The 461,373-nt window shown below is 39.2% G+C and carries 408 protein-coding genes, 11 tRNA genes, 3 rRNA genes, 3 other RNA genes and 4 pseudogenes (1 of these 429 running past the window's edge); 184 read left to right on the top strand and 245 right to left on the bottom strand.

The genetic code is table 11. The features are described 5' to 3' along the window. The 3 genes in view from pyrD to rnm are tightly spaced (at most 12 nt apart) and all read left to right on the top strand, a layout consistent with a single transcriptional unit that may run on beyond the window. Nucleotides 1–974 carry the 3' portion of a quinone-dependent dihydroorotate dehydrogenase gene (gene pyrD, locus INQ00_RS07755; protein ID WP_197546714.1) on the top strand. It extends 46 nt beyond the left edge of the window, so 974 of the gene's 1,020 nt are visible here — the last part of the coding sequence; its start codon lies beyond the left edge, outside the window; its stop codon occupies nt 972–974. A 12-nt stretch (nt 975–986) separates the two neighbouring features. Further along, complete coding sequence (locus INQ00_RS07750) at nt 987–1,607, top strand: Type 1 glutamine amidotransferase-like domain-containing protein (protein ID WP_197546713.1); 621 nt, start codon at nt 987–989, stop codon at nt 1,605–1,607. An 8-nt stretch (nt 1,608–1,615) separates the two neighbouring features. Next, nucleotides 1,616–2,440, top strand: coding sequence for an RNase RNM (gene rnm / locus INQ00_RS07745; protein WP_197546712.1), 825 nt, complete (start codon nt 1,616–1,618; stop codon nt 2,438–2,440). A gap of 27 nt (nt 2,441–2,467) precedes the next feature. On the opposite strand, the gene INQ00_RS07740 is transcribed toward rnm, so the two are convergent. Continuing rightward, on the bottom strand, nt 2,468–3,367 hold the full coding sequence (locus INQ00_RS07740; RefSeq protein ID WP_197546711.1) for a LysR family transcriptional regulator: 900 nt from the start codon (nt 3,365–3,367) through the stop codon (nt 2,468–2,470). 97 nt (nt 3,368–3,464) lie between these two features. On the opposite strand from INQ00_RS07740, the gene topA reads away from it, so the two are divergent. Next, on the top strand, nt 3,465–6,071 hold the full coding sequence (gene topA, locus INQ00_RS07735; protein ID WP_197546710.1) for a type I DNA topoisomerase: 2,607 nt from the start codon (nt 3,465–3,467) through the stop codon (nt 6,069–6,071). Nucleotide 6,072: 1 nt separating this feature from the next. Next, nucleotides 6,073–6,633 (top strand): LOG family protein, encoded by a 561-nt coding sequence (locus INQ00_RS07730; RefSeq protein ID WP_197546709.1) that lies wholly within the window; start codon nt 6,073–6,075, stop codon nt 6,631–6,633. Between the two features lie 37 nt (nt 6,634–6,670). Here INQ00_RS07730 and INQ00_RS07725 read toward each other — a convergent pair whose 3' ends face one another. From INQ00_RS07725 to INQ00_RS07710, 4 genes are all read right to left on the bottom strand, one after another. Continuing rightward, on the bottom strand, nt 6,671–7,504 hold the full coding sequence (locus INQ00_RS07725; protein WP_054419576.1) for a DUF4198 domain-containing protein: 834 nt from the start codon (nt 7,502–7,504) through the stop codon (nt 6,671–6,673). A gap of 197 nt (nt 7,505–7,701) precedes the next feature. Next, the gene (uspE, locus tag INQ00_RS07720; protein ID WP_197546708.1) at nt 7,702–8,625 is read right to left on the bottom strand and encodes a universal stress protein UspE; all 924 of its coding nucleotides are present in this window, start codon (nt 8,623–8,625) and stop codon (nt 7,702–7,704) included. A 137-nt stretch (nt 8,626–8,762) separates the two neighbouring features. Beyond that, nucleotides 8,763–9,536 carry a fumarate/nitrate reduction transcriptional regulator Fnr gene (fnr, locus tag INQ00_RS07715; protein WP_197546707.1) on the bottom strand — a complete coding sequence of 258 codons (774 nt, stop codon included), beginning with the start codon at nt 9,534–9,536 and terminating at the stop codon, nt 8,763–8,765. 278 nt (nt 9,537–9,814) lie between these two features. Continuing rightward, the gene (locus INQ00_RS07710) at nt 9,815–11,953 is read right to left on the bottom strand and encodes a YadA family autotransporter adhesin (RefSeq protein WP_197546706.1); all 2,139 of its coding nucleotides are present in this window, start codon (nt 11,951–11,953) and stop codon (nt 9,815–9,817) included. A gap of 457 nt (nt 11,954–12,410) precedes the next feature. On the opposite strand from INQ00_RS07710, the gene mukF reads away from it, so the two are divergent. From mukF to INQ00_RS07660, 10 genes are all read left to right on the top strand, one after another. Then, nucleotides 12,411–13,745 carry a chromosome partition protein MukF gene (gene mukF / locus INQ00_RS07705; RefSeq protein WP_197546705.1) on the top strand — a complete coding sequence of 445 codons (1,335 nt, stop codon included), beginning with the start codon at nt 12,411–12,413 and terminating at the stop codon, nt 13,743–13,745. 45 nt (nt 13,746–13,790) lie between these two features. Then, complete coding sequence (mukE, locus tag INQ00_RS07700) at nt 13,791–14,543, top strand: chromosome partition protein MukE (RefSeq protein WP_197546704.1); 753 nt, start codon at nt 13,791–13,793, stop codon at nt 14,541–14,543. Continuing rightward, complete coding sequence (gene mukB, locus INQ00_RS07695; RefSeq protein WP_197546703.1) at nt 14,543–19,060, top strand: chromosome partition protein MukB; 4,518 nt, start codon at nt 14,543–14,545, stop codon at nt 19,058–19,060. Before mukE ends, mukB begins: the two co-directional genes overlap by 1 nt. A 69-nt stretch (nt 19,061–19,129) precedes the next feature. Beyond that, a complete protein-coding gene (locus INQ00_RS07690; RefSeq protein WP_193476045.1) occupies nt 19,130–20,002 on the top strand; it encodes a DMT family transporter in 873 nt (290 codons plus the stop codon). A gap of 2 nt (nt 20,003–20,004) precedes the next feature. Then, nucleotides 20,005–21,426 carry an exodeoxyribonuclease I gene (gene sbcB, locus INQ00_RS07685; RefSeq protein WP_197546702.1) on the top strand — a complete coding sequence of 474 codons (1,422 nt, stop codon included), beginning with the start codon at nt 20,005–20,007 and terminating at the stop codon, nt 21,424–21,426. A 768-nt stretch (nt 21,427–22,194) separates the two neighbouring features. Next, nucleotides 22,195–22,680 (top strand): non-heme ferritin, encoded by a 486-nt coding sequence (ftnA, locus tag INQ00_RS07680; protein ID WP_005699391.1) that lies wholly within the window; start codon nt 22,195–22,197, stop codon nt 22,678–22,680. A 20-nt stretch (nt 22,681–22,700) separates the two neighbouring features. Next, the gene (gene ftnA / locus INQ00_RS07675; RefSeq protein WP_197546701.1) at nt 22,701–23,201 is read left to right on the top strand and encodes a non-heme ferritin; all 501 of its coding nucleotides are present in this window, start codon (nt 22,701–22,703) and stop codon (nt 23,199–23,201) included. 194 nt (nt 23,202–23,395) lie between these two features. Beyond that, a tRNA-Leu gene (locus INQ00_RS07670) sits at nt 23,396–23,481 on the top strand. A gap of 58 nt (nt 23,482–23,539) precedes the next feature. Next, nucleotides 23,540–24,469: a tRNA 2-thiocytidine(32) synthetase TtcA gene (gene ttcA, locus INQ00_RS07665; RefSeq protein ID WP_197546700.1), complete on the top strand. Its 930-nt coding sequence runs from the start codon at nt 23,540–23,542 to the stop codon at nt 24,467–24,469. A 1-nt stretch (nt 24,470) separates the two neighbouring features. Then, complete coding sequence (locus INQ00_RS07660; protein ID WP_014065383.1) at nt 24,471–24,800, top strand: TusE/DsrC/DsvC family sulfur relay protein; 330 nt, start codon at nt 24,471–24,473, stop codon at nt 24,798–24,800. Nucleotides 24,801–24,893: 93 nt separating this feature from the next. Here the strand turns inward: INQ00_RS07660 and INQ00_RS07655 are convergent, their stop codons facing one another. The 12 genes from INQ00_RS07655 to INQ00_RS07600 all read right to left on the bottom strand — a co-directional run bounded on the left by INQ00_RS07655 (nt 24,894) and on the right by INQ00_RS07600 (nt 43,045). Beyond that, entirely contained in the window at nt 24,894–26,342 is a 1,449-nt protein-coding gene (locus INQ00_RS07655) for a hypothetical protein (protein WP_197546699.1), read from the bottom strand. Nucleotides 26,343–26,351: 9 nt separating this feature from the next. Beyond that, nucleotides 26,352–27,845, bottom strand: a complete 1,494-nt coding sequence (locus tag INQ00_RS07650; protein ID WP_197546698.1) for a VWA domain-containing protein — start codon at nt 27,843–27,845, stop codon at nt 26,352–26,354. Between the two features lie 100 nt (nt 27,846–27,945). Next, nucleotides 27,946–28,431, bottom strand: a complete 486-nt coding sequence (locus INQ00_RS07645) for a hypothetical protein (protein ID WP_197546697.1) — start codon at nt 28,429–28,431, stop codon at nt 27,946–27,948. A 9-nt stretch (nt 28,432–28,440) separates the two neighbouring features. After that, the gene (locus INQ00_RS07640) at nt 28,441–29,145 is read right to left on the bottom strand and encodes a coiled-coil domain-containing protein (RefSeq protein ID WP_197542038.1); all 705 of its coding nucleotides are present in this window, start codon (nt 29,143–29,145) and stop codon (nt 28,441–28,443) included. A 20-nt stretch (nt 29,146–29,165) separates the two neighbouring features. Next, on the bottom strand, nt 29,166–30,743 hold the full coding sequence (locus INQ00_RS07635; RefSeq protein ID WP_197546696.1) for an SUMF1/EgtB/PvdO family nonheme iron enzyme: 1,578 nt from the start codon (nt 30,741–30,743) through the stop codon (nt 29,166–29,168). After that, nucleotides 30,736–31,944, bottom strand: coding sequence for an ABC transporter permease (locus INQ00_RS07630; protein WP_197546695.1), 1,209 nt, complete (start codon nt 31,942–31,944; stop codon nt 30,736–30,738). The genes INQ00_RS07635 and INQ00_RS07630 overlap by 8 nt, the downstream gene beginning before the upstream one ends. A 9-nt stretch (nt 31,945–31,953) precedes the next feature. Next, nucleotides 31,954–32,682, bottom strand: coding sequence for an ABC transporter ATP-binding protein (locus INQ00_RS07625; protein WP_197546694.1), 729 nt, complete (start codon nt 32,680–32,682; stop codon nt 31,954–31,956). 13 nt (nt 32,683–32,695) lie between these two features. Then, entirely contained in the window at nt 32,696–34,648 is a 1,953-nt protein-coding gene (locus INQ00_RS07620) for a vWA domain-containing protein (protein WP_332103106.1), read from the bottom strand. Nucleotides 34,649–34,698: 50 nt separating this feature from the next. Further along, nucleotides 34,699–35,688, bottom strand: a complete 990-nt coding sequence (locus INQ00_RS07615; protein WP_197546692.1) for a hypothetical protein — start codon at nt 35,686–35,688, stop codon at nt 34,699–34,701. 10 nt (nt 35,689–35,698) lie between these two features. Continuing rightward, nucleotides 35,699–38,380, bottom strand: coding sequence for a putative virulence factor (locus tag INQ00_RS07610; RefSeq protein ID WP_197546691.1), 2,682 nt, complete (start codon nt 38,378–38,380; stop codon nt 35,699–35,701). A 12-nt stretch (nt 38,381–38,392) separates the two neighbouring features. Then, nucleotides 38,393–41,431: a virulence factor SrfB gene (locus tag INQ00_RS07605; protein WP_197546690.1), complete on the bottom strand. Its 3,039-nt coding sequence runs from the start codon at nt 41,429–41,431 to the stop codon at nt 38,393–38,395. A gap of 36 nt (nt 41,432–41,467) precedes the next feature. Further along, entirely contained in the window at nt 41,468–43,045 is a 1,578-nt protein-coding gene (locus tag INQ00_RS07600) for an SrfA family protein (RefSeq protein ID WP_197546689.1), read from the bottom strand. 329 nt (nt 43,046–43,374) lie between these two features. On the opposite strand from INQ00_RS07600, the gene INQ00_RS07595 reads away from it, so the two are divergent. From INQ00_RS07595 to metE, 5 genes are all read left to right on the top strand, one after another. Beyond that, entirely contained in the window at nt 43,375–44,361 is a 987-nt protein-coding gene (locus tag INQ00_RS07595; RefSeq protein WP_197546688.1) for a FecCD family ABC transporter permease, read from the top strand. After that, entirely contained in the window at nt 44,361–45,149 is a 789-nt protein-coding gene (locus INQ00_RS07590; RefSeq protein ID WP_197546687.1) for an ABC transporter ATP-binding protein, read from the top strand. The genes INQ00_RS07595 and INQ00_RS07590 overlap by 1 nt, the downstream gene beginning before the upstream one ends. Nucleotides 45,150–45,170: 21 nt before the next feature. Next, entirely contained in the window at nt 45,171–46,205 is a 1,035-nt protein-coding gene (locus INQ00_RS07585) for an ABC transporter substrate-binding protein (protein WP_197546686.1), read from the top strand. 68 nt (nt 46,206–46,273) lie between these two features. Then, nucleotides 46,274–46,483, top strand: a complete 210-nt coding sequence (locus INQ00_RS07580) for a TOBE domain-containing protein (protein WP_005696093.1) — start codon at nt 46,274–46,276, stop codon at nt 46,481–46,483. Between the two features lie 230 nt (nt 46,484–46,713). Continuing rightward, nucleotides 46,714–48,987 (top strand): 5-methyltetrahydropteroyltriglutamate--homocysteine S-methyltransferase, encoded by a 2,274-nt coding sequence (metE, locus tag INQ00_RS07575; protein WP_197546685.1) that lies wholly within the window; start codon nt 46,714–46,716, stop codon nt 48,985–48,987. An 87-nt stretch (nt 48,988–49,074) separates the two neighbouring features. Here metE and cdd read toward each other — a convergent pair whose 3' ends face one another. The 5 genes from cdd to INQ00_RS07550 all read right to left on the bottom strand — a co-directional run bounded on the left by cdd (nt 49,075) and on the right by INQ00_RS07550 (nt 55,767). Further along, nucleotides 49,075–49,950 carry a cytidine deaminase gene (gene cdd / locus INQ00_RS07570; protein ID WP_197546684.1) on the bottom strand — a complete coding sequence of 292 codons (876 nt, stop codon included), beginning with the start codon at nt 49,948–49,950 and terminating at the stop codon, nt 49,075–49,077. A 178-nt stretch (nt 49,951–50,128) separates the two neighbouring features. Continuing rightward, nucleotides 50,129–50,941 (bottom strand): ABC transporter ATP-binding protein, encoded by an 813-nt coding sequence (locus INQ00_RS07565; RefSeq protein ID WP_005696082.1) that lies wholly within the window; start codon nt 50,939–50,941, stop codon nt 50,129–50,131. 1 nt (nt 50,942) lies between these two features. Continuing rightward, complete coding sequence (locus INQ00_RS07560) at nt 50,943–52,919, bottom strand: dipeptide/oligopeptide/nickel ABC transporter permease/ATP-binding protein (protein ID WP_197546683.1); 1,977 nt, start codon at nt 52,917–52,919, stop codon at nt 50,943–50,945. Continuing rightward, nucleotides 52,919–53,872 carry an ABC transporter permease gene (locus INQ00_RS07555; RefSeq protein WP_197546682.1) on the bottom strand — a complete coding sequence of 318 codons (954 nt, stop codon included), beginning with the start codon at nt 53,870–53,872 and terminating at the stop codon, nt 52,919–52,921. The genes INQ00_RS07560 and INQ00_RS07555 overlap by 1 nt, the downstream gene beginning before the upstream one ends. A gap of 296 nt (nt 53,873–54,168) precedes the next feature. Then, the gene (locus INQ00_RS07550; protein WP_197546681.1) at nt 54,169–55,767 is read right to left on the bottom strand and encodes an ABC transporter substrate-binding protein; all 1,599 of its coding nucleotides are present in this window, start codon (nt 55,765–55,767) and stop codon (nt 54,169–54,171) included. A gap of 355 nt (nt 55,768–56,122) precedes the next feature. Between INQ00_RS07550 and INQ00_RS07545 the strand changes: the two genes are divergently transcribed. Next, nucleotides 56,123–56,605: a Dps family protein gene (locus INQ00_RS07545; RefSeq protein WP_111315248.1), complete on the top strand. Its 483-nt coding sequence runs from the start codon at nt 56,123–56,125 to the stop codon at nt 56,603–56,605. 77 nt (nt 56,606–56,682) lie between these two features. Here INQ00_RS07545 and INQ00_RS07540 read toward each other — a convergent pair whose 3' ends face one another. The 11 genes from INQ00_RS07540 to INQ00_RS07490 all read right to left on the bottom strand — a co-directional run bounded on the left by INQ00_RS07540 (nt 56,683) and on the right by INQ00_RS07490 (nt 70,261). After that, complete coding sequence (locus INQ00_RS07540) at nt 56,683–57,894, bottom strand: tetratricopeptide repeat protein (protein ID WP_197546680.1); 1,212 nt, start codon at nt 57,892–57,894, stop codon at nt 56,683–56,685. A 107-nt stretch (nt 57,895–58,001) separates the two neighbouring features. Continuing rightward, nucleotides 58,002–59,273, bottom strand: coding sequence for a tetratricopeptide repeat protein (locus INQ00_RS07535; RefSeq protein WP_197546679.1), 1,272 nt, complete (start codon nt 59,271–59,273; stop codon nt 58,002–58,004). 83 nt (nt 59,274–59,356) lie between these two features. Further along, a complete protein-coding gene (locus INQ00_RS07530; RefSeq protein WP_054419515.1) occupies nt 59,357–59,635 on the bottom strand; it encodes a YceK/YidQ family lipoprotein in 279 nt (92 codons plus the stop codon). 226 nt (nt 59,636–59,861) lie between these two features. After that, complete coding sequence (locus INQ00_RS07525) at nt 59,862–60,323, bottom strand: threonine/serine exporter family protein (RefSeq protein ID WP_049365508.1); 462 nt, start codon at nt 60,321–60,323, stop codon at nt 59,862–59,864. Nucleotides 60,324–60,326: 3 nt separating this feature from the next. Further along, complete coding sequence (locus INQ00_RS07520; RefSeq protein ID WP_197546678.1) at nt 60,327–61,097, bottom strand: threonine/serine exporter family protein; 771 nt, start codon at nt 61,095–61,097, stop codon at nt 60,327–60,329. A 128-nt stretch (nt 61,098–61,225) separates the two neighbouring features. Continuing rightward, nucleotides 61,226–61,873, bottom strand: coding sequence for a glutaredoxin 2 (gene grxB / locus INQ00_RS07515; protein WP_197546677.1), 648 nt, complete (start codon nt 61,871–61,873; stop codon nt 61,226–61,228). A gap of 3 nt (nt 61,874–61,876) precedes the next feature. Further along, complete coding sequence (gene recD, locus INQ00_RS07510; protein ID WP_197546676.1) at nt 61,877–63,811, bottom strand: exodeoxyribonuclease V subunit alpha; 1,935 nt, start codon at nt 63,809–63,811, stop codon at nt 61,877–61,879. Then, complete coding sequence (recB, locus tag INQ00_RS07505; RefSeq protein ID WP_197546675.1) at nt 63,811–67,452, bottom strand: exodeoxyribonuclease V subunit beta; 3,642 nt, start codon at nt 67,450–67,452, stop codon at nt 63,811–63,813. The genes recD and recB overlap by 1 nt, the downstream gene beginning before the upstream one ends. A 111-nt stretch (nt 67,453–67,563) precedes the next feature. Then, nucleotides 67,564–67,920 carry a DsrE/DsrF/TusD sulfur relay family protein gene (locus INQ00_RS07500; protein ID WP_049358073.1) on the bottom strand — a complete coding sequence of 119 codons (357 nt, stop codon included), beginning with the start codon at nt 67,918–67,920 and terminating at the stop codon, nt 67,564–67,566. Nucleotides 67,921–67,981: 61 nt separating this feature from the next. After that, entirely contained in the window at nt 67,982–69,289 is a 1,308-nt protein-coding gene (locus INQ00_RS07495; protein ID WP_197546674.1) for an NCS2 family permease, read from the bottom strand. 18 nt (nt 69,290–69,307) lie between these two features. After that, nucleotides 69,308–70,261, bottom strand: a complete 954-nt coding sequence (locus INQ00_RS07490; protein ID WP_197546673.1) for an oxidoreductase — start codon at nt 70,259–70,261, stop codon at nt 69,308–69,310. A 76-nt stretch (nt 70,262–70,337) separates the two neighbouring features. On the opposite strand from INQ00_RS07490, the gene ybaK reads away from it, so the two are divergent. Continuing rightward, on the top strand, nt 70,338–70,817 hold the full coding sequence (gene ybaK / locus INQ00_RS07485) for a Cys-tRNA(Pro) deacylase (RefSeq protein ID WP_005696054.1): 480 nt from the start codon (nt 70,338–70,340) through the stop codon (nt 70,815–70,817). Between the two features lie 59 nt (nt 70,818–70,876). Here the strand turns inward: ybaK and fabA are convergent, their stop codons facing one another. Both fabA and INQ00_RS07475 read right to left on the bottom strand, forming a co-directional pair. Next, on the bottom strand, nt 70,877–71,410 hold the full coding sequence (gene fabA / locus INQ00_RS07480; RefSeq protein WP_005698958.1) for a bifunctional 3-hydroxydecanoyl-ACP dehydratase/trans-2-decenoyl-ACP isomerase: 534 nt from the start codon (nt 71,408–71,410) through the stop codon (nt 70,877–70,879). A 167-nt stretch (nt 71,411–71,577) separates the two neighbouring features. Further along, on the bottom strand, nt 71,578–73,380 hold the full coding sequence (locus INQ00_RS07475; protein ID WP_197546672.1) for an AAA family ATPase: 1,803 nt from the start codon (nt 73,378–73,380) through the stop codon (nt 71,578–71,580). Between the two features lie 102 nt (nt 73,381–73,482). On the opposite strand from INQ00_RS07475, the gene matP reads away from it, so the two are divergent. After that, the gene (matP, locus tag INQ00_RS07470; protein ID WP_005696051.1) at nt 73,483–73,932 is read left to right on the top strand and encodes a macrodomain Ter protein MatP; all 450 of its coding nucleotides are present in this window, start codon (nt 73,483–73,485) and stop codon (nt 73,930–73,932) included. An 80-nt stretch (nt 73,933–74,012) separates the two neighbouring features. Here the strand turns inward: matP and cspD are convergent, their stop codons facing one another. The 5 genes from cspD to INQ00_RS07445 all read right to left on the bottom strand — a co-directional run bounded on the left by cspD (nt 74,013) and on the right by INQ00_RS07445 (nt 75,924). Then, nucleotides 74,013–74,222: a cold shock domain-containing protein CspD gene (gene cspD / locus INQ00_RS07465; RefSeq protein WP_005696050.1), complete on the bottom strand. Its 210-nt coding sequence runs from the start codon at nt 74,220–74,222 to the stop codon at nt 74,013–74,015. Between the two features lie 146 nt (nt 74,223–74,368). Then, nucleotides 74,369–74,533: a YoaH family protein gene (locus tag INQ00_RS07460; RefSeq protein WP_065244735.1), complete on the bottom strand. Its 165-nt coding sequence runs from the start codon at nt 74,531–74,533 to the stop codon at nt 74,369–74,371. A 12-nt stretch (nt 74,534–74,545) separates the two neighbouring features. Beyond that, nucleotides 74,546–75,262: a tRNA pseudouridine(65) synthase TruC gene (gene truC, locus INQ00_RS07455; RefSeq protein ID WP_197546671.1), complete on the bottom strand. Its 717-nt coding sequence runs from the start codon at nt 75,260–75,262 to the stop codon at nt 74,546–74,548. Continuing rightward, a complete protein-coding gene (locus INQ00_RS07450) occupies nt 75,263–75,583 on the bottom strand; it encodes a YqcC family protein (protein ID WP_197546670.1) in 321 nt (106 codons plus the stop codon). It abuts the gene before it with no gap. Nucleotides 75,584–75,654: 71 nt separating this feature from the next. Continuing rightward, a complete protein-coding gene (locus tag INQ00_RS07445; protein ID WP_197546669.1) occupies nt 75,655–75,924 on the bottom strand; it encodes an acylphosphatase in 270 nt (89 codons plus the stop codon). A 121-nt stretch (nt 75,925–76,045) separates the two neighbouring features. On the opposite strand from INQ00_RS07445, the gene INQ00_RS07440 reads away from it, so the two are divergent. The 14 genes from INQ00_RS07440 to INQ00_RS07375 all read left to right on the top strand — a co-directional run bounded on the left by INQ00_RS07440 (nt 76,046) and on the right by INQ00_RS07375 (nt 94,234). Then, nucleotides 76,046–76,702 carry a curli polymerization inhibitor CsgI-related protein gene (locus tag INQ00_RS07440; protein WP_197546668.1) on the top strand — a complete coding sequence of 219 codons (657 nt, stop codon included), beginning with the start codon at nt 76,046–76,048 and terminating at the stop codon, nt 76,700–76,702. Between the two features lie 94 nt (nt 76,703–76,796). Then, nucleotides 76,797–78,950, top strand: a complete 2,154-nt coding sequence (yccS, locus tag INQ00_RS07435) for a YccS family putative transporter (protein WP_197546667.1) — start codon at nt 76,797–76,799, stop codon at nt 78,948–78,950. Nucleotides 78,951–79,053: 103 nt separating this feature from the next. Further along, a complete protein-coding gene (gene rsxA, locus INQ00_RS07430) occupies nt 79,054–79,632 on the top strand; it encodes an electron transport complex subunit RsxA (protein ID WP_054419484.1) in 579 nt (192 codons plus the stop codon). Nucleotides 79,633–79,702: 70 nt separating this feature from the next. Then, on the top strand, nt 79,703–80,296 hold the full coding sequence (rsxB, locus tag INQ00_RS07425) for an electron transport complex subunit RsxB (protein ID WP_165816475.1): 594 nt from the start codon (nt 79,703–79,705) through the stop codon (nt 80,294–80,296). Then, entirely contained in the window at nt 80,289–82,619 is a 2,331-nt protein-coding gene (gene rsxC, locus INQ00_RS07420; RefSeq protein ID WP_197546666.1) for an electron transport complex subunit RsxC, read from the top strand. The genes rsxB and rsxC overlap by 8 nt, the downstream gene beginning before the upstream one ends. A gap of 14 nt (nt 82,620–82,633) precedes the next feature. Further along, the gene (gene rsxD, locus INQ00_RS07415; protein ID WP_197546665.1) at nt 82,634–83,716 is read left to right on the top strand and encodes an electron transport complex subunit RsxD; all 1,083 of its coding nucleotides are present in this window, start codon (nt 82,634–82,636) and stop codon (nt 83,714–83,716) included. Further along, nucleotides 83,716–84,342, top strand: coding sequence for an electron transport complex subunit RsxG (rsxG, locus tag INQ00_RS07410; RefSeq protein ID WP_197546664.1), 627 nt, complete (start codon nt 83,716–83,718; stop codon nt 84,340–84,342). The genes rsxD and rsxG overlap by 1 nt, the downstream gene beginning before the upstream one ends. A 10-nt stretch (nt 84,343–84,352) precedes the next feature. Then, complete coding sequence (locus INQ00_RS07405; RefSeq protein ID WP_049366549.1) at nt 84,353–85,063, top strand: electron transport complex subunit E; 711 nt, start codon at nt 84,353–84,355, stop codon at nt 85,061–85,063. After that, on the top strand, nt 85,060–85,695 hold the full coding sequence (gene nth, locus INQ00_RS07400) for an endonuclease III (protein WP_197546663.1): 636 nt from the start codon (nt 85,060–85,062) through the stop codon (nt 85,693–85,695). The genes INQ00_RS07405 and nth overlap by 4 nt, the downstream gene beginning before the upstream one ends. A gap of 26 nt (nt 85,696–85,721) precedes the next feature. After that, a complete protein-coding gene (locus tag INQ00_RS07395; protein ID WP_197546662.1) occupies nt 85,722–87,095 on the top strand; it encodes a sodium-dependent transporter in 1,374 nt (457 codons plus the stop codon). Between the two features lie 148 nt (nt 87,096–87,243). Beyond that, a complete protein-coding gene (locus INQ00_RS07390; RefSeq protein ID WP_197546661.1) occupies nt 87,244–88,917 on the top strand; it encodes a class I SAM-dependent DNA methyltransferase in 1,674 nt (557 codons plus the stop codon). After that, nucleotides 88,907–90,268 carry a restriction endonuclease subunit S gene (locus INQ00_RS07385; protein WP_197546660.1) on the top strand — a complete coding sequence of 454 codons (1,362 nt, stop codon included), beginning with the start codon at nt 88,907–88,909 and terminating at the stop codon, nt 90,266–90,268. The genes INQ00_RS07390 and INQ00_RS07385 overlap by 11 nt, the downstream gene beginning before the upstream one ends. 2 nt (nt 90,269–90,270) lie before the next feature. Then, complete coding sequence (locus tag INQ00_RS07380) at nt 90,271–90,855, top strand: HEPN domain-containing protein (RefSeq protein WP_197546659.1); 585 nt, start codon at nt 90,271–90,273, stop codon at nt 90,853–90,855. A gap of 205 nt (nt 90,856–91,060) precedes the next feature. Next, nucleotides 91,061–94,234 (top strand): type I restriction endonuclease subunit R, encoded by a 3,174-nt coding sequence (locus INQ00_RS07375; RefSeq protein ID WP_197546658.1) that lies wholly within the window; start codon nt 91,061–91,063, stop codon nt 94,232–94,234. Between the two features lie 61 nt (nt 94,235–94,295). Here INQ00_RS07375 and INQ00_RS07370 read toward each other — a convergent pair whose 3' ends face one another. Genes INQ00_RS07370 through INQ00_RS07355 form a run of 4 tightly spaced genes read right to left on the bottom strand, consistent with a single transcriptional unit; the run spans nt 94,296 to nt 98,752 of the window. After that, nucleotides 94,296–96,239: an ABC transporter ATP-binding protein gene (locus tag INQ00_RS07370; RefSeq protein WP_197546657.1), complete on the bottom strand. Its 1,944-nt coding sequence runs from the start codon at nt 96,237–96,239 to the stop codon at nt 94,296–94,298. 45 nt (nt 96,240–96,284) lie between these two features. Then, nucleotides 96,285–97,637 (bottom strand): anti-phage deoxyguanosine triphosphatase, encoded by a 1,353-nt coding sequence (locus INQ00_RS07365; RefSeq protein ID WP_197546656.1) that lies wholly within the window; start codon nt 97,635–97,637, stop codon nt 96,285–96,287. Then, entirely contained in the window at nt 97,634–98,329 is a 696-nt protein-coding gene (locus INQ00_RS07360) for a CidB/LrgB family autolysis modulator (RefSeq protein WP_197547515.1), read from the bottom strand. Before INQ00_RS07360 ends, INQ00_RS07365 begins: the two co-directional genes overlap by 4 nt. A 6-nt stretch (nt 98,330–98,335) precedes the next feature. Further along, on the bottom strand, nt 98,336–98,752 hold the full coding sequence (locus INQ00_RS07355) for a CidA/LrgA family protein (protein WP_049368798.1): 417 nt from the start codon (nt 98,750–98,752) through the stop codon (nt 98,336–98,338). A 111-nt stretch (nt 98,753–98,863) separates the two neighbouring features. On the opposite strand from INQ00_RS07355, the gene INQ00_RS07350 reads away from it, so the two are divergent. The 5 genes from INQ00_RS07350 to queF are packed head-to-tail and all read left to right on the top strand — an operon-like array spanning nt 98,864 to nt 102,594. Beyond that, the gene (locus INQ00_RS07350) at nt 98,864–99,382 is read left to right on the top strand and encodes a thermonuclease family protein (protein ID WP_197546655.1); all 519 of its coding nucleotides are present in this window, start codon (nt 98,864–98,866) and stop codon (nt 99,380–99,382) included. Next, the gene (locus tag INQ00_RS07345; RefSeq protein ID WP_197546654.1) at nt 99,372–100,574 is read left to right on the top strand and encodes a cysteine desulfurase; all 1,203 of its coding nucleotides are present in this window, start codon (nt 99,372–99,374) and stop codon (nt 100,572–100,574) included. Before INQ00_RS07350 ends, INQ00_RS07345 begins: the two co-directional genes overlap by 11 nt. Next, nucleotides 100,568–100,942 carry a SufE family protein gene (locus INQ00_RS07340; protein WP_197546653.1) on the top strand — a complete coding sequence of 125 codons (375 nt, stop codon included), beginning with the start codon at nt 100,568–100,570 and terminating at the stop codon, nt 100,940–100,942. Before INQ00_RS07345 ends, INQ00_RS07340 begins: the two co-directional genes overlap by 7 nt. A 2-nt stretch (nt 100,943–100,944) precedes the next feature. Continuing rightward, entirely contained in the window at nt 100,945–101,730 is a 786-nt protein-coding gene (locus INQ00_RS07335) for a Zn-ribbon-containing protein (RefSeq protein ID WP_197546652.1), read from the top strand. Nucleotides 101,731–101,754: 24 nt separating this feature from the next. Further along, a complete protein-coding gene (gene queF / locus INQ00_RS07330; RefSeq protein ID WP_197546651.1) occupies nt 101,755–102,594 on the top strand; it encodes an NADPH-dependent 7-cyano-7-deazaguanine reductase QueF in 840 nt (279 codons plus the stop codon). A 43-nt stretch (nt 102,595–102,637) separates the two neighbouring features. Here the strand turns inward: queF and tyrA are convergent, their stop codons facing one another. The 10 genes and pseudogenes from tyrA to INQ00_RS09775 form a co-directional block, all read right to left on the bottom strand. Next, complete coding sequence (gene tyrA, locus INQ00_RS07325) at nt 102,638–103,762, bottom strand: bifunctional chorismate mutase/prephenate dehydrogenase (RefSeq protein ID WP_197546650.1); 1,125 nt, start codon at nt 103,760–103,762, stop codon at nt 102,638–102,640. 86 nt (nt 103,763–103,848) lie between these two features. Beyond that, nucleotides 103,849–104,772 (bottom strand): tRNA pseudouridine(55) synthase TruB, encoded by a 924-nt coding sequence (gene truB, locus INQ00_RS07320; RefSeq protein ID WP_197546649.1) that lies wholly within the window; start codon nt 104,770–104,772, stop codon nt 103,849–103,851. Then, a complete protein-coding gene (gene rbfA, locus INQ00_RS07315) occupies nt 104,772–105,158 on the bottom strand; it encodes a 30S ribosome-binding factor RbfA (protein WP_005696020.1) in 387 nt (128 codons plus the stop codon). Before rbfA ends, truB begins: the two co-directional genes overlap by 1 nt. Before the next feature lie 49 nt (nt 105,159–105,207). Beyond that, nucleotides 105,208–105,483 carry a hypothetical protein gene (locus INQ00_RS07310; protein ID WP_197546648.1) on the bottom strand — a complete coding sequence of 92 codons (276 nt, stop codon included), beginning with the start codon at nt 105,481–105,483 and terminating at the stop codon, nt 105,208–105,210. Between the two features lie 62 nt (nt 105,484–105,545). Continuing rightward, nucleotides 105,546–108,056 (bottom strand): translation initiation factor IF-2, encoded by a 2,511-nt coding sequence (gene infB / locus INQ00_RS07305; protein WP_197546647.1) that lies wholly within the window; start codon nt 108,054–108,056, stop codon nt 105,546–105,548. Between the two features lie 11 nt (nt 108,057–108,067). After that, the gene (gene nusA, locus INQ00_RS07300; RefSeq protein WP_197546646.1) at nt 108,068–109,555 is read right to left on the bottom strand and encodes a transcription termination factor NusA; all 1,488 of its coding nucleotides are present in this window, start codon (nt 109,553–109,555) and stop codon (nt 108,068–108,070) included. Nucleotides 109,556–109,570: 15 nt separating this feature from the next. Then, nucleotides 109,571–110,026, bottom strand: a complete 456-nt coding sequence (gene rimP, locus INQ00_RS07295) for a ribosome maturation factor RimP (RefSeq protein WP_197546645.1) — start codon at nt 110,024–110,026, stop codon at nt 109,571–109,573. Nucleotides 110,027–110,155: 129 nt separating this feature from the next. Then, a tRNA-Met gene (locus tag INQ00_RS07290) sits at nt 110,156–110,232 on the bottom strand. A 114-nt stretch (nt 110,233–110,346) separates the two neighbouring features. Continuing rightward, nucleotides 110,347–110,475 carry a hypothetical protein gene (locus tag INQ00_RS09820; RefSeq protein WP_005696016.1) on the bottom strand — a complete coding sequence of 43 codons (129 nt, stop codon included), beginning with the start codon at nt 110,473–110,475 and terminating at the stop codon, nt 110,347–110,349. Continuing rightward, nucleotides 110,472–110,576: pseudogene (locus INQ00_RS09775) on the bottom strand (protein kinase family protein); the annotation flags it as partial. The pseudogene INQ00_RS09775 and the gene INQ00_RS09820, both read right to left, overlap by 4 nt. 162 nt (nt 110,577–110,738) lie before the next feature. On the opposite strand from INQ00_RS09775, the gene INQ00_RS07285 reads away from it, so the two are divergent. Beyond that, on the top strand, nt 110,739–111,299 hold the full coding sequence (locus tag INQ00_RS07285) for a YceB family lipoprotein (RefSeq protein ID WP_197546644.1): 561 nt from the start codon (nt 110,739–110,741) through the stop codon (nt 111,297–111,299). 27 nt (nt 111,300–111,326) lie between these two features. Here INQ00_RS07285 and qseC read toward each other — a convergent pair whose 3' ends face one another. The 4 genes from qseC to INQ00_RS07265 all read right to left on the bottom strand — a co-directional run bounded on the left by qseC (nt 111,327) and on the right by INQ00_RS07265 (nt 114,606). Beyond that, nucleotides 111,327–112,682, bottom strand: a complete 1,356-nt coding sequence (gene qseC, locus INQ00_RS07280; protein ID WP_197546643.1) for a quorum sensing histidine kinase QseC — start codon at nt 112,680–112,682, stop codon at nt 111,327–111,329. Continuing rightward, a complete protein-coding gene (locus tag INQ00_RS07275; RefSeq protein ID WP_054419433.1) occupies nt 112,672–113,340 on the bottom strand; it encodes a response regulator in 669 nt (222 codons plus the stop codon). Before INQ00_RS07275 ends, qseC begins: the two co-directional genes overlap by 11 nt. A gap of 74 nt (nt 113,341–113,414) precedes the next feature. After that, entirely contained in the window at nt 113,415–113,783 is a 369-nt protein-coding gene (locus INQ00_RS07270) for a YgiW/YdeI family stress tolerance OB fold protein (RefSeq protein WP_197547514.1), read from the bottom strand. Between the two features lie 136 nt (nt 113,784–113,919). Next, on the bottom strand, nt 113,920–114,606 hold the full coding sequence (locus tag INQ00_RS07265) for a hypothetical protein (protein ID WP_197546642.1): 687 nt from the start codon (nt 114,604–114,606) through the stop codon (nt 113,920–113,922). A 106-nt stretch (nt 114,607–114,712) separates the two neighbouring features. Between INQ00_RS07265 and yfaE the strand changes: the two genes are divergently transcribed. Next, a complete protein-coding gene (gene yfaE / locus INQ00_RS07260) occupies nt 114,713–114,961 on the top strand; it encodes a class I ribonucleotide reductase maintenance protein YfaE (RefSeq protein ID WP_014065311.1) in 249 nt (82 codons plus the stop codon). Between the two features lie 347 nt (nt 114,962–115,308). On the opposite strand, the gene dapB is transcribed toward yfaE, so the two are convergent. The 14 genes from dapB to glnS all read right to left on the bottom strand — a co-directional run bounded on the left by dapB (nt 115,309) and on the right by glnS (nt 133,363). Beyond that, complete coding sequence (gene dapB, locus INQ00_RS07255) at nt 115,309–116,121, bottom strand: 4-hydroxy-tetrahydrodipicolinate reductase (RefSeq protein ID WP_197546641.1); 813 nt, start codon at nt 116,119–116,121, stop codon at nt 115,309–115,311. Between the two features lie 16 nt (nt 116,122–116,137). Beyond that, nucleotides 116,138–116,764 carry a LysE family transporter gene (locus INQ00_RS07250; RefSeq protein ID WP_197546640.1) on the bottom strand — a complete coding sequence of 209 codons (627 nt, stop codon included), beginning with the start codon at nt 116,762–116,764 and terminating at the stop codon, nt 116,138–116,140. Next, nucleotides 116,758–117,252 carry a phosphatidylglycerophosphatase A family protein gene (locus INQ00_RS07245; RefSeq protein ID WP_420026370.1) on the bottom strand — a complete coding sequence of 165 codons (495 nt, stop codon included), beginning with the start codon at nt 117,250–117,252 and terminating at the stop codon, nt 116,758–116,760. The genes INQ00_RS07250 and INQ00_RS07245 overlap by 7 nt, the downstream gene beginning before the upstream one ends. Next, nucleotides 117,252–118,232 (bottom strand): thiamine-phosphate kinase, encoded by a 981-nt coding sequence (gene thiL, locus INQ00_RS07240; protein ID WP_197546639.1) that lies wholly within the window; start codon nt 118,230–118,232, stop codon nt 117,252–117,254. The genes INQ00_RS07245 and thiL overlap by 1 nt, the downstream gene beginning before the upstream one ends. A gap of 57 nt (nt 118,233–118,289) precedes the next feature. Beyond that, nucleotides 118,290–118,727 (bottom strand): transcription antitermination factor NusB, encoded by a 438-nt coding sequence (gene nusB / locus INQ00_RS07235; RefSeq protein ID WP_049364133.1) that lies wholly within the window; start codon nt 118,725–118,727, stop codon nt 118,290–118,292. Nucleotides 118,728–118,732: 5 nt separating this feature from the next. After that, entirely contained in the window at nt 118,733–119,206 is a 474-nt protein-coding gene (gene ribH / locus INQ00_RS07230; protein WP_005695997.1) for a 6,7-dimethyl-8-ribityllumazine synthase, read from the bottom strand. A gap of 105 nt (nt 119,207–119,311) precedes the next feature. Further along, nucleotides 119,312–121,777 carry a glycogen/starch/alpha-glucan phosphorylase gene (locus INQ00_RS07225; protein ID WP_197546638.1) on the bottom strand — a complete coding sequence of 822 codons (2,466 nt, stop codon included), beginning with the start codon at nt 121,775–121,777 and terminating at the stop codon, nt 119,312–119,314. 115 nt (nt 121,778–121,892) lie between these two features. Further along, complete coding sequence (gene glgA, locus INQ00_RS07220) at nt 121,893–123,332, bottom strand: glycogen synthase GlgA (protein ID WP_197546637.1); 1,440 nt, start codon at nt 123,330–123,332, stop codon at nt 121,893–121,895. Nucleotides 123,333–123,422: 90 nt separating this feature from the next. Beyond that, nucleotides 123,423–124,721 carry a glucose-1-phosphate adenylyltransferase gene (gene glgC / locus INQ00_RS07215; protein WP_197546636.1) on the bottom strand — a complete coding sequence of 433 codons (1,299 nt, stop codon included), beginning with the start codon at nt 124,719–124,721 and terminating at the stop codon, nt 123,423–123,425. Between the two features lie 16 nt (nt 124,722–124,737). After that, the gene (glgX, locus tag INQ00_RS07210; RefSeq protein ID WP_197546635.1) at nt 124,738–126,729 is read right to left on the bottom strand and encodes a glycogen debranching protein GlgX; all 1,992 of its coding nucleotides are present in this window, start codon (nt 126,727–126,729) and stop codon (nt 124,738–124,740) included. Nucleotides 126,730–126,746: 17 nt separating this feature from the next. Then, complete coding sequence (gene glgB / locus INQ00_RS07205) at nt 126,747–128,936, bottom strand: 1,4-alpha-glucan branching protein GlgB (protein ID WP_197546634.1); 2,190 nt, start codon at nt 128,934–128,936, stop codon at nt 126,747–126,749. 11 nt (nt 128,937–128,947) lie between these two features. Further along, complete coding sequence (gene malQ, locus INQ00_RS07200; RefSeq protein WP_197546633.1) at nt 128,948–131,044, bottom strand: 4-alpha-glucanotransferase; 2,097 nt, start codon at nt 131,042–131,044, stop codon at nt 128,948–128,950. A gap of 138 nt (nt 131,045–131,182) precedes the next feature. Continuing rightward, the gene (locus INQ00_RS07195) at nt 131,183–131,623 is read right to left on the bottom strand and encodes a YcgN family cysteine cluster protein (RefSeq protein ID WP_197546632.1); all 441 of its coding nucleotides are present in this window, start codon (nt 131,621–131,623) and stop codon (nt 131,183–131,185) included. Between the two features lie 66 nt (nt 131,624–131,689). Beyond that, complete coding sequence (gene glnS, locus INQ00_RS07190; protein WP_197546631.1) at nt 131,690–133,363, bottom strand: glutamine--tRNA ligase; 1,674 nt, start codon at nt 133,361–133,363, stop codon at nt 131,690–131,692. 224 nt (nt 133,364–133,587) lie between these two features. Here glnS and INQ00_RS07185 point away from each other — a divergent pair, with 224 nt between their 5' ends. The 4 genes from INQ00_RS07185 (at nt 133,588) to INQ00_RS07170 (ending at nt 138,851) form a co-directional block, all read left to right on the top strand. Further along, nucleotides 133,588–134,766 carry an efflux RND transporter periplasmic adaptor subunit gene (locus INQ00_RS07185; protein ID WP_197546630.1) on the top strand — a complete coding sequence of 393 codons (1,179 nt, stop codon included), beginning with the start codon at nt 133,588–133,590 and terminating at the stop codon, nt 134,764–134,766. An 18-nt stretch (nt 134,767–134,784) separates the two neighbouring features. Further along, entirely contained in the window at nt 134,785–136,716 is a 1,932-nt protein-coding gene (locus tag INQ00_RS07180; RefSeq protein WP_197546629.1) for a MacB family efflux pump subunit, read from the top strand. An 84-nt stretch (nt 136,717–136,800) separates the two neighbouring features. Continuing rightward, nucleotides 136,801–138,168 (top strand): toxin/drug exporter TdeA, encoded by a 1,368-nt coding sequence (gene tdeA / locus INQ00_RS07175; RefSeq protein ID WP_197546628.1) that lies wholly within the window; start codon nt 136,801–136,803, stop codon nt 138,166–138,168. Nucleotides 138,169–138,221: 53 nt separating this feature from the next. Then, nucleotides 138,222–138,851 carry a histidine phosphatase family protein gene (locus INQ00_RS07170; protein WP_197546627.1) on the top strand — a complete coding sequence of 210 codons (630 nt, stop codon included), beginning with the start codon at nt 138,222–138,224 and terminating at the stop codon, nt 138,849–138,851. Between the two features lie 72 nt (nt 138,852–138,923). Here the strand turns inward: INQ00_RS07170 and apbC are convergent, their stop codons facing one another. Next, nucleotides 138,924–140,036, bottom strand: coding sequence for an iron-sulfur cluster carrier protein ApbC (gene apbC / locus INQ00_RS07165; RefSeq protein WP_014065294.1), 1,113 nt, complete (start codon nt 140,034–140,036; stop codon nt 138,924–138,926). Nucleotides 140,037–140,197: 161 nt separating this feature from the next. On the opposite strand from apbC, the gene metG reads away from it, so the two are divergent. Together metG and tehB are read left to right on the top strand one after the other, a co-directional pair. Next, the gene (metG, locus tag INQ00_RS07160; protein ID WP_197546626.1) at nt 140,198–142,246 is read left to right on the top strand and encodes a methionine--tRNA ligase; all 2,049 of its coding nucleotides are present in this window, start codon (nt 140,198–140,200) and stop codon (nt 142,244–142,246) included. A gap of 104 nt (nt 142,247–142,350) precedes the next feature. Continuing rightward, complete coding sequence (tehB, locus tag INQ00_RS07155) at nt 142,351–143,211, top strand: SAM-dependent methyltransferase TehB (protein ID WP_197546625.1); 861 nt, start codon at nt 142,351–142,353, stop codon at nt 143,209–143,211. Between the two features lie 71 nt (nt 143,212–143,282). Here the strand turns inward: tehB and dapD are convergent, their stop codons facing one another. From dapD to INQ00_RS07135, 4 genes are all read right to left on the bottom strand, one after another. After that, nucleotides 143,283–144,110: a 2,3,4,5-tetrahydropyridine-2,6-dicarboxylate N-succinyltransferase gene (gene dapD, locus INQ00_RS07150; RefSeq protein WP_197546624.1), complete on the bottom strand. Its 828-nt coding sequence runs from the start codon at nt 144,108–144,110 to the stop codon at nt 143,283–143,285. A gap of 146 nt (nt 144,111–144,256) precedes the next feature. Continuing rightward, a complete protein-coding gene (locus INQ00_RS07145) occupies nt 144,257–144,721 on the bottom strand; it encodes an outer membrane lipoprotein (RefSeq protein WP_054419391.1) in 465 nt (154 codons plus the stop codon). 23 nt (nt 144,722–144,744) lie between these two features. Continuing rightward, nucleotides 144,745–145,044 (bottom strand): hypothetical protein, encoded by a 300-nt coding sequence (locus tag INQ00_RS07140; RefSeq protein ID WP_049365853.1) that lies wholly within the window; start codon nt 145,042–145,044, stop codon nt 144,745–144,747. Between the two features lie 4 nt (nt 145,045–145,048). Beyond that, on the bottom strand, nt 145,049–145,618 hold the full coding sequence (locus tag INQ00_RS07135; protein WP_070582357.1) for a VOC family protein: 570 nt from the start codon (nt 145,616–145,618) through the stop codon (nt 145,049–145,051). 88 nt (nt 145,619–145,706) lie between these two features. Between INQ00_RS07135 and argS the strand changes: the two genes are divergently transcribed. Then, a complete protein-coding gene (argS, locus tag INQ00_RS07130) occupies nt 145,707–147,440 on the top strand; it encodes an arginine--tRNA ligase (RefSeq protein WP_197546623.1) in 1,734 nt (577 codons plus the stop codon). A gap of 33 nt (nt 147,441–147,473) precedes the next feature. On the opposite strand, the gene smrB is transcribed toward argS, so the two are convergent. Beyond that, nucleotides 147,474–147,983 (bottom strand): endonuclease SmrB, encoded by a 510-nt coding sequence (smrB, locus tag INQ00_RS07125; RefSeq protein ID WP_111386212.1) that lies wholly within the window; start codon nt 147,981–147,983, stop codon nt 147,474–147,476. Nucleotides 147,984–148,067: 84 nt separating this feature from the next. Between smrB and prmB the strand changes: the two genes are divergently transcribed. Further along, on the top strand, nt 148,068–149,012 hold the full coding sequence (gene prmB / locus INQ00_RS07120; RefSeq protein WP_197546622.1) for a 50S ribosomal protein L3 N(5)-glutamine methyltransferase: 945 nt from the start codon (nt 148,068–148,070) through the stop codon (nt 149,010–149,012). A 97-nt stretch (nt 149,013–149,109) separates the two neighbouring features. Further along, nucleotides 149,110–150,174, top strand: coding sequence for an MFS transporter (locus INQ00_RS07115; RefSeq protein WP_197546621.1), 1,065 nt, complete (start codon nt 149,110–149,112; stop codon nt 150,172–150,174). Nucleotides 150,175–150,229: 55 nt separating this feature from the next. Here the strand turns inward: INQ00_RS07115 and cysB are convergent, their stop codons facing one another. The 5 genes and pseudogenes from cysB to sucC form a co-directional block, all read right to left on the bottom strand. Then, a complete protein-coding gene (gene cysB, locus INQ00_RS07110) occupies nt 150,230–151,201 on the bottom strand; it encodes an HTH-type transcriptional regulator CysB (protein ID WP_014065284.1) in 972 nt (323 codons plus the stop codon). Nucleotides 151,202–151,213: 12 nt separating this feature from the next. Beyond that, nucleotides 151,214–152,146, bottom strand: a pseudogene (gene rluB, locus INQ00_RS07105) (23S rRNA pseudouridine(2605) synthase RluB); the annotation flags it as partial. A gap of 117 nt (nt 152,147–152,263) precedes the next feature. After that, nucleotides 152,264–152,887: an L-threonylcarbamoyladenylate synthase gene (locus INQ00_RS07100; RefSeq protein ID WP_049384264.1), complete on the bottom strand. Its 624-nt coding sequence runs from the start codon at nt 152,885–152,887 to the stop codon at nt 152,264–152,266. 122 nt (nt 152,888–153,009) lie between these two features. Beyond that, the gene (sucD, locus tag INQ00_RS07095) at nt 153,010–153,879 is read right to left on the bottom strand and encodes a succinate--CoA ligase subunit alpha (RefSeq protein ID WP_054419373.1); all 870 of its coding nucleotides are present in this window, start codon (nt 153,877–153,879) and stop codon (nt 153,010–153,012) included. Between the two features lie 2 nt (nt 153,880–153,881). Beyond that, entirely contained in the window at nt 153,882–155,048 is a 1,167-nt protein-coding gene (gene sucC, locus INQ00_RS07090) for an ADP-forming succinate--CoA ligase subunit beta (protein ID WP_197546620.1), read from the bottom strand. Between the two features lie 139 nt (nt 155,049–155,187). Between sucC and cytX the strand changes: the two genes are divergently transcribed. Then, nucleotides 155,188–156,366: a putative hydroxymethylpyrimidine transporter CytX gene (cytX, locus tag INQ00_RS07085; RefSeq protein WP_197546619.1), complete on the top strand. Its 1,179-nt coding sequence runs from the start codon at nt 155,188–155,190 to the stop codon at nt 156,364–156,366. A gap of 101 nt (nt 156,367–156,467) precedes the next feature. Here the strand turns inward: cytX and odhB are convergent, their stop codons facing one another. The 4 genes from odhB to INQ00_RS07065 all read right to left on the bottom strand — a co-directional run bounded on the left by odhB (nt 156,468) and on the right by INQ00_RS07065 (nt 162,201). Beyond that, entirely contained in the window at nt 156,468–157,694 is a 1,227-nt protein-coding gene (odhB, locus tag INQ00_RS07080; RefSeq protein ID WP_197546618.1) for a 2-oxoglutarate dehydrogenase complex dihydrolipoyllysine-residue succinyltransferase, read from the bottom strand. Between the two features lie 57 nt (nt 157,695–157,751). Continuing rightward, nucleotides 157,752–160,559 carry a 2-oxoglutarate dehydrogenase E1 component gene (gene sucA, locus INQ00_RS07075; RefSeq protein ID WP_197546617.1) on the bottom strand — a complete coding sequence of 936 codons (2,808 nt, stop codon included), beginning with the start codon at nt 160,557–160,559 and terminating at the stop codon, nt 157,752–157,754. Between the two features lie 149 nt (nt 160,560–160,708). Then, complete coding sequence (locus INQ00_RS07070; RefSeq protein ID WP_197546616.1) at nt 160,709–161,413, bottom strand: ComEA family DNA-binding protein; 705 nt, start codon at nt 161,411–161,413, stop codon at nt 160,709–160,711. Between the two features lie 125 nt (nt 161,414–161,538). Further along, complete coding sequence (locus INQ00_RS07065; protein ID WP_005699490.1) at nt 161,539–162,201, bottom strand: Bax inhibitor-1/YccA family protein; 663 nt, start codon at nt 162,199–162,201, stop codon at nt 161,539–161,541. A gap of 188 nt (nt 162,202–162,389) precedes the next feature. On the opposite strand from INQ00_RS07065, the gene INQ00_RS07060 reads away from it, so the two are divergent. Continuing rightward, entirely contained in the window at nt 162,390–162,710 is a 321-nt protein-coding gene (locus INQ00_RS07060; protein ID WP_197546615.1) for a hypothetical protein, read from the top strand. Between the two features lie 181 nt (nt 162,711–162,891). Here INQ00_RS07060 and imm40 read toward each other — a convergent pair whose 3' ends face one another. Next, nucleotides 162,892–163,185 (bottom strand): Imm40 family immunity protein, encoded by a 294-nt coding sequence (gene imm40, locus INQ00_RS07055; RefSeq protein WP_197546614.1) that lies wholly within the window; start codon nt 163,183–163,185, stop codon nt 162,892–162,894. Nucleotides 163,186–163,292: 107 nt separating this feature from the next. Next, complete coding sequence (locus INQ00_RS07050) at nt 163,293–163,634, bottom strand: hypothetical protein (protein WP_197546613.1); 342 nt, start codon at nt 163,632–163,634, stop codon at nt 163,293–163,295. Between the two features lie 228 nt (nt 163,635–163,862). Here INQ00_RS07050 and INQ00_RS07045 point away from each other — a divergent pair, with 228 nt between their 5' ends. The 7 genes from INQ00_RS07045 (at nt 163,863) to INQ00_RS07015 (ending at nt 171,201) form a co-directional block, all read left to right on the top strand. Further along, nucleotides 163,863–164,609, top strand: coding sequence for an SIMPL domain-containing protein (locus tag INQ00_RS07045; protein WP_049366926.1), 747 nt, complete (start codon nt 163,863–163,865; stop codon nt 164,607–164,609). 91 nt (nt 164,610–164,700) lie between these two features. Further along, nucleotides 164,701–165,417, top strand: a complete 717-nt coding sequence (gene sfsA / locus INQ00_RS07040; protein WP_197546612.1) for a DNA/RNA nuclease SfsA — start codon at nt 164,701–164,703, stop codon at nt 165,415–165,417. A 207-nt stretch (nt 165,418–165,624) separates the two neighbouring features. Further along, nucleotides 165,625–166,812 carry a tyrosine--tRNA ligase gene (gene tyrS / locus INQ00_RS07035; RefSeq protein ID WP_197541968.1) on the top strand — a complete coding sequence of 396 codons (1,188 nt, stop codon included), beginning with the start codon at nt 165,625–165,627 and terminating at the stop codon, nt 166,810–166,812. A 75-nt stretch (nt 166,813–166,887) separates the two neighbouring features. After that, nucleotides 166,888–167,814: a fructokinase gene (gene cscK, locus INQ00_RS07030; RefSeq protein WP_197546611.1), complete on the top strand. Its 927-nt coding sequence runs from the start codon at nt 166,888–166,890 to the stop codon at nt 167,812–167,814. Between the two features lie 61 nt (nt 167,815–167,875). Further along, the gene (locus tag INQ00_RS07025; protein ID WP_197546610.1) at nt 167,876–169,330 is read left to right on the top strand and encodes a glycoside hydrolase family 32 protein; all 1,455 of its coding nucleotides are present in this window, start codon (nt 167,876–167,878) and stop codon (nt 169,328–169,330) included. A 9-nt stretch (nt 169,331–169,339) separates the two neighbouring features. Continuing rightward, nucleotides 169,340–169,957 carry a dual specificity protein phosphatase family protein gene (locus INQ00_RS07020; protein WP_197546609.1) on the top strand — a complete coding sequence of 206 codons (618 nt, stop codon included), beginning with the start codon at nt 169,340–169,342 and terminating at the stop codon, nt 169,955–169,957. A gap of 71 nt (nt 169,958–170,028) precedes the next feature. After that, on the top strand, nt 170,029–171,201 hold the full coding sequence (locus tag INQ00_RS07015) for an MFS transporter (protein ID WP_197547512.1): 1,173 nt from the start codon (nt 170,029–170,031) through the stop codon (nt 171,199–171,201). A gap of 48 nt (nt 171,202–171,249) precedes the next feature. Here INQ00_RS07015 and pgi read toward each other — a convergent pair whose 3' ends face one another. The 4 genes from pgi to pyk all read right to left on the bottom strand — a co-directional run bounded on the left by pgi (nt 171,250) and on the right by pyk (nt 177,053). Then, nucleotides 171,250–172,899: a glucose-6-phosphate isomerase gene (gene pgi, locus INQ00_RS07010; RefSeq protein WP_197546608.1), complete on the bottom strand. Its 1,650-nt coding sequence runs from the start codon at nt 172,897–172,899 to the stop codon at nt 171,250–171,252. Between the two features lie 56 nt (nt 172,900–172,955). Then, nucleotides 172,956–174,038, bottom strand: a complete 1,083-nt coding sequence (gene alr / locus INQ00_RS07005) for an alanine racemase (protein WP_049369041.1) — start codon at nt 174,036–174,038, stop codon at nt 172,956–172,958. Between the two features lie 23 nt (nt 174,039–174,061). Beyond that, nucleotides 174,062–175,468: a replicative DNA helicase gene (locus tag INQ00_RS07000; protein WP_065244803.1), complete on the bottom strand. Its 1,407-nt coding sequence runs from the start codon at nt 175,466–175,468 to the stop codon at nt 174,062–174,064. A gap of 148 nt (nt 175,469–175,616) precedes the next feature. Further along, nucleotides 175,617–177,053, bottom strand: a complete 1,437-nt coding sequence (pyk, locus tag INQ00_RS06995; RefSeq protein WP_197546607.1) for a pyruvate kinase — start codon at nt 177,051–177,053, stop codon at nt 175,617–175,619. Between the two features lie 226 nt (nt 177,054–177,279). Here pyk and INQ00_RS06990 point away from each other — a divergent pair. From INQ00_RS06990 to INQ00_RS06950, 9 genes are all read left to right on the top strand, one after another. Continuing rightward, a tRNA-Val gene (locus tag INQ00_RS06990) sits at nt 177,280–177,356 on the top strand. A 436-nt stretch (nt 177,357–177,792) separates the two neighbouring features. Next, complete coding sequence (locus INQ00_RS06985; RefSeq protein ID WP_197546606.1) at nt 177,793–178,173, top strand: hypothetical protein; 381 nt, start codon at nt 177,793–177,795, stop codon at nt 178,171–178,173. A 137-nt stretch (nt 178,174–178,310) separates the two neighbouring features. Then, nucleotides 178,311–179,069 carry an Abi family protein gene (locus INQ00_RS06980; protein WP_232086598.1) on the top strand — a complete coding sequence of 253 codons (759 nt, stop codon included), beginning with the start codon at nt 178,311–178,313 and terminating at the stop codon, nt 179,067–179,069. A gap of 495 nt (nt 179,070–179,564) precedes the next feature. Further along, nucleotides 179,565–181,748: a TonB-dependent siderophore receptor gene (locus INQ00_RS06975; protein ID WP_197546605.1), complete on the top strand. Its 2,184-nt coding sequence runs from the start codon at nt 179,565–179,567 to the stop codon at nt 181,746–181,748. A gap of 65 nt (nt 181,749–181,813) precedes the next feature. Next, complete coding sequence (locus tag INQ00_RS06970; protein ID WP_197546604.1) at nt 181,814–183,574, top strand: ABC transporter ATP-binding protein/permease; 1,761 nt, start codon at nt 181,814–181,816, stop codon at nt 183,572–183,574. Between the two features lie 134 nt (nt 183,575–183,708). Next, nucleotides 183,709–185,232 carry a lipopolysaccharide biosynthesis protein gene (locus INQ00_RS06965; RefSeq protein ID WP_197546603.1) on the top strand — a complete coding sequence of 508 codons (1,524 nt, stop codon included), beginning with the start codon at nt 183,709–183,711 and terminating at the stop codon, nt 185,230–185,232. Beyond that, nucleotides 185,229–186,185, top strand: a complete 957-nt coding sequence (locus INQ00_RS06960; RefSeq protein ID WP_197546602.1) for a polysaccharide pyruvyl transferase family protein — start codon at nt 185,229–185,231, stop codon at nt 186,183–186,185. Before INQ00_RS06965 ends, INQ00_RS06960 begins: the two co-directional genes overlap by 4 nt. Continuing rightward, nucleotides 186,185–186,928, top strand: a complete 744-nt coding sequence (locus INQ00_RS06955) for a YdcF family protein (RefSeq protein ID WP_197546601.1) — start codon at nt 186,185–186,187, stop codon at nt 186,926–186,928. Before INQ00_RS06960 ends, INQ00_RS06955 begins: the two co-directional genes overlap by 1 nt. A 48-nt stretch (nt 186,929–186,976) precedes the next feature. Beyond that, nucleotides 186,977–187,639: an NAD(P)H-dependent oxidoreductase gene (locus tag INQ00_RS06950; RefSeq protein ID WP_054419333.1), complete on the top strand. Its 663-nt coding sequence runs from the start codon at nt 186,977–186,979 to the stop codon at nt 187,637–187,639. Between the two features lie 41 nt (nt 187,640–187,680). Here INQ00_RS06950 and zevB read toward each other — a convergent pair whose 3' ends face one another. Both zevB and zevA read right to left on the bottom strand, forming a co-directional pair. Next, nucleotides 187,681–188,658, bottom strand: coding sequence for a zinc transporter permease subunit ZevB (zevB, locus tag INQ00_RS06945; protein WP_197546600.1), 978 nt, complete (start codon nt 188,656–188,658; stop codon nt 187,681–187,683). Nucleotides 188,659–188,662: 4 nt separating this feature from the next. Beyond that, nucleotides 188,663–189,295 (bottom strand): zinc transporter binding subunit ZevA, encoded by a 633-nt coding sequence (zevA, locus tag INQ00_RS06940; RefSeq protein ID WP_054419329.1) that lies wholly within the window; start codon nt 189,293–189,295, stop codon nt 188,663–188,665. Between the two features lie 347 nt (nt 189,296–189,642). Here zevA and ettA point away from each other — a divergent pair, with 347 nt between their 5' ends. Genes ettA through INQ00_RS06925 form a run of 3 tightly spaced genes read left to right on the top strand, consistent with a single transcriptional unit; the run spans nt 189,643 to nt 192,317 of the window. Next, a complete protein-coding gene (gene ettA / locus INQ00_RS06935) occupies nt 189,643–191,313 on the top strand; it encodes an energy-dependent translational throttle protein EttA (protein ID WP_197546599.1) in 1,671 nt (556 codons plus the stop codon). A gap of 54 nt (nt 191,314–191,367) precedes the next feature. Continuing rightward, complete coding sequence (locus tag INQ00_RS06930) at nt 191,368–191,913, top strand: hypothetical protein (RefSeq protein WP_014065252.1); 546 nt, start codon at nt 191,368–191,370, stop codon at nt 191,911–191,913. A gap of 47 nt (nt 191,914–191,960) precedes the next feature. Further along, entirely contained in the window at nt 191,961–192,317 is a 357-nt protein-coding gene (locus INQ00_RS06925; RefSeq protein ID WP_049369029.1) for a SirB2 family protein, read from the top strand. A gap of 47 nt (nt 192,318–192,364) precedes the next feature. Here INQ00_RS06925 and yciH read toward each other — a convergent pair whose 3' ends face one another. From yciH to dsbC, 11 genes are all read right to left on the bottom strand, one after another. Continuing rightward, nucleotides 192,365–192,685, bottom strand: a complete 321-nt coding sequence (yciH, locus tag INQ00_RS06920; RefSeq protein ID WP_049367529.1) for a stress response translation initiation inhibitor YciH — start codon at nt 192,683–192,685, stop codon at nt 192,365–192,367. Between the two features lies 1 nt (nt 192,686). Beyond that, nucleotides 192,687–193,379 (bottom strand): orotidine-5'-phosphate decarboxylase, encoded by a 693-nt coding sequence (gene pyrF, locus INQ00_RS06915; protein WP_049369027.1) that lies wholly within the window; start codon nt 193,377–193,379, stop codon nt 192,687–192,689. Between the two features lie 21 nt (nt 193,380–193,400). Continuing rightward, nucleotides 193,401–194,579, bottom strand: a complete 1,179-nt coding sequence (gene lapB, locus INQ00_RS06910) for a lipopolysaccharide assembly protein LapB (RefSeq protein WP_197546598.1) — start codon at nt 194,577–194,579, stop codon at nt 193,401–193,403. After that, nucleotides 194,579–194,872, bottom strand: coding sequence for a LapA family protein (locus INQ00_RS06905; RefSeq protein ID WP_197546597.1), 294 nt, complete (start codon nt 194,870–194,872; stop codon nt 194,579–194,581). Before INQ00_RS06905 ends, lapB begins: the two co-directional genes overlap by 1 nt. A 92-nt stretch (nt 194,873–194,964) precedes the next feature. Beyond that, nucleotides 194,965–195,255: an integration host factor subunit beta gene (locus INQ00_RS06900; protein ID WP_482012281.1), complete on the bottom strand. Its 291-nt coding sequence runs from the start codon at nt 195,253–195,255 to the stop codon at nt 194,965–194,967. A gap of 145 nt (nt 195,256–195,400) precedes the next feature. After that, nucleotides 195,401–197,050 carry a 30S ribosomal protein S1 gene (gene rpsA, locus INQ00_RS06895; protein WP_054419321.1) on the bottom strand — a complete coding sequence of 550 codons (1,650 nt, stop codon included), beginning with the start codon at nt 197,048–197,050 and terminating at the stop codon, nt 195,401–195,403. Between the two features lie 96 nt (nt 197,051–197,146). Next, complete coding sequence (gene cmk / locus INQ00_RS06890) at nt 197,147–197,824, bottom strand: (d)CMP kinase (RefSeq protein ID WP_197546595.1); 678 nt, start codon at nt 197,822–197,824, stop codon at nt 197,147–197,149. A 10-nt stretch (nt 197,825–197,834) separates the two neighbouring features. Then, entirely contained in the window at nt 197,835–198,524 is a 690-nt protein-coding gene (locus tag INQ00_RS06885; RefSeq protein ID WP_197546594.1) for a 5'-methylthioadenosine/adenosylhomocysteine nucleosidase, read from the bottom strand. Then, a complete protein-coding gene (locus tag INQ00_RS06880) occupies nt 198,524–199,195 on the bottom strand; it encodes a thiol:disulfide interchange protein DsbA/DsbL (protein WP_232086597.1) in 672 nt (223 codons plus the stop codon). Before INQ00_RS06880 ends, INQ00_RS06885 begins: the two co-directional genes overlap by 1 nt. A gap of 48 nt (nt 199,196–199,243) precedes the next feature. Beyond that, the gene (recJ, locus tag INQ00_RS06875; RefSeq protein WP_197546592.1) at nt 199,244–200,968 is read right to left on the bottom strand and encodes a single-stranded-DNA-specific exonuclease RecJ; all 1,725 of its coding nucleotides are present in this window, start codon (nt 200,966–200,968) and stop codon (nt 199,244–199,246) included. A 102-nt stretch (nt 200,969–201,070) separates the two neighbouring features. Continuing rightward, nucleotides 201,071–201,757, bottom strand: coding sequence for a bifunctional protein-disulfide isomerase/oxidoreductase DsbC (gene dsbC / locus INQ00_RS06870; protein ID WP_197546591.1), 687 nt, complete (start codon nt 201,755–201,757; stop codon nt 201,071–201,073). Between the two features lie 197 nt (nt 201,758–201,954). Here dsbC and INQ00_RS06865 point away from each other — a divergent pair, with 197 nt between their 5' ends. Together INQ00_RS06865 and prfB are read left to right on the top strand one after the other, a co-directional pair. Continuing rightward, nucleotides 201,955–202,425, top strand: a complete 471-nt coding sequence (locus INQ00_RS06865; protein WP_197546590.1) for a PM1805 family lipoprotein — start codon at nt 201,955–201,957, stop codon at nt 202,423–202,425. A 140-nt stretch (nt 202,426–202,565) separates the two neighbouring features. Continuing rightward, nucleotides 202,566–203,664, top strand: a protein-coding gene (gene prfB / locus INQ00_RS06860; RefSeq protein ID WP_197541950.1) for a peptide chain release factor 2 whose coding sequence is annotated in 2 segments (ribosomal slippage) — nt 202,566–202,640 and nt 202,642–203,664 — 1,098 coding nt in all. Because the reading frame shifts where the segments join, the coding sequence is not laid out codon by codon here. A 51-nt stretch (nt 203,665–203,715) separates the two neighbouring features. Here prfB and INQ00_RS06855 read toward each other — a convergent pair. Then, complete coding sequence (locus INQ00_RS06855; protein WP_197546589.1) at nt 203,716–204,783, bottom strand: TIGR01620 family protein; 1,068 nt, start codon at nt 204,781–204,783, stop codon at nt 203,716–203,718. Nucleotides 204,784–204,963: 180 nt separating this feature from the next. On the opposite strand from INQ00_RS06855, the gene INQ00_RS06850 reads away from it, so the two are divergent. From INQ00_RS06850 to INQ00_RS06840, 3 genes are read left to right on the top strand one after another with little or no spacing between them, the layout of a single operon-like run. Then, nucleotides 204,964–206,070, top strand: coding sequence for a transglutaminase-like domain-containing protein (locus tag INQ00_RS06850; RefSeq protein ID WP_197546588.1), 1,107 nt, complete (start codon nt 204,964–204,966; stop codon nt 206,068–206,070). Continuing rightward, nucleotides 206,045–206,407: a mercuric transporter MerT family protein gene (locus tag INQ00_RS06845; RefSeq protein WP_005695901.1), complete on the top strand. Its 363-nt coding sequence runs from the start codon at nt 206,045–206,047 to the stop codon at nt 206,405–206,407. Before INQ00_RS06850 ends, INQ00_RS06845 begins: the two co-directional genes overlap by 26 nt. 9 nt (nt 206,408–206,416) lie before the next feature. Continuing rightward, nucleotides 206,417–206,695 (top strand): heavy-metal-associated domain-containing protein, encoded by a 279-nt coding sequence (locus tag INQ00_RS06840; protein ID WP_065243712.1) that lies wholly within the window; start codon nt 206,417–206,419, stop codon nt 206,693–206,695. Nucleotides 206,696–206,757: 62 nt separating this feature from the next. On the opposite strand, the gene sodC is transcribed toward INQ00_RS06840, so the two are convergent. Together sodC and INQ00_RS06830 are read right to left on the bottom strand one after the other, a co-directional pair. After that, nucleotides 206,758–207,318 carry a superoxide dismutase family protein gene (gene sodC, locus INQ00_RS06835; protein ID WP_005695896.1) on the bottom strand — a complete coding sequence of 187 codons (561 nt, stop codon included), beginning with the start codon at nt 207,316–207,318 and terminating at the stop codon, nt 206,758–206,760. Between the two features lie 109 nt (nt 207,319–207,427). Further along, nucleotides 207,428–208,837: a YcjX family GTP-binding protein gene (locus INQ00_RS06830; RefSeq protein ID WP_014065235.1), complete on the bottom strand. Its 1,410-nt coding sequence runs from the start codon at nt 208,835–208,837 to the stop codon at nt 207,428–207,430. 88 nt (nt 208,838–208,925) lie between these two features. On the opposite strand from INQ00_RS06830, the gene INQ00_RS06825 reads away from it, so the two are divergent. From INQ00_RS06825 to INQ00_RS06800, 6 genes are all read left to right on the top strand, one after another. Beyond that, nucleotides 208,926–210,626, top strand: coding sequence for an ABC transporter substrate-binding protein (locus tag INQ00_RS06825; protein WP_197546587.1), 1,701 nt, complete (start codon nt 208,926–208,928; stop codon nt 210,624–210,626). Next, nucleotides 210,626–211,591: an ABC transporter permease gene (locus tag INQ00_RS06820; RefSeq protein ID WP_049372498.1), complete on the top strand. Its 966-nt coding sequence runs from the start codon at nt 210,626–210,628 to the stop codon at nt 211,589–211,591. Before INQ00_RS06825 ends, INQ00_RS06820 begins: the two co-directional genes overlap by 1 nt. Further along, a complete protein-coding gene (locus INQ00_RS06815) occupies nt 211,581–212,468 on the top strand; it encodes an ABC transporter permease subunit (protein WP_197546586.1) in 888 nt (295 codons plus the stop codon). The genes INQ00_RS06820 and INQ00_RS06815 overlap by 11 nt, the downstream gene beginning before the upstream one ends. Nucleotides 212,469–212,471: 3 nt before the next feature. Continuing rightward, nucleotides 212,472–213,527, top strand: a complete 1,056-nt coding sequence (locus INQ00_RS06810) for a peptide ABC transporter ATP-binding protein (RefSeq protein ID WP_197546585.1) — start codon at nt 212,472–212,474, stop codon at nt 213,525–213,527. After that, nucleotides 213,527–214,330, top strand: a complete 804-nt coding sequence (locus tag INQ00_RS06805) for a peptide ABC transporter ATP-binding protein (protein WP_197546584.1) — start codon at nt 213,527–213,529, stop codon at nt 214,328–214,330. The genes INQ00_RS06810 and INQ00_RS06805 overlap by 1 nt, the downstream gene beginning before the upstream one ends. A 152-nt stretch (nt 214,331–214,482) precedes the next feature. Then, nucleotides 214,483–215,358 carry a bile acid:sodium symporter family protein gene (locus INQ00_RS06800; protein WP_232086621.1) on the top strand — a complete coding sequence of 292 codons (876 nt, stop codon included), beginning with the start codon at nt 214,483–214,485 and terminating at the stop codon, nt 215,356–215,358. A gap of 60 nt (nt 215,359–215,418) precedes the next feature. Here the strand turns inward: INQ00_RS06800 and sppA are convergent, their stop codons facing one another. Further along, on the bottom strand, nt 215,419–217,281 hold the full coding sequence (sppA, locus tag INQ00_RS06795; protein WP_232086596.1) for a signal peptide peptidase SppA: 1,863 nt from the start codon (nt 217,279–217,281) through the stop codon (nt 215,419–215,421). A 115-nt stretch (nt 217,282–217,396) separates the two neighbouring features. On the opposite strand from sppA, the gene INQ00_RS06790 reads away from it, so the two are divergent. Beyond that, on the top strand, nt 217,397–217,951 hold the full coding sequence (locus INQ00_RS06790; RefSeq protein ID WP_054419286.1) for a nitroreductase family protein: 555 nt from the start codon (nt 217,397–217,399) through the stop codon (nt 217,949–217,951). 39 nt (nt 217,952–217,990) lie between these two features. On the opposite strand, the gene metX is transcribed toward INQ00_RS06790, so the two are convergent. Further along, nucleotides 217,991–219,076 (bottom strand): homoserine O-acetyltransferase MetX, encoded by a 1,086-nt coding sequence (gene metX, locus INQ00_RS06785; protein ID WP_197546583.1) that lies wholly within the window; start codon nt 219,074–219,076, stop codon nt 217,991–217,993. A gap of 157 nt (nt 219,077–219,233) precedes the next feature. On the opposite strand from metX, the gene INQ00_RS06780 reads away from it, so the two are divergent. The 9 genes and pseudogenes from INQ00_RS06780 to INQ00_RS06740 form a co-directional block, all read left to right on the top strand. Next, on the top strand, nt 219,234–219,932 hold the full coding sequence (locus INQ00_RS06780) for a SanA/YdcF family protein (RefSeq protein ID WP_420026369.1): 699 nt from the start codon (nt 219,234–219,236) through the stop codon (nt 219,930–219,932). A gap of 167 nt (nt 219,933–220,099) precedes the next feature. Next, on the top strand, nt 220,100–221,452 hold the full coding sequence (lysC, locus tag INQ00_RS06775) for a lysine-sensitive aspartokinase 3 (RefSeq protein WP_197546582.1): 1,353 nt from the start codon (nt 220,100–220,102) through the stop codon (nt 221,450–221,452). A 129-nt stretch (nt 221,453–221,581) separates the two neighbouring features. After that, the gene (gene purA / locus INQ00_RS06770; RefSeq protein ID WP_197546581.1) at nt 221,582–222,880 is read left to right on the top strand and encodes an adenylosuccinate synthase; all 1,299 of its coding nucleotides are present in this window, start codon (nt 221,582–221,584) and stop codon (nt 222,878–222,880) included. A 64-nt stretch (nt 222,881–222,944) separates the two neighbouring features. Further along, a complete protein-coding gene (locus INQ00_RS06765) occupies nt 222,945–223,610 on the top strand; it encodes a DUF484 family protein (protein WP_197546580.1) in 666 nt (221 codons plus the stop codon). Nucleotides 223,611–223,773: 163 nt separating this feature from the next. After that, nucleotides 223,774–224,769: an ABC transporter substrate-binding protein gene (locus INQ00_RS06760; protein WP_197546579.1), complete on the top strand. Its 996-nt coding sequence runs from the start codon at nt 223,774–223,776 to the stop codon at nt 224,767–224,769. A 19-nt stretch (nt 224,770–224,788) separates the two neighbouring features. Next, the gene (locus INQ00_RS06755) at nt 224,789–225,859 is read left to right on the top strand and encodes an ABC transporter ATP-binding protein (protein WP_054419277.1); all 1,071 of its coding nucleotides are present in this window, start codon (nt 224,789–224,791) and stop codon (nt 225,857–225,859) included. Nucleotides 225,860–225,870: 11 nt separating this feature from the next. After that, nucleotides 225,871–227,565: an ABC transporter permease gene (locus tag INQ00_RS06750; protein WP_014065220.1), complete on the top strand. Its 1,695-nt coding sequence runs from the start codon at nt 225,871–225,873 to the stop codon at nt 227,563–227,565. A 17-nt stretch (nt 227,566–227,582) separates the two neighbouring features. Next, complete coding sequence (locus tag INQ00_RS06745; protein WP_197546578.1) at nt 227,583–228,641, top strand: ABC transporter ATP-binding protein; 1,059 nt, start codon at nt 227,583–227,585, stop codon at nt 228,639–228,641. Nucleotides 228,642–228,666: 25 nt separating this feature from the next. Beyond that, a pseudogene (locus tag INQ00_RS06740) lies at nt 228,667–228,783 on the top strand (DUF484 family protein); the annotation flags it as partial. A gap of 43 nt (nt 228,784–228,826) precedes the next feature. On the opposite strand, the gene INQ00_RS06735 reads toward INQ00_RS06740, so the two are convergent. Further along, nucleotides 228,827–229,330: a hypothetical protein gene (locus INQ00_RS06735; RefSeq protein ID WP_049365917.1), complete on the bottom strand. Its 504-nt coding sequence runs from the start codon at nt 229,328–229,330 to the stop codon at nt 228,827–228,829. A 370-nt stretch (nt 229,331–229,700) separates the two neighbouring features. On the opposite strand from INQ00_RS06735, the gene yedE reads away from it, so the two are divergent. Then, nucleotides 229,701–230,762, top strand: coding sequence for a YedE family putative selenium transporter (gene yedE / locus INQ00_RS06730; protein ID WP_197546577.1), 1,062 nt, complete (start codon nt 229,701–229,703; stop codon nt 230,760–230,762). Nucleotides 230,763–230,854: 92 nt separating this feature from the next. Here the strand turns inward: yedE and ilvN are convergent, their stop codons facing one another. The 3 genes from ilvN to fabB form a co-directional block, all read right to left on the bottom strand. Then, nucleotides 230,855–231,346, bottom strand: a complete 492-nt coding sequence (ilvN, locus tag INQ00_RS06725; protein WP_014065217.1) for an acetolactate synthase small subunit — start codon at nt 231,344–231,346, stop codon at nt 230,855–230,857. Continuing rightward, a complete protein-coding gene (locus INQ00_RS06720; protein WP_049372483.1) occupies nt 231,346–233,070 on the bottom strand; it encodes an acetolactate synthase 3 large subunit in 1,725 nt (574 codons plus the stop codon). Before INQ00_RS06720 ends, ilvN begins: the two co-directional genes overlap by 1 nt. A 370-nt stretch (nt 233,071–233,440) precedes the next feature. After that, a complete protein-coding gene (gene fabB, locus INQ00_RS06715) occupies nt 233,441–234,661 on the bottom strand; it encodes a beta-ketoacyl-ACP synthase I (RefSeq protein ID WP_197546576.1) in 1,221 nt (406 codons plus the stop codon). Nucleotides 234,662–234,843: 182 nt separating this feature from the next. Between fabB and mnmC the strand changes: the two genes are divergently transcribed. After that, nucleotides 234,844–236,853 carry a bifunctional tRNA (5-methylaminomethyl-2-thiouridine)(34)-methyltransferase MnmC2/FAD-dependent 5-carboxymethylaminomethyl-2-thiouridine(34) oxidoreductase MnmC1 gene (gene mnmC, locus INQ00_RS06710; protein WP_197546575.1) on the top strand — a complete coding sequence of 670 codons (2,010 nt, stop codon included), beginning with the start codon at nt 234,844–234,846 and terminating at the stop codon, nt 236,851–236,853. Nucleotides 236,854–236,883: 30 nt separating this feature from the next. Here the strand turns inward: mnmC and INQ00_RS06705 are convergent, their stop codons facing one another. Together INQ00_RS06705 and INQ00_RS06700 are read right to left on the bottom strand one after the other, a co-directional pair. Further along, a complete protein-coding gene (locus INQ00_RS06705; RefSeq protein WP_054419270.1) occupies nt 236,884–237,558 on the bottom strand; it encodes a tetratricopeptide repeat protein in 675 nt (224 codons plus the stop codon). Between the two features lies 1 nt (nt 237,559). Beyond that, complete coding sequence (locus INQ00_RS06700; RefSeq protein ID WP_005695874.1) at nt 237,560–238,276, bottom strand: YwiC-like family protein; 717 nt, start codon at nt 238,274–238,276, stop codon at nt 237,560–237,562. A gap of 111 nt (nt 238,277–238,387) precedes the next feature. Here INQ00_RS06700 and INQ00_RS06695 point away from each other — a divergent pair, with 111 nt between their 5' ends. Both INQ00_RS06695 and INQ00_RS06690 read left to right on the top strand, forming a co-directional pair. Next, nucleotides 238,388–238,738: a RidA family protein gene (locus tag INQ00_RS06695; RefSeq protein ID WP_197546574.1), complete on the top strand. Its 351-nt coding sequence runs from the start codon at nt 238,388–238,390 to the stop codon at nt 238,736–238,738. 90 nt (nt 238,739–238,828) lie between these two features. Continuing rightward, the gene (locus INQ00_RS06690; RefSeq protein ID WP_197546573.1) at nt 238,829–239,239 is read left to right on the top strand and encodes a Z-ring associated ZapG family protein; all 411 of its coding nucleotides are present in this window, start codon (nt 238,829–238,831) and stop codon (nt 239,237–239,239) included. Between the two features lie 59 nt (nt 239,240–239,298). Here the strand turns inward: INQ00_RS06690 and lolE are convergent, their stop codons facing one another. From lolE to INQ00_RS06640, 10 genes are all read right to left on the bottom strand, one after another. After that, entirely contained in the window at nt 239,299–240,549 is a 1,251-nt protein-coding gene (lolE, locus tag INQ00_RS06685) for a lipoprotein-releasing ABC transporter permease subunit LolE (protein WP_111315750.1), read from the bottom strand. Next, on the bottom strand, nt 240,549–241,232 hold the full coding sequence (gene lolD / locus INQ00_RS06680; RefSeq protein ID WP_014065207.1) for a lipoprotein-releasing ABC transporter ATP-binding protein LolD: 684 nt from the start codon (nt 241,230–241,232) through the stop codon (nt 240,549–240,551). The genes lolE and lolD overlap by 1 nt, the downstream gene beginning before the upstream one ends. A gap of 3 nt (nt 241,233–241,235) precedes the next feature. Further along, the gene (locus INQ00_RS06675; protein ID WP_197546572.1) at nt 241,236–242,417 is read right to left on the bottom strand and encodes a lipoprotein-releasing ABC transporter permease subunit; all 1,182 of its coding nucleotides are present in this window, start codon (nt 242,415–242,417) and stop codon (nt 241,236–241,238) included. Next, complete coding sequence (locus INQ00_RS06670; RefSeq protein ID WP_197546571.1) at nt 242,417–243,361, bottom strand: 2-hydroxyacid dehydrogenase; 945 nt, start codon at nt 243,359–243,361, stop codon at nt 242,417–242,419. Before INQ00_RS06670 ends, INQ00_RS06675 begins: the two co-directional genes overlap by 1 nt. 66 nt (nt 243,362–243,427) lie before the next feature. Beyond that, on the bottom strand, nt 243,428–244,282 hold the full coding sequence (gene kdsA, locus INQ00_RS06665; protein WP_005695859.1) for a 3-deoxy-8-phosphooctulonate synthase: 855 nt from the start codon (nt 244,280–244,282) through the stop codon (nt 243,428–243,430). A 12-nt stretch (nt 244,283–244,294) separates the two neighbouring features. Beyond that, on the bottom strand, nt 244,295–245,098 hold the full coding sequence (locus tag INQ00_RS06660) for a SirB1 family protein (RefSeq protein WP_197546570.1): 804 nt from the start codon (nt 245,096–245,098) through the stop codon (nt 244,295–244,297). Next, complete coding sequence (gene prmC, locus INQ00_RS06655) at nt 245,098–245,976, bottom strand: peptide chain release factor N(5)-glutamine methyltransferase (protein WP_197546569.1); 879 nt, start codon at nt 245,974–245,976, stop codon at nt 245,098–245,100. The genes INQ00_RS06660 and prmC overlap by 1 nt, the downstream gene beginning before the upstream one ends. Continuing rightward, nucleotides 245,976–247,058, bottom strand: a complete 1,083-nt coding sequence (prfA, locus tag INQ00_RS06650; RefSeq protein WP_193451083.1) for a peptide chain release factor 1 — start codon at nt 247,056–247,058, stop codon at nt 245,976–245,978. Before prfA ends, prmC begins: the two co-directional genes overlap by 1 nt. Nucleotides 247,059–247,155: 97 nt before the next feature. Continuing rightward, nucleotides 247,156–247,692 (bottom strand): elongation factor P hydroxylase, encoded by a 537-nt coding sequence (locus INQ00_RS06645; RefSeq protein WP_005698563.1) that lies wholly within the window; start codon nt 247,690–247,692, stop codon nt 247,156–247,158. A 181-nt stretch (nt 247,693–247,873) separates the two neighbouring features. Further along, nucleotides 247,874–248,737 (bottom strand): AraC family transcriptional regulator, encoded by an 864-nt coding sequence (locus INQ00_RS06640; RefSeq protein ID WP_197547508.1) that lies wholly within the window; start codon nt 248,735–248,737, stop codon nt 247,874–247,876. 130 nt (nt 248,738–248,867) lie between these two features. On the opposite strand from INQ00_RS06640, the gene INQ00_RS06635 reads away from it, so the two are divergent. Next, nucleotides 248,868–249,086 carry an OsmC family protein gene (locus tag INQ00_RS06635; RefSeq protein WP_197546568.1) on the top strand — a complete coding sequence of 73 codons (219 nt, stop codon included), beginning with the start codon at nt 248,868–248,870 and terminating at the stop codon, nt 249,084–249,086. Nucleotides 249,087–249,194: 108 nt separating this feature from the next. Here the strand turns inward: INQ00_RS06635 and INQ00_RS06630 are convergent, their stop codons facing one another. The 3 genes from INQ00_RS06630 to INQ00_RS06620 all read right to left on the bottom strand — a co-directional run bounded on the left by INQ00_RS06630 (nt 249,195) and on the right by INQ00_RS06620 (nt 251,714). Beyond that, the gene (locus INQ00_RS06630) at nt 249,195–249,809 is read right to left on the bottom strand and encodes a CadD family cadmium resistance transporter (RefSeq protein ID WP_003766668.1); all 615 of its coding nucleotides are present in this window, start codon (nt 249,807–249,809) and stop codon (nt 249,195–249,197) included. A 308-nt stretch (nt 249,810–250,117) separates the two neighbouring features. Then, entirely contained in the window at nt 250,118–250,663 is a 546-nt protein-coding gene (locus INQ00_RS06625) for an ATP-binding cassette domain-containing protein (protein ID WP_197546567.1), read from the bottom strand. 178 nt (nt 250,664–250,841) lie between these two features. Beyond that, nucleotides 250,842–251,714: an MBL fold metallo-hydrolase gene (locus INQ00_RS06620; RefSeq protein WP_197546566.1), complete on the bottom strand. Its 873-nt coding sequence runs from the start codon at nt 251,712–251,714 to the stop codon at nt 250,842–250,844. A gap of 143 nt (nt 251,715–251,857) precedes the next feature. On the opposite strand from INQ00_RS06620, the gene INQ00_RS06615 reads away from it, so the two are divergent. Together INQ00_RS06615 and INQ00_RS06610 are read left to right on the top strand one after the other, a co-directional pair. Continuing rightward, nucleotides 251,858–252,811: a GlxA family transcriptional regulator gene (locus INQ00_RS06615; RefSeq protein WP_197546565.1), complete on the top strand. Its 954-nt coding sequence runs from the start codon at nt 251,858–251,860 to the stop codon at nt 252,809–252,811. A gap of 82 nt (nt 252,812–252,893) precedes the next feature. Next, a pseudogene (locus INQ00_RS06610) lies at nt 252,894–253,340 on the top strand (IS1595 family transposase); the annotation flags it as partial. 477 nt (nt 253,341–253,817) lie between these two features. Here INQ00_RS06610 and INQ00_RS06605 read toward each other — a convergent pair. The 5 genes from INQ00_RS06605 to ssrA all read right to left on the bottom strand — a co-directional run bounded on the left by INQ00_RS06605 (nt 253,818) and on the right by ssrA (nt 257,156). Next, nucleotides 253,818–253,994 (bottom strand): hypothetical protein, encoded by a 177-nt coding sequence (locus INQ00_RS06605; RefSeq protein ID WP_197541916.1) that lies wholly within the window; start codon nt 253,992–253,994, stop codon nt 253,818–253,820. Nucleotides 253,995–254,412: 418 nt separating this feature from the next. Continuing rightward, nucleotides 254,413–255,051, bottom strand: coding sequence for a hypothetical protein (locus INQ00_RS06600; protein ID WP_197546564.1), 639 nt, complete (start codon nt 255,049–255,051; stop codon nt 254,413–254,415). Between the two features lie 425 nt (nt 255,052–255,476). Next, complete coding sequence (locus tag INQ00_RS06595; protein WP_197546563.1) at nt 255,477–256,055, bottom strand: NAD(P)H-dependent oxidoreductase; 579 nt, start codon at nt 256,053–256,055, stop codon at nt 255,477–255,479. A gap of 248 nt (nt 256,056–256,303) precedes the next feature. Then, nucleotides 256,304–256,636, bottom strand: a complete 333-nt coding sequence (locus INQ00_RS06585) for a zinc ribbon domain-containing protein (protein WP_065243169.1) — start codon at nt 256,634–256,636, stop codon at nt 256,304–256,306. Nucleotides 256,637–256,790: 154 nt separating this feature from the next. Beyond that, nucleotides 256,791–257,156: a transfer-messenger RNA gene (gene ssrA, locus INQ00_RS06580) on the bottom strand. Nucleotides 257,157–257,263: 107 nt separating this feature from the next. On the opposite strand from ssrA, the gene INQ00_RS06575 reads away from it, so the two are divergent. Further along, nucleotides 257,264–257,761, top strand: coding sequence for a hypothetical protein (locus INQ00_RS06575; RefSeq protein ID WP_197546562.1), 498 nt, complete (start codon nt 257,264–257,266; stop codon nt 257,759–257,761). 109 nt (nt 257,762–257,870) lie between these two features. Then, entirely contained in the window at nt 257,871–258,938 is a 1,068-nt protein-coding gene (gene dinB, locus INQ00_RS06570; RefSeq protein ID WP_070592278.1) for a DNA polymerase IV, read from the top strand. An 89-nt stretch (nt 258,939–259,027) separates the two neighbouring features. Here dinB and rnpB read toward each other — a convergent pair. Then, nucleotides 259,028–259,404, bottom strand: an RNA gene (rnpB, locus tag INQ00_RS06565) — RNase P RNA component class A. Nucleotides 259,405–259,528: 124 nt separating this feature from the next. Between rnpB and INQ00_RS06560 the strand changes: the two genes are divergently transcribed. Beyond that, the gene (locus INQ00_RS06560; RefSeq protein WP_005698585.1) at nt 259,529–260,464 is read left to right on the top strand and encodes a KpsF/GutQ family sugar isomerase; all 936 of its coding nucleotides are present in this window, start codon (nt 259,529–259,531) and stop codon (nt 260,462–260,464) included. Next, complete coding sequence (locus INQ00_RS06555) at nt 260,464–261,009, top strand: KdsC family phosphatase (protein WP_420026368.1); 546 nt, start codon at nt 260,464–260,466, stop codon at nt 261,007–261,009. The genes INQ00_RS06560 and INQ00_RS06555 overlap by 1 nt, the downstream gene beginning before the upstream one ends. Before the next feature lie 80 nt (nt 261,010–261,089). On the opposite strand, the gene INQ00_RS06550 is transcribed toward INQ00_RS06555, so the two are convergent. Then, nucleotides 261,090–263,750 carry a PqiB family protein gene (locus INQ00_RS06550; protein ID WP_197546561.1) on the bottom strand — a complete coding sequence of 887 codons (2,661 nt, stop codon included), beginning with the start codon at nt 263,748–263,750 and terminating at the stop codon, nt 261,090–261,092. After that, nucleotides 263,734–264,987 carry a PqiA/YebS family transporter subunit gene (locus INQ00_RS06545; RefSeq protein WP_197546560.1) on the bottom strand — a complete coding sequence of 418 codons (1,254 nt, stop codon included), beginning with the start codon at nt 264,985–264,987 and terminating at the stop codon, nt 263,734–263,736. Before INQ00_RS06545 ends, INQ00_RS06550 begins: the two co-directional genes overlap by 17 nt. 170 nt (nt 264,988–265,157) lie before the next feature. Here INQ00_RS06545 and proQ point away from each other — a divergent pair, with 170 nt between their 5' ends. The 5 genes from proQ to INQ00_RS06520 all read left to right on the top strand — a co-directional run bounded on the left by proQ (nt 265,158) and on the right by INQ00_RS06520 (nt 270,782). Then, nucleotides 265,158–265,805, top strand: a complete 648-nt coding sequence (proQ, locus tag INQ00_RS06540; RefSeq protein ID WP_049368979.1) for an RNA chaperone ProQ — start codon at nt 265,158–265,160, stop codon at nt 265,803–265,805. 28 nt (nt 265,806–265,833) lie between these two features. Beyond that, nucleotides 265,834–267,903, top strand: a complete 2,070-nt coding sequence (gene prc, locus INQ00_RS06535) for a carboxy terminal-processing peptidase (RefSeq protein ID WP_197546559.1) — start codon at nt 265,834–265,836, stop codon at nt 267,901–267,903. A gap of 80 nt (nt 267,904–267,983) precedes the next feature. Next, nucleotides 267,984–269,453 (top strand): L,D-transpeptidase family protein, encoded by a 1,470-nt coding sequence (locus INQ00_RS06530; protein WP_197542904.1) that lies wholly within the window; start codon nt 267,984–267,986, stop codon nt 269,451–269,453. Between the two features lie 74 nt (nt 269,454–269,527). After that, the gene (mepK, locus tag INQ00_RS06525) at nt 269,528–270,088 is read left to right on the top strand and encodes a peptidoglycan L,D-endopeptidase MepK (RefSeq protein ID WP_197546558.1); all 561 of its coding nucleotides are present in this window, start codon (nt 269,528–269,530) and stop codon (nt 270,086–270,088) included. 64 nt (nt 270,089–270,152) lie between these two features. After that, the gene (locus INQ00_RS06520) at nt 270,153–270,782 is read left to right on the top strand and encodes an MBL fold metallo-hydrolase (RefSeq protein ID WP_197546557.1); all 630 of its coding nucleotides are present in this window, start codon (nt 270,153–270,155) and stop codon (nt 270,780–270,782) included. Nucleotides 270,783–270,947: 165 nt separating this feature from the next. Here the strand turns inward: INQ00_RS06520 and pepT are convergent, their stop codons facing one another. Beyond that, nucleotides 270,948–272,180 (bottom strand): peptidase T, encoded by a 1,233-nt coding sequence (gene pepT / locus INQ00_RS06515; protein ID WP_197546556.1) that lies wholly within the window; start codon nt 272,178–272,180, stop codon nt 270,948–270,950. A gap of 277 nt (nt 272,181–272,457) precedes the next feature. Here pepT and potA point away from each other — a divergent pair, with 277 nt between their 5' ends. The 4 genes from potA to INQ00_RS06495 all read left to right on the top strand — a co-directional run bounded on the left by potA (nt 272,458) and on the right by INQ00_RS06495 (nt 276,407). After that, nucleotides 272,458–273,576: a spermidine/putrescine ABC transporter ATP-binding protein PotA gene (gene potA / locus INQ00_RS06510; RefSeq protein ID WP_005698520.1), complete on the top strand. Its 1,119-nt coding sequence runs from the start codon at nt 272,458–272,460 to the stop codon at nt 273,574–273,576. Further along, nucleotides 273,560–274,420, top strand: coding sequence for a spermidine/putrescine ABC transporter permease PotB (potB, locus tag INQ00_RS06505; protein ID WP_049384975.1), 861 nt, complete (start codon nt 273,560–273,562; stop codon nt 274,418–274,420). The genes potA and potB overlap by 17 nt, the downstream gene beginning before the upstream one ends. Next, nucleotides 274,420–275,190, top strand: a complete 771-nt coding sequence (gene potC / locus INQ00_RS06500) for a spermidine/putrescine ABC transporter permease PotC (protein ID WP_054419951.1) — start codon at nt 274,420–274,422, stop codon at nt 275,188–275,190. Before potB ends, potC begins: the two co-directional genes overlap by 1 nt. A 134-nt stretch (nt 275,191–275,324) precedes the next feature. After that, the gene (locus INQ00_RS06495; protein ID WP_197546555.1) at nt 275,325–276,407 is read left to right on the top strand and encodes an extracellular solute-binding protein; all 1,083 of its coding nucleotides are present in this window, start codon (nt 275,325–275,327) and stop codon (nt 276,405–276,407) included. A 74-nt stretch (nt 276,408–276,481) separates the two neighbouring features. Here INQ00_RS06495 and INQ00_RS06490 read toward each other — a convergent pair whose 3' ends face one another. The 6 genes from INQ00_RS06490 to INQ00_RS06465 all read right to left on the bottom strand — a co-directional run bounded on the left by INQ00_RS06490 (nt 276,482) and on the right by INQ00_RS06465 (nt 284,321). Further along, the gene (locus INQ00_RS06490) at nt 276,482–277,822 is read right to left on the bottom strand and encodes a replication-associated recombination protein A (RefSeq protein WP_197546554.1); all 1,341 of its coding nucleotides are present in this window, start codon (nt 277,820–277,822) and stop codon (nt 276,482–276,484) included. 53 nt (nt 277,823–277,875) lie between these two features. After that, nucleotides 277,876–278,502, bottom strand: coding sequence for an outer membrane lipoprotein periplasmic chaperone LolA (gene lolA / locus INQ00_RS06485; protein WP_197546553.1), 627 nt, complete (start codon nt 278,500–278,502; stop codon nt 277,876–277,878). Between the two features lie 36 nt (nt 278,503–278,538). After that, complete coding sequence (locus INQ00_RS06480; RefSeq protein ID WP_197546552.1) at nt 278,539–281,328, bottom strand: DNA translocase FtsK; 2,790 nt, start codon at nt 281,326–281,328, stop codon at nt 278,539–278,541. Between the two features lie 2 nt (nt 281,329–281,330). Then, nucleotides 281,331–281,810 carry a leucine-responsive transcriptional regulator Lrp gene (lrp, locus tag INQ00_RS06475; protein WP_005695827.1) on the bottom strand — a complete coding sequence of 160 codons (480 nt, stop codon included), beginning with the start codon at nt 281,808–281,810 and terminating at the stop codon, nt 281,331–281,333. Between the two features lie 82 nt (nt 281,811–281,892). Next, nucleotides 281,893–283,272: a DNA repair protein RadA gene (gene radA / locus INQ00_RS06470; RefSeq protein ID WP_049362707.1), complete on the bottom strand. Its 1,380-nt coding sequence runs from the start codon at nt 283,270–283,272 to the stop codon at nt 281,893–281,895. Nucleotides 283,273–283,298: 26 nt separating this feature from the next. After that, a complete protein-coding gene (locus INQ00_RS06465; RefSeq protein ID WP_197546551.1) occupies nt 283,299–284,321 on the bottom strand; it encodes a CYTH domain-containing protein in 1,023 nt (340 codons plus the stop codon). Between the two features lie 137 nt (nt 284,322–284,458). Between INQ00_RS06465 and INQ00_RS06460 the strand changes: the two genes are divergently transcribed. The 7 genes from INQ00_RS06460 to INQ00_RS06430 all read left to right on the top strand — a co-directional run bounded on the left by INQ00_RS06460 (nt 284,459) and on the right by INQ00_RS06430 (nt 290,987). Beyond that, nucleotides 284,459–285,139 (top strand): TIGR00153 family protein, encoded by a 681-nt coding sequence (locus INQ00_RS06460; RefSeq protein WP_177992589.1) that lies wholly within the window; start codon nt 284,459–284,461, stop codon nt 285,137–285,139. A 36-nt stretch (nt 285,140–285,175) separates the two neighbouring features. Continuing rightward, nucleotides 285,176–286,438, top strand: a complete 1,263-nt coding sequence (locus INQ00_RS06455; RefSeq protein ID WP_197546550.1) for an inorganic phosphate transporter — start codon at nt 285,176–285,178, stop codon at nt 286,436–286,438. Nucleotides 286,439–286,512: 74 nt separating this feature from the next. Next, nucleotides 286,513–287,121 (top strand): TIGR04211 family SH3 domain-containing protein, encoded by a 609-nt coding sequence (locus INQ00_RS06450; RefSeq protein WP_111315673.1) that lies wholly within the window; start codon nt 286,513–286,515, stop codon nt 287,119–287,121. A gap of 61 nt (nt 287,122–287,182) precedes the next feature. Then, nucleotides 287,183–288,427, top strand: a complete 1,245-nt coding sequence (locus tag INQ00_RS06445; RefSeq protein WP_197546549.1) for a multifunctional CCA addition/repair protein — start codon at nt 287,183–287,185, stop codon at nt 288,425–288,427. Between the two features lie 64 nt (nt 288,428–288,491). Beyond that, entirely contained in the window at nt 288,492–289,115 is a 624-nt protein-coding gene (gene lolB, locus INQ00_RS06440) for a lipoprotein insertase outer membrane protein LolB (RefSeq protein ID WP_197546548.1), read from the top strand. Next, nucleotides 289,115–290,038, top strand: a complete 924-nt coding sequence (gene ispE, locus INQ00_RS06435; RefSeq protein ID WP_197546547.1) for a 4-(cytidine 5'-diphospho)-2-C-methyl-D-erythritol kinase — start codon at nt 289,115–289,117, stop codon at nt 290,036–290,038. The genes lolB and ispE overlap by 1 nt, the downstream gene beginning before the upstream one ends. A 1-nt stretch (nt 290,039) precedes the next feature. Beyond that, nucleotides 290,040–290,987 carry a ribose-phosphate pyrophosphokinase gene (locus INQ00_RS06430; protein WP_111315677.1) on the top strand — a complete coding sequence of 316 codons (948 nt, stop codon included), beginning with the start codon at nt 290,040–290,042 and terminating at the stop codon, nt 290,985–290,987. Between the two features lie 324 nt (nt 290,988–291,311). Here the strand turns inward: INQ00_RS06430 and mdh are convergent, their stop codons facing one another. Then, nucleotides 291,312–292,247, bottom strand: a complete 936-nt coding sequence (gene mdh / locus INQ00_RS06425) for a malate dehydrogenase (protein ID WP_054419923.1) — start codon at nt 292,245–292,247, stop codon at nt 291,312–291,314. A gap of 186 nt (nt 292,248–292,433) precedes the next feature. On the opposite strand from mdh, the gene argR reads away from it, so the two are divergent. Both argR and INQ00_RS06415 read left to right on the top strand, forming a co-directional pair. After that, on the top strand, nt 292,434–292,889 hold the full coding sequence (gene argR / locus INQ00_RS06420; protein WP_197546546.1) for a transcriptional regulator ArgR: 456 nt from the start codon (nt 292,434–292,436) through the stop codon (nt 292,887–292,889). After that, nucleotides 292,889–293,773, top strand: coding sequence for a TIGR01777 family oxidoreductase (locus INQ00_RS06415; protein ID WP_197546545.1), 885 nt, complete (start codon nt 292,889–292,891; stop codon nt 293,771–293,773). Before argR ends, INQ00_RS06415 begins: the two co-directional genes overlap by 1 nt. Before the next feature lie 79 nt (nt 293,774–293,852). On the opposite strand, the gene mfd is transcribed toward INQ00_RS06415, so the two are convergent. The 9 genes from mfd to INQ00_RS06370 all read right to left on the bottom strand — a co-directional run bounded on the left by mfd (nt 293,853) and on the right by INQ00_RS06370 (nt 306,519). Continuing rightward, a complete protein-coding gene (gene mfd, locus INQ00_RS06410) occupies nt 293,853–297,290 on the bottom strand; it encodes a transcription-repair coupling factor (RefSeq protein WP_197546544.1) in 3,438 nt (1,145 codons plus the stop codon). A 118-nt stretch (nt 297,291–297,408) separates the two neighbouring features. Then, nucleotides 297,409–297,582: a DUF5363 family protein gene (locus INQ00_RS06405; RefSeq protein ID WP_014065161.1), complete on the bottom strand. Its 174-nt coding sequence runs from the start codon at nt 297,580–297,582 to the stop codon at nt 297,409–297,411. Further along, on the bottom strand, nt 297,579–299,423 hold the full coding sequence (locus INQ00_RS06400) for a tRNA(Met) cytidine acetyltransferase TmcA (RefSeq protein ID WP_197546543.1): 1,845 nt from the start codon (nt 299,421–299,423) through the stop codon (nt 297,579–297,581). The genes INQ00_RS06405 and INQ00_RS06400 overlap by 4 nt, the downstream gene beginning before the upstream one ends. Nucleotides 299,424–299,426: 3 nt before the next feature. Further along, nucleotides 299,427–301,193, bottom strand: coding sequence for an ATP-binding protein (locus INQ00_RS06395; protein WP_197546542.1), 1,767 nt, complete (start codon nt 301,191–301,193; stop codon nt 299,427–299,429). Between the two features lie 103 nt (nt 301,194–301,296). Next, nucleotides 301,297–301,412, bottom strand: a 5S ribosomal RNA gene (gene rrf / locus INQ00_RS06390). A gap of 145 nt (nt 301,413–301,557) precedes the next feature. Beyond that, nucleotides 301,558–304,457: ribosomal RNA gene (locus INQ00_RS06385) — 23S ribosomal RNA — on the bottom strand. A gap of 234 nt (nt 304,458–304,691) precedes the next feature. Beyond that, nucleotides 304,692–304,767 (bottom strand) — tRNA-Ala (locus INQ00_RS06380). Between the two features lie 53 nt (nt 304,768–304,820). Next, nucleotides 304,821–304,897: transfer RNA gene (locus INQ00_RS06375), tRNA-Ile, on the bottom strand. 82 nt (nt 304,898–304,979) lie between these two features. Continuing rightward, nucleotides 304,980–306,519, bottom strand: a 16S ribosomal RNA gene (locus INQ00_RS06370). The 16S, 23S and 5S rRNA genes sit together here with 2 tRNA genes alongside, the layout of an rRNA operon. Nucleotides 306,520–306,894: 375 nt before the next feature. Here INQ00_RS06370 and INQ00_RS06365 point away from each other — a divergent pair. Then, on the top strand, nt 306,895–307,716 hold the full coding sequence (locus INQ00_RS06365; RefSeq protein WP_197546541.1) for a DUF5718 family protein: 822 nt from the start codon (nt 306,895–306,897) through the stop codon (nt 307,714–307,716). 43 nt (nt 307,717–307,759) lie between these two features. Here INQ00_RS06365 and birA read toward each other — a convergent pair whose 3' ends face one another. Beyond that, nucleotides 307,760–308,674 carry a bifunctional biotin--[acetyl-CoA-carboxylase] ligase/biotin operon repressor BirA gene (gene birA / locus INQ00_RS06360; protein WP_420026367.1) on the bottom strand — a complete coding sequence of 305 codons (915 nt, stop codon included), beginning with the start codon at nt 308,672–308,674 and terminating at the stop codon, nt 307,760–307,762. Between the two features lie 133 nt (nt 308,675–308,807). Between birA and guaB the strand changes: the two genes are divergently transcribed. The 4 genes from guaB to INQ00_RS06340 all read left to right on the top strand — a co-directional run bounded on the left by guaB (nt 308,808) and on the right by INQ00_RS06340 (nt 313,280). Continuing rightward, nucleotides 308,808–310,271 carry an IMP dehydrogenase gene (gene guaB / locus INQ00_RS06355; protein ID WP_197546539.1) on the top strand — a complete coding sequence of 488 codons (1,464 nt, stop codon included), beginning with the start codon at nt 308,808–308,810 and terminating at the stop codon, nt 310,269–310,271. Nucleotides 310,272–310,288: 17 nt separating this feature from the next. Next, nucleotides 310,289–310,699, top strand: a complete 411-nt coding sequence (locus tag INQ00_RS06350; protein ID WP_065244391.1) for an SRA domain-containing endonuclease — start codon at nt 310,289–310,291, stop codon at nt 310,697–310,699. Between the two features lie 8 nt (nt 310,700–310,707). Continuing rightward, a complete protein-coding gene (guaA, locus tag INQ00_RS06345; protein WP_197546538.1) occupies nt 310,708–312,267 on the top strand; it encodes a glutamine-hydrolyzing GMP synthase in 1,560 nt (519 codons plus the stop codon). 77 nt (nt 312,268–312,344) lie between these two features. After that, on the top strand, nt 312,345–313,280 hold the full coding sequence (locus INQ00_RS06340) for an AEC family transporter (protein WP_197546537.1): 936 nt from the start codon (nt 312,345–312,347) through the stop codon (nt 313,278–313,280). A 17-nt stretch (nt 313,281–313,297) separates the two neighbouring features. Here INQ00_RS06340 and INQ00_RS06335 read toward each other — a convergent pair whose 3' ends face one another. The 9 genes from INQ00_RS06335 to INQ00_RS06295 form a co-directional block, all read right to left on the bottom strand. Continuing rightward, nucleotides 313,298–313,543 (bottom strand): YgjV family protein, encoded by a 246-nt coding sequence (locus INQ00_RS06335; protein ID WP_128788022.1) that lies wholly within the window; start codon nt 313,541–313,543, stop codon nt 313,298–313,300. Nucleotides 313,544–313,664: 121 nt separating this feature from the next. Then, nucleotides 313,665–313,994 (bottom strand): branched-chain amino acid transport AzlD family protein, encoded by a 330-nt coding sequence (locus INQ00_RS06330; protein ID WP_197546536.1) that lies wholly within the window; start codon nt 313,992–313,994, stop codon nt 313,665–313,667. Beyond that, nucleotides 313,991–314,716, bottom strand: coding sequence for an azaleucine resistance protein AzlC (gene azlC / locus INQ00_RS06325; protein WP_197546535.1), 726 nt, complete (start codon nt 314,714–314,716; stop codon nt 313,991–313,993). Before azlC ends, INQ00_RS06330 begins: the two co-directional genes overlap by 4 nt. A 9-nt stretch (nt 314,717–314,725) precedes the next feature. Continuing rightward, entirely contained in the window at nt 314,726–315,655 is a 930-nt protein-coding gene (locus INQ00_RS06320; protein WP_197546534.1) for a LysR family transcriptional regulator, read from the bottom strand. 113 nt (nt 315,656–315,768) lie between these two features. After that, nucleotides 315,769–317,724 (bottom strand): site-specific recombinase, encoded by a 1,956-nt coding sequence (locus tag INQ00_RS06315; protein ID WP_197546533.1) that lies wholly within the window; start codon nt 317,722–317,724, stop codon nt 315,769–315,771. A 144-nt stretch (nt 317,725–317,868) separates the two neighbouring features. Continuing rightward, on the bottom strand, nt 317,869–318,921 hold the full coding sequence (gene fbpC, locus INQ00_RS06310; RefSeq protein ID WP_197546532.1) for a ferric ABC transporter ATP-binding protein: 1,053 nt from the start codon (nt 318,919–318,921) through the stop codon (nt 317,869–317,871). A 24-nt stretch (nt 318,922–318,945) separates the two neighbouring features. After that, nucleotides 318,946–321,003: an ABC transporter permease gene (locus tag INQ00_RS06305; RefSeq protein ID WP_197546531.1), complete on the bottom strand. Its 2,058-nt coding sequence runs from the start codon at nt 321,001–321,003 to the stop codon at nt 318,946–318,948. Nucleotides 321,004–321,014: 11 nt separating this feature from the next. After that, nucleotides 321,015–322,052, bottom strand: a complete 1,038-nt coding sequence (locus INQ00_RS06300; protein ID WP_197546530.1) for an ABC transporter substrate-binding protein — start codon at nt 322,050–322,052, stop codon at nt 321,015–321,017. A gap of 74 nt (nt 322,053–322,126) precedes the next feature. Beyond that, a complete protein-coding gene (locus tag INQ00_RS06295; protein ID WP_065244382.1) occupies nt 322,127–323,167 on the bottom strand; it encodes an ABC transporter substrate-binding protein in 1,041 nt (346 codons plus the stop codon). Between the two features lie 189 nt (nt 323,168–323,356). Here INQ00_RS06295 and udk point away from each other — a divergent pair, with 189 nt between their 5' ends. Genes udk through INQ00_RS06275 form a run of 4 tightly spaced genes read left to right on the top strand, consistent with a single transcriptional unit; the run spans nt 323,357 to nt 326,957 of the window. After that, nucleotides 323,357–323,998, top strand: a complete 642-nt coding sequence (gene udk, locus INQ00_RS06290; protein ID WP_065244381.1) for a uridine kinase — start codon at nt 323,357–323,359, stop codon at nt 323,996–323,998. An 8-nt stretch (nt 323,999–324,006) separates the two neighbouring features. Further along, entirely contained in the window at nt 324,007–324,588 is a 582-nt protein-coding gene (gene dcd, locus INQ00_RS06285; RefSeq protein ID WP_065244380.1) for a dCTP deaminase, read from the top strand. Nucleotides 324,589–324,591: 3 nt separating this feature from the next. Then, complete coding sequence (locus INQ00_RS06280) at nt 324,592–325,779, top strand: AsmA-like C-terminal region-containing protein (RefSeq protein ID WP_197546529.1); 1,188 nt, start codon at nt 324,592–324,594, stop codon at nt 325,777–325,779. Beyond that, a complete protein-coding gene (locus INQ00_RS06275) occupies nt 325,779–326,957 on the top strand; it encodes a sugar transporter (RefSeq protein ID WP_197546528.1) in 1,179 nt (392 codons plus the stop codon). Before INQ00_RS06280 ends, INQ00_RS06275 begins: the two co-directional genes overlap by 1 nt. Nucleotides 326,958–327,003: 46 nt before the next feature. Here INQ00_RS06275 and INQ00_RS06270 read toward each other — a convergent pair whose 3' ends face one another. The 5 genes from INQ00_RS06270 to uvrD form a co-directional block, all read right to left on the bottom strand. Continuing rightward, nucleotides 327,004–327,987, bottom strand: a complete 984-nt coding sequence (locus INQ00_RS06270) for a peptide ABC transporter ATP-binding protein (RefSeq protein ID WP_197546527.1) — start codon at nt 327,985–327,987, stop codon at nt 327,004–327,006. Continuing rightward, nucleotides 327,980–328,963 carry a dipeptide ABC transporter ATP-binding protein gene (dppD, locus tag INQ00_RS06265; protein WP_054417966.1) on the bottom strand — a complete coding sequence of 328 codons (984 nt, stop codon included), beginning with the start codon at nt 328,961–328,963 and terminating at the stop codon, nt 327,980–327,982. The genes INQ00_RS06270 and dppD overlap by 8 nt, the downstream gene beginning before the upstream one ends. A 9-nt stretch (nt 328,964–328,972) precedes the next feature. Continuing rightward, nucleotides 328,973–329,869 carry an ABC transporter permease subunit gene (locus INQ00_RS06260; RefSeq protein ID WP_197546526.1) on the bottom strand — a complete coding sequence of 299 codons (897 nt, stop codon included), beginning with the start codon at nt 329,867–329,869 and terminating at the stop codon, nt 328,973–328,975. A gap of 12 nt (nt 329,870–329,881) precedes the next feature. Beyond that, complete coding sequence (locus INQ00_RS06255; RefSeq protein WP_165818892.1) at nt 329,882–330,886, bottom strand: ABC transporter permease subunit; 1,005 nt, start codon at nt 330,884–330,886, stop codon at nt 329,882–329,884. A gap of 107 nt (nt 330,887–330,993) precedes the next feature. Further along, nucleotides 330,994–333,171, bottom strand: a complete 2,178-nt coding sequence (gene uvrD / locus INQ00_RS06250) for a DNA helicase II (protein ID WP_197546525.1) — start codon at nt 333,169–333,171, stop codon at nt 330,994–330,996. Nucleotides 333,172–333,317: 146 nt separating this feature from the next. On the opposite strand from uvrD, the gene INQ00_RS06245 reads away from it, so the two are divergent. After that, on the top strand, nt 333,318–334,364 hold the full coding sequence (locus INQ00_RS06245) for an ABC transporter substrate-binding protein (RefSeq protein WP_197546524.1): 1,047 nt from the start codon (nt 333,318–333,320) through the stop codon (nt 334,362–334,364). A gap of 66 nt (nt 334,365–334,430) precedes the next feature. Here the strand turns inward: INQ00_RS06245 and fdhD are convergent, their stop codons facing one another. Further along, nucleotides 334,431–335,240 (bottom strand): formate dehydrogenase accessory sulfurtransferase FdhD, encoded by an 810-nt coding sequence (gene fdhD, locus INQ00_RS06240; RefSeq protein ID WP_197546523.1) that lies wholly within the window; start codon nt 335,238–335,240, stop codon nt 334,431–334,433. Nucleotides 335,241–335,515: 275 nt separating this feature from the next. On the opposite strand from fdhD, the gene fdnG reads away from it, so the two are divergent. Genes fdnG through fdhE form a run of 4 tightly spaced genes read left to right on the top strand, consistent with a single transcriptional unit; the run spans nt 335,516 to nt 341,229 of the window. Then, nucleotides 335,516–338,614: a formate dehydrogenase-N subunit alpha gene (gene fdnG / locus INQ00_RS06235; RefSeq protein ID WP_197546522.1), complete on the top strand. Its 3,099-nt coding sequence runs from the start codon at nt 335,516–335,518 to the stop codon at nt 338,612–338,614. A 1-nt stretch (nt 338,615) separates the two neighbouring features. Continuing rightward, nucleotides 338,616–339,551 carry a formate dehydrogenase subunit beta gene (gene fdxH / locus INQ00_RS06230; RefSeq protein WP_054417980.1) on the top strand — a complete coding sequence of 312 codons (936 nt, stop codon included), beginning with the start codon at nt 338,616–338,618 and terminating at the stop codon, nt 339,549–339,551. Then, nucleotides 339,544–340,260 (top strand): formate dehydrogenase subunit gamma, encoded by a 717-nt coding sequence (locus INQ00_RS06225; RefSeq protein WP_005696396.1) that lies wholly within the window; start codon nt 339,544–339,546, stop codon nt 340,258–340,260. Before fdxH ends, INQ00_RS06225 begins: the two co-directional genes overlap by 8 nt. Before the next feature lie 60 nt (nt 340,261–340,320). Then, a complete protein-coding gene (gene fdhE / locus INQ00_RS06220) occupies nt 340,321–341,229 on the top strand; it encodes a formate dehydrogenase accessory protein FdhE (protein WP_197546521.1) in 909 nt (302 codons plus the stop codon). Nucleotides 341,230–341,284: 55 nt separating this feature from the next. Here fdhE and rimI read toward each other — a convergent pair whose 3' ends face one another. Genes rimI through INQ00_RS06205 form a run of 3 tightly spaced genes read right to left on the bottom strand, consistent with a single transcriptional unit; the run spans nt 341,285 to nt 342,732 of the window. Next, nucleotides 341,285–341,725, bottom strand: a complete 441-nt coding sequence (gene rimI / locus INQ00_RS06215; RefSeq protein ID WP_197546520.1) for a ribosomal protein S18-alanine N-acetyltransferase — start codon at nt 341,723–341,725, stop codon at nt 341,285–341,287. A gap of 5 nt (nt 341,726–341,730) precedes the next feature. Beyond that, nucleotides 341,731–342,135 (bottom strand): DNA polymerase III subunit psi, encoded by a 405-nt coding sequence (locus tag INQ00_RS06210; RefSeq protein ID WP_197546519.1) that lies wholly within the window; start codon nt 342,133–342,135, stop codon nt 341,731–341,733. Nucleotides 342,136–342,138: 3 nt separating this feature from the next. Beyond that, a complete protein-coding gene (locus INQ00_RS06205) occupies nt 342,139–342,732 on the bottom strand; it encodes a hypothetical protein (protein ID WP_054417986.1) in 594 nt (197 codons plus the stop codon). A gap of 87 nt (nt 342,733–342,819) precedes the next feature. Here INQ00_RS06205 and rsmC point away from each other — a divergent pair, with 87 nt between their 5' ends. Both rsmC and INQ00_RS06195 read left to right on the top strand, forming a co-directional pair. Continuing rightward, a complete protein-coding gene (rsmC, locus tag INQ00_RS06200; protein ID WP_197546518.1) occupies nt 342,820–343,812 on the top strand; it encodes a 16S rRNA (guanine(1207)-N(2))-methyltransferase RsmC in 993 nt (330 codons plus the stop codon). Between the two features lie 10 nt (nt 343,813–343,822). Continuing rightward, nucleotides 343,823–344,320, top strand: a complete 498-nt coding sequence (locus INQ00_RS06195) for a YbhB/YbcL family Raf kinase inhibitor-like protein (RefSeq protein WP_197546517.1) — start codon at nt 343,823–343,825, stop codon at nt 344,318–344,320. Between the two features lie 76 nt (nt 344,321–344,396). Here INQ00_RS06195 and INQ00_RS06190 read toward each other — a convergent pair whose 3' ends face one another. Then, complete coding sequence (locus INQ00_RS06190; RefSeq protein WP_178165029.1) at nt 344,397–344,750, bottom strand: DUF496 family protein; 354 nt, start codon at nt 344,748–344,750, stop codon at nt 344,397–344,399. 178 nt (nt 344,751–344,928) lie between these two features. On the opposite strand from INQ00_RS06190, the gene serC reads away from it, so the two are divergent. Both serC and hisC read left to right on the top strand, forming a co-directional pair. After that, complete coding sequence (serC, locus tag INQ00_RS06185; protein ID WP_049375447.1) at nt 344,929–346,011, top strand: 3-phosphoserine/phosphohydroxythreonine transaminase; 1,083 nt, start codon at nt 344,929–344,931, stop codon at nt 346,009–346,011. 64 nt (nt 346,012–346,075) lie between these two features. After that, on the top strand, nt 346,076–347,179 hold the full coding sequence (gene hisC / locus INQ00_RS06180) for a histidinol-phosphate transaminase (protein WP_197546516.1): 1,104 nt from the start codon (nt 346,076–346,078) through the stop codon (nt 347,177–347,179). A 40-nt stretch (nt 347,180–347,219) separates the two neighbouring features. Here the strand turns inward: hisC and INQ00_RS06175 are convergent, their stop codons facing one another. From INQ00_RS06175 to gshAB, 4 genes are all read right to left on the bottom strand, one after another. After that, nucleotides 347,220–348,005, bottom strand: coding sequence for a Cof-type HAD-IIB family hydrolase (locus tag INQ00_RS06175; protein ID WP_197546515.1), 786 nt, complete (start codon nt 348,003–348,005; stop codon nt 347,220–347,222). 18 nt (nt 348,006–348,023) lie between these two features. Further along, nucleotides 348,024–348,488, bottom strand: coding sequence for an rRNA maturation RNase YbeY (gene ybeY / locus INQ00_RS06170; protein ID WP_197546514.1), 465 nt, complete (start codon nt 348,486–348,488; stop codon nt 348,024–348,026). Nucleotide 348,489: 1 nt separating this feature from the next. Further along, nucleotides 348,490–349,578, bottom strand: a complete 1,089-nt coding sequence (locus INQ00_RS06165) for a PhoH family protein (RefSeq protein ID WP_197546513.1) — start codon at nt 349,576–349,578, stop codon at nt 348,490–348,492. 98 nt (nt 349,579–349,676) lie between these two features. Continuing rightward, the gene (gene gshAB / locus INQ00_RS06160; protein WP_197546512.1) at nt 349,677–351,950 is read right to left on the bottom strand and encodes a bifunctional glutamate--cysteine ligase GshA/glutathione synthetase GshB; all 2,274 of its coding nucleotides are present in this window, start codon (nt 351,948–351,950) and stop codon (nt 349,677–349,679) included. A 214-nt stretch (nt 351,951–352,164) separates the two neighbouring features. Between gshAB and INQ00_RS06155 the strand changes: the two genes are divergently transcribed. The 3 genes from INQ00_RS06155 to INQ00_RS06145 all read left to right on the top strand — a co-directional run bounded on the left by INQ00_RS06155 (nt 352,165) and on the right by INQ00_RS06145 (nt 355,842). Continuing rightward, the gene (locus tag INQ00_RS06155; protein WP_111326855.1) at nt 352,165–353,163 is read left to right on the top strand and encodes an iron ABC transporter substrate-binding protein; all 999 of its coding nucleotides are present in this window, start codon (nt 352,165–352,167) and stop codon (nt 353,161–353,163) included. A gap of 92 nt (nt 353,164–353,255) precedes the next feature. Then, nucleotides 353,256–354,776: an ABC transporter permease gene (locus tag INQ00_RS06150; protein ID WP_049370161.1), complete on the top strand. Its 1,521-nt coding sequence runs from the start codon at nt 353,256–353,258 to the stop codon at nt 354,774–354,776. Nucleotides 354,777–354,789: 13 nt separating this feature from the next. After that, nucleotides 354,790–355,842 (top strand): ABC transporter ATP-binding protein, encoded by a 1,053-nt coding sequence (locus INQ00_RS06145; protein ID WP_049370160.1) that lies wholly within the window; start codon nt 354,790–354,792, stop codon nt 355,840–355,842. A gap of 38 nt (nt 355,843–355,880) precedes the next feature. Here the strand turns inward: INQ00_RS06145 and INQ00_RS06140 are convergent, their stop codons facing one another. The 7 genes from INQ00_RS06140 to INQ00_RS06110 form a co-directional block, all read right to left on the bottom strand. Then, nucleotides 355,881–356,600 carry a TerC family protein gene (locus tag INQ00_RS06140; RefSeq protein WP_049365379.1) on the bottom strand — a complete coding sequence of 240 codons (720 nt, stop codon included), beginning with the start codon at nt 356,598–356,600 and terminating at the stop codon, nt 355,881–355,883. Nucleotides 356,601–356,669: 69 nt separating this feature from the next. Continuing rightward, nucleotides 356,670–358,496, bottom strand: coding sequence for an excinuclease ABC subunit UvrC (uvrC, locus tag INQ00_RS06135; RefSeq protein ID WP_049365378.1), 1,827 nt, complete (start codon nt 358,494–358,496; stop codon nt 356,670–356,672). Nucleotides 358,497–358,505: 9 nt separating this feature from the next. Then, complete coding sequence (gene kdsB / locus INQ00_RS06130) at nt 358,506–359,264, bottom strand: 3-deoxy-manno-octulosonate cytidylyltransferase (protein WP_197546511.1); 759 nt, start codon at nt 359,262–359,264, stop codon at nt 358,506–358,508. A 9-nt stretch (nt 359,265–359,273) separates the two neighbouring features. Further along, nucleotides 359,274–359,453, bottom strand: a complete 180-nt coding sequence (locus INQ00_RS06125; RefSeq protein WP_111326848.1) for a Trm112 family protein — start codon at nt 359,451–359,453, stop codon at nt 359,274–359,276. A 17-nt stretch (nt 359,454–359,470) separates the two neighbouring features. After that, entirely contained in the window at nt 359,471–360,451 is a 981-nt protein-coding gene (gene lpxK, locus INQ00_RS06120; protein WP_197546510.1) for a tetraacyldisaccharide 4'-kinase, read from the bottom strand. Nucleotides 360,452–360,504: 53 nt separating this feature from the next. Continuing rightward, nucleotides 360,505–362,253, bottom strand: coding sequence for a lipid A ABC transporter ATP-binding protein/permease MsbA (gene msbA / locus INQ00_RS06115; protein ID WP_197546509.1), 1,749 nt, complete (start codon nt 362,251–362,253; stop codon nt 360,505–360,507). A gap of 52 nt (nt 362,254–362,305) precedes the next feature. After that, nucleotides 362,306–364,708, bottom strand: a complete 2,403-nt coding sequence (locus tag INQ00_RS06110; protein WP_197546508.1) for a DNA internalization-related competence protein ComEC/Rec2 — start codon at nt 364,706–364,708, stop codon at nt 362,306–362,308. A 262-nt stretch (nt 364,709–364,970) separates the two neighbouring features. Here INQ00_RS06110 and dksA point away from each other — a divergent pair, with 262 nt between their 5' ends. From dksA to folK, 3 genes are all read left to right on the top strand, one after another. Next, on the top strand, nt 364,971–365,408 hold the full coding sequence (gene dksA / locus INQ00_RS06105; RefSeq protein ID WP_049370154.1) for an RNA polymerase-binding protein DksA: 438 nt from the start codon (nt 364,971–364,973) through the stop codon (nt 365,406–365,408). A 235-nt stretch (nt 365,409–365,643) separates the two neighbouring features. Next, nucleotides 365,644–367,002, top strand: coding sequence for a polynucleotide adenylyltransferase PcnB (gene pcnB, locus INQ00_RS06100; protein ID WP_269473888.1), 1,359 nt, complete (start codon nt 365,644–365,646; stop codon nt 367,000–367,002). Continuing rightward, the gene (gene folK, locus INQ00_RS06095; RefSeq protein WP_014065105.1) at nt 367,002–367,505 is read left to right on the top strand and encodes a 2-amino-4-hydroxy-6-hydroxymethyldihydropteridine diphosphokinase; all 504 of its coding nucleotides are present in this window, start codon (nt 367,002–367,004) and stop codon (nt 367,503–367,505) included. The genes pcnB and folK overlap by 1 nt, the downstream gene beginning before the upstream one ends. A 54-nt stretch (nt 367,506–367,559) precedes the next feature. On the opposite strand, the gene dcuC is transcribed toward folK, so the two are convergent. From dcuC to INQ00_RS06070, 5 genes are all read right to left on the bottom strand, one after another. Next, nucleotides 367,560–368,918 (bottom strand): anaerobic C4-dicarboxylate transporter DcuC, encoded by a 1,359-nt coding sequence (gene dcuC, locus INQ00_RS06090; RefSeq protein ID WP_197546507.1) that lies wholly within the window; start codon nt 368,916–368,918, stop codon nt 367,560–367,562. A gap of 198 nt (nt 368,919–369,116) precedes the next feature. Continuing rightward, the gene (locus tag INQ00_RS06085; protein WP_197546506.1) at nt 369,117–369,941 is read right to left on the bottom strand and encodes an abortive infection family protein; all 825 of its coding nucleotides are present in this window, start codon (nt 369,939–369,941) and stop codon (nt 369,117–369,119) included. Between the two features lie 8 nt (nt 369,942–369,949). Beyond that, a complete protein-coding gene (hrpA, locus tag INQ00_RS06080; RefSeq protein WP_197546505.1) occupies nt 369,950–373,861 on the bottom strand; it encodes an ATP-dependent RNA helicase HrpA in 3,912 nt (1,303 codons plus the stop codon). Beyond that, complete coding sequence (locus INQ00_RS06075; protein WP_049366870.1) at nt 373,858–374,247, bottom strand: DUF423 domain-containing protein; 390 nt, start codon at nt 374,245–374,247, stop codon at nt 373,858–373,860. The genes hrpA and INQ00_RS06075 overlap by 4 nt, the downstream gene beginning before the upstream one ends. Further along, a complete protein-coding gene (locus INQ00_RS06070; RefSeq protein WP_049366872.1) occupies nt 374,248–374,700 on the bottom strand; it encodes a DUF441 domain-containing protein in 453 nt (150 codons plus the stop codon). Nucleotides 374,701–374,867: 167 nt separating this feature from the next. Here INQ00_RS06070 and INQ00_RS06065 point away from each other — a divergent pair, with 167 nt between their 5' ends. After that, on the top strand, nt 374,868–376,772 hold the full coding sequence (locus INQ00_RS06065; protein WP_197546504.1) for a monovalent cation:proton antiporter-2 (CPA2) family protein: 1,905 nt from the start codon (nt 374,868–374,870) through the stop codon (nt 376,770–376,772). 35 nt (nt 376,773–376,807) lie between these two features. Here INQ00_RS06065 and rlmKL read toward each other — a convergent pair whose 3' ends face one another. The 4 genes from rlmKL to mltA form a co-directional block, all read right to left on the bottom strand. Then, entirely contained in the window at nt 376,808–378,943 is a 2,136-nt protein-coding gene (gene rlmKL, locus INQ00_RS06060) for a bifunctional 23S rRNA (guanine(2069)-N(7))-methyltransferase RlmK/23S rRNA (guanine(2445)-N(2))-methyltransferase RlmL (RefSeq protein ID WP_197546503.1), read from the bottom strand. Between the two features lie 120 nt (nt 378,944–379,063). Further along, nucleotides 379,064–380,050, bottom strand: coding sequence for a zinc ABC transporter substrate-binding protein ZnuA (znuA, locus tag INQ00_RS06055; RefSeq protein WP_197546502.1), 987 nt, complete (start codon nt 380,048–380,050; stop codon nt 379,064–379,066). A gap of 167 nt (nt 380,051–380,217) precedes the next feature. Continuing rightward, nucleotides 380,218–380,979, bottom strand: coding sequence for a tRNA cyclic N6-threonylcarbamoyladenosine(37) synthase TcdA (gene tcdA / locus INQ00_RS06050; RefSeq protein WP_197546501.1), 762 nt, complete (start codon nt 380,977–380,979; stop codon nt 380,218–380,220). Then, nucleotides 380,979–382,106: a murein transglycosylase A gene (gene mltA, locus INQ00_RS06045; RefSeq protein WP_197546500.1), complete on the bottom strand. Its 1,128-nt coding sequence runs from the start codon at nt 382,104–382,106 to the stop codon at nt 380,979–380,981. Before mltA ends, tcdA begins: the two co-directional genes overlap by 1 nt. Nucleotides 382,107–382,297: 191 nt before the next feature. On the opposite strand from mltA, the gene INQ00_RS06040 reads away from it, so the two are divergent. After that, nucleotides 382,298–382,374, top strand: a tRNA-Met gene (locus INQ00_RS06040). A 113-nt stretch (nt 382,375–382,487) separates the two neighbouring features. On the opposite strand, the gene INQ00_RS06035 is transcribed toward INQ00_RS06040, so the two are convergent. The 3 genes from INQ00_RS06035 to metC all read right to left on the bottom strand — a co-directional run bounded on the left by INQ00_RS06035 (nt 382,488) and on the right by metC (nt 385,706). Then, nucleotides 382,488–382,994 carry a DUF2301 domain-containing membrane protein gene (locus tag INQ00_RS06035; RefSeq protein ID WP_197546499.1) on the bottom strand — a complete coding sequence of 169 codons (507 nt, stop codon included), beginning with the start codon at nt 382,992–382,994 and terminating at the stop codon, nt 382,488–382,490. 74 nt (nt 382,995–383,068) lie between these two features. Beyond that, nucleotides 383,069–384,424, bottom strand: a complete 1,356-nt coding sequence (gene mpl, locus INQ00_RS06030) for a UDP-N-acetylmuramate:L-alanyl-gamma-D-glutamyl-meso-diaminopimelate ligase (RefSeq protein WP_197546498.1) — start codon at nt 384,422–384,424, stop codon at nt 383,069–383,071. Nucleotides 384,425–384,515: 91 nt separating this feature from the next. After that, nucleotides 384,516–385,706, bottom strand: a complete 1,191-nt coding sequence (gene metC / locus INQ00_RS06025; RefSeq protein WP_197546497.1) for a cystathionine beta-lyase — start codon at nt 385,704–385,706, stop codon at nt 384,516–384,518. A gap of 141 nt (nt 385,707–385,847) precedes the next feature. On the opposite strand from metC, the gene INQ00_RS06020 reads away from it, so the two are divergent. The 5 genes from INQ00_RS06020 to INQ00_RS06000 all read left to right on the top strand — a co-directional run bounded on the left by INQ00_RS06020 (nt 385,848) and on the right by INQ00_RS06000 (nt 387,515). Next, on the top strand, nt 385,848–386,450 hold the full coding sequence (locus tag INQ00_RS06020; RefSeq protein ID WP_014065088.1) for a peroxiredoxin C: 603 nt from the start codon (nt 385,848–385,850) through the stop codon (nt 386,448–386,450). A gap of 91 nt (nt 386,451–386,541) precedes the next feature. Beyond that, the gene (gene pgsA, locus INQ00_RS06015) at nt 386,542–387,099 is read left to right on the top strand and encodes a CDP-diacylglycerol--glycerol-3-phosphate 3-phosphatidyltransferase (RefSeq protein WP_054418055.1); all 558 of its coding nucleotides are present in this window, start codon (nt 386,542–386,544) and stop codon (nt 387,097–387,099) included. Nucleotides 387,100–387,254: 155 nt separating this feature from the next. After that, nucleotides 387,255–387,330, top strand: a tRNA-Gly gene (locus INQ00_RS06010). A gap of 4 nt (nt 387,331–387,334) precedes the next feature. Continuing rightward, nucleotides 387,335–387,421: transfer RNA gene (locus INQ00_RS06005), tRNA-Leu, on the top strand. 18 nt (nt 387,422–387,439) lie between these two features. Beyond that, nucleotides 387,440–387,515: transfer RNA gene (locus INQ00_RS06000), tRNA-Lys, on the top strand. Nucleotides 387,516–387,652: 137 nt separating this feature from the next. Here INQ00_RS06000 and miaB read toward each other — a convergent pair. The 6 genes from miaB to INQ00_RS05970 all read right to left on the bottom strand — a co-directional run bounded on the left by miaB (nt 387,653) and on the right by INQ00_RS05970 (nt 393,705). Further along, nucleotides 387,653–389,077, bottom strand: a complete 1,425-nt coding sequence (gene miaB, locus INQ00_RS05995) for a tRNA (N6-isopentenyl adenosine(37)-C2)-methylthiotransferase MiaB (RefSeq protein ID WP_197546496.1) — start codon at nt 389,075–389,077, stop codon at nt 387,653–387,655. Nucleotides 389,078–389,227: 150 nt separating this feature from the next. Beyond that, a complete protein-coding gene (gene cpdA / locus INQ00_RS05990) occupies nt 389,228–390,052 on the bottom strand; it encodes a 3',5'-cyclic-AMP phosphodiesterase (protein WP_197546495.1) in 825 nt (274 codons plus the stop codon). Nucleotides 390,053–390,059: 7 nt separating this feature from the next. Continuing rightward, the gene (gene nudF, locus INQ00_RS05985) at nt 390,060–390,683 is read right to left on the bottom strand and encodes an ADP-ribose diphosphatase (protein WP_197547505.1); all 624 of its coding nucleotides are present in this window, start codon (nt 390,681–390,683) and stop codon (nt 390,060–390,062) included. A 160-nt stretch (nt 390,684–390,843) separates the two neighbouring features. Next, nucleotides 390,844–392,163, bottom strand: a complete 1,320-nt coding sequence (gene xseA, locus INQ00_RS05980; RefSeq protein WP_197546494.1) for an exodeoxyribonuclease VII large subunit — start codon at nt 392,161–392,163, stop codon at nt 390,844–390,846. Then, nucleotides 392,163–393,374, bottom strand: coding sequence for a ribosomal protein uL16 3-hydroxylase (locus INQ00_RS05975; protein ID WP_197546493.1), 1,212 nt, complete (start codon nt 393,372–393,374; stop codon nt 392,163–392,165). The genes xseA and INQ00_RS05975 overlap by 1 nt, the downstream gene beginning before the upstream one ends. Nucleotides 393,375–393,378: 4 nt before the next feature. Then, nucleotides 393,379–393,705 carry an RnfH family protein gene (locus INQ00_RS05970; RefSeq protein ID WP_049364381.1) on the bottom strand — a complete coding sequence of 109 codons (327 nt, stop codon included), beginning with the start codon at nt 393,703–393,705 and terminating at the stop codon, nt 393,379–393,381. Between the two features lie 81 nt (nt 393,706–393,786). Here INQ00_RS05970 and INQ00_RS05965 point away from each other — a divergent pair, with 81 nt between their 5' ends. From INQ00_RS05965 to tesB, 4 genes are all read left to right on the top strand, one after another. Next, nucleotides 393,787–394,203: an EamA family transporter gene (locus tag INQ00_RS05965; RefSeq protein ID WP_065244332.1), complete on the top strand. Its 417-nt coding sequence runs from the start codon at nt 393,787–393,789 to the stop codon at nt 394,201–394,203. A 60-nt stretch (nt 394,204–394,263) separates the two neighbouring features. Next, the gene (pth, locus tag INQ00_RS05960; protein WP_014065080.1) at nt 394,264–394,848 is read left to right on the top strand and encodes an aminoacyl-tRNA hydrolase; all 585 of its coding nucleotides are present in this window, start codon (nt 394,264–394,266) and stop codon (nt 394,846–394,848) included. A gap of 67 nt (nt 394,849–394,915) precedes the next feature. Continuing rightward, nucleotides 394,916–396,007 carry a redox-regulated ATPase YchF gene (gene ychF, locus INQ00_RS05955; RefSeq protein WP_049355809.1) on the top strand — a complete coding sequence of 364 codons (1,092 nt, stop codon included), beginning with the start codon at nt 394,916–394,918 and terminating at the stop codon, nt 396,005–396,007. Between the two features lie 57 nt (nt 396,008–396,064). Then, a complete protein-coding gene (gene tesB, locus INQ00_RS05950; protein WP_197546492.1) occupies nt 396,065–396,925 on the top strand; it encodes an acyl-CoA thioesterase II in 861 nt (286 codons plus the stop codon). Between the two features lie 24 nt (nt 396,926–396,949). Here the strand turns inward: tesB and rnhA are convergent, their stop codons facing one another. Continuing rightward, entirely contained in the window at nt 396,950–397,411 is a 462-nt protein-coding gene (gene rnhA / locus INQ00_RS05945) for a ribonuclease HI (RefSeq protein WP_049381610.1), read from the bottom strand. A gap of 59 nt (nt 397,412–397,470) precedes the next feature. Here rnhA and dnaQ point away from each other — a divergent pair, with 59 nt between their 5' ends. The 4 genes from dnaQ to der all read left to right on the top strand — a co-directional run bounded on the left by dnaQ (nt 397,471) and on the right by der (nt 400,132). After that, the gene (gene dnaQ / locus INQ00_RS05940) at nt 397,471–398,232 is read left to right on the top strand and encodes a DNA polymerase III subunit epsilon (protein WP_049384994.1); all 762 of its coding nucleotides are present in this window, start codon (nt 397,471–397,473) and stop codon (nt 398,230–398,232) included. Between the two features lie 87 nt (nt 398,233–398,319). Then, nucleotides 398,320–398,396 (top strand) — tRNA-Asp (locus INQ00_RS05935). Between the two features lie 27 nt (nt 398,397–398,423). Beyond that, nucleotides 398,424–398,500, top strand: a tRNA-Asp gene (locus INQ00_RS05930). A gap of 111 nt (nt 398,501–398,611) precedes the next feature. Continuing rightward, the gene (der, locus tag INQ00_RS05925) at nt 398,612–400,132 is read left to right on the top strand and encodes a ribosome biogenesis GTPase Der (protein WP_049384377.1); all 1,521 of its coding nucleotides are present in this window, start codon (nt 398,612–398,614) and stop codon (nt 400,130–400,132) included. Between the two features lie 67 nt (nt 400,133–400,199). Here the strand turns inward: der and hpt are convergent, their stop codons facing one another. Together hpt and pmbA are read right to left on the bottom strand one after the other, a co-directional pair. Next, nucleotides 400,200–400,739: a hypoxanthine phosphoribosyltransferase gene (gene hpt, locus INQ00_RS05920; RefSeq protein WP_178162137.1), complete on the bottom strand. Its 540-nt coding sequence runs from the start codon at nt 400,737–400,739 to the stop codon at nt 400,200–400,202. Nucleotides 400,740–400,941: 202 nt separating this feature from the next. After that, on the bottom strand, nt 400,942–402,297 hold the full coding sequence (gene pmbA, locus INQ00_RS05915; protein WP_197546491.1) for a metalloprotease PmbA: 1,356 nt from the start codon (nt 402,295–402,297) through the stop codon (nt 400,942–400,944). A gap of 88 nt (nt 402,298–402,385) precedes the next feature. Between pmbA and yjgA the strand changes: the two genes are divergently transcribed. The 6 genes from yjgA to rapZ all read left to right on the top strand — a co-directional run bounded on the left by yjgA (nt 402,386) and on the right by rapZ (nt 406,246). Continuing rightward, nucleotides 402,386–402,922 carry a ribosome biogenesis factor YjgA gene (gene yjgA, locus INQ00_RS05910; protein ID WP_049381713.1) on the top strand — a complete coding sequence of 179 codons (537 nt, stop codon included), beginning with the start codon at nt 402,386–402,388 and terminating at the stop codon, nt 402,920–402,922. An 81-nt stretch (nt 402,923–403,003) separates the two neighbouring features. Beyond that, the gene (gene lptC, locus INQ00_RS05905) at nt 403,004–403,612 is read left to right on the top strand and encodes an LPS export ABC transporter periplasmic protein LptC (RefSeq protein WP_014065071.1); all 609 of its coding nucleotides are present in this window, start codon (nt 403,004–403,006) and stop codon (nt 403,610–403,612) included. Beyond that, nucleotides 403,593–404,111, top strand: a complete 519-nt coding sequence (lptA, locus tag INQ00_RS05900) for a lipopolysaccharide transport periplasmic protein LptA (RefSeq protein WP_049367753.1) — start codon at nt 403,593–403,595, stop codon at nt 404,109–404,111. Before lptC ends, lptA begins: the two co-directional genes overlap by 20 nt. Nucleotides 404,112–404,114: 3 nt before the next feature. Continuing rightward, nucleotides 404,115–404,840, top strand: coding sequence for an LPS export ABC transporter ATP-binding protein (lptB, locus tag INQ00_RS05895; protein WP_197546490.1), 726 nt, complete (start codon nt 404,115–404,117; stop codon nt 404,838–404,840). Between the two features lie 3 nt (nt 404,841–404,843). Continuing rightward, nucleotides 404,844–405,362 carry a PTS IIA-like nitrogen regulatory protein PtsN gene (ptsN, locus tag INQ00_RS05890; protein WP_197546489.1) on the top strand — a complete coding sequence of 173 codons (519 nt, stop codon included), beginning with the start codon at nt 404,844–404,846 and terminating at the stop codon, nt 405,360–405,362. 26 nt (nt 405,363–405,388) lie between these two features. Beyond that, nucleotides 405,389–406,246: an RNase adapter RapZ gene (gene rapZ, locus INQ00_RS05885; protein ID WP_197546488.1), complete on the top strand. Its 858-nt coding sequence runs from the start codon at nt 405,389–405,391 to the stop codon at nt 406,244–406,246. Nucleotides 406,247–406,286: 40 nt separating this feature from the next. Here the strand turns inward: rapZ and INQ00_RS05880 are convergent, their stop codons facing one another. The 12 genes from INQ00_RS05880 to INQ00_RS05825 form a co-directional block, all read right to left on the bottom strand. Next, entirely contained in the window at nt 406,287–406,967 is a 681-nt protein-coding gene (locus tag INQ00_RS05880; protein WP_197546487.1) for a M15 family metallopeptidase, read from the bottom strand. 1 nt (nt 406,968) lies between these two features. Further along, entirely contained in the window at nt 406,969–408,102 is a 1,134-nt protein-coding gene (dapE, locus tag INQ00_RS05875; protein WP_197546486.1) for a succinyl-diaminopimelate desuccinylase, read from the bottom strand. 118 nt (nt 408,103–408,220) lie between these two features. Beyond that, on the bottom strand, nt 408,221–408,793 hold the full coding sequence (locus INQ00_RS05870; protein ID WP_232086594.1) for a TonB-dependent receptor domain-containing protein: 573 nt from the start codon (nt 408,791–408,793) through the stop codon (nt 408,221–408,223). 78 nt (nt 408,794–408,871) lie between these two features. Then, the gene (locus INQ00_RS05865; RefSeq protein ID WP_197541832.1) at nt 408,872–409,312 is read right to left on the bottom strand and encodes a hypothetical protein; all 441 of its coding nucleotides are present in this window, start codon (nt 409,310–409,312) and stop codon (nt 408,872–408,874) included. Nucleotides 409,313–409,398: 86 nt separating this feature from the next. Beyond that, nucleotides 409,399–409,845, bottom strand: coding sequence for a hypothetical protein (locus INQ00_RS05860; RefSeq protein ID WP_197546485.1), 447 nt, complete (start codon nt 409,843–409,845; stop codon nt 409,399–409,401). Between the two features lie 104 nt (nt 409,846–409,949). Further along, nucleotides 409,950–410,381, bottom strand: coding sequence for a hypothetical protein (locus INQ00_RS05855; protein ID WP_197546484.1), 432 nt, complete (start codon nt 410,379–410,381; stop codon nt 409,950–409,952). Nucleotides 410,382–410,461: 80 nt separating this feature from the next. Continuing rightward, entirely contained in the window at nt 410,462–410,806 is a 345-nt protein-coding gene (locus tag INQ00_RS05850; RefSeq protein ID WP_005699881.1) for an ArsC family reductase, read from the bottom strand. A 154-nt stretch (nt 410,807–410,960) separates the two neighbouring features. Continuing rightward, nucleotides 410,961–411,479, bottom strand: coding sequence for an opacity family porin (locus tag INQ00_RS05845; protein WP_005699876.1), 519 nt, complete (start codon nt 411,477–411,479; stop codon nt 410,961–410,963). Nucleotides 411,480–411,532: 53 nt separating this feature from the next. Then, a complete protein-coding gene (locus INQ00_RS05840; RefSeq protein WP_197546483.1) occupies nt 411,533–412,045 on the bottom strand; it encodes a SprT family zinc-dependent metalloprotease in 513 nt (170 codons plus the stop codon). Nucleotides 412,046–412,101: 56 nt separating this feature from the next. Beyond that, entirely contained in the window at nt 412,102–413,256 is a 1,155-nt protein-coding gene (metK, locus tag INQ00_RS05835) for a methionine adenosyltransferase (RefSeq protein ID WP_197546482.1), read from the bottom strand. Between the two features lie 178 nt (nt 413,257–413,434). Further along, nucleotides 413,435–415,111: a DNA repair protein RecN gene (gene recN / locus INQ00_RS05830; protein ID WP_197546481.1), complete on the bottom strand. Its 1,677-nt coding sequence runs from the start codon at nt 415,109–415,111 to the stop codon at nt 413,435–413,437. A gap of 76 nt (nt 415,112–415,187) precedes the next feature. Continuing rightward, nucleotides 415,188–416,078: an NAD(+) kinase gene (locus INQ00_RS05825; protein WP_197546480.1), complete on the bottom strand. Its 891-nt coding sequence runs from the start codon at nt 416,076–416,078 to the stop codon at nt 415,188–415,190. A 130-nt stretch (nt 416,079–416,208) separates the two neighbouring features. Here INQ00_RS05825 and grpE point away from each other — a divergent pair, with 130 nt between their 5' ends. The 3 genes from grpE to INQ00_RS05810 all read left to right on the top strand — a co-directional run bounded on the left by grpE (nt 416,209) and on the right by INQ00_RS05810 (nt 419,833). Continuing rightward, nucleotides 416,209–416,784: a nucleotide exchange factor GrpE gene (grpE, locus tag INQ00_RS05820; protein ID WP_197546479.1), complete on the top strand. Its 576-nt coding sequence runs from the start codon at nt 416,209–416,211 to the stop codon at nt 416,782–416,784. A 266-nt stretch (nt 416,785–417,050) separates the two neighbouring features. Beyond that, nucleotides 417,051–419,177, top strand: coding sequence for an anaerobic ribonucleoside-triphosphate reductase (nrdD, locus tag INQ00_RS05815; RefSeq protein ID WP_197546478.1), 2,127 nt, complete (start codon nt 417,051–417,053; stop codon nt 419,175–419,177). 74 nt (nt 419,178–419,251) lie between these two features. Then, the gene (locus tag INQ00_RS05810) at nt 419,252–419,833 is read left to right on the top strand and encodes a uracil-DNA glycosylase family protein (RefSeq protein ID WP_197546477.1); all 582 of its coding nucleotides are present in this window, start codon (nt 419,252–419,254) and stop codon (nt 419,831–419,833) included. Nucleotides 419,834–419,940: 107 nt separating this feature from the next. On the opposite strand, the gene INQ00_RS05805 is transcribed toward INQ00_RS05810, so the two are convergent. Together INQ00_RS05805 and INQ00_RS05800 are read right to left on the bottom strand one after the other, a co-directional pair. Beyond that, complete coding sequence (locus tag INQ00_RS05805; RefSeq protein ID WP_197546476.1) at nt 419,941–421,314, bottom strand: restriction endonuclease subunit S; 1,374 nt, start codon at nt 421,312–421,314, stop codon at nt 419,941–419,943. Between the two features lie 47 nt (nt 421,315–421,361). After that, nucleotides 421,362–423,365: a type I restriction-modification system subunit M gene (locus INQ00_RS05800; protein ID WP_197546475.1), complete on the bottom strand. Its 2,004-nt coding sequence runs from the start codon at nt 423,363–423,365 to the stop codon at nt 421,362–421,364. 268 nt (nt 423,366–423,633) lie between these two features. On the opposite strand from INQ00_RS05800, the gene INQ00_RS05795 reads away from it, so the two are divergent. From INQ00_RS05795 to cydC, 6 genes are all read left to right on the top strand, one after another. Next, nucleotides 423,634–425,031: a DASS family sodium-coupled anion symporter gene (locus INQ00_RS05795; protein WP_197546474.1), complete on the top strand. Its 1,398-nt coding sequence runs from the start codon at nt 423,634–423,636 to the stop codon at nt 425,029–425,031. A 132-nt stretch (nt 425,032–425,163) separates the two neighbouring features. After that, nucleotides 425,164–426,474, top strand: a complete 1,311-nt coding sequence (locus INQ00_RS05790; RefSeq protein ID WP_197546473.1) for a nucleobase:cation symporter-2 family protein — start codon at nt 425,164–425,166, stop codon at nt 426,472–426,474. A 119-nt stretch (nt 426,475–426,593) separates the two neighbouring features. Continuing rightward, nucleotides 426,594–427,451, top strand: a complete 858-nt coding sequence (locus INQ00_RS05785) for a thioredoxin family protein (RefSeq protein WP_197546472.1) — start codon at nt 426,594–426,596, stop codon at nt 427,449–427,451. A gap of 89 nt (nt 427,452–427,540) precedes the next feature. Then, nucleotides 427,541–428,494 (top strand): thioredoxin-disulfide reductase, encoded by a 954-nt coding sequence (gene trxB, locus INQ00_RS05780; protein WP_005699879.1) that lies wholly within the window; start codon nt 427,541–427,543, stop codon nt 428,492–428,494. 144 nt (nt 428,495–428,638) lie between these two features. Beyond that, nucleotides 428,639–430,399, top strand: a complete 1,761-nt coding sequence (cydD, locus tag INQ00_RS05775; RefSeq protein ID WP_197546471.1) for a heme ABC transporter permease/ATP-binding protein CydD — start codon at nt 428,639–428,641, stop codon at nt 430,397–430,399. Further along, on the top strand, nt 430,399–432,129 hold the full coding sequence (gene cydC / locus INQ00_RS05770) for a heme ABC transporter ATP-binding protein/permease CydC (RefSeq protein ID WP_197546470.1): 1,731 nt from the start codon (nt 430,399–430,401) through the stop codon (nt 432,127–432,129). The genes cydD and cydC overlap by 1 nt, the downstream gene beginning before the upstream one ends. Before the next feature lie 26 nt (nt 432,130–432,155). On the opposite strand, the gene ffs is transcribed toward cydC, so the two are convergent. Continuing rightward, nucleotides 432,156–432,254, bottom strand: an RNA gene (ffs, locus tag INQ00_RS05765) — signal recognition particle sRNA small type. A gap of 127 nt (nt 432,255–432,381) precedes the next feature. Here ffs and nrdG point away from each other — a divergent pair. Continuing rightward, entirely contained in the window at nt 432,382–432,849 is a 468-nt protein-coding gene (nrdG, locus tag INQ00_RS05760) for an anaerobic ribonucleoside-triphosphate reductase-activating protein (RefSeq protein ID WP_111328542.1), read from the top strand. On the opposite strand, the gene INQ00_RS05755 is transcribed toward nrdG, so the two are convergent. After that, nucleotides 432,846–433,634 carry a TatD family hydrolase gene (locus INQ00_RS05755; RefSeq protein WP_197546469.1) on the bottom strand — a complete coding sequence of 263 codons (789 nt, stop codon included), beginning with the start codon at nt 433,632–433,634 and terminating at the stop codon, nt 432,846–432,848. The genes nrdG and INQ00_RS05755 overlap by 4 nt on opposite strands. Nucleotides 433,635–433,692: 58 nt before the next feature. After that, nucleotides 433,693–434,202: a peptidylprolyl isomerase gene (locus INQ00_RS05750; RefSeq protein ID WP_049384402.1), complete on the bottom strand. Its 510-nt coding sequence runs from the start codon at nt 434,200–434,202 to the stop codon at nt 433,693–433,695. Between the two features lie 111 nt (nt 434,203–434,313). Between INQ00_RS05750 and cysS the strand changes: the two genes are divergently transcribed. Further along, nucleotides 434,314–435,693, top strand: coding sequence for a cysteine--tRNA ligase (gene cysS, locus INQ00_RS05745; RefSeq protein ID WP_197544386.1), 1,380 nt, complete (start codon nt 434,314–434,316; stop codon nt 435,691–435,693). Nucleotides 435,694–435,755: 62 nt separating this feature from the next. Here the strand turns inward: cysS and INQ00_RS05740 are convergent, their stop codons facing one another. Next, nucleotides 435,756–436,097: a hypothetical protein gene (locus tag INQ00_RS05740; RefSeq protein WP_049370109.1), complete on the bottom strand. Its 342-nt coding sequence runs from the start codon at nt 436,095–436,097 to the stop codon at nt 435,756–435,758. A gap of 112 nt (nt 436,098–436,209) precedes the next feature. On the opposite strand from INQ00_RS05740, the gene INQ00_RS05735 reads away from it, so the two are divergent. Further along, the gene (locus INQ00_RS05735) at nt 436,210–436,758 is read left to right on the top strand and encodes a sigma-70 family RNA polymerase sigma factor (RefSeq protein ID WP_049370108.1); all 549 of its coding nucleotides are present in this window, start codon (nt 436,210–436,212) and stop codon (nt 436,756–436,758) included. Nucleotides 436,759–436,769: 11 nt separating this feature from the next. Beyond that, the gene (locus INQ00_RS05730; RefSeq protein WP_049366225.1) at nt 436,770–436,937 is read left to right on the top strand and encodes a zf-HC2 domain-containing protein; all 168 of its coding nucleotides are present in this window, start codon (nt 436,770–436,772) and stop codon (nt 436,935–436,937) included. 34 nt (nt 436,938–436,971) lie between these two features. Here INQ00_RS05730 and INQ00_RS05725 read toward each other — a convergent pair whose 3' ends face one another. Beyond that, nucleotides 436,972–437,532 (bottom strand): YtfJ family protein, encoded by a 561-nt coding sequence (locus INQ00_RS05725; RefSeq protein ID WP_197546468.1) that lies wholly within the window; start codon nt 437,530–437,532, stop codon nt 436,972–436,974. A gap of 111 nt (nt 437,533–437,643) precedes the next feature. On the opposite strand from INQ00_RS05725, the gene INQ00_RS05720 reads away from it, so the two are divergent. Next, nucleotides 437,644–437,970, top strand: coding sequence for a zinc ribbon domain-containing protein YjdM (locus INQ00_RS05720; RefSeq protein WP_197546467.1), 327 nt, complete (start codon nt 437,644–437,646; stop codon nt 437,968–437,970). 68 nt (nt 437,971–438,038) lie between these two features. On the opposite strand, the gene pheA is transcribed toward INQ00_RS05720, so the two are convergent. The 19 genes from pheA to INQ00_RS05625 form a co-directional block, all read right to left on the bottom strand. Beyond that, nucleotides 438,039–439,196 (bottom strand): prephenate dehydratase, encoded by a 1,158-nt coding sequence (gene pheA, locus INQ00_RS05715; protein ID WP_197546466.1) that lies wholly within the window; start codon nt 439,194–439,196, stop codon nt 438,039–438,041. An 8-nt stretch (nt 439,197–439,204) separates the two neighbouring features. After that, on the bottom strand, nt 439,205–440,845 hold the full coding sequence (gene ushA, locus INQ00_RS05710; protein WP_197546465.1) for a bifunctional UDP-sugar hydrolase/5'-nucleotidase UshA: 1,641 nt from the start codon (nt 440,843–440,845) through the stop codon (nt 439,205–439,207). Nucleotides 440,846–440,967: 122 nt separating this feature from the next. Continuing rightward, nucleotides 440,968–441,885, bottom strand: coding sequence for a UDP-3-O-acyl-N-acetylglucosamine deacetylase (gene lpxC, locus INQ00_RS05705; protein ID WP_049364420.1), 918 nt, complete (start codon nt 441,883–441,885; stop codon nt 440,968–440,970). Nucleotides 441,886–441,926: 41 nt separating this feature from the next. Beyond that, nucleotides 441,927–443,234, bottom strand: coding sequence for a cell division protein FtsZ (gene ftsZ / locus INQ00_RS05700; RefSeq protein ID WP_014065037.1), 1,308 nt, complete (start codon nt 443,232–443,234; stop codon nt 441,927–441,929). Nucleotides 443,235–443,320: 86 nt separating this feature from the next. After that, nucleotides 443,321–444,595 carry a cell division protein FtsA gene (gene ftsA, locus INQ00_RS05695; RefSeq protein WP_054418147.1) on the bottom strand — a complete coding sequence of 425 codons (1,275 nt, stop codon included), beginning with the start codon at nt 444,593–444,595 and terminating at the stop codon, nt 443,321–443,323. Nucleotides 444,596–444,621: 26 nt separating this feature from the next. Further along, nucleotides 444,622–445,407: a cell division protein FtsQ/DivIB gene (locus INQ00_RS05690; protein ID WP_197546464.1), complete on the bottom strand. Its 786-nt coding sequence runs from the start codon at nt 445,405–445,407 to the stop codon at nt 444,622–444,624. Further along, nucleotides 445,407–446,327 (bottom strand): D-alanine--D-alanine ligase, encoded by a 921-nt coding sequence (locus INQ00_RS05685; protein WP_197546463.1) that lies wholly within the window; start codon nt 446,325–446,327, stop codon nt 445,407–445,409. Before INQ00_RS05685 ends, INQ00_RS05690 begins: the two co-directional genes overlap by 1 nt. 58 nt (nt 446,328–446,385) lie before the next feature. Beyond that, entirely contained in the window at nt 446,386–447,813 is a 1,428-nt protein-coding gene (murC, locus tag INQ00_RS05680; protein WP_197546462.1) for a UDP-N-acetylmuramate--L-alanine ligase, read from the bottom strand. A gap of 72 nt (nt 447,814–447,885) precedes the next feature. Beyond that, the gene (gene murG / locus INQ00_RS05675) at nt 447,886–448,938 is read right to left on the bottom strand and encodes an undecaprenyldiphospho-muramoylpentapeptide beta-N-acetylglucosaminyltransferase (RefSeq protein ID WP_197546461.1); all 1,053 of its coding nucleotides are present in this window, start codon (nt 448,936–448,938) and stop codon (nt 447,886–447,888) included. An 8-nt stretch (nt 448,939–448,946) separates the two neighbouring features. Beyond that, on the bottom strand, nt 448,947–450,131 hold the full coding sequence (gene ftsW, locus INQ00_RS05670; RefSeq protein WP_177989554.1) for a putative lipid II flippase FtsW: 1,185 nt from the start codon (nt 450,129–450,131) through the stop codon (nt 448,947–448,949). A gap of 15 nt (nt 450,132–450,146) precedes the next feature. Further along, a complete protein-coding gene (gene murD / locus INQ00_RS05665; RefSeq protein ID WP_197546460.1) occupies nt 450,147–451,460 on the bottom strand; it encodes a UDP-N-acetylmuramoyl-L-alanine--D-glutamate ligase in 1,314 nt (437 codons plus the stop codon). Between the two features lie 62 nt (nt 451,461–451,522). Beyond that, nucleotides 451,523–452,605, bottom strand: a complete 1,083-nt coding sequence (gene mraY, locus INQ00_RS05660) for a phospho-N-acetylmuramoyl-pentapeptide-transferase (protein ID WP_049364429.1) — start codon at nt 452,603–452,605, stop codon at nt 451,523–451,525. Beyond that, on the bottom strand, nt 452,599–453,969 hold the full coding sequence (gene murF / locus INQ00_RS05655) for a UDP-N-acetylmuramoyl-tripeptide--D-alanyl-D-alanine ligase (RefSeq protein WP_197546459.1): 1,371 nt from the start codon (nt 453,967–453,969) through the stop codon (nt 452,599–452,601). The genes mraY and murF overlap by 7 nt, the downstream gene beginning before the upstream one ends. Before the next feature lie 8 nt (nt 453,970–453,977). Beyond that, on the bottom strand, nt 453,978–455,447 hold the full coding sequence (gene murE / locus INQ00_RS05650) for a UDP-N-acetylmuramoyl-L-alanyl-D-glutamate--2,6-diaminopimelate ligase (RefSeq protein ID WP_197546458.1): 1,470 nt from the start codon (nt 455,445–455,447) through the stop codon (nt 453,978–453,980). A gap of 14 nt (nt 455,448–455,461) precedes the next feature. Then, nucleotides 455,462–457,282, bottom strand: a complete 1,821-nt coding sequence (locus INQ00_RS05645) for a penicillin-binding transpeptidase domain-containing protein (protein WP_197546457.1) — start codon at nt 457,280–457,282, stop codon at nt 455,462–455,464. Nucleotides 457,283–457,296: 14 nt separating this feature from the next. Then, nucleotides 457,297–457,617, bottom strand: a complete 321-nt coding sequence (gene ftsL / locus INQ00_RS05640) for a cell division protein FtsL (RefSeq protein ID WP_005696538.1) — start codon at nt 457,615–457,617, stop codon at nt 457,297–457,299. 1 nt (nt 457,618) lies between these two features. Beyond that, nucleotides 457,619–458,587 (bottom strand): 16S rRNA (cytosine(1402)-N(4))-methyltransferase RsmH, encoded by a 969-nt coding sequence (rsmH, locus tag INQ00_RS05635; RefSeq protein WP_197546456.1) that lies wholly within the window; start codon nt 458,585–458,587, stop codon nt 457,619–457,621. A gap of 77 nt (nt 458,588–458,664) precedes the next feature. Further along, nucleotides 458,665–459,123 (bottom strand): division/cell wall cluster transcriptional repressor MraZ, encoded by a 459-nt coding sequence (gene mraZ / locus INQ00_RS05630; protein ID WP_005696540.1) that lies wholly within the window; start codon nt 459,121–459,123, stop codon nt 458,665–458,667. A gap of 208 nt (nt 459,124–459,331) precedes the next feature. Further along, nucleotides 459,332–460,906 (bottom strand): carbon starvation CstA family protein, encoded by a 1,575-nt coding sequence (locus INQ00_RS05625; protein WP_197546455.1) that lies wholly within the window; start codon nt 460,904–460,906, stop codon nt 459,332–459,334. A 201-nt stretch (nt 460,907–461,107) separates the two neighbouring features. On the opposite strand from INQ00_RS05625, the gene INQ00_RS05620 reads away from it, so the two are divergent. Further along, nucleotides 461,108–461,341: a zinc ribbon domain-containing protein gene (locus INQ00_RS05620; protein WP_014065022.1), complete on the top strand. Its 234-nt coding sequence runs from the start codon at nt 461,108–461,110 to the stop codon at nt 461,339–461,341. The last annotated feature ends 32 nt before the right edge of the window (nt 461,342–461,373 follow it).

Below are 461,373 nucleotides of genomic sequence, written 5' to 3'. Positions count from 1 at the left end.
CCGCTCATGATTTAGTGATTAAATCATTGCATTTAGCGGGTAAATCACCTTGCCAATTTTTATTAAAGCAGCTTTTGGCTTGTCCACAAGGTTCGCCTAAGCAAGTAATGGGCATTACATTTAAAAATCCTATTGGATTAGCAGCGGGCGCAGATAAAAATGCTGAGGCTATTGATGGCTTTGGTGCGATGGGATTTGGTTTTATTGAAGTCGGTACGGTTACGCCTTTGGCACAAGAGGGAAATGCTAAACCTCGTCAATTCCGTTTAGTGGAAGCGGAAGGGATTATTAACCGTAATGGATTCAATAATTATGGCATTGATTACGTGGTCGAGAATGTTAAAAAAGCAAAATTTGATGGTGTAATTGGGATTAATATTGGCAAAAATAAAGTCACGCCACTTGAAAAGGGGAAAGATGATTACTTATTTTGCTTAAATAAAGCCTATAACTATGCAGATTATATTACGGTAAATATTTCATCACCGAACACTCCAGATTTGCGCCAATTGCAGTATGGTGATTATTTTGATGATTTACTGCAAAGTGTAAAACAGCGCCAAAAAGTATTAGCTGAGCAATATAATAAATATGTGCCGATTGCAGTAAAAATTGCACCTGATTTATCCGAGACTGAGCTCGTTCAAATTGCTGATACGTTACTTCGTCATCAAATGGATGGGGTAATTGCCACTAATACAACGATTTCACGCGACAACGTCACAGGTTTGAAAAATGCGGAACAACAAGGCGGCTTAAGTGGAAAACCGTTACAGCAAAAAAGTACAGAAATTATTCGAAGATTGCATCAAGAGCTGAAAGGACAAATTCCGATTATTGGGAGTGGTGGTATTGACGGTGTACAAAACGCACAAGAGAAGATTGAAGCTGGGGCAGACTTGTTACAAGTTTATTCGGGCTTGATTTACCACGGCCCAAGCTTAGTTAAAGGCTTGGTTCAGGCGATTAAGTAAGAGAGAAATAATATGAAAACATTATTTCTAGCCTCTTATTTTGCAGCCGTAGAAAATCTTTTCAAACGATTTTTAAAACAGCATTTTTTATTGCATAAAGTGCTGTTTATACCTACTGCAGGTAATGTAGAAAGCTATGTTGAATACATTGATGAGGCAAAAAATATTTTTCATAAATTAGGTTTTGAAGTCGATGTTTTGGATATAGCCCAAGAAACAGAAGAGGTTATTAAGGATAAATTAAATTATACGCCGAGCCTTTACATTTCTGGTGGTAATACGTTTTATCTATTACAAGAGTTGAAAAGAAAGCACTTATTACCACATATAAAAAAACGAATTGATGAAGGTATGCTTTACCTTGGTGAATCTGCCGGTGCTATTATTACCGCCAGCGACATCGAGTATAATCAAGTTATGGATGACAAAAATATAGCTATCGATTTGACCAATTATTCAGCTTTAAATTTAGTCGATTTTGCAATTGTTCCACATTATGGTGAGTTTCCTTTTGAAGAGAGTTCACAGAAAACTGTTCAGATCTATCAATCCAAATTGAATTTACTCCCTTTAACAAATAGCCAAGCTGTAATTGTTGATGAAGATAATTACACTATTCAAACTAATTTATAGGAAAGCCGATGATCAAATATGATTTACATTGCCATAGTACGGCTTCAGATGGTGTTTTAACACCTACAGAGCTTGTGCAACGAGCTCATGAACAAGGTGTCAATGTGCTTGCTTTATGTGATCACGACACCGTGATGGGCATTGATGAAGCCAAAATTGAAGCAGATAAATTAGGTATTGAACTAATTAATGGCGTGGAAATTTCAACGAATTGGGAAGGTCGTGGTATCCATATTGTTGGATTAAATTTTGATAAAACACATCCTAAAATGACCGCACTTTTAGCTGAACAAAAATCACTGAGAGAAAAAAGAGCGGTCGAAATTGGCCACAAATTAGAAAAAGCAGGTGTTCAAAATGCCTATGAAGGCGCAAAAGCATTAGCAAACGGGGAAGTAACTCGTGCGCATTATGCGCGTTATTTGGTACAAATCGGCAAGGTTTCAAATGATGGGCAAGCCTTTAAGCGTTATCTAGGCGGTGGGAAATCGTGTTTTGTCAAGGCTGAATGGGTGGATATTCCAACGGCGATTGAGACGATTCATGCTGCAGGTGGCGTTGCCGTCATTGCTCATCCTATGCGTTATAACATGACAGGAAAATGGATTCGTCGATTAATTGTTGATTTTAAACAATGGGGCGGTGATGGTATGGAGGTCGCAGATAGTGGACAGACCAAAGATCAGCGTCAATATCTTGCGCGTTTAGCTAATGAATATGACTTAGCTGCCTCATTAGGTTCAGACTTTCATTTTCCTTGTGGATGGATTGAATTAGGAAAAAATTTATTTTTACCTGAAGAGGTAAAACCGATTTGGACATTATTTGAATAATAAAGGGCGGTCAATCCGCCCTTGTTTTTATATTTGACTGTTCTCACACAAGCCGAGACTCGCTAGAAATTCAATAAATGCGCGAACTTTAGCGGGTAAATGACGACGATTTGGGTAAACCACATAAATATCTAAAGGTTTTTGTCTATATTCAGACAAAATTTCAACTAACTCACCTGAAGCAAGCGCATCTTTTACAAAGAAACCAGGTAAATTGCTGATGCCCAAGCCTGCTTTTGTCATTTCTAACAATGCCATACCATTATTAGAAACCACTTTAGATTGAATTTTATAACGTTGAATTTGATTGGCTTTTGTTGATTGCCAATGTGCTTGATTTAACGATGATTTATAAAGTAAACCTTGGTGATATTCTAAATCGTCAGGTGTAAGTGGTGTGCCTCGCGACTCTAAATAACTTGGCGAAGCAACAAAATGCATAGGGGAGCTGCTAATTTTACGCGCAACAAGTGAGCTGTCTTGCATATAACCGATACGTAATGCTAAGTCATAGCCTTCCGCAACGAGATCAACACGCTTGTCTTCAAATTCAATTTCTACGTGTAAATTGGGATGAAGCTCAATAAATTTAGGCAAGTTAGGTGAAATATAAAGTAAGCCAAAATCACGTGGTACAGAGATTAATAAATTACCTTGCAAGCTCGTTGCCATATTACTAATACTAGAGTCAGCTTCGCTTAAATCTAATAGAATGGCTTGGCAACGTTGGTAATAAAGCATACCAGCTTCAGTAGGTACAATTTTTCGTGTTGTACGTTGTAATAATCGTGTTTTTAAATGTTCTTCTAATTGTGAAACTAATTTACTCGCCATTGCCACAGAAATATTCTGTTGGTTTGCGGCTTGTGTAAAACTTTGCGTTTCGATCACTTTGCAGAAAACCGAAATTGCATTCAGTTTGTCCATTTATAAATCCTTTTTGAAAAAAAGCTTGATTTTATCGGCGTAAGTTTGCAGTATATCGCCAATTTTACAGAATTCTAGTTATATTTTAGGTAAGCAAATGAGCAAATCTTTAGTGATTGTGGAGTCGCCAGCCAAAGCGAAAACCATCAATAAATATTTAGGTAGCCAGTATGTGGTGAAATCCAGCGTAGGGCATATTTGTGATTTGCCTACTGCAGGGAGTAGCACAGGCGAGAAGGCTAAACCCGTTTCCACTAAAGGATTAAGTGCGGAAGAAAAAAACAAAATTAAAGCAGAAAAAGACCGTGCGGCCTTAGTGAAACGTATGGGAATTGACCCTTATCATGATTGGAAAGCCAATTACCAAATTCTACCTGGCAAAGAAAAAGTAGTAGCTGAATTAAAATCCCTTGCTAAAAAATCTGATCATATTTATCTCGCAACCGACTTGGATAGAGAAGGAGAGGCTATCGCGTGGCATTTACGTGAAGTCATTGGTGGCGATGATAGTCGTTTTAGCCGCGTTGTATTTAATGAGATTACTAAGAAAGCGATTGAAAAAGCGTTCCAGCATCCTGCTCACATTAATATGGACCAGGTTAATGCTCAGCAAACTCGTCGTTTCTTAGACCGCGTGGTAGGCTTTATGGTGTCGCCATTATTATGGAAGAAAGTGGCGCGAGGTCTATCAGCTGGACGTGTGCAATCTGTTGCCGTGAAATTGGTGGTAGAGCGTGAACGTGAAATCAAAGCATTCCAACCGGAAGAGTTTTGGGAAATTGAAGCGCTAACCCAAACGAGCAAGAAAGAAGACTTGCGTTTGGATGTGGTGCAATATAAAGGCAAGAAATTTGAGCCAAAAAATGAAAAAGAAGCACAAAGTGCGGTCGATTTCTTAAATAAATCACATTACGTTGTCACAGATTTAGAAACAAAACCAACAGGTTCTAAACCAAGAGCCCCATTTATTACTTCAACCTTACAACAAACTGCAAGCACGCGTTTAGGTTTTGGGGTGAAGAAAACCATGATGTTGGCACAACGTTTATATGAAGCTGGTTACATTACTTACATGCGTACTGACTCTACCAACTTGAGCCAAGATGCATTAAATATGGCACGCTCTTATATCGAAAGCCATTTCGGCAAAGATTATTTGCCAGCTAAACCGAATTTCTATTCCAGTAAAGAAAATGCACAAGAAGCACACGAAGCCATTCGTCCTTCTGATGTCAAACTGCTTGCGGATCATTTAAGTGGCATGGATAAAGATGCTGTGCGCTTGTATGATTTAATCTGGCGTCAATTTGTGGCTTGTCAAATGCCGGCTGCACAATATGACAGTACAACAGTCACTGTAATGGCTGGCGATTATGAGTTGAAAGCCAAAGGTCGTATTTTACGTTTTGATGGTTGGACAAAAGTCTTGCCACAATTAGGTAAAAACCCAGAAGACCAAATTTTACCGGCTGTGAGTTTGAACGAAACATTAGCACTAAAAACAGTTTCACCAAGCCAACACTTCACCAAACCGCCCGCTCGTTTTACTGAAGCAGCATTGGTTAAAGAATTGGAGAAACGTGGTATTGGTCGTCCTTCGACTTATGCGGCAATTATTTCGACTATTCAAGAGCGTGGTTATGTACGCATTGAAAATCGCCGTTTCTATGCCGAGAAAATGGGCGAAATCGTTACTGATCGCTTAAATCAATCTTTTACTGATTTGATGAGCTACGATTTCACTGCCAATATGGAAAACGTACTAGACCAAATTGCGTCCGGTGAGAAAAATTGGAAGGCTGAGTTAAATCAATTCTTCAAAGATTTTTCTACCCAACTTTCTACGGCTGAATTAGATGAGTTAGAAGGTGGAATGAAGCCGAATAGCCTTGTGCTCACCGATATTGATTGCCCAACTTGTGGCCGCAAAATGGCGATTCGCACAGCAAGTACAGGTGTCTTCCTTGGTTGTTCAGGTTATGCATTACCACCAAAAGAGCGTTGTAAAACGACGATTAATCTTATTCCAGAAGCTGAATTATTAAATGTGCTAGATGAGGCTTCTGAGACCAAAGCCTTAATGGATCGTAAACGTTGTCCGAAATGCGGTACCGCGATGGATAGCTATATCATTGACCCACGTCGTAAATTACATATTTGTGGTAATAATCCAAATTGTGATGGTTATTTGGTTGAACAAGGTCAATTCAAAATTAAAGGCTATGATGGTCCGATTGTAGAATGTGATAAATGCGGTTCAGATATGCATTTAAAACTCGGTCGTTTTGGTAAATATATGGGCTGTACCAACTGTGATAACACCCGTAAGATTTTGAAAAACGGCGAAGTTGCACCACCAAAAGAAGAGCCGGTTCATTTCCCTGAATTGAAATGTGAAAAATCTGATGCGTATTTTGTATTACGTGACGGTGCAAGTGGCGTGTTTATGTCAGCACATAACTTCCCGAAATCACGTGAAACTCGACCGGCAAAAGTGGCTGAATTAGCGCTTTATCGTGATCGTTTACCAGAAAAATTACGTTATTTAGCCGATGCGCCACAAAAAGACCCTGAGGGTAATGAAGCCATTATCCGCTTTAGCCGTAAAGAAAAACATCAATATGTGACATCTGAAAAGAATGGCAAAGCCACAAAATGGATTGTGGATTATATTGATGGAAAATGGGTAGAACGGAAAAAGTAGGATGAACATCACGGTTTATTGCGGTGCCAGTTTAGGTAATGATTCTGCCTATCAGGCTGCCGCAAAAAAATTAGGAAAATGGATTGCTGATGGTCAACATACTTTAGTCTATGGTGGCGGAAAATTGGGATTAATGGGCGTGGTTGCAGATACTGTACTTGCTCATCAAGGCAAGGTAATTGGCATTATTCCTCAATTTTTACAAGACAGAGAAGTTGCACATCCTAATTTGACCAAGACCGTGATTGTTGAAAGCATGTCTGAGCGAAAAAATAAAATGATTGAGCTTGGCGATGCTTATATTGCTTTGCCTGGCGGACCTGGCACTTTAGAAGAAATTGCTGAAGTGATTTCTTGGGCGCGAATTGGAAAAAATAATAATCCTTGTATTCTGTTTAATGAAAAGGGGTATTTTGATTCACTAAAGTCCTTTTTTAGCCATATGGTGAAAGAAGGCTTCTTTACTCAAGGTGATTTTGAGAAGATTTTATTCTCAAATAATCTTCAAGAAATCGAAACCTTTATTGAACATTACCAACCTCCAGCGTTAAGAATATATTAAAAAAGTGCGGTTAAATTTGACCGCACTTTTTTTATGATTAATGATGATGTTCTGGTTTTGGTGGGAGTTTAGCTCTAGCTTTACCAACAGGGAGAATTAACGTCGCATAATTCGCTGAATGTTGACAAACTTTTTGATCTTCAAATGGTTCTTTATGAATCACTTTAAGTTTCCAAACGCCTTCAATTAATGGAATAAAGTTAACTTTACCTTCTTTGTCTGTTTTACCAGAAAAGGCTTGCGGCTCACGGTGAGATGTTGCCGCTTCCATATCTTTTACAACAAATGTATCAGAGGTTGCGATAATCGTTTCGCCTGCAAGCGGTTGGTCTTTATAGAAAATCTGAACAGGGAAAGCTTCGCCCGCTTTAATTGTTTTTGGATCTTTAAGTGGCACGATTTCAAGTGGTAAGCCGAGGCGTGTCATTGCCATATCTGCATTTAATGGTTTTTTGCCCACTACAGTAAAGGCTTTACCAAACATTTGAGTTTGTTCGCAATAGAATGCATTTGGTGTGCCTTGTAAGTTATCCATTTTCCAACCTTCATTATTTTGTGACCAGAAAGTTGGTTTATAAGTAGCTGTTACCCAATATGAACCGTCTTTTAACGGTTTTTCTGATTGATATTGGTAGTTTTCACCTTTTTGTACTAATGTTTGCATTTCACCATCTTGATTGATGAGTTCCATCGGTGGAAAAATCGCGAGACGTTTTTCAGGAATTTTTTCAACGTAGGGGTAGTCACCATAAGCTAAATCAGCTTTTAAAACGCTATTAGAAGCCAGTTGTGCTGGTGTTGCAACCCAAACTTCATGTGCTTGCGCAAGCGCAGAGAAGCCAAGTAGTGCTGCAATTAATGTTTTTTTCATGGTCTTTCCTTTTTAATAATAAATCAATTTATAGAAAGTCTTCGATAGGGCGGACGAGTATAACGAAAAAGAAATAATGAGACGAATAGAAAAAGTTGATTTTGTGAGGAACTTCACATTTTTTTAACAAAAAAGTGCGGTCAATAAAACGATTGTTTTTCTGACCGCACTTATTTTAAATAAAAAGCTAAATAGGCTTATTTTTTAGATGGTTTAATGGCTAATAAATTGCAACTTAATTTACTAATTACATGTTCAGCTGTATTACCTAGTAACGCTGCAGATAAACCCGTTCTTCCCACTGTGCCTAAAATCACTAATTCAGCTTCAATTTCTTTCGCCACTTCAGGAATCACCTCTTCAGGGAAACCTTCGCGTACATGGGTATGATCTTCATCAATACCAAATTTTTGACGTAAGGCTTTCATATTGATAAGGTGTTGGCCACGAATGCCATTTTCATAACCTGAAGTATTAAATTCAGGTAAATCAATCGCCATATTAATTGGCGCAACAGGGTAGGCGGCTACTAAATGTACGTTACCACGGTTTAAGTTTTCCGCTAAGCTCATTCCTGTTGAAACTAACTCTTGGTTGAATTCATCTTGATATTCCTGTTCACCCGATACATTCACGGCGACTAAAATACGGCGTTGGTGTTTCCAGTCACCATCACGCACCATTAATACTGGAATTGGACATTTACGTAATAATTGCCAATCTACAGGTGTGAAAATCAATGAAGTGAAGCTTTCTTCATCTTTGGTGTATTTTACAACGAGATCATATTGATTTTTTTCAACTTCTTCACGAATTGCATCCGCTTCATTGCTACTCCATACAATGTGTGATTCAAATTCAATTTCTGGATCTGCATATTTATCTAAATAAAATTGTACAGCTTGACGTTGTTGTTCAACGGCTGTTTTATGCATTTCGCTGCGTTCTTCAGAAGAAAGAAGGGCTGACATCTCATACGATAAGTCATAAACACTCAAAAGGGTGGTGATTTTTACCTTTGTTTCATTTTGCTGTTCTTTAACAAGACGAACGGCACGAGCTAGAGCATATTGTTTTTCGTTATCAGGATTGAGTACAACAAGAATATTATTAAATTTCATAAAACCTCCAAGATATGAGATATCAATAGGATAGAAAAGATTTTAAACGATGACAAGAACCGATTATCAAAAAAGTGATCTCGTGCAAGTTTTTTTGTTTCAAATGTTAAAAAAGCGTGAAAACTCACGCTTTTAATTTATTCTGCTAATTGGATTTTGGTTTTATGTACACCGGTTAAATCAATCAATGCATTAATATCATTAATAGTAATGTATTTACCTTGAACAGAGAGTACATCCAATTTTTGGAAACGACCAAGTAAACGACTGATGGTTTCAACAGTTAAACCAAGATAGTTACCGATATCACTACGGGTCATAGTTAAGCGGAATTCTTTCGCTGAGAAACCACGAGCAGAATAACGTTTTGATAGATTATGGATAAATGCCGCTAAACGTTCTTCAGCATTCATTTTAGACAGTAATAAAATCATTTCTTGATCGCTTTTGATTTCACTACTCATTAAACGCATAATTTGCTGACGAAGTTTAGGCATTTTTCCAGATAAGTCATCTAAGATATCAAATGGAATTTCACATACCATGGCGGTTTCCAAAGCCTGTGCAAAACTTGGATGTTGCATATTTGTGATTGCATCAAAGCCCACTAAATCACCAGGTAAGTGGAAAGAGGTAATTTGTTCTTCACCGGCTTCGCTAATGGTATAAGTTTTAATGGTTCCAGAACGAATCGCATAAATGGAATTCAGTGTATCACCGGCTTTAAAAAGGACTTGAGATTTTTGGATAGGTTTTTTACGCTCGATGATATTATCAAGCTGATCGAGCTCATGTTCGTTCAATGTGAAAGGGATACAAAGTTGGCTAATACTGCAATCTTGACAATGGATTGCACAACCACCTGATTGAACTCTGCGTCCTGATTTGGTTTCTGAAACGAAATTCTTCATTTATTCCTCAAATCGATAAATATAGTGTAAAATTGATCTAACGCAATTATTCTACCACTAAATAGTCAATTTCAGAAGTTATCAAAGAGCAAATCAATATGGCTGCAGAAAAATTAACCAAAAAACGTTTAATACAAATTATTATCATGCTGATTATTTTAGTCAGTGCATTCGTTTGGCGATATCTATTGTAATAAGTGCGGTCAAATTTTTGATTGTTTTGATAAGATAAAAAGAGCCACAAATTTGTGGCTCTTTGTTTTTAGATTTAAATCGGATTACCATTCGTAACCTACACCAGCACCTACAGTCCATTGACCACGAGTATCTGCTGCACCATTTACGTTTGATGACCAATGACCATTGTCAGAGTTACGAGACGCTTTGATTGCAATCGCGCTTTCACCACGGTGGTGAGCAACCCCAGTTGATACCATGCTCTTACCATCTTTACGAGCAGATGGAGCTGAGGCAATTGCTGCAACGCCAGCAATACCTGCGCGAGATTTACGGTCAACATCATGAACTTTCTTATTTAAAGTATTAATTGCTTTAGTATTGTTAGCGATGTTTTGAGTGTTTGTAGCAATATTTTTAGTATTGTTAGCCACATCAGTTTTCACTTTATTTAATTGTGAAACATTAACCGCATCGTTATCATTTTCACCATTTGCAACGCTGATAACTTTTTTGTTACCTGCATTAATTCCGTTTTGATCAATTTTGATATTGGAATTATTAATGGTATAAGAATTTGCTTTGATGTCTTTTTTGGTACTAACAGTATAGGTTTTTACTTGGTTAGCATCATCGTGAGTTTCTTCTACATCGATGTTATCACCAGCTTTTACTTTTACATCACCTGCGCGAACTCGTATGTTCTCGATACGTTTTTTATTTTCACCAACTTGCTCGGCGACCATATAAAGTTGTGAACCATTGATTGCGTCAGTAGATGTTTTGGAGATTTCACCCGCACCAACATTAACAATTTGACGAGTAAATTGTTCATTGCCTACTGAACCAACGGAGACTGTCCCAGTCGCATCTGTTCCAGCAAAGCCATTATAAGAAATACCATTTATAGTAGCGTCATTTACTGCAGCTGCCAGTTTTGTTTCTGAAGCATTACCTAACGCCACACTTGAGCCGTGAGTTGCACTTGCTTTATCACCAATTGCAACAGCATAACCTGCAGTTGCTTTCGATTTGTCACCAACAGCTATTGATGCTATACCTGACGAAGTTGCATTTGAACCTGTTGCAATAGCAGATAATCCCGCCGCAGTTGAGCCAACTCCAGTTGCAATTGAACCAATACCTGACGCCTTACTTTCATAACCAACAGAAATACCTTGATAATGTGCAGAGGCACCAGCGCCAATAGAAACACCTCTAATTTCAGAACTTGTATTCGCACCAATCGCAATAGAATCCTCTGCTTTAGCTTTAGAATTTACGCTGATTGCAACGCTACGAACACCTGTAGCAGTTGAACTATCACCTACAGCAGTAGCAAAAACAGCGGTTGCATTTGTAGATTCTCCGACTGCGACTGAAGATTTAGCAGTGGCATTGGAATCATTACCAATTGCGACTGATGAATCTTCTTTTGCTTGTGCACCAGAACCAACAGCTAGAGAACTTTCACCGCCAGCTAATGATTTTGATCCAAATGCATTTGCATTAGCTTTAAGTGCTTTTGCTGATTCACCAATAGCAACTGTTTCCGCTGCTTCAGATTTAGCATTCGTACCAATTGCAATCAAATTTGCAGGTTTATTAGAATTTGCTGCGGCTGGGTTGGTTACATGAGCTTTAGCTCCTACACCAATTGCAAGTGCATTAAGGCCATCTGCAGTAGATTGAGTACCAATAGCTGTAGAGTTTTCACCATTTACATTATTGTTATTACCTAGAGCTAGAACTTCTTTTCCTAAAACGACGTTGTTTAAACCAAATACACTTGCTTTACTTGTGTTTTTATCTACAACAACATCTTTTTCTGGTGTACCTGTTACACGTTGAGCACCAACTTTATTGTGAGCACCAAATCCAAGAGAATGATCGGCATAAACTTTGTTATCATCACCAACACTTTGGGTAAAATGACCATATGCATCATTCCCATCACCAATCGCATTGGCTTGTTCACCTTTTACCACATTTTGATTACCGATGGCAGAACTTGAACCTTGGCTTTCTTCAGCTTCAGCAGCAGGAATAGAATAGATTTGGTTTTGCTGACCAATAGCCGTATGTCCAGGACCTTTAACGTTAGTTGCTTCTATTGTCTTGTTTGCATTAACAGCATCTTGTGTCGTGATATTCAGAATATTTCCATCAGCAGCATTCGCTATAGCAACATTCACCCCAATAATTAATGCCGTGATAGCATTAAATTTAAAATTTTTCATATGTCCTCGCTTGAGTTTCTTCTTTAATTACATAAATGTGATAAAAGAATTTCATTAGAGCAGTGTAAATATACATAAATACTATATAGGACGCATTGAAGAATGGATTAACTGTATGATTTTTAATCTCTTATTTTTCAGATATTGAAAATCTTATTTTTATCTATTCAGTAAACGATTGCGTACCTACACAAGATTATAGATAGGTTTTTTTGTATAGAAAAGTAAATAGCATGTTTATTTTGTAAAGAATTGTAAAGAGTTGTAAAGAGTTGTAAGTATTATTTAAATATCGCTCATTTCTAAGGTTGAAATACGAAAATATATTTCCTTATTTAAGTTAAGGATATTTTAAATTTAAAAAGAGCGGTCAATTTGCAAGAAGATTTTCAAGATTGAGAAAAAATCCTGTATAATCTCAGAAATTTTTTGTTCAATTTTAAGCTTTTGTAACCGAATGATCGAAACCTCACAAACCATTCCTGAACTCGTTTCATGGGCGAAAGAGCGGGAATTTTCGTTAAATCTGCCAACAGAGCGCTTAGTGTTTTTATTGGCTATTGCCATTTATAACAATGAACGTTTAGATGGCGAGATGCTAGAAGCCGATTTAGTGGATATTTTCCGCCATACAGCCAATGCCTTTGACCAATCAACGGACGCGATTGCCACTCGTGCCAATAATGCTATTAATGAATTGGTGAAGCAGCGTTTTCTTAACCGTTTCAGCAGTGAATTTACGGAAGGGCTTTCCATTTATCGTCTCACCCCACTGGGTGTTGGCGTATCAGATTATTATATTCGTCAGCGTGAATTTTCTGCATTGCGTCTTTCTGTACAGCTTTCTATTGTGGCTGATGAAATTCAGCGTGCATCTGATGCAGCAGAAGAAGCTACAGCAAAAGGGGAGAATGAGCACTTTTGGCGCAGGAATGTTTTTGCTCCGTTAAAATATTCAGTAGCAGAGATTTTCGATAGTATCGATTTATCACAACGCGTGATGGATGAAAATCAACAAAGCATTAAAGAAGAAATTGCCAATTTACTTACCAAAGATTGGCAGGCGGCAATTTCTAGCTGTGAACGTTTATTAGATGAAACCTCAGGCAATTTACGTGAGTTACAAGATACCTTAAATGCGGCAGGTGATAAGTTACAGGCTCAATTATTACGTATTCAAGATTGTGTAATTGGTCACGATGAGCTGTATTTTATTGAACAATTAATTACCGATTTACAATCCAAACTTGACCGTATTATTAGCTGGGGACAACAAGCCATCGATTTATGGATTGGTTATGACCGTCACGTGCATAAATTTATCCGTACCGCCATTGATATGGATAAAAATCGCGTATTCTCACAACGTTTGCGTAATTCTATCCACAGTTATTTCGATCATCCTTGGTTCTTGTGGACAGCTCAAGCAGAACGTTTGGTCGATCTGCGAGATGAAGAAATGGTATTGCGTGAAGATGATGCATTGGGTGAATTACCAGAAGAATTGCAATATGAGTCTTTAGCTGATTTGCATGATCAAATCGTAGAGCATATGCAAGACTTACTCATTCAATACCGTGAAAATAATCGTCCAATTGATTTAAGTTTGGTCTTAAAAGAACAATTAGAAGCTTATCCACTTTCTCGTCATTTTGATGTGGCACGTATTATTGTGGATCAAGCAGTGCGTTTAGGTATGGCAAATGATGATTTAGCCGGTCTCTATCCGCAATGGCAGGAAATTAACGATTACGGCGCAGAAGTGCAGGCGCATGTGATTGATAAATATTAATTTCGTGGCTTACCCAAAACGAATTCATAAAATGAGAAATTAACCATGACAGATATTCAAGATGTAATTTCCCCGAAATTGGCAAATGCCATTGCTAATCCTATTTTCCCGGCAGTGGACAGCTTGTTGCGTTCAGGTCGCCATATCAGCACAGATCAATTAGATAATCATGCTTTTTTGATGGATTTCCAAAATGAGTTGGATGGCTTTTATCGCCGTTACAACGTGGAATTAATTCGTGCACCGGAAGGCTTTTTCTATTTACGTCCAAAAGCGACGACGTTAATCGCTCGTTCAGTGCTTTCTGAATTAGAGATGTTAGTAGGGAAGGTACTTTGCTATTTATATTTAAGCCCAGAACGTTTAGCACAGCAAGGTATCTTCAGTACACAAGAAGTCTATGATGAATTACTCAACTTGGCGGACGAAGGCAAATTATTGAAAGCCGTTAATCAACGTTCCAGCGGTTCAGATTTAGATAAGCAAAAATTATCTGAAAAAGTACGTGCGGCGATCGGTCGTTTACGCCGTTTAGGCATGATTCATACTGTGGGCGAACAGCATAGCGGTAAATTTACTATTTCAGAATCAGTTTTCCGTTTTGGGGCTGAAGTGCGTTCCGGTGATGATCCGTTAGAAGCGCAAACTCGCTTAATTCGTGATGGGGAAGCGGCAACACCGCAATCTCTCGAATTAGAAAAACAAGCAAAAGCGGCAAGCAATGCTGATGACCTTGATGATGAAGAAAGTGCGGTCGAAATTGATGAAGAATTTGATGATGCAGGAGAACAAGAATAATGTCTGATGTATTAGAACTTGAAAACGAAATCTATCAAGACGAACCTGAGCAATCAACCGAACAGGTTGAAGAAGAGTTTATTGCTCCTGTATTAAACCAACATAATGGGGTAGAACGCGGAAAATTCCGTTCACTCACCTTAATTAACTGGAATGGTTTCTTTGCCCGTACCTTTGATTTGGATGAATTGGTGACTACACTTTCGGGTGGTAACGGTGCCGGTAAATCCACAACTATGGCGGGTTTTGTGACAGCGTTGATTCCAGACTTAACCTTGTTGCATTTCCGTAATACCACAGAAGCCGGCTCGACAGGCGGCTCTCGTGATAAAGGGTTACACGGTAAATTACGTCCGGGCGTTTGTTACGCAGTATTGGATACCATCAACTCTCGTCACCAACGAATTCTCGTGGGGGTGCGTCTGCAACAAATTGCGGGTCGTGATAAGAAAGTGGATTTAAAAACCTTCTCGATTCAAGGTGTAGAATTATCCTTAAATCCGACCGCACTTTTCACCGAAACAGTCGGTGAACGTCAAGCACGCGTACTCAATTTAAATGAATTAAAAGACAAAATTGAAAATCTTGGTGCGCAATTTAAACAATATCATTCAATCACCGATTATCACGGTATGATGTTTGATTTGGGTATTATTCCAAAACGCTTACGTAGTGCTTCAGACCGTAGCAAATTCTATAAATTAATCGAAGCGTCTTTATACGGTGGTATTTCCAGCGCTATTACCCGTTCTTTACGTGATTACTTATTACCGGAAAACCTTGGTGTGCGTAAAGCATTCCAAGATATGGAAAGTGCATTACGTGAAAACCGTATGACCCTTGAAGCAATTAAAGTTACCCAATCTGACCGTGATTTATTCAAACATTTAATCACTGAAACCACTAATTATGTGGCATCAGATTATATGCGTAATGCCAATGAACGTCGTGGCAATATCGAAGCGGCTTTAGGTTTCCGTCGTGATTGGTATAAAGCAAAAGCTGAGCAAGAATTATCACAACATCGCTTAATTGACTTAAGCCGTGAAGCTGCAGAATTGGCAGAAAATGAACGTACTTTAGAAGTAGATCACCAAAGTGCGGCAGACCACTTGAACTTGGTATTAAATGCGTTACGTCATCAAGAAAAAGTATCGCGCTATCAAGAAGATGTGGCTGAGCTTACAGAAAAATTAGAAGAACAAAAAATGGTTGTGGAAACCGCAACCGAACAGCTTGAAGAAAGCCAAGCACAATTTGAGCAAACGGAACTTGAAATTGACCAAGTGCGTGCGCAACTTGCGGATTATCAACAAGCATTAGATGCACAACAAACTCGTGCATTGCAATATCAACAAGCGATTGCCGCGCTTGAAAAAGCAAAAACCTTATGTGGTTTAGCGGATTTAAGCGTGAAAAATGCGGAAGATTACCAAGCTGAATTTGCTGCCCATGCTGAAAGCCTTACCGAGCAAGTGCTTGAGTTAGAACATAAAATGTCTATTTCTGAAGCGGCTAAATCACAATTTGATAAAGCCTATCAGTTGGTGTGCAAAATTGCTGGTGATATGCCGCGTTCAAGTGCTTGGGAAAGCGCTAAAGAATTATTGCGTGAATATCCAACACAAAAAATTCAGGCGCAACAAACCCCACAATTACGCGCGAAATTACATGAGTTAGAACAGCGCTATGCTCAACAACAAAGTGCGGTTAAATTATTGGCTGATTTTAATCAACGAGCTGATTTATCTTTAGAAACCGCTGATGAACTCGAAGCATACCACGCTGAACAAGAAGAACTCATTGAAAGCTTGAATGAAGAACTTTCAGAGCAAGTAGAAAACCGTTCAACCTTGCGTCAAAAACGTGAAAGTTTGACCACACTTTACGAAGAAAATGCCCGTAAAGCACCGGCATGGTTAACTGCTCAAGCCGCTTTAGAACGCCTACAAGAGCAAAGTGGTGAAACCTTCGAGCATAGTCAAGATGTGATGCATTTTATGCAATCACAATTGGTGAAAGAACGTGAGCTGACTATTCAACGTGACAGTTTAGAGAAACAGCGTCAACAATTAGATGAGCAAATTTCTCGTTTAAGCCAACCAGATGGTTCAGAAGATGCTCGCTTGAATGTGCTTGCAGAACGCTTTGGTGGTGTATTGCTTTCTGAATTGTATGATGATGTTCCAATTGAAGATGCACCTTATTTCTCAGCACTTTATGGTCCAGCTCGTCATGCTATTGTTGTGCGTGATCTCAACACGATACGCGAACAATTAGCTAATTTAGAAGACTGTCCGGATGATTTATATTTAATCGAAGGTGACCCAAATGCCTTTGATGACAGCGTACTTTCAGCCCAAGAGCTTGAAATGGGCGTTGTGGTGCAAGTGTCTGATCGTGAATTACGTTATTCAAAATTCCCGCAAATTCCATTATTCGGTCGTGCTGCACGTGAAAAACATTTAGAAGAATTACAAGCTAAACGTGATGAAATTGCGGAAGAATATGCACAAATCGCCTTTGATGTACAAAAATGTCAACGTTTACACGAACACTTTAGTCAATTTGTTGGCTTACATTTAGCCCTTGCGTTCCAACCAAACCCAGAAGAGGTGATGGCGGAAATCAATCAAGAACGCAATGAAATTGATCGTGAGCTTAATCAATTCTCAAGCACCGAACAACAAATTCGCATTAAATTGGATAATGCCAAAGAAAAAATGCAATTGTTGAATAAGTTAATGCCACAGCTTAACTTGCTTGCTGATGAAGAATTACTTGATCGCATTGAAGAATGCCGTGAACAATTAGACATTGCTGAGCAATATGAAAGCTTTATTCGTCAATATGGCGTTGCGTTGTCACAATTAGAGCCGATAGCCAATACCTTACAAAGTGATCCAGAAAACTATGAGCGCTTAAAAGCTGATTTAACCCAAGCGGTTGAACGTCAAAAACAAGTACAACAACGTGTATTTGCTTTAGCGGATGTAGTACAACGTAAAAATCACTTTAGCTATGAAGATGCTGGGCAAGCAGAAACATCAGAGCTTAATGAGCAACTTCGTCAACGTTTGGAACAATTGCAGTCACAACGTGATGCTCAACGTGAACAATTACGTCAAAAACAAAGCCAATTTGCACAATACAATCAAGTATTTATCCAATTGCAAAGTTCTTATGACAGTAAAAATCAGTTGTTGAAAGAATTAATTGCTGAGATTGGTGAATTGGGCGTGCGTGCTGATGAAGGGGCAGAGGAACGTGCAAGAAATCGTCGTGATGAGTTGTATCAACAACTTTCAACCATCCGTCAACGTCGTTCTTATGTCGAAAAACAGTTAACGCTTATTGAAAGCGAAGCGGAGAACTTAAATAAACGTATTCGTAAAGCGGAACGTGATTATAAAACTCAACGTGAATTAGTTGTGGCAGCGAAAGTTAGCTGGTGCGTGGTTCTGCGTTTATCTCGAAATTCTGATGTGGAAAAACGACTCAATCGTCGTGAGTTGGCTTATTTATCTGCTGATGAGTTACGTTCAATGTCGGATAAAGCATTAGGTGCGTTACGTACAGCTGTGGCTGATAATGAATATCTCCGCGATGCATTACGTATTTCTGAAGACAGCCGCAAACCAGAAAATAAAGTCCGCTTCTTTATTGCTGTATATCAACATCTTCGTGAACGTATTCGTCAGGATATTATTAAAACGGATGATCCGATTGATGCAATTGAGCAAATGGAAATTGAGCTTAATCGCTTAACAGAAGAATTGACTGGCCGTGAGAAAAAATTGGCGATTAGTTCTGAAAGTGTGGCAAATATTATGCGTAAAACCATTCAACGTGAACAAAACCGTATTCGCATGTTAAACCAAGGTCTACAAAATATTGCCTTCGGTCAAGTGAAATCGGTACGTTTAGTGGTCAATATTCGCGATACACATGCGATGTTGCTTGATGCGCTGTCAGGTAAACAAGAAGAATATCAAGATTTATTCAGTGATAACCGTATTACCTTCTCTGAAGCCATTGCGAAACTTTATCAACGCATTAACCCGCATATTGATATGGGGCAACGCACAGCACAAACTATCGGTGAAGAATTATTAGATTACCGTAATTACCTCGAGTTAGAAGTTGAAGTATTCCGTGGTGCAGATGGTTGGTTACGTGCTGAAAGTGGCGCATTATCAACAGGTGAAGCGATCGGTACGGGTATGTCAATCCTATTAATGGTTGTACAAAGCTGGGAAGAGGAAAGCCGCCGTATTCGCGGTAAAGACATCGTGCCATGTCGTTTACTATTCTTGGATGAAGCTGCACGTTTAGATGGTAAATCCATTTCCACCTTGTTCGAACTTTGTGAACGTTTGGATATGCAATTACTTATCGCAGCACCGGAAAACATTAGCCCTGAAAAAGGGACAACCTATAAATTGGTGCGTAAAATCGCCGGCAACCAAGAACAAGTTCATGTGGTTGGTTTGCGTGGCTTTGGCGCAACAGAGTAGTTTTTTAAAGCGGTCAACGCAATTGGCCGCTTTTTTCATTGTTATTATTATGAGAATTTAGGACGAATTATGCACAACCTTATTTTTGCCATTCTATGTAGTGTCGCGGTATCGGTGTTACTCAAAGTTGCGCGCAAGAAAAATATCATTATCGAACAAGCAATTGCGTTTAACTATATTGTCGCCATTTCATTAAGCTATTTCTTACTCAAACCTGATTTCAAGGGATTAGAATTTACCGAATATCTAGCACAAAGTGATAGCACTCCTATTTTCCTGGCGTTAGGTATTTTATTACCAACCGTATTTATCATTATGTCTAAAGCCGTTGAATTTGCGGGTATCGTGCGTTCAGATGCAGCACAACGCTTATCGTTATTTCTACCGATTGTTGCCTCTTTTATTATTTTCCATGAAACATTAAGTCAGCCTAAAATTGTTGGCATTATTTTAGCATTCATCGGTTTATTCTGTATTTTGAACAAATCGAATGAACAAAGTGCGGTCACTTTTAAAGGTATTTTAGGCTTAATCGGTGTTTGGTTTGGCTATGGCACCATTGATATCTTATTTAAACAAGTGGCCAAAAGCGGGGGAGCATTCCCAACCACATTATTCATCGCTTTCTCATTAGCCGCTTGTGTCATGTTCCTGTATTTATTCCTAAAACGCACTCAATGGACTGTGCCAAGCTTTATTGGTGGAATCATTTTAGGTGTATTGAATTTCTTTAACATCCTGTTTTACATTAAAGCGCACCAAAGCTTCGGACAAAACCCAACCTTAGTTTTTGCGGGAATGAATATTGGTGTTATTTGTTTAGGCACCATCACCGGCGCATTTTTCTTCAAAGAAAAAATCAGCAAAATCAACTGGTTTGGTGTTCTTGTCAGCCTTTCAGCAATTTTCTGTTTATATTATTTAGATAAAATTTTGGCTTAATTATGGCAAACAATTTTAGTTTTTTTATCTACGATTACGAAAGTTTTGGTATCAATCCGGCAAGTGATCGTCCTGCTCAATTTGCTGGTATTCGTACCGATGCAGATTTCAATATCATTGGTGAGCCTATTATGTTGTATTGCAAGCAAACCAATGATTATTTGCCGGCTCCAGAGGCCGTAATGGTCACAGGAATCACGCCACAAGAATGTAATGAAAAGGGGATTCCTGAACCTGAATTTGCCGCAAAAATTCTAGCTGAATTTTCACAACCTAATACTTGTGTGATGGGTTACAACAACATTCGTTATGACGATGAAATGACTCGTTACACCTTTTACCGCAATTTTATTGATCCCTATGAATATAGCTGGAAAAATGGCAATTCTCGTTGGGATTTACTGGATTTGGTCCGGGCTTGCTATGCACTGCGTCCAGAAGGGATAAATTGGGCTTATGACGATGATGGTATGCCAAGCTTTCGCTTAGAAAAACTCACTAAAGCAAATGGTATTGAGCATGAAAATGCCCATGATGCGATGGCGGATGTGTATGCAACCATCGCTATGGCTAAATTAATCAAAGAAAAGCAGCCTAAATTATTTCAATTCTTCTTTAATCATAGAGGTAAAAAGGAAATTGAGAAACTGATTGATACCGCGGAAATGACACCATTAGTGCACGTTTCTGGCATGTTAGGGAATTATCGTGGCAATTGTGCTTGGGTGGCACCATTAGCATGGCATCCAACTAATCAAAATGCCGTAATCGTCTGTGATTTATCAGGTGATATAGATAATTTACTCAGTAAAAGTACGGTTGATTTGCGACAAGATTTATATACCAAGAAAAGCGAGTTAGAAGAAAGGGGAGTTTCATCAGTTCCATTAAAATTAGTTCATATTAATAAATGCCCAATTTTGGCGCCTGCAAAAACGTTACTGCCAGAAAATGCAGCTCGTTTAGGGATAGACAGACAACATTGCTTAGATAATTTAGCAAAATTGCGCCAATCCTTAGATATTCGCGAGAAAGTTATTGAAATCTTCTCAGAAGAACGTGAATTTGAGCCGAGCGATAATGTAGAAACGGAGCTTTATAACGGTTTCTTTAGCAATGCCGATAAAAACAATATGGCTATTTTACGTGATTTACCACCTGAAAAATTAGCTGAGCATGGTTTAGCATTTGAAGATAAACGAATTCCAAAATTGTTATTCCATTATCGTGCAAGACATTTCTATAAAACGCTAAATCGTGCAGAGCAAATCAAATGGCAAAAATATCGCCAACGTAAATTAGAACAAAGTGCGGTTAAATTTGAGGAAAGTTTACAACGATTAGCAGAGGAATATTCGGATAATCCAACCAAACTGAATTTACTGCAACAGGTTTATGAATACGGTACAAAACTGTTATCTTAACCTTATACATATCGTGACATAGTCACACAAATGCCATTCATCAAAAACGTAAATCTTAATCCCTGAGATTTACGTTTTTCTTTTTTAAATCTGATGATATTCACCTCATAAAATAACGCAGAATTCATGTAGCGTTGTCATTATTTGATACATATAAACGTCTTTATTTTTCCCTTACATAACAACTTTATAGTGTATAAATCATTATTTAATCTTATTGCAAAGTGTTATGAAACTAGATTTCGCATCGTTCGAGTGGTATTTGTGACCTGTGCATAACTCTGTGATCTTATTAATGCGTAGCTTTCACTAACCTTGTAATTGATTTCGCATAATGTATATTATGTTAAATTGTATATATAAATATGTCACAAATCAATATAAGTGACTATCCTATTTCATGCATTACTCAAAATAAGGTGATTTTGGGTTGTGGGTATAAAAGAAATAAATGGATGTCTTTGAAATGGAATAATTAGAATTAGTATGAAATTTGTAGATAACGCTATGTGAATTCTGAATACAATTGCGTACATTAATTCTGCAGATTTCATTATTCTTGATCTGATAATGAGAATTTATTTTACATATATCACCTAAATGAGAATAATTAACATTGATTTCTCTTTTGTTATTAGTGACTTATAAAAATAATTTTAAAAAAATACTTGACTATTCTCATTTGTGAGATTAGAATGCACACCGATGACAAGTTAAGCAGTCTTGTTTTTATTTTTAATCTCTACTTAATAAGGAAAGGAGTTGGTTATGCTTAATAAAGCAATCGCAGATAAGTTAAATGAACAAATCAATTTAGAGTTCTACTCTTCTAATGTTTATTTACAAATGAGTTCTTGGTGTAGCAAGCACGGTTATGAAGGTGCTGCAGCATTTTTACTTCGTCATGCTGATGAAGAATTAGAACACATGCAAAAATTATTCAAATATGTGAGTGAAACAAGTGGTATGCCACTTTTAGGTAAAATTGACGCACCTAAGAATGACTACAAATCACTTAAAGAAGTATTTGAAACCACACTTGAACATGAAAAACTCGTTACTTCTAAAATTAATGAATTAGTTGAAGTGACTTTTGCAAACAAAGACTATTCTACTTTTAACTTCTTACAATGGTACGTTGCAGAACAACACGAAGAAGAAAAATTATTCAATAGCATTATTGATAAATTTAACTTAGTAGGTGAAGATGGTCGTTCGCTTTACTTTATCGATCGTGATTTAGCAACATTATAATTTTAGAAGGAGAATACAAAATGTTATCAGCAAACGTAATCAAATTATTAAATGATCAAATGAACCTTGAGTTCTACTCTTCAAACCTTTACTTACAAATGAGTGCATGGTGCGAACAAAATGGTTTTGAAGGTGCAGCTAAATTCTTATCAGAACACGCTGCAGAAGAAATGCAACACATGCGTAAATTATTCACTTATTTAAATGAAACTGGTGCATTAGCGGTAATCACTGCAATTGAAGCGCCTGCGCATGAGTACAAATCATTAAAAGAAATCCTTGAATTAACTTATGAACACGAAAAATTGATCACAAGTAAAATCAATGAATTAGTGGGTAAAACTTTTGAAGAAAAAGACTACTCTGCATTCAATTTCTTACAATGGTATGTTGCAGAACAACACGAAGAAGAGAAATTATTCAGCGGTATTTTAGACAAATTAAATCTTCTTGGCGAAGATGGCAAAGGCTTATTCTTAATCGATAAAGATTTAGGTAACCTTGCTGGTCAAACCGCTTAATTAGATAATCATAAAGCTTAGTAGAAATACTAAGCTTTTATTTTACTCATAAATTGTGACAACGTATCAAATTATTTTAAACTTCCCTTTCATCTTTGAATACAAGTTGATGAAATTTAAAACAACCACACGTTTTTAATGAAATTTTACTTGCAACGAAGTAAGATAAACGTATAATTCAGAACAACCCAAATGCCTGGGTGGCGAAATTGGTAGACGCAGCGGATTCAAAATCCGCCGGTGAATAACCGTGTCGGTTCGAGTCCGACCCTAGGCACCACAGAATTTATAAGCTCTGAAGTTATTCAGGGCTTTTTTATTAGCTAAAGTTAATCAATATGACAGAACAAAACCAAGATAAAAAACAGACTTATAATTTCAATAAATTACAAAAACGTCTTCGCCGTAATGTAGGTAACGCAATTGCTGATTTTGGTATGATTGAAGATGGCGATAAAGTGATGGTTTGTCTTTCTGGTGGTAAAGACAGTTATACACTTCTCGATATTTTATTAAATTTACAACAAAGCGCACCGATTAAATTTGATATCGTTGCAGTTAATTTAGACCAAAAGCAACCAGGTTTTCCCGAGCATGTTTTACCTGAATATCTGCAAAGTATTGGTGTGGATTATAAAATCGTTGAAGAAAATACTTATGGTATCGTAAAAGAGAAAATTCCAGAAGGTAAAACAACATGTTCTCTCTGCTCTCGCCTACGCCGTGGTATTTTATACCGTACGGCAACTGAACTTGGCGCAACAAAAATTGCACTTGGTCATCATCGTGATGATATGCTGGCTACCCTGTTTCTGAATATGTTCTACGGTGGGAAACTAAAATCGATGCCACCGAAATTAATTTCAGATGACGGCAAGCAAATCGTGATTCGTCCATTGGCTTATTGTAAAGAAAAAGATATTGAAAAATATGCCGTAGCCAAAGAATTCCCAATTATCCCTTGTAATTTATGTGGTTCACAACCTAATTTACAACGTCAAGTAGTGAAAGAAATGCTGAATACTTGGGACCGTCAATATCCTGGACGTTTAGAAACCATGTTTAGTGCGATGCAAAACATTACGTTGTCACACTTATGTGACCCAAAACTCTTCGATTTCAAAGGCATTAAACATGGTCAATCACTTGATGGCATTGAAGGGGATACCGCATTTGATGAAGAACGCATCGAACCAATGAAATTTGATGATGAAGATGCCTCTGACTACTCCTATAATGAAATGATCAGCTTTAAAGAAGTGAATTAATATGATTATCGTACAAGGAAAACAAATCGAAACGGACGCCTTTGGCTATTTACTTAATATTGCTGATTGGAATGAGGATGTAGCAAAACACATTGCTCAGCTAGAAGATGTAGAACTGACTGAAGCTCACTGGGAAGTGATTTATTTTGTGCGTGATTTTTACCAAGAATATAACACCTCCCCTGCGATTAGAATGCTGGTAAAAGCAATGTCAGAAAAATTAGGTGCCGATAAAGGCAATAGCCGCTATTTGCAACGACTCTTCCCTGACGGACCAGCTAAGCAAGCAACCAAACTGGCGGGGCTGCCAAAACCAGCTAAATGCTTATAAAATAACGTAACCGCACGATAAAGAGCGGTTATTTTTTTGGAAAAATTTAAAAGAATTCTTATATTGAAAAAAGGGCGTTAAACGCCCTTTCCATTATTCATCACAGATTTCTTGCTGTACTGGTTCCATTGATTTCTTAATAGCTTCAGTTAATTTAACTTGATTCGTCATATCACCGTTTAGAATTTCACCACCGGTTGTCTTAGCTAGGCAATCCGTATTATTCCAAGGCGAATTTATATTGACGATATTAATTTTTAATTTGGGTCTTTCTTTCGCTTCTTTTTTAATAAGCTCACAGGCACTGCGATTCGTACAATCACCATTACCTTCGGTAATTAACACAATTAATGCTTCACGTTCTTTACCATCTACCATGGTTAATGCTTTTTGTAATCCTTCATAAATAGGTGTCCCAGGAACACGATGATTGCGTACCTGCATTTTATTAAGTTTGGCTTTTAATGTACTGCGTTGTGCTGCAGTAAATATGCCATGATTGGTAGCATAAGATGCTTTTTTAGAAGTAGATAAACAACTTTTTAGTTCAACCAAACCAATATCCACTGCCGTTGGGATATTATTAATTAATTCCGCTACCGATTTTTTGGATGCCACGGATCGATTTGGTTTGCGCTCCATGTAATAGATATCTTGTTGCGTGATTCCATATTTTGCTGGATTTCTTAATTTTTCGTCAAAAATTGCTACTTTTTTTGCGCTTTCTAATAAGGTATAGCGCATTCCTGAAGCATTATTAAAAATAATAGCCAGTTGCGGTGCATCAGTTGGTTTTTCCACTACTCGGCAGTTTTTCTTCGGTTCTGGTTTGGGCTCCTCTACTTTCGGTTCTTCTTTTGGTGGTTCTTGAACCGGCTCCGGTTTTGGTTCTTCCACTTTAGGCTCTTCTTTCGGTGGCTCTGGTTTAGGCTCTTCTTTCTTCGGTTCTTCGACCTTAGGTGGTTCTACTTTAGGCGGTACAACCGGTTCGCGATTGAGCCACCACCAAGCCAATAAGCCTAGTAGTAATAAAAGAAGCGGTAAAAGCCAATAGCACCAACGGTGTTTTGGTGCAGTAAGGGGAACAACTGGTGGTGGAGTCGGTGGTTCTACTTTTTTTCCAATACCCCAACCAGTAATAACTGGTTCATTATTTACTAAATAAATTTGACGGGTATCATGAGTCGCCCCTTCCACCAATTGAACTAACCAAGCACTTTGTTCAGGTGTTAGCACGCCTTTAGTAGTCAGCTCCCGATTCAATGTCATAATCGCATTTAGGCGTTGTTGAATCAGTGAAATTGTTGGTTTGAATCGCTTATCTTCTTGCATTTCTTGAGTAATCAAGACTGGCTGACCTTCTAGCTCGCTATACCATTCCACAGTAACCTGATCAGCTTTTATTTCAGGTTTTGCAAATAAAGTGGCGGTACTTGGTGGCAAATGGCTACGCAAGATTTTAATTATTTCATCATAATGGACAAGAAGTGCGGTCACATTTTGATTAATTTCTTGCAATTTAAAACGAGCTAGACGTTGCATAAGCGTTCCTTATTCACACTCATCAGTTTTAGTCATAGGTTTAATAGCTTGATTCACCATACTCACCACTTGTTTCTGATTATTTGCGGTAAATACTTTTCCGCCAGTAGCGCTAGCTACACAGTTGGCAGCTCTAGCCCCCCCAATATCAACCACATTCACTTTTAAACGCGGTTTTTGTCTGGCTATTTGATTTGCTAGGCCACAAATATCTGGTGTATTACAGTTATCTTTTCCATCACTTAAAATCAAAATGAAAGCATCGCGTTTTACTCCATCAACCATAGAGCTAGCAACCTGTAATCCGTTGTATAGTGGAGTACCGCTGCTGTCACCTTCTGCAGGTGTCATTGCTTGAATTTTAGCTTTAAGCGCATTACGTTTACCTGGTGAATAGAAACCATGATTGGTTGCAGCTGGACAAGTTCTTAATGAAACTAAGCCGATATCCACATTTTTACCAATACTATTAATAATGTTGGTAGAGGCTTTTTTCGCTGTAGATAAGCGATTTGGTAAGCGCTGCATATATTGAATTTCTTCATCGCTAGCACCATATGTCTCTGCACGTTGAATGAAGGCATCAATCGTTTGTGAGCTTTCCTGCATAGTAAAAAACATTGATCCAGAATTATCAAAGACCATCACCATTTGTGGTGTTTCACCTGGTTTGTATTTCGGCTTACACACTTTTTGTGGTGGTTGTTTAGGCTCTTTCTTCGGTGGCTCAACAACAGGAGGTTCTACTTTCGGCTCTTCCTTAATAGGCTCTTGAACAGGATCTGGTTTAGGCTCCTCAACCTTTGGTTCCTCCTTTGGAGGCTCCGGTTTAGGCTCTTCAACCTTTGGCTCTTCTTTTGGAGGTTCTGGTTTAGGCTCCTCAATTTTTGGTTCTTCTTTTTTCGGTTCTTCTACCTTAGGCGGTTCCACTTTAGGGGGAACAACAGGTTCACGATTAAACCACCACCAAGCCAATAAACCGAGTAGTAATAAAAGAAGCGGTAATAACCAATAACACCAACGGTGTTTAGGTGCAGCAACAGGAACAACCGGTGGCGGAGCCGGTGGTTCTACTTTTTTTCCAATACCCCAACCAGTAATAACGGGTTCATTATTTACTAAATAAATTTGACGGGTATCATGAGTTGCCCCATCCACTAATTGATTTAACCAAGCACTTTGCTCTGCACTAATGCTACCTTTTTGGGTTAAATTTTGAGTAAGTGCCGATATAGCATTTAGACGTTGTTGGATAACAGGAGAGATTTTTTGTAATGCAGCTTTACCTGATTCATTTTCAGGTATCAGATAAGGTTGACCTTCCAACTCACTATACCATTCTACAGTTACTCGATCTGATTTGATTTCAGGTTTAGCGAATAAAGTAGCTGTGCTCGGTGGAAGATGAGCTCTCACAATTTTAAGTATTTCATCGTAATGTTCAAAAAGCACGGTTGCATTTTGATTAATTTCTTCTAGTTTAAAACGAGCTAAACGTTGCATAAATCCCTCTACATTTGAGTCGTATTATTGGAATAAAAACTGTCAATATTCTTATTCCAATAATAAGGGCTGATCTTTTTTTCAAGATCAGCCTTTACAATTATTTAACAGCAAGCGCTTTTTTGTAAGCAGTCAACTTACGCTGTAACGTTTGCAATTCTTTTGCTTTAGCTTCATCAGATGCACTAGAAGTATTTACCTGCTTCATTTGTTGTTCTACATCTTGAATTTTTGCTAATAGGTCGCTATTACCTTGAGCTTTTTGTTTAAGCAAGGCTGCATCATTTTGCAATTCTTTATTTAAATTAACCAATGCAGCTTTTTTCTGATTAAGTTGCTTGGTTGATTTATTTTTTGCTTCTTGAGCTCGTTTATTTTTAGCTTGCAAATCAGCATTTTGGGCTTGCTCTTGTGATAACTCGCTTTCTTTACGCTGTACTCGGGTATCATAGCTACCTGAATTCACACAGGCCATTTTACCCCAAATACTTTGCTCCACATTTGGATCACATTCTTCAGGCGTCGCAGAACAAGCAACTAATAAAGCACAAGCAGAAAGTGCGGTGAATAATTTAATCGTTTTCACGCTAACTCCTTACCCAACTTGAATTGCAGAGCGCTGTTTCACCTGTGCTTGTAATGCTTGTTCATAGGTTGAAACCTGTTTTCTTAATTGAGAAATTTCTTGATCCAATCTCTTGCTTGAAGCACCAGAAGAACGTTCAGCTTTAGCTGTATCGCTAAGCATATTTAAATTGGATTTCATTACACTCAAACGTTCTTTTGCAGCTTTAATATCAGCATCTACTTGAGCTAATTGTTGTTTAGCTTCTGCTTTTTGAATTGTTCCGGATTTTAATTGACTATTCACTTTAGCAATCAATTGATTGTTTTTAGCCGTAGCAGCGTTTAATTTTGCTGTGGATTTTTGTACCATCTGTGAATTTTGACGAACATCAGCAATATAAGCATTCAAACGATCTTCTTTTTTCACATAAGTTTTACGTTGTTTTTCTAAATAGTAGTTAGCACTCATACCAGCTGCACAGCCTGCTGCTCCACCAATTGCGGCACCAGCTACAGTACTTTCAGTATCACCACCCGTCAATAATCCTGTTAAAGCACCTAATGCAGCACCTCCTGCAGCACCCCAAGCACAAGAACCCCAGCCTGATGAGCTAAAAAATTTAGCATCATCACCGCTATCTAAGCTGCTTGAACTACTACCTGTACCAGCACAGCCTGCAAGGGCTAATGAACTAGATAAAATTAGTACACCAAAGGTCTTTTTCAATTTCATAAGATTTTCCTTATTTATCATTAGTGAGTTTGAGGTTTAATTTGATTACATTGCTGTAACCATTGTTCTCGGGTAATTTTGCCATTCTGATAATATTGGCTTAAATGTTTCCAATATAAATCAAGGTACTGGCTCAAATTCGTCGCTTGTCCATTAGCAAGTTTTTTCTCACTCATCATGGATTTTGTTCTTTCTACTTGTTCTTTTACATTAGCAAGGCTATAAGTGTCAAATGTACTAGTAATTGTGCCTGCATAATATTGAACAACAAAGTCTCTGGCTTTTTCTGCTTCTTGTAAACGTTGTTTAAAATCAGCTTCTTTTTGCTGATAAATTTGTTTTAAATCGGCATCCTGTTCATTTTTTATTTCTTCTGCAAAAGCTTTTACTGCTGTTTCTTGCTGTTCTACTTCAGCCTGCAAATCAGAAACATTAGCACAAAGGAATCCACCTAATTGTAAGGCCGAACGAATTGCGGCATCTCTCTGCTCATCTCGTGCTTGGTTTGCTGCCCGCAATTCATCTTTGGTTTTAGTGATTTCTTGTTTAAGTTTTTCATCTTCAACGTTCGACGCTAATTTTTCCAGTTTACCGACAATATTTGGATCATTACTCTCTTTACTATCTGAACCTAAAGCAGACCATTCTTGACGTAATTGATTAATACGATTATTTGATGTTAATAAAGGTGCGGTAATTGCTACACGGAATCCCATATCTTTTTTCTTCATCGCGCCATTATTATCGTAATAAGGAACCTCAATACGTGAAGTATTGTTGACTTCACTTTCTCCTTTAATATAGCTTCCACCTCGGGCAATCATGCCTCCCTCCTGACCATGATAGCGGCTTAGCTTATTAGCACGAAAACCGTCAAATACCATTTCAGAAACATTCCCCAATGTATCAAATAAACCAAGTGGATTCGGCTCAAGTAAACCGATAACTTGCAAACGACCATTAGCATTTTTAGATGACCATGCATAACGAGCTATACCATCTGGCATAGGAAAGGTATTTTCACGGAATGCAGCTTCATCAACCGCAACCCCACCTCGAGAAGCAAATTCCCATTCAGCATTAGTTGGCAAACGGACAAAACCTTTACTTCCATCTTCCGTTGGAAGTTTATCGGCTGCATTTTTAAGTAGCCATTCATTATATTTATGGGTAAATTCTACCGCATCAAACCAACTCATATTAATTGCGGGTAAACTGGTTTTCATATTTACTGAAGGACATTGCTCGCCTTTCATTACGGCATTAAACTGAGCTTCTGTCACCTCATATTTTCCCATTAAGAAATAGCGTTCTTGTTTTTCATTGGCAAAACTACCCGAAATATAATTTGGCGTAGCATATTGTGCATAACCATCTTCATCATTGCTATTACCGCCGAGAGTGACTTTAATATCTTCTAATGGTTTTTTAGTGTTAGTTTTAATTACTCGAAAAATCATACTCCCTTCACAAGGCATGGGTAATACAATATCACCATCTAATTTTTTCGGATTAAAAAATTTTTCTTCCCAAGGTTGGGCTGAAACAGCCGTACTGGCCATAATTAATGCTAATAAAGAAAAGCGATATTTAAACATCTCGCAGACTCTCCGCAGGTTGAATTTTTACTGCGCGAACTGCCCCTATAGCAGCAACCACGCCAGCAAGTAGAAAAGAGAAAATAAAAGCCAAGCATAAATGTATTGGAGCCAAACGGCTAACAAAATGGGAGCCACTTAAGCTTGTTCCTAGTATTTGATTAAATAATTGACTGCCAAACAAATACAGCCCATAAGATAAAATGAAAGCAATACTACTGAGTACGATTGCTTGAAAAACTAAATAAATACCAACCGCACTTTGTTGAAAACCTATTAACCGTAAAACAGCAATATCCTTACGTTTTCGATCAATATTTGCAAGAAATGCGCCAATAAGAGATAGCACGCAACCCACCACAGAGGTAAAAGCAATGACCATAAAAATAACATTTAATACACTATCAATCGCTTTTACATTTTCAATCGCTTTGGATTCTGTTCGAGTATCAATATGAAATTGTTCACGTAGCTTTAGTGCTAGAGGTGCGACATCATCCAAACTTTTAGCATAAATTCTCGCTCTAGCAAAATTTTTACGGAGTTTATCATTTGGCTTTCCACTTGCTGCAGGGAATAGTTCCGTTTTCATACCATCGCGAAAGTCTTCAACACCAATTAATAATGACATGGGCACAAAAATTGCAGCACGAGGAAATTGTTGCTCATTTAAAATAGCCTGCACTTTTAATTGCAATAATGCCTTTTCTTCTTGTCCATTTTCATTTCGAGTTGCAACTAAAGTAATACTTTCACCTTGTTTAGCTTGTAGTTTTTCTGCACTTAATGCACTTAAAATAATGGAGTTCTCATTTTGCAAAGATTGTTGAGTAATTGGGTCGTCTGAAGTTGTTGGAATTAATTCCACATTACGAACAAAATTTGCCTCTTTCTTCAAATCAATAATTGTATTAAGTGAGCGCGTTAATGGAATCGAGAATTGGGTTTCCGGCTGTTGTTTAAGCCAATCAAACCAGTCTTGAGAAAGATTTAAATTACCAACAATTTTAATTTCTAAATTGGTTGGATCATTAACCAATTGATGACGTAATTGAGAAACAATGCCATATTTCAAACTAAATAGAAGCAATAAAGGAGCAATTACCGCTACCAATGAAGCAATAATACAAAAAGAAACCTTACGATCATAGAAAATATCGTTTAGTGCTAATTTTGCCAATAATGTAAATCTATTTTTCATCAAGATACCCTATTCTTGCGAGTCATTATTGGCTTGTTCAATAAAACAAGACTGACGTAAAGACATATCCAATTTTGCACTAAAAGTACGAAGTTCATTACGTTGCACTAAATCCCAATCATGAGTCACTAGCAGCACGGCTATTTTTTGCTGTTTTGCTAAGGATAGCATTAAATGAAATAAAACCTCTGAGTGATGGGGATCTAATGCAGATGTCGGTTCATCCGCTAATAATAAAAGTGGTTTATGGGCTATAGAGCGAACAAAAGCGACCCGTTGACGTTCACCTATAGAAAGCTGCTTTGGATATTTTGTCATTAAATGATTGATGTTTAGTTTTTCGCATAGATGATGTAACCAACTTTCATCAGCTAAAATCCCATTTGTTTGACAAGGTAGCAGAATATTTTGCCATACGTTTAAAAAAGGTAATAGCCCACCATTTTGTAACATAAAACCAAGATTTTTAGAGCGAATCTCAGCCAAAGTCTTTTGCTTATCACTCAGAATAAGGGGGGCTAAATCCATGCTTAACGTAGCTGAGCTCAATTCATATTGACTCAAGTTATCAGGTTTTAAAATTAGCCCCATCATTTCCAATAGCGTGCTTTTTCCACAACCGCTCGAACCACAAAGTGAAATGACCTCACCTTCAGCCAAAGATAAATGTGGTAGGGAAACCGTAAAACTTTGCTCCCCTTGTCCGCGAGTTATGGATAAATCTTTAATGGTTAGCACGCTATATCCTTTTCTATGGTAAAGCATCCAATGGTACTGGATATACATTATCGCGAGGATCTGCACCCTCTGATAAAGAAATCCAACGAGATTGGTCCTCGTTAAAAATACGATAATGACGTAACTTACTATGCAGATCGCGAATAAATTTCTCTTGCTCCTGCACACTCATACCTTTCCAAGTATCTTCATCAATTCCTGTCACTTGACTCTTATAAGGAATACCATCCAAATATTCACCAAGTAAACCTAAATCTGCCAATTTAGTTGATTTATCTTCCTTAATTTTATTTGGATCTTGTCCCATTGCAGCAGCTACTGAACGAAGTTGTGCAAACATATCTGTTGGTGAAATTAACCCACTATTTGCCGCATCCGCAATTTTCTTTACTACATCACTCAAATCACTTAATTGTGATTTAGTTAGTAATACTCGAGCCTCGGCAGTTGGGATTGTTGGTTTAGCAAAATCACGGTCACTCACCCAAGCTTTAAATACTGGTGGTGCTTTTGTACCTTTTACATCCCCTAAATATGCCAATTGCATTGCTTTACCTAATAAAACAGCATCTTCTTCAATTTCAGATTTTTTCGGGTCACTGCCTGTTTTTGTGGTGGCAGTTAATACGCTACCAGCAGCCTCTTCACCTGAGTAAGCCTGTTTTACCTGCTTAGTTAAAGCACTAGCAAGAGTATCTACTTTTTGCCCAAACTCATTCACATCTCCAGCATTGACCGGATAGTAAAGTGGTTTATTTAAATAATTATTAAAAGATAATTCATTATATTGTGCTTGAGCTATTTGATGATTATTTTTTCCAGATGGTGTTTTAAGATGTAGAGTATAAAGCGCAACACCTCGATGCTGAGCCTCTAAACGTAATTGTTTTGCATCTAATCCCGTAGTCGAAATTGGATTATCCCCTTCAATCGCACCGGCATCAGTAATCAATACTAAATAACGGCCTCCAAAATTATTCCAATTAATTTCATTTAATGCCTGTGATACACCGGCATAAGCATCTTCACTAAATTCTTTTGAAGAAACAGTAGCTTGTTTTAAATTTGCCACTTTATCCATGAAATCTTTACCATCTTTTACGGTACTTGGATCAACGAACATTTTCGAAGTGTACTCTAATCCAGGTACAGCTTTAGTGCTTGAACGGAATGCCACTAAACCAAATTTAACCTGCTTACCCAAGTTCTCTTTTTCGATTTTTTCATAAACTTTTTTAATGGCATCGCGCGTTCTATTGATGTAAGGGTCCATAGAAATCGTCGAATCAATAACAAATACTACAGCAGCGCTAAACCCAACAACTTCTTGAGGCTGGTTTTGACCTGTTTTGTTAGTTTGATTATTGTTTGTTGTGCTTGTAGTTGGTTGAGTGACCGGCTTATCATTTTTGCTGACAGATGCGACTTCTAACAAGCGCTCATAAAATCCTTGACTATCCATCACTTCTTCTCCCTGTAAAACAGGTAAGAGATAGAAGTTTTTTTGGAAATCTACAAATTCCTTTGGTTCTTCTGCTAACACTTTCTCACTACTTTTCTTTTGGGCAAGTTCAGCACGAATAGGCTCAACTGCTTTTGCTGGAGAATTGTCATTAATAATACTTTCAAGTGTTGCTTTATCCTTAAAGAACAATAAAGAACCCCGATCGGATGGGTTAGTAAAGACCATTGTCATTTGCATATTCCAAGGTACAGCACAATTAGCATCTAACCAACCGACAGTTTTACCGAAGCTATCTGGGCCTACCTGTAATAAAGCCTTATTTCCTACATTTTCCCGTTTATATACATAATAGCGGGAAAAAGCAGGAATTTTTTGACCGCTCTTAGCATCACTTTTTGCTAATAACTCACAACTTGGTGTACTTAACACACGTTGATAAAGTGTGGTTTTGCCCTCTTGCAGTAATGGTTTTATCTCCTCAGCAAAAACTGACGGAGACATGATTGCTGTTAAGCAACAAAGAGATAAAGTAGAAAGTCTTAACTGTTTCATTATTTTTTCAATGCCTCTAATTTTTCTTTCGCTGTCGCATTATTCGGATCATTACTTAATGCAGTTTCATACCAATAAATTGCTGTTTCCTTATCAGCTTGGAAACAAGAACTACCTTTTTCATATTCCTCCGCATAAGCCAGTGCAATCTCCACATTGCCACCTTGAGCTTGGTTGGCATAAAGTCGTTGAGCAATCGCACATTTATTTGCTTGTTTAGCCGAAGCAATAATTTCTAAAATTTGTTTTGGTTCTGGTTTAGTTTTCAAACAGCTCTGAATAAACGCCAATTCATCATTAGTATTTGTATCCACTGCACAGTCAGATTTTGCCACTGGCTCATCTTTCTTATTTAAGAAGAAATAAGCTCCAACTCCTCCCCCAATCAATAGGGCTAAAATTAAGGCAATTAAGCCGCCTTTACCTTTTTTCTTTTGCTCTACTGAAACTGGTACTTCAATATTCTCTACAGGCTCAGACTGTGTTTCATTTTGCGCTAAATCTTCAAATACTATAGCTGGTTCTGTTGATTGCTCATTTTCAGCTACAACAATGGGTTCTACCAAAGGCTCTTCAATAACTGGTTCTGGCTCAGCTTGCACATGACTTTGTACATTGTCTTCTCGACTGGAGTCACCACCAGCAAGAGACGCTAAGATATTACCAACCATTCTGACTGGGCCACTATCAACAATCGTACCGTCCTGTACATCACGGACAGACATCATATAACGTACATTACCGATCTGTTGAACAAGGCTATCAATTAGCCATTTACCAATAATACCTTGCAATACATCATTTTCTAAGGTTAATCCCTCCACCTTATGCCATACTGGTTCTGGATTCCATGGAGTATCATTGCCATTAAAATAGCAGCCATCCTGATTACGCTGTACTGCAATTTCAACTTCTGTACTACCACTCCATTTCATCGCAGTGAATTTAGCGTATCCTGGACGATCTTCCTCTAATTGAATTCGTAACATTTTCTATTCCTTAGCATTGTGCAGAACGATATAAATCTAATACCGAACCTAACTTTGTATTGCTGACCTGATCAATTTCCCGTCCAGCGCTGTGTCCGGCATTTCCTTCAGCAAAGTGACCAAAGGCTACAAACCAGTCAAAAAGATAATTTTTAGTGTAATTATTAGTTTGGTCATCTAATTTAGGTAAACCGTTTACCTTTTCAACTTCCCTATTTTCAAATATTGCTCGCTCGTTCATCACACGACTAGCCGGACGTTGAGTCAGTGGTTGATTAACAAAATCTAACCATGCAATAAAATCCGCAATTTCAGTATTAATGGAAAATACTTGACGCTCAGCTAATTGATCACGTTTACTTCCTGCGTTTTCATTACGGAAAACGACCTTAGAAAGTTTATCCTGTAAATGAAGACGATTTGCACCAGTAATCAATTCACCAACTAAACCTTCAACGGCTTCTTTAGTAAAACCAAAGAATTGCATCAAATGCTGATCAGAAGAAATTGAACGCAAATGTTCAATCCAGGATTTAAATGCAGCCATAGCAAAACGAGATTCCACAATTTTTTCAGCCGGTTTCTCTTCTACAACAACAGGAGCCGGTTCAGCAAATAAATCAAATCCTTCTGAACTAAAACCAAAACCAGCATCAAAGGTATTTGCTGAATTTTCTTGTGCTTTAGTTTCTTCTTCACCTTTGTTTAGTAAGACCTCTTCATAATCAGAAAAATATAAAGAACGAATTGTCTCTTCAGGTAATTGAAGACAACGTAAAAACTCACCGACCAAAAGCCCTTTTTTACTTAATTCACCAACAATCATTTGTGCTAATTGACGTTTTTTATTGACCTCTTCAGCTCCTTCACTTTGATACCAAGAAGAAAAACGGTTTTCTACAATATGATGGATAGATTCATTAAGTTGCTCAGTTAAACGTTGAGCTTTCACTTCTGGCAAAGCAATCGTTTTCAAATAATCACTAATTCGTTGCATCCCACCATCATTCAATTTCATCATTGCATCCCAGGCCTCTTGAGGTTGAGCAACATGTTTTTGAATATCAGGGTCATTAGCAAAAGTACTACGTAAAAGATTAAGCTGCCCAGCCTCTTTTGGATTAATGGCTAATTCTTCAGTATTATCCATCTCTAAAAAAGCCACTTTGAAACCCGGTTTACGGACTAAAAAAACATTATCAAACGGCTTGCCATTTGCCCATTCATTTAGCCAAGCATAGTTTCCGAAGCGCTCTAAAATCGTTTGTTTCAGCAATCCACCTTGTCCCCAAGACATTTTCAGCATATCTTCATCTTTGGCCAAATCACTACTGATACGCATATCAAACATAGTTATCGCCCAAAGAAGTCCTGGTTTACGTTTAGCACGATCAGTCGGATTATCTCCTTGCGTTTTATTAATCCAACGCTCCAATACAGGACCTACACTATTCACATCAGATTGCTTGGTTGATGGAGTACAAACAATCAAAATATTCATTTCTTGACTATCGGTATAACGCTCAAAAAGATAAGCTACTTTGCCCCTTAAAATGAGTTGAGATACAGGATTGCCTTCTTTTACTTCACTTAAAGAAGTGATTGCTAAACGACCTCGGTACCCAGGAAAATCTAATAAATCAACCGTTTCAACAGCCGGCACTTTAGTTGGGTTAATCAACGGGAAAACTAATTCTGCGGTAAGTGCGGTTAATTCAGCCAAAGAAATGGAAACAGGCTCACCAACATGGCCTTCTTCAATAAGAGGACGAACAGCAATTTGTTCATCTCGATTTGTACCTAAACGCTCAAGCATATCAACGTTCATAATACTGTCAGCTTGAGAAAGACCACCAGTACCATTATCTTTTACTACTGCGGTAAGCGGTGCATAAACACGTTCAGGATTACCTAATTGAGCCAGTGTTTTTGCAAATTGAATATAGATTTGAGTCAACTCTGGAATTTCTGCCCATAATATGGAGAATAATGTTGCTCTATCTTCAATGCTCAGTCTTGGTGCCATGGCTACCGCTCTAGCCCAATAATTAGCCTGTAATACAGATAAAGATTTTCCGAAGCTTTCCTGGGCGTAATCCTGCAAATCAACTACGTCATCTTCATTAACACCTTTTACAGGTTGAGCATTCAATTTAGCATTTAAAGGCTTAAGTATTTCATTAATGCGAGATTGTTCCAATTGATAAGTCACACGTTCTTTATCAAAATCGTTGAAATAAGCATTAACTAAAATTTTGGCAATTTCAATTTCATGAAATAAGCGAAGCTCTAAAGGATAGCCTGTAACAGCCGCTTTTGCTGAGCGAGTAAAACGAGTAACCAAACCCGTTGCTTCTTTTCCGCCACCAGGAGGATTGATATGTTTAATGAAATCCAACTGTTGGCCGTCAAAAATCGTTTCCAAATTGCCCTTTTGATCGGCTGCCAGTGCTGAAATTAAGAAAGATTTACCTGCCTGTGATAACCCAAAAAAACCAGCTGTAATTGGTTTAGAAGAAACGGCACCTAGGCGTTTTGCCGTATTACGTAAACGTCTTAGTTCAAGAATTAAACCATCAGCCTCATTATTTAAACGGGCAACATTTGGTCGAACATCATTCACCCAATCAATCGCTTGTTGTGATGCTTGGAATACCTTATCCCAAGATGTTGTTAATTGATTATCCGTCATTTTCTCTTCCACCTATCGTTTCACACAGCCAGTATCTAACCAATATAATTTTTGATCACCAAGTCCCGCGTCGGTCATCGTGTTTAGATGAAGGGTAATATCCCTCTCTCGTACACAAGAGCGGCCATTTGATGCTGTCACATTTTTTATGTAGAAATTTTCAGCTCTTTCTTGGCTATTACGGCTATTTTTTATACCTAACGTTACTTGTAATACCACACCTTCATTATTCAACATCGCTTTCCATTCGCGGCTTTCTATAGAGAGCATATAAAGTGGAGAAGCAACCCAACGCTCTACATTTAATTGACGGAAACCTAAACGGGTATCACCGCGTACTTCAAAGGAAGTATCTGGGAAATCATAATCCTCATTGTCTAAATCAATATCGTGATAATAAACGTTGCTGTCTTTAATTACGTTATTGTTATCTAAATACCCAATGTATTTCACTGTAGAATAAGCTGTCATTGCCATTGAGCGTAAATAGAAGTTGGTTAAACGCATATCTTTACATAAGAAACAAAGCATAGCACCCACTGCGGCAGTCGTTTTTGGATCATCTATACGACCTTGTTTGTGGAATGGATACCAGTTTCCTGTGCGGTAATGATGTAATGGTAAAATCCGTCCGACTGGTAAAGGTAAACGAGAACGGAAGAAGGATTGTACACCCGGTAAACGAGATGGTCGGCCGGTCAGTAACAACACATCACATTGATAGCTGTTGACGACCTCACACAAAGCGTTGAAGGTTTTGCAGATATCAAAATAATCACCACGAATAAATAAACTGTGAATACGTTCTAAATTCACCTGAACCGGTAAATCTAAAATATTAAAATCTGGACGACCTAACGCACGGCGAATCGGTTCATTAATATAATCCAACACACTTTCTGTAGGCTGTTCTACGTCTTCTAATAATTCACCAAAAGTCTTCCCATTTAATGCATTGGTCTTTTGCATTGGATCATAACCTTCGTACTCTTTCAATACGCGCAAGCCAATTGGGCTGAATACTTGTAATGTCAATTGTTGGCGTAATAATGCATCTTGTACTTTTAAGGCCTGATCACCAATCAATTCAGAAAGAATAGGTTCAGGATCACGTAAACCTGCATTTTTCAAACCAACAGTTAAAGATTCCACTACTACATTACGAATCATGTCTAGCAAAATATCATCACCGGCCACTTTGAAACCATCACGGAAACGCTGAGTCGGGATAATATAGGCGTTACTACCTGAACCACCGTTTTCTCCATAATCCAGCGAGTAATCGTTGATTACCAAGTCTGTTGTACCACCACCTATATCAATAGTTGCGATAGTAATACGATCCTTTTCTTTTTTATCTGGACGTTGCAATGCAGCAATAAATTCTTCTGGTCGACCGCCATAGTTATTTTGAGTTTCATTAAATAGATAGACAACTTGACCACAAGTTGCTTCATCCCATTGAATAATCACCTCAGGTAAAATCGGCCAATATTTTTCTCTTGCACTTTGTGAATTGAAGTCAAAATCATCATCAGATTTATCCCAGCCAAGAGATTTCCAAACCAAGCCGATAGCCTGATAAATAGATTGACGGAAAATTTCTCGTTCAGGTTTAGGCATTGCCGGTGGTACAGTCAAAATAATAGAGCGTAAAAAGCGCGGTGCTTTAGAATGTTCCAATTTAGCTCGTTGAGCAGGACTATTAATCTGCATTAATGCTTGCATCAACACTTCTGATAACATAAACGTCATCAATGAACGACGAGAATATTTAGGTTGGAATACAGGCATTTTGCGTTCAAATTCTTCATCAATATCATCCCGCAAAATATGTAATGCTTCACCATACTCATTGATTAATCCAGAAAGTGGATCTGCTGTTGCATAAGGCTCATAATCTGTTTTTACATAGGATGAGTTAAAACGCCAGCCTTGTTCGTAACGGGCGTCATCCCATAAATAACGTTTTGGACTAGATAAACCTGTTGAACCTTCATTTCCCTCTCGACGACTTGCTAAACGGGCGGCCTCCTTCCCTACGCGCGCAATTGTTGCCCATTGGAAAGCATCACGACGCCCACTTTGCACAGAAAAATGATCTTTGCCAAAAAATGCTTGAGCAAATTCAACTCGACTTTCAAATGGTTCGGAGTACACTCGTTCTGGGCGTGTCAAATCACGTAATTCCAATTCATAGCGTTTTTTCAAACCATCTTTTTCCTGCACGTGATCTTCTATTAAAATTCCACAGGTACGAGAGTTCCCCACATCCAATACCATATCAACTGGAATGGCACGATTAATTTCATCAGAACGATTAGAAATCATTTTAATCCGTGGAATATCAATTTCTTCACCAAGAATAGCCAAAATATTCAAGTAATGACCTTGATGAAATTTAGCAGCAATGTCCATTTTCAGATCATCTGGATGAATTTTTAAACGATCATTTTCGGGAGCTAATTCAGTGAAGAGTTCCAATAACCATTCATTTATCCATTTGTAGTCCAAAAACCACGACATTTGATGAGATTGATAAGCGAGCCCAAAAACCGCGCCAGAACGCACATCTTCTTCAGTTGGCGCAAGGTAAGCAACATCAGCACGATTAGGAAAAATTTTAGTATCAAAAGCTAAAGTAACTCGATAGGTATTGCCTTCTACATCTGGTTCAGCTAGTTTAACAATTCGTGCACGTGCCCAGTTATAAGGGCCTTCATCAAAGCCATCTGTGGAAGCTACTGTACGCAAAACAGGAATAGGTAACCAAACACCATCTAATAATTTAAACGACTGCTCTACACTGATTTCGTGTTCCACTTTAACCATTCGGCTCAAATCACTGCTATCGCAATAACCTTCACCGCTACGATGTTCAACTAATCGACGAATTGGATGGTTCTCACCGCCAGAGGCGAAGTTTCCCATACTTTTGCTACGCCATTCTTTGTCTTTCCAATCAATTTTTAAACCGAAGTCTAAAAATTGCACCCCACTATTCATAATTAGTGAGATTTCTTTTCCGTAATGATGTAAATCCGGTAACATTTTTATTCTCGCTTCTATTCGTTGTTTATTGGTTCACTAATTCGATTTCATTGTCATTGGGAAACTCTGTCCTGAGCCATATCCACCTTGACAATCTGCAATACTCTTCGCGCCAGGTTTACAAATTACTTCAGGTAGCTGATAGCTTGAGCCATCGCTACATTTTGCCACACCTTTATTAGTAATATTCAAACCACTGCCTTGCATTTTTGCAGAAACATCTCCTGTACATTGTACGCCGTCACCGCGTTGTACTTGTACTTGACCTACGCCACCTGAGAATGCATATTTTAATCGTAGCGGTTTACCAGTAGTCTTATCCTGAATCCCCGCCCCAGCATTCCACTGGCCATTTAGGAAATCTACATTACCATTTTGTGTACTGGTTGTTGGAATTTGTAATTGTTTAGCATCAGAAGTGGTTTGATTCTTTTTATCATCTTCTTTATTTTGTCCAGCCTGAGCATCTGATTTATTTTCGGCTAACGGATCTACTGGTGGTTGCTGTGTTTTTTCATCTACTTTATTTTGATCCTCTTTAGTATCCGATTTACCCTCTGCTAGAGGGTCTACTGGCGGTTGTTGTTTATTTTCATCTTTATTTTGCTCTGCTTTGGCATCATCTGCTTTATCATTTTTTGATTCATCAGCTTTGGCAGCATCTGTTTCTGTTAATGGTGTATTAAGACCTTCACCTTGCATATTTCCTTCTCCAATAATTGGAGCATCGCCTAGTTGATTTAAAACTGAAGGATCTGTCACAGCCACACCCTTTCCATCAACCCAGCGTCCATTCAGATATCGGTAAAGAACATCTTTCAATTTACGTAATTCTTTTTCTTTCGGTTTTTTGAGGTTTTTTGTTTGTGGTTCAGAAACTGTGACAGGGTCATTTTTCACTGTCACTTCCTCTTTTGGCCACCATAAATCCTTAAACCACCAAGCCAATAATAAAAGTAATCCAAGTAATAACGGCAATACCCACCAAAACACACGACAAGGATGTTTTTTCACAACGACAGGTTCAACTGGCGTTATAGGTAAAGCTGGTTCAATTGGTTTTGGTGCAGCAGCTTGTAAAGAAAGGAATGGATTACCGTGCGCAGCTGCGTGTTTTTCTAGAAATCCCCAGAAAGTAATCACTGGACGATCATTGACCAAATAAACATGTTCAGGATTAGGAAAGCGCAAGGCTTTGAGATTTTCAGGATCGGTAATATCATCAGGATTGCCGCCACAGAGTAAACGGGCAAATAGCAGTTGATCGCCTTTGGAAGTGGGAGATTGAATGAGTTCTTTACCTAACTCCAGTGCAGTTCGTTCAAAAATTTTCAATTCTGCACGAGCATTTTCACGCTCTTCTTCCGTAGCCGAGGTCCAAGGGATAATCATATATTGCCCATCTGCACGAGTGGAATCAAACGGCACATACCAATCGATTTTATCCCCCTGTTCATTACGCTGTGGGATCGCTAAATATTCAGCAAAGGAACGACCTCGCTTAAACTTAAGTGCATCTCGCAACTGGGATGCTACCGTATAAACTGCCATGCCATCTTGGCCTAATGGCGTATAGTTTTTGATTTCACCACTTCTCAACAATGCACTTAACATAAAAAAACTCCGCGGACTAAAACTTATTAAAATAGCTACCATTCTATAAAAGTTGAGATGAAAAATGAAGACATATTTATATGTTTTGTAAAGAAATATAACGTTTAAATCATTAAATTTTATATGGGATAAATAAATTTCTTAATACTATTAAGTGTTGCTTCATAGAAACACCCTTAATTAACGTAAATACTATAAAATAATTTAACACAATACCTTATTTCATTAGTTCCTCCGCCCACAAAGTGCGGTTATTTTTTACTCAAATTTCGCTATATACAAAAAAATATAATCGCTATATACTTATAAAAACAACGAATTTTGAGTGTATGAACAAATCCACCCTTACCTTTCCCCTTTTACTTTGCTTGCTTATTGGGCTCATTTTATGTTCGCTCTCTTGGGGGCGTTTTGCGATTCCGCTTGAGGATGTAGTGCAAAGTCTAATTGGTAATAATGTCAATGATGTGCAAAACAACATTATTTTTAATCTTCGTTTACCTCGTGTGATTGCTGCCATACTTGTCGGTGCCTCATTGGCTATTGCGGGTGTTGTGTATCAAGGTATTTTCCGCAATCCATTGGTTTCACCTGATATTTTAGGGGTATCTAATGGTGCCTGTGTTGGCGCTGCATTAGCGATTTTAATTGGCTCGGGCATGTTGGGTATTCAAGCCTTTGCCTTTGTCGGTGGTTTGATTGCCGTCTTGCTCACCATGAATTTACCGCGTTTAATTCAACGCGACTCCACCATTGTATTGGTCCTTTCCGGCATTATCGTTTCAGGTTTTATGATGGCAACATTAGGCCTATTGAAATACCTCGCTGATCCCGAAACCCAGCTAGCTGACATTGTGTATTGGCAATTAGGTAGCCTAACCAAATCCAACTACGACAACTTGCTCGTCCTTTCCCCTATTATTTTGCTTACTACCCTTGGTTTATTTTTAATGCGTTGGCGTATCAATGTGCTTTCATTGGGCGATCGCGAGGCAAAATTAATTGGGGCAAATATTCGATTAGAACGAGGATTAATGGTGGTTTGTGCCACATTGCTGACGGCTTCATCGGTTTGCTTAAGCGGAACGATAGGCTGGCTTGGTTTAGTGATTCCGCATTTAGCACGGCTTTTCATTGGTGATAACAATGTCAAAAGTTTACCGCTAGCTGGACTTATCGGCGCGATTTTCTTGCTCGTCATCGACACTCTCGCCCGCAATTTATACATTCAAGAAATTCCTCTCGGTATTCTCACTGGCTTTATCGGTGCGCCATTCTTTGCTTGGGTGCTGATTAAACAAAAGGTGGTGGACTAATGCTGAAAATTGACAATCTGTATTACTGGCACAACGTTGAACATTCGTTACTCAATGGCATTGATTTAACCTTACAAAAAGGCGAATTGCTGACTATTCTTGGAGCAAACGGTCGTGGTAAATCAACGTTATTAAACTGTATCGCGGGGCTTTTGAAACCAAAGAGCGGTCAGATTTTGCTGGATAATTGCAAATTAAGCGAAATGAGCAGCAAGCAAATTGCGCAAAAAATTGCTTATGTCTCGCAACACAGCCCACAAACCTATCAATATCGTGTGCGTGATTATGTGGTACTCGGACGCGCGGCGCATTTAGGTGTTTTTGATAAGCCAAGTGAAGCTGATTTTGCATTAGTTGATGAGGCTTTAAATAAACTTGGCATCAGTCATTTTGCAGACCGAATTTATATGCAAATGAGTGGCGGTGAAAAGCAACTGGTCAATCTTGCGCGTATTTTGGTGCAACAACCACAACTGATTTTATTTGATGAACCTACTTCGGCATTAGATTACGGCAATGTGTTTAAAACCTTAAGCCTAATAAAAGAGCTTTCCTTGCAAGGCTTTACCATTGTGATGACAACACACAATCCCGATCATCCGATGTTATTGCATAGCGCACTACCCAACAGCCGCGTGAGCATCTTAAACGAACACGGCAAATTACAAACAGGTTCGGCACCAGAAATCATTACCGAAGCCAACTTAAAAGCGCTTTATCAAACAGATTTGCGCCTGGTCGATGTGCCAGCTCTGCAACGACAAATCTGTGCGATTACCCATTTATAACCCCACTAGAAGGAAATTCATATGTTGAAACACTCTCTGAAAAAAGGCTTAATCGCCCTCTCTCTTGCAGCTTGTTTTGCTATGCCACTACAAGCTAAGATCATAACCGACGTTGAAGGAAACAAAGTTGAATTACCGGATAACGTACAACGTGTAGCCGATCTTTGGCATGCCAATAACCAAATTGTCTTACTATTAGGCGGTGCCAATAAACTGGTTGGCACGACTACATCTATCGCGGCCAATCCTTGGTATAGCGAAGTGTATCCAAATATCAAAAACGTACCGGTATTAACCAATGGCGAAACCATTCAAACAGAAGAACTGTTAAGTCATAAGCCCGATGCCGTATTGCTCTCGAAAAAATCCATGTTAACTGAAGTGGAAAAAGCGGGATTAAAAGGCGTGCGTGTAAGTTTCCAAGATTTTGATGGTTTGAAGAAAACCGTACGGATTACCGCTGAAGTTTTAGGTGATAAAGCACCTGAAATTGCAGAAAGCTATATCAAAGAATTAGAAGACAATATTCAATTTGTGGAAAATCGTCTTAAAGGTCTCAAAGATGAAGCGCGCCCTACGGTGTTACATATCACTAAAGGCTCTGACTTATTGATGATTGACGGCGGAAAATCCATGATCGGCGAATGGATTAAATTAGCCGGTGGTAAAAGCGTGTTACCAGATGAAGCCAATATGATTGCGGTTACTATGGAAGCTATTTTGCAAGCCAATCCAGATGTGATCATCATTGGCAGCAGCGGCAATAAAGCGCAAGCAGCGATAGATAAAATCAAAGGCGATCCGGCATGGCAATCAATAAGTGCGGTCAAAAATAATCGTATTTATGCCAATCCAACCGGCACGTTCCCATGGGATCGCTACAGTGCAGAAGAAGCCTTACAAATTCTTTGGGCAGCTCAGCTCTTCCATCCTGAATACTTTAAAGATTTAAACATGGTAGAAAAAACGCAAGCCTTCTATAAAAAATATTACGGTTACGCGTTAAGCAAAGAAAATGCCGAGCAAATCTTAAAAGGTTTATCACCTATTAAGTAGTATTTTCAACTTATATATTTACCTATATAATACCTATTCTTTTTAACTCAAACATAAGGAAATACTTGATGAAAATTAGTGCAAGAAACCAACTTAAAGGTACTGTAAAATCAATCGAAACTGGTTCTGTGAACGCAATCGTACACATTGATATCGGTAACGGCAACATAATTTCTTCTACTATCTCTATCGATGCAGTAAAAGAATTAGGTTTAGCAGTTGGTAAAGAAGCATATGCGATTATCAAAGCAACTTCTGTAATGGTTGGTGTTGAATAATCTCAACTAAACTGTTCAGAATTCTCTATAACCGCGCTTTAAAGTGCGGTTATTTTTTTGTCTTTTTTCCCTACCCTCCACTTTCATTCGTTAAAATAATACAGATTTATTAATAAAATTCATTCAAAACCTGAAAATTATGAAGTTGTGTAATTTTATTTTCTATTGCATTCTATAACCGAACAGACGTTTAGACGTCTAAACCAAACAAAACAATAGAAGGATTAATTATGACAACATTTCATTTAGCAGGATTTCCGCGCGTAGGCGCAAAGCGTGAACTTAAATTTGCTCAAGAGCGTTACTGGCGTGGCGAAATTGCAGAAGCAGATTTATTAGATATTGCAAAAAGATTACGTGAACTTAACTGGCAACACCAGGCCAAGGCAAATGCTGATTTTGTCGCGGTGGCTGATTTCACACTTTACGATCACATTTTAGATTTACAAGTGGCAACAGGTGCAATTCCTGCTCGCTTTGGTTTCGATAGCCAAAACTTAACACTCGATCAATATTTCCAGTTGGCGCGTGGCAATAAAACCCAATTTGCGATTGAAATGACAAAATGGTTCGATACCAACTACCACTATCTTGTACCCGAATTCCATAAAGAAACACAATTTAAAGCAAACCCGGTACATTATGTGACTCAAATTCGTGAAGCTAAAGCGCTTGGGTATCAAGTTAAACCAACAATCGTTGGTCCACTCACCTTCCTTTGGTTAGGTAAAGAAAAAGGTGCGACATTTAATCGCTTTGATTTATTAGCACAACTCGTGCCGGTTTATGTTGAAATCTTAAATACGTTAGCTGCGGAAGGTGTGGAATACATTCAAATTGATGAACCTGCTCTCACCTTAGATTTACCGGCAGAATGGATTGCTGCTTATAAAGCGGTTTACGCCACTTTTGCTGAACAAGTGAAAGCGAAATTATTGCTTGCGACTTATTTTGGTTCTGTGGCAGAACATGCTGATTTGTTAAAAGCCTTACCTGTTGCAGGTTTACATATTGATTTAGTACGCGCACCTGAACAGCTTGCTACCTTTGCGGATTACGACAAAATCTTGTCTGTGGGTATCATTGATGGTCGTAATATTTGGCGAGCAAATTTAAATCAAGTGTTAGATGTGATTGAACCATTAAAAGCGAAATTAGGTGATCGTTTGTGGATTGCACCAAGCTGCTCTCTCCTCCATACACCTTATGATTTAGAAGTTGAAACGCAACTCCAAGCAAATAAACCTGAACTATATCAATGGTTGGCTTTCACGTTACAAAAAATTCAAGAATTACGCATTATTAAGACCGCTCTAGAACAAGGTCGTGAAGCCGTTCAAGCCGAATTAGCGGCATCTCAAGCAGCTGCGGATGCACGTAAAAACTCGCGTGAAATTCACCGCACTTGTGTGGCAGAACGTTTAGCAAACTTACCGGAAAATGCCGACCAACGTAAATCGCCATTTGCGGAACGTATTAAATTACAAAATGCGTGGTTAAATTTACCACTTCTACCCACCACGAATATTGGTTCTTTCCCACAAACGACAGCAATTCGTCATGCGCGTGCAGCCTTCAAAAAAGGCGAACTCAGCTTAGCTGATTACGAAACTGCAATGAAAAAAGAAATTGAATTTGTTGTACGTGAGCAAGAAAAATTAGACTTAGATGTATTGGTACATGGCGAAGCAGAACGTAACGACATGGTGGAATATTTCGGCGAACTACTCGATGGTTTTGCTTTCACCAAATTTGGTTGGGTACAAAGTTATGGTTCACGTTGCGTAAAACCGCCTGTGATTTACGGTGATGTTACTCGTCCAGAACCCATGACGGTACGTTGGTCACAATATGCCCAAAGCCTTACCAATAAAGTGATGAAAGGCATGCTGACAGGTCCAGTCACGATCTTACAATGGTCTTTCGTGCGTAACGATATTTCTCGTGAAACAGTCTGCAAACAAATTGCGGTAGCGCTTTCTGATGAAGTGTTAGATTTAGAAAAAGCAGGTATCAAAGTGATTCAAATTGATGAGCCGGCTATTCGTGAAGGTTTACCGTTAAAACGTGCTGATTGGGATGCTTATTTGAAATGGGCGGGTGAAGCCTTCCGTTTAAGCTCAATGGGTTGCCAAGATGATACCCAAATTCATACGCACATGTGTTATTCCGAATTTAACGACATTCTACCGGCTATTGCAGCCTTAGATGCCGATGTCATTACTATCGAGACCTCGCGTTCTGACATGGAATTACTCAGCGCATTTAGTGATTTCAAATACCCGAATGATATTGGCCCAGGTGTATATGATATTCACAGTCCACGCGTACCTGCAGCAGAAGAAATTGAACATCTTCTTCGCAAAGCATTACAAGTGGTACCTAAAGAACGTTTATGGGTAAACCCAGACTGTGGATTAAAAACGCGCGGTTGGCCAGAAACGATTGCTGCACTAAAAGTGATGGTTGATGTTACGAAAAAATTACGTGCTGAATTAGCATAAAATCAGTAAAAAGAAGGGCGAACATGAGAGATTATCTCTGTTCGCCCTTTCTTTTAGTCCAAAAACTAATTCATTTTTGACCGCACTTTACAGGCTAATATATTCCATTTTAACCTTGCAAAGGCTCTTCAATAACTGCTCTGCCATTTTGCGGTGACTTAAACGCAACGGTTTCTCTGCAAATACCACTCGCTCAATTTTTGATACATCCAATTGATTTAAGTAAGCAAAATTAATCGCTGTTTGCATAGCGGGTAGGCTTGGGTTGAATGCCGCATTTTCTGCATATCGACCACAAATCATTTCCCCATTTTTAAATAAAATGCCTACACCATGAGGGCTGTTAGAATAAGGTGAATGTGCTCGGTTTGCCCCTAAAATGGCTTTATTTGCCACTTCATCTTCCGTCGTCAAAGTGAAACCTTGTTCTTCTTTGTTTAATAGAAGCAAATCAACACCTAAATCTTTCGGGCCAAAGCTATCGGGTAAATATTGAGGAAGTGGATTATTTTGGCTGTGTGGTAAATGAATTTTTAAATCTTGCGCTTGATAAAGCTCATTCATAAATTGACGGCAGTGACCGCAAGGCGTGTAATTCACCACGATATCCGTGATACGAGATTCATTACGTAACCATGCATGGCTAATCGCACTTTGTTCAGCATGGATGGTTTGAGCCATGCTACTACCCTGAAATTCTTGATTCGCACCAAAGTAAAAATCACCACTTTCACCAATCGCAATCGCGCCAACATGAAATTCTGAAATGGGCGTGTGGCTATAACAAGCTGCTACGGGCAAAAGTGCCAACCCTAGTTGAACAGGCGTAAGCTTAAATTCATCACAAATTGACCGCACTTTTTCAGCCGGTAAAAAACCTTTCCATTCTTGTTCTTCTAACGCAGAAAGAATTGCATTTGAAAGTGGCGAGTTTGCTAATGCTTGTTGAATTTTTTGTTGCATGTTAAATCTCCTTATTTTTATATGCCCATTCTACGCTATTTGAGAAAAAACCTAAACTCTAAAAGGCTTTCGGAATATGTTTCTAAAATTTATCAAAACCTTAAAATAAAAAAATGATCAAAAAAATAACCGCACTTTTAAAGTGCGGTCATAAATTAAGATGTTTTATTCACTCGTTTTATAACAATGATGGTGCAACACCAAGTAATTTTCGGGTGTAGTCCACGGTTGGATGATTGAAAATATCTTCAGTGCTACCCGTTTCCAAAATTTGACCACCGTACATCACGACAATGCGATCAGATACTTGGCGTACGGTTTGGATATCGTGAGAGATAAACACCATGGCAAGATTGAGTTCTTTTTTCAAGTCCGCCAATAAGTTTAACACCTGAGCGCGAACGGATACGTCTAACGCAGAAGTCGGCTCATCCGCCACAATCAGTTTTGGATTCAGCGCTAAAGCACGTGCAATGGCCACACGTTGTTTTTGCCCACCGGATAAACGAGTCGGTTCAACTTGTGCTGCAGAACGTGGTAAACCGACGCGAGAAAGCAAGTCATACACACGTTTTTCCCGTTCATGGGGTTGTAACACATTGTGAATATCCATTGGGTCACGCAAAATATCCAACACTTTCATACGAGGATTCAGCGCGGTTGCAGGGTCTTGGAAAATGACCGACACTTGGCGACCGAATTGTTTTCTCGCTTCTGAGCTGCCATATTGCATTTGTAAACCGTTGAATTTCACTAAACCAGATGTTGGTTTAAGAAGTCCAATTATTACATTGGCTAGGGTAGATTTCCCGCAGCCAGACTCCCCTACTAAACCAATGGTTTCCCCCGCTTTAATGCCAAGACTCACATTATTCACCGCTGTGAATTTTTTACGTCCAAATAATGAACCGTCGCGAGAAGGAAATTGCACCACGATATTTTCTAAATCGATGATGTTTTGTTCTTTAATGACTTTAATACTACTGCTCATATTATGCTCCTTTCGCTTCCGTTACAGGCTCAGCTAAATGAGAAGCCCACAAGTGAGACGGCTCGCCTTCCACAGCGGTTAATACCAATTTTTGTTCCGGATTTGCATCTGGTCGTAATGAACGACTTGCAAAACGGTCACCTACCGCAAAGTCGTAAGGTGACGGTACGCTGCCCGGAATTTGATATAAACGTTTCGCACGGACTTCAGTTGAAAGTACAGAGCCCAATAAGCCACGTGTATATTCATGAGTTGGATTAGCAAGCAATAAGGATGTTGGTGCCATTTCAACCACTTGTCCTGCATACATTACCGTAATGTGGTGAGCTAATTGTGCAACTAATGCTAAATCGTGACTGACGAACACCATCGCAAACCCTAGTTTTTCACGTAGTTCATTCAATAATTTTACCACTTCTGCTTGAACGGTAACGTCTAATGCGGTTGTTGGTTCATCGGCGATTAATAATTTCGGCTCACGAGTTAATGCCATTGCAATTACCACACGTTGACGTTGACCACCAGAAAGCTCATGTGGATAACGGTTTAACACTTTTTCAGGATCAAGGTGTACCCATTCCAACAATTTTTCTGCAGTATGGTGACTACCACGTTTAATGAGCTGAGCCATTTGATCTTTAATACGCATTGATGGGTTTAACGCACTTAAAGAGTCTTGGTAAATCATCGCAATTTCAGAACCTCGCAATTCACTTAGATTGTTAGCATTAAGTAAACTGTGTTGTTTTCCGCTACGGTCTGTGAAAAGCACTTCCCCAGTGATTTTTGCTGTTTTTGGTAACAAGCCCATGATGGAGAATGCTGTAATGGATTTACCACAACCAGACTCACCGACTAATCCCATGGTTTCGCCTTCATTTACGGTGAAGCTGATGTTATCAACCAATGGAATTTCACCATAACGATTCGGGAAACGAATAGATAAGTTTTTCACTTGTAAAATCGGCTTTGCATTTGGATTTAATTGCATACGATTCGTACGGGTGATTTCTTTTTCATGTAATTTGAGTAAGTAACGTTTTAATGCAAGACCTTCAGCAAGTGCTTCTTGTACGTCGGTAGAGAGACGTTCATCTGATTTGCCTTCTGGTTTTTTACCGCCTTTCAAGCGCGGGTTAACCAATGCATCGGTAAGCCCTTCCGCCAAGATATTTAAGGCTAATACGGTTAGAAGAATCATCACACCCGCAAAGGTTGTCGCCCACCATGCGCCGTTTAATACGATGTTACGACCTTCAGAAAGAATGTTACCCCATGAAGGATGTGGTGGTTGTACACCTGCGCCTAAAAAAGAAAGCGAGGCTTCAAACACAATAGCATCTGCCACCATTACCGTTGCGAAGACTAAAACCGGTGCCGCGGTATTACGTACAACGTGTTTGAGAAGAATATAAGTACGGCTACCACCAATAACACGCTCAGCACGCACGTAATCTTCATCCCATTGTGATACCACATTCGCACGAACTACACGAGCAAGTTGCGGAGTATAAACCACAGCAATGGTGATGATAATGACCGGCACAGAGTTACCAAAGGTTGCTAATAACACTGCCGCTAATGCGATACCAGGGAAGGCCATTAAAATATCCATTAAGCGCATGATAATTTCATTGCCCCATTTCTCGGATGTGGCTGCAGTTGCACCTAAAACACTACCGAAAATAATGGCGCAAGCTACCGCACCTAAACCGATAAATAAGGACGTTTGGGCACCATAAACAATACGAGAGAAAATATCACGACCAAGTCGATCAGTCCCAAACCAATATTCCGCACTTGGAGCACGCATACGTGCGATCACTTCTAATGGATCATGTGTTGCTACCCAAGGGGCAAATACCGCCACTAAGGCAACGAAAACTAAGAATAATAATGAAATTTTTGATGCGGTGGAAAGTGCTCGGAATCTCGCACCGCTTGCAGCTAATCGATCTGCTAAACCTTGACGAAACATTATAGACTCCGAATTTTAGGGTTAATCAACACATAGAGAATATCAACGATAATATTCACTAAAACGAAAGTAAAAGCGATTGTCAGAACCACCCCTTGTACTAAGTGTAAGTCGTGGTTGACGATACCGTTAAAAATCAATTTACCCATGCCCGGTAAGTCAAAGATTTGTTCGATAACCACTGCACCACCAAGTAAGTAACCTACACGTAAACCTAATACTGTTACAGGCGTGATTAATGCATTGCGTAATACGTTGTGACGAATAACAGTTGCATAAGGCACGCCGTTACCAATCGCTGTTCTCACATAATCTTTATCCATTTCTTCAACCATGGTTGTACGCACTACACGAATTAATGACGCACACACCGGCACGGCAAGCGCAAGAGATGGCAAAATCATGGAATTGATATACCCCATTGGGCTTTCGCTGAATGGCACAAAACCACCAGAAGGCAACCAATCTAATTCCAAAGAGAACCATTGAATAAGTAAGATACCTAACCAGAATGATGGTGTCGCAACCGCTGCAACAGAGATTAAACGAATCACTTGGTCTACCCAGCTATCACGATAAAGCGCGGCTAGTACACCTAATGAAAAAGAAACTACTGCCGCAAACACCACACCAATTAAGGTAAGTTGTAAAGTGATTGGGAAAGATTTCGCTAGCATGCTACTGATTGGTAATTCTGGTGGCATAGTCACACCAAAATCCAATACAAGTAAATTACCTAAGAAACGAAAATATTGAATAAAGAGTGGATCATTTAAGCCATGTGATTCGCGGTAAAGTTGTTTTGCCGCTTCACTAGCACTTTCGCCCAATGCCACCGTAGCAGGATCACCTGGTGTGAATTGAAGCACCACAAAAACGAGTGCTGTTACACCAAGAATCATGACTGGCAAGGCCATCAATCGGCGTAACAATAACCGAAGTATCATTTCCATCTGACTTCTCCTATTCTAGCCTGAGAAATTCGTTAGCTTCAAAAATGAAGCAAAACAATCAAATTCAAAAACAAAATGAATTATAGTAATCATAATGTTCAGCCTAAGTCCTGTCAATCCAAGTACATAGAGCAAAATTCAAATCTGTGATCGGCTTCACAAAGATTTTTTGGAAATGAAATTGAGAGAAAAAATGATTGAAAAATAGGGAGAAAAATGACCGCACTTTGGTGTTACAAAGAAAGAAAAAAGGCTGTTGATTGCTCAACAGCCAAAACATTAATTAAAAAGTGCTTTTATTTACGGCCCACACCGAGGAAAGATAAACCGGTTGTTGCCAATGGTTGATAGCCTTCAAGGCTGCTATCATCCCATGCAGAAGGAAGTTTACGATGAACAATCGGATAAAGTGGTACTTCAGCCGCAATAATGTTAATCGCTTCTTCCCATGATTTTTTCGCTTCAGCGTGATCTTTTGCTCTCACAGCTGCATTGAGTAATTCAGTCACTTTCGCAAACTCAGGGGTATTACTCCAGCGGAAACGACGTTTCGGCCATACATCACCACGGTACCACCAGCTTAAAAGCAAGTCTAAGTCATTACCGAACACGGATGGATCACCTGGAGCGATTGCCACTTCATACACACCTGGATCCACGTTGTTGCTGTATAACGCACCTGATTGTAAGTGTTGTAAAGTCACTTTCACACCTGGAATCTTGTTCCAAGACTCTAAAATTAACGGTGCAGATTCTTTCACCCAGTCATGGTCGGTTGCGAGCAATTCAAATTTAAGCTCAGTTACACCTGCTTCTTTTAATAATGCCGCTGCTTTTTCCGGATCATAAGGATATTGAGTTGATGCCTTAATATAATCTGGGTGAGTCGTTTGTAAGTATGATGTTGCAGCTTCTGCATTACCATCAAATACAATATCAACAAGTTTGTCAGTGTTTAAACCATAGTGTAACGCTTGACGTACTTTTGGATTGTTAAACGGAGCTTTCTCACAGTTAAACATTAAGAATAACAAGCCGAAAGATTGAACGGATTGCACTTGTTGTTTTTTGTTTTTCAAGCGACTAATGTCTAAATAAGGCACACTTTCCATTGCTTGAGTACGTTTAGACTCTTGTGCAGTCACACGAGCTGCGGCATCAGAAAGTAATAACCAAGACATTTTTTCAACTTGTGCTGGATATTTACCATTGTAAGGTTCATACGCTTCAAAGACGATTTTGTCATCTTTCACAGCTGAAACAAATTTGAATGGGCCAGAACCAACTGGGTGTGCATCAAATGCAGATTGTCCTACTTTGTCGATCACGTGTTTCGGTACAATTTTCACGCAAGTTAAACGGTTAGCGAATAAAGCAAATGGATATTTCAATTTGAATTCCACCACTTTATCATCCACAGCTTTCACACTTTCAATGAAATCAATAAACATCACGAATAAAGATTTATTGGCTGGATCCATAATACGATTGAAAGAATACACAACGTCTTCAGTGGTGACTGGTGAGCCATCATGGAAGGTTGCGCCTTCACGTAAAGTAATACGCCAGGTTATTTCATCAACTTGTTCTGGCTCTTTTCCTGCTAAAGCAAGATAAGGTTCACGAGTTGCAGGATGCAAATCCACCAAACCTTCAAAAATGTGCAAGTTTGCTGCATAAGGTGATGCACCACTTGATGTCATTGGGTCAAAACCGGTAGAAAGCGGATAAGCAATCCCCGCTTCAATGGTTTTACCTTTAATTTCTGCAGCAAAGGCTTTTGGTGCAAATGTGCCTAACGTACCACTAAATGCAAGACCTGCCCCCACGCCAGCCATAAGTTTCATAAAATGACGACGAGATTCATTCGTTTCAAAGGAAAAATGCTTTGTCATACTAAACTCCTGATGAGTAATAAAATCATATTTTTGGTTTTTAAACCTAGCCAAACATTTCATTCGAAAATGAAGTAAAGCAATCAAATCTTAGAATAAAATGATTTACATCAATCATAATCATCTTCGCTTCATTCTGTCAAAGGGGAAATATTGAATGTGTGATCTACTTCACAGAGTTTTTTTCGCAACTCAAAATAAAAGTTTTTAACTATGTATAATTTATTATAAATAGATTTTAACTATTGAATCACTAGATAATATGAAATAGCTATCAGAAAAAACTATGCATATAATGGCCGCACTTCCCAAGCAAGGGAACAACATTTTAATCAACAATAAAGAGGAAAATACTATGTCAAAAACATCAATCGGTTTAGATAAAAAAGCATCTGAAAAATTAGCAGCAAAATTAAACGAATTATTAGCAACCTATCAAGTATTCTATACCAACGTGCGCGGTTACCACTGGAACATTAAAGGGGTAAACTTCTTTGAATTACACGCAAAATTTGAAGAAATCTACACAGATTTAGTAGTAAAAGTAGATGAAGTGGCAGAACGTATCTTAACTTTAGGTTACACACCGCATAACGGTTATTCACAATACTTCCAACACTCACGTATTAAAGAAGAGTTAGGGGTATCTGATGCGCAATCTTGCTTAAAAGGCACGTTAGAAGGATTAAAAGTATTACTTGAACAACAACGTGAAATCCTTGAGTTAGCAGGTGAATCTGATGATGAAGGTACCGCTTCTCAAATGAGCGACTACATCAAAGAACAAGAAAAACTTGTTTGGATGTTCCAAGCTGCTTGTCAAACTTGCCATGCTTAATTTGGCATTCATATAAAAGAAAACCTGCTGATAGGCAGGTTTTTATTTTGTTTTTTAATATATATATCTTATAGCTTTTACTTATTTTCTTTCTGCATTTTTTCAAACATCTCTAAACTTTTTTCTTGTAGCTTATCTAACTCTTTAAGCATCTCTTCCGTATAGCCTGCTTTTTTAATCCAATACTCTGCTTCTTTAGCATCCATATTGCCTTGCCCACTCAATGCCATAGCGGCTAACTCCTCAATCGCCTCTTGGCTCCCTAATTCTGCAACCTTCTTAAGGAAAAATAGCGCTTTATCATCATCTTGCTCAACACCAATACCTTCGCCATAGATATAATATAACTCAAGAAGCGCATCTCCATAATTAAGCTCTGCGGCGCGTTGATAGTATTGAATGGATTTAGCTAAATCAGCTTTTTCTGCATAATACAAACCTAATTGATAAAGTGCATGTGGCTCATCATTGCTCGCTGCCCTTTCTAACCAAAATAATGCTTCTTTGTTATTCTCAGAATAAAGATCAAAAAAATTCATTGCGAGTAAATACTGTGCATAGCCATATTCTTTTTCTGCGGCTTTTAATAATAAAGGTTTCGCTTTTTTTAATTTATTTTCTCGAAGATAAAGATTAGCGAGATTCGTCATCCCCATCGTATTGTTCTGTTTTGCTGCCATTTCATAGTATTTCATCGCTTCTTTAATACTAAAAGGAGTGCCGATTCCAAATTCATAAGCATAGCCTAAAGAATCCACATAATGCATATCGCCAGAATCCACTTTCTTTTTAAGTGCATTGAAACCCTCTTTCATCAATGTTTCATATTCTTGAGTTTCACCTACTGTAATTTTGGTGACTTCATTTCCTAATTCAAGTGTATTACCTTCTTTCCTCAATTTTTCATCTTTTTGAATTTTACCTAATATAATTTTGGCAGCTTCATTCCCCAACTCAAGCGATCTTTTCGCTGCTTGGGCGGCTTCCTTCAAATTGCCATTATTTTGTTGATGAATAGATAGGAAAAATAAAGCATCCGCATTCTTTAACTTTTCAGCTTCCTGAAAATACTTCACCGCTAGAGTACGATTTACGGGATATGAAATACCGTAGAAATAATCATAACCTTCTTCATAAAAGGTTTTCGCTTTTTCAGCGCGCTGGGCTTGGGTCATAGGTATCTGTTCAATCATCACCAAGTTTGTTAGAGCCTCATTTGATTTCACAGGGATAAGATGAGTTTGTAGATTTAATACGGTTGCTGCAATTAATGCGACAAAATTTGTCATTTGGATTCCTTTAGTTAGAGGATTGTTCTGTTTCCATTCAAGAATAACAAGCGGTTAACTTTCTTCCTTGTTTTGCAAAAATAAGATGAAATTCAACCGCCCTTTCATTATTTTTTCTGATTTAATTTTGCTTCTAATGCTTTAATTTTTGCTTTAATTTTTTTGTTATCCCGTTTGGTTTCTTTCTTTTCAATTTCGTACCCTTGTTTATAAGCATCTAATGCCGCATTATTATCTTTGGCAAATTCTTCATAACGCTCTGCCAATTGATAATATACATTATATGAAGCTTTTTCTTTCTCGCTTAAACTTTCATCCAATGCAATTATGTTATTAAATAACCCTTCTGCTATTTCATAATTTCGTTCTATACCTCTACCTTCTAAATAGCGAATAGAAAGCTCATTCATGGCTTCTAAATTTTGTAATCGAAACGCTTCTTCTAATAACTCAAGTGCTTTCTTATCATCCTTTTCTACACCTTCGCCGTTTTCATATAAATAACTTAATTCAAGCATAGCCTGAGAATCATTTAATTCAGCACCTTTTTGATAATAATAAATCGCTTTTTTTATATCCTGATTATGATAATAACTCGCTAAATACATGATGGCTTGGAGGTTATTATTTTCAGCCGCTTTATTGAGCCAATAAAGTGATTCTTCTGAGCCTGCTTCATAAATGCTATAACCTAAATTGTATTGTGCCACATCATTATTTTTTTCAGCCGCTTTCAGCATAAGCGGTTTAGCCTTTTCAATTTTATCCTGTTCAAGGTAAATTTCACTTAAATGCCCTAATGACATCGCATTACCTTGCTCAGCCGAAGGGGTAAAAACTTTAATTGCCTGTTTAATATTCTCTTCAGTGCCGATACCGAAACGGTAAGCATAGCCAAGTACATTAGAATAATGTAAATCGCCTTGTTCAACCTTCTCTTTTAATGCCTTAAAGCCAGCCTTATATAATTCTTCAGAATCCCCCAAATATTCCTGTTCGGAAATTTCCGCCAATATATATTTTCCTGCCATGTTTCCTCGTTCAATAGCAGAGTCAGCATATGCTCTAGCTTGTTCAAGGTCGCCACTCTCTACCGCATTCATCGCTAAGAAAAAGAGCGCATCAGCGTGACCTAAATCGGCAGCTTCTTTAAGAAATTTATCCGCTAAAGTACGATCAACCGTTTTTGTGATCCCATATTCATAATCAAAGCCTTTCTCATAAAGCGCTTTTGCTTTTTCAAGACGTTGTTCGGGTGTCATTGGGGCTGGTGTACTGATTGTTGATTTTAGTGCAGAAGAGGTTGCCGCTGCTGAAGTATGAGAAAGAGGAGAGTCAATTACAGCCGTAGCAATTAATAATGCGATGATATCAATCATTTTTATTCCTTCTATTTTAAGAGCAGTTAAATTTCTACTCTTTTATAAAAACATCGTGAAATCTAACCGCTCTTTATTTGAAATTAATCTTGTGATAATTTTTGAATGCCTTTAACAGGTAACATTAAGGTATCACCCACGAAACTTAACGGAACGTCAATGATGATAAATGGATAAAAAAGGGTTGTTGCGACAGCTTCCCCCATCATGTCTCGCTGAGGAACCTTATCAGAAAAAGTAAGACGAGCAACATCTTTTTGAACGCCACTATAATACTCAGGTTTATCTAGTGTCACTAAGGTCCCACACCCAGTTAAAGGTAACATCATAGCCAAAAGAAATGCTTTATTTAAAATTTTCATACATTAAATTCCCAAAAAGATAATCAAATTTTTCAAAATAATATGTTTGTTAAATATAATAGGAATGAATAATATAGTCATTTACTCAACTATTCAAGAAAAAATACCCGCAAAATTTAGAGATTAAAAGAATAGATGGGTTAATGATTCAATTACAAAAAATAAGGGCGTATTACACACGCCCTTAATTTAAACTTATTAAAGTTATAATCAAAATACTTCTTTTCTATACAACTGGTTTTTGTCGATAGAACAATAGCCCTGGTAAGGCTAAGCCCAAAACAAGCGCACCTAAAATAAAGCTGGTATTGATAAAAGAGCTGATCATTTGCTCAAATAATGTATCGGAAAAGCCATAATGATGAATTTGTACGATAGCAATCATGGCTTTATAAGCATGAACACCTGGAATCATTGGAATAATTGCCGCAACGGTAAAGACTTTCGGATGAGCTAAATAACGATGAGATAAATGCACCCCAATAAAACCAATCACACAAGTGGCGAAAAAAGTGGCAAAAACAATTGGAACACCAAAGTGTAGTAATAAAGTTCGTGTGACATGTCCGAGTGCACCTAAAATAGCACAATACTTTAAGGCTTTAGGCGGAACATTAAATACTAAAGCAAATCCTACTGCGGGGATGGCTGCGAAAAGCATATCATCGAGTAAATTCAGTAAAAACATCTATTACCCCACCCAAGAAACAATATTTAAAAGATTTAATGCAAAGACGATGCCTAAACAAGCACCAAAAGTGAGAACCGTCGCGATGGTCCATCGTCCTATTCCCATATTGACATAGCCTTTTAAAATATCTGCAAGTGAATTAATTAATGGGAATCCTGGAACGAGTAATAAAACGCTAGAAGCTAATGCGATATGAGGATCATTGCCTAAACTATATTTCAAACTCATACCGGAAATCAGTGAGGCGACAAAAGCGGTAATGGCAAAAACGATGAGTGGATTGTAATGATGTTTAGAAATTTCTTGTCGAACAAACATGGCAATGGCAGAGGCAATAAAGGTGATCGCACAAATTGTCAAATCTCCGCCAGAAAGGTGAGCAAAAGAGGCACAAGATAAACCAATCATAAACACCACCAAATAACGGTTATATTTTAGTGGTTTTAACTTATCCAATTTATTTTGTGCCATAGACAAATCATACAAGTGATGCTCTACGGCAACCACAATGTGCTGAACATCCGTAACGATTTGCATATTAATGCCTTTATCGACATTCTTACGCACTGTAGTGATGCAATGTTGCTTAGAAAGTGTGGTCAATAAGACGGCATTTGCCGTTAAAGCACACTCCACGCTTTCAATGCCTAAAGCCACACCTAATCGCTGTGCCATTTGTACGACGACAGCACTTTCTGCCCCATGCTGTAACAATAACAAAGCGGTTTCCACACAAATACGGGTAACCGCTCGTTGGTATTCCTGATCCATATCTCTGCGCTCTTATAAAGTAAATCTTAGAGATTATAGATCGATGAATAAAAAATACTGAAAAAATGACCGTATCTATGATCCAAGTCAAAAGTTCAGTATCTCCAAAGCCTATGACTTAACAGAAATTAAATGGCTTTATCAAAATACAGCGGCACATTGCTTAACTTAGCCATATTCGTGATATAAGCTAAAACTGCTGGTGGAAATTCGATGCCTTTCACACAAGTAAGATTTCGTAATACCGGGAAAACGATAATATCTTCAAGAGAAAGTTGGCCGTTTAAGGCATTTTCAGATTGAATTAATACCGCTAATTTCTCTAAATCCCCTTTTAAGCGAGTAAGATAGGTTTCTGTCTTCGCGATATTTTCAGCAAAATCCCCAATAAATTCCGTTTTCTTTTTAGTGAAATAATCGACCGCACTTTGGGTTTCAAATTCTGCTAAGCCAATTTGCGTAAAGCGTGCAGTCGTAAGATGACCATAATAACTGCCGACTTCTTTTAACCATGCTTCAATTTCAGGACGAACTTGTTCAGATAGGATTTTTTCACCAAAATGCTCATCTACATAATGCACGATATCCAAACTTTCTGGCATCGCGGTACCATCTTCTTTGACAAGAATTGGTACAACTTTTTTCCCTACTAAACCGATTGGCGTTGCTTCATCATCATTTGCCAGCACTACAAGTTCTACCGGCAGATTTTTTAAACCGAAAATCATGCGGGCACGCACACAAAACGGGCAATGATCGTAAACATATAATTTCATTTTTTATTCCTCTTTTTCCTGTAATAATTTTCCTAATCCACTTTGTCGTTTCACGGTATTTCTGACCGCACTTTGCCAGATTTTTTCATTGGCAAATATGGAAAGCTGATTTTTCGCACGGGTAACACCAGTAAAGACCAGTTCTCGTGAAAGCACTGGATTAGGTTCTGTTGGTAACACCATGACGGTATGTTCAAACTCCGAACCTTGGGATTTATGAATTGTCATCATAAACGCAGGCTCGTGAGCGGGAATACGACTGGTCGAAACTTCTCGATTGCCAAACCATACTTTGCCTTTAGCTAAACACAAGCCAATATCGCCGTTATACAGTTTAACATTATGATCGTTTTCGGTAATCATAATTGGCTTACCAATATACCAATCATCTTCTTGACGGAACCAAAGTAATTTCTCCGCTCGTAATGCTAAAGCAATTTCACGATTTAATTCTTCCACACCTAATGCTGAAGCTCGAAGTGCGGTCAAAAATCTCACCGAATTAAAACTGTCTAAAATCGCTTCCGCATAAGTTTTCTCGTTGCCCTTTTCATCTATAAATTTTGCATTGAGATCTTTCTTCTGAGCAAAATAAGTTTGAAGTTGAGTTAAATAAAAACGGTAATTTTCAACCGCACTTTTCACAACTTGTCGAACAGATTCTTTAACGTCTTGCTCTTCATCAAAATGATGGAAATGCAACTCTTGTGGATATTCCGCAAAAGTCGCCACACTGCCCTCACCTTTTCCTTGTTGAATTTGCTCAGCAAGTTGTTTAATGCCCGAATCATCTCGGAAACGTCGACTAAAGGTTAAATGGCAAATGGCATCACGCAACGGACTATGTTCATCCGAAGTTGGAACAGTATAGCCTGTTGTTGTATGAATATAATCAGCTTGAGCAGGACTATAATCTTGCGTTAAAAATTGTGCAATTTCACCTAATACTGCCCCCGCTTCTACTGAAGCTAATTGAGCCTGGTCTCCCAATAAAATCAAACGTGTTTCGGGCTTCAACGCTTGCACAAGTTTCGCCATCATAGGCAAATCAATCATAGAGGTTTCATCCACCACTAATACATCAATTTGCAGTGGATTATGTGCATGATATTTTACGCTATCGGTAAAAGGTCGAACGCCTAGTAGGCGATGCAACGTTTCTGCTGTTTTCGGAATAGATGCGCGTAACTCATCTGAAATCGGCATTTGTGCCAAAGCGTTTTCGATAGATTCTGTTAAACGAGCCGCTGCTTTTCCCGTTGGGGCAACCAATTTAATATGAAGTTTGCCACCAAATAATTCCTGTAAAACACATAACAAGCGAGTGACTGTCGTGGTTTTCCCTGTTCCCGGTCCACCTGTAATCACAGAAAATGGACTTTTCACCGCCGTTGCGACTGCTACTTTTTGCCAATCAACTTGCGCTTGTTGTTGAGGGAAATAGCGATCTAATAAGATTCGAATTTGTTGCGGTTCTACCGATACAGTGCGGTCATTTTTCAATACGTTTTTAATATATTGCGCAACACGGAATTCATCTTGCCAAGCCCGATAGAAATAAATCGCCCCAAATTGAAATGCGAGAGGCGCAATCTGATTTTCAGGATCTTGTGTAAAAACAATATGCCCCACTAAGGCTGATTGCCATTTTGATACAGGAAGTGAACCGATCTTTTCATTGATCAGCAGCAAAAAATCCGTTTCAGTATGACGATAAGCCAAGCCGAATAAATTACGTTCTAAGAAACGATCTAACACACAACAAGTATTGCCTTGTGTATAGCTCCAGTTGCAAAGTGCGGCTAATAAAATCGCTAAATTTTGTACGGGTTCGGCATAGCCTTTATCTTTTTGTTTATCAGCAATTAATTGAGCAAAATAATAATCGCCTTGAGTAATCACACCTTGTTCTTGCAAGGATTTTAATAGGCTTAACATTAAAATAATTCCTCTAATTGTTGGATTAATTGCCAATCTGGTTTATCAAAAAAGACGCCCGATTGTGGCGAACCATTCATTCCTCGTAAAAATGTATAGACTACACCACCAAAATCTCGGTTGTAATCGTAGTGAGGTAAACGTGTTTTTAAATAACGGTGTAATGCCACCACATACAACAAGTATTGCCAATCATAGTGATGCTCTAACATGGCTTTTTTCAATGCAGCTTGATCGTAATCCTTTAATGTCTCACCCAAGAAATTCGATTTGTAATCAAGCAAATAATATTTACCTTGATGACAGAAAACTAAGTCCATCGTGCCCCGCACCATGCCTTGAATATCCTCAAACTGTAACAGTTCTGATGGCAAATGATGTAAGGTTGCTAACGCTCGGTTAAAACCATCGACATCAAAATGACTTGAAATATTGAGATAAAACGCCAACTCTTTTAAGCATTGTTTTTCGTTAATCTGAGCAAGGGTAAGATCATTATTTGGCAAAATTGGTGTACTGAGTATTTGTGCAAACCACTGTTGAACTGCTGTAAATTGCTCTTCAGCAAGATTCAAATCCTGACATAATTTTTCAATGTTTTCTTTCTCTGCCAGTTGAGCAAAAGGCACCTTTTCAAAATAACGATGTAACAAAGTACCGATTTGTGTTCCCCGAGGGAAATCTAAAACCATTTCATCATTATCATGAGCAAGTGCGGTCAGATTTTCAGTGATATTTTCTATTGAAATCGACGCATCATAATCTTTCGCATCATCAAAAATGAGCGATTTTTTCACCGCACTTTCATTCAAATAAGTTTTACGTTGATGAGTTTGTTCTATGCCACTAAAGCTCGTCACTCGCCAATCTTGTTCAATTTCACCTTGGAAAATTTCTGCACTTAAATTTTCTTGAGAAACATTTAAAGTAAGTGGTTCACTGGCTTGTAACACATCGGTTAATTCAATCGCTACATCATTTGGTAAAAGCTGCTTAAATTTTTCCAATAACGGTTGAGTATCCCAATTATTTGGCAAATCGAGTTTTCGACCAATTTCACCTTGCGTTAAAACATACAATAAAGCATTCCATTTTTTATCAAAGGCTTTCGGTAACACAAAGGCCATTTGGTATTTTGCTCGGGTTAATGCCACATAAAGCAAACGCAATTCTTCCGCAAAAACTTCTTCTGTTAAATCATCCAAGTGTTGATCTTGCATGTCCCACAAAGTTTTGTTTTGTTTCTTGTCGTAATATAAATTAAATAGTTTCTTTTTAGTTGGATCTTTCGCCGCATTTCCTAAAAATGGCAACCAAACCAAATCATATTCCAACCCTTTGGATTTATGGATAGTCACAATCTTCACTAACTGACGTTCGCTTTCTAAACGAATTTGTGCTTCTTGACGACCATCATCTTGAATTTGCTTTTCAAACCAACGCAATAATGCCGCTTCACTTTCATTTAACGCAGCTGCTTGCTGTAAAATTTCAGCTAAATGTAATAAATCTGTCAGTTTTCGCTCGCCATCAGGCCGAGATAAGAGTTTTTCTGTGATATTTTCAGCTAAAAGTAAATGGTGCAACATCGGCAAGACGCCTTGGCGTTGCCAAATTTGTTGATACTCTGCGAATTTTTCAGCCCACCGTTGCCACTGAATTTCATCCTGGTGAATTTGGTGAATTTCAGCTGCATTTAAGCCGAAAAGTGCGGTCGCAATGGCATTCAAAATTGGGCGTTCCATCACGCTCAAACAGGCTTGCAAAATCAAGGCCAGTTCTTTTGCTGTATTACTCTCAAAGACATTTCCTCTATCCGAAAGGTAAACCGAAGCGATACCGAGTGCTTGCAATTCTTTCTTCACGAGATCCGCTTCGGTATAACCACGCACCAAAACGGCAATATTTTCTGCTCGCAATGTTTGATTTTCTGCTTTGCTTTCATTCGGAAAAACAACCGGATTTTCAGCCGCACTTTTTAACCATTGCTGAATCGATGTTGCGCAAGCTTTCGCATAATCTTGCTGGGTGGATTTGTCTTTATCGTTAATGTAAAAACGGAAGGCTGGTTCAGGTTGATTATTCAACTGAAAAACAAGATTTTTCTTAGCTGCACCGACGTTTAAAAATTCGATGTTTTTATAAATAAAAGGCTCATTTTTAAAATCAAATAATCGATTTACCCCTTCCACTAAAGGTTGGGATGAACGGTAGTTTGTGCCTAAATTAAAACGCACGCTCGCTTCGTCTGCTGCTTTTAAATAAGTGAAAATATCGGCACCACGGAAACGATAAATCGCCTGTTTTGGGTCCCCGATCATCATAAAGCCAACATTACCAGACGCGGTTTTATTGTGATAAATTTTCGAGAAAATTTGATACTGTAACGCATCCGTATCTTGGAACTCGTCAATCATGGCAAAAGGATATTGAAAACGAATTAATTCCGCTAACTGTTCACCGCCCTCACCATATAGTGCTTCTTTCAATAAGCGTAATAAATCATCAAAGGATTTTTCAGGATGATTCGCTTTGTATTCAAGAAGTTTCTTTTGAATACCTTGACGATAGTGATAGAGAATGATTTTTTTAAATAAATTACTTGGTTGAATTTCTTCAATTAAAGCTTCAATCTCTTCAAAGGCTGGATGCGTTATTCTCCCCCCTTTTTTCTTAAAATCTGCTTTGACGGCGTTATCTAAAGCCGATTGTGTAAATTTTTTTACTAATGTTTCATTTAAGGTGATATCTGCTCTATTTTTTGCCCATGAGGTGACTTCATCGACAAAAGATAAAATCGTTTTACTTGAATATGATCTACCATTTAAACAAGATTCATCTTTTTTTACGACTTCTTCATCAAAAAGGTCTCGGATTTTAGCCGCACTTTCTAACCAAGTGTCTTTAATCTTTTCAATAACTTTCGCATTTTTAGTGATATCTTTTTGCAAAAATTCTTTTAATGACATTTCTAATAGTCCTGGTTTATCCAGTTTTATAGAAAAATCATTCCCAATATTTGAGCCTAAATCATTCAATACATCTTCTGGCGACTTTAATTCTTTTGAGATAAATGCAGCCAAATGGAAAGGCAAATCATAAAAATGCTCCCGCCAAAATTCATTTGCAAATTGTTTGAGTAAATCAGACTGATCTTTGAGAAGTTTTAAATTGAAATGCACGCCTGAATTGAAAGCATGTTGCATCAGCATTCGGCGACAAAAACCATGAATGGTATAAATGGAGGCTAAATCTAAATTTTGTTCGGCTAACTTTAAGCGACGAAGTGCGGTCGGAATATCCTCTAAATAAGGCAATAATTCCGCTAAAAATTGATGTTCTCCAGTAAAAATCGCCTTGTCTTGCTTTTCATAATACTCAGAAAAAACCGAAATTGCCGCCGTTAAACGTTCCCGAATTTTGCGTTTTAAATCTTCCGTCGCCATTTCAGTAAAGGTTACGACCAAAATCTCTTCCACATTCAACGGACAAGAAAAACAATTCTCACCAGCCTGTAAAAGTAAACGAAGATAGATAGAGCCGATGGTATAGGTTTTCCCTGTACCTGCAGAGGCTTCAATTAAATTGACTTGATTTAAGGGCAACGAAATGGCATTAAGTGCGGTTGATTTTTGGCTCATTTTTTATTTTTCTGTAAACATTAGAGTGCCCCTATTGTAGGGATTTAGCTGAGGGATTTCCATAAAAAATGCGGTGAATTTTCACCGCACTTTATTCTTTATCTTATTATTTTAGAACGTTAAAACTTTATCCGCCCATAATGTCCACTCGGATACATCATCTAAGGTACCAAGGGTCACGCCGTCAATTAATTTAGCGTCTAATAAACCACGTGCTTTCACGCAGCTGGTGCATAATTTAATTTCAGCACCTTGTGACGCTAAAATATCGATAAGTTGTTGGATATTGAAACCTTCATTTGGGTTTTGCCCAGCAATACCGCATAAAATCGCATCAGAAAAGCAGAATAATTTGATATTCACATCCTTGCTGTGCTCTTCTTTCATATTGATTGCGAAACGAACAGCGTTGAACGTTTTTTCTCCACTATATGTGGAATCATTGACGATAAAAAGAATATTTTGCATGACGCACTCCTTGTTGCAATGCTATAAAAATGAAGGCGTAATAAATTACGCTTTTATGAAATCAGCCAACCCAAACGAACTTGGCTACAAACAGTAAAGACACTACCCACACAGGGGCATTGATCTCGCGTATTCTACCTGTACAGGCCTTCATGACGCAATAGCTAATAAAACCAAATGCGATACCTTCGGTTATTGAATAGGTAAATGGCATCATCGCAGCGGTGATAAAAGCAGGCGTTGCTTCAGTTAAATCATCCCAGTGTACACGTATAAGACTAGATGCCATTAAAATCCCCACATAGACTAATGCCCCTGCGGTTGCATAAGCTGGCACTACACTAGCAAGTGGCGAGAAGAAAATGGTAAGTAAGAATAAAACACCGACTGTTACTGCCGTTAAACCTGTTCTACCACCAACTGAAACCCCTGCACCACTTTCAATATAGGTACTAATAGCGGATGTGCCGATATAAGAACCAACCACAGCACTCACACTATCTACATAAAGAGCTTGTTTCATTTTCGGGAAACGACCTTTCTCATCACTGAAACCTGCTTTATCGGTTACACCTAATAAGGTACCTGATGAGTCAAATAGGTTTACTAATAAGAAAGAGAAAATGATGCCGAGCAAAGCCGTATCTAAAGCACCCGCAATATCGACTTTTCCTACAACCGCACCTAAACTTGGTGGCATCGAAACAATGCCGTGGAAAGTCACTTGATCATCAATAAAAAGGGCTAAACCAGTGACTACCGCAATAGAAATTAAAACCCCAGAGAAAATATTACGTGCAGCTAAAACTACGATAATAAAGAAACCTAATACGCCAAGCAGAATTTTCGGATCATGTAAATTGCCTAATGCCACTAAGGTTGCAGGATTCGCGACAACCAATCCCATATTTTTAAAGCCAATTAAGGCAATAAAAAAGCCGATACCTGCACCAATTCCCACGCGCAATGAAAGCGGAATAGAAGCCATTAACCAATAACGGATTTGGAATAAGGTGAGAACAAATAAACCAATCGAGCCCCAGAAAATAGTGCCCATGCCCACATCCCAAGAATAACCAAGCTTGCCAACGACTACATAAGCAAAGAACGCATTGAGTCCCATAGCCGGTGCAAGGGCGATAGGTAAATTACTGAATAATCCCATCGCAATGGTGCCCAGTGCAGCAATTAAACAAGTGGTCACGAAAACAACTTGTTTATCCATTCCTGCATCACCTAATACGGATGGGTTCACAAACACGATATACACCATGGTAAAGAAGGTGGTGATACCCGCGATAATTTCAGTTTTGGTGGTACTACCCTTTTCTTTAATGGAAAAAAGGCGCTCAAGTAAAGATTGTTGCATTGTCTTCCCCTTAACTCATTAATAACCTTGGTGATAAATCGATTCAAGTAGCTTCACACCTAACAAGGCAATATTGAAACGTTGTTCATCGGCAACCGTCCAAAATTCAATGCCATTTTCAACCGCACTTTGTTGGCTAAGATGCAATTTGACGCTTTCTTCACCGTTTTCATTTTCACCGTTAATCACAGGCGTAATAAGGCTATCGTGTAATTTAATCAATTCGCTTTGTTGTGGCTGGTAATCAAATTCATAATCCGAAAGTGCGGTCACTTTTTGTGCCATTCCATAGAATACGGGCACTTGAATTTGATGGAAAATGACATTGTCTAACTGCGGGAAGATTTTTTGCAATTGCAGATTTAAATTAGCCGCTTGTTGTGGAAACACATCAAAGGCAAAACGAGTTTCACCTTCTTCTAATGGCATACCATTCAGTAAACGAGCGGTTTGTCCAGCAAGTTTATTCACGGTTTCACCGTCCGTATAAGAAGCCGGTAAAAGTGACGTTGCAAAGACTTGCGTTAAATTTGTTTGTTGAACGATTAGTAATAGAGATAAAGCTAATTGACTCACTTGCGGATCGGGTAAACTCACAATGTTACGTTGTCTTAACTCAGTCAGATTTTCTTCATTGATTGTTGGGACAACAACAGGGACATCAGACAATGCAGAGCAAATCCCTTTTAAATCAATTACCACACAGCCACTTTCTGCGGCTTGAGCTAATAAGGGGGCTTGATCAATTTGACCAGCGAAGAAAAGATAATTAACGCTGTCCCACTCAATCTCATCAGTGGCTAATTGAGCAACGGCTTTATTGCGAAAACGTACCGCTTGCTCTTCTTCAAAAGGATAAATTTCTACGATAGAAACCTTGCCAACATCTAGCTCACTTTGTTCAAGGGCTTCGGCAATTTTTTCACATAGATCAAATTCTGCTGCAATAGCAATATTTAGGCTTGCGTCCATTTTTCTCTCCGCTGTAAAATGTTCTGAACCGATTCATTCTACAGAAAAAAGACGCATAAATACATAAGGAAATCAGATGACACCGGCAATTGATTTACTCAAGAAAAATAAAATTCCTTTTACTCTCCATACCTATGATCATGACCCTAACAATACGCATTTTGGCGATGAAGCCGCTGAAAAACTTGGGCTTGATCCGCACCAATCCTTTAAAACACTTTTAGTTGCTGAAAATGGTGATCAGAAAAAATTAGCGTGTTTTGTGCTTTCCACGGCAAATATGTTGAGTTTGAAGAAGGCGGCAAAATCAATTGGTGTGAAAAAGGTTGAAATGGCCGATAAAGATGCAGCACAAAAAAGCACGGGATATTTAGTCGGTGGCATTAGTCCATTAGGCCAAAAGAAACGTGTAAAAACAGTGATAAATTCGACCGCACTTGAGTTTGATACGATTTTTGTTTCTGGTGGGAAACGTGGATTAAGCGTCGAATTGGCCCCACAAGATTTGGCTAAATTACTGAATGCCGAATTTGTCGATATTATTGACGAAGAATAGAAAAAGAAAAGCCCGAGTAAATCGGGCTATCTTTTTTTATGATGTTGTGTTTATTTAAATTAGAAACTTGATGTATCTTGGAATAAGCCAACTTTTAAATCGGTTGCGGTGTAGATAACGCGACCATCGACTTCCACTTCACCGTCAGCCATTCCCATCACTAATTTGCGATTAATTACGCGTTTCATATTGATGCGATAAACCACTTTTTTCGCGGTTGGTAAGATTTGTCCGGTAAATTTCACTTCACCTACGCCTAATGCACGACCTTTACCTTTACCGCCTACCCAGCCAAGGAAGAAACCGACTAATTGCCACATCGCATCTAAGCCTAAGCAGCCTGGCATGACTGGGTCACCAATAAAGTGGCAACCGAAAAACGGTAAATCTGGATGAATATCTAATTCTGCTTCAATATACCCTTTACCAAACGCACCGCCGTCTTCGGTCATTTTTACAATACGATCCATCATCAACATCGTTGGTGCTGGAAGTTGCGGGCCTTCTTTACCAAATAATTCACCACGACCAGAAGCTAATAAATCTTCATAGGTATAGCTGCTTTTAATGTTTGGTGTACAGGTGTTTTCCATTTTTATTTCCTTGTATATGTAGTTTTGCTTGGTTAAGACCAATAAGTAAAGATTCTATGAGGATTTATAAGAAATGTAAACAGCGAACACTTGTTAGCTCAACTTGTCGGATCAGTCAGTGTAATTAAGATAAAAGAAAAGCGAACACAAGGTTCGCTTTAAAGAAATTAAGATTTAAAGAAATCTAACCAGCTTTTTTTCGGCGTTTCCGAACGGAAAGCAATCCGATTTTGAATTAGACGCGCAATAGGCTCTTTGCCCTTCGCATATTCTTCTTTCTCTTCCAATAAATCGCGGTCAAATAGGATTTTAGCTGTTTGATAAATATCCTCGACTTGATAGATAAAGAACTGCTCATTTTTCACCGCCTCAACCACTTCGTCAGATAAACTTAATTGCTGAATTGTTGTTGCAGGAATAATCACCCCTTGTTTACCCGTTAAACCACGACGTTGGCAAATAGTGAAAAAGCCTTCAATTTTATCATTCACTCCGCCTACTGCGTGCACCAAACCAAATTGGTCAATGGTACCGGTAATGGCAATATTTTGTGGCAACGGTAAATCAGATAACGCACTGACTAATACAGAGAAAATAGCGAGAGACGCACTGTCACCATCAATTTCTCCATAGGACTGTTCAAATACTAAAGAAGCAGAAAATGGTAACTGTGATGGCAACTCTAAGATACTCGCCAAGCACGCTTCAGAAATCATCATGCCTTTTCCGTGAAGGTTGCCCGCTAATTCGTTTTTACGCTCCACATCCACGACTTCACCATCACCAAACTGCACTAAACAACTGATACGAGAAGGTTCACCAAAACAAACGGGGGTGCCAGGATATTCAATCACAGACAAGCCATTAATCTGCCCAACAATTTCGCCGTCGGTTTCCACATAAATTTGCTCATTGAGAATATCCGCATAAGTACGTTCACGTAAAAAACCGTGCTGTTCATTTTTTTGTTTAAAAGCTTGCTCAAAATCAATCGCACTTAAGGTTTGTTTTTGTGACAACGTCGCAGCATTGAGTAACATTTCCGTTGTTTTTAACGGGGAAATGTTAATTAAAAAGCGGTCTTCACTCTCACGCACCAATAACTGATAGAGTTTATTCAATGCAGTTAAATCTAAATCAAGTTCATATTTTGAGGCTAATGCCAACACATAATTAGCCCAATTTTCTTGTGCTTTAGGTTGCGCAACAGAATAGTAGCTTTCAATTTCTGCATAATCAGCCAAGCTGTAAAGATCTTCTTCTAACTCACCTAAGGTCGCAATTTCAGTGCGATTGCCTAAAATCACCACTTTTAAATTAAGTAGATAACTTGGAATATCACAAGGCAAGGTTTTAAATGGATGGGCTGAATACCAATCAAAAGTTTGTGTTTGCAAAATATGTTTTAAGCGTTGCCATAAATCAAATTGGCTTAGCATCGTTGCTGCGCTTAAAATCAAAACGCCCCCATTGGCTTGATGCACTAAACCTGGGGTAAGCAAAATATCTTGCGAACTTGGGTGAACACGCACACTACCAAAAAGACTAAATTGATCGGCATGTAATGCCTTCAGCACATCACCTTGTGCAGCAAAATTATCCGCTAGTGATTGAGCAGGCTCGGTATAAATACGAGGGAAAGAAAAAGAATCTCCCTGCTCAACGACATAATTTACCCCAAAAATTGACCGCTCTTTTGGCTGTTCTTGGCGAATAAGTTCTGCTAATAAATCTGCATATTCTGCTTGATCATCTGCTTTCAAAACCAACAAAGAACGACGAGGTTGTTTTAAAAATAAAGAAATCGCTTTTGTGGCATGTTTTTGTAATGACCAAAAATCAGCCTTTTCAGCTGAAAGTTCAGTAATCGATAATTCTGGTTGTAAGGCTTGCCAATTTAAGGCTTGTTCCGAAGATGTTGAAGTCACGACATATCTCGCTTTAATTAAATTGGCGGTATTATCGCACACTTCACACTGAGTGAAAATCCGTTATAAAAATCTACTGGAAAATTTTGTTTAAAGCGCGTATATTTATCAGGTTACCACGTCACTAAAAAGTATAATAAAACGATGAAATATCAAAAATTAGAAAACCAAGAAGCAAACTGGAAATGGATTTATCTCATTCGCAAACATCGCGAAGGGGAAAAAATTACCCGTTATGAAGAAAAAAGCTTAGAAGAAAGCAAAGTTCAAGAATTAATAGAATGTCAGAATTATCCTGAAAAAATAGAGGAATGGATTAAAAATCACCTTTCTCTTGATTTACCTATTAAACTTGACCAGGCTATTCGTGCAAGACGTAAACGCTTTTTTAATGCTGAAAAACAATCAACGAAGAAAAAATCTATTGATTTAGAATATGGTGTTTGGCTTCGTTTATCTAAATATTCACGAAAAATGAAAATGACACTTTCTGAAACCATCACTTATATGATTGATGAACGTGAAAGCAAAGCATTATATGAAAGCCAAATGACAGCAATGAAAGCCGGTTTGAAAAATTTGCTGAATAAATAAGATGAAAAAAAGCCAAGGTCGAAACCTTGGCTTTTGATTATGCTAAATAGAGAAGATTTTGAAACGTTTTAGCGTTTCGCCTATTCCGCAATCGGAATAATTTTTGTGGCGTGAGATCCTTTGTCGCCGTGAATCACTTCAAATTGCACACGTTGACCTGCTTTTAATGAACGGTAACCATCCATTTCAATCGCTGAATAATGTGCAAAAATGTCTGTATCCACGCCTTCTGCAGAAATAAACCCAAATCCTTTTGCGTTGTTAAACCATTTTACTACACCAATTTCCATAGTAGACCTCTATAGGCTTCGCCCTTAATACTTAAAAACAATAAGACTCATGCCTTATCACCTCAATTGGAAATATATTCAAACATTTTATTTTTTTATGCAACAACGAAACTTTAAAAATGATACATTGATCACAAAATTTTTACTTATTTATTATCAGAAGTCTCTTTCTCATCTTTTTGATGAATTTCACGTAATGCTTTTGCCACAATTTGAATTGCTTCACCGCTACTAATTCCTTGTGCCATTAATTCCTGAATTTGTTCTACTGCTTTTTGTTGTTGTTCATGGGTTAAATTAATATCTAACATTATTTCTTCTCGTTAAATTGACCAATTAAATAATTCCATCACGTGCCTCCATTGTTCATCTAAACCAGCCTTAATTTCTATTTTGGTAAAATGAATAGGATGCTCAAAAATAAGTGTATCTGCGTGTAAAAATAAACGCTGACAGCCAGAATATTCAGTTAAAGCACGATTTTGATGTAAATCACCATATTGTGTATCACCTAAAATAGGATGAAAGATATGCTTCATGTGACGTCGTAACTGATGTTTTCTGCCCGTTTGGGGAATTAGCTTCACTAATGAATATCTCGTGGTTTGATAACGCCCAACCGCATAAGGCATTTCCACAATTTTTAAGCCTTCATAATCCGTCACCGCCTCTTGAGGCGCTTTATCTTCTTGCGCAAATTTATCGGCGATCTTATCTAATTGGATTTTAAGGGGGTAATCAATCCGTCCTTCGCCTTGCAAATAACCTCGCACAATCGCTAAATAAGATTTTTGCACCGTTTTCTGTTCAAATTGCTGACACATTAAATTTGCTATTTCACTATTTAAGGCAAATAGCAATACACCTGATGTTGGGCGATCTAATCGATGAATAGGAAAAACATGCTGCCCGATTTGATCTCGCAAGGTTTGCATCACAAATTGCGTTTCATGAGTATCAAGCCAACTACGATGCACCAACATGCCTGCTGGTTTATTGACGGCGACAAGATATTCATCTTGATATAAAATTTCTAACATTTATTGATTTTGTAATAAGGCTTCTAATTCACGTAATGGTGTTAATAATTCCACTAAAAAATCTTCTTCTGCTTCTTTAAATGCTTCCTCTAAATAAGGGGATACCGCAATTTGTGAAGGCAAATCAGCCCCGCTTTCAAGTAATGCGAACATTCTTGGGATAAAAATCCATTGCAACCACTCTTCTGGCGACATGGTATCAATCGCAAAAGGCTCCTGGCTTAAAAAAGCGTCTTGTGCAGGAGGCGTGACTTGCCATAAATCAAGCTTTTGCATAGCAAGCTGTAATTGTTGAAGATGAAGTTTTGTTTGATTACGCATAATTTTTCCTATTTATAAATAAGCGGCGTATTCTACGAGCATCAATTAACGCTGTAAAGTGCGGTCCAGTTTTAACGGTGAATAATAGAAAAGTCAGGATAGCGTTTATTTTCAATATTATCCTCTAAAACTCGTTCAACACTTGCGGTTCTTGGGCCGACTTTTAACCAATTATAAAAATCCTGTAGTTGATCGTCATTACCTTCGGCTACGATTTCCACGCTTCCATCAACACAATTTCTTACGGTGCCTTTAATACCAATTCTCTCTGCTTCTTTCCAAGTAAAATAACGAAATCCTACCCCTTGTACTCGACCATATACGACAAATCGTTTTGCCATGATTTGCTCCTTTATTACAAAAACTTTTTAAAAATTAACCGCACTTTCCTATTCCCATTTTTTAAAATTTAGCATAGCATTACAACCATCTAATTTCATTCAAAAAATAAAAGGAGTAATTATGAAATTATGTAAGTTTGCTTTAGGTGTTGTCGCGCTTGCTGTCAGTACGAGTAGCTTAGCTGGCATGGTAACCACTTCATCAAACCTTGAATTTCTTGCTATCAACGGCCAAAAAGCTAGCAAATCCATTCTAAAAGAAAAAAAATCATTCAACGCTGAAGCAAACCAAACCCAACAAGTTGTTGTTCGTTTAGGCGAAATCGTAGGCTCTGGCTCTAGCCAAGCGCTTTTTGAATCTAACCCAATTATTGTGACTTTCCAAAGTCCTGCTGATGATGTTGTGGTATCTGCAGAAAAAATTCGCTCCAAAGAAGATGGTGAGAAATTCAATGCTCAACCACAAATTACTGTTAAAACGAAATCAGGTAATTTGATTGATGCTAAAATCGATACTTTAAAACAAGAAGGTTTATTCCCAGCGGCTAATATTGTTAACGATTTAGCTGAATATAATGCATCAAATGCGCCAGCAGCAGTTTCTGCTTTAGCTGCTCCTGCAGTTGGAATGATGCCTGCAGCGTCAGGAAAAGCTGCGAAAGGCAAAGTTGTTGTACAAGGTGAAAACGTTGCTGAACAACAGTTACAATACTGGTTCCAACAAGCCGATAAAGAAACCCAAACTCGTTTCTTAAACTGGGCGAAAAAACAAAAATAATCGTTTTTTAACCGCACTTTGATAAAGAAGTGAGCCTTCCCGCTCACTTTTTTATCATCCAATTTTTAGTCACACAATAAGCAAGGATATCAACATGAACCAATGGCTTAATGCAAAAATAATCGCTTCAATACCTATTTTTATTGCAGTGAATATTGCAGCGTTCGGCGTCTGGTTTTTTGATATTTCTACGCAATCTATGCCCTTAATTTTAGGGATTATTGCAGGCGGTTTAGTGGATTTAGATAATCGCCTCACTGGACGATTAAAAAATATCTTTTACACATTAATTGCCTTTTCTATTTCAACCTTCATCGTTCAGCTTAATATTGGTCAACCCATCCAATATGTATTGTTGATGACCATCATCACTTTTTTATTTACGATGGTTGGCGCTGTAGGTGAACGTTATCGCACTATTGCTTTTGGTACACTGGTGGTAGCCATTTATACTACCCTCACTTATGCACCGGATAATTCTGCAAGTTGGTTTATTAATCCTGTAATGATTTTATTAGGCACCTTGCTCTATAGCATTGTGACCATCATCGTTTACCTCTTTTTCCCAAACCGCCCTGTGCAAGAGAGTGTCGCGAAAGCTTTTTGTGCTTTAGGCAATTATCTAGATGCCAAATCAGAGTTTTTTGATCCTGATGAAATTGATGAAATCGAGAAAAAACACCTCAATTTTGCGATGAAAAACACCAATGTGGTGGATGCCTTTAACCAAGCCAGAACAGCACTTTTCTATCGTATTCGTGGACAACATCGTCATGCTCGTACACAACGTATGATTCGCTATTATTTTGCGGCGCAAGACATTCATGAGCGTGCAAATTCTACACATTTTGATTATCGACAAATTGCAGAGCAACTCAAAAACACAGATTTAATTTTCCGCATTCAGCGCTTGCTCGAATTACAAGCGCAAGCTTGTCATGATATTACGGTTTGTCTGCGTCAAAATACGCCTTATCACTATAATATTCGCGTAGAAAAAGCATTAATGGGCACAATTCAATCTTTTGAGCTTTATAGCAAAGAACACGCTGAACAAAACAATGTTTTGCTCGCCCTTCAAACACTGATTGATAACCTGAAAAGTATTAACTGGCAATTGCGTCAGCTTGAACAAGAAACCAGTGAAAATGATCAAACGGCACAAATCCATACAGAGCAAATCACAGGATTAAAAAATATTCTGTCTGTTATCGGAAGTAATTTTACCTTTGAATCACCACTTTTCCGTCATGCTATACGTTTGTCTATCGTGGTGTTTTTATGTTGCTCCATTGTTGAATTTTTCCAATTTAATTTGGGGTACTGGATTTTACTTACAGCCGTATTTGTGTGTCAACCAAACTATTCGGCGACGAAAGTGCGATTACGTCAGCGTATTGTAGGCACAATTTTAGGGGTAATTATTGGCTCCTTATTGCCTTACCTCAATCCTACATTAGAGATGAAACTTGGCTTAATGGTAGTGACCAGTACGCTCTTTTTCTTCTTCCGAAGTAATAATTACAGTTTCTCCACGTTCTTTATTACGCTGCAAGTGTTGATCAGCTTTGATGTGATGGGATTTGATACTCAGGCGGCGCTCTTCCCTCGTCTCATTGATACCGTATTAGGTTCAGTCATTGCATGGTTTGCGGTTTCTTATTTATGGCCGGATTGGAAATATCTGCAACTCGATAAAGTGAGTCGCCAAGCGATTCAAAGTGATGCACAATATTTATTGCACATCATCAGCCAACTACAATTTGGTAAAAGCGATGATTTGAAATACCGTATTGCACGCCGTAATGCTCATCAATATGCGGCAGCATTGAGTACAACGCTTTCCAATATGAATAATGAGCCGAAGAAATATCAAGCCTATTTGCAGGAAGGTTTTGACCTGCTAAAAATGAATTATTCTCTGTTGAGTTATATTTCTGCTTTAGGGGCATATCGCTATAAAATGACGCAGTTACAGCAAACTACAGAATTTTTAGCAGACTTTTATCCTGTCGCGAAAAAGGTTTTATATACGCTGGAAAATATTGAAAAGCTTCGTCCTGAAATCTTTGCCAAATTACAAGGTAATATTGAGCAAAGCCTAAAAGAAATTCAGTTGGATGACAATCAAACTAAAGCAGATATGGCTTTTGCGTTACCATATCAGCAGCTTAACCTGATTTCTCAATTGCTGCCGCAGCTGTATCGCTATTTCCAACATAGCCAGAAAGAACCAACTAGCAAATAAAAAAAACAAAGGAAAAACTGACCGCACTAACCCAAATTTTTTATTGTTCTCAGTGCGATAAATAGAGATAATACGCCACTTATGTAAAATAAATTTAGACGCAATGACACATTACATTCTACTCATTATCAGCACCGCATTAATCAATAACTTTGTTTTGGTCAAATTCTTAGGACTTTGTCCATTTATGGGCGTGTCCAAAAAGATTGAAACGGCGATTGGTATGGGGCTTGCTACGACATTTGTATTAACTGTAGCATCACTGTGTTCTTATTTAATCGATAATTATATTTTAATGCCGCTAAACGCCACATTCTTGCGCACGTTAGTCTTCATTTTAGTGATTGCCGTTGTGGTTCAATTTACCGAAATGGTGATCAATAAAACAAGCCCATCTCTTTATCGCTTATTAGGGATTTTCTTACCGCTGATTACCACAAACTGTGCAGTACTTGGTGTGGCATTATTAAACGTGAATTTGGCACACAATTTAACAGAATCTGTTATTTATGGTTTTGGTGCGTCTTTAGGTTTCGGGTTAGTTTTAGTTTTATTTGCGGCCTTACGTGAACGTTTAGTTGCTGCAGATGTACCCATTACGTTTCGTGGCTCGTCTATTGCGTTAATTACGGCCGGTTTGATGTCTCTTGCCTTTATGGGCTTCGCCGGGTTAGTAAAATGATTTATCTCTTAATGTTTATTACTGTGACAGTGATTTTTCTCGGCTTATTTTGGAATAACACTAAAAAATAATGTTTATCTTAATTTCAGTAACCGTTCTCGCTTTAATTTTTGGTGCGATTTTAGGTGTTGCTTCGATTAAATTAAAAGTCAAAGCTGATCCTATCGTCGAAAAAATTGATGCCATCTTACCGCAAAGCCAATGTGGGCAATGCGGCTATCCTGGTTGCAAGCCTTATGCCGAAGCGATTGCCAATGGTGACGTTATCACAAAATGTGTGCCTGGCGGTCGTCCTACGGTAGTAAAAATTGCCGAAATCATGGGTGTTGATGTACCTGCAATGGATGATGTCGCTGAACCAGAAGAAATGGTTGCCTTTATTAATGAAAATATGTGTATTGGCTGTACTAAATGTATTCAAGCCTGCCCTGTTGATGCCATTATCGGTACAAACAAAGCCATGCATACTATTATTCCTGATCTCTGTACTGGATGTGAACTTTGTGTGGCACCTTGTCCGACAGATTGTATTTCCATGATTAAAGTGAAAAAAGATATTGATAATTGGGACTGGAAGTTTGATCCTAAATTAGTCATTCCGGTTGTAAATACCACAGAAATCGAGAAAAAATTAGTGGTTGGGGAGTCGGAATCACATGGCTGATGTATTAACGAGATTTAAATCCGGCAAGATTTGGGATTTTAAAGGCGGTATTCATCCACCTGAAATGAAATCTCAATCAAACCAGTCCCCAATTCAGCAATCAGAACTTGCTCATGACTTTTATGTCCCCATTAAACAGCATGCTGGTTCTGCGGGTAATGTATTAGTTAAAGAAGGTGATTATGTCCTTAAAGGCCAACCTCTAACACAAGGTGATGGCTTAAGAACCTTGCCTGTTCATGCTCCTACTTCTGGTACGGTAAAATTTATCGGAGAACACGTCGCACCGCATCCTTCTGGTTTAACCGAGGACATGATTCATATTCAAGCGGATGGTTTGGATAAATGGCGTGAGCAATTTCCACTTGAAGAATTTTTCACACAACCTGTCGAACAACTTATTGATCGTATTTACCAAGCGGGGGTTGCTGGTTTAGGTGGTGCAGTATTCCCGACTGCCGCCAAAATCCAATCGGCTGAAAAGAAAGTTAAACTCTTAATTATTAACGGCGCAGAATGTGAACCCTATATTACCTGTGATGACCGCTTAATGCGCGATTACACGGATGAAATGATCGAAGGGATTCGTATCTTACGTTATATCCTACGCCCTGAAAAAGTGGTGATTGCAGTTGAAGACAATAAACCTGAGGCGATTCAGGCTATTCAACAATCACTACATGGTGCAAATGACATTGAATTGCGCGTTATTCCGACTAAATATCCATCCGGTGCAGCCAAACAGCTGATTTATTTGCTTACCGGCATGGAAGTACCAAGTGGCGGACGTTCTTACGATATTGGCGTATTAATGCATAATGTCGGCACAGCTTTTGCGATCAAAAGAGCGGTCATTAATGACGAACCCTTAATTGAGCGTGTTGTTACGCTTACGGGTGATAAAATTTCCGAGAAAGGCAACTACTGGGTTCGCTTAGGTACACCAGTTGACCACTTATTAGCGCAAGTTGGCTATCAATATGACGAACGTTTTCCTGTTTTCGCAGGTGGACCGATGATGGGATTGCAACTTTCAGATCTCAATGCGCCTGTCACAAAATTGATTAACTGCTTGTTGGCGCCAGATCATTTTGAATATGGTGAACCCGAACCGGAGCAATCTTGTATCCGCTGCTCTGCTTGTTCCGATGCCTGCCCTGTTAATTTAATGCCACAGCAACTTTATTGGTATGCTCGCAGTGAAGATCACCAAAAATCTGAAGAATACAGCTTAAAAGATTGTATTGAATGTGGCGTGTGTGCTTATGTTTGCCCAAGCCATATTCCGCTTATTCAATATTTCCGACAAGAAAAAGCTAAAATTTGGGAAATTAAAGAAAAAGCGAAAAAAGCTGAAGAAGCCAAAATCCGTTTTGAAGCAAAACAAGCTCGTATGGAGCGTGAAGAACAAGAGCGTAAAGCTCGTTCACAACGTGCTGCAGAAGCTCGCCGTGAAGAACTTGCAAAACAAAAAGGTGAAGACCCTGTTAAAGCAGCATTAGAACGCTTGAAAATAAAACAAGCGGGTTCAGCAGCAAATAAAGAAACAAAAACTATTGTATCTGAGAAAGGTGAAATCTTACCGGATAACCATGAGCTTATGGAGCAACGTAAAGCTCGCCGTCTTGCTAAACAACAAGCGCAAGCAGATACAGGCACTGTGACAGATGCAACAACGTCACAAACTGACGAAAAAGAGGCGAAGAAAGCAGCTGTTGCTGCAGCTCTAGCAAGAGCGAAAGCCAAGAAAGCTGCCGCTCAAGGTGAAACAGTTGCGATAAATGCAACTGAAAGCGTGGTCGAAAAAACAGATGAAAATCCAACCGTACTTGATCCGAAAAAAGCCGCTATCGCAGCAGCCATTGCGAGAGCCAAAGCTAAGAAAGCTGCCGCTCAAAGTGAAGCAGTTACAACAAATGAAACTGAAAGCACGGTAGAAAAAACAGATGAAAATCCAACTGCACTTGATCCGAAAAAAGCCGCTATCGCAGCAGCCATTGCGAGAGCTAAAGCTAAGAAAGCTGCCGCTCAAAGTGAAGCAGTTACAACAAATGAAACTGAAAGCACGGTAGAAAAAACAGATGAAAATCCAACTGCACTTGACCCGAAAAAAGCCGCGGTAGCTGCAGCCATTGCGAGAGCTAAAGCCAAGAAAGCTGCCGCTCAAAGTGAAGCAGTTACAACAAATGAAACTGAAAGTGCGGTCGAAAAAACGGATGAAAACCCAACCGCACTTGATCCGAAAAAAGCCGCTATCGCAGCAGCCATAGCAAGAGCTAAAGCAAAAAAAGCGGCTGCTGAAGCGGCCAAAGAAACAGAATAACGCAGGAAAAGATTATGTTTAAGAAAATGGAGAGTTCGCCTCATACCCATTCAGGCAAATTAACCGCCCGTATTATGTTATGGGTGATTGCAGCCATGCTGCCTGCTCTGCTCACGCAGATTTATTATTTTGGAATGGGTGTTTTGGTGCAATCCGCTTTGGCTATTTCTTTCGCATTAGTGCTTGAGTTTATTGTGACCAAATTGCGCAATAAGCCAAACCTGGTCTATATTTCAGATTTTAGTGTGGTGCTTACTGCCTTAATTTTAGCGATGGCGATTCCGCCTTATGCACCTTATTGGGTGATTTTAATTGGTACGCTTTCCGCTGTTATTCTAGGCAAACACGTTTACGGTGGCTTGGGACAAAACCCATTTAATCCGGCAATGGTGGGTTATGTGGTGCTATTGATTTCTTTCCCACTACAAATGACAAGTTGGATGCCACCGATTTCATTATTGAATGAACCCCCAACATTTGCGGATTCTCTTTCTTTAATTTTCACAGGCTTAACCACTGACGGTTTTAGCTTAAGCCAACTTGTCCATTCCATTGATGGAATTACACAAGCGACGCCATTAGACAGTGCTAAAATCTTTTATAACTTGCATCAGGGCGATGAAAGCGTATTCCATGATTTTGTAAAATTACCAATTTTATTACAAAACGGAACTGACTTTGCTGAAGGTTGGTGGCAAGTTAATCTTGCCTTTATGCTTGGTGGGATTGTATTAATCTTAAAGAAAAAAATTCACTGGCAAATTCCCGCTTCAATGCTCGTGACCTTTGTGACCTTAGCAACAATCACTGCGATGTCAGGTCATCATCATTTAAGTATGATTAGCCAGCTCTTTAGCGGTGCCATGATGTTTGGCGCGTTCTTTATTGCGACTGACCCTGTCACAGCTTCAATTACACCTCGTGGTAAGCTTGTATTTGGTACTTTGGTCGGATTATTGGTTTACCTCATTCGTTACTTTGGAAACTACCCTGACGGCGTGGCATTTGCGATTTTGTTAAGTAATATTGGTGTACCACTTATCGATCACTATACCCGCCCTCGTGTAGCGGGACACTTTGCAAAAGGGAGTAAATAATGGGTATTTTTAAAGTCACCTCCCGTTTTGGTCTTTTATTAGGTTTCATCGCATTGCTTTGTACAGCAGTTTCTGCGGGCATTTATATGCTAACAAAAGATAAAATTGATGAAGCCATGGCTGAACACCAAAAAGCCTTATTGCTCCAAGTAATCCCTCAAAATTACTTTAATAATAGCTTGCTTGAAAGTGTGGAGACGCCTGATCAAGATAAACTCAAAGGTATTCAAAAAGTCTATTTTGCGATCAAAGATCATGTGCCAACAGCCTATGCTTATGAAACCACTGCGCCAGATGGTTATTCAGGGAATATCCGTTTATTAGTGGGGATGACACCAAAAGGTGAAGTTTTAGGTGTGCGTGTCATCGAACATCATGAAACCCCAGGATTGGGCGATAAAATCGAACTTCGCATTTCTGACTGGATTTTGAGTTTTACGAACCAAGTTATCGTACCGGAAAGCCTAAAAGATTGGGCGGTCAAAAAAGATGGCGGTAAATTTGATCAATTTTCTGGCGCAACCATTACGCCACGCGCGATTGTGAATCAAGTAAAACGCTCTGCTCTCGTGATGCTTGAAAATGAAGCATTACTCAACGAGATGGCAAAAAAATACGCGCAATAGGATATTTATTATGACTGATTTAACCGAAAAAACGACCGCACTTGATGAGCAAAGTGCGGTTGAAAATTCAGAAGAAATAACGCAAACGCCTTCTGTTTGGAAAGAAATCTTTATTCAGGGCGTATGGAAAAACAACTCAACCCTCGTGCAATTATTGGGGCTTTGTCCGCTCTTAGCTGTTTCGAGTACTGCAACAAATGCCTTAGGTTTAGGGCTTGCGACTATGTTGGTTTTAACTTGCACCAATACAGTTGTTTCGCTCTTTCGTAAGCAAATTCCTCATGATATTCGCATTCCAATTTATGTGATGATTATTGCGACCACTGTAACCGTGGTGCAATTATTGATGAATGCTTACACCTATACACTCTATCAAGCACTCGGGATTTTTATTCCTTTAATCGTGACCAATTGTATTGTGATTGGTCGTGCAGAAGCCTTTGCCTCTAAAAATAGCGTTGCACATGCTGCCTGGGATGGTTTTTCAATGGGATTAGGCATGGCATTAAGTATCACCGTATTAGGTGCGTTACGTGAAATCTTAGGTCAAGGTACCCTTTTTGAGGGCATTGAAAACTTATTTGGCCAAGGTGCGAAATTCCTTACATTACATATTTACCAAACGGATAGCAGCTTTTTACTCTTTATTCTTCCGCCAGGTGCATTTATTGGATTAGGCATCCTATTGGCGATTAAAAACCGAATTGATATGAAAAAATGAACCAAGCTAAACGAATTGAAATTCTCACTCGACTTCGGGAGCAAAACCCGCATCCCACCACGGAATTAGAGTATAATTCGCCTTTCGAATTACTCATCGCCGTGATCTTATCGGCCCAAGCTACCGATAAAGGTGTCAATAAAGCGACGGCAAAATTATTCCCTGTGGCGAATACACCACAAGCCATTTTAGATCTTGGCTTAGAGGGTTTAAAAGAATACATTAAAACCATTGGTCTTTATAACAGCAAAGCAGAAAATATCATTAAAACCTGCCGTGATTTAGTTGAAAAACACAACGGTGAAGTACCTGAAAGCCGTGAAGCCTTAGAAGCCCTTGCGGGTGTCGGCAGAAAAACAGCGAATGTGGTATTAAATACTGCTTTCGGCCACCCGACTATTGCAGTGGATACGCATATTTTTCGCGTATGCAACCGCACGAATTTTGCCCCTGGTAAAGATGTGGTAAAAGTAGAAGAAAAACTGCTCAAAGTTGTGCCTAAAGAATTTAAAGTCGATGTACATCACTGGCTTATTTTGCACGGGCGTTATACATGTGTTGCCCGCAAACCTCGCTGCGGATCTTGCTTAATTGAAGATCTCTGTGAATACAAAGAAAAAACAGATTATTAAACGAATAAAAGCAAACGGAATATATTATGACTACAAACAATCAATCTCGCCAAACGTGGTCTAGCCGACTAACTTATGTGCTCACCGTTGCGGGTGCGACAGTTGGCTTTGGGGCAACATGGCGCTTTCCTTATTTAGTGGGTGAAAATGGCGGTGGTGCCTACGTACTTCTCTTTTGTATTGCGATGATTGTGATTGGTATCCCGATGATTTTAGTGGAAAACGTCATCGGTCGCCGTTTGCGTGTGAATTCCATTGATGCCTTTGGCGATAAAATCCAAGATAAAGGTAAAAACATCTCCAAATATTGGAAAATTATCGGTTATATGGGTCTTCTCGGTGCATTTGGTATCATGGCCTATTATATGGTGTTAGGTGGTTGGGTCATGTCTTATATCATCAGCCTAATTAATAACACCCTTGATATCAGTGCCCCAATTACAAAAGAAGTGGCCAAAGATTTCTACGATTTACACATCAGCAACAGCCCATGGGAAATCATGCTTTACACCTTCCTGTTCGTGGCGGTGAATTACATTATTTTAGCGAAAGGTATCATTGGTGGGATTGAACGTTCCGTTAAATACTTAATGCCATTACTCTTTATCTTCCTAATTGGTATGGTGATTCGTAACCTCACCTTACCTGGTGCAATGGAAGGCGTGACTTTCTACTTAAAACCTGATTTCAGTAAAATCACCCCTAAATTATTCATCTTCGTATTAGGGCAAGTGTTCTTCGCATTAAGCCTTGGTTTCGGTGTATTAATTACTCTCTCAAGCTATTTAAATAAAGAAGAAAACCTTATTCACACAGCCGTTATTACGGGGTTTACTAACACCATTATCGCCGTGTTATGTGGTTTTATGATCTTCCCATCATTATTCACATTCGGCATTGAACCTAACGCCGGGCCAACCTTGGTTTTCCAAAGTTTACCAATTGTATTCTCACATTTATGGGCGGGTAAATTCTTTGCTATCGTGTTCTTCGGTTTATTGCTTATTGCGGCATTAACCACATCAATCACGATTTACGAAGTCATCATCACCGCATTACAAGAAAAACTCAGAATGCGCCGTGGTAAAGCGATTTTTGTTACCTTAATGGGGATTTTCTTATTAGGTAACGTGCCATCTATTCTAGGTGATAACCTTTGGAAAGATGTCACCATTTTCGGTAAAAGCATTTTCGATGCCTTCGATTTCGTCAGCGGCAATATCCTATTCATGCTGACCGCACTTGGTTGTGCCATTTTCGTTGGTTTCGTGCTAAAAGATGATGCGAAAAAAGAGCTATCACCAACGCCAAATTCACTTTTCACCACAATTTGGTTTAACTATGTGAAATTTGTGGTTCCTGTGATTATTTTGGTGATTTTTATCAGTAATTTAATCTAACAAAACAGTCCGAAAAGCAGTGCGCAAGCGCTGCTTTTTTTATACGCAAAAATCAGAACATCGCCCCGCTAAACAATTGTTTGTAAACAATAAAAATTCTCTATAGAATAGAAAAAATTTATTCAAAAATTTTACTAGGAACCATTTTATGCAACAGCAAGAAACCACTAAAAATGCGCTTGATAACCCTGCTTTACAACAAGCCTTCCTAAACGACCTAGACGAAAAACTTTGGTCATCTGCCGATAAACTGCGCCAGCAGCTTGATGCCGCCAATTACAAACACATCGTACTCGGCTTAATTTTCCTTAAATACATCTCCGACAGCTTCACCCATCAGCAAGAAAAAATTCAGGCGGAGCTTAGCGACCCCGAAAATCCACTCTATCTTGACCGCACTTTCTACGATACGGACGAAGAATATCAAGAAGCCTTAGCTGCCGAACTGGAAAACCGCGACTACTACACCGCCGACAATGTGTTTTGGGTGCCGCAGCAAGCCCGTTGGGACGAGATTAAAGCCGTTTCTATCTTAAACATCGGCGCAGAGCTGCCTTGGGGAGGGAAATTTTCCGGCGTAGCCAAACTGATTGACGATGCCTTCGATGCCATTGAAAAAGACAACGAAAAACTCAAAGGCGTCCTCCAACGCATCAGCGGCTATGCCGTAAACGAAGATACCCTGCGCGGGCTGATTATCCTCTTCTCCGATACCAACTTTACCCGTCCGACTTACAACGGCGAGCCCGTGCATTTAGGCGCAAAAGACATTCTCGGCCACGTTTACGAATACTTCCTCGGCAGATTTGCCCAAGCAGAAGGCAAACGCGGCGGCCAATATTTCACGCCGAAATCCATCGTTTCCCTGATTGTCGAAATGCTCGAGCCATACTCCGGCCGCGTGTATGACCCGGCCATGGGCAGCGGCGGCTTTTTCGTGCAAACCGAACGCTTTATCACCGCCCATCAAGGCAACATCAACAACGTTTCCATCTACGGGCAAGAATTCAACCCCACCACCTGGAAACTCGCCGCCATGAACATGGCCATCCGCGGCATTGATTACGATTTCGGCAAGCACAACGCCGACAGCTTCACCCAGCCCCAGCACATTGACAAAAAGATGGATTTCATTATGGCAAACCCACCATTCAATATCAGCGATTGGTGGAGCGAATCCCTGGCCGATGATCCACGTTGGGCATACGGCACGCCGCCCAAAGGCAACGCCAACTTCGCTTGGCTGCAACACATGATTTACCACCTCTCGCCCAACGGCAAAATGGCATTATTGCTTGCCAACGGCTCCATGAGCAGCCAAACCAACAACGAAGGCGAAATCCGCAAAGCCATCATCAATGCCGACTTGGTCGAATGTATGGTTGCCCTGCCCGGCCAGCTCTTCACCAACACCCAAATCCCCGCCTGTATTTGGTTTTTAAACCGTAACAAAAAGCGCAAAGGCGAAGTATTGTTTATCGACGCCCGCCAAATCGGCTATATGAAAGACCGCGTATTGCGTGATTTCACCGCTGACGACATCGCCAAGATTGCCGACACCCTCCATGCTTGGCAAAAATCAGACGGCTATGAAGACCAAGCCGCTTTCTGCAAATCTGCGACTTTAGAAGAAATTGCAGGCAACGACTTCGTCCTCACACCGGGACGCTACGTCGGCACCGCAGAACAAGAAGATGATGGCGTACCATTTGCAGAAAAAATGCAAAATCTGACCGCGCTTTTGAAGGAACAGTTTGCGAAAAGTGCGGAATTGGAAGCGGAGATTAAGAAGAATTTAGGAGGATTGGGGTATGACTGCTAAATATACAGTTCAAGAATTAGTAGATCTTCAAATTATAGAAAAGCCTCTAGATGGGAATCATGGTTCTATTCATCCTACATCTAAAGATTACGTTGAAGATGGGATTCCATTCATTATGGCATCTGATTTATCTAATGGACTAGTTAACTTTTCTAGTTGTAAATTTATTACAGAAAAGCAAGCTAATACTTTGCGAAAAGGTTTTTCAATAGCTGGGGATATTTTACTTTCACATAAAGCTACTATTGGAAGAACTGCTACTGTTCAAGAAAATAAATATCCTTTTCTTGTATTAACTCCTCAGGTTACATACTATCGAGTTAAAGACAAACAAAAATTAAATAACTTATATTTAAAATATTATTTTGATTCTCAATATTTTCAATCAATCTTACAACAATGGGCTGGTAGTGGTTCAACTAGAGCATATATCGGAATAACAGAACAATTAAAATTACCCATTATTTTGCCAGATATAGATACTCAAAACGAAATTGTAGAAATTATCAATAGATTAGATCAAAAAATCTATCTCAACACCCAAATCAACCAAACCTTGGAACAAATCTCCCAAGCCCTGTTTAAAAGCTGGTTTGTCGATTTCGATCCCGTGCGTGCCAAAGTTCAAGCCCTTTCAAACGGCCTTAGCCTTGAACAAGCGGAACTGGCAGCTATGCAGGCAATCAGCGGAAAAACAGCCGAAGAGCTGACCGCACTTTCACAAACACAGCCTGACCGCTACGCCGAACTAGCCGAAACCGCCAAAGCGTTTCCGTGTGAGATGGTGGAAGTTGATGGTGTTGAAGTGCCGAAGGGGTGGAAATATTGCAGCTTTGGTGATGTTTCGGAATGCTTTGATAGTAAACGTATCCCTTTATCTAAACAACAACGAGAAAAGAGAAAAGGTAATATTCCTTATTATGGTGCAACATCTGTTATGGATTATGTAGATGAAGCTATTTTTGATGATATTTATTTATTAGTTGGCGAAGATGGTTCCGTTCTAAAAGAAGATGGAACGCCATTTACTCAATACATTTGGGGCAAATCTTGGGTAAACAACCATGCACATGTCCTCAAAGGAAAGAATGGTATAAGTACTGAACACTTAATGATATTTATTCAACAAACAAATATATCTGCTTATATCACAGGTGCTGTTCAGCTTAAGCTAAACCAGAAAAATATGAATAGCATTCCTTTTTTAAAAGCTAACAATGAAATTAATGTTTTTTTTGCAGAATATATTGAATCTCTATATGCAAAAATCAGAGAAAATCTTGATGAGAATAAAATATTAGAAACAGCTAGAGATTTATTATTACCTAAATTATTGAACGGAGATATTTAAATATGTGCTCAAAAGATAGAGCAATTTCTTATTGGACAATGGGTCAAAGATTTCTAAGAATGGCAAATGTTACATCTGAACAATTAGTAGTAACTGGAAATCCATGGGTAGTTTCATCAGATGAAGAAATATCTCCAGATAAATATAATGAAGAAACAAAGTGGGCTGATCATAGTATTGGAATACCTATTCTTTTTAACTTTTATCATGGAATTGAATTAATGCTCAAGGGTACTATATTATTTTGCGATAATGAATATAAACCTAGAACGCATAAATTTACAAGTTTAATCCAAAAACTAAAAGAACATCTAAATGAAGATTCTCCATTCATTAAAAAGATTGAAAGTTATACAGTAGTTCCAGATTCAATAATAAAAAATTTTTTAGATACAAATCAAATCAATATAGATAACTGGTATGAATCATTAAAATACCCTGAAAGCAATGATAATCAGGAATTCACTCACTTAGATCTAATATACAACTCATTAAGAAGCTTAGATTTTTGGAAGAATTTATCTAGTGACTCTTTAGAAATTATAAAATTAAGCAGAGAATACTATTTAGAAAATAGGGATAATTAATATAGAGGTTAATTTCAATTCTGCCAAATCTCCCCTAACCCCTCTTTGCTAAAGAGGGGGACTATTTGGGAGGTCTGTTGATTACAAGCGGTAAGATTTGCAGAAAAATTTTCCAATGAAAAATATATAAATCCAAATTAAGCCCAATACTATTTTCCTCTTTCGTAAAGGGGATATTTAAAACCAATACACTAAGGAGCGCATCATGCTCAACGAAAACGATATCGAACAACTCACCCTTCAACGTCTGCAATCCCTCGGTTGGGAATATAGCTACGGTAAAGACTTGCCTGTTCATGAAGGCGAATTTGCCCGTGGCGATTTGAGCGGTGTAGTCTTTGTTGAGCAACTGCGTGAGGCGGTGCGTAAACTTAACCCGCAGCTGCCTGAAAGTGCGGTTGATTCTGTGGTCAAATCGGCGACGAAAAGTGATATTGGCGACTTGGTGGTGCGTAATCAGGCGTTTTATAAGCTGTTACGTGATGGCGTGCGGGTGGAATATCAGGCTGACGGCGAGCAAAAAATCGAGATGGCGCGCTTGGTTGATTTTGAGCAGGTGAAGAACAACCGCTTTGTTGCCGTCAACCAGCTGGAAATCCGCAGCCGTAAAGGAGGCAAGCGGATTCCTGATATTATCGGCTTTGTCAATGGTCTGCCCTTGGTGGTATTTGAGCTGAAAAATCCGTTGCGTGAATCAGCGGATTTGTTACAGGCGTTTAATCAGTTTGAAACCTATAAGGATGAAATTGCCGAGCTGTTTGTTTACAACCAAACCCTGATTATTTCAGACGGCATTGCCGCACGTTTGGGCTCGCTTTCGGCAGATTTCCAACGCTTTACGCCGTGGAAAGTGGTCGATGAAAAAAACAAAAGCGCGCGCTTATATTTTGATGATGAATTGCAAAGCCTGCTCACTGGCTTAATGCAGCCTGAGGATTTATTGGACTATATCCGCTATTTCGTCTTATTTGAGCGGGATTCCAGCGGTAAAACCATTAAAAAAATCGCGGCGTACCATCAATATTACGGCGTAAATGAAGCTGTAGATTCCACCATTTGGGCGACTTCAGAAAAAGGCGACCGCCGCATTGGCGTGATGTGGCACACGCAGGGTTCGGGTAAATCGATTTCCATGTTGTTTTATGCCGGCAAACTGCTTGCGCAGCCTGAATTGAAAAATCCTACCATCGTAGTGGTTACCGACCGCAACGATTTGGACGGTCAGCTTTTCCAAACTTTTTCTTCAGGCAAAGATTTAATCAAACAAACACCGCAACAAGTAGAAGACCGCGATCAACTGCGCCAACTGCTCGCGCAAAATGAAGTCGGCGGCGTGTTTTTTACGACGATTCAAAAATTCGCCCTAAATAAGAAAGAAAGCCACTTCCCCGTTTTAAATGAGCGCAGCAATATTATTGTGATCAGCGATGAAGCACACCGCAGCCAATATGGCTTTACGCAAAAGCTACATGAAGGCAAATTTCAGGCAGGCTACGCCCGCTATTTGCGCGATGCGCTGCCAAATGCTTCGTTTATCGGTTTTACCGGTACGCCGATTAGCCTGGAAGATAAAGATACGCAAGATGTGTTCGGGCGTTATGTGTCGATTTATGACTTGCAAGATGCGGTGGAAGATGGCGCAACAGTGCCGATTGTGTATGAAGCGCGCCAAATCCGCTTAAACGAAAAAGAACACGATGAGCTATTCAAAGAAATTGATGATTTGCTGGAAGAGGAGCAATCCCCTGCCCTGCGTTTGCAGGAAAAATTGCTGGGTTCGCAAGCCCGTCTGGCTGATTTAGCCGCAGATTTTGTGCAACATTTTTCCAAACGCAATGAAGTGGTGGACAGCAAAGCGATGATGGTGGTTTCCAGCCGTCAGATTTGCGTGGATTTGTACAATGAAATCATCAAACTGCGCCCAGAATGGCATTCGGACAATATTAACGAAGGGGCGATTAAAATTGTGATGACGGGTTCTGCTTCCGATGCGCCGGAAATGCAGAAACACGTTTACAGTAAGCAGGAAAAACAAACGCTGGAACGCCGCTTTAAAGACCCAAACGATCCGCTGAAAGTGGTGATTGTGCGCGATATGTGGCTCACAGGCTTTGATGCGCCTTGCTGTAATACGATGTATATCGACAAGCCGATGCAGGGGCATAACCTGATGCAAGCCATCGCCCGAGTAAACCGTGTATTCCGCAATAAAAGCCGAGAAAATGGCGGCTTGATTGTGGATTATGTCGGTATTGCTGAAAAACTCAAAGAGGCGACCCAGCAATACACTAATTCGCAAGGCAAAGGCAAGCTGACTGATAACGTGATTGATGTGTTCTTTAAAATGAAAGAGCATTTAGAGTTCGTCCGTAGCCTGTTTGCAACGCCGGTTGAAGGGAAAACCTTTGATGTTCAGGCTGCCTTAGAAAAAGATAATCCGAATGATCTTTTGATGGCGATTCGTTTTGCTGCCAACCATATTTTAAGCCTCGATCAATTACCGTTTGATGGTAAAGCGCACGAGCAACATTGGTTTAATAAAAAAGAAACTGAACCACGCAAAAAAGCCTTTTTGAAAGCGGCGGGCTTGGTGAAAAAAGGCTATATGCTGTGCGGTGCATTGGCTGAAATTGAGCCGTACATCCAAGAAATTGCCTTTTATGATGCGGTGCGCGCTATTCTCACTAAACGTAAGCAAAACGGTACGGGTTCTAATGAAAGACAGATTTTATTGAAAAAATTGGTCAATCAAGCCGTCTATTCCGAAGGCGTGATTGATTTGTTTGACCTACTGGAAAAACCGCAGCCACAAATTAGTCTACTTTCTGAAGAGTTTTTACAAACCATCAAAAACAGCCCAACGAAGAATCTGTGGATTAGCGCGGTGGAGCGTTATTTGGCAAGCGAAATCAAAGCCAAATCAGGTGCAAATCTGACATTGCAAAAAGACTTTGAGCAGCGTTTAAAAGAAGCCTTAAACCAATACCACAATCACAATTTGAGCGTAGTAGAAATTTTGGTTGAGCTCTTCAAAATGAGCCAAGACTTCCAAGAACGCTTAGCTTTAGGTGAAAAGCTGGGGCTGAAAAAAGAAGAACTCGCCTTCTACGAAGCCCTCGCCCAAAACCAAAGCGCCCGTGAACTGATGGGCGATGAAGTATTGAGCAAACTTGCCAAAGAAATTACCGATACTTTAAGACGCTCAGTTACCATCGACTGGCAATATAAAGAAGGCGTTCGCGCCAAAATGCGTATTCTCGTGAAACGAGCTTTACAGCGTTATAAATACCCGCCGGATAAACAGGAAGAAGCCGTAAGCTATGTGATTAAGCAAGCTAAGGAAATTGCGGAAGATTTAACCGCAGAAAAATCACTATAGGCGTTAATTTCATATAATAAAAAACCGAGCTATTTAGCTCGGTTTCTTTTTTATCTATCCTCTATTTTGCTTCAGCTTGAGTTTTTTTCTCTTCAAGTTCTTCCCAACGAAGGAAAGCCGTTTCAAGTTCAGCTTCGGTGTCTGATAATTCCTTAAGCTTCGCATCTGTTACATCATGGGCTTGTTGGAAAAAGTGAGGATCACCAATTTCAGCTTGAAGTGCGGTAATTTTCTCTTCCAATTCTTCCAACAATTGCGGTAGCTGTTCTAACTCACGTTGTTCTTTGTAAGAAAGTTTAACGGATTTTGGCTTTTGAGAAACAGCGTCATTTTTAACCGCACTTTCCTGTGCTTTTGGTGCTTCTTTTTTGGATTTTTGGGTCTCTTGCTCTGCTTTCATGGCAAAGTAATTAGCTTGTTGTCCTTTTGCATCAAAGAAACCGCCTACGTATTTATTCAATACGCCGTCACCTTCAAAGAAATAACACTCCGTTGCGACGTTATCAATAAACTGACGATCATGGCTGACAATCAATAAGGTGCCTTGATAATCAGTGAGGATTTCTTCCAATAATTCTAAGGTTTCTACATCCAAGTCATTGGTTGGTTCATCGAGAATCAATAGATTATTAGGTTTCAGTAATAATTTAGCCAATAACAAACGGTTACGTTCACCACCTGAAAGGGCTTTTACGGGTGTCATAGCTCGTTTGGGTGGAAATAAGAAATCCTGCAAATAGCCCAAGACATGACGTTTTATGCCATTGACTTCAATATCCTGCTTGCCATCGGCAACGTTATCCATCACCGTTTTTTCTGGATCAAGATCAGCACGATATTGGTCAAAATAAGCAATGTCTAATTTTGTACCGCAATGAATACGACCACTCGTTGGCTTGATTTCACCTAATAAAAGTTTAATAAAGGTGGTTTTTCCGCAGCCATTTGGGCCAACCAATGCAATTTTATCGCCACGTAAAATGGTCGTACTGAAATCTTTGAGCAGCTGTTTGCCTTCAATCTCATAAGACACATCTTCCATTTCAAACACGATTTTGCCAGAACGACTTGAGTTATCTAATTGTAACTTGGCGGTGCCCATCACTTCACGACGTTGGCGACGTTCTTCACGCATGGCTTTTAAAGCGCGTACACGGCCTTCATTACGCGTACGGCGAGCTTTAATCCCTTGACGAATCCAAACTTCTTCTTGCGCTAAACGCTTATCAAAAAGGTCATTTTGCAATGCTTCGACACGTAAGCTTTCCTCTTTAGCGGTGAGGTATAAATCATAGTTACCTGGATAAGACACTAATTTCCCACGATCTAAATCAACAATACGAGTCGCCATTTTACGGATAAAAGAACGGTCGTGGGAAATAAACACAATACTTCCGGTAAATTCTAATAAGAAGTTTTCTAACCATTCGATTGCATCTACATCCAAGTGGTTGGTCGGTTCATCTAATAACAAGACATCAGGATTACACACCAACGCACGAGCAAGGGCGGCTTTGCGCAACCAACCACCTGATAAATCCGCTAATTTGGTATCTGGATCTAACTCGAGCTTTTGCAATACTTCATTGATTTTATTTTCAAATTGCCAACCGTTGGCATGCTCTAATTTAGCCTGCACTTGTGCCAGTTGATTAAGAATTTGCTCACTGTAATTTTGTGTCAACTCTTGTGAAATATGGTGATATTCCTTTAACAAATCCGCTAAATGCTCAATCCCTTCCGCCACATAATCAAATACATTCCCTTCAGCGTGGCGAGGCGGGTCTTGTTCTAAACGTGAAACCACTAAATCTTTTTCATACTGCACTTTACCGTCATCCATCGTGACTTGCTGTGCAATAATTTTTAATAAAGTCGATTTACCTGCCCCGTTACGCCCCACCAAACATACGCGCTCATTCGGTTCAATATGCAATTCGGCGTGATCAAGTAAGGGGTGATCACTAAAAGAAAGATAAGCGTTAGTTAAACTAATTAATGCCACAAAATTGTCCTATAAATTCAAAATATCAATAAAAATAACCGCACTTTAAAGCTGGTGATAAACCTTTAAGGCATAGGCATCTGACATGCCAGCGATATAATCACAAATAATACGTTTTTTACCCTGCTCCGGTGCATTTCTCCAACGATTAGCCGTATTCGTTGGCAATAAACGTTCTGGGTCAGACTCAAAAATCTGGAACATTTCCGTGAGAATACGCTGCCCTTTATATTCAATACGTTGCGTTTCTACATGACGAATCACATATTTCCAGACAAATTTTTTGAATACATTTAATGCGGCAATCACATCTTGTGGTAGTTCTGCGTTATAACGTAACAAAGGTTCATCAAAATTACCGGTGACTTTCCAACGCACATGGGTGATAAAGAAATTCACTAATGCACCAATGGCATTTTTACGTTCAAAATGATAATTGGAAAATAATCGTTGGCTGACTTGCTCTATATTTTTTGCCAGCCAATCTGAAGGAATCGTTTTAAGTTCATCTAAGGCTTCTTGCCACTGATGTTGATTCACCACGCCTGTCACAATTGCGTCTTCTAAATCATGCACACCATAGGCAATATCGTCTGCCAATTCCATAATGCTGCAATCTAACGATTTAAATTGTGTTTTTAAAAACTCGGCAGGATTTGACCGCACTTTTTGAAATGAACCAAATAAAGTGCGGTCATTTTCAGAAAGATTTTGCAACAGCCAATCAAACATTGTGACGTCATCACGGAACAACCCTTTTCCTGGTTTCCAATCACTAATTTTGACATAACGCGGATCAGCGCTTTCAGTATGCGGCAACTGGGCATATTGAGGGGAAGATAAGTCTAAAATATTCGGATATTTCACCACGCCTAAAATAGCACGACGCGTTAAATTCATCCCTGCCGTTTCAGTATAAGGCTCAAGTTTAGTAATGATACGAAATGTCTGCGCATTGCCTTCAAAACCACCATGATTACGCATCATATAATTGAGTGCCACTTCCCCACCATGACCAAACGGCGGATGACCAATATCATGCGCAAAGCACAAACTTTCAATTAAATCATTGCTTGGTAATAAAGGCTTGAGTTGTTTCTGTAATTCACTTTTTTCGATATGAAGCTGGTCTGAAATAGCAACATAACTTTCCGCAAATTTTAATTGGGAAACAAGGCTGCTACCAATTTGTGCTACTTCTAGAGAATGAGTTAGGCGCGTGCGATAAAAATCATTTTCGCCCACCGCGTGAATCTGTGTTTTGGCTTGTAAACAACGGAAAGCGGCAGAATGTAAAATCCGCCCGCGATCACGACGAAATGGTGGTCGGTGATCTTTTTCGCGAGGCGGATCAGGAAGGAAACGTTCAGTCCAAAAATCAGCTAATTGGGTTCTCATAAAAATAGACGAATAACATGGAATACTAAGGGGGCTAAAATTGAGCTCATAATACCGCAAAGTACCAAAGAAATCGAACTATAACTACCGGCTTTTGGATCGGCTTCCATACAACTTACCGTACCTAATGCGTGAGAAACAGCACCAACAGATAAACCGACCGCTTCTTGTTGTTTAATCCCAACTTTTTTCAAGATGAGATAACCAAAAACAGACCCTTGTAAACCGGCGACAACCACCCCTACCGCCGTCACGGCAGGAATGCCGCCTAAATGTGAAGCCACTTCCATTGCAATTGGCGTAGTAATTGATTTTGGTAATACCGTCGCGACCATTTCAGGGCTTGCACCTAAAATAATGGCAAAAATAGCCCCGGTAAACATTGAGAATATTGAGGCCAATGCGACTACTGAAAGGATAATTTTCCATTGTTTCGCAATTTGACGAATTTGCTCATATAACGGTAATGCCAGTGCGACAATACTCACGCCTAATAAATTATTAATCGGCGCATTACCCGCCATGTAATCATCATAAGGAATATCGGTAACCACTAAAATCAGCACAAGAATTGATACTGTAAGCACAAAAGTATTGAAAATCATCGATTTCCAACGTTTACTGATTTGTAATGCGAGCCAAAATCCGAAAATCGTTAAAATGGTATAAAGATAAATTGCATACTGCATAATAAAACCTTAGTCAGCTTGAAGATTGCGTCTTTCCAATACTTTTTTACGTTTATGGGTAAAGGATTGTTTATAAAATAAATAGTTTCCTATAAATGCAATAACTAAAAGTGTCAGAACGGTACTGAGAATATTAGGAATAAGTAAAACTTTCCACTGAGCCACGAGTAAATCATAATATTTGATAATGCCCACGCTCACCGGTACAAAAAGCACGGCCATGTAGCGAATCAGTAAGCTAGAACCGAAATAAATCCATTCCAGATGAATCACATGGGTTGTTAAACCTAAAAAAAGTAACAATAATCCCCAAATACTGCCTGGAATCCCCACTGGAATGTAGTGAGAAATCAAATTGCCGAGTAGTAACATAATGTATAAAATGATGAGCGAACGAGCGAGTTGAACGCCTTTTTGGAGTAACATATTTCCTCTATCAACTTTTTTAATAATAATTAAAAATTATTTTACGCTTTTTTGTTAAAATTACCCATCCATTTTAGCGAAATTTTGCGATGTAGATCAAAGAAATTCCAAATGATTAGAAAATTCTTCTTATTTTTTACCCTAATTTTAACCGCACTTTGGACGCCATTTTCAATATCGGCGGCTGAACGCCAAATGGCGTGCTGGGTTGTTGGGGTAAGTGATGGTGATACCTTAACTTGCCTCTTACCCACTAAAAAACAACTCAAAGTGCGATTACAAGAAATTGATGCCCCTGAAAAAGGTCAACCATTTGGAAAGAAAGCTAAACAATATCTTTCCCAGCTGGTTTTCAAACAAAATGTGACGTTGTCCGTTTCTGGTTACGATCGTTACCAACGTATTTTGGCAACGGTTTATCTGCAAGAACAAAACATCAACTTAGAAATGGTAAAAAACGGTATGGCGTGGGTTTATCCGCAATATGCTAAAAATCCACTCTACTTTCAAGCTCAAGATTTTGCCCAACAACAAAAAATTGGCTTATGGCGTGATCCTAACCCTACCGCCCCTTATGAATGGCGCAAACAGAACAAAGCAGGTAAACATGGAGGTCAACATGGCTTTTGATTATCAATCATTTAAAAATGAATTTCCTTATTTTAAATCGCCAAATGCTGTAGTTTATTTGGATAATGCGGCGACAGCACTAAAACCTCAAGCATTAATTGATGCAACGAGTACTTTTTATCAATCGGCAGGCTCTGTGCATCGTAGTCAGTACGAAGCCACACAAACAGCACAATATGAAAATGCCCGTCACTTAGTCAAAACCTTAATTAATGCAGAAGATGAAAAAGCCGTAATTTGGACTTCCGGAACAACGCATGGCATTAATTTGGTTGCCAACGGTTTACTCCCCTCTTTGCATGCAAATGACGAGATTCTAATTAGCCAAGCAGACCATCATGCTAATTTTGTTACGTGGCATGAGACAGCGAAAAAATGTGGGGCAAAAATTCAAGTGTTGCCTATTTTGGATAATTGGCTAATTGATGAAAATGCCTTAATTGCAGCCTTAAATGAGAAAACCAAATTAGTGGCGCTCAATTTTGTTTCCAACGTAACAGGAACGGAACAACATATCCAGCATTTAATTCGACTAATCCGTCAACATAGCAATGCGCTCGTTTTAGTCGATGCGGCTCAGGCTATTAGCCATATACAAATTGATTTACAGGCATTAGATGCGGACTTTATCGCCTTTTCTGCGCACAAAAATTATGGACCTAACGGCATTGGTGTATTATGCGGAAAATTAAGCTCACTTTCCCTGCTACAACCGCTTTTTTACGGTGGAAAAATGATTGAGCGCGTCTCCCATGAATGTATTACCTTTGCTGATTTGCCTTATCGATTAGAGGCGGGCACACCGAATATTGCTGGCGTGATTGGCTTTGGTGCAGTGCTAGATTGGCTCAAAAAATGGGATTTTCAGGCAGCCGAAGCGCATGCCGTTGAACTTGCTGAACAAAGTAAAGTGCGGTTAAAAAACTATCCGAATTGTCGTTTATTCAATTCACCTCAGCCGAGTTCTGTTGTATGTTTTGTTTTTGATGGTATTGCAGCATCCGATCTTGCTACCCTTTTAAGTGAACAAAAAATTGCATTGCGCGTTGGTGAGCATTGCGCCCAACCTTACTTAGCCCGTCTTGGCGAGCGCACCACATTACGACTTTCTTTTGCGCCTTACAATAGCCCGCAAGATGTAGACACTTTTTTTGCGGCATTAGATAAATCCCTAGAGTTATTAACATGCTAGAAAACATTAAACAGGCAAAAAATTGGGAAGATCGTTACCGTTTCATTATTCAAGCCGGTAAACATCTTCCTCCTCCTTCTCCAGATGAATTGGCTCAAATGCGATCAATTCAAGGCTGTGAAGCGGGACTTTGGTTTAAGGCTATTCCACAACATGATGGTACGTTTCAATTTCAAGCTTACAGCGAAGCGCGCATTATGAATGGTTTGTTATGGTTGTTGTTACAACACATCAACGGTAAAACTCGAGAGCAATTACAACAATTTAATATTCGCCAATTTTTTGATAAGCTTGGTATTGCCTCTCGCTTAAGTGAAACCCGCTTAAACGGTTTAAAACAAATCGAAGAAATCTTACACAATCTGTAATTATGTATCTGATCGAACCTTTTTTTAAATTGACCGCCTTAGAAAATGATATTGGGCAACAAAGCCGTTTGCTCAATGCCGTCATCGACCAATGGCGTTATAACGGACAAATTATCGGCCGTGAAATCCCGCTTTATTTGATGGAGGAAGACAGCGAACAAGGTTTTGCAATGCGCATTATTTGTCCTGAGCAAGATAGCCTTTTGCCCGAGAACAATAACCAAACTGTGAATCTGGCGATGGAAAATGCTGAAAAGTGCGGTCTAACTTTTCAGGGTTTTCAAATTATTGCCGATGATTTAAATGCTGACAGTACAGCTGAATGTAGCCGACCTGCATGGCAGATGCTCTACACCACGCATTTACAATCTTGCTCGCCATTACATAGCGGGGATGATTTCTCCCCAATTCCGCTCTATAAACAGCTAAAAAATCAACCGCACTTAAGCCAAGATTTAATTAAATGGCAGGAAAATTGGCAGGCCTGCGATCAGTTGCAAATGAATGGTTCGGCTTTAGAAAAAGAAGCATTAAATGAAATCTCCGAGGTTAATAGCACGCTCAGCAAACATGGACGCTACCTTGCTGCTGAAATCGAAAAAGAAAACGGCATACCGACCTATTATTATTTATACCGTGTCGGAGGCCATTCTTTAGAGTCAGAACAGCAACGCTGTTGCCCACAATGTGGTGGCGATTGGGTATTAGACGCGCCACTATTTGATGTAATTTACTTTAAATGCGACCCATGTCGATTAGTATCGAATGTGTCGTGGAATTTTTTATAACGCTTTCGTCATTTAGGAAAACACATGAACTATCAAGATAAAAGCCTTCAATCCTTAAAACTCGGTCAAGCAACAGAATATGCTGCGAATTATGACCGCACTTTATTACAACCCGTGCCTCGAAAACTCAATCGTGATGGCTTAGGCATAACCGAACAGCAGCCATTTACCCAAGGCGCTGATATTTGGACAGCCTATGAAATTTCTTGGTTAAATCCAAAAGGTTTACCGCAAGTCGCCATTGCTAATGTGGAAATTGATTATCGCAGTGAAAATTTAATTGAATCAAAAAGCTTTAAACTCTATTTAAACAGCTTTAACCAAAGTCAATTTGCTGATTTTGCTAGCGTAGAACGCACGATGCGTGAAGACCTAAGTGCTTGTGCTCAAGGCGAGGTCAAAGTACGTTTACATCCATTGTCCCACTATCAAGGACAAAGTATTGATACGTTAACGGGCGATTGCATTGATGATCAGGATATCGAAATCCACAGCTACGAATTTAATGCAAACATTTTGCAAAATTGTACGTCCGATAACGTGGTGGAGGAAACCTTAGTAAGCCATTTATTAAAATCCAATTGTCTTATCACCAGTCAGCCGGATTGGGGAACTGTGCAAATTCATTATGTGGGCAAACAAATAGATCGCGAAAAACTTCTCCGCTACATTGTGTCTTTCCGTCAACATAATGAGTTTCACGAGCAATGTGTCGAGCGTATTTTCTGTGACTTGATGCATTACGCCAAACCAGAAAAACTCACCGTCTATGCGCGTTATACGCGCCGTGGTGGATTGGATATTAATCCATTCCGTTCTAACTTTGAGGAAATTCCGCAGAATTTACGCTTGGCAAGACAATAAATCACAATACAAAAGTGCGGTGAAAATCAACCGCACTTTTATTTTATACATGTCGTAAATCATGAGCTTGTTGTAATAACTGACGACTTTCCTGCAAGAATTGTTCGGAATATTCCCCAAACCATTCTCTCACCTGATGGAAAGCATCAATAAACCCTTGGCGATCGCCTTTTTCAAAAAATTGTAACGCTTCTTCATACGTTTGCTTCAAGGTTTCAATCACGTCTAAATTTTCTGGCTTATCCATAATAATATCGGCATAAAGTGCTGCATCTTGGGCAAATAGACGACCAATCATGGCTAATTCCAAACGATAAATCGGGGAAGATAATGCCAATAAATTGCTTAAATTGACAGGCTGTTTAGAAAGATGCAGACCATTCGCAAAAGTAGAAAAGTGACGTAATGCTTGAATGTACGTCATATTGTGATCATGCTCAACTGCATCAATTTGGTAAATTTTGGCACCCCAGATTTGAATTTGCTCTAACAACCATTCATAACGTTCACTAAAGCGCCCATCACAACGAACAACCACTTGTTTTGCCATGCTCGCAATATCGGGACCAAACATTGGATGCAGCCCAACCACTGCCCCTTTATGCACGTCTAACATTTTAGCCAAGGGGGCTCGTTTCACGGAGGTGAGATCCGACAATAGCATATTTTCCGTTAAATAAGGTTTTAAACGTTCTATTGTTTCTAACGTGTGATCAATCGGCACTGAGACAATAACAACATCCGCATTCGTTAAAATGCGTTCTGCCACATCCCAATCATTGCGGTCTAAAATAGAAATAGGATAACCCGAAGCACGCAAATAGCGGGCAAATAACTGCCCCATTTTTCCGTAACCACCGACGATAACAATTTTGTTAATGGCTGGATTCAGGGTTTTAAAACCAAATTGATTTTCATTGGAGTAAGACTCACGCATGAAACGACGTAGCACATCTTCAATAAGTTGTGGAGAGATTCCCGCTTTCGCCGCTTCTTCTCGGCGTGCTTGTAACATGGCTAATTCACGATCTGGTGCATAAATCGGCAAACCTTTTTCGTGCTTTACTTCGCCGACTCGGGTCACCAATTCGAGGCGTTTAGCAAAAAGTTGAATCAGTTCACGATCGAGCGCATCAATTTCCTGACGTAAATGATTAAGGGCATCCATAATTCACCTGTAATATCTTATTTACATAAATTGCAATTAAAAGGTTACAGGTGAGATTACTGGAATTAAAAAAGAAAGGCAAATAGTTAGAGAGATTGTGTAATCAAACGTTGCGGACGAATTACATTGTTATCATCGATAAGTGCCACGCCCAAAAAGATATTCTTGTCAGAAAACAACCGCACTTGACCATGTAATTTGGCTTCATTAGCAAATTTGACTCGTTGTCCAAAGCCAATACCTTTACTTTGCTCGGCATTTAGCTGTAATGCAGGTAATTTACTGACCGCTGTATCTGTCGGTAAAAGATGTTGATCAACTTGTGCAAGATCGCCTTGCTCTGCAAGCGCCTGCAATGCATCCCATGTCATCATCTTTTCTGTTGGATAATCCGCAACAGCAGTTCGACGTAACACTGTCACATGAGCACCACAAGCTAACACTTCACCTAAATCATCCACTAATGTACGAATGTAAGTTCCTTTCGAGCAATGCACTTCCAGGGTTAGAAAAGGTGTTTGATACTCAATAAAGTTTAGCTCAAAAATCGTGATAGGACGTGCTTCACGTTCTATTGTAATGCCTGCGCGAGCATACTCATACAACGGTTTCCCATTGTGCTTTAATGCAGAAAACATGGTCGGCACTTGCAAAATGTCACCACGGAATTGTTCAAGTGTGGTTAAAATTTGTGATGTTTCCACATTGACTGGGCGAGTTTCGACCACTTGCCCTTCTGCATCAGAGGTATCTGTACGTTCACCTAATTTTGCTGTAACCACATAACGTTTATCTGCATCTAACAAAAACTGTGAAAACTTTGTGGCTTCACCTAAACAAATAGGCAGCATACCGGTTGCTAATGGATCAAGCGCACCGGTATGCCCTGCTTTATTCGCTTGGAATACGCGTTTCACTTTTTGCATAATGTCATTCGATGACATGCCTTGTGGCTTATCTAATAAAAATACACCATCAATATCACGCCCACGCTTGCGAGGTCTCGACATTAGTCATTTTCCTCAACGTGTTTTTTTTCGTCTTCACGTACTACGTTTGTTACTAAATTAGACATACGCATCCCTTCAACTAAGGATTGATCGTAGAAGAAACGAATTTCTGGCACAATGCGTAAACGCATTGCTTTACCTACTAATGAACGAATATAAGGTGCTGCTTTTTCTAACCCTTTCATGCCTTGTGCAATCGCCACTTCATCATGATCAAACAAAAATGTGACAAACACTTTTGCATAAGCTAAATCGCTTGATACTTCCACATCTGACACGGTTACCATGCCAATACGGGGATCTTTTACTTCTCGTTGTAAAATGATGGCGATTTCTTTTTGTAATTCTTGTGCAACACGATCGCTGCGTTTAAATTCTCTTGCCATAATATTTCCCTTACTAAGTAAATGTTACCTACATTGATTAGGTTACAAATTATTTCTCTGATTTGGTTTTATTTCGGCGAAGAAAAAAACCTATCCCCACGCCAATGAGTACTGCAATAACATTCATTATGACATCCATCACTACAACAACTAGACTCCAGTCTGCACCATGTTCTTCATAGGATGACTGGGCATGATAAATGCTTGCAATCCAAAAACAAAGTTTTACAGCGATTGGGATAATTAAAAATTTCCATTTCTTCTGCCCAAACCCATAAGCAACCAAAATAGCATTGATAGCCGCCCAACCAAACATTGATTCCATTTTTAGCTCCAATGACAAAAGCGGTCAAAAATACGTTGAATTTTGACCGCTCTTTTTATCGATTAGATTGAACGTTTAATTTCAACGACTTCAAATACTTCGATTTGGTCGCCGACTTTTACGTCATTGTAGTTTTTAACGCCGATACCACATTCCATACCATTACGGACCTCAGCAACGTCATCTTTAAAGCGACGGAGAGATTCCAATTCACCTTCAAAGATTACCACATTATCACGTAATACACGGATTGGATTGTTACGTTTTACTACACCTTCGGTCACCATACAACCTGCGATTGCACCAAATTTCGGATGTTTGAACACATCACGCACTTCAGCCAAGCCGATGATTTCTTGTTTGAATTCAGGTTGTAGCATACCGCTCATTGCAGCTTTCACATCATTTAATAGTTCATAAATTATAGAGTAATAACGAAGGTCAATATTTTCTGCTTCGATAATACGGCGAGCAGAAGCGTCCGCACGTACGTTAAAGCCGACCATAATCGCATTAGAAGCTGCAGCTAAGGTTGCATCAGTTTCAGAAATACCACCTACACCTGATCCAACAACTTTCACTTTCACTTCATCAGTAGAAAGATCTTGTAACGATTGAATAATCGCTTCCACAGAACCTTGTACGTCCGCTTTCACAATGATGTTCAGTTCAGCCACATCACCTTCAGTCATATTACTAAACATATTTTCAAGTTTAGCTTTTTGCTGACGAGCAAGTTTCACTTCACGGAACTTACCTTGACGGTGTAATGCTACTTCACGTGCTTTTTTCTCATCACGCACTACGGTTGCTTCATCACCTGCTGCTGGTACGCCAGAAAGACCTAACACCTCAACAGGAATAGATGGACCGGCTTCATCGATTTCTTTACCGTTTTCATCGCGCATTGCACGAACACGGCCATATTCAAAACCACAAAGTACGATATCACCTTTACGTAATGTACCAGATTGAACAAGAATGGTTGCAACTGGACCACGACCTTTATCAAGGTAAGATTCAATCACAACACCGCTTGCCATACCGTCTTTTACAGCCGTTAATTCAAGTACTTCTGATTGAAGTAAGATAGCATCTAATAAATCATCGATACCCATACCTTTCTTCGCAGAAACAGGCACGAATTGTACATCACCACCGAATTTCTCAGAAATCACTTCGTGTTGAAGTAATTCTTGCTCTACGCGATCTGGGTTTGCTTCTGGTTTATCAATTTTGTTCACCGCAACTACTAAAGGCGCACCCGCTGCTTTCGCGTGTTGAATCGCTTCAATGGTTTGAGGCATCACTCCATCATCTGCTGCAACCACAAGTACGACGATATCCGTTGCTTTCGCACCACGTGCACGCATTGAGGTAAATGCAGCGTGTCCCGGGGTATCTAAGAAGGTAATCATTTTACCGTCGTCCATTTCTACGTGGTACGCACCAATGTGCTGAGTAATACCCCCCGCCTCACCTGCTGCAACTTTCGCTTTACGAATGTAGTCAAGCAATGAGGTTTTACCATGGTCAACGTGCCCCATAATGGTCACAACCGGTGCACGAGTTACTTTTTCAGCATTAACATCGCGATCGCCTAATACTTCTTCTTCAAGTTCATTTTCATTGCGAAGAATCACTTTGTGGCCTAATTCTTCAGCCACTAATTGCGCAGTTTCTTGGTCAAGCACTTGGTTAATGGTTACCATTTCGCCCATCTTCATCATTGCTTTGATGATTTCAGTCGCTTTGGTTGCCATTTTATTCGCTAATTCTGCAACGGTAATCGTTTCACCAATAACAACATCCTGTTTCACAACCTGAACAGGTTTTGTGAAAGCTTGCTGTAATGCAGCACCTTTCTTACCATTTTTACCTTTACCGAATTTACCGTCTTTTTGATTTTTACGGTTAGATTCGCGCTCATTTTTAGTGCCTTTCACGTCATCGCGTTCTTTTTTCGCTTTAGCCACTTTATTTTTGCCACGACCACGATTTTCTTTACGACGTTCTTCTTCGTCTTCTGCTTCTAAAGCATAACGAGAGCTTAAATTATAATCCGTGTAATCTTCTGATGAACTATCATTACTTAAAGAGTCAGACTCAGCATAACGTTTAGCGTCTTCAGCTGCTTTACGTGCTTGCTCTTCTGCTTTTTGGCGAGCAAGTTCTTCCGCTTTACGACGAAGTTCAGCTTCTTCCGCTTTACGTTTTTCTTTTTCAGGATCAACAGATTTAGGTTTATTTTCAACCGCACTTGGTGCTGGTTTCGCAGCTTTTTCTGCTTCAGCCTTAGCTTTTTCGGCTTTCGCTTTTTCAGCAGCTAAACGTGCTTTTTCTTCTGCTGCTTTCTTTTCAGCTGCTTCAGCTTCTTGCTGGGCTTTTAATTTTGCTGCTTCTTCCGCTTTTTTAGCGGCATCTGTTGGTACAGTACGTTTTTTACGTACTTCAACTTGTACCGCTTTTGCTTTACCGCCAGCAGTAGCACTGCTTACAGTTGTTTTTGTTCTGCGTTGAATACTTAGTTTTTTCGGTGCATTTGCATCCGCATTTTTTACATCTTCAGTCATTATTAAACTCCTTACTCTTCGCTAAACCAGCAAATATTACGAGCAGCCATAATAAAGTCAGCGGCTTGCTCTGCGGTTAATTCTTCAATATCAGCTAAATCATCTACACCTTGCTCCGCAAGTTCTTCAAGTGTCGTAATTTGTTTTTCAGCTAATTTAAAGGCAATGTGACGATTCATGCCTTCAAGATTTAATAAACGATCTTCGATATTCGCTTTTTTCAAGGCTTCTTCTTCTGCCGCAGCGGCTGCAGTAATCGCATCTTTTGCACGACCTTGTAACTCTTCGATAAGATCTTCATCTTCTAAACCATCAATTGCAGTCAGTTCGCTCACTGGAACATAAGCCACTTCTTCTAATGAAGTAAAACCTTCATCCACTAAGATTTGAGCAAACTCTTCATCAAGACCTAATTTATCCATGAATAAATTTAATACCTTGATATCTTCTGCTTGATGTTTTTCATTTAATTGTTCGGTAGTCATTACGTTTAATGTCCAGCCGGTTAATTGTGTCGCTAAACGTACATTCTGACCGTTACGACCAATTGCTTGTGCTAAGTTGTCAGCATTAACCGCAATATCCATTGAGTGGTTATCTTCATCCACGATAATTGAAGTCACATCAGCCGGTGCCATTGCATTGATCACATATTGTGCCGGATTATCATCCCAAAGTACGATATCCACACGTTCACCACCTAACTCATTGGTAATCGCTTGAACGCGTGCACCACGCATACCTACACATGCACCCACTGGGTCGATACGTTTATCATTTGATTTCACCGCAATTTTTGCACGAGAACCAGGATCACGTGCGGCACCACGGATTTCAAGCATTTCTTCGCCGATTTCTGGTACTTCAATACGGAATAACTCGATTAACATTTCAGGTTTTGCGCGAGTCACAAATAATTGTGCTGTTTTGCTTTCAGGATTCACTTTATAAAGCACACCACGTACACGATCGCCTGGACGGAAATTTTCACGTGGAAGCATATCTTCACGCATAATCACGGCTTCAGCTTTATTGCCTAAATCTAAAATAATGCTTTCACGATTTACTTTTTTCACCGTACCTGTAACAATTTTGCCTTCTTCAGAACGGAATTGCTCAACCACTTTTGCGCGCTCTGCTTCACGAATTTTAGTACTGATAACTTGGCGAGCAGTTTGCATTGCAATACGGTCAAATGCGATAGACTCAATTTGATCTTCAACATAATCACCAAGTTGAATATTCGCATCTTCAAATTGTGCCGCTTCTAACGTAATTTCTTTTGTTGGTACTTTAACTTCATCGACAACTAACCAACGACGGAATGTATCAAACTCACCTGTTTTGGTGTTGATTGATACACGGATATCAGTTTCATAGTCATATTTTTTCTTCGTAGAAAGCGCAATCGCACTTTCTAATGCTTCAAAAATCTTTTCACGTGGTAATAACTTCTCGTTAGATACTGCTTCAGCAGCTAACAAAATCTCTTTACTCATTTTCCTTTTTCTCCTTTAAAACTTTGCGATTACATTGGCTTTTTGAATATTGCCAAAAATAAGAATTTGTTCCTGACCATCAACAATAAGTGTCAACATGTCATTTTCAATTTTTTCCAACTTACCTTGCCATTTACGACGATCTAAAACTGGAATACGTAAATGCACGGCGATATCCTCGCCTACATAACGTTGAAATTGTTCAAGCGTAAATAATGGACGGTCGAGACCTGGTGATGACACTTCTAGGTTATATTTATCCGCAATCGGATCTTCCACGTCTAAAATCGCGCTCACTTGACGACTTACATCAGCACAATCATCAACGCCTACGCCACCTTCTTTATCAATGAATAAACGCACGGTCATAAAACGACCTGCACGTTGGCATTCAATCCCCCAAAGTTCGCAGCCTAAGTCTTCTACTGCACCTTGAAGCATCTCTTGCAATTTTTGTTCTAATGTTGCCAATTTTTGCTCCTAATCTTAAAATTCAGACATAAAAAAAGGGTTAGGTTCGTCAATGAACCTAAGCCCAGTTTCTAAATTTCTCGTACAAAAAAACCCCAAATTTGGGGTTCTTTTTACTGAACTTGTTATTGGTTGCGGGGGCCGGATTTGAACCGACGGCCTTCGGGTTATGAGCCCGACGAGCTACCAAGCTGCTCCACCCCGCGTCCGAAATATGGGGTGTATTATAGTGATCTAAATCAAAAGATCAAGCGATTTCTGCTAATTTTCTTGAAAACATAAGATTTTTTGACCGCACTTTGCTTTATCTAAAGTGATAGTTAGAATCCAAAGCCAGTGCCTAAACCTACACCAACGCCCACACCATTACTGCCGCCACCGGCGCCAACACCAACAGAACAAGCGCTTACCAAAGCACTTAATACAGCCACTAAAAATAATTTTTTCATAGATTTTCCTTTGTTAAATGTTCAAATAACCGATAAACGGCCAACAGGTCCGTTCCTGCAATAGGTTTGAACGGAAGTAAAAGATAATAAAACGACTTAAATTTTTGCACATACGCTAACACATTTGTCTAATAATTAATAGGACTATACTCTTTTAATTAGTAACAAGAGTATTTCCTTTTATTAAAGTTTTTATTGTGTCGTGAAAAGATAAGCGATACATTCTACAAAATTTTTATTCTTTTTCAATCAAGGAGAAAAATATGCATTTTTTGAAAAAATTGCTTACCGTGCTGACATTAGGTTTCTGCACGCTATCTGTACAAGCTTCCCCTTTTAGCATCAGCGAACAACAAATTAACCAGTATTTAAGTGAAAAAGGGACGATTAATGACAAACTCGGTATTCCAGGATTATTTTCTGTGGATTACGCACTGAAAGATTTAGTAACTCAAATCGGGCAAACTGAAAGCAATCGTGTTGAAATGAGTGGTTTGGTTGATACGCTTATTCGTTTATCTGGTAAAACCTATCCAGCTAAATTACATTTAACTTTTGATGCGATTCCTGAATATAACGCAGATGAAGGGGCGCTTTATTTAAAAAATCTAAGGATTTTACGCTGGTCTGGCGAACCTAATAGTGCAATGGAGCAACTCCAAGATGTTATGCCGCTATTAAGCGATGGTGTGGCAGCCTTATTAAGTCAGATGCCAGTTTACACCTTGGATGAAAGTGATATGAAACAAATGCTGATTAAGAAATTTGCCAAAGAAATTAAAGTTGAGAAAGGTCGATTAGAATTAATTGGTGGAATGTTTTAACAATAAGGGCGTATTAAACGCCCTTTTTTATAACTCAATGATAGCTCGCAAACCTTTAATTTGCCCGTTAGCTTCAATATTTTCTAATCGGAAACGATAGTGATGCAATTCTGCTATTCTTGCCACAATAGACAATCCAAGCCCACTTCCCTTTTCATTTTGTCCTGCAGGACGATAAAAACGCTGCCCTAATTTTGCTAATTCTTCTGGCGCAACACCACCGCCATTATCTTCGATAATAATCTTACGAGGCTGCAAAATCACTCGAACCTGAGTGCCTTGAGGACAATATTTAATCGCATTATCCAACAAGTTTCTCAACATTTGCGCAAGTAATAACGGCTGCCCTTGCTTAACGGCAGGATCTCCCTGATGCTCAAACTGCAATTCGATTTGGCGTTGCTGTGCACTAAAATACAAATCACCAATAAGCGAAGTGATAATTTCTGACCAATAAATCGGTTCCTGATGATTCAATTCTTTAAGATTATCTAATCGGGAAAGTGTAAGAAGCTGTTCAATTAATTGGGTTGCTCGATCGATACCTTGGGTTAAATGCGCTAAGGCCATTTCACGCGTTTGTGCATCATCGCCAGCTAACTGTGCGACTTCTGTTTGAATACGCAATGCCGCCAATGGACTACGTAATTCATGTGCTGCATCAGAAACAAAACGGCGCTCCCATTCCAACTGCTCACTGGTACGTGTGAAAAACTGATTTAAGTTTTGGACTAACGCTAGAATCTCTGTTGGCACATCATCAGTTTCTAATAACGACACATCACCTGGTCGGCGAGCTTGTACGTTTCGACTCAATCGATTAATTGGTTTTAATGCACGATAAATCACAATAAAAGCGACCAATAATAGTATTGGTAATCCAGCAAACCAAATCCCTGTTTGGCTGAAGACCATTTTATTGACCAACTCTTCGCGGTATTCCAATTCTTGTCCCACCGCAATGACAAGTTCGCCTTTACCGACAGGTTGCCAATAAATCAGCCATTCATCGTCATCATCTAAAATATGTTCTTTACTAAAACCCGTCTTATTTTGAAAAATAAATTTGTCGCCATTATCGCCATCGGTTAATAGTCTTTCGCCTTTATTAGAAAATATAGCAAAGGCTAGAGCATCATTATCGTAATGACGTTTCTGCGGTTTAAATCCACCACGTGGAAAGTTAGCATTTTCATCTAATAAGACATTTTTCAAATCAGAGGTTGCTAAACGCTCAGCAAAAAGCACTTGTTGTGCATTAAACACATCTTTAGCTTCTTTTTTGACGACCGTCCATGCAACGGCTGTGGCAATGCACCACACGCAAAGTGCGGTCACACTTAAACCGATTAAGAGACGAAAACTCAGTCGTTTATTTTTCATTAACTTGTCCTAAAGCATAGCCTACACCATGTACAGTACGAATAAATTGTTTACCTAGTTTTTGACGTAAATTATAAATATGTACGTCCAATGCACCACTACTTAATTCTTCATCCCAATTTGATAGTTTTTCTTCAATAGTCGCACGTGAAAGCACTCGTTCTTTATTCAGCATAAAAAGCTCAAGCAATTTATATTCACGCCCGGTTAATGTAATTTCATCTTCATTCAACCAAGCCTTACGTTGAGCAGGATCGAGTTTGACATTGCCATGCTCAATCTGCGGTTTAACTTGCCCATAACGACGACGAATTAATGCCTGCAATCGCACCACCACTTCAGCTAAGGCAAAGGGTTTGCAAAGATAATCATCGGCACCTTGTTGAATGCCTTTGATACGCTCATCCAATGTATCACGCGCAGTTAAGATCAACACTGGCACATCTTGATTATTTGAGCGCCATTGTTTTAATACATCCAAACCATCCAGTTTAGGCAGGGTTAAATCCAATACCACCGCATCATAAGGCGCGCCGATTAAGGCATTTAATCCACTTTGCCCATCGGTAAACCAATCTACAATAAAGCCTGATTTTGTTAAACCAATTTGCAGACCATTGCCGATCAGAGCATCGTCTTCTACTAATAAAACTCGCATAATATTGACCGCACTTTTATCTTTCTCAAAACGAAAAAATGGCGGGCTTTGCCCACCACTTCAAATTATATGAATTATTGCGCTTTTTCAACGCTAATTACTTCAAGCTCTGGTTTTTCAAAAGGTTCATTATCCAATTTACCGTAAACGAGGATTTTATCCTGAGGTCCCACATTTAAACCATTCCAAACGCGCTTTTTAATTTCCAATTTGATTTGGTCTGTGCCATCGGTGAAAACATATTCATCACCATCAATTTGTTGAGTGATGTTACCGACTAAGGTAATCATAGAATTATCTTTCGCAGATAATGCTTGTTTAACAGTAAGTTGTTGACCTTGATCACCACCTTGGAAGCCACCTTGTGCAGTGTTGCCATTAAAACCAGCAAATGCTGCTGAAGTAGATAAAGCTAAAAGGGTTGCTAAAGCAAATTTTTTCATCATGTTCTCCTAAATAAAATTAAGCATAAATTAATCATGTTTCAAAGCGAAGGATTATCCTCATTGCCGCCTTGTTGATGCTTATTAAACACAACAAATCTTAATGAAATCTTAAGCAACCTTAAGATTTTTAAAATTACCAACAAAATCGTTCATTAACTAAGTTATCTTGGCGTTCTTTTTCCCATTTCGCTTTATTTTCAGGATTAGCAAAATAGCGGTCTTGCTCAACTAAACGCGCATCAAGTTTTGCTTCTGCTTCTTTTAACGCTTGTTTTCTATCTTGATACTTGCTTGGTAATTGAGGTAAAAATACCGCCTGATACGGCTGATTTTTCGCCCAGTCAATCGCATCTTGCGCTGCTTTGTGTTGCTTATTCAAATCACAGAACGCATACGGGTTAACATGCTGTCCCACTAATTGCCCAAATGCTGTGTTATTCGATACTGTTAATTTATCTAAATCCAACACATATAACGCGGTGATTAAACGGTTTTGCCCACGATAAAACCATTTTACTGCTTCATCACGTAAACCAAAATCATAAGCACGAGCAGAAAGCGCAAACATTGTCATCGGAGAAACAAAATCCACTTTTTTCTCAATAATATTGACCGCACTTTCAAAATCTTTTTGTGTATTTTTCAGTAATAACGCATCAATATCTTTGTTCACATTAATCTGTTCAAGTCGTCCATCTCTGGCATCGTAATAAGGCTTTACATACATATCAACATGCTTAACCGGCTCTTTTGAAATCGAGCTACAAGCCGTTAATAAAAGTGCGGTTGAAACCCACGTTAATTTTAGAAAGGTTCTCATGCTCTTCCCTTATGATGAATATTAGCTCGCTATATTACAACAAAAGAGCCGTGAGTTTTACTTCTCTTTCTTCTATAATGAGCAAAATTTTGTTTTATTTTGTTTCATGAAAATCCATCTTATTCAGCGCCAAATCACCTTAGATTTCGATAACCAAACTTCCCTGCTTAACTTTTTAGAACAACATCAAATTCACCATGAATATCAATGTCGTTCAGGTTATTGTGGTTCTTGCCGCGTGAAGATCAAAAAAGGCAAGGTTTCCTACGCTGAAGAGCCCCTTGCCTTTATTCAACCCGATGAGATTTTACTCTGTTGTTGTCGGGTGGAAACGGATATTGAATTGGAACTGTAATTCATTAAAACTTAACGAACTCTGCCTGTATGTAATTTTACTATTTTTTAGGTGCTATTAAATAACTAAAAAATATAATTACAAAAAATATAAATACTGAAGGTTTAAAAGTGTCTTCAAAGATAAACCTATAGTTTATATTAGGTGCCTCTAAAACAATTCCAGTGACTATAATCGCTATAGATATACCCAAATAAATAGCTAAAAAAGCAATAAGTAAGGAGAAAATAGTCTTCATCTTTTTCCTGTCTAAATCAAAGATTCATCATACATAAAAACATAACGATCCACACATAACATGTACGGATCATTATTTAATAAGTGAATTAAAAAATCCTATCTACTCTCTATAAATTATTCAAATCTAATACATCTGTCATATCAAACAATCCGTGAGATTGTTTTTCTAACCATTTACCTGCACGCACTGCGCCATTTGCAAAGGTCATACGACTTGATGCTTTGTGGGCAATTTCAACGCGCTCACCGATATCTGCAAACCAGACACTATGTTCACCCACGACATCAGAGGCACGAATGGTAGAGAAACCAATTTCATCACGTTTGCGTTCGCCTGTAATGCCTTCACGACAAAATACGCCGTGCGTTTTTAAATCACGTCCAAGAGTTTTCGCAATGTGCTCGCCCATAGAAAGTGCCGTACCCGATGGTGCATCCACTTTATGACGGTGATGCGCTTCAATGATTTCGATATCGCAATAATCGCCCATCACTTTGGCGGCTTTTTCTAATAGTTTAAACACCAAGTTCACGCCTACGCTGAAGTTTGAGGCAAATACAATAGCGATTTTTTCTGATGCGGCTTGAATAGCGGCTTTACCCGCATCATCAAAACCTGTGGTACCAATTACCATTTTTTTGTTATGAGCGACACAAAATGCAATATGCTCAAGCGTGCCTTCCGGACGCGTGAAATCAATCAACAAATCAAAGTTGTCTTTTTCTGCATTTAAATCATCTGAGACTTTGATACCTAATGCACCAATACCTGCAAGCTCACCGGCATCTGCCCCTACCAAAGAGGAGCCTTTACGCTCAAAAGCAGCACCTAATTCTGTTCCTTCTGCATTATGTACGGCTTGAATTAATTGACGCCCCATTCTTCCGCCAGCGCCGGCGATCGCAATTTTTAATGTCATATTTTGTCCTTTTTAATCAAATTAAAGCGTGTTGAACGCCACTATAAATTAAATATATTCCGAAGAAAATAAAAATCAGCCCTGCTGCATTATCAATATAGCGACTATATTGGCTATAAAACTGTTTTGCAACAGAACGAGAGAAAAGCACCGAAATGATGTAGAAATATAAAAAGGTTTCTACGGTAATCACGGCAAGTGCGGTCAAAATTTGTGATGTTTCAGTAATATTCACTAAAACTAATGACATCACACTGCTAAAATAAATCACCACTTTAGCATTAGATAAATTGACCAATAAGCCTTTCATAATGCTCGTTAAGGTTGATTGATTTGGCACATTTGCATTCTGCTTTTCATCAAAGACCGCATTGCTTTTCACTTTTGCCATTTTTATGCCGAGATAAACTAAATACGATCCACCAAGCATCATCACAATGCCTTGAATAATTGGCATGGTGGCAAAAATAATGGCGAGTCCTAAAACGGCAGCCGTAGCCCAAATTAATACGCCAATGGTAATCCCAATCACGCCACCAATAGCTTCTCGGCGAGAACTCATGGCAGAAATTCGGCTGACATAGAAAAAATCTGGACCTGGCGAAAGTAAACCAACAAGATGAATAATCATCAAATTTAGCATGGTAAGCCTACAATGCGTAATATCACGATCACGATAACAGCATAGATTGCTGCTAAAACATCATCCACCATAATCCCAAAACCACTTTCCAGTTTTTGGTCAAAATAACGGATGGGATAAGGTTTTAAAATATCGAAGAAACGGAACAGTACAAAAGCAATGACAATCCAAGGCAAGGATAAAGTTGGAATTGCAGCTAGCACAATAAATACCCCAACAAATTCATCCCAAACAATGGAGCCGTGATCATGAACACCCATATCATCTGCGGTTTTTTGACATAGGTAACAACCAAGCGCAAAGCAAAGTGCGGTCAAAATTAAGAAAATTTTTATTCCAAGGCAAGCTAATAATGCCGAACCTAAAATCGTTCCAGCTAAACTTCCCCATGTACCCGGTGCTGGACGAATGAGTCCTGAACCGAAACCTAATGCCAGTAAATGAACTGGATTTTTTAAGCTGACTCTATCAAGTGGTGAACTATTCATTATTTATCCTTAAAATGATCGAAACCAGACGGCGCTTGATAATTGATTACACGTCCATCTTTTAAAAAAGTAATCGGATTGTTATTTTGCTGAACAATTTTTCCGATACAGGTACAAGGTGCATTCAACGATTGAGATAACTTCTCAATCTCAGATTTTTTATTTGTGGGAACCGTAAAGCAAAGCTCATAATCTTCCCCGCCACTTAATGCAAACGCTTCTGCTTTTTCTAAGCTATATGTTTTTTTGAGTGATGTGGAGAAAGGCAAGGTTGATAATTCAATCTCAGCTGAACATTGGCTTCTCGTTAAAATATGCCCTAAATCGGCAACGAGACCATCTGAAATATCAATGCATGAATGCGCTACATTCACTAAGGCTTGACCTAATTCAACGCGTGGCGTCGGGTGAAAATGGCGTTTTACTAAAAATTCAGTATCAAAATCGACCGCACTTTTACCCTGTAAGATCCAATTTAAACCCGCCGCACTATCACCTAACGTGCCCGATACATAAATTAAATCTCCAACCTTCGCGTTATGTCGGAATAAAGCCTTTCCTTTTGGTACGAAACCTTGCGCTGTAATGGTTACAGAAAGTGGGCCTTTTGTTGTATCGCCACCAATTAACGTCACATCATATTGATTTAATGTATCAAATAGACTTTGACTAAATTGGCTTAGCCAGTTTTCATCAACTTCAGGTAATGTCAGTGCAAGAGAAATCCAAGCAGGTTTAGCGCCCATAGCAGCTAAATCACTTAGATTTGTCGCGATAGCTTTATAGGCTAAATCTTGGGGATAAATAGAAGATAAAAAATGCGTGCCCTCGACCATTGTATCGGTGGTAATGGCAAGCTGATAGCCTTCTGGAATATGAGTGATCGCACAATCATCCCCAATACTGAAATCAACAAAGTGTTGATTGCCTTTTTGTATTGAGAAATATCGCCCTATAAGATCAAATTCACCCGTACTCATTTTATCTACGCACCAAAAAACAAAGGGCAGACATTTGTCTACCCTACATTTGAATAATTATTTGCGACCTAATGCAGGAGCGACTTTATCCAATACACCGTTAATGTATTTATGGCTTTCATCTGCACCAAACACTTTCGCCACTTCAATTGCCTCATTAATCGCCACTTTATACGGGACATCTGGTTCAAATTGAAGTTCGTAAACCGCTAAACGCAAAATCGCTTTTTCAATCGGATCTAATTCATCCAACGTGCGATCTAAATAATGGCTCATTGAAAAATCAACGGCTTCTACATTCGCAACAGTTTGACGGAAAAGGCGGCTAAAATAAGGTTTATCCACACCTTTTAAATCTTGATCTACAACGAAAGTAAGTTCCACTTGTTCTGGTGCATTACCAGAGAGTGCCCAAGAATATAATGCTTGAACCGCACATTCTCTCGCTCTACGACGTGGCGATACTTTTTTTACAGGTTCTTTTTTCTCTGTCATTGGAATTATGCCGCATCAATTTGTTGTAAAAGGTTCACCATTTCAAGTGCAGTTAATGCTGCTTCTGCACCTTTATTACCTGCTTTAGTACCTGCGCGCTCGATAGCTTGCTCAATGTTTTCAGTCGTTAAAACACCGAATGCCACAGGAATTTCAGCTTGCATTGCTACTTGACCTAAACCGCTGCTTGCTTCGCCAGCCACATATTCAAAGTGAGCTGTACCACCACGGATTACCGTACCTAGTGCGACGATTGCATCAAATTTTTTGCTTTCAGCTAAACGACGTGCCACTAATGGAAGTTCATACGCACCTGGTGCACGAACGATTGTGATATTCTCATCTTTCACTTGGCCGATACGTTTTAATGCATCTACCGCACCTTCTAATAAACTTTCATTAATAAAACTGTTAAAACGAGCAATCACCACTGCAATTTTAGCATTTGGCGCAGCTACCGCACCTTCTAAAACTTTCATACTTTTTCCTAATCTGAATGAACAATAAATTTGACGGTGGATTTTAGCATAAAAAGAAACCCTGTGGAAATAATCCGACAGGGTTTTCTATGAGAGGAAAAGAACTTACTTCTCGAGTTTTAACGGCTCAATTTTCCAGATATTTTTCGCATATTCAAGAATCGTACGGTCTGATGAGAAGAAGCCCATGTTCACCATATTTTGAATGGTACTTGCTATCCATGCATCACGATCTTGATATTTTTTATCTACCGCTTTTTGTGCTTCCACATAACTGCGGAAATCAGCAAAGGATTGATAATAATCGTGGTATTGCAAACCTTGAATGAGAGAGTGATAACGGTTCGGTTCTTCCGGTGAGAAATCACCACGAATGATTTGGTCAATGACTTCACGTAACTGCTCGTCATTTTGATAATAATCAAACGGACGATAACCTTCGCGACGTAATGCTTCAACCTGTTCAACCGTATTACCAAAGATAAAGATATGATCCTTACCAACGTTATCTAAAATCTCAACGTTCGCACCATCAAGTGTACCTAATGTTAACGCACCATTTAAGGCGAACTTCATGTTACTGGTACCTGATGCTTCTGTTCCTGCAAGAGAGATTTGCTCAGAAATATCTGCAGCAGGAATGATCAATTGTGCAAGACTTACGCTGTAGTTCGGGATAAATACAACTTTTAAACGACCTTTTAAGCGCTCATCGTTATTGATGACATTCGCGACATCGTTAATTAAACGAATGGTTTGTTTTGCCGCATAGTAAGCCGAAGCCGCTTTACCCGCTAAAATAAATACGCGTGGCTGCCAATCTTTTTCTGGGTGTGCCAACATTTCGTTGTAACGAGCGATAATGTGTAACACATTAAGCATTTGACGTTTGTATTCGTGAATACGTTTTACTTGAACGTCAAATAATGCGTGTGGATCTAAATCGATGTTAAGTGTTTTCTTCACATATTGTGCTAATTTCACTTTGTTATCGTATTTGATATCTGCGACAGCACGCTTAAATTCACCTTTATCTGCAAACGCTTTAAGTTTTTCAATTTGGCTTAAATCGCAACGCCATTCAGAACCGATATATTGATCAAATAAAGCCGCTAATTTAGGGTTCGCTACTGCAAGCCAACGACGTGGTGTAATACCGTTTGTCACATTGGTGAAACGTTCTGGATAGATACGAGCAAAATCAGCAAAGGTTGAAGAAACCATGAGATCTGAGTGGATTGCTGCTACACCGTTTACTTTATGAGAACCGACAACAGATAACCAGCCCATGCGAACTTTACGTTGATGTCCTTCCTCGATAAGTGATACACGACGGATAAATTCCATATCGGTGGTGACATAAGTTTTCACATACTCAAGGAAATGATCATTGATTTCAAAAATCATTTGTAAGTGACGAGGTAAGATTTTCGCCATCATTTCTACCGGCCAGGTTTCTAATGCTTCTGACATTAAAGTATGGCAAGTATAAGAGAAGATACGACGAGTCACATCCCAAGCGTTTTGCCATGAGTAACCGTGTAAATCGATTAAAATACGCATCAACTCAGGAATGGCTAATGTTGGGTGGGTATCATTTAAGTGAATCGCCACTTTATCTGCTAAATTATCTAACGTGCCATGTGTTCTTAAATGGCGACGAAGAATATCTTGTAAAGACGCTGATACTAAGAAGTATTCTTGACGTAAACGTAATTCACGACCATTCCAGGTAGAATCGTCTGGATAAAGGACACGAGAAAGGTTTTGGTTAGCTGAACGCGTTGCAACTGCAGCTAAGTGATCACCACGGTTAAACTCGGCTAAATCAAACACCTCACCACCATGAGCAGACCATAAACGCAACGTTGATGCTGAATCATTTTTATAGCCAGGAATCATTTGGTCGTATGCAAGTGCGGTCACTTTTTCAGCTGGATTCCAAATACATTTTTTGCCTTCAAAATAAATATGACCACCAAAATCAATGCTAAAACGTTTTGATGGACGCATAAATTCCCAAGGTGCACCTTTTTCTAACCAATCATCAGGGCGTTCAACCTGCTGACCATTTTCAATTTTTTGACGGAACATACCGTATTCATAACGAATACCGTAGCCCATTGCAGGAATAGCCAACGTTGCAAGGGAATCCATAAAACAAGCAGCAAGACGACCTAAACCACCATTACCTAAACCAGGATCCACTTCTTTTTCAATAATCTCTTCCAAATCAACATTTAATTCAGCCAAGGCTTTTTGTGCCACATCATAAATGCCTTCTGCAATCATCGCATTAGAAAGTGTACGGCCGATTAAGAATTCCATAGAAAGATAATAAACACGGCGAGTTTCTTCTGCACGAGATTGGCGTGCAGTCGTAATCCAACCTTCTGTCACTAAATCACGTACCGCATGAAGGGTTGCATTTAACCAGTCACGTTGACTCGCCTCTTTTGGCGAACGACCGATTAAGAAAATTAATTTATAAACAATTGCTTTTTTTACGCCTTCAACATCAATGCTAGGTCGATTATAAAGAAATGGCGAATCAAAATTGTCCATGATCATAGAAAGTAAAACCTCAATAAAAAAACCGCGCAAATTTTAAGCTTTTTTAGAAAAAAAACAACAAAAATCCCCCTTCAAAGGCGATTATTTTTGAAGGGAGAGTCAATCCATTGAATTATTGGTTTAAAATGCTTAAATAGAGTTGCTCATATTGAGCGGCGGCATTTTTCCAACTAAAGTCCTGTGCCATGGCGTTATTACGAACCATCGCCCAAACACGTTGTTTTTGCCATAATGCAAAAGCATGTTGGATAGCGTTTCGTAAATCATCAGCTTCGGCTTTTTGGAATACAAAGCCTGTTGCAGTACGCTCTTTAATGGTTTCGCTTGTACTGTTCGTGACAGTATCGGCTAATCCTCCTGTTGCGCGAACAAGCGGCAATGTGCCATATTGCAAGCCATACAATTGAGTTAATCCACAAGGTTCAAAACGGCTTGGTACTAAAATGACATCACCACCCGCAACCATTAAATGTGAAAGCGCTTCATCATAGCCAATTTTTACTGCAATATGTTCTGGGTAACGTTGTGCTAATTGGCAAATTCCCTCTTCTAAATGTTTAGCACCGGAACCGAGAATCGTTAGTTGACCACCTTGTTTAACAATTTCATCCGCTGTCGCAATCAGTAAATCTACGCCTTTTTGTTCTGTTAAGCGAGTCACCATCACAAATAAGAGTGCATCTGGCTGTTGTGGTAAATTGAAATAAGCTTGTAAATCGGCTTTATTTTTTTTCTTACTCGCGATAGATTTCAATTTATAGTGATGCTGAATATAAGGATCACAGCTTGGGTGCCAAATTTCTTGATCCACCCCATTTAAAATACCCGTCAACTTACCCGCTTCACGTAAATCTGTTAACAACCCTTGTAAGCCATACGCAAAGTCTGGTGTAGTAATTTCTTTCGCATAAGTTGGACTAACAGCTGTCACCATGTCGGAATAATAAAGTCCTGCTTTCAAATACGAAATTTGACCAAATAACTCTAGACCATCAACATGGAACATGCCTTCCGGTAAGCCAATTTCATATAGGTGACGATGTGCGAATTGTCCTTGATAAGCAAGGTTATGAATCGTAAATACTGATTTTGCTGGACGACCTTTATTGAAGAGATAAGCTGCCGCTAAACCTGCATGCCAATCATGAGCATGCACCACTTCAGCTCGCCACCAACTGTCTAAGCCTGTCGCAAGCTCAGCACCCACCCAGCCTAATAAAGCAAAACGCTTATAGTTATCGGCATAATCATTGTAATCGGTATCATGATAAGGATTCCCATCCCGCCAATAAAGATGTGGCGCATCAATCAGATAAATCCCTACTCCATTGTATTCACCATAACGCAATACAATATGACCTGCAAAATTATCAAATTCTGTCACAACATACGTATTCTCAATGCCCGCAGAAATTTTTGGATAAGCCGGCAACAAAATACGTGTATCAATACCAATTTCTTTTTGTGCAAAAGGTAACGCCCCTAAAACATCGGCAAGTCCGCCAGTTTTGAGTAAGGGATACAGCTCCGAGCAAACATGTAAAACTCTCATAATTTTCCTTTTATACTTAAAATTGTGCTGTCATTGATAACAGCACAATCTTTTTAGTTCATTAAAAATACTGTCAAAATTGACCGCACTTTAATCCAAATGTTCTTCGTTTGTGACTTCTTCACCCTGCAATTTTTTCAACATTGCTGATGTAACAAGTACAACTTTACCAGTAGAACTCACACGGAAACGTTTACTATCTAGGGCTTTATCTACACCGATTTCCATACCATCTGGAATAATACAATGGCGATCAATAATACAATCTTTCAACGTACAATTTTTACCAATGTGTACTTGCGGTAACACAACGCAGTGATCAACAGAGGAGTCTTCATCAATTTTGATTTTATCAAACAACACAGAATTACTAATAGATGCATCAGTAATCACACAGCCACCACCGATAAGTGAGTTATCCACCGGTTTGACATTGGCTTTTTTATAGAAGAATTTAGATGGATAAGCCTGTACTGGATTACCGCGGATTGGCCAGCTTTGATCGTAAATATCTAATTGTGGATTTTCTGAAACTAAATCGATGTTGGATTGCCAGAAACTATCAAGTGTACCCACATCACGCCAGTAAATCTCACCTTCAGTATTTCTGCCCATGCAAGAACGGCTGAATGGATGTGCATAAAGCACGCCTTCTTCCAAGCATTTTGGCAAGACATCTTTACCAAAGTCATGAGATGTGCAAGGTGTATTCACTTCTCTATCAAGCATTTTATAGAGATATTCAGCATCGAAGACATAGATACCCATTGACGCTAATGATGTATCCGGTTTACCAACCATTGCTGGTGGATCTTTCGGTTTTTCAACGAATGCTTTCACTTTCAGATTTTCGTTTACTGCCATCACACCAAATTCACTTGCTTCAGAACGAGGCACTTCAATACAACCCACCGTACATTTTGCACCGCTTTTCACGTGATCCATTAACATCACGCTGTAATCTTGTTTATAGATATGGTCGCCCGCAAGGATCAAAATGTATTTCGGACGATAGTGATTGCGAATAATCGCCATATTTTGATACACCGCATCCGCCGTACCACGGTACCAAGTGGAGTCATCAATTTGTTGGCGAGCCGGTAACATATCAACGAATTCACCGCGCTCTTGCGGTAAGAATGACCAACCAGTTTGTAAGTGGCGTAACAAAGAGTGAGCAGCATACTGAGTCACGACACCGATGCGATTAAGACCGGAGTTAATACAGTTGGAAAGCGCAAAGTCAATAATGCGACGATTACCGCCGAAATATAATGCAGGTTTCGCACGTTTATCTGTTAATTCATGTAAACGAGAACCACGACCACCGGCTAAAATAAGCACTAAAGTATCTTTAACCAATTCATATTTATTAAGATCACTTTTCATAACAAACTCCATAGTTTTAATCCTCCATATGTTCCAACACTTCAAATGCCACACCACTCACATCACATTGTTGAATCACTCTGTTTCCAATTTCTGCAATCTTTTTCCATCTTCCATTTGGTAAATAAAAAGATTGCGCTTCAGTTTTTGCATTAATTAAGAAAAGGTAGCGACCATCCAACATCACTTGTAAGGCTTTTCTTTCCCGATTATGCCAATCGTCTAGGGTCATCGGGCTTCCACCACAATTCAACCACGCGACATTTTCATCCGACCACCAAGCGTCCTGCTGCAAACTTTGAATTTTTTTTCGTAATGCAATGGTTTGCTTGGTAAAGTCAAATAAGGTTTGGTTAAAATCATCCCACTTTAACCACGTAATTTCGTTATCTTGGCAATAAGCATTGTTATTGCCATATTGGCTGTTGCCGAACTCATCTCCGGCAAGCAGCATAGGTACACCATTTGCCAGTAATAAAGAGCCTAATAAGCCTTTTTCTGATAAAACACGGTTATTTTCAACCGCACTTTGCCATTCATCTGCTAAATCGAGTTGAGAACCTTCAACTCCATGATTGTAACTATAGTTTTCATTCCGTCCGTCACGGCCCTCTTCACCGTTAGCTTCATTATGTTTATGGTTATAGCTCACTAAATCTCGCAACGTAAAACCATCATGGGCTGTAATAAAGTTCAAGCTGCCATGTGGTAATCGACCTTCGCGGTTAAAGATATCGCTAGATCCCGCAAAACGCTCTGCAAAAGCCCCCACTTCACCACTTTGCCATAACCAAAAACGGCACATATCATCACGAAAACGATCATTCCATTGAGAGAAATAAGCGGGAAAATATCCGACTTGATAGCCGTAATGACCAATATCCCAAGGTTCTGCGATTAATTTAATTTGTTGTAGAACGTCATCCTGTTCCATTTCTGCAAACAATTGTGCATTTGGATTGAAATCAGGTGTTTCACGACCAAGCACGGTGGCTAAATCAAAACGGAAACCATCTACATGGCATTCTGTCACCCAATAACGTAAGCAATCTAATACCCATTTTCGAGTGACATCATTGGCAAGATTGAGCATGTTGCCGCAGCCTGTCCAGTTGGTGTAGTCACCATGCTCGTTTTGCCAGTAATAGGTTTTATCATCAATACCGCGCTGACAAAATGTTGGGAATGTTTTTTCAGATTCTGCCGTATGGTTAAATACGACATCCAAAATCACTTCAATGCCCGCTTGATGCAAGACTTTTACCATGCTCTTAAACTCATTCAAAGGCTGTTTTTGATCAGCTGCGTAACTCGGTTCTAAAGCAAACATGGCTAGTGGATTGTAGCCCCAATAATTACGTAATCCTTTTTCTTGCAAATGCGGTTCATCAATGAAGAAATTGACTGGAAGCAATTCAAGGCTGGTAATACCCAATGATTTAAAATAAGCAATATTTTCAGGGTGTGCTAAAGCCGCATAAGTCCCCCGAATATTTTCTGGAATACGTGAGTTTAATTGGCTAAATCCTTTAACATTCAGTTCATACACAATGGTTTGAGCCCAAGGAATAGACGGCTTACAATCCCCTGACCAATCAAAACGCTCATCCACAACACGACCTTTAGGCGCAACTGATGCATTATCTCGTTCATCATTTAACAAGAAAATTGAGCGAGCTTCTGGTGAACTTAAATCTGGTTTATGAGTGACCGCTTTCGCATAAGGATCAAGCATTAACTTTTGCGGATTGGCTAAAGTGCGGTCATTTTTGCCTGTGATTCTGAAAGCATACTCATCATTCAGCTCAACACCTTCAATTGCCACATGCCAAATATCATCGGTTCTGCTCATGGCAAAACGGCTTTCTTTGCCATCACGGAACAAGCAAAGTTCAATGGCATCCGCCGCACTAGAAAACAGCGCAAAATTTGAAATTTTTAGGCCGTTTTCCAGCGTTTGCGAATACCCCATTGGGGAAGGTTTGCCATTGTTATAAATACTAAACATCGTGTTCTTCGCTATTGTTATGCTTTATATTTTAAATAGATCGTTGCTAATGGCGGAATTGTCACGCTAATCGAATTGTCACGCCCGTGACTTGCGATCGCTTCGCTTTCTACCAAGCCAAAATTACCTACGTTTGAACCTTGATAATACATTGAGTCAGTATTCAAAATTTCTTCGTATTCACCCGCTGCATTCACACCGATACGGTAACCTTCACGTGGCACAGGTGTGAAGTTACTAATCACGATAATGCGTTCGCCATTACTACTTTTACGTTCAAAAGCAAAGACTGAATTTTCAGCGTCATCTACGACTAACCAATTAAATCCTTCAGGTTCGCCGTCTAACTCAAAGAGCGGTGCATTGTTTTGATAAACGCCGTTCAAATCTTTAACTAATTGCAATACGCCTTTATGCCATGGACCACCATGATTTTCGTCAAGTAAGAACCAATCCAAACTTTCTTCATAATTCCATTCACGACCTTGAGCAAATTCATTACCCATGAATAACAATTTCTTGCCTGGATAGCCCCACATATAACCGTAGTAAGCACGCAAGTTAGCAAATTTTTGCCATGCATCGCCCGGCATTTTGCCGAGTAACGAGCATTTGCCGTGTACCACTTCATCGTGAGAAAGTGGTAATACAAAGTTTTCACTGTATTGATAAATCATCCCAAAGGTCATTTTGTCATGATGATAACGACGATAAACTGGATCAAGTTGCATATAACTTAGGGTGTCGTTCATCCAACCCATGTTCCATTTGAAATTAAATCCAAGCCCGCCATTTTCTGTCGGATGGGTTACGCCACCGAAAGAAGTGGATTCTTCCGCAATAGAAATAGCACCTGTCATTTCTGAATGGATTTTCCAGTTGGTATGTTTTAAGAACTCAATAGCTTCTAAGTTTTCACGACCGCCATATTGATTCGGGATCCATTCCCCTTCAGCACGGCTGTAATCGCGATAAATCATTGACGCTACCGCATCCACACGAATACCATCCACACCAAAGCGTTCTAACCAATACAGTGCATTACTAGATAAGAAGTTTTTCACTTCATTACGGCCATAGTTATAAATCAAGGTATTCCAGTCTTGGTGATAGCCTTCACGAGGGTCAGCGTGCTCATATAAGGCTGTACCATCAAATGCCACTAAACCATGTGTATCACTTGGGAAATGCCCCGGCACCCAGTCTAAAATCACATTAATGCCCGCTTTGTGTGCTTTTTCGACTAAGCGTTTAAAGCCTTCAGGTGTACCGAAACGGCTAGTTGGAGAGTACAAACCGATCGGTTGATAGCCCCAAGAGCCATCAAATGGGAATTCGGAAATCGGTAAAAACTCAATATGGGTAAAGCCCATGTGTTTTACATAAGGAATAAGCTCATCGGCAATTTGGTCGTAATCAAGCCAGAAATTATTTTCTAAATTACGGCGCCATGAGCCCAAATGTACTTCGTAGATAGAAATAGGTTGGTTACGTTGGTTCGCCTTACGACGCTCCTCTGTCATTTCTACCACATCTGGCAACATGCTGATTTCTGACGCAGTATCCGGACGTAATTCAGAGCTAAATGCATAAGGGTCGGCTTTTAAACGGAGATTACCGTGGCAATCAATTAATTCAAATTTATAGCGTTGACCAAGGCTAGCTTTTGGTAAGAATAATTCCCACACACCACTTGCTGGATGGAAACGCATTGGATGACGGCGACCATCCCAATAGTTGAAATCACCCACCAATGAAACGCGTTTAGCATTCGGAGCCCATACACGGAAATTCACACCTGGCACACCATCACATTCGGTAAAGTGTGCACCTAATACTTCATACGGACGTAATAACGAACCTTCAGCCAACAGCCATTGGTCTAAATCATTAATCATCGGATGGAAACGGTATGGATCTTCAATAAGATGCACATCCGATCCCCAATACACTTTAAATTGATAAGCAAAAAAGTGGTTCACATTTGGCACAATAGCGGAGAAAAAGCCTCGCTCATCCACTCTTTCTAAAGCAACCACCATGGATTGAGTTTCTTTATCAATCACTTCGACTTTATCTGCATCAGGTAATAAAGCGCGGATCTCAATACCATTGTGGGTTTCATGCATGCCTAATACTGCAAAAGGATCAGCCTGTTTGCCATCAAAAAATGAATTGATTACTGATTGGGCGACTAATTTCGTCATTACATACTCCTTTATGCTTTGCGAGCTTGATTAATTTGAGCAAAAAATGTCTTTAAGTTTTCGTCATTAAAAATCAGCTCTAAGGATTGTCCGAGTTTCTTCTGCCAGTTTGGATATTCTGTTGAAGTCCCTGGCAGATTGAATGAAATTTCTTGTCCGATTAAGTTCTCTAATTGAACACCAATTAAAGCGCTTTGACTGTTGGCCAAATAGCGATGAATTTGGCGGTTAAGATTATCGTGCATCGCCATACTTAAAGCGTCACCGTGATAATCTGGTGGTAAATAGCCGTCACGATGCAAGCTATCAATCATGGCTTGTTTATCAATGACCCGCTGATCATATTTTTCTTTTAGTACATCGCCTTTTAAAATATTGAGTTCATCAAACAACGCTAAATCACGACAATGCCAGAAACTTTGCAAGGAAGGCACATCATGTGTACCAATCGTCGCATAAGCATGACGTGGGAATTCATTCGCATGTGGATATTGGCGATTACGTTGAGCAAAATACAACACAAAATACGAGAAAATTCGAAACTCGTTTAATTTCCACCGCACTTCATCTGGCACTGTACCTAAATCTTCACCGATGATTAAACATTGATTGCGTTGGCTTTCGATGGCTAGAATTGCCATCAACTCATCAAACGGATAATGCACATAAAGGCCATCTGCCGCTGTTTTGCCTTCTGGAATTAACCATAAACGGAATAAGCCCATTACGTGATCAATACGTAAAATACCAAAATGCTGCATATTCGCACGAAGCATCGTAATCACTGCGGCAAAGCCTGTGGCTTTTAATTGGCTTGGATTGTAAGGTGGTAAATTCCAGTTTTGACCGACTGGACCAAGCGGATCTGGTGGTGCACCCACCGAGGCTTTCACGCAATAAAGCTCAGGTTGCGACCATACATCCACACTACCGCGTGAGCTATTTACCGCTAAATCACCATAGATACCTAAACGCATACCTACTTTTTGGCAAAGATGTTTTAGGTCATTCAATTGTTGTTCAGTTAGCCATTGCAACCAAGCGAAAAAGTCAATTTCCGATTTATATTGTTTAATTAATGCTTTGCGTTTTACAGCAGTGAGATGTTGCCATTCTTCACGCCAACCCAACCAACCAATAGTGTTTTCTTCAGCTTGTTGATCAGCATGTTCAATTTTGTCTAAAACATTAAATAAGCCTTGTAAAAACAATGCCTCGCCTTGCTCTTTTTGATAAGCCGCAAACGCTTCACGACGTTTGATAATTGCGGCAGATTTACTGCGTTGACTAAAGGCAAAGAGTTGTTCAAGTGCGCTTAGTTTTAATTCAGTTACTGCACTGTAGTTGACGGTATCTTGATCGCGCAAAGATTGAATTAAGTTAGCGATATCCTCAGAGTTAACCCAATTTTGTACTGATTTTGCCAATTTAAATTCTGGCAATGCCGTTACATCAAGATAAATAAAGTTCAACCAACGACGAGAGGAAGAGCTATAAGGGCTCGCCCATTCTGGTACGGATGGATAAAGTAAATGTAACGGGTTAATTCCGACAAAATCCGCGCCATGTTCGGCACTTTTCTCAATCAAATACGCTAAATCTGAAAAGTCACCAATACCCCAGTTATGTTTTGAACGTAGGCTATAAAGCTGAACATTCACACCCCAGGCTTTTTGTTGTTCTAATAAAGGCGGTTGATACGCTGTTCTTGGTGAAACCAAAATTTGAACCGAGAAAGTTTGTTGGGCGATAAAAATCACCAAACGATAATAGCCAAAAGGCAAAGCAGGCAACGAAAGTGCGGTTGAATATGGAATTGTTTTTTCAAACTGAATTTGGTTTTGCTCGTCGAGCAATTGATAACGCAAAGAAGCATCAGGAGGAGAAGAAAACGCGGTTAAATCATACTGAATCGGTTCGTTTTCAAAGGCACATATTACATCTTGGAACAGTTGATTTTGACCAGTATTCGGCGGAAATTGCAACTGCTCGATAAAATAATCAATAGAACTGGGCGATGCATAAATTAAATGCCCGTCAATATCATAATGGGAAAGTGAAATGCCAAGTTTTTCAGCGGATTGTTTAATGGATGAGGTCATTTGCATACACCTGATAATATATCTACATAATACTTATTAAGTATTATAGGTAAGCACAGTTGAAATACAATTGCCAATCTAGCAAATTGTGACCTAAATCAAAAAACGAAGTTTGAAGAGAATAAAAAAGCACCTAAATCAGAATTATTCGGTTTCAATGACAAATTCAAACCAATCAATGACGTCTTCTTCGTGTATGCCATCTTGAATTAAAATGCCTGCTTTTTTCACAGAATTAGGATCGCCGCTAACTAATGGATGCCATTCGGGCAAAGGTTTCTCCTCATACAATAAACGATATGCACAGGTATTCGGCAGCCAACCAAAATCAGGCAAATTCTTTTTGGTTAATTTCGTACAATCACTTTCGATTTTAAAACGTTCAGGATAATTACGACACTTCCCTGTTTCCACATCTAATAGATTGCAAGCAATGCGCGTGTAATAGAGCTTTTCACGCTTGCCCCGCCCTTGGATATATTTTCGATAACAGCATTTTCCGCAGCCATCACATAAGGCTTCCCATTCGGATTCTGTCATTTCAAGGAGCGATTTTTTTTGCCAAAAATGAGATTCAAATTGCATAGTGAAACCAATAAAAAAGCGCGGTCAAAATTTACGTGATTTTTGACCGCACTTTGTTGTTTAGAATTAGAAGCCTTCTTTTAAGCTTACGGTTAAGTTAAACACTAAGTGCTCTGGGCGGCTATCTTTGTTATCCGCACAGAAATAACCTTCGCGTTCAAATTGGTAACCTTTTTCTGGTTCCGCATTTGCGAGGCTTTGTTCTACAAAACCGTGTTTTACCACTAAAGAGGTTGGATTTAACACGCTTTCGATTTCTTCCGCTGCACCTGGGTTTGGTACGGTGAAGAGACGTTCATATAAACGGAACTCCGCTGGGTGATTATGTACTGCAGATACCCAGTGAATTACCCCTTTTACTTTGCGTCCATCTGCTGGATTCTTACCTAATGTTTCTGGATCGTAAGTACAGAAGATTGTAGTGATTTCTCCATTTGCATCTTTTTCGACACGTTCAGCTTTAATCACGTAAGCGTTACGTAAACGCACTTCTTTACCTAACACTAAACGTTTATATTGTTTGTTTGCTTCTTCACGGAAGTCTGCGCGATCAATATAAAGCTCTTTCGTAAACGGTAATTGACGCTCACCTAATTCAGGACGATTCGGGTGATTTGGGGCCGTTAAGGTTTCTTCGCCTTCAAAGTTTTCAATCACAACACGAACAGGATCAATCACCGCCATTGCGCGTGGTGCGTTTTCGTTTAAATCTTCACGAATGCAGGCTTCAAGTGCAGAATACTCTACGACGTTATCTTGTTTAGTTACACCAATACGACGGCAGAATTCACGTAATGAAGCCGGTGTATAACCACGACGACGTAAACCTGAAATCGTCGGCATACGCGGATCGTTCCAACCATCCACAATACCTTCATTCACTAATTTTAATAATTTACGTTTAGATGTTAACGTGCCTTCTAAATTCAAACGTGAAAATTCATATTGATGCGGTAATGGACGTTCAATACTAATATTGTCCAACACCCAGTCATATAAACGACGGTTATCTTGGAACTCTAATGTACATAAAGAGTGTGTAATACGCTCAATCGCATCAGAGATACAGTGAGTAAAATCGTACATTGGGTAAATGCACCATTTGTCACCGGTTTGGTGATGGCTCGCAAATTTAATACGATAAAGCACAGGGTCACGCATGACCATAAATGGTGAAGCCATGTCGATTTTTGCACGAAGACTTAATGTACCTTCAGCAAATTCGCCATTTTTCATTCTCTCGAATAACGCTAAGTTTTCTTCTACGCTGCGATCACGATATGGACTGTTTTTGCCCGGCTCGGTTAATGTACCACGATACTCACGCATTTCATCTGGAGAAAGTTCATCCACATACGCTAAACCTTTTTCGATTAACTCAATGGCATAGCCATAAAGTGCATCGAAGTAATCAGACGCATAACGCGGTTCGCCTTCCCATTTAAAGCCTAACCATTCCACATCGGCTTTAATGGAATCCACATATTCCACATCTTCTTTCACTGGGTTGGTATCATCAAAACGTAGGTTACATAAACCATTATATTCTTTTGCTAAACCGAAGTTTAAGCAAATCGATTTTGCGTGACCGATATGCAAATAGCCGTTCGGCTCAGGTGGAAAACGAGTATGAACGCTTTTGTGTTTACCTGAAGCTAAATCTTCATCAATAATTTGAGTAATGAAATTGTGTGTGCGGGTATTTTCCGCATTTTCTAGAGTGTGTTCTGTATTGCTCATAAATTTCTCAATAAATTGAAAATAATTACCCCATTCTATACGAAAAGTCTGACGTTGTGAATTTGATCCCAAAACTAACCGCACTTTCATTAAATTAAGACTGAATTTTTGAGGATTTTTAAGTCTAATTTGAAGATTTTTCGTGCAAACTGAAAAGTTTACCTTTAAAATACACTTTTACTGAACAAACGTTCATTTTTTTTATTTAGGATGACAAAGTCTTTATGAAAAAACGCTTTTTTATTTTACTCGGATTACTCGTCGCTGCTGGTGCGGCTTATTATTTTTTCTCTAGCAATAGCAAGCAAGAAACCACTTATCTTACTGAATCGGTTACACGTGGTAATGTTGAAAAAACAGTTATCGCTTCTGGTTCAGTTGAAAGCGTGAATGAAGTCGATGTCGGCGCCCAAGCTTCGGGTAAAATCACCAAACTCTATGTCAAGTTAGGGCAAGAAATCAAAAAAGGTGAAATGATCGCTGATATTGATTCCACAACCCAAATTAATACCTTAAATACCAAAAAGGCGGCATTGGTTAGCTATCAAGCACAATTAAAAGCGAAGAAAACCGCTTACGATGTTGCCCTTTCAAGCTATAACCGCTTATCAAAACTTTATACGCAAAAAGCGACATCTTTAGATAGTGTAAATACGGCTAAAAGCACGCTTGATAATGCGAAAGCTGAAATGGAAGCCATTGAAGCCAATATCAAACAAGCTGAAATTGAAGTGAATACCGCTGAAACCAATGTGGGCTACACCAAAATCACTGCACCAATGGATGGCACAGTTATTTCAGTTCCCGTTTCTGAAGGTCAAACCGTTAATGCCAACCAAACGACGCCAACAATTGTGACCATTGCTGATTTAAGTAAAATGAAAATTAAGCCTGAGATTTCGGAAGGTGACATTACCAAAGTCAAAGCAGGTCAAGAAGTCAGCTTTACTATTTTATCAGATAGCCAAACCGTATATCACTCCGTCATTGATTCTGTTGATCCAGCCAATACCACGACAAGTGATAGCTCTTCAACATCATCTTTAAGTAGCTCAAGCAGCTCCACAACCAGTGCGATCTACTATTACGCTAATGTTTTAATTGATAACCCTGATCGTACTTTACGCATCGGGATGACGACAGAAAACAACATCAAAATTGCCAACGCCAAGGATGTGTTATTGGTTTCCAATATGGCTATTCAAAAACGTGATGGCAAAAGCTTTGTGAATGTATTGAATGATAAAAATCAATCTGAACCGCGTGAAGTTGAAATCGGCGTTCAAAATGATTTCAAAACTGAAATCAAATCGGGTTTAAACGAAGGTGAAAAAGTCATTGTGTCGCAAGTTGCGAATGGTGAACAAGTTGGCTCTATGCCTCGTGGTCCAAGAATGTTCTAAAAGTGCGGTAGAAATTTAATGAATATTATTGAAATTACGGATCTCAACCGTTACTTCGGTGAAGGCGAAAATCGTGTTCATATTTTAAAGAATGTCGCTTTAAATATAGAAAAAGGCGATTTCGTCGCGATTATTGGGCAATCGGGTTCCGGTAAATCGACCTTGATGAATATCATCGGATGCTTGGATACGGCAACCAGTGGTTCTTACAAAATCAATGGGAAAGAAACCATTGAATTAAGCAAAGATCAACTTTCAGATTTACGTAGCCAAAAATTCGGCTTTATTTTCCAACGCTATAACTTATTGTCGAGCTTGACCGCAGCAGAAAACGTCGCCTTGCCTGCAATTTATGCGGGGATGTCGCAAGAAAAACGTCTTTCTCGTGCAAAACAACTTTTAGAAAAATTGGGCTTAGGCGATAAATGGCAAAATAAACCAAGCCAGCTTTCTGGTGGTCAGCAACAACGTGTGAGTATTGCGCGTGCGTTGATGAATGGCGGTGAAATTATTTTAGCCGATGAACCCACTGGTGCATTGGATTCACAAAGCGGTCAAAATGTGATGGAAATTCTGCGTCAATTACACGCAGAAGGCCACACTATTATTATGGTAACCCACGACCGAGAAATTGCCGCCAGTGCGAATCGCGTGATTGAAATTAAAGATGGCGAAATCATTGGTGATACGCAAAAAGAAGCGGTAAAAAGTGCGGTCGAAAATCCAACCAAATCTAAACCGCACTTTGGGTTCAGCAAAGATCAATTTGTTGAAGCCTTTCGTATGTCTGTGAGTGCGATTATTGCCCACAAAATGCGTTCTCTTTTAACTATGCTCGGGATTATTATCGGGATTACGTCTGTGGTTTCCGTCGTGGCATTGGGAAATGGTTCACAGCAAAAAATCTTGGAAAATATTCGAGGAATTGGGACGAGCACCATAACGATTTTTAATGGTACAGGCTTTGGCGATCGTCGTGCTGAACAAATGCAAAATCTCACGATTAATGATGCTACTGCATTAAATCAACAAAGTTATGTGCAAAGTGTGACACCAAATAGTTCATCAAGTGGCACATTAATTTATGGTAACCAAACTTTCTCCTCGACCAGTTTAAAAGGTGTAGGCGAACAATATTTTGATGTAGATGGATTAAAACTAAAATCAGGCAATTTATTTTCTGCTCAAGATGTTGCTGATAACAATCAAGTAGCCTTAATCGATGAAAGTGCGAAAAAGTCGATTTTCCCTGATGAAAATCCTATCGGCAAAATCGTGATGTTTAATAAACGTCCACTACGTATTATTGGCGTGGTATCTGATAAACAAATGGGCGGGGCAAGCAGTTCACTTAATCTCTATGCCCCTTACACTACCGTGATGAATCGTATTTCGGGCAGCAAAAAAATTGGTTCGATTACCGTAAAAGTAGATGATTCCGTGAATACGACTGTCGCTGAAAAAGGAATTACTGAATTGCTCACTATGCGTCATGGTAAAAAAGATTTCTTCATCATGAATAGCGATACCATTAAACAAACTATTGAAAGCACAACCGGCACGATGAAATTGCTCATTTCCTCTATCGCCTTTATTTCATTAATCGTTGGTGGTATTGGTGTAATGAATATTATGTTGGTTTCTGTGACAGAGCGAACTAAAGAGATTGGTGTGCGCATGGCTATTGGCGCGAGACAATTTAACATTCTGCAACAATTTTTAATTGAAGCCGTGTTGATTTGTTTAATTGGCGGCGTGACGGGCATTCTGCTTTCGGGCTTAATCGGTCTGCTATTTAACGTATTTATGACGGACTTTACGATGGCATTCTCAACTGGCTCAATTGTTGCAGCGGTGGTCTTCTCTACCCTGATTGGTGTGATCTTCGGTTATATGCCGGCAAAACGTGCAGCACAATTAGATCCAATTACCGCCCTTGCGAGAGAATAAAGAAATTTTGTAAAACTCAAAAGAGCGGTTAAAATTCTCACTAATTTTTGACCGCACTTTAATTAAAAAGAAAGGAAAAAATCCATGTTAAAAATGAAAAAATTAACCTTAGCAATCGCGATGGCAACTGCTCTAGCGGGTTGTGCTAACATCGGCGATTCTTATAAAGCGAGCCAGCAGGATTACCAAAATTATGCGGAAATCACCAAACAATTTAATGTAAAAGAAAACTGGTGGGCACTTTACAATGATTCACAATTAAATCGTGTAGTAGAACAAGCATTAGTTAATAACAAAGATTTAGCCAAAGCGTCTGTCGCCGTAAACCGCGCTCTATATAATGCAAACCTTGCAGGTGCGAATTTAATTCCTGCATTTAGTGGTTCAACCCAATCTTCTGCAAGTAAAAATGTAAAAACAGGTGGCAGCTCAACCATCAGTCATAAAGGTGCATTAAATGTGAGTTATACGTTAGATCTATGGCAACGTTTAGCGGATACCGCTGATGCCGCCGAATGGTCACACAAAGCAACGGCTGAAGATTTAGAAGCAACGAAACTGTCACTCATCAACTCTGTTGTGACAACCTATTATCAAATTGCCTACTTGAATGACGCGATCAGCACCACGCAAGAAAGCATTAAATACTACAACGATATTAGCAGCATTATGCAACGCCGTTTATCACAAGGTGTTGCGGACAGCGCAAGTGTAGATCAAGCACAACAAGCGGTATTGAATGCACGTAACAACTTGATCAACTATCAAACACAACGTAAAACTGCAGAACAAACTTTACGTAACTTACTGAACTTAAAACCAGAAGAAGCATTAAATATCAACTTCCCACACATTCTTAATGTGAAAAATGTGGGCGTAAATTTAAACGTTCCAGTTTCTGTGATTGCGAATCGTCCTGATGTGAAAGGCTATCAATATCGCTTAAGCAATGCATTCAAAAATGCAAAAGCAACTGAAAAAGGTTGGTTCCCTGAAGTCACTTTAGGCGGTAGCTTAACATCAAGTGGCACCAAAGTCGGTAATGCATTGCACAATCCAGTTGGTACAGGTTTAATCGGCATTAGCCTACCATTCCTCAACTGGAATACGGTAAAATGGAACGTGAAAATCTCTGAGGCAGATTATGAAACCGCACGTTTAAACTATGAGCAAAGTATTACTAAAGCCTTGAATGATGTAGATACCAACTACTTCGCCTATACACAAGCACAAAGTGCCTTTGCTAACTTGCAAAAAACACACAGCTATAACCAACGTATCACCAAATACTATCGTGATCGTTACAATGCGGGTGTATCTGAATTACGTGAATGGCTCGCCGCGGCAAATACAGAGAAAAGCTCTCAACTTTCTATCTTGAATGCGAAATACAACATTATTCAAGCAGAAAATGCCGTATATAGCTCAATGGCAGGTTATTACTCTCGTTAAAATTATGATTAAGGAAGTTTCGGCTTCCTTAATTTTTTTTATGGATATGCAAAATGAAAAAACAGCTGACTTTTTATTTCATTCGCCATGGTAAAACCGTTTGGAATACGGAGGGTTTAATGCAAGGTCATGGCGATTCCCCTTTAACCGAAGAAGGCATTAATGGTGCGAAAAAAACAGGTATGGCACTTAATCATATTCCTTTCATTGCCGCTTATTCTAGCGTATTAAACCGTACTATCGCAACTGCCTCTCATATTATTGGTGAACGTGATATTCCCCTTTTCCATCACCAAGGTTTAAACGAACAGTATTTTGGTTCTTGGGAAGGTAAAGTTGTTGATACGTTAAGAGAACACCCTGAATTTAAACAGCTAATTAAAGATCCCGCCAATTACAAAGCTCAAGTAAATGGCGGAGAAACATTCGAACAATTAGGCAAACGTGCCATGAAAGCATTACAGGATATTATTAAGATCCACGATCAAGGTAATATTCTTATTGTGTCGCATGGCCATACCTTGCGTTTATTACTTGCCTTGTTAAACGGCGCAACGTGGCAAAATCACCGCGATGAAGATAAATCGGTATCGCTCATTAATACCTCAATTAGTGTTGTACATTATGACGATGAGAACGGTTTTCGCGTTGAGAAAATAAATGATGCGGATCATTTAAAATAAGCAAATTTAGCCAAAAAATAACCGCACTTTGGATGACCTAAAGTGCGGTTAATTTTTATGATGTTTTTGTGATTATTTCACTTCGCGGAATAAAATCTCGCTTGGAATCACAGAACCTTGCCAGTAAAGCTCAGTTGATACTTTCTCCGCTAAATCTAAGAAAGATTTCGCAATTTCACTGTCTGGTGCAGCAACCACTGTTGGTTTACCCGCATCCAAATCTTGACGAACTTGGATATTCAACGGTAACTGACCTAATACTTTCACATTGTATTTTTGTGCCATTTTTTCTGCACCACCAGTGCCAAAAATTGCTTCGTGGTGTCCACAGTTGCTACAAATATGCATAGACATATTTTCCACAATACCTAACACTGGCACAGATACACGTTCAAACATCGATACACCTTTCACCGCATCTAATAACGCGATGTCTTGTGGTGTTGTGACCACTACCGCACCCGTTACAGGGATTTGTTGTGAAAGGGTTAATTGGATATCACCTGTACCCGGTGGCATATCGATCACTAAATAATCTAAGCTATCCCATAAGGTTTCATTCAAAAGCTGACTTAATGCACTACTTGCCATTGGACCACGCCAAATGGTTGCATTATCTTCATCCATTAAGAAACCGATCGAGTTTGCAGATAAACCATGTGCTTTAATCGGGGTGATATGTTGGTTATCTGGTGAAGTTGGGCGTTGGTGTGGGGCGCCTAACATATGCGGAACAGATGGACCATAAATATCCGCATCTAAAATACCCACACGAGCACCTTGAGCTTGTAAAGCAAGGGCAAGGTTCACCGAAACAGAGGATTTACCCACCCCACCTTTACCTGAAGTCACCGCAATGATGTTCTTCACGCCTTTTACAGCGGGTTGATTATTCGCACGTTTTAAAGTAGCGATTTGATAATTCACCACCCATTTGATTTCTTTGCTATCTGTTGCTTTCAATAACGCATCAGAAAGTTGCTGTTTCACTTGCTCCACGCCAGTGTTCCATGCAAAAGGCAATTGTAATTCAATACGTAATACGTCACCGCCTTTTTCTACTTTCTTCAAAGTATTTAATGCGATTAAGTCTTTTTGCAAACTTGGATGTTGAAATTGTTGGAAAACTTGCAGAACTTGAGATTGTTGTTCTGCCGTTAAATTTTCAGAAAAAGCAGTTGCCATAATATTCCTTTAATAGTAGTAGGTAGTAGAGTAAATTTGTCAGGGATATTTTACCCTTTTTACACCTCAAATGTTAAGCTAAAAGTATAACTAAACTAGAAAAAATCGCACTAATCGGGTAACATACTCGCAATTTTTGCAAAAAGAATAAGAGAAAGATAATGACAACTCAACCTCGTAAAATTTTAGTCACTTGTGCATTACCTTATGCAAATGGCGCCATTCATTTAGGCCACATGTTAGAACATATTCAAGCGGATATTTGGGTACGTTTCCAACGTATGCGTGGCAATAAAATTCATTTTGTTTGTGCAGATGATGCGCACGGTACCCCAATTATGCTTAATGCCGATAAATTAGGCATTACACCAGAAGAATTAATCGCAAAAGCAAAAGCTGATCACGTACGTGATTTTGCAGGCTTTAATATCAGTTTCGATAACTATCACTCTACTCACAGTGAAGAAAATAAACAAATCACGGCCGATATTTACAATAAATTAAAAGCGAAAGGTTTCATTAAAACGAAAGTCATTTCCCAGTTATTCGATCCTGAAAAAAATATGTTCTTGCCAGATCGCTTCGTCAAAGGGACTTGCCCAAAATGTAAAGCAGAAGATCAATATGGCGATAACTGTGAAGTTTGTGCCTCTACTTATAGCCCAATGGATTTAATTAATCCACGTTCTGCAGTGTCAGGAGCAACACCAATCGTCAAAGAATCTGAACACTTTTTCTTTGATTTACCTGCTTTTGAAGGCATGTTAAAAGAATGGACGCGCTCTGGCTCACTTCAACCTGAAATTGCAAATAAAATGCAAGAATGGTTTGAAAGTGGCTTACAACAGTGGGATATCTCTCGTGATGCACCTTATTTTGGTTTTGAAATTCCAGGTGCAAAAGATAAATTCTTCTATGTTTGGTTAGATGCGCCAATTGGCTACATAGCTTCTTTTAAAAATCTCTGCGATCGTGAAGGCATTGATTTTAATGAATTCTGGGGAGAAAACAGCGACGCTGAACTTTATCACTTTATTGGTAAAGATATCGTGTATTTCCACAGCCTGTTCTGGCCAGCGATGTTAGAAGGGAGCGAATACCGCAAACCAACCAATGTCTTTGCTCACGGTTATGTCACCGTAGATGGTGCCAAAATGTCAAAATCACGCGGTACATTTATCCAAGCCAGCACCTATTTAAATCACATTGATCCGGAATGTTTACGTTATTACTACGCAGCAAAATTAAACGATCGTATCGAAGATCTTGATTTTAACTTGGAAGATTTCGTTCAACGTGTCAATACGGATATCGTTAATAAATTAGTGAACTTGGCTTCTCGTAACGCAGGTTTTATCGCAAAACGTTTCGAGAGCAAACTAGCAGATAAATTAGAAGACGAAGCACTTTTTGCTGAATTTACGGCACAAGCTGAACAAATCGCTGCTTATTATGAAAGCCGTGAATACAACAAAGCCATTCGTGAAATCATGGCATTAACCGATAAAGCCAATAAATATATTGATGAAAAAGCGCCTTGGGTAATTGCAAAAGAAGAAGGCAAAGAGGCCGAATTACAAGCGGTTTGCTCAATGGGCATCGAGCTTTTCCGTGTATTAATGTCTTACTTAAAACCGGTTCTTCCAAAACTGGCTGAACGTGCAGAAGCGTTCTTACAAACAGAACTTACTTGGGATAATATTGCTCAGCCATTATTAGGTCATCAATTAACCCCATTTAAAGCGCTTTTCTCTCGTTTAGAGAAAAAACAAATTGATGCTGTTGTAGAAGAAACTAAAGCACTTTTCGCTGAAGCAAACAAAGCGACAGAAAAAACAGCGGCAAAAGCGACCGCTCTTTCAAATGTCGAACCTATTGCTGACACCATTACCATTGACGATTTTGCTAAAATCGATATGCGTGTGGCAAAAGTGCTGAAATGCGAAGCAGTACCAGAATCTAACAAGCTCTTACGTTTTGAATTAGATTTAGGTGACCATACTCGCCAAGTGTTCTCAGGCATCAAAGCGGCTTACAACAAACCTGAAGAATTAGAAGGTCGTTTTGTTATTGTGGTTGCAAACCTTGCACCGCGTAAAATGAAATTCGGCGTATCGGAAGGGATGATTCTTTCTGCTGGTACTGGCGGAAGTGATTTATTCTTACTTTCAGCTGATAGCGGTGTCACTGCCGGTATGCAAGTAAAATAATTTAATATTTAGGCGACTTAGGTCGCCTTTTTTATTGCCAAATAGAATTAAATACCCTACCATGTCAATCAGATATTTATCACGCAAATTAAAAGGAATTCATTATGACAAACGAACTTATCTGCTATAAACAAATGCCGATTTGGACAAAAGATAAATTACCTAAAATGTTCCAAGAAAAACACAATACTAAAGAGGGAACTTGGGGCAAACTTACAGTGCTAAAAGGTAAACTTAAGTTTTATGAGCTAACCGAAAATGGCGATGTCATTGCTGAACATATTTTCACCCCAGAAAGTGATATTCCATTTGTTGAGCCACAAGCCTGGCACCGAGTTGAAGCCCTTTCTGATGACTTAGAATGTACGCTTGGTTTCTATTGCACAAAAGAAGATTACTTCAGCAAAAAATATAATATGACTACAACGCATGGTGATGTGGTTGATGCAGCTAAAATTATCAAGCCTTGTAAAGTGCTAGATTTAGGCTGCGGACAAGGTCGTAATTCGCTTTATTTAAGTTTAAAAGGCTATGATGTAACCTCTTGGGATCACAACGAAAACAGTATCGCCTTCTTAAACGAAACCAAAGATAAAGAAAATTTGAATATTAAGACCGCTGTTTATGATATTAACACCGCCAATATTCAAGAAAACTACGACTTCATTTTATCTACTGTGGTATTTATGTTCTTAAATCGTGAGCGTATTCCAGCCATTATTAAGAATATGCAAGAACACACCAACCCAGGTGGTTATAACTTAATTGTAGCAGCCATGTCCACGCCTGAAGTACCTTGTCCATTAGCCTTCTCATTTACGTTCTCGGAAGGTGAATTAAAAGAATACTACAAAGATTGGGAATTCTTAGAATACAACGAAAATATGGGCGAATTACATAAAACTGATGAAAACGGCAATCGCATTAAATTAAAATTTGCGACAATGCTAGCAAGAAAAAAATAATTCGCTAATTTAAAAAAGAAAATGACCGCACTTTGTCATATAAAGTGAGGTCATTTTTTATGGTATTTTAATTACTCTTCAATAGAACGTAATAACTCGTTGATACCTACTTTACCTAAAGTTTTTGCGTCAACTTTTTTCACGATCACTGCACAGTATAAGCTGTATTTACCACATTTTGATGGAAGGCTACCTGAAACAACCACAGAACCAGCAGGAACGCGACCATAGAACACTTCACCAGTTTCACGATCATAGATTTTAGTTGATTGACCAATGAATACGCCCATAGAGATCACACAACCATCTTCCACAATCACACCTTCAACGACTTCAGAACGTGCACCGATAAAACAGTTATCGCCGATAATGGTTGGGTTTGCTTGTAATGGCTCTAACACACCACCGATACCTACACCACCAGATAAGTGTACGTTTTTACCAATTTGCGCACATGAACCAACAGTTGCCCATGTATCAACCATGGTACCTTCGCCCACATATGCACCGATATTTACATAAGATGGCATTAATACACAGTTTTTAGAAATGTATGCCCCTTTACGTACTGTTGCAGAAGGTACGACACGGAAACCTTCTTGAGCAAAACGCTCTTCTGTATAGTTAGCAAACTTTAATGCCACTTTGTCGTAGTATTTAGTTTCTGCGCCATCAATGATTTGGTTATCATTGATACGGAAAGATAATAATACTGCTTTTTTCAACCATTGGTGAGTAACCCATTCACCATCAATTTTTTCTGCAACACGGTATTTACCGCTATCTAGTCCTTCGATCACTTCTTCGATTGCTGCACGAGTTTGTGCGTCAACTGTTTTAGGCGTGATTTCTGCACGTTTTTCAAATGCTGCTTCAATAATTTGTTGTAAATTTGACATTTTGCTTCCTATTATCGATGTGAAAATAACGATTGATAGTTTTATCATATTTTTGACTTTCAAGCAAAAAACAACCGCACTTTCTTTTGATTTTAAGCATAAAAAAAGCGAACCTAATGGCTCGCTTTTTTCTATTTTTCGTTTAGTTAGTTAATAACAGAAACATTTAATGATGAACCGCCAACGATTCTTACGCGACGACCTGCTTGGAAGCTTGGATCTGCTTTTTGAACCACAACGATTTCTTCTCTGTTATCTTTTCTGATAACAATCTCTGCACCATTAACCTGGCTCATTTTTTCTTCAATTTTGCTACCTACAATGGCACCACCAATCGCACCAACAACAGTTGCAATAGCTTGACCTGTACCACCGCCAATTGTACCACCGGCAATACCACCTAAAGCACCGCCACCAACAGAACCAATTACACCATTGTTATCTGCTTGGATTTTAACTGGGCGAACAGACACGATTGTACCGTAGCTAATTGAACGAGCCTCTTTCGCTTGATCTGCTGAGTAAACATCACCGCTAAAAACATCGGTATTTGCACAACCAGTCAAACCAATAGACATCATAAGAGCTAATGCTACTGTTACTTTTTTCATAAAACTAACCTTCTAAAAATAAATTAGATTGGGTTTCTTGGAGACCAAGTAGAAACGTTTTTCACGCCTTGACCGTTGTCAGATACTTTCACACAAGCACCAGTTACTAAAGTTGAATCGTATTTGTGAACGATCACTTCGGTTTCACCTTCTTGTTTGTATGAGCAGTCGTTTTTACGAACGGTTAATTTTACATCATCACCTTGTAATTCGGTGAAGATAACTTGACCTTTATAAGCGCTTTCATCTTTTTGTGATTGAGATGAACAAGCTGATAAACCTAAACTTAATAAGACAGTTAATGCTAAGGTAATTTTTTTCATTACACTAAACCTCGAGTATTTTCTTTATTGTATAAGGATGAACCTTTATGCAAACATGATTTTCTGTTTTATCAACAAAACTCACTGCAATTGATGGATTGGGCAATTGCTCCCCTTCCACCTTAGGTTCGCTCACCTTCATGGTTAATTGAGTTAGTTCCTTCCATAAAAATGTATTGCAAATCCGATTAACCCAATCCTCAACAGATTCATGCGATAAAAACGGCATTACAATTTCAATATGTTCCCAAGTTTCTTGGGGATATTGTTTATTTTTAGGAAACGGTAATTCAATAACATCGACAGGCTGACCAATGAAATCAACTGGCTCATCTAATTCAATCAAATAGATAGGACGCCCATTGACGATATTATCGCTTAAAATTCTACCGCACTTTAATAACTCTGTCAGCCAATTTTTTGCTTTTTCTTCACTATTTGCTCTTAAAGCTAAATGATCAATTTGGAAATCATTCAAATTCACTTTCATAACGGCGGCTAATTGCTGAATTTTTTCCTGAAATAAAGGCAATTCTTGATAAAGTGCGGTCGATTTTTCCATTAAATTTGACATTTTCTCCTGCTCTTACTTTGAGAAATCTATAAACAACGGTATCATAGCCGATTATTTTCATTATTCAATTTCAAGATTAGGAAAAACCGTGAATATTCAATCTATTTTATCCGATAAAATTAAACAAGCGATGATTGCTGCTGGCGCAGATGAACAATGCGATGCGCTTATTCGCCAATCAGGTAAACCACAATTTGGCGACTACCAAGCAAACGGCATCATGGCTGCTGCTAAAAAACTAGGTTTAAATCCACGTGAATTTGCACAAAAAGTATTAGATCATGCTGATCTTTCTGATGTCGCAGAAAAAACTGAAATTGCTGGTCCAGGTTTTATTAATATTTTCTTAAATCCAACTTGGTTAGCAAATAACGTTTCTGCCGCATTAAAAGATCAAAATCTTGGTGTCAGCGCAAATGAAAAACAAACTATCGTGATTGATTATTCTTCACCAAACGTTGCGAAAGAAATGCACGTAGGTCATTTACGCTCTACCATCATCGGTGATGCTGTTGTTCGCACCCTTGAATTTTTAGGTCACAACGTTATTCGTGCAAACCACGTAGGTGACTGGGGTACACAATTTGGTATGCTCATTGCTTATCTTGAAAAAATGGAAAATGAACACGCAAGCGAAATGGAACTTCAAGATCTTGAAGCATTCTATCGCGAAGCGAAAAAACATTATGATGAAAATGAGGCTTTCGCTGAAAAAGCCCGTAACTATGTAGTGAAATTGCAAGGTGGAGATGAATATTGCCGCACAATGTGGAAAAAATTAGTCGATATCACCATGCAACAAAACCAACGTAACTACGATCGTTTAAATGTCACATTGACCGAAAAAGATGTGATGGGTGAAAGTCTTTATAACCCTATGTTACCTGCTATCGTTGAAGATCTGAAAAAACAAGGTTTAGCGGTTGAAGATGAAGGTGCATTAGTGGTTTATCTTGATGAATTCAAGAATAAAGAAGGCGAGCCAATGGGAGTTATCGTTCAGAAGAAAGATGGCGGTTTCCTTTATACCACTACTGACATCGCGGCGGCTAAATATCGTTATGAAACCTTAAAAGCAGATCGTGCATTAGTGTTCTCTGATACACGTCAAAGCCAACACATGCAACAAGCGTGGTTAATTACGCGTAAAGCCGGTTATGTACCAGACAGTTTCTCACTTGAACATAAAAACTTCGGTATGATGTTAGGTAAAGATGGTAAACCATTCAAAACTCGTACTGGCGGTACCGTAAAATTAGCAGATTTATTAGATGAAGCGATTGAACGTGCAACTGTATTAATCAACGAGAAAAACACCAATTTATCTGATGATGAAAAAACAGCGGTTATTGAAGCGGTAGGTATTGGCTCGGTGAAATATGCAGATCTTTCTAAAAACCGCACGACTGACTATGTATTCGATTGGGACAACATGCTCAGCTTTGAAGGTAATACTGCGCCTTATATGCAATATGCTTACACGCGTATTCGTTCAATCTTCAATAAAGCAGATGTGGATCCAACCGCACTTGCAGAAGCGAAAATTCAGCTTTCTGATGAAAAAGAACGTGCATTAGCGATCAAATTGCTTCAATTTGAAGAAGCCGTTCAAACGGTGGGCAAAGAAGGGACACCGCATGTGCTCTGTGCTTATTTATATGAGTTGGCGGGTGTATTCTCCTCATTCTATGAACACTGTCCAATCTTAAATGCAGAAGATGAAAACGTAAAATTAAGCCGTTTAAAACTCGCTTCTCTTACAGAGAAAACCTTAAAACAGGGTTTAGAGTTATTAGGTATTAAGACAATCGAAAAAATGTAAAAAAGTGCGGTCAATTTCGACCGCACTTTTTCTTTATACATCCACTAAAATGAGTATCGCGGCTTCTCCGCCCCATTCTTTGGGAGCTTGGTGTAACGCTCGGACTTTAGGGTGCTGAACTAACCAACGTGGAATTTGTTTTTTCAACGTAAACGTGCCGTAGCCGGTCATGATGCTCGCGCAATAAACATGCTCATTTTCACAAGCTAATAACAGTGCTGCCAATTCCATTTTGGCTTGCTCACGGGTTAAACCATGCAAATCCAAAAATAATTCGGGTGAAAAATCACCACGACGAAGTTGCTTCAATAAATGGCTATCTTCCCCTTCGCGTAAATATTTGATGACACCATCATGTTCATTTAGCAAGGGTTCATACTCATCGGAAAAATAGAAAAGCGTATCCTCTTTTTCTCGAATATCACGTAAATGAGATTTTTTTTGACCGCTCTTTTGACGGGGCGCCACAAAGGTATCTTGCTTAATGGGTTTGATCCCTTTGGTTTCCGCCCGAAAAAGATCGAAATCATCTGGTTCTGTCATTATTTTTCTCAATTTGTTATTTTGCTTAATGATAGCACATCTATTCTATGGTATAACTAGCCAAAATTTTTATTGAGGCAGAAAATGGAAACCTTACACAATCAAGAACTTGTTGCGACAATTTTAGAAGATAACGTGGCAAGTGAATTAACAACTATTCAAGATTTTTTACGCTGGACATACAGCACATTCAACCGTTCTGATATTTACTACGGGCAAGGCCATGACAATGCGTGGGATGAAAGTCTTCAATTAGTGCTTGCTGGACTTCAATTACCAATCGATTTACCGCAAGATTTATTTGGTAGCAAACTTACTCATTCTGAAAAAGAGACTTTAGTACAATTAGTCTTAAGCCGAATTGAACAACGTGTGCCAGTCGCTTATTTAACGAATAGTGCGTGGTTCTGCGGATTAGAATTCTATGTGGATGAGCGTACAATTATTCCTCGCTCGCCAATTAGTGCATTAATCCAAGATAAATTTGCTCCGCTTTTAAAATCTGAACCAAAACGTATTTTAGATCTTTGTACCGGTAGTGGTTGTATCGCAATCGCGACGGCTGAAGCCTTTCCTGAAGCTGAAGTAGATGCGGTCGATCTTTCTGTGGATGCGTTAAATGTGGCAGAAATCAATATTGCGCGCCATCAATTAGAACATCGTGTTTTCCCGATTCAATCAGATTTATTCCAAAATCTCTTCGGTCAGCAATATGACTTAATCGTGACCAACCCACCTTATGTGGATGAAGAAGACTTGGCAGATATGCCAGAAGAATTCCACTATGAGCCTGAATTAGCCTTAGGTTCTGGTGTTGATGGTTTAGAAATTACAAAACAAATTTTAAAACAAGCACCAGATTATTTAACGCCAAATGGCATGCTCATCTGTGAAGTGGGCAACAGCATGGTGAGCCTCATCGAGCAATATCCAGATGTACCGTTTGAATGGGTTGAACTAAAAAATGGTGGTCTAGGTGTATTTGCCATTAGCCGCGAAGATTTAGTGAAATATCACGATTCTTTTTAATCTCAAATGCGGTTAAAAATCGTCGTAAATTTTGACCGCACTTAACAAATTACTGGCGCGCGTTCTTTACGCGTGCTTTTCTTTTTTAAATAAAACAATGAATTTACAAAAACTTTTACTGACTCGTCGTTTCTTTTCTACCCTTGCATTCTTTTCCATGCAAACGGTATTTTTCATCTATTTACAAGGAAAAGGATTAAGCAACAGCGAAATTGCCTTTTCGCTCTCGTTGCTTTTCTTCTGCAACCAAGCATTAGCGATTTTAGCCGGTATCTGGGGCGATCGTTTTGGTCTGGCAAAAATGATGTTGCTCGGATGCTTTTTAGATGTGATCGCCTATATTTTCTTTCTCTCTGCAGACAATTATATTCTGCTTTTAATTGCCACTACCTGTTTTGGCTTAGGGAGCTGTTTGTTTGGTACCAATGCGAAAGCCTGCCTATTGGTGCTCGCGGGTGAAGAATACAAAGAGAAAACCCGATTACAGGGAAAATATTTGAAAGTCACTTCTATGTCGTCGATGTTTGCGCCTTTGTTGGTGATTCCATTTATCAAATACGATCACATAGAGTCACTGATTTGGGTATGCTTTGCTATGGAAGCGGCTCTCTTTGCTTTAATGGTAAAACCGTTTTATCAAATCCAAACCTCGCAAACCTTAGTGAAATTTCGCTTTGCCCAAATTAAAGAAATCATCACCAAAGAGTTTTTACTTGTGCATTTGATGCTGTTTATTCCACTTTCCATTGCAACGTCATTCTTTGTTATCTTCCCATTCCTGTTTGATAATAAATTAGGCATGCCGGAACACTCCCCCATTGCACTTTTTGTAAATGGTTTGCTGACTGTGTTGCTACAAAGTTATTTTTCTCGAAAAATTAATTTAACGATTAAACAAACACTATGGGTGGCGCCAATCTTAGCTGTTGGTATTATCCTGCCTTGGTTTATTACGTTGAAATATATTTCTTTGGTTTCTGCTTATATTTACTTGGTCATCTTCACGGTGATTGAAGTCTATGCTTTAACAGCGATGGCAAATTTATTAGTAAAATTTGATAATGGTACCAACCGAGGCTTTATCTTTGGCTCATCCCGATTATTGCTTTCCATTGCGACAGTAATCGTCATGAATTTAGTGCCGCATTTATTTTTATTATAAAAAAGAGCGGTCAGAATTCGTCTTAAATTCTGACCGCCCTTTTATTTTTGCTATTTTACTTCACATCTAATTCGACATTATCAAACAATTTCTTCACGGCATTGTTATCACGCAATCTCTCGGCTTTTTCAACCATTGGACGCGTTAAGTGCGGTGAGAAAAATTCGATAAAATCATACATATAGTTGCGTAAAAAAGTGCTGTGTTTAAACGCAATTTGCGTCATACTTGCACGGAACAAATGCCCTGCATCAATCGCCACTAAATCCGTATCGGCTGGCGTATGCGCCATAGATGCCATAATGCCCACGCCTAATCCTAAACGCACATAGGTTTTAATCACGTCAGCATCCGTTGCAGTAAACACAATATTCGGCAAAATACCCGCGCGATTAAACGCATAATCTAAATCAGATACACCAGTAAAGCCAAAGGTATAAGTGACTAACGGATATTTGCCTAATTCTTCAACGGTAAGTTCTTTCACTTTTGCTAAAGGATGATCGGGTTTAACAATCACCGAACGATTCCATAAATAGCAAGGCAGTTGAATCAAATCATCAAAAAGATATGGTGCTTCTGTTGTGATCGCTAAATCCACTTCGCCAGAAATCAACGCATCGTGAATTTGGGTCGGTGAACCTTGATGAATATGTAAACTTACATCTGGATATTGTTTAGAGAAACGTTCTACCACAGCTGGCAGCATATAACGCGCTTGCGTATTGGTTGTTGCAATGCGTAACACACCATGATTTGGGCAAGTATATTCATTGGCAACCGATTTAATGCTTTGCGCTTTCACCAAAAGCTCACGAGCAATAGCCACGATCTTTTTACCCGCAGGTGTAATGGATTTAATGTGTTTACCATTACGCTCAAAAATCTCTAAACCGAGTTCATCTTCTAGCAAACGAACTTGTTTACTGATACCTGGCTGAGAGGTATAAAGCGCATTGGCTGCTTCTGTCACGTTTAAATTTTGGTTTACAATCTCAACAATATAGCGAAGTTGCTGCATTTTCATCGCTAATACCACCTATTTTTTATAGCGTTTACTTAACTCAGTATAACGTTTTACTGCTTTACGAATTTGACCTGATTTTGGTCGGCGACGAGGCTTTGTTACGTCTAATTTGGTTTCAGTTTCTGGTGGCAAGCCCACTAACTCACGTAGATAGTTGACGTTTTCCAGATCCATTTCTTCCCAGCCACCACGCGGTAAGCCTTTCATTAGCTTAATGTTGCCGTAACGAATACGAATTAAGCGGCTTACTTGAATACCTTGTGATTCCCACAGACGGCGCACTTCACGGTTACGACCTTCCATTAAGGTCACGTCGTACCATTGGTTAATCCCAACACCACCTGCAAATTTGATTTCTTTGAAATTGGCTGGACCATCTTCCAACTGCACACCTTTACGTAAACGCGCTAACATAGCATCGTCCACTTGACCAAATACACGCACGGAATATTCACGTTCAACTTCACGGCTTGGGTGCATTAAACGGTTAGCTAATTCACCATCTGTCGTGAAAAGTAATAAGCCAGAAGTATTAATATCCAAACGACCGACTGCAATCCATCTTGCGCCATTTAAGCGTGGTAAACGATCAAATACAGTTGCACGACCTTCAGGATCGCTGCGGGTACAAAGTTCGCCTTCTGGTTTGTAATACATTAATACACGGCATACTTCTTTTTGTGCTTGTTGAAGGTTGATGATTCTACCATCAATACGCACTTTTACACCAGAATGTACATCAATACGATCGCCAAGAGTCGCCATTTTGCCATCGACACTCACACGGTTTTCAGCAATCATCGCTTCAATTTCACGACGAGAGCCTTGCCCTGCACGCGCAAGCACTTTCTGTAATTTTTCACCTTCTACAGTAGATTGACGCGATGGTCTAGCTACCTTAGCTTTAGGGGTTGATTTGATGTCAGAATTGACCGCACTTTTACGTTCTTTACGCTCAAAGTGCGGTTGCTTTCCCGCTTGTTTTTCACGTTCTTGTCTGACTGTTTTTTGAATAGGTTTCATCGGTTTTCCTTTGTCGCTTTCCCAAGCGTCTAAAATAAGTTAAATGAAAGGAGCGGTGCTACCACTTCCTTCACGTAAAATGACTGGCGATTCTTCCGTTAAATCCACCACCGTTGTTGGCTCTTGACCTAAATAGCCACCATGAATAATTAAATCCACTTGACGTTCTAAACATTCACGAATCTCTTCTGGATCGGAATAAGTCATATGTTCATTATCAGGCAACATCAGTGAGCAAGATAAAATCGGTTCACCTAATGCGTTCAATAAATCCAAAGCGATTTGATTATCCGGCACACGCAATCCAATGGTCTTGCGTTTTGAGGTCATTAATCGGCGTGGAAGTTCTTTCGTTGCCGTTAAAATAAAGGTGTAACGCCCCGGTGTATTGTTTTTAATTAAACGATAAGCCGAATTGCTCACCGTTGCGTAGGTTGAAAGCTCGGATAAATCGCTACATACCAACGTAAAATTATGCCCTTCTGGCAATTTACGAATCGCAACAATACGATCCATCGCATGTTTATCGCCGATCATACAGCCTAAGGCATAGCCCGAATCTGTCGGGTACACAATGACACCACCTTGACGCAAGATTTCTACCGCTTGATTAATCAAACGCGCTTGCGGATTTTCAGGGTGGATATAGAAAAATTGGCTCATAATTTTGTCCTTAAAAAACTGACGAGATTATACACCGATTTAGATGTAGTTATAAGAATTTGTTATAAAAAACGACCGCACTTTGAAAACTAATCCAAAGTGCGGTCAATTTTTTAAGTAGTTTATTTCAACAATTCACGGAGAGCTGAACCGATTTCAGCAAGACTTCTCACTGTCTTCACGCCAGCTGCTTCAAGTGCAGCAATTTTATCTTCTGCCGTTCCTTTTCCACCGCTGATAATCGCTCCAGCGTGTCCCATACGCTTACCTTTTGGCGCCGTCACGCCTGCGATATAAGCCACCACAGGTTTTGTCACATGAGATTTAATAAACGCAGCAGCCTCTTCTTCTGCTGAGCCACCGATTTCACCAATCATCACGATAGCTTCAGTTTCAGGATCTTCTTGGAAACGTTTTAGAATATCAATGAAGTTGGATCCTGGAATAGGATCGCCACCGATCCCTACACAAGTAGATTGACCAAAACCTTCATCTGTTGTCTGTTGTACCGCTTCATAGGTCAACGTACCAGAACGAGAAACAATCCCTACTCTGCCTTTTTTATGGATATTGCCTGGCATAATACCAATCTTGCATTCATCTGGTGTAATCACGCCTGGGCAATTCGGCCCGATCATAACGACACCCGTTTCATTTAATTTTTGCTTCACTAACAACATATCCAATGTTGGAATACCTTCTGTAATACAAACTACTAACTGAATGCCTGCATCAATGGCTTCAAAAATTGCATCTTTACAAAATGGTGCGGGTACATAAATCATGGTTGCCGTAGCACCTGTCGCTTTTACTGCTTCACGCACTGTATTAAATACTGGTAAACCTAAGTGCGTTGTTCCGCCTTTATTCGGTGAAATTCCACCGACTAACTTTGTGCCATAAGCCAATGCTTGCTCGCAGTGAAATGTCCCTTGCGCACCGGTGAAACCTTGGCAAATTACTTTTGTCTCTTTATTAATTAAAATCGCCATGATTATTCTCCTTTTGCTGCTTTTACTGCCGCTTGTGCAGCTTCCTGTAAAGTATGCGCAGCAATTAAATTTACACCACTTTCGGCTAAAATTGCTCTGCCTTGCGGGGCATTGGTTCCTTCTAATCTAACCACAACGGGCACTTTTACACCGATTTCTTGAATCACCGCAACGACCCCTTCAGCAATAAGATCGCAACGTACGATTCCACCAAAAATATTCACTAAAACAGATTTCACATTTTTATCCGTGAGAATAATTTTAAAGGCTTCAGCTACACGATCTTTCGTTGCACCACCACCAACATCAAGGAAGTTTGCTGGATTACCGCCATATAATTTCACGATATCCATGGTTCCCATGGCTAGTCCGGCACCATTAACCATACAGCCGATATCACCTTCCAAGGCGACATAGTTAAGCTGATATTTTTCAGCTTCTGCTTCACGAGAATCACTTTGACTTAAATCGCGTAAGGCTAGCAAATCAGGATGACGATAAAGTGAGTTATCATCAATGCCTACTTTCGCATCGAGACAAATTAAGTGACCTTCTTTCGTCACCACGAGTGGATTCACTTCAACTAAAGAAAAATCTTTTTCGATAAAAAGCTGCGATAATTTCACAAAAATAGCAGAAAATTGCTTATTTTGCTCGCCACTTAAGCCAAGTTTAAAGGCTAATTCACGACCTTGATATGGCATTCCACCAACCAAAGGATCAATAGCGACTTTATGGATTAGCTCAGGTGTTTCTCTTGCCACATCTTCAATATTCATGCCTCCAGCTGAAGACGCCATAAAAACAACTTTCTGTGAAGCACGATCAATCACTGCCCCTAAGTAGAGTTCTTTATCAATCTGGCAAGTTTCTTCAATATAAATGCTATTAACGGGTTGGCCTTTTTTATCGGTTTGGAAGGTCACTAAATGTTGTCCAAGCCATTTATCCGCAAAAGCACGCGCTTCTTCGGTATTATGTACAAGTTTCACACCGCCTGCTTTTCCACGTCCCCCTGCGTGAACTTGACATTTCGCTATCCAAACATCGCCATTTAGCTGAAAGAGCGCCATTTCAGCTTCGTCTGCTGTTTGACACACTACGCCCTCACTCACAGGCAGATCATATTGCTTAAAAAGCTGCTTGGCTTGGTACTCATGTAAATTCATATTTCCTTCCTATTTTGATGTTGTTTAGCGAAACAAACAAAAATTTGACCGCACTTTATTTTAAATTCTGGGCTTGCCCTTTACATATTGAGTTATATACTGAGCTAGAATAATCACAATCCATTTTAAGGATAACAACATGCAAACAAAAAAATCAAGCAATCTTGCGATTGCACTCATTTGGTTTACTGCTGCTATTTCAATGGCAGAAATTCTCACTGGTACTTGGTTTGCGCCACTAGGATGGCAACAAGGTTTAATTGCCATTGTCGTTGGACACTTTATTGGTGGTTCGATGTTTTTCTGTGCAGGTTACATCGGTGCAAAAACCCAAAAAAGTGCCATGCAAACGGTACAAATTTCATTTGGTGAAAAAGGTTCTGCCCTTTTCTCTTTACTCAATGCCATGCAACTGATGGGATGGACTGCTGTCATGATTTATATGGGGGCTGAAGTCATTTCTATCTTAAATCAAACAGCTGATGCTTCCATCTTTCCATTCCTTACACTTGGCTTAGGCATACTCATCATACTTTGGCTACTACTCGGCTTCACTAAATTAGGTATCTTCAAAAGCCTCTCACTTGTCACCATGTTTTTACTGATGCTGTGGCTAAGTATTCAAGTAGCTAATAAACCATTTATTGCCATGGACGTTGCACAAAATATTAAATTTGGTACTGCTGTAGAAATTGCTGCCGTCATGCCACTTTCTTGGTTACCAGTAGTATCTGACCACACGAAGAACAGCGAAACACCATTTAAAACGACCGCACTTTCAACGCTAACTTATACCGCGACCAGCTGCTGGATGTATGCTCTCGGCTTAGGTGCAGCATTAGTGACCGGTAAATCTGAAATCTCACAAATTCTTTCCCTTGCTGGTGTAAGTGTTATCGGCGTATTAATTGTGATCGCCTCTACCATGATTAACACTGCACTTCCCGCCTATTCTACCGGCATGAGTTTAAACAATATTTTCCCTCAATTAAAAGTCACGCCAATCTCCGTACTTACCGTGATTGTGGGCATTATATTAGCCTCAACCTTACCAGTGACAGAATACGAACATTTCTTGTTCTTTATTGGTTCAGTATTCGCGCCAATGATCGCTGTGCTTATCGCTGATTTCTTTGTGCTCAAACAGCATGATGTTAAAAAATCAGTTGATAGTGTTGGACTCGGCGTTTGGTTTGTCGGCTTCGTACTCTATCGTTTCCTTATGGCAAAAGGTTGGGAAACCGATTTAGGTCTGACTTTCCCTGTTATCATCATTACCTTTATCTTAGCAATCTTAGTACGCAAAATAGCTAAATAAAGATCGGATTTTAACTATAGAAAGGCGGGCATTGTTCCCGCCCTTTTATTTACATCAATGTAAAAAAGGCTTTTCCCCTCAAAAGAGAAAAGCCTGTGTGCTTAAATTTCTAATAATAAACGAGTTGGATCTTCTAATAAGTCTTTAATCGCCACTAAGAAACCAACTGATTCACGACCATCAATTAAGCGGTGGTCGTAAGATAATGCCAAATACATCATCGGACGAATCACCACTTGACCATCTACCGCAACCGGACGCTCTTTGATGGCGTGCATGCCTAAAATCGCACTTTGCGGAGGATTGATAATTGGTGTGGACATTAAAGAACCAAATACACCGCCATTAGTAATGGTGAAGTTACCGCCTGTTAAATCTTCAACGGTTAATTTACCATCACGGCCTTTTTCTGCTAGTGCCTTAATTTGTTTCTCAATATCCGCCATGCTGAGTTTATCGCAGTTGCGTAATACAGGTGTTACCAAACCACGCGGGGTTGAAACGGCAATGCTAATATCAAAATAGTTGTGATACACAATATCATCACCGTCAATTGAGGCATTCACTTCTGGATAACGTTTTAACGCTTCAACTACAGCCTTGATGTAGAAAGACATAAAGCCTAAACGTACACCATGCTGTTTCTCAAATTTCTCGCCGTATGTTTTACGTAATTTCATAATCGGCTGCATATCCACTTCATTGAATGTAGTGAGCATTGCGGTGGTATTTTTCGCTTCCAATAAACGTTCCGCAATACGTTTACGTAAACGGGTCATTGGTACGCGTTTTTCTGAACGAGAGCTATATGCCACGGTGCTAATGGTATTCTGCTCTGTTGCCACATCTTGTTTTGCTTTTTGAGCATCACGTTTTGCCACTTCACGCGCAATATCTTCACGGGTAATACGGCCTCCCACACCAGAGCCTTGAATTTTCTCTGCATCTAAATCGTGTTCAGCTAATAAACGACGAATAGCTGGACCTTGATCAGCTGAATTATTGTGACTATTTTCAATGGCTGCTCTTTGACGATCGGCTGGTGTTGGCTCATTGTCTTTCACTGTTTCAGTTGAAATATTGCCCGCTTGTTGAGTAGAAAGTTTACCTAAAAGCTGTTTACTTACTACGGTTGCACCTTCTTCTTGAAGAATTTCAGTCACTACGCCATCGCTTAAGGCTGGTACTTCAAGTACCACTTTATCTGTTTCAATTTCTACTAATACTTCGTCACGTTTTACCGTCTCACCAACTTTTTTATGCCATGTTGCAACAGTTGCATCCGCAACAGATTCCGGTAAATCTGGAACAAGAATTTCAATTGTCATTTTATTTTCCTTTAAATTATTCTTTCTTTAAAAATTACTGAAATTTCGACCGCGCTTTTACAGTGTCAGCGCGTCTTCTACCAATTGTTTTTGCTGTTTGGTGTGTAAAGACATATAACCTACCGCTGGTGAAGCAGAGGCAGGACGACCTGCATATTTTAACTTCACATGCTCTGGAAGCGAGCTGTCAAAGTTATGCTTACTACAATACCAAGCGCCTTGATTTAATGGCTCTTCTTGACACCATACATAATCCGTTACATGAGCATAAGGCTCTAACGCTTTTTTCACATCTTCATGTGGATACGGATAAAGCTGCTCAATACGAATAATCGCCACATCTGTTTGGTTATTCGCACGACGTTGTTCCAAAAGATCGTAATACACTTTACCTGAGCATAGGACTACACGTTTAATTTGTTTTGGATCGATGTTATCAATTTCACCAATGACTGTTTGGAATGTGCCATTTACTAATTCATCTAAACTTGACACGGCAAGTGGATGACGTAATAAAGATTTTGGTGAAATACCAATTAATGGACGACGCATTTTACGGATCGATTGACGACGTAGCATGTGGTAAACCTGTGCTGGTGTAGATGGAATACACACTTGCATATTCTGTTCTGCACAAAGTTGTAAATAACGTTCTAAACGAGCTGATGAGTGCTCTGGACCTTGGCCTTCATAACCATGTGGTAATAACATCACCAAACCACACATTCTGCCCCATTTTTGTTCGCCTGAACTGATAAATTGGTCAATCACGATTTGTGCACCGTTTGCAAAGTCACCAAATTGCGCTTCCCAAATGGTTAATGTTTTTGGATCTGTTGTCGCATAACCATATTCAAAAGCTAATACGGCTTCTTCGGATAATACAGAATCCCACACCTCAAAACGACCTTGGTTGGCATGTAAATGTGTTAATGGCACATAACCTGTACCATCATTTTGGTTATGCACAACCGCATGACGATGGAAGAACGTACCACGTCCCGCATCTTCACCCGATAAACGAACATTAGCACCTTCATCTAATAAGGTTGCGTATGCCATAGTTTCTGCCATACCCCAATCGAACAATTTCTCGCCTTTTGCCATTTCACGGCGATCAGCATAAATTTTTTCTACACGAGGATGAGCACGCAAGGTTTCTGGATATTCACTGACACGCTCCGCTAAAGTTTGGAAACGTTCTTGTGGGAATTTACTTTCGTAAGGGGATGTCCAGTCATAGTTGAGATACTGTAACCAGTCCATTTGGGCGATATCCATTTCTCGCCATTCTTTCACTACACGATCGCCATTATCTAAGGCATCACGATAGAGATTCATCATTTCAATGGCTTCTTCTTCGGTAATCACCCCTTCAGCAATTAAACGATCCGCATAGACTTTACGTGGCGTTGGATGTTTTTTAATGATGCTATACATCATCGGTTGAGTGGCTAATGGTTCATCCGCTTCATTATGACCATGGCGACGATAAGAAATCAGATCAATGAAAATATCGCGTTTGAATAAATTGCGATATTCCACCGCCATTCTCGCGGCAAAAGCGACTGCTTCAGGATCATCACCATTAACATGAATAATCGGCGCCTGAATCATTTTTGCGATATCAGTACAGTATTCTGTTGAACGGGTATCATTTGGGTTAGAGGTGGTGAAACCAATTTGGTTATTGATCACAATACGGATTGTGCCACCAACGGTATAACCACGTGCATTAGACATATTCAAGGTTTCTTGTACAACACCTTGTCCCGCTACCGCTGAATCCCCATGAACAGTAACTGCTAATACTTGATTACGTTCTGTATCATTCTTTTTGGTTTGACGAGAACGTACCGCACCAATAACTACTGGACTAACAATTTCTAAATGGGATGGGTTGAATGCAAGGGTTAAATGCACGCGACGATCATCGACAGCGAAGTCAGAAGAGAAACCTTGGTGGTATTTCACATCACCTGTACGCTCGCCTGAATGTTTACCCGCAAACTCGTCGAAAAGATCTTCTGGTTTCTTACCGAGCACGTTTACTAACATGTTTAAACGGCCACGGTGTGCCATACCAAACATCACATCTTGTACGCCTTGTTTGCTCGCATGACGAATAATTTCTTTCATCAATGGAATAAAGGCATCACTTCCCTCTAAAGAGAAACGTTTTGCCCCCGGGAATTTCGCACCAAGATAACGTTCTAAGCCATCTGCAGCGGTCAATTCACTTAATAAATTAATTTTTTCTTCTTTGGTAAAGAGCGGTTTATTTAATTGGCTTTCTAATTTGCTTTGTAGCCAACTTTTTTGCTCCATATCCTGAACATGCATAAACTCAAGACCAATTGAGCCACAATAGGTCTCTTTCAGCATTTCAGCTAAATCACCTAACTTGATGTTATCGCGATGATAGACGTAGTGATTAATATTGAAGGTTTCATTGAGATCCTGCTCGGTAAAACCGTGATAACGGTAATCCAATTCAGGTGCGGTGGAGACTTTCCAACGATAATAATTGATTGGGTCTAGTTTTGCTTCTAAATGACCGCGGAAGCGATAAGCGTTGATAAATTGGAGGACTTTGACTAATTTTGCACTGGCTTCTGGATCGATAACCGTCACGGCTTCTGTTGTATTTTCTCGCGCTAAACGACGGAAATAATCACGGACTGGTGAATGTGGTTGCTCTACTGCGGTTGTTTTCGGCAATGCATCAAATGTGGCACGCCAGCTTTCATCGACTGAAGATGGGTCTTCTAAATAACGTTCGTATAATTCCTCAATATACGATTGATTAGAGCCACCTAAAGCGGTTGAAGCCAACCATTCATCAAAGGCATTGTAATGCTGCATATCTACCCCTTGTATTACATGATGTTGTCCGCCCATTATACATAGGATAAAAAAAGAAATAATCCTCAAATCACACTTTGTTACAATTTTGTGATCTACTTCAATAAAAAAACCGCACATAAAGTGCGGTCAGTTTTATCTATGTTTTCTTAGAAAGTTAAGAATGGGGTGATTTTTTCAATTGTAGCTTCACCGATACCATCAATATTTGAAAGCTCGGCAGCACTTTTGATTTTGCCCACTTTGTTACGGTAATCAATAATCGCTTGTGCTTTTTTCTCACCAATACCTGAAAGTTTTTGTAGAGTTTCTGCATCTGCTTTATTTATATTTACTTTAGCAGAAGAAGCCACTTTCTCTTTTGCTGATTCTTTTGTTGAAGTCGCTTTTTCTTTCACTTCTTTTACTTTATCTGCTGATTTTGTTTTTGCCTCAGACGCTTTTTCTTTCGCATTATCTTTCACTGAATTTAATTTTTCAGTGGCTTTGTCTTTCATGGACGGTTGATTATTCTCTGTCGCTTTTTCTTTTAAAACAGATGCTTTCTCTTTTACCGCATCTTTTGCGGAAGTTGCTTTATCTTTCACTGCATCTTTCGTGGAAGTCGCTTTTTCTTTAGCGGTATTAACTTTATCTAATGCACTTGATTTCGTTGAACTCGCACTATCAGTCATTGATTTAAGCTTATCATTTGCCGCATTTTTCACGTCAGCTTTTGTACTTTCAACCATTGATTTTGAATTAGTTACGACTGATTCTTTTGTTGGTAATACAGATGTATTCGTTGCCAATGCAGAACCAGATACGGCTAATGCAAGTGATGTTAATGTTAAAAGTGATTTTAAAGATTTCATAAAAACTCCTATTTAGTTATTAATAGGCACGACAAGCGAACCTGTATGCTAAGACTTATCTTAAGAAAATTAGTTCAAAACAAAAAAACGCCCCTAATCAGGAGCGTCTTTAAATTTAATACTGACTAATCATCACTTGAGAAGATAGAAAGTAATCTTAATAAGCTAATGAATAAGTTGTAAATTGACACATAAATACTCACTGTTGCACGAATGTAGTTTGTTTCGCCACCGTGAATAATATTGCTGGTTTCATAAAGGATTGTCATTGTTGAGAACACCACAAACAATGCACTGATCCCTACCGCTAATGCTGGAATTTGGAAGAAGAAACTTGCCACGATTCCTAACAATAACACGATAAATAATGAGAAAATTGCAGTAGAAAGGAAAGACATATCTTTCTTCGTTGTTAGCACATAAGCTGAACAAGCAAAGAAGACGATTGCTGTACCTGCGAAAGCAAGCATAATTAAGTCTTCCATTCCCCTCGCCACATACATGTTTAAAATTGGTCCAATGGTATACCCCATAAAACCAGTAAACGCGAATGCAGCCAAGATACCCCACGCACTATTTGCTAAACGGTTTGTCACGAAAAGTAAACCGTAGAAGCCCACAAGTAACACGATAAGATTTGGATAAGGCAAGTTTAAGCTCATAGAGATATAAGCAACAACTGCCGAAAATGCCATCGTTAATCCCAATAAGAAATAGGTGTTACGTAGCACTTTATGTGTGCTAAGTAGTGATTCTTCCTGTGAATTAACAACAATGCGAGATTGCATAAAAGCTCCTTATTTTACAAAGAATAAAGTTGATGAAACATCAATCCGTAAAATAAGGGCTATAGGTCAAAAAGTCAATGGTAAATCAAGAATTTGTTTTAATTTTTAAATTTAAGAAGGTAAAAGTGCGGTTGATTTTGGTATGATGAATACACTAGCCAGATTACAACCTCATGACTAAAAAATATATGTTGATAGAGTTACTGCATAAAGAGTTAATGGACTATCCTACAATCATTAATATAAATGATGAAATTTATTTTATTAATGAACTTAGAAAAGCCGACATAGATGACATAAGATCTAACACAGATAAGTTTATTTCTATATTAGAACAATTACAGATTTCACATCAAGACAACGGTATATTTGAGGTGAATATTGAAAACACTCATATTTTCTTCAATTTTGTTTTTTGGATTAGAGAAATCCAAAATAAACTTGAACTAAGTTTAGATAAATATACTGATGGTTTTGACACTAACTTTGATGGAAGTATAAAAATCTAAACAATGATATAAGTCATTCTGCTACAAAAAATAACCTATGCTATTTTCAATACTTTTCATAAAATAAAAATTAGTTATGAACTATAAAACTAAACTTACAAGAAATTTAGACTATATTTGGGTTTAAAGCTGGTTTACTCGGGAAGATTTCAGTATTTTGTAAAATTTTTATTATTTTGATTTATTTGAAAACAAAGGACACATATAAATCTTGCTCCCTTAAATTATCTAAATATTGTCTAGCCACCATAATACTTTCACTATGAACATTACCATCGTAATACCAGCTATCGTATGTATGTTCAAAATCATCACCTGATTTTCGATATATATCACCACCTAGAATAAGAAGATTTAAACCTTCCAGAATATCTAAAACCCTAATTGATAATTTTGTGGGAATAATGACAATACTTTCGCCCTGCTTAAACAAACTAAATCCATTATTTATGTAAATGTTAATCAATTCATTCATTATCATATATACTTAATTTGTTTTCTTAGTTAAAGCTAAGTTTTCTTTGCTAAGTGCGCAAGTCAAAATTAGCTCACCATTCCATTATGCAATAGTTAGAATCTAGCTTAATTTTGCCATATAACTTTATAATCAGAACCAAAAGTAATTTTCTTAACAGGTTTTTCAATGATAATTTCTTTATTCAAATCACCTGAATACTTACCCTTTGCTAATGTCTCAAACAAAACAATATTTAATTCATCATCATGAATTGTTATTTTGCTATCTGATATGCCCATTGCACTATTTCCTAACAAACCAGTTAAGTGAATTTTTCTATTCCCTTTCATTTCAGTAACGGAAATTTTAAAATTCCAAATATCATCAAATTTAATTTCATGATTAGCTAGCACAATATTAGATAGCAATAATCCCATCACACCTAATAAAATCACCTTGATTTTCATAATACACCTTTCCATACTGATAGAATGAACAAAAACTATTTGGAGTCTAAACTCACTGAGATTTATCTTTTCTATCGTTATAACAATTCGAAAGCATATACTACATTAATAACCCGTATCGAATCACCAACTTTCATGAAATTAATCTTATCAAGATATTGTTTATATCCACATCCCTAAAATTTAGATTATAATAACTACTCTTTTATTCCACATCATGGACATTATATGAACAGCAAAAAATCTTATCTCGCTATTTTTGGCATCATTCTTGCAGTTGGATTGATGGCATCAGCGTTTATCTTAGGTAATCAATTTAAAAATTTACGCCAGACCGGCTCTATTTCAGTTAAGGGCTTGGCAGAAAGCCATTACACCTCAACACAAGGAACATGGGTTATTCGTGTAAGCGGTTGGGGTCCAACATATAATGATGCAATGGCAGCGAATCAGAAAAACTTGAATGAAGCCGTTCGTTTCCTTAAAGCACAAGGTTTCGCTGATGAAAATCGAGAAATCACAGAATTAGATGTTTCTACTCATACTGACTATTATGAAAATGAAAAAGGTGAAACCAAAAGTAGAGACAATGGCTTTGATGCATCAAGAGCAATCAGAATTTCAACCAAAGAACTGACTAAGTTACAAAAAGCACTCACCAATATTCACCAATTAGTTGCCAACAACCAAGACATTAGTTTTGGTGATCCAAACTATTACTTAGAAAATCTTGAACAAATTAAACGTGAATTAATTTCAAAAGCCACACAAGATGCACATGTTCGTGCTGAAGAGTTTGCGAAAACCAGTAATGTAAAAGTTGGCGTATTAAAATCCGCTTCACAAGGGCCATTCTACATTCAAGCGCCAAATCCTGATGCCGATGACTCTAGCGATTACACTGGTAGCTACGACACTAGCACTATTGAGAAAAAAGCGCGCTTAGTCGTCACTATTGAATATGCCATTGAATAATTGTTTAATATAACCAAACATCTATAAGAACAAAGTGCGGTCAATTTCATCATTAAATTCGACCGCACTTTCTTTTAACAAGGAATAAGCTATGCAACTCCCTACTCTACAATCCGCAAAATTAATTCGCCGCTATAAACGCTTTTTAACTGATATTGAATTACCAAATGGCGAAGTCATCACCATTCATTGTGCAAATACTGGTGCAATGACTGGCTGTGGTGAAAAAGGTGATACCGTTTGGTACTCTCATTCTGATAGCCAAACTCGCAAATATCCACACAGTTGGGAATTAACGCAATTAGCAAATGGCCAACTTGTTTGCATTAATACGCACAGATCCAACCAGTTAGTTTTTGAAGCCTTGCAAAATAAACAAATCAAAGAACTCGCTATGTATGATGAAATTTATCCTGAAGTGAAATATGGTGAAGAAAATAGCCGTATCGACTTCTTACTTAAAGGTGAAGGCTTGACAGATTGTTATGTTGAAGTGAAATCCATCACCTTTGTAAAAGGCACATTAGGAATGTTTCCCGATGCCGTTACCACTCGTGGACAAAAACATGTTCGTGAGCTTTTAGCCATGAAAAAACAAGGACATCGCGCCGTTGTTCTCTTTGCCGGATTACATGATGGCTTCGATCGTTTTAAAATCGCTGAGTTTGTAGATCCTGAATATGATCGCCTTTTAAAAGACGCAAAATCTCAGGGCGTTGAAGCTTATGCTTATGCGGGAAAATTTGACATTTCAGATGGAATTCCGACCGCACTTTCTCTCACAGAAAGTGTACCTTACATCGATTAAAAAATAATTGAGAATTATTTGCATTTTGTTGTTGACAAGGTATTTGATAATAGTTATCATCTAGCCATTCCAAAAACAAACAGATAATCACTCCAACTTCACGCCTATTTCCCCACAAATAGGCGTTTTTTTTCATCTCAATCTTTTCATTTCAGCCATATTCTCTATAATGTAGCCTTTAATATTAAAATAACATTAGGAAATAGAATGACTGATATTAATACCGTTCTCGCAGAACTAAAACGCGGTACTGATGAGATTCTTTCTGAAGCGGATTTAATCGAAAAACTAAAAGAAAATCGCCCACTTAAAATTAAACTTGGTGCAGACCCTACTGCTCCGGATATTCACTTAGGGCATACCGTGGTATTAAACAAACTTCGTCAATTCCAACAATTAGGCCACGAAGTCTATTTCTTAATCGGTGATTTCACGGGTATGGTCGGTGACCCATCTGGTAAAAATACCACTCGCCCACCGCTTAGCCGCGAAGATGTGCTTCGCAATGCGGAAACCTATAAAGAACAGATTTACAAAATTCTAGACCCACAAAAAACGAAAATCGTATTCAACTCTGAATGGTTGGGTAAATTGGGTACTGAAGGGATGATCCGTTTAGCAAGTAACTACACCGTAGCGCGTATGCTAGAACGTGATGACTTCAAAAAACGTTTTGGTAACAATCAACCTATCGCAATTCACGAATTTATTTATCCTTTATTACAAGGCCATGACTCTGTTGCTTTAGAAGCAGACGTGGAACTTGGTGGTACAGACCAAAAATTTAACTTACTTGTTGGTCGCGAGTTACAAAAATCAGCCGGTCAGAAACCACAGGTAGCGATTACGCTTCCATTACTTGTTGGTTTAGACGGTGAGAAGAAAATGTCTAAATCATTAGGCAACTACATCGGCGTGACAGATGCACCAAGCGATATGTTCGGTAAAATCATGTCGATCTCGGATGACTTAATGTGGGATTGGTACAACTTACTTTCTTTCCGTCCACTCACTGAAATTGCTGAATTAAAAGCAGAAGTAGCAAATGGTAAAAACCCACGTGATGTGAAGATTTTATTAGCGAAAGAGATCATCGCACGTTTCCACGATGAAGCAGCGGCAGAGGCGGCTGAACAAGAATTTATTAACCGTTTCCAAAAAGGTGCAATGCCGGATGAAATGCCTGAATTCACCTTTGAAGGCGAAATTGGTTTAGCCACCTTATTAAAAGAAGCAGGACTGGTTCCTTCTACTTCTGAAGCGATTCGCTCAGCGAAGCAAGGTGGTGTGAAAATCAATGGCGAAAAAGTCGAAGACATGAAAGCCAATGCACCAAAAGGCACGAATGTTTACCAAGTCGGTAAACGTAAGTTTGCACGCGTAACCATCGCATAAAACACCTATGAAAATGACCGCTCTTTTTAAGTGCGGTTATTTTTTAACTGATATCCACAATAGAGGGAAAATAATATGAGCCAAAAAATCTGGGTAACAGGCGATGCGGTTGTCGATCTTATTCCTGACGGTGAAAATCATTATTTACGTTGTGCCGGTGGCGCCCCTGCAAATGTGGCTGTTGGCGTAGCACGTTTAGGTAGTCCAAGTGCCTTTATTGGTCGCGTAGGTAACGATCCCCTTGGCCAATTTATGCAAGACACCTTAAATGCGGAAAATGTGAATACACAACATATGATTTTAGATCCGCAACATCGCACCTCTACGGTTGTGGTTGGTTTAGATAATGGCGAACGCAGCTTTACCTTTATGGTAAACCCAAGTGCGGATCAGTTCTTACAAGCAAGCGATTTACCACCTTTCCAACAAGGTGAATGGCTACATTGCTGCTCTATTGCGCTGATTAATAATCCATCTCGCGAAGCCACCTTTGAAGCAATTCGTCGTATTAAAGCTGCTGGTGGTTTCTTCTCTTTTGATCCAAATCTACGTGAATCACTTTGGTCAAGCTTAGAAGAAATGAAAACCGTGGTCATGGAAGCCGTTGCATTGGCTGACGTATTAAAATTCTCTGAAGAAGAATTAACGCTTTTGACTAATACTGACAGCCTTGAAAAAGCCTTTGAAAAAGTGACCGCACTTTATCCTGAAAAATTGATTATCGTGACTTTAGGTAAAGATGGTGCACTCTATCACTTAGAAGGTAAGAAAGATGTGATTTCTGGAAAAGCCTTACAACCTGTTGATACAACGGGTGCTGGCGATGCTTTCGTTGGTGGCCTACTTGCTGGACTTTCACAGCATTCAAACTGGAAAGAAAATGATGTGCTTGTGCAAATTATCCGTCAAGCCAATGCTTGTGGTGCCCTTGCTACAACAGCAAAAGGGGCGATGTCTGCGCTACCCAATAAAGCACAATTAGCAGCCTTCCTAGCCAACTAAGGAGCAAAGGTGCAAATTATTGCACCTTTTGACCCAATCACATTAACGAGGCACGATCACGATGATTATTTTCAATAATGGCAAATACAAAAGCATCCTAGCCGCAGAAAAAGGCGAGCTCGCAGAAATTGCTGAAACCGTGCAAAAAGACAACGATTTTCGACCGCACTTTCATATTGCCCCACCAACCGGCTTAATGAATGATCCGAATGGTTTGATCTTTGATGGTGAAAAGTATCATCTGTTCTACCAATGGTTTCCATTCGATGCAATTCACGGGATGAAACATTGGAAGCATTTAATCACGAAAGACTTCCAACATTATCAATCAGCAGATGATCTGATTCCTTGCGAGCTTTTTGAGTCTCACGGCTGTTATTCTGGTGGCGCTTTGAAAGTTGGTGACAAATTGGCCATGTTCTATACCGGCAATACTCGTCGACCAAGTGATAATCAACGCGTGCCTTATCAAAATTTAGCAATTTTCAATCTTAATGGAAAATTGCTTAGCAAACGTCCGTTAATTGAAAATGCGCCTGAAGGTTATACAGAGCATGTTCGTGATCCTAAACCGTATTTTACTGAAGACGGAAAAATCCGTTTTATCTGTGGTGCACAGCGAGAAAACCTCACGGGAACAGCCATTATTTTTGAAATGGACAATCTTGAAGATACGCCTCGTTTATTAGGTGAGCTTTCCTTGCCTGCTTTTGATAATAAAAACGTGTTTATGTGGGAATGCCCTGATCTATTGAAGCTCCGTGATAAAGATGTGTTTATTTGGTCGCCACAAGGTAAAGATCGAGAAGCTCATCAATTCCAAAATAATTATCATGCGACTTATGCTGTGGGTAAATTAACGGATTTAAGCTTTGAAGCAGAATATATCGGCGAATTAGATCAGGGTTTTGATTTCTACGCACCACAAACGTTTGGTGGCTTAGATAATCAAACTTGTGCTGTGCTTTTCGGTTGGATTGGTTTGCCTGATTTAACTTACCCAACAGATAAATTTAAATGGCATTCTGCTTTAACCTTGCCAAGAGAATTGCGCTTAGAAGGGACAAAAATTTATCAACGTCCGATTGCTAAAATATGCGAAAATCTGACCGCACTTTCAGCGTTTCATCTCAATGGAAAAGCGGATATTGCTAATTTAGATCGTGCGTATCTTAAATTTGAGGTAAATAACCAAGCCTTTGACTTAACCTTCTTCCAAAATGAAAAAGGACAATCACTGCATCTATCTTACGAAAATGGTTTGATTTGCTTAGATCGCAGTCAAAGCGAACAAACCGAATTAATGGAGAAATTCGATACGAAACGTTTCTGCGAAATTGAAAATTTGCAGACCGTTGAAATCTTCTTTGATCGCTCAATTATTGAAATTTTCTTGAATCACGGTGAAAAAGCGATGACATCAAGATTTTTCATTGAGAACAGAGAGAATACAATAACCAGCAATCGCCCGTTAGATTTAATGATCGGTTATTTACCGGCTATTCAATATATTTAAAAGGTTTTTATGAAACAAACTCATTTCAATTTATACAAGATGAGCAAAAATGTCCTTTTTGCTTTAACGGCTTTTTCATTAATCGCCTGTACGACAACACCAAGTGAACCGCCAAAAAATACAGAACATTGGGCAACGCTAATCAGCAAACAGGAAAATTTATATCAGATTGATAATAAATTTTACCGTAGTGAGCAATTAGAGCCGCAATCTGAAACATTATTAAATAAGTTGAATATTCACACAATTGTGAATTTACGCTTTTTTGACCGTAATGATGATAAACAAGCATTTGGTCATACTAAGATCAACTTGATTAATACCCCATTACTGACTTGGTCAATTAGTCCAGATGAAGTGGCTGATATTCTGTGGCAAATCAAACAACACCAAAAAAATGGTGCGGTTTTAGTGCATTGTTATCATGGCGCTGACAGAACTGGCTTAATTGTTGCAAGCTACCGTGTGATTTATCAAAATTGGGATCTCAATGAAGCCAAACGTGAAATGCAACAAGGCCCTTACGGCTATCATTCTGTTTGGAAAAATATTGATAATTTCTTCACGCAAGAAAATATGGCTAAGATCAAAGCTGAATTAGATAAACGTTCTAACGCAACAAAATAAAATATGAAAGTGCGGTTAAAATTAACCGCACTTTTATTTCCAACTACGCTCTTTTATTAAAATTAATGACTATGTTTGTTCAACAACAAAACTCAACACCATCCAATATTGTGGCGTTCAATTTTCTATTGATTGCCTTTTTAACGGGAATTGCCTCTGCGTTTCAAACACCGACCTTGAGTTTATATCTCTCTCAAGAGATTCAAGTTTCACCTTTTTTTGTGGGCTTGTTCTATTCAGTCAATGCCATTATTGGCATTATCTTGAGCCAAATTCTCGCAAAATATTCTGATAAGCAAGATGACCGTCGCAAAGTGATGATTGTTTGCTGTTTAATTGCTGTGCTTGGCTGTCTGATTTTTGCTTATAGCCGAAATTATTATGTGTTAATTATTATCGGCACAACGCTATTAGGGCTAGGTTCATCCGCTAATCCGCAATCTTTTGCTTTAGCGCGAGAATATGCTGAAAGTAGTCATCGTGAAGCGGTGATGTTCACCACAATTATGCGAACTCAAATCTCATTGGCTTGGATTGTTGGGCCACCGCTTTCTTTTTTCATTGCGTTAAACTGGGGCTTTGATTACATGTATTTGGTGGCAGGTTCTGCCTTTTTACTGTGTGCAGGTGTCAGCAAATTATTGCCGAAAATTCCTCGTCAAAGTGCGGTTAAAAATCAAGAGGTTTTAGACAATACGCCACCAAGAAAAAGTGTGATTTACTTGTTCATCGCTAACCTATTACTTTGGACATGTAACAGCATGTATCTCATTAATATGCCATTATTTGTGATTAATGAATTACATTTAGACAAAGAACTGGCAGGAACATTAATGGGGACGGCTGCAGGCTTGGAAATTCCTGTGATGATTTTGGCGGGCTATCTCACCAAATATTTCAGTAAAAAACGCTTGATGATGATTGCTTTAATTTCAGGCCTCGCCTTCTATTCAAGTTTATTATTCGCAGAGCAAACTTGGCAGCTTATCGGATTACAAATGCTTAATGCGATTTTTATCGGTATTACGGCTACGATTGGCATGGTGTATTTCCAAGACTTAATGCCGACTAAAATGGGCACTGCCACCACCTTATTTAGTAATGCAGCAAAAAGCAGTTGGATTATCGGAGGACCTATTGCGGGTATTATTGCGGAAATTTGGCATTACAACTCTGTTTTTTATATCGCTGTGGCACTAATTTTTATCAGCGTAGGCTGTATGTGGAAAGTCAAATCAGTTTGATTAACATAAAAAAGAGCGGTCAATTTTGACCGCTCTTTTTACTTTATATTATCGCCATGCTTTGAATTGATTAATCAATCCATTGGTTGAGCTATCATGGCTTGTCACTTTCTCTTTGTCAGCCAATTCAGGAAGAATTCGATTCGCTAATTGTTTACCTAATTCCACGCCCCATTGGTCGAAACTAAAGATATTAAAAATCACACCTTGTGCAAAAATTTTGTGTTCATACATCGCAATTAATGCACCAAGAACAAATGGTGTAATTTTTTGCACTAAAATAGAGTTGGTCGGTTTGTTACCGGTAAAGACTTTAAATGGCACAATATCTTTTACCTCATCCAACGACTTACCGGCTTTCACAAACTCTGCTTCAACTTCTTCTTTGGTTTTACCGAAAGCAAGTGCTTCAGTTTGTGCAAAGAAGTTTGATAACAATTTGCTATGATGGTCACCTAATGGATTATGACTTTGTGCTGGTGCGATAAAGTCACAAGGAATTAACATCGTACCTTGGTGAATCAATTGGTAGAACGCATGTTGACCGTTTGTACCTGGTTCCCCCCAAATAATTGGGCCGGTTTGATAATCACGAATAACATTGCCATTACGATCGACATATTTACCGTTTGATTCCATGTTACCTTGTTGGAAATAAGCCGCAAAACGGTGTAAATATTGGTCATAAGGTAAAATTGCTTCAGTTTGCGCACCAAGGAAGTTGGTATTCCATAAACCGACTAACGCTAATGTCGCTGGGATATTTTTTTCTAATGGTGCAGTACGGAAATGTTTATCCATTTCATGCGCACCACTTAATAGTGCTTCAAAATTATCAAAGCCGATTGAAAGTGCGATAGAAAGACCGATTGCAGACCATAAAGAATAACGGCCACCAACCCAATCCCAGAACTCAAACATGTTGTTTGTATCAATTCCAAATTCTGCTACGGCTTTACCATTGGTTGAAAGTGCGGCGAAGTGTTTTGCCACTGAGCTGTTATCTTTCGCTGCAGCTAATAACCAATCACGCGCAGAATTCGCATTGGTCATAGTTTCTTGTGTGGTAAAGGTTTTAGATGCGACTAAGAAAAGTGTGGTTTCAGGATTTACTTTTTTCAACGTTTCAGCGATATGTGTACCATCTACGTTTGAAACAAAGTGCATATTCAAGTGATTTTTATAAGGACGAAGCGCTTCGGTCACCATATAAGGGCCTAAGTCCGAACCACCGATACCGATATTCACCACATCAGTAATTGCTTTTCCGGTATAACCTTTCCACTCACCTGAAATCACACGCTCACAGAAAGCACTCATTTTTGCTAATACTGCATTCACTTCCGGCATTACATCTTTGCCATCTACATAGACAGGCGTATTTGAACGGTTACGAAGTGCGGTATGTAATACGGCACGATTTTCTGTACGATTAATTTTCTCGCCTGTAAACATAGCATTAATTGCTTCATCTAATGCAGACTCTTTGGCTAATTGACGAAGCAATTTGAGGGTTTCTTGGTTAATTTTATTTTTTGAAAAATCCACTAAGATTTGATTTTCAAAACTTAAAGAATAATCGTTAAAACGATTTTGTTCTTGTTTGAACAAATCAGCAATCGTGGTATTAGCCAGCTGAGATTTATGAGCTTCAAGTGCTTTCCAAGCTTGTGTATTGGTTGGGTTGATGTTTTTCATGAATATTTCCTTTAAAAAATTGAATTCTTTACATTTTTGCTTTCTTACAAAAACAATTAATCGACATATTCTGTTATAACACGCGGCGTTAATTTTGTAATCAATTCATAGCTTAAAATACCACTGTATTTAGCTACCGTTTCAATTGGTAATTCCTTACCCCATAAGATCACTTCATCACCGACTTTATCTTGGCTATCTGGACCTAAATCCACCGTCAGCATATCCATTGAGACGCGACCGACAATAGGAACAATTCGACCATTTAGATAAACTGGCGTACCTTCTGGCACATCACGCGGATATCCATCACCGTAACCAATAGCGACGACACCAATTTTGGTATCTTTCGGACTGGTCCAAATACCACCATAGCCAACAGGTTCACCTTTTTTATGTTCACGTACAGCAAGCAAAGATGACGTTAAATTCATCACAGGAGTTAAACCAAATTCAGCACCGACAGTATCCGTTGGTGAAATACCGTACATAATAATCCCTGGGCGAATACAATCTAAATGGGCTTCTGGCCAGAATAAAATCCCGCCTGATGCAGCAATGGTTCGCTCTCCTGCTTTATCTTTTGTCGCTTGAAGGAAACGATCGAGCTGAACTTGAGTATAATCTGAATCTAACTCATCAGCACGGCTAAAATGACTCACAAAACCTAAGTGCGGTTGAATTTGAGGAAGTTTTTTCAGCTCTTGATAAAAATAATCCACTTCATCAAGTGACACACCTAAACGGTGCATACCGGTATCAATTTTTAACCAGACTTTAATTGGACTTGGTACTACAGCTCGTTTTAATGCTTCAAGCTGTTCACGGTTATGAACCACTGTTTCAATGTTATTTACCGCAATAATCGGTAAGTCTTTTTCATCAAAAAAGCCTTCTAGCAATAAGATCGGTTTAATAATACCGTTGGAGCGTAAAGATAACGCCTCTTCCAAACGTGCTACAGCAAAACAATCCACCATACTTTCTAAAGCGGATGAGACAAATACCACACCGTGACCATATGCGTTTGCTTTTACCACGGCAATAATTTTGCTGTGTGGTGCTTTTTCTTTAATAACTTGTAAATTATGTTTTAGGGCAAGCGAACTGATTTTCGCTGTTGCCGGTTTTACGTTCATTTTTCTAATCCGTTATCTCTTGCCTAATAATCATCTCTGTATTCACGCTGTTCGGCAAGGTTATCAAAGCGTGAGAATTGACCGTTAAATGCTAAACGTACACGACCAATCGGACCGTTACGTTGTTTACCGATAATGATTTCAGCAACACCTTTATCTTCAGAATTATCGTTATACACTTCGTCACGATAAATGAACATAATCAAGTCAGCATCCTGCTCAATAGAGCCTGATTCACGCAAGTCTGAGTTTACTGGACGTTTATCTGCACGTTGTTCCAAAGTACGGTTAAGCTGGGAAAGAGCTACAACGGGGACTTCTAATTCTTTCGCTAAGGCTTTTAAAGAACGTGAAATCTCAGCAATCTCTAAGGTTCGGTTATCTGAGAATGCCGGTGCACGCATTAACTGAAGGTAATCCACCATAATCATGCTCAAACCATTGTTTTCGCGGTACACACGACGTGCTCGAGAGCGCAATTCTGTTGGGGTTAAACCTGAAGAATCATCGATATAAAGGTTATTTTTTTGCTTAAACATCCCAAACACGCTGGCAATTTTGCTCCATTCCGTTTCATCCAAATTTTGACCAGTACGAATTTTGGTTTGGTCCACGCGAGCAAGAGAGGCAATCATACGCATCATGATTTGTTCCGCAGGCATCTCTAAACTGAATACCAACACAGGCTTATCACTTGCCATGGCGGCATTTTCACAAAGGTTCATCGCAAACGTGGTTTTACCCATAGAAGGACGTGCAGCGACAATGATGAGGTCTGAAGGCTGTAAACCTGCTGTTTTCTTATCTAAGTCAACAAAGCCCGTTGTGACCCCTGTCACACCGCTATGATTTTCAAGCTTACTTAAGGTGTCAATTCGAGCAATAGTACTTTCCAACACGCTGATCACATTTTGTGGTCCTTCAGTTGAAGAACTGCGTTTTTCAGCAATAGCAAACACTTCTCTCTCGGCTTCATCCAACACCATTTTGATGTCTTTGCCTTTCGGAGAATAGCTGTTTTCTGCGATACGATTTCCCACAGCAATAAGCTCACGCAAAATCGCTTTTTCACGCACGATTTCAGCATAAGCCAAAATATTAATGGCATTTGGCGTATTATTAGAAAGATCCGCTAAATAAGCAAAACCGCCTACAGAATCACTAATACCTTTCGCTTTAAGGGCTTGATCAAGGGTGATTAAATCAATCGGTGTTTGGTTGCGCATTAATTCTTCCATGGTTTGGAAGATTGCTTTATGCGCAAAAGTATAAAAATCCTCAGCAATCACTCTTTCTGCAATACCATCCCAATGTTGATTACTCAACATAATGCCGCCAAGTACGGCTTGTTCAGCTTCAGTGGAATGAGGCGGGATGCTAACTTGTTCAGTTTTCTGATCTGGAGATTGGATTTGTCTTTGTGATGCCATAAGGATTTCAATTTAAACTAAAAACTGTGCTTATGATACCGCAAATACGAGGTGGTTTTAAGAAAAAAGTGTGGTCAATATTTTCAATATTTTAGATATAAAAAAACGGTGGAAAAATCCACCGCTCTTTTTTATTCATGAATGTTGATTATTCAACAGTTAAAGTTCGACAAACGTTAGTTGTACCTTCTGACTCATCACCCTGTGTTAATAAAACAACATCACCAGAAACTAAATAACCTTTTTCTTTTAATAGGTTAATCGCTGCTTTTGCGCCCGCAGAGCTACGAGATTCACCATCAAAATGAACTGGTGTCACACCGCGGTATAATGCACAACGGTTTAATGTTTCTTGAACACGAGAAAGTGCAAAGATTGGTAAACCTGAGCTGATACGTGACATTAATAATGGTGTACGACCAGAGTGGCTTAATGTAATGATTGCAGCGATACCGTTTAAGTGGTTTGCAGCGTACATTGCTGACATCGCTACAGATTCTTCAATATCTCTGAACTCACGATCTAAACGGTGTTTAGAAACATTGATGCTTGGCATTTTTTCTGCACCTAAACATACGCGAGCCATTGTCGCCACAGTCTCAGCTGGATATTGCCCTGCTGCAGTTTCTGCTGAAAGCATTACCGCGTCAGTACCATCCAATACCGCATTTGCCACGTCCATAACTTCTGCACGAGTAGGCATTGGGTTGCTGATCATTGACTCCATCATTTGAGTTGCAGTAATAACCGCACGGTTTAATTGACGTGAACGACGAATTAATTTTTTCTGTACGCCAACTAATTCTGGGTCACCAATCTCAACACCTAAGTCACCACGCGCAACCATGATGACATCAGAAGCAAGGATGATATCATCCATTGCTGCTTCATCAACAACAGTTTCAGCACGTTCAACTTTAGCAACGATTTTCGCGTCTAAACCTGCTTGTTTTGCTAATTCACGCGCATAGTTTAAATCTGCACTTGAACGAGGGAAAGATACAGCTAAGTAATCTACACCGATACGTGCAGCTGTGATGATATCTGCTTTATCTTTTTCAGTTAATGCATCTGCAGATAAACCACCGCCTAATTTGTTGATCCCTTTATTGTTTGATAATGGACCACCAACTGTCACTTCAGTAAATACTTTTGCACCATCAGTAGAAAGGACTTTTAATTGAACACGGCCATCATCTAATAAAAGAATATCGCCAGGAACAACATCTTGTGGAAGAGTTTTATAGTCTAGACCAACAGCTTCTTGATTACCCTCACCTTTTGGTAATTCCGCATCAAGAATAAATTTATCGCCAACATTTAAGAAAATTTTGCCATCTTTAAAAGTAGAAACACGAATTTTAGGGCCTTGTAAGTCACCTAAAATTGCCACGGTTTTACCTAATTTTTTCGCAATTGAACGAACACGCTCAGCACGGCCGATATGATCGTCTGGTGTACCGTGAGAAAAGTTCATACGCACAACATTAGCGCCTGCTGCGATAATTTTTTCAAGATTGTTATCGCGGTCTGTTGCAGGACCCATTGTACATACAATCTTCGTTCTTCTTAATTTTTTAGACATTATCTAAACTCCACAAATAGTTACAATTTAAAAAAGCTTTTTTAATTTCGGCTCATCCGAGATAAAAACCGTCGCGCATTATACGCTTAAACCACCGCAAAATCAAAACAAGCACTGAGAGTTTTTGCAACAAATTTTGGTTATTTTTTTAGCAGCTAAATTTAACTTAAAACAAATCCCCTTGTTTTCATCATTAAAACTGTTTATCATCTGCCACATCTTTTACGCGACTATAGCTCAGTTGGTTAGAGCACCACCTTGACATGGTGGGGGTCACTGGTTCGAGTCCAGCTAGTCGCACCACCTATCAAAGCCAGTAAATTTCTACTGGCTTTTTCTTTTCCTAAAATTCATTTCAAAAATCAATTACTTATATATAATCAACTTAATCATTCACCAAAATTTCAAACCTCAAATATTGCCAACTTTTAGCTATTTTTGTATATTTCTTGTCGTTAATTACGCCAAAATTACGCCTTATTTGGTCTAATTACACCAAAGCGAGCAGATATAAATAGTTACTGTTGAAAACATGACGGTTAGTACGAAAATACCGTATGTATGTGTGATTGCTGATGACGCCTCTGTAGAACCTCTCATCAAGGATGGAATAACTGAACTACAAGATATTTCAGTACTTGGTAAAGTCTTTTGGCATTCTGTCTTATTTTATAGGAACTAACACTTGGTATGGTGAAGTCATAACTCATGTATGACGTAAATAGCTAAGGATATTGATATGGTAAAAAAATTTGAAGATGTGAAACAATCTATTATTGAAGCGCAATTAGCTTCCATAACTAGCGATAAAATGATTAGTGAAATAACGAGCGGAATGAGTAATGTTATTTCAGCGCATGATATTATCAAGCGCTTAGGAATTACACCAGATGAATTTCAAGAATTAGTCAACTTACCTAATCACTATTTACGAAACACCGGTGGCACATTCGGGGAAACTCTTTATAAATCATCAAGATTATTTGATTCACATATTGAATTGATTAATAGAGACTTGGAAGGTAAAAGCACTTTCCCTAAGCCTGATTTTTACATCTTAGGGAAAGCTAGATGGAAAAAAGAAACCTTTAAAAAGTGGTTAGAAGAACAACACCAATAAAAGAAAAGGCAAGCTAAAAGCTTACCTTTCCTGAACCGCAAAAAAAAACGATTCTCACACTTTACAAAGCGATCCGGCTCCTATGTCCGGGGCTTCGGGTCCATTGCCAGTTCGAGTATTATTACACTAAATAAAATTTGAGTAAAGAAAAAAATATGCTTTCTAAACAAATTATAAGTATTTCAGAAAGTCGGTTGACCGCATATCTATTTTGTTTCTACCAAAACGATAAAACTAAACAGAAAGAAGCGATTGCTGTATATACTGCATTACAACATCGTACTGGAATTTACTTTTCTTTAATACAAGAGATTGAAGTTGCGTTACGAAATGAAATCAGTGAATTGCTTCGTAATATTGCGCCTAATAATGACTTATACAAATTTTTCCATTACTTAGCACAGGATAGCAGCGCCCCTTTAACTGCCGAATCAAAACGTCAGTTACAAAAAGCGATCAACGAATGCAGTAAAAGAAAATATAACGAAAATGACATTATTTCACATATTACTTTTGGTTTTTGGGTCAATCTCTTTGACTATGATCCAAAAAGGAATAAACACGTTGCCTATTGGCAAAAAGTGCTAAAACCTATTTTTAACCATAGATTTAGCAATTTTAAAGAGTTATATAATACATTGAAGCAAGTAATGCGATTTCGTAACAGACTGTATCATCAGGAAATTATATGGAATAAGCGCATCGCAAAAAAACCCAGACACGCTTTGGATAATTTAGAAAAAACCTATAAAAAATTTGAAACCACACTACAAAAAATTGCGCCTGAAAGGTTTATCTTTCGTCAGCTTTCACAAGCTCTAATTTGGCAACGAGATATTTTCTTTGACCAACAAATATTTGATGCTGAAATAACTGTACTCCCTAGACATATCTAAACCGCTACTATGGCGGTTTCCTTTTATTAGATTTCATCACTAATTTCAAGAAATCATTTTCTGATAGTGTTCTTATGCTATAATCTTTAGAGCTCTTTTACTTCCTTATTGCTTAATACTTTCCAATCTAATCGGCTCTTATTTAAATATCTTTGATAAGTAATATATCTTTTTTAGATGCGCCATTAGCCACATCACAAACAAAAGAAGTCACTTTTATTGTTTACTGTTTACAATGACTACGCCAAAATTACGCCAGAATCATATTATCCAACTGATTTATAACAAAATTTAACTGCCAGCTAGTCGCACCATATTACAATCCCAAGCTTTTTAGCTTGGGATTTTTCTTTTTATCCCCTGTTTAATTTGAATAAATTTTTTCTGAATAAAGCATACATACAAATGAAAATAATTTGTATTGATTAACGTAAACGTTTTCGCTATACTTGCGGCTCTTTTATTATCTATCGGGTTATATATCGGAAAACAATTATGAAATTTAAATTAAGCCTTATTTCAACCGCACTTTTGGCGAGTTTCTCCGCTTCTACTTTTGCAGAAACTGAACAAGCCGCAAATACAAACACCGAAGTGCTTGAGCAAATCAATGTTCAAGATACGGGGATTAAACAAAATGGTTATCAAACAACCGGGACATCCGTTGTATCGAAAGCTGAAGTACCTGTATTCGACACACCAAACACAGTAAATATTCTTTCAACCAAACTATTGGAAGATCGCAAACCTGAATCACTCATTGATGCGCTTTATAATGTCAGTGGTGTAAGTCAAGCGAATACATTAGGTGGTATGTTTGACTCTATTCAGAAACGTGGTTTTGGTGGAAACCGTGACAACTCGATTATGCGTAACGGTTTACAAGCTGGCCCAGCTAAAAACTTTAGCGCGACAACTGAAACCGTTGAAGTTTTAAAAGGGCCTGCATCTGTGCTTTATGGTATTCAAGATCCAGGTGGCGTGGTCAATATCATTACTAAAAAACCACAACAAACACCTCGTTATGTCATTGGTGGGACCTTAGGTAATCATAGCCTATGGGGAACACAATTGGACTTCACCGGCGGTTTAGGAAATGGTTTCGCTTACCGCTTTATCTATGATAAACAAGAAAAAGACTACTGGCGTAATTTTGGCAAAGTGAAAAACACGACTTACGCACCCTCTCTTTCTTGGGAAAATGATAAAACTAAAGTGCTTCTTTCTTATGAACACAAAGATATTCTTGAGCCATTTGATCGTGGTACTAATCTTTTAACTGCAACTAATGCATTACCGGATATTCCAGTATCGCGTCGTTTAGATGAACCAAATAATGAAACAACCGCAAAAACCGATAACATTGATTTCAAAATTGAGCACAAATTAAGTGATGGTTGGAAATTAAATGCGGGTTATAGCTACGCTCGTTACAAATATTTCTACGATCAAGCTCGTATTACAAATGTTAACGTTAAAACACGTACAGCCCGCCGTGCAATTGAACAGCAACAAGGCGATCAACGCGTTCATAGCGGTACATTAAATATCGTTGGTGAATTTGGTATTGGTAATATCGCTAACCGCTTTGTAGCGGGTATTGATGCAATGCGTAATATTCGTGATCTTGGACCGATTTATAACAAAGGTATTACAAATTCTGATATCAATATTGATAATCCAAACTATACTAGCCCTGTTGCGGAACATAAAAATGGTAACGGCAACGCCTACCAATATAACTATCTCAAAACTGTTGGTGTTTATATTCAAGATACCGCCTACTTAACAGATAACTTTATCATGACGGGTGGTTTACGTTATGAGTACTTTGATCAATTTGCAGGACGTCATTGCTTAAATGCAGCAAACTGTAAAAAAGGTCAAAATCTAACAAAAACCGGAAATACCAATCAGCACGATGGTAAATTATTGTATCAATTAGGTGCCGTATATAAATTTACGCCACATATTGCGACCTTTGCAAACTACTCTGAGTCTTTCCGTCCACAAATGAGTGTGGCAACACCTGTTAGCGGCGATTTAAAACCAGAACAAGGTAAATCTTTTGAAATTGGTGCAAAATACGAAAACTCAGGTTTCAATGCAACACTAGCATTATTCAATATCAGCAAACGTAATGTAGCTGAGGCTGTTGGTTCTGGTTCAAATGCGCAATTGAATATCGTCGGCAAACAACGTTCTCGTGGTGTGGAATTCGATCTTAATGGTCAAATTACGGATAGTCTAAGCGTAGCGGCTAACTATACCTACACCAAGGTAAAATCACTTGAAAATGAACTTTATCCTGATGCGGTAAATCAACAACTTTCTGGTGTACCAAAACATCAAGCTTCTCTATTCTTAGCTTATAACGTAGGTGAATTTGATTTTGGTAACATCCGTGTTGGTGGTGGTGCTCGTTATTTAGGTTCTTGGCATGCTTATAACAGTGATTACACAAAAGCATACAAATTACCTCATGCCATGGTATATGATGCCTTTATTGCTTACGATACCAAAATCTCTGGCAAGAAAGTGTCTTTCCAACTTAACGGTAAAAACTTAGCAGATAAAACTTACTATCCATCCACCTCTGGTAACGCAACAAACACGTTAATCCCTGTTGCATTAGGTTATGGACGTGAATTTATCTTCAACACGAAAGTTGAGTTTTAATTGAGCGCACAATACGAGGGCGAATCATTTCGCCCTTTTTTCGTTTTTTACTTTATGGATAATCAATGAATTGGCAAACTGAACTTAACTCAAGTTTAAGCTGGATTTTGACCGCACTTTTCTGGGTGATTGTGTGCTTTAGCGTGACGACACTGGTACTCAAACAAACCACATTCGGTCAGAAGTTTTGGCATATTGCATCCCCTTCGATTAATCGCCGTAACAGCATCAAAATCATCGTTATGCTACTGGTGTTGTTTACCATGATTTTGTTAGAAGTGCGTTTCAGCGTACTCAACTCTTTTTTCTATAACGGGCTTTATAGCTCAATGCAGGAATTAGATACGGATAAGTTTTGGTTCTTTGCAAAACTGAATGCCCTCTTAGTATTGGTACAAGTTATCCACTCCATCGCCGATTATTTCTTGCAACAAGTATTTGAAATCCGTTGGTTGGAAAGCTTGAATAAAGTCCTTGTTAAACGATGGTTAGAAAATAAAAAATACTATCGCCTCAAATACGAAAAAGATCTGCCCGATAATATTGATCAACGTATTGAACAAGATGCACGTGAATTTATCAGTAGTACCGTTAAAATTGTGCGGGGAATGATTAATTCGATTCTGACTACCATTGAATTTACCATCATTCTTTGGTCACTTTCTGGTGTGTTGAGTCTTTTCGGCTTGAATATCGAAAAAGGTGTTGTTTTCTTTATTTATGCCTTTATTATCCTCGCAACGTTAATGTCCGTTTGGATTGGTCACCCTTTAATCAAGCTGAATTTTAATAAAGAAAAACTCAATGGTGACTACCGTTATTCTTTAATTCGAGTGCGAGATAATGCGGAAAGTATTGCATTCTATCAAGGTGAACAACAAGAACAGCATTTACTGAAAAACAAATTTGCCGAAATTATTCATAACCGTTGGGCAATTGTGTTGAGAATGTTGGGATTAGACGGCTTTAATGGAAGTGTCACGCGCGTTGCAAAACTCTTACCGTTAATGCTGCAAGCGCCTCGTTTTTTCACCGGACAAATCAAATTGGGCGATATGCACCAAACTGTGCAAGCATTTAACCGATTAATGACCGCACTTTCCTTCTTCCGTTTGTTCTATGAAGAATTTACGCTCTACCAAGCGCGTTTAAATCGTCTTTATGGTTTTATGACTAAGTTGGATGAATTAGATCATTTAGAAATTCATCAACCCATGAAATGTTCTAACCGTGTTGCATTATCAAATTTTGGTATTAAAGATGAGCAAGGCAGATTGTTGCTTAATAACTTAAATATTGAATTAAAAAATGGTGATGCTTTATTAATTCAAGGTCCATCTGGCACAGGGAAAACATCGCTATTAAAAGCAATGGCGGGAATTTATCCTTTTGAGACAGTGGGTCTGGTAGAACATCCTTGTGTGACCAGTTTATTCTTACCACAATGTCCTTATATGCCACAAGGCACGTTACGTGAAGCGATTTGCTATCCAGATATTGATCCTTATCATCCTGAATTGGAAAAAACACTCGCGGATTGCTGTTTGGATAAATACCTTCATAGTCTTGATATAGATAACGATTGGCAATCAATTTTGTCACCAGGTGAATTACAGCGTGTGGCATTTATTCGGATTTTACTGACGAAGCCTGAAGTGGTCTTTTTAGATGAAACCACATCAGCACTTGATGAGCCAACAGAATACCTCCTTTATAAAACAATTAAAGAGCGGTTACCCAATATGATCATTCTAAGTGTCGGCCATCGTGGTACATTACATCAATTCCATAACAAACAATTGGATTTGGCAGTCTGCATCGTCTAAATAACAAAAGGCTAAATTATATTTAGCCTTTTCTTTTTACTACGCCCGTACAATTGCTTAGAACTTGCACAATGCTTGCTACACACCCCAATCCCCCCTATAATTCCCCCAATTTTTCTAATTCCATTTTCACAATGTCAAATAAAACCATTGCAAAAAATACGCTATTTCTCTACATCCGAATGCTTTTCAACATGGGAGCCATGCTGTATATCTCTCGTGTGGTATTACAGGTTTTGGGAGTAGAAGATTTTGGTATCTATAACATTGTGATGGGGGTCGTGGTCTTATTTTCCTTTTTTAATGGCACAATGACCGCCACTACTCAGCGTTTTATTAACGTAGAAAAAGCCTCGAATGACATTCAACGTGTCAATAAAGTCTTTAATATTAGTATCTTAAATCACCTACTCATTATTTTTATCGTATTCGTGTTAGCTGAAACCGTAGGTTTATGGTTTTTAAATCACAAATTGGTGATCCCCGCTGAACGCTTGCAAGCCGCAAATATCGTTTACCAATTAGCATTAATTATTGCCCTTGTTGAAATCATCAAGGTGCCATTTAATGCCATGATTGTTGCACATGAGAAAATGGGATTCTATGCTTGGTTGGGATTAGGTGAAACCATTTTAAAGCTAACTTCTGTCTTTATCTTAAGCCACATCACACATTACGATAAGTTGATTACTTATGGCTGCTTATTGCTTTCAGTCAGTTTAATCGTGCTCTCTCTTTATGTGTTATTCACTAAATATTATTTCAAAGAGGCTGCGCGTTTCCGCTTATATAAAGATTTAAGCAAAACCAAAGAAATGGTGAGTTTTTCCGGTTGGATGCTCATGGGACAAGTTGCTTATGTAGGTTCGACCCAAGGCTTGAATATGGTGTCTAACTTATTCTTTGGTGTGGCAGTCAATGCCGCTGTTGCGATTGCAACACAAGTAGAAGGTGCCGTTTACAGCTTTGTAAATAATTTCCAAATGGCGGCTAATCCGCAGTTAGTCCAATCTTATGCGGCAAAAGATTATGATCGCAATCGCCAATTAATTCTTGGTATTTCAAAATATTCACTTTATTTAATGGCGATTCTCTCTGCGCCTGTATTGTATTTCACCCATACCTTACTGACATTCTGGCTAGGCGATCATCTTCCGCAATATACTGAACAACTTGTACAAGCTATTATTGCTTGCTTATTGATCAGTGCGATGGCAGGGGCATTTTGGATGAGTGCATTAGCGATTGGCACATCTACCGTAAAACAATACAATATCATCGTAGCATTAATCGATCTTTGTACGGTGCCATTAGCTTATTATTTGTTCACACTAGGTTACAATCCAGTATTTGCCTTTGTGGGTAAATTTAGTACGATGGTCATCTCACAAATCTATCGATTATATTTTATTAATAAAAAAATTAAATTTAACCACAAAGAATTTGTCTCATATTTAATGAATGTTGGCGTAGTATTTGGCCTGCTATTAGGTATCATCTATATATCCGATACTACTCGCAGTTATTCTTTATTGGAATTTATTGGACAATCTTTCATCTTAGAAATGGTATTAATCTGTGTCATTTTAATCTTCGGATTAAACACAGCAGAAAAAAATTTCTTGTTTAGCTATTTAAAGAAAAGAGTAAAAAAATGAATCAACTCCTTATTGATTTAAAAAACAAACTGAATCCTATTGTCGAACTGATCAAAGATAAAAACGACGTATTTTATTTTGACTACCCGCTTCATTTGAACGTGGGCGATTTACTGATTTATCACGGAACCGAACAATTTTTTAAAGATCACCACATTAATGTGACCTTAAAACGCTGTGAATACGATTTAGATCTTGAAGAAGTCAAAGCAAAAATTACACCAAACACCACCATCCTTTTACATGGTGGCGGTAACTTTGGTGATCTTTATCCGCAGCATCAAAAAATCCGTGAAGAAATGGTGACGCATTTTCCGAATAATCGCATTATTGTGTTGCCACAAACCGCTTATTTTAAGCACGAAGAAAATCTACAAAAATCAGCCGCACTTTTCCGTAACCACGGTGATTGCCATTTACTGGCTCGTGACGAAAGAACAGCGAATTTATTTGCACAATTTTCTGATCATGTTTATTTATCACCGGATATGGCGCATCAGCTTTATGGCACGATGGAAACTAAGCAAGGCACAACGGGTGAACAACTTTATTTCTTGCGTAAAGATATTGAAGCAAGTGATGTAGAGAAAAATATCCTAGCGCAACTGCCCGCCAACAGCAATGTAAAAGACTGGGAAGACATTCTTTCAACCGAAGATGATGTGGTTTTAGCATTAAGTTGGCGAATGAGTAAAATGGCCAATAAATTTGGTTTAAGTTGGCTAAAAGATCTCTGCCATCAATTCTGGTATGCCTATACTCAGCGCATTGTAAAACGTGTTGCGCAAGTATTCTTATCGAACGACAAAGTGACCACAACTCGCTTACATGGTCATATTTTCTCTTGCTTGTTAGAAATTCCAAATCGTGTTTGCGATAACTCTTATGGCAAAAATAGTAGCTATGCAAAATTATGGACAAAAGAGCTAGATTTCGTTGAATTGGATAAATAATGTTTGAATTGAAAAAACTCATTACCGCTATGATTCTCCCCCCATTTAATATTTTAATTTTATGGGGACTTTCACTTATTCTAGCTAAATTCAATTTTAAAAAATTAAGCCGAATTTCGACCGCACTTGGTTTCTCACTACTCTATCTTTTAAGTATTCCTTACACTGCACAAGTACTTAAAGACAGTCTCATTACTGAAGATCATTTAACACTGCAAGATTATCAACAAGCTCAAGCGATCGTTTTACTGGGTGGTGGTTTACGTGATAGCAAAGAGCTTTATGCGCCATTAGCCTCAACGGGTATTCAACTTGAACGCTTACGTTATGCTGCTTTCTTACAAAAAGAAACGAACTTGCCATTATTAATTACAGGGGCAAGTCCAACAGGCGCTATTGAGGCAAAAATCGCCGCAGAAGAACTTCAAAACTTCTTTAATGTGCCAACAAAATGGATTGAACCTAAAGCACTTACTACTAAAGAAAATGCGCTTTTCACCAAACAGATATTGGAAAAAGAAGGTATTCATAAAATTATTTTAGTCACCAATGAATGGCATATGCAACGTGCAAAATTATTATTCCAACAACAAGGCTTTGATGTGTTACCTGCAAGTGTAGGTGAAGGCATTACGCCCGACAGTTACGGACTCAATATGATGCATTTTATTCCGCAAGGTGGCGCAATTACTAAAAATATGCAATTACTCAAAGAGTGGATTGGATATTGGAAAGAGCGCTAAAGTGCGGTCAAAAGATTACAAATTAGATAATGTTAAGAGGAAGAAAACATGAGTCAAATTACACGCGAACAAATGCTTCAAGTATTCGAAAATCGCTGTTCCACACGTTATTACGATCCGAATAAAAAAATTAGCCAAGAAGATTTTGCGGCAATTTTAGAATTTGCTCGTTTATCACCAAGCTCAGTCGGTTCTGAGCCGTGGAAGTTCTTAGTTATTCAAAATAAAGCATTACGCGATAAACTCAAACCTTTTAGCTGGGGCATGCAATATCAATTAGATGATTGCAGTCATTTAGTGATCATTCTTGCTAAGAAAAATGCTCGATATGATACGCCTTTCTTCCGTGATGTTGCGGTGCGTAGAGGTTTACAAGGCGAGCAATTAGAAAAAGCCTTGGAAAAATATAAAGGCTTACAAGAAGTTGAAATGAAAACTGCAGAAAGCGAGCGTGCATTATTTGACTGGACAAGCAAACAAACCTACATTGCATTAGCGAATATGCTAACTGGTGCTGCCGCTATTGGCGTAGATTCTTGCCCTATTGAAGGCTTTAACTACGATAAAATGAATGAAGTTTTAGCCGCTGAAGGTCTCTTTGATCCAAGTGAATGGGGCGTATCCGTGGCAGCAACATTTGGTTATCGTGCGAGAGACATTACCAAAAAATCTCGTCGACCAATTGAAGAAATCGTCACTTGGGTTGAATAATCCATTTTCAAATAAATGGGCAGCAAACGCTGCCCTTTTCTTTATCCACCAAATAAGGCTGCGCCACCTGTTACAGCCCCCATCGTGCCATATAACAAGCTTAGTGCAAAAAAGATCATCATTGCACCCGCAATACATTTGATCATGGCTTCGCCTTTTTGATTAGAACCCGCTAAACCATACCAATGGCCTAAGCGAGTCGCGACATTTCTCGCATAGCGTACTAACGCTGCAAAAAGCGAAAGCATTAATCCTGTCCCCAAAGACATGGCAAAAGTAGCTAAAATTCCCCACCAATAAAGATCCAGCATATAGGCGAGAAAAAGCACAAAAATTGCGCCACTACACGGTCGCATACCAATAGTTAAAATCACTAAGAGTTGAGATTTTAAATCACTCGATTGCTTAAGCTGTTGATCATTGGGTAGATGTTGATGCCCACAACTACATTGCGCTTGGCTTGCTTTTCCTTGTTCATATCGAAATGGCGAAGCTGCTCCAATCTGTTTCGGTAATGATTGAATAGATGTGATACGAAAAGATTGTTTTTTCTTTAAACCTTTCAAACCTTGAGCAATCCAATAAAGTCCTAACAACAATAATAAAATGAGTGCGCTACGCTCCAGCCATAACTGACTAAGTTTAAAATATTTAGAAGAAAGATTAAGTATCACTACCACAATGGAGGTTGCCGCAACTGCGACAAAACCTTGCATGAGAGAGGAAAGCAAACTTAAGCGTACGCTGGTTTTAAGCTGGCTTTCGTGAGTAGAAAGATAACCAGCGATAATAAATTTCCCATGCCCAGGTCCTAATGCATGTAATACACCATAAGAAAAGGCGGCAAAAATCAACCACAATCCTGCTGTAGATGAATGTGCTTGAATTTGGCGTAGATTTTCAGAAATCAGCTGATTAAAGGCTTTTTGCCAATCGGCTACTTGCACAAAAAGCCAAGGTAGCAAGGCGAAAATAATCGCTAATAAGCCGATAAAGAGTGCGGTCAATTTTAACTTCATTTTTTTATTCACATTTAATTTTTACTTTCTGCGCAAACAATACACCAAGAGAATCATCCTCATTTTTTTGCGATTTATCCAATGATGAAGCGTAGGATTTAATTTTTTCATCCACATTAGGTTCAAGCACTTCCCCTTTGCAGTTTGCAGGAAGTGCTGAAAAATCAACCGCTCTTTTACCTATTTCAGCATAACGCATTGCCACATAATAGGTGCTGTCATAAGTCATTAGCGTAAATTCATTATTTTGCAAAGTCTGTGGCTGAGCTAAAAGAAAATCAAAATAATACTCCACCTCATTTCCTTTAACACGCATGCCATAATTTTCAGGCTGTTTTTTATATTTAATTTTGTGATTTTCTTTATCAAAGACATAACTAAAGTAATGCTCATTCACGACATTCGTCATCACTTCATCAATGAGTTTTTGTTTAGCCGCTTTATCGCCTTTTGCCTGCATCACATCATACAATACGGCTGAAGAGCTGGCTTCATCCAGTAACCATTGAGTCGAAAAACCAATTAATTGATTATCTTTCACTAACGGTTTGGTTTGCATATCAATAAAGGCGTGAGGATGAGCAAGAACCGAAAAAGGAGAAATCAGCGATAATCCTAGGAGTAATTTTTTAAACATAAATAAGAATAAAGTGGGCTAAATAATTGAATAGACAGATTTTATCACAAGCAGTTCCTAATCAAAATCGAATAAAAATCGATCTAAACGTAAAAAATCCTGTGATTTTCTTGATTTGTATCAACAAATTCTTCATTCGTATTTCCCTTATAACTGAAATTTATGTACTATTTGTCTCGTCAAGTGATTGCTTGATATTCATAAAGTTCCTAAATAAAATAATCATAAATATAGCTAAACTACTTTCCTACCACCCTATATGGGTGGTTTTTTTTGCCTTTCAAATAGCTTATTCCCTAAACATCAAGTAAAATAGCCGCACTTTTATTTATAACATCGAGAAAATTATGTCAACGCAATTTGTATATACGATGCACCGTGTCGGCAAAGTGGTGCCACCGAAGCGTCATATTTTGAAAGATATTTCTTTAAGCTTCTTCCCTGGTGCAAAAATCGGGGTTCTGGGCTTAAATGGTGCGGGTAAATCAACCCTCTTACGCATTATGGCGGGCGTGGATAAAGAGTTCGAAGGTGAAGCTCGTCCACAACCAGGTATTAAGATTGGTTATCTTCCACAAGAACCAAAACTTGATCCGCAACAAACTGTACGTGAAGCGGTAGAAGAAGCGGTTTCTGAAGTAAAAAATGCACTGACTCGTTTAGATGAAGTCTATGCACTTTATGCTGATCCTGATGCGGATTTCGATAAACTAGCGGCTGAACAAGCGAACCTTGAAGCCATTATTCAAGCACATGATGGGCATAATTTAGATAACCAATTAGAACGTGCAGCAGATGCATTACGTTTACCAGATTGGGATGCAAAAATTGAGCATTTATCAGGGGGCGAACGTCGTCGTGTCGCACTTTGTCGCTTATTACTCGAAAAACCAGACATGCTCTTATTAGACGAACCAACCAACCACTTAGATGCAGAATCTGTAGCATGGTTAGAGCGTTTCTTACATGACTACGAAGGTACCGTTGTGGCGATTACCCACGACCGTTACTTCTTAGATAACGTTGCGGGTTGGATCTTAGAGCTTGACCGTGGTGAAGGTATTCCTTGGGAAGGCAACTACTCTTCTTGGTTAGAGCAAAAAGAGAAACGTTTAGAACAAGAACAAGCAACTGAAAATGCGCGTCAAAAATCAATTGCGAAAGAGTTAGAATGGGTTCGTCAAAATCCTAAAGGTCGCCAAGCGAAAAGCAAAGCACGTATGGCGCGCTTTGATGAATTAAACTCTGGCGAATATCAAAAACGTAACGAGACAAACGAACTCTTTATTCCACCTGGTCCACGTTTAGGTGATAAAGTGATCGAAGTGCAAAACCTCACCAAATCTTACGGTGATCGCACTTTAATCGACGATTTATCATTCAGCATTCCAAAAGGGGCTATCGTGGGTATTATCGGAGCGAATGGTGCAGGTAAATCTACCCTATTCCGTATACTTTCAGGTCAAGAACAACCAGATAGCGGCTCAATTACAATGGGTGAAACTGTGGTACTTGCCTCTGTCGATCAGTTCCGTGACTCAATGGATGATAAGAAAACCGTATGGGAAGAAGTGTCTAAGGGACAAGATATTCTCACTATTGGTAACTTTGAAATTCCAAGCCGTGCGTATGTTGGACGCTTCAACTTCAAAGGCGTAGATCAACAAAAACGTGTGGGCGAATTATCGGGTGGTGAACGTGGTCGTTTACACTTGGCTAAACTTCTACAACGTGGTGGTAACGTACTGTTATTGGACGAACCGACCAATGACTTAGATGTTGAAACCTTACGTGCGTTAGAAAATGCGATCTTAGAATTCCCTGGTTGTGCAATGGTGATTTCCCATGACCGTTGGTTCTTAGACCGTATTGCGACTCATATTTTAGATTACGGTGATGAAGGTAAAGTAACATTCTACGAAGGTAACTTCTCAGACTACGAAGAGTGGAAAAAGAAAACCTTAGGTGAAGCCGCAACACAACCACATCGTATTAAATATAAGCGTATTGCAAAATAAGAAATTAAAGTGCGGTCACTTTTGACCGCATTTAAATATCCTCAAGGAAAATATATGAAAAAATTATTTTTGATTTCTGCCTCTATTCTTAGCTTAACTGCTTGTGTTTCGACCGAATTATCAAATCAAAATCAGCCTTATGACGCCTCAAAAGATGCTCGTATTCGATTATACGGGCAGAATGGTAGACCTTCTTATTTAACTGTAAATATTGATGGTAAAAAGGAAAAAGTTACTATTGGTGGCGGATTAGGACAAGCATTTAGTTCAATGGTTGGAGCAAAAAGCAACGAAAGTATAGGTATGCCAGCAACAGAATTAAGCAAAGATCCTTCTGCTCATTCAAAATTTTTATCTGGTATATTTTTCAAAGAATTTGTTATCCCTGCTAATAGTGAAGTAACTGTTCAAAATGAAATTATTCCATTAGATCATTCGCATACTCACTATACAACTACTGAAAAAATTACAACTATAATAAAAGGAAAAAGCTGTAAAGGTAACATGATTAGTTTTATTCCTGAGGCTGGTAAAAATTATGAAGTTGCGCCAATAAGTTCTGATAGAGAATGTGGTGTTAGTCTTTATGAAATTAAATAAAATATAAAAATACGGTATCTCTACCACATTTTTATTCAGGAGTGACTATGTTAGTTTATTTGCACATTGTTTGTGCATTTTTAAGTTTAGGATTATTAATTATCCGTGGGGGAATGCAATTAAGTGGGAAAGATTGGCGAGCGATTAAGCTGCTAAAAATTTTACCGCACTTAGTTGACACACTTTTAATCGCGAGTGGCTTAACGATTTTTTTCTTGGTCGGTTATCAGTTACAAAGCTGGCTCATCATGAAAATTATCATGCTTGTGCTTTATATTTTCTTCTCGGCTAAATATTTTAGTCGCAAAGCTACAAATCCAAATAATGTATTTCTGGCATTTGCTGTATTAAGTTTCTTGGGCGCAATTTTCTTTGCTTACCAACCAGACTTCATGGAAAGTTAATCATAAAAAAATCCATCTTCAATTGAAGATGGATTTTTTATTTTATCTTAGCCACCCGCTAATTTTACTTTAAACCCTTTTTGTTCTAAAAGTTGTTTTAGTAAATCACGTTTTTCGCCTTGAATCTCAATATTGCCGTCTTTAACTGAACCACCACAACCACACCGCTTTTTAAGTTCAGCCGCTAACTTTTTCAATTCATCATCTGATAAATCTAGCCCTGTAATCACTGAAACGCCTGCGCCTTTTCGACCACTGGTTTGTTTTTGTATGCGAACCACACCATCACCTTTAGGGCGTTGTACTGGTTGCTTTTGCTCTTTAATTCTACCTACTTCGGTAGAATAAACTAAAGTACTCTCTGTCATATTACGAAAGTGATGAATTAATTGAACGAAGCACTTCTGCTGGATTGTCAGCTTGCGTAATTGGGCGACCAATCACCAAATAATCAGAACCAGAACGAATAGCCGCAGTAGGAGTCATAACGCGACGTTGATCACCAAAATCACTTCCAATTGGGCGAATCCCCGGTGTGACTAATTTAAAATCAGGACCACAAGCATTACGTAAAATCTCCACTTCTTGTGGTGAACAAACGACGCCATCTAATCCCGCTCGCTGGGTTAAATGTGCAAGACGTAAAACATGCTCAAGTGGTGAAGAGTTAATACCGATTTGTAATAAATCCAAATCTTCCATACTGGTCAATACGGTTACTGCGATTAATAAAGGCGCATCTTTTCCATAAGGCTCGAGAATTTTCTTCGCCTCTTCCATCATTTTCAGACCACCGCTAGCATGGACATCAACCATCCATACCCCTAAATCAGCCGCCGAACGCACAGCTCTTGCCACAGTATTAGGAATATCATGAAATTTAAGATCGAGGAAAACATCAAATTGACGCTCGTGTAATTGCTTAACGAAATTCGTTCCCAGCGTGGTAAACATTTCTTTACCCACTTTTAAGCGGCATAAGCTTGGATCAATTTGATCCACGAGGGATAGCGCTTGTGCTTCCGTTTCGTAATCCAATGCAACGATTACTTTGCTATTCATAATTTTACCTCACTGTGTCAATTAATTATGTTCTGGTTTGATGGATTCCCACTGTTTGCAAGAAGGACAATTCCACATTAATTTATGGGTCTGATAACCGCAATTTGAGCAACGGTAACCAAAGCCTTGCTTAATTCTCTCACCGACCATTTTATGTAGCAAAATTAAGCTTTCTTTACCTCGCCCTTCCTCTGCATCATCAATTTGGAATTGAATAAAACGGTGGAAAATAGATGTACTCGGATGTTTTGTTAACTGCTGATAAAGTTTTGATTGTGCAGCACTCTTACCATCTTTCTCTTCAATCACGCTTGCCAACATTAAATCAACTTTAGTATTGTTAACCTGCTGACTGGCTCGAATTAGAAATAACTCAAAGTTATCTCTCTCTCCTAATTCATCATAACAATATTTGAGCGTTTTCAGCACTTCACCAATATAAATTGGGTTTTGATTAAGAATATTCTCTAAAAAATGAATAGCTTGACGATAGTTTTTATTAGCCATTTCTAAATCAGCAAGCAGCATTGATGCTCTCACACTGGTTGGAGATACATTCAGCGCTTTTTGTAAAATACTACGTTTTTCGACCGCACTTTCAAGTTCACCGCTTAAGGCATATTCACAATAACATTGTGCTAATTCCACATTATTTTCTTTAGGTGAGATCTTGGCAAGCTTCTCTGCGATATTAACCGCTTTTTTCCATTCTTTTGTTTTTTGATAAATCACCAAAAGCTGTTGCAGTGCATTTTCAGCAAACTCTGGTTCATCCACCATAATGATGTAAAGCGCTTCAGCGCGGTCATAAAAACCGACGGTCATGAAATCTTTGGCAAGTTGCTGTTTAGCTAATAATTTTTGTTCGAAAGAATAATTGGGACTACGATCGAGGGCTTGATGAATGCGTAAAGCACGATCCACTTCGCCTCGAGAACGGAAAAGATTACCGAGCGTTAACTCAGCTTCAAACTGTGAGTCGCTTTCAATTTCATTTTCTGTTTCTTGTTTTTGTAACATATCAAGAAACAAATCAACGGCTTTATCCGTTTGATTAGAAAGCAAAAAATTGACTCCCGTGACATAATCACGGGAGAGTTTATTACTAATATCTTCCTGATCTTTCTTGGCACTCCGATGCCCCATATACCAACCATAAGCGGCGGCTATTGGCAGAAGCAGAAAGAGTAATTCAAGCATTATACTGCCTTATCGCGAGTAGTCGTTAATTCGTTAATTTGTAATGTTTGACGTTTAACTTGACGCGCTAACGACATATTTTTGAATTTTAATTTTAAGTAGAAGAATCCAGTAATTAACCAACCTAAAATTAATCCAAAACCAAATAAAATCGCGACTAGCGTTGAAAGTTTGAATTGGCTTTCAGCAACAATGTAGTTAAAGGTGATTACTTGATCATTATTCGCCCCTATAGTTACCGCAACGATTACGATAGCTAGCACAATAATGAGTCCAAGAATATATTTAATCATCACAATCTCCTTGTTAAGAATAGTTTCATTATGCCAAAATTTGTAATAAAAAACGACACCTAAGTGTCGTTTTATTGATATCAATTGCATGTTTAAGCAAAAATATTTACGCGATCTTTTAATTCTTTACCTGCTTTAAAGTGCGGCACAGATTTAGCATCTAATTTTACAGAATCACCGGTTTTAGGATTACGGCCCACTCGCGGTTGACGATGGTGTAAAGAGAAGCTACCAAAACCACGTACTTCAATACGATTCCCCTCTTCTAAAGATTGTGCAATAAGTTCAAGAATATCCTTTACAATACCTTCTACTTCTTTTGCGGATAAAGTTGGGTGCTTTGTTGATAGATTTTCAATTAGTTCAGATTTAGTCATCGTCAACTCTCCTTTAAATTTATACTTAAACTTGTTATTAAGACTTACAGGTAATGCATTAGTTCATAATAAATTACCGCTAAATCCTTGTTAATTATAGCTGGTAGTAATAAGGCTGAGTCAATGACCCAGCCTTATTCATGTGAATTAATTATTCACCTTTAGCTGCTTTGAAAGCTTCAGCCATTGCATTTGGAATAGCAACATCTTCTTGTTTGGTATTCACGTTTGCAACTGCAGCTGCTTCTTCAGCTTGATCTTTCGCTTTTACAGATAAGTGAACGATACGTGCTTTACGATCAACACCTGTGTATTTCGCTTCAACTACATCGCCTGCTGCAACTTCGTTTGTTAAGTCTGCTGCACGGATATAACCTTCAACGCCACCTGCTAATTCAACTTTAGCACCTTTAGCGTCAGCTTCAACAACAGTTGCAGAAATTACAGCACCTTTTTTGTTGATCGCTACGAAGTTGTTGAATGGATCATCTTCAAGTTGTTTGATACCTAAAGAAATACGTTCTTTCACTGCATCTACTGCTAATACTACTGCAGAAACTTCGTCACCTTTTTTGTAGTTACGAACTGCTTCTTCACCTGCAACATTCCAAGAAATGTCAGATAAGTGAACTAAACCGTCGATTCCACCTTCAAGACCGATAAAGATACCGAAATCAGTGATTGATTTAATTTTACCAGTAACTTTGTCACCTTTGTTGTGAGTTTCAGCGAATTGAGTCCATGGGTTAGGTTTGCATTGTTTTAAACCTAAAGAAATACGACGACGTTCTTCGTCAACTTCTAACACCATTACTTCAACTGTATCGCCAAGGCTTACAACTTTAGATGGGTGGATGTTTTTGTTAGTCCAATCCATTTCAGAAACGTGAACTAAACCTTCAACACCATCTAAGATTTCAACGAAACAGCCGTAGTCTGTTAAGTTAGTTACTTTACCAGTTAATTTGCTGTTTACTGGGTGATTTTCAGCAATAGCAACCCAAGGATCTTGACCTAATTGTTTTAAGCCTAAAGATACGCGAGTACGATCTTTGTCAAATTTTAATACTTTAACAGTTACTTCGTCGCCTACATTCACGATTTCGCTTGGGTGTTTAACACGTTTCCAAGCCATATCAGTGATGTGTAATAAACCGTCAACGCCACCTAAATCTACGAATGCACCGTAGTCAGTTAAGTTTTTAACGATACCTTTAACTTCTGAACCTTCAGCTAGGTTCTCAAGGATTTGTTCACGTTCTTGGCTGTTTTCAGATTCGATCACTGCACGACGAGAAACAACAACGTTGTTACGTTTTTGATCTAATTTGATTACTTTGAATTCTAATTCTTTACCAAGTAGGTGATCAGCTTCACGTGCTGGACGTGTATCAACTAATGAGCCTGGTAAGAATGCACGAACACCGTTTAACTCAACTGTGAAACCGCCTTTCACTTTGCCGTTGATTAAACCGATAACGGTCGCTTTTTCTTCGTAAGCTTTTTCTAATTCAATCCAAGATTCGTGACGAACAGCTTTCTCACGAGAAAGTTTAGTTTCGCCGTAACCATCTTCAACTGCATCTAAAGCTACGTTTACTGTGTCGCCAACTTTAACTTCAAGTTCACCTTGAGCGTTTTGGAATTCAGCAACAGGAATTGCAGATTCAGATTTTAAGCCTGCATCAACAAGTACAAAGCCTTTTTGAATAGCAACAACAGTACCGCTAACGATTGAACCTTGACGGGTTTCAAGGCCTTTTAATGATTCTTCAAAGAGTTGAGCAAAAGATTCTGACATATAAATAATCTTCTTAATTTAAGTTAATAACATCCACATTAAGATCCATAAAATGCGGGGTTGAGGATAAATGTCTATTCTTCCTTGAATAAACAGTTAAATCGAAATTGACGCTTTTTCTTGAATATAAACAAACGCTTGAGCAATGACTTCATCAATACTCAATGTTGTACTATCCAACAATAAAGCATCATCAGCCGGTTTCAATGGCGCAACCTCGCGATTTCTATCGCGAAAATCACGTTCTTGTATCTCGGCTAAAATCTGTGCAAAGTTACCATTAATTCCCTTATTTTGCAACTGTTTATAGCGTCTTTTTGCACGTTCTTCTGCACTCGCGTCTAAAAACAGTTTAACTTGTGCATTTGGGAAAACTACCGTCCCCATATCTCGCCCATCCGCAATCAGGCCATCATTTTTACCAAAATCCTGTTGAAGTTGCAGTAAAGCTGACCGCACTTTAGGAAAAACGGCCACTTTTGACGCAGCTTCCGCCACTTCTTGCGTACGGATTAAATGACTCACATCCATCCCACCAAGAAGCACATTTACTTCACCATTTTTCGGAATGAACTGAATATCTAAATGACGGGCTAACTCCGCTAATCCTTCTTCATCGGTTAAATCTGCATGACGTTTCAACGCAGCTAATGCCGTCACGCGATAAATGGCACCACTATCTAATAAGGTAAAACCTAACTTCTCTGCTAATGCATAGCAAAGTGTTCCCTTTCCTGCCCCACTTGGGCCATCAACGGTGATAATCATACCCATAAATTACCTCTTATAATCTATCTATCATGCCCAACACTAATGCAGAGGATTGTTTTGCTGCAAGTGGGAGAAATTCTTCAAATGACATACTCGCTTCGCCATCGCCTGCATCAGAAATAGCTCGAACAACCACAAATGGTACGTTAAAGGCATGACAAACTTGTGCAATTGCTGTTGCTTCCATTTCTACCGCTCTCACATTAGGGAAATCAGCTTTAATTTGAGCAATTTTTTCTTCGCTATTAATAAAGCTATCTCCCGAGCAAATTAAACCACGTTTTACATTTTGTCCTTGTGACTGTGCAATTTCATCGGCTAAATCGGCTAATTGTTGATCAGAAAGGAAAGCTGCTGGATTTGCGGGTAACTGACCTTTTTCATAGCCAAATGCCGTCACATCAGCATCGTGATAGCGGGTTTCATCGGAAATAACGATATCTCCTACCTTTAAGCCTTTTGCCACACCTCCTGCTGAGCCGGTATTTAAAACCACATCCGGTTTAGCCAATTGTAATAAAGCGGTAGTGCCAATAGCCGCGGCGACTTTACCAATCCCAGATTGCAATAATGCGACTTCTTTACCATTAATTTTGCCTTCAAAAATAACCGCGCTTGCCACTTTTGTTTCTCTTTTATCTGTCATTAATTGGGATAAAATTTCCACTTCTTGTGCCATTGCACCAACAATCCCGATTTTCATTATTTTTTCCTTTCTTGTTCGAGTTTATTCACTAAGAAATCTAATACTGCTACGCCATAATCATCGTTATACAGCGTACTCGCGGTGAGAACATATTTTCCGCCCACAACCACATAAGGGAAAGTAAAGACACCATATTCTTCTGTCAAATAAATGGCGTTACTCACATCCTCTTTCACTTCTTTGGAATGGACGACTTTATTAAATTCAGCTTTACTAATCCCTTGTGAGACAACCCATTCACGCATCTTATCTAATGTGGATAATTCGGTATAGCGCGCCTTTTCAGAGGTTTCAAATAACAGCACATCTGACAGCTCGTCCACTTTTAAACGCTGTAATGTATAGAATATTGTCGCTGAAAATTTAGCTTCATTTGTGGCGACTGGATGCTCTTCTAATGCGACTTTATTCGGACGAATTTGGCTATAAAGTTGCAAAATATCTTGAGCAGAAGAACAAACTCGGCAGTCATAATCAAAGAAAAATTGGATAGGGATTTTACGATCGTTTCTTTTGGCTTGTTCAATGGGTTCTTGGTATGAAAAATAATCTCGACCATCTTCAAACTGTGTCACATTCGCTGGTGGTAAGTGCGGTGAATTTTTGGCAGAAAAATCCTTTGCATTGACTTCACCAAATGCGACATTTGTCACACTCAGCAATATCATTGCAAAGGGTCCTTTCAATAATTTATTCTGCCAAACTTTTTTCATAAATTAACCAATTGGTTCAATATAATCGACTAATAATTGGAGGTTTCGATTTCCACGAAACTCATTAATTTCTAACTTATAAGCAAATTTTGCCTGCTTAATCGACAAATCGGGATAATACCGAGTATCAATATTAAACGCAATGGCATCTAATAATGGACCACCATTTTTAGGCTCAACAAGCATTTTTAAATGATTTTGATTTTGCCCGATAGTTCGTTGCTCAAAAATTTTAAATTCACCATCAAAAACAGGCTCAGGAAAAGCTTGTCCCCAAGGTCCGCCAGATTTTATCACTTCTGCCGTTTCAATACTAAATTCATTTGCTTGAAGTTCGCCATCCGTCCAAATCACACCTTGTAATTGATCTTCATTTAACCAATCTTGCACCGTTTGATTAAAAATCTTTTGAAAATCAGGGAAAAAGCTTTCTTTAATGCTTAATCCTGCCGCCATAGCATGGCCACCAAATTTTAAAATCATATCCGGATGTTGAGAATGAATACGCTCTAATACATCGCGCATATGCAATCCTTCAATTGAACGCGCAGAGCCTTTTAAAATACCTTCTTGATCTTGCGCAAAAGCAATGACTGGTCGATGGTATTGATCTTTGATTCGAGAAGCCACAATACCTAATACACCTTGATGCCAATCTGGCTGGAATAAGGCGATCCCCATCGGTAATTCATCAGAAAGTGCGGTGAGATTTCGGCAAATTTCTAAGGCTTCTAACTTCATGCCTTGCTCAATTTCTTTTCGAGCCTGATTTAAACTGTCCAAATCTAAGGCTTGGGCTCTTGCCTCTTGCATGCTTTCTGCAAGTAATAACTCCACACCGACAGACATATTATCTAATCGACCAGCTGCATTTAAACGTGGGGCAATCGCAAAGCCCAAATCAGCCGAGCAAAGTTTTTCGACTTCTCGATTAGCTACTTCAGCGAGAGCAATAATTCCTGGTCGACAACGTTTCGCACGAATTCTCATCAACCCTTGATGGGCTAAAATACGGTTATTTTGATCAAGGGGAACGACATCCGCAATTGTGCCGAGCGCGACTAAATCCAGTAATTCAGTAAAATTAGGCTGTGTTTCAGCCGTAAAAATGCCCAACTCGCGAAATTTGGCACGTAAAGCGAGCATTAAATAGAATGCTACGCCTACGCCGGCTAAACATTTTGAAGGGAAATCACATTGTTGCAAATTTGGATTAACAATGGCATCAGCATTCGGCAGTATTTCTGGTGGCAAGTGATGATCGGTAATCAACACCTTCACACCCTGCTCTTTTAAATACGCCACACCCTCAAAAGACGATACCCCGTTATCCACCGTCATCAATAACTGCACGCCTTTTTCCATTGCCATCTTAGCAACAGGTACACTCAAACCATAGCCTTGCTCAAAACGATTTGGCACTAGGTATTCCACATCAGTAAAGCCCAGCATACACAAAGCTAATACTGAAAGCGCCGTACTGGTTGCCCCATCTGCATCAAAATCACCGACGATAACAATCTTTTGTTGCTGTTGATAAGCAGCAACCAATAAATCTACGGCGTGTTGAATACCGTGTAATTGATTGGGATTCAGCATTGATTGCAAAGTGCGGTCTAATTCTTGGCTATTTTTAATATGGCGAGAACGATAGAGACGATCGAGTAATGCATTATCTGAAACAGAATTTCCGGCAGGAATTTCACGACGTTTGATGAGTTTTTTCACGGTATTTTGTTATTTAAAATTATCATCCAAAGAAATTACAATATGCACTTTGATGATATAAATATTTAAAGGGCGTATACAATACGCCCTCACTACTAAAAATTATTGTGCTGATTCCTTCAAAGCAGCTAATAAATCTTTGGGTTTTAAATATCCCCCAATCAATTCACCTGTTGAAGTCACAATACTTGGTGTACCTTGCACACCGAGTTGTACACCTAAATCATAGTGTCTTTTCACAATGTTAGGTGTTTTTAATTCTTTCGGTAAGTTACCTTTTTCTGCTTCGTTCAATGCAAATACAGGATCTTTCGATGTCCAAATTGCTTCCATTTGGCGAGCGGTTTCATTCATTCCAGCACGCGGGAATGCAAGATAACGAACAGTAATACCTAAATCATTATATTCTTTCACTTGTTGATGAAGGATATGGCAATAATGACAAGTAATATCCATAAATACGGTCACAACATATTTTTCATTTTTTGCAGGATAAACGATCATTTCGCTTTTTAATGCATTCACTTTATCCGCTAAAAGTTTACCCGCTACATCAACTGGACCTTTATTTGTTAATTCATACATTTTGCCTTGCAAAACATATTGACCATTTTCGCTCACATATAAAATACCTTGATCAGTCACAGCTGTTTTAAGGCCTTTTACCGGTGAATCTTTCACATCAATATTTTTCGCACCTAATGCCTGTAACTTCGATTTAATCTCAGCATCACTCGCCATTGCAGTGGCAGAAGCAGTGATTAAAAGTGCGGTGAGTAATTTCTTCATATTTCTTTGTTCCTAAATTTATGAAAATAAGCGCAAATTATAAAGTAATTGAGAATTTATGCAAAATTGTTATTCCTAAAAAATAACCAACTAAAAACCTCAATTAAATAGTTGACGAAATTACTACATTTTTTTACAATGCGCAACGTACCCATGTAGGGGTACAAATTTTATTTTATTCAAAAGAGGTTATCTCAATGAAAAATTTATTAAAAATGACAGCTATCGCAGCATTAACTTTCACTTCTATCAGTGCATTTGCTGCATCTCAACAAGCTGAAGAAGTGAAAAAGTTTCAAGCGTGGGAAGAAATAGCGAGTAAAAAACTTGAAGCTCGTTTTGATGCAATTTCTGTTGCATCTGCAAATAGCAATGCGACCGAAACTGAAGCGGCTGTTGCAGCATTTGATAAACAAGCAGCAGAAAATGTGGCAGAATTAGAAGCCTTGGGAATTAAAAGTGAAGAAGTTTCACCACTTGTTTCTATGTATAAAGAATACGTAGATGCTGAAAAAGAAGTGGCCAAACTAATTTTGTCTCAAGTAAAATCACCATCTCTTGACAATGCTGGTAAAGTTCCTGAAGCTGTCGCAAAAGCAAACCAAAAGGATGATGCAATTGACAAATTAGCAGATCAATTAGAAGAAAAATTCCCTGCTGAAGAATAATTTTATTCTTTTTAATCATACTTAAACCTTATTTATTTCTGAAATAAATAAGGTTTTTTGTTTCTCTATAATCTACCCAACCCTAAGCATATCCTTTATAATTCCATCTCCAATTTAGCTTAAAAACTCATTTAGTCATTATGTTTGAAATCAATCCAATCAAAAACAAAATCGCTGATCTTTCCGAGCGCACTTCTGTGCTTCGGGGGTATCTTTGACTTCGACGCAAAAGTTGAGCGTTTAGAAGAAGTTAATGCCGAATTAGAACAACCCGATGTGTGGAACGAACCTGAAAAAGCCCAAGCGCTTGGGAAAGAACGCGTTTCACTTGAACAAGTGGTTGATACCATCAAGAGTTTAGAACAAGGTTTAGAAGATGTTGAAGGACTGCTTGAGTTAGCTATTGAAGCGGAAGATGAAGAGACCTTCAATGAGGCCGTTGCTGAATTAGATGAGCTTGAACAACAACTTGCAAAACTCGAATTCCGACGCATGTTTAGCGGTGAACATGATGCATGCGATTGTTATGTCGATTTACAAGCAGGTTCTGGTGGAACAGAAGCGCAAGACTGGACGGAAATGTTACTTCGCATGTACCTTCGCTGGGCAGAAAGCAAAGGCTTTAAAACTGAATTAATGGAAGTATCCGATGGTGATGTGGCGGGTTTAAAATCAGCGACAATTCGTGTCAGTGGTGAATATGCTTTCGGTTGGTTACGTACGGAAACCGGTATTCATCGTTTAGTGCGCAAAAGCCCATTTGACTCCAATAACCGTCGCCATACATCATTTGCAGCGGCTTTCGTTTATCCTGAAATTGATGACGATATTGATATTGAAATCAATCCAGCTGATTTACGTATTGATGTTTACCGTGCATCCGGTGCGGGTGGTCAGCACGTCAATAAAACCGAAAGTGCGGTGCGAATTACTCACATGCCAAGTGGGATTGTCGTGCAATGTCAAAACGATCGTTCTCAGCACAAAAATAAAGATCAAGCCATGAAGCAGTTAAAAGCGAAATTGTATGAGCTTGAGTTACAAAAGAAAAATGCAGACAAACAAGCGATGGAAGATAATAAATCTGATATCGGTTGGGGCAGCCAAATTCGTTCTTATGTGTTAGATGATGCGCGTATCAAGGATCTCCGTACAGGCGTTGAAAATCGTAATACGCAAGCCGTGCTAGATGGCGATCTTGATCGCTTTATTGAAGCAAGCTTGAAAGCGGGACTTTAATCATCTCTTTTATACAAAAAAAGTGCGCTCAATTTTAACCGCACTTTTTTATTACACTTCTTCTTTTTCCTTCACTTTCGTCTTGCCAAGTACCGTATCTTTCATCACCGTGAGCAATTCTTTTTGAACATGAGAAAGCTTTGGCTTTTCTGCTTTATCAAATGCCAATGGACGACAAAACTCCATAGCCTTAATGCCCAATCGAGCTGTCAATAATCCCACGCCGATCCCCTGTGCAGCTCGTGCAGAAAGTTTTGCGGTAATATCTTGCGAAAGCCAATCCATCCCTAAATCTTGCACGATTTCAGTCGCACCGGCAAAAGCAAGATTCACCAATACCATTCTGAGCAAACGAAGACGGGTAAAATACCCAAGCTCAATCCCATAAATTGCTGCAATTTTATTGATTAAACGAATATTTCGCCACGCAATAAAAAACATATCAATAACGGCCAAAGGACTAATTGCCACAATCACAGCGGATTCTGCTGCCATTTTTGTAATCAGTTTTTTCGCTTTGTTATCAAAAGACTGTAACACAGTCTTACTAAATAAATGGGTGACTTCACGAGCAGAATAACTTTCATTCAGCTGTTTTTCCCATTGGACAATTGAGGGATGTTGCGAATCCAATTTTAAGGTATCGGCAATCGATAAACACAAGGCTTTCCCTTTTTCGCTATCCTGTTCAGAAAAAACTTGATGATTTTTAACCGCACTTTCACCTATTAATCGCTGACTTTGTTCTTGTAAATTCAAGCGTTTTTTAAGCTTCACCAAACGTCGCCATTCTGCGATAATTTCAGATAAACCAAACAACACAACGACAAAACTCACCAAGGCAAAAGCAAGATAAATCCATTGTTGGTTTTGATAACTGTCCAAAATCCATTGAACAGATTGCGCAACCGTCGCCCCTAAAAATAAAAGTGCGGTCAATTTCAAAGCCGTTTTCCAACCACTCGATTTAGGCTTCACGATTTGCTCAAATTGCTCGTCCAACAACTCCCCTTCTAAAGGTTCATTATCGATGGTTGTTTCAACATTATAAAATTCCTGCTTAGGCAGAATTTCTTCCTCTTCTGGTTGTTGAGATTGTGTGAAAATTTGTTTTGTCATTATTCTTTCCAATAAAAATAGAAATGGTATTTTACTTCGAATTTCTTTAGCAAATCTTAAATGGCTGAAATAAAAAAGCAATATTGACTAGAAAATAAAATGAGCTACTATAGTCATGTCCACAATTAGTTTATCTAATGTGTTAAGTTTTAACTGTTAACTAACTAGAAGGATCTTTTCATGAAGAAACTTATCGCCACTGCGGTGCTCTCCGCATGTTCTATGGCTTACGCCAATACCGACATTCCAAACTACAATACCGATTCTCATCTGTATGAATTCACTCAAACTTATGATTTAGTTGCGCCAAAAGGTTCGCAAGGACAAGCGAATCTGTGGGTGCCTTTACCATTTAATGGTGAGTATCAACAGGTAAAATCTATCCATTTTGAAGGTAACTATTTGGATGCCTATGTAACGGAAAACAACAAATATGGTGCGAAAACGCTCTTTGCGACTTGGGATAAAGATGCACAAAAACGCGATTTAAAAATCACAATGGTGATTGAAACCAAAGATCGTGAACCTATGGTTAAAGGTGCATTAGAAAATTACAAGCCACCAAAAGATGTTCACTATTCTGTTGATGTACAAGAATATTTAAAACCAACTCAACATATTAAAACTGATGGTATCGTGAAACATTTCGCCGATAAGATTGTAGGCACTGAAACCAATCCATTGAAAAAAGCTGAGTTGATTCACCAATGGATCGTCAACAATATGGAACGTGACAATTCTGTTCTAGGCTGTGGTGATGGCGATGTAGAAAAAATTCTAACCACTGGTGTGTTAAAAGGTAAATGTACCGATATTAACTCTGTTTTCGTTGCTCTTGCTCGTGCCAGCGGTATTCCTGCTCGTGAAATTTTCGGTATTCGTTTAGGTGCAGCGGATAAAATGGGCAAATATTCCAAAGGTGCATTCGGTAGTGCGGACGAACATGGCGTAGCAAACGTAAGTGGTGGTCAGCATTGTCGTGCTGAGTTCTATCTTGCGGGATTCGGCTGGGTGCCTGTTGATTCTGCAGACGTGGCAAAAATGCGTTTAGCGGAGAAAAAATCGGTTGATGATCAGGATACACAAGCCGTTGCCAAATACTTATTCGGTAACTGGGAAGCAAACTGGGTAGGATTTAATCATGCGCGTGACTTCGATTTATATCCACAGCCAGAACTTGCCCCACTCAACAACTTTGGCTATCCGTATGCCGAAGTCGGTGGTGACCCGCTAAATTCCTTTGATCCGAAAGAATTTAAATATGACTACATCTCTAAAAAGCTCTAATAAATCTTTTTGGGTTGCGATTGCCACCGCGCTAAGTGCTGCGGTGGCATCAACCTTGTGCTGTATTGCGCCTTTAATCTATTTAGTATTTGGCGTATCATCCACATGGTTGATTGGCTTGGGTGAATATGATTATTTACGCATTCCGATGCTTATCGTTTCATTATGCGCCTTTGCCTACGGCTTTTGGTTGCTGATGTTTTCCAAAAAAATCATTTGCAGCAAATACATTTCCCGTAAAAAGCTCATTGTTTTGTATTGGATTGTATTTATTGTCATGCTCTTTTTCTTAACTTATCCAACCATTTTACCGTGGATTTTAGAGCTTTCTAATTAGGAACAAAAAATGAAGAAATTAACGACCGCACTTTTGCTTTCATTATTCACTTTCTCTATCGCTCAGGCAGAAGAAACAAAGCAAGTTATGTTAAAAGTGAATGAAATGAACTGCCAGCTTTGTGCTTATTTGGTGAATAAAGAATTACGTAATATTGATGGCGTGATTTCCACTAAAGCCTCCATTAAAGATAGAACTGTGACTGTTGTAGAAGATCCAAAAGTTTCTGATGAGCAATTGATTAATGCGATTCACAAACTGGAATATACGGCGGAAGTGGTTAAGTAACCTGATAAAAAATAAAAGTGCGGTCAAAATTGACCGCACTTTTTTATCTTTCGATAATCGAATTATTTAATCACGCCACATGCCATACGTGGGCCGCCACCGCCAAGTGGAGCTGGATGATCTGAGTGGTTATCACCGCCCGCGTGAATCATAATAGAATGACCACGAACTTCATCTAATTTTTTAAGACGTGGCGCTAAAACAGGGTTAGTTGCTGTACCATCATGTAATACAGTTAAAGCCGGTAAGTCACCTAAGTGAGCATCATCTTGCCATGGGTAACCGTGTTGTTTTGCGCCTTTAGGATCCCAGTGACCGCCAGCCGCTAAACCTGCTGTTAATTTACCGTCTTTTTCTTTTGGATCACAGCTTGGATTTTCATGAATGTGGAAACCATGTAAACCTTCAGCTAAACCTTGTAGATTTGGTGTAAACACTAAACCATAATTTGATTCAGTAATAGTTACAGTCCCTACATCCTTGTTACCATTTGCAGGATCTAATTGTTGTACTTTTACTTCGATTGAAGGACCTGCTGGTTTTGCCATATGGTCATGTGCATTTGCCACGCCAGCAGCACAAATTCCGCTGATTGCTAATGCTAAGAGAGTTTTCATTTTCATTATAAGCTCCTTTACTTTAGAAAGACTCAAATTAATTCTACCTAAATACCAATAAAAAAATAGTGGTTTATATTAAATATTTGACAATTAAATTGATTTGACTTTTCTATCAATCAAACCTATCCGCCAATAAAAACTGTAAAACTGCATCCATTCTTAAATGCGGAATGCTTTCACCTTGTTGTAAAACTTGAGGTTCAAAGGAATCAAAATCAAAAGATTGTTTTGACCAGAACTCTGCACTAGGTAGTTTACTTGGTACAGACCCCGGATAAAGCGTAATAAGTTGCTTATCTACAGAACGCACTCCTTGAATAGCTTTGATTTGTTTACCGTTTTGATTAACTAAAACTTGTTTTGTCGCTCGAATCGCAGCAATTGCCGTGTATTCTGTATCAATCCCTTCAAATTCAACATGACGACCGCCCTCTTGCACCAATTGGCGCATCAGACTAATTAAGTTTTGAATTTGATCTGTTGTGATATGATCGGCTTTTGTTGCCACAAACATGAGCTTATCAATATTCGGGGAAAACAAACGATTAAGTAAATTGCGCTTCCCATAATGGAAATTTTTGAAAAGCTGATTAAGCCCTGTTTGCATATCGATAAAAGCTTGTTGGCTATGATTTAGTGGTGTTAAGCAATCGGCTAAAATCACTTGGCGATCAAAAGTAGAAAAATAATTTTCATAAAAGCCTTTCACCACCTTATTACGATAATAATCATATCGCTTATTCAACACGGCAAAATAGCTATTGGATTTCGCCTCTCTTTTCAGTTTTGACCATTGTTCTTCCGACAAATGCAATAAGGGGAAAAATTGTAATACAGGTGCGCCTTCTAATTCCCCAGGCAAGACAAATCGGCCAGGTTGAATAAATTGCATTCCTTCTGCTTTGCAGGCAAGCAAATAATCGGTATAAGATTTTGCAATCTGCGCTAAAACATCTTCATTGACGACCGCACTTAGGTCGAGCTTTTTCAGTTTATCCAACCAATCTTGAGCAAACTGCTGGCGAATACCTGATGTAATTTTGGCTTGTTCAAATGACCATTGTTGAAAATCTAAATTCAGCAAAGGTAAATCTAATAGCCATTCACCAGGATAATCAAAAATATCCAAATATAATGTGCCACGTTCTTTAAAATGGCGAAGTAAGCCCGATTGGCGTTCAAAACGAATAGCAAGGCGTGTTTCACTTACGCCTCGAGTAGATTGGCACCACTGTGGTGGATTATTCATTAAATCATTGAGATTCGCTTCATAATCAAAACGTGGAATACTTAAATCCTGCTGAGGAACACGTTTTACCGCTAAAATAGATTGATTTCGAGCAGCCTCAAATAAAGGAAGATGAGCATTTCCCTCTTGATTAATATGTAACAATTGATTAATCAAACTCGTAATAAAAGCCGTTTTACCGCTTCGACTTAGCCCTGTCACAGCCAGACGCAAAGTGCGGTCAAATCCACGATTGATTATTTGATTAATTTCCCGATTAATTGATTTAAACATATCCTAAAAATCCAATAACTAGCCATTTTTGCCAAGATATTTTACAATTCACTCAATTTATCACAAAACGGTCTTTAATAATAAAGCTATGTTACGTCGAAATGTCACTTTTTGTTTTTTATTGTGTGGGTTGAGCCAAATTAATCTGGCACAAGCCGCCCCAAGCATACCCAAAATGCTGACAGAAAACGGCTTAACCTACTGCACGAATGCATCGGGCTTTTCCTTTAACCCGCAAACCGCTGATGCCGGCACTAGTATGAATGTAGTGACGGAACAAATTTATAACAAATTGTTTGATATTAAAGACCATAGTGCAGCGCTTGTTCCTGTGTTAGCACAATCCTATTCTCTTTCATCTGATGGTAAACAAATTCTCATTAATCTTCGTAAAGGGGTGAAATTCCATCGTACTCCTTGGTTTACACCAACTCGTGACTTTAATGCCGAGGATGTGGTCTTTTCGATTAATCGTGTTTTAGGGCATGATACTTACTTGCCTACATTTTCAGATAATGAAGTAACCTATAAAAATCCACAATATAGAATCTTCCACGAACAAGCTAAGAAGGTACACTTTCCGTATTTTGAAAGTATTAAGCTGAATCAAAAAATTAAAAGCATCACAGCAACGAATCCTTATCAGGTCAAAATTGAACTGTTTGAACCCGATGCCTCAATTCTGTCGCATCTTGCTAGCCAATACTCTATTATTTTCTCGCAAGAATATGCATATCAATTAAGTGCGGATGATAATCTCACCCAATTGGATACGCATCCTGTGGGCACGGGCCCTTATCAAGTAAAAGATTACGTGTATAATCAATATGTTCGCTTGGTTCGCAATGAGGATTATTGGAAAAAAGAAGCCAAAATCAAAAATATTATTGTGGATCTTTCGGCGGATCGTACAGGGCGTTTAATTAAATTCTTTAATAATGAATGTCAAATCGCGTCTTATCCTGAAGTCAGCCAACTCGGTTTGCTAAGTGAGAAGGACGACCGTTATTATCTTCAATCTACGGATGGAATGAACTTGGCCTATTTGGCTTTCAATTTCCAAAAGCCATTAATGCAAGATAAAACTATTCGTCAAGCCATTTCGCAAAGCTTAAACCGTTTTAGAATTGTGCGAAATATTTACCACAATACAGCAACCGTAGCGAATAACATTATCCCTGATATTTCTTGGGCTTCTGCGATTAATACGCCTGATTTTTCTTATGATTATCAGCCCTCAGAAGCGGAAAAAACGTTACGCGATAAAAAACTCACGTTAAAGATGTGGGTAATAAACGAAGAGCAAGTATATAACCCTGCACCAATAAAAATGGCGGAGCTCATTAAATGGGATTTAGCCAAAGCAGGAGTGGATGTTAAAGTGCGGTCAGTAACACGCACGTTTTTAATCGAACAATTACGCAAAGGGACTGAAGATTACGATTTAATCTTAACGGGTTGGCTTGCTGGAAACCTTGATCCTGACGGTTTTATGCGCCCGATTTTAAGTTGTGATACACAAAAGGAAATCACTAATCTATCCAATTGGTGTAACCCTGAATTCGATAAGATGATGGATCACGCACTATCCACCAATCATTTATATGAACGGTCTAAAGCGTATAACAATGCGCAAGAGCTCATTTTAAACGAATTACCTATTGTGCCAATTGCAAACGTAAAACGACTTTTAGTCGCACGTGGTAATGTAAAAGGAATTGAAATGACCCCATTTGGTAGCATCAATTTTTCTACCTTGTATTTCATGAAAAATAAGGAGAAAAAATAATGCTCTTTTCAGCAATTCGTTATGTCATTTGGGTAAGCATTTTATTATTGGTTTTATCCGTATTAAGTTTTGTGATTTTAATGCGAGATCCGCTCAATGCTGATCTTGTCACAAACAACATTTATAGTGCTTATTATCATTACCTTACATCATTGTTACAGGGCGATTTAGGGATTACCTATAACGGCGGAGAATCGTTAAAAGATTTAATTTTTACTGTATTACCACCCACATTAGAGCTCTGTTTTACCGCACTTTTATTGGCTTGCATCTTAGGTATTCCTCTCGGCGTATTAAGTGCGGTCTATAATCAGCGTCCTTGTGCACGCGCATTGCAAAGTATCTCTAATGTTGGTTTATCTATTCCTATTTTCTGGTTTGCCCCGATTTTACTCTATGTCGCAGCGATTCAAAGCTGGGAGATTGCAGCCATCGGGCAGTATAATTTGCTGTATGAAATCAAACCTATCACAGGCTTTCCTACCATTGATATGTGGTTTGTTGATGTCCCTTACCGAACCAAAATCGTACAAAACGTTTTACAGCATTTAGCCTTACCGACATTAGTGCTTTGTATTCTGCCGACAATGGAATTTATCCGCATCATTCAGCAACGAGCTGATTATTTACTTCAACAAGAATATGCCAAAGCGGCTGTAACACGTGGATGGTCGAAATGGACGATTTTAAAACGTTACGTTTTTCGTAATACATTTCCATTATTGATTCCACAGCTTACTCGCGTATTTACCTTAGTATTAACACAATGTATGTTGGTAGAAAACGTTTTAGGTTGGCCAGGAATCGGGCGTTGGCTGATTGATGCCGTGACCCAACAAGATTACAACAGTATTTCGGCTGGAGTCGTAGTGATCGGTGTTTGCATCATCATTATTGATACCTTAGCCAAGTCACTGATGTTTATGTTAGATCCATTTAATAAGAAGGGCTGGTATGCAAGATAGAGAACCTGATGAATTTCGCGAAAGCACCTCCCTCTTGCAAATTTGGTTGCTTTTCCGCCAAAATCGTGTGGCATTATTTAGTTTCTACTTATTTTTTATCCTGATTTTGGTCGCTATTTTCCCGAAACTCATCATGCCTTATAGCGAAAGCATGGAGTTTGTGGGAGAAGAATTGATGCCGCCATCTTGGGTTGAAAAAGGTCGTATTGCCTTTTTCTTTGGCACGGACGATCTTGGCCGAGATGTACTCAGTCGATTAATAATGGGGACACAATACACTCTTGGTTCATCCCTTTTGGTGGTTATCGCTGTGGCAATTATTGGGGGCGCACTAGGTATTCTCGCGGGTATGTCTGGCGGGATTAAAGCGCGTTTTTTAGGTCATTTTTTTGATGCTTTTTTATCGATTCCTATTTTGCTGATTGCCATTATCATTTCCACGTTAATGGAACCAAGCTTAATGAATGCCATGTTTGCTACCCTATTAGCTATTTTGCCGTATTTTGTGCATGCAATTTATCAAGCGATTCAGCAAGAGCTGAAGAAAGACTATGTTCTCTTACTAAGATTAGATGGGATTTCAAATTGGGAGCTATTAAAAAGCACAATTTTGCCGAATATTAGTGCTATCTATACGCAAGAAATCGCTCGCGCATTTGTGGTCGCTATTTTAGATATTACAGCATTAAGCTTTATTTCTCTTGGTGCTCAACGCCCTATGCCAGAATGGGGGGCGATGATAAAAGACTCACTGGAGTTAATTTATCTTGCGCCTTGGACTGTTTTATTACCTGGTTTTGCTATTATTTTTACCATTTTATTAAGCATTATTTTTACTAACGGATTGTGTCAAGCAATCAATAAATATTACGAGTAACCCATGGCGCTGTTAGATATTCGCAATCTTAATATTGAAATTCAAACACCAAACGGCCGCATAAAAATTGTGGACAGCGTCAATCTTTCGCTTAATGAAGGTGAAATTCTAGGACTTGTCGGTGAGTCAGGCTCCGGTAAAAGTTTAATCGCTAAAGTAATCAGCAATTCCATCAAAGACAACTGGATTGTCACCGCTGACCGTTTTCGTTTTAATGATGTTGAATTACTTAAACTGACACCTAATCAACGTCGAAAAATCGTCGGAAAAGAAATCTCAATGATTTTCCAAGATCCATTAAGCTGCCTTGATCCAAGTCGAAAAATTGGGAAACAACTCATCCAAAGTATTCCAAACTGGACGTTTAAAGGCCGTTGGTGGCAATGGTTTGGTTGGAAAAAACGTCGCGCAATTGAATTGCTACACCGTGTAGGGATTAAAGACCACAAAGACATTATGGCGAGTTATCCTGATGAGCTCACTGAAGGTGAAGGTCAAAAGGTGATGATAGCTATAGCAGTGGCGAATCAACCTCGATTACTAATTGCGGATGAACCCACTAATTCTTTGGAATCCATTACGGCATTGCAAATTTTCCGCTTGCTTTCAAGTATGAACCAAAACCAAGGTACGACAATTTTATTAGCCAGTAACGATCTTAAAAGTATCAGCGAATGGTGTGATAGTATTTCCGTCCTTTATTGTGGGCAAAATACAGAGTCTGGGCCAACCGACCAAATATTAGAAATGCCTCACCATCCTTATACGCAGGCATTGCTCTACTCTGTGCCAGATTTTAGTCGTCCTTTAAGTTTTAAAAGCAAATTAGGGACACTAGAAGGCACCGTACCGATTTTGGAACAAATGCCGATTGGTTGTCGTTTAGGGCCACGTTGTCCTTTCGCTCAACGTGAATGTATTCAAAAACCAAGCCGCTATCGCATTAAACAGCATGAGTTCTCCTGCCATCATCCGATAAATCTTCGAGAACGGCAGTTTAAAGATAAAGTAGCCGCTTCACCGCTTACGCTTAACACTGAATCAAAAGGAAACGAATAATGCCATTATTAAAAGTGGAAAATCTCAGTAAAACCTTTGATGGTCCAGCCAAACTTTTTGGGTCTGAGCAGTTTTATGCGGTAAAGAACGTCAGCTTTTCGCTTAGTCGGAAAGAAACACTTGCGATTATTGGAAAAAATGGCTCAGGAAAATCGACCTTAGTGAAAATGATCGCAGGGATTACGCCCCCTACTTCGGGGAAAATCTTATTTAATGATTTACCGCTCCAATTTGAAGATTTTCACTATCGTGCACAACATATCCGAATGGTTTTACAAGATGCAAATTCAGCGTTTAATCCTCGGTTGAATATTGGCCAAGCCTTAGATGCACCGCTGCGATTAATTACCGACTGGGATGAAGAAACACGTAATCAAAAGATCTTTGAAACCCTTTCGTTAGTAGGACTTTACCCTGATTACACCAATCTTAAAATTAAACATCTCTCTGTTAGTCAAAAACAGCGGATCGCTTTGGCTCGTGCACTCATTCTGCAGCCTGAAGTGATTATTATCGATGACGCACTTGGTACATTAGATGCCTCCGTTCGTGTTCAATTGCTTAATCTAATTCTAGATTTACAAGAACATTTGGGTATTTCCTATATTTATGTCGGACAACACTTAGGGATTATCAAACATATTGCGGATCAAGTCTTGGTGATGGATGAAGGTGAAATTATCGAATCAGGTACACCAAGAGAAATCTTTACCAATCCTCAAAACAATATTACCCGCCTTCTTGTGGAAAGTCATTTTGGTCAATTGCTCGATGAAAATGCTTGGCAAACAACCACTTCCTAATCATCTTCAAATACAAGTTAGGCATAGACATCTCAAAAAAACGTCTTTAAAATTGACCGCTCTTTTCATTCTTTTAACAAAATAGGAAAGCAACTATGCAAGCATTATTAAAACTCACTAACTTTGTGAGCAAAACTTTCGCATTATAGGCGATTGTTTTTGCTCTTCTCGCCTTTCTCTTCCCAGCACAATTTAAAATTTTTGCACCATTCATTCCTTACTTTTTAGGTTTAGTGATGTTCGGTATGGGGATTACCTTAACCTTTGCTGATTTCAGTGAAGTGGCTAAACATCCTAAATCTGTATTAATTGGGGTAGCGGGCCAATTTATTATTATGCCAGCTATCGCATTCGGATTAGCGAAAGCTTTCGATTTGCCTGCTGATTTAGCGGTTGGTGTGATTCTGGTGGGTTCTTGCCCAGGTGGTACTTCATCAAACGTAATGACTTATTTAGCGAAAGGTAACACCGCACTTTCTGTTACTTGTACTACAATCTCAACCTTACTTTCACCAATATTAACCCCTGCTATTTTCTATGTATTAGCAAGCCAATGGTTAGATATTAATGCGGGCGCGATGTTTATGTCTGTATTACAAATGGTATTGTTCCCAATTTTCTTAGGTTTAGTCGTTCATGCACTCTTCAAAAAACAAGTAGAACAAGCAAGCCAAACTATGCCATTAGTCTCTGTTATTTCTATCGTCTTAATCTTGGCAGCGGTAGTGGCAGTAAGCAAAGACAAAATCATAGAATCAGGCCTATTAATTTTCAGCGTAGTAGTTTTACATAACTGCTTAGGTTATTTAATTGGGTACTTTGCGGCAAAATTATTTAAACTTAATACAGCGGATAGTAAAGCGGTGGCAATTGAAGTGGGCATGCAAAACTCTGCTTTAGGTGCAGCACTGGCTGCCGCTCATTTCAACCCGATTGCGGCGGTGCCAAGTGCTTTATTTAGTTTCTGGCACAATGTATCGGGTCCAATTTTGGCGAACATTTTCTCTAATATCAAAAATGAAAAATAAGCGATTTGGGTAAAAAATAAGGGCGGAAATTACATTCCGCCCTTTTTATATTTTACTGTTTTACTTAACCGAACCACAATTTAAACAATACAAATACTGCCCTTTTGGATCATTAAATTTGGTTAACACATTCAGTTGTTTTTTCACTTGATGCACTTCCTGTGGCAATCCCAACCAATTTGTCAGCAAGGCTTGACCTTTTTGTTTAAGCTTACGATCTAATTGAGCTAAGAAGCTATTATCTTCATCAACCAACCATTGCACACTAAAGCTATCCATATATTTATCCGGATTTTGGTTTACTAGAGCACCAGCTTTATCAATAGATACATCTATATCACCTAATTCATCCACCAAACCATTTTTATGTGCATCTTGCCCTAACCAAACTTGGCCTTGAGCAATTTTATCTACTTTATCTTTTGATAACTGACGACCACGGCTTACGACATCTAAGAAGCGGTCATAACCATTTTCAATACTGAGTTGGTAAATATCCTGAGTATTTTTACTCAATGGACTTAAAGCTGACGTTTCCGCGAGATCTGTTGTCGCTACCCCATCGGTACTCATTCCCATTTTTTTGATTGCATTTTCAAAGGTTGGGAATAATGCAAAAATTCCGATTGAGCCCGTAATCGTATTTTTATCTGCCACAATATAGTCTGCAGTCGAAGAAATCCAATAACCACCAGATGCAGCCATACCGCCCATAGATACCACAACAGGTTTACCTGCTTTTTGGAGATTTTCGGTTTCCTGGCGAATAATTTCAGAGGCAAATGCACTGCCACCCGGTGAGTTAACACGGAGAACAACCGCCTTTACTTTCTCGTTATTGTAGGCTTGTCTCAATAACTTCGCGATGGTATCGCCACCAGCTGATTCCTCATCACTTTCCCCATCAATAATTGTCCCTTCGACATTAACTACAGCAACGATATTTTTTTCATTTGGATCAACAGAGAAACGATCACCTAAATCAGATAAATAATCTTCAAAATCTAATAATTTAGTATTTCCCTCTGCATCTCGACCAAAAAATGCGGTCAATTTTTTCTCTAAATCCAATCTTGTCGCAAAATGTGTCACTAACTGACGTTTTTTCACATAAGCCGTTTCATCACCCTTTAACGCTTTTAAATCACTAATATATTTTTGTGCATTCGGTAATACATCATTAGCGGTAATATGGCGATTAACCATTAATGTTTGCATATAGTTTTGCCACATGCCCCCAAGCCATTTTTGCATATTCGCTTTTGCTTCTGGCGACATATCATCACGCAAGAAAGGCTCTACCGCGGACTTATATGTCCCTACTCGGAAAATATGCGGCGTAATTTCAAGTTTTTCGAGCATGGATTTGAAGTAAAGATTTTCATAACGTAAACCTTGAATGCTGACTTGTCCAATCGGATTGAGATAAATTTCATCCGCAAAACTCGCAAGAAAATATTGTGATTGTGTGTAATTGTCAGCATAAGCAATAACTGGCTTTTGTGATTCTTTAAAACTTTGAATGGCCTTTCCTACATACTCTAATGATGGAAGATCCCCCCCTTCAAAGTCATTTAAATTCAACACTAAACCACGAATTCGTTCATCATCTTTCGCAGATAAAATACTTTGCACCACATCAAAGGTTGAATATTTATAAGAGACTTTTTCATTATTTAAACGTTGGAGTTCCTTTTCCCAACTCAACATATCTTCCGTGTTATCCGCAAGATAGCCCGTTAAATTTAAATATAATGCACCTTGATCACCTGATAAGACTTGGCTTTTCTTACCATGCCCCAAAAGGCCGACAAGAAAAATCAACGCTAAAACAAATAATAAAAACACAAAATTCATCACAAGATTTCGGATAAAATTGAGTGCTTTACAACAAAATTTCAATACGCTTAAGATGTTATTCATGCGAAATTAAACCTTTAAAAACAGAAATAAAAATTGTGCGTAGCCTATCATAAAGTTTAGTGAAAAACTATGTTATAATTAACCGCACTTAAAACTAAAAAAAGGGAAAAACACTATGGACGCATTAACTCTTTTAACACAACGCAAATCCAATAAAAAATTAACGGCACCTGCACCTAGCCAAGTGCAATTAGAACAAATGTTTCAAGCTGCTTTACGTGCACCCGATCATGGTAAACTCGAACCTTATCATTTTGTCGTGATGCAAGGCACTGGCTTAAGTAAACTAGAGAACTTACTCAAAGCAGCTGTAACTGAATTTAATTTAGGTGAAGAGCGACTAAAAAAAGCAGAGAATTTTGCACGCCGCGCACCGATGGTTATTGCCGTCATTGCTAAAATTAATCATGAAGTCGCCAAAGTTCCTGGTTGGGAACAAATGCTTACTGCAGGTGCAGCAACTTATGCTCTTCAACTTGCTGGTAATGCGCTAGGCTTTGATAGTTTTTGGGCAACGGGTCCACTTATTGAAGGACGTGAATTACGTGAAGCATTTGGCTGTGGTAAAAATGATAAGATTGTTGCCTTATTACAAATTGGTACAGCAGCTGAAAAATTAGAAAAAGAGTGTAAACCAAAAGATTTATCACGTTTCGTGAGCCATTTATAAAAATCAAAAAAGGCGGAAATTCCGCCTTTTCTATTCCTTTTATTCTAACTCGCCTTCTATCCCGCTTCGAATTTTGTGCTCAAACGCCGTATAATCTACTAAAAAGGCATCATGTCCATAATCCGATGGGAATTCGTAAAATTTTAAATCGACTCCCGCTTGTTCTAAAAGTTGTTTACTTTTATGCAAATCAATAGATTTAAACAGTTGGTCTGTCGTCACAGAGACTAACGTATAACATGCTTTAATTCGAGATAAAGCTTCTTTTACATCCGCATAACCAACACTTGGGTCATATAAATCCAGTGCACGTAATAAATGCAAATAAGTGTTGGCATCAAAACGATCTAAGAATTTTTTGCCTTGATAACTCAAATAGGATTCTACTTGAAAGTGGTCGCCCCAAAATTGCCCTTCAGATTTAGTTGCACGACCAAATGCCTTAGCCAACTGCACATCGGTACGATACGTTAACATTCCTAACATTCGTGCAATGGAAAGGCCTTGATTAGGTGGCGTGCCATCATAATAGTCACCATTATTGAAATTCGGATCATTAATCACCGCTTGACGCATGACATGGTTAAAACCTATGGCTTCCGCACTAAAGAAGATAGAAGAACAAAGATTGACAATGTTATCCATAAAATCTGGATAATCAATTGCCCATTGTGTAGCTTGCATACCACCAAAAGACCCCCCCACTATTGCTTTTAAATGCGGGATACTAAGATGTTCAAGCAAAGCTTTTTGCACTTTGATAATATCTTGAACGATGATATTTGGGAACTGGCTACCATAAGGCTTTTCAGTAATTGGATTTATCGAACTCGGGCCCGTTGTGCCTTTACAACCACCTAATACATTTGAGCAAATAAAAAAGTATTTAGATGTATCAAAAGCTAGACCTTCTCCCATAAAGTTTTGCCACCAGCCATCTTTATTCGGTTCATCAAAATAAGGTTCTGCATCTCCCGTTAAAGCGTGACAAATCAATACAGCATTGCTTTTATCTGCATTTAAAGTGCCGTAAGTTTGATACGCGACATTAATAGGCGAGAGCTGTCCGCCCAATGTTAATTGGAGTGGATTGTCTTGAAAAAGCACGACATTTTGCACAGCCATTGAAATGATAACCTTTTACGTTGATGGTTCACCAATTATCAACAGCTCATTTTTTTTGTCAAGAAATTTTAGACGTTTAGACGTCTAAATATTTTCTTATCAATTCAGTAAACAAATTACACTTGAACTTACATTGTTTTTTCAGTATGTTAGCAAAATGCAACTATCCAAAACGCTGTCAAAAATGACCGCACTTTCCTGGCTCTTGTGCCTTCCGCTAAAAAAACTCCTCGGTTACGCCTTGGGGCTCTTTTTACTTGTTTTGATTGGTTGCTTCACCATTGATCGTGCCGTGAGCTTTTATGTACAAGACCGCGTGTATGAAGATCTCGAAACGCTCCCGCATCGCCATTATGCATTGGTACTCGGCACATCCAAATATGTGGCTAAAGGCAAAACCAATAAATATTATGATTACCGCTTAGAAGCATCAAAACTCTTGGTCGAGCAAGATAAAGTCGATTATTTACTACTAAGTGGTGATAATCGCACGCTTCAATATAACGAACCACGCACGATGTTTTTGGATCTACGTAAAATGGGTGTATCTGAAAGTGTGATGTTTAAAGATTTTGCGGGATTCCGCACCTTAGACTCTGTTGTGCGAGCAAATAAAGTTTTCCAAGTGCCCTCTTTTACTATTATCAGCCAAAAATTCCATTGTGAACGCGCGCTGTTGATTGCTAAACACTATGATATTGATGCAATTTGCTTTACTGCGAAACAACCTGACGTGTATTTCGGGACACGTGTTCGCGAAATGTTTGCTCGTGTAAAAGCCGTATTAGACTTAATTATCGGTGTAAAACCTTATTTCCTCGGTGCACCAGAACCTCTGCCAATTCCTACCGAATAGTTAATGATTCTTTAATTTTTACCCTGTTAAATCAAAAAATATCTAAATAATTGGTTTTTTACTCTATTTTTTTGGAGTATTTATTTGACAATTTTTGATGAAATCGCTATTTCTAATACCCATCACAAAACACAACATCTTACTTTTCATTTTTAGAGGATTATCTTATGTCTCATTTATCGGTAGCAAAATTTGGTGGTACATCCGTTGCAAACTATTCGGCTATGCAGGCCTGTGCCAAAATCATCATTGCAGATCCTAATACTCGCGTTGTCGTGCTTTCCGCATCAGCCGGTGTAACGAACTTATTAGTTGCCCTAGCTAATGGTGTCGAAGCTGAAGAGCGCGCAAAATTAATCGGTGAAGTCCGTCAAATTCAAGAAAACATTTTAAATGAATTAAAAGACGACAGCCGTGTTCGCCCTATCATTGAAAAATATTTAGAAAATATTACCGCACTTTCTGAAGCAGCTAGCCTTGCAACATCACTTGCTTTAACTGATGAGCTCATTAGCCACGGTGAAATGATGTCAACGCAAATTTTCATTGAAGTATTAAGAGAATTACAAACCTCAGCTACTTGGGTCGATGTGCGTACTTTAGTCGCAACCAATGATAACTTTGGTAAAGCGTCACCAGATGATGCTCAAACCCAAGCAAATTGCGATAATTTATTAAAACCATTAATCGACCGAGGTGAATTAGTCATCACCCAAGGTTTTATCGGCCGTGAACCAGGTGGTAAAACAACTACTTTAGGTCGTGGTGGTAGTGACTACTCTGCGGCACTTTTAGCGGAAGTATTAAACGCAAAAGATGTATTAATTTGGACGGATGTAGCGGGAATTTATACCACAGACCCGCGTGTCGTCCCTGAAGCAAAACGTATTGATACCATGAGCTTTGCTGAGGCTGCTGAAATGGCAACTTTCGGCGCTAAAGTATTACACCCCGCAACATTACTTCCAGCTGTACGCAGTAATATTCCCGTTTATGTAGGTTCAAGTAAAGCGCCAGATGCTGGCGGTACTTGGGTAACACGCGATCCTCAACCACGTCCAACATTCCGTGCAATTGCAGTTCGTCGTGATCAAACTTTATTGACGCTTTCAAGCTTAAGCATGCTACATGCCCAAGGATTCCTTGCGAATGTATTCAATATCTTAGCCAAATATAAAATTTCGGTGGACACGATTACCACTTCTGAAGTGAGCATTGCATTAACGTTAGATAAAACAGGTTCTGCTTCATCTGGTATTGAATTACTTTCACCAGAATTATTAGAAGAATTAAGTCAATATTGCACCGTGAAAGTCGATACAGGGCTATCACTTGTCGCATTAATTGGAAATGACTTACACCTTGCTTCCGGTGTAGCAAAACGTATTTTCGACACACTTGAAGGTTATAACATTCGCATGATTAGCTATGGTGCAAGCACGAATAACATTTGTATGCTAGCGCATAGTGACAAAGCGGATGACGTAGTACGTTCATTACATAAATCATTGTTTGAATAATAAATTTAGAGAAAGTGCGGTTAAAAATAACCGCACTTTTTTACGTTTTAAATTTGAGATTACGGCAAAAAAAGAGTAAAGTAATCGTTTGTCTGATTTATAAACTTACGCAAACTTAAGGCGGAAATTATGGGAAAAAGTGTTGTTGTTCTTGGCGCTCAGTGGGGCGATGAAGGGAAAGGCAAGATCGTTGATTTATTAACAGATCGAGTAAAATATGTGGTGCGTTACCAAGGTGGTCACAACGCAGGTCACACGTTAATTATTAATGGTGAAAAAACTGTATTACGCTTAATTCCATCTGGTATTTTACGTGATAACGTGACCTGTTTAATCGGTAACGGTGTGGTACTTTCTCCTGCTGCATTAATGCAAGAAATGGGCGAATTAGAAAACCGTGGCGTAAAAGTACGTGAACGTTTATTAATTTCAGAAGCTTGCCCTTTAATCCTACCTTATCACGTTGCAATGGATCACGCTCGTGAAGCCGCGTTAGGCAAAAAAGCTATTGGTACAACCGGTCGTGGTATCGGCCCCGCTTATGAAGATAAAGTGGCTCGTCGTGGTTTACGTGTGGGCGATTTATTCAATCGCGAAGCCTTTGCTGAAAAATTAAAAAATATCCTTGAATACTATAATTTCCAATTGGTGAACTACTACAAAGTAGAACCTGTTGATTATCAAAAAACATTAGATGATGTCTTCGCAGTAGCTGATATCATCACTGGCATGGTAGCAGATGTGACAACTATTTTAGATACTGCTCGCAAAAATGGCGACAACATTTTATTTGAAGGTGCTCAAGGTACCATGCTTGATATCGACCACGGAACCTATCCGTATGTAACCAGTTCTAACACCACTGCCGGTGGCGTAGCAACAGGTTCTGGTTTCGGTCCTCGTAACCTTGATTATGTGTTAGGTATCATCAAAGCATACTGTACGCGTGTTGGTGGCGGTCCATTCACCACAGAATTATTCGATGAAACTGGTGCTGAAATTGCACGTAAAGGTAATGAATTTGGTGCGGTAACTGGTCGTCCTCGTCGTTGTGGTTGGTTTGATGCTGTAGCCATTCGCCGTGCAATTCAACTTAACTCTATTTCTGGCTTCTGTATGACCAAATTAGACGTATTAGATGGCTTCGATGAAGTGAAAATCTGTACGGCTTACAAAATGCCAAATGGCGAAATCGTTGAATATGCACCATTAGCAGCGAAAGATTGGGAAGGCGTGGAGCCAATTTACGAAACCTTACCAGGCTGGAAAGAAAACACCTTCGGTGTCACTGATGTAAATAAATTACCGCAAACTTGCCGTGATTACATCAAACGTATCGAAGAAGTAACTGGCGTGCCAGTCGCTATCCTTTCAACGGGTCCAGATCGTGTTCAAACAATGATTTTACGCGATCCGTTTGCGGCCTAAAACAGCATAAAAATAAACCGCACTTTGGCATAACCAAGTGCGGTTATTTTTTAAGGAGTTTTTGATGACTGAACAAGATATTGCTGACTACCTAAAAAATCACCCTGATTTTTTTACTCATCGCCCAGAACTACTTCAACAGCTTACCATTCCGCATAGCCATGAAGAAGGGACGATTTCCTTAGTCGAAGCACAGCTTGCTCAGCAACGAGAACAGATCAAAACGCTTACTCAACTCCTCGAAAAATTTCATCAACTTGCCCATCAAGAAGCAGATATTTTCTTTGCTCTCTTGCCTTTGCAGAAGAAGCTGTTTCAAACAGAAGACTTTATCGCCATCAATGAAAAGCTTGATGACTGGGCGAAAGGCTATGAGCTAGAAGGTGCAAAAATCTTACTTTTTACTGACAGTTGGCAAAAAAATAGCACTATTCCTGAACAACATTGGTTAGACCGAAAAGCCTTTGAACTTATTCGCCTAGAGCGCATGGGCTTACGCCAATTCTATTTAGGCGATCTCTCCAATAAAGAAAAAGCCCTCATGTTCCTTCCAGAAGAGCTCCCTATCGGCTCTGTAGTGATTTGCCGTTTGGGTGGAACACCGCAAAAACCAACCGCACTTTTACTCTTCAAATCTCGAGACACAGACCGTTTCCACAACGACCAAGACACCACATTTCTTCGACATTTAGTCGATATTGTGGAATTGCATTTGGGAAGATGGCTTTAAACGTTATTAAGTGATCTCTATCACAAATCTGAAAATTATTTAAATTTAGACTTTTATATTCAAATATTTAAGCGTATTTTGTAGATTAGATGTTTTGGTATAAATGGCGATCGTAGTTTGATCTCATTTACTGATTTTATCCCTATCTCAGTGAGGTTTCATTATGAATAAAAAAATGTCTTTAACATTGATTGCCATTGGACTAGGTATGTCACTTAGTAATATGGCTGCGGCACAAGAAAAATTAATTGTGTACACATCAATGAAAGAATCATTAATTGGTGCATTAAAAGCAAAATTTACTGAAAAACATCCAGATGTTGAAATGGATTATCAGTCTGCCGGCGCCGGAAAATTGATGGCTAAAATTGCAACGGAAAAAGAATCCGGGAAAATTATGGCCGATGTGATTTGGACAAGTGAAGTACCTGACTTCTTCCAAATGAAAAAAAACGACATGCTTGAAGCTTATGTTTCTCCTGAAACGGCTAATATTGTTAATCCTATCCCTAACTTCGATGGTTCTTTTACCCCAATCCGCCTCGGTACGCTAGCAATCGCCTACAATACCCGCTTCGTTAAAGATAACCCGCCTGCTGAATGGGCTGATATCTTAAAACCTGAATATAAAGGTGCATTTGGTATTGCAAACCCTGCATTATCGGGTACGTCATATATGAGTGTATCTTTATTAAAAGATAAATTTGGTTGGGAATTCTTTGAAAAATTAAAAGCAAATAAAGCTAAAGTGGGTAAAGGTGCAGGACAAGTTATCGACGATACCGCATCTGGTGATTTATTAGCCTCTCTCGCTGTTGACTATATTACCAACGATAAAATTAAAAAAGGCGCGCAATTAAAATTGGTTTATCCAAAAGAAACGCTCGTCATCCCTAGCCCTGCAGCAATCTTAAAAGGCACTGAACACCTTGCTGCTTCACAAAAATTTATTGACTTCTTACTTTCTGAAGATGGGCAAAAAATCATTGCAAATGAAGGAACATTACCAGTTAGAAAAGGTATTGAACTTGATGCTAAATTTGGTATGCCATCTCTAGAAGATGCCGTGTCAAGAGCGATTCCTATTGACTATGAAAAATTAATGTCAGAAAAAGAAGAAACAATTAAACATTTCACTCAAATTCTTCAAGGTCGTTAATCAGTAAGGAGTAGTGATTATGGCAACAATTACATTTGAAAATGTATCCAAAAAATTCGGTTCAAATGAAGTGTTAAAAAATCTGTCCTTAGTTGTACAAGATGGAGAATGTTTTACGCTTCTTGGCCCATCCGGCTGTGGAAAAACTGTCTTATTACGCCTGCTTGCAGGATTCGATGTGCCAGATAGTGGCCGTATTTTAATTGATGATGTGGTTGTTGCCGATCCCGCTACAAACACGGATATTCCGCCAGATCAACGCGGTCTAGGTGTGGTCTTCCAAGATTATGCTGTTTGGCCACATATGACTGTCTTTGACAATATCGCCTACCCTCTTAAATTAAAGAATATTGAAAAACAAGCTCTCCATAAACAAGTGATGGAAGTGGTTGAATTAGTTAATTTAACTGGTTTAGAAGAACGTTTACCTTCTCAATTATCAGGGGGGCAACAACAGCGCGTTGCTCTCGCAAGGGCATTAGTTGCTAAACCATCTTTAATGCTCTTGGACGAACCTCTCAATAATTTGGATGCCAATCTTCGAGAAGAAATGCGTTTTGAAATTAAAGAATTACAGAAAAAACTCGGTATTACTATTCTGTACGTAACACATGACCAGGAAATTGCCCTCGCAATATCAGATCGTTTGGCCATTATGAATGAACATGGCGATATCCAACAAGTTGGAACACCATGGGACATTTATGAGCGCTCAGAAAATGAGATGGTATTTAAATTTATGGGACTCGCCAATTTCATTCCAGTCCGATACGAAAATAATCATCACTATATTGGAGAAGGTAATCAAATTTTAAACTGGAAAAACTTGCCACCTAACTCAGGAAAATTAGGATGTCGACCTTCCGATATCATACTAAGCAAAGACAATGAAGGTTTACTAGGAAAAATATCAAGAGCCAGCTTTCTTGGCGCGGTAATGGATTATATGGTAGAGATTGACGGTGTAACACTACGAACAGAAATCCCAACTAATAAAGCATTACGTAATAATTTAATGTTCAATGAAGGTGAAAATTGCTTTATCAGTTTTCATGATTTGCTTTGGTTTGATTCTGCTAAAGAAATCTAGAGGGGTTTATTATGGCTACAACTATTCAAAATAATCATCCATTTAATATTGCTAACGTTATTCTAGCCTTATCTATCGGTATCTTAGTTATCGTTGTTGCGGTTCCTGTTTTACTTATTTTCCTCAATTCTTTTTGGGTTGATGGGCAATTTAATATCACCGATGTGGTGAATATTCTTAAGCAAGAAGAAACCTATGAAGCATTACTCAATTCACTTTTCATCGCATCTGGCGTAACTGTGATGAGTACGATTATTGGTACATTTTTTGCTTGGTTAGTGACTCGAACAGATCTACCTTATAAAGGTTTTATGAAAGTGATGTTCCTTGTACCTTTTATGCTTCCTTCTTTTATTGGGGCATTAGCTTGGAAAATGTTACTTTCACCACGTTCTGGTTACATTAACCAATTCTTCATGGATTTAGGATTTGATGGACCTATTTTTAATATCTATAGCTACGCCGGTATTATGGCTGTAGAAACGATGTATCTTTTCCCATTCGTCTTTATCCAAGTCTGTGGTGCATTAGAGCGCATGGACCCTACATTAGAAGAATCAGCGAGAATCTCAGGCGCAAGCCTCTTTACCATTACACGTAAAATTACCATTCCACTCGTCATGCCAAGTATCCTTTCTGGTGCATTACTCATTATGCTCTATTCTATGGCTCACTTTGGTACTGTTGCCGTACTGGGCGTAGAAAATGGTATTTTTAACATTCCAACCCTCATTTATGAACGCATTCACCAAAGTGCTGGTAGTTTTGAAGCCATTCGTACCGGTACTGTACTTGCAACTGTTTTAGTATTCACTGCAGCACTGATTATTTGGTTACAAAACAAAATCTTAAATAAAGGCCGCTTCCAAATTATTGCAGGTAAAAGCTTTAGACCTATTGAAGTAAAACTTCGTGGTTTGAGAAAACCGTTGCTTGTTATTTGCTTACTCTACATCGCCTTTACAATCGTATTGCCTACAGTCACGATTTTCCTTGTTGGAGGATTAAAAACCTATGGATTACCAATTACATGGGAAAATCTCACATTAGATAACTATAAATTCATCTTATTTGAATGGCAGTTAACAAAAGATGCAATTCGCAATAGTGTGACTCTCGGTCTTGCTGCAGCACTGATTACCATGTTTGCCGGGGTAATGATTTCTTATGTTATCGTTAAAATGCGTGTTCGCGGAAAAGGCATTCTTGAGTTCTTAGGGATGTTGCCATTCTCCGTACCAGGCTCTGTCATTGCTCTTGGGGTGATCCTTGCCTGGAGTGGTAAATTTGGTATCAATCTCTACAACACAGTTTGGATTATTTTAATTGCTTACATTGCACGTTATATGGCTTTCTCACTCAAAGCTAACTCTGCAGCACTTGAGCAAGTACATGATTCATTAGTTGAAGCTTCTCGAGCATGTGGAGCAAGTATGTGGCAATCCTTAAAAGATATTGTTATCCCACTCGTAAGACCAGGGATGATTGCTGCTTTCTTCCTGATTTTCCTTCCAGCTCTACGTGAATTGACCGTTTCTGTTATGTTATATGGTCCTTCTACACGAACCATCGGGGTAGCAATTTATACCCTAAATGAAGATGGTGAAACCGTTTATTCTGCGGCATTAGCGGGTATTGCCCTAATAATTATTGTGTTAGGTCAAACCGTTATTAAACGTTATGCTGAAAAGAAAACTCAAAAATAGAAGGTTAGGAGTAAAAGATGAGCTATATTCAATTAAATCATGTCATGAAAAAATTTGGTGATGTTATTGCCATTGAAGATCTTAACCTTTCTATCGAAAAAGGAGAATGTTTCTCTATGCTAGGGCCATCAGGTTGTGGAAAAACAACAACCCTAAGAATGATCGCTGGCTTTGAAGACTTAGACGGAGGAGAAATTAAAGTCGGTGATAAATTACTGTCATCGAAGAAAAACAATTTCTATCTCCCGCCAGAGAAACGCAATTTCGGTATGGTCTTTCAGGCCTTTGCAGTATGGCCACATATGACGGTATACGATAACGTTGCCTTTCCGTTAAAACTCAAAAATATTTCAGCACAAGAAATTGAAAAACGAACAACTGATGCCTTAAGACACACTAATTTACTTAGTGTTGCCAAGAAAAGCCCTGATGATTTATCTGGTGGCGGAAAACAACGTGTGGCTCTTGCTAGAGCATTAGCAATCAACCCAGACGTCATGTTACTAGACGAACCATTATCAAGCTTAGATCCCCATCTTCGCGAAGAAATGCGTTTTGAAATTAAGGCATTACAGAAAAAATTTGGGTTCTCAATTATTTATGTGACTCATGACCAATCTGAAGCGATGGCACTTTCAGATCGTATTATGGTCATGAAAAAAGGGGCAGTACAACAAATTGATACCCCATTAAATATTTATAATAACCCAGCTAACAAGTTTGTCTTCAATTTTATCGGGTTATCAAATCAATTAAATGTAAACCTAGCATCGCAAGGTATTCATATTGATAAAGTTGATGGTATTTTCAATCTTCCAGAAATGCCAAATAATGACTTACTTTCACAAGGTAAAGCCATATTAGCAAGCCGTCCATCTGACATTGAATTTGTTCAACAAGGTGGAATCCCTGGTGTCGTAAAACGTCGCTCTTATCTTGGTGAAGTGACGGATTATAATATCCAAGTTGGAGATCAAGATATTCGTGTTCAAATTGGACGACGAGATTCTGGTCCGAAAGAAGGGGAAACATGTCAGATAGCCTTTGAACATTTGCATTGGTACCCTGCTGAATAACATATCCCAAGTGCGGTTAAATTTAACCGCACTTTTACTCTTTAAATCTCGAGATACTGACCGTTTCCACAACGACCAAGACACCACATTTCTTCGACATTTAGTCGATATTGTGGAATTGCACTTGGGGAGATATGCGTAAACAAAACATTTTAAGTGGTAAAAATACTTTATAAGATTCAAATTTATTGACAAAGCTCTGGAACCTCATCTGTTCTGAGTGATATAAATATATAATGTGCTATATCATTATTCTCTGAATCAGATCGACTCACTAGATAAGGAAATTGGTTTTGATAAATATAACAATATAAATTTAAATTACCACCTTCTAAAAAATATTGTTTTTTAGAACCTGGAATATTTACATCTTTTAAGAAAGCCATACCTCTATCGATAGAGGCTACCTTGTAAAATTGAGAAATAGGTATTTCATCAGTCTTATTAACATCAAAAACAACAATCATTTCATTGGTTTCTATAAAAGCCCTCAAGAATATATTATTAGCACTTTTAGGAAAAATATTCACGTACCATGAAAATGACTCTGAGTTAAAGAACTCTTCTGGTGAGTTGTAGTGATAATCATTATAAGATCTATAGTTAAAAGTGAATATTAAAAACACTAAAAATATAGTAATACATAGAAAGCTTACAAACTTCAAAGTTAATTTAATAAACTTACTCATAAATACTTTTTCCTTTAATTCAACTCTTATTTTTTATAAGCATTAGTGTTGCTCCTTCCAGAAAGAGTTACCTTTATATCTGATGAGAATTCTCACTAAATAAGCTTTGATTATTTTCACTTTTCTTAGCCTATAACACAAGAAATTAAGGCTAATCTACATACTAACACAACTGCCAAATAATACCTATTTATCAATTCGTTAGGGGATATATTGAAAAGTTCATGCGACCTAAAATAAATCTTTGATCCTGCTCACAATTTCAAAAAAATAAACTTTCTTTATTTTTCAACTCTTTCTACAATACCTTTGTTTTTATTATTAAAAACACACAATTCAATTTAACTTCAGATATCACAAGGGTCTAATTATGAAAATTTTAACTTGGCCTGTGGTTGCAGGTGCTGCACTTGGTATCGTTGCGCCACTTCTCTCTTACAATGGCAATCCTGGTAATATGGGATTTTGTGCGGCTTGTTTCTTACGCGATACAGCAGGATCGCTTGGATTACACCACGCAGCCCCATTACAATACCTTCGCCCAGAACTCATTGGATTAGTTTTAGGAGCACTCGCCAGTGCATTCTTATCTAAGGAATTCAAACCTCGTGGTGGCTCTGCCCCACTCGCTCGTATTAGCTTAGGCTTTTTTGCGATGCTTGGTGCGCTGATTTTCTTAGGTTGTCCATGGCGTGCTTATTTACGATTAGGTGGCGGTGATCTCACTGCAATTGCAGGTATCGTAGGATTATTTGCTGGCGTATTGGGTGGCATTTTCTTCGCTAATCGAGGATTCTCATTAGGTAAATCGAAGGAACAAAGCCAATCTTCGGGCTTAATCGGTCCAATCTTTGCCGTAATTTTGCTTGTTTTAGCCTTAACCCAATTTAAATTTGGTGAAAATCTCGCGATTTACACCTCTGAAAAAGGCCCGGGTGCACAACATGCGGCTATTTGGATGTCACTAGCTGGCGGATTACTTCTCGGTGTGCTGATGCAAAAATCGCGTTTTTGCACCATTGGGGCATTCCGAAACTTTGTCCTCTTCCGTGATGCACACTTATTAAACGGTGTGATTGCATTGATTGTCTTTGCAGCAGTAACCAATGCTTTATTAGGTCAATTCCATTTAGGCTTTGAAAAACAACCTATCGCGCATAATGACTATCTCTACAATTTCCTTTCTATGGCGCTTTGCGGTCTTTGCTTTGCATTAGGCGGCGGTTGCCCTGGTAAGCAATTAGTCAATATTGGTGAAGGGAACAATGACTCAGCATTATTTGTGCTCGGTATGCTACTTGGCGCAGCTGCGGCACATAACTTTGGCTTAGCAGCGGCTCCTTCAGGCGTTGCAGCCTTTACGCCTCATCTTTTAATTGCCGGCTTTGCGGTTTGCTTATATATCGCACTAACTAATAAATCTGAAGCCTAATATCCATTCAGAATAAACAAAAAGGAAGTCCATTATGACTTCCTTTTTTACATAAAAAAGTGCGGTCATTTTTAACCGCACTTTCCACATCATTAGAGTATATTTTTCTCGCCACGGGAAAGACTAATTAAGCCTGAACGAACAATCTCAAGTAATGTACTTTCTTCTTTCACAGCCTCAACAAAAGCATCTAATTTGTCTTTTGTACCCGTTAATTGAATAGTGTAAGATTTTGTTGTTACATCCACAATCTGACCACGGAAGATGTCGGCTAAACGTTTTAATTCATCACGTGATGAACCCGTTGCTCGCACTTTCACTAATAACACTTCACGCTCTACGTGATCATGTTCACTCAAATTGATGACTTTAAACACGTCCACTAATTTGTGAAGTTGCTTTTCAATTTGCTCAAGCACTTGCTCATCTCCTACCGCTTCAATCGTCATACGAGAAAGGGTTGGGTCGTCCGTAGGTGCTACGGTTAAGCTTTCAATGTTAAATGCACGTTGGGAAAATAAGCCGACCACTCGAGATAATGCACCGGATTCATTTTCTAATAAAACAGATAAAATTCTACGCATTATTCGTTCTCCTCTTGTGGTTTGCTTAAGATCATCTCATTCATCGCCCCGCCGCGAACTTGCATTGGGTAAACGTGTTCGGTTTCATCAACGTTAATATCAACAAAAACCAATTTATTTTTAATGCTGAAGGCTTCTTGTAATTTGCTTTCTAATTCATCTGGTGTCGAAATTTGAATCCCCACATGACCATAAGATTCTGCTAACTTCACGAAATCTGGTAAAGAATTCATATAAGTTTGAGAATGGCGGCCAGAGTAAATCAAATCTTGCCATTGCTTCACCATGCCTAAGAAGTGGTTATTCAAACAAATCACCACAACTGGAATGCCATATTGTGTCGCTGTTGAAAGCTCTTGGATATTCATTTGAATACTGCCATCACCCGTTACACAAACTACAGTTGCGTCAGGATGTGCAAGTTTCACCCCTAATGCAGCAGGTAAACCAAAGCCCATGGTACCCGCACCACCTGAATTGATCCAACGACGCGGTAAATCAAACGGATAATGCAATGCGGCAAACATTTGGTGCTGACCTACATCTGATGCTACATAAGCTTGGCCTTTTGTAATGCGATACACCGCTTCCATCACTTGCTGTGGTTTGATGACGCCTGAAGTGCGATCGAAATCTAAGCATTTTTTCGCTTTCCATTCATCGATTTGTTTCCACCAATCTTCTAAGTGATTTTGCGGACGCGAACCGATTTCTTCACCTAATAAACTTAAGAATTCATCCAATACATTTTTCGCATTACCTACAATTGGAATCGCGGCAGGTACGTTTTTAGAAATAGAGGTTGGGTCAATATCAATCTGAATCACTTTGGCATTCGGGCAATATTTATCTAAGTTATTAGTGGTACGGTCGTCAAAGCGCACCCCAACACCAAGAATTAAATCACTTTCATGCATCGCTGTATTAGCTTCATAAGTCCCGTGCATCCCAAGCATGCCTAAAAATTGTTTATCGGTACTTGGATATACGCCTAACCCCATTAATGATGAAGTTACTGGTAAATTTAAACGTTGTGCAAATTGCGTTAATTCTTCATGACAACCTGCCGCAATTGCCCCACCACCCACGAATAAAACCGGTTTTTTAGCCACTAATAATGCTTTTAACGCTTTCTTAATTTGACCTTTGTGACCATTTACCGTTGGATTATAAGAACGAAGCTCAACAGATTTTGGATATTCGTAAGGATATTTTAATGTTGGGTTTACGGTATCTTTTGGAATATCTACGACAACGGGACCTGGACGGCCTGTTGAAGCAATATAAAAGGCTTTTTTCAAGATACCCGGAATGTCTTCAGCTTTTTTAACGATAAAGCTGTGTTTAACCACTGGGCGAGAAATCCCCACCATATCACATTCTTGGAACGCATCACGACCGATTAAGCTACTCATTACCTGACCTGAAATGATCACCATTGGCACAGAATCAGTATAAGCGGTCAAAATACCTGTAATCGCATTGGTCGCACCTGGTCCTGATGTTACTAACACACAACCTACTTTACCTGTCGCACGCGCATAACCATCTGCCATATGTACCGCAGCTTGCTCATGACGAACTAAAATATGTTCAATCCCACCAAGAGTATGAATTGCATCATAAATATCCAATACGGCACCGCCCGGATAACCAAATAAATACTCAACGCCTTCGTCACGCAAAGACTGAACCACCATTTCCGCACCGGATAATTTCTTCATATTTTACTCCTAAAACTGACCGCACTTTTATTTGTTACGATTCGTGTCAAAACAATGGAAACATCATACCGAAAGAAAATGGCTTGTCCAGCATGAGAAAAGTCTGAAAATACGAATTAAAAAGTATTAAAAACTAACAAAATACAAATATTAAGATTTAAATAAAGATAATCAATACAAAAAGCAGAAAATTGTAGTTTTATATGGAGTTTTATAAAAATAAAAATTTTTTATTCTTTTGTTCAAAATTTTGAACTGGATCACATTTTAAGTGTTGATTTTTCTGCTGAGTAAGGAGAAAGGGAGAGATTATAAGAAAAAACCGCACTTGGAAGATCCAAAGTGCGGTTAAATTTTAAGAGGTATTTAATTAGCCGTTATAGCGTTTGAACACTAAAGTTGCGTTTGTACCACCAAAACCAAAGCTGTTTGACATGACAGTTTGTAAGCCTGCATTTTCTTTTGTTTCAGTCACGATATTGCAGCCTTCTGCCGCTTCGTCTAATTTTTCAATATTAATGCTTGGTGCAATGAAGTCATTGTGTAGCATTAATAAGGTATAGATTGCTTCGTGTGCACCTGCTGCACCTAAAGAGTGACCAGTCATTGATTTGGTTGAAGAAATCGCTGGAATTTTGTCACCAAATACATTTTTGATCGCACCTAATTCTTTCACGTCACCAACTGGTGTTGATGTACCGTGTACGTTGATGTAATCAATTTGGGTATCTACCGTTGCCATTGCTTGTTTCATACAACGCTCTGCACCTTCACCACTTGGCGCTACCATGTCGTAACCATCAGAGGTTGCACCATAGCCCACGATTTCTGCGTAGATTTTTGCGCCACGTGCTAATGCGTGTTCTAATTCTTCAACCACTACAACAGCACCACCACCTGCGATAACGAAACCATCACGGTCTGCATCGTAAGCACGAGAAGCTTTTTCTGGGGTATCATTGTATTTAGTTGAAACCGCACCCATTGCATCGAATTCAGTTGCACATTCCCAAGATAATTCTTCCGCACCACCCGCGAAAACCACATCTTGTTTACCTAATTGGATTAATTCAACTGCGTGACCGATACAGTGTGCAGACGTTGCACAAGCAGAGCTGATTGAGTAATTCACACCGCGGATTTTGTAAGGAGTTGCTAAACAAGCTGACACACTTGATGCCATGGTTTTAGTTACCGCATAAGGACCAATCGCTTTCACACCGCGTGGACCACGTACTGCGTCACAAGCCACTAATTGGTTGTGAGCTGAACCAGTACCTGCACCGATTACAAGACCTGTACGGTCATTTGAAACTTGATCTTCTGTTAAACCTGAATCTTCAATCGCTTCACGCATAGAAAGGTATGCATAAGCTGCCGCATCACCCATAAAACGATACACTTTACGATCGATATGCTCGCTCGGATCAAGTTTGATTGTGCCGGCAACATGGCTACGCATTTTCATTTCAATAAACTCAGGCACGACTTCAATACCAGATTTACCTGCTTTTAATGAAGCCAAAACTTCTTCTTTGTTGTTACCGATACTTGAAATAATACCAAAACCAGTAATTACAGCTCTTTTCATTCTTTATTCCTTATGAGTTAGGGGAAATTTAATTCAACTTACAGTTGTTAGCTGAACGCAATTTACTATGAAATGAAAATATTGCAAGCAATAATTCATTTGTTCGACCAGTTAAGTTTTAACCGTCTCAAAATTTCCGTGCTATTATAAAAGAATTTGATAAGGCAAAAAAGGGCTAACACATGTTCACCATTCAGCACGCAAAAATTCATTTTAACCAAGAGAATACGCCTGTTTCGGATAAATTTGATGATGTGTATTTTTCTAATCAAGATGGTTTAGCGGAAACCCACTATGTGTTTTTAGAAGGTAATCAGTTGTGGGAACGTTGGGTTAATTATCAAGAAGCCCACTTTGTTATTGCTGAAACGGGGTTTGGCACAGGATTAAATTTCTTTGCGGTGACTACGCTATTCCGTGAATTTCGTCAAAAACACCCTGATTCGCCTTTAAAACGCCTTTATTTTATCTCTTTTGAAAAATACCCTTTGCTACTTGATGCATTACAACAAGCCCATTTAGCTTATCCGCAATTTTCTCATCTTGCTCAGCATTTACAACAGCATTGGCTTAATCCCATTCAAGGTTGCTATCGTTTTCATTTTGATGAAACCACGTTAGATCTTTGGTTTGGCGATGTCGCTGAAAATCTGCCACAGCTGGGCGATTATATGAATAGTAAAATTGATGCGTGGTTTTTAGATGGTTTTGCACCAAGTAAAAACCCCGACATGTGGAACGAGCAGCTTTATCAGCAAATGTTTCGTTTTACCAAGCTACAAGGCACCTTTGCGACTTTTACTGCGGCAAGTGCGGTGAGAAAAGGCTTAGAAAATGCGGGCTTTAATATTAAGAAACGCAAAGGCTTTGGTAAAAAACGGGAATGTCTTTCTGGTCAAAAAACGCAGGAAAAACTGACCGCACTTTCTACATCCTGGTTTCATAGTCAGCCAGCCAATCTCAAAGAACAAGATATTGCCATTATTGGTGGTGGGGTTGCCTCGCTTTGTACAGCTATTTCATTGGTTAAACGTGGGGCTAAAATCACAATTTATTGCGAAGATGAACAAACTGCCCTCAATGCATCTGGCAATAAACAGGGTGCCTTTTATCCGCAACTGAGCGATGATAACGAGCGTAATATTCGTTTTTATATTCATGCTTTTGCCTATGGCCATCAATTTCTACAATGGGCAATTCAACAACAAATCGAATTTGAATATGAGTTCTGTGGTGTCGCACTTTGTGCTTACAATGAGAAAGCTGAAAGTAAATTAAATAAAATCGCTAAGCTGAATTTGCCTTCTGATTTATATCAGTCACTAAACCAAACTGAATTAAGTGAAAAAGTGGGCTTACCGTTACCTTTTGGTGGCGCTTTTATCCCTAAAGGCGCTTGGCTTGCACCACGTCAGTTAGTTCAACATGCTTTTGCCTTTTTAGAAAAAAAAGGTGTCCAGATTAAAACCTCACAAAAAGCAACCGAACTTTCTCAAACAGAAAATGGTTGGCAAATCACCACTGCTGAAAATGAAACTTTCTGCCATGAAGTGGTTGTTTTAGCAAACGGACATAAACTCACTGAGTTTGAGCAAACACAAAAACTCCCACTCTATCCTGTTCGAGGACAAGTGAGCCAAATTCCGACATCGGAAAAGTTACTTAAACTCAAAACCGTGTTGTGCTATGACGGCTACCTGACGCCAGTCGATCAAGCAAAAACCAGTCATTGTATTGGTGCAAGTCATGTTCGTGATAATGCGACTCGTGAATTTAGCCTAACTGAACAGCAAGAAAATCAACAAAAAATTCAGCAAAATATACCTGAAGAATGGACAAAAGAAGTGGATACATCGGGTAATCTTGCTCGAATCGGTGTGCGTTGTTCGGTACGTGATCTTACGCCAATAATAGGCGCTGTTCCGCATTTTTCAGCTCAGCAAACACAATATCAAAATTTGTTTAATTTACGCCGCCGTAAACAGCCAATAGAACAAGCTGAAAACTACCCTAATCTCTACTTAATCGGCGCATTAGGCTCTAGAGGATTAACTTCTGCGCCATTTTTGGGTGAAACACTGGCTTCCTTAATTTATGGTGAACCCTTACCGATGAGTGAAGATCTGATTCATAACTTAATGCCAAACCGCAGTTGGGTCAGACGCTGGTTGAAAGGTGCTGAGGTGAAATAAAAAAGTGCGGTTAAAATCAACCGCACTTTTTTAATACAAGCTTAAACGTTGTAATCGCTGTCTGGCGATTTCTTTGATTTCATCCTTTTTCGCCGTATTCATAATTTCCAAATAAAGCAATTTGGCCAAACCAATATTGACTTGTGTCCCAATCCCTTCTTCATACAAACGAGCCAAACGGAATCGCCCCTCATTGCTTCCCGCATTCGCAGCTTTTTGGAACCATTCAAAGGCTTTGGTAAATTCTTTCTGATTGGTATAAATCTCCCCTAATGTAAGCATGGCATCAGGATCTTTTGTCGCACTGGTTTCAAATAATTTAATCGCTTGAGCGGTATCTTGTTTTACATAGTTGTTGCCGTTGAAATACATGACCGCCAAATTATTGATAGCTTTAATACTGCCTCGCTCAGCAGCTTCACTAAACCACCAATAAGCCAACTCTTTATTTTCATCCACTCCACGACCTAAATTATAAAGCATCCCTAAATTGCTTTGCGCTTGTAAATTACCTTCCAAAGCTAAAGGATACATAATTTCAAAAACGGCTTTCCAATCTTGTTTCTCAGCCAGTTTTTGCGCCAGATCCATTTTTTGCTGCTCTGTCATTTGCGCTTTATCGACCAAATCAATGGTTTTCATCGCAAATGCTGAACTGCTTAAGGTGAGCGTGGTGAGGAGTAAAAGTTTGGCTAATGTCTTCATCTTATAATGTCGCTATCAATAAAATAATCAAAAAAATGGCGGATGTTCCGAATTCTATTAGACCGACTTGCTTAACCGAAAGTTTCTTGGTGGGTAAATAAATGGCACGAATTAACGCCGGCACAAAAGCAAGTGATAAGACATATTGTTGGGTAAACAAGCAACCGAGTACACAAAGCACGTGGAAAATAATAGAGGCTTTGAGATAAAGCGGATTTTTGCGTTCACGCATCATTGATTTGACATAAAGCGTCGTGCCTATAAAAAAGAGACTTGGATACAGCGCCACCCACCAGATTTTTTCGTCAAAAGTGCGGTCAGAAAAATAATAGGATCCCATACCTGCAAGAGCAAAAATCGCAATACCCGCTAAATCATTGAGAAGATTGCGTTCATCTTTTTTCTTGGTGTAATAGATACTCACCAATACAAAAGGAAACATAGCTGCAATAAAGAAAAGAATTTGCCAGTTATAAAAAATGGCAGGGAGCGCAAATAAAAAAGCTGCGACACCATAGATGATAGTCCACTTTTTATATTCCGCCATATTTTTGCCTTTAAAGAGACTCAGCATTGGATAACTCAGCAAATACATGGTGAACCAAGCTAACAGCAAAAAGAAATGCGCCCAAACAGGTGAAGCTAATAACATACCGTAAACAAAAGGCAATAATGCCATCACAATGGCGCCATATTGATTCGAAATCAGGAGTTTCATAGTTTCCTTTAGTTGATAAAAATTCTCAATTATTTTATCTCACAATTTCTTGATTTACAAAGTCTAAAACCACCTTTAGAATGGAATTATCTTCATCAAAAAGGAGCCATTATGTCGATTCAACGCATTCAACCAAACAAACGCTTTTCTGAAGTGGTCATTCATAACAATACTGCCTATTTTGCAGGCCAAGTACCGGAAAAAACCGTTAAGCAAAATGCTTACGAGCAAACCAAAGAAGTCCTTTCACTGATCGATAAATTATTGGCAGAAATTGGTTCTGAAAAAAGTAAAATTCTTACCTCGCAAATCTTCCTTGCTGATATGGCGGATTATGCTCAACTCAACCAAGCATGGGATGAATGGGTAGATAGCCAAAACCCACCAAGCCGAGCAACGGTAGAAGCGAAACTTGCAGATCCTGATTGGAAAGTTGAGATCGTAATTATTGCAGCTGTGTAAGCACAGCTTTTTCAAAATGTGATCAACCGCAAAGAAACTTTTTTGTTTTTCCTTTACACTAAACACTGAATTCAAAATAAGGAGTAATGTATGCAATCATGGATACCAGAAATATGGCAAGCCGCTATGATTGGGCTTGTGGTTGGCGTAATCTTAGGCTATTTTCTATTACGTTTAACAAAAGGTTCTGTTAAAAAACAAGTTCAGACCGAAGCTGAACTAAAAGAAGTCAAAACACAATTAAGCGATAAACAAGCACAACTTGAAAAACATTTCGCGGAAAGTGCTGAATTATTTAAAACCTTAATTGGTGATTATCAAAAACTCTATCGTCACTATGCAGTTTCATCTGAAACCTTGCTTGGTAGTAAACCAGCCGACAAAGGTTTATTCACTCAACAATTGGTGACCGCCTCATCAGAAGGTAAATCTGAAGAGCCGCCTCGTGATTATTCCGAAGGTTCATCTGGTTTATTAAAAACAGATAAAGAAAACCAATAATAATTAACGGTTGAATAATAAAAAAATCAGGAATTAAATACTTAATCCCTGATTTTTTATTAGTGATTACTCAATACTTGAGCCGGTTGTAACTTCGCGGCTCGACTGGCCGGATAAAGACTCGCGAGTAAACTCAATACCAATGCCGCCACGAGAACTAATACAACATCGAACCAATGTAATTCACTTGGTAAGAAATCAACGAAATAAATACCATCTGATAACAGTTTTTTACCGAGTAATGTCTCGATGCCTTGAATAATCGGCGTGAGATTCAGTGCAAGTACGACACCTAACACGATACCAATCAAACACCCTTTCATTCCCGCAAGCAAACCATACCAAATAAAGATCTGCTTAATAAAACCATTATTCGCCCCCAGGGTTCGCATAATCGCAATATCACCTTGCTTATCTTTTACCGCCATAATTAAGGTAGAAACAATATTAAAACACGCTACCCCTATTACAAGCACCATCGCGATATACATCACGGTACGGATAAGCTGAATATCACGATACATATAGCCAAATTTTGCCACCCAATTTTGAATATAAAGCAGTTGCGGATAATCATTCAGCATCGAATAATCCATTTCTTGTACTTTGAATGGATCATCAATTTTCAATTCAACACCGGTAATTTGATCTTCGCGATACCCCATTAATTCTTGTGCTTGAGGTAATGCCAGCAAGGCATAACTGTGGTCTAACTGACCATCTAAACGCAAAATAGCGGTCACTTGAACACGCTCACGATTAGGCTGAGCCATTTGATCTTCGCCATTCGGTTGAGAAATCAATAACGACACCCAATCGCCTGCTTTAACATCTAACTCTTTGGCAATACCAGAGCCCAGCACCAATCCACCTTCTTCTGCGAATTTCTGCCAGCCATCACCTTCCACAAACTTACCAAGAGAACTCACTTGATCTTCAGCTTGCTTATCGACCCCTTTCACTTGTACAACTTTAAGTTTATTGCCATTTTCGACTAAGGCAGTAAAACTCACAAAAGGTGAAAGTGCGGTAATTTTTTTGTTTGTTTTTAGACGTTCCGCTAGGTTCTGCCAATGGTTTAATGTGGCTTCATTGTCATGTGGATTTACCGTGATTTCCGTATGTGGCACGACAGCCAAAATACGTGAATTCAATTCACGCTCAAAACCATTCATCGCACTTAATCCCACAATCAATACTGCCACACCAAGGGCGATACCTATAGCAGAGAATTTTGAAATTAACGCCACTAACGGATTCTTTTGCTTACCCCGTTGATAACGCCAACTAATGAAAAAAGGCGTATTCATTATGCACCTTCCTTCAAAATGCCGTCTTGCATGGTTAAGCAACGAGACAGTTTTTGCGCTAATGACATATCATGTGTAACCAATAAAAACGCAATGTTTTGTTCCGCATTCAAGGTTTGAATCAACTCAAAAATACTTTCTGTGGTTTTATGATCCAAGTTACCAGTTGGTTCATCAGCCAAGACGAGAGCGGGATTATTCACTAATGCACGAGCAATCGCAACACGTTGACGTTCACCGCCAGAAAGTGCAGATGGACGATGAGTAATGCGATGACTTAAGCCTACTGCGCCTAATATTTTTTCAGCACGATCTTTTGCTTCTGTTTTATTCTGGCGACCAATTAACATCGGCATCATGACATTTTCCAATGCGGTAAAATCCGCCATTAAATGGTGAAATTGATACACGAAACCGAGATTTTGGTTACGTAATTTAGCCAATTCACTTTCAGACGCTTTCTGTAAGGATTGTCCTTTAATAAACACTTCCCCACTACTTGGCTGATCTAGGCCGCCTAAGGTGTGTAATAAAGTACTTTTTCCCGAACCTGAACTCCCCACAATCGCCACTAATTCTTGTGGTTTCATGGCAAAGCTTACGCCTTTTAATACTTGGGTTTGGTTCTCGCCTTCTTGGTAAAATTTATTAATATTTTGGCATTCTAATAAGTAGTTATTCATATTTTACTCATAACGTAATGCTTCCGCTGGCTCAGTTTTCGCCGCACGATAAGCTGGATAAATGGTTGATAATAAAGATAATAATAAAGAAAAAGCAATCACAATAATGACTTGCACAGGCTCAATGGATGTTGGCAAGAAAACACCATTCGGATTGACCGCACTTAAAATTGCCCCAAGGTTTAAGGTGATTAATACACCCAGTACAGCACCAATCAATGTGCCCACTAGCCCCACCAATAAACCTTGATAAATAAAGATCGAACGCACTTGTGATTTAGTCACACCTTGCGTTTGCAGAATAGCGATTTCCCCTTGTTTATCCACCACCATTAAACTTAATGAGGTCACAATATTAGAAATTGCCACAACAATAATTAAGCTAATCAACAAGCCCATCATATTTTTTTCCATACGAACCGCTTGGAAGAATTCCCCTTTTTGGACACGCCAATCGCTGATATGACTCTCTTTAAAATAGGTTGGTAATTCTGTGATTTGGAAAGGATCATCCAAGAATAAACGATAGCCTTGAGCCTCACCAGGCTGAATACGCATTAAGCGACCAATATCGGCTAAATTAGCAAAAACCTCGTAACCTGACGCTTCGCCATAATCATAGTAAAGCTCGCTCACCGTAAATAAACGCTGCATTGGCACGCGACCAAACGGGGTGTATTGGCTGTTTTCCGTAATCATTAAACGAACCTTATCACCCACCGCTAAGCCTAATTTTTGTGCTAACTTATCGCCCATAACTAACTTAAACTCACCTTGTGGTAAAAGTTGGTTAAACTGACTAGGATCGATATCTTCTAATAAAGGATCATCTGAAAAAGACTGAATACCAATCACTTGTCCCGCACTTACGCCTTTTGCTGTTTGAAACACGACATTCGTGGTATTAATCGGCACGGCTTTTTGCACAAAGTGCGGTGTATTTTCAAGCGGTTTTTCCGCCGAAATAGGCGCCTCTTGGCTAATAATCGCGTGTGGAATGCTCGAAAGTACCTGTTGTTTTTGATAGCCTTCTAATCCATTCATAACAGAAAGTACAATAATCAATGCCATCACACCCAGTACGATGCCAAAGCTTGCCAAATTAGCAACAAGTCGCCCAAAACGATCAGCGCTTTTTGCCCGCCAATATCGCAGGGCGACGTATAAAGAAATAGGTAAATTCATTATTTTTGATTTAATTGTTGAACGAAATCTTCAATATTTTGCGCCACTTTTTTCGTTAGCGTGGTTACCGCACTATCACTCGCCCAAGCAATATGAGGTGTGATAATTAAATTAGGCATCGTTTTCGCTAATTCAATCAGCGGATTGTTTTTCTCTGGTGGTTCTTTCACTAACACATCTAATGCGGCACCACCTAATTGTCCTGATTTTAATGCGTCACAAACTGCTTGCTCGTCAATCAATGGACCACGACCAGTATTGATTAAATATGCACCTTTCTTACAAAGTGACAAGGTTTCTTGATTGATTAAATTTTTAGTTGTTTCAGTCAATGCACAATGCAATGTCAGAATATCGGCCTGTTTTAGCACATCTTCAAAAGGCGTGTAACCTTCACGGCACGTTGTGGCACGATGTTCAGCATAAAGGACGTTCATGCCTAAAAGCTCTGCTAAACGCCCTACTTCTGTACCTAAACAGCCTTTTCCAAACACACCTAATGTTGAACCTTTGACATCTGTAATGGGATAATCAAAGTAGCAGAACTGTTTACTCTCAGTCCATTTTCCAGTGATTTGATCGCGCTGCCAGCCAGCCAAGCTATGTTTTAACGCAAAAATCATTCCCAACACATGCTCAGGTACCGTCGTGGCAGAATAACCCGTCACATTTTTAACCGCTACGCCCAATTCTTTTGCTGCGTCTAAATCCACGTTATTGGTGCCTGTTGCGGTGATAGCAATCAATTTTAATTTAGGTAGTTGTTGCAACACCTCACGGCTTAAAATCACTTTACTGGTGATAATAATATCCGCGTCTTTTGCTCGCTCAATGGTTTGCTCCGCAGAAGTATATTCATACTCTACCCAGTTATGCGGAAAGCTTGGACGAGGAATAGGAATATGTTTCGGAATTGCGGTGCTGTCTAAAAATACGATATTCATTGTTATCTCCTTTTACAGAACAAAAGTGCGGTCAAAAACAACGCTGTTTTCAACCGCACTTCTCTATTAAATAGAGGTATCTAATTCAGGGAAAGATTTCACTAAATCATCAATGGCTTTCATCTGTGAGACAAAACCTTCTAATGCCGAAAGTGGCAATGCAGAAGGACCATCACATTTTGCTTGATTTGGATTTGGATGCGCTTCCAAGAATAAGCCTGCAATACCAATTGCTAAACCCGAACGGGCTAATTCAGTCACTTGTTCACGACGACCGCCTGAAGCAGCACCAAACGGATCACGGCATTGTAATGAATGGGTCACGTCAAAAATAACTGGACTACCTTTAGATACTTTTTTCATTACGCCAAAACCTAACATATCCACCACTAAATTATCGTAACCGAAGTTTGAACCACGATCACAAAGGATGATTTTATCGTTACCACATTCTTCAAATTTATCCACGATATTCCCCATTTGACCCGGGCTTAAGAATTGTGGTTTTTTCACGTTAATTACCGCACCCGTTTTTGCCATGGCTTCGACTAAATCAGTTTGACGAGCTAAGAATGCCGGTAACTGAATCACATCCACCACATCAGCAACAGGCTGACATTGATAAATTTCGTGCACATCGGTAATTACTTTCACGCCAAAGGTTTCTTTTATCTCTTGGAAAATTTTTAAACCTTCTTCCATGCCTGGACCACGGTAAGAATGAATTGAAGAACGGTTAGCTTTATCGAAAGATGCCTTAAAAACATAAGGCACACCCAACTTTTCTGTCACTTTCACGTAAGCTTCACAAACTTGCATCGCCATATCGCGACTTTCAAGCACGTTCATTCCGCCGAAAAGTACAAAAGGTTTGTCATTTGCGACATCAATATTGCCAATTTTTACAATTTTATTTTGCATAATATTTCCTTTTTAATGGATGGCATTGGCATCTTTCAATGCTTCGCCTTTCAGTTCTAAAAGTTGAGTTTTTAACAGAGAAGAAGTGGGATCATTTGGACATTGATCCACAAAATATTCCAAATCCTCAATGGCTGAAGGATAAGCGCCCATTTGCGCCAACACTAAGCCACGATCGCGAATATCATAAGGATCTTTTCTTCCCGCTAACAAGAATTGGATATAATTAAAAGCCAAATCGTTTTGTTCTTCACGAATTAAGGCATTCTTGGCAAGCTGACGGAAACGAGCGGTTAGCATCGGAATATCTGCTCGGGCTAAATCCTCAGGTTGAATTTGAGCCCCAAAACCAAAGGCGCCTTCATAGAGTTTTTTCAATTCATCTACTGAAATGTATTTTCCGCTCCAAGGATCAATAAATGCTACTTCACCCTCTACTTCTGCACGTAAAATCAGTTGAGTCGGGAAATTCACCGGATAAATCGGCAATTTTAAACTTGCAGCCAAATAAAGGATTAAAGCACCAAGACTCACCGGCATGCCTTCATGCTCTTCTAAAATATACGGAAGGTATAAATTGCGAGCATAGAAATAATTATCCGCATCGCAATGAAATCCCCAATCACCGTAAAATAGCTGTAATAATTGATGAATTTTAGCTTTATCATCCCATTCTTCTGGAATAGCTTGGCGAGCTCTACGCACTAAGCTACCCACAAGCCCTCTTATACGAGGCTCATCAAGTTGCTCTTTCTCACAAATGCTCAGATAAAAATGAGTCAGTTCAGCATATAAGGCTTTTTGATCGTATTTCATTACCGCTTCCAATATCCCAACGTTACGCGCTCATTGTCGCCATAATCCCGTATGGTTGCAACCCCTTGCCAATGATTTTGCCAGAAAATTGACCGCACTTCTTTGCCCTGTTTCCAACCGTGCTCTAACAATAAATATCCGTTATCTTTTAAATGTACCGGTGCACACTCAATAAGATGACGTAAATCAGCTAAACCGTTTTCACCTGCCACCAACGCCGAACGAGGTTCGAAACGCACATCACCTTGAGAAAGATGCTCATCGGTTTCATCAATATAAGGCGGATTACTGACGATAATATCAAACTGCCCTTCAACATGTTCAAACCAAAGACTCTGCAAAAATTGTACCTTGAGCTGATTTTTTTCGGCATTGGATTGCGCTAATTTGACGACATCTGGCATTAAATCAACACCAATAACATCCAATTGAATAGCCTTTTTTTGACAAATAGGAAAAAGCTCAGAAGCCAACGCCAACGCAATGGCACCCGTGCCGGTTCCAAGATCGAGAATACGAAAGTGCGGTGGATTTTTTTCCAGTTTTTCTAACGCAATGTGTAATGCTTTTTCTACGAGAATTTCAGTATCTGGACGAGGAATTAATGTTCCTTCAGACACATTTAAAGGCAAGGACCAGAATTCTTTTTCTCCAAGGATATAAGCGATAGGCTCGCCTTTTAAACGACGATCTAAAAGTGCGGTCAATTTTAACCGCACTTTTTCATCAATTTCCGTGTCATCGAAAGCTAAAATTTGCGTTCTCGATTTGCCCGTTGCGTGTTGCAATAGCACTAACGCGTCAACTTTGCCATTCTCTGTCGGATTTACCTGATTTAAGGCTTGCGCAGCATCGGCAAGCCATTGTTGGTAGGTCATTAATTACTCTCAGATAACGCTGCTAATTGATCTGCTTGATATTCAGTGATAATCGGCTGAATAAGCTCGTCAATTTTGCCGTTCATCACTTCATCTAAGCGATAGAGCGTTAAGTTGATACGGTGATCTGTTACACGACCTTGTGGGTAGTTATAAGTACGAATTTTATCAGAGCGATCGCCTGAACCTAATAAGTTACGGCGAGTATCGGCTTGCTCTGCGGCTTGACGCTCTTGTTCGGCTTGAACAATACGTGAAGCCAATACAGACATCGCTTTAGCTTTATTTTTATGTTGTGAACGCTCATCCTGACATTCCACCACAATACCTGTTGGAATGTGGGTAATACGTACCGCTGAGTCTGTTGTATTAACGTGCTGACCACCCGCACCAGATGAACGGTAGGTATCAATACGTAAATCTGCAGGATTGATTTCCGGCATTTCAGATTCAGGCAATTCAGGCATAACCGCAACAGTACAAGCAGAGGTATGAATACGACCTTGGCTTTCTGTTTTTGGTACACGTTGTACACGGTGGCCGCCTGATTCAAATTTTAACTGACCATATACGCCATCACCGCTTACTTTAACGATGACTTCTTTATAACCGCCCTGCTCGCTTTCATTTGCGCTGAGCATTTCAACACGCCAGCGTTTACTTTCTGCATAACGGCTGTACATACGGAATAAATCACCGGCAAAGATACCCGCTTCATCCCCACCTGTACCCGCACGAATTTCTAAATAGCAGTTATATTCATCATTTGGATCTTTCGGCAATAAAAGAATTTGAAGTTGTTGTTCCACGTCTTCAATTTCGACTTTGGATTCTTCAATTTCCATTTCTGCCATTTCTTTCATTTCAGGATCATCTAACATCAACTCTGCTTCAGCAATGTTAGAATTAAGCTGATTCCAACGATTAAAACATTTCACCACATCTTCAAGTTGTGAATATTCTTTAGAATACGCACGGAATTTATCCTGATCCGAAATTACCGACGCATCGCCTAGCAATGCCTCTAATTCTTCATAACGTTCTTTTAAACTTTCAAGTTTTGCAATAATAGAATCTTTCATATTTTTATAAAGTTAAAGCCAAAAATAAAATCGGCCTATTCTAGCCGATTTTAAGGAAAATTGACAGACGCAAAATCTGCCTAAAAATGACCGCGTTTTAGATGCGAGTCACATCAAATTTCGCTAAATCAATTCGATCTTCTGTGCCATAAAATTGAGCCAAGGCATGACGCAAGGTTTCTGCGCGTTTTGGTAAGCCTTTTTCTGCATAGGTTTTTACTTGTTCATATACCGCTTGCTTAAATGGTTGCGTATCTCCCGGATTGCCATTCAAATTATCCGCACTAGCAAAATAACGGAATCCCGCCGCTGTGGCTAAAATCCATTCCAATGCTTGAGGCTTCACTTCAACCTTTTCAAAATCACGCTGACGATCTTCTGAACGCCCATCCGGCTCATACCAATAGCCAAAATCTTCTAATTTACGGCGTTCTTTCCCCGCCACTAACCAATGGGCAATTTCATGTAATGCACTGCTGTAAAAGCCTCTCGCAAAGTAAATGGCGTTATAAGGCACCTCATCATTTGCAGGGATGTAAATCGGCTCATCCCCACCTTTAACCAATCGCGTATTATATTCTTCTTCAAAACATTGATTAAAAATCGCAATGATATCCTCAAGTTTGTGTTCCATGCTTTCTCCAAATATTTTTATCAATAAAACCTCTTAAAAGGTTTGAGAATTATCTCATTTTTAATGTTTTTCACAAAATCTTGGTTAAATAAAAAACGTCTGAAATTAACGTTTCAGATTTTTTTCATCATAAAGTGCGGTCAAATTTTTAGGTGTTTTTAAACCTATCTTTAAGCCCCATCTATTTAATATCCCCCTTGGGCGCATGCCCGAAATACCGTTTGTATTCACGGCTGAATTGGCTAGGTGACTCGTAGCCGACTTGGTAAGCGGCTTCGGTAATGCCTCGTCCTTCTTGTGCGATCAGTCGTCTGGCTTCCATCAAACGTAATGATTTTTGATATTGCAGCGGTGAAAGGCTGGTTATCTTTTTGAAATGGCTATGAAAGCCAGATAATGACATACCACATAGATTTGCCAAGGTTTCCACGGTGATGGTTTCACTAAAATGTTGTTGCAGATAATAGGTAGCTTGGGCGATTTTTTTGGTGTGCGATCCATTGCTTACCATGGCTTTAAATTTGCCACCTTGTTCGCCTGTAAGGAGTCGATAATATATTTCTTGTTGGATAATCGGTGCAAGAAACCCAATATCTTTTGGATTTTCGTGCAAGAGTAATAAGCGTTCAACAGCATTTTTGAGAGATTCATCCAAATGCCATTGTGCAAAACCCTCGTCGCCCTGTTGGACATCATCTGCAAGGTTTGGATTTGCTAATAAAATCTTGCTAACGCTTTCAATATCAATTTTCATCGACATCACTAAAAACGGCTTTTGCGGCTCTGCATATTTAATCTCGCCACGCATCGGTATGTTTACTGGGCAAAACATAAAATGTTGATTATCAAATCGGTAGCATTGTTCGCCTAGCTGCACTTCACGTTCTCCGCTTAACACGATGCAAATGCTCGGCTCTTGAATAATACCTTCGTAACAAAATGGTTGATCTGAATGGCGAAGAAATAAGCCTTTAATCGATGATGAATAGAGTTCGTTATGTGGAATAACCTTTAATAATCGTTCTATCATTTCAGTTGAGAACATAATTTTGTAGGAATAGGCAAGTAATTTGGATAAATCATATAACACTTAATATTGCCGTTCAATATAATGAACTCACTTTTAACGGCGGTACGCCAAACCATATTAACCAACATTAAATGAGGAAAACATTATGAAAATTTTCTACAAAACATCAGCAACAGCAACCGGCGGACGTGATGGTCGTCCCCAAGTGGACGACGGTTCAATCAGCTTTGATTTGGTTTCATTTCAAAATGACGGCACTGGAGCTGATGAAAAACACCAACGCGCCGAGTATGGCAAGCACCGCCGCACCGACGAAAAACGGCCGCATGGGGTGGGTGAAAAACTTATTCATGGTTTGGCTTAATTCTGCATGAAGATGCTTTCGGATATGGATTTATTGGGCGGACAGGGTTGTATCTTGTATTGAAGAAGCAAGCAGAAGGTTTGTCAGATACTCAAATGCCCGTATTATTCATATTATTGATATTATTGTTTGAATTGTATTATTTTCAATAATAATAAATAACCCTAAACCAATATAAATAACAGCCATTATCCAACGACTAAACTTCTCTACAATTTCACCAACACCTGAAATATTAGCCAATCTTTGTGCTGTATATACTAAAACAAAAATCAATATTAAAAATACAAGAAGAGTAACTAATAAGTCGACAAGATCTAAAGTCACAAAGTAAGGAACAAAAAGTCCAATATTATCTGCACCACAACTAGCAACTGTAACCAAAGCAACAATACCGACTAATTTTGACAACCCTTTTTCATCCAATTCTTTTTTAGCTCTTTTTTCGCCCTCACAATCGTCGTAAATAGCAACTTTAATACCTAAGTAAATCGGTATTAAACCTAATAAACCCAACACCCATTTTTCCGGAACATAATTCAAAACAAAAGCTAGAAATAAACTAACTAATATTAAAATTACAGAACCTAAATATTGTCCGATATAAATATCTCGATATTCTTTTCTAGTATTTGCTCTAGCAAAAAATATTAATAGTATTACCAACAAATCTACTGCTGTAGCAATATATAAAACAGCAGCAGTAATCACAGTCGAAAACATAAAGCACCTCATAATGAATCCCCTGCCCCCTTGGCACCACGGCTTTTTCAAAAACCGAATCGCGTTCGGATAACAGATTCGTATCTTTCGCTAAAGAGGCAAGCCTGCGGCTTGCTTACCCTCTCCCTAGCCCTCTCCCACGGGGAGAGGGAATTGGGCTGTCGAGCCTGAACATTTTCAGGTTTACCTGACATCTGATTCCCAATTCTACGGCTCTCTGATTTTGAGAAACCTGATCCCCTTTCCCCGTGGGAGAGGGCTAGGGAGAGGGCACGAACCGCAAGGTTTGTCAGAAATTTAAATTCCTATCACTCATAATAATGAATCCCCTGAAACTCTCTTGCCACCATGGCTTCTTCAAAAGCCCAATCGCGTTCGGACAGCGGCGTAGGCAGGGTAATCACGTTTTGCACGTTCATGCCCTTAGTGGAAAGCAGCATGATTTCATGGCTCAGGCGTGCGGCTTCGAAGCGGTCGTGCGTTACCAGCATACACGCCATGCCCTGCCGCTCGATTTTTTCCACCAGCATGGCGACCAAAATATCGCGCAAATCGCGGTCCAAACCGACGAACGGCTCGTCCAGCAAGGCAAGGTCGCAGCCGCACAGCAGCAGGCGCAAAAATGCTACCCGTTTCGCCATGCCGCCGGACAATTCGGTCGGATATTTGTTCAAATCGCCCGCAGTCAGCCCGACTTTCGCCGCCAGCGCGATGATTTCGCCTTCATCGGGTTTGTCCATAAAAATAGCGATATTCTGCATCGCGGTCAAGTTTTCCAGCAGGCGGTTTTCCTGAAACAGAAAACCCGTTTTGCGGAAAGTATTGCGTATCGTGCCCGATTTCGGCGTTTCCAAGCATTCAAATCCATCCGTTTGGGCGCAACAACAGGCCGCGCAATTTTAGTGGAAGGAATTAATTAAAATTATTTCTTAGAAAAAGGCCGTCTGAAATTTCAGACGGCTTTTTTATAACAAAGTGCGGTCAAATTTTTAGGTGTTTTGCAAATCTCCATCAAAACTTGACCGCTTGTTTTTAAAACTTCACTGTTTCACCATCTTCTGGAATTACTACATTTTCAAGCTTGTTTGCTTGGATAAATTGGCGTAAATCCTTACGGTAAACAGACATATGGTTTACTGCATCCATGTGCACTGTGATAAGTTTTGTATTTGGTAGCATTTGGCGAGCATGGGCAACATCTTGTAACCCCATAATAATGCCGTCATTCGGAAAAGCTAAGGTACGCGCATCACCTGTGTTCATAATCATTACATCAGGTTTATAACGATTAATGGCTTTGTTTACTTCGGCAGTCCAAACTGTGTCACCAACCAAGTACACCGTTGGATGACCTTTCGCTTGGAATGTTACGCCCATCGCCTCATCTAAAATCTCAGCCAATTGTGGCACAGCGTACATTTCCGTTGTACCGTGAGAACCACCGGTTTTATTTAAAATAATACCTTCAAACTCCACCGGTTTTTCCAACGATAAACTGGTTATGTTTGTAAAACCTTGCGCTTTGAGTAAGTCGCCATCCCGTTCATGCTGCACAAAAATTTTGATGGATTTAGGTAAAATTTTTTGTGCAACCTCATCCCAATGATCTTCATGTGTATGAGTCAAAATAATGGCATCAACATCTTTGAAAGTATCTTCTGCTTTCATCGGTAATTCCACAAGTGGATTACGCAAATGGCTATTTAATGTTCCTTCAAAGCCTGCATAACGTCCTTTTTCAGCAAGCATCGGGTCAATTAAAAAAGTTTTCCCTGCGTAGTTCAGGCGACCCGTGGCATTGCGGATATGTTGGTAGCTATCAGTGTTTTTAGAGGCAAGATCTACAGCGAAAGTATTTGCGCTAATAGCCAATGCTGTAGCGCTAATTAAGGTTTTTAAGTTCATTGTTTTTCCTTTTCTATATACGTTATTGAATGAATAAACATATTATAGTGAGAACAAAATTGTTCAAAAATAGATAAAAAATCAATAAACGTAATAATCGGGTCATTTCTGTGTTATGCTCATATCAAAGTAGGAGAAATAAAATGAATAAACCCACAGTTGCTTTGATTGTGTATGAACAAATGATGCCCATTCATTTTGCGATGGCATATTCCGTTTTTTCTATGTTGGATTTAAACGGCAAGCCGTTATTTAACTGTAAAATCGTTAGCGATTCGGACAACCTGACAAACTCGCTATTTCACATACATTTAGATGGTGGTTTAGAATGGTTAGAGAATGCCGATATTGTTGTGATGACTGGATGGCATAATACTCAAGTGATGCCGAGTGAGGCTTTATTAACAGCATTACGGCAAGCATATCAACGTGGTGCGACAGTAGTGGGTTTATGTTATGGTGCCTATGTGTTAGCGTGCAGTGGTCTACTTAACGGCAAAAAAGCAACCACACATTGGCTAGGAGATAGTGATTTTACTAGTCGCTTTCCGCAGGTGAAATGGGATTTAAATCCTATTTATTTGGAACAAGATCGACTGATTACCTCAGCAGGAACGGCAGCTTCCATGGATTGTTGTCTTTCTATTGTCCGTAAATTATATGGTGTGAAAATTGCCAATCATATTGCCCGAATACTGGTTATCCCCCCTCATCGTGAAGGCGGACAAGCACAATTTATCGAACGCCCTATTTCTCGTTCGACACCTAATCATAATATCAATGCGTTGCTTGCTTATTTAAATGAAAATCTGACCGCACTTCATTCGACTGATAGTCTTGCAGAACGTTTGTCAATGAGCCGTAGCACTTTCACCCGACATTTCCGTAAAGCAACCGGAATGTCATTAAATCAATGGTTAATTGAAGCAAGGCTACAACGAGCAAGAGAGCTTTTGGAAAGCACAGATTTATCTATTACTGATATTGCAGAACAAAGTGGATTTCATAGCGATACCGCCTTGCGTCAGCACTTTTTGAAAAAACATAAGATTTCACCGAATCGCTGGCGTAAGCAGTTTCAAATTGAGGATGTTTAGATCTTTTTATTTTAAAGTGCGGTCAGATTTTTAGATGTTTTTGCAAATTCAATTTAAAATTAAAACCGCTTGTTTGATCTAAATGGATAAAAGCTATTTCGGCGGACGCTGCAGGAGCAGACGCGGTCGAGGTGCATCAGGGAAAGTTGTCGTCTTCGGCATTCTGAAACGTAACGGACGGGTCTATATCGTTGCCGTAGATAATGCCAAGTCCGATGCTTTGCCTGTTATCAAACAGAAAATCATGCCGGACAGCATTGTTTACATGGATAGCCTGAGCAGCTATGACAAGCCTGGCGTCAGCGGTTTTATCCATCACCACATCAACCATTCCAAAGCGCTTGCAGACCATCTGAACCACATCAACGGGATTGAGAATTTTTGGAATCAGGCAAAATGCGTCTTGCGAAAATACAACGGAATCGAGCGCAAATCTTTCCCGCTTTTCTTGAAAGAATGCGAATTTCGATTTAACTTCGGCACACCGTCTCAACAGCTTAAAATCCTGCGGGATTGGTGTGGAATTTAGAGCTAATCTAGTACAGCCCCTACTTAAATATATAAAGCTGCAATATTTGCTAAATTTGTCTACTTTCGTCTGCTTTTAACATACGTAAAAACTTCTTTCTAGATAACTTGATAGGAGAATTTATAGCTATTCCCCATTGTAGAAAAAACTAAAAAATATTATATAAAATATAAAATAACTAATTGTATAAATAAAAATAAGATTTAGAGTTTGCAAGATAATTTTTCTTATTATTTTCCCTTTTGCCTCTTAAAGTAAAAAATATTTGTGTTATAAAAAATAAAATTGGGACATACATTATAATTAAATCATCTCCATGTATTACCCATAAAAAATAAAACCATAGCCTTTTAATACCAAATATTTCAGAGAAGCAAAAAAAAGATAATATTAAAGTATACAGAATGATAAAGATATTAGAGTATAATATACTACTAGACAGTTTTTTTATAAAAAATTTCATTCTTCAATCCTAGATTATTTAATGTTTTTGTAAGCTTTTTTGGCATCAGAAGTAAAATCTTGGCAATTATTGGACACAACATGATATGTGTTATTCCCATATTTTTTTCCAATAACTACTCCGTCATGTCGATTTGAACTCTTAGGTAAAACCACCCTCATTTCTTCCACTTGATTTACTGCTTTTTTCATTTTCAAATCATCATAATGTTTTCCTGAGCATTTATATTTGGCAATTATTTTAGGGCTGTTTCAGAAAATGGCCCTGTAGTTGTAAATCCAATATTTGTACCATCATCAAAGAAAATATGTTCATGGAAGATGCCCAAATCTAAACCGGTCCAACCTGAAGTTCTAAAATCAAATGGCATACCATTCAATAGTCGCGTACATATGCGTGCAAGGTCTAAAGTAATCTGGACATTTTGCCACCTCTTTAATCTTCGGTGCTGATGCAGCTTAGGCTTCTTCTCGGTATTTTTATGACAGGGACAGCCGTCTTGTAGAGACTAACTTTTGTTATCGCCTGAGGAGGATGTATTTTAGGTCGTCTGAAAGTTTTTCAGACGACCTTTGTGTAAGTTGGGTTTTCAACTTAGTCTATGTTTGCTTACTGACTAATAGGAATACTAAACCACAGTTCATATGAAGCTAAACCAATCCAGTCGATATTTGCATTTCCATCTGAGCGAATAGTTTTTCCGGAGCTAAACTCCCCCGTCTTAAACAAAAGAGGTTCTAAGAAATATGATTTGAAATTACAGCTCATCTTCAGATTATCAATCTGCATGCACAAATTCTGTATGAACGGGCTTTGAATAAAAGATTTCGTTATAATCTTTTGTATCTTTTTATCGAATGCCGAATACCTGCCGCTCAACGAAGTATTTTCCTTAAGCGCTTTCTCAACCGACTTTCTTGATGTTTCACTGTTGCTCCAGTTTAACTGTATTGCATACAATTTATTTTTATCGATTTGCGCAATGGAATACTTAATGGCATTAATGAGCTGATTCTCAGTCAACCGATGAACCACTCCTTCCGAGTCTGATGCTTGATAATGTCTAAAATTCAGAACATATTTTCCAGGCATGATTTCCCAATGTATCACATTGGAAACGGTAATATTATCATCCATTGTAAATTGAATAGTCTTCTCACAACCCTCGTTAATAGTGCGGGTACAAGCATTGGCATCGGCAAAAACAATGGCAATAAAACATGTAAAAAGAAATTTTTTAATTAACATGAACATTTCTCCTTAGGTAAAATCCAATAATCCCCACCGTACTTATTCATATGGATCACTATACTCACTATTACTATCAGTAACAACAGCGACGTGACTATCTGATAGCACAGATTTATCTATTGCTGATATTGCAGAACAAAGTGGATTTCATTGCGATACCGCCTTGCGTCAGCACTTCTTGAAAAAACATAAGATTTCACCGAGTCGCTGGCGTAAGCAGTTTCAAATTAAGGATGTTTAGATCTTTTTATTTTAAAGTGCGGTCAGATTTTTAGGTGTTTTTGCAAATTCAGTTCAAAATTAGACCGCTTGTGTGATCTAAACTCAGTCTATTCCTCTTCCTCTCCCTGTTAGGAAATTTGATTAGATAAAAATAAAAAAGGAGAGCTAAAATGCTCACCTTCTAAACTCATATTTTGTAATTATCCGAATACTTTTTCCAAATGTGCTTGGTAGTCTGCTAAGTATTGTTCTACTTGTGGATTTTTAATCACATCGTTACATAAGAATGTCGGCAGACGGGTCAAACCGATGAACTCATTGAGTTTGTGAAAGTGCATGTATAACGCATCCACGCCTTTGCCCTCGAAGAAGTCGCCTTCGCGGGTAAAGGCTTCAATCGGCGCATTCCAGGTAAGTGAGAGCATGTGTTTTTTGCCTTGTAACAAGCCGCCTGTGCCGTAGCCTTCAGTTGGATTGACACGATGGCGACCATCACTGTGGTAAAGCTTGCCGTGTCCGACGGTTAATACTTCGTCTATGTATTTTTTAACTGTCCAAGGTTCGTGCATCCACCAACCTGGCATCTGCCAAATCACGGCATCCATCCACAAGAATTTTTCGATTTCTGCTTCAACATCATAGCCGGCATCAATCACGGTTTCTTTTACATTGTGTCCAAGTGCGGTCAAAACTTCTTTCGCTTTTTTGTGAAGTGTATGGTTTAACTCACCGTGTGAATGTCCGAAATCTTTACCACCATCTAATAATAAAATATTCATCTTTTTGCTCCTACAACAAATAATTCTGAAAAATGAGGGCTTCAATTATGCCTTTTTACTTTAATTTTTAAAAGTGCGTTTTAGGTAGCGGTAATTTATGATTACTAACAAGACTAATGCATTATCTTTCAGATGACGGTTTTACCAGTCAAATTGAATACGAATTGAAAGTAGAAGATGAAGAAATAGACGTGAAGAAGGTTAAGAAATAAATAAAAATGCCTGTTGTAAAACAGGCATTAAAAGGATTATGCTTTTGGGCGAGTTAATAAAACGAATAAACCAAGAATCACATCACCAATTACCCAAAGTGTAAGGATTATACTTGCGCCTAATCCTGTGCCAAGCAGCGTACCTGCTCTTTCAGTATTACTTATAGTATTATTAATCACATAAGCACTTGAAGCAACACCGCCAATCAGCCAAATTGCCATTAATACATTAAATAAAATAAATAAGCATTTAAAAACCTTGCCCATAAATGTACGTTTTGGTTTGCGGAGTTGTTTACCGCATGACGGACATTTTAAAGCTTGGTTACTTACTTGGTTATTACATTCAGGGCAGTTAATTAACGCCATAATTCTCCTTAGGTTAGGTTTGTTTTATTAAAATAAATCGACCACTTCCACAATAAGATAATTATATAAATTTTTGAAAGAATAATAAAAAAGCCCTGAAGTTATTATTTTCAAGGCTTTAAAGTCTTTCATAGGACTTGATAGGTTTATTTTGTGGTGGAGCTGGCGGGAGTTGAACCCGCGTCCGAAATTACTCTACCTTCAGTACTACACGTTTAGTCTCGTCTTTAATTTCACTTAAGCATGCGGACAGACACGCTAAACTTAAGCTAGTTTGATTCAATTTAGTGCTTCGATCCTCAAACAGCGGCTTCCACACGATCTCGTTTTGGTTTGACTCCGCTTTATCCCCGTCTTACGAGCGGAAGCTGGGGAGCGAAGGCTATGAGCAGGTTATTAAGCTGCTAAAGCGTATTGTTCGTCGTTTGCGACTATTTTTTTGCGGTTTATTTACGAGGCCTACCGCACCTCGACGTGCACCTTGGGCTTCGCTAATCCCGTCGAATCCAGAATCAGCCCCAAAATCGTTCGGCAGTTTATCAAAAAATCCAAGAAAGGAAAAGAAGCTATTTATTAACCTAAGAAGTTAGGGTAAAATTTTGCCACTTTTTTATAAGGAATCGAATAATGAAAACATTAAAATCTCTGACCGCACTTTCATTAGGTGCATTATGTTTAGCATTTAACATGCAAGTTATTGCAAAAGAAGCAACACCAGCAAAAGCGACACAAACCCAACAACAAGCGGTAAAAGCGAGTGATAACATCGACAAATACCTTGCCATCAATATTGGTAATCGTGAAATGGTGGTTGATGAAAATGGCCAAGCGTTAAGTGCATTCAAACATGAAATCACTAACATTGGTCAAAAACCAATCAAAAACATTCAATGGGTGGGCGTATATGTGAATAACCGTAAAGTTATTTACAGCCAAGATATGCAAATCAATTTAGAAACTCCATTACAACCAGGCAAATCCATCAATATTAATTTACAAATTCCATTTGTTCAATTGGCTGAAGATGCACGCAAAGTCTTTATGAACCAACAAGAAAAAATTGATGTTTATCCTATTGAACGCGTTATCCAGCTTGGTGATAAAACTGTTCTCTCAGATCGTTAATTCTCTTCTCTAGCCCACGTAATGTGGGCTCTTTAATTACTGTATAGTTGAACAGTTGTTTTCTTTTCGATATACTAAAAACACGCCTAATTTTGACCACACTTATAGCATGAACTCCACCCGAAAAATCATTCACATTGATATGGATTGCTTTTATGCCTCTGTTGAAATCCGTGAAAATCCAACGCTACAGGGAAAACCTGTCGCCGTGGGGGGAAGTTCTCGACAACGTGGTGTACTCACGACCTGTAATTATGAAGCACGAAAATTTGGGCTACACAGTGCGATGCCTACGGCACAAGCCATCAAAAAATGCCCTAATCTGATTTTAGTGCCCGTTAATATGCCGCTTTATAAACAGGTATCCGCACAAATTCATCAGATCTTTCAACGCTATACGTCTATCATTGAGCCACTTTCATTAGATGAAGCTTATTTGGATGTCACGGATTGTACACAATGTTCAGGATCTGCCACTTGGATCGCACAAGAAATTCGCCAAGCGATTTTTGATGAATTAAAACTGACCGCCTCTGCTGGTGTGGCGCCCCTTAAATTTCTCGCCAAAATTGCTTCCGATATGAATAAACCGAACGGACAATTTGTGATTCAACCTCATGAAGTTGAACAGTTTGTAAAAACACTGCCATTGAAAAAAATCCCTGGCGTGGGCAAAGTTACCTCTGAACGTTTATTGAAAATGGGATTAGAAACTTGCGAAGATGTGCAAAAACTCGATCAATCTATTTTGTTAAATATCTTCGGTAAAATGGGTAAGCGAATTTGGGATTTTAGCCATGGCATTGATGATCGTGAAATTCAAGCACATCGAGAACGAAAATCTATCGGCGTAGAACGCACTTTATCTGAAAATATTCGTCATCTCGAACAAGGTATAGCGTTGCTAGATAATCTCTATGCCGAGCTTATTCGCCGTATTGAACGAAGTGCGCCGAATATCCCTTTAACCGCTTTTCGCAAAATTGGGGTGAAATTAAAGTTTGAAGATTTTCAGGTGACAACCTTAGAAAAAACAGGCTTGCCTTTATCACTAAAAAGTTTTCAACAATTACTGGAACAAATTTGGCAACGTAGCCATGGGAAGTCTATTCGTCTTGTGGGATTACACGTGAACTTACCGGAAGAAAGCCATTTAGAACAAATGAGCTTGTGGTAAAATACAAAAGAAAATGACCGCACTTTTATTCATTCCATCCCGAGTAGGATAATGAAAAAAACAAAAGTGCGGCCATTTTTTTGATGAATTTGTTGAGTTGGTCGATAAGCCGAGTTCTGTCGTGGACAATCATTCCTCTAGGCGACAAATTACTCTGCCGCTCAAGCAACCTACCCGAACTCTGGACGGGCCACCCATTGAGTTCCTATTTGGTCTTGCTACGAGTGGAGTTTACCTTGCTGCACGTTGTTACCAACGGCACGGTGTGCTCTTACCACACCCTTTCACCCTTACCGTTTTCACGGCGGTCTGCTCTCTGTTGCACTGGTCGTCGGCTCACGCCGCCCGGACGTTATCCGGCACTCTGCCCTTTGTAGCTCGGACTTTCCTCTCGTTTACTTGTCCCACTAGGTCGTGCGAACACGGTTAAGGGCTTCAATAAACCAGCGATTGTCTAACCAACTCGCGGCGTAGTATAGGGGGAATTCAAAGAGCGGTCAAATTTTCATTCTTATTTTTAATAACTTCCGTTAGAATAGCCCTGCAAAACACGGTTATTTTCAACCGCACTTTTATCATAAGGATTTCCTATGAATTATTTACAAATCGCACGAGAAACACTTTCTGTTGAAAGCCAAGCGCTCGCACAACTAAGCCAACGCTTAGATGATGAGTTTTCTCAAGTCGTGGATCTTATCCTTGCTTGCGAAGGTCGTTTGGTCATTGGTGGTATTGGTAAATCGGGGCTAATTGGCAAAAAAATGGTGGCGACTTTTGCTTCTACAGGAACACCAAGTTTCTTCCTTCACCCGACCGAAGCCTTTCATGGCGATTTAGGTATGTTAAAACCCATCGACATCGTGATGCTGATTTCTTATAGCGGTGAAACTGACGATGTAAATAAACTCATTCCAAGTCTCAAAAACTTTGGTAATAAAATTATTGCCCTAACTAGCAATAAAAACTCAACGCTTGCTCGCCATGCGGATTATGTTTTAGATATCACTGTCGAACGCGAAGTCTGTCCAAACAATCTCGCACCAACCACTTCAGCTCTAGTGACTTTAGCCTTAGGCGATGCTCTTGCGGTTTCATTAATTACAGCCCGTCATTTCCAACCGGCTGATTTTGCGAAATTCCATCCTGGCGGCAGCCTTGGTCGTCGTTTGTTATGCAAAGTGAAAGATCAAATGCAAACTCGATTGCCGATTACCACACCAGATACCAGCTTCACTGATTGCTTAACTATTATGAATGAAGGTCGTATGGGTGTGGCATTAGTCATGGAAAACCAACAACTTAAAGGCATTATTACCGATGGTGATGTGCGCCGAGCATTAACGGCTAACGGTGCCGATACACTTAATAAGACCGCGAAAGAGCTCATGACCTCTTCACCGAAAACTATTCATGAAAATGAATTCTTAGCGAAAGCAGAAGACTTGATGAAAGAGAAAAAAATTCACTCTCTTGTTGTGGTCAATGATGAAAATAATGTTGTGGGCTTAGTGGAGTTCTCAAGCTAATGATTAACGAAAAATTAAAGAAAATTAAATTAGTCATCACCGATGTCGATGGCGTATTAACTGACGGACTACTCCATTATGATGCAAATGGCGAAGCGATTAAAAGTTTCCATGTGCGCGATGGACTTGGCGTCAAAATGTTGATGGATGCAGGTATTCAAGTAGCCGTATTATCGGGCAGAGATTCGGCGATTCTGCGTAAGCGAATTAGTGATCTCGGAATTAAATTGTTCTTTTTAGGTAAGCTTGAAAAAGAAAGTGCTTGTTTGGATCTCATGAAACAAGCCGGTGTTACCGCGGACCAAACAGCCTATATTGGTGATGACAGCGTAGATCTCCCCGCTTTTACAACCTGTGGCCTTTCTTTTGCCGTGGCAGATTCTGCACCTTATGTGCAAAATGCCGTGGATTATGTGCTTGCACTTGGAGGCGGGAAAGGCGCTTTCCGAGAAATGTCGGATATGATTTTACATGCTCAGGGCAAAGATGAAGTCTATACTTCAGCCAAAGGCTTTTTAAAATCAGTCAAAAATATGGGACAATAACACCTATAACACTATTCAAAATAACTAAAAAAATAACCGCACTTTGATGATTCAGAAGTGCGGTTATTTCTTTTTATGTTTTATTGATTTGCTGGTAATGCACCTGAATTCCAAGTCTGTGCTTCAGCTGGTTTCTTCACTTGTAACATAAAGCGCTGATTTACCGTCGCTTGTGGTTGAACGATCGTACTACCCGATGGGGTCGAGAACGAAATACCGCCTTTCAACAATTGTTGTACACTACCGGTATTAAATTCAGCCCCTTTCCAACCAAGGTTGAAATCATAACCCGATGAAACCCAGAACTCTGAATTTTTACGCACTAAATGTTGATACTTCGGTGTAATCGCAATATGTACCAACACACGATCGCCTAAAGAATTCAATTCAAACTTACGAACGGTTCCCACTTCAACTCCGCGATAAAGCACTGGTGAGCCTTCCGTTAAATTCATCGCATCACTGGTTTCCAAAATAAATGGCACGCCATTGCTGTATTTATTTCGAGGTTGTGCAGTTTGTGCTAAATTAAACTGTGTTTTTGGTTGACCTTTGCCTAATTCAATATCAATGTAAGGCTGTAAAAGGCTATCTAAGTTTTCAATTCCACCCGCTGAGATTTGTGGAGAAATCACTTTAAATACAGTACCCTCTTTTGCAATCATTCCCATATAACTTGGGTTAATTAATGCTTTTGCGGTGATGCGATTTGTTTTTTGATCAAGGGCAATCTGCTCGACCTCACCCACATTCATACCAAGATAACGCAAGCTCATTCCTTTACTTAAAGCGGTTGCATCATCTGTGAGTAACGTAATCACTTGTCCTGCTGATTTGGCTCGCAATTCACTTGGATAAAGGGTTTTATTTTTGCCTGATCCTGTATTATCAAAACTAATCGCCCCTTTTAATGAACGAGCAACCGGAGAAGCCTGAATACTAATGCCTTTCGGCGTAATATCAATTTGTGCTGCACTTTCTACCCAGAATACACTTTTATCTGTAAGAAGATTTTGATAAGCCGGATAAATATACACATCAATATCAAAGTTATTGGCTTTCGGTCTTACGTTAATAATTTTACCCACTTCAAACTGACGATAAAGCACCACAGAACCTTTGCTAATACTTGGCAAATTAGTGGAATGTAGCACAATACTTGGATTCACTAAGTTACCCGTAATGCCCGTTTCTGCACTACTGATATCTTTATAAAGTGGATAGCTTGAATGTGGAGCACCACTTCCTTTTTTAGGTAATACTCTCACCCCACCTTGTAGCCATTTTGATGGTGTTGCTGATTCAAAACGTAATCCGTCTATACCAAAACTTACATCAAAATTAGAGGCAGCCACAAATTGAGTGTTCTCATGAATAAGATTGCGATATTCCGCCGCAATTGCCGCTTCAAATTTCACACCATCAACATTTAAGTGCTGCTTCACAATTTGACCAATAGCAATATTGTTATAAAACACCGATTGCCCTTCAGTAATACCATAAGTTTCTGGTGCGGTTAAGGTTAAAATTAAAGTATTCGGTGCTTTGAGTAATAACTCATGTTCTCGAATCACATCAAATTGCGTTTTGCTTTCTCCACTACCCGGAATAATTTCAAAATAATCTCCGCGGAAGAATTTTTTCGGATTAGCCACATCACCCAAATCTAACTTACGATTTTTTAACACAATACGTGTATTCGTTTTTAAGAGGTTAGCTTGGTTTGGATCGATTAATAATGTGCCTTTTAAAATTTCTTCATTATTTTCATCCGCACTTAAAGATGAAAGAAGACCCACTTGCTCATCACCATAATAAACCGAGGTTTGCCCTGCATCTAAACCCGCAGTCACTGGAATAGTCACCTCAACTTCAATTCCTCGTTTAGCCGCTTGCAAGTTAGAATAAAGTGTATAGTGGCTATTAGTCACAGCTTGCGGGCTATCTGGCGGTGAATCAAATGATACCGCACCTTGCACCACTGAATTTAAACTATCAATCTCTACATTTACACCTGATGCATTAATGTTAGCGTTGATACCACTGATATTCCAGAAGCGTGAATCTTTCTTCACAAAACGTGTAAAGGCTTTATCAATCACCACATCAATTTCAACTTTATTCTCTTTATTGAAGCGGTAATCATAAATTTTCCCGACCGGCATTTTTTTGAAGTAAACAGAAGCCCCAATTGAAATCGAACCTAAATCATCCGAAATTAAATGAATTAATAAATCGCCAGGATTTACTTGTGCAATAGGCCCTTGTTCTTCCGCAATAAATTCATTTTCTGAATCACCATCACCTGGTTGAAGCGTAATGTAATTTCCTGACACTAAAGAGTCTAAACCTGAAATCCCCGCGAGCGATACGCTCGGTTGCACAAGCCAAAATTTAGTATTTTCCTTTAACACATCGGTGGCTTCAGAATGAATACTTGCCTCAACTTTCACTTTTTGCATATTGTCAGTAAAGTTAACCTTCTTCACAACACCAATTTGCAAACCTTGATAGCGAATCGGTGTTTTATCTGCAACCAACCCTGCACCATTAGAAAACGTGATCGTAATCATCTTTCCTTGTTCTTGCACAATTTGGAAAAATAAAATCGCACCAATACATAATGCAATAAAAGGTAACAACCAAAACGGTGAGATGCGTTTATTCTTACGTAATAACGCTTCTACATTGTTATATTGCTCATCAATAGATTGAGATTCTGGTTTATTGTTTTCTGTCATAAATTTTCCAAATTAATCGACTATCAAACTGAGAAGTTGAAATCATAGTTAAAAACACTGCTGCACCGAAATAAAATGCGGCAGGGCCTACAGTAAAATTAATAATCTGTCCGCGTGTCACTAGAGACATCATCAAGGCTAACACAAAAAGATCCAGCATTGACCAACGTCCAACAAAGTGAACGATATGTAATAGCCGCATTTGCCATTTAATTGAATGTCGCCATTTAAAATGCACACTTGCCAGTAAATACAACATAATGAGGATTTTGCTTATTGGCACAAAAATACTGGCGAAGAATACCACGAAAGCAACAAAATAGCTGCCCATGCTTATAAATGACATCACTCCCGACATCAAGGTATCTTGTGACAAACTTCCTGTTAAATAAACGCCAGAGATTGGGAGCAAGTTTGCGGGGAAAAGCATGATAATCCCCGCCACTAATGTCGCCCAAACACGTTGTAATTTCACACTATCAGGTGTTTCAATAAGCGATGCACAACGTGGGCAAATTGCTCGATGACGGTGATCGTATTCTTGATCTTCTTTTAAAAAAGTGTAATCACAGGCAGTACAAAGTTCTAACGGTTTATCACTTTTGGTAACCGGTTTCTGCTCGGGATAAAAATCATGCCACAAGTCATCTAAATTAATTTTAATGAATAATAACGTGGTTAAAAGTGCAGTAAAAACAAAAGCAATTAAATACACATCTACTTCTAATGTGGCATATTCACGCACTTTAAACATGGTAACACCCAGTGCAACTAAATATACGTCAAACATGACCCAAGGCTTAATATATCCTACAAATAATAAAACATTACGAGGCTTAATTTTGAGTAATTTAGAAAGCTGCAACATAATGACTAAAATCGCAAAAGATACAGGCATTAAAACAGCACAGATAAAAATCATAAATGCAGTATAGGAATATCCCTCTACTGCCATTTTCCAAATCCCTTTCCAAACAGAAGCATCAATTTTAGTACCTAGTAAATCTAAGCTTAATAAAGGATAGCCTAAAGCAAATGGCATTAAAATTAAGATAGAAAGGGCGATTAATGAACAACGTTTAAGTGACCAACGACTTCCTGATTGCAATTTATGATGGCAACGCGGACATTGCGCGTGTTCCCCTTCTTGCGGACGACGAACAGACACTGTTGCATCGCATCCTATGCAACGCACTAGTCTATAAGTGGCATGAGTAAAATCAGGTGTTTTTGTCATTATGTTTTCAGAAATTATAAAAGTGGATTATTTTAGCCTGAATTAAGGGGATTTGTGAAGTTATTCATTAGAATTAGAAACGGAATTATTCTGTCCAACCATTGTCAATCCTTATAAAAGTGCGGTAAACTGTGCAAGTTTTTATTTTTTTATCCTAGGAAAACTCAGAAATGACAGATTCTCAAGTTGAAGCCCAAGTTGAAAATAATGCTGAAGGCGTTCAAAAATTAACTGATACAAAAGCGATCATTGCATATCTTGTGGAAAAATTCCCACTTTGCTTTATTGCAGAAGGTGAAGCTAAACCATTAAAAATTGGTCTTTTCCAAGATCTTGCTGAAGCATTAAAAGATGATGAACGTGTCAGCAAAACTCAATTACGTCAGGCTTTACGTCAATACACCTCCAACTGGCGCTATTTACATGGCTGTCGCGAAGGTGCTGAGCGTGTGGATTTATACGGCAACCCTGCTGGTGTATTAGACGCAGAACATGTTTCTCATGCGACTCAACAATTAGCAGATGCAAAAGCTAAATTTGCAGAAAAACGCAAAGCAGAATTAGCAGCCAAAAAAGCACAACAAAAACGACCTGCTCGTAAACCAAATTCAAATCAAGCAACTCGCAAACCAAAAGCCCCGCAAGTAAAACTAAGTGCGGTTGATTTCACAACACTTTCTGCAGGTAGCAAAGTGAAAGTGAAAGTAGCAGAACAAGCGAAAAATGCGACCGTATTAAATGTGGAAAAAGATGGCGCACGCGTAGAACTTGAAAATGGTTTAGTGATGACAGTCACCGCAGATCGTTTATTTGCCTAATAATTTATTTCTTATCGGGAAAGGTTAAATGAAATTACATACAACCAAAAGTCTTATTGCGACAGCAATTTTAGGTGCGTTATTTCTTCATTCGTCTGACACATTTGCCGTGCAGCCGAAATTAAAGCAAAGCGATATTACGACTCCTTCGGCAACTGATGCAAATCAGTTAGCAACAAAGCGTGCAACAACACGTTTAACCCAATCACATTATCGTAAATTTCAGCTTGATGACACCTTTTCCGAAAAGATTTTTGATCGTTATATTAAAAGTTTAGATTACAGCCATAACACCTTTTTAAAATCAGATATTGATGATTTACGTGCTAAATATGGTTCTAAATTAGATGATCAACTTAATGAAGGCGATCTTTCTGCGGCATTTGCTATTTACGATCTGATGATGAAACGCCGTTATGAGCGTTATGCTTATGCATTATCTTTATTAGATCAAGAACCTGATTTAAAAGGTAATGATCAAATTGAGATCGATCGTGAAAAAGCTGCGTTCCCAGCAACGGAAGAAGAAGCCAATAAGCTTTGGGAAGAACGTGTCAAAAATGATGTAATCAGCCTGAAATTAAAAGATAAAAAATGGCCTGAAATTAAAGAAAAACTAACTAAACGTTACAATTTAGCCATTCGTCGACTAACTCAAACCAAAGCTGATGACATTGTTCAGATTTATATTAATGCCTTTGCTCGAGAAATCGATCCGCATACAAGCTACCTTGCTCCGCGTACTGCAAAAAGCTTTAATGAAAGTATGAATCTTTCCTTAGAAGGAATTGGTGCGACATTACAATCTGAAGAAGACGAAACCAGCATCAAGTCTTTAGTACCAGGAGCACCGGCTGAACGCAGTAAAAAATTACAAGCAGGCGATAAAATTATTGGTGTTGGTCAAGAAAAAGGCGAAATCGAAGATATTATCGGTTGGCGTTTAGAAGATATCGTTGACAAAATCAAAGGTAAAAAAGGAACAAAAGTTCGTCTTGAAATTGAACCTGCAAAAGGTGGAAAAAGCCGTATTGTCACTTTAGTTCGCGATAAAGTACGTATTGAAGACCAAGCAGCAAAACTCACTGTTTCTAAAGTAGAGGGTGAAACAGTTGGTGTCATTAAAATCCCAAGTTTCTATATTGGTTTAACTGATGATGTGAAAAAATTATTAGTGGATGCTGAGAAGAAAAAAATTGGCGCTTTAATTGTGGATCTTCGTGAAAATGGCGGTGGTGCATTAACAGAAGCCGTAGCATTAAGTGGCTTATTCATCACTGATGGTCCAGTTGTACAGGTACGTGATGCATATCAACGTATTCGTGTACACGAAGATGATGATAATGCTCAGCAATATAAAGGTCCATTGTTGGTAATGATTAATCGTTTCAGTGCGTCTGCTTCTGAAATTTTTGCTGCAGCAATGCAAGATTACAATCGCGGTATCATTATTGGGCAAAATACCTTTGGTAAAGGTACGGTACAACAAAGTCGTTCATTAAACTTTGTTTATGATTTAGATCAAACACCACTTGGTGTATTGCAATATACTATCCAAAAATTCTATCGAATTAATGGTGGTTCAACCCAATTAAAAGGTGTAGCCGCAGATATTAATTTCCCTGAAATTATTGATGCTAAAGAAATTGGTGAAGAAAAAGAAGATAACGCCTTACCTTGGGATAAAATTCCGCCGGCAACTTATTCTGAAACCAATAAAGCGCGTAAAGATGTTGAAGCATTAAATGAAAAACATCTAGAGCGTATTGCAAAAGATCCGGAATTTATTGCTTTAAATGAAGATCTTAAGATCCGTGATGAACGCCGTGAGCGTAAATTCTTATCATTGAATTTCCAAGAGCGCAAAGCGGAAAATGATAAAGATGATGCGAGACGTTTAAAAGATCTCAATGATCGTTTTAAACGTGAAGGTAAAAAAGCATTAAAAGACATTGATGATTTGCCAAAAGACTATGAAGCACCTGATTTCTTCTTAAAAGAAGCGGAAAAAATGGCTGCTGATTTAGTGAAACTTAACGCGAATCAACAAAAAGTGGATGCTGAAATAAAACAAGAAGCGGCAAAAGCAACAAAATAACGATTATTTTGACCGCACTTTAGCAGATGAAAAGAACTGAAGTGCGGTTATTTTTTATGAATATTTTTAAAGGTACAGCAATGTTAAAAGGAACAATGAAATTAAGCGCATTAGTCTTATCATTATCAATGATGACGTCAGGTTGTGCGTTAGCTGAATGGGCCAAAACAGTTGGGCAACCTCAACAAGCCGAAAATAAAGGCGTTGATATGTCTAAATTAAGTCCTGAAGAGCGAGCAAAACTTGAAGCTGAAATCAAAGAGGATCAAGCTCGTTTAGCCGCTGAAAAACAAGCGATGCTAGAGATGTCATTAACGCATGAAATTGGTGAACAAAATCTACAGTTCAAACCAATTTTGGCTAAATTATATGCCGATAATAAATATGACTTAATGTGGAAAGACAAGGCTGCAGAAAAACAATTCCTACGTGAATATGCAGCAATGGTAGCATCAGGTATTTCTAAACGTTCTGCGCAATCATTAATTAATTTACATAACGCTGAAAAAACGGGCGGGCTCACCTATGATGTATTATTAAGTGATGCTTTCCTTGATTACTTGTATTACAGCAAGAATGTAAATCAACAAGCACAACGTTGGTTATACGCAGCGAATGCTTATAAACCAGAATTACCAAATCAAGAAATTATTGACCAATGGCAAAGTGCGGTTAAAAACAATGATGTTTCGGGCTTTGTAAATGGATTATCTAACCATAATCGTTTATACCGTGAAACGGTACAATCGCTACCGTCAATGATTTCAGCTTCAGGTATTTCTGCAATGGGTAAAAAACTTGCCCTTAATGCACAACGTTTACGTGTTATTCCTGACTTTGAAAATGGAATCTTTGTTAATATTCCAAGCTATCAATTGAAATATTATCGTGATGGCAAAGCAATTTTAGAATCTCGCGTTATTGTAGGGAAAAATGAACGTCGTACACCAGTAATGTACAGCCGTTTGAGCAATGTGGTTGTTAATCCGCCTTGGAATGCCCCTACACGCTTAATTAATGAAGATATTTTACCGAAATTAAAACGTGACCCAGGCTATGCCGCTGCACACAACTACTCTATTCTAGATAGCAAAGGTAACGCTATAGATCCTTACTCAATTAATTGGAGTAGCATCGGTGATAAATTCCCGTATCGTATCCGTCAAGCAGCGGGTGACAGTGCATTAGGTAACTATAAATTTAATATGCCAAGCTCTGATGCAATTTATCTTCACGATACACCAAATCATAGCTTATTCAGCAAAAAAGACCGTGCATTAAGCTCAGGTTGTGTGCGTGTAGAAAAATCTGATCAACTTGCATCTATCTTGTTACAAGAAGCTGGCTGGTCAGAAGATAAAAAACGCAGTGTTTTAGAAAGTAAGAAAACAACGTCTGCGAGCATTCGTACAAATGATCCTGTATTCTTGTATTATGTGACTGCATGGGTTGAAAACGGTCAAACACAAGTTTTACCGGATATTTATAAATACGATGATGCAGCGACTTTTAATGGTATTGACTGGGCTGTTGTAAAAAAATATCTTTAAACAATGTTCACGCTAGAACTTTTTAAAGAAAAAATTGTCTAGGGTGAGAGATGGGTAATAAAAGAGACTAAAAAATGAGTAACATTGACAAAAATCGTCGTAAATGGCTTTCATTAGGCGGCATCGTTTTAGGCGCAAGTATGATGCCGAGTACGGTGTTAGCGATGGTCTCTACCCCTAAACCTCGCATTCTCAGTTTCTATAATATCAACACCAATGAACGATTAAGCGGTGAGTTCTCTGCTACGTCTGGATTTAATCGTTCACTACTTGGTAAACTTGATTACTTCATGAGAGATCGTCGTACAGACCAAGTACGCCGAATGGATCCGAATCTCTTCATGAAGTTTTATCATTTACAAAGTAATTTAGGTTTACGCACTGCACAAATTGATGTGATTTGTGGCTATCGTAGTGCTGCGACAAATGCCATGCGCCGTAGACAAAGTCGTGATGTAGCAAGCAACAGCTATCATATTAAAGGCCAAGCGATTGATTTTAAAATCCCTGGTGTACCTTTAGCAAAATTACGCCAAGCGGCTGAAAATCTTGATAGCGGTGGTGTAGGATATTATCCGTATAGTAATTTTATTCACGTGGATACTGGCCCTGTAAGAACATGGCGTGGTGCATAAAAAACAGTTTAATTTTAGACCGCACTTTAGTGCGGTTTTTTGTTATCAACGATAAGGAAAAAAGATGAATATTGAAATTATTCCAGTTACAGCCTTTCAGCAAAATTGTTCACTTATTTGGGATGATGAAAAAAATGCAGCAATTATCGATCCTGGTGGTAATGCGGAAAAGCTTATTCAACGCATTGAAGAACTCGAATTAAACCTTAAAGCCGTCTTATTAACACATGGCCATCTTGATCATGTAGGGGCTGCTGAAGCGATTCGCGATCATTTTAATATTGAAATATGGGGCTCACAGGAAGAAGATCGCTTTCTGTTTGAAAGTCTACCACAACAAGCTCAGCAGTTTGGTTTGCCTTATATTTCTGCATTTACACCTGATCGCTGGTTTAATCAAGAAGGCGAAAAAATTCAAATTGGTACATTTACCTTTGAAATTTTTCATCTTCCTGGCCATACACCTGGTCACATTGGTTTTATTGAACATGAAAAAAATATTGCTTTTACCGGTGATGTGCTTTTCCAAAACAGTATTGGTCGTACAGACTTCCCTCGTGGGGATTTCGACACATTGATCTCATCAATCAAGAATAAATTATTTACATTAAACGATGATATGGTTGTCATTGCGGGACATGGCCCTTACACAACTATTGGACAAGAAAAACGAAGCAATCCGTTTTTGAAGTAAAGATCTGAATTTTGAGTAAAAAAAAGCTCCTAATTTCTTAGGAGCACCAAAAAGGAATTTATGAATAAAATCTCTAAAGTTTAGCTTTATCAAAGGAATCTCGATAAAACGCTAACGATTATATTGACATATTCTGACAAATGCAAGCTTTTTCTTTACACTAATTTACAAATCTTTACAGTTTGCTATTTTTATAACCACTTCGACGGCTTTTTCCATCCCTTCAAGGGTCACTAATTCATGTTTACTATGGAAATTATAGCCACCAGTAAAGATATTTGGACAAGCTAATCCTTTTTCTGCTAAAAATGCTCCATCCGTTCCGCCACGTATAGGTTTGTGATTTGGTGTAATACCGCAAGCTTTCATTGCTACGTCAGCGAGTTTAATCGCCTGTGGGACATTTTTGACTGTGTCATACATATTTTTGTAACTGTCTTCAATAACACATTCCACCGGCTCTTTCAGGCTTTTCACTCTATTAAATTTTTCCACTAGTTGATAAATAAACGCCTTGCGTTGCTCAAAATTAGCTTGGTCAAAATCTCGAATGAGATAATATAATTCAACTTTCTCAATATCCCCCTTAAAATCATCTAAATGGAAAAAACCTTCTTTTCCTGAGGTTTTTTCGGGGACATCATCTTTTGGAAAACCTTGTTGAAATTCACAAGCTAACGTAAGCGCATTCACTAATTTATTTTTAGCATAACCAGGATGAATGCTCCGACCTTTAAAGGTAATTTTTGCCGTCGCAGCATTAAAGTTCTCATACTCGAGCTCACCCACTTCTCCACCATCAATGGTATATGCCCAATCACAAGGAAAATCCTCCAATGGGAAATAATGCATCCCTAAGCCAATTTCTTCATCAGGCGTAAATGCCACTCGTATATTACAATGCGGGATATTTTTCTGTTGCAAGACAGAAAGTGCGGTCATAATCTCTGCGATTCCGGCCTTATTATCTGCTCCAAGTAAAGTCGTTCCATCTGTCACAATCAAGGTTTTGCCAATAAGCTGATGTAAAAATGGATAATACACTGGACTAATAAACTCTTCTCCTAAACCTAACGCAATATCTCCTCCCCGATAATTTTCAATCACTTCGGGTTGAACATTTTTACCGCTGCATTGAGGGGAGGTATCAAGGTGGGAAATAAAACCAATGGTATGTGTTAAATCAGGATGATTTGAGGGTAAATAAGCCGTGACGACGGCATGCTTAGTCACATTGACATCTTGTAATCCTAGTTCAATTAATTCTTGCTGCAAATGCAAAGCCAGCTTCATTTGCCCTGCTGAACTTGGCGAATGTTTTGCAGACGATTTAGATTGCGTATCAAACGCGACATAAGTTAAAAATCGCTGCAATAATTCATTATTATGTTCTTCCATTTTAAAATTCTCCTTTATACCAGCACTAGTCTAATCCCAAAATTCGTTACAGTTCTTGATATATAACAAGAAAGTGGAGAGTTATAAAATTTTCTGAAAAAAGTGCGGTCAAATTTTTGATAAATTTTTTCCTAAAAACATGATTAAATCCTTTTCATCATTAACAATTCGCTATATCATATCTGTTCAATTTTATGTCGCCCCTGCATCATTTTTGCAGGTTTATTTCTACTCAGTACCAATAAAATTGGTGAAATTAGGGAGAAAACCAAAGCTAGTGGAAAATCTGGTTCAAAACAAGCCTATTATTGAGCTTCGTTCTATCAAAAAATCCTATGGTTCCAACACAATCATTAATGATTTCAATCTAACTATTAATAATGGTGAATTCGTCACCATTCTTGGCCCTTCAGGCTGTGGTAAAACTACAGTTTTGCGTTTGTTAGCGGGTTTAGAAGAATTAGATGAAGGTCATATTATTTTGGACGGTGAAGATATTACTAATGTTCCGGCAGAAAAACGCCACATTAACACCGTATTCCAAAGTTATGCGTTATTCCCGCATATGACGATTTTTGATAACGTGGCTTTTGGTTTGCGTATGCAAAAAGTGGCAGAAAGCGAAATTAAACCTCGCGTTCTGGATGCATTGCGTATGGTGCAATTAGAAGAAATGGCCGACCGTAAACCAGCTCAACTTTCTGGTGGTCAGCAACAACGTATCGCAATTGCTCGTGCTGTTGTGAATAAGCCAAAAGTGTTGCTACTTGATGAATCTTTATCTGCGCTGGATTATAAGTTGCGTAAACAAATGCAAAATGAACTTAAACAATTACAGCGTCAACTTGGCATTACCTTTATTTTCGTTACTCACGATCAAGAAGAAGCGATCACCATGTCTGACCGTATCGTTTTGTTGCGTAAAGGTAAAATTGCACAAGATGGTTCACCACGCGAAATCTATGAAGATCCGGCCAACTTATTCGTTGCTCGCTTTATCGGTGAAATTAACGTATTTGATGCTACTGTGATTGAACGTAAGTCTGACGATGAATTACTTGCTAACGTAGAAGGTCGTGTATGTGATATTCACACGAGCATCTCTGCTGAAAAAGGTCAAAAATTACAAGTGTTATTACGCCCAGAAGATATTGTGATTGAAGAGCTTGACGAAAATGAGCACTCAAATGCAATTATTGGTCGCATTGTGGATCGTACCTATAAAGGAATGACACTTGAGTCTACAGTAGAATTTGATCACAACGGTAAACGCGTATTAGTGAGCGAATTCTTTAACGAAGATGACCCACATATGGATCACAGCGTTGGTCAACGTGTAGGTATTACATGGCACGAAGGTTGGGAGGTTGTACTCAACGATGAAGATAATCAATAATAAATTCCAGAAAATTACTGTTGCAATTATCTTCAGTTGGTTAATCTTCTTTGTGCTAATTCCAAACTTATTGGTTTTAACCGTAAGTTTTTTAACCCGAGATGGTAGTGACTTTTATGCTTTGCCATTTACTTTAGAGAACTACACAAACCTGTTTAATCCGCTTTATGCACAGGTTGTGTGGAATTCATTGTATATGTCTGGCATCGCGACGATTATTTGCTTACTCATTGGCTATCCATTTGCCTTTATGGTCAGCAAAATTAATCCAAAATATCGTCCATTTTTGTTGTTCCTCGTGGTATTACCATTCTGGACAAACTCACTTATTCGTATCTATGGGATGAAAGTATTCCTTGGTGTGAAAGGTGTGTTAAATACCATGTTAATGGATATGGGGATTTTGAGTGAGCCTATTCGTATTTTAAATACCGAAGTAGCTGTAATCATTGGTTTAGTGTATCTCCTTTTACCATTTATGATTCTACCGCTCTACTCTGCTATTGAAAAATTAGATGGACGTTTATTAGAAGCGGCAAGAGATTTAGGTGCGAATGCTGTTCAACGTTTCTTCCGTGTTATTTTGCCATTAACCATGCCAGGTATCGTAGCCGGTTGTTTATTAGTATTACTACCTGCAATGGGTATGTTCTATGTAGCTGACTTACTTGGTGGTGCGAAAGTATTATTAGTCGGTAACGTGATTAAGAGTGAATTCTTAATTTCTCGTAACTGGCCATTTGGTTCAGCGATCAGTATCGGCTTAACCATCTTAATGGCATTGTTGATTTTCGTTTACTATCGTGCAAATAAATTGTTGAATAAGAAAGTGGAGTTAGAATAATGAGTCGTTTACTACGTAATATTTTTATGTTTGTGGTATACGCTTATTTGTATATCCCAATTATTATTTTGGTGACTAACTCCTTCAACGAAGACCGTTATGGTTTAAGTTGGAAAGGTTTTAGTTGGAACTGGTATGAGCGTTTATTTAATAACGATACCTTAATCCAAGCTGCGTTCCACTCTGTCACTATTGCTTTCTTTGCTGCAACATTAGCGACAATTGTGGGTGGTTTAACTGCTATCGCACTTTATCGCTATCGTTTCCGTGGTAAACAAGCAGTAAGTGGTATGTTATTTATCGTCATGATGTCACCAGATATCGTAATGGCGGTTTCTCTACTTGCCTTATTCATGGTTGTAGGGATTTCGTTAGGTTTCTGGTCATTACTATTGGCGCACGTAACATTCTGTTTACCTTATGTTACCGTAACGATTTTCTCACGTTTAAATGGCTTTGATGCAAGAATGCTTGAAGCGGCGAAAGATTTAGGTGCTAGCGAAGTCACTATTTTGCGTAAAATTATCCTACCGCTTGCCTTACCGGCAGTGGTATCTGGTTGGTTGTTAAGCTTTACTATTTCATTAGATGATGTTGTTGTATCCTCTTTCGTAAGTGGTGTAAGCTATGAAATCCTACCATTGCGTATCTTCTCTCTTGTAAAAACAGGGGTAACACCAGAAGTAAACGCGTTAGCAACGATTATGATCGTGCTTTCATTAGGATTAGTAATTTTAAGCCAATTAGTCGCACGTAAAAATAATCATTAAACATTGATATAAAAAGGTTTCACAAATCTTTTAAGATCAAATAGAATACGCCTTGACGCACAATCAAGGCGTTTTTTTATACTTGCATTAATGCAGGTGGTTTTTTACCCCTCTTTTACGGAGAACAAACAAAAATGAAAAAATTTGCAGGTTTGCTTACTGCCGGTTTAGTTGCCGCTACATTAACTGCTTGTAACGACAAAGAAGCCAAGTCTGATGCAACAAAAGCACAGGCTCCAGCAAATGATACTGTGTACTTATATACTTGGACTGAATACGTACCAGATGGTCTTTTAGATGACTTCACAAAAGAAACTGGTATCAAAGTTATCGTAGCAAGTCTTGAATCAAATGAAACGATGTATGCCAAAATGAAAACCCAAGGTGATGCTGGTGGTTATGATGTGATTGCACCATCTAACTACTTCGTATCTAAAATGGGACGCGAAGGCATGCTACAAGAATTAGATCACAGTAAATTACCTGTTATCAAAGAATTAGACCCTGATTGGCTCAACAAACCTTATGATAAAGGCAATAAATACTCACTTCCTCAGTTGTTAGGTGCGCCAGGTATTGCATTTAATACCAATACCTATAAAGGTTCTGACTTCACTTCTTGGGGCGATTTCTGGAAATCTGAATATGCAAACAAAATCCAATTATTGGATGATGCGCGTGAAGTATTCAATATTGCGTTATTAAAAATTGGTCAAGATCCAAATACCAAAGATCCTGCAATTATTAAACAAGCTTATGAAGAGTTGTTAAAACTACGTCCAAACGTACTTTCTTTCAATTCTGATAACCCTGCAAACTCTTTCATCTCTGGTGAAGTAGAATTAGGTCAGTTATGGAATGGCTCTGTGCGTATCGCTAAAAAAGAACAAGCACCATTAAATATGGTGTTCCCAAAAGAAGGTCCTGTTCTTTGGGTTGATACTTTAGCGATTCCTAAAACCTCTAAAAACCCAGATGGTGCACACAAGTTAATTAACTACTTATTAGGTGCAAAAGCAGCAGAGAAATTGACTTTAGCGATCGGTTACCCAACAGCTAACCTTGAAGCGAAAAAAGTGCTTCCAAAAGAAATCACTGAAGATCCATCTATTTATCCAACAGCTGAAATTCTTCAAAAAAGCCACTGGCAAGATGATGTAGGTGATGCGATTCAATATTACGAACAGTATTACCAAGAGTTAAAAGCAGCAAAATAATGCGTTTTTAAGTGATAACAAAAAGTGCGGCCAAATTTAGCCGCACTTTTTTATATTTACCGTTTGAGAAGAAACTATTTATAGCGCTTTTTTGATGCGTTTTTATCTTGCTCTTGTAAACGGTCAAGCTTTTCTTTAATTTGAATTTCCATACCACGATTAGTTGGGAAATAATACTGCGTATCTTTCAGTTCCGGTGGGAAATAATTTTCTCCAGCAGCATAAGCATTAGGTTCATCATGTGCATAACGATATTCAGCGCCATAACCTAATTCTTTCATTAAAGCCGTTGGCGCATTACGTAAATGAGGTGGCACATCGAAATCAGGAAAATCTTTTGCATGTTGTTTGGCTGCATTAAATGCGTTGTAAACCGCATTACTCTTCGGCGCTACGGCCAAATAAATAATGGCTTGCGCAATGGCTCTCTCTCCTTCATAAGCGCCCACTCTCGTAAAACAATCCCAAGCTGCTAGAGCCACTTGCATTGCACGAGGATCCGCATTTCCTACATCTTCTGATGCAATCGCTAATAAACGTCTTGCAACATAAAGAGGATCACCGCCTGCAGTAATAATTCGCGCATACCAGTAAAGCGCAGCATCTGCTGCGGAGCCTCGAATGGATTTATGTAAAGCGGAAATCAAATCATAGAAGCGATCGCCTTGTTTATCAAAACGAGCTTGTCTCTCACCTAATACTTCTTTCAACAAAGTGCGGTCTAATTTTTTACCGTTTTCAGTTTCAGAAGCCATGTCCACCATCAATTCAAGGCAGTTTAAAGCCAGGCGAGCATCACCATTCACATATTCAGCTAAAACCTGTAGCAAATTCTCTTCTAAAACTAACCGCTCTTTACCTAATCCTCGCTCAGGATCAGAAATCGCTTGTTGTAGAACTTGTTCGATTTCAGCCACTGTCAATGACTTGAGTAGATAAACTCTCGCACGAGAAAGCAATGCATTATTTAATTCAAAGGAAGGATTTTCCGTTGTCGCACCAATAAAAATAATCGTACCATCTTCGATATGGGGTAAAAACGCATCTTGTTGGCTTTTGTTAAAGCGATGCACTTCATCCACAAATAAAATCGTTTGGCGATCTGCAAGTCGATTTTGTTTCGCGCGCTCAATTGATTCTCGAATTTCTTTCACGCCACTTGTTACCGCTGAAATCCGTTCAACTTCTGCATTGATACGATGAGCAATAACTTCTGCCAGTGTTGTTTTACCTGTACCCGGCGGTCCCCACAAAATCATAGAATGAACATGCCCTGCTTGAATTGCTTTACGAAGAGGCTTTCCTTCCCCAATTAAATGCGTCTGTCCATAATATTGTTCCAAATTTGTTGGACGCATACGGGCTGCTAAAGGGCGAAAGTCATTTTCAGCAAAATCAAAATTAAGATTAGACATATTCTTTCCTTAATAAGCAAAAGGTGTGAAGATTATCATTCACACCTTATGGATTATTTTTTACCTTTACGTTGGTCATCCAATTCCACGCCTTTCGGTACGCTAAATTGGAATAAGCTATCAGCTAGTGTTTGATTCGTAATGTTACGCAACACATAAAGATTGGTTTGGCCATCTTTTTCTGTGGTGCTGAAATTTTTTAACACACCATTTGTATCTACGCGAATATCAAATTGTTTAATATTACTATTTTTCGCCTTCGGTTTTAACACAAACGTATCCGCATTCTGCGTCACTGAATACTGATTCCAGTGGCTTTTATCGTTACTGGTTAAAAGCACGAAAGGGGTATTATTTACCGCGTCCTTCACCCATTGAGCGGTGACTTGTTGCACGAATGGATCGTAATACCAAAGGGTTTTACCATCTGCAATAATTTGTGTTTCTTGCGGTGATTTGGTATCCATACGGAAAAGATTTGGACGTTTAATTTGAAGTTTTCCACTTCCTTGTTGAACGTTTTTAGCGCCAGCAGACGTCACAGTTTGTGAGAAATCAGCACTTAATACCGTTACTTGATTTAAGCGATTTTGTAGCTCATCTGCGGCATCAGCAAAGGCAAAGTTACTTGAGCTTAAAAGTGCAGCAAGTGCGGTCATTTTTAATAATGTTTTTTTCATTCTACTTTCCTTTTTGTAAAGTGAAACTTAAGAGAATTAATATTCGGAACGTCGAGCTAAAATTTCTCGTTTTCCATTTTTCATTGGGCCTAAAATACCTTGTTCTTCGAGCTGATCCATAATTCGAGCCGCTCGGTTAAACCCAACACTAAATTTACGTTGAACATAAGAAGTCGAGGTATTGCCTGTGCTTAAGACAAACTCAACGACTTCATCAAATAATGCATCAAGATCGCCACTACTTGCCGTTGATTTTTCACCAGACTCCTCATCATCCGCGCCGTCTAAAATGCCATCAATATAATTTGGTTTACCACGTGCACGCCAATCATCTGCTACACGCGCCACCTCATCATCACTCATAAAGGCACCGTGTACTCGAACAAGATCCGAAGAACCTTGACCTGAATATAACATGTCACCTCGGCCCAATAAGGCTTCTGCACCGCCTTGATCCAGAATCGTTCTAGAGTCAATTTTACTTGCCACTGTAAAGGCTATACGACTTGGAATATTAGCTTTAATTAACCCGGTAATCACATCTACTGAAGGGCGTTGTGTTGCTAAAATCAAGTGAATACCAATCGCACGGGCTTTTTGTGCTAAGCGAGCAATTAACTCTTCAATTTGTTTGCCTGCAACCATCATTAAGTCAGCAAACTCATCAACGATCACGACGATATAACTCAATTTTTCTAATGGAGGCGGCATCTTATCCATTGTATCGCCCGGTTTCCAAATTGGGTTTGGAATTGGCATATTGAGTTTTTCATATTCTTCAATTTTTTCGTTATACCCTTCAATGTTACGCACACGTAAGGCTGACAATAATTGATAACGACGTTCCATTTCATCTACGCACCAACGCAATGCATTCGCCGCTTTTTTCATATCCGTCACCACAGGGGTAAGCAAGTGCGGGATATCGTTATAAATAGAAAGCTCAACCACTTTTGGGTCAATCATAATAAATTTCACTTCGTCCGGTGTCACACGGAAAAGCAAACTTAAAATCATGGTATTCACACCAACAGATTTACCAGAGCCTGTTGAACCTGCAACAAGTAAGTGAGGCATTTTAGCCAAATCAACTACAACAGGTTTTCCGCTGATATCTTTCCCCAAAGCCATTGAAAGCAATGATGTTGAGGAACGGAATTCATTACTATCGAGCACATCACGCAATGGTACAATTTGACGATGAGCATTCGGTGTTTCAATACCAATATAAGGTTTGCCTGGAATCACTTCTGCTACACGGATCGCACGGAACATCAATGCTCGTGCTAAATCGGTATCAATACTTGTTACTTTCGATGCTTTTACACCCGGTTGTAATTCAAGCTCATAACGAGTCACCACAGGGCCAACTAACACATCTTGTACCGTTGCTTTGACATTAAAATTCTTCAATTGTTGTTCTATGCGTGCGGATGTGTCTAAAATTTCTTCACGCGTAATGTCTTGAGCTTGCGTTGGACGATGCTCAAGTAAATCTAAACTTGGTAATGGTGTCGTTGGTTTTTCACGTTTATTCGTTGGTTGTTGGAATGCGGGATGAATAAGCGTATCAGAATACGGCTTATAGGTTGTTTCAGTTGCATTCTCAATATGAATTTCACGCGCTTTAACTGGTGAAGCTGTCGGCTCATTCAAGATCACTTTTAATGCATCTTCAGCATTTGAGGCTTTTGCTCGCACTTCCATTTCTTGCATACGAGCTTGCTCTTGCGCAGCAAACTGACGCGCTAATTCATCTTCTAAACCATCATTTTCTGATTCTAAAGATTCATCATAAGTTGGATAAAGTGCGGTCGTATTTTCAGGTGTTTTTAGTGACACTTTGGGTATGACATTTTCTTCAAAAATATCATCTGAATCATCCGCACTTTGAGAATTCACTTGTGAGTTTTTCCATGTTGCTGAAAAATCTTCTTTTGTTGGTAATTCAACGGAAGAAGAGGCAGAAATAGACACATTCGGTAAATTGTCAGATTCAACCGTGAAGCCTTTAAACTTATCTTCTAATTTTTCAACATCTGCCGGCTCTGAAGCACTCGGTGAGGATAGCCCACTGATATTAATTAGTTGCTCAGGCTTAACAAAGGCATTTCCAGGTTCGTCCTCTTTTTCATCTTCTGTAGATTCAGTTTCCAATTGAGAATCAGAGAAAGCAAGTTGTTGAGGCGCCTCAATCACAATTTGTTCAAGATCATCTACAGAAGTATGTTCTGCTTGCTCTTCTTCTACCGATTGATTTTTCATGGTTAGCCAGTGGTAGAATTTCACAATTAAACGAATTAATGATGCACCAGAACAGAAAATAAAGCCTACAACTGCACAGATAAAGCCTACTAAAATACAGCCAAACTTACCGAGTGTAGGATATAAATTCACCACTAAGCTGCCACCAAATACACCACCAGCTAGATAGTAGTTCGTATTTGAAAGCAGCAATGTTGCCATCATGGTTAAGCCAACAATGAGAGCAATAAAACCAAAGGAACGTAATGCAATACGGGTTACAGAGAGAGAATGCACCGCTTTGGTTTTCAGTAAATAAATCGGTACGATAAAAATGACAAACGGAATGAGATGACCGACATAGCCGAGAAAAACAAAAAACGTATCAATTAACCAAGCACCAAAAGCACCGGCTTTATTAATGGTTTCAGTTTGAAAACTTGCTGTAGACCAAGAGTTATCTAATGGCGTATAGCTTGACCATGCTACGATTAAATATAAACCTAAAAGTGCGGTCAACCCGAGTAATAATTCTGCTAAATATTGTTTCGGTGTAAATCGTTTTGTAATTCGTTTAATCATTTTTATTTTAGTACGAGATAATTAGTTTGTTTCACTTCTTCCATGACAACATAAGTTCGGGTGTCATTCACACCTGGTAAGCGCAATAATGTGGTCCCCAATAATTTTCGATATGCGGCCATATCTGCTACACGTGTTTTGAGTAAATAATCAAAATCACCTGATACCAAATGACATTCAAGAATTTCATCAAGCGCTTGAATCGCTGCATTAAACTCTTCGAAAACATCAGGTTTACCACGCACGAGCGTAATTTCAACGATAACCAATAAAGGCGCATCCAGTAATTCAGGATTTAAAAGTGCCCGATAACCCATAATCACACCTTGTTTTTCTAAGCGTTTAACCCTTTCTAAACAAGGCGTTGGCGATAACCCAACTTTCTTTGATAAATCGATATTAGAGATTTTACCGTTGCGTTGTAATTCATTTAAGATTTTGATATCAATGCTATCCAACGCTTTATTTAATTTCTTTTCCATAACCTTTCCTTATGTACGGCGCATATTCTATCTAATTTATCAAAAACTTTCAGTAATCAGACAACAATAGGACAACGTTTTTTTAGAAATTATCCAAAATGGCAAGTGCATCGGCGAGTTTTTTCACCGTAAAAACTTCCATATTCTCAACCGCACTTTTCGGCTTATTGGCAAAAGGGACAATCGCGCGTTTAAAACCATGCTTTGCGGCTTCACTAATACGTTCTTGACCGCTGGTTACCGGTCGAATTTCACCGGCTAGCCCTACTTCACCAAAGACAACTAAATCTTGTGGCAATGGACGATTACGAAAACTCGAAATTAATGCAAGTAATAATGCAAGATCCGCCCCTGTTTCTCCAACTTTTACACCTCCAACGACATTCACAAAAACATCTTGATCCGACATTTGTAGTCCACCATGACGATGTAATACCGCAAGCAATAAAGCTAAACGATTTTGCTCTAACCCCACTGCTACACGGCGCGGATTTGCAAGCATGGAATGATCCACCAACGCTTGAATTTCCACCAAAAGCGGACGCGTTCCTTCCCACAACACCATCACGGAACTACCCGGTGTTTGTTCATCTCCTCGACTTAAGAAAATCGCCGATGGATTTTTCACTTCGCGCAGGCCTTGTTCAGTCATGCCAAATACCCCTAGCTCATTCACTGCGCCAAAACGGTTTTTATGGCTACGTAACGTACGGAAACGGGAATCTGCCTCCCCTTCTAGCAATAATGAACAGTCAATAGCATGCTCCAATACTTTCGGACCCGCAAGGGTGCCGTCTTTGGTGACATGCCCAACCATAATGATGGCAACTTGTCGGGTTTTCGCATAACGAGTCAGGAAAGAGGCGCATTCACGCACTTGTGCCACGCTTCCTGGAGAAGATTGAATATCTGAAAGGTGCATAACCTGGATCGAATCCACCACAATAATTTGCGGTTTTAATTGATCCGCCAAATTACAAATTTGCTCAACAGACGTTTCAGATAACATATTTAATTTATCTGTCGGCAGATTTAAGCGATTAGCTCGCATGGCGACTTGTTGAAGCGACTCTTCCCCTGTTACATAAAGTGCGGTCATATTTTTCGCTAATCCGCACATCACTTGAAGTAACAAGGTACTTTTTCCCGCGCCAGGATGCCCACCAATTAAAATGGCACTCCCTGGCACGATCCCTCCACCTAATACGCGATCTAATTCTTTAAATCCACTGGTGAAACGAGGTGTTTCTTGTAAGCTAATTTCAGAAAGCGTTTGGATTTTTGCACGGGTTTCTCCTGCATAACCACTAAAACGATCATTTTTTGCGGAATTTGAGGCTGAAATTAACCGCACTTCACTAATGGTATTCCAGGCTTTACAGGCAGAACACTGCCCTTGCCAGCGCGAAAATTCAGCGCCACAATCATTACATACATAAGCGGTTTTAGGAGCTTTTGCCATTTTTATTATCCTTTCGAGAAACTGTTTTACGCCATCAACATCATTAAACCAAGCATTCTTTCAAAATACGCACGGCTCTTTAATAACGCTTTTAACTTCTCAATAGTTTGAAAATTATCTTTTGTTTCGCTATGAAAGGTAATCAAGCCTTTTATTTCATTAAGGAAAAATTGATTACTAGCTAATAACTCAGCTGATCGATTTTCTTTCAGTTTTTCAAACAAGGCTTTGTGGTCATCATAATAATGATAAAGATTGAAAAATGCGCCGACACGTTCAACGGTTTTCATAAAATCGAAAGCAAATAAATCCGTTGGGAATGAAAGCGTTTCCTCAATCAATTGCTGTTCCATTTTCATAACTGCACTTAATTGTTCGCGAGAATCAACCGCACTTCCCTCACGTTCTTCTTTTAAGAAATCCCGCCATTTATTGAACCAATCAATCAGAAGTTGTTTGCTGCCTAGTTGATAGCCTCGTTTCGCTTTACTTGCCGAACTAAAATACACATCCTGTTCAAAAGGTAAAAGTGAGACAAAATAGAAAAGATCTGAAACAAGCCCTTCTTTTAATTCAAATTCAATTTCGCATATAGGCTGTGTTTTCTCCCCTGATAGAATCTTCCCTTGATCAAAAGCCACTTCAATTTTTGATGCACCAAATGCAATCAACCAAAAAGCGCGGTTAAAATCTGTTGAGAAAATCGGCTGTAATGCAGCGGAAGGCAAATGTTCAAATGGATACAATGACGTTAATTGTGCCGATGTAGGTACTGAATCATTAGGTATAGATAAATTATATTCTGGACGACTATGCAATCCGCCAACCACTTTTCCGTCAGTTTTTAAGGTAAGTGTGAAATCATTATTTTCTCGACGGACACGTAATCCCATTTTTTGTTTCGCCAAAAAATGATCGGGATAATCGAAATAAGTATTTCCTAGAAAGATCGTATTTTGCTCTAAGATATTGAATTGATTGAGGTGTGTTTTTAGGATATCAAAAGCATCAGAGGTGACTGCAAGCTTTAATTCAACTTCATTACTCATTTTATTTTCCTTATCAATTTTAACTGTTTAAATATACAGATAATTTTATACAAATCAAGATCTTTTTCGTGTATTTCCCTATAAAATCAGGTAATATGCAACGGAAATTTTAACCCTTGTTATGGAGTAAAACACCTATGGCAATGAACAATATTCTCGGATTATTTGCCCATTCTCCTTTAAAACCTCTGCAAAAACATTCTAAAAAGGTTACAGAATGTTGCGATTTATTAATTCCATTCTTTCAACATACCTATTTAAAACAATGGGATGAAGCAGAAAAAGTACGTTTAGACATTTCTCAAGGTGAACGTGAAGCAGACGGTTTAAAACGTGAAATTCGTTTGAAATTGCCTCGTGGTTTATTTTTACCTATCGATCGTACTGATTTATTGGAATTAGTTACCCAATTAGACAAATTAGCTAACTTTGCTAAAGATATTTCAGGTCGTATGATTGGTCGCCAATTCGGCATTCCAGAAGAAATGCAAGAAAGTTTCTTAAAATATGTTCAACGTAGTTTAGACTCTATTCATCAAGCACATCGTGTGATTGAAGAGATGGATCAATTACTTGAAACCGGTTTTAAAGGCCGTGAACTTAAATTAGTGAATACCATGATCCAAGAGTTAGATTCTATCGAAGATGATACGGATCAAATGCAAATCCAATTACGTAAAATGTTGCTAGGTATTGAAAGTCGTTATAACCCAATTGATGTGATGTTCTTGTATAAAGTCATCGAGTGGGTGGGCGTATTAGCCGATCAGGCGCAACGTGTTGGCTCTCGTATTGAATTAATGCTAGCTCGCTCTTAATTTTGACGACATTAACTACAACATAGGAAATTCACTATGGAAATTATTAATGCATACGGCTCGTGGTTAGTCTTAATTACCGCGGTATTCGGCTTTTTTATGGCATTTGGTATTGGTGCCAACGACGTATCAAACTCAATGGGGACTTCCGTAGGTTCGGGAACCATTACAGCAAAACAAGCGATTGTTATTGCTTTGATTTTTGAATCCGCAGGAGCTTATTTAGCCGGTGGTGAAGTAACTGAAACCATTAAAAGCGGTGTTATCGATCCGACTCAATTTATCGAATCTCCAGATCTCTTAGCATTAGGGATGCTTTCAGCGCTCTTTGCCTCAGGTGCTTGGTTATTTATTGCCACTAAAATGGGCTGGCCTGTTTCGGGTACCCACACCATCATCGGTGCTTTAATTGGTTTTGCTTGTATTACGATCGGCCCTAGTTCTGTTGACTGGTCAACAATTGGTGGGATTGTTGGTAGCTGGTTTATCACGCCAGTAATTGCAGGACTTTTAGCCTATACCATCTTTGCGAGTATCCAAAAACTCATATTTGATACTGAGAACCCACTGAAAAATGCACAAAAATATGGTCCTTACTACATGGCTATTACTGTATTTGTGCTCTGTATCGTGACTATGGCAAAAGGTTTAAAACACGTTGGTTTAAATCTTTCAACAAATGAAACGCTCGGTATTTCATTGCTAATCAGCATCATTGGCATGATTTTTTGCCACTTCTACTTCCGCAGTAAAAGATTCACTGAAAAAGCAACAAAAGGCGCATTCGGCTCGGTAGAAAAGATTTTTAGTATCTTAATGCTTTTAACTGCTTGTGCAATGGCATTCGCACATGGTTCTAATGACGTAGCCAATGCAATTGGTCCGCTTTCTTCTGTGGTCTCAATTGTGGAAAATGGTGGACAAATCCTTAGCGGTGGAAAATTAGCTTGGTGGATTTTACCTTTAGGTGCATTAGGTATCGCAGTCGGTTTGATTGCAATGGGACAAAAAGTGATGGCAACTGTAGGATCAGGTATTACCGATTTAACCCCGAGCCGTGGTTTTGCCGCTCAATTTGCAACAGCGATGACCGTAGTAGTAGCATCTGGTACCGGTTTACCTATCTCCACAACACAAACTTTAGTGGGAGCAATCTTAGGTATCGGTTTCGCGCGCGGTATTGCGGCACTTAACTTAACGGTTATCCGTAACATTATTAGTTCATGGGTTGTGACGTTGCCAGCGGGTGCATTCTTCGCGATTATGATCTTCTACGTTCTTCGCGCGATTTTCCATTAGTATAATTATTAAAAGTGCGGTTATTTTTCATTGTATTTTCTGACCGCACTTCCTTCTCGAATCTAGGAAGTATTATGTCAAAAGTGAGCAAACTTTTATTTTCTTGTGTTTTATTAGGCTCAACCATTGGGACAGTACAAGCTGAAACACAATATGTGACAGAAAATCTGAACACATATTTACGCAAAGGTGCAGGCGATCAGTTTAAGATCGCGGGTGCAATCCAATCTGGCGAAGCGGTAACAGTCTTAGGACAAGAAGGAAAATATACCCTAATTCGTGATAATAAAAATCGAGAGGCATGGATTTTAACCTCGGAACTGAGTTCTACGCCAAGTAGCCGTGAAGAAAATCCAAGATTGAAAGCGCAGGTTCAAGAACTGACTTTGAAGCTGAGTCGCGTTGATTCAGATTGGCAGCAACGTACAAACGAAATTCAACGTCGTAGTAAACAAGCGGAACAACAAAGCAGTGAATTGCTTGAGCAAAATTCACAACTTAAACGTGAATTAGAAATGACGAAAAATAAAAATCGTGATTTAGAAGCAATGCTTGATGCGAATAAACGCGAAATTGCGATCCAATGGTTTATTTATGGCGGTTCAGTATTAGGTGTAGGTTTATTAATTGGCTTAGTATTACCTCACATTTTACCTAGACGTAAACGTCGTGATAGCTGGTAATGATTCATCATTGAGGTAGGCATTTGCCTACCTTTTCTTTATATTTTGATGGGAGAGCAAAATGGAAATTTATCTTGTCGGCGGTGCTGTACGCGATCAACTTTTAGGTTTACCAGTAAAAGATCGTGACTGGGTCATCGTGGGAGCAACACCAGAAATGTTGCTGGCTCAAGGTTACCAACAAGTTGGCAAAGACTTCCCTGTTTTTCTTAATCCTGAAAGCCATGAAGAATATGCGCTTGCCCGTACAGAACGAAAATCAGGCAAAGGCTACACTGGATTTATTTGTGATTTTTCAGATGATATTACGCTTGAACAAGATTTAATTCGTCGAGATCTCACCATTAATGCCATTGCCCAAGATAAAGATGGCAAGCTGCACGATCCTTATCATGGCGTAGAAGATATTCATCAGCGTATTTTACGTCATATTTCCCCCGCTTTTGCTGAAGACCCACTTCGTGTATTACGTGCCGCGCGCTTCGCTGCTCGCTTTCATCATTTAGGTTTCTCAATTGCCGAAGAAACCCTTAAATTAATGACTGAACTCACTGAACAAGGTGAACTCGCCCACATAACGGCTGAGCGTGTTTGGATGGAAACAGAAAAAGCATTAAACGAACCGCATCCCGAAATTTATTTTGAAACGCTTCATCATGTGGGCGCACTCAAAGTACTCTTCCCTGAGATTGCCGCCTTAGATGGCGTACCGAATCCAGCCAAATATCATCCTGAAATTGATAGCTTTATTCATACTATGCTCGTATTGCAGCAAGCCGTTAAACTCACTGAAAATACCAATTTGAATAAAAGTGCGGTCCGTTTTGCTGCGATTTGTCATGATCTTGGAAAAGCCCTTACCCCAAAAGAAATATGGCCTAGCCATCATGGACATGAAAAAGCGGGGATTAAACCAACTCGTTCATTATGCAAACGCCTTAGAGTCCCTAATTATCTTCAAGAATTAGGCGAATTAACTTGCGAATATCACACGCATGCACACAAAGCATTAGAACTTCGCCCAGAAACAGTAGTAAAACTCTTTAATACTTTTGATGTTTGGCGCAAGCCTCAACGATTTGAGGAATTTTTATTGGTATGTTTATCTGATACTCGCGGACGAACTGGCTTTGAAAATAAAGAATATCCGCAAATTGATTATCTCAAAACACTTTATCAAGCCGCTCTAGCTGTTGATGTGCAACAAGTGATTTCCGATGGTTTTGAAAAGCAAGGCATTCGAGATGAATTAACGCGTCGAAGAATTGCCGCAGTGAAAGCTGAGAAAACTCGCTTAAATGCTTAATCAAGCTTTACTAAAAGTAAACTAACCCTTACAATATGTGCAATTTTTTAGTAAATATTTTGTTATGAAATTATTAAAATCTCTTCTCGCACCTGTATTTGCAAGTGTGATCTTATCCGCCTGTACTCTTGATGCAGAGCGCCCAACAGATGTTCAACATATCGATAAGAACGATATTACGTGGCAACAGCACCTCAAAAAAATCAAACAAATTCAATCTTATAGTACAAAAGGGCAAATTGGTTACATCAGTCCACAAGAGCGTTTTTCTAGTCGCTTTGAATGGCAATATCAAAACCCGAAAGCCTATAAGTTAAAACTTTATTCTCTGATCAGCAAAACAACGCTAACCATGGAAATGCATCCAAATGGCATGACCATTTCAGATAATAAAGGCAATCAACAATCTGATGAAAATGCTAAATTACTACTACGTGAAATCATCGGAATGGATGTGCCATTAGAGCATTTAGCTTATTGGTTAAAAGGTCAGCCAGCAGATAACGCAGATTACCAAGTTGGAACCAATCATCTTTTATCCGAATTTAGCTACCCGCTTGATGGTTCGATTTGGACAGCTGATTACCTAAGCTATCATCCGGATAATTCGATGCCTGAAAATATTCTGTTAAAGAATAAAAGTACATCACAAACCCTAAAAATTCGTGTGGATGAATGGGCGTTCTAATGAAAACACATCACTTTTCGACCGCACTTTCAACTTTTCTTGGAAAGCCTAACCGCTTTCCAAGCCCCGCAAAACTCAATTTATTTCTCTATATAAACGGTAAACTGCCAAACGGTTACCACGAATTACAAACCCTTTTCCAATTTCTTGATTTCGGCGATTGGCTCACTATTGATATTTGCCAAGATAAACAAATCCGCATCTCTCCTGAAATTCCAGGCTTACCTCTAGAACAAAACTTAATCTATCGTGCAGCGACACTCCTACAAGAAAAAACAGGCTGTACACTCGGTGCCACAATTGATTTAGATAAAATTTTACCGATGGGCGGTGGGATTGGCGGCGGCTCATCCAATGCCGCAACGACTCTGCTTGCATTAAACTATTTATGGCAAACCCATTTATCCATTGATGAACTTGCCGAGCTTGGACTAAAACTTGGGGCTGATGTGCCGATTTTTGTTCATGGACAAGCCGCTTTTGCAGAAGGTGTGGGTGAAAAAATTCAATACTGCGAACTACAAGAAAAATATTATGTGGTACTAAAACCTGACACTGCGATTTCTACTGCAGTGGTTTTTAGTGATCCCAATTTGCCACGCAATACAGAAAAAAGATCCCTTGTACAGCTTTTAAACCAACCGTTTGCAAACGATTGCGAAAAAGTTGTGCGAACTCAATATCCAGAAGTTGAAAAAGCCCTACTATGGTTGTTACAATATGGACCAGCCAGATTAACAGGGACAGGGGCTTGTGTTTTTGCTGAATTTGATGATGAAAAATCAGCACAAGCTGTTTTCCAACAAAAACCGAAGGAATTTTTCGGCTTTGTTGCTAAAGGATTAAACGTTTCACCATTACATACCATGCTGAAACAACTCTCGACCAACCAATTTATCTACACTCAACCTGAGGTTATATAAAATGCCAGACATTAAACTCTTTGCTGGAAATGCTACGCCTGAGCTAGCGAAAAAGATTTCTGAACGTCTTTACATTTCATTAGGCGATGCCACCGTTGGACGCTTTAGCGACGGTGAAATCCAAGTGCAAATTAATGAAAATGTGCGTGGTGCAGACGTGTTTATTATCCAATCTACCTGTGCACCGACAAATGACAACCTGATGGAATTGATTGTAATGGTTGATGCTTTACGTCGTGCATCAGCTGGTCGTATTACTGCCGTTGTTCCTTATTTCGGTTATGCTCGTCAAGATCGTCGTGTACGTTCTGCTCGTGTTCCAATCACTGCAAAAGTCGTTGCTGATTTACTTTCAACTGTAGGAATTGACCGCGTATTAACCTGTGACTTACACGCAGAACAAATCCAAGGTTTCTTTGATGTGCCAGTTGATAACGTATTCGGTTCACCTGTTTTACTTGATGATATCTTGAAGAAAACCGATCTGATCAACCCTATCGTTGTTTCTCCAGATATAGGCGGTGTGGTACGTGCACGTGCGGTAGCGAAATTATTAAACGATACCGAAATGGCAATTATCGACAAACGTCGTCCACGCGCAAACGTATCGCAAGTTATGCACATTATCGGGGATGTAGCAGATCGTGATTGTATCCTTGTCGATGATATGATTGATACAGGTGGTACATTATGTAAAGCGGCTGAAGCATTAAAAGAACGCGGTGCAAAACGCGTATTTGCTTACGCAACTCACGCCGTATTCTCTGGTGCAGCAGCACAACATTTAGCGAGCGATGCCATTGATGAAATCGTGGTAACTGATACCGTTCCACTTTCACCAGAAATAAAAGCACTTGGTAAAGTACGTGTACTGACTCTTTCTACCATGCTTGCTGAAGCAATTCGTCGTATCAGCAATGAAGAATCTATTTCAGCAATGTTTGAATAATTATTTCGCTTAACATTCATATTTAAACGTGCGGTCGGAAAATCTTGTGTTTTTCGACCGCACTTTTTTATACTTTCGCTAAAAATAGACATAAAAAAAGTGCCCCTATTGGGGCACTACTCGGAAAGCAAAATAGATGTCGGCTATTTAAAAATAGCACTTGTTTTTAGTGGTTTAAGAATACGGCAAAGTACTTTGTATTGCAAATAGCAATTTTAAAATTTGTGAGCTAAATCACGCTTTTTCTTCACTTTTTTATTTTCAATCGTTTGCGTATAAAAAAAGAGGAGCATACAGCTCCCCTTCTCCAGAAATAAAATTAAATTAACCGTTAATAAATTTTTCGCCTAATTCAATATCGGCACGCAATGTTGGTAACATTGTTTCTAAAGCTTCTTGTTCAAATTTGCTTAAAGTGCCGATTGGTAAAATTTCTTCTACACCTTCCTTACCTAAACGTACTGGCTGAGCGAAGAAACGTGCGTATTTACCGTCACCTTCTACATAAGTACATTCAACGACAGTTTCACCACTTAAGCCTTTCACTAATGAACGAGCAAAACGTGCTGCAGCTTGAGCCATAGAAAGTGTCGCAGAACCGCCACCTGCTTTTGCTTCAACCACTTCAGTACCTGCGTTTTGGATACGTTTAGTTAATGGTGCAATTTCCTCTTCTTTCCACTCAGCATATTGAACTTGTGAAAGTAATGGAAGAATGGTTACACCTGAGTGGCCACCAATTACCGGTACGCTTGTACGAGAAACATTCAAGCCTTTTAATTCAGATACAAATGTTTCAGAACGTAATACGTCTAAAGTGGTAACACCAAATAATTTACGTTTGTCGTAAACACCTGCTTTTTTCAATACTTCTGCAGCAATTGCAACAGTTGTATTCACAGGGTTGGTGATAATACCTACACAAGCTTTTGGACAAGTTTTTGCAACATGTTCAATTAAGTTGCGCACGATACCCGCATTGATATTGAAAAGATCTGAACGATCCATACCAGGTTTACGTGCAACCCCTGCAGAAATTAAAACGACATCAGCACCTTTAAGCGCAGGGGTTGGATCTTCACCCGCAAAACCTTCAACTTTAACTGCTGTTGGGATATGACTCACATCTTTAGCAACACCTGGTGTCACTGGTGCGATATCATAAAGTGCTAATTCACTTTCAGCGGGTAATTGTAATTTAAGTAATAAGGCTAATGCTTGACCAATACCGCCTGCTGCGCCTAATACTGCAACTTTCATAAAATACTCCTCATGTATTAATTAATCCTAACTAGGTAGGATTCTAAAGTCTTAGCCGTTAAATTACAAACAAAGAAGTTCAATTATGCGATCTAGCTCAAACTTTTCAAACAACAAATTCATTTCAATTGATTAAAATGAATTTTTATGCAATTCTTATGCAAATTCCCCTGTGCGAGAATAACTATGTCTGATCAATTAACAAAAGCATTTAAAGAACTGCTAAACCAAGAGCGATTTGCTTCTCAAAGTGAAATCGTTGAAGCCTTAAAGAATCAAGGATTCCAAACTATTAATCAATCTAAAGTTTCACGTATGTTAAGCAAATTTGGTGCAGTTCGAGCAAGAAATACCAAAATGGAGATGGTGTATTGCTTACCAAGTGAATTGAGTGTGCCCGCTACCAGCAGTCCATTAAAAAATTTGGTTTTGGATATTGATCACAATGATTTCGTCATCGTCATCAAAACCTCTCCAGGTGCAGCCCAATTAATCGCTCGTTTACTAGACTCCATTGGTAAACCAGAAGGAATTTTAGGTACGATTGCTGGAGATGACACTATATTTGTCACCCCAACAAAAAATACAACAATTAAAGCGCTTTTAGCACAAATTCAAACACTCTTTGAGAGCAGCTTATAATGAATATCTTAGTGACTGGTGGAACAGGATTTGTTGGGAAAGCCTTAGTTACGGCACTCCTGTCTCGTGGCGATAGCGTTACCGTATTAACCCGCTCTATTGAAAAAGCCCAATCTATTTTTCCTGAAAAAACACCTCAATTTTTAACTGCACTTTCAGCACTCAATAATTTAAATGATTTTGATGCGGTCGTTAATCTTGCTGGAGAGCCAATCTTTGATAAAAGATGGACAGCTCAACAAAAAGAAAAACTGCGTCATAGCCGCATTGATTTAACACAGCAGATTGTTCAACTTATTAATCAAAGTGAATATCCCCCAGCTCTGATTTCAGGTTCTGCAACTGGAATTTATGGAAACTGTGGCGAAGATGTGATCACTGAAGACACAAATCCAAGTACTCAATTTACCGCACAGCTTTGTATTGATTGGGAAAATGCAGCAAAACAAGCCAATACAAGAGTCTGTTTAGTGAGAACCGGATTAGTGCTTTCTCCAAAAGGCGGGGCTTTTGCTAAAATTCTACCGCTCTATCGCTTTGGATTAGGCGGCAAATTAGGGAATGGTGAGCAATATTGGAGCTGGATCGTGTTAGAGGATATGGTAAAAGGCCTGCTCTTTTTACTTGATCATAATGCTTGCGAAGGGGCTTTTAATTTTACTGCGCCACATCCTGTTAAAAACAAGACCTTTAACCAATTATTAGGTCAAGCATTACATCGTCCTTGTTTTGCTCAAGTGCCTCAATTTTTATTAACTACTATTCTAGGCGAGCGCGCTTGCATTCTTTTAGACAGTCAGAATGCCTATCCAAAACATTTGCTAGATTGTGGATTTACATTCCAATATGAAAGCTTAAAAGATTACTTCAATCACATCCTTTAATTAATGTTTGAAAGATCGATTGAAAACACTTATAGGTCATCTTCCTGTACTGTGAATTTGACCTATCGGGATTTATCCCCTACTCAGTAAGCGTCTTCACCAAATCCATCACAAATTCTAACCGCTCTTTGTTTTCTGGAAGTGCTTTCACAAACTTAAATTTTAATGGACCATCAAAGCGATAAACAATTGGATTTTGTTGAATTAATTTGATGAATTTTTCTGGATCAACTTTTGCTGAAGGTGAGAATTCAATAAAGCCACCTTGAGCCCCTGCATCGATTTTCAGTACTTTTAATGGTTTCACCATTAAACGCATCTCAGCAATTTGTAAAAGATTTTTAGTTGCTTCAGGTAATAGGCCAAAGCGATCAATTAATTCAACTTTTAATTCATCTAACTCTTGCTTACTTTCTGCCGCTGCAATGCGTTTATAGAACGACAAACGCATATTCACATCACCAAGATAATCATCTGGCAATAATGCTGGAACACGTAACTCAATTTCAGCTTGCTGATGTGTAATCTCTTCTAATGAAGGTTCTCTTCCCTCTTTTAAGGCTTTAACTGCCGCATCAAGTAATTCCATATAAAGTGAAAAACCGATGCTTTCAATTTGCCCACTTTGTTCATTCCCTAATAATTCACCTGCACCGCGAATTTCTAAATCATGCGTCGCAAGAATGAAACCTGCACCTAAGTTATCTAAACTTTCTAATGCCTCTAAACGACGTTTCGCATCTTTCGTCATTAATTTCGGCGGAGGTGTAAGCAAATACGCATAAGCTTGATGATGGGAACGCCCTACTCGACCACGCAACTGGTGAAGCTGAGCTAAACCAAAGTTATCTGCGCGTTCAATGATGATCGTATTTGCCGTTGGTACGTCAATCCCTGTTTCAATAATGGTGGAACAAACTAATACGTTATAACGTTGATGATAAAAATCACTCATCACTCGTTCAAGTTCACGCTCTCGCATTTGGCCATGACCAATGACGACTCGAGCCTCAGGGACAAGTGCGGTCAGTTTTTCTGCTGTATTTTCAATACTCGCCACATCATTATGCAAATAATAAACTTGCCCACCACGCAAAATCTCACGCAGAATCGCTTCACGAATGATTAAATCATCTTTCTGGCGAACAAACGTTTTGATACTCACTCGACGAGCCGGTGGTGTTGCAATAATAGAAAGATCGCGAATACCATTCATCGCCATATTCAAAGTACGAGGAATTGGCGTTGCGGTAAGCGTTAAAATATCAATATTCGCTCGAAGTTGTTTAATTTTCTCTTTCTGTCCTACACCAAAACGATGTTCTTCATCAATGATAAGCAAGCCAAGATCAGAAAACTTCACATCAGATTGAATCAATTTGTGGGTTCCAATCAGAATATCGACTTTTCCTTCGGCTAAATTTTCTAAGATTTGTTTTTGCTCTTTGGCTGTTTTAAAGCGAGAAAGTACTTCTACATTAACTGGCAGATTGGCAAAACGATCTTTAAAATTCTCGTAGTGCTGTTGAGCTAACAAGGTTGTTGGGACTAATACAGCCACTTGTTTATGATTCATTACCGCCAAAAATGCGGCGCGCATCGCCACTTCCGTCTTCCCAAAGCCTACATCACCACAAACTAAACGGTCCATCGCTTTAGGCTGACACATATCCGAAATGACTGCGTTAATCGCCATGGCTTGATCGTGCGTTTCTTCAAAAGGAAAGGTTGCAGCGAATTGCTGGAATTCCTCACGATCATATTTAAATTCAAAACCTTTTTTCACTTCTCGTTGGGCATATACATCAAGTAATTCAGCTGCCACATCACGAATTTTTTCTGCGGCTTTTTGACGCGTTTTCGCCCACGATTCATTACCTAATTTATGTAATGGTGCGGTTTCATCTGAGCCACCAACATAGCGACTAATTAAATGAAGAGAACCAACAGGCACATAAAGTTTGGATTCATTCGCATAATTGATCAGCAAATATTCTGCTTTTAATCCCCCAGTATCGAGTGTCACTAAGCCACCATAACGCCCAACACCATGATCTAAATGCACCACAGGCTGCCCAATTTTTAATTCTGCCAGATTACGCACTAAGGTATCAGGATTCACCGCCTTACGTTTATCACGCTGACGTTGTTGTACTCGCTCACCTAAAATTTCATGTTCAGTAATGACAGCTAATTTGGTCTCATCAAGAATAAAACCTTGCTCAAGACGGCTTACCCACAAATTAAACTTGTCTTGATTGGCTTCAGATAAGGTTTTAATTTGTTTTGGTTTAATTTTTAATGGTGAAAGCAAATCCAGTAAAGTTTCACGTCGTCCTTCAGTTTCAACTGAAAATAAAACATTTCCTTTAAAATGCTCAATAAACTGACGAAGTTGCGATAACGGTTCTTTTTGCTGTGATTGAATGGTCACTGCTGGTAATGCGGACACCGCTAAATTTTTCTGACGAACAGATGACCGCACTTTTTCTGCTTTAAAATTAATTTTAGGATAATTTTTTAATGCATGATTTACCGCATCAATGCTTAGCCACAAACGTTCTGGCGGCAAAAGAGGGCGCATTGGATCAACTTTTCGATGCTCATAACGCTGTTTGGCATCAAGATAAAAACGTTCTCCTTGTGCTTGATTTGTTTCCATATCCACAAACAACGTTTTTTCTGGCAAGTAATCAAACAACGTTGCCATTTCATCAAAGAATAGCGGCTGCCAATATTCAATCCCTGAGATTAGTGTGCCTTTACTGATTTGCTGATAAATATGTTCTGGATCACGACGAATTTCACCAAAGGTTTCTCTAAATTGTGTGCGGAAAAACTCAATACCTTTCTCATCAGTTGGAAATTCGTGTGCAGGTAATAAATTAATAGATTGAATTTCATCTAACGTTCGCTGCGTATCAACATCAAAAGTACGAATCGAATCAATTTCATCATCAAAAAAATCTAAGCGAAATGGAACCGCACTTCCCATTGGGAAAAGATCTAAAAGAGATCCGCGCACAGCATATTCACCATGTTCTAGTACTTGCTCTACGGAACGATATCCTGCTGACTCTAATTGTAATCGCAATTTTTCAATGACAAGACGGTCGCCTTTTTTAATCAAAAGGACATTGTGCTGTAGATATTTCGGCGGGCACACACGTTGCATTAATGTACTAATCGGTAAAACAAAGATGCCTTTTTTAGTATTTTGCAAATGAAAGAGTGCACTTAAACGAGAAGAAATAATTTCTTGATGAGGAGAAAAAGAATCATAAGGCAACGTTTCCCAATCAGGAAAAAACTGAACGGACTGAGAAGTTAAATCCGGTAAAACTTGTGATAAACGAACCGCACTTTTGGTATCTGGTGTCACAACCACTGTCAATCCATCGTATTGCTCTGCAATTTCACTAACAGCAAGTGCATCTGCACTCGCCAATACATTGCCAAGAATTTTATGATCATTGGGCTGAGTCGGAATATCAAAATTAAAATAGGTCGTTTTCATAAGCGCGGTCAATTTTTATCTCATTTTTGCGTGAATAGCTGATTAGTTTAGCAAATCCACTCTACTTTTCAATTTTTATCTGTATAAAAAAACAGGGTTTGATTAACCCTGTTTTCTTTTATTTTTTGAGTGGTTCTAGTGGTTTCTCTTTTTTTACCTTACCATCATCATCAAATTCAATGCGTGGCATACAACCTCGACAACTACCTTTATCTAAACCAAGCTCACTGCAAAATTTATTGTATTCATCTACCGCTTTACGGAACCAACCTTTTTTTTCTTGTTCGCTCATTTTGCCTCCTTTTTTAATTTTTGTGCAATTTCCGAACGTAATAATTTTAACCCATTTTTCTTATTATAGGGTATCTGTTTTGTGATGAAATAATCTCTCATTAAAGGGCAATCTTTTTCATCTAAATTCATTAAAAATCGACGAATTGCCGGCAAAGCGGAAGCTAAAGTGCGGTGAAAATAAGCAAAATTTTTTAAGCTGAGCCAATCTTCGTCAATCAATTCCCAATCTACTGATGTGATATTAAATTCCTGAACGAGAGGATGGAAAGACAAAGGTATATTCCGTTGAAAAGATTGTGTTGCTTCTTTTTCTAATTCAATGCCTTGTGTAGAAAGCCCTTTTAGAGCGATAGCTGAATAACAACCACTACTTGCCTCTAAATGCTCGCCTAAATGAACAAGAGAAAAACCACATTTCTGCCAAAATTGAGCCAGTTCTTTGGTATAACCGAAACTCACTGATAAATAATCTACATCGGCATTTTGCGTGATATATTCAATAAGTTGTGTACCAATACCATGTTGCTGCCACATAGGCTGAACCGCAATTCTCGAAATACGTAAAGAATGCAATTCATAAGCCTTTTGTTGTTGAGCATGAAAACAAAGTGCTTGCGGGACAAGATTACCTTTAGGGCGTCTAGTCCCTTGCTGAATTGCTTCAATGAGGGCTGAATCTTCAATCCCGCCTTCTTTTAATGCCCAAACTGCGCCTAGTAAATTTTGCTCACTTTCAGCGGTAAAAAAACACTGTGAATTGGCATCAAATAATCGCCGTAGATCTAATGGTGATGTACGATAATGAGCTAATGTCATCAAGCCATAGAATTGGGGCAATGAAGAAAGTATTTCCTCTTGTGAGCGTTCAGTGATTTGGCATATTTTGCTTTTATCGTATGGCGTTTGTTTAAAATCATCCTCTACATTCAATAATAAAAGCTCATCAATAAACGCCTCTAAACCATCATCTTTAGACCAACGTAGCGGTTCAATAAGCTCAAAGTCAGAAAAAGTGCGGTTAATTTTTTGCTTAAATTTAAGCTCAAAGCCTCGCCCAGTTCCCTCATAACTATGGATGGTAGTCGTAAATAGAATATGCTTAAAATGATGAGAAAAAGCGCTAAGTTGAGCAATCGGTAGCATTGCCGCCTCATCAACAAAAAGCCAAGCATTTTCAGAAAAAGAAGGAGCATTTTGCAAAGCAAGGAAAAGCTCATCTGGTGCAATAAAGATAATCTCTTTTTGTGAAAATTCTGCCAAAATTTTAACCGCACTTTTATTCGGTGCGGTGAGGTAAATTTTAGTATCCAGTTGATTCGCTAATAAGCCTGCTAGAGCTGATTTCCCTCTTCCTCGTTTAGCGGTAAGAAAGTAGAGTTCAGATTCTTTTTGTAAGATTTGCTCAATGATTTTCTGCTGATCTAAGGTTGCGTTGTAATTGACAAATAATTGCTGAAAAGTGCGGTCAAATTTTAAATCATTTTGATGATAAAGGACGGGAAAACCATATTTATGGATACAATACTTAAAATATGTCATAAATCTTGGTGTAGCAATTGCCTCAAGTGAACCTGACCAACGGAGACTATCTTCATCTATTTGAGAATGAAGTTTCTCCCAATTTGATAGCAATACAATTAAGGAACCATTCATTTTCAATGTGCCAGCCGCAATAGCGAGTGCCTCTAAATGGATGCCTTTCCGTGCATCAAACAAGATCGTCTCAAACTCTTGTCCAAGAAGATTTTGAATTTTAGAAAACTCATTAATGATCAAGGTATTTGCCGGCAAATTAGACGGCATATTCTCACTGACTAAAATTTGAAAATGACGGGTCATGAATTATTTTTCTAAATAGGCTTCCAATTCAGCTAAATTTTGAGGCCATTCATTACTGAGTTGCTTTATCCATGAAGCAATATCCAATGTCCAATTTGGCAATGAGGTATCTTGAGCCTGTTTTGCGATATTTTGAACATTAACAAGCCCTACCGACGCAGCTGCACCTTTAATTTTATGTGCGACATCTGACACCGTTTGTTGCATATCTGAGTTTGCAAGATAATCGTCATAGGCTGTTTCTAATTCATCTAAATAAATCGGCATCCATTGTTTAAATAACGCCACATTAGCTTTAGCTTGAGATTTTCCGATTAACTCAATAAGTGAAATATTGATGCCTTCTTGAACGTGAGAAGTTTCTTCCTCATCAGAGATACATTCAATATCATCGCCTAAAAAAGTTTTAAAGCACTGACGTAATTCAACCAAAGAAAGTGGCTTGCGTAATACACCATCCATACCCTGTTCTTGATATTCTTCTTCACTGTGCATCACGTTCGCTGTAAAGGCAATTAAAGGCGGGAGAAAATCGTAAATCCCTTCTTCGTAGTTTTTCCGTAGATAGTGGGCGATATCAAAACCTGACATATCTGGTAATTTAATATCAAGAAAAACAATATCATAGGTATTTTTCTCAAATAATCGGATCGCCTGTTCGCCATTCATAGCAACATCAACATAATGCCTCTGCTTTTCAAGAATACTTTTAGCTACAACCACATTCAATTCAACATCTTCAACTAATAAAATAGAAAGGTGCTGCATGGCTGTTTCAGCATTCATCTCATTAGCTTGGGCTTTATCCGCAATAATCGTTAAATAAAAAGTAGAACCTTTATCCAACTCACTTTCAACTGTTAAATCCCCTTGCATTAACTGCGCAAGATTCTTAGAAATCGCAAGACCGATGCCACTTCCTGCGGAACGGTGAATATTATCTTTAACTTGATAATACATAGTAAAAATCTTATCCAGCTCGCAAGAAGCAATACCTGCTCCCGTATCTGCAACACTAAATTGATATTGATTATCTTGGATTTTCTGTACTGTTAGGATAACTTCACCTTTGTCAGTAAACTTCACAGCATTACCAATTAAATTCCAAAGAATTTGGCTGATGCGAGCACGGTCAAGATAAAGCCAATTAGGTAAATTCTCATCCTGGTTTAAAGAAAACTTTAGCCCCTTTTGTTCTGCCATTAAGGTACCAAAATTATAGAAATCATTAAGTAGTGAATGGAAATCACAAGGCTGGATATTTAATTCAATACGTTTAGAGTCAATCTTATCTAAATCAATAATATCACTAAAAATATGACCTAAACTGACCGCACTTAGATTAATCGTATTCAGATAATTCTGTTGTTGTTCCGTTAATTTATCATCTAATAAAATTCGACTTAAGCCAATGATTCCATTTAATGGGGTACGTAACTCATGGCTAATGGTAGCCAGTAAGGTACTTTTATCACGATTGTTTTTTTCTAATCGAGCAAGCGTTTTAGAGAGCTCCAAACGGGAACGTTCTAATCGCTCAACAAGTAGCGTAAAGAAATAAATAACAAAAGGAGCAGTAAACAAACCAAAAGTGATCGAGCGAACAATATCACTCCAGTGAATACCATCACTAAACAATGTACTTAATAAGATTTGTATACAAAGAGCCAAAATCGCAAGAATAGCAATGCCAAGTAAAGAGAAGCGAACTCGACCTAATCGAATAACCCAGTCAACATAGCGTTGTGCAAAATATCTAAAATTTTTCATTGTTTATATTGAGAAATAAAAATTGAGATCATTCTATAGAGTTTTTAATAAAAATCCATAAACAAAAAACCCCAAGCTCTTCAGCTTGGGGTTCACATTCAGTACCTGGCGGTGTCCTACTCTCACATGGGGAAGCCCCACACTACCATCGGCGCATCGGCGTTTCACTTCTGAGTTCGGTATGGGGTCAGGTGGGACCACCGCTCTATCGCCGCCAGGATTATTCCTTTAATAACTTTTCTCTCTTTCTGTTCCGCTATCTCTAGCGCTCACAACCAAACAAGCTGATAACCTTCAAAACTTTCTTCTCTTTCTTCTCTGAGTTTGTTTCGTCTTCTCAACACCCAAAACCCTTGAGCGTTGTATAGTTAAGCCTCTCGGGCAATTAGTACATGTTAGCTCAACGGCTCGCACCGCTTACACACCATGCCTATCTACGTCTTAGTCTTAAACAACCCTTACAGATTTTAAATCTGGGAGAACTCATCTCTTGGCAAGTTTCGTGCTTAGATGCTTTCAGCACTTATCTCTTCCGCACTTAGCTACCCGGCAATGCGTCTGGCGACACAACCGGAACACCAGTGGTGCGTCCACTCCGGTCCTCTCGTACTAGGAGCAGCCCCAACCAATTCTCCAACGCCCACGGCAGATAGGGACCGAACTGTCTCACGACGTTCTAAACCCAGCTCGCGTACCACTTTAAATGGCGAACAGCCATACCCTTGGGACCTACTTCAGCCCCAGGATGTGATGAGCCGACATCGAGGTGCCAAACACCGCCGTCGATATGAACTCTTGGGCGGTATCAGCCTGTTATCCCCGGAGTACCTTTTATCCGTTGAGCGATGGCCCTTCCATTCAGAACCACCGGATCACTATGACCTACTTTCGTACCTGCTCGACTTGTCTGTCTCGCAGTTAAGCTTGCTTATACCATTGCACTAACCTGACGATGTCCGACCGTCATTAGCAAACCTTCGTGCTCCTCCGTTACTCTTTGGGAGGAGACCGCCCCAGTCAAACTACCCACCAGACACTGTCCGAGACCACGTTTCGTAATCTTCGTTAGAACATCAAACGTTAAAGGGTGGTATTTCAAGGACGCCTCCACAATCACTGGCGTGACTGCTTCTAAGGCTCCCACCTATCCTACACATCAAAATTCAATGTTCAGTGTCAAGCTATAGTAAAGGTTCACGGGGTCTTTCCGTCTAGCCGCGGGTACACCGCATCTTCACGGCGATTTCAATTTCACTGAGTCTCGGGTGGAGACAGCCTGGCCATCATTATGCCATTCGTGCAGGTCGGAACTTACCCGACAAGGAATTTCGCTACCTTAGGACCGTTATAGTTACGGCCGCCGTTTACTGGGGCTTCGATCAGGAGCTTCTCTTTCGATTACACCATCAATTAACCTTCCAGCACCGGGCAGGCATCACACCCTATACGTCCACTTTCGTGTTTGCAGAGTGCTGTGTTTTTAATAAACAGTTGCAGCCAGCTGGTATCTTCGACCGGTTCAACCTTCGCCCGCAAGGGACTACAATCTACGCCGGCGCACCTTCTCCCGAAGTTACGGTGCTATTTTGCCTAGTTCCTTCACCCGAGTTCTCTCAAGCGCCTGAGTATTCTCTACCTGACCACCTGTGTCGGTTTTCAGTACGGTTTAGATAAACCTGAAGCTTAGTGGCTTTTCCTGGAAGTGTGGTATCGGTTACTTCAGCTCCGTAGAGCCTCGTCATCATCTCTCAGTGTTTAATAGAAGTCCGGATTTGCCTAAACTTCCCACCTACAAACTTAAACGCACATATCCAACAGTGCGATAACCTAACCTGCTCCGTCCCCACATCGCAGTTTATCCAAGTACGGGAATATTAACCCGTTTCCCATCGACTACGCTTTTCAGCCTCGCCTTAGGGGCCGACTCACCCTGCCCCGATTAACGTTGGACAGGAACCCTTGGTCTTCCGGCGAACGGGTTTTTCACCCGTTTTATCGTTACTTATGTCAGCATTCGCACTTCTGATACGTCCAGCAAACCTCTCGATTCACCTTCATCCGCTTACAGAACGCTCCCCTACCCAACAGACTTTCGTCTGATGCCGCAGCTTCGGTGCTATATTTGAGCCCCGTTACATCTTCCGCGCAGGCCGACTCGACTAGTGAGCTATTACGCTTTCTTTAAATGATGGCTGCTTCTAAGCCAACATCCTAGCTGTCTAAGCCTTCCCACTTCGTTTCCCACTTAATATAGACTTTGGGACCTTAGCTGGCGGTCTGGGTTGTTTCCCTCTCCACGACGGACGTTAGCACCCGCCGTGTGTCTCCTGAGTATCACTCTTCGGTATTCGTAGTTTGCATCGGGTTGGTAATCCGGGATGGACCCCTAGCCGAAACAGTGCTCTACCCCCGAAGGTGTCCGCTCAAGGCTCTACCTAAATAGATTTCGGGGAGAACCAGCTATCTCCCGGTTTGATTGGCCTTTCACCCCCAGCCACAAGTCATCCGCTAATTTTTCAACATTAGTCGGTTCGGTCCTCCAGTTAGTGTTACCCAACCTTCAACCTGCCCATGGCTAGATCACCGGGTTTCGGGTCTATACCTTGCAACTAAACGCCCAGTTAAGACTCGGTTTCCCTTCGGCTCCCCTATTCGGTTAACCTCGCTACAAAATATAAGTCGCTGACCCATTATACAAAAGGTACGCAGTCACCCTTAAAGGGCTCCCACTGCTTGTACGTACAAGGTTTCAGGTTCTATTTCACTCCCCTCACCGGGGTTCTTTTCGCCTTTCCTTCACAGTACTGGTTCACTATCGGTCAATCAGGAGTATTTAGCCTTGGAGGATGGTCCCCCCATCTTCAAACAGGATATCACGTGTCCCGCCCTACTTATCGTTAGCTTAGTACCATGACCTGGACTTCGAGTACGGGGCTATCACCCTGTATCGCCAAGCTTCCCAGCTTGTTCCTCTGTCTCTGTCATTATCACTAACAGGCTCCTTCGCGTTCGCTCGCCGCTACTAACGAAATCTCGGTTGATTTCTTTTCCTCGGGGTACTTAGATGTTTCAGTTCTCCCGGTTTGCCTCACTTACCTATGTATTCACTAAGTGATAGTAGATTCTTCATCTACTGGGTTTCCCCATTCGGACATCTTGGATTAAACGCCTCTTATCGACTCATCCAAGCTTTTCGCAGATTAGCACGTCCTTCATCGCCTCTGATTGCCAAGGCATCCACCTTGTACGCTTAGTCACTTAACTATACAACCTCAAAAATTCTTGATGTTGTGTTTTTCAACTAAACACTTGATTGCTTTTGTTCAATCAAGATTTTCTTCTTACTCAGACTTTTTCTTATCCTTTAAAAGGACTTGAAAGTCTCTTCAGTTTTTCAGCTTGTTTCCTGGTTGTTAAAGAACAGAAATAACATTTTCAGTTATCATCGTTAAATAAACTCATTAAGTATAAAAACTCAATTTACTTAACGATGATAAGTGGTGGAGATAAGCGGGATCGAACCGCTGACCTCCTGCGTGCAAGGCAGGCGCTCTCCCAGCTGAGCTATATCCCCATGTCATCGTTTATTTATTACCTTATTCACCTCAATCACTCACTCAGTTTGAGTGGTGGGTCTGAGTGGACTTGAACCACCGACCTCACCCTTATCAGGGGTGCGCTCTAACCACCTGAGCTACAGACCCAAGGGAATAACGGCTTTCTGCTCGATATTGTCTACAATATATCAATCAATCTGTGTGGACACTTATTGTCTCTCGTTTTTGGTAAGGAGGTGATCCAACCGCAGGTTCCCCTACGGTTACCTTGTTACGACTTCACCCCAGTCATGAATCATACCGTGGTAAACGCCCTCCCGAAGGTTAAGCTATCTACTTCTGGTACAACCCACTCCCATGGTGTGACGGGCGGTGTGTACAAGGCCCGGGAACGTATTCACCGCAACATTCTGATTTGCGATTACTAGCGATTCCGACTTCATGGAGTCGAGTTGCAGACTCCAATCCGGACTTAGACGTACTTTGTGAGATTCGCTCCAGCTCGCACTATCGCTTCCCTCTGTATACGCCATTGTAGCACGTGTGTAGCCCTACTCGTAAGGGCCATGATGACTTGACGTCATCCCCACCTTCCTCCGGTTTATCACCGGCAGTCTCCTTTGAGTTCCCGACCAAATCGCTGGCAACAAAGGATAAGGGTTGCGCTCGTTGCGGGACTTAACCCAACATTTCACAACACGAGCTGACGACAGCCATGCAGCACCTGTCTCAGAGTTCCCGAAGGCACCAATCCATCTCTGGAAAGTTCTCTGGATGTCAAGAGTAGGTAAGGTTCTTCGCGTTGCATCGAATTAAACCACATGCTCCACCGCTTGTGCGGGCCCCCGTCAATTCATTTGAGTTTTAACCTTGCGGCCGTACTCCCCAGGCGGTCGATTTATCACGTTAGCTACGGGCGCCAAACTTAAAGTTCAACCCCCAAATCGACATCGTTTACAGCGTGGACTACCAGGGTATCTAATCCTGTTTGCTCCCCACGCTTTCGCACATGAGCGTCAGTACATTCCCAAGGGGCTGCCTTCGCCTTCGGTATTCCTCCACATCTCTACGCATTTCACCGCTACACGTGGAATTCTACCCCTCCCTAAAGTACTCTAGACTCCCAGTCTGAAATGCAATTCCCAGGTTAAGCCCGGGGCTTTCACACCTCACTTAAAAGTCCGCCTGCGTGCCCTTTACGCCCAGTTATTCCGATTAACGCTCGCACCCTCCGTATTACCGCGGCTGCTGGCACGGAGTTAGCCGGTGCTTCTTCTGTAGTTAACGTCAATCACTTAGTCTATTAAACTAAATGCCTTCCTCGCTACCGAAAGAACTTTACAACCCGAAGGCCTTCTTCATTCACGCGGCATGGCTGCGTCAGGGTTGCCCCCATTGCGCAATATTCCCCACTGCTGCCTCCCGTAGGAGTCTGGGCCGTGTCTCAGTCCCAGTGTGGCTGGTCATCCTCTCAGACCAGCTAGAGATCGTCGGCTTGGTGAGCCTTTACCTCACCAACTACCTAATCCCACTTGGGCTCATCCTATGGCATGTGGCCCGAAGGTCCCACACTTTAATCTTTCGATATTACGCGGTATTAGCTACAGTTTCCCGTAGTTATCCCCCTCCATAAGCTAGATTCCCAAGCATTACTCACCCGTCCGCCACTCGTCATCAAAGAAGCAAGCTTCTTTATGTTACCGTTCGACTTGCATGTGTTAAGCCTGCCGCCAGCGTTCAATCTGAGCCATGATCAAACTCTTCAATTCAAGTTCAATCGCTCAATACTGCTGACATAAAATGTCACTACTTAAAAAAGTATTATGAATTTCTAGTTAGCACCTATTAAGACTTCAAAATTAAAAAATATTTTTAAAACAAGTCAATCAACAAGTGCCCACACAGATTGTCTGATATATTGTTAAAGAGCAAAAAACAACGACGCACTGGGTTTCATAAAGCTTCACAACAGCGCGTCGTTGTGTGGGGCGTATTATAGGACTTTCAGAATTCTTTGCAAGTGCTTTTTTACAAAAAAGTTCAATTTTTTGATTGCCTGATGATTTAATCATCAAAGTGAATTGTCTTTGTTCAATATTCAAGGTAAATTACCTCCAAAGAGTAAGCGTTTTAACGAGGTATTTATGAATTTTGAGCAAATGATTGGTTTCGGTGTGGCAGGAAATTTCGCAGGTCATTTAGAGCAAGCCGGCGAGGCGGCTGATTTCACTCAAGTAAAAACAGAAAATGCCATTCAACCCAAAGCGATTTTCCCGTTTTATGTGCCAAGCGAAAAAGCTGGCTTTCTTTCTACCTTTCCTTTAAGTCACAATCAAATTAACTTTCCACAAGGTGCGGATAATCTTCAAATTGAGCCTGAAATTGCACTTATTTGTGATCTTATCTATAAAGGAAAGCAAGTTGAAAAAATTATTCCGCGCTATTTTGCAGCCTATAATGACTGCTCTATTCGTCGTCCTAATGCAAAAAAAATCTGTGAAAAGAAAAACTGGGGATCGGCAAGTAAAGGTGTTTCAACCAAACTAATTCCACTTTCTTCCTTTATTAAGGGAAGTGAAATTGATCAATATCGTATCGCTTGCTTCCATAAAAGAAATAGCGAGCTCAATACGTATGGTATTGACAGCCCCGCTATCGGTTATAGCTATTTCTACCAACAATTATTAGATTGGATCGTGGATAGAATGAATAATCAACCCGATGAGGGCCCGATGAATCATATTGCTTCTTTATTAGAGCAAGCAAACTATCCTGAGCAAGCGATTATTAGTATTGGCGCCACCCGTTATACCGAGTTCGGCGAAACGCATTTCTTGCAACCTAATGATCTCAGTATTGTTGTCGTGTATAACGGTGAAAAATATTCTGCTGAGGAAATTGAGAAAATGGCAAGAGATGAAAAATTTGCAGATGACATTTCAGCGCTTATTCAGAAAGTGGTTTAGCATACATCTAAAAAGTGCGGCTGATTTTGACCGCACTTTTTGTTTACTTCCTTCTTAAAGAAACCTCTCCTGCATTAAAATACCGCTCGCCTTCATCGGTTATGACTTTTAAATAACCGCGGTTGTCAATCCCCTGCTCTATACCTGAAATCGCACCTTGTTCAGTAAAGACATTCACTTTATCGCCAAAAAATTCATTATGGTTTATCCATTGTTGCATGAACTCCTCATCAATGCCCTTTTCTTCAAATTGAGCTAATCGAGAATAAATACGTTGAATCACTTTAACAAGGATCTTTTCACGATCTATATTTGGATCCTGTTCGGTTAGCTGAGCATACGGCTGACTAATTTCGGTTGATTGTGGTAATTTTACATTGATCCCAATACCAACCACCAAATTAAGCAACCCATTCTTATGATTAATGATTTCCACTAAAATGCCACCAAGCTTTCGCCCTGAAAGCAAAATATCATTTGGCCATTTCACTTTCGCATTTAACGCTTCTGCAATAGCTAAACCAATTACTAAACTTAATCCATCCAATGCTTTTTTAGGATCGATAGTCCAATAAAAACTGAAAATTAACTGGCCTGCAAACGGTGAAAGCCATTGGCGACCACGACGTCCCCGTCCGGCCGTTTGATATTCTGCAAGGCACAAATCGCCTTTTTTTAAGTGATTAATTTGATTAGTTATAAATTCATTTGTTGAAGAAATGGCTCGATGATAATGCACGGAATAAGGTGAAAGTGCGGTTGAAATTGTTTGCGGATTTAACAAAGACATTTCTGGCACAAGCTGACAAACATTATTTTCTTCTTGAATATTCAATCCCACTTCTCTCAATAATGCCATTTCTTGCGCCAATTCATTTGACGTAATATTTAAAAACGACATCAAATCTGACCGCACTTTAGGTTGGCAATCAGACAAACAATCCAATAACGATGGCATATTCATTCCTTCTCATAAAAACCTTGGCAAATCTTACCATAAAAGCGAAAAAATTCATTTTCAACCACATGAAAAATCTGTATAATCCCAGCGCAATATTTTTTGACACAACTTTTAACAACGAGATATTGCCATGCTTAGAATCAAACAAGAAGCTCTGACTTTTGACGACGTTCTACTCGTCCCAGCTCATTCAACTGTTCTTCCGAACACTGCCAACCTCTCAACTCAACTCACCAAAGAAATTCGCTTAAATATTCCGATGCTTTCTGCTGCGATGGATACTGTGACAGAAACCAAATTAGCAATCTCTTTAGCACAAGAAGGTGGCATCGGCTTTATTCACAAAAACATGACGATCGAACGCCAAGCGGATCGTGTTCGCAAAGTAAAAAAATTCGAAAGTGGTATCGTTTCTGAACCTGTGACTGTTTCGCCAGATTTGACCCTTGCAGCACTTGCTGAAATGGTGAAGAAAAACGGCTTCGCAGGCTACCCTGTTGTAGACGGTGAAAATAACTTAATCGGTATCATCACTGGCCGTGACACGCGTTTCGTAAAAGATTTAAGCAAAACTGTTTCACAATTAATGACGAAAAAAGAAGACTTAGTCACCGTAAAAGAAGGTGCAAGCCGTGAAACAATTTTAGAATTAATGCACAAAAACCGCGTAGAGAAAGTACTTGTAGTAGATGATGCATTCAAATTAAAAGGCATGATCACCGTTAAAGACTTCCAAAAAGCGGAACAAAAACCAAACGCATGTAAAGATGAATTCGGTCGTTTACGTGTCGGTGCGGCTGTAGGTGCAGGCCCTGGTAACGAAGAACGTATTGATGCTTTAGTGAAAGCCGGCGTAGACGTATTGTTAATCGACTCTTCTCACGGTCACTCTGAAGGTGTGTTACAACGTGTTCGTGAAACGCGTGCAAAATATCCAAACTTACCTATCGTTGCGGGTAACGTCGCAACGGCTGAAGGTGCTATCGCATTAGCAAATGCAGGAGCAAGCGCAGTGAAAGTCGGTATTGGTCCTGGTTCTATTTGTACTACTCGTATCGTGACCGGTGTAGGTGTTCCACAAATCACCGCTATCGCAGATGCTGCTGCGGCATTAAAAGATCGTGGTATTCCAGTTATCGCGGACGGTGGTATCCGTTTCTCTGGCGACATTGCAAAAGCTATCGCGGCAGGTGCAAGCTGTGTAATGGTTGGTTCTATGTTCGCGGGTACTGAAGAAGCACCAGGTGAAATCGAACTTTACCAAGGTCGTGCATTTAAATCTTACCGTGGTATGGGCTCATTAGGTGCCATGGCGAAAGGCTCATCAGACCGTTATTTCCAATCTGATAACGCGGCAGACAAACTCGTACCAGAAGGTATCGAAGGCCGTATTCCATACAAAGGTTACTTAAAAGAAATTATCCACCAACAAATGGGTGGCTTACGTTCTTGCATGGGCTTAACTGGCTGCGCAACCATCGAAGAATTACGTACGAAAGCAGAATTCGTTCGCATCAGTGGTGCAGGTATTAAAGAAAGCCATGTTCACGATGTAACTATCACTAAAGAAGCGCCAAACTATCGCATGGGTTAAAACAAAAGGTATTTTATATGCATCTCCCTAATGTTAAACAAAAAATAACTAACCAAGAACTATGTGATATTTTTAAATGTTCAACTCAAGGTGGCATGAGAAGATCTCTAGAAACAAAAACTCTTGTTTTAGTTACCAAAACTTATGGACAACAGACATATATCAATTACTGGGAAAATGATATTTTATATTTAACTGGGATGGGATTAACTGGCGATCAAACCTTAAGCTCTCAAAATAAAACTTTATCGGAATCAGATAGTAATAATGTTACTCTACACTTATTCGAAAATGACGCACCTAATTCATATATTTATGAGGGGGTTGTTACATTAGCAGGTCCGATTATTAAGAAAGCTCAGAAAGATAAAAATGGAAATAACCGCAAAGTATATATCTTTCCACTGAAGAAAATTAATACAATTTAGAGAAAAAAATGACAAACATCCACAACCATAAAATCCTGATCCTCGACTTTGGTTCACAATATACTCAACTGATTGCACGTCGTGTGCGTGAAATCGGTGTGTACTGCGAACTTTGGGCGTGGGATGTGACTGAAGAACAAATCCGTGAATTTAATCCTGACGGTATCATTCTTTCTGGTGGTCCTGAAAGTACCACTGAAGAAAACAGCCCGCGTGCACCTGAATATGTATTTAATGCTGGCGTGCCTGTATTGGGTATTTGCTACGGCATGCAAACCATGGCGATGCAACTTGGTGGTTTAACTGAGACCTCTGATCATCGTGAATTCGGCTATGCTTCTGTTTTAATGGATAATCCGACCGCACTTTTCGCTCATTTAAATGATGGCGATAGCAAATTAGATGTATGGATGAGCCATGGCGATAAAGTAACGCGTTTACCTGAAAACTTCCAAGTTACCGGTATGACTCCAACCTGCCCAATTGCGGCAATGTCTGACGAAAATCGTCGTTTCTACGGCGTACAATTCCACCCTGAAGTAACCCATACCAAAAAAGGTTTGGAATTATTGATGAATTTCGTGGTGAACATTTGTGGTTGCGAAACCAAATGGACAGCAGAAAACATTATCGAAGATGCCGTTGCTCGCATTAAAGAGCAAGTAGGCGATGATGAAGTGATTTTAGGTTTATCTGGTGGTGTGGACTCTTCTGTGGTTGCATTACTTTTACACCGTGCTATCGGCAAAAACTTACACTGCGTATTCGTGGATAACGGTTTACTCCGCTTACACGAAGGCGATCAAGTCATGGAAATGTTCGGTGACAAATTCGGTTTAAATATTACCCGTGTTGATGCTGAAAGCCGTTTTTTAAGCGAACTTGCTGGCGTATCTGATCCTGAGGCGAAACGCAAAATTATCGGTAAAGTGTTCGTAGATGTATTCGATGATGAATCGAAAAAACTCACTAACGTGAAATGGTTGGCACAAGGTACGATTTACCCTGACGTAATCGAATCTGCAGCAAGCAAAACCGGTAAAGCACATGTGATTAAATCACACCACAACGTAGGTGGCTTACCAGACTATATGAAACTTGGTTTAGTTGAACCTTTACGTGAATTATTTAAAGATGAAGTACGTAAAATCGGTTTAGCATTAGGCTTACCGGCTGAAATGATCAACCGCCACCCATTCCCTGGCCCAGGTTTAGGCGTCCGTGTATTAGGCGAAGTGAAAAAAGAATACTGCGATTTATTACGCCGTGCAGATGCAATCTTTATCGAAGAATTGCGCAATAGCGGTTGGTATGAAAAAACCAGCCAAGCCTTCAGCGTATTCTTACCAGTGAAATCTGTAGGTGTTATGGGCGATGGCCGTAAATACGATTGGGTTATCTCACTACGTGCGGTAGAAACCATCGATTTTATGACCGCACATTGGGCTCACTTGTCTTATGATTTATTAGGTAAAGTATCTAACCGTATCATCAACGAAGTAAACGGCATTTCCCGCGTGGTGTACGACATCAGCGGAAAACCCCCAGCAACGATCGAGTGGGAGTAACCTAAATCAATTTAAAGGGCAAATTATTTTGCCCTTTTCTTCTTTTATAACAACAACTTTTCTCTTCAAACTTCACTATGGATATCGCATTTTTACTCGGTACTAAAATTATTGAACTGACACTCATTGTACTTATTGGCTATGGGTTGGTTAAATCAAAATTATTAAAATCAGAAGATAGCAAACCACTTTCCATTATTGGACTTTATGTCATCAGTCCAGCGGTGATGATTGAAGCCTTTCAAATTGATTACACACCTGAAATTCTACAAGGTTTGCAGCTTTCACTACTTATGGCCGTGTTTCTTCAGGGTATTCTGATTATTATTGGCAGTTTATTAAAGCGCCTATTAAACCTTGATCCTATTGAGCATGCCACTTCCATTTATTCCAATTCTGGCAACTTAATTATTCCGATTGTGATGTCGCTATTTGGCAAAGAATGGGTCATTTACGCCAGCTGTTTTATTGTGGTGCAAACCTTTCTATTCTGGACACATTGCCGCTTGATTATTGTAGGTAAAGGGAATTTATCGTTAAAAACAATTGCCAAAAATATCAATATTTGGTCAATTCTCGTCGGCGCATTTTTATTTGCTTTTCAAATTAAGTTGCCAAACATTATCAATGGCACACTCTCTTCCATCGGTTTGTTTATTGGCCCGAATGCCATGCTTGTTGCGGGTATGTTAATTGCCGCAATTCCATTAAAAAGCATTGTTTCATCTAAGCGCATTTATTTAGTCACACTATTGCGCTTGTTGGTTATTCCGCTTGTATTGTTGGTATTAATAAAGCTCATTGGCTTTGTACATTGGATTGAAAAAGGTGAGATTATCGTGTTGATTAGCTTTTTAGCTACCACTAGCCCTTCAGCTTCGACAGTGACACAAATGGCGGTGATTTATAACAACAATCCACAAAAAGCCAGCGCCATTTATGGGATAACGACGCTGCTTTGTATGTTTACTATGCCACTGGTGATTGCGTTATATCAAATGTGGGGTAAATAGAAGAAAAGTGCGGTCAATTATTTAAGCACTTTTGATGCAGGTTGCTCTTTTTTCAAACGATAAAGTTGGTATAAATTAACGAAAACTAAGAATGCGTTTAGAACTGCTACAGGATAAGCACCTTTCATCAAACCATAAACCACAAAGAGTACTGCTCCAATGGTATTTACAATTCTTAAGTGAATAATGGATTTGAATAAAAAAGAGGCGGCTACAAAGAATGTTGCCATATAACCTAGTAATTCAATGAAATCAAATTCCATAAATCTCTCCGTCAATAATGATTGAAGCGGCATCATAAAAGATTTTGGAATTCAGGGAAAGAGGCGAAATAAAAGCAACCGATTGCAATATCAAGAAATTTTTATTTCGCTCAACATTCGCTTAGATAAAGACTTTTTGCACTAAAAACATATAAAAAATTGTGCCTGCCGAGATGGAAAGAAACATATTCTTTTTCCAGAAATGCAACCCCAATACCAAAGCTCCCGCAATAAAATCGGGCAAGCCGTAATAACTACTCAACACATCCACATTTTTATAGCAATACACTACTAACATTCCAAACATCGCGGCAGGTAATACTTTACCTAGATAACGAACATATTCCGGAATAGGACGATTTGCAGGAAAGATCCAGAATGGCAATAATCGAGTAAATTGCACGCACACGATACAAATCACAATGGTGATAATTTGTTCCATCAATGTCATTTCAGTGCCTCCAATTTAGATGAAAGTTTAGGACGTCGTACTGTTAATAGAATCCAGATACTGATTAGCGTTGGCACTAAAAAGTGTTCTTTCCCAACAATTAACAGCGATACAAAAGCTACGCCTAAACCTAATAATGAGCTTTCATGAGATTTTTCTTTTAGCCAGTTTTCAGCAAAGATTACGAGGAAAAGTGCTGTCATCCCAAACTCTACCCCTTTTAAATCAAAAGGAATGATTGAACCAAATAGGTTGCCTAATCCCGCACCGACGACCCAATAAACGTGCAAATAAAAACTGACAAAGAACATATACCAACCTTTATCTAAATGATCGGGGATCTTCGCCATATAATTCAGGGAAAAACTTTCATCTACTAGAGTACTAATTAAATACCAACGTTTTTTCCCAATTTGAGCACCATATTTTTCTAACATGGAAATGGCATAAAAAATCTGACGCCCACTTACCATCAGCGTAACTAATGCGACACTTAAAGGCGAAAAAGGCATGACTAATGCTGCAGCAGCAATAAATTCAACGGAGCCCGCATAAATGAGTGCTGCCATTGTAACAGGGAACCAAACACCGAATCCAAGTGCTTTCATGTAAATGCCATATGCAATGCCTAAAAATAAAAAGCCGGCAAGCATTGGCATGCTGTAAGGAAATGCCGCTTTTGCTGCGGCTTTGATGGGATTTTCTGTCACCACTTCTGACATATTGACCTACTACAACGCTAAAACAGACAAACCAGGTAAGGTCGAAAAACTTTGTGCTTTTACTGTTTGATGGAAATCTTCGATATAAGCTAAATTGGCATCTTCTTTACGAATTGCTGCATAAAGGTTACTGTACAACCCTTCTTCTGTAATTTTGCGTGCCACCACATACCCTTTTTCTAAATAAGGCAATGCCGCCCAATAAGGCACAGTGGCAATACCCCGACGACTCGCCACTAACTGGATCAAGGCGATCGTTAGCTCTGTCGTACGACGCGGCGGATTAATGCCTTTCGGTTTCAACACTTGACGATATAAGTCTAACATATCATCAGGCACGGGATAGGTTACCCAAGTTTCCTCAGCAAAATCTTCCGCCTGCCAAACCTCTTTATTCGCTAATGGATGATCTTTAGAACAAATCCCCACCATTTCATAAGAAAATAGCGGTTTAAACAAAACATCATCATTTTGTTCAACGTCTGACACTATCGCCCAATCTGCACGATGAGACAATAACAATCCTACAGGATCAGTATGGAAACCTGAGACAATATCCAATTCTACCAAGCTCCAATGCTGACGAAACTCATCCATCGCTGGCATTAACCAGTCGAAACAGGTATGACACTCTACTGCAATTCTTAACTGCCCTGCATCACCGTGTTTTACGCGTGCGAGCTCACGTTCTGCATCAACCACTTTTGGAAGAATTTCATTGGCAAGACGAATCAAACGATCGCCTGCTGCGGTAAAACGCAATGGATTACTTTTACGCTCAAATAGAAGTAAACCGAATTGCTCTTCCATTAACTTAATTTGATGAGAAAGTGCCGATTGTGTTAAATAAACACGTTTTGCCGCCATCGAGACGCTGCCCGTTTCCTTTAAAGCAAGCAAGGTTCTTAGGTGACGAAGTTCAAGAAATGTGGGTTTCATTAGAATAATTCATAAAGTTATAGCATTAGATGAGCAACATAATAACGCAAATTAAATTTGCCGAAAAGAAAGTGCGGTCAAAAACGTTGATATTTTGACCGCACTTAAGACGATTATTTATCTAATTGAACGGGAAAAAATAAGCTCAATGGTCGTTTTTTCACAATTTGACAAACTTCATGCCAAATTGACCACCAGCTATCAATTTCCGTATTTAAAGAGCGCAGTGCGACCCAAAGTGTCAATGAAAAACTGACTATTAAATTCACTAAACCAATCAGCAACACAAAAGCAATGCATTGTAAAAAGAATGGATAGGCAAATTGTCCACTGACTGCACTGTATCCTAAATTCGCTGATGAAAATGCAACATGACGAATATCTAACGGGAGATGAGTTAAATATCCCACTAAACCGGTAAGCCCAAGTAACATACCAAAACAGAAGTTACCAATAAGCGAACCATAATTCTCATGCATATAATTAGCAAATTTAACGCGAGACTTCTCAGACATCAATTTTTTTAATAACGGATGTTGTGCTAAACGCATGCGCATATTCAAATAATTGCTACGATTATCAAAATAGCCAGAAATAATTCCGGAGCAGAATAACCATACACCTGCAATAGCTGCGAACCATAAAGAACCATCTAAAGGATCAATACGGTGTAATTGATAGGCTATTTTCTCTGAATTCATCAATGGCTCACCTGTTTGATGTTGATAAACAAAAGCAATTAATGCCGCTAATCCCATAGCAACTACTACATTGCCTAAAACGGCCACGCTTTGGGAACGAAATACATCCACTAATAACTGGGCTAATTTCATATTTAATGTTTTGCCTTGTGGATTTTTCTCTACTGCCTCAGCAAAACGAGCAGCTGTCATAGCTGGCTGTTTGGTTGCAACCGTGAAATGCAACATAAAGATCACCATAAATCCGAAGCCGTAATTTAAACCTTCGGCAAGACCTTTCCAGACTTTATCATCAATAATACTGCCTAAATAAGTTTTAAATAACGCCATTAGTGCAATCAATACACCACCACCTGCCGCAGAGTAAAACATTGCCCAATACTCTTTTTTATCTCGAGTAATGTAATGCTCACCGTGGTCCCCAGCATTCTGCGTAACACTACGAGCAATTAATCCTGAGCTTTGTTTCCATAATCGGGAAATACTATGTCGCTCTGCAGCTGCACGGGCAAAACAACCCGTTAATAACAATATTCGACGCGGTAAATAGCGATTTGAAACAAAAATTGCCATCAACGTTTCTAATCGTTCTAAAGTCTGGGAAAGACGTTCTAATAAATACGCTGTATTTAAGGAAGACCCCACTACTGCCCCACGTTTCTGTAAGCCAATAATCAATGCCTTACATTGATCAAACATTACCTGTAAATGGCTATCATCAAAATCTATTGATTGGCGGCGCGCCGCTACCCAATCAACCACCTCATGGTGTAAAGCAACAAAAGGTGAATCAGCATTTAACAGAGAGGGTTCCATTCGCATCAGCTCAGGATCCATATCTTCAGCTGCAATCCAAATTGAAAGCATCTCTATGGCAAATAGCCCTTCACTTTCAATATGATTTTTTAAACGTTCCCGATCTTTTTGTTCTGTATAACGGGTTAAAACGCCAAATACGCCTCGCCACGTTTTTAATGGGACGGCATCAATCCAGCGCGCATCATTTTTATCGCTAAACAATAAATAAAAAATATCACGTAAATCATTAATATCTTTAAAAGAGGGGTTAAAACGCTCATAAATACGCGTTTTCATTTCTTGCCCAAAACCACCACGCGTAAGAATACCACTACTAATAAACAATGGGTAAAGACGTAAACCACATAACCAACCACATAATAATTTCGAAACAGAACAGCCTAATTCTTTATCGTTCTTTAAGATAAACTTAAACAAGTGCAAGGTTGGAGAAATTTTTTCTGTAGGGCTACTACGTAATAATTGACACAGCCCTTCCACAAGACCAAAGGCATCGTTTTCCGCCACTTTGTTTCGCAAAAATTGCGGTAAGGTATCGGTTTTAATCATGAGCTTTCCCCCATATCGTTTATATTCAAAGCGAGACATTATACAGCTTTGTTGGATAAAGTAAAAATGAGAGGAAAAGCGCGGTCAATTTTGAAAGCGTTTTAAAAGAAAAGGCGTATGTTTCCATACGCCTTTAGATTGACATTATTGCTCTTTCTTCAGCAAGAAAATGCCTTGTTCAGAGAAGTTCACATAAGCTTGTTTCAGATTAGCATTGAAGTCTTCAGGTTTAGTATTAATGAGCAATTCTTTGCCAGCCCAAATCGCCACCACTTCCCAGTGATTCCCCATATAGACTGCACTCTTAATTTCACATTGTTGTGCTGCCTCGCCTTCTGCTTTTAAGTAAATTGCTTCAGGACGTACGCCTACTAAGCATTCACCATCTGGTAAATTGAATTGTGCCGCATTGCTTAATGGTAATTTGTAGCCATTCACGTCAATGGTGTTATTTTCCAATTTACCTTCAAAGATGCTCGATTCACCCATGAAGTTTGCAAGGAATAAAGAGTTTGGACGCAAATAAAGCTCTTTTGCCGGTGCTTTTTGCATGATTTTACCTTTATTCATGACGATAACTTCATCGGATACCGCAAACGCTTCGGTTTGGTCGTGAGTCACATAAAGCGAGGTAATACCTAAACTTTGTTGTAATTCACGGATTTTTTCACGCATAGAACGACGTAAGTTTGCATCTAAGTTACTTAATGGTTCATCAAAAAGTAATACTTTTGGTTTTAACACTAACGCACGTGCTAATGCCACACGTTGTTGTTGACCACCTGAAATCTGATCCACAAAACGATCTTCAAAACCTGCTAAATCAACTAACTCTAAGGCTTCTTTTACACGTTTAGCGCGTTCTTCTTTTCCCACACCTTGCATACGTAAACCATAGCCCACGTTATCGCCAATGCTCATATGTGGGAACAAAGCGTAAGATTGGAATACGATACAAATATCACGATTTTGAATAGATGATTTGGTTACATCTTCACCATCAATAAAAATTTGACCTGAAGTTGGATTTTCTAAGCCTGCCACCAAACGTAACACCGTGGTTTTACCACAACCAGATGGACCTAATAAGGTCACCATGGTGCCACGTTTAATGGTTAAATCTAAATTATCAATGACTGTGGATTTACCAAAAGATTTAGTGATATTTTTTAATACTAAGAAATCATTATTACTCATAATATTTACCTACAACTTAACGAGTTAATTCATTTTTTTCGCTTTAGAACGGGAAATTCGGGTATCACCCACAATCCAGTCAAAGAATAAAATAATGGCCATCATGACTACTATCAGAATTGAACCATATGCAATTGCAATTCCGTATTCACCATCTTCTACACGGTTTAAAATATAAGATGTAGCAACACGGGTATCTGCTGTAACTAAAAATACAATTGCACTTACTGTAGTCATAGCTCTAACAAAGCTAGTTACAAGAGCTGAAAGCAAGGCTGGTTTTAATAAAGGGAAAACAATAAAACAAATAGTTTTAAAAGAGCTTCCTTTTAGTGATAAAGAGGCCTCATCTAAAGATTTATCTAGTTGTCCTAATCCAGCAATAGCCGCTCGCATACCTACAGGCATATTACGCATAACCATTGATAAAATAACAATTAATGCAGTCCCAGTTATATAAATTGGCGCATCATTAAAGGCAAGTATGTAGGATACCCCTGCAACTGTACCTGGCACGGCAAAACATAACAAAGTTAGGAATTCTAAAGTTTTTTTACCTTTAAATTCCCGTCTAACTGTAATATAAGCGATAAGCAAGCCAAATAATGCAGTGATAGGTGCAGCTGTTGCAGCAAAAATGACTGTTTGAATTAACGATGGCCATGCTCCATCACTAAATCCTTGACCAAATAACGTAATATAATTTTTGAGTGTTAAAGTATAATCAACACCCCAATTCACTGTAAAACTACCGTAAAAAATACTACCGTATAATAAAACATTAAATATAATCCAAAATGCTAATATAAACGTAATAGCATATTTCATCGTTACAGGAAGATCTTGTACATCACCACGATAAGATTTCCCTGATACAGTAGTGTATGAACGATTACCAATCCACCAATATTGAATAATAAAAATACCCAATGAGAAAATTAGAAGAATTGTTCCTAGAGTACTTGCGGATGCATAATCTAATTGAGAACCAGCTATATAAAAGTAAATCTGTGAAGAAATAACATCAAAGCTTCCGCCTAAAACTAACGGAGTACTAAAATCGGCTATAGATTGAATAGCAACAACTAAAAAAGAATTTGCTAACGCAGGTTTAAGCAATGGGAAAATAATATTAAAGAAAGTTTGATAACGATTTGCTCTTAAAGTATATGCAGCTTCCTCAATTGATGGATGGATGGACTTTAAAGCCCCCTCCAATATCATAAAAGACATTGGTGTTAATGCTAAGGTATGAGCAATAACAATTCCAGTAAAACCATACAACCAATTACTTTCGAATCCTAAATACTCAACTAAATAATGAGTAATATATCCTGAACGACCAAGCATTAATGTCACCCCTAAACCAACGACAAATGGAGGGGTAACAATTGGAAGAATAGAGAATATTTTACCAATAACTGCACTACGCTTTGCAATTCTAGTAGTATAAAGTGCAAATACTAAACCAAACGCTGTTGCAAGAATACCGATTGTCCCTGCGACAGCTAGTGAGTTTAAAATAATACGTATAACATAAGGCTGTTTAACAATGTCGAGCACCTGCCCTGGCACAAATTCATCTCCTTTGTAAAACATTGAGATAAAAATGGCTAAAGTAGGGTAAACAATAAAGAAAAATATAAGTAATACAATGCTCAATAGTGATGCGATAACGAATTTATCACTTTGCATCACTTTCATTTTGGCAAGAGCATTCGTTGAAATACCAATTAAAGCAATTGTAAGAATAAACTCAGAATAACCCAAGCTGAATTTTTCAATACTTGCTGAAATCATTACAAAAGAAAAAATTAAGCAAGCTAATAAAAACTCTATTTTACCTTGTTGTACGGCTCCTTTTCCTTTATATAAAAAAGAAAATATAGGAATAAGAAATAAAGAACCAAACCAAACCCAACTCAAATTTACTGAGCTCCACCCCATGGCTGCTAGGATTTCATCTTCTGTTGAATCAAAAATGCCATAATATAATGCCATAGAAGGTAAAAGGGCAAAGCCTGCCATAGCAAGCATTACCCAAAATAGATTGGAATTGAGAAAATAATACTGCTTTCTCATAAAGCCTCCATTTATTTATTTAATTTAACTTCTCTCACCCAACGGTCGATCAAGCCACTACGCACATCTGACGCACCAAATTTATTAAAATCATAATTAATTAAATTTAGCTCATTAGATTTCAAGGCATAAGGTGAAGACGTAGCATTTATATTTGTAAGAATGTGATGTGATTGTGCTTCTTTCCAAGAAATTTCTTGTGCCTCTTTAGACATAACCCAATCGACAAACAGTTCGGCATTTTTTAAATTTCGGGCATTTTTAATTACACTTACGCCGCCAAGTTCATAGCCGGTACCTTCACAAGGAACAACTACCTCTATAGGTGCACCATTCTGTTTTTCAAAAGAATAGTTCTGTAAAAAGCCAATACCTATTGTTGTTTCCCCTCGAGCTAAATTATGAGCGGGTGCAGTTCCAGCTTTAGGATACTGTGAAATATTTTTATCTAATGCTTTTAAATAATTAAATGCTTCATCCTCTCCCCAAAGCTGAACAAATGTTGCTATTGCGGTATATGCAGTTCCAGCACTTTGAGGATCTGAAATTTGAATTTCATTCTTAAATCTAGGATCGAGTAAATCTTTCCAGCATTTTGGAGTTTCAGTAATTCCTAATTTTTTCAATTTTTCTGTATTCACTCCAAAACCCAACACTCCCATATAAACTACGGAGCTGTAATTTCCTTTACGACGTCCAGGATCTTTAAATTGAGGCATAACTTCTGTCAGCATTGGTGATTGATATGCAGTTAGCAAATCCATCTCGGCAGCCTGAGAATGTGTATCAAATGTTCCACCATACCACACATCAGCTTGTGGATTATTTGTTTCAGCCTTTATTTTAGCTAGTGTACTGCCTGAACTATTACGAATAAAACTAGCATCTACATTGTATTTTTTAGCAAAAGATTGCACTTGTTTTTCACACACTGAGTTTTGTGCGCTGCAATATACTACTAACCGACCTTCAGCAATTGCTGAACTAGTAAAAAAGATCCCGCTAAACAAAGCAGCTGACAGACTCAAAGATATAGTTGATTTTTTCATTGATTGACTCCCTTTTATATTTTAGCTACAGGCTAAAAAATTAGGCGGACATCCCCGCCTAATTCATCTATAAACTATTTCGCTAATTTAACGTCTTGAACCCATTTTTCAATTAAGGCTTTGCGTTGTTCAGTTGCACCGTATTTTTCAAAGTCATAATTGATGAGGTTCAGTTTATTTGGATCAAACGCAGTTGGTGATTGTTCCGCTGTTGTATTGGTTAAGATTTGTAAAGAATCGCCTTGTTTCCACGCTAACTCTTGACCTTCTTTAGATAATGCCCAATCCACGAATAATTTTGCGTTATCGATGTTACGCGCACCTTTTAAGATACTTACACCACCTAACTCATAGCCAGTACCTTCACAAGGCACCACTAATTCCAACGGCGCACCTTGACGTTTTTCAAGTGCATAATCGTGTAAGAAACCGATACCTACCGCAGTTTCACCACGTGCAGCATTACGAGATGGGGTCACACCTGATTTGGTGTATTGAGATACGTTTGGATGTAATGCTTTCAAGAAATCAAATGCTTTATCTTCGCCCCAAAGTTGAACGAAAGTTGCTAGTGCTGTATATGCTGTACCCGCACTTTGTGGGTCAGCAATTTGCACTTCGCCTTTTAAGCGAGGATCAGTTAAATCTTTCCAGCATTTTGGGACTTCTTTAATACCTAATTTTGCTAAACGCTCAGTATTCACACCAAAACCTAAGATACCCATGTAAATCGCAGAGACATAATGTCCTTTGGTTTTCGCTGGATCACGGAAACGCTCAACAATTTCATCAATGTGTTTAGATTTATAAGGTTCGATTAAACCTAACTCTGCCGCTTGTGCTTGAGGGTCGAATGTACCACCAAACCATACGTCTGCTTGCGGGTTATTTTTTTCTGCTTCAACTTTTGCGAAAGTACTACCTGAACCGTTGCGAATAAATGAGGTTTTCACATCATATTTTTCGCCAAACGCTTTCGTTGTCGTTTCACAAAGAATGTTGGTCGCACTACAATACACCACCAAACGCCCTTGAGCATTAACAGCAGATGATGTCATTAAACCCGCAGCTAAAAGTGCGGTTGAAATTGAGAGAGAAATTTTATTCATTTTCATTGTAGCTCCTCATAAATAACACAGATGAAATAATAAAAACGAGCACAGCGTAAGCGAAAACGAAAAAAATTTCCGTGAAGTACTTCACAAATTTAAAAAATTAAAATAAAAAAAGAAAGAAAGGTGAATTTAAGCTGATTTTTCTTTATAATCCCAATAATTTTTACCTTCCGTTTTTGAGGACGTTCCATGTCAAACTCATCTTGTATTATCATCGCCATCACGGGTGCATCCGCTTCAGGCAAAAGTTCCATCGCCTCTACTGTTCATAAAGAACTTTGTAACGAGTTAGGATGCCAAGAAATTGGGATTATTGCTGAAGACAGCTACTATAAAGATCAAAGCCATTTAGAGATGAGTGAGCGCATAAAAACAAACTATGACCATCCCAATTCAATGGATAGAGATTTACTCATTCAACACTTAAAAGACTTAAAAAACGGAACCGCCGTAGATATTCCTGTCTATAGTTATGTTGATCACACCAGAACAGGCGAAACCAAACACTTCACTCCGAAAAAAATTGTGATTTTAGAAGGCATCTTATTGCTCACTGATGAGCGAGTTCGCCAATTAGCCGATATTTCTGTCTTCGTGGATACCCCATTAGACATTTGTTTTATCCGCCGTTTACAACGTGATATGGAAGAACGTGGCCGTTCATTACAATCTGTTATTGACCAATACCGCGCAACCGTTCGTCCAATGTTCTTACAATTTATTGAGCCATCAAAACAATATGCAGATATCGTGATTCCTCGCGGTGGTAAAAACCGTATTGCGATTAACATGTTAAAAGCTCAAATTCTTCATTTATTAAACGAAAAATAGGAAAAATCATGCGTCTTTGCGATACCGATATCGAACGCTATCTAGATGATGGCATTATTTCTTTAACGCCTCGTCCTGACAACGACAAAATCAATGGTGCAACCATCGATGTACGTTTAGGCAATTCATTTCGCGTATTTCGTGAACATTCAGCCCCATATATTGATTTAAGCGGTCCGAAAGAAGAAGTTTCTGCTCAACTTGAATCGGTCATGAGCGATGAAATCATTATTGGTGATGATGAGGCCTTCTTCTTACACCCAGGTATGTTGGCGTTAGCCACCACATTAGAGTCTGTGAAACTCCCTGCCAATATTATCGGTTGGTTAGATGGTCGCTCTTCACTTGCTCGTTTAGGCTTAATGGTGCATGTTACCGCTCATCGTATCGATCCAGGTTGGGAAGGTAAAATTGTGTTGGAGTTCTACAACTCCGGCAAATTACCTTTAGCATTGCGTCCTAATATGGTGATTGGTGCATTGAGTTTTGAAGTGTTAAGTGGCCCGGCAGCGCGCCCTTACACCAGCCGTAAAGATGCTAAATATAAGCATCAGCAAAATGCGGTAGCTAGCCGAATTAATGAGGATTAATCAATGAAAAAGATCGCAATTAGCCTGTTGATCGTGCTGTTTGCGATCTTTGCTTTTTTTTATATTCAACTCAATCAACTGAAAAGCAGTATCGTCGAGCATTTGGTGCAATATAACATTCAAGTGAATGATTTTTCGGTAAACCTTCTACCACAGCCAACGGTGAATTTATCTGAGGTAAAATACCATCAACTTTCGGCTGAAAACCTTGAAGCTAAATTTGCGCTCTTTCCTCTTTTTTCAGGCAATCCGATTTTAGAAGAAGTACAAATCACTCATTTCAAACTGAGCGAACAAGCCTTAAACTATGTCAATATTCATGGTCGTTTTACTGATTTTTCACTTAAAAATATTTTTAACCAAAACATTGCGTTTAAAGGTGAAAGTGAGATTAGTTTTTCTCTTGATAAACCGATTTATGGTACAAGCACAAAATATCAATTTGCGTTCAGCAAGGGAAATATTAACCTAAATCACCAAGGCAAAAATCTGATTCAATTTGTCAATGCCCGTTTAAATCAACAACCTCTGGGTTACATTGAAACTTACGTTGATTTCTCAAAACCGGTTAAAACAATCAATGCCTATCTGCAGCCCGATTGCCAACATTGTTTAGCCACTTTTAGATTTAGTCATAAAGAGCAACAAAGTGCGGTCAATTTTTCAGGTAAAAATTTCCCAATGACACAGCTCACCGCCTTACTGAATTTTCCCAATACATTAACTGGTAATGCTGATTTTAATATCCAGCTCGTGCTAACCAATTCTGAACTCACCAAAGGAGAATTTAGTTTCGACGCTCAAAATGGTGAACTTTTAGGATTGAATTTATTAGATATGGCGGCACAGTATTTACCAATTAACTACAACAGTGACTTAACAGCTAACAGAAATATGAACACGCCTTACGAGCGTCTTGAGTCACATCTTTTGTTTGAAAACCACTTACTCACAGTGGATAAAATAAGCTTAAAAACAACCGCACTTTTAGGTGAAGGTTCTGGAGCCATTGATTTAGATAATGTACAATGCGACGTCAATTTAACTTTAAGATCAACTGACGAAAAATACAAAAAACTGGCATTGCCTATTCGCTTTTTCGATAGTTGCTATGCTCCACAATACAAGTTAAATATTGATAAAAATTTCCGTCATCAACTTAAGGAATTAATTAAAGAGAAATTAAAATAATGTCGTTTTATCAGAAAGCAGAAAAAACTCAATTTTGGCGCGTAGTTATCATGGCTTGCGCCGCTTTTATTTTTAATACCACGGAATTTGTGCCCGTTGCATTACTCACCGATATCGGACAAAGTTTTGATATGCAAAGCTCCGATGTAGGGTTAATGATGACCGTTTATGCTTGGACTGTCATGATTATGTCTTTACCCGCCATGCTCGCGACAGGTGATATGGAGCGTAAAGGCTTGTTACTGAAACTTTTCGTGATTTTTATTATCGGTCATATTATCTCAGTCATCGCGTGGAATTATTGGATTCTTCTTATTGCCCGTATGTGTATTGCTGTGGCGCATTCACTCTTCTGGGCAATTACCGCATCATTAGTCATGCGTGTGGCACCGAAGAATAAGAAAACACAAGCAATTGGTATGCTCGCTATCGGTACATCTCTTGCAACCATTTTGGGCTTACCGTTAGGACGTATAGTTGGTCAATTAGTTGGCTGGCGTATTACTTTTGCAATCATTGCTGCATTAGCTGTAGTGGTGATGATATTGATTATGCGTTTATTACCAAATCTACCAAGTAAAAATGCCGGCTCACTTTCTAGTCTACCGATTTTGGCAAAACGTCCATTACTCATTGGACTTTATGCCACAACGGTACTTATCGTTTCAGCACACTTTACCGCTTATACCTACATTGAGCCCTTTATGGTTCAAATCGGGCAAATGGATCCTAATCTTGCCACGATGATTCTTTTAGTTTTTGGTATTTCAGGTGTGACAGCCAGTGTGATTTTTAACCGATTATACCGTTTAGGCGCCACACAATTTATTATCCATGCAATTCTGTTATTAGCTATTTCCTTAGGCTTTATGCTTACTTCGGCTGGTTATACTGCAACAATGTTTGCCTTAGCCTTTATTTGGGGTATAGGAATCTCTTGTATCGGGCTTGCATTACAAATGCGCGTTCTACAACTTGCGCCAGATGCAACAGATGTAGCGAGCGCCATTTATTCAGGTATTTTTAATGCTGGTATTGGTGCTGGCGCACTATTTGGTAATCAAATCGCTCGTCACATTGGTCTTGAATATATAGGCTTTAGTGGCGCAGCATTAGCTATGATTGCACTCGGCATCTTTGTCTTCTTCAATTTCCGCTATCGTTCTCAAAACGCCTAAAAAATGACCGCACTTACTCAAGTGCGGTCATTTTCTTTTCTCTTTTCTAATCGAGATGGAAGCAAGCAATGAGCTTACCATCAGGATATTTTTCCAATTTAGGCTGCTCATTTCGACATTTATCCGTTGCTTTCCAACAACGCGGATTAAATGCACAACCTTTTGGCGGATTAATTGGACTTGGCAATTCTCCGGTTAATTTAATCCGCTGGCGACGTAATTCAGGTGACAATCTTGGTGTCGCTGAAAGCAAAGCTTGCGTATAAGGATGTTGTGGATTTTTAAAGATCTGCGCTTTTGTACCCATTTCAACACAGCGACCTAAATACATCACCATCACTTCATCAGCAATGTGTTCAACCACCGAAAGATCATGGGAAATAAAGACATAGGATAAACCAAGCTCAGCTTGTAAATCCATCATCAAATTCAACACTTGCGCACGAACAGATACGTCTAAAGCAGAAACCGGTTCATCCGCTACAACCACGTCAGGATCAAGCATTAAACCACGAGCAATCGCGATACGCTGACGTTGTCCGCCCGAAAACATGTGTGGATAGCGATTGTAAAACTCAGCACGCAATCCTACTTTTGCCATCATAGACAATACTTTTTCTTTACGTTCTTTAGCTGATAAATTGGTATTAATGACTAAAGGTTCTTCCAAAATTGTGCCGATTTTCTTACGCGGATTTAGTGATGCATAAGGATTTTGAAACACAATTTGGATTTTCTGACGGCGCAATGCTTTCGTTTCGTGATCATTCTCTAAGAAATTTTGTCCGTTATAATATAACTCACCTTCTGTCGGTTCTTCTATCATCGTCAAAAGACGACCAAGTGTCGATTTACCGCAACCTGACTCACCCACTACGGCAAGGGTTTTACCTCGTTCTAAGGAAAAAGACACGCCATCTAATGCTTTCACTTGCTGTGTTTTAGCAAACATTCCTTTTTTGACAGGATAATATTTTTTCAGCCCAATAGCATTGAGCAATGGAGCATTTTCTTGTGCGACATCAGACATTGCTAGGTTCTCCTTGGGCATTTAGTGGGGTATGACATTTTACTTGTCTGTTTCCTACTTGGCGTAATTCAGGCTCAACAGTTCGACAAAGATCGGTCGCATACGGACAGCGTGGATTTAGCAAACAACCTTGTGGGCGATCGTATTTACCTGGCACCACTCCGGGTAAAGATTGCAAACGAGATTTACCTTCTGCAAACTCCGGTAAAGAACGCAATAACGCTTGAGTGTAAGGATGTTTTGGTTCACGGAAAATATCTTCTGCTCGTCCTTCTTCCACTACTTGTCCTGCATACATCACAATAATACGATGCGCCGCTTCTGCGACTAACGCAAGATCGTGCGTAATCAGAATCAACGACATGCATTCTTTTTGCTGTAACTCAAGCAACAAATCTACAATTTGAGCTTGAATGGTCACATCCAGTGCGGTGGTTGGTTCATCTGCAATGAGCAATCTCGGTTTACATGCAATCGCCATAGCAATCATAACGCGTTGGCTCATCCCGCCAGAAAGCTGGTGTGGATAGACATCAATACGCGATTCAGGATCAGGAATACCGACTAAGCGTAAAAGCTCTAAAGTGCGTTCACGGCGTTCTTTTTTGCTGCCGCCTTGATGCGCTTTAATGGCTTCCATAATTTGGAAACCGACTGTATAAGCGGGATTTAAGCTTGTCATCGGGTCTTGGAAGATCATGGCAATATCTGCACCAATCAATTCTTGCTTTTCTTTTGGTGCTAAGCTCAAAAGATCTTTCCCTTCAAACGATAAGCCTTTCGCTGAAACACGACCAGGAAAATCAATTAAGCCCATCACGGCAAGGGAACTCACGGATTTCCCCGAGCCCGACTCGCCAACAATACCTAATACTTCACCTTGATTAACTTGATAGCTAATGCGATCCACTGCTTTAAAAGGTGCTTTTTCATCACCAAAGTGAACAGAAAGTTCTTTTACATCTAATAATGCCATTCTGCCCCCCTATTGTTTTAATTTTGGATCGAGCGCATCACGCAACCCGTCGCCCATTAAGTTGAATGCTAAAACAAGCGATAAAATCACTAAACCTGGAATCGTAACCAACCAGTTGGCCGCCTGCATAAAACTACGCGATTCAGATAACATAGTCCCCAATTCCGGTGTTGGTGGTTTTGCACCAATACCTAAGAAACCTAAGGTTGCTAATTCTAAAATGGCATTAGATATCCCCATTGTCATTTGCACAATGAGAGGCGCAAGGCAATTCGGTAAAATGACAATAAACATCAAGCGTAATACGCTTGCTCCCGCTACACGCGAAGAGGTGACATAATCTCTGTTTTTCTCATTTAATACCGCTGCACGTGTTAAGCGCACATAACTTGGAATCGAAACCACGGCAATCGCCAACGTCGCATTGGTTAAAGAAGGCTCTAAAATTGATACCACCACAATGGTTAAAAGCAAGTTTGGGATAGCCAACATAATGTCAATAAAACGAACGATTAATGTATCCAATGCGCCACCATAATAACCGGCAAGCAAACCTAGGCTCGTTCCTAAAATGCAAGATAGTATGACAATAATGAAACCTGCAAAAACAGAAATGCGCGTACCATAAATAATGCGAGAAAGAATATCTCGACCAATGTCATCTGTACCCAGTAAATAAGCTGAATTGCCGCCTTCATACCAAGCTGGTGGTAACAATAAAGCCGAACGATTTTGTTCGATAGGATCAAAAGGTGCTATCCAAGAGGCAAAAATACTGATTAATGCCACAGCAAGGATAAAAGTGAGCCCAATCACCGCCCCTTTATTTTGTTTGAAATAAAACCAAAACTCCTGCAGCGGTGTGCGAGGTGCGAAGGTTTCAATAGGTAAAGTTTGTTCCGTCATTAATAAGGCTCCTTATTGATGGCGAATACGTGGGTTTACCACGCCATAAAGTAAATCGATCGTCAAATTCACCACAATAATAATTGTAGCAATAATCAACACGGCGCCTTGTAAGACGGGATAATCGCGATTGGTAATCGCATCAATAATCCATTTACCGATGCCCGGCCATGAGAAAATTGTTTCGGTTAAAACTGCACCAGATAATAACTGCCCTACAATCAAGCCCACAACGGTCACAACAGGGATGAGCGCATTGCGCAGTGCGTGAAAAATGACAATTCGGGTATAGCTTAAGCCTTTAGCTTTTGCGGTACGAATATAATCTTCCCCTAACACTTCCAACATTGAGGAGCGAGTCATTCGGGTAATCACTGCAAGTGGAATGGTACCTAGCACAACAGCAGGGAGAATCAATGACTTAACTGCATTTTCAAAAGCACCTGGTACACCTGAAAGCCAAGTATCGATTAACATAAAACCGGTTGGTGTATCGATCCAGAAACTGTCTTCTAAACGTCCCCCTTGTGGCAAACCAAACCAAGGTGAAACATATAAGATCAAAATTAATCCCCACCAGAAAATTGGCATGGAATAACCCGTTAAGGACATGGCTGTCACCGTATGAGAAATCCAACTATCTTTTTTGACGGCCGCAATCGTTCCGAGCGTAATACCCGCAATTAACGACCAAAATAGCGCAAAGAAAGCTAATTCAAACGTGGCAGGAAAGAGTGTGAAAAATTCAGTCAGAACAGGCTGTCGAGTACGGAATGACTCACCAAAATCACCTTGTATCACATTGCCAATATAATTGAAATATTGCTGATACAACGGTAAATCGAGACCAAGTTGCTTCATCATTTGTTGATGAACTTCTGGCGTTAAACCTCGCTCTCCCATCATAATCTCCACGGGATCACCCGGAATAAAATGAATGAGAGCAAAAGTCACAAAAGTAATGGCGATAAAGGTAGGAATCACCATTAAAATACGTTTTAAAATAAATTTAAACATCTACTTCCCACATGATAAAGTGCGGTCGTTTCTTCGAACGTTTTCGCACTGGCATATTGAATATGAACACTAATATTCATACTCGTTGCAATAAAATCCTCCCGATTCTACCGCACTTTTTCTAATTTTGCCAAATGCGCAATCAGCCACTTAATACCTTGAGCTTGGAAAGCAATTTGTAAACGGGTGTTATTGTCTGAACCTTCAACGTTTATCACTGTGCCAAAACCAAACTTGTCATGTTTCACTTTTTGCCCCATTTTCCATTCATTTTCAGGCAAACTCGTGCTTAAACTTCCTACTTTTGCTTGGTTTAATGCTCGGGTGACTGTTCCACGCAAACGGATTTCTTGAATACACTCTGGTGGCAATTCTGTAATAAAACGCGAAGGTAAATGGCGTTCTTCTTTCGTGTAAACACGACGACTTTCAGCATAACAAATGGTGAGTTTTTGCTTAGCACGGGTAATGCCCACATAAGCAAGACGGCGTTCTTCCTCCAAACGACCAGGCTCTTCAAATGAACGGAAGCTTGGGAATACGCCCTCTTCTACCCCCACCATAAATACGCGCGGGAATTCCAAGCCTTTTGCTGAGTGTAAGGTCATCATTTCCACACAAGATTGATGCGGTGAAGCCTGCTCTTCTCCCGCTTCTAAAGAAGCATGAGTTAAAAAGGCGGTAAGATCGGTCATATCCTCTGCTTCATCAGGTTTGATAAATTCTCGGGTTGCCGTCACCAATTCTTCTAAGTTTTCAATACGTACTTCACCTTTCTCGCCTTTTTCCTGTTTATACATATCGTATAAGCCAGAATGTTTAATCACGAAATCAGTTTGTGCAAACAGTGGCATTTCGGCTGTATCCACCTGTAAAGAATTAATCAACTCTTGGAAACGAAGCAATGCGGTTGAAGCGCGTCCCGTTAGCATATTTTCTTGTGTGGCCACTTGCACTGCTTGCCATAAGGTTATTTGACGTTCACGGGTTAAATTTCGTAACACATCTAAAGTACGATCACCAATACCACGCGTAGGCGTATTAATCACACGTTCAAACGCGGCATCATCTTGACGATTATTAATTAAGCGTAAATACGCCAATGCATCTTTAATTTCTTGGCGTTCGAAGAATCGCATCCCGCCATAAATCCGATAAGGAATTTGGCAACGAATCAAGGCTTCTTCAATAACACGAGATTGGCTATTACTACGATATAAAACAGCACAATCATCTAATTTCCCACCGTCATCTACCCAATTTTGGATTTGAGACGCCACAAATTTTGCCTCATCTAATTCATTAAATGCTGCATAAATACCTACTGGCTCCCCCATTTCACCGTCGGTCCATAAATTCTTACCGAGACGATCACTATTATTCGAAATAAGTTGGTTGGCACTTTTCAGGATATTGCCGGTAGAACGATAATTTTGCTCCAAACGAATAGTTTCAGCGTTGAAATCTTTTAGGAATTTTTGAATATTTTCGACTTGCGCACCACGCCAACCATAAATGGATTGGTCATCATCGCCCACAATCATCACTTTACCCATATTACCCGCAAGAATTTTGATCCAGGCATATTGGATTTTATTGGTATCTTGAAACTCATCCACCAAAATGTGCTGAAAACGTTGCTGATAGCGTTGTAAAATTACGGGCTTTTTAGCAAATAATTCATACGCACGAATTAACAATTCAGCAAAATCCACCAATCCCGCACGATCACAAGTATCTTGATAAATTTGATAAATCTTAATCCACTCTTTTTCCTGGCGATCTCCAAAATCATTAATATCTTGCGGTCTTAAACCTTCATCTTTTTTATTATTGATATACCAGCACGCTTGTTTCGGTGGAAATGCTTTATCATCATAATTGTGCAATTTCATCAAGCGTTTCACTAAACGAAGTTGGTCTTCAGAATCCAAAATCTGGAAATCTTGTGGCAAGTTCACATCTAAATGGTGAGCGCGTAATAATCGATGGGCAATGCTATGGAATGTCCCAATCCACATACCAAATAGATTCGATTGAGCATGTTTGGATAAGGTATCTTGAATACGATGACGCATTTCAGCAGCGGCTTTATTGGTAAAGGTGACCGCCATAATGCTGCCTTCAGAAATATTTTCTACGGCAATCAACCAAGCAATACGATGAGTCAAGACGCGAGTTTTACCACTTCCAGCCCCCGCAAGCACAAGGTAATTGCCAAGTGGTGCAGCCACTGCTTCACGTTGTTTATCATTCAAGCCATCAAGTAATTCTGAAATATCCATTGCTCTTATTTTAATCTGGTTAAATTTACAGGGATTATAGTGGGAATTATATTTTTAAACAACCTGATATTTACAAATTTACTCCTCCCCTTTATATTAGCAATATCAAATAATTACTAAACATTGACGAAGTTAAAGGAGACACAATGTCAATTAAAACAACGCTAAAATTAACCGCACTTTCAGCCCTAACCGCCCTCGCGTACACTTCTCACGCACAGGCTGAAGGAAAACTTACCGTCTATTGCAGCGTACAAAACGTAGTATGCGAAAAAGTCACTCAAGCCTTTAGTAAAAAATACAATGTAGATGCACAATTTGTACGTAATAGTACAGGCGTCGTATTAGGCAAAATTAAAGCTGAAAAAGAAAACCCACAAGCTGATTTCTGGTTTGGCGGCACAATTGAGCCACATCTTCAAGCGGCTGAATTAGGCTTACTTGAATCCTATCGCTCCCCATTACAAAAAGACATCATGCCGCAGTTTAAATCTTTAATGGAGCAACGTGGTAATTTCACTTCTGTTATTTACTTAATGGAACTTGGCATTGGGGTAAATACTAAAAAATTAAAAGAATTGAATATTCCTGCACCACAATGCTATGCGGATCTCATCAAACCTGAATATCAAGGCCAAATTCAATATCCTGATCCGCGTGTATCAGGCACGGGCTATTCCCTTATCAGCACCTTTTCCACATTATGGGGAGAAGAAAAAGCCTTTGACTATCTGAAAAAACTAGAACCCAATCTAATGCAACATACCAAAACAGGCCTTGCAAGCAACTATTTGGCTAACGGTACCGTAGCGATTGATTTAGGTTTTATGTTGGTTTATCCGCGTGAGAAGAAAAATGGTGCGCCAGTTGAAGGAATTTTACCATGCGAAGGCGTGGGCTATTCTTTAGGCGGGGCAAGCATCATTAAAGGAGCTAGAAACCTTGATAATGCCAAACTATTTATGGATTTCGTGCTAAGCAAAGAAGCCCAAGAAATTCCTTGGAAAGAATCAGACTCTTATCAACTTCCAACCAATATCCATGCAGAACCTGCACCAGATTTCCTGCCAGCTAGCAAATTAAAACTGATAGATATTGATTTTATGAAATTTGGTACGGATCAAGAAGGCAAACGCCTGACTCAACGTTGGGTTTCTGAAGTACTCTTAGAGGGTAAATCGCCAAAAGAATAAACGGAATAAAAAAAAGTGCGGTCAAAAATAAGAATGTTTTTGGCTGCACTTTTTAATAGATAAAACTTAAGCTAAAACCAATCGCTCTTTACCCACATAGATATTGGCTTTTCCTGGGCGAGCAAAGCCGATAAGGGAAAGATTGTGTTGTTCGGCCATATTGACAGCAAGATCTGTTGCTGCCGAAATCGCAACAAGTAATTCGATACCACAAGCTACCGATTTTTGAACCATTTCATAACTGGCTCGGCTTGAAACAAGTACGAATCCTTGCGGTTGATTTTGTTTAGCATGCCAGCCGATTAATTTATCTAGCGCAACATGTCGCCCGACATCCTCTCGAATCGCCAGTAAATTGCCGGATAAATCAAAAAAGGCAGCTGCATGTGTAGCCCCTGTTTCTTTCCCGAGTTCTTGATTGGCTTGTAATTGTTCTAAGCAACCATCTAATAAATTTAAATTAAATTGGAAAGTGCGGTCTAATTTTGGCAATTTTTTATAAACTTGTGAGATTTGTTCTGTGCCGCAAATGCCACATCCTGTTCTGCCTGTTAATGTTCGACGATGATCTTTTAATGCCACAAATTGGCGGCTAGATAATTCAATTTGCACTTCGATTCCATTGCATACTTCCACCACATCAATGCCATAAATATCCGCTTTTTTCTCAATAATACCTTCTGCGAGTGAAAAGCCTAAAGCAAAATCCTCTAAATCTTGTGGAGAACACATCATAACGGTATGCGCAATACCATTATAGACAAGTGAAACAGGGACTTCCGCAGCGAGACTATCTTGTTTTTCAATAAAAAGTGCGGTCGGATTTTCAGGTGTTTTTTTAAAAAAATTGATTGTTTTTTGGATTATCCAGTGCATTATTTTTTCCCAATAAAATGGTTGTAGTATAATTGTTACGATTTTTTAACAAAAAATATTTATTTTGTGATCTAGCTCAAGTTTTGAAACGATTATAACAAGTTTTGATTATAGATTTCAGGTTAAAAAATAGTTAAAATTATCCCTGTTTAAATTGGTCATTATTATAGCCGATTTAATGGTTGATACGTTATTTTAACGAAATCAAATAAATTATCTATACGAATTTATACTATCGAAATATCTTAACGGTTCGCCGTTATGAAGGAGTGATTATGCAGGTCTCTAGACGTAAGTTCTTTAAGATCTGTGCAGGTGGTATGGCGGGGACGTCTGCGGCAATGTTGGGCTTTGCACCATCATCTGTTTTAGCAGCGCCACGTGAGTACAAATTATTACGGGCATTTGAATCCCGTAACACCTGTACATATTGTTCTGTAAGCTGTGGTATGTTGCTATATAGCACAGGTAAACCTTACGATTCCTTAAGCAGCCACACAGGTACCAATACCCGTTCTAAATTATTCCACCTTGAAGGTGACCCAGATCATCCGGTAAGCCGTGGAGCGTTGTGTCCGAAAGGTGCAGGTGCGTTAGACTATGTTAATAGTAAAAGTCGCGTACTATATCCTGAATATCGTGCTCCAGGTTCTGACAAATGGGTTCGTCTTTCTTGGGAAGAAGCAATCAAACGCGTTTCTCGTTTACTTAAAGATGACCGTGATGCTAACTTTGTTGAAAAAGATGCAAGTGGCAAAACTGTTAACCGTTGGACAACTACAGGTATTATGACCGCCTCTGCTATGAGTAATGAGGCCGCACTTCTTACCCACAAATGGGTTCGAATGATGGGCATAGTGCCGATGTGTAACCAAGCGAATACTTGACACGGACCAACGGTAGCAAGTCTTGCTCCATCATTTGGTCGCGGTGCCATGACAAACAACTGGGTTGACATTAAAAACGCCAATCTTATTATCGTTCAAGGCGGTAACCCTGCTGAAGCTCACCCTGTTGGCTTCCGTTGGGCGATCGAAGCGAAGAAAAACGGTGCAAAAATCATCGTAGTTGATCCTCGCTTTAACCGTACAGCGTCTGTAGCTGACCTTCATGCGCCAATTCGTTCTGGTACTGATATCGCATTCTTAATGGGTGTGATCCGTTACCTATTGGAAACCAATCAAATCCAACACGAATACGTTAAACACTATACCAATGCTTCATTCTTAATTGATGAAGGCTTCAAATTTGAAGATGGTTTATTCGTAGGTTTTGATGAAGAAAAACATGCTTACGATAAATCAAAATGGAATTACCAATTTGATGAAAATGGTTTTGCCAAACGTGATATGACCTTACAAGATCCACGTTGTGTGATTAATATCTTGAAAGATCACGTCTCTCGCTATACCCCAGAAATGGTTGAGCGTATCACAGGCGTCAAACAAAAAACCTTCTTACAAATCTGTGAAGAGATTGGTAAAACCTCTGCTCCAAACAAAACTATGACGCACTTATATGCGTTAGGTTTAACTGAGCATACAATTGGTACACAAAACATTCGCTCAATGGCAATGATCCAATTACTCTTAGGTAACATGGGTATGCCAGGCGGTGGTATTAATGCATTGCGTGGACACTCAAACGTTCAAGGTACAACTGATATGGGCTTATTGCCGATGTCTTTACCAGGTTATATGCGTCTACCAAATGACAAAGATAGCTCTTACGAACAATACATTAATGCGATTACGCCAAAAGATATCGTACCAAACCAAACAAACTACTATCGTAATACGTCGAAATTCTTCGTCAGTTTGATGAAAACGTTCTATGGTGATAAAGCAACCAAAGAAAATGGTTGGGGCTTCGATTTCTTACCAAAAGCAGATCGTTTATACGATCCGATCACTCATGTTAAGTTAATGAATGATGGCAAATTGAACGGTTGGATTTTACAAGGTTTCAACGTATTAAACTCATTACCGAACAAAAACAAAACTGTTGCAGGTATGAGCAAATTGAAATTCTTAGTGATTATGGATCCACTTCAAACTGAATCTTCTGAATTCTGGAAAAACTTTGGTGAATCAAACGATGTAAATCCAGCTGATATTCAAACTGAAGTATTCCGTTTACCAACTACTTGTTTCGCAGAAGAAGATGGCTCTATTGCCAACTCTGGTCGTTGGGCACAATGGCACTGGAAAGGCTGTGACCAACCAGGTGAAGCACTACCAGATGTTGAAATTCTTTCTATGATTCGTGAAGAGATGCATCATCTCTATCAAGAAGACTTGAAAAAAGGTATTCAACCAAAAGGTTTAGAATCTTTCGAAGCGATGACTTGGAACTATGTACAACCGCATGCACCAAGCTCCGCAGAGTTAGCAAAAGAATTAAATGGTTATGCCCTTGAAGATCTTTTAGATGCAAACGGTAATGTGGTTTATAAGAAAGGTCAATTACTTAACGGATTCGCTCACTTACGTGATGACGGTACAACCTCTGCGGGTAACTGGATATACGTAGGTCAATGGACTGAAAAAGGTAACCAAATGGCAAACCGTGACAATTCTGACCCTTCAGGTTTAGGTTGTACATTAGGTTGGGGCTTCGCATGGCCAGCAAACCGCCGTGTTCTTTATAGCCGTGCTTCACTTGATATTAACGGTAATCCTTGGGATAAACACCGTCAATTAATCAAATGGAACGGTAAAAACTGGAACTGGCATGATGTGGCTGACTATGGTACACAACCACCAGGCTCTGATGCGGGTCCATTCATTATGTCTGCAGAAGGTGTAGGCCGTTTATTTGCAGTAGATAAAATTACAAGTGGTCCAGTGCCTGAGCACTATGAACCAATTGAAAGCCCAATTGATACTAACCCACTGCATCCAAGTGTAGTCTCTGATCCGACAGTTCGTATCTATAAAGAAGACCGCGAATTTATCGGCTCAAATAAAGACTTCCCGTATGTGGCAACGACTTATCGTTTGACCGAGCACTTCCACAGTTGGACTGCTCAATCTGCATTAAATATCATCGCTCAACCACAACAATTTGTGGAAATCGGTGAAAAATTAGCGGCAGAAAAAGGTATCCAAAAAGGTGATATGGTGAAAATTACTTCTCGCCGTGGCTACATTAAAGCCGTCGCAGTCGTAACGAAACGTTTGAAAGATTTAGAAGTCGACGGACGTACCGTACACCATATAGGTCTTCCAATTCACTGGGGGATGAAAGCCTTAAATGGTAAAGGTAACCGTGGTTTCTCCACCAATACCTTATCACCATCTTGGGGTGAATCGGTTACACAAACACCAGAATATAAAACATTCTTGGTAAATATCGAGAAGGCGGAGGCATAATATGGCAGGAAATGGTCAAGGCGTTCAATCGCAAGACATTATCAAGGTCTCCGCTACGTCTGGTTTTACGCCGGCACCTCAAGCGCGAGATCATAAAGTTGAAGTAGCAAAATTAATCGACGTATCTACCTGTATCGGTTGTAAAGCCTGTCAGGTGGGCTGTTCAGAGTGGAATGATATCCGCTCTGACGTCAATGCAAAATGTGTAGGGATCTACGATAACCCAGTAGATCTCAACGCAAAAGCATGGACGGTAATGCGCTTTAACGAAGTAGAAGAAAATGATCGTTTAGAATGGTTAATCCGTAAAGATGGTTGTATGCACTGTTCAGAACCAGGCTGTTTAAAAGCTTGTCCTGCACCTGGTGCAATCATCCAGTATGCGAACGGTATCGTGGATTTCCAATCTGATAAATGTATCGGTTGTGGTTACTGTATCGCAGGTTGTCCGTTCAACATTCCACGTATGAACCCAGACGACAACCGCGTGTACAAATGTACCCTTTGTGTGGATCGTGTTTCTGTAGGCCAAGAACCGGCTTGCGTGAAAACATGTCCAACCGGTGCAATTCGTTTTGGTTCTAAAGAAGAAATGAAACTCTACGCTGAACAACGTGTTGCTGACTTAAAATCACGTGGTTATGAAAACGCGGGCATCTATGACCCTGAAGGCGTGGGCGGTACACACGTAATGTATGTATTACATCATGCTGATAAACCAGAGCTTTATTCCGGTCTTCCTAAAGATCCACAAATTGACCTCACCGTCACTGTGTGGAAAGATATCTTGAAACCGGTAGCCGCTGTAGCAATGGGTGGTTTAGCACTTGCTGAAATTGGTCACTACTTAGCTGTAGGTCCAAACGTGGAAGAAGATGTAGAAGATCATCACGAAAAATTTGAAGAAGAAGATAGAAAAGGGGGCAAAGATGAGTAAGATTGAGATTAGCAATGATACTCGAATCATTCGTCATAGAACGCCTGCTCGTTTTAGCCACTGGCTACTCGTAATCTGCTTCTTTATGACAATGTTCACTGGTGTGGCATTCTTCTTCCCAGATTTTGCGTGGTTAACTGAGATTTTAGGTACTCCGCAACTGGCACGAGCAATTCACCCGTTCACCGGTATCATTATGTTTGTTGCCTTTATTTTCCTTGGTTATCTTTACTGGGATCACAACATTCCAGAGAAAAACGATATCCGCTGGTTAAAAGGCATGCTTGAAGTATTAAAAGGAAATGAACACGCTGTTGCTTATAACGGTAAGTATAACCTTGGTCAAAAAATGTTATTCTGGACATTGAACTTGGCGATGGTTACCTTGCTTGTAACCGGCATCATTATGTGGCGTCAATTTTTCTCGCACTACTTCTCTATTCCGGTATTACGTTTTGCGATTTTACTTCACTCTTTAAGTGCATTCATGTTGTTCACCGGTATCTTGGTACACATGTACATGGCATTCTGGGTAAAAGGCTCCATTCGTGGTATCGTGGAAGGCTGGGTAACCGTTCGCTGGGCGAAAAAACACCATCCAAAATGGTATAACGAAGAAGTACTTCCTAAGCTAGAAGAAGACCTTAAAAACGAAGCTGAAGGTAAAAAAGTAAAAACCAAAGCATTGTTCAAAGGTATCAATGGCTAAAATCAAAAAGTGCGGTTAAAATTGACCGCACTTTTTCTTATAAATACTTAAGAGACAATTATGAGTATCAAAATCTTATCTGCAGACGAAATCAAACAAAAAACGAATTCATACGATATTCCGCCTGTTTTATTTGCTAACCCTAAAAATCTTTATCAACGTCGTGCAAAACGTTTAAGAGAATTAGCGAAAGATCATCCATTGGCTGATTATTTACTCTTTGCTGCAGATGTTGTGGAAAGCCAATTAAGCGTATTTGAAAAAAATCCATTAGAAAAACAGCATTTCGATAATTTAGATGAACTTGAACCGTTAAATACTAAAACATTTAAACGCTCAAGCATTTGGATTGAATATCTCAAAGAAATTTTACATAGCATTAAACCAAAATCGAATGAACAGGTTCTTGCTACGATTGAGAATCTTGAAAAGGCCTCTGATAAAGAGCTTGAAGAAATGGCTAGCCATCTTTTAAGCCAAGAATTTAATTTAGTGAGCACAGATAAAGCTGTCTTTATTTGGGCTGCGCTTTCTCTTTATTGGTTACAACTGGCTCAACAAATTCCTCATAACAGTCGCCAAGAAGGAACTGACAATCTACATTACTGCCCTGTTTGTGGTTCTGCACCCGTGTCAAGTGTTGTCCATATCGGTACTTCACAAGGTTTACGCTATTTGCACTGCAATCTCTGTGAAAGTGAGTGGAATTTAGTGCGCGCACAATGTACAAACTGCGATGAACACAAAAATCTTGAAATGTGGTCATTAAATGAAGAGCTTGCTCTTGTTCGTGCAGAAACCTGTGGCGATTGCCAAAGCTATTTAAAAATCATGTTCCAAGAAAAAGATCCGAATGTTGAAGCGGTAGCCGATGATTTAGCATCAATTTTCTTAGATATTGAAATGGAAGAAAAAGGCTTCGCACGCAGTGGATTAAATCCATTTGTCTTCCCAGCAGAAGAAGTGTAATGTCTTATTTTTCAGATAAACAAAGTGCGGTCAAAATTGGCCGCACTTTTTCATTCTAGAGATAACATGCCATCACGACAGCATTTTCTCGTCCACCATCTGATTTTGGATAATAATTCTTACGAATATCAACCTCATTAAATCCTAGCTTTTCATAAAGGAAACGAGCCGGATTCGACTCTCGTACTTCCAGCCAAAGGGTTTGAATACCTTTCTCTTTAAGCTTATCCATTAAACCTTGCAATAAAAACGAACCGTATCCCTTTCCTTGTTGAGCTGGATCAATCGCAATATTAAATAATGTCGCTTCATCTAATACCATTTGGCAAATAGCAAAACCCAGCACTTGCTCCTTTTCCACTAATTTCAAATTGAGATAACGCTCGCCGATATTATTTTTCAATGTTCCCAATGACCAAGGCACTAAATGTGCAGCTTGTTCAATTTCATATAAGCGATCCATATCGCATTCTTCAATAGGAAATAGAGAAGCCATAATGATTAAATTTGTTGGATTTGTTGCCAAAGCTCACGCTTAGCTTGGCTATCTTGCTGGAATTGTTGCCAATCAACAGAGCGATAAACTCGCTCTGCATTTAGGCAATAAGGCAAAGTGCGGTCGATTTCATCAGCATTTTTAGCCAATAACCAATACCTCACAGAATGTTGTAATGTGATATGTTGAATTTGATCGAAATTCAGGCAAAGGCAATCTTCTTTTTTGAGCTCTAGCGCAAGTCGAATATCTGAAAAAAGCGGTGAACTTGAGAGATTATCATTGGCCACCACAATAAATTTCACTTGTTCTAAAACACTCACACCTACCGCCCCTTGCAATACTTCTGGGCGATAGAGCTGCCAACGGGTTATTCCCATTTCATTTAAAAGAAGATTGCGTCTATCCATAGATTAACGAGCAATAGTATCTAACGGATAATCTCTTAAACCTTTAACAATCGCTTTTTCTTGCGCATCTGTTGGTTTTTCTTGATATGCTTTTAAGCTACGGAAAGAAAGAATGTTTTTCGCTTGATAAACCACGGCGATAAAGCGTTGGAAATCTTTACCATCACAAGCATAGTAAACATCTGAAGCGTTACCAATCGTTTTTAACTCACATACTTTTTTGTTTGCATCAAGATATTTTGTTGTTAATTCAGGAACGTGAGAAACATCTTTTAAATAATAGGTTTCGCTCATAATGAATTTACGATTGCTACGATCTACGCTTGCCGCACCACTTAAGAAACGCGGATCTTCTGATTTATCAAAGGCTTTTGTTTGTTTATAGAATTTCTCGCCATTGAATGTGACTTCTTGATTACCATTTTTGATGCGCTCAAACTGCGCATCTAAGCTTTGCGCTTGTGCAGCAGGTAATTCAACTTTTGAGCTTGTTGTTGGTAAGGTTGAAGTTTTTTGTTTGCTACCTTGAAGTTGTTCGATTAATTGACAGCCAGACAATAAACTTGCCATTGCGACTGCGGTGATGATTTTTTTCATAAATAATTCCTTAATAAATACGTTTAAATCGTTTTCTTTTGTTAGAATAACACGTAATTTTAACCAATAAACCACAGGATTTAAAGCGTGATTTCTCTCGAAAGCGAAGTTTTACAACGCCATCTTCCCCTTTTTAGCGGTAAATCAATTCTTCTTGCCGGCGGCATTAATGATGATTTTCCTCAAATATTGCAAAAACATTGCCAATCTGTGCAGGTTTGGAGTTGGTATTTTGATTATGCCAAAACACAAAGTGCAGTCAATTTTGAGGTTGAATTTCAGCCGCAAGCCGATTTGATTATTTATTATTGGACGAAGAATAAACAAGAAGTGAATTTTCAGCTGATGCAACTACTCGCCAAAAGTAAAATTGGTCAAGAAGTGTTGATTATCGGTGAAAATCGTTGTGGCGTCCGTTCTGCTGAAAAACTGCTTGAACCTTATGGTGAAATTGGCAAAATCGACTCAGCGCGTCGTTGCGGTTTATACCATTTTTCCTTACAAAAACAACCGCACTTTGCTCTTCAATCTTATTGGAAATGCTACCAAAATAATGTATTAGGCGATCTCCGTATTTTCAGCTTACCGGGTGTATTCAGTGCCAATGAACTTGATAATGGAACATCACTTCTACTTTCTACCTTAACATCGCCAATTCAAGGCAAAGTATTAGATGTTGGTTGCGGGGCGGGTGTCATTGGTTCCATGATCAAAAAACATCACCCTAAAGCGGATATCACAATGACTGATATTCATGCAATGGCAATTCAATCTGCTCGTCAAACGCTTGCTGAAAATCAGCTTGAAGGTCAGGTTGTCGCAAGTGATGTGTTTTCCCACATTGAGGGAAAATTTGATCTGATTATTTCAAACCCGCCTTTCCACGATGGAGTCGACACGGCTTATCGTGCAGTGAAAGAACTTATTCAACAAGCAAAATGGCATTTAACGGCAGGCGGAGAACTGCGTATCGTTGCTAATGCATTTCTCCCCTATCCCGATTTATTAGCGCAACATTTCGGGAAATTTGACGTCCTTGCTCAAACCACCAAATTTAAAGTGTATTCCGTGAGAAATTAAGGAGAAAACAATGTTTGTAACCAGTTCAGCTATTCAAAATGGTGCCTTTGAAGACAAATATGGTAAACGCGGCACACAATTTAGCCCAAATGGTATGCCGACCTACTCTATTCCGTTTGAAATTCACGATGCCCCTCTAGGCACTAAATCCTTTGCAGTTGTCTTAGAAGATAAAGACGCAATTACGGCGAGTGGCTTTGTGTGGATTCATTGGCTCATTGCAAATCTTGAACGTACGGTTATTCAAGAAAATGAAAGCCAAACTGCAACAGATTACGTACAAGGTGCAAATACTTGGGCAAGTAAATTAGGTCAATTTAATATCGAAGAAGCCTCATTCTATGGTGGTATGGCCCCACCAAACTGCTTACATCGTTACGAGCTTATTGTGTATGCACTTGATACCAAACTCAACCTCAAACCGGGATTCCGTTTTAATGATCTGCATTTTGCGATTCAAGGGCATATTTTGGATCAAGCTGTGATAATGGGCACCTATGATGTTTAATCATTTATAGCTCATTCTAAAAATACCATAAAAAATGACCGCACTTTATCGAAGTGCGGTCATTTACTTTGAGGGTTTATAATGTGATTTTATTTGATGAATCTTTCACTAATTTCGCGTGCGCTTTTTTCTGTTCTTTCATCTTATTGCTCGTTTCACGGCGTAAAGTAGAAAGTTCTGCATTGCGAATGTTGTACTCATCCACACGGCCTTCATAATCATCACGCATATTTTCGATAATCGCACGAACATCTTCAATGCTCATATCATCACGAATATATTGATTTAAGTTATCTAACAATAAGACACGTTTTTGGTTATCACGAATTTTGCGGTTGTTGTCTTCAATGTCGCGTTTAAGTTTATTTTTTAAACGATACAAACGCACATACTCTAATACTTCTTGGAAGGACTTATTTACATTTCCCATGATCGACTCTCTCAAAGTTAAAAATAAACTTCGGGTAATGTAGCTTTTTTTTTCGTCCCCGTCAAAAGCTTAAATTTAAATTGATGGATTAGATCAAAAAACTGTTTGATTTAGTTGATTATCCTATTCGGTAGTGGTAAAAATGAAGAATCTATTCAAAATAAAATAAGGAAACACAATGTCAAAAGTCTTTAATTTTAGTGCTGGTCCGGCCATGATTTTCCCTGAGGTACTACACAAAGCACAAGCTGAGCTAACTAACTGGCTTGGTCAAGGTGTGTCTGTGATGGAAGTCAGCCACCGTGGCAAATATTTTATGGAATTGATTACCCAAGCAGAAAAAGATCTGCGTGAAGTGTATAACATTCCAGATAATTATCGCGTGTTATTCCTACAAGGTGGCGCACGTGGTCAATTTGCAGCATTACCGATGAACTTAATTGGAGAGAAAGGCAAAGCACTTTACTTAAATAGCGGTCACTGGTCTGCAACCGCTGCGAAAGAAGCGCGTAACTTTGCTGAAATTGATGAAATTACCATTGTCGAAAATGGTGAGCATACACGCATTACCAACCTTGATTTCAGTGATATTGCGGAACAATACGATTACATTCACTATTGCCCAAATGAAACCATCAGCGGTGTGGAAATTTTTGATGTACCGAATGTGGGTAATGCGGTACTTGTAGCCGATATGTCATCTAATGTGCTCTCTCGCGAAATTGATATTAGCAAATTCGGTGTCATTTACGCGGGTGCGCAAAAAAACCTTGGCCCAGCAGGGATTACACTTGTGATTATTCGCGATGATTTAATTGGTCATGCTCGCCAAGCGACACCATCAATTTGGAATTACGCCACACAGCGTGATGCTGATTCTATGATCAATACCCCACCAACCTTTGCGTGGTATCTCTGTTCATTGGTTTTCAAACACATTCAAGCAATTGGCGGCTTAAAAGAAATTGCAAAACGTAACGCAGTGAAAGCACAAACTCTTTACGATTATATTGATAGCAGCAAACTCTATCGTAACGTCGTGGCTAAAGAAAACCGTTCAACCATGAATGTCACATTTGTGACAGGCAATCCTGAACTTGATGCTAAATTTGTTGCAGAATCGACAGCTGCTGGTCTTCAAGCCTTAAAAGGTCACAAAGTGTTAGGTGGTATGCGTGCATCTATCTACAATGCAATGCCATTAGAAGGTGTACAAGCGCTCATTGAATTCATGAAAAAATTTGAAGCTGAAAACAGCTAATTATCTGATTAACTAAACTCAACGTGCGGGCTGAAAGGCCCGCTCGTCTTTATAAGGAAAGCATATGCAATACATCAACGTTGCCAATCAAGGCGTAAAATCTCTTTCACCTTACCAAGCCGGAAAACCTATCGAAGAACTCGAACGTGAATTAGGCATTACCGATATCGTTAAACTGGCCTCAAATGAAAACCCTTTCGGCTTTCCTGAAAGTGCGAAAAAAGCTATTCAAGCTCAACTGGATCATTTAACTCGCTATCCTGATGCTAACGGTTTTGAACTTAAAGCAGCTATTGCAAAAAAATTTGGTGTGCAACCAAACCAAATCACCCTTGGCAATGGTTCTAACGATTTATTAGAGCTCTTTGCTCATACCTTTGCGGGTAAGCATGATGAAGTGATTTATTCACAATATGCTTTTATTGTTTACCCTTTAGTGACCAAAGCCATTAACGCCGTCGCTAAAGAAATTCCCGCTAAAGATTGGGGACATGATTTAAACGGATTTTTGACCGCACTTTCAGATAAAACTAAACTGATTTTTATTGCCAATCCAAACAACCCAACGGGGAATTTCTTAACGGAAGCAGAATTGGATGCTTTCTTGGCAAAAGTACCTGAAAATGTGATTGTGGTATTAGATGAAGCGTATACCGAATTTACCCATCCAAACGAACGGGTTAATTCTTTTGCGTTACTAGATAAATACCCTAACCTTATTGTTTCACGCTCCCTATCAAAAGCTTATGGATTGGCGGGTTTACGCATTGGCTACGCGGTCTCTAATCCTGAAATTGCAGATTTATTAAACCGTGTTCGTCAGCCATTTAACTGTAATAGTCTTGCTTTAACTAGCGCGATTGCAGTGATGAATGATGATGCTTTTGTTGAAAAAGTGGCGGAGAACAACCGCCAAGAAATGAAACGTTATGAGGCCTTCTGTCAACAATATGGCTTAGACTTTATTCCGTCTAAAGGTAATTTTATTACCATTGATTTTAAACAGCCTGCAGCATCAATTTATGATGCATTATTACGTGAAGGCGTCATTGTCCGCCCAATTGCAGGCTATGGCATGCCAAATCACTTACGTATCAGTATTGGCTTACCACAAGAAAATGACAAATTTTTTACTGCACTCGTTAAAGTGCTGAATTTAGGAAAATAAAAATAAGGCGCTTTCGTTTAACTAGAAAGCGCCTTTTTATTTATTCAGGGAAAATCTCATTCAATATCAATGCAATCCCATCATCATTATGCGAAGCAGTGACTCGATTAGCGGCCTGTTTAATCTCATCCAGTGCATTGCCCATTGCAACGCCTAATCCCACGCTTTCTAACATATCTAAATCATTAAAGTTATCGCCGAAAGCAACACATTCTTCCATCTTCACATGAAAATAATCTTCAAGAAAACGTACCGCGTTACCTTTTGTCGCGGATTTATGCATCACTTCAAGGAAATTCGCATGAGAACGGCAAATACTTAAATGCGGGAATTTCTCTTTCAAGACTTGCTCAATACTAATCACTTCATCCGTTTCACCAATGATTTGAATTTTATGTGGAGAATAGACCGCACTTTCATCATAAGGATCAATCTGAATGCCTGTCACGCTACGTTCATAAATCACCCATTTATTATCCAAATCGCGAGCGACGCAATCATCATAGGTATAATAATTGACACCTAGTGCAGGATGGTCTGCTAATACTTGATTAATGGCTTGAATATCAGCGGGATCAATTTGTACCGAATAAATAGGCGTGGCGTTTTTATCTAAAATCAAGGCACCACTAAATGCCACAATGATGTTGTAGTTTTCAATGAGTTTCGCATAAGGCCAAATACCCAGCGGCGAACGAGCAGAGATTGGTGTAAATGGAATACCTTGTTTTGTAATGCGTTGAATGGCATCTAAGGTTTTAGGCGAAATTCGATGATCGGAAGTTAATAAGGTACCATCAAAATCGCTGAATACGGCTTTATACATAATTGCTCCAAATCGTTATTATTTTTCGGAAAGATAAGGGTCAGCAAAGCCCAAACTCTGCATAATTTCAGTTTCTAAACTTTCCATTTCTTCGGCTTCATCATCTTCAATATGATCGTAACCCAGCAAATGTAGGCTACCATGCACAATCATATGCGCCCAATGTGCCATTAAAGGCTTTTCTTGCTCGATAGCTTCGCGTTCTACTACCTGGCGACAAATCACCAAATCACCCAACAGCGGTAATTCCACTTCATCAGGACATTCAAAAGGGAAAGACAATACATTGGTTGGACGATCTTTTCCACGATAAGTCAAATTCAAGTCATGACTTTCTGCTTCATCCACAATGCGTACCGTCATTTCCACATTATCACTTTCTGGTTGCACTGCGGCAGTTGCCCATTGCAGAATTTGCGTTTCTGATGGCAAGCCTTCTGTATTTTCACAGGCCAGTTGCAAATCGATAATCATATTGCCCATACTATTCTCCTAAATTCGTTTCATTTTCTGACCGCACTTTTTGTTCACGTTCAGCTCGACGCTGCGCTGCGATTTCTTGACGGCGAATTTCATCTTGGGCTTCCCATTCTTCGTAAGCTTTTACCACTTTTGCCACCACAGGATGTCGTACAATATCTTTACTCTCAAAGTAGTTAAAGCTCAATTCCGACACTTTGCTTAATACTTCCATAGCGTGGCGTAAACCCGATTTTGTGCTTCGCGGTAAATCGATTTGAGTCACATCCCCTGTAATCACGGCTTTGGAATTAAAACCAATACGAGTCAAAAACATTTTCATTTGTTCAACTGTTGTATTTTGGCTTTCATCTAGAATAATAAAGCTGTCATTGAGTGTGCGACCACGCATATAAGCCAATGGTGCGATTTCAATCACATTACGCTCCATTAATTTTTGTACACGTTCAAAGCCAAGCATTTCAAATAACGCATCATAAAGTGGTCGTAAATAAGGTTCAATTTTTTGGCCTAAATCACCCGGCAGGAAACCTAATTTTTCGCCCGCTTCCACCGCAGGACGAGTCAGTAAAATACGACGAATTTCTTGGCGTTCTAATGCTTCAACTGCCGCTGCTACGGCTAAAAAGGTTTTCCCCGTTCCAGCAGGTCCAATCCCAAAACTAATATCGTGCGTAAGAATATTGTGTAAATACTGAATTTGATTTTCACCACGCGGTTTAATCAAACCTCGCTTGGTTTTAATTGTGGTGCTATAAACGTGATTTTCACTACGTGACTCACTTCCCGCTTGCGATAACATTCTGCTCTCTTGCAAGGCAATATGCACATCTTCTAAATCAAGCTCTTTCACTTTCCCTTTAATTGGTGCAGTCTCCACATATAATGTTTGGATTAATTTAGCCGCACGATCAATTAATTGCTCATGGTAAGATTTAGGATTTTCATCATTTGATTTCACGGTAAAAGTGAAATTATTGCGGGAAATATTGAGGTTAAATTCTTTTTCAATCAGTTTGATATTTTCATCAAATGCACCACAAAGGGATTGCAGACGATCATTTTCTTGAGGTTCTAAGGTAAAAGTTGTCATTAAATTTCATTTTAGAATTGTGAATACTGTCTCCATTTTAGCCTAATTACGATGAATGTAAAACGGGCTTCACCAACTGATGAAGCCCGATAACCAAATTAAGGCAATTCAGGGAAAAGCATCTTAATCACATTCATTGTCAATCGTCGAGATTGTCCACTAAATGGGAAAATATGCATCATCATCATAGGATTAAAATTTGCCTCAATCACACCCCACGAACGCAAACTCGGTTCTGCCGGCTGTTTCAAATCAGGAATAATTAAATCTACGCCACAAACTGCCGCCCCCATTGCCTTGCTAATCCCTACCGCAATTTCTTTGTAACTGGCATGCATTTCATCCGTCATATCAATAGAATCACCACCTGTACTAATATTAGAATTTGCACGTAATTGAACAAGTTGATCTTTTGCAGGAATAGAATCCACGGTTAATCCTTGCTCCTTAAGCTGCAACTGCTCAATATCCCCCAATGCTATTTTTTTCAATGGCGTACGACTGCCATCGCCCCGTAAAGGATGATCATTTTTAGCGGCAACTAATTCAGCAACAGTATGTACACCATCTCCAATTACATTTGCTGGAACACGTAATAAGACGGCTAACGTTTGATCCCCCAGTACAAAAAAGCGATATTCAGTGCCAAGTAGATAATCTTCAACCATGATCTCTTTATCTTCACGGAAAGCAATCTCTACTGCTTTTGCAAAATCATCTCTATCCGTTACACCTTGTTGGAAAATACTGATCCCTAAACCAAAATTCGTTGATTTTGGCTTAATCACGACAGCTCGATTCTCAAAAAGTGGGAAATTTTCGACCGCACTTTTCACATCGGTAAACTCGATGCTTTGCGGTACATTAAATCCTGCTTTCGCTAACACTTTCTTCGTCACCACTTTATTTTCCATAATGAGTGGAGAAATATAGCTATCGTGAGAAGTCATATTACCGTTTTTCACATATTCCAAATGATCGCCAAATTGAAGACTGATAAATTGATCGCGTTCATCTAAAATCTCAATCTTTAGCCCTTTTTGGATTGCATCAAACAATAACGCTTGTGTGGACAGTTCCATATTATCAAACACAGTTAATGCATAAAAACGTTCAAAGGCTTTTGCTTTATTAGATTGCGCAATATCGGCCCCTAATTGTTGGTAACTGCCGACCTGTTCAATTGCCGCAACCACTTTGGCACAAAGCGTTTGGCTTGGATCCGCAAATTGTCCTAATTTGTCTTTAACAATCGTTTTAATCTCATCACTCACATTAAGTTGCTCAAGCATTTTGAGTATTTCAAGGAGGACTAATTCGCCTTCTACCGCATAAACGCTTTGCTCTCTTGGGTCTTCCCATGCCACTTCAGCAAGACGTGCTTTGCCTAATTTTATACCTTCTTGATCAGCGGTATCATCAAGCCATGCCATTAACAAAATAAAATAATGAATGAATTTCGCGTCAGCGAGTTCCATTCCATAAGGTGCAAACGGATTGAGATCAAACAAACGAAATTCTAAATATTGAATTCCTTTTTGAAGTAAATCGCGCGCTTTTTTAGCGCCACGCAAACGTACGCTTGAGTAAAACTCTTTTTCCGCAATCAAATCACCCGATTTCACCCAGTGTTCTAACGTCTCAACATACTCTTGCAAACTGTCATAAGAGACGTGGATCTTCGGATCATTCACATAACCATATTTCCCTGAACGTAAACTCCGCACATATTGATGCGGTTTAAGGGGGGAATTGCCTCTGAAATATTTATCCTCTACCGTCGGTGTCGCAGAAAACAGATAAAGCAGAATCCATTGATAGCGTAAGAAGTTTTTGGCTATTTTTAGGTAAAAATTATTTTGAAAATCAACCGCACTTTGTGTTTCATTTTGTGCATGAAATAAGGCATCAATAAACTTAGGGTCAATTTGAAAATTGTAATGAATACCACTGACCATTTGCTTATATTTACCGTAAGACTGGACTAAATGCTCCCGATAAGCCACATCTTCCTGATTATCTAATTGTGCAACCTTAATGTGTTCTTCTGGCGGTAATCCTGCTGGCATACTGAAAGGAAAAATAAATTCATCCTCCGGTAAAGTTCGCAAAGTCACTTCATGAATGGCTGAAAGCCAACGTAGTGTATCCTCTAACTTTTTCATAGGGGGAGTCACCAATTCCAACTGACTTTCTGCAAAATCAGTTTGTATGTAGGGGTGAAAACAACGATTACCAAAGGCTTTGGGGTGCAATGATGTCACTATTGAACCATCCGCACGCACCCGTTGACTTTCCTTTTCAATCCCAAATGACCCTTGCTGGAATAAGAGCTCTAAATGATGTTGTTTAATGATTTGCTGAATATTCATATCCGTCCTTATTAGAAATTTCTACTAGACATTATGGAGAAAAATCAACATGGGACGAAGTAAAAAAAAAAAAAAATAGAATGGGATATGAAATTTTGATATAAGAGAAAAATATCTGAGAATTATTTGCATTATCTCTTTTGAATATATTAGAATGAGACAAATTTTATTTTCAGAAAATGGGCGATTTGCCCGATAACATAAAGGAGTTTTCATGAAAATTAAGCACTTCCAAATTGCCGCACTAACTGGCTTAATGGCGTTTGCAGGATTCGCTTCTGCAGATATTACCGTTTACAACGGTCAACACAAAGAAGGTTCTCAAGCTGTTGCTGATGCATTTACAAAGGCAACAGGTATTAAAGTGACCTTAAACAGTGCGAAAAGCGATCAACTTGCAGGTCAATTAAAAGAAGAGGGCGATAAAACCCCTGCTGACGTATTCTTTTCTGAACAAACGGCACCTTTCGCTGCTCTGTCTGATGCGGGCTTATTAGAACCGCTTTCTGCAGATACTATTAAACAAACTGCACACAAGGGCGTTCCTGTTGCACCGAAAAAAGACTGGGTCGCATTAAGCGGTCGTTCTCGTGTTGTGGTTTACGATCACACTAAATTATCTGAAAAAGACATGGAAAAATCCGTGTTAGATTATGCAACACCAAAATGGAAAGATAAAATTGGTTACGTTCCAACTTCAGGCGCATTCTTAGAGCAAGTTGTTGCGATTACCAAATTAAAAGGTAAAGATGCCGCTCTTAAATGGTTAAAAGGCTTAAAAGAAAACGGCAAACTTTATGCGAAAAACAGTGTTGCCCTTCAAGCGGTTGAAAATGGTGAAATACCAGCAGCGTTAATTAACAACTATTACTGGTATACTCTGGCAAAAGAAAAAGGTGCTGAAAACCTCAAAACACGTCTTTATTTTATTCGTCATCAAGATCCTGGTGCATTAGTGACTTACTCTGGTGCAGCTGTATTAAAAGGTTCTAAAAATAAAGAAGAAGCGAAAAAATTCGTTGATTTCTTAGCAAGCAAAGAAGGACAACAAGCATTTGTTTCAGTACGTGCAGAATACCCACTTCGTACCGACGTAGTTTCTCCATTTAACATGGAACCTTATGCAAAATTAGAAGCGCCAGTTGTTTCAGCAACCACTTCTGAAGACAAAGACAACGCAAACAAACTTATTGAAGAAGCTGGTTTGAAATAAGTTTAATTTGCTATGCAATATAGGGCGTGTAATACACGCCCTTCTGTTATTTACTCAACTTACTCTATACTGATATTTTAAAGGATTTTTCTGTGTCTAATCGCCCACCTCGCTGGCTTATAGCCTTAATCGTGCTGATTAGTTTGCCATTATTATTACCTTTTTTATATGTTATTGAGCGTGCTGCAGATGTCGGATTGGCTCGTAGCATTGAATTACTTTGGCGCCCAAGAATGTGGGAATTGCTCAGTAATACCCTACTTTTAATGGTATTTGTCACGCTTTTCGCCATTATTCTCGGCACACTATGTGCATTTTTATTAGAACGTTATCGCTTTTGGGGAAAAGGCTTTTTCCAAGTTGCGATGACGCTCCCTCTTTGTATTCCGGCTTTTGTCAGTTGTTTTACGTGGATCAGTCTTACCTTCAGAGTGGAAGGCTTCTGGGGAACCATCGGCATTATGACGCTGAGTTCTTTCCCGCTTGCTTATCTCCCTGTCGCGGCGACCTTAAAAAGACTCGACCGCTCTTTAGAAGAAGTGAGCCTTTCATTAGCTAAAAGCCATGCTTACACATTTTGGCATGCGATTTTTCCACAACTCAAACCCGCCATCGGTAGCAGCGTATTATTAATTGCGCTTCATATGTTGGTAGACTTTGGCGCCGTGTCTATTTTAAATTACCAAACCTTCACTACGGCAATTTTCCAAGAATATGAAATGGCCTTTAATAACAACACCGCCGCCTTACTTTCTGGTGTGTTAATGGTGATCTGTATCTTTGTTGTGATGGGGGAAATTCGTTTTAGAGGCACACAAACACTCTATCAAAGCGGCAAAGGCGTAATACGTCCGTATCCATTGAAAACCCTCTCAGCAGGAAAACAAATTTTAGTCGTAAGCTTTTTCACGACCATTTTTGTGCTCAGTATTGGTGTGCCGATTACTATGCTGATTTATTGGCTAACCGTGGGAAGTTCCATTGAAGGTGCGGTCGATTTTGGGGAATTTTTTACCGCCTTCACAAATTCACTGACTATATCAACACTGGGTGCAACACTTACCGTTATTTGTGCACTACCATTGGTATGGGCTGCGGTACGCTATCGCAGTAAATTGACGATTTGGCTTGATCGAATCCCTTATCTACTTCACGCTGTGCCAGGGCTTGTTATCGCATTATCATTGGTCTTCTTTACCATCAACTATGCCTATTCCCTTTATCAAACCTTTGCCATGGTTATCGTTGCCTACTTTATGCTTTATCTTCCAATGGCGCAAACGACCTTGCGTAGCTCGCTTGAACAAATGTCTAGTAACATTGAAAAGGTAGGGCAAAGCTTAGGCCGTAGCAACTTTTATATTTTCCGTACCTTAGTCATTCCAGCTATGTTACCGGGGATTGCGGCTGCCTTTGCTTTAGTATTTTTAAACTTAATGAAAGAGCTCACCGCAACCTTATTACTGACCCCTAATGACATTAAAACGCTTTCAACTGCGGTGTGGGAATACACCTCTGATGCACAATATGCGGCTGCAACGCCTTATGCCATTATGTTAGTGCTATTTTCAGGGATTCCTGTATTTTTACTGAAACGATACGGTTTTAAATAACGAGAAGATAAAAATGACAACATTACTCGACATTAAAAATTTGAATAAATCCTTTAACGGACACCAGGTTCTGCACAATATCTCTCTGCAATTAGAGAAAGGTGAAATTCTATTTCTTCTTGGCGCATCTGGTTGTGGAAAAACCACCTTATTGCGTAGTATTGCTGGTTTTGAACAACCAACAAGCGGTGAGATTTGGTTAAAGAATCAACCTATTTTTAAAGAAAATCTCAATGTGCCGACCCAGCAACGCAAATTAGGCTATGTGGTACAAGAAGGCGTGCTATTTCCTCATTTAAATGTTTACCGCAATATTGCTTATGGCTTAGGCGATGGCAAAGGGAAAACTGAAGAGGAAAAACAACGCATCGAAGAAGTGATGAAACTCACGGGTATTAGCAGCTTAGCGGACCGTTTCCCTCATCAGCTTTCTGGTGGTCAACAGCAACGTGTTGCACTTGCTCGAGCACTTGCACCAAGCCCTGAGTTAATCCTGTTTGATGAGCCATTTAGTGCGTTAGATGAACATCTAAGAAATCAAATTCGTTACGATATGTTACAAGTATTAAGAGAAAGTGGTTCCTCTGCCGTATTTGTAACCCATGATCGCGATGAAGCACTATGTCATGCTGACAAAATCGCAGTGATTCAAGAAGGGAAAATTCTCCAAATTGCGACACCTAAAACGCTCTATTGGTCACCTCAGTATTTGTCTATTGCTAAATTTATTGGGGACAGCATTATTCTTCCTGCAACATTAAAAAACGATAGCATCGCGACCTGTCAATTAGGTGAAATTGCCATCGAAAATAAAGGAAATGGCCATACGCAAGGGAAAGTGTTATTCCGCCCTGAGCAATTCTCTCTTGCGAAAAAAATCCAAGACCCGACCGCTTCTTTTAAAGGTGAGATTAAGCGAATTGAATCAAGAGGACGAGCTATCAATATTTGTATTGATGTTTGCGGTTATGAATTGAATATCAATGAAGATCTCATCAACGAATACCATACTGACGAACAAGTCACCATGTATTTGTATGGGAAAGGGGTATTCTATAATGACTAAAAAAAGGCGGAACACATTGTTCCGCCTTTTTATATGATTTAATGACCAAGTGATTTTCGCATTTTGATGTTGAGCATTTCAACTACTGTTGAGAAGCCCATTGCAAAGTAAATGTAGCCTTTTGGAATATGAATATCCAAACTTTCAGCAATTAAACTTACTCCAACTAAAATTAAGAATGCTAAGGCTAAAATCTTCAATGTCGGATGGGTATCAACAAAATTACCAATTGGTTTCGCTGCAAACATCATCACACCTACTGCAATCATAATTGCCAAAATCATCACTGGAAGGTGGTTTGCCATCCCTACCGCGGTAATTACTGAGTCTAAAGAAAATACGATATCTAAAATCGCAATTTGGATTAATACACCCAAATAACTGACTTTCTTCTTGTTATTCTCTTCTTCATGATGTGCTTCAGGATGCATCGCCTCTTTAATTTCACCTGTACTTTTCACAATTAGGAATAAGCCCCCAAGGAATAAAATCAAATCGCGACCCGAAATTTCCTGACCAACCAAAGTGAATAGTGGCTCCGTTAATTTCATCATCCAAGAAAGGGAAACAAGAAGTAAAATACGGGTAATCATCGCTAATCCAAGGCCGATAATACGACCAGATTGACGTTGATTCGCAGGTAAACGTCCCACTAAAATACTAATAAAAATAATGTTATCGATACCCAAGACGATTTCAAGTGCGGTCAATGTGAGCAATGAAATCCATGCTTCAGGATCAACAAGCCATTCAAACATAATATGTTCCTATATAAAATCCGAAAGGTTGAAATAATAGACAGTTCGTGTAGAAAATCAAGATTTTTCCTAACTTTTTAAGGTCTCGAAAATCTTTTCGGCTAAGGCTTTAGAAATACCGGGTACAGAGGCGATTTCATCCAATGTGGCATTTTTGACACCTTGCAATCCACCTAAATATTTCAACAAGGCTTGACGTCGTTTAGCGCCTACCCCTTCAATAGTTTCCAATCCACTTTGGGTAAAGGCTTTTTGGCGTTTTTGACGATGACCGTTAATCGCATGATTATGGCTTTCATCTCGAATATGTTGGATTAAATGTAGTGCAAGGCTATCATCCGGCAAATGAATCTCACGATCTTGTTTGCTGATAATCAACACTTCTTGTCCCGCTCGACGATCTACACCTTTTGCCACACCAATTAAGTGCGGTCGATTTTTATCCCATTTTACGTTGAGGTGATGAAAAACCTCTAAGGCACGATTAAGCTGCCCTTTACCACCATCAATAAAAATAATATCGGGAATTTTATCTTCATCAAGATCGCGGTCGTAACGTTTCTTTAAAGCTTGCTCCATCGCTGCATAATCATCACCACCCGTAATACCTTCAATATTAAAACGGCGATAATCTGATTTCAGTGGGCCTTCTTGATTAAATACCACGCAAGATGCCACGGTTTGATTCCCCATCGTATGACTAATATCAAAACATTCCATACGTTTAATTTCAGGCATATCGAGCAATTCACAAAGCGCTTGATAACGTTCGTACATTCGGGAAGATTGTTTAAGTTGAGTCGCTAAAGCCGCTTTGGCATTAATTTGTGCAAGTTGTAGATATTTACCTTTATCGCCTTTAGCAGATTCTTGTATTACCACTTTTCGACCAGCTTGTTCAGTTAATAAAGCTTCAAGCTCGGCTTTTTCATCTAGTTTATGATCCACAATAATACTATTAGGGATACTTCTTCCCTGATGACCTTGCAAATAAAACTGCCCAACAAACGTCGCCGTTAATTCGGACAAATCAGTATTAGCAGGTACTTTCGGAAAATAACTGCGATTGCCCAATACTTTACCTTGACGAATAAACATCACTTGAACACAAGCTAAACCGTGCTGATACGCAATGGACATAATATCCATATCGTCCAAACGCTCATTGGAAACAAATTGTTTTTCGATAACCGCACGAACCGCTTGAATTTGGTCACGATAACGTGCCGCACCTTCAAAATCTAAATCACGGCTCGCCTGCTCCATTTTGCCGATGAGATAATCTAATACTTGCTGATCTTTTCCTTGTAAAAATAGTCGTGCTAATTCGACTTGCTGATTATATTCTTCATCAGTCACATAGCCTGGCACACAAGGTGCTGAGCAACGCCCGATTTGATATTGCAAACAAGGGCGGGAACGATTGTTATAAACCGAATTTTCACATTGACGAACAGGGAATAGTTTTTGCATTAAGGATAAGGTTTCACGCACAGCCCCCGCATGAGGATAAGGCCCGAAATACTCACCTGCAATTTTTTTCGTTCCGCGATAAGAAGTAATACGAGGATGACGTTCTTTCGTCAGTAAAATAAAAGGATAGGATTTATCATCTCGCAATAATACATTATAACGAGGTTGATAAAGCTTAATGAAATTATGCTCAAGCAATAACGCTTCGGTTTCAGAAGAGGTAATCGTCGTATCAATATGATGAATTGACGACACCAAGGCTTCTGTTTTTTTGCTGCTTAAGTTTTTGCGAAAATAGCTGGAAAGTCGCTTTTTAAGATCTTTCGCTTTGCCTACATAAATAACCTGATCTTTATCGTCATACATACGATAAACACCAGGCTCATGAGAAACGTCAGAGAGAAACTTTTTAGAATCAAACATCAGTAAAAACTATGCCAAAATTAACCGCACTTTTTCTAAATCTTCTGCTGTATCCACACCAACAGCTGGAACTTCTTTCGCCAATTCCACATGAATACGCTCACCGTACCACAATACACGGAGTTGCTCTAATTTCTCTAAGTTTTCTAACTGCGTTGGTGCCCATTGCACATATTGTTTAATAAAGCCTGCACGATAAGCATAAATACCAATATGACGGAGATATGCATCAGCCAGTTGCGCCTTTGAAGTATCCGCTAATTGCATAAATTGATCACGATCGTAAGGAATCACTGAACGGGAAAAATATAAAACGTAGCCATCTTTATCCGTAACAACTTTCACAGCATTTGGGTTAAATAACTCTTCCGCTTCGTGAATTTTTACCGCAAGTGTCGCCATATTCACGTTAAACTTCGCTAAATTCTCTGCCACTTGACTCACAATAACAGGTGGAATTAGCGGCTCATCCCCTTGGATGTTTACAATAATTTCATCATCAGCAATACTAAGCTTACTGACCACTTCCGCTAAACGCTCAGTACCAGAATTATGTGCTTCTGATGTCATACAAACTTCTGCTCCAAAAGCTTTTGCTGCCTTTTCAACTTGTTCGTTATCTGTGGCAATAATGACTCGGCTCGCGCCTGATTGTTGAGCTTTCTCAAAAACATGTTGAATCATGGGTTTACCGGCAATATCAGCTAAAGGTTTACCTGGTAAGCGGCTCGATGCAAAACGAGCAGGGATAATAACTGTAAATGACATAATCATTCCTTATTCTTTCAATCTTTCGGCTTTTTCTGCCAACAAAACCGGCACGCCATTTTCAATAGGATACGCCACTTGCTCAAAAGGGCAAATGAGCCGTTGATTTTCTTGATCGTATTTCAATCTTGCCAAACATCGCGGGCAAGCAATCACTTCTAATAATCGAGGATTAAGTTTCTCACACATATTTCACTCGAATAGGGTTAAATCAAATGACGGATTTTTTCCCACAATTGTGGAAGTTTTTGGCCTTGGTTTTCAGCCTCAACAATCTCCGCATCAACTGGAACATACCACCAATTCTCTTTAGCAAAAGCTTGGCATTTTACGGCATCCTTTTCGGTCATAAAGAGCGGTTGGTTTTCAGCGAGTTTTTCTAATAATTGCGGCTCGAAATGTTGATGATCTTGAAAAGCTTTCGTATTTTCTAAACGAATATTTAAATTTTCCAACATTGTAAAAAAACGTTGTGGGTTACCAATTCCCGCGATAGCTGAACCTTGGGAAAATTCACTTAACAAGCGTTTTTCAGCTGTCACTAAATTAATCGCATAATGAGGAACGAGCGTCATAACCGCATCTGAATAAGCATTTTTTCCTCCATTGGTAATCACAAAGTCCACATTTTTTAAACGACTTGGCAATTCACGCAAAGGTCCTGCAGGCAAAACAAAGCCGTTCCCTAAAGCTCGCTCTGCATCCATCACCACAATTTCAATGTCACGTTGCAACTTATAATGTTGTAATCCATCATCCGAAATAATCAGATCGCAATCCTGTGTGTTCAAAAGTAATTCAATCGCTTGTTGACGATTCGGTGAAATCACCACGGGTACACCTGTTCTTTTGGCAATTAAAACAGGTTCATCGCCCCCTTGAACGGGGTCTGTTTCCGGTGTGACAAGTAAAGGATAGGTTTTAGATTGGCTACCATAGCCACGAGAAATCACGCCTACACGTAATCCTTGTTTTTGTAACTCTTCAACTAGCCACACAACGACAGGCGTTTTACCATTTCCACCAACAGAAAGATTGCCGACAATAATGACCGGTTTTGGGGATTTATAAGAGGATAAGATATTCAGGGAAAATAATGCTCGGCGAATTTGGCTAATCAACCAAAATAGCAGTGAAAAAGGAAGAAGCAACCACGCTAGCTTTGAATTAGAGTACCAAAAAGGCATTTCATTTATCCTATATTGATTTTGGGCGAACACATTGGTTCGCCCTTATTATTTTATCCGCTAAACTGCATACTGTGTAATTGTTTATACGCACCATCAAGCGCTAATAAATCTTGATGTGTACCACGTTCTTTAATTTCACCGTGTTCAATGACTAAGATTTCATCGGCATTTTCAATGGTTGATAAACGATGCGCAATCACCAATACCGTACGATCTTTTTTCAGTTCTTCTAATGCAGACTGAATCGCACGTTCAGATTCGGTATCGAGTGCAGAAGTAGCTTCATCTAAAATTAAGACAGGTGAATTACGTAATAGCGCACGGGCAATGGCTAAACGCTGACGTTGACCACCAGAAAGACTTGCGCCATTCTCACCAATAACGGTATCAAAACCTTGAGGAAGTTTCTCGATAAACTCTAGGGCATAAGCCGCTTTTGCTGCTTCGATAATTTGCTCACGGCTGTATTTATCTTCTGCCGCATAGGCAATATTATTGGCAATCGTATCATTAAATAAATGCACTTGTTGAGAAACAACAGAACAATTCTCACGTAAATTAGATAAACGATAATCTTGAATTCTCACGCCATCTAATAAAATCTCACCTTCATCAATATCGTAGAAACGCGTCACTAAATTGGCAATAGTTGATTTCCCCGAACCTGAACGTCCCACTAAAGCCACGGTTTTGCCTGCGGGTACATTAAAAGAGATATTATTTAAGGCTTTCTCTTCTTTACCCTCATAAGCAAAACTGACATTTTTAAATTCTAAATCACCTTTTGCTGGTTCTGCTTTATATGTGCCATTATCTTTTTCAGTTTCTAAATCTAAGATAGAAAATAATGTCTGACAGGCCGCCATGCCTCGTTGAAATTGTGAGTTTACATTCGTCAACGATTTTAACGGACGCATCATCGCTAACATAGAAGAAAAAACTACCGTGAAAGAACCCGCAGTTAAATTATCATCAGCAATTAATGGTGTCGTTGCTAAATAAAGCACTGCTGCCAACGCCAAAGAAGCAATCACTTGCACAACTGGATCTGAAATTGCATCAGCAGTTACCATCTTCATACCTTTACGACGCATATCGTTACTGACTTTATCGAAACGCTCTTCCTCCACTAATTGCCCACCAAAAGAAAGCACTACCTTATGCCCTTTCAGCATTTGTTCCGTCGCAGAGGTTAATTCCCCCATGGAATCTTGCATATTTTTACTGAGCTTACGGAAAATCTTAGATACCATGCGAATCAGTACTGCAATAATCGGGCCAATCACAAAAAGCACAAGTGTTAATTCCCAACTGGTATAGAACATCACAACAAGCAACGAAATTAAATAGGCTCCTTCGCGAACAATCGTCACTAATGAACTAGATGAAGAGTTAGCAATCATTTCTGAGTCGTAAGTAATACGAGAAAGTAATTTTCCTGTTGAATTACGATCAAAAAAGCTCACTGGCATAAACATTAAATGTTTAAACAAACGGCGGCGCATAATCATCACTACTTTACCGGATACCCACGCTAGGCAATAAGTAGAGACAAAGTTGGTCACCCCACGCAATATAATCATGCCAACCACAACAAATGCCATCATTTTCAAGAAAGAATGATCGGCTTTTCCGAAACCATCATCAAGCAAAGGCTTAAGCATATAAATCAAACCTGAATCTGCTAAAGCATTAAAAATTAAAGCAAAAGCGGCGACTAATAAGCCTGATTTAAACGGTGAAATCATCGGCCATAAACGCTTAAAAGTTTGTGTGGTTGAGAAATCTTTATCTTGCATAGTTTGTTCTTACATCACATTGTCTTAATAAAAATTGGCTGCATTGTACCTGTTATTTCGGGGATAATCCAATTACACGGGCAAACCAAGGTGAAAAATCTCCTCTCGCCTTTTCAATTTCAATGCCCTTTTCAGTAAAATTTAACCTTATATGACCTGAAATAGCGGTATTTTCGACCGCACTTTGATAACGATTTAACCGTTCAATCACGGTTGGATGAGGAAAATTCCACGCATTCCATCGTCCACTTGAAATTAAGGCAAGATCAGGTTTCGTCAGAGCCAATAAAAACTCGCCTGTTGAAGTTTTACTACCATGATGCCCCACTTGTAACACATTAATTTTGCCTATGTTTTCAGCAAATGCTCTTTCTGTCGCCACATCCGCATCACCGGTTAAAAGGATCTTGTACTGTCCATCTGTTAGTAAAATTACGCAAGATTGCGGATTCTCCGCTCTATCTGTTATTTGCGTTGGTGAAAGAACTTTAAAATCAAGTCCTCGCCACAGCCATTGTTTCCCCTGAAGACAAAAAGTGCGGTGCGTTTCGCCGTAGTTTTTACGAGAAGGTGTAATCAGTTCAATGTCTCGGTATGCGGCTAAAATCGCTTTAGCACCACCTGAATGATCGTTATCATCATGGCTTAAAATCAAAGTTTCAAGCTCAATGCCTTCCCGTTGAAGATAAGGTAATATTTCCAATTCTGCCATGGAAGATGCCCCTATTCCATTCTGCCAAGCAGGCCCTGTGTCATACAACACGCCTTTCCCCTCTTTCACAATTAAGGTTGCTAAACCTTGACCAACATCTAACGTATCTAACTGCCATTTGGGTTTCGTGAGATATCGATACCCTAGAGCATTAATACAAATACAGAAAATAAAAATGACACAACGAAGCGCTTGCTTATAATCTTTTGGCGATAAGATTTTTGTATGATTTAACGTAAAAAATCGACTCGATTTTAGCGGTGTATTTTTTGTTTTCCCTTGAGATGCAAAATACAATCCACCTAACATTCTGCCAAAAATAAGGCTTAAAAGTGCGGTCAGAATAAGAGATAAATTAATCGAAATCGGCATATACGAGCCTTGGAAAACACTGAGGCATTGTGTAATACCTTGAGCAATCGCATTTGAAAGATGCCAAGAAGAAAATGCACCATGGGTCAACACCGCAAAGAGAATCAAGGGTACAAGTAAGAAGCTATACAAGGGCACTGCAATTAAATTTGCTAAGAACCCATTTAATGCCAAGCCATTAAAAAAGAAAAGCTGAATAGGTGTGAATAAAATCAACAAACCAATCTGCAAATGAAACAATCCTAAAATCCACCGCACTTTGCGGGATAATTTTTGATGTTGCCATTCAATGATTGATAAGGGAACATATCGGTACCATACAATCAAACAGGTAACAGCACCAACTGAAAGCCAAAAGCTAACCGAAAGTGGCATAAGCGGATCACAAAAAAGCAAAAATGCCACCACCAAACACAGCATTTGCGAAGGCGTGTAATATCGTCGAGAACATTGAAGGATTGCAATAAAAAGCAATGCCATCATTGCACGAAAGGTCGGTAAACTAAATCCGGCTAAATAGGCATAACCTAAAGCAATCAACACACCAAAGCAAAGCGGAAACCAGGGCGAAATAAAACGTGTAGGCAGTGAGAGTTGCAATAATCGAGCAAAGAAAAAGCCTATCCCCATTGCTAAACCGATATGGAGTCCTGAAATAGCAATTAAATGTGCTGTATTCGTTTGTTGATAAATCAACCACGTTTTATTATTCAGCCAAGCCCGCTCGCCAAATGCCAATGCAATAAGCAAGCCTTGCAAAGAAAGCCCTTCCGTCTGTTTGAGGCTATTCTGTAGAAAATCTGTGCGGTAAGAAAAATCGTCTCCAATTTTGACCGCACTTTTCACATTCCCTACGGCAATAATTCTTTTGGAAAAATACCACTGCTGTCGATCAAATCCCCCATGGTTTAATCTCGCCGAAATAGGGCGAAGCTTTACATCCGCCCGCCAAATTTCCCCTAACTGTGGCTTTTCTGGTGCTTTCCAATTAATAAAAATTTGTTGTACTTTTCCATCAAATAAAGAGCTCGTCGCAATCAAGGTTTGATAATCTTGCTGATGAAGAATTTCTGAGATGTGGAGATCTAAGGTGATTTTATTCGGTAAACTTGAAATTCTCTCTGCTTGTCCCAATAACGATAAGGCTGATGAATGCGCATAAGCCAAAGTAAGTAAAAACAAGATACTACTTATGCAAAAATTTCTGGCTTTAAAATAATTGAACCAATGGAAACAAAGTGCGGTCATAACCAACATTAAAATGCTCAGCCCCGCTCGTTGCCAGGTAAACAGTAAAAAATCAGGCACGATAAGCAAAGAAAAGGCTGAAATGATGAGCATGATGCACAGTTGAAATAACGTGAGTTTCATTTGGAGTGTGATTTATAGCGAGAAAATAAGGCAACCTAGCCTTAACCTCATAAATAAACAAATAATTACGCCATTTTTTGCGATCTCGATCGCAAAATTTAAATTTCCAAGCTAAATTTATTTGCTAAATAGGTGAAGTTCTGCTATTTATATCGCCCTTAAAAAACAGGGTTCTTATGTCAGCTATTTTTTAGCCGATAAGAATCAATCAAAACAACAAGACAGGAAGTCGTTAAAATCTTTACTACATTAGGAGTTATCAATGTCTAAGGCATCTCTAAGTTTGCTGGATTTAGCCGGTGTTACACCTTATCAACCAAAGAAAGGTGAAGAATACATGAATGAAGATCAAATTCTTCATTTCAGAAAAATTTTAACTGCATGGCATGAGCAAATTGTGGAAGAAGCATCAAGAACTGTTGCTCATATGCAAGATGAAGCTTCAAACTTCCCAGATCCAGCAGACCGTGCGACCCAAGAAGAAGAATTCAGTCTTGAATTACGCAACCGCGATCGCGAGCGTAAATTAATGAAAAAGATTGAATATACATTGAAAAAATTGGACACCGATGATTTCGGTTATTGCGATTCTTGTGGGGAAGAAATTGGCATTCGTCGCTTAGAAGCACGTCCTACTGCTGATCTTTGTATCGATTGCAAAACCCTTGCTGAAATTCGTGAAAAACAAGTCGCAGGTTAATTTATTTAAGTCATCCAACAAAAAAGTGCGGTCAAAAACAACCGCACTTTTCGTGTTTTTATCAAATGCGCATTGAACATCGAGAATGGAGTAAATTATTCTTACTTATATAAAAAATTTATTTGGTAAAAAAACTAAAAAAGAAACCGAAACCAATATAAATTCGCTCGTTCCCAAAACGGAGCCCAAAAGCAAAAAATCAAACGTTTCAAAAACAGAGCGTTCACTACCCAAGATCGCCCCGTCCTCTTCTCACCATAAAAAAACCAACACACAAGCGCATCGTCACGACAAACATATCGTTAAAGCCTCTCATTTTGGTATTAACCCACGTATGTTTAGCCGTAATGCCATTACCGTGGTGGAAAAATTGCAACGTCAAGGTTATGACGCTTACATCGTTGGTGGTTGTTTGCGTGATTTATTGTTAGGTAAACACCCAAAAGATTTTGATGTGGCAACCAATGCACGTCCCGACCAAATTCAAGCAGTATTCCAACGTCAATGCCGTTTAGTTGGTCGTCGTTTCCGTCTTGCGCATATTATGTTTGGACGCGATGTGATCGAAGTGGCCACATTCCGTGCTAGCCATTCGGATGCGCGCAGCGAAAATCAAGCGAAACAAAGTGATGAAGGAATGTTATTACGTGATAACGTATATGGCACCATTGAACAAGATGCGGAGCGCCGTGACTTCACCGTAAACGCCCTTTACTACGATCCGCAAGATAATACGTTGCGTGATTATTTCAACGGAATTGATGACCTGAAAAACGGAAAATTACGTCTGATTGGCGATCCCGTTACCCGTTATCAAGAAGATCCTGTGCGTATGCTACGCTCTGTGCGCTTTATGGCGAAATTGGATATGTTCTTGGAAAAACCAAGTGAACAGCCAATTCGTGAGCTTGCACCATTGCTGAAAAATATTCCACCGGCGCGTTTATTCGATGAAAGCTTAAAATTATTGCAGTCTGGCAATGGTGTAAAAACCTATAAATTACTTCGTCAATATGGCTTATTTGAACAGCTTTTCCCAAGCTTAACGCCTTATTTCACCGAAAAAGAAGACAGCCTTGCGGAACGCATGATTTTAACTTCGTTAAATTCAACTGATGAACGCATTGCCGATAAATTGCGTATCAATCCAGCCTTTTTATTTGCGGCATTCTTCTGGTATCCATTACGCGAAAAAGTAGATGTACTGAAAAATGAAGGTGGTTTAAACAATCATGATGCTTATGCCCTTGCTGGAAATGAAGTGCTTGACCAATTATGCCGATCATTAGCCGCACCTCGTCGTCATACATCCGTTATTCGTGATATTTGGATGTTGCAATTACAATTGCTTAAACGCACCGGTTCTCACCCTGCACGAACGATGGAACATCAAAAATTCCGTGCGGCCTTTGATTTATTGGCAATGCGTGCTGAAGTGGAAGGTGGTGAAACAGTTGAATTGGCTAAATGGTGGCATGAGTACCAACTTAGCAATCAAGAACAACGTCGCCAATTGGTTCAAGAGCAACAAAAATTGCATCCTGCACCGAAGAAAAAATATTACCGCAGACGTAAACCTAAGGCGGCTAACTAATGGTTCAAGTGTATATCGCCCTTGGCAGCAATTTAAATACGCCGACAGAACAATTAAATTCGGCATTAGAGGCAATCTCTGCGCTACCTAATACCGAATTAAAATCGGTGAGCGGATTTTATCAAAGCAAACCATTAGGCCCGCAAGATCAACCTGATTATGTAAACGCGGTGGCGATGATTGAAACCACTCGCCCACCTTTAGCCTTACTCGATGAATTGCAACGCATCGAAAATGAACAAGGTCGCGTACGTTTACGTCGTTGGGGGGAGCGTACATTAGATTTGGATATTCTGCTTTATGGAGATCAAATCATTCAAAATGAACGCTTAACCGTGCCTCATTACGATATGAAAAACCGCGAATTCGTGATTGTGCCGCTTAATGATATCGCACAAGATTTGGTTTTACCGGAAGGCGAAAAAGTCGCAGATTTAGTGAAAGCCTTTGAAAATCATCAAATGCATAAAATCAAAAACAGTGAGAAAATTGACCGCACTTAAATCAAAACAAAAGGGCTGATATTTACTATCAGCCCTTCTTTTTTACCTATCAAATTAGGCGGCAACGGAAACAAAGATTTCTGTGCCGATAATCACACAAATAAAACCGACCAACATTGGGACAGACATACGTTTTACGATTTCAAATGGTGAGATTTTGCCCATACCGGATACCGCTACAACCACGCCAGAAACCGGTGATAAACCACGACCTAAGTTAGAGGCTTGTAACATTGGAATCGTTAAGAACGCTGGGTTAACGCCCATTTGGGTGGCTAATTTTGGAATTAATTCTGCAAAAGCATAAAACGCTGCATTACCTGAACCTGTCGCCATGGTTGCTAAAATGGTAATCACCGCAAGCACTAACATCATAAAGAAGGCTGAACCACCGAATGATTGTGCAGAGGCGATTAAATTAGTGATAAAGCCGATTGTACTTAAACTTTGTGCAAATACACCTGCCGCCACTAAAAGCATCACCACACCCGCAAAGGCATCTGCCATACCGCGATATGCCACAATGAGATTATCGAAGGTTTGTTTTGCGTTAAAGCTACGTAAGAAATCTACCGCAGCAGTAATGATAAAGCAAAGCACCATCACGGTAACGATGTGTAAATTTGGTAAGCCCCATTTACCATCAAAAATCAATACGCCAATAATGGGTAATAATGGCAAAATCGCGTAGTAGTTTGGTGCTGTGGTTTTAATTTCATCTGCATTAATGCGTTCTACTTGCACACCTTCTTTTTTATCTAAATAACGCTGCCAGAAGAAGTGTGCTACAGCAATCCCTAAAATCGCAAAAATCGAAACCGGCAATGCGGTACCAAAGGCAAACTCACCTAAAGGAATTTTTGAAATTTCAGCCGAAAGCACCACGTCGCCTGATGTTGGGGAAAGGATAATGGAAATTGGCGATGCGCAAATTGCAGCCGCTGCCCCACGTGAAATCCCCACGTTTACCATCACAGGGAATAATGTCGCCATTAATAACACGCCTAAACCTGTTGCAGATGACACCGCAAAAGACATTAAACATGCGAGGAAGTAAGCAAACACCATTAAAATATAAGGTGAACGGATATTTTTCAGTGGTTTTGAGACCAATTTCACCACTACATCGTTCGCACCAAGATGAGTCATGTACACAGAGAAACCACATAACACCATAATCATCAAGCCTAAGCCACCGCCACGATTGCCGAGTAGATATTTCACATATTCTAAAATATCAAAATAGGTGGAACCGGTACTTTTCACGCCTTCCGGTAAAATAGAATGTCCCATCAGCACTGAAATGAATAACAAGACCAAGCCACCGAACATCAACACGCCAGTCGCTGAATAGCCTTTCACGATATAATATGCCACCAAGACAATGGCAATCAAACCTATAATCAGATCCATAATTTACCTCTTTATTAAAATAATAATATCAGCAAGATAGCGATTGAATTGACAGTTGTAAATCAGTTCAATACGAAAATTTGAGATAGATCACAAAAAGAATTTTGGGGAGAAAGTGCGGTTGGTTTTGGAAATGTTTTAGGGATAGATAGCACACTCACCGAAGAGTGCACTATCAAAACTTAGATTAGCTAATATTTACAACGTTCTTTTATTCCATGTTTCCAATACAAAAGCAGCTAAAGTATGTGCAGAATTTACTACTAATCTAGCATGTCTAGATTCTGGAATGTAAAGTCGTTTTCCTTGTCCGTGAGCAGAACTTCCATGAGTTCTCAAAGAGGAAACTCCATCAACAATAGAAAATAAGCCTGATATTATTTTCTTCAAATCATCATCCTGTAACCTGTTTACATCAAATTGGAGATCTTTGCTAACTACCTTCCAAAGATTTCTTAAATCTTGTTTTGTTGGTAACTCTAATTTCTCTTCTTCGATATAAACCTTGCAAATAGATTCAAGAATATTACAAGCTGCAGATATTGATTCTAAAGGCTTATTTTCTAACCCCTCAATTGCCCTAGTAAACTCAAGATTAATAGCATCTTCATTTTTATCTTTAATTAAGTCATACAAATTTGTACTAACTTTAGATAATGACATCTGAACAACTTTACCTGAAAAATATTTCAAACCGTTTCGTTCAAGAATTGATATTAATGTTTCTCTAAATTTAGTTCTATTAAAATACTCTTCTTTTTCATAGTCCGATGCATATACACTAGGTTCATCTAATGAATCCATATATTTTTCAATAATAATACCTAGCACATTCAAAGGATATTCAGATTTTTTATTGACGCTAAATAACCATTCCTTAATTTTTACTGGCTTACTTCCATCAGGTATCGGAGAAGGAGCATCAGCGTACAGAAATAAACTATCAATGCTTGCATGAGTTTCAAATTTAGGTAACTCTTCAGATAACAAACCAATTATAGATTGCGGTATTTTAGTATTCATACATTTTCCTATAACGCTGAAATCAAATTCAAAACCCGCTTATCCGACACCTGATACTTCGTGCCTAATTGCTGTGCAAATAAACTCACACGCAATTCTTCGATCATATAGCGAATTTCCGCAATTTCATCAGAAATTGGTTTAGATTTCGGCAGTTTAGCGAGCAATTGTTGGTAAGCCTGTTGTACTTGCTCTACGCGTAGCATCGCCGCACGATCGCGATTTACATCTTGAGCTAGTTTATCGATACGTTTATCAACGGCTTGTAGATAGCGCTGTAAATCAGGTAAGCGATCATAACCACTCTTTTGCACAAAACCTGGATAAATCAGCCCCGCTAATTGCGCCTTAATATCAGAAAAGGCAAAGGCCATGGTGAAATCCATTTTGCCTTTTAAACGTTGGTTTAAGGCATGGTTAAGAGACAGAATTTGCTCCACTTTCTGCGCAATATCCACGGTCACTTCGTTAAGGTTTTCTCGCACGAAATCACGTAATTTTTCAAAGCCTGCTTCATCCCATACAAACCCGCCAAAATCGGCAATCAGTTTATCCACGGCACAAGCGATACAGTCATCAATCAAATCCAACACACGACCGAACGGAGTAAAATACAGACCCAATTTAGCTTTATTCGGTAATTTTTCATGCAGATATTTAATCGGTGACGGCACATTGAGCAACAATAAACGGCGTAAACCTTGTTGCATCGCCACCGCTTGCTCAAACTCTGTTTCAAACAGTTTGATACCAACCGCATCTTTTTCATCTACAATAGCCGGGAACGCTTTGACGCTGAAACCTCGTTGTTTTTGTTCGTAGCATTGTGGTAAATCTGCAAAGCTCCAAATATGCAGCCCGCTTTGCTCAATGCCATCATCCGCCACAGCAGAAATACTTTCCTGCACACGATCTTTTAAGTTGAATTTTAGTTCATCTAAATTCATGGATTCCGCGATTTTCTTGCCGTTTTCATCCACCACGCGGAACGTTATTTTCAAATGGCTTGGGATTTGTTCCCAATTCCAATGTTCCGCTTCTACGGTAACGCCCGTCATACGACGCAATTCATAAATCAGCGTATCTAATAACGGTTTTTCCAACGGCACGGCTCGACTTAAAAAAGCTTGAGCATAATTAGGTGCAGGCACGAAGTTACGGCGATAAGATTTCGGCAGAGATTTAATCAACGCAATCACCAGCTCTTCACGTAAACCTGGAATTTGCCAATCAAAGCCGGTCATTTCCACTTGGTTGAGCAATGGCAACGGAATATGCACGGTCACCCCATCCGCATCGGTACCTGGTTCAAATTGATACGTCAGTTTGAGTTTCAAATTACCTTGATGCCAGAAATTCGGAAAATCCAGCTTGCTCACTTGTTCCGCATCATCATTAATCAAGAATGAACGTTCAAAATTAAGCAATTCTGGATCTTTTTGCTGCGCCTTTTTCCACCAGGTATCAAAATGTTTTTGGGAAACTACTTCCGTGCCAATACGCTGATCGTAAAATTCAAAAAGCGTGCGATCATCCACCAAAATATCGCGTCGGCGACTTTTGTGTTCCAACTCTTCCACTTCTCGAACGAGTCGTTGGTTTTCTTTAAAGAATTTATGTTTGGTATTCCAATCCCCTTCCACTAAGGCAGATTGAATGAAGATCTCACGGCTTACCGTCGGATCAATAGCACCGTAATTCACTGGTCGTGCAGCCACAATCGGCACACCGTAAAGCGTGACTTTTTCATCTGCAATCACGGCGCCACGAGATTTCGACCAACGCGGTTCGGAATAGGATTTTTTAATTAAATGCTCTGCAAGTGGCTCAATCCATTCTGGCTCGATTTCTGCCACCATACGCCCCCAAAGTTTGGAGGTTTCCACTAACTCTGCCGCCATCACCCATTTCGGTTGTTTTTTGAAAAGTACAGAATTTGGGAAAATCGCAAAATGGGCATTACGTGCGCCAAGATATTGTTGTTTTTCCGCTTCTTTTAAGCCGATATGAGAAAGCAAGCCGCTTAAAAGTGCGGTATGAATTTGCGGATATTCTGCTTTTTCAGAATTAATCGGCAAGCCCATTTCACGTACAGTTAAACGAATTTGATGATAAATATCTTGCCATTCACGAATACGTAAATAATTTAAGAAATCCTTTTGGCATTGACGACGAAATTGGTTTTTACTCAATTCTTTTTGTTGTTCTTGTAGATAACGCCAAAGATTTAAGAACGCCAAGAAATCTGATTTTTTATCAGCAAAACGACGATGTTTTTCATCGGAAGCTTGTTGTTTTTCTTGTGGGCGCTCGCGAGGATCTTGAATGGATAACACGGCGACAATAATCATCACTTCATGCAACGCACCTTGTGAGACAGCACTCAACAACATTTTCGCTAAACGTGGATCCACAGGGAGTTGAGATAATTGACGGCCTACTGCCGTTAATTGACGTTTCTCACCTGATTTGGTGCGAACCATTTCAAACGCACCTAATTCTTCCAATAGTTTTATACCATCTTGAATATGGCGTTTATCTGGCGCATCAACAAATGGGAACGCTTCAATATCATCCAAACCCAATGCCGTCATTTGCAAAATAACGGAGGCTAAATTGGTGCGTAGAATTTCAGGATCGGTAAACTCTGGACGAGAATTAAAATCCTCTTCCGAATATAAACGAATACAAATCCCTTCACTTACACGACCACAACGACCTTTACGCTGATTCGCAGAAGCCTGTGAAATGGGTTCAATCGGTAAACGTTGTACTTTGGTGCGATAGCTATAACGGGAAATTCGCGCAGTACCTGGGTCAATCACATATTTAATGCTCGGCACGGTCAATGAGGTTTCTGCGACGTTGGTTGCCAACACGATGCGATTTAATCCGCTCGGATGGAAAATTTTATTTTGTTCTTGAGCAGACAAGCGTGCAAAGAGCGGTAGAATTTCCGTGTGTTTTAGATTTTGTTTTTGTAAAGCTTCGGCGGTATCACGAATTTCTCGCTCACCGTTCATAAAGATCAAAATATCGCCCCGACCTTCCGCTTGCAGTTCATCCACCGCATTAAGAATGCCTTGTAGCTGATCTTGATCGTCTTCTTCCACTACGGGACGATAACGCACTTCAACAGGATAGGTTCTGCCTGAGACTTCGATAATCGGGGCATTGTTGAAATGTTTGGAAAAACGTTCCACATCAATGGTCGCGGAAGTGATGATAAGTTTCAAATCACGACGACGTGGTAAAAGCTGTTTTAGATAACCAAGAATAAAATCATTGTTCAGGCTTCGTTCGTGGGCTTCATCGATAATCAAACAAGAATATTGATTGAGAAAACGATCGTTTTGAATTTCTGCTAACAGGATCCCGTCAGTCATCAATTTGATTTGTGTATCATCACTGATTTGATCGTTAAAACGAACCTTATAACCAACTAAACCGCCAAGTTCTGTTTCCAGCTCTTCCGCAATACGTGCAGCCACCGAACGAGCGGCTATACGGCGTGGTTGAGTATGACCAATCATACCCAAATTGCCGAAACCTAATTCCAAACACATTTTCGGCAATTGGGTGGTTTTACCTGAACCGGTTTCCCCTGCCACCACAATGACCTGATGTTCAGAAAGCAGTTTTTGAATTTCTGCTTTGCGTTGGCTAACGGGCAAACTCTCTGGAAAAATGATGGGATTTTGCACCGCACTTTTACGATTTTCTACACGTAATTGAGCCTGTTCAATCTGCAGCTGGATTTCTGCGGCAACAGCTTGTTGAGCCTCTTGGCTTTTAATTTTTCCAATACCATGAATGCGGGCGGATAAACGACGTTGATCCACCAGCATGATATCCTTGAGTTTCGAAAAGAGAGATTGTTGTATCAGATTTAATTCACGTTTGACTGATTTGTTCTTCATACTGATTTACTTTTAAAACCACCGTAAGCCAAGCAAAGCCAACCAATTAAAAATAACGTTCCACCAACGGGTGTCACCCAAACGAGGAATTTGCCCGCACCAAGTGCGAGCGCATAAAGGCTGCCACTAAAAAGAAAAATGCCGCACGCCCAAGTCCCTGCAGAAAGATTAGCCATTTTGTTTGCAACCAATGATTCACGGCATAATTGCAAAATGCCAATCGCTAAAATCGCAATAGTGTGGAACATTTGATATTTCACACCCGTTTCAATCCAGGCTAATTCTTTAGGTTCTAAAACCTTGCTTAATCCATGTGCCGCAAAAGCACCAATCGCCACACATAAAAAGCCGCTTAATCCCGCGATAAATAACCATTTGTTTTTCATTTAAAATTTTCCTATTAATACCGCTAAAATCCCTGCGGCGATGAGAGGTCCCACCGGAATACCGCCTAAGAAAGACACACCAATAATCGTACCAATTAATAATCCTGTCACCAAAACAGGTTGTTCACTCATTAATGGTACGCCTTTACCAGCAAGCCATGCGACAAATACTCCCGTTAAAATAGAGACACCCATTTTCCAGTTTAAAAATGAACTGAGATCGGGTAGTTGGATTGTTCCCGACACTAATGGAGCTAGGACACCAATCGTTAAAATGATAATCCCGATTTTGACACCGTATTGTTCGAGTATAGGAATGTATTTGGATAATAAGGTTTGCTGCATGATTAACAGCACGGCGGCTGAGATGGTAATCGCGCTATTTTGGCTAATTAAACCTAAAACAATTAAGAAAACCAATAGCAACGCGACCATATTGAATTGTAATGTCATAATACCTCTAAAGTGCGGTCAAAAAACTGACCATTTTTATGCGTGTAAAGTTTTTGTAAATTATACCAATTTCTTGCTTTTCTGTGTTTTTTATTTAGTGAAAAAAAGCTAGAATACAAGTCAACTTTCTTCTCATACTCCCTGTTTTTACTAAGGTTTTTTGCCCTATGTCGAATGTCGTCAGCCCTGAATTAATTAAAACTGTAGTCCTGCTTGCTACCAGTGTCACTATCGTGCCGCTTTTTAAGCGTATTGGCTTAGGTAGCGTGTTAGGCTATTTAGTGGCTGGCTGTTTAATTGGTCCTTCCGTTTTCGGCGTAGTGAAAGATGCCGAATCGATTCTGCATATGGCTGAACTTGGCGTGGTGATGTTCTTATTTATTATCGGTTTGGAGATGCATCCGGAACGTTTATGGGCCATGCGAAAAGCGATCTTCGGACGGGGCTTTCTACAAGTCGGGCTGTGTGGTGCTCTGCTTACCTTTGCGGGTATCTATATTTTAAATCTTCCTAAAGAAGTCGCATTTATTGCGGGTATGGGCTTTACCCTTTCTTCCACCGCTATTGTGATGCAGGTATTAGAAGAACGCGGGATTACGAATACACCAAAAGGCCAACGAGTTATTTCTACCTTAATTTTTGAAGATTTATCCATTGTACCATTATTGGCTTCTATTGCCTTTTTAACGCCCGAAACCAAACATATTGAACATCAAACAAACTGGACATCTATTGCTATTGCACTCGGCGCCGTTGTCGGTTTAGTCGTTGCGGGTAAATGGTTAATGAACCCAATTTTCCGTTTGATTTCCAAAGCGCATATTCGCGAAATGATGACAGCAGCTGCATTACTTGTAGTGTTAGGTGCGGCATTAGCAATGGAAGCGAGCGGCCTTTCAATGGCGATGGGCGCATTCGTTGCGGGTGTAATGCTTTCAGAGTCCGCATTCCGCCACCAATTAGAAGCCGATATTGAACCATTCCGTGGTTTATTGCTTGGTCTCTTCTTTATGGGCGTGGGAATGTCGCTTGACCTCAGTTTAGTCTTCAATGATGCGGTTTGGTTGTTAGGTATCGTATGCCTTTACATCGTCGGCAAAGCCTTAGCCGTTTATACCGTAGCGCGTATTACGAAACTAGACCGTACCGAATCTGTTGGCCGAATGACCATCATGGCACACGGTGGGGAATTTGCATTCGTACTCTTCTCTGCTGCGACCACTGCAGGCGTGATGACAAAAGATCAAAATGCGACTTTTACCGCTGCAGTCATTATCTCAATGTTATTCTCACCATTGATTGGCTTATTAATGCGTAAAATTAACCAACGCAAATCAGCGAATCAAGAGGAAAAAGTCGATACTAGCGATCTCGATCCAATTGTAGATTTAGAAGATAGCGTGCTCGTGATTGGTTTTGGTCGTTTCAGCCAAATCGTGTGTCAATCGCTTCTTGTTCGAGGTATTAACGTCTCGGTGATTGACCGCAACATTGAAAACATTCGTGCAGCAGCGAAATTCGGTTTTAAAGTCTATTACGGTGACGGTATTCGTCTTGATGTATTACGTGCCGCGGGTATCGAAAAAGCTAAATGTGTTGTCATTGGGATTAACGATACACAACGTATTGAAAACATCGTTCAGAATTTGAAAGATGCTTATCCAAAACTCCCTATTTTGGCGCGAACTTATGACCGTCAAACAACCGTGAGTCTTATTAAGCAAGATGTAGACTTTATCGTGCGTGAAACCTTTGAATCTGCATTGACGCTCAGTCATGCAACCTTAGTGCAATTAGGTGTAAATAAAATTGAAGCAGATGAAATCATTGCGGAAGTTCGTTATTTAGATCAAGAACGCTTAAATGAAGAAGTTTTACATGGTTTCTCAACAGACATCATCCGAAAATATTGGATGCCTAAACCCTTCATCAAACCACATTCTGATGCTAAAGCATTAAATGAAGAAGCAGCGGAAATCTTAGAAAAAGAAGATGAGATCAATGATGAAGCTGCGGTCGAAACCCTTCTTCATGATGATTCTGAAACCGAAAAACAAAAAGAAGTCGAATAACAAAAAAGCCCGATAAATCATTATCGGGCTTTTTATTAGGCTTTCATTGTCACAACCCAGCAGTTGTGGATTTGTTTATTTCGCTCAAAATCAAGCGGTAAGGTTTTCGCTGAAATTTCGACCGCACTTAATCCTAATTCATCTAACGCCTCAAAATCCATTTTAAAACCACGTTTATTGTTCGAGAACACGATGGTGCCGTTAGGACGTAAAATACGCTTAAGATTACGCATTAATTTGATGTGATCACGTTGTACATCCCAACTGTCTTCCATACGCTTAGAATTCGAGAATGTTGGCGGATCCACGAAAATCAAATCAAACTGGCAATCACATTTCTCTAACCACTGCAAACAATCTGCCTGGATGAGCTTGTGCTGCTTGCCTTCAATATCATTTAAAATCAGGTTTTGCTCTGCCCAGTTTAAATAAGTGTTAGACATATCCACGGTTGTTGTCGATTTTGCCCCACCTAATGCTGCGTGAACCGTTGCTGAACCGGTATAAGCAAAAAGATTGAGGAAATCTTTGCCTTTTGCCATTTCACCAAGTATTTTACGGGTTAAACGATGATCTAAGAATAATCCTGTATCCAAGTAATCCGTTAGATTCACCCAAAGCTGAGCGCCGTATTCATTCACATAAAAATATTCGCCTTTATTGGCCAATTTTTCATATTGATTCGTGCCTTTTTGTTTTTGACGCACTTTCAAAATCAGTTTATTGGTTTCAATACCGGTGACTTGCAAGGTTGCAGTCACGGCATCCAATAAACGTTGACGGGCTTTATTTTCATCAATATTTTTCGGTGCTGCATACTCTTGCACCACGATATGATCACCATAGCGATCCACCGCCACGTTATATTCCGGTAAATCGGCATCATATAAACGATACGCATCAAGGCCTTGCTGCTTCGCCCATTTTTCAATTTTCTTGATATTTTTCTGTAAACGATTCGCAAAATCCACCGCTACCGTTGAAGTGCGGTCAAATTCAAGGGGGTTTTCAGCCGCACTTTCTTTACGTTCTGAAATTTGATAATTCTTCTGAACACAATCTAACGGACCATTTTTCGCTTTAAATTGACGATGAGAACGCATACGCAAGCAATCAAGCAACGTAGATTCACTACTGAAAATCGATGCATTCCAACCACCAAATTCATTTTTAAGACGTTGTCCAAAGACTGAATATAGGGCAATCAAAGCAGGAGTTGTGCCTAAACGTTCACCGTAAGGCGGGTTACAAATCACTGTTCCCACTTCATCTGGACTTGGATTTTTTAATGCGGCGACATCACCTTGTTTCCACTGAATTAAATGTGCTATGCCTGCATTTTGTGCGTTCTTTTGCGCTTTTTTCAGTACGCGATGATCGAGATCGAAGCCATAAAAATGCGGTTTTGGATTTTGATTAAAATAAGTTTCAGCTTGTTGTACCGCTTCTGCTTTCACCTTATCCCAAGTATCTTGATTATGCCCTTTCCAGCAATCAAAACCCCAATGTAAACGATGTAATTGCGGTGCAATTTGTGCTTCCATCTGCGCGGCTTCGATTAACAAAGTACCCGAACCGCACATTGGATCCACTAATGGTGTCCCTTTTTTCCAACCTGAACGAAGCACTATCGCAGCGGCTAAGGTTTCACGTAAAGGCGCTTGGCCTGTGTCTTCACGATAGCCACGTAAATGCAATGCTTCGCCACTTAAATCGAGTGAAACGACGAGTTCTTCTTTATTTAAATAAGCATGAATTCGCACATCCGGATACTCTTTATCCACATTTGGACGCGCTTTCCCTTGGCGTTCAAAATAATCCACAATGGCATCTTTCACACGCATCGCACCAAATTGGGTGTGACGAATTTCTTGGTTTGTCCCGTTGAAATCGACAAAAAATGTGGTTTTCTCATCAAAATAACTTAACCAATCCTGCCCTGTCACAATTGAATACAAGTCTAAATCACTATATACCTTGCCATTTACAATCGGTAACAAAATACGTGAAGTTAAGCGTGACCATAATAAACTGCGATAAAGTGTTTCATCATCAGCCTGAAAATGTACACCGCCTTGTGCGATTTTACATTCCGTTGCACCAAGCTCTGTCAGTTCGACTTTTAAGAGTTCTTCAAAACCACGGGCAGTTGTGGCAAATAATTGTTTCATGGGTTTTCTCGATAGGGAAAAATTGGGCGGATTATAGCACGAAAGTGCGGTTAAATTTGGGGAGATTTCAAGAATATTCCCCCTCTTTTATAAAGAGGGGGTGAGGGGGGAGATTTTTGATTATTTACTTAAACATTGAGCATAGCTATCAGCAGTCGCTTGAAGGAAATTCGCATAAGAATTTGGACCAAGCTGTACGTTATCGCCAATAGGATCTAAACGACCTACATTGACTTTTGTACTTTGAGCAAGAGAATCAATCACTTTTGGTGTGAATTGAGGCTCAGCAAAAAGACAATTTACACGATGTTCTTCAATTTCTTCTTTGATGTGAGCAATGGTTTTTGCACCCGGTGCCACTAGTGGATTAATGGTGAAATAACCGGTTTGATTTAAACCATAAGCATCATTGAAATAGCTATAAGCATCATGGAACACAAAGAAGCCTTTATCTTTAAGTGGCGCTAATTGTGCTTTGATCTTATCGCTTTGCTCGGTCAACGTGCGGTTAAAATCGGCTAAGTTTTTCGCGATGAGCTCTTTTTTATCTGGATATTGTTCTGTTAATTTATCCGCCACTTTCTGTGCCACAATTTGGCTAATGGCTGGTGAATACCATAAATGCCAGTTTACACTTAAACCATTTTCATCTACATCATGATGGTGATCGTGATGCTCATGAGCATGTTCGTGTTTATGATCGTGTCCATGTTTATGATCATGACCGTGCTCGTGTTCATCGCCTTCATGATAATGTTCATGATGGACTTTGCTTAAAAGCGGTTTAATTTCTGGAATATCAGAAATATTGATGACTTTTTTACTATCAATTTGGCTAATTGGTTTTGCTAAGAAAGCATCAATATCTTCACCAACCCAAAGCACTAAATCTGCAGATTTCACTTTTTGCACATCTGAAAGTTTTAAGCTGTAATCATGTGGAGAAGCACCAGCTGGTACTAAAACCTGTGTATCTGTCACACCGTTTGCAATAGATGATGTAATAAAACCGAGGGGTTTCACGGATGCTAACACATCTGCATTTGCCATCATTGGAAGGGTTAAAAGTGCGGTAGAAATTGCACTCATTTTTAATACTTGTTTCATGTTTGTTTCCTTACTTTTATTGGGAATTATTCTCAAAGCCAACATAGACTACGCCTTTTTGATAAAATTGCAACATTCCAAATAAAAAAATGAAGTGATATTTCTTCATCTTGTTAAATACTTTCATTCATAAAGAAAAAGCAACGTTTTCACGTTGCTTCATTTCTTTATTTTAATAACTTATCGATTACCCGAGAAACGGCAAAAAATCCAAAAGTTGCGGTTATCATGGTTGCTGCACCAAAGCCATTTGCACAATTCATGGTGGCAGATATCTCACAGCCTTCGTCCATTTTAGGGAAAATCAGAGGCTGTGTGGAAAACACCGCATCAACTGCGAACTTACGTTGTGGATTTTGGGTAAAATTAAAATCCTTACGCAAAACTGACCGCACTTTCGCCAATAATGGATCTTGGATCGTTTTACTTAAATCAGCAATTTGGATTTTCGAAGGATCAGTCTGACCACCTGCACCACCAATGGTAATAATCTTGATTTTATTACGCTTGCAATAAGCAATCATGGCGGCTTTCGTTTTCACGCTATCAATGGCATCAATCACATAATCATAGCCACGATTTAAGTATTCCGCTTGATTATCCGGTGAGATGAAATCATCAATAATATTCACCACACATTCTGGATTAATCAGCTTAACGCGCTCCGCCATCACTTCTGTTTTAAGCTTGCCAATATTGCCGCTTAATGCAGGAAGTTGACGATTAATATTGGTTACACAAATATCATCCATATCAATCATAGTGATCTGCCCTACACCACTTCGCGCAAGCGCTTCCACCACCCACGAACCTACGCCGCCAATACCAATGACGCACACATGAGCCTGACGCAAACGCGCCAAGCCTTCTGGTGTATAAAGGCGTCCAATGCCGCCAAAACGTTGTTCGTAGTTATCGACACGAGCCATTATTGTAGTACCCAAACACGTCCATAGTGTTTTGATAAACCAGCGATGTGACCTGCTTGATCACCAATACCACGATATAAGTCAAAGTGGTGACCATTTACCGCACCGCCCACATCAAGCGCCACCATTAAGTGCAATTTGTGTGTGCCCATCCAGTTACCATTGTTATCAATATCTGGCACTTCAACCAATAATACGGTACCAGAAGGAATGACGTTGCGGTCAGAAGCCACAGAAGCCATAGGCACTAAAGGTACACCAGCTGAACCTTTCACTTTACCTGTCGGATCGTTTTTAAAGAAAACATAAGATGGGTTACGCTCTAACAATTCCTGTACACGAGATGGGTTTGCTTTGCCCCATTCACGAATCGCTTGAATAGACATTTTTTCTTTTGGAATTTCACCATCTTCTACTAACAAACGACCAACCGCTTGATATTTATAGCCATTTTGGCCAGCATAGGCTAAATAATTTAAATTGCCGTCACCGTAATCAACATAGCCACTCCCCTGCACGCCTAACAGAAAGTTATCCATCATTGAATCACTGTAAGCTAGCTCTAAGCCTTGTCCTGCCAATGCACCATTGTAAATTTCCGCACGGCTATAACGTTTATAGCTTGGCATCGCATAAATTGGATGTTGATATTGACCCTGTGCAGTACGGCGTGCATGAATAACCGGTGAGTAATAACCTGTCATTAACACGTTTTGATAACCATCAAAACCTTTCATAATCTGCGGGTTAATGCCGTATTGTGCTAATTCATTCACATTGGCCCCTGCAAGTACCCAGTTAGTGATTTTGCCATAATTCGACGCAAAGCGATTTGTTAATGAATTTGAATAATCACGAACATTCGTCAACTGTGTTAAAAAATCACCTTGGTTGACGACCGCACTTTTGTTCTCCACGGAAGCCACTGGGCTTAAAATAGCTTGTTGATAATTACGTCCACTATACTTTGCACCAAATTTTTGTGGATCGTCGCCTGTCGCAGTACGCGGCAAGCTAGAATTATTTTTTGAAGAGACTTTACTTGGTGCTGAACCACATGATGCAAGCACTGAAACAGCCGCCATTACAGAAAGAATTTTTACGGCGAGATTTTGACGAAATTTCATTCTTATTTTCCTAAATTAAACTAACTAATACAAAGTTGCATACGCTATCAAAAATTCCCTTTTAGGACTAGCACTATTTCATAAAATGATTAATTAATATTCACATTGTTTATTTTCTTAACAAACAGAAAGTCAAATTCAGTTTAAATCTTGCAATAATTTTTGAAACGAGTATATTACGCGCCATCAGACGCGGGGTGGAGCAGCTTGGTAGCTCGTCGGGCTCATAACCCGAAGGCCGTCGGTTCAAATCCGGCCCCCGCAACCAAATTACAAAGCATCGAAATTTCGGTGCTTTTTTCGTTTTTAAATAAAAGTAAATTTAATCGAAATAAAAAGGCACAATGTCGTGAAACATTATGCCTTTATCTATCAATCTTATTAGATTTGATACTTTGTCTTATCGCCAATATCAAAGTGCAATGGCATTCGCCATTTTTGAACTGCAAGAATCAACAATAATCCGCCGACAATCAACGATAAAATTCGAGCAATCCAACCCCCTTCAAATACCCAAGCAAACCAAAGTGCGGCGACAAATGCAGGTTGTAAATTTAATAGCGGTACTCTAAAACAGAAGTATTCTTTAAAACATAAACCGCCCAGTGTTACTAATGCACCACCTAACGCTAATTCATGCCAACCTAAAAGCGCACATAAGAGTGCAAGCCACGTGGCAAATTGAAATGTTAAGCGGAAATGCTTTAAATAAATATGAAGCGATGATGCACAACAAGTTACTGCAATCAATACGGCACTTTGAGCCTGTTGAGGATACCAAGTTAAAGCCAAGATGCTAAATGCCGCAATGACAAAGCCTGTGCGATAAATAATGACGGTGAGTTTATCCCAAACATCCATTGGAGATTCAATATGTGGATCGGCCATGCTATTTCCTTATTTTTAATGATAAAAAGTGCGGTCAAAAACATTTTCATTTTTGACCGCACTTTGCATTGAGATTATTTTAATCGATCTAAAATCTTTTGATGAATGCCACCAAAGCTACCGTTTGACATCACAAGAATGTGATCCGTTGTTTTCGCTTCAGCCACAATCATATCCACCAATTTATCAACGTTTCCTGTGTAGTATGCCGGTTGAACACATTGTCCCGCAATTTCAGCTACGTCCCACGGAATATTATCTGGTTGTAGCATAAATACGGCATCAGCTCGCCCAAGTGCTGGCGCAATTTCATCTTTATGCACGCCCATTTTCATGGTATTTGAACGAGGCTCTAATACAGCAAGAATACGTACGCCACCGCCTACTTTATCACGCAACGCCGTGAGTGTCGCAAGAATGGCTTCTGGATGGTGAGCGAAGTCATCATAAACCGTAATACCGTTTACTTCACCCTTCACCTCTAAACGACGTTTTGCATTGATAAAGCTACCTAATGCATGACATGCATCTTCAATTTTGACACCCGCATGGTAAGCCGCTGCAACCGCCATTAACGCATTGTGCATATTGTGCTGTCCGACAATATTCCATTTCACTTCAGCCACTTTTTTACCGTGATGGAATACGGCAAATTCAGAACAATCATTAGTAATACGTTCCGCAGACCATTCTTTATCTTTACCGATAAATTGTTGTTCTGACCAACATCCCATATTGAGGGTTTCTTTCACGCTCTGTTCATCTGCAAAAGAAAGAACGCGTCCTGTGGAAGGAATGGTTCTAATCATATGATGAAACTGACGCTGGATCGCATGAAGATCATCGAAGATGTCAGCATGATCGAAGCTAATGTTGTTAATGATCAAGGTTTTCGGATTGTAATGTACAAATTTAGAACGTTTATCAAAGAACGCCGTATCGTACTCATCCGCTTCAATCACGAAGAACTCACTTTCCCCTAAACGAGCAGAAGTACCAAAATTCCCCGCAATCCCACCGATTAAGAAACCGGGTTTTAACCCATTTTGTTCTAAAATCCAAGTCAACATGCCCGTTGTTGTGGTTTTACCATGTGTACCTGAAACCGCTAACACCCAACGGTTACGTAATAAATGATCATGTAACCATTGTGGGCCTGATGTATAAAGCAAGGCATTATCTAAAACATATTCCACACAAGGATTACCACGCTTCATAGCATTTCCGACAATCACCATATCGGGTGCAGGCTGAAGTTGAGCTACATCATAATTAGGAATAATTTCAATGCCCTGCTCTTGTAAAAAAGTGCTCATCGGTGGGTAAACATTGGTATCGGAACCTGTTACTTTATAGCCCATTTGTTTGGCAATCATCGCAACGCCACCCATAAAGGTCCCGCAGATGCCTAAAATATGAATATGTTTCATTGTTCTTCTCTAGTTGCTAAAAATGCTGACTATGATAAATCAACTCAAAGATTGAGTAAATAAGGGCTGTTTACATAAACAGCCCTTTTTCTTATTTGATTCGGTCAAAGCCCGCTTGAAGATCAGTAATTAATTCATCTGTGTCTTCAAATCCAATATGCAGACGAATTAATGATCCCGTTAATTTACGCTCAATACCTGGGCGAATTTTTGCAATTTCTTCTGGTTGATTGCATAAAATGAGCGATTCAAACCCGCCCCAAGAATAAGCCATTGTGAAAAGATCAAAATGATCCATAAAGGCGGAAAGCTCTTCATCGTTTAAACGTTTATGTAATTCAAAAGAGAATAAACCGCTTGCGCCGGTAAAGTCACGTTTAAAGTTTTCATGGCCTGGACAGCTTGGTAGCGCAGGATGATACACTGCTTTAACTTGTGGTTGTTCACTCAACCATTTGGCCACTTTTAAACTACTTTCATGATGTTGTTTTAATCGCACACCTAAGGTACGAATACCACGTGCTGTCGTATAGGCGGAATCCGCATCAACCATTTGCCCCATTAAATAGGAATGTTCACGCAATTTATCCCAAGTACGTGCATTAGCAACAGCAGTACCGATCATAATATCAGAATGCCCTACTAAATATTTCGTTCCTGCTTGAATAGAAATATCAATACCATGCTCTAACGCTTTGAATAGTACGCCTCCTGCCCATGTATTATCGATCATAATGATGATTTCAGGGCTTACTTCTCGAACCGCTTTAACAATCGCTGGAATATCTGGCACTTCCATCGTTAAAGAGCTTGGCGACTCTAAAAATAAGACTTTTGTATTTGGCTGCACGAGTTTGGCAACATCTGTGCCTATCATTGGATCATAGTAGGTCGTATCAATATGCATTTTTTTCAAAATTACATTACAAAAATCTTGTGTCGGCTCATAAGCAGCCCCTGTCATTAAGACATGATCGCCCGTTTCTACAAATGATAAAATAGCATTTGTTACCGCTGCAGCACCACAGGGATAAAGATAACAACCAGCTCCGCCTTCCATTTCACACATTAAATCTTGAAGTGCAAAGTGAGTTAACGTGCCACGACGACCGTAAAAAAGCTCTCCCTTGTAACGATTTTTTGTGCAATGTTTTTTATCCGAAATGGTATCAAACACTAAAGAAGATGCGCGTTGAACCACGGGGTTAACAGAACCTTGAGTAAAGCGCTTTTTACGCCCTGCATGAACCAGTGTGGTCGATAAAGTATGATGTTCTGACATATATTTCACCTGTAACTTAGACAATATTAATTAATTCAATAGATAAAAACAGCTGTTAAAGTGCGATTAATTTTCTTAAAATAATCGGCGACTTTTTGCATCCGCAAAATTTTTATTCACTTTCATATAGGAATTATGACTATGGTATTAGTAACTCGTCAAGCTCCAGATTTTACTTGCGCTGCAGTTTTAGGCAACGGAGAAATCGTTAATAACTTCAATTTCAAGAAACACATCAATGGTAAAGCGGCAGTATTATTCTTCTATCCATTAGACTTTACTTTCGTTTGTCCATCTGAATTAATCGCATTCGACCACCGTTACGAAGAGTTCAAAAAACGTGGTGTTGAAGTTGTTGGTGTATCTATCGACTCAGAATTCACTCACAATGCATGGCGTAATACCCCAACTGAAAACGGCGGTATCGGTGCAGTTAAATATGCATTAGCTGCAGACGTTAAACACGAAATCGCTAAAGCATACGGTATCGAACACCCTGAAGAAGGTGTTGCGTTACGTGGTTCATTCTTAATTGACAAAAACGGCGTTGTTCGTCACCAAGTGGTTAATGACTTACCATTAGGTCGTAACATCGATGAAATGTTACGTATGGTAGATGCATTACAATTCCACGAAGAACACGGTGAAGTTTGCCCTGCTCAATGGGAAAAAGGCAAAGAAGGTATGAAAGACAGCCCTGAAGGTGTTGCTAAATACTTGAAACAAAACGCTGACAAACTTTAATTTTTAAGAAAAAGCCACATTAAGTGGCTTTTTTTATTTTTGTAGATCCTTTAGAATGAGCGTATCTTTAACCAAAGTGCGGTTATTTTTTATGAAATATAATATTCCTATTTTTCTGACGATTCTCCGAGTGATTTTAATCCCATTCTTCGTCGTGGCATTTTATTTACCAATCCCTTCTGCTCCTTTTATTACAACGCTCATTTTCTTTATTGCCGGTGTCACCGACTGGTTTGATGGCTATCTCGCACGAAAATTAAAACAAACAACCCGTTTCGGTGCTTTCCTTGATCCTGTAGCTGATAAAGTGATGGTTATTACCGCACTTGTATTAATTGTGGAATATCAACATTCTTTCTGGATTACCATTCCAGCGATTATTATGATTTCTCGTGAAATCATTATTTCTGCTTTACGCGAATGGATGGCTGAATTAGGTGAACGTAATAAAGTGGCCGTTTCATGGCTTGGAAAAGTGAAAACCACCTCTCAAATGCTAGCTTTAGGTGGATTACTCTGGCGATATAACGTTTATATGGAAACTCTGGCAATTGTACTGCTTTATTTAGCGGCCATTTTAACGGTTTGGTCAATGCTCCAATACTTAAAAGCAGCAAAAGGCAGCTTGTTAGATAACATTGAATTATAGAATTGGCTAAATTTTAAATGAAAGGTGCGGTTATTTTAATCGCGCCTTTTATTTTTGAATTATTTTTAACCAATTAAAAACTTTTTTTACGAATTTTATTTGACACAATGAGATAAATCCGTAAAATACGCCCCGTTGTTTGGCAACAAGCAAACGCGGGAATAGCTCAGTTGGTAGAGCACGACCTTGCCAAGGTCGGGGTCGCGAGTTCGAGCCTCGTTTCCCGCTCCAATTTGCCCGAGTGGTGGAATCGGTAGACACAAGGGATTTAAAATCCCTCGCCTTTCGAGGCGTGCCAGTTCAAGTCTGGCTTCGGGCACCATTTCAAAATCATACCAGTGGGTCGTTAGCTCAGTCGGTAGAGCAGCGGACTTTTAATCCGTTGGTCGAAGGTTCGAATCCTTCACGACCCACCACTTTAAATCAGCACCTTAACGGGTGTTTTTTTATACCTAAAATTTAGGGTAACGACTTTCCTACTCTCTTTTCTAAAAAACACATAAAAAAATAACCGCACTTGCATACGGTTACTTATCTATATTCTCTTAAATGATTAGCCGTGATAACGTCCTACGCCTAATTCATCTTCTTTACGAGTACGGTTCATCACTTCTTGTGGAGATTGAGCAATACGTAATCCCATTTGATCTTCAGTACGCACCACATCACCACGCAGAGAGTTAGTATAAACATCTGTAATTTTGATATCGACAAACTTACCGATCATATCTGGTGAGCCTTGGAAATTCACAATACGATTGTTTTCCGTACGTCCTGTTAATTCCATAATATCTTTCTTAGATGGCCCTTCTACCAATACACGTTGATCTGTGCCAAGCATACGACGGCTATATTGTGCCGCTTGTTGGTTGATACGCTCTTGTAAAAGATAAAGACGTTGTTTTTTCTCTTCTTCGGTTACATCATCTGGCATGTCTGCTGCAGGTGTGCCTGGACGCGCGGAATAGATAAAGCTAAAGCTCATATCAAAATTCACTTGCGCAATTAGATTCATTGTTTGTTCAAACTCTTCATTGGTTTCACCTGGGAAGCCCACGATGAAATCTGAGCTGATTTGAATATTTGGACGCACTGCACGTAATTTACGAATGATCGATTTATATTCTAACGCGGTATGACCACGTTTCATCATAGTTAAAATACGGTCTGAACCAGCTTGTACCGGTAAGTGTACGAAGTCTACTAATTCTGGTGTATCGCGATACACGTCAATAATATCATCAGTAAATTCGATTGGGTGACTGGTGGTAAAACGTAAACGGTCGATACCGTCAATAGACGCTACTAAACGCAACAATTCTGCAAATGTACAAATACCACCATCAAATGTCGGGCCTCGATACGCATTTACGTTTTGGCCTAATAAATTGATTTCACGAACACCTTGATCGGCTAACTGCGCAATTTCAAATAATACATCATCAACAGGACGGCTCACTTCTTCACCACGGGTATAAGGCACCACGCAGTAAGTACAATATTTATTACAGCCTTCCATAATAGACACAAACGCGGTTGGACCTTCTGCGCGAGGTTCCGGTAAGCGGTCAAATTTCTCAATTTCAGGGAAACTTACATCCACCACCGAACTTTTACCGCCACGGATTTGGTTAATCATTTCAGGCAAACGGTGTAAAGTTTGCGGACCAAATACGATATCCACATAAGGTGCTCGATGACGAATATGCTCACCTTCTTGTGATGCTACACAACCGCCCACACCAATCACTAGATTTGGATTTTGTTTTTTTAATTCTTTCCAACGACCTAACTGATGGAACACTTTTTCTTGTGCTTTTTCACGGATAGAACAGGTATTTAGAAGTAACACATCTGCTTCTTCTGGAATATCAGTTAATTCCAAACCATGTGTATTTAAGAGAAGATCGGCCATTTTTGATGAATCGTATTCATTCATCTGACAGCCCCATGTTTTAATATGTAATTTTTGCGTCATATTGCTTAAAAAATAAAGATTAGTAAAAAGATAAAATCGGTCGGCTATTGTACAGATTTGTGGGAATGCTGGCTAGTGTAAAATGGACTTTTACCCCTTTCGGTATAGAAAAAGCGCGGTTAAAATCACTGAATTTTAACCGCACTTTGTTTAGTATCCTTCTTCCTCCATATTTGGCAGGAACGTTTTGTGTTTGATTCTCTTCACTCTCGTTTCAATTCGCCCATCTGGATATAGCTCAATTTCACGCCAACCTGGTTGTAAGGTATCTAAAGCAAAATGGTTGCTGTCCGGCTTAAATTGAATACAAGTCGCTGGTGTTGCCATGGTTTGATAACCTTGCCAATAGCCATCGACTTCTTGATGAATATGACCGTATAAAATCCCTTTTACATTGTTGAATTGAGCCAGAACCTCTGAGAATTCATGAGCATTCCGTAAGTTATGCTGATCAAGCCATGCTGAATTTGTTGGCAATAAATGGTGATGTAAGACGACTAAGCTATGACGCGCTGGATTTTCCGCTAATTTCATTTTTAACCAATCTAGCTGATAAGCACTTAATTCGCCATGAGGCACACCAGAAACTTGGCTATCTAACAAAATCACTTGCCAATGTTTTCCAAGAAGTAAATGTTTTGACGCATTAATAGGCGGTTGGCTTAAATGCTCGACCATTTTGGGTTGAAAATCATGGTTACCCGGAAGCCAAAATACTGACTTATTTAACGGTTTAACCATTTCAATAAATCGTAGATAGCCTTCATCGCTACTATCTTGTACCAAATCACCGGTTGCAAGCACGACATCATAATTAAAAGACTCTGCCTGAATTTCTTTTAATACCTGAGAAAAGCTTTCATGCGTATTGATGCCTAATAAGTCTTTGCTTGTATCCTTAAATAAATGAGGATCGGTAATTTGTAATAATTTGACGATCTCACTCGCGAGTTCGCATTCAAATGTATTGCTCATGGGACTCCTATTGCCAGCGCTGCCGCAATTGGGCGTAATTTAATTGAAGCCATTGCAAGCCCATTACTGCAATGCCATTATCAATTTTGCCATTACACATCCATTGATAGGCTTGCTCACGTTTCACCACATGAACACGGATGTCTTCATTTTCTTCAGCTAAACCATGAAGTCCCTTGGCTTGCGAGCTATCTACTCGACCGACAAACAGATGAATACGCTCGACTACGCCACCCGGGCTATCCCATACACTTAAACAATGAGTAAGATCTTGAACTGATACACCAGCTTCTTCTTCACTTTCACGCAAAGCCACTTCTTCAGGTTGTTCACCCTCTTCGACCATGCCGGCGATCAATTCTAATAACCAAGGAGAACGAGCTGAACCAGGTTGATATGCACCAATACGTACTTGTTCCACTAAAACTACCGAATCTTCTTTCGGATCGTAAGCAATCACGGCAGAAGCGGCACCTTTGACCAACAACTCTCGTGTTACGACACCACTTTCGCCACCAGCAAAAAGCTTATGTTTAAACTGTACTTTCTTAAGTGTAAAAAAACCTTTATAAACAGTTTCTTCATTAAGAACTTCTATATCATGCTGACTAAACTGTTGAATTTCTGACATCATTACTCTCCTAGTATCGAGGTCGCATAATACTCCCATAAAAAAATAAAAAAAACTGAACCCTCTATTTTTTTGTCGAAACTTTGAAGCCGGTCACAAAAAAAGAAAACCTATGATGATTTCTTATTCATCATAGGTTTACATTAAAAATTTATTTAAATTAACAAACGCGGCTGGTTATTTCCCCATCTGCCACCTTCGTTTTAATGGTGTCGCCTGTTTTGACTTGTTTCACACTCACAATAGCATGTCCTTTGACATCTTCCGCGATGGAATACCCTCGCGCTAATACTTTTAATGGGCTTAATCCATCCAACTTGCCACACAATGTCGCTAATTTATTTTGACGTTCCGTGACTTGACGATTCGCCCCTAAATTTAACCGCACTTGTAACTGAGCTAAATATTGGGATTGTTTTTGCAATCGATAAGGCAACGGATTTTGTTTTAAGCGCGCTGAAAGTGCGGTCAATTTTTGCTGCGTTTTATCCATTTGGCGCTGCATCGCCAAGACTAAACGATGGTGTAATTGCGCCGTTTTGGCTTTTTGCATCAACAATTGATTTTGCGGATGTTGATTTTGCAAGCGTAAACGTAACTTTTGTAAACGTTGTTGTTGATGACTAAAAATGCGATCTAACGCCATCTCTAAGCGCTGTTGTTTATAGGCTAACTGTTGAAGTAATTCCTGCTGATTGCGACTCACTAACTCCGCCGCAGCAGAGGGGGTTGGTGCACGTAAATCAGCCACAAAATCGGCGATGGTGACATCGGTTTCGTGACCTACCGCACTGATAATGGGTAAATTAGAACGAAAAATCGCACGTGCCACTTCTTCTTCATTAAAGCACCAAAGATCTTCTAAAGAACCACCACCACGGCCGACAATCAATACATCCACTTCTTGACGTGCATTAGCGAGCTCAATCATTTGGACGATTTCAGCCGTTGCTTCTTTGCCTTGCACTGCCGTTGGATAAATCACTACTTTTAAACTGGGATCTCGGCGAGCTAAAATATGCAGAATATCTTGCAACGCTGCGCCAGTTGAAGAGGTCACAATACCCACCGCTTTAGCAAAGTCTGGCAAGCTTTTCTTCAAGTTTTGTGCAAACAACCCTTCAGCCGCCAATTTCATTTTTAGCACTTCAAATTGCTGTTGCAATAATCCTTCGCCAGCAGGGTGCATGGATTCAATAATCAGCTGATAATCACCGCGAGGTTCATATAAACTAACATTTGCCCGCACCAAGACCTGCATACCATTTTGCGGACGAAATCCCACCCGCAAATTTTTCATACGGAACATCGCACCGCGAACCTGGGCATTTTCATCTTTCAGCGTTAAATACCAATGCCCAGACACAGGCTGAGTGAAATTAGAAATCTCCCCTGTCAGCCAAATCTGTGAAAAATTCCCTTCTAGCATTTGGCGAGCGGCACTATTCAGTTGGGAAACAGAGTAAATGTTTTCAGACATTATTCAATCAACACCCAACCGTCGTCCAGCCAGTTACAAATCGAATCGAGCAATAATTCCATTGTACTTTCAGGATCTTCTGTATCATTCACTAAGTTGTTTAAGAATGCCCAATCTAGCGTTTCACCATCGGAAAGACGTTTCAATACTTCCGCTTCAATGACATTCACTTCATCTAACCATTCACCATTAGCATAAATGCGGAGCGGATTTTCGGTGTAAAGCAATTTGCAGTTATTGTCCTGCATTAATACACCTTGTTCCTCTTCTAAAATTGACCGCACTTCGTCAGGATCGGACATCTCATCGGATACTAACATTTCATAGCGACGTGAGCTCACTGTACTGGCTACTGCTTGTTTGAACAAGGTATCAAAGGCATCAGACTCTGCCAATTTCGCTAAGAATTGCTTTTTCATTGCTTGAATATTTTCATCTGCCAATTTGCCCGTACGCTGCTCTGCTTGCGTTAAGCGTAACGGTAATTGGAATTCGCTTAAATTCAATTCAGGATCTTGATGACAAAACGCTTTGTTCACGTTATCGAAAATGTCTGCTAAATTCGGATAACGCAAACCAAAAGAAAAGGTCAAACAATCATCTTCAGCCACACCATAATGCGACATGCGAGCCGGAATATAAAGAATATCGCCTGGATTCATGACTTCATCAATGACCAATTCGCCCATATCATCAAAAATACGAATCGGCTGATTCGGTTTAAATTCTGTGGAAGAATCACACCATTTACCTAACTGCCAACGACGGTGACCATAGCCCTGCACCAAGAACACATCATATTCGTCATAATGTTTACCAACGGAACCGCCTTTAGGTGCATAGGACACCATAATATCGTCACGTTGCCATTGTGGAATAAAGCCAAACTTATTCCAAAGCTGACCGAGTTCAGTGCTCCATTGTTCTAAATTTTGGACGAGCACCGACCATTTCTCGGGTACATCTGCAAAATCTTCTTCGGATAACGGACTGAAAAACACTTTCCAATTATCATCTGAAAAGGTTTTTACTAAACGCGCCGTCACATCTTCGCCTTGTGCTAATTCGATGATATCGTCAGGCTCAAATTGACCAACAATTTCAGGCAAACCATTACGAATAATTAATGGTTTTTTCTGCCAATAATCACGCAGGAAAATTTCAGGGGTAATGCCATCAGGCAGACAATATTGGTTGGAAAGTGCGGTCATTTTTTTACTCCTTTTCCTGTTTTTCTTGTTGAGCTTTTTCTTGTGCGGCTTTGGCTTGCTCTGCTGCACGTTTACGACGAATTTCTTTCGGATCCGCTAACAATGGACGGTAAATTTCAATACGATCACCATCTTTTAACTGATCGTTTAGTTTTGCTGGACGGGAATAAATTCCTACTTTATTCTCGCGCAAATCAATCTCGGTAAACTGTTGTAAAATGCCCGATTGTAAAATAGCCGTTTGGATCATCGTGCCTTCATCCACTTTGAAGGACTTCAAATAATAACGATCCGGCAAGGCATAGGCGATTTCAATATTAATTTGGTTCATGTCTTATTCTGTCTTGATGAGTTTTCCGTTATTATAGCGGAAAAGTGCGGTCAATATTAACGATAAAATCAGGAGTTCATCATGAATTGGGTATTTTTTGCCATTGGTTCAGCCTTTTTTGCTGGACTTACCGCTATTTTAGGCAAATTAGGGGTAGAAGGCATTAACAGCAATCTCGCGACCTTTATCCGCACAATTGTGGTTTTACTCGTTACAGCGGGTATCATTAGCGCCCGCAATGAATGGCAACTACCACAACATATTGCCGCAAAACCATTTACCTTTTTAATTCTTTCTGGTGTTGCTACAGGCCTATCTTGGCTTTGTTATTATCGTGCGTTGCAAATGGCGCCCGCCTCTTGGGTTGCGCCCATTGATAAACTCAGTGTCGTGATTGCCATTATTTTAGGTGTTGTATTGTTAGGCGAACCCTTAAGTATGAAATTAGTCATAGGAAGTCTATTAATTCTCTCAGGTGTTTTAGTCTTAGCCTTATAGATTGAGAAATTAGCCCTTTTTCGCTACAATACGCCACTATTTTTATTCAAGTATAAAACTATGTCTGAAATTAAACTCATCGTGGGGCTGGGAAACCCTGGCGATAAATATGCGGAAACCCGCCACAATGCAGGTGAATGGCTGATTGAGCGTTTGGCTCGTCGCTTTAATGTTTCGCTTAATGCAGAAAATAAATTCTTCGGTTATGTAGGAAAAACACTGATTAACGGCAAAGAAGTCCGTTTTTTAGTGCCAACGACGTTTATGAATTTAAGCGGAAAAGCAGTGGGTGCACTTGCTAATTTTTATCGCATCAAGCCAGAAGAAATTTTAGTGCTACACGATGAATTAGACTTACCGCCGGGCACCGTAAAATTAAAACAAGGTGGTGGACATGGCGGACACAATGGTTTAAAAGATATCGTGGCTCAGCTTGGTAACAGCAACAATTTCTATCGTTTACGCATTGGCATTGGGCATCCTGGACACCGTGATTTAGTTTCAGGTTTTGTGCTTAACAAACCTGCGCCTGCAGAAAGAGAAGCACTCGATAAAGCGTTAGACGAAGCCACCGATTGCATTGAATTGCTTTTCAAAGAAGGCATGGTGAAAGCCACCAATCGCTTAAACAGTTTTAAAATTTAACTCAAAAGTGCGGTGAAAAAACACCATAAATTTTAACCGCACTTACGCTTACAATAAGGAAAACATCATGGGATTTAAATGTGGTATCGTTGGTTTGCCAAACGTCGGTAAATCTACCCTTTTTAATGCATTAACCAAAGCCGGTATCGAAGCGGCAAACTATCCGTTCTGTACAATCGAACCAAATACTGGCGTGGTACCAATGCCAGATCCGCGTTTAGATGCGTTAGCGGAAATTGTTAAACCTGAGCGCGTATTACCCACCACCATGGAGTTTGTGGATATCGCTGGTTTGGTTGCGGGTGCAAGTAAAGGTGAAGGCTTAGGTAATAAATTCCTAGCTAACATCCGTGAAACTGATGCAATTGGTCATGTTGTTCGTTGTTTTGAAAATGATGACATCGTGCACGTTGCGGGTAAGATCGATCCATTAAGCGATATCGAAACCATCAATACCGAATTAGCCCTTGCTGACTTAGATAGCTGCGAACGTGCTATTCAACGTTTACAAAAACGAGCTAAAGGTGGCGATAAAGACGCAAAATTTGAGCTGTCTGTGATGGAAAAAATCCTTCCTGTACTTTCTGAAGCAGGCATGATTCGTTCTGTTGAGTTAGATAAAGATGAATTATTGGCGATTAAAAGCTATAACTTCCTCACATTAAAACCAACCATGTACATTGCGAACGTAAATGAAGACGGTTTTGAAAATAACCCATATTTAGACAAAGTACGTGAGTTTGCAGAAAAAGAAGGCTCTGTTGTGGTGCCTGTATGTGCAGCGATTGAAGCTGAAATTGCGGAACTTGATGACGACGAAAAAATCGAATTCTTACAAGATCTTGGCATTGAAGAACCTGGCTTAAACCGTGTAATTCGTGCAGGTTATGCTTTATTAAATCTTCAAACCTACTTCACTGCGGGCGTGAAAGAAGTGCGCGCATGGACGGTTTCAGTTGGTGCAACCGCCCCTAAAGCAGCCGCTGTAATCCATACTGACTTTGAAAAAGGCTTCATCCGTGCAGAAGTAATTGCTTACGATGACTTCATCCAATTCAAAGGTGAAAACGGTGCAAAAGAAGCGGGTAAATGGCGCTTAGAAGGTAAAGACTACATCGTCCAAGATGGTGATGTTATGCACTTCCGCTTTAACGTATAAAAACACTTCAGACCGCATAACTATGCGGTCTTTTTGTATTTATAAAAGGAAAAAATAATGTCGGATAAATTAAATCAACTTATCGAATTGTTAAAATTAGAAAAAATTGATGATCTTATCTTTCGCGGAGCCTGTGAAGACTTAGGTTTTCGCCAAGTGTTTGGTGGCCAAGTCGTGGCACAATCGCTTTCTGCCGCGATGCAAGTTGCACCACCTGAGCGAGTACTCCATTCCTGCCATGCTTACTTTTTAGCGCCTGGCGACAGTCAATACCCGATTATTTATGATGTAGAAACCTTACGTGAAGGACGCAACTTTTCTGCATTACGCGTAAAAGCCATTCAGCATAAAAATGTGATTTGTCATGTCACTACTTCATTTCAAGTACCCGAAGAAGGCTTTGACCATCAATCAGCCATGCCACAAGTGCCGGGGCCAGAACAATGTATTGATGAGCACGAAATCATGTTAAAAGTGGCGCAGACTTTGCCTGAAAGCTTAAGTGAAAAATTTGCCCAAGAACGACCATTTCAGATTCATAGCCGATATTTGAACAATCCATTTAATGGGCAAAAACTGCCGCCAGAACAATATGCTTGGTTTAAAACCAATGGAGAAGCTCCACTAGATTTGCAGACACAACAATGTCTCTTGGCCTATTTTTCTGATTTTCACTGTATTTTGACCGCACTTCACCCACATGGGAAAGGCTTTTTACAGAAAGGGATGAAAGTGGCTACAATCGACCACAGCATTTGGTTCCACCGCCCTTTCAATTTAAATAATTGGCACTTACATGCCATTGAAAGTAACAATGCTTTTGCCGGACGTGGTTTAGCGAGAGGACAAATTTTTGCTGCAGATGGCACACTAATTGCCACCACACAGCAGGAAGGTTTAATTCGTTATCAAGAATAACCGCACGTTAAAACCAGGTGCAGACTACCCTTCGTAACCAATATCTTCTAAAGTTGGGTTTTCTGCGCCTTGTTTGGCTAATTCATCACAAATTTCATTTTCACGATGACCTGAATGGCCTTTCACCCACTGCCAATCAATGTTATGGGTTTGAATCGCCTGATCTAATGCAATCCATAAATCCTGATTTTTTACCGCTTTGCCCGTGCTGGCTTTCCAATTGTTTTTCTTCCAATTGTAAATCCATTGTGTAATGCCATTTTTCATATATTGGCTGTCGCTATAAAGCGTCACATGGCAAGGCTCTTTCAAGCTATTTAAAGCCTCAATCACTGCTCGTAATTCCATGCGATTATTGGTGGTTTTGAAATACCCTTTTGAAATATGTTTTTCATGCTGTTTATAGCGCAGGACAATCCCTATGCCACCGGCTCCCGGATTGCCAAGGCAAGATCCATCCGTAAAAATTTCAATCTGTTTTTGCATAACTAATTCGAGCTTGTGTAAAATAGGCAGTATTTTAAAGGAAACAAATAGGTAGAACAATGATAAATCCGGATCGCCAAATTGTACTGGATACTGAAACCACCGGTATGAACCAAATTGGTGCGCATTACGAAGGACATTGCATTATTGAAATTGGTGCCGTGGAAATGATCAACCGTAAATATACGGGCAATAATTTTCATATTTATATTAAACCGGATCGTTTGGTTGATCCTGATGCTATTAAAGTTCACGGTATTACGGATGAAATGCTGGCGGATAAACCGGATTTCAAAACGATTGCACAAGACTTTATTGAATACATTCGTGGTGCCGAACTGCTGATTCATAATGCGCCCTTCGACGTGGGCTTTATGGACTATGAATTCCGTAAACTTGGATTAGATATCAAAACGACTGACATTTGCCTCGTCACCGATACGTTGCAAATGGCGCGCCAAATGTATCCAGGGAAACGTAATAGCTTAGATGCGTTGTGTGATCGTTTAGGCATTGATAACAGCAAACGCACACTCCACGGCGCGTTACTGGATGCGGAGATTTTGGCCGACGTTTATTTATCCATGACGGGCGGTCAAACCAGTCTATTTGATGAAGATCATGCGGATAGTTCAATTATCCAAGCTGGTGCTAATATGCAAGATCTTCAAAGTGCGGTCAATTTTTCGCAGAATTTAAAAGTGTTGCAACCCACTGATGATGAACTCCAAGCCCATTTGGATTTCCTTAAATTGGTCAATAAAAAAAGCGATGGCAAATGTTTTTGGTCTATTCGTACGGGGGATGAAACCTCACATTAATCGGTTATCTATTAATCAGATAAACATAAAAAAGAAAAAAAAGATTGACGGTTTTAACGTTCATCATTATTATACCCAGCACTTAGCGGAGTGGTAGTTCAGCTGGTTAGAATACCTGCCTGTCACGCAGGGGGTCGCGGGTTCGAGTCCCGTCCATTCCGCCAATTTAAAACTTGTCTTAATATACTTACGGAGTGGTAGTTCAGCTGGTTAGAATACCTGCCTGTCACGCAGGGGGTCGCGGGTTCGAGTCCCGTCCATTCCGCCAATTAAGCCGAGATAATGAAGCACCAGAAGGTGCTTTTTTTATGCCCGAATTTTACCTGCCAGCCAACATTCGCTATAATTAACCAAATTTACACTTTACAGAGATATTTTTATGACAACTCCTGTCGTTGCCTTAGTGGGTCGCCCAAACGTAGGTAAATCCACCCTATTCAACCGTTTAACCCGTACTCGTGATGCGCTTGTCGCAGACTTCCCTGGTTTAACCCGAGATCGTAAATACGGTCATGCCAATATTTCTGGCTATGATTTCATTGTGATCGATACCGGCGGTATTGATGGCACTGAAGAAGGCGTTGAAGAAAAAATGGCGGAACAATCCTTATTAGCGATTGAAGAAGCCGATGTAGTGCTTTTCTTAGTGGATGCGCGTGCAGGTTTAACGGCTGCAGACATTGGCATTGCCAATTACTTACGCCAACGTACTAATAAAACAACCGTGGTTGTAGCAAATAAAACTGACGGTATTGATGCAGACTCACACTGTGCGGAATTCTATCAATTAGGCTTAGGTGAAATTGAACAAATTGCCGCATCACAAGGCCGTGGCGTAACTCAATTAATGGAGCAAGTACTTGCACCTTTAGCGGAAAAATTACAAGAAAACGAAGCAGAAAATGACCGCACTTCTGATGAAGAAGAAAAAGATGAATGGGATCACGAATTTGACTTCGATTCAGAAGAAGATACTTCATTAATTGATGAAGCATTAGACGAAGAGCTTGAAGAAGAACAAGATAAAAATATCAAAATTGCGATTGTAGGCCGTCCAAACGTCGGTAAATCGACATTAACCAATCGTATTTTAGGTGAAGATCGCGTGGTGGTTTACGACATGCCAGGCACAACACGTGACAGTATCTACATTCCAATGGAACGCGATGGGCAACAATACACCTTGATTGATACAGCAGGTGTGCGTAAACGTGGTAAAGTGCATTTAGCCGTTGAGAAATTCTCTGTCATCAAAACATTACAAGCGATTCAAGATGCAAACGTGGTATTACTCACAATTGATGCGCGTGAAAACATTTCAGACCAAGATCTCTCTCTACTTGGCTTTATCTTAAATGCAGGACGCTCGCTCGTGATCGTCGTGAATAAATGGGATGGCTTAGATCAAGATGTGAAAGATCGCGTCAAATCTGAATTAGATCGCCGTCTTGATTTCATCGACTTTGCTCGTGTGCATTTTATTTCTGCTTTACACGGCAGTGGCGTGGGTAATCTTTTTGATTCGATTAAAGAAGCTTATGCTTGTGCGACGCAAAAAATGACGACGTCCCTTCTCACCCGTATTTTACAAATGGCAACGGATGAGCATCAACCACCAATGATTGGCGGTCGTCGTATTAAATTAAAATATGCTCACCCAGGTGGTTATAACCCACCAATTATCGTGGTGCATGGTAACCAAATGGATAAATTACCGGATTCATACAAACGTTATTTATCTAATTATTATCGTAAGAGTTTGAAAATTATTGGTTCGCCAATCCGCTTGCTATTCCAAGAAGGTTCAAACCCATTCGCGGGTAGAAAAAATAAACTCACACCAAACCAATTACGTAAACGTAAGCGTTTAATGAAGTTTATCAAAAAAGCGAAACGCTAATCTTAACAAACAAAGAGCGGTCAAAAATCACTGTGAATTTTGACCGCTCTTTTTATTGAAAAATAAATTATTCGTCTATAACCACTTTGCCAATATAGCCTAGATTACGATAACGTTGAGCATAATCAATACCATAGCCGACAACAAATTCATCCGGAATAGAAAAACCAATCCATTCAACCGGTACTTCCACTTCTCGGCGAGAAGGTTTATCTAATAAGGTACAAATCGCCAAGCTTGCAGGATCGCGTAAATTTAAAATGCTGCGCACTTTTTCGAGGGTATAACCTGTATCAATAATATCCTCAACAATCAGCACGTGTTCATTGCGAATATCGCCCTCGAGATCTTTCGAAATTTTCACATCGTGATTACTTGTCATCCCTGCGCCATAACTTGATGTGGTCATAAACTCCACTTCTACCGGTAATTTTAATTCACGCACGAGATCGGCCATGAACATAAATGAACCACGTAAAAGCCCAACAACAATCAGTTTATCGATGGCTTGTTGTTGATAAAAATGCGTAATTTCTGCACCAAGTTCAGTAATGCGGCTACGAACATCCGCTTCTGAAATTAAAATATCGACGTGGTGTTTTTTCATGGTCTTTCCTTTTTAATTTAATCGTTTGCGTATTCTACAATAAAAAAGGCTGAAGTTTAAACCTTCAGCCTTTTTAACCCTAACGAATTTACTTTCTACTCTACCTGTTGGAGCAATCTGCAATCGCTGCTAAACAGATGTGCGTATAGTAGCAGAAAGAAATTACATGTCAATAAGAATTATTATCATTTTAAAAAATTTATTAATTTCCTGAAATTTTCATCTTATCTAACAAGATTGAACCTGTTTGAATATTGGAGCGATGTTCAATATCATCTGCTACTGCCACAATATTTTTCAACATATCCTGTAATTGACCGGCAATGGTAATTTCTGCAACTGGATACTGGATTTCACCATTCTCCACCCAGAAGCCTGCTGCGCCACGGGAATAATCCCCCGTCACAATATTTACGCCTTGCCCCATGACATCTGTCACCAATAAACCGGTGCCCATTTGACGTAAAAGTGCGGTCAATCCGCCCGTTAAATTTGGTTTCACGAGCCAGTTGTGAATACCGCCTGCATGACCGGTACTTTGCATGCCCATTTTTCTACCGCTGTAACTGGTGAGCAAATAGGTTTGCAATAAGCCATCTTGAATAATTTCAAGATCCTGTGTTCGCACCCCTTCGCTATCAAAAGGCGTGGAGGCTAAACGTTTTAACAAATGCGGACGCTCACTAATTTGGAACCAATCTGGCAATACTTGTTTTCCAAGATGATCGAGCAAGAAACTGGATTTACGATATAAGCTGCCGCCACTAATCGCGCCCGTTAAATGAGAGATCAATCCTGTTGCCACATCATTTAAGAAAATCACCGGCACTTCACGTGTCGTTAATTTTTGTGGATTTAAACGCGCAATCACTTTTTTTGCACAATTCTGTCCTACCCAATCCGCTGGAGAAAGCGCATCAAACTCACGTGAAACTGTATATTCGTAGTCATTTTCAAGTTGATCTAGCTCGCCACCAATCACCGAACAAGATAAAGAATAACGGCTAGATAAGTAACTTTGTAACATGCCATGTGTATTACCATAAACACGCACACCAGTATGCGAATTAAAGCTTGCGCCATTACTATTCACAATTTTAGCATCGTATTCCAACGCTGATTTTTCAGCTTCTAAAGCTAATTTTGTAGCCTGTTCGACATCAACATTTGCACTATGATAAAGCGCTAAATCGGGTGCTTCAAAAGCCATTAGTTCTTTATCGGCTAGCCCTGTGCAATCATCTGGTGAAGTATATTTTGCAATAGCAAGTGCTGCTTCAACGGTATTTTTAATCGCTTCTTCACTTAAGTCTGAGGTAGAAGCATTGCCTTTTTGTTGGCCTAAATAAACAGAAATGCCTAATGCCCCATCATTAGTAAATTCAACATTTTCAATCTCTTGCAGACGGGTTGAAACCGATAAACCACTCACTTTTGTCACACCGACTTCAGCGGTTGCCCCCGCTTTCTGCGCGGTTTCAATCGCAAAACTGACTGCATCACGCAATGTTTGCTCTTGAGATTTTAAAAGTGCGGTTAAATTTTCTGCTGTTTTCATGGTAATTATCCTATTAAAAATTTGCACCATTTTATCTTATTTTGAAAGTTTATGCTAAAATGCACCAAATTTTTCATAAGGTAATAGAATGGCAAAACGTAAGAAAAAAGAAGCCTTTGATTGGGAAGATGAAGACCAAGAAGAGATTATTTGGGTAAGTAAAAGTGAAATCAAACGCGACGCTGAGGATTTAAAACAACTCGGGGAGAAATTGGTGAACTTAACCAAAGCAAATCTGACTAAGGTTCCACTAGACGATAGCTTGAAAGATGCCATTGAATTAGCACAACGCCTGCAAAAAGAGGCGCGTCGTCGCCAATTGCAATATATTGGTAAGCTCTTACGCTCAATTGATGCAGAGCCTATTCGTGAAGCTTTAGAAAAAATTGAAAACAAACATAATCAACAACAAGCGATGCTGCATAAGTTGGAAATCTTACGTGATGAATTAGTTGCGAAAGGTGATGTAGCACTGACTGATTTGTTAAATGAGCATCCTTCTGCAGATCGCCAACAATTACGTAATTTGATTCGTGCAGCACAGAAAGAGAAGGAACAAAATAAGCCATCAAAAGCTTATCGCGAGATTTATCAGATCTTAAAAACACTCATTTTAGAAGACTAAAATACGGCTATTTTTGACCGCACTTTGTGTCAAAAAAGTGCTATGATTAGTTACCCTTTTAAGAAGGAAAGAACGTTATTTATGAATATTCGTTGGAATATTATTTTAGGTGTCATCGCCTTGGCTTTATTAGGCTGGTATTATTCGCTTAATCAAGATCATGGCGATTTACAAAGCCTAATCAAAAAGCCTGATAGCCCAGAATACGTCGGTAATAAAATGGAAACGACTGTATTCTCGCCAGAAGGAAAAAAACAATATCTCGCGATTTCCGATAAGGTGGAATATTACACACAAGACGGTCATACGGATTTTATTTCGCCATTAGTCTATCTTTTTGATGTCTCTTTAGATAATAAAGACAAAGATACGAAAACCGATAAAATTCAATTAGAAAAACAAAATTGGAAGCTTAGCGCGAAAAAAGCAAAATTAACTAAAGATCAAATGCTCTATCTTGAAGGCGGCGTGGTTGCCGAGAGCCTTGATCCTTTATCTCGCCTGCAACGTGTTGAGACCGAAGCGGCCGTGATTAATTTAAAAACACAAGACATTACTTCCGATACACAAGTAAAAATTAACGGATTAAACTTTAACTCAAGTGGATTGAAGTTGGTCGGAAATTTACGTCAGCAAGTTGCAACTCTAAAGGAACAGGTAAAAACATATTATGAAATCAACAAACAATAAAATTCTGCTTTTAACAGCATTAATGATGACTTCCTTATCTGCTTTTGCGTTAAAAGACGATACCAATAAACCGATTAATATTGTCTCAGATAATCAATCTTTAGATATGGAAAACAGCGTAGTAACCTTTACGGATAACGTTGTGATTACACAAGGTTCCATTTTAATTAAAGCCAATAAAGTAGTTATTACTCGTCCGCCAGAAAATTCAGGTAAAAAAGAAACCGTCGAAGCCTTTGGTAGCCCTGTTACCTTCCACCAGCAACTTGATGATGGTAAGCCTGTTGATGGTAAAGCGAATAAAGTTCACTACGATTTAGGCACTGAATTCTTAACATTAACCGGTAATGCTGAATTAAAACAATTGGATAGCAAAATTAACGGTGAACGCATCACTTATGATGTGAAAAAACAACAGTTAAAAGCCAATGGTAATGGAAAATCACGTGTGCAAACCGTCTTAATTCCGACCCAATTACAACAAAAAGGTAAAAAATAACCGATGTCTGTATTACAAGCTGAATTTCTCGCAAAAAGTTACAAGAGCCGAAAAGTGGTTTCTGATGTGAGTTTAACCGTAAACTCCAATGAAATTGTTGGCTTACTTGGTCCTAATGGTGCGGGTAAAACTACTACTTTCTATATTGTGGTGGGTCTAGTACGTCACGATCAAGGTAAGATTACTATTGACGGCGATGATATTAGCGTATTACCTATGCATGAACGTGCTCGTCGAGGAATTGGCTATTTACCACAAGAAGCCTCTATTTTCCGCCGTTTAACGGTATATGAAAATCTTATGGCGGTATTAGAAATTCGTAAAGATCTCACTGCTGAGCAGCGCAGAGAGAGAGCGGATGAGTTAATTGATGAGTTCAATATTGGCCATATTCGTGATAGCCTAGGACAATCTCTTTCTGGTGGTGAACGTCGTCGTGTGGAAATTGCACGCGCCCTAGCAGCAAATCCAAAATTTATTTTATTAGATGAACCTTTTGCGGGTGTAGACCCAATTTCAGTCACGGATATTAAGAAAATCATCACGGATCTCCGTAATCGTGGCTTAGGTGTGTTGATTACCGACCATAACGTACGCGAAACCCTTGATGTCTGTGAACGAGCTTACATTGTTGGCGAAGGGAAAATTATCGCGACCGGCACACCGGAAGAAGTCATGAATGATGAGCACGTTAAACGTGTCTATTTAGGCGAACAATTTAAACTATAACCTATGAAATTTACGACTCTGCTCTCCCCTGATGATATTCGTCAGGGGGTTGCTTTTTCTAGCAAGAAACGATTATTTGAATCTATTGCCACTTTCGTTGTGGAAAAACTTCACTCTGAAAATGGTGAACAAGCTTGTTTTGAATGTTTATTTGAACGAGAAAAATTAGGTAATTCAGGATTAGGCAATGGTGTCGCCATGCCTAAAGCTAAGTTACCTGCTACTGTGTCAGATAAGATCCTGACGGTATTTATGCAATTAGAAACGCCTGTCGAATATGATGCCGCCGATAATAAACTGGTGGATATCGTTTTTGCTGTGCTCGTACCCGAAAATCACTGCCAAGAATATATTCCTGTTCTGGCAGAAATCAATGAAAAATTAACTGATAAAAACTTAATTAAACAACTTCGTTCAGCGCAAAGTACGGATGAAATTTGGCAAATTTTTGAATGTGCCGATCATTCAGAGGAATCTGAAGACGACACAAATTTAGATAATATTGCACCTCAAGAGGTATAACCTACCAACCATAAGGAATCACGCAGATGGAAATTATTATTATCAGCGGTCGCTCCGGAGCTGGGAAATCTGTCGCATTACGAGCCTTGGAAGATATGGGCTATTATTGCGTGGATAACCTTCCTCTCAATTTACTTCCTCAACTCACGCAGATTCTTGCTAACACTCAATCGGCTGTTGCAATCAGCCTTGATATTCGAAATCTTCCTCATTCCAGTGCTGATTTAGACAAAATTTTGACTGATATTCAAGCCTCTTATTCCGTCAAAATCATCTTTCTAGACAGCGATCGTAGTACACTTATTCGCCGTTACAGCGATTCACGTCGTCTTCATCCACTTTCGGCACAAGATCTCCCGCTTGAATCAGCGATTGATTTAGAGTATCAACAACTTGAGCCTTTAATTCAACATGCTAATTTTATTATTGATACTGCGCCACTTTCCACTCATGCGTTATCTGAACGTTTAAGAGAAGTTTTACGCGGTAATACAGATAAAGAACTTAAGATCGTGGTTGAATCGTTTGGCTTTAAATATGGCATTCCACTTGATGCGGATTATGTCTTTGATGTGCGTTTTCTGCCTAACCCGCACTGGAACCCAGAACTGCGCCCAATGACGGGGCTTGATGAACCTGTTGCACAATTTTTACTTGCGCATGATGAGGTGAATAATTTTATCTACCAAACACGCAATTACATTGAAACGTGGTTACCGATGTTAGAGCAAAATAACCGAAGCTATCTCACTATTGCCATTGGTTGTACGGGTGGTAAACATCGTTCTGTTTATATCGCTCAACAAATTGGAGAATATTTCCAAGCTAAAGGTAAGGATGTGAAAATTCAGCATAAATCCTTGGAAAAGAACAAAAAGAATTAATCAAACCATAAAAAAACGCAGCGACCAGCTGCGTTTTTTGTTAAACCACATACTGCTCAAAAATCTCTGACAAATGTGTAATTAACGTTTCTTTTCCAGCCACGGTTTCATGCTGCCAAACCTGCAATAGCACATCTGGCGTAAATAATCGTGATGCCTGTTCAGCTAAAGGTAAATAGCTAATATGCCAAGGCTCTCGACCTATTTTTTTACCTTCTGGCTGACTGATAAATGGCAAAGCAAAATCAAAGTGCGGTAGATTTTCAGTAAGAAATTCACTAAGCTCAAAAAAATACCCCCCCTTTTCATATTCCCAAGGTTCAAGTTGTAAAGATTGACCTTGAGGCAAAAGATCAGGATCAAAAATATCGACTTCTGTACCCCAATGATGACGACTGCCACCTGGAAGCGCTGACCAACGTAAAATGGCTTGTGCTTTTTGCCAATCATCTAACGATGCTAAATCTAATGGATTTCCCGCATCATCATGAACCTTGCGTTCACCGTTAAATTTACCGTTCCAAATGAGTTGTTGACGTTCAAAATCACGAAAGCTACTCGCGGGTTGCAAATTAAAGCCATTTTTGACCGCGATTTGCTGCAATCCTTGAAATGCTTTCATTGCCTCAGCTTGCAAAAAATGATTTGGAGAATGAGGTGTAGGCAAATTGATCAAATGTTCACGAGATTTGCCGGTTAACATTTCGGGCGTTAATTTCATCTTACTTGTCCAATAAATTCACTAACATTTGATAATAAATTTGACCGCACTTTGCAAGATCATCAACGTTTACACATTCATTCACTTTATGAATCGTTGCATTAAGTGGCCCAAATTCCACAACTTCAGCGCCCATCAATGCAATAAAACGCCCGTCAGAGGTACCACCGCCAGTTTCTGCTTGTGGTGTAATACTGGTTGTTTGCTTAATTGCTGTCGTTAATGCATCTAATAATTTGCCCGGTTTCGTTAAAAATGGTTTACCCGATAAATTCCAATCCATACGGTATTTCAAGGCATGCTTTTCGAGCATTTCTGCCACTTTCTGCTTAATAATTTCGTCTGTAACTTCCGTACAATAACGTAAATTGAATTGCACATAAAGCTCACCAGGGATGACATTATTACTCCCTGTACCCGCATGAATATTTGCAATTTGTAAACTGGTCGGCGGGAAAAATTCGTTACCATTATCCCATTGATAGGTGGTTAATTCCTGCAAGAAAGGGGCGGCTTTATGAATTGGGTTTTCCGCTAAATGAGGATAAGCCACATGGCCTTGAATACCTTGTATGTAGAGATTACCTGTAATCGAACCACGACGACCATTTTTGACTACATCGCCTAATGTTTTTGAACTAGACGGCTCGCCCACCATGCAATAAGTGATTTTCTCACCGCGGGCCATTAAGGTTTCGACAACACGTACCGTGCCATCTTTCGCGGCAGCCTCTTCGTCAGAAGTAATCAACAAAGCAATCGTTCCATTATGATTTGGATTGGCTTTCACATATTTTTCCGTTGCTACAATCATCGCTGCCAATGAGCCCTTCATATCGGCAGCACCACGACCATAAAGCATATCATCCACAATTTCGGCAGAAAACGGCGGATAAGTCCATTGCGCTTCATCTCCGGTCGGCACCACATCGGTATGCCCAGCAAAGGCGATAACCGGCTCACTACTACCATGCTTCGCCCATAAATTTAACGTATCGTTAAAAGGCATCCATTCAATTTGAAAGCCGAGTTTTTCCAAACGCTCAGCAATCATTTGCTGACAACCTTCATCATTTGGGCTAATAGAGGGGCGATGAATTAATGCTTGTGCAAGCTCAATAGTTTTTTGTTTCATAATATTCAGTGACGACTAAAAGTGCGGTCTAATTTAACAAAATTTTCCTTCAATTTAAATCTGTTCAAATAAAAAACGGATAACCTCGTTATCCGTTTTTATTAGTTTATGAAGAATCCTAGAATTGAACTTGCAAACGTAACCAATATTGACGTCCAGGCTCGTTCACTCGAACAGTTTGAAGTCCCGCTGAAGGATCTGCGCCTTTACTTACAAATTCTGCATAGGATTTATTAAATAAGTTATCAATTCCGCCCTGCAAAGTGGCATATTTATTAATTTTCCACCCTGTATTAAAGGATAAGGTTCCAAAGCCTGCTGAAGCGCCAATGTCCTGCCCAATAATGTTGCCTTGTCCTGTTGCATAGCGTTTTTGTGCCGAAACCACTCGCCATAATACTCCAGCACTCAAGGTTTCATTATCCCAAGTTAATGAGTTTTTCCATTCTAATGGTGGTGTTTGAGCAAGTGGACGGTCGTCCGTGCGATTTTTACCATAGGTATAAGCCAGACTACTACCGATTTCCCAGTGACGTGCAAATTTCCATTTACCTTCAATTTCGCCACCTAATCGAGTTGCCTTGATATTACGAGCCGAGACATCTTTACCTACTCGTTCTAACATAATGAAATCGTGGACATCACTACCAAATAACGATACAGAAAAATCAAAGGTGTCATTCTTCCACATCAATGATTGAGATTGTAACAATACTGTAATGAATCTTATTCTTATTAAGTGCAAAAGGCAAGGTTAAAAGATGACTATTTACTTATGCATTTCTGGTAAACATACTACTGCCAGCACCAATTGAACTATCCCCAAAATAGTACAAGGAAGGCCTAATAAAAAATAAGTGCCTATAATTGTATCAATAGTGCTATCCCAGTTTAAATCAACAAAATGCAAAAATAATCCGACAATAATAGGGATTAAAAAAGGCATAAAAAATGCCACCAATAAATACCGCCCATAATAGCGACTTGCTTTTTCCTGAGTGATGTAAAAAACAAACGTTGTTATCGCACTAGGTATAAATACGATAAAAAAAGTATAAAAAAATACCCATACCACCTCATCTGATGAGCCGCGATCCATTGAAGCAAGAAATAAATCAACGACGGCAGCGCATAATAATGCAATAAAAAAACTCCCAATAAAAAAACGTCGTATGGCTTTTTGCTGTTCACTTTGTTGTTCATTATTCATTTTTATATTTCCTTTCAAATAAAATTAATAGCTCCAATAAGCAGAAAAAAACCTCCAGCTTTAATAAAGAATAAGGTTAAGCGGTTTTACTGTGCGTCCCATATTTTTATAAAACACGCTTGTGCTAACACCAGTTGAGCTACTCCTAATATACCACAAGGAATACTGTACCCTAGATAATTCGCTACAAGCATATCAATAGCATCATGCCAACGGTTTAAATAAATCAAATCGAATAATGTGGTCAGGATCGGAATTAAAAAGAACGGCATCAAAAGTGCCAGTAAAAAATACCGACAATAGTAGCTACTTGCTTTTTCCTGAGTGATGTAAAAAACAAACGTTGTAATCGCACTAGGTATAAATACGATAAAAAAAGTATAAAAAAATATCAATACCACCTCATCTGAGCTGGGAGTCATTAAAGTAATAAATAAATAACCGAGGGCTGCGCATACTAATGCAATAAAAAAACTCCCAATAAAAAAACGTCGTATGGCTTTTTGCTGTTCATTTTGTTGTTCATTATTCATTTTTATATTTCCTTTCAAATAAAATTAATAACTCTAATAAGCAGTAAGAAAGTCTCCAACCTTTAATAAAAGGCAAGGTTAAAAAATTATTGTGCATTATGCATTTATGGCAAGCATATGGCTGCCAATACCAGTTGAACTACTCCCAATATACAAGCCAAAATACCGTGCGTTAGATAATACTCTACAAGCGTATCAATAGCATCATGCCAACTGTTTAAATAAATCAAATCGAATAATGTGGCCAAGAGCGGAATTAAAAAAGGCGGCATCAAAAGTGCCAGTAACAAATACCGCGAATAGTAGCTACTTGCTTTTTCCTGAGTGATGTAAAAAACAAACGTTGTAATCGCACTAGGTATAAATACGATAAAAAAAGTATAAAAAAATACCCATACCACGTCATCTGATGAGCTGCCATCCATTGAAGCAAGAAATAAATCAACGACGGCAGCGCATACTAATGCAATAAAAAAACTTCCAATAAAAAAACGTCGTATGGCTTTTTGCTGTTCACTTTGTTGTTCATTATTCATTTTTATATTTCCTTTTTTAATCAAAATTAGTAGTTCTAATAAGTAGATAAACAAGTAAAAATAAATTCTCTACTTTAGTACTACTTAAATACTGCAATATATTCTTTTTCGTTGAAGCCAATCAATGCCTTACCATCTTGCAGAATAATCGGGCGTTTGATTAACGTTGGATTTTCAGCTAATACGGAAAGTGCGGTAGATTTCGAGAGTGTATTTTTCACATTTTCATCAAGATTACGCCAAGTCGTACTACGTTTATTGACTAAATTTTCCCAACCAAATTGAGCTTCTGCTTGTTGTAAGAATTGAGTATCTAATCCATCCACACGATAATCATGTAATTTATGTTGAATATTATGTTCAGTTAGCCACTTCAATGCTTTTTTTACTGTATCACAGTTTTTAATGCCATAAACGATAATCATATTCTCACCTCTAAAAACAAAAAATCCTCAATTCATTTAGAACGAGGATTTTAACTGCTACATGAATTAATCACAAATAGATTAGCCCGATACAAATTTTCACATCCAAAAGAAAAAGTGCGGTGAAAATCAACCGCACTTTTCAAAAGGGAAATTAGAATTCGTAACCTACACCCACTTTAGCGCCATAGTTATTCACTTTAGTATCGTCAAAGCTACCTAAACGGTTATATTCTAAACCACCGTTTGCATACACTTTTTCTGCTAATTTGTATTTAGCACCCGCAACTACGCCATAACCCACTTTGGTTTCAGAAGAGCTTTTATAGCGTTGATCCGCACGCTCTTCAAATTTGAAACGGTTTGCCGCAAGACGAGCACCAACATAAGGTTCAATTTGAGAATTGGTATCGAAGTCATAGAATACTGTCGCACCTAAACCTTGAACTTTAGTACCTTGGAAGTTGCCGTGATGAGTATAATCACCTGCTACACGCATATTACCTAATTTGTAACCTACTGCAACACGAGGTTCAACTTTAGTTTTGCTTGAACCACCATTGCTTAATTTAGTTCTTGAAAGACCTAGATCACCTTCTGCATATAAACCTGCGTTTGCTGTTGAAGCAACCGCTAATGCACCGACAACGATAGCTAATAATGATTTTTTCATTGGATAACCCCTGTTATTTGATTGAAAACATTACGAATATATCACAGCACTCATTAATTTTCACTATGAAAAACCAATTTTCCCTGACATTTTCGACATAAATAGGCAATTTTATCGCGTTGAATGCGATTATGCCGACGAATCGTTAAATAATGGGTCTGACATTCGCATTGATAAGCAAACATTTTACCCTGTACACTTTCCACATCGAATTGATGGCAAGTATCAGCCGGAAGATTGAATAACTGCGTCATCACCGCTTGCCACTCCTGCCCATGCGGTTTCACTCGACCAAATACTTGATACACAATAAGGTGGGCTAATTCGTGTGGAACCACCTGACGAATAAATTCATCTGAGTTCTCGAGTAGTAAAGTGCGGTTAAATTTAATCTCATTTTTCTGCAAGTATGCAACGCCAGCCTTTACACCTCGCAAGTCATAACTGATTGTCGGAATAGGAAATTTCCGTTGAAAGTGATTTTCAGCCAGTTGTAATGTTTCTGCAAGTTTACGCTGTACCTGCATTTTTAAATGCCGAAACTGAGTTTGAGATGAGATCATCATGTTAAGTAAACAAAAACCGCTAATTTAGCGGTTTTTATCATACACATTTTATTTACTTATTTAAGACCGGCTGCTGCACGCAATTCTTCTGCACGATCTACTTTTTCCCATGGGAATTGTTCACGACCGAAGTGTCCATACGCGGCAGTTTGGCGATAGATTGGTTGAATTAAATTTAACATTTTAATTAAACCATAAGGACGTAAATCAAAGAATTCACGCACTAACTTAACTAATACTTCGTTTGATACTTTTCCTGTGCCGAAGGTTTCTACCATGATAGAAGTTGGCTCAGCCACGCCAATTGCATAAGAAAGTTGAATTTCACAACGATCTGCAAGACCTGCTGCAACAATATTTTTAGCCACATAACGTGCGGCATAAGCAGCTGAACGGTCTACTTTTGATGGATCTTTACCAGAAAATGCACCTCCACCATGACGAGCTGCACCGCCGTAGGTATCGACAATGATTTTACGACCCGTTAAACCACAGTCGCCCATTGGACCACCAATCACAAAACGACCGGTTGGGTTAATAAAATATTTTGTTTGTTGAGATAACCATTCACTTGGCAAAATTGGCTTGATGATTTCTTCCATCACGCCTTCATAAATTTCTTTTTGTGAGACTTCTTCACTGTGCTGTGTAGAAAGAACAACGGCATCCACGCCCACGATTTTGTTATCTTCGTATTTTAAGGTCACTTGGCTTTTCGCATCAGGGCGTAACCAGGCTAAGTTACCGCTTTTACGTACTTCCGCTTGTTTTTCCATTAAACGATGCGCATAAGTAATCGCTGCTGGCATCAAGACTTCGGTTTCATTTGTTGCATAACCAAACATGATCCCTTGGTCACCCGCACCTTGATCCAATGGATTCTCACGATCCACACCTTGATTAATATCCGATGACTGTTTGCCAATCGCATTTAATACAGCACAAGAATTGCCATCAAACCCCATTTCAGAGTGTTTATAACCAATATCACAAATCACTTGGCGAGTAAGGTTTTCAATATCAACCCATGCTGATGTAGTAATTTCACCACCCACTAACGCCATCCCTGTTTTGACATAGGTTTCGCAAGCCACACGAGCTTTAGGATCTTGTTTTAAAATTTCATCAAGTACCGCATCAGAAATTTGATCGGCAATCTTATCTGGATGTCCTTCTGAAACTGATTCAGAAGTAAATAAATAGCTAGACATAAATTCTCTTCTTTTAGATGTATTGACGTATAGACGTCTATAATACGCTTTTTTGACTAATAAGCAAGCATTTCTATCAAGTATTTTTGAAATGTGACAAGAAGAATCTAAGCTTTACGACAGAATTCACTCATTAATACATTAAATGGGTGACAAACACCCATTTATTTACCTGATTTTATTTAACTAAATCCAACATCTCTTGTGCATTTGCTAAAGCAAGATCCGTAATTTCACTACCACCGAGTAATCTTGCAAGAGCAGGAACGCGCTCTTCTTGAGAAAGTGCGGTCATTTTGGTTTCTGTTTTATCATCCACGGTAAATTTCTCAACATTGAATTGATGATGTCCATGGCATGCCACTTGTGGTAAATGGGTCACACAAAGCACTTGGCATTTATTACCTAATTGGCGCAATAATTTACCCACTACGCTCGCGGTTTTCCCACTAATCCCAACATCAACCTCATCAAAGATTAGCGTTGGAATCGCCGATTGATCGGATGTTAAGACTTGAATCGCTAATGAAATACGAGACAATTCACCACCTGACGCCACTTTTGCTAACGGCTGTGCTTGTTGTCCTAAATTACTACGTAAAGTAAAGACGATATTATCTGCCCCATTTACCGCAACTTTAGTTAAATCTGAATTCACTTCGATAAAAAATTCTGCATTTTCCATTGCAAGCCCTTTAATGGAATGCGTCACTTGTTGGGCTAATTTCTCTGCAGCTTGGCAACGGCTTTCATGTAATTGTTTTGCCGTATGTTGCATTTTCTCAACGGCCGCTTTTTCTTCCAGAATCAAACGCTCTTCACTTTCTGAAAAATCTAAAAGTGCGGTCAATTCTGCTTTTAATTTTTGATGCCATTCAACTAACGCTTCAGGTTTCACATTGTGCTTGCGAGCGAGTTGTAAAGCTTGACCTAGACGTTGTTCAATCTCTTGTAATAACATCGGATCTTGCTCAATATGAGATGCAAGATGTTGGACTTCACTTGTCGCCTCTTGCACTTGGATAAGTGCATCATTCAACATTGTTTGAACGGAAACATATCGAGGATCTAACTCACTTAATTCATTAATATACTGTGTCGCACGATAAAGCATAGAATCGATACTTACCGTCTCATTTTCACTGAGTAGCTGTAAGGCTGATTGTGATAACTGTGTCAGCTGTTCGCTATTTGATAGACGACGTTGATCCTCTTCTAATTCTAAATATTCATTTGGACGAAGGGCAAACTCATCCAACTCTTCTACCTGATATTGTAAAAGTTGTTTCTTCGCTTCATTTTCGGCCACTTTTTGTTGGAAATTTTTAACTTGCGTTTGAAGATTTTTCCATGCTCGATAATCTTCTCGCATTTGTGCGAGTAAATCATTGTGATGTGCAAATGTATCCACTAACTGAAGCTGATAATCATTTTTTAATAATAATTGTGAAGCGTGCTGCCCATTAATATGAATAAGATATTGACCAATTTCTTTTAATTGAGAAGCCGATACGGGCGTGCTATTGATAAAGGCTTTAGAACGCCCATCTGCATTAATGATGCGGCGTAGAATACAATCGGAGGGATTATCTGGATCTTGTAATTCTTGCTCTTGCAACCATTGATAAGCAGGATTAGTTGGTTCAATAAAAAACGTGGCACAGACTTCAGCTCTTTCCTGCCCTTCTCGAACCATAGAGGTTTCAATACGCTGCCCCAAACATAACCCCAACGCATCAATAGCAATAGATTTTCCTGCGCCGGTTTCCCCCGTGATCACAGACATTCCTTTCGCCAATTCAATCTCTAATTGACGAACAATTGCAAAATTATTGATGGTAAGTTGGGTTAGCATAAAAAATCTCCTTAACTGTATATCCATATATTATAACTGATATAATATACAGTAAAGAGATTTTTAACTTTTTGGATTAGAAATTTTTAAGCCAGCCTAATTTTGTACTTAATACATTGTAATAATTATAATTTTTTAGATGTAATAAACGTAGCTTGTGCGGGCTTTTTTCAATATGCACCACATCATCTGGACAAAAATCTAGTGCAATTTGACTATCACAGCCTAATTCCAACTGTGAAGTGTTATGTTCTGCAAAGCGAATTGAAATTTTACTGTCTCCATCAATGACTAATGGTCGCGAAGAAAGTGTGTGTGGGAACATCGGCACAAGGGCAATCGCATTTAAATTTGGTGTTAAAATCGGACCACCAGCGGAAAGCGAATAAGCTGTTGAACCTGTTGGGGTGGAAACAATCAAGCCATCTGAACGTTGAGAAAAGGCAAACTTATCGTTGATATAAACATGGAAATCAATCATGTGCGCAATTTTAGCAGGGTGAATCACCGCCTCATTTACTGCATTACCACTAGAAATAATTTCGCCATTGCGTTCAATTTTAGCTTCCAATAAAAAACGCTCTTCGACAAAAAACTCGCCGCGTTCCAAACAAGCTTCAAGTTGTGCATAAGCATTTTTCGGGTCGATATCAGTCAAAAAGCCCAAGTTACCTCGGTTAATGCCAATCATTGGAATATGATATTTAGCTAAAATACGAGCACGCCCTAGCATATTGCCATCACCACCGATCACAATCACAAGTTGTGCTTGCTCACCGATTTGTTCAACTTTCGCTAAAACCTCTTCGGGTAAACCAAATTTTTCACCGACATCTTTTTCGACTAAAACTTGATAACCTCGCTCCTTCAGCCATTGATACAAGTTTTTATGCATTTGCAAATTAATATCGCGACGTGGTTTTCCCATTAAAGCGATGGTTTTAAATGATTTAACTAATTCATCCATAACTATGATTGCTCCCAAGTGCAAACTCATCGATTTCTGACCGCACTTGAATTTAAAATTTTAGCCATTATATTACATAGCAATTCAGTTTTGCTAAAATAGCACTAATTTTTGATAAATGGAGAAAAAGATGTCAGAACAAGCACAAAACTTAAATGAAAATGAAGAACTTGTTGAAGAAATTCAGCAGGAAACCACTTCAACGGAAGATCCGTTAGAAGAAGCGATCGCTCGTGTACAAGAGCTTGAAGAACAATTAAAAGCACAAGTAGAAGAAACATCTAAAAAAGAACAAGATTTATTGCTTCGTACTCGTGCAGAAATTGACAATATGCGTCGCCGTAGCGAACAAGATGTTGAAAAAGCGCATAAATTTGCACTGGAAAAATTTTCAAAAGACATTTTGAATACCATTGATAACTTAGAGCGTGCGCTTTCAACACCTGCCAATAAGGAAGATGAAAGCATCAAAGCGTTATTCGATGGTGTGGAGCTAACCTTAAAAGAGTTACTCTCAACGGTGGCTCGCTTTGGTGTTGAACCTGTTGGCGCAGTGGGTGACACCTTTAACCCGGATCTCCACCAAGCCATCTCTATGCAACCAGCTGAAGGGTTTGAAAGCAACCAAATCACCACCGTTTTACAAAAAGGTTATACCTTAAATGGTCGTGTGATTCGCCCAGCTATGGTAATGGTTGCAGCTTAATTTCTTTTCTATGACTTAAAGAGCGGACGATTTTTCGTCCGTTTTTTTATTGCCAAAAATCTTGACATAGATCAAATTTATTAAAAAATAATTTGAGAATAATTCTCAACAAAAACACTCTTTCTTTCCAGATTTAACAAGGTTTCGACTCAATTTCAACTATCAAAAACTGACAAATAACACTACATATTGTGTGTTGATCTATTAAATAAAACTATATATAGTGTTTTCGATTTTTTTCATAGCTACCTTACAGGAGTCATAAAATGAACGCTTTCTTTGTGATTAAGCGTGATGGTTCACGAATTGGGTTTGACCTACAACGTATTACTAATGCAATCAAAAAAGCAGCAAGTGCGGTCAATATTGTTGATGAAATGTATATCCATGATCTGAGCCAGCAGATTAATACTGAAATTTTTAGTCATTATCAGCATGAAATTGATATCAACCAGATTCAAAAAATTGTTGAAAATCACTTAATGACAAGCAAGTATCCACAAATTGCACGTGCTTATATTGAATATCGTCACGATCGCGACCTGGCACGTGAAAAACGCAGCCAATTAACCAAAGAAATTGAAGGACTGATTGAGCAAAGCAATGTGGAATTGCTTAATGAAAACGCAAATAAAGATGCGAAAGTTATCCCTACCCAACGTGATTTACTGGCGGGTATTGTGGCAAAACATTATGCCAAACGTCATATTCTGCCAAGAGATGTCGTTGAAGCCCATGAAAAAGGGGAAATCCACTATCACGACTTAGATTACGCACCATTTTTCCCGATGTTTAACTGCATGCTCGTTGATCTAAAAGGCATGCTTTCGCATGGCTTTAAAATGGGTAATGCCGAAATTGAACCACCGAAATCTATCGGCACAGCAACAGCGGTTACCGCACAAATTATTGCTCAAGTAGCCAGCCATATTTATGGCGGTACAACCATTAATCGCATTGATGAAGTGCTTGCACCTTATGTTCAACTCAGCTTTGAAAAACATTTGAAAAATGCCGCCCAATGGCAAATTCCAGATGCTGAAGGTTATGCAAAAGCGTTGATTGAAAAAGAATGTTTTGATGCATTTCAATCCCTTGAATATGAAGTTAATACGCTCCATACGTCCAATGGTCAAACGCCGTTTGTCACCTTCGGTTTTGGCTTAGGTACAAGTTGGCAAGAACGTTTAATTCAGCAATCAATTTTGAAAAACCGTATTCGTGGTTTGGGTAAAAATCACAAAACGCCCGTCTTCCCTAAACTGGTCTTTACCATTAAAAAAGGCGTGAACCAAAACGAACGAGATCCGAACTATGACATTAAAAAACTGGCATTAGAATGCGCTTCAAAACGCATGTATCCCGATATTTTAAACTATGATCAAGTGGTTAAAGTCACAGGCTCATTCAAAGCCCCAATGGGTTGTCGTAGCTTCTTGGGTGCCTATGAAGAAAACGAGCATGAAGTGCATGATGGTCGCAATAATTTAGGCGTGGTAAGTCTGAATCTGCCTCGCATTGCCCTTGAAGCACAAGGAAATGAAGAAAAATTCTACCGCACTTTAGATGAACGCTTAGCCCTCGCGAAGAAAGCCTTGCTTACCCGTATTGCTCGCTTAGAAAATACCAAAGCCCGTGTCGCGCCAATTCTCTATATGGAAGGCGCTTGCGGCGTTCGACTAAAAGCCGATGATAATGTTGCGGATATTTTCAAAAATGGACGAGCATCAATTTCTTTAGGCTATATTGGTATTCACGAAACCATCAATGCACTGTACAAACAAGGGCATATTTTTGACGATGAACAACTGCGTGAAAAAGGCATCGCGATTGTGCGTCGTTTAAATGGAGCGGTAAAACAATGGCAGAAAGAAACGGGTTATGCATTTAGCCTTTATTCCACACCTAGTGAAAACTTGTGTGATCGTTTCTGCCGTTTAGATACCAAACAATTTGGTGTCATTGACGGCGTTACCGATAAAGGCTACTACACTAACAGCTATCACTTAGATGTAGAGAAAAAAGTGAATCCATACGATAAATTAGACTTTGAAATGCCTTATCCTGAATTAGCGAGTGGCGGCTTTATCTGTTATGGCGAATACCCAAATATTCAACATAACCTGAAAGCACTCGAAGATGTATGGGATTATAGCTACGATCGCGTGCCTTATTACGGCACCAATACGCCAATTGATGAATGTTACGAATGTGGTTTCACAGGAGAATTCAATTGCACAAGCAAAGGCTTTGTCTGCCCAAAATGCGGTAATCATGACAGTGCAAAAGTCTCCGTGACCCGACGGGTTTGTGGTTATCTCGGCAGCCCTGACGCTCGTCCATTCAATGCGGGCAAACAAGAAGAAGTAAAACGTCGAGTAAAACACCTATAATGTCGCGATATTGATTATGATAAAATAGCTCATCAAAAGTGAGCTATTTTTATTTCAACAAAGAAGGAAATACAATGCCAACACTTGCTCAAATTACCCAATCCATCATGCAAGATCCCGATAATCAATCTTTTACTGCAAAAGGTATCGAACCGCTTTTTGCTGCGCCAACTAGCGCTCGTATTAATATCGTCGGACAAGCACCTGGAATTAAAGCCCAAGAAAGTCGTTTATATTGGAATGATAAAAGCGGTGATCGCCTACGTGAATGGCTAGGTGTGGATCGCGATACCTTTTACCATTCAGGTATGTTTGCTGTCATTCCGATGGATTTTTATTACCCAGGCAAAGGCAAATCCGGTGATTTACCGCCACGCAAAGGCTTCGCAGAGAAATGGCATGCACCGATTTTAGCTAACGTACCCAACATAGAGCTCACCATTCTTATCGGGCAATATGCACAAAAATATTATTTACCAGAAAACGAGCTTAATGTGACTGAAACGGTTCACCATTTCCGTGATTTTCTGCCTCAATTTCTCCCTCTCGTTCACCCTTCTCCACGCAACCAAATTTGGCTCAAGAAAAATCCATGGTTTGAGCAAGAGATTATCCCAGTATTACAAAAGCAAGTTAAAGCGATTTTATCTCGTTAATTTATCTCACTAAATTGATATTTAATTATGAAGTGCGGTCAAAAAGCATCCAGTTTTGACCGCACTTTGCTTCAATTAATGTTATAAAAATTCAAACAATCAAAAAACTATGATTCAATCGCTTGTTCCACCTTACGCTTGGCTTCTTCCAACAATGCTTGGGATTTTTGACGCAAGCAGTCGGATTGTTGGATTAAATCGGAGATTTGGGTTTGGATATTTACATCAACTAAAGGTAAGGGAATGTTCAAAAATTCATCTTTATTGATAGCAGTCAAAATTGTACCTGAGCAACCTTGTTTTAAAAGTTGCTGTATAGGCTCGGATTTAAACAACATCAGTAAAGTTTCCGAATTAATTTTTTCAGACGACACCACATAAAAGCCTGTTGAACATAACGCCTGATGATACTGTTCCGATACGATGGCGCAACTGGCAAGCGAGCCTTCAATACTTGAAACAATTACGTCGTTTTTACTGACTTTCCGTCTTGCCCTGCTTGGCAGATTGCATCCTAAATCCAGGCTTGCTCCTGTAATTTCCCCTGAATTTCCAATATTGGATAATTCAATATATTGGTATGTCTGATTATCTTTAGGCGTGTAATTCGCATCCTTCAATTTGCAAGCCGTTCTTATCGGTTCACAACCGTTCGGATAAGCCTGAATTTTTTTCAGATAGCCTTCATACTTTTCCTGATAAAACTCCGCATCCAGCCTGCCCGAAGTGCCAAAACTGTCGGAAAAGGATTTGATACTAACCTTTTGTACTGGCGGGTTGAAGTCTTTTAAGCCTAAATGCTCTAAAAGCAGGTTTTGGGCGGTTTGGTAAGCAATTTTAGAATCTAATATTATCTTTTCTGATTTTTTATATAATTCTTCAATAGATTTCTGAAATTCATTGTTAAATATAGGAACTAGCACTCGCTCTACTTCACGACAGTTAAGATTAACTTGTTCTGTTTGTCTTGAATGATAGTGAAGCATTGCTCTACCTATATATGTATTTAAATAGCAATTTAAAAAATAAGGATTTATTTTATTGCTATTACATCTTATAAGGGCGATATTCTGATTAATATTTGCAGGAAGCAACTCATCAGTAACCATAGCTGTTCTGCCAACTATATCGTAAGTTGCACCAATTATAGTTGTAATAACATCTCCTGATATAAGATTACTCTTTTTTAACTCACTCGCTCCTTTATCAGAAAGATAATCAGTGAAAAAATCAGTAATTTTATTTTCTCTTACATTGTCAGTCTTAATAAATTTTACACTACCGCCATAAAAGCTATCGTTCTGCATTGATGGCGTATGTCCCGTGCAAACAGGAATACTCAATAAGCTACCTAATCTTTGAGTTGTTAAATTTGATAATTTTGAAATAGAGATTTGATATTTTTTTCTATAATGTTCAGCATCCAATCGAAAAGTTTTATCTACTTCATTTTTTAGACTTGAATACTGTAATACTCTCACCTCCAGCCCCTCCAACAACCGCTGGTATTTCGCGGAATCAAAGGGGCTTAAAGCTTTCCCGCAAAAGACAGTTTCTCTTTTTTGGCAAATTCCAAAAAGGCTTCAGCGATACCATCTTGGGTTTTGCCATCATGGTTGAAAAGGTCATGCTTAACGATTAAATGTCCGTGGCTATCCAGCACCGGTGAACCATCTTCATTACGAACAAAGATTTTATCGCCGCTGTTGTCTTTACTCGGTTCCTGCATAGTGGCAAAGAAAATCGGGTAATCTTCGACTTTCGGGCAAAGTTCATCATGCCATTTTTGCACAAATAAAACGCTAGTTTTGGTGCTTGTATGGGGTTTAAATACGTTCCCATGCAAGCCAACTACTGCAAGGATACGACAACGTTCTGCAATAAATTCGCGGATGGCTTTATCGGAGCTATTATTGAAACGACCTTGCGGCAAAACGATTGCCATGCGTCCACCATCTTTTAAGAAATCCAGATTACGTTCGATGAAGAGAATGTCACGCCCAACTTTAGTTTGAGCTTTGCCATTGGGCTTTTTGCCCAGTTCATATTTCGCCAAAATACGGCTTTCTTTAATGTCGCCTGCAAACGGCGGATTCGCCATCAGAATGTCGAAACCGAAATCTCGGTTGCTATCCTTTTGCTTTCTGAGTTTGCGCAGGCCTTTCCAGCCGTTGCCATAAGTATCGAGCCAGTTTTCATCTTTAGTTTTTTCATCCCAGCGTTCCCAATCCAACGTGTTTAAATGCAATACGTTGGTTTGCCCGTCGCCTGCAATCAAATTTAGCGTACGTGCAACGCGTACAGCTCTTTCATCAAAATCGATAGCAAAAACTTTCTTGATAACGTAATCAGTACATTCAATAGGCTTTTCTTCGCTGGTAAACAAATGGCTTTTTTCCATGCCTTGCTCTTTTAGAATCTGTTCCCATACGTGGAAGATTGTGTGAACAGGAAAGCCACAACTGCCTGCAGCTGTGTCGATAATGGTTTCATCCGCAGCTGGATTGAGCATTTTTACGCACATATCAATCACATAGCGCGGCGTAAAATATTGTCCTTTCTCGCCTTTGCTGGATTTGTTAATCAGGTATTCAAAAGCTTCATCCACCACATCCAAATTGGAATTAAACAGCTTAACATCTTGCAGTGAAGAAACACAGACAGACAAATGCGAAGGAGTAAGCTGGATTTTGCTGTCTTCGGAAAATACGCCTTCCCATTTTTCTCGGGCTTTTTCAAATAAATCTTGAATTTTATTTTTTAATTCAATTTCTGTATCGCCACTATTACGAAATACTAAATAGCGTTTTTTGTTCCGGCCGCTCTCCATTTCGTCATAGAGTTTGGTAAAGATCAGCTTAAAGAGCTCTTCAAATACATCCACGCCAGCATTTGCCAAGACCTCGTCTTCCATTTCTAAAATTAAATCTTTCAATGACTTGCGTTCATTGACAAGCTTATCTTTTCGGATTAAATCATCAATAGTGTATTTTTCATTCAATACATCAGACAATTTTTCCGATACTCTCGGCAATGTGGGAATATCTTCAAAGTAATTTGGGTCTTTTCGGTGATAAAAAGAAATGGAATCGCCGTTCGTCCATACACCGATTGGTGCGCCTGTGGCATTGCAATAGGATTTGAGCTGTTCTTTACCGTCTTTGAGTTTAGGTTTTTTGAGTTCAACAATGATATAGGCAGAATTCGGATTGTCTTTATCAAATACAACAATATCTGCCCGTTTACTGTCGTCCCGGCCAAAGGTAACACTATATTCCAGTTGAATACGTTCTGCTGGATAACCGTAGTCATCCATCAAAATCATCAAATACAGTTGGCGGACGATTTCTTCAGGTGTTAGTTTGATTTCTTTATTGCGGATACGGCAAGTTAGGTAATAGTGTTTTTTGTCTTTAACAACTTTTTCACTGATTTGAGATTCAAGTTTAGCCACTTGTTCTGAGCTAAATTGAGAAAGTTTGTAGTTAGAATCTTTTAGGATTGCACTTAGGCTAATTGGTTGGTTGTCCATTGTATTGTCCGTTAGAAGTTATATAAGAAAATTGTTCAGATTCTAACAAATTACTACTGTGTTTTATACTCATCCCTCATTTTTAATGCATAACTTTACTTAAATTAAATTCCATTACTTAAAAAGTATTCACCATTAAATCATCATGTAAAAATTGCTTCACTTTGAACCTACTTTTCTTTCACTGTAATCAATTTTTAGTATGCATTATTTCCTGACTGAGGCCTGTTATGCTAAAATCGCCGGCCTTAAAAATATAGGAAAAAATATGCAAGTAATATCTGTCACAAACTCTCAACGAAAAGCATGGAATAAACAAACTATTATATTCCTTTCTGATGTAGCTCTCTTTTTGATTCTACTCAATACACTTCCTTTTGCCCCTGCTGAGAATAAAGGATTATCTTTACTCGCATTTGTGGCCATTCTATGGCTCACCGAAGCAGTTAGTGTAACCATCACTGCATTATTCGTTCCAATTCTATCTGTTCTATTAGGATTAGCTGATAGTCGAGAAGCCCTCGTAGCCTTTTCAGATCCCACAATCTTCTTATTCTTTGGTGGTTTTGCGCTTGCAACGGCATTAAATGCGCAAAAGATTGACCAAATGATCGCTAATAAAATCATGCAGTTAGCGCGGGGTCGGTTATCTGTTGCTGTACTCTATTTATTCGTCGCAACAGCATTTTTGTCCATGTGGATGAGCAATACCGCTACTGCTGCAATGATGATTCCACTTTCAATGACTATTTTAAGTCAGTTAGACCGTAATAAAGATCACAATACTTATGTATTCGTATTATTAGGCATTGCTTATAGTGCTACCATCGGTGGTATGGGAACCCTTGTAGGTAGCCCACCGAATGCTATTGCAGCATCTCAACTTCATTTAGGTTTTGCAGACTGGTTAATGTATGGCACTCCAGTCATGCTGATTTTATTTCCTGTAATTATTGGTTGGTTATACCTTGTTTTTAAACCGAAACTCGGTCTTCGCTTTGATGCGGAATTTGCCAAAATTCACATGACAAAAAAACGTATTTTAACCTTAACTATTTTTGTGACCGTGGCGATTCTTTGGATTTTTGGTGGCTACATCAACCCTATTCTTTCTCAATTATTAGGTTTACCAAAACCAATTGGCAGCTTTGACAGTATGGTTGCGCTCTCAGCAGCAATTGTCATCTGTGTAACCGGTATCGCAAGCTGGAAAGAAGTGCAAGAAAATACAGAATGGGGCGTATTATTCCTCTTTGGTGGCGGCTTAACCTTAAGTTCTGTACTCACCCATTCAGGTGCAAGTAAAATCATGGCAGATGGTATTGTCTTTATTATTGAAGGCGGTCACTACTATGTAATGGCATTAATTGTTGCTGCCTTTATTGTCTGCTTAACTGAGTTTACGTCAAACACAGCAAGTGCAGCTTTACTGGTTCCAATTTTTATTTCTATCGCACAAGCACTGAATATGCCACCACTTGGTTTTGCGATGATTATTGGCCTAGGTGCATCTTGTGCCTTTATGATGCCAGTTGGTACACCACCGAATGCGATTGTGTACTCGACAGGTTTCGTTAAACAATCCGAAATGATCCGCGTGGGTAAATTTATTGATTTAACCTGTATGGTCATTATTGCAACCATTGCTTATCTATTCTGGATGTAGCCTTTAAATCAAGCAAGTGCGGTTGAAAATCACGTAATTTTAACCGCACTTTTTTATTTTCTTTACGCAAACGTTTGCGGCAAATAAAAATTAACGTATAATTCGCACAATTTTTTTACTTAGGGAAACCAAATGAATAACAACCTGCTTTATACGGTGGAAGACAAACCACCTTTCGGATTGAGTTTACTCCTTGCGGCACAACATTTACTTGCTGCTCTTGGGGGAATTATTGCTGTACCATTGGTCATTGGTAACGTCTTAAAATTACCTACCGAAGACACCATTACGCTAGTGAATGCTGCACTCTTGATTTCTGGTGTAGTCACGGTTATCCAATGTAAAGGCTTAGGACCTGTGGGAATTCGTTTACCAAGTGTGATGGGAACCAGTTTTACTTTCGTTGCCGCTGCACTGGCCATTGGTTTTAGTGAATATGGTATTGCCGGTATTTTAGGGGCTTCTCTTGTTGGTTCACTAGTGATGATTATCGGCAGTTTCTTTATGCCGTATATTCGTAAATTGTTCCCACCAATTGTAACCGGTACCGTTGTCATGATGATCGGTTTAAGCCTGATTCCTGTTGCCGTTGACTGGTTCGCGGGTGGTCAACGTGGTGATGCGAATTATGCTACGCCAGAAAACTTAATGATGGCGAGCTTTGTGTTGGTGATCGTGGTTGCGCTCGTTCAATGGGGAAAAGGGATTTTCTCCGCTGCTGCGATCGTTATTGGGATGATGACAGGTTATATTGTTTGTTTGGCGATGGGCTGGGTGAGCTTTGAAGGCGTAAAACAAGCGCAAACTTTCGCGATTCCACAACCACTACACTTTGGCTTAGCCTTCCCAATTTCAGGCATTATCGGCATGTCCATTGCGTATTTAGTGACGATCGTTGAATCAAGCGGTAACTTCTTAGCACTGGGTAATGCGACTCAAACAGAAATCACCGGTAAACATTTACGCGGTGGCGTTTTAGCCGATGGCTTAGGATCTGCCCTAGCTGCCATTATGTCCACCACACCATTCTCTTCATTCTCACAAAACATTGGCGTCATTTCTCTAACTGGCGTGGCAAGCCGTCACGTGGTTGCGCTAACCGGTGTACTTCTAGCGCTAGCGGGCTTCTTTCCTGTATTCGGTGCATTAATTGTATCAATTCCATTACCAGTATTAGGCGGTGCAGGCTTAATGATGTTCGCGATGATTATCGCTGCAGGTATCCAAATGTTGGATAAAGTGGCTCGTAGCAAACGTAATGGTTTAATTATCGCGATTTCCATTGGCTGTGGCTTAGCCGTGACGACTCGTCCAGAATTGCTTGATAAATTACCGCACTTTTTCAAAGAAGTGCTCGGTTCAGGCATTACTGTAGGTTCATTACTTGCCTTAATTCTTAACCTCGTGCTTCCTGAAGATAAAGTGGAAGAAACAAAAGAATAAAAATAGATAGCGAATAAGGGCAGATTAACACTGCCCTTTTCTTTTCCTGTAAAACATTTCTAAAACTGACCGCACTTTGTTAAAATCAGGCATCATTTTCCATTTATCAAGGAATAAAAATGGCAGATTTACCTTTTTTAGTTGAACTCAACGAACAAAATCTTACTGAAACGTTGCAACGTTCCGTCGAAACCCCGCTTGTCATTAACTTTTATGCGCCAAGCCATAAAGAATCAGCTGATTTTGCAAAAGTTCTACAACGTGTTGCAGAACAACATCAAGGACAATTTATTCTCGGCTTAGTCAATTGTGAAACGGAGCAAATGATTGCCGCACAATTTCGTATTCAAGCGTTGCCAACGACCTACCTTTTCAAAGAGGCTCAAGCATTAGATGCGTTCCCTGGGGCATTAGATGAAGCCAGCTTATTACAACGTTTAAGCGCCATTTTGCCAAAAGAAGAAGATTTAAAATTCCAAAAAGCCTTGGATTTTTTACAAGTGGAAGATTACGACTCTGCCCGTCCATTACTGAAAGAAGCCTGGGAGCTTTCAGATAAGAAAAACAGCGATGTGGCGTTACTTTATGCGGAAACCTATATTGCCATGAAGAAAACGGAACCTGCAGCAGATATTTTATCTCAGATTCCTATTCAGGATCGTGATAGCCGTTGGCATGGATTACAAGCGCAAATCGAACTTTTAATTAAAGCGGCTGATACGCCAGAAATTCAACAATTACAAGCGGATTATAAGAAAAATCCAACGCCTGAAATTGCGTTGAAATTGGCAGTTCAGCTACATCAAGCCAATCGAAACGAAGAAGCATTGGACTTATTATTTAGCATTCTTAAACAAGATCTTTCTGCGGAAAATGGGGAGGTAAAACAGCAGTTTTTATCTATTTTATCAGCCATTGGCAATGCAGATCCTATCACCAATAAATATCGCCGATTGCTGTATTCATTGCTTTACTAATACGATCAACTATTTTTTTATGCATGAAGGCTTTATAATGGACGAATTCCAAAAGCCTCATGCTTTATTTTATAAACAAAGGATTCTTTATGTCAGACGTTAAACACAGCAAATTATTAATTTTAGGTTCAGGCCCTGCAGGCTATACCGCCGCTATTTATGCCGCACGTGCAAACTTAAAACCTGTTTTAGTGACCGGTCTTCAACAAGGTGGTCAACTTACCACTACTGATGAAATTGAAAACTGGCCGGGTGATTTTGAAATGACAACCGGCCCTGGTTTAATGCAACGTATGTTGCAGCACGCTGAAAAATTTGAAACGGAAATCGTGTTTGATCATATCAACAAAGTCGATTTATCTTCTCGTCCGTTCAAGCTTTATGGCGATATGCAAACCTTCACATGTGATGCATTAATCATCGCAACAGGGGCATCAGCACGCTATATCGGGTTAGAATCTGAAACCGCTTATAAAGGCCGTGGCGTTTCAGCTTGTGCAACCTGTGATGGTTTCTTCTATCGCAATAAACCGGTTGCCGTTGTCGGTGGCGGAAATACCGCCGTTGAAGAAGCGCTTTACTTGGCTAATATTGCGTCTGAAGTACATTTAATCCACCGTCGCGATAGTTTCCGTGCGGAAAAAATCCTAATCGATCGCTTATACAAAAAAGTCGAAGAAGGCAAAATCGTGCTTCATACTGACCGCACTTTGAATGAAGTATTAGGCGATAATATGGGCGTAACCGGTGTACGTCTAGAAAACGTGAAAACCGGCGAAAAAGAAGACGTGAAATTAGACGGTTTATTTATTGCCATCGGTCATGCACCAAACACTGAAATTTTCCAAGGTCAGCTTGAACTTAACAACGGTTATATCGTTGTTAAATCAGGCCTTGAAGGTAATGCGACAGCGACCTCTGTGGAAGGCGTATTTGCTGCGGGTGATGTAATGGATCACAACTATCGCCAAGCCATTACTTCAGCGGGTACAGGCTGTATGGCTGCATTAGATGCTGAACGTTATTTAGATGCTCAAGAATAAATAAATTTCCTTATTTATTTCCCCCTCTTTAGCCAAGAGGGGTTAAGGGAGATTTTAAAGAATCAATTTTGTATCAATAAACTCCCCTTCAAGCTCCCTCTCAATAGAGAGGGAGAACTTTTTAAATACTAACTCTACAAATCTATGGACAAACTTCGCCAAAAATATTTACAAAAATGGCTTCGTGCGCAGCAAGAACCTGTTAAAAAATTAATGCGCACCAATATTGCCCTTGCCACACTTTCTTCCTTAATTCTTGTGGCTCAAACCTATTTTCTTGCGACATTGCTCGATAAGCTCATTATGCAACATGTCGATCGCACTGAACTGATTCCCTATTTTATTGCATTAATCATTACTTTTGCTTTGCGTGCAGTTATTTTATGGCTGCGCGAAAAAATTGGCTTTAAAGCAGGTCGATTACTACGCAATCATATGCGCCAAAAGATCTTAGATAAAATCCATCAAGTTGGGCCGGCCACCATCAATAACAAACCAGCTGGTAGCTGGGCAAGTATTATGCTTGAACAAGTGGAAAATCTACATAATTTCTATGCGCGTTTCTTACCACAACAAAGTTTGTCTGCCATTGTACCAATGGTGATTTTAATTGCTGTATTCCCACTCAACTGGGCGGCTGGATTGATTTTGATGGTCACTGCACCGCTTGTGCCTATTTTTATGATTCTGGTAGGAATTGCGGCAGCAGATAGCAGCCAAAAAAATATGGCAACCCTTTCTCGCTTAAGTGCTCAATTCTTGGATCGCTTACGTGGTTTAGAAACCTTACGTCTTTTCAACCGCATTTCAGAACAAACTCAACATATTGAAAGTACAACGGAAGACTTCCGTGAAACGACCATGACGGTACTTAAAATGGCGTTTCTCTCTTCTGCCGTGTTAGAGTTTTTCACCTCCATTTCCATTGCTTTAATGGCGGTGTACTTTGGTTTTAGCTATTTAGGCCAAGTCGAATTTGGTACTTATGGCACTACGCTGACCTTATTTACCGGTTTTTTCTGCTTAATTCTTGCACCAGAGTTTTATCAACCATTGCGTGATCTAGGTACTTACTACCACGATCGTGCAGCCGGTATTGGGGCTGCTGATGCCATTGTCGATTTCTTAGAGGCAGATTATTTAATTGCACATCAAGGCAATGAACAAATTCCAGCACAAAGTGCGGTCGAAATTCAGGCTGAAAATTTAGTGGCGCTTTCTCCACAAGGTCAACCATTAACTAAGCCTCTTTCATTCCATATTCCGAAAGAAAGCCATATTGCCCTTGTCGGTCAAAGTGGTGCGGGGAAAACCTCTTTAATCAATGTATTACTGGGTTTCTTGCCTTATGAAGGTAGCTTAAAAATTAAAGGTGTGGAACTGAATCAAAGCCGTTTAAGCGACTGGCGCAAACAAATTGCTTGGGTCGGACAAAACCCATTACTACTACAAGGTAGCATCAAAGAAAATCTACTTTTAGGCGATATTCAAGCCACCGATGCACAAATCGAGCAAGCCTTGATTTCTGCCCAAGCAAAAGAGTTTACCGATAAATTAGGCTTGGATAGCGAAATTAAAGATGGCGGCATAGGTGTATCTGTAGGCCAAGCTCAACGCTTAGCTATCGCTCGCGCTTTACTCCGCAAAGGCAATTTATTATTACTCGATGAGCCAACAGCTAGCCTTGATGCTCAGTCTGAAAATCTGGTACTTGCTGCTCTTGCTGAAATGAGCCATAACCAAACCACCTTAATGATCACACACCGTATTGAAGATCTAAAACAATGTGACAATATTTTTGTGATGCAAGAAGGTGAAATTGTTCAACAAGGAAATTTCAACCAATTAAAAGATCAAGGCTTCTTTGCCGAATTATTGGCTCAACGAAAAGAGGATATTCAATAATGCGTGCTTTACTTCCCTTTTTACGTTTATTTAAATTCGCCAAGCTGCCTTTATTTTTAGGCTTAGTTTTAATGATCACAGGCCTCGCATCCAGTATTGGCTTACTAACTACCTCCGGTTGGTTTTTAGCGGCAACGTCCATTGCGGGTCTTGGCACGTTATTTAATTTCTTCTATCCTTCTGCCTCTGTGCGTGGGCTTGCCATTGGCCGTACCCTTTTCCGTTATTTTGAAAAGTTGGTAACACACGATGCGACTTTCCGCATTTTGGCTAAATTACGGGTACAAGTTTTTGAGAAAATTATTCCATTAAGTCCTGGTGTGTTAAATCGCTACCGTAACAGCGATTTACTAAACCGCTTAGTGTCTGATGTAGATACCCTTGATAGCCTTTATCTTCGCTTAATTGCGCCATTTATTACGGCTATTTTTGTGATTCTAGCCATGTGTATTGGCCTAAGTTTCGTCAATGCACCTTTAGCCTTAGGTCTAGGTTTGAGCCTGCTTTTATTAGTATTCGTCATTCCAACCATTTTCTACCAACTGGGTAAAAAATTTGGTGATAAACTTGTGCATTCACGTGCGCTTTATCGCACCCAATTCTTAGAATTTATCCAAGCACAAGCGGAATTATTGCTCTTTAATGCCGAAGATAAATTGAAAGATAACATGGCTAAAACTGAAGCTAACTGGCAAGCAGACCAGCAAAAAGAAGCCAATTTAAGTGGATTTTCAACCGCACTTTCACTCTTCTTAAATGGTTTGATTATTGCCGCAATGTTGTGGTTTAGCTCACAAGCGGAATTTGGCAACGATGAATATCGTATGGCATTTATTGCGCTCTTCACTTTTGCGGCCCTTGCATCGTTTGAAATCTTAATGCCATTAGGTTCTGCGTTCTTACATATCGGGCAAGTCATTGCGTCAGCTGAACGCGTGACAGATATTATCGAGCAGCAACCATTAGTGACCTTTAATGGCAAAGCGGAGTTCGATCAAAACGCCACAACATTAATTGAAACCAAAGATCTTTCTTTCACTTATCCTGAACGTCAAAATCGTGCTTTAGAGAATTTGAATTTAACCATTCAAAAAGGTAAAAAAGTCGCCATTTTAGGTAAAACAGGCAGCGGAAAATCCACGTTATTACAGCTTTTAGTACGCAATTACGATGCAAACCAAGGTCAGCTATTTCTTGCTGGCAAGCCGATTGCTGATTACGCCGAAGACACATTACGCAGCCAATTCTGCTTTTTAACGCAACGTGTTCATGTATTTAGCGATACACTTCGTCAAAATCTGCAATTCGCAAGTGCGGTCAATATTTCAGATGAAAAAATGATCGAGGTGTTAAATCAAGTTGGTTTAGGCAAATTGTTGGAACAAGAACAAGGTTTAGATATTTGGCTAGGTGATGGTGGTCGTCCACTTTCTGGTGGAGAACAACGTCGTTTAGGCTTGGCTCGTATTCTGCTTAATGATGCGCCAATTTTATTATTAGATGAGCCAACTGAAGGTTTAGACCGCGAAACTGAACGCCAAATTCTGCGTTTGATTCTTGCCCATGCTGAAAATAAAACCTTAATTATGGTGACTCACCGCTTAACGGCGATTGAGCAATTTGATGAACTTTGTGTGATTGATGAAGCAAAGCTAATAGAAAAAGGCTCTTACGCAGAATTATTGCAATTAGAAAAAGGGTTCTTCAAACAACTAGTGGAACGTGTGTAAAATAAGGAAGAATAAGTTGGGTGGAAATCTTCCCAGCTTATTCTCGGCACACAGAAATTCCGACTTTGGCTGCTTTCTTCCGAACCTGACCGAGTAAACCGGACACCGTTGCGAGAGACCGAGAAGATTTCCATTGATATCGCAATGCGATTAGGTGGGCTATTATGCAAGAATTGGTCCTGTATTGCAAAGGTTAATTTATCAATTCGGTGAATTTGACGAGAAAATCAACCGCACTTTTAAGGTAAAACCATGAACTATCTCCAATACTACCCTACCGATGTTGTAAATGGCGAAGGCACCCGTTGTACCCTTTTCGTGAGCGGTTGTACACATGGTTGCCGAGGTTGTTACAATCAAAAGAGTTGGTCTTTTGATAATGGCGTATTATTTGATGAAGCGATGGAACAACAAATCATTAATGATTTAAAAGATACGCGCATTAAACGTCAAGGGCTCACGCTTTCAGGTGGGGATCCGATGCATCCTCGTAATGTTGAAGCTTTACTTCCTTTTGTAAAACGGGTAAAAAAAGAATGCCCCGATAAGGACATTTGGGTGTGGACGGGATATAAACTGGATGAACTTGATGATTATCAACGTCAAATGTTGCCTTATATTGACGTGCTTATTGATGGGAAATTTATACAAGAACAGGCTGACCCAAGCTTAGTTTGGCGCGGTTCAGCCAATCAAGTAATTTATCGTTTTAAGGTTTAACCGAATAAGGTTAAGCTATTCTGCCAAGCCGTTTCTTTAATCACTTCAGCATTTTCACTTCTTAAACAGCATAATGCCTCAAAGGTGTGAACAATTCGCTCTGGGCGATTAGGTTGTCCTTGAAAACCAAACACCGGCATATCTGGTGTATCCGTTTCTAACACCAACGCCTCTAATGGCAACTTCGCAATCGCTTGGCGCGTTTTATTCGCGCGTTCATAAGTAATAGTGCCGCCTACGCCAATTTTATAGCCTAAATCCACAAATCGTTTTGCTTGATCATAACTTCCAGAAAAACCATGTACCACACCACATTTTTGCAAATTAGCCTGTTTTAAAAATCGGGATAATTGCTCGTGGGATTTTCGACTATGTAAATTAACCGACAGATTGTACTTCTTCGCTAAATAAAGCTGGCTCTCCAAAAAGAGCTGTTGCTTTTGCCATAATTCATCCATCAATAACTCTGGAATCGCACACTCTAAACCAATTTCTGCTACGGCTGTACAATTTTGATCACGTACAGATAACGCCGCATCCAATTTCTCTAAATCATGCTCTTGATGTTCTTTGATATAAAGAGGGTGTAACCCAAGTCCACAATAAAGATGCTCAGGGAAAAGTGCGGTCATATTTTGGATTGTTTTAAAATCCGATTCTTTTACCGCCACAATCAAGATTTTCTGCACATCAGCTTGCTTAGCGTTCTCTACGAGCTGAGCTAATGGCTCTCCCGTATCATGATGAAGATAATCGAGGTGGGTATGAGTATCGAAGAAAGGCATAACGTTATTTCACTTAAGAAAAAAGGTGTGTAGATTGCGCATCCACACACCGAATTAATTATTCAACAGAAACGGATGTAATCACCACATCTTCGGTCGGAACGTCTTGGTGGAAACCTTTATTACCGGTTTTTACTTTTTTAATTTTATCAACCACATCCATGCCTTCAACCACTTCACCGAATACGGCATAGCCCCATTCTTGTACCACTTCGCGACCAAACATCTCTTTTGAACGGTAGTTTAAGAAGTCATTATCTGCCACGTTAATAAAGAATTGTGCCGTTGCAGAATGTGGATCAGAGGTACGCGCCATGGCGATTGTGCCACGTTTGTTACTTAAACGATTGTTAGCTTCATTTTGGATCGGTGCGTTTGTTGCTTTTTCACGCATTCCGCTTTCCATACCACCGCCCTGAATCATAAATCCATCAATAACACGATGAAAAATTGTGTTATCATAGAAACCGTTTTTACAATAGTTTAAAAAGTTTTCTGCAGTGATTGGCGCTTTATCAAAATCAAGTTTAATTTTAATATCGCCAAAATTTGTGTGTAATGTAACCATGTTGTTTTCCTCTTGAAAATTAAGGCATTCATTATTCCACAAATGGCGAGAAAGTGCCACAAGGAGCAGAAAAAGTGCGGTCGTTTTCCAACTAGTTTTAAGAGAAAAAATATGTTAAAGATTTTTAATACCCTCACTCGTGAAAAAGAAGTGTTCAAACCTATCCATGAAGGAAAAGTGGGTATGTATGTGTGTGGCGTGACCGTTTACGATTTATGCCATATTGGCCACGGCCGTACCTTTGTATGTTTTGATGTGATTGCCCGCTATTTACGCTCTTTAGGCTACGATTTGACTTATGTGCGTAATATCACGGATGTAGACGATAAAATCATTAAACGTGCATTAGAAAACAAAGAAACCTGCGATCAACTTGTGGATCGTATGGTGCAAGAAATGTATAAAGATTTTGATGCATTAAACGTATTACGCCCTGATTTTGAGCCTCGTGCAACACACCATATCCCTGAAATTATTGAAATTGTGGAAAAATTGATTGCTCGTGGCCATGCTTATGTTGCAGACAATGGCGACGTGATGTTTGATGTGGAAAGCTTTAAAGAATACGGCAAATTATCGCGCCAAGATCTCGACCAATTACAAGCCGGTGCACGTATTGAAATTAATGAAATCAAGAAAAACCCAATGGATTTCGTGCTTTGGAAAATGTCGAAAGAAAACGAACCAAGCTGGCCATCACCATGGGGTGCGGGCCGTCCAGGTTGGCACATTGAATGTTCAGCAATGAACTGCAAACAACTTGGCGAACATTTTGATATTCACGGTGGCGGTTCTGACCTAATGTTCCCGCATCACGAAAATGAAATCGCCCAATCTTGCTGTGCTCATGGGGGCCAATATGTGAATTATTGGATCCATTCTGGCATGATTATGGTAGATAAAGAAAAAATGTCGAAATCCCTCGGCAACTTCTTCACTATTCGTGATGTATTAAACCACTACAATGCAGAAGCGGTGCGTTATTTCTTATTAACAGCACACTATCGCAGCCAACTCAATTATAGTGAAGAAAACCTGAATTTAGCACAAAGTGCATTAGAACGTTTGTACACCGCTTTACGTGGCACCGATCAAAGTGCGGTTGCTTTTGGTGGTGAAAATTTTGTGGAAGCCTTCCGTGAGGCAATGGATGATGATTTCAATACACCGAATGCCCTTTCTGTCTTATTTGAAATGGCTCGTGAAATCAATAAATTGAAAACTGAAGATACAGAAAAAGCCAATGGTCTTGCTGCTCGTTTACGTGAATTAGCGGGTATCTTAGGTTTACTTCAACAAGATCCAGAAAAATTCTTACAAGCGGGCTCTGACGATGATGAAGTCGCAAAAATTGAAGCGCTCATCAAACAACGCAACGAAGCGCGTGCTGCTAAAGATTGGGCTGCTGCAGATGCGGCTCGTAATGAACTCACTGCAATGGGAATTGTGTTAGAAGACGGCCCTAACGGCACGACGTGGCGTAAACAATAATCTCACTTTGATACAAAAACTGCGGTCAAATTGACCGCAGTTTTTCTTTTAAGAAGAAAGCATTACATTTTCGGTTTTTCCATTGTTTTTGCTTTTTTCTTCATTTCTTTTGCTTTCATTTCTTTTGTTTTCATATCATCAGATTTCATTCCTTCTGATTTCATATTATCCATTTTCATGTCGTGAGATTTCATATCATGAGATTTCATCATCCCATCAGATGCCATTTTGTCATTTTGCATTGGCATAGCGTCTTTTGTCATCGGCATGGAATCTTTTGTCATCGGCATGGAATCTTTTGCCATCGACATTTCATTAGATTTCATATCGGTCGCATAAAGACTGGTTGCGAAGAAAAGTGCAGCAATAGCAGTAAAGGTTGTTTTTGAAGTAATATTTTTCATTTTGAATCTTCCTTAATTTGTGAATAATTAGCATTGGATGGAAAGGTTTCCCCTTTCATTATCATTAGACGAATGAGAAATCTATTTCTTACACTTTTTTCAAGGAAAAAATATGAAAACTGGAATTTCCAATAAAGACTTGGCTCAAATTAGAGAGCAAATGCTGAAATTTGCCACATTACAGGTGGGCGATTCTGTATTAGCTGAAGATTTGGTGCAAGAGAGTTTTTTAAGTGCATTTAACCATCTTGAGCAATTTAAACGACAAGCGGCATTTAAGACCTGGGTCTTTGCTATCTTAAAAAATAAAATCATTGATTTTCTTCGTCAGAAAGGCAAATTAGTGCTAGAAACCGAAATTGAAGATGAAGAACAAACTAATCATTTCTTTGATGAAGGGGGCCACTGGAAAGCTGAACATTCTCCACTCGATCTCGAACTGAGCGAAAGTGCGGTCTATTCTGAAGAATTCTGGCTGATTTTTGAAACTTGCTTAACTTGCCTGCCAGCCAAACAAGCCAAGATTTTTATGATGAGAGAGTTTTTGGAATTATCTTCCGAAGAAATTTGCCAAGAAAATCAACTAAGCATAAGTAACTTGCACACGACACTCTATCGTGCTCGCTTACAACTTCAAAACTGCTTATCTCATAAACTTTAAGGAGTGATTTTATGAAATGTCGCCAAGCGACTCGACTCATTTCAGATGCGCAAGAACGCTCATTAATGACTAAAGAAAAAATTGGGCTCAATTTGCATCTTGCCATCTGTACACATTGCCGTAAATTTCAACGAAATTGTGGCACATTGAGAAAATTAATGAAGGATTTCAAGGGATAAAAAATCGGAAGACAACTTCCGCTTATTTACTCTATTACTTCGCAATTAACGCTTCTGCACGTGAAATCACTTCTTTAACTTCATCATCCGTCAATTTACCTTCTTTCACAAATTGCACCTTGCCGGTTTTATCAAGCAAAATAATCACGCTGTCTTTTTCACGCAATCCCCATGCATTTTTGACCGCACTTTTATCATCTAAAATCACTTGGCTGTGGGCATTTTCTTTTTTACCTTTTTCTGCACTACTTTTCACAAACATGCCTGTGCCCACGACGGCATCATCTGCATTAATAATCGTCGTGGTTTGATATTTAGCTTGGTTAAAATGAGAGGCTTTGATGGCTTCTATCATCGCTTGATTTCTCTCTTTTGCCGCACTTCTGCCTGCAATATGCTGAATCACTCGAACTTTGCCTGGCAATGCCGTTGAGCTCCACGATTTATACGCTACATCATTGCCATTTAAAGTGATTTCACCTTTATCCGAAACCGTTACGTTCGCTAAAATCTGATTAGGTTGAATATTGTGTGCGAATGCATTAACTGAGATTAAACTGCCCATCACTGCACTCAAAAGCATGATTTTTTTCATAAATACCTCATAAATTTCGTGAAATTGCCCATTTTTTGGCGAATAGTCACTTTTTTGTTATACTCCGTGCGCATTATACTTTGCTTAAATCAGATAAAGAAGGAAAAAGAAATGGATCAAATGCCAGCTTGCCCAAAATGTAAAGGCGAATATGTTTATCATGATTCTGTGAATTTTGTTTGCCCTGATTGTGGCAATGAGTGGAATGGTAACGAAACAGTTGAAACCGATGACGATCAACTGATTGTTAAAGATAGCAACGGTAATTTATTAGCCGATGGTGATGATGTGCTTTTAATTAAAGATTTAAAATTAAAAGGTTCATCTGAAGTGTTGAAGAAAGGCACTAAATTCAAAAACATCCGTCTAGTAAACGGTGATCACAACGTCGATTGTGGAAAAATCATGTTGAAATCCGAATTCTTGAAAAAAGCTTAAGAATTCACAATAAAAAGAGCGGTCGATTTTAACGTTGTTTTAAATCGACCGCTCTTTTTTTATTTTCGTTATACCTTCGCAGGTTTCACAATTTCACTTGGATAACAACCAAGCACTTTCAGATAATTACTGAATTGCTTAAGCTCCTCCAAGGCAATTTGGGTATCTGGATGATGAATGTTTCCTTCAATCTCCAAATAGAACATTTCTTCCCAAGGTTTGCCATAAATTGGACGAGATTCAAGCTTGGTCATATTAATACCGTGCTTTTTAAACACAAGTAAAGCATCCACTAGGGAACCCGCTTGTTGCGATGTTGTCATCAACAATAAAGTTTTTGTGTGAATTTGTGGTGAAACTTCACGAGCTTGTTTGGCTACCACAATAAAACGAGTAATGTTGTTTTCTTGATTCGCAATATTATGTTTTAACACATGTAAGCCGTAAAGCTTGCCACCATCTTCATTACCTAATGCCGCAATATTCGGTTTATTCAAGCTTGACACAAGCTGCATTGCATGAGAGCTACTTTCGCAGTACTCGATATGCACACGCTCAAGACTTTGAATAAATTGACTACACTGCTGGATCACCTGTGGATGGCTATAAAGTGTATCAATTTTGCTTAAATCATCCTGCTCATTCACTAAAACACAGTGTTTGATAGGATAAGCCAACTCGCCCACCAAAGATAAGGTTGTATGTTGAAGCAAATCATAAACTTCATTAATTGCACCTGACGTGGTGTTTTCTAAAGGAAGTACGCCATAATCAGCTTCCCCAATTTCAACCTTTTCAAAAATTTGAGCAAAAGAATCGCAACTGATTTCAGCAAATTGTTGATGGTAGCGAGCCGCATAATTACGCGCAGCCAAATTAGAGTAAGAACCACGCTTGCCTAAAAAAGCGATATGTAACGTTTCTTCTCGTTGCTCATTGAGTTTTTTCTGCAAATACACTTGTTGTGTTAACACTGAATCTTCAATGATTTTTTGGAAGACTGATGTAATATACTGTGGTTCAAGCTGATAATTTTGACTTTCAGCAAATTGCACAAGCTCTTGTAAGAGCTGTTGTTCACGCTCTAAATCACGCAACGCTTTTTGCGTTACTTCTTTGCTTCTCACTACATCATATGCCAGACGATGACGCTCTGAAAGCAGCTTTAACAAGCTGCGATCAATTTGCGTAATTTGCTGACGAATTTCTGATAAATCTAATGCCATTTCATTCCTTATTTAAAGGTTACTTCATTGTGAGGGATGTATTTCTCCGCATTAATAGGTGAATTTTTCTCAAAAAATTCTTTTAAAACATCCGCATCAATAAAACCAGTATTAACAAAAGTTGGATTTTTGGTCATAACCGGATAACCATCTCCACCTGCAGCATTATAACTTGGTACAGAAATACGGTAAATTTTATTTAAATCCAATGGTTTGCCTTGAATTTTCACATTTTCAACTTTCTTATCCGCACGATTCACTGTCATGCTGATACCTGAATATTGTGCATAGGCACCAGAATCTACTTCTTTCAATGCCACCACATTTAAATAATCCAATAATTCTTTACCGGTTAATTCAAAATAGCTCACAATGTTACCAAATGGATGGATTTTTAAAATGTCTTTATAAGTCACATCACCTTCTTGGATAGAATCACGAATACCACCTGAGTTCATGATACCAATGTCTGCTTTCGCTTTTTGGCGTTGTGCTTCTGCAATTAAGTGACCAAGGTTAGTTTGTTCAAAACGAATAATGGTACGATCACCTTCTAACTTACCATTTAGTTTACCCACTTTTTGGCTTAATAAAGCATCTCCTTTATCTTGGTAAGATTTTAAAAGTTTTTCCATTTCTGGATCTTGTGGAATCTCTTCGGCATAATTCACATATTCTGTTTTGCCATCTTCTTTTTTCACTTTTTTCTTCAAGTTCACTGGAATTAATTGATAATTCACTAATTTTAATTCACCATTTTTGAACTCAAAGTCTGCACGACCAACATATTTACCCCATTCAAACGCCTGCATAATCCAAGTACCATTTTGGAAATCTGGTTTACATGGCTGAGTTGGTTGATAATCTTTAATCCATACACCTTTGTCATCCACACAAATCGGATCATGGCTGTGGCCACCGATAATCATATCGAATGCGCCTTTATCTAAATTACGCGCAAGACTTACATCGCCTGGTGCATTTGAACCATGTTTCGCATCATAGTAATAGCCCATATGTGTTAAAGCGATTTTTACATCGGGCTTAACTTTTTCATTTAGCTCTTTTAATGTGGCTTTTGCTACTGTTGTTGGGTCTTCAAACTTCACATTGTGAAGATATTCTGGGTTACCTAATTTTGCGGTATCCTCTGTGGTTAAACCGACCACGGCAATTTTAAGATCTTGTTTATTTAAAATGGTATAAGGTTTAACTAAAGTTTTACCTGTTTTGGTGTTAATGACGTTTGCAGATAAGAATGGGAAGTTCGCCCATTTTTCTTGCATGTCAAGGATTTGTAATGGATTATCAAACTCGTGATTACCTAATACGGTTGCTTCATAGCCCATCGCATTCATTGCTTTAATGTCAGGTTCTGCTGTTTGCATATCTGACTCAGGTACACCGGTATTAAAATCACCTGCATTTAATAAAACGAGTGAGCCACCTTTTTGCTCCACTTCGGCTTTTACGCGATTAACAATTGTTTTGTGTGCTGGAAAGCCATATTCACCTTTTGCATTCGGCCAAAAATGTCCGTGCGTATCATTGGTGTGCAATATGGTAAATTGATAAGTTTTATCTTGTTCATATGCCATTGCCGCAGAAGTTGCTAGCACAAGAGGAAGTACGGTAAATAATTTTTTCATAATAAAAAACACCTCTATTTTTGACCGCTCTTTACCTTCGCAGAAAACAAAAATAACAGAGCAAGATAGGAAATAAAAAAGCTATACTCCCGAAAGAAGTATAGCTTTTCAACAAAACATTGTTAGATGAGTACCTGTGCAGGCGCAACATAACCTTGTGGAACTTGTTTCTTATCTTCAAAGGTAACAAATTCCCACGCTTCCTGATCGGCAAGTACAGCACGGAGTAACTTATTATTTAAACCGTGACCAGATTTATAAGCTTTGAAATCACCGATGATGTTATAACCACACATATAAAGATCGCCAATCGCATCAAGCATCTTGTGACGAACTAATTCATCTCTGAAGCGTAATCCGTCTTCATTTAAGATACGGTAATCATCTAATACGATGGCATTATCTAGGCTACCGCCTAATGCAAGACCTTGAGATTGAAGATACTCAATATCTTTCATGAAACCAAAGGTTCTTGCACGACTAATTTGATGTACGAATGCTTGTGCTGAGAAATCCATCACGTAATTACGTACATTTTTACTAATTGCAGGATGATCAAAGTCGATTGTGAAATCTAAACGGAAACCATTATAAGGTTTGAATTCTGCCCATTTGTCACCGTCTTCTACTCGTACATTTTTCTTAATACGAATAAATTTCTTCGGTGCATTTTGTTCTTCAATACCTGCGTCTAAAAGCAAGTAAATGAATGGGCTTGCACTACCGTCCATGATTGGAATCTCAGGTGCATCAACTTCGATAATGATATTATCGATACCTAAACCTGCTAATGCTGCGTTTAAGTGTTCTACGGTTGAAACACGCACACCTTGTTCATTCACAAGTGCAGTACAAAGCATTGTATCGCGCACTGAATCCGCATTCGCAGGGAAAGTCACTGGCGGATTAAGATCAGTACGGCAGTAAATCACGCCAGTATTCGGCATAGCCGGGCGCAACGTTAATGTTACTTTTTTACCGCTATGTAAGCCTACACCTGTGACTTTAATGCTTTGTTTTAATGTTCTTTGTTTAATCATCTCTTTTACCTTATTGCTTTACAACAAGATTACTTTTACTCTTATTTCTCATCACGACCAAATGATGCCGGATTGAAGAAATTAGGATTGTTTCTTAACTGTTCTAAACGACTTGGATCAAGCGGTTTATTTAAGTTACCGTATTGCGAATTTTGTTCCTGTGCTGGTTCTGGTTGTGGATTATGTCTTAATGCATCTAAACCATGTAAACCAACTGGCGGTTGTGGTTGAATCGTTTCTTGCGCTACAGGTTGTTGAACTTGAGCTTGTTGCACTGTCGCTTGGGGACGAGCAATCACTACAGGCTCTGCTGAAACTACATCACCTAAACCTGTCGCAACGATCGTTACACGAATTTCATTGCTCATTTCAGGAACTAAACTGGTACCTACTACGATAGTTGCGTCCTCTGATGCAAAGCTACCTACTGTGTCACCCACCACGTTAAATTCATCAAAGCCGAGATCCATGCCTGAGGTAATATTAACAAGGATACCCTTAGCATTAGACAGATCGACTTTCTCTAATAAATCATTTTTAATTGCAAGACGTGCTGCTTCTTCTGCACGACCCGCACCAGGCTCACTTTGAGCAGAACCAAAACCAATCATCGCTTGGCCCATTTCCGACATAACGGTTCTTACGTCAGCAAAGTCCACGTTGATTAAACCTGGAGAGGTAATCATATCGGAGATGCCCATAACAGAGTTACGTAATACGTCATTCGCAGCAGCAAAAGCATCAATTAATGTTGCATTTTTCGGGAGAACTTTTTGAATTTGTTGGTTAGGAATGATGATCATTGAATCCACATATTGTGAAAGATCTTTAATCCCTAATTCAGCAAATTGCATACGTTTTTTGCCTTCAAAGCTAAATGGCTTAGTAACAACAGCAACAGTTAAAATGCCTAATTCTTTCGCTACTTTAGCAACGATTGGTGCCGCACCAGTACCTGTACCACCACCCATACCAGCAGCGATAAAGACCATGTCTGCACCTTCAAGCATTTTACGGATTTCTTCTTGGTCATCTTCAGCCGCTTTACGACCTACATTTGGATTTGCACCCGCACCAAGACCTTTCGTTGTTGCCCCACCAATTTGTACAGTTTGTTGAACTTGGCTTTTGCGTAATGCTTGCGCATCGGTATTCACCGCATAGAATACGATCTTACCGTGTTCATCGCTATCAATTGCACTTTCGCCCAAGAAATTACCATTGAATTCTTGTTGAACCATGTTAGCAACCATGTGGTTAACTGCGTTACCGCCGCCTCCACCAACACCGACAACCTTAATCAGTGCACCTGTTTGCTCTTCAAAATCACCATACTCTGGGTATAACATTTGCTGTTCTCCGTTACTGCTAATACTCTGTTAGCATATTAATAAAAGTTAAATATTTTCTATTGTAAATTAAAACGCTAAAATTATCAAAATTCTGACTTCACTTTATTGAAAAAACTTTTTACACCTTTCCAGATTTTTTTGCAAAGCGCCTCTTCGCCGTAACCAGGATCAACAGGATCATTATCACTATTTTGATGATGATATTGTAGTAACCCGACTACTGTTGAATATTGCGGGCGATTTACATAATCCGTTAAGCCTGTAATATTCAATGGACTACCAATGCGCACTTGGCAACCAAATACATTCGAAGCACAATCTTTTAGGTCTTCAATTTGTGCACCACCACCGGTAATAACGACACCAGCAATTAATTCAAATTTAATATGTTTGCTTTCTAAATCTGCTTTAAGCTTATCTAATTCGTCCTTAACAACGCCTAATAGTTCAATATATCTTGCTGAAGTGATTAAAGATAAATCACTTTTTGTTAAAGCACGTGGCGCTCGCCCACCAATACTTGCTACTTCAATTTTTTTATCACCATGTAGGCGAGCTGGATACAATGCACTTGCATAGTTCACTTTAATACGTTCGGCTTCTGCACGAGAAACGGTACATGCATGAGCAATATCATTCGTGACAATATTGCCTGCATAAGGAATAACCTTGCTAAAGCGTAATGAACCATTGGTATAAACCATCACATTCATAGTACCCGCGCCGAAATCGATTAAGCACACGCCTAAATCTTTTTCATCTTCAGTTAAAACAGAATGCGTTGCAGCAAAGCCGGAGAACACCACTTTATCAACTTGTAATCCACAACGCTCAACCGCTTTTTTCAAGTTATTTTGCCAGTCTTGGTGACAAGCGATTAAGTGTACATTTGCTTTCAAACGAACACCGTGTAGACCTAATGGATTTTTAATATTAACTTGTTTATCTACCGCGTATTCTTGAGGAATAATGTGTAATAAAGAAAGGCCTTCAGGTAATTTTACTGAACTTGCTGTATGTAAAGCATCATCAATCTCTTCTTGAGTCACTTCATTTTCAGAAATAGCAACAAAACCGCTCTCATTCAGGCTTTGAATATGTTCACCCGTAATTGCAAGAGTCACACTCATAATTTGGCAATCAGCCATTGATTCAGCCGCTTCAATAGCACGTTGGATAGAGTTAACAACGGCATCTAAATCAGTAATACTGCCACGATCAATCCCTTTCGATGGACAGCTACCCACGCCAAGTACGTTTACGACGCCATCAGGAAGCACTTCCCCAACAACAGCAACAACTTTTGATGTACCAACTTCAAGACCTACAATGACTTTCGGTTCCAACTCTTTTCCCATTTTCTTATTACACCTAATGAATTATTTTATTTCTCTGTCAATCCAACCGCTGCTGATGCAGATGCATAGCGCAAATCTACATAATCAATTCGTTTACCTTCAGGCACTTCAATTTGTGGGTAAATCGTTACAAATCGATCTAATTTTGGTTTCCAATCTCCGCGCCCAAGTTTCAATACTATATCATTATCTAGCGTAACTTGCCATGCACCGCGATCATCAATTCGAACACCTTTAACAACTAAATTTTTGGCTTTAAAATCAGCGAAAATTTGATTCCAAGCTTCTAATACTTTCAAGCTTTGATAATCTGGGCCACCTAAATAAGGTAAAGCTTTTTCTTTTAACTTATCCATCGGTAATTGGAAAACAGTTCCCTCTTTTGTGACGAACTCTGTTTTATTCCAAATTGCAACTGGCTGATATTCTGACAGCCAAATACTTAAACGATTTGGCCAAATTTTACGAACCACCGCACCTTTTACCCACGGAATCGTTTCAAGTTGCTCTTGAATTTGCTTAACGTCTTGTCCCCAGAAGCCCTTGAGAGAGCCCATTTTGAGCAACACATCCTGCACATCCGGATAAGTGGTAAATTCATTTTGACCTACTAAGGCATAGGCAGTAATTTTTCTATCACCGTCTAAGCTTTCAAGCCAACTCTGCCAGTTTGAATAAACGAAATACCCTAGCCCCGCACAAAGTAACACCAAAGCAAGTTTAATCTGCAACATAAAACGGAATTTACCTTCTCCGTTAGATGTGCGACCAAATTGCGTTGGCGGTGTATTTTTGCGCTTAATTACATTCATTACGCACTCAACTCCAAAATTTTCACAACGAGTTGTTCAAATGAAATTCCGACTGTTGACGCAGATTTAGGGAATAAACTGTGACTTGTCATGCCTGGGTTCGTATTTACTTCGACTAAACGGAAATTACCTTGTGCATCAGTCATCACATCAATGCGGCTCCAGCCACGACAACCCACGACGTCATAAGCTCGTTTAACTAATTTCGCTAATTCTTCTTCACCTTCAGCTGAAAGGCCGGCAGGACAAAAATATTGAGTATTATCTGAAATATATTTCGCATCATAATCATAAAACTCACCTTCTGGCACAATGCGAACAGCTGGCAATACTTCACCACCTAAAACAGGCACAGTTAATTCATCACCAGCCAACCATTCTTCAATCAAAATGGTGTTATCAAATTTAAGTGCATAATCGACCGCACTTTTTAATTCTTCGACTGCTTTTACTTTCGTTAAACCCACACTTGAACCTTCAAGAGATGGCTTAACCATCAAAGGTAAACCTAACTTTTCGACCACAGCTTGTGGGTTTAGTTCGTGAGCGTTTTCTTTGGTCACGATCTCCATATCAGCAACAGGTAAACCAAAGGATTTCCATAACATTTTAGTACGCATTTTATCCATGGTTAACGCTGAAGCCATCACGCCACAACCAGTGTAAGGCAAACCGATTTGTTCTAATAAACCTTGCATGGTGCCATCTTCACCTCCGCGACCATGTAAAATGTTAAAGACACGATCAAAACCATCAGCCTTTAAATTCGCGACATTATATTCTTTAGGATCGATACCATGTGCATTATAACCTTGGCTCACTAATGCGTTTAACACGGCTGCGCCAGAATTAAGGGAAACTTCACGTTCAGCAGATGTGCCGCCTAACAATACAGCAATTTTTTCTTGTTTTAAATTCATTGTTTTATCCTGTTTTCTTTTTATTCTTCATCAAAAGTGCGGTTATTTTTCGGTGTATTTATGCTTTCCAACTCTCAGCTAAACCACGAGAAATTTTGCTTACACTTCCCGCACCTTGGGCAAGAATTAAATCACCATCTTGAATAATTTGATCTAATACATCGCCAAGTTGTTCCGTATCAGAAACTAAAATAGGATCGACTTTTCCTAGATTACGAATAGAACGACAAAGTGCTTTACTATCTGCACCGACAATTGGTGCTTCGCCTGCGGCATACACGTCTAACATAATCAATGCATCCACTTGGGATAATACTTGCACGAATTCATCAAATAAATCGCGAGTGCGTGAATAACGGTGAGGTTGGAAAATCATGACAATACGTTTATCCCCCCAACCTTCGCGTGCCGCTTTAATTGTTACATCAACTTCTGTTGGGTGATGACCATAATCATCCACTAAGCGTACTTTACCATTTGGACGGATAAACTCACCTAATTGGTCAAAACGTCTGCCCGCACCTTGGAAATCAGCAAGCGCTTCTAAAATTGCTTCATTGCCAATACCTTCTTCTTTTGCTACAGCAAGTGCTGCCGTCGCATTTAACGCATTGTGTTTACCTGGCACATTCAATAATACATTGATGCGTTCACCACTTGGGCAAACTACGGTGTAATGGCCTTGGAAACCCGTTTGTTCATAATCCTCAATACGGTAGTCAGCATGTTCACTGAAACCATAGGTTAATACTTGACGTCCAACTTGAGGAACAAGTTCCATTAATACCGCATCATCTGCGCACATCACCGCTAAACCGTAGAACGGTAAGTTATGTAAGAACTTCACGTAAGTGGCTTTCATCTTCTCAAAATCACCACCGTACGTATCCATATGATCCGGTTCAATATTGGTTACCACAGAAACCATAGGTTGCAAGTGTAGGAAAGATGCATCACTTTCATCTGCTTCTGCGATTAAATAACGGCTTGCACCTAAATGCGCATTTTTACCGGCTGATTTAACTAAACCACCATTAACGAAAGTTGGATCCAGTTTCGCTTGAGTATACACCATCGAAATCATGGCAGTGGTGGTGGTTTTACCATGGGTACCCGCAACAGCAATACCATGGCGGAAACGCATAATTTCAGCTAACATTTGTGCTCGCTGAATCACGGGAATACGATTTTGTTTAGCAGCGATTAATTCTGGGTTGTCTTCATGGATCGCACTTGATACCACAACCACACTTGCCCCTTTCACATTTTCAGCTTGGTGACCAATGAAAATTTTTGCGCCAGCTTGAGCAAGACGCTGAGTCACGACACCATCTGCAATATCAGAACCAGAGATATCATAACCTTCATTCAATAAAATTTCGGCAATCCCACTCATACCAGCACCACCGATACCAATGAAATGAATTTGTTGAACCCGACGCATCTCAGGGATAATCTTTCTAATCTCGTCCGAAATATGTTTCATATTATTTCACCTTTATTTTTAACCGCACTTTTAGGTTAAGGGTTTATTTACTATCCCTCAACTTCTCTGTTCTTATTTCGCGTTCTCTACGATGACATCAGCTACACGTTTAGCCGCTAATGGTGATGACATTTCTTTTGCCTTAATCGCCATCGCTAGTAATGTTTCACGATCTGTTTTTTCTAAGAAATCGACTAACACATCTGCATTTAATTCATTTTGCTGAATAATTTTTGCTGCGCCTGCATCGGCAAGATATTTCGCATTTAAATATTGTTGTTGATCTTTATGCTGGAATGGTATAAAAATCGCAGGCGTCCCCACAGCAGCTAATTCGCATACTGTTAGTGCACCAGAGCGACAAATCACCACATCTGCCCAAGCGTAAGCTTCCGCCATATCATCAATAAATTCTGTAATTTTGACCGAATCTGCATGTTCACCATAAAGTGCGGTCACACTTTCAACAGAACCTTTCCCCACTTGATGACGAACCTCTAATTTATCTGCCAAACGAGCAACAACTTGTGGGATAGTCTGATTGAGTACGCGAGCTCCTTGGCTTCCCCCCACGACAAGTACTCTCAATTTTCCACTTCTTTCTGAAAAACGCGCTTGTGGTGATGGCATTTCAAATAAATCTTGGCGAACTGGGTTTCCTACAACTTCGGCATCTTTAAATGCCGTTGGAAAAGCTTGTAATACACGTGTTGCAATTTTAGCCAACCATTCATTGGTTAAGCCTGCTACGGCATTTTGTTCATGTAAAATAACTGGCACGCCACAAAGTTTTGCAGCGATACCTCCAGGGCCTGACACATAACCACCCATGCCTAATACCGCATTAGGTTGATATTCTTGAATAATTTTACGAGCTTGCAATACCGCTCTTAAAATAGCAAAAGGTGCGCCTAGTAATGCTTTAATGCCTTTACCACGCAACCCTGAAATTTGAATAAAACGAATAGGAATGCCATGTTTTGGTACAAGCTGTGCTTCCATGCGATCTTTGGTGCCTAACCAGCAAATTTCCCAACCTTCTTTTTGTAAGGTTTGAGCAACAGCGATGGCGGGGAAAACATGTCCACCAGTACCACCTGCCATAACTAATAATTTTTTACTCATAAATATCCCTAATCATCTCTCAAACGAGCTTGACCACCACGTTGTAATCTATTTTCATGGTCAATACGCAATAAAATCCCTACGGTTGCCGACATAATAATGATACTTGAACCACCGTAACTCACTAACGGGAAAGTTAAACCTTTTGTCGGTAACATCCCTAATGCCATACCGAGATTGACAAACCCTTGGAAGAAAATCCAGAAACTAATACCCAAAGCAAAAAAACCACGGAAACGCTGTTCTAACATGAGTGATTCACGTCCGATTTTCATCGCACGGAAAATCAATAAACCTAAAAGAATGACAACAACAAAAATACCAATAAAACCGAATTCTTCACCAATAATCGCCATGATAAAGTCAGTATGTGCTTCAGGAAGATAATCAAGTTTTTGAATGGAGTTACCCAGTCCTTCCCCACTAATTTCACCACGACCAAACGCCATCAATGAATTCGTTAACTGAAATCCTGTTCCGTAAGGATCTTTAAACGGCTCTAAGAAACCGGTAAACCGTTTTAAACGATAAGAGGCAGAAAGGACTAACCAAATAAAGAGAAGTATGCCTGTACCAATTAGCAAAATAAATTGCCAAAAATTTGCACCAACAATAAAAAGCATACCGAAAGTGATCACAAATAGTACCACTGTACTCCCTAAGTCAGGTTGAGCGAGTAAGAATACGCCTAATACCCCCATCACAATGAAAGGCTTAACCGCACTGAATTTTTTACCTCGAACTTCATCATAACGACGCGTAAAATAGCTCGCGAGGAAACAGGTTAAAGCTAACTTAGCAAATTCCGCAGGCTGGAAATTTAAAATCCCCAAAGAAATCCAACGTTTTGCACCATTAACAGAAGTACCGATACCGAGAACCAGTATTAATAAAACAATGGCTAGTAAGAAAATTTTAGCGTGCCACTTTTCCCATTGAGAAGAAGAAATTTGGAGAGTTAAATAACAAGTCGCTAAAGAAAGTAAGACATAAACGGCATCACGTTTAGCAAAATAGAATGTATCATTAAATACGCGTGCACTGTAAGGCATTGAAGCAGAAGTTACCGCTACTAAACCAATCAGCAATAGCACGACAAAAAGCCAAAACAATGCGCGATCGTAAAGTAATCCTTGCGGTGTCACTCTCGCCCATTGTTCATAATTTTGTTTTATTTTATTGATAAATTCCATTACTACCTTAATTCTTTAAGCTAATTTTGCTAAACGAGTAAACTCTTCGCCACGTTTTTCAAAAGAGGCAAACTGATCCAAACTTGCGCAAGCAGGAGATAATAACACCATATCGCCTGATTTTAAATGTGGACGTAAAAATGAAATGGCTTGTTCCATAGTTTCAAACAAATGGCTTTGACTTGAAAGTGCTGCGAGTTGTTTGCCATCACGACCAAAGCAATAGGTTGAAATATGAGGTTGGTTGATTAAATCAGCGAGTTCAGAAAAATCTGCCCCTTTACCATCACCACCTAATAAAAGATGTAACGTTCCCTCAACATATAACCCTGCCAATGCTGCAACGGTGCTACCTACATTGGTGGCTTTAGAATCATTAATCCAACGAACACCATTCGCTTGATGGGCTAATTGGAAACGATGCTCTAAGCCTTTAAATTGACGAAGTGCGGTACGAATTGCCTCTAAATTTATACCTACTGCTTGCGCTAATGCTGTAGCGGCTAAAATATTCATGTAATTATGACGGCCAACTAAGGTCGCTTCATCACAAGGTAAAATGACTTCCTCTTTCGCCATTAAGTACTGTTTACCGTTTTCGGTTTTTAGCCAGTAATCCGCTTGATTTTCAGCAAAAGACACAACCTTCTTAGCTTGATTTTCACCTTCGCCAAACGTGAGTTTATCTTCTAAATTCACTACCGCTGTTTCTGCATTGTGGTAAATGCGTAATTTGGCTTGGCGATAATCCTCTAAATCCACATAGCGATCCATGTGATCTTCAGTCACATTAAGCACAGTCGCTGCAGCCGCTTTTAAACTATAAGTGGTTTCAAGTTGGAAACTGGAAAGTTCTAATACATAAAGTTCGCAATCTTCATTTAATAATGACAACGCAGGAATGCCAATGTTCCCCCCCATTCCGACTTTTATTCCGGCCGATTTCGCCATTTCATAAACTAATGTTGTCACGGTGCTTTTACCGTTAGAGCCGGTAATCCCGACAATTGGCTTCGTTGCTGCTCGGCAGAATAATTCAATATCTCCAATCACTTCTACGCCTGCCGAAAGTGCGGTCTGAATTTCAGGTGTTTTTACCGCGAGCCCTGGGCTAATGACAATAATATCGCTTTCAAGTAACCATTGTTGATTTAGACTACCTGTGTGTAAAGGAACATTTTTAGGTAATTGATCCGCGCCAGCAGGATGTTCGCGAGTATCAATTACATGAATATTCGCTTGTTGAGATTGAAGATATTCAACGCAAGAAAGGCCTGTTTTTCCGAGGCCTATGATGGTGATAGTTTTATTTTGATATAGATTTGTCATGTTGTTTTTCTTCTCTCGTATTCTGGGATCACGCAGGGTGCAACAAGTGCACCCTACAAAAATTATCTTAGTTTGAGCGTTACAAGCCCCATCAACACCAACATTAAGGAGATAATCCAAAACCGAATAATCACTCTTGGTTCTGGCCAACCTTTTAATTCAAAGTGGTGATGAATTGGTGCCATTCTAAAAATACGTTGTTTTCTTAATTTGTAAGAACCCACTTGCAAAATCACAGACAAGGCTTCAACAACAAATACACCACCCATAATCACTAATAAGAATTCTTGACGAACAAGGATGGCAACAACACCGAGTGCGCCACCAAGTGCTAGAGAACCTACATCGCCCATAAAGACTTGAGCCGGATAAGTGTTAAACCATAAGAATCCTAAGCCAGCCCCTACGATTGCAGTACAGAACACTACGACTTCTGAACTATATTTGATATAAGGAATATGTAAGTATTCTGCAAAATTAACGTTACCAGTCGCCCATGCAATTAAAGCAAATGCACCTGCGACTAACGCTGTTGGCATGATGGCAAGACCATCTAAACCGTCGGTTAAGTTTACCGCATTGCCTGTGCCCACAATCACAAAGTAAGACAACACAATATAGAATAGGCCTAATTGCGGCATGATATCTTTGAAGAATGGAATCACTAAACGGGTTGCATCTGTATCATGACCTAACCAATATAACCAAATGATCGCTACTAATGCGACTACTGACATCCAGAAATATTTCCAACGCGCAATTAAACCATCTGTATTTTTACGCGTGATTTTACGGAAATCATCCACAAAGCCAATTGCACCGTAGCCAAACAACACAAATAAGCAAATCCAAACATAAGGATTCATTAAGTTAGCCCATAATAACGTACTCACACCGATGGAGAATAAAATCATCACACCGCCCATGGTTGGCGTACCTTTTTTCGCAAAGTGACTTTCAGGACCATCATTACGCACTTCTTGGCCAAATTTTAAAATTTGAAGGCGTTTGATCACTTTCGGACCAATCCATAAAGAAATGAAAAGTGCGGTCAATAATGCCAAAATCGCACGTACGGTAATATAGGAAATGGCATTGAATGCCGTTTCATAGCGAACTAAGTATTCAGCAAGCCAAACTAACATAAACTATCCTTTAATGAATAAATCGTCTCTTCCATTTTCATTGAGCGCGAGCCTTTCGCTAATACGACGACTTTTTGGTTTTCTTGTAATTTCTGTTTAATAATATCTAACGCATAAGCTGTCAATTCAGCTTTATCTGTAAAATGTTTTCCCAAAACAGCTTCAGAAATGACCGCACTTTCTGTTCCGTAAGAAAGCACCAAATCTAATTTAGCTTGTTTTGCGTGCTCGCCCACTTGTCGATGACATTTTAGACTATCCTCGCCTAATTCTTTCATATCGCCCACGAGTAGAATACGGAAAGCATCATAACCTTTTAAAACATCAATCGCAGCTTGTAAAGAATCAACATTCGCATTGTAAGTATCATCTAATAAAAGTAGATTTTCGTTCACTTGAATCGGGAATAAGCGTCCTTTTACTTGAGAACGATGTTCAAGACCTGCTTTTACATCAGCAAGACTCGCGCCCACATTCATAGCAAGTGCGGTCGCTGCCAACGCATTTTTTACATTATGCTCACCTAAATAAGGCAAATTAATTTCAATACTACCTTTTGGCGAAACTAACGTAAACATCGAGCCATTAGGTGAATGTTTTACATTTTCAGCTTTGTAATCGCCACCATTAAAATATTGAATAGCATGGGAACCTATTTCTTTTTGCCACAATTCAATATAATCATGTTCACTGTTAATAATGGCTACACCATCTGGGGTTAAACCACGATAGATTTCCCCTTTCGCACGTGCTACACCTTCAATTGAACCAAATCCTTCTAAATGTGCAGCCGCTACATTATTCACTAATGCGGCTTCAGGCTGAGCAAGATGCGTGGTGTAATCAATTTCACCTTGATGATTGGCACCTAATTCAATAACGGCAAATTTATGTTGTTCGGTTAAGCGTAATAACGTTAATGGTACGCCAATATCGTTGTTAAAATTACCATTTGTGAATAACACGGCCTCAGGATTGCCTGCTGTTTGTTGCAGAATGGATGCGGTCATCTCTTTTACTGTAGTTTTACCTGAAGAGCCTGTCATCGCCACAGTACGAGGATTAATTTTTTCACGTAACCATTTTGCTAATTGACCAAGGGCTAAGCGCGTATCTGCAACAACCAATTGTGGCGTTGCTATTTCAGTGTTGGCCTGTTGCACAACTAAAGCTGTCGCACCTTGCTCAACGGCTTTATCCAAGTATTGATGTGCATCAAAATGCTCACCTTTTAATGCAAAGAAAAGTGAGTTGGATACCGCTTTACGCGTATCTGTATTGATATTTTCAACAACGGCCTGCCCATCTCCAATAAGATTAGCGTTTAAAATTTGAGCAAGCTGTTGGGTAGTTAGTTTAATCATTCTATTTTTTATTTTTTCGTTAAATAGGCTTCAGCCACTTCTTGATCGGAGAAATGAAGTGTTTTATCCCCAATGATCTGATAGTTTTCATGGCCTTTACCGGCAATCACAATCACATCATTTTCAACCGCATTCTCAATGGTAAATTTAATGGCTTCTTCGCGATCTGGAATCACTCCAACATCTTCCATACGGCTAAATCCCGTAAGGATATCTGCTTCAATTTTATTTGGGTCTTCTGTGCGTGGATTATCTTGGGTTACGATCACTAAATCTGCAAACTGTTCAGCAGCTTTCGCCATCAGCGGACGCTTGCCTGCATCACGATCTCCGCCACAACCAAAGATACACCAAAGTTTACCTTTGCAGTGTTCACGCGCGGCATTTAATGCCTTTTCTAATGCATCTGGAGTATGGGCATAATCAACGATAACCGTTGGTTTACCTGCTTTTTTAATCAATTCCATTCTTCCATTTACCCCTTTTAGCTGTGAAACAGTACGGATAAGATCGTCGAAAGAATAACCTAAAGCCAATAAAACAGCTGTGGCTAACAGCAGATTACTCACGTTAAAGGCGCCAATTAATGGGCTATGTAATGTGCCATTACCCCAACTTGAAGCAACATCAATCACCGCACCTTCGTGAGTAAAACGAATCTGTGTTGCATAAAGCCATTGTTTAGAAGTTGGTTGAAAATCTGGGCGACAGCTGACTGCAATACCATTTGGTAATTCATTTAACCATGCAACCCCAATTGGATCGTCAGCATTGAGAATTTGTAATTCTGGGGCTAAATCAATGAAAAAGCGTTTTTTAGCTTCCGCATACTTTTCCATTGTCTCGTGATAATCCAAATGATCACGACTTAAATTGGTAAAAATAGCGGCTTTAAATTTAAGGGCTTCAACACGGTGTTGAACTAAACCATGTGAAGACACTTCAATAGAAGCAAAATCTGCACCTTTTTCTACAAAATCAGCTAAATTTTCTTGAACTTCAACGGCTGATCCTGTGGTATTTTTGGCTTCTTTGACTTGACCTAATAAACCATTACCAATGGTGCCCATGACGGCTGCTTTATGGCCGAATAGTGTAGCCCATTGGGCTAATAATTGAGAAACGGTGGTTTTACCGTTTGTTCCAGTTACACCAACTAAAGTCAGTTTTTCGGAAGGATGTTCATAGAATTTACCTGCCAATGCAGAAAGATTGGCAGATAAATGATAATAATGAATCACAGGCACATTATTTTGCCACTGGATGCTTAAATGCTCGTTTTCTAAATCTGTTTCCAAAACGACCGCACTTGCGCCAGAAGAGATGGCTTGAGGAACAAATTGACTCGCATCAAAACGATGCCCTTTTACTGCCACAAACAAATCACCTTGGGTAACCTTGCGGCTGTCTAACACCATCGCCTTCACTTTAATGTCTGAAAGCACCGGAAGATCAAAAAGTGCGGTCAATTTTTTCATTGTTTTGCCTTTTCTTAATTCATTTTTTCAAATTTTTGATCGCTTAAGCGAACGGTACGTCTTGCTGTTTTTTCTGTTGGTTCTGCATCTGGTGCAATACCGTTAGCACGTAAGGTATAACCCATAATGCTCGAGAATACTGGTGCTGATACCGCACCACCATAGTACTGCCCTGCTTTCGGATCATTAATCAAAATAACTAGTGCATAACGTGGATCGCTAATTGGTGCAATACCCGCTGTAAATGCCACATATTTCTTAACATAGTGACCATTTTCAATTTTACGCGCTGTACCGGTTTTCGCGCCTACACGATACCCTTCAACCATCGCTCGTTTATTTTTGATCGCGACTTTTTCTAACATGCCCACTACGTCTTTCGTGATTTTCTCTGAGAATACACGTTGACCAATGACTGGTGGATCAACTTTCGTGATAGAAAGCGGACGATAAATCCCGAAGCTACCTAAAGTTGCATAAGCGCGTGCAATTTGTAATGGTGTTGAAGTGATACCATAACCATAAGCCACAGTAGCACGTTCGATATCTGCCCAACGTTTACGGTTTGCATTTAATACACCACGTTGTTCACCAATTAAGCCTAACTCTGTATCTTTACCTAAGCCCGCATTCTGGTAAGTTTCCATTAATGCAGAAGGTGGCATACGTAACGCAAGACGGCTTACACCACGGTTACTGGAGTTAATCAAAATTTCATCTAAGGTTTGTTGTGGGCGAGGTGCCACGTCCACAATTTCTTTACCACTTACGGTAAATGAACCTGTATTAATTACCTCATCACGTCTGACTGCGCCACGTTGAAGTGCGGTCAATACAACGAAAGGTTTTACGGTTGAACCAGGTTCAAAGGTATCGGTAATCGCACGGTTACGTTTTAACTCGTCTTTTACATTGGATAAGTTATTCGGATTGTAGGAAGGCGCGGTTGCCATTGCTAATACTTCACCCGTACGTACATCCACCAATACCGCAGTACCAGATTCAGCTTTGTTCTCAGTTACCGCTTTTTTGATTTCACGATACACCATGGATTGTAATTTTTCATCAATACTTAAGGTAACATCTTGTGCATCGTATTTTTTCTCATCGGCAATATGTTCAACCACGTTACCACGTTTGTCTTTACGAACAACACGCGCACCGTCTTTACCCACTAACATTGAGTTGAAGCTTGCCTCAACGCCTTCAATCCCTTTACCATCAATGTTAGTAAAGCCGATTAATTGAGCTGCTTCTTCTACACGTGGATAAAAACGACGTGGTTCTGTCTCTAATGAGATACCTTTAATTTTGAGTTCACGGATATAATTTGCCTTGCTCGCTTCCACTTGACGCGCTAAATACAAGAAACCTGATTTTGCATTTTTCTCAATTTTTTTCACCAATTCCGCTGGTGTCATATTTAATTCATTAGCAAGGGCTTTAATGCGTTCTTTATCATCTAATGCATTTTCTTTTAGCATTAAACGTGGTTCAGCCACGATTGCACTCATCGGTACACTCACCGATAACAATTGGCCGTTACGATCTAAAATTGAGCCGCGAACAGAGAGGACATCATCTTTACGTAATGAACGTTTGTCCGCTTCACCAGAAAGGGTTTCAGAATTAACAGATTGCACATAAGCAGCACGAGCCACTAATGCGCCTAAGCCTAAGAAAATAAAACTTGTCGCGATGAGATAACGACCACGAAGGAAGCATTTCTCAAACACCATCTTCGGTTTATTTGGTTTTACTGACGCAGGTTGAGCCAATTTTCTAATTGTTTTCTTTGGCTTTCCTGGTTTCTTAGAAGAATTAAATCTAACCATTTTATTCAAAATCCCTATTCAAAAATAACCACTTCTTGTTCACTTTGAACACGTTGCATTTTTAATGTACCGATTGCAATGGATTCAACTCTTGTATTATCACTTTCGGTTGCTTCTTGTAATTGCAAATTGCGATATTCGTTTTCAAGCGCTTGGTGTTGTAATACCAACTGCCCGTTTTCAGAAATCAAGCCTCGTGTTTGATGGGTCATCCAAATTGTGCCCATTGCAGAGGCTAAAATTAATAAAAGTAGGACGACAATCAATTTATTAGAAGAAAAAATATCTTCAACGAGAATATGTTGTAAAGGATAACGTTCGCTATTTTCTAACATCTTATTTCACCCTTTCCGCAATACGTAATACCGCGCTTCTTGAACGTGGATTCGCTGAAATTTCTGCCTCACTTGGCTGAATTGCTTTACCAATGATTTTTAATTTTTGATTACGTTGGATTTGATCTTCACGTAATGGTAAGCCTCTCGGAATATCCTCACCTTTACTTTGTTTACGCATGAAATGTTTTACCATTCTGTCTTCAAGTGAATGGAAACTGATAATCGATAAACGCCCTTCTGGTGCCAACATATCTAATGCAGAATTTAATACACTTTCTAATTCATCTAATTCCGCATTAATATAAATTCGAATGGCTTGGAAACTACGCGTCGCTGGATGCTTATGTTTATCTTTAAACGGTACGGCTTGAGCAATTAATTCAGCGAGTTGAGAAGTACGACTTAAACATTCTGTGCCATTTTTAACCGCACTTTTATTAAATTCTACGATAGCAGTAGCAATTCGTTTTGCAAAACGCTCTTCACCAAAGGTTTTTAACACCCAAGTTAAATCATCAACAGATACTTGTTTTAGCCACTCTGCCGCAGATAAACCTTGAGTAGTATCCATACGCATATCTAACGGACCATCTTTCATAAAACTGAAACCTCGTTCGGCTTCATCAAGCTGTGGAGATGATACGCCTAAATCCAGCAAAATACCGTCAATTTTACCAACTAAATCGAGTTTTTGACAGATATCTGGGATGTGAGAAAAGCTATTATGTTCAATATGAAAACGAGGGTCTTGAATTTTTTCAGCTTCAGCAATCGCACGTGGATCACGATCAACGGCAATTAAACGACCATGTTCAGAAAGTTGGGAAAGAATTAGACGAGAATGACCACCACGACCAAAGGTACCATCGATATAAATTCCATTTTCTTTCAACGCCAAACCATTCACCGCTTCGTGAAGCAAAACTGTGATATGTTCAGGTGCAGAAAAGGAATTTTGCATAGTCATAAGTAAACGTTAAATCAAAATCGATAAAGAGAAGATAGAGCGGCGCAAGCACCGCTTATCCTGCTAGTGCTGCTGTTCTATAATGACAGCATTTTTAGTTCTTCAGAAGCTCCGAATTCAGCACTTGAGCCAATTTCGATATCTTCATCAATTTGTGCATACCATTCGGTATCACTCCAAATTTCAAATTTATTCAACTGCCCTACCAACATTAAGCCTTTTTCTAATTTTGCGTGTTGACGTAATGGACCACTTAATAAAATACGACCTTGTGCATCCATTTCACATTCAGTGGCATAACCGAGCATAACACGTTGTAAACGGCGTTGATTTGGGTCAAAGTTGGAGAGTGAAAGTAGTTTTTGTTCGATTTTTTCCCACTCATCTAAAGGATAAAGCAATAAACAAGGCTGACGAATATCAACGGTACAAACCATTTGGCCTTGGTTCTTTTCCATGATTTCAGCACGGTAACGTGTAGGAATCGCTACACGCCCCTTCGCATCTAAATTTACCGCTGCTGCACCACGAAACATTTTTCTACCTTTAAACGTTTATTTTTAGAAAAATTAGCAGAATTCTCCACAAAATTCCACTTTTCACCACTTTGTGTAAGTTTATCGGTTGTAACCTTAACTTGCAAGCAATTAAAACGTAAAGATTGGTAAATTTTGGTAATAAAATAAATAAAAAAACCGTTTGAGGTTTTCCTCAAACGGTTTTTCAATTTTTAACTCAATTTGACTAGTTATTTACATAAGCTTCTTCGTCACGTGCACCTAATGGTTTAAGCTGTGTGAAGAATAATACTAAACAAAGAGCTGTTAAACCTAAGCCGATATAAACAGATAATTGATAGTCTAAACCGAAACCAATTTTGTTGTATGCTAGGTAAGTGAAACATACTGTACTGATGAATACCGCAGGAATTGTACATACCCAGTGGAATTTATTATAACGGTATAAGTATGCTGCTGCAGTCCATAACATTACCATCGCTGTGGTTTGGTTTGCCCAAGTGAAGTAACGCCATAAGATTGAGAAGTCGATTTTTGATACGATAAAACCAAGCGTAAATAATGGAACAGCAATTATTAAACGTTTAGCTAAGGTTTTTTGTTCTAAGTTGAAGAATTCTGCAATAACAAGACGTGCCGCACGGAATGCTGTATCGCCTGATGTAATTGGAAGAACAACCACACCTAACACCGCAAAAATACCACCAACGAGACCTAAGAAGTGGATAGAAGAATCATAAACCACTTTAGAAGGAGAACCTGCTTTAATTGCAGCTAATAAGTCTGGTAAAGAATCATAGAAACTTAAACCAACCGCACACCATACTAATGCAATCACACCTTCACCGATCATCGCACCGTAGAAAATGAAACGAGCTTCTTTTTCGTTTTCAGTACAACGAGCCATTAATGGGCTTTGTGTTGCGTGGAAACCAGATAATGCACCACAAGAGATTGTTAAGAACAAGAGTGGCCATAATGGTAAATCTGCACGGGTTTCAAAGTTTTGGAAGAATTTCTCAAAAGACATACCGTCCACTGAACGATAGAAAGAAATTGGATCCGCTGAGCTAAGATCTGCACTGACTAAACCATATACCATACCTACTGACATAAAGAGCAATAATGCGCCGAAGAACGGATAGATACGACCGATGATTTTATCAACTGGAAGTAATGTCGCAAGAATATAGTAAATGAAGATGATAGCAGTCCAAACACTGATAACAGTCGCTTTGTCCATACCCCAAACGGTGATACCGCCCGCTTCAGCTGCTTGATGGATTTCTTCCGCATTGCTAATAGAAATGCTACTTGTAGCAGCACCGAATACGTCCATCGTAATTGTACCCATTAATTGAGCAGGACTTGCAACGAATACCACACCCACTAATAATAAAAGCACAACAGCTAATACGTTAATGAATGCTTTAACTGGACGACCTAAGTATTTACCTGCAAGGTTTGGCATAGATGCCCCGCCATTACGCACACTTAACATTCCGCAGAAATAATCGTGTACTGCACCAGCAAAGATACAACCAACTACGATCCAAAGCATAGCAACTGGTCCGTATAACGCACCAAGAATCGGACCAAAGATTGGACCTGTACCAGCAATGTTTAATAATTGAATTAACCAAATCTTGGTTTTAGACATTGGCATATAGTCAACGCCATCATTCATTGTATAAGCTGGCGTTTGACGATTTGGATTGATCACAAAAATGCGCTCAATTACACGACTATAAAAGAAATAACCTGCAAGCAATAACGCCACGCAGAAGAAAAACCACAACATAAAAATACTCCTCAGGAATAAATGAATACCGAAATTTAGTCATATACTAGACTTCGTCGGCGGTATTCTAAGTGAAAATCATCAAAATCAAAATTTTAATTTTTATATTGTTTCAATTTTGTGATCCATGTCACGTTTATCATTACGTTTTTTTCACTTACAATATGTTTATAAATTAAAATAATTAAAAAAGGATCATCAATGGCTCTCACCCGCTGCCCAGAATGTCGTAAAAAAATCAGCGAATCTGCCCAATTTTGTCCAAATTGTGGGTTTTCTTTTAAAGAAGAAGATCTTGAAATTTACAAACAAAAACTCGAAGAACGACGCCAACATAATGCCGAAATTAATCGAAAAAGTACTAAACTTCACCTTATTTGGTTCGCTATTTTCACTATCGTTATTTTGCTCGCAAGTTGGCTGACAGGAGAATAAAAAGTGCGGTCAAAAAATAATGAAAATTTTGA

It is taken from the genome of Haemophilus parainfluenzae (assembly GCF_014931275.1).
GTDB lineage: Bacteria > Pseudomonadota > Gammaproteobacteria > Enterobacterales > Pasteurellaceae > Haemophilus_D.
Note: the sequence above shows the minus strand (reverse complement) of the source record. Positions and strands in the feature narration are given on the sequence as shown.

Excerpts from the sequence above, each read along its gene's own strand:
- potC (WP_054419951.1), top strand. The coding sequence starts at position 274,420 with ATGAGTCGTTTACTACGTAATATTTTTATGTTTGTGGTATACGCTTAT.
- INQ00_RS06620 (WP_197546566.1), bottom strand. The coding sequence starts at position 251,714 with ATGAACTTAAAAACCTTAATTAGCGCTACAGCATTGGCTATTAGCGCA.
- INQ00_RS07135 (WP_070582357.1), bottom strand. The coding sequence starts at position 145,618 with ATGTCAAATTTAATGGAAAAATCGACCGCACTTTATCAAGAATTGCCT.
- nrdG (WP_111328542.1), top strand. The coding sequence starts at position 432,382 with ATGAACTATCTCCAATACTACCCTACCGATGTTGTAAATGGCGAAGGC.
- INQ00_RS06340 (WP_197546537.1), top strand. The coding sequence starts at position 312,345 with ATGGATATCGCATTTTTACTCGGTACTAAAATTATTGAACTGACACTC.
- INQ00_RS06805 (WP_197546584.1), top strand. The coding sequence starts at position 213,527 with ATGCCATTATTAAAAGTGGAAAATCTCAGTAAAACCTTTGATGGTCCA.
- INQ00_RS06695 (WP_197546574.1), top strand. The coding sequence starts at position 238,388 with ATGTCGATTCAACGCATTCAACCAAACAAACGCTTTTCTGAAGTGGTC.
- metC (WP_197546497.1), bottom strand. The coding sequence starts at position 385,706 with ATGTCAGAACATCATACTTTATCGACCACACTGGTTCATGCAGGGCGT.
- miaB (WP_197546496.1), bottom strand. The coding sequence starts at position 389,077 with ATGACGCAAAAATTACATATTAAAACATGGGGCTGTCAGATGAATGAA.
- queF (WP_197546651.1), top strand. The coding sequence starts at position 101,755 with ATGAACTATCAAGATAAAAGCCTTCAATCCTTAAAACTCGGTCAAGCA.
- mukB (WP_197546703.1), top strand. The coding sequence starts at position 14,543 with ATGTCTGATGTATTAGAACTTGAAAACGAAATCTATCAAGACGAACCT.
- rsxC (WP_197546666.1), top strand. The coding sequence starts at position 80,289 with ATGGCTGATGTATTAACGAGATTTAAATCCGGCAAGATTTGGGATTTT.
- lptC (WP_014065071.1), top strand. The coding sequence starts at position 403,004 with ATGAATATTCGTTGGAATATTATTTTAGGTGTCATCGCCTTGGCTTTA.
- dcd (WP_065244380.1), top strand. The coding sequence starts at position 324,007 with ATGCGTCTTTGCGATACCGATATCGAACGCTATCTAGATGATGGCATT.
- znuA (WP_197546502.1), bottom strand. The coding sequence starts at position 380,050 with ATGAAACAAGTATTAAAAATGAGTGCAATTTCTACCGCACTTTTAACC.
- INQ00_RS06490 (WP_197546554.1), bottom strand. The coding sequence starts at position 277,822 with ATGTCTAATCTTAATTTTGATTTTGCTGAAAATGACTTTCGCCCTTTA.
- pepT (WP_197546556.1), bottom strand. The coding sequence starts at position 272,180 with ATGGAAGAACATAATAATGAATTATTGCAGCGATTTTTAACTTATGTC.
- INQ00_RS06460 (WP_177992589.1), top strand. The coding sequence starts at position 284,459 with ATGGCAATGAACAATATTCTCGGATTATTTGCCCATTCTCCTTTAAAA.
- sfsA (WP_197546612.1), top strand. The coding sequence starts at position 164,701 with ATGCAACTCCCTACTCTACAATCCGCAAAATTAATTCGCCGCTATAAA.
- recD (WP_197546676.1), bottom strand. The coding sequence starts at position 63,811 with ATGTTAAGCCTATTAAAATCCTTGCAAGAACAAGGTGTGATTACTCAA.
- proQ (WP_049368979.1), top strand. The coding sequence starts at position 265,158 with ATGACAGATTCTCAAGTTGAAGCCCAAGTTGAAAATAATGCTGAAGGC.
- cpdA (WP_197546495.1), bottom strand. The coding sequence starts at position 390,052 with ATGAGCAATACATTTGAATGCGAACTCGCGAGTGAGATCGTCAAATTA.
- lolE (WP_111315750.1), bottom strand. The coding sequence starts at position 240,549 with ATGAATACGCCTTTTTTCATTAGTTGGCGTTATCAACGGGGTAAGCAA.
- fdhE (WP_197546521.1), top strand. The coding sequence starts at position 340,321 with ATGAGTATCAAAATCTTATCTGCAGACGAAATCAAACAAAAAACGAAT.
- INQ00_RS07555 (WP_197546682.1), bottom strand. The coding sequence starts at position 53,872 with ATGGAAATGATACTTCGGTTATTGTTACGCCGATTGATGGCCTTGCCA.
- INQ00_RS05870 (WP_232086594.1), bottom strand. The coding sequence starts at position 408,793 with ATGTGGAAGAATGACACCTTTGATTTTTCTGTATCGTTATTTGGTAGT.
- argR (WP_197546546.1), top strand. The coding sequence starts at position 292,434 with ATGTCTGATCAATTAACAAAAGCATTTAAAGAACTGCTAAACCAAGAG.
- rsxD (WP_197546665.1), top strand. The coding sequence starts at position 82,634 with ATGTTTAAGAAAATGGAGAGTTCGCCTCATACCCATTCAGGCAAATTA.
- INQ00_RS06905 (WP_197546597.1), bottom strand. The coding sequence starts at position 194,872 with ATGATTAAATATATTCTTGGACTCATTATTGTGCTAGCTATCGTAATC.
- INQ00_RS06850 (WP_197546588.1), top strand. The coding sequence starts at position 204,964 with ATGAAGAAACTTATCGCCACTGCGGTGCTCTCCGCATGTTCTATGGCT.
- INQ00_RS06965 (WP_197546603.1), top strand. The coding sequence starts at position 183,709 with ATGTCAAATAAAACCATTGCAAAAAATACGCTATTTCTCTACATCCGA.
- INQ00_RS05970 (WP_049364381.1), bottom strand. The coding sequence starts at position 393,705 with ATGAACCAAATTAATATTGAAATCGCCTATGCCTTGCCGGATCGTTAT.
- ettA (WP_197546599.1), top strand. The coding sequence starts at position 189,643 with ATGTCAACGCAATTTGTATATACGATGCACCGTGTCGGCAAAGTGGTG.
- INQ00_RS07545 (WP_111315248.1), top strand. The coding sequence starts at position 56,123 with ATGTCAAAAACATCAATCGGTTTAGATAAAAAAGCATCTGAAAAATTA.
- INQ00_RS07520 (WP_197546678.1), bottom strand. The coding sequence starts at position 61,097 with ATGGATCAGGAATACCAACGAGCGGTTACCCGTATTTGTGTGGAAACC.
- mraZ (WP_005696540.1), bottom strand. The coding sequence starts at position 459,123 with ATGTTTCGTGGTGCAGCAGCGGTAAATTTAGATGCGAAGGGGCGTGTA.
- INQ00_RS06705 (WP_054419270.1), bottom strand. The coding sequence starts at position 237,558 with ATGAAGACATTAGCCAAACTTTTACTCCTCACCACGCTCACCTTAAGC.
- truB (WP_197546649.1), bottom strand. The coding sequence starts at position 104,772 with ATGTCGAGACCTCGCAAGCGTGGGCGTGATATTGATGGTGTATTTTTA.
- INQ00_RS06845 (WP_005695901.1), top strand. The coding sequence starts at position 206,045 with ATGACTACATCTCTAAAAAGCTCTAATAAATCTTTTTGGGTTGCGATT.
- ttcA (WP_197546700.1), top strand. The coding sequence starts at position 23,540 with ATGACAGAACAAAACCAAGATAAAAAACAGACTTATAATTTCAATAAA.
- pyk (WP_197546607.1), bottom strand. The coding sequence starts at position 177,053 with ATGTCTAAAAAATTAAGAAGAACGAAGATTGTATGTACAATGGGTCCT.
- INQ00_RS06110 (WP_197546508.1), bottom strand. The coding sequence starts at position 364,708 with ATGAAACTCACGTTATTTCAACTGTGCATCATGCTCATCATTTCAGCC.
- INQ00_RS06885 (WP_197546594.1), bottom strand. The coding sequence starts at position 198,524 with ATGAAAATCGGGATTGTTGGTGCAATGGCACAAGAAGTGGAAATTTTA.
- ribH (WP_005695997.1), bottom strand. The coding sequence starts at position 119,206 with ATGAAAGTTTTAGAAGGTGCGGTAGCTGCGCCAAATGCTAAAATTGCA.
- murE (WP_197546458.1), bottom strand. The coding sequence starts at position 455,447 with ATGAAAAAATTGACCGCACTTTTTGATCTTCCGGTGCTTTCAGACATT.
- ftsW (WP_177989554.1), bottom strand. The coding sequence starts at position 450,131 with ATGGAATTTATCAATAAAATAAAACAAAATTATGAACAATGGGCGAGA.
- alr (WP_049369041.1), bottom strand. The coding sequence starts at position 174,038 with ATGAACGTAAAACCGGCAACAGCGAAAATCAGTTCGCTTGCCCTAAAA.
- INQ00_RS06175 (WP_197546515.1), bottom strand. The coding sequence starts at position 348,005 with ATGTATAAAGCCGTATTCAGCGATTTTGATGGTACCTTATTAACTTCC.
- INQ00_RS06720 (WP_049372483.1), bottom strand. The coding sequence starts at position 233,070 with ATGAAGAAATTATCCGGTGCGGAAATGGTGGTTCAGTCTTTGCGTGAC.
- INQ00_RS07490 (WP_197546673.1), bottom strand. The coding sequence starts at position 70,261 with ATGGACGCAAGCCTAAATATTGCTATTGCAGCAGAATTTGATCTATGT.
- INQ00_RS06190 (WP_178165029.1), bottom strand. The coding sequence starts at position 344,750 with ATGGGAAATGTAAATAAGTCCTTCCAAGAAGTATTAGAGTATGTGCGT.
- tyrS (WP_197541968.1), top strand. The coding sequence starts at position 165,625 with ATGACTGATATTAATACCGTTCTCGCAGAACTAAAACGCGGTACTGAT.
- INQ00_RS06615 (WP_197546565.1), top strand. The coding sequence starts at position 251,858 with ATGAATAAACCCACAGTTGCTTTGATTGTGTATGAACAAATGATGCCC.
- INQ00_RS07610 (WP_197546691.1), bottom strand. The coding sequence starts at position 38,380 with ATGACGGATAATCAATTAACAACATCTTGGGATAAGGTATTCCAAGCA.
- INQ00_RS06270 (WP_197546527.1), bottom strand. The coding sequence starts at position 327,987 with ATGTCTGATGTCGCACAAGAAAATGCTCCATTGCTCAATGCTATTGGG.
- INQ00_RS06395 (WP_197546542.1), bottom strand. The coding sequence starts at position 301,193 with ATGAAAAATTTTAGATATTTTGCACAACGCTATGTTGACTGGGTTATT.
- INQ00_RS06950 (WP_054419333.1), top strand. The coding sequence starts at position 186,977 with ATGAGTCAAATTACACGCGAACAAATGCTTCAAGTATTCGAAAATCGC.
- INQ00_RS07050 (WP_197546613.1), bottom strand. The coding sequence starts at position 163,634 with ATGAAAATCAAGGTGATTTTATTAGGTGTGATGGGATTATTGCTATCT.
- INQ00_RS07640 (WP_197542038.1), bottom strand. The coding sequence starts at position 29,145 with ATGAAATTGAAAAAGACCTTTGGTGTACTAATTTTATCTAGTTCATTA.
- INQ00_RS06880 (WP_232086597.1), bottom strand. The coding sequence starts at position 199,195 with ATGATATTGCTGAGTGTGACAAATGTCGCATTTGGTGAAGTCAATGCA.
- lolA (WP_197546553.1), bottom strand. The coding sequence starts at position 278,502 with ATGAAAAAAACATTATTAAAAATGACCGCACTTGCTGCACTTTTAAGC.
- INQ00_RS06205 (WP_054417986.1), bottom strand. The coding sequence starts at position 342,732 with ATGAAAAAAATCATCACCGCAGTCGCAATGGCAAGTTTATTGTCTGGC.
- metK (WP_197546482.1), bottom strand. The coding sequence starts at position 413,256 with ATGTCTAGCTATTTATTTACTTCTGAATCAGTTTCAGAAGGACATCCA.
- INQ00_RS06070 (WP_049366872.1), bottom strand. The coding sequence starts at position 374,700 with ATGACATTACAATTCAATATGGTCGCGTTGCTATTGGTTTTCTTAATT.
- yfaE (WP_014065311.1), top strand. The coding sequence starts at position 114,713 with ATGAAAATCCATCTTATTCAGCGCCAAATCACCTTAGATTTCGATAAC.
- INQ00_RS06815 (WP_197546586.1), top strand. The coding sequence starts at position 211,581 with ATGCAAGATAGAGAACCTGATGAATTTCGCGAAAGCACCTCCCTCTTG.
- dksA (WP_049370154.1), top strand. The coding sequence starts at position 364,971 with ATGTCTAAGGCATCTCTAAGTTTGCTGGATTTAGCCGGTGTTACACCT.
- INQ00_RS06225 (WP_005696396.1), top strand. The coding sequence starts at position 339,544 with ATGAGTAAGATTGAGATTAGCAATGATACTCGAATCATTCGTCATAGA.
- INQ00_RS05855 (WP_197546484.1), bottom strand. The coding sequence starts at position 410,381 with ATGAATAATGAACAACAAAGTGAACAGCAAAAAGCCATACGACGTTTT.
- cdd (WP_197546684.1), bottom strand. The coding sequence starts at position 49,950 with ATGCAACAAAAAATTCAACAAGCATTAGCAAACTCGCCACTTTCAAAT.
- sucA (WP_197546617.1), bottom strand. The coding sequence starts at position 160,559 with ATGCAGCATTACAATGCCTTTGATGAATGGTTGGCTTCAACCGCTTTA.
- ybeY (WP_197546514.1), bottom strand. The coding sequence starts at position 348,488 with ATGGGCAATATGATTATCGATTTGCAACTGGCCTGTGAAAATACAGAA.
- smrB (WP_111386212.1), bottom strand. The coding sequence starts at position 147,983 with ATGACAGAACCAGATGATTTCGATCTTTTTCGGGCGGAAACCAAAGGG.
- INQ00_RS06330 (WP_197546536.1), bottom strand. The coding sequence starts at position 313,994 with ATGACATTGATGGAACAAATTATCACCATTGTGATTTGTATCGTGTGC.
- lpxC (WP_049364420.1), bottom strand. The coding sequence starts at position 441,885 with ATGATTAAACAAAGAACATTAAAACAAAGCATTAAAGTCACAGGTGTA.
- INQ00_RS07140 (WP_049365853.1), bottom strand. The coding sequence starts at position 145,044 with ATGAAAAAAATTACCTTAGCATTAACTGTCTTATTAAGTTTAGGTTTA.
- INQ00_RS07540 (WP_197546680.1), bottom strand. The coding sequence starts at position 57,894 with ATGACAAATTTTGTCGCATTAATTGCAGCAACCGTATTAAATCTACAA.
- INQ00_RS07345 (WP_197546654.1), top strand. The coding sequence starts at position 99,372 with ATGGCTTTTGATTATCAATCATTTAAAAATGAATTTCCTTATTTTAAA.
- metE (WP_197546685.1), top strand. The coding sequence starts at position 46,714 with ATGACAACATTTCATTTAGCAGGATTTCCGCGCGTAGGCGCAAAGCGT.
- INQ00_RS06305 (WP_197546531.1), bottom strand. The coding sequence starts at position 321,003 with ATGAGAAAGCAGTATTATTTTCTCAATTCCAATCTATTTTGGGTAATG.
- fnr (WP_197546707.1), bottom strand. The coding sequence starts at position 9,536 with ATGAAGAATTTCGTTTCAGAAACCAAATCAGGACGCAGAGTTCAATCA.
- INQ00_RS07020 (WP_197546609.1), top strand. The coding sequence starts at position 169,340 with ATGAAACAAACTCATTTCAATTTATACAAGATGAGCAAAAATGTCCTT.
- lptA (WP_049367753.1), top strand. The coding sequence starts at position 403,593 with ATGAAATCAACAAACAATAAAATTCTGCTTTTAACAGCATTAATGATG.
- INQ00_RS05685 (WP_197546463.1), bottom strand. The coding sequence starts at position 446,327 with ATGAATTTAAAACAAGAAAAAATTGCTGTATTGTTAGGCGGCACATCT.
- pgsA (WP_054418055.1), top strand. The coding sequence starts at position 386,542 with ATGAAATATAATATTCCTATTTTTCTGACGATTCTCCGAGTGATTTTA.
- rsxG (WP_197546664.1), top strand. The coding sequence starts at position 83,716 with ATGGGTATTTTTAAAGTCACCTCCCGTTTTGGTCTTTTATTAGGTTTC.
- INQ00_RS07275 (WP_054419433.1), bottom strand. The coding sequence starts at position 113,340 with ATGCGAGTTTTATTAGTAGAAGACGATGCTCTGATCGGCAATGGTCTG.
- INQ00_RS06555 (WP_420026368.1), top strand. The coding sequence starts at position 260,464 with ATGATTAACGAAAAATTAAAGAAAATTAAATTAGTCATCACCGATGTC.
- INQ00_RS07620 (WP_332103106.1), bottom strand. The coding sequence starts at position 34,648 with ATGTCTCCGTCAGTTTTTGCTGAGGAGATAAAACCATTACTGCAAGAG.
- INQ00_RS06020 (WP_014065088.1), top strand. The coding sequence starts at position 385,848 with ATGGTATTAGTAACTCGTCAAGCTCCAGATTTTACTTGCGCTGCAGTT.
- INQ00_RS06145 (WP_049370160.1), top strand. The coding sequence starts at position 354,790 with ATGACAACATTACTCGACATTAAAAATTTGAATAAATCCTTTAACGGA.
- INQ00_RS05850 (WP_005699881.1), bottom strand. The coding sequence starts at position 410,806 with ATGATTATCGTTTATGGCATTAAAAACTGTGATACAGTAAAAAAAGCA.
- INQ00_RS07440 (WP_197546668.1), top strand. The coding sequence starts at position 76,046 with ATGAAATTATGTAAGTTTGCTTTAGGTGTTGTCGCGCTTGCTGTCAGT.
- INQ00_RS06195 (WP_197546517.1), top strand. The coding sequence starts at position 343,823 with ATGTTTGTAACCAGTTCAGCTATTCAAAATGGTGCCTTTGAAGACAAA.
- fdhD (WP_197546523.1), bottom strand. The coding sequence starts at position 335,240 with ATGCACTGGATAATCCAAAAAACAATCAATTTTTTTAAAAAAACACCT.
- INQ00_RS07635 (WP_197546696.1), bottom strand. The coding sequence starts at position 30,743 with ATGTTTAAATATCGCTTTTCTTTATTAGCATTAATTATGGCCAGTACG.
- ftnA (WP_197546701.1), top strand. The coding sequence starts at position 22,701 with ATGTTATCAGCAAACGTAATCAAATTATTAAATGATCAAATGAACCTT.
- INQ00_RS07650 (WP_197546698.1), bottom strand. The coding sequence starts at position 27,845 with ATGCAACGTTTAGCTCGTTTTAAACTAGAAGAAATTAATCAAAATGCA.
- rnm (WP_197546712.1), top strand. The coding sequence starts at position 1,616 with ATGATCAAATATGATTTACATTGCCATAGTACGGCTTCAGATGGTGTT.
- INQ00_RS07115 (WP_197546621.1), top strand. The coding sequence starts at position 149,110 with ATGAATTTACAAAAACTTTTACTGACTCGTCGTTTCTTTTCTACCCTT.
- msbA (WP_197546509.1), bottom strand. The coding sequence starts at position 362,253 with ATGCAAGATAAAGATTTCTCAACCACACAAACTTTTAAGCGTTTATGG.
- cydC (WP_197546470.1), top strand. The coding sequence starts at position 430,399 with ATGCGTGCTTTACTTCCCTTTTTACGTTTATTTAAATTCGCCAAGCTG.
- prmB (WP_197546622.1), top strand. The coding sequence starts at position 148,068 with ATGGAAACCTTACACAATCAAGAACTTGTTGCGACAATTTTAGAAGAT.
- INQ00_RS07605 (WP_197546690.1), bottom strand. The coding sequence starts at position 41,431 with ATGTTACCGGATTTACATCATTACGGAAAAGAAATCTCACTAATTATG.
- INQ00_RS05755 (WP_197546469.1), bottom strand. The coding sequence starts at position 433,634 with ATGCCTTTCTTCGATACTCATACCCACCTCGATTATCTTCATCATGAT.
- INQ00_RS07595 (WP_197546688.1), top strand. The coding sequence starts at position 43,375 with ATGAACAAATCCACCCTTACCTTTCCCCTTTTACTTTGCTTGCTTATT.
- ilvN (WP_014065217.1), bottom strand. The coding sequence starts at position 231,346 with ATGCGTAGAATTTTATCTGTTTTATTAGAAAATGAATCCGGTGCATTA.
- sodC (WP_005695896.1), bottom strand. The coding sequence starts at position 207,318 with ATGAAAATGAAAACTCTCTTAGCATTAGCAATCAGCGGAATTTGTGCT.
- INQ00_RS05645 (WP_197546457.1), bottom strand. The coding sequence starts at position 457,282 with ATGGTTAGATTTAATTCTTCTAAGAAACCAGGAAAGCCAAAGAAAACA.
- INQ00_RS06975 (WP_197546605.1), top strand. The coding sequence starts at position 179,565 with ATGAAATTTAAATTAAGCCTTATTTCAACCGCACTTTTGGCGAGTTTC.
- kdsA (WP_005695859.1), bottom strand. The coding sequence starts at position 244,282 with ATGCAAAATAAAATTGTAAAAATTGGCAATATTGATGTCGCAAATGAC.
- INQ00_RS07170 (WP_197546627.1), top strand. The coding sequence starts at position 138,222 with ATGAAAAAACAGCTGACTTTTTATTTCATTCGCCATGGTAAAACCGTT.
- INQ00_RS06255 (WP_165818892.1), bottom strand. The coding sequence starts at position 330,886 with ATGTTTAAATTTATTTTAAAACGTATTTTAATGGTGATTCCTACCTTT.
- INQ00_RS07565 (WP_005696082.1), bottom strand. The coding sequence starts at position 50,941 with ATGAGCAGTAGTATTAAAGTCATTAAAGAACAAAACATCATCGATTTA.
- tdeA (WP_197546628.1), top strand. The coding sequence starts at position 136,801 with ATGTTAAAAATGAAAAAATTAACCTTAGCAATCGCGATGGCAACTGCT.
- INQ00_RS06830 (WP_014065235.1), bottom strand. The coding sequence starts at position 208,837 with ATGTTTAAATCAATTAATCGGGAAATTAATCAAATAATCAATCGTGGA.
- INQ00_RS06970 (WP_197546604.1), top strand. The coding sequence starts at position 181,814 with ATGAATTGGCAAACTGAACTTAACTCAAGTTTAAGCTGGATTTTGACC.
- INQ00_RS05795 (WP_197546474.1), top strand. The coding sequence starts at position 423,634 with ATGCAAGTAATATCTGTCACAAACTCTCAACGAAAAGCATGGAATAAA.
- INQ00_RS07375 (WP_197546658.1), top strand. The coding sequence starts at position 91,061 with ATGCTCAACGAAAACGATATCGAACAACTCACCCTTCAACGTCTGCAA.
- INQ00_RS07365 (WP_197546656.1), bottom strand. The coding sequence starts at position 97,637 with ATGAGAACCCAATTAGCTGATTTTTGGACTGAACGTTTCCTTCCTGAT.
- INQ00_RS07180 (WP_197546629.1), top strand. The coding sequence starts at position 134,785 with ATGAATATTATTGAAATTACGGATCTCAACCGTTACTTCGGTGAAGGC.
- INQ00_RS06790 (WP_054419286.1), top strand. The coding sequence starts at position 217,397 with ATGGACGCATTAACTCTTTTAACACAACGCAAATCCAATAAAAAATTA.
- INQ00_RS09820 (WP_005696016.1), bottom strand. The coding sequence starts at position 110,475 with ATGAAAAAATTATTTTTAGTGGCTGTATTAAGTGCTTTGGTAAGCGCT.
- murG (WP_197546461.1), bottom strand. The coding sequence starts at position 448,938 with ATGAGTAAAAAATTATTAGTTATGGCAGGTGGTACTGGTGGACATGTT.
- mltA (WP_197546500.1), bottom strand. The coding sequence starts at position 382,106 with ATGAAATTTCGTCAAAATCTCGCCGTAAAAATTCTTTCTGTAATGGCG.
- INQ00_RS07495 (WP_197546674.1), bottom strand. The coding sequence starts at position 69,289 with ATGCAACAATCTTTACTTGAGCGCCTTTTTTCCATTAAAGAAAAGGGT.
- INQ00_RS05825 (WP_197546480.1), bottom strand. The coding sequence starts at position 416,078 with ATGGATGAATTAGTTAAATCATTTAAAACCATCGCTTTAATGGGAAAA.
- INQ00_RS06530 (WP_197542904.1), top strand. The coding sequence starts at position 267,984 with ATGTTAAAAGGAACAATGAAATTAAGCGCATTAGTCTTATCATTATCA.
- rlmKL (WP_197546503.1), bottom strand. The coding sequence starts at position 378,943 with ATGAAACAATTATTTGCCACAACTGCCCGTGGTTTTGAAGAACTCTTA.
- INQ00_RS06670 (WP_197546571.1), bottom strand. The coding sequence starts at position 243,361 with ATGAATATCGTATTTTTAGACAGCACCGCAATTCCGAAACATATTCCT.
- infB (WP_197546647.1), bottom strand. The coding sequence starts at position 108,056 with ATGACTGAAGATGTAAAAAATGCGGATGCAAATGCACCGAAAAAACTA.
- recN (WP_197546481.1), bottom strand. The coding sequence starts at position 415,111 with ATGCTAACCCAACTTACCATCAATAATTTTGCAATTGTTCGTCAATTA.
- rapZ (WP_197546488.1), top strand. The coding sequence starts at position 405,389 with ATGGAAATTATTATTATCAGCGGTCGCTCCGGAGCTGGGAAATCTGTC.
- INQ00_RS06480 (WP_197546552.1), bottom strand. The coding sequence starts at position 281,328 with ATGATTAAACGAATTACAAAACGATTTACACCGAAACAATATTTAGCA.
- INQ00_RS05720 (WP_197546467.1), top strand. The coding sequence starts at position 437,644 with ATGGATCAAATGCCAGCTTGCCCAAAATGTAAAGGCGAATATGTTTAT.
- INQ00_RS06280 (WP_197546529.1), top strand. The coding sequence starts at position 324,592 with ATGAAAAAGATCGCAATTAGCCTGTTGATCGTGCTGTTTGCGATCTTT.
- INQ00_RS06445 (WP_197546549.1), top strand. The coding sequence starts at position 287,183 with ATGGAAATTTATCTTGTCGGCGGTGCTGTACGCGATCAACTTTTAGGT.
- cmk (WP_197546595.1), bottom strand. The coding sequence starts at position 197,824 with ATGGGTATGATTATCACCGTTGATGGCCCAAGTGGGGCAGGAAAGGGA.
- hisC (WP_197546516.1), top strand. The coding sequence starts at position 346,076 with ATGCAATACATCAACGTTGCCAATCAAGGCGTAAAATCTCTTTCACCT.
- murC (WP_197546462.1), bottom strand. The coding sequence starts at position 447,813 with ATGAAACATATTTCGGACGAGATTAGAAAGATTATCCCTGAGATGCGT.
- dapE (WP_197546486.1), bottom strand. The coding sequence starts at position 408,102 with ATGAAACAAAAAACTATTGAGCTTGCACAAGCATTAATTCATCGCCCC.
- INQ00_RS07450 (WP_197546670.1), bottom strand. The coding sequence starts at position 75,583 with ATGCGTAATCAAACAAAACTTCATCTTCAACAATTACAGCTTGCTATG.
- lysC (WP_197546582.1), top strand. The coding sequence starts at position 220,100 with ATGTCTCATTTATCGGTAGCAAAATTTGGTGGTACATCCGTTGCAAAC.
- INQ00_RS07730 (WP_197546709.1), top strand. The coding sequence starts at position 6,073 with ATGAACATCACGGTTTATTGCGGTGCCAGTTTAGGTAATGATTCTGCC.
- INQ00_RS06750 (WP_014065220.1), top strand. The coding sequence starts at position 225,871 with ATGGCTACAACTATTCAAAATAATCATCCATTTAATATTGCTAACGTT.
- serC (WP_049375447.1), top strand. The coding sequence starts at position 344,929 with ATGTCAAAAGTCTTTAATTTTAGTGCTGGTCCGGCCATGATTTTCCCT.
- glnS (WP_197546631.1), bottom strand. The coding sequence starts at position 133,363 with ATGAGCAATACAGAACACACTCTAGAAAATGCGGAAAATACCCGCACA.
- INQ00_RS05845 (WP_005699876.1), bottom strand. The coding sequence starts at position 411,479 with ATGAAAAAATCATTATTAGCTATCGTTGTCGGTGCATTAGCGGTTGCT.
- ushA (WP_197546465.1), bottom strand. The coding sequence starts at position 440,845 with ATGAAAAAATTATTTACCGTACTTCCTCTTGTGCTAGCAACTTCTGCG.
- lpxK (WP_197546510.1), bottom strand. The coding sequence starts at position 360,451 with ATGCCTTTTTGGTACTCTAATTCAAAGCTAGCGTGGTTGCTTCTTCCT.
- mukF (WP_197546705.1), top strand. The coding sequence starts at position 12,411 with ATGATCGAAACCTCACAAACCATTCCTGAACTCGTTTCATGGGCGAAA.
- INQ00_RS05690 (WP_197546464.1), bottom strand. The coding sequence starts at position 445,407 with ATGAATGTAATTAAGCGCAAAAATACACCGCCAACGCAATTTGGTCGC.
- dinB (WP_070592278.1), top strand. The coding sequence starts at position 257,871 with ATGAACTCCACCCGAAAAATCATTCACATTGATATGGATTGCTTTTAT.
- yciH (WP_049367529.1), bottom strand. The coding sequence starts at position 192,685 with ATGACAGAGAGTACTTTAGTTTATTCTACCGAAGTAGGTAGAATTAAA.
- INQ00_RS07535 (WP_197546679.1), bottom strand. The coding sequence starts at position 59,273 with ATGATTGATATCATCGCATTATTAATTGCTACGGCTGTAATTGACTCT.
- INQ00_RS06810 (WP_197546585.1), top strand. The coding sequence starts at position 212,472 with ATGGCGCTGTTAGATATTCGCAATCTTAATATTGAAATTCAAACACCA.
- INQ00_RS06840 (WP_065243712.1), top strand. The coding sequence starts at position 206,417 with ATGAAGAAATTAACGACCGCACTTTTGCTTTCATTATTCACTTTCTCT.
- INQ00_RS07065 (WP_005699490.1), bottom strand. The coding sequence starts at position 162,201 with ATGCAATCTCGCATTGTTGTTAATTCACAGGAAGAATCACTACTTAGC.
- INQ00_RS07250 (WP_197546640.1), bottom strand. The coding sequence starts at position 116,764 with ATGCTAAATTTGATGATTATTCATCTTGTTGGTTTACTTTCGCCAGGT.
- sucD (WP_054419373.1), bottom strand. The coding sequence starts at position 153,879 with ATGGCGATTTTAATTAATAAAGAGACAAAAGTAATTTGCCAAGGTTTC.
- der (WP_049384377.1), top strand. The coding sequence starts at position 398,612 with ATGACAACTCCTGTCGTTGCCTTAGTGGGTCGCCCAAACGTAGGTAAA.
- rsxB (WP_165816475.1), top strand. The coding sequence starts at position 79,703 with ATGTTTATCTTAATTTCAGTAACCGTTCTCGCTTTAATTTTTGGTGCG.
- pyrF (WP_049369027.1), bottom strand. The coding sequence starts at position 193,379 with ATGAATAGCAAAGTAATCGTTGCATTGGATTACGAAACGGAAGCACAA.
- INQ00_RS06735 (WP_049365917.1), bottom strand. The coding sequence starts at position 229,330 with ATGAGTAAGTTTATTAAATTAACTTTGAAGTTTGTAAGCTTTCTATGT.
- cytX (WP_197546619.1), top strand. The coding sequence starts at position 155,188 with ATGCAAACAAAAAAATCAAGCAATCTTGCGATTGCACTCATTTGGTTT.
- ptsN (WP_197546489.1), top strand. The coding sequence starts at position 404,844 with ATGAAATTTACGACTCTGCTCTCCCCTGATGATATTCGTCAGGGGGTT.
- INQ00_RS06165 (WP_197546513.1), bottom strand. The coding sequence starts at position 349,578 with ATGACAACTTTTACCTTAGAACCTCAAGAAAATGATCGTCTGCAATCC.
- INQ00_RS06450 (WP_111315673.1), top strand. The coding sequence starts at position 286,513 with ATGTCAAAAGTGAGCAAACTTTTATTTTCTTGTGTTTTATTAGGCTCA.
- INQ00_RS07405 (WP_049366549.1), top strand. The coding sequence starts at position 84,353 with ATGACTGATTTAACCGAAAAAACGACCGCACTTGATGAGCAAAGTGCG.
- INQ00_RS07560 (WP_197546683.1), bottom strand. The coding sequence starts at position 52,919 with ATGTTTCGTCAAGGTTTAGCAGATCGATTAGCTGCAAGCGGTGCGAGA.
- ybaK (WP_005696054.1), top strand. The coding sequence starts at position 70,338 with ATGACACCGGCAATTGATTTACTCAAGAAAAATAAAATTCCTTTTACT.
- INQ00_RS06820 (WP_049372498.1), top strand. The coding sequence starts at position 210,626 with ATGCTCTTTTCAGCAATTCGTTATGTCATTTGGGTAAGCATTTTATTA.
- INQ00_RS05840 (WP_197546483.1), bottom strand. The coding sequence starts at position 412,045 with ATGATGATCTCATCTCAAACTCAGTTTCGGCATTTAAAAATGCAGGTA.
- INQ00_RS06700 (WP_005695874.1), bottom strand. The coding sequence starts at position 238,276 with ATGAAACTCCTGATTTCGAATCAATATGGCGCCATTGTGATGGCATTA.
- INQ00_RS07550 (WP_197546681.1), bottom strand. The coding sequence starts at position 55,767 with ATGACAAAGCATTTTTCCTTTGAAACGAATGAATCTCGTCGTCATTTT.
- INQ00_RS05865 (WP_197541832.1), bottom strand. The coding sequence starts at position 409,312 with ATGAATAATGAACAACAAAGTGAACAGCAAAAAGCCATACGACGTTTT.
- INQ00_RS07355 (WP_049368798.1), bottom strand. The coding sequence starts at position 98,752 with ATGTTACTCCAAAAAGGCGTTCAACTCGCTCGTTCGCTCATCATTTTA.
- INQ00_RS07590 (WP_197546687.1), top strand. The coding sequence starts at position 44,361 with ATGCTGAAAATTGACAATCTGTATTACTGGCACAACGTTGAACATTCG.
- INQ00_RS06415 (WP_197546545.1), top strand. The coding sequence starts at position 292,889 with ATGAATATCTTAGTGACTGGTGGAACAGGATTTGTTGGGAAAGCCTTA.
- lolD (WP_014065207.1), bottom strand. The coding sequence starts at position 241,232 with ATGAATAACTACTTATTAGAATGCCAAAATATTAATAAATTTTACCAA.
- INQ00_RS06295 (WP_065244382.1), bottom strand. The coding sequence starts at position 323,167 with ATGAAAATGAATAAAATTTCTCTCTCAATTTCAACCGCACTTTTAGCT.
- nusA (WP_197546646.1), bottom strand. The coding sequence starts at position 109,555 with ATGAGTAAAGAGATTTTGTTAGCTGCTGAAGCAGTATCTAACGAGAAG.
- INQ00_RS06455 (WP_197546550.1), top strand. The coding sequence starts at position 285,176 with ATGGAAATTATTAATGCATACGGCTCGTGGTTAGTCTTAATTACCGCG.
- INQ00_RS07195 (WP_197546632.1), bottom strand. The coding sequence starts at position 131,623 with ATGCAATTTGAATCTCATTTTTGGCAAAAAAAATCGCTCCTTGAAATG.
- INQ00_RS07655 (WP_197546699.1), bottom strand. The coding sequence starts at position 26,342 with ATGCAACGTCTAGCTCGTTTTAAATTGCAAGAAATTAATCAAAATGTG.
- rimI (WP_197546520.1), bottom strand. The coding sequence starts at position 341,725 with ATGGCTTCTCTATTTCCTATTGAAGAATGCGATATGGATCGCTTATAT.
- matP (WP_005696051.1), top strand. The coding sequence starts at position 73,483 with ATGAAATATCAAAAATTAGAAAACCAAGAAGCAAACTGGAAATGGATT.
- rsmH (WP_197546456.1), bottom strand. The coding sequence starts at position 458,587 with ATGACTATGCAAAATTCCTTTTCTGCACCTGAACATATCACAGTTTTG.
- INQ00_RS07265 (WP_197546642.1), bottom strand. The coding sequence starts at position 114,606 with ATGAGAACCTTTCTAAAATTAACGTGGGTTTCAACCGCACTTTTATTA.
- prmC (WP_197546569.1), bottom strand. The coding sequence starts at position 245,976 with ATGACCTACCAACAATGGCTTGCCGATGCTGCGCAAGCCTTAAATCAG.
- odhB (WP_197546618.1), bottom strand. The coding sequence starts at position 157,694 with ATGACAATTGAAATTCTTGTTCCAGATTTACCGGAATCTGTTGCGGAT.
- mepK (WP_197546558.1), top strand. The coding sequence starts at position 269,528 with ATGAGTAACATTGACAAAAATCGTCGTAAATGGCTTTCATTAGGCGGC.
- INQ00_RS06925 (WP_049369029.1), top strand. The coding sequence starts at position 191,961 with ATGTTAGTTTATTTGCACATTGTTTGTGCATTTTTAAGTTTAGGATTA.
- INQ00_RS06660 (WP_197546570.1), bottom strand. The coding sequence starts at position 245,098 with ATGAAATACGATCAAAAAGCCTTATATGCTGAACTGACTCATTTTTAT.
- INQ00_RS07060 (WP_197546615.1), top strand. The coding sequence starts at position 162,390 with ATGTTGATAGAGTTACTGCATAAAGAGTTAATGGACTATCCTACAATC.
- zevA (WP_054419329.1), bottom strand. The coding sequence starts at position 189,295 with ATGTTTAAAAAATTACTCCTAGGATTATCGCTGATTTCTCCTTTTTCG.
- INQ00_RS06300 (WP_197546530.1), bottom strand. The coding sequence starts at position 322,052 with ATGAAAAAATCAACTATATCTTTGAGTCTGTCAGCTGCTTTGTTTAGC.
- INQ00_RS07185 (WP_197546630.1), top strand. The coding sequence starts at position 133,588 with ATGAAAAAACGCTTTTTTATTTTACTCGGATTACTCGTCGCTGCTGGT.
- INQ00_RS07285 (WP_197546644.1), top strand. The coding sequence starts at position 110,739 with ATGCATTTTTTGAAAAAATTGCTTACCGTGCTGACATTAGGTTTCTGC.
- INQ00_RS05725 (WP_197546468.1), bottom strand. The coding sequence starts at position 437,532 with ATGAAAAAAATCATGCTTTTGAGTGCAGTGATGGGCAGTTTAATCTCA.
- INQ00_RS07690 (WP_193476045.1), top strand. The coding sequence starts at position 19,130 with ATGCACAACCTTATTTTTGCCATTCTATGTAGTGTCGCGGTATCGGTG.
- yedE (WP_197546577.1), top strand. The coding sequence starts at position 229,701 with ATGAAAATTTTAACTTGGCCTGTGGTTGCAGGTGCTGCACTTGGTATC.
- INQ00_RS06550 (WP_197546561.1), bottom strand. The coding sequence starts at position 263,750 with ATGACAGAAAACAATAAACCAGAATCTCAATCTATTGATGAGCAATAT.
- udk (WP_065244381.1), top strand. The coding sequence starts at position 323,357 with ATGTCAAACTCATCTTGTATTATCATCGCCATCACGGGTGCATCCGCT.
- INQ00_RS06600 (WP_197546564.1), bottom strand. The coding sequence starts at position 255,051 with ATGTTAATTAAAAAATTTCTTTTTACATGTTTTATTGCCATTGTTTTT.
- tcdA (WP_197546501.1), bottom strand. The coding sequence starts at position 380,979 with ATGGCTCGTGTCGATAACTACGAACAACGTTTTGGCGGCATTGGACGC.
- ftsA (WP_054418147.1), bottom strand. The coding sequence starts at position 444,595 with ATGGGAAAAGAGTTGGAACCGAAAGTCATTGTAGGTCTTGAAGTTGGT.
- azlC (WP_197546535.1), bottom strand. The coding sequence starts at position 314,716 with ATGTCAGAAGTGGTGACAGAAAATCCCATCAAAGCCGCAGCAAAAGCG.
- cscK (WP_197546611.1), top strand. The coding sequence starts at position 166,888 with ATGAGCCAAAAAATCTGGGTAACAGGCGATGCGGTTGTCGATCTTATT.
- INQ00_RS05790 (WP_197546473.1), top strand. The coding sequence starts at position 425,164 with ATGAATAACAACCTGCTTTATACGGTGGAAGACAAACCACCTTTCGGA.
- INQ00_RS06140 (WP_049365379.1), bottom strand. The coding sequence starts at position 356,600 with ATGTTTGAATGGCTTGTTGATCCTGAAGCATGGATTTCATTGCTCACA.
- fabA (WP_005698958.1), bottom strand. The coding sequence starts at position 71,410 with ATGGAAAACACCTGTACACCAAACATTAAAAGCAGCTATACCTATGAA.
- INQ00_RS06065 (WP_197546504.1), top strand. The coding sequence starts at position 374,868 with ATGTCGAATGTCGTCAGCCCTGAATTAATTAAAACTGTAGTCCTGCTT.
- INQ00_RS07380 (WP_197546659.1), top strand. The coding sequence starts at position 90,271 with ATGTGCTCAAAAGATAGAGCAATTTCTTATTGGACAATGGGTCAAAGA.
- INQ00_RS06595 (WP_197546563.1), bottom strand. The coding sequence starts at position 256,055 with ATGAATATTTTATTATTAGATGGTGGTAAAGATTTCGGACATTCACAC.
- INQ00_RS06075 (WP_049366870.1), bottom strand. The coding sequence starts at position 374,247 with ATGAAAAACAAATGGTTATTTATCGCGGGATTAAGCGGCTTTTTATGT.
- yccS (WP_197546667.1), top strand. The coding sequence starts at position 76,797 with ATGAACCAATGGCTTAATGCAAAAATAATCGCTTCAATACCTATTTTT.
- hrpA (WP_197546505.1), bottom strand. The coding sequence starts at position 373,861 with ATGAAGAACAAATCAGTCAAACGTGAATTAAATCTGATACAACAATCT.
- INQ00_RS07740 (WP_197546711.1), bottom strand. The coding sequence starts at position 3,367 with ATGGACAAACTGAATGCAATTTCGGTTTTCTGCAAAGTGATCGAAACG.
- INQ00_RS06855 (WP_197546589.1), bottom strand. The coding sequence starts at position 204,783 with ATGACAAAACAAATTTTCACACAATCTCAACAACCAGAAGAGGAAGAA.
- INQ00_RS07445 (WP_197546669.1), bottom strand. The coding sequence starts at position 75,924 with ATGGCAAAACGATTTGTCGTATATGGTCGAGTACAAGGGGTAGGATTT.
- radA (WP_049362707.1), bottom strand. The coding sequence starts at position 283,272 with ATGGCAAAAGCTCCTAAAACCGCTTATGTATGTAATGATTGTGGCGCT.
- qseC (WP_197546643.1), bottom strand. The coding sequence starts at position 112,682 with ATGAAAAATAAACGACTGAGTTTTCGTCTCTTAATCGGTTTAAGTGTG.
- rpsA (WP_054419321.1), bottom strand. The coding sequence starts at position 197,050 with ATGTCAGAATCTTTTGCTCAACTCTTTGAAGAATCATTAAAAGGCCTT.
- INQ00_RS06760 (WP_197546579.1), top strand. The coding sequence starts at position 223,774 with ATGAATAAAAAAATGTCTTTAACATTGATTGCCATTGGACTAGGTATG.
- INQ00_RS06960 (WP_197546602.1), top strand. The coding sequence starts at position 185,229 with ATGAATCAACTCCTTATTGATTTAAAAAACAAACTGAATCCTATTGTC.
- guaB (WP_197546539.1), top strand. The coding sequence starts at position 308,808 with ATGCTTAGAATCAAACAAGAAGCTCTGACTTTTGACGACGTTCTACTC.
- metX (WP_197546583.1), bottom strand. The coding sequence starts at position 219,076 with ATGGCTGTGCAAAATGTCGTGCTTTTTCAAGACAATCCACTCCAATTA.
- INQ00_RS05740 (WP_049370109.1), bottom strand. The coding sequence starts at position 436,097 with ATGAAAAATATTACTTCAAAAACAACCTTTACTGCTATTGCTGCACTT.
- rbfA (WP_005696020.1), bottom strand. The coding sequence starts at position 105,158 with ATGGCAAGAGAATTTAAACGCAGCGATCGTGTTGCACAAGAATTACAA.
- INQ00_RS07000 (WP_065244803.1), bottom strand. The coding sequence starts at position 175,468 with ATGGCATCACAAAGACAAATCCAATCTCCAGATCAGAAAACTGAACAA.
- mraY (WP_049364429.1), bottom strand. The coding sequence starts at position 452,605 with ATGTTAGTTTGGCTTGCTGAATACTTAGTTCGCTATGAAACGGCATTC.
- lptB (WP_197546490.1), top strand. The coding sequence starts at position 404,115 with ATGTCTGTATTACAAGCTGAATTTCTCGCAAAAAGTTACAAGAGCCGA.
- cydD (WP_197546471.1), top strand. The coding sequence starts at position 428,639 with ATGGACAAACTTCGCCAAAAATATTTACAAAAATGGCTTCGTGCGCAG.
- INQ00_RS07725 (WP_054419576.1), bottom strand. The coding sequence starts at position 7,504 with ATGAAAAAAACATTAATTGCAGCACTACTTGGCTTCTCTGCGCTTGCG.
- INQ00_RS07145 (WP_054419391.1), bottom strand. The coding sequence starts at position 144,721 with ATGAAAAAAGTAACAGTAGCATTAGCTCTTATGATGTCTATTGGTTTG.
- cspD (WP_005696050.1), bottom strand. The coding sequence starts at position 74,222 with ATGGAAATTGGTGTAGTAAAATGGTTTAACAACGCAAAAGGATTTGGG.
- INQ00_RS07500 (WP_049358073.1), bottom strand. The coding sequence starts at position 67,920 with ATGCAAAATATTCTTTTTATCGTCAATGATTCCACATATAGTGGAGAA.
- glgA (WP_197546637.1), bottom strand. The coding sequence starts at position 123,332 with ATGAGAGTTTTACATGTTTGCTCGGAGCTGTATCCCTTACTCAAAACT.
- mdh (WP_054419923.1), bottom strand. The coding sequence starts at position 292,247 with ATGAAAGTTGCAGTATTAGGCGCAGCAGGCGGTATTGGTCAAGCATTA.
- prfA (WP_193451083.1), bottom strand. The coding sequence starts at position 247,058 with ATGAAAGATTCTATTATTGCAAAACTTGAAAGTTTAAAAGAACGTTAT.
- INQ00_RS06085 (WP_197546506.1), bottom strand. The coding sequence starts at position 369,941 with ATGAATACTAAAATACCGCAATCTATAATTGGTTTGTTATCTGAAGAG.
- INQ00_RS06780 (WP_420026369.1), top strand. The coding sequence starts at position 219,234 with ATGCAACTATCCAAAACGCTGTCAAAAATGACCGCACTTTCCTGGCTC.
- INQ00_RS06640 (WP_197547508.1), bottom strand. The coding sequence starts at position 248,737 with ATGTTCTCAACTGAAATGATAGAACGATTATTAAAGGTTATTCCACAT.
- INQ00_RS07270 (WP_197547514.1), bottom strand. The coding sequence starts at position 113,783 with ATGAAAAAATTTGCTTTAGCAACCCTTTTAGCTTTATCTACTTCAGCA.
- INQ00_RS07615 (WP_197546692.1), bottom strand. The coding sequence starts at position 35,688 with ATGTTACGAATTCAATTAGAGGAAGATCGTCCAGGATACGCTAAATTC.
- pth (WP_014065080.1), top strand. The coding sequence starts at position 394,264 with ATGTCTGAAATTAAACTCATCGTGGGGCTGGGAAACCCTGGCGATAAA.
- lrp (WP_005695827.1), bottom strand. The coding sequence starts at position 281,810 with ATGGAAAAGAAATTAAATAAAGCGTTGGATAGCATTGATATCAAAATC.
- INQ00_RS06315 (WP_197546533.1), bottom strand. The coding sequence starts at position 317,724 with ATGATTAAAACCGATACCTTACCGCAATTTTTGCGAAACAAAGTGGCG.
- apbC (WP_014065294.1), bottom strand. The coding sequence starts at position 140,036 with ATGGCAACTGCTTTTTCTGAAAATTTAACGGCAGAACAACAATCTCAA.
- INQ00_RS07025 (WP_197546610.1), top strand. The coding sequence starts at position 167,876 with ATGATTATTTTCAATAATGGCAAATACAAAAGCATCCTAGCCGCAGAA.
- INQ00_RS07660 (WP_014065383.1), top strand. The coding sequence starts at position 24,471 with ATGATTATCGTACAAGGAAAACAAATCGAAACGGACGCCTTTGGCTAT.
- uvrD (WP_197546525.1), bottom strand. The coding sequence starts at position 333,171 with ATGGATATTTCAGAATTACTTGATGGCTTGAATGATAAACAACGTGAA.
- INQ00_RS06985 (WP_197546606.1), top strand. The coding sequence starts at position 177,793 with ATGGTAAAAAAATTTGAAGATGTGAAACAATCTATTATTGAAGCGCAA.
- birA (WP_420026367.1), bottom strand. The coding sequence starts at position 308,674 with ATGCCATCGTTATTGGATTGTTTGTCTGATTGCCAACCTAAAGTGCGG.
- mnmC (WP_197546575.1), top strand. The coding sequence starts at position 234,844 with ATGTTCACCATTCAGCACGCAAAAATTCATTTTAACCAAGAGAATACG.
- INQ00_RS06955 (WP_197546601.1), top strand. The coding sequence starts at position 186,185 with ATGTTTGAATTGAAAAAACTCATTACCGCTATGATTCTCCCCCCATTT.
- INQ00_RS07340 (WP_197546653.1), top strand. The coding sequence starts at position 100,568 with ATGCTAGAAAACATTAAACAGGCAAAAAATTGGGAAGATCGTTACCGT.
- INQ00_RS06630 (WP_003766668.1), bottom strand. The coding sequence starts at position 249,809 with ATGTTTTCGACTGTGATTACTGCTGCTGTTTTATATATTGCTACAGCA.
- INQ00_RS06245 (WP_197546524.1), top strand. The coding sequence starts at position 333,318 with ATGTCAATTAAAACAACGCTAAAATTAACCGCACTTTCAGCCCTAACC.
- INQ00_RS06520 (WP_197546557.1), top strand. The coding sequence starts at position 270,153 with ATGAATATTGAAATTATTCCAGTTACAGCCTTTCAGCAAAATTGTTCA.
- INQ00_RS06635 (WP_197546568.1), top strand. The coding sequence starts at position 248,868 with ATGAAAATTTTCTACAAAACATCAGCAACAGCAACCGGCGGACGTGAT.
- INQ00_RS06320 (WP_197546534.1), bottom strand. The coding sequence starts at position 315,655 with ATGAAACCCACATTTCTTGAACTTCGTCACCTAAGAACCTTGCTTGCT.
- nrdD (WP_197546478.1), top strand. The coding sequence starts at position 417,051 with ATGAACGCTTTCTTTGTGATTAAGCGTGATGGTTCACGAATTGGGTTT.
- INQ00_RS06745 (WP_197546578.1), top strand. The coding sequence starts at position 227,583 with ATGAGCTATATTCAATTAAATCATGTCATGAAAAAATTTGGTGATGTT.
- INQ00_RS06125 (WP_111326848.1), bottom strand. The coding sequence starts at position 359,453 with ATGTGTGAGAAACTTAATCCTCGATTATTAGAAGTGATTGCTTGCCCG.
- pheA (WP_197546466.1), bottom strand. The coding sequence starts at position 439,196 with ATGGCATTAGATTTATCAGAAATTCGTCAGCAAATTACGCAAATTGAT.
- guaA (WP_197546538.1), top strand. The coding sequence starts at position 310,708 with ATGACAAACATCCACAACCATAAAATCCTGATCCTCGACTTTGGTTCA.
- imm40 (WP_197546614.1), bottom strand. The coding sequence starts at position 163,185 with ATGAATGAATTGATTAACATTTACATAAATAATGGATTTAGTTTGTTT.
- INQ00_RS07750 (WP_197546713.1), top strand. The coding sequence starts at position 987 with ATGAAAACATTATTTCTAGCCTCTTATTTTGCAGCCGTAGAAAATCTT.
- INQ00_RS05860 (WP_197546485.1), bottom strand. The coding sequence starts at position 409,845 with ATGAATAATGAACAACAAAATGAACAGCAAAAAGCCATACGACGTTTT.
- purA (WP_197546581.1), top strand. The coding sequence starts at position 221,582 with ATGGGAAAAAGTGTTGTTGTTCTTGGCGCTCAGTGGGGCGATGAAGGG.
- dcuC (WP_197546507.1), bottom strand. The coding sequence starts at position 368,918 with ATGGATCTGATTATAGGTTTGATTGCCATTGTCTTGGTGGCATATTAT.
- hpt (WP_178162137.1), bottom strand. The coding sequence starts at position 400,739 with ATGAAAAAACACCACGTCGATATTTTAATTTCAGAAGCGGATGTTCGT.
- dnaQ (WP_049384994.1), top strand. The coding sequence starts at position 397,471 with ATGATAAATCCGGATCGCCAAATTGTACTGGATACTGAAACCACCGGT.
- metG (WP_197546626.1), top strand. The coding sequence starts at position 140,198 with ATGACAACTCAACCTCGTAAAATTTTAGTCACTTGTGCATTACCTTAT.
- INQ00_RS05880 (WP_197546487.1), bottom strand. The coding sequence starts at position 406,967 with ATGAAATTAACGCCCGAAATGTTAACCGGCAAATCTCGTGAACATTTG.
- mfd (WP_197546544.1), bottom strand. The coding sequence starts at position 297,290 with ATGAAAACGACCTATTTTAATTTTGATATTCCGACTCAGCCCAATGAT.
- kdsB (WP_197546511.1), bottom strand. The coding sequence starts at position 359,264 with ATGTCATTTACAGTTATTATCCCTGCTCGTTTTGCATCGAGCCGCTTA.
- grxB (WP_197546677.1), bottom strand. The coding sequence starts at position 61,873 with ATGAAATTATATGTTTACGATCATTGCCCGTTTTGTGTGCGTGCCCGC.
- INQ00_RS07070 (WP_197546616.1), bottom strand. The coding sequence starts at position 161,413 with ATGAAATCTTTAAAATCACTTTTAACATTAACATCACTTGCATTAGCC.
- nudF (WP_197547505.1), bottom strand. The coding sequence starts at position 390,683 with ATGTCAGAAATTCAACAGTTTAGTCAGCATGATATAGAAGTTCTTAAT.
- zevB (WP_197546600.1), bottom strand. The coding sequence starts at position 188,658 with ATGAAGTTAAAATTGACCGCACTCTTTATCGGCTTATTAGCGATTATT.
- INQ00_RS07390 (WP_197546661.1), top strand. The coding sequence starts at position 87,244 with ATGCAACAGCAAGAAACCACTAAAAATGCGCTTGATAACCCTGCTTTA.
- INQ00_RS05735 (WP_049370108.1), top strand. The coding sequence starts at position 436,210 with ATGAAAACTGGAATTTCCAATAAAGACTTGGCTCAAATTAGAGAGCAA.
- fabB (WP_197546576.1), bottom strand. The coding sequence starts at position 234,661 with ATGAAAAGAGCTGTAATTACTGGTTTTGGTATTATTTCAAGTATCGGT.
- fdxH (WP_054417980.1), top strand. The coding sequence starts at position 338,616 with ATGGCAGGAAATGGTCAAGGCGTTCAATCGCAAGACATTATCAAGGTC.
- sbcB (WP_197546702.1), top strand. The coding sequence starts at position 20,005 with ATGGCAAACAATTTTAGTTTTTTTATCTACGATTACGAAAGTTTTGGT.
- glgC (WP_197546636.1), bottom strand. The coding sequence starts at position 124,721 with ATGAAAAGTGATCTTAATAAATATGAATTGGTTAAAGATACTTTAGTG.
- INQ00_RS07015 (WP_197547512.1), top strand. The coding sequence starts at position 170,029 with ATGTTTGTTCAACAACAAAACTCAACACCATCCAATATTGTGGCGTTC.
- glgB (WP_197546634.1), bottom strand. The coding sequence starts at position 128,936 with ATGACGAAATTAGTCGCCCAATCAGTAATCAATTCATTTTTTGATGGC.
- INQ00_RS06675 (WP_197546572.1), bottom strand. The coding sequence starts at position 242,417 with ATGAATTTACCTATTTCTTTATACGTCGCCCTGCGATATTGGCGGGCA.
- INQ00_RS05750 (WP_049384402.1), bottom strand. The coding sequence starts at position 434,202 with ATGGTTACATTACACACAAATTTTGGCGATATTAAAATTAAACTTGAT.
- tesB (WP_197546492.1), top strand. The coding sequence starts at position 396,065 with ATGTCGGATAAATTAAATCAACTTATCGAATTGTTAAAATTAGAAAAA.
- INQ00_RS06605 (WP_197541916.1), bottom strand. The coding sequence starts at position 253,994 with ATGAAAAAAGCAGTAAATCAAGTGGAAGAAATGAGGGTGGTTTTACCT.
- INQ00_RS07585 (WP_197546686.1), top strand. The coding sequence starts at position 45,171 with ATGTTGAAACACTCTCTGAAAAAAGGCTTAATCGCCCTCTCTCTTGCA.
- INQ00_RS06260 (WP_197546526.1), bottom strand. The coding sequence starts at position 329,869 with ATGACGGAACAAACTTTACCTATTGAAACCTTCGCACCTCGCACACCG.
- INQ00_RS06365 (WP_197546541.1), top strand. The coding sequence starts at position 306,895 with ATGAATTTTGAGCAAATGATTGGTTTCGGTGTGGCAGGAAATTTCGCA.
- INQ00_RS06690 (WP_197546573.1), top strand. The coding sequence starts at position 238,829 with ATGCAATCATGGATACCAGAAATATGGCAAGCCGCTATGATTGGGCTT.
- INQ00_RS07460 (WP_065244735.1), bottom strand. The coding sequence starts at position 74,533 with ATGTTAGATATTAATTTAACCCATGAACAACAACAAAAAGCAGTAGAA.
- INQ00_RS07350 (WP_197546655.1), top strand. The coding sequence starts at position 98,864 with ATGATTAGAAAATTCTTCTTATTTTTTACCCTAATTTTAACCGCACTT.
- pmbA (WP_197546491.1), bottom strand. The coding sequence starts at position 402,297 with ATGAAAACAGCAGAAAATTTAACCGCACTTTTAAAATCTCAAGAGCAA.
- mpl (WP_197546498.1), bottom strand. The coding sequence starts at position 384,424 with ATGAAACATATTCATATTTTAGGCATCTGCGGGACCTTTATGGGTGGC.
- INQ00_RS07580 (WP_005696093.1), top strand. The coding sequence starts at position 46,274 with ATGAAAATTAGTGCAAGAAACCAACTTAAAGGTACTGTAAAATCAATC.
- gshAB (WP_197546512.1), bottom strand. The coding sequence starts at position 351,950 with ATGAATATTCAGCAAATCATTAAACAACATCATTTAGAGCTCTTATTC.
- sppA (WP_232086596.1), bottom strand. The coding sequence starts at position 217,281 with ATGAATAACATCTTAAGCGTATTGAAATTTTGTTGTAAAGCACTCAAT.
- INQ00_RS07600 (WP_197546689.1), bottom strand. The coding sequence starts at position 43,045 with ATGTTAAGTGCATTGTTGAGAAGTGGTGAAATCAAAAACTATACGCCA.
- INQ00_RS06865 (WP_197546590.1), top strand. The coding sequence starts at position 201,955 with ATGAAAAATTTATTAAAAATGACAGCTATCGCAGCATTAACTTTCACT.
- INQ00_RS05785 (WP_197546472.1), top strand. The coding sequence starts at position 426,594 with ATGGCAGATTTACCTTTTTTAGTTGAACTCAACGAACAAAATCTTACT.
- dppD (WP_054417966.1), bottom strand. The coding sequence starts at position 328,963 with ATGGCATTATTAGATGTAAAAGAACTTTCTGTTCACTTTGGTGATGAA.
- INQ00_RS07245 (WP_420026370.1), bottom strand. The coding sequence starts at position 117,252 with ATGAATAGTTCACCACTTGATAGAGTCAGCTTAAAAAATCCAGTTCAT.
- yjgA (WP_049381713.1), top strand. The coding sequence starts at position 402,386 with ATGGCAAAACGTAAGAAAAAAGAAGCCTTTGATTGGGAAGATGAAGAC.
- potB (WP_049384975.1), top strand. The coding sequence starts at position 273,560 with ATGAAGATAATCAATAATAAATTCCAGAAAATTACTGTTGCAATTATC.
- INQ00_RS06765 (WP_197546580.1), top strand. The coding sequence starts at position 222,945 with ATGACTGAACAAGATATTGCTGACTACCTAAAAAATCACCCTGATTTT.
- INQ00_RS06465 (WP_197546551.1), bottom strand. The coding sequence starts at position 284,321 with ATGAGTAATGAAGTTGAATTAAAGCTTGCAGTCACCTCTGATGCTTTT.
- INQ00_RS06430 (WP_111315677.1), top strand. The coding sequence starts at position 290,040 with ATGCCAGACATTAAACTCTTTGCTGGAAATGCTACGCCTGAGCTAGCG.
- thiL (WP_197546639.1), bottom strand. The coding sequence starts at position 118,232 with ATGAGTACGGGTGAATTTGATCTTATAGGGCGATATTTCTCAATACAA.
- rsxA (WP_054419484.1), top strand. The coding sequence starts at position 79,054 with ATGACACATTACATTCTACTCATTATCAGCACCGCATTAATCAATAAC.
- trxB (WP_005699879.1), top strand. The coding sequence starts at position 427,541 with ATGTCAGACGTTAAACACAGCAAATTATTAATTTTAGGTTCAGGCCCT.
- INQ00_RS06545 (WP_197546560.1), bottom strand. The coding sequence starts at position 264,987 with ATGACAAAAACACCTGATTTTACTCATGCCACTTATAGACTAGTGCGT.
- INQ00_RS07225 (WP_197546638.1), bottom strand. The coding sequence starts at position 121,777 with ATGATCATGGACAATTTTGATTCGCCATTTCTTTATAATCGACCTAGC.
- INQ00_RS07100 (WP_049384264.1), bottom strand. The coding sequence starts at position 152,887 with ATGAGCCAATTTTTCTATATCCACCCTGAAAATCCGCAAGCGCGTTTG.
- murF (WP_197546459.1), bottom strand. The coding sequence starts at position 453,969 with ATGATTAAACTAACTACCCAACAGCTTGCTCAAATTTTAAACGCTAAT.
- INQ00_RS06035 (WP_197546499.1), bottom strand. The coding sequence starts at position 382,994 with ATGGCCGATCCACATATTGAATCTCCAATGGATGTTTGGGATAAACTC.
- murD (WP_197546460.1), bottom strand. The coding sequence starts at position 451,460 with ATGACAAATCTATATCAAAATAAAACTATCACCATCATAGGCCTCGGA.
- INQ00_RS06155 (WP_111326855.1), top strand. The coding sequence starts at position 352,165 with ATGAAAATTAAGCACTTCCAAATTGCCGCACTAACTGGCTTAATGGCG.
- nusB (WP_049364133.1), bottom strand. The coding sequence starts at position 118,727 with ATGACAGAGAAAAAAGAACCTGTAAAAAAAGTATCGCCACGTCGTAGA.
- ftsZ (WP_014065037.1), bottom strand. The coding sequence starts at position 443,234 with ATGTTATACCCAGAGTATGGTGATTTTGAAGAGCAAACAGGTGCACTG.
- recB (WP_197546675.1), bottom strand. The coding sequence starts at position 67,452 with ATGAGCCAAAAATCAACCGCACTTAATGCCATTTCGTTGCCCTTAAAT.
- INQ00_RS05625 (WP_197546455.1), bottom strand. The coding sequence starts at position 460,906 with ATGTTGTGGTTTTTCTTCTGCGTGGCGTTATTGCTTGCAGGTTATTTC.
- INQ00_RS06335 (WP_128788022.1), bottom strand. The coding sequence starts at position 313,543 with ATGGAATTTGATTTCATTGAATTACTAGGTTATATGGCAACATTCTTT.
- glgX (WP_197546635.1), bottom strand. The coding sequence starts at position 126,729 with ATGTTTAGTATTTATAACAATGGCAAACCTTCCCCAATGGGGTATTCG.
- INQ00_RS05620 (WP_014065022.1), top strand. The coding sequence starts at position 461,108 with ATGGCTCTCACCCGCTGCCCAGAATGTCGTAAAAAAATCAGCGAATCT.
- INQ00_RS05810 (WP_197546477.1), top strand. The coding sequence starts at position 419,252 with ATGCCAACACTTGCTCAAATTACCCAATCCATCATGCAAGATCCCGAT.
- xseA (WP_197546494.1), bottom strand. The coding sequence starts at position 392,163 with ATGTCTGAAAACATTTACTCTGTTTCCCAACTGAATAGTGCCGCTCGC.
- lapB (WP_197546598.1), bottom strand. The coding sequence starts at position 194,579 with ATGCTTGAATTACTCTTTCTGCTTCTGCCAATAGCCGCCGCTTATGGT.
- nth (WP_197546663.1), top strand. The coding sequence starts at position 85,060 with ATGAACCAAGCTAAACGAATTGAAATTCTCACTCGACTTCGGGAGCAA.
- fbpC (WP_197546532.1), bottom strand. The coding sequence starts at position 318,921 with ATGAGTAATAATGATTTCTTAGTATTAAAAAATATCACTAAATCTTTT.
- prc (WP_197546559.1), top strand. The coding sequence starts at position 265,834 with ATGAAATTACATACAACCAAAAGTCTTATTGCGACAGCAATTTTAGGT.
- uvrC (WP_049365378.1), bottom strand. The coding sequence starts at position 358,496 with ATGTTTGATTCTAAAAAGTTTCTCTCTGACGTTTCTCATGAGCCTGGT.
- INQ00_RS06585 (WP_065243169.1), bottom strand. The coding sequence starts at position 256,636 with ATGGCGTTAATTAACTGCCCTGAATGTAATAACCAAGTAAGTAACCAA.
- INQ00_RS06930 (WP_014065252.1), top strand. The coding sequence starts at position 191,368 with ATGAAAAAATTATTTTTGATTTCTGCCTCTATTCTTAGCTTAACTGCT.
- INQ00_RS05975 (WP_197546493.1), bottom strand. The coding sequence starts at position 393,374 with ATGACCGCACTTTCCAACCAATATTGTCTGCCTGATGGCATTACCCCT.
- uspE (WP_197546708.1), bottom strand. The coding sequence starts at position 8,625 with ATGAAATTTAATAATATTCTTGTTGTACTCAATCCTGATAACGAAAAA.
- folK (WP_014065105.1), top strand. The coding sequence starts at position 367,002 with ATGGTTCAAGTGTATATCGCCCTTGGCAGCAATTTAAATACGCCGACA.
- ftnA (WP_005699391.1), top strand. The coding sequence starts at position 22,195 with ATGCTTAATAAAGCAATCGCAGATAAGTTAAATGAACAAATCAATTTA.
- INQ00_RS06755 (WP_054419277.1), top strand. The coding sequence starts at position 224,789 with ATGGCAACAATTACATTTGAAAATGTATCCAAAAAATTCGGTTCAAAT.
- INQ00_RS07310 (WP_197546648.1), bottom strand. The coding sequence starts at position 105,483 with ATGGAATCAATGTTTGGTTGGGCGGCTATCAATGCTATTTTGGTTGCT.
- INQ00_RS06210 (WP_197546519.1), bottom strand. The coding sequence starts at position 342,135 with ATGGATAGACGCAATCTTCTTTTAAATGAAATGGGAATAACCCGTTGG.
- INQ00_RS06275 (WP_197546528.1), top strand. The coding sequence starts at position 325,779 with ATGTCGTTTTATCAGAAAGCAGAAAAAACTCAATTTTGGCGCGTAGTT.
- cysS (WP_197544386.1), top strand. The coding sequence starts at position 434,314 with ATGTTAAAGATTTTTAATACCCTCACTCGTGAAAAAGAAGTGTTCAAA.
- tyrA (WP_197546650.1), bottom strand. The coding sequence starts at position 103,762 with ATGGATGCCCTTAATCATTTACGTCAGGAAATTGATGCGCTCGATCGT.
- INQ00_RS07710 (WP_197546706.1), bottom strand. The coding sequence starts at position 11,953 with ATGAAAAATTTTAAATTTAATGCTATCACGGCATTAATTATTGGGGTG.
- mukE (WP_197546704.1), top strand. The coding sequence starts at position 13,791 with ATGACAGATATTCAAGATGTAATTTCCCCGAAATTGGCAAATGCCATT.
- INQ00_RS07395 (WP_197546662.1), top strand. The coding sequence starts at position 85,722 with ATGACTACAAACAATCAATCTCGCCAAACGTGGTCTAGCCGACTAACT.
- INQ00_RS07530 (WP_054419515.1), bottom strand. The coding sequence starts at position 59,635 with ATGAAAATTTTAAATAAAGCATTTCTTTTGGCTATGATGTTACCTTTA.
- grpE (WP_197546479.1), top strand. The coding sequence starts at position 416,209 with ATGTCAGAACAAGCACAAAACTTAAATGAAAATGAAGAACTTGTTGAA.
- INQ00_RS06645 (WP_005698563.1), bottom strand. The coding sequence starts at position 247,692 with ATGGAACACAAACTTGAGGATATCATTGCGATTTTTAATCAATGTTTT.
- rnhA (WP_049381610.1), bottom strand. The coding sequence starts at position 397,411 with ATGCAAAAACAGATTGAAATTTTTACGGATGGATCTTGCCTTGGCAAT.
- cysB (WP_014065284.1), bottom strand. The coding sequence starts at position 151,201 with ATGAAAATGCAGCAACTTCGCTATATTGTTGAGATTGTAAACCAAAAT.
- ychF (WP_049355809.1), top strand. The coding sequence starts at position 394,916 with ATGGGATTTAAATGTGGTATCGTTGGTTTGCCAAACGTCGGTAAATCT.
- dapD (WP_197546624.1), bottom strand. The coding sequence starts at position 144,110 with ATGTCAAATTTACAACAAATTATTGAAGCAGCATTTGAAAAACGTGCA.
- INQ00_RS06405 (WP_014065161.1), bottom strand. The coding sequence starts at position 297,582 with ATGAGCGAACAAGAAAAAAAAGGTTGGTTCCGTAAAGCGGTAGATGAA.
- truC (WP_197546671.1), bottom strand. The coding sequence starts at position 75,262 with ATGTTAGAAATTTTATATCAAGATGAATATCTTGTCGCCGTCAATAAA.
- lolB (WP_197546548.1), top strand. The coding sequence starts at position 288,492 with ATGAAATTATTAAAATCTCTTCTCGCACCTGTATTTGCAAGTGTGATC.
- sucC (WP_197546620.1), bottom strand. The coding sequence starts at position 155,048 with ATGAATTTACATGAGTACCAAGCCAAGCAGCTTTTTAAGCAATATGAT.
- malQ (WP_197546633.1), bottom strand. The coding sequence starts at position 131,044 with ATGCAAATGACCTCATCCATTAAACAATCCGCTGAAAAACTTGGCATT.
- pgi (WP_197546608.1), bottom strand. The coding sequence starts at position 172,899 with ATGAAAAACATCAACCCAACCAATACACAAGCTTGGAAAGCACTTGAA.
- INQ00_RS06400 (WP_197546543.1), bottom strand. The coding sequence starts at position 299,423 with ATGACCCGTCATTTTCAAATTTTAGTCAGTGAGAATATGCCGTCTAAT.
- ispE (WP_197546547.1), top strand. The coding sequence starts at position 289,115 with ATGAAAACACATCACTTTTCGACCGCACTTTCAACTTTTCTTGGAAAG.
- INQ00_RS07630 (WP_197546695.1), bottom strand. The coding sequence starts at position 31,944 with ATGAAAAATAGATTTACATTATTGGCAAAATTAGCACTAAACGATATT.
- INQ00_RS07525 (WP_049365508.1), bottom strand. The coding sequence starts at position 60,323 with ATGTTTTTACTGAATTTACTCGATGATATGCTTTTCGCAGCCATCCCC.
- INQ00_RS06350 (WP_065244391.1), top strand. The coding sequence starts at position 310,289 with ATGCATCTCCCTAATGTTAAACAAAAAATAACTAACCAAGAACTATGT.
- ftsL (WP_005696538.1), bottom strand. The coding sequence starts at position 457,617 with ATGTTAGAAAATAGCGAACGTTATCCTTTACAACATATTCTCGTTGAA.
- tehB (WP_197546625.1), top strand. The coding sequence starts at position 142,351 with ATGACAAACGAACTTATCTGCTATAAACAAATGCCGATTTGGACAAAA.
- INQ00_RS06495 (WP_197546555.1), top strand. The coding sequence starts at position 275,325 with ATGAAAAAATTTGCAGGTTTGCTTACTGCCGGTTTAGTTGCCGCTACA.
- INQ00_RS05730 (WP_049366225.1), top strand. The coding sequence starts at position 436,770 with ATGAAATGTCGCCAAGCGACTCGACTCATTTCAGATGCGCAAGAACGC.
- INQ00_RS06825 (WP_197546587.1), top strand. The coding sequence starts at position 208,926 with ATGTTACGTCGAAATGTCACTTTTTGTTTTTTATTGTGTGGGTTGAGC.
- topA (WP_197546710.1), top strand. The coding sequence starts at position 3,465 with ATGAGCAAATCTTTAGTGATTGTGGAGTCGCCAGCCAAAGCGAAAACC.
- dapB (WP_197546641.1), bottom strand. The coding sequence starts at position 116,121 with ATGACATTAAAAATTGCGATCGCCGGCGCTGGCGGAAGAATGGGGCGT.
- INQ00_RS06575 (WP_197546562.1), top strand. The coding sequence starts at position 257,264 with ATGAAAACATTAAAATCTCTGACCGCACTTTCATTAGGTGCATTATGT.
- INQ00_RS07335 (WP_197546652.1), top strand. The coding sequence starts at position 100,945 with ATGTATCTGATCGAACCTTTTTTTAAATTGACCGCCTTAGAAAATGAT.
- INQ00_RS07045 (WP_049366926.1), top strand. The coding sequence starts at position 163,863 with ATGAACAGCAAAAAATCTTATCTCGCTATTTTTGGCATCATTCTTGCA.
- INQ00_RS07385 (WP_197546660.1), top strand. The coding sequence starts at position 88,907 with ATGACTGCTAAATATACAGTTCAAGAATTAGTAGATCTTCAAATTATA.
- INQ00_RS05965 (WP_065244332.1), top strand. The coding sequence starts at position 393,787 with ATGAATTGGGTATTTTTTGCCATTGGTTCAGCCTTTTTTGCTGGACTT.
- INQ00_RS05800 (WP_197546475.1), bottom strand. The coding sequence starts at position 423,365 with ATGGACAACCAACCAATTAGCCTAAGTGCAATCCTAAAAGATTCTAAC.
- INQ00_RS06560 (WP_005698585.1), top strand. The coding sequence starts at position 259,529 with ATGAATTATTTACAAATCGCACGAGAAACACTTTCTGTTGAAAGCCAA.
- dsbC (WP_197546591.1), bottom strand. The coding sequence starts at position 201,757 with ATGAAGAAATTACTCACCGCACTTTTAATCACTGCTTCTGCCACTGCA.